The organism is Pigmentiphaga litoralis (genome assembly GCF_013408655.1).
Classification (GTDB): domain Bacteria; phylum Pseudomonadota; class Gammaproteobacteria; order Burkholderiales; family Burkholderiaceae_B; genus Pigmentiphaga; species Pigmentiphaga litoralis_A.
In genome coordinates this window covers 229,924-691,296 of sequence record NZ_JACCBP010000002.1, presented here as the reverse complement: position 1 = coordinate 691,296, position 461,373 = coordinate 229,924, and the positions used below count along the sequence as shown (strand labels likewise).

361 protein-coding genes, 5 tRNA genes, 3 pseudogenes and 2 riboswitches (2 of these 371 cut by a window edge) are annotated in these 461,373 nt (G+C 64.8%); of the genes and pseudogenes, 163 read left to right on the top strand and 206 right to left on the bottom strand.

What is annotated here, in order from left to right:
* Nucleotides 1-502, top strand: partial view of a SulP family inorganic anion transporter gene (locus HD883_RS23190; protein WP_179589320.1) — the 3' end only. It extends 983 nt beyond the left edge of the window; 502 of the gene's 1,485 nt are visible here — the last part of the coding sequence; its start codon lies off the left edge, out of view; its stop codon occupies nt 500-502.
* A gap of 76 nt (nt 503-578) precedes the next feature.
* Here the strand turns inward: HD883_RS23190 and HD883_RS23185 are convergent, their stop codons facing one another.
* From HD883_RS23185 to HD883_RS23165, 5 genes are all read right to left on the bottom strand, one after another.
* Nucleotides 579-2,165 carry a zinc-binding metallopeptidase family protein gene (locus HD883_RS23185; RefSeq protein WP_179589319.1) on the bottom strand — a complete coding sequence of 529 codons (1,587 nt, stop codon included), beginning with the start codon at nt 2,163-2,165 and terminating at the stop codon, nt 579-581.
* A gap of 172 nt (nt 2,166-2,337) precedes the next feature.
* The gene (locus HD883_RS23180; RefSeq protein ID WP_179589318.1) at nt 2,338-3,027 is read right to left on the bottom strand and encodes a nucleotide-binding protein; all 690 of its coding nucleotides are present in this window, start codon (nt 3,025-3,027) and stop codon (nt 2,338-2,340) included.
* Nucleotides 3,024-4,328: a transglutaminase N-terminal domain-containing protein gene (locus HD883_RS23175; protein ID WP_306455939.1), complete on the bottom strand. Its 1,305-nt coding sequence runs from the start codon at nt 4,326-4,328 to the stop codon at nt 3,024-3,026. Before HD883_RS23175 ends, HD883_RS23180 begins: the two co-directional genes overlap by 4 nt.
* A 5-nt stretch (nt 4,329-4,333) precedes the next feature.
* Entirely contained in the window at nt 4,334-6,913 is a 2,580-nt protein-coding gene (locus HD883_RS23170) for a circularly permuted type 2 ATP-grasp protein (RefSeq protein ID WP_179589317.1), read from the bottom strand.
* Between the two features lie 107 nt (nt 6,914-7,020).
* Complete coding sequence (locus HD883_RS23165; protein ID WP_179589316.1) at nt 7,021-10,485, bottom strand: transglutaminase family protein; 3,465 nt, start codon at nt 10,483-10,485, stop codon at nt 7,021-7,023.
* A 294-nt stretch (nt 10,486-10,779) separates the two neighbouring features.
* On the opposite strand from HD883_RS23165, the gene HD883_RS23160 reads away from it, so the two are divergent.
* The 6 genes from HD883_RS23160 to HD883_RS23135 all read left to right on the top strand — a co-directional run bounded on the left by HD883_RS23160 (nt 10,780) and on the right by HD883_RS23135 (nt 15,309).
* Nucleotides 10,780-11,079 (top strand): 4a-hydroxytetrahydrobiopterin dehydratase, encoded by a 300-nt coding sequence (locus tag HD883_RS23160; protein WP_179589315.1) that lies wholly within the window; start codon nt 10,780-10,782, stop codon nt 11,077-11,079.
* An 11-nt stretch (nt 11,080-11,090) separates the two neighbouring features.
* A complete protein-coding gene (gene phhA, locus HD883_RS23155; RefSeq protein ID WP_179589314.1) occupies nt 11,091-11,960 on the top strand; it encodes a phenylalanine 4-monooxygenase in 870 nt (289 codons plus the stop codon).
* A gap of 297 nt (nt 11,961-12,257) precedes the next feature.
* The gene (locus HD883_RS23150; RefSeq protein ID WP_179589313.1) at nt 12,258-13,214 is read left to right on the top strand and encodes a ferritin-like domain-containing protein; all 957 of its coding nucleotides are present in this window, start codon (nt 12,258-12,260) and stop codon (nt 13,212-13,214) included.
* 208 nt (nt 13,215-13,422) lie between these two features.
* Nucleotides 13,423-14,238 carry a ZIP family metal transporter gene (locus HD883_RS23145; protein ID WP_218863641.1) on the top strand — a complete coding sequence of 272 codons (816 nt, stop codon included), beginning with the start codon at nt 13,423-13,425 and terminating at the stop codon, nt 14,236-14,238.
* A gap of 86 nt (nt 14,239-14,324) precedes the next feature.
* Nucleotides 14,325-14,798, top strand: coding sequence for a MarR family winged helix-turn-helix transcriptional regulator (locus tag HD883_RS23140; RefSeq protein ID WP_179589825.1), 474 nt, complete (start codon nt 14,325-14,327; stop codon nt 14,796-14,798).
* A gap of 85 nt (nt 14,799-14,883) precedes the next feature.
* Nucleotides 14,884-15,309, top strand: coding sequence for an organic hydroperoxide resistance protein (locus HD883_RS23135; RefSeq protein ID WP_179589311.1), 426 nt, complete (start codon nt 14,884-14,886; stop codon nt 15,307-15,309).
* A 14-nt stretch (nt 15,310-15,323) separates the two neighbouring features.
* Here the strand turns inward: HD883_RS23135 and HD883_RS23130 are convergent, their stop codons facing one another.
* From HD883_RS23130 to HD883_RS23095, 8 genes are all read right to left on the bottom strand, one after another.
* Nucleotides 15,324-17,126, bottom strand: coding sequence for a putative bifunctional diguanylate cyclase/phosphodiesterase (locus HD883_RS23130; RefSeq protein ID WP_179589310.1), 1,803 nt, complete (start codon nt 17,124-17,126; stop codon nt 15,324-15,326).
* Between the two features lie 130 nt (nt 17,127-17,256).
* On the bottom strand, nt 17,257-18,714 hold the full coding sequence (locus HD883_RS23125) for an MmgE/PrpD family protein (protein ID WP_179589309.1): 1,458 nt from the start codon (nt 18,712-18,714) through the stop codon (nt 17,257-17,259).
* Nucleotides 18,715-18,724: 10 nt separating this feature from the next.
* Nucleotides 18,725-19,474, bottom strand: coding sequence for an ABC transporter ATP-binding protein (locus HD883_RS23120; protein ID WP_179589308.1), 750 nt, complete (start codon nt 19,472-19,474; stop codon nt 18,725-18,727).
* A gap of 7 nt (nt 19,475-19,481) precedes the next feature.
* Complete coding sequence (locus tag HD883_RS23115) at nt 19,482-20,330, bottom strand: ABC transporter permease (RefSeq protein ID WP_179589307.1); 849 nt, start codon at nt 20,328-20,330, stop codon at nt 19,482-19,484.
* A 92-nt stretch (nt 20,331-20,422) separates the two neighbouring features.
* Nucleotides 20,423-21,406: an ABC transporter substrate-binding protein gene (locus HD883_RS23110; RefSeq protein WP_179589306.1), complete on the bottom strand. Its 984-nt coding sequence runs from the start codon at nt 21,404-21,406 to the stop codon at nt 20,423-20,425.
* Between the two features lie 93 nt (nt 21,407-21,499).
* Nucleotides 21,500-22,261, bottom strand: coding sequence for a maleate cis-trans isomerase family protein (locus tag HD883_RS23105; protein ID WP_179589305.1), 762 nt, complete (start codon nt 22,259-22,261; stop codon nt 21,500-21,502).
* Nucleotides 22,262-22,264: 3 nt separating this feature from the next.
* Nucleotides 22,265-23,233 carry a Bug family tripartite tricarboxylate transporter substrate binding protein gene (locus tag HD883_RS23100; RefSeq protein ID WP_179589304.1) on the bottom strand — a complete coding sequence of 323 codons (969 nt, stop codon included), beginning with the start codon at nt 23,231-23,233 and terminating at the stop codon, nt 22,265-22,267.
* Nucleotides 23,234-23,354: 121 nt separating this feature from the next.
* Nucleotides 23,355-24,575, bottom strand: coding sequence for an FAD-dependent oxidoreductase (locus HD883_RS23095; RefSeq protein ID WP_179589303.1), 1,221 nt, complete (start codon nt 24,573-24,575; stop codon nt 23,355-23,357).
* Nucleotides 24,576-24,747: 172 nt separating this feature from the next.
* On the opposite strand from HD883_RS23095, the gene HD883_RS23090 reads away from it, so the two are divergent.
* From HD883_RS23090 to ggt, 9 genes are all read left to right on the top strand, one after another.
* Nucleotides 24,748-25,020, top strand: a complete 273-nt coding sequence (locus HD883_RS23090; RefSeq protein WP_179589302.1) for a hypothetical protein — start codon at nt 24,748-24,750, stop codon at nt 25,018-25,020.
* A gap of 74 nt (nt 25,021-25,094) precedes the next feature.
* On the top strand, nt 25,095-26,477 hold the full coding sequence (locus tag HD883_RS23085; RefSeq protein ID WP_179589301.1) for an amidase: 1,383 nt from the start codon (nt 25,095-25,097) through the stop codon (nt 26,475-26,477).
* Nucleotides 26,478-26,483: 6 nt separating this feature from the next.
* Entirely contained in the window at nt 26,484-27,680 is a 1,197-nt protein-coding gene (locus HD883_RS23080; RefSeq protein ID WP_179589300.1) for a CaiB/BaiF CoA transferase family protein, read from the top strand.
* Between the two features lie 16 nt (nt 27,681-27,696).
* On the top strand, nt 27,697-28,479 hold the full coding sequence (locus HD883_RS23075; RefSeq protein WP_179589299.1) for an enoyl-CoA hydratase: 783 nt from the start codon (nt 27,697-27,699) through the stop codon (nt 28,477-28,479).
* 54 nt (nt 28,480-28,533) lie between these two features.
* Nucleotides 28,534-29,412: a polysaccharide deacetylase family protein gene (locus HD883_RS23070; protein ID WP_179589298.1), complete on the top strand. Its 879-nt coding sequence runs from the start codon at nt 28,534-28,536 to the stop codon at nt 29,410-29,412.
* A 1-nt stretch (nt 29,413) separates the two neighbouring features.
* The gene (locus HD883_RS23065) at nt 29,414-30,193 is read left to right on the top strand and encodes a short-chain dehydrogenase/reductase (RefSeq protein WP_179589297.1); all 780 of its coding nucleotides are present in this window, start codon (nt 29,414-29,416) and stop codon (nt 30,191-30,193) included.
* 86 nt (nt 30,194-30,279) lie between these two features.
* Nucleotides 30,280-30,369: riboswitch (glycine riboswitch) on the top strand.
* A gap of 3 nt (nt 30,370-30,372) precedes the next feature.
* Nucleotides 30,373-30,460: riboswitch (glycine riboswitch) on the top strand.
* 53 nt (nt 30,461-30,513) lie between these two features.
* The gene (locus HD883_RS23060) at nt 30,514-31,887 is read left to right on the top strand and encodes a D-amino acid dehydrogenase (protein WP_179589296.1); all 1,374 of its coding nucleotides are present in this window, start codon (nt 30,514-30,516) and stop codon (nt 31,885-31,887) included.
* 175 nt (nt 31,888-32,062) lie between these two features.
* Nucleotides 32,063-33,073, top strand: a complete 1,011-nt coding sequence (locus HD883_RS23055) for a Bug family tripartite tricarboxylate transporter substrate binding protein (RefSeq protein ID WP_179589295.1) — start codon at nt 32,063-32,065, stop codon at nt 33,071-33,073.
* Between the two features lie 94 nt (nt 33,074-33,167).
* Entirely contained in the window at nt 33,168-34,772 is a 1,605-nt protein-coding gene (gene ggt, locus HD883_RS23050; protein ID WP_218863579.1) for a gamma-glutamyltransferase, read from the top strand.
* A gap of 4 nt (nt 34,773-34,776) precedes the next feature.
* On the opposite strand, the gene HD883_RS23045 is transcribed toward ggt, so the two are convergent.
* Nucleotides 34,777-35,241 carry an Lrp/AsnC family transcriptional regulator gene (locus HD883_RS23045; RefSeq protein WP_179589294.1) on the bottom strand — a complete coding sequence of 155 codons (465 nt, stop codon included), beginning with the start codon at nt 35,239-35,241 and terminating at the stop codon, nt 34,777-34,779.
* 132 nt (nt 35,242-35,373) lie between these two features.
* Here HD883_RS23045 and mdeB point away from each other — a divergent pair, with 132 nt between their 5' ends.
* Nucleotides 35,374-38,094 (top strand): alpha-ketoglutarate dehydrogenase, encoded by a 2,721-nt coding sequence (mdeB, locus tag HD883_RS23040; RefSeq protein WP_373563456.1) that lies wholly within the window; start codon nt 35,374-35,376, stop codon nt 38,092-38,094.
* Nucleotides 38,095-38,118: 24 nt separating this feature from the next.
* On the opposite strand, the gene HD883_RS23035 is transcribed toward mdeB, so the two are convergent.
* On the bottom strand, nt 38,119-40,836 hold the full coding sequence (locus HD883_RS23035; protein ID WP_179589293.1) for an excinuclease ABC subunit UvrA: 2,718 nt from the start codon (nt 40,834-40,836) through the stop codon (nt 38,119-38,121).
* Between the two features lie 86 nt (nt 40,837-40,922).
* Entirely contained in the window at nt 40,923-41,840 is a 918-nt protein-coding gene (locus HD883_RS23030; RefSeq protein WP_179589292.1) for a LysR family transcriptional regulator, read from the bottom strand.
* 123 nt (nt 41,841-41,963) lie between these two features.
* On the opposite strand from HD883_RS23030, the gene HD883_RS23025 reads away from it, so the two are divergent.
* The 3 genes from HD883_RS23025 to HD883_RS23015 all read left to right on the top strand — a co-directional run bounded on the left by HD883_RS23025 (nt 41,964) and on the right by HD883_RS23015 (nt 45,120).
* Nucleotides 41,964-43,223 (top strand): flavin-dependent oxidoreductase, encoded by a 1,260-nt coding sequence (locus tag HD883_RS23025; protein ID WP_179589291.1) that lies wholly within the window; start codon nt 41,964-41,966, stop codon nt 43,221-43,223.
* Nucleotides 43,224-43,249: 26 nt separating this feature from the next.
* Nucleotides 43,250-43,993, top strand: coding sequence for an SDR family NAD(P)-dependent oxidoreductase (locus HD883_RS23020; RefSeq protein WP_179589290.1), 744 nt, complete (start codon nt 43,250-43,252; stop codon nt 43,991-43,993).
* Between the two features lie 110 nt (nt 43,994-44,103).
* Nucleotides 44,104-45,120 (top strand): Bug family tripartite tricarboxylate transporter substrate binding protein, encoded by a 1,017-nt coding sequence (locus HD883_RS23015; protein ID WP_179589289.1) that lies wholly within the window; start codon nt 44,104-44,106, stop codon nt 45,118-45,120.
* Nucleotides 45,121-45,182: 62 nt separating this feature from the next.
* Here the strand turns inward: HD883_RS23015 and HD883_RS23010 are convergent, their stop codons facing one another.
* The 6 genes from HD883_RS23010 to HD883_RS22985 all read right to left on the bottom strand — a co-directional run bounded on the left by HD883_RS23010 (nt 45,183) and on the right by HD883_RS22985 (nt 50,470).
* Nucleotides 45,183-45,695 carry a carboxymuconolactone decarboxylase family protein gene (locus HD883_RS23010; protein ID WP_257022606.1) on the bottom strand — a complete coding sequence of 171 codons (513 nt, stop codon included), beginning with the start codon at nt 45,693-45,695 and terminating at the stop codon, nt 45,183-45,185.
* 129 nt (nt 45,696-45,824) lie between these two features.
* Nucleotides 45,825-46,688 (bottom strand): amidohydrolase family protein, encoded by an 864-nt coding sequence (locus tag HD883_RS23005; RefSeq protein ID WP_179589287.1) that lies wholly within the window; start codon nt 46,686-46,688, stop codon nt 45,825-45,827.
* 2 nt (nt 46,689-46,690) lie between these two features.
* Nucleotides 46,691-47,752, bottom strand: a complete 1,062-nt coding sequence (locus HD883_RS23000) for an isocitrate/isopropylmalate dehydrogenase family protein (protein ID WP_179589286.1) — start codon at nt 47,750-47,752, stop codon at nt 46,691-46,693.
* Nucleotides 47,753-47,782: 30 nt separating this feature from the next.
* Nucleotides 47,783-48,778 carry a Bug family tripartite tricarboxylate transporter substrate binding protein gene (locus tag HD883_RS22995; protein WP_179589285.1) on the bottom strand — a complete coding sequence of 332 codons (996 nt, stop codon included), beginning with the start codon at nt 48,776-48,778 and terminating at the stop codon, nt 47,783-47,785.
* A gap of 25 nt (nt 48,779-48,803) precedes the next feature.
* A complete protein-coding gene (locus tag HD883_RS22990) occupies nt 48,804-49,775 on the bottom strand; it encodes a tripartite tricarboxylate transporter substrate binding protein (protein WP_179589284.1) in 972 nt (323 codons plus the stop codon).
* Between the two features lie 59 nt (nt 49,776-49,834).
* The gene (locus tag HD883_RS22985) at nt 49,835-50,470 is read right to left on the bottom strand and encodes a GntR family transcriptional regulator (protein WP_179589283.1); all 636 of its coding nucleotides are present in this window, start codon (nt 50,468-50,470) and stop codon (nt 49,835-49,837) included.
* Nucleotides 50,471-50,583: 113 nt separating this feature from the next.
* Here HD883_RS22985 and HD883_RS22980 point away from each other — a divergent pair, with 113 nt between their 5' ends.
* Entirely contained in the window at nt 50,584-51,294 is a 711-nt protein-coding gene (locus HD883_RS22980) for a TetR/AcrR family transcriptional regulator (protein ID WP_179589282.1), read from the top strand.
* Nucleotides 51,295-51,465: 171 nt separating this feature from the next.
* Here the strand turns inward: HD883_RS22980 and HD883_RS22975 are convergent, their stop codons facing one another.
* Together HD883_RS22975 and HD883_RS22970 are read right to left on the bottom strand one after the other, a co-directional pair.
* The gene (locus tag HD883_RS22975; RefSeq protein WP_218863577.1) at nt 51,466-52,494 is read right to left on the bottom strand and encodes an amidohydrolase family protein; all 1,029 of its coding nucleotides are present in this window, start codon (nt 52,492-52,494) and stop codon (nt 51,466-51,468) included.
* Nucleotides 52,495-52,496: 2 nt separating this feature from the next.
* Nucleotides 52,497-53,435, bottom strand: coding sequence for a tripartite tricarboxylate transporter substrate binding protein (locus HD883_RS22970; RefSeq protein ID WP_373563455.1), 939 nt, complete (start codon nt 53,433-53,435; stop codon nt 52,497-52,499).
* 327 nt (nt 53,436-53,762) lie between these two features.
* Here HD883_RS22970 and HD883_RS22965 point away from each other — a divergent pair, with 327 nt between their 5' ends.
* The 3 genes from HD883_RS22965 (at nt 53,763) to HD883_RS22955 (ending at nt 56,692) form a co-directional block, all read left to right on the top strand.
* Nucleotides 53,763-54,674 carry a LysR family transcriptional regulator gene (locus HD883_RS22965; protein WP_179589280.1) on the top strand — a complete coding sequence of 304 codons (912 nt, stop codon included), beginning with the start codon at nt 53,763-53,765 and terminating at the stop codon, nt 54,672-54,674.
* A gap of 126 nt (nt 54,675-54,800) precedes the next feature.
* Nucleotides 54,801-55,847 (top strand): Bug family tripartite tricarboxylate transporter substrate binding protein, encoded by a 1,047-nt coding sequence (locus HD883_RS22960; protein WP_179589279.1) that lies wholly within the window; start codon nt 54,801-54,803, stop codon nt 55,845-55,847.
* Between the two features lie 38 nt (nt 55,848-55,885).
* Entirely contained in the window at nt 55,886-56,692 is an 807-nt protein-coding gene (locus HD883_RS22955; RefSeq protein ID WP_179589278.1) for an amidohydrolase family protein, read from the top strand.
* A gap of 76 nt (nt 56,693-56,768) precedes the next feature.
* Here HD883_RS22955 and HD883_RS22950 read toward each other — a convergent pair whose 3' ends face one another.
* Genes HD883_RS22950 through HD883_RS22920 form a run of 7 tightly spaced genes read right to left on the bottom strand, consistent with a single transcriptional unit; the run spans nt 56,769 to nt 63,757 of the window.
* Nucleotides 56,769-57,824, bottom strand: a complete 1,056-nt coding sequence (locus tag HD883_RS22950; RefSeq protein WP_179589277.1) for a 2,5-dihydroxypyridine 5,6-dioxygenase — start codon at nt 57,822-57,824, stop codon at nt 56,769-56,771.
* A gap of 37 nt (nt 57,825-57,861) precedes the next feature.
* On the bottom strand, nt 57,862-59,112 hold the full coding sequence (locus HD883_RS22945) for an FAD-dependent monooxygenase (RefSeq protein ID WP_218863575.1): 1,251 nt from the start codon (nt 59,110-59,112) through the stop codon (nt 57,862-57,864).
* A 12-nt stretch (nt 59,113-59,124) separates the two neighbouring features.
* Entirely contained in the window at nt 59,125-59,898 is a 774-nt protein-coding gene (locus HD883_RS22940; RefSeq protein ID WP_179589276.1) for an ABC transporter ATP-binding protein, read from the bottom strand.
* Complete coding sequence (locus HD883_RS22935) at nt 59,895-60,686, bottom strand: ABC transporter ATP-binding protein (RefSeq protein ID WP_257022605.1); 792 nt, start codon at nt 60,684-60,686, stop codon at nt 59,895-59,897. Before HD883_RS22935 ends, HD883_RS22940 begins: the two co-directional genes overlap by 4 nt.
* Nucleotide 60,687: 1 nt before the next feature.
* On the bottom strand, nt 60,688-61,707 hold the full coding sequence (locus HD883_RS22930; RefSeq protein WP_179589275.1) for a branched-chain amino acid ABC transporter permease: 1,020 nt from the start codon (nt 61,705-61,707) through the stop codon (nt 60,688-60,690).
* Between the two features lies 1 nt (nt 61,708).
* The gene (locus HD883_RS22925; RefSeq protein WP_179589274.1) at nt 61,709-62,581 is read right to left on the bottom strand and encodes a branched-chain amino acid ABC transporter permease; all 873 of its coding nucleotides are present in this window, start codon (nt 62,579-62,581) and stop codon (nt 61,709-61,711) included.
* A 39-nt stretch (nt 62,582-62,620) separates the two neighbouring features.
* Nucleotides 62,621-63,757 (bottom strand): ABC transporter substrate-binding protein, encoded by a 1,137-nt coding sequence (locus HD883_RS22920; RefSeq protein ID WP_179589273.1) that lies wholly within the window; start codon nt 63,755-63,757, stop codon nt 62,621-62,623.
* Nucleotides 63,758-64,141: 384 nt separating this feature from the next.
* Here HD883_RS22920 and HD883_RS22915 point away from each other — a divergent pair, with 384 nt between their 5' ends.
* A complete protein-coding gene (locus HD883_RS22915) occupies nt 64,142-65,038 on the top strand; it encodes a TetR family transcriptional regulator (protein ID WP_179589272.1) in 897 nt (298 codons plus the stop codon).
* On the opposite strand, the gene HD883_RS22910 is transcribed toward HD883_RS22915, so the two are convergent.
* The 13 genes from HD883_RS22910 to HD883_RS22850 all read right to left on the bottom strand — a co-directional run bounded on the left by HD883_RS22910 (nt 65,004) and on the right by HD883_RS22850 (nt 81,205).
* Nucleotides 65,004-66,146 carry a xylose isomerase gene (locus HD883_RS22910; RefSeq protein WP_257022604.1) on the bottom strand — a complete coding sequence of 381 codons (1,143 nt, stop codon included), beginning with the start codon at nt 66,144-66,146 and terminating at the stop codon, nt 65,004-65,006. The two genes, HD883_RS22915 and HD883_RS22910, sit on opposite strands and share 35 nt — an antisense overlap.
* Before the next feature lie 50 nt (nt 66,147-66,196).
* Nucleotides 66,197-67,402: an ABC transporter substrate-binding protein gene (locus HD883_RS22905; protein ID WP_179589271.1), complete on the bottom strand. Its 1,206-nt coding sequence runs from the start codon at nt 67,400-67,402 to the stop codon at nt 66,197-66,199.
* 135 nt (nt 67,403-67,537) lie between these two features.
* Nucleotides 67,538-68,578 (bottom strand): aromatic ring-hydroxylating dioxygenase subunit alpha, encoded by a 1,041-nt coding sequence (locus HD883_RS22900; RefSeq protein WP_179589270.1) that lies wholly within the window; start codon nt 68,576-68,578, stop codon nt 67,538-67,540.
* 455 nt (nt 68,579-69,033) lie between these two features.
* On the bottom strand, nt 69,034-69,909 hold the full coding sequence (locus HD883_RS22895) for an ABC transporter permease (RefSeq protein ID WP_179589269.1): 876 nt from the start codon (nt 69,907-69,909) through the stop codon (nt 69,034-69,036).
* 107 nt (nt 69,910-70,016) lie between these two features.
* A complete protein-coding gene (locus tag HD883_RS22890) occupies nt 70,017-70,916 on the bottom strand; it encodes an ABC transporter ATP-binding protein (RefSeq protein ID WP_179589268.1) in 900 nt (299 codons plus the stop codon).
* 1 nt (nt 70,917) lies between these two features.
* Entirely contained in the window at nt 70,918-71,958 is a 1,041-nt protein-coding gene (locus tag HD883_RS22885; RefSeq protein WP_218863573.1) for an ABC transporter substrate-binding protein, read from the bottom strand.
* Between the two features lie 184 nt (nt 71,959-72,142).
* Complete coding sequence (locus HD883_RS22880; protein ID WP_179589267.1) at nt 72,143-73,042, bottom strand: TauD/TfdA dioxygenase family protein; 900 nt, start codon at nt 73,040-73,042, stop codon at nt 72,143-72,145.
* A gap of 144 nt (nt 73,043-73,186) precedes the next feature.
* Nucleotides 73,187-74,398, bottom strand: a complete 1,212-nt coding sequence (locus tag HD883_RS22875) for an MFS transporter (RefSeq protein ID WP_179589266.1) — start codon at nt 74,396-74,398, stop codon at nt 73,187-73,189.
* A gap of 81 nt (nt 74,399-74,479) precedes the next feature.
* Nucleotides 74,480-75,796 (bottom strand): TRAP transporter large permease, encoded by a 1,317-nt coding sequence (locus HD883_RS22870; protein ID WP_179589265.1) that lies wholly within the window; start codon nt 75,794-75,796, stop codon nt 74,480-74,482.
* Nucleotides 75,793-76,338 (bottom strand): TRAP transporter small permease, encoded by a 546-nt coding sequence (locus HD883_RS22865; protein ID WP_218863571.1) that lies wholly within the window; start codon nt 76,336-76,338, stop codon nt 75,793-75,795. Before HD883_RS22865 ends, HD883_RS22870 begins: the two co-directional genes overlap by 4 nt.
* The gene (gene dctP / locus HD883_RS22860) at nt 76,335-77,345 is read right to left on the bottom strand and encodes a TRAP transporter substrate-binding protein DctP (protein WP_179589264.1); all 1,011 of its coding nucleotides are present in this window, start codon (nt 77,343-77,345) and stop codon (nt 76,335-76,337) included. Before dctP ends, HD883_RS22865 begins: the two co-directional genes overlap by 4 nt.
* Nucleotides 77,346-77,474: 129 nt before the next feature.
* The gene (locus HD883_RS22855; RefSeq protein ID WP_179589263.1) at nt 77,475-79,025 is read right to left on the bottom strand and encodes an indolepyruvate oxidoreductase subunit beta family protein; all 1,551 of its coding nucleotides are present in this window, start codon (nt 79,023-79,025) and stop codon (nt 77,475-77,477) included.
* The gene (locus HD883_RS22850) at nt 79,022-81,205 is read right to left on the bottom strand and encodes a thiamine pyrophosphate-dependent enzyme (protein WP_179589262.1); all 2,184 of its coding nucleotides are present in this window, start codon (nt 81,203-81,205) and stop codon (nt 79,022-79,024) included. The genes HD883_RS22855 and HD883_RS22850 overlap by 4 nt, the downstream gene beginning before the upstream one ends.
* Before the next feature lie 161 nt (nt 81,206-81,366).
* Here HD883_RS22850 and HD883_RS22845 point away from each other — a divergent pair, with 161 nt between their 5' ends.
* The 13 genes from HD883_RS22845 to sodC all read left to right on the top strand — a co-directional run bounded on the left by HD883_RS22845 (nt 81,367) and on the right by sodC (nt 95,413).
* Nucleotides 81,367-82,302, top strand: coding sequence for a LysR family transcriptional regulator (locus tag HD883_RS22845; RefSeq protein ID WP_179589261.1), 936 nt, complete (start codon nt 81,367-81,369; stop codon nt 82,300-82,302).
* A 135-nt stretch (nt 82,303-82,437) separates the two neighbouring features.
* Nucleotides 82,438-83,367, top strand: a complete 930-nt coding sequence (locus tag HD883_RS22840) for an IclR family transcriptional regulator (RefSeq protein WP_179589260.1) — start codon at nt 82,438-82,440, stop codon at nt 83,365-83,367.
* On the top strand, nt 83,345-84,436 hold the full coding sequence (locus tag HD883_RS22835) for a tripartite tricarboxylate transporter substrate binding protein (protein WP_257022603.1): 1,092 nt from the start codon (nt 83,345-83,347) through the stop codon (nt 84,434-84,436). Before HD883_RS22840 ends, HD883_RS22835 begins: the two co-directional genes overlap by 23 nt.
* A gap of 67 nt (nt 84,437-84,503) precedes the next feature.
* The gene (locus tag HD883_RS22830) at nt 84,504-85,385 is read left to right on the top strand and encodes a TauD/TfdA dioxygenase family protein (RefSeq protein ID WP_179589259.1); all 882 of its coding nucleotides are present in this window, start codon (nt 84,504-84,506) and stop codon (nt 85,383-85,385) included.
* A 133-nt stretch (nt 85,386-85,518) separates the two neighbouring features.
* Nucleotides 85,519-86,925: an amino acid permease gene (locus HD883_RS22825; protein ID WP_179589258.1), complete on the top strand. Its 1,407-nt coding sequence runs from the start codon at nt 85,519-85,521 to the stop codon at nt 86,923-86,925.
* Nucleotides 86,926-87,158: 233 nt separating this feature from the next.
* Nucleotides 87,159-88,583 (top strand): APC family permease, encoded by a 1,425-nt coding sequence (locus tag HD883_RS22820; RefSeq protein ID WP_179589257.1) that lies wholly within the window; start codon nt 87,159-87,161, stop codon nt 88,581-88,583.
* 57 nt (nt 88,584-88,640) lie between these two features.
* A complete protein-coding gene (locus tag HD883_RS22815; RefSeq protein ID WP_179589256.1) occupies nt 88,641-89,207 on the top strand; it encodes an SAM-dependent methyltransferase in 567 nt (188 codons plus the stop codon).
* A gap of 180 nt (nt 89,208-89,387) precedes the next feature.
* Nucleotides 89,388-90,302 (top strand): phytanoyl-CoA dioxygenase family protein, encoded by a 915-nt coding sequence (locus tag HD883_RS22810; protein WP_179589255.1) that lies wholly within the window; start codon nt 89,388-89,390, stop codon nt 90,300-90,302.
* 139 nt (nt 90,303-90,441) lie between these two features.
* Complete coding sequence (locus tag HD883_RS22805) at nt 90,442-91,005, top strand: (2Fe-2S)-binding protein (protein ID WP_179589254.1); 564 nt, start codon at nt 90,442-90,444, stop codon at nt 91,003-91,005.
* Complete coding sequence (locus HD883_RS22800) at nt 91,002-92,057, top strand: FAD binding domain-containing protein (RefSeq protein ID WP_179589253.1); 1,056 nt, start codon at nt 91,002-91,004, stop codon at nt 92,055-92,057. Before HD883_RS22805 ends, HD883_RS22800 begins: the two co-directional genes overlap by 4 nt.
* A complete protein-coding gene (locus HD883_RS22795) occupies nt 92,054-94,348 on the top strand; it encodes a xanthine dehydrogenase family protein molybdopterin-binding subunit (protein ID WP_179589252.1) in 2,295 nt (764 codons plus the stop codon). Before HD883_RS22800 ends, HD883_RS22795 begins: the two co-directional genes overlap by 4 nt.
* Nucleotides 94,349-94,500: 152 nt before the next feature.
* The gene (locus tag HD883_RS22790; RefSeq protein ID WP_179589251.1) at nt 94,501-94,770 is read left to right on the top strand and encodes a hypothetical protein; all 270 of its coding nucleotides are present in this window, start codon (nt 94,501-94,503) and stop codon (nt 94,768-94,770) included.
* A 121-nt stretch (nt 94,771-94,891) separates the two neighbouring features.
* Complete coding sequence (sodC, locus tag HD883_RS22785) at nt 94,892-95,413, top strand: superoxide dismutase family protein (protein WP_179589250.1); 522 nt, start codon at nt 94,892-94,894, stop codon at nt 95,411-95,413.
* On the opposite strand, the gene HD883_RS22780 is transcribed toward sodC, so the two are convergent.
* Nucleotides 95,406-96,647 carry a pyridoxal-phosphate-dependent aminotransferase family protein gene (locus tag HD883_RS22780; RefSeq protein WP_218863569.1) on the bottom strand — a complete coding sequence of 414 codons (1,242 nt, stop codon included), beginning with the start codon at nt 96,645-96,647 and terminating at the stop codon, nt 95,406-95,408. The two genes, sodC and HD883_RS22780, sit on opposite strands and share 8 nt — an antisense overlap.
* A 134-nt stretch (nt 96,648-96,781) precedes the next feature.
* Between HD883_RS22780 and HD883_RS22775 the strand changes: the two genes are divergently transcribed.
* Nucleotides 96,782-96,982, top strand: a complete 201-nt coding sequence (locus tag HD883_RS22775; RefSeq protein WP_179589248.1) for a hypothetical protein — start codon at nt 96,782-96,784, stop codon at nt 96,980-96,982.
* Here the strand turns inward: HD883_RS22775 and HD883_RS22770 are convergent, their stop codons facing one another.
* On the bottom strand, nt 96,983-98,584 hold the full coding sequence (locus tag HD883_RS22770) for a histidine kinase famiy protein (protein ID WP_179589247.1): 1,602 nt from the start codon (nt 98,582-98,584) through the stop codon (nt 96,983-96,985).
* Between the two features lie 217 nt (nt 98,585-98,801).
* Between HD883_RS22770 and tcuA the strand changes: the two genes are divergently transcribed.
* From tcuA to HD883_RS22755, 3 genes are all read left to right on the top strand, one after another.
* A complete protein-coding gene (tcuA, locus tag HD883_RS22765) occupies nt 98,802-100,214 on the top strand; it encodes an FAD-dependent tricarballylate dehydrogenase TcuA (protein WP_179589246.1) in 1,413 nt (470 codons plus the stop codon).
* A gap of 46 nt (nt 100,215-100,260) precedes the next feature.
* Complete coding sequence (gene tcuB / locus HD883_RS22760) at nt 100,261-101,406, top strand: tricarballylate utilization 4Fe-4S protein TcuB (RefSeq protein ID WP_179589805.1); 1,146 nt, start codon at nt 100,261-100,263, stop codon at nt 101,404-101,406.
* 76 nt (nt 101,407-101,482) lie between these two features.
* Nucleotides 101,483-102,913, top strand: coding sequence for an MFS transporter (locus HD883_RS22755; RefSeq protein ID WP_179589245.1), 1,431 nt, complete (start codon nt 101,483-101,485; stop codon nt 102,911-102,913).
* A 27-nt stretch (nt 102,914-102,940) separates the two neighbouring features.
* On the opposite strand, the gene HD883_RS22750 is transcribed toward HD883_RS22755, so the two are convergent.
* Complete coding sequence (locus HD883_RS22750; RefSeq protein ID WP_179589244.1) at nt 102,941-103,669, bottom strand: TetR family transcriptional regulator; 729 nt, start codon at nt 103,667-103,669, stop codon at nt 102,941-102,943.
* A 236-nt stretch (nt 103,670-103,905) separates the two neighbouring features.
* Here HD883_RS22750 and HD883_RS22745 point away from each other — a divergent pair, with 236 nt between their 5' ends.
* Genes HD883_RS22745 through HD883_RS22720 form a run of 6 tightly spaced genes read left to right on the top strand, consistent with a single transcriptional unit; the run spans nt 103,906 to nt 110,716 of the window.
* Entirely contained in the window at nt 103,906-105,066 is a 1,161-nt protein-coding gene (locus tag HD883_RS22745; protein WP_179589243.1) for an ABC transporter substrate-binding protein, read from the top strand.
* A gap of 25 nt (nt 105,067-105,091) precedes the next feature.
* Complete coding sequence (locus tag HD883_RS22740) at nt 105,092-106,975, top strand: ABC transporter permease (protein ID WP_179589242.1); 1,884 nt, start codon at nt 105,092-105,094, stop codon at nt 106,973-106,975.
* The gene (locus HD883_RS22735; protein WP_179589241.1) at nt 106,972-107,742 is read left to right on the top strand and encodes an ABC transporter ATP-binding protein; all 771 of its coding nucleotides are present in this window, start codon (nt 106,972-106,974) and stop codon (nt 107,740-107,742) included. Before HD883_RS22740 ends, HD883_RS22735 begins: the two co-directional genes overlap by 4 nt.
* Entirely contained in the window at nt 107,739-108,455 is a 717-nt protein-coding gene (locus HD883_RS22730) for an ABC transporter ATP-binding protein (RefSeq protein WP_179589240.1), read from the top strand. The genes HD883_RS22735 and HD883_RS22730 overlap by 4 nt, the downstream gene beginning before the upstream one ends.
* Nucleotides 108,456-108,495: 40 nt before the next feature.
* Nucleotides 108,496-109,254 (top strand): SDR family NAD(P)-dependent oxidoreductase, encoded by a 759-nt coding sequence (locus HD883_RS22725; RefSeq protein ID WP_179589239.1) that lies wholly within the window; start codon nt 108,496-108,498, stop codon nt 109,252-109,254.
* 28 nt (nt 109,255-109,282) lie between these two features.
* Nucleotides 109,283-110,716 carry an NAD-dependent succinate-semialdehyde dehydrogenase gene (locus HD883_RS22720; RefSeq protein ID WP_179589238.1) on the top strand — a complete coding sequence of 478 codons (1,434 nt, stop codon included), beginning with the start codon at nt 109,283-109,285 and terminating at the stop codon, nt 110,714-110,716.
* Between the two features lie 18 nt (nt 110,717-110,734).
* On the opposite strand, the gene HD883_RS22715 is transcribed toward HD883_RS22720, so the two are convergent.
* Together HD883_RS22715 and HD883_RS22710 are read right to left on the bottom strand one after the other, a co-directional pair.
* Nucleotides 110,735-111,604 carry a YihY/virulence factor BrkB family protein gene (locus HD883_RS22715; protein ID WP_179589237.1) on the bottom strand — a complete coding sequence of 290 codons (870 nt, stop codon included), beginning with the start codon at nt 111,602-111,604 and terminating at the stop codon, nt 110,735-110,737.
* A gap of 21 nt (nt 111,605-111,625) precedes the next feature.
* A complete protein-coding gene (locus HD883_RS22710) occupies nt 111,626-112,747 on the bottom strand; it encodes an FAD-dependent oxidoreductase (protein WP_179589236.1) in 1,122 nt (373 codons plus the stop codon).
* A gap of 214 nt (nt 112,748-112,961) precedes the next feature.
* Here HD883_RS22710 and HD883_RS22705 point away from each other — a divergent pair, with 214 nt between their 5' ends.
* From HD883_RS22705 to HD883_RS22690, 4 genes are read left to right on the top strand one after another with little or no spacing between them, the layout of a single operon-like run.
* Nucleotides 112,962-114,122 (top strand): alpha/beta hydrolase family protein, encoded by a 1,161-nt coding sequence (locus HD883_RS22705; protein ID WP_218863567.1) that lies wholly within the window; start codon nt 112,962-112,964, stop codon nt 114,120-114,122.
* Complete coding sequence (locus HD883_RS22700) at nt 114,119-114,424, top strand: subunit of meta cleavage enzyme (RefSeq protein ID WP_179589235.1); 306 nt, start codon at nt 114,119-114,121, stop codon at nt 114,422-114,424. Before HD883_RS22705 ends, HD883_RS22700 begins: the two co-directional genes overlap by 4 nt.
* Nucleotides 114,417-115,244: a 2,3-dihydroxyphenylpropionate 1,2-dioxygenase gene (locus HD883_RS22695; protein ID WP_179589234.1), complete on the top strand. Its 828-nt coding sequence runs from the start codon at nt 114,417-114,419 to the stop codon at nt 115,242-115,244. Before HD883_RS22700 ends, HD883_RS22695 begins: the two co-directional genes overlap by 8 nt.
* Nucleotides 115,241-116,062 (top strand): alpha/beta fold hydrolase, encoded by an 822-nt coding sequence (locus HD883_RS22690; protein ID WP_179589233.1) that lies wholly within the window; start codon nt 115,241-115,243, stop codon nt 116,060-116,062. Before HD883_RS22695 ends, HD883_RS22690 begins: the two co-directional genes overlap by 4 nt.
* Here the strand turns inward: HD883_RS22690 and HD883_RS22685 are convergent.
* On the bottom strand, nt 115,980-116,954 hold the full coding sequence (locus HD883_RS22685) for a helix-turn-helix domain-containing protein (RefSeq protein WP_179589232.1): 975 nt from the start codon (nt 116,952-116,954) through the stop codon (nt 115,980-115,982). The two genes, HD883_RS22690 and HD883_RS22685, sit on opposite strands and share 83 nt — an antisense overlap.
* 311 nt (nt 116,955-117,265) lie before the next feature.
* Here HD883_RS22685 and HD883_RS22680 point away from each other — a divergent pair, with 311 nt between their 5' ends.
* Together HD883_RS22680 and HD883_RS22675 are read left to right on the top strand one after the other, a co-directional pair.
* Complete coding sequence (locus HD883_RS22680) at nt 117,266-118,258, top strand: Bug family tripartite tricarboxylate transporter substrate binding protein (protein ID WP_179589231.1); 993 nt, start codon at nt 117,266-117,268, stop codon at nt 118,256-118,258.
* Nucleotides 118,259-118,396: 138 nt separating this feature from the next.
* The gene (locus HD883_RS22675; protein ID WP_179589230.1) at nt 118,397-119,104 is read left to right on the top strand and encodes a glutathione S-transferase family protein; all 708 of its coding nucleotides are present in this window, start codon (nt 118,397-118,399) and stop codon (nt 119,102-119,104) included.
* 192 nt (nt 119,105-119,296) lie between these two features.
* Here the strand turns inward: HD883_RS22675 and HD883_RS22670 are convergent, their stop codons facing one another.
* Nucleotides 119,297-120,178 carry a hypothetical protein gene (locus HD883_RS22670; RefSeq protein ID WP_179589229.1) on the bottom strand — a complete coding sequence of 294 codons (882 nt, stop codon included), beginning with the start codon at nt 120,176-120,178 and terminating at the stop codon, nt 119,297-119,299.
* A 592-nt stretch (nt 120,179-120,770) separates the two neighbouring features.
* On the opposite strand from HD883_RS22670, the gene HD883_RS22665 reads away from it, so the two are divergent.
* On the top strand, nt 120,771-122,918 hold the full coding sequence (locus HD883_RS22665; RefSeq protein ID WP_179589228.1) for a sensor domain-containing protein: 2,148 nt from the start codon (nt 120,771-120,773) through the stop codon (nt 122,916-122,918).
* 234 nt (nt 122,919-123,152) lie between these two features.
* Here HD883_RS22665 and HD883_RS22660 read toward each other — a convergent pair whose 3' ends face one another.
* The 6 genes from HD883_RS22660 to HD883_RS22635 form a co-directional block, all read right to left on the bottom strand.
* Nucleotides 123,153-124,637, bottom strand: a complete 1,485-nt coding sequence (locus HD883_RS22660; RefSeq protein WP_179589796.1) for a PQQ-dependent sugar dehydrogenase — start codon at nt 124,635-124,637, stop codon at nt 123,153-123,155.
* A gap of 2 nt (nt 124,638-124,639) precedes the next feature.
* On the bottom strand, nt 124,640-125,068 hold the full coding sequence (locus tag HD883_RS22655; RefSeq protein WP_179589227.1) for a DUF2231 domain-containing protein: 429 nt from the start codon (nt 125,066-125,068) through the stop codon (nt 124,640-124,642).
* Nucleotides 125,069-125,246: 178 nt separating this feature from the next.
* Entirely contained in the window at nt 125,247-126,206 is a 960-nt protein-coding gene (locus HD883_RS22650; protein WP_179589226.1) for a D-2-hydroxyacid dehydrogenase family protein, read from the bottom strand.
* 21 nt (nt 126,207-126,227) lie between these two features.
* The gene (locus HD883_RS22645) at nt 126,228-127,196 is read right to left on the bottom strand and encodes a Bug family tripartite tricarboxylate transporter substrate binding protein (protein ID WP_179589225.1); all 969 of its coding nucleotides are present in this window, start codon (nt 127,194-127,196) and stop codon (nt 126,228-126,230) included.
* A 65-nt stretch (nt 127,197-127,261) separates the two neighbouring features.
* Nucleotides 127,262-128,263: a TRAP transporter substrate-binding protein gene (locus tag HD883_RS22640; RefSeq protein ID WP_179589224.1), complete on the bottom strand. Its 1,002-nt coding sequence runs from the start codon at nt 128,261-128,263 to the stop codon at nt 127,262-127,264.
* A 257-nt stretch (nt 128,264-128,520) separates the two neighbouring features.
* On the bottom strand, nt 128,521-129,249 hold the full coding sequence (locus HD883_RS22635) for an RraA family protein (RefSeq protein WP_179589223.1): 729 nt from the start codon (nt 129,247-129,249) through the stop codon (nt 128,521-128,523).
* A gap of 115 nt (nt 129,250-129,364) precedes the next feature.
* Here HD883_RS22635 and gcvA point away from each other — a divergent pair, with 115 nt between their 5' ends.
* Entirely contained in the window at nt 129,365-130,264 is a 900-nt protein-coding gene (gcvA, locus tag HD883_RS22630; RefSeq protein WP_179589222.1) for a transcriptional regulator GcvA, read from the top strand.
* Between the two features lie 462 nt (nt 130,265-130,726).
* Here gcvA and drt5 read toward each other — a convergent pair whose 3' ends face one another.
* The 7 genes and pseudogenes from drt5 to HD883_RS27840 form a co-directional block, all read right to left on the bottom strand.
* Nucleotides 130,727-132,211 carry an antiviral reverse transcriptase Drt5 gene (gene drt5 / locus HD883_RS22625; RefSeq protein WP_179589221.1) on the bottom strand — a complete coding sequence of 495 codons (1,485 nt, stop codon included), beginning with the start codon at nt 132,209-132,211 and terminating at the stop codon, nt 130,727-130,729.
* Between the two features lie 100 nt (nt 132,212-132,311).
* Nucleotides 132,312-132,818, bottom strand: a complete 507-nt coding sequence (locus HD883_RS22620; protein WP_179589220.1) for a hypothetical protein — start codon at nt 132,816-132,818, stop codon at nt 132,312-132,314.
* A 963-nt stretch (nt 132,819-133,781) separates the two neighbouring features.
* The gene (locus HD883_RS22615; RefSeq protein ID WP_179589219.1) at nt 133,782-134,441 is read right to left on the bottom strand and encodes a hypothetical protein; all 660 of its coding nucleotides are present in this window, start codon (nt 134,439-134,441) and stop codon (nt 133,782-133,784) included.
* Between the two features lie 58 nt (nt 134,442-134,499).
* The gene (locus HD883_RS22610; protein ID WP_179589218.1) at nt 134,500-135,231 is read right to left on the bottom strand and encodes a restriction endonuclease; all 732 of its coding nucleotides are present in this window, start codon (nt 135,229-135,231) and stop codon (nt 134,500-134,502) included.
* Nucleotides 135,232-135,920: 689 nt separating this feature from the next.
* Nucleotides 135,921-136,493, bottom strand: a pseudogene (locus tag HD883_RS27850) (site-specific integrase).
* Nucleotides 136,494-136,584: 91 nt separating this feature from the next.
* Nucleotides 136,585-136,710, bottom strand: coding sequence for a hypothetical protein (locus HD883_RS27845; RefSeq protein WP_257022602.1), 126 nt, complete (start codon nt 136,708-136,710; stop codon nt 136,585-136,587).
* A gap of 109 nt (nt 136,711-136,819) precedes the next feature.
* Complete coding sequence (locus tag HD883_RS27840; RefSeq protein ID WP_257022601.1) at nt 136,820-136,963, bottom strand: hypothetical protein; 144 nt, start codon at nt 136,961-136,963, stop codon at nt 136,820-136,822.
* A gap of 428 nt (nt 136,964-137,391) precedes the next feature.
* Between HD883_RS27840 and HD883_RS22600 the strand changes: the two genes are divergently transcribed.
* From HD883_RS22600 to HD883_RS22590, 3 genes are all read left to right on the top strand, one after another.
* Complete coding sequence (locus tag HD883_RS22600; RefSeq protein WP_179589217.1) at nt 137,392-137,712, top strand: hypothetical protein; 321 nt, start codon at nt 137,392-137,394, stop codon at nt 137,710-137,712.
* Nucleotides 137,713-137,966: 254 nt separating this feature from the next.
* Nucleotides 137,967-138,434 (top strand): SOS response-associated peptidase, encoded by a 468-nt coding sequence (locus HD883_RS22595; RefSeq protein WP_373563454.1) that lies wholly within the window; start codon nt 137,967-137,969, stop codon nt 138,432-138,434.
* 590 nt (nt 138,435-139,024) lie between these two features.
* Nucleotides 139,025-139,624: an ImmA/IrrE family metallo-endopeptidase gene (locus HD883_RS22590; protein ID WP_179589216.1), complete on the top strand. Its 600-nt coding sequence runs from the start codon at nt 139,025-139,027 to the stop codon at nt 139,622-139,624.
* 134 nt (nt 139,625-139,758) lie between these two features.
* On the opposite strand, the gene HD883_RS22585 is transcribed toward HD883_RS22590, so the two are convergent.
* The 5 genes from HD883_RS22585 to HD883_RS22565 all read right to left on the bottom strand — a co-directional run bounded on the left by HD883_RS22585 (nt 139,759) and on the right by HD883_RS22565 (nt 142,875).
* Nucleotides 139,759-140,223, bottom strand: coding sequence for a hypothetical protein (locus HD883_RS22585; protein WP_179589215.1), 465 nt, complete (start codon nt 140,221-140,223; stop codon nt 139,759-139,761).
* On the bottom strand, nt 140,220-140,792 hold the full coding sequence (locus HD883_RS22580; RefSeq protein WP_179589214.1) for a glycoside hydrolase family 19 protein: 573 nt from the start codon (nt 140,790-140,792) through the stop codon (nt 140,220-140,222). The genes HD883_RS22585 and HD883_RS22580 overlap by 4 nt, the downstream gene beginning before the upstream one ends.
* Entirely contained in the window at nt 140,789-141,007 is a 219-nt protein-coding gene (locus HD883_RS22575; protein WP_257022600.1) for a hypothetical protein, read from the bottom strand. Before HD883_RS22575 ends, HD883_RS22580 begins: the two co-directional genes overlap by 4 nt.
* Nucleotides 141,008-141,068: 61 nt before the next feature.
* Nucleotides 141,069-141,215, bottom strand: a complete 147-nt coding sequence (locus HD883_RS27835; RefSeq protein ID WP_257022599.1) for a hypothetical protein — start codon at nt 141,213-141,215, stop codon at nt 141,069-141,071.
* 1,575 nt (nt 141,216-142,790) lie between these two features.
* Nucleotides 142,791-142,875, bottom strand: a tRNA-Leu gene (locus HD883_RS22565).
* 140 nt (nt 142,876-143,015) lie between these two features.
* Here HD883_RS22565 and queA point away from each other — a divergent pair.
* From queA to secF, 5 genes are all read left to right on the top strand, one after another.
* Nucleotides 143,016-144,044: a tRNA preQ1(34) S-adenosylmethionine ribosyltransferase-isomerase QueA gene (queA, locus tag HD883_RS22560; protein WP_179589794.1), complete on the top strand. Its 1,029-nt coding sequence runs from the start codon at nt 143,016-143,018 to the stop codon at nt 144,042-144,044.
* A complete protein-coding gene (gene tgt, locus HD883_RS22555) occupies nt 144,041-145,174 on the top strand; it encodes a tRNA guanosine(34) transglycosylase Tgt (protein ID WP_179589213.1) in 1,134 nt (377 codons plus the stop codon). The genes queA and tgt overlap by 4 nt, the downstream gene beginning before the upstream one ends.
* A 171-nt stretch (nt 145,175-145,345) precedes the next feature.
* Nucleotides 145,346-145,624, top strand: coding sequence for a preprotein translocase subunit YajC (gene yajC, locus HD883_RS22550; RefSeq protein ID WP_229828809.1), 279 nt, complete (start codon nt 145,346-145,348; stop codon nt 145,622-145,624).
* Between the two features lie 178 nt (nt 145,625-145,802).
* Entirely contained in the window at nt 145,803-147,674 is a 1,872-nt protein-coding gene (gene secD, locus HD883_RS22545; RefSeq protein WP_179589211.1) for a protein translocase subunit SecD, read from the top strand.
* A gap of 3 nt (nt 147,675-147,677) precedes the next feature.
* Nucleotides 147,678-148,610 carry a protein translocase subunit SecF gene (gene secF / locus HD883_RS22540; protein WP_179589210.1) on the top strand — a complete coding sequence of 311 codons (933 nt, stop codon included), beginning with the start codon at nt 147,678-147,680 and terminating at the stop codon, nt 148,608-148,610.
* A gap of 102 nt (nt 148,611-148,712) precedes the next feature.
* Here the strand turns inward: secF and HD883_RS22535 are convergent, their stop codons facing one another.
* From HD883_RS22535 to argH, 3 genes are all read right to left on the bottom strand, one after another.
* Nucleotides 148,713-149,855, bottom strand: coding sequence for an aspartate/glutamate racemase family protein (locus tag HD883_RS22535; RefSeq protein ID WP_179589209.1), 1,143 nt, complete (start codon nt 149,853-149,855; stop codon nt 148,713-148,715).
* Between the two features lie 24 nt (nt 149,856-149,879).
* Entirely contained in the window at nt 149,880-150,848 is a 969-nt protein-coding gene (locus HD883_RS22530) for a Bug family tripartite tricarboxylate transporter substrate binding protein (RefSeq protein WP_179589208.1), read from the bottom strand.
* A 62-nt stretch (nt 150,849-150,910) separates the two neighbouring features.
* Nucleotides 150,911-152,419, bottom strand: coding sequence for an argininosuccinate lyase (argH, locus tag HD883_RS22525; protein ID WP_179589207.1), 1,509 nt, complete (start codon nt 152,417-152,419; stop codon nt 150,911-150,913).
* Between the two features lie 125 nt (nt 152,420-152,544).
* On the opposite strand from argH, the gene HD883_RS22520 reads away from it, so the two are divergent.
* Entirely contained in the window at nt 152,545-153,426 is an 882-nt protein-coding gene (locus tag HD883_RS22520) for a LysR family transcriptional regulator (RefSeq protein WP_179589206.1), read from the top strand.
* A gap of 62 nt (nt 153,427-153,488) precedes the next feature.
* Nucleotides 153,489-154,205 (top strand): cytochrome b/b6 domain-containing protein, encoded by a 717-nt coding sequence (locus tag HD883_RS22515; RefSeq protein WP_257022598.1) that lies wholly within the window; start codon nt 153,489-153,491, stop codon nt 154,203-154,205.
* 347 nt (nt 154,206-154,552) lie between these two features.
* Here HD883_RS22515 and HD883_RS27965 read toward each other — a convergent pair whose 3' ends face one another.
* The 3 genes from HD883_RS27965 to purB form a co-directional block, all read right to left on the bottom strand.
* The gene (locus tag HD883_RS27965; RefSeq protein WP_179589205.1) at nt 154,553-156,718 is read right to left on the bottom strand and encodes a DUF3300 domain-containing protein; all 2,166 of its coding nucleotides are present in this window, start codon (nt 156,716-156,718) and stop codon (nt 154,553-154,555) included.
* A gap of 211 nt (nt 156,719-156,929) precedes the next feature.
* Complete coding sequence (locus HD883_RS22505; protein ID WP_179589204.1) at nt 156,930-157,388, bottom strand: c-type cytochrome; 459 nt, start codon at nt 157,386-157,388, stop codon at nt 156,930-156,932.
* A 158-nt stretch (nt 157,389-157,546) separates the two neighbouring features.
* Nucleotides 157,547-158,923, bottom strand: a complete 1,377-nt coding sequence (purB, locus tag HD883_RS22500; protein WP_179589203.1) for an adenylosuccinate lyase — start codon at nt 158,921-158,923, stop codon at nt 157,547-157,549.
* Nucleotides 158,924-159,088: 165 nt separating this feature from the next.
* Between purB and HD883_RS22495 the strand changes: the two genes are divergently transcribed.
* Nucleotides 159,089-159,703, top strand: coding sequence for a glutathione S-transferase N-terminal domain-containing protein (locus tag HD883_RS22495; RefSeq protein ID WP_179589202.1), 615 nt, complete (start codon nt 159,089-159,091; stop codon nt 159,701-159,703).
* 187 nt (nt 159,704-159,890) lie between these two features.
* The gene (locus tag HD883_RS22490) at nt 159,891-161,573 is read left to right on the top strand and encodes an FMN-binding glutamate synthase family protein (protein ID WP_179589201.1); all 1,683 of its coding nucleotides are present in this window, start codon (nt 159,891-159,893) and stop codon (nt 161,571-161,573) included.
* A gap of 4 nt (nt 161,574-161,577) precedes the next feature.
* Here HD883_RS22490 and mnmA read toward each other — a convergent pair whose 3' ends face one another.
* The 4 genes from mnmA to HD883_RS22470 form a co-directional block, all read right to left on the bottom strand.
* Complete coding sequence (mnmA, locus tag HD883_RS22485) at nt 161,578-162,690, bottom strand: tRNA 2-thiouridine(34) synthase MnmA (protein ID WP_179589200.1); 1,113 nt, start codon at nt 162,688-162,690, stop codon at nt 161,578-161,580.
* A 28-nt stretch (nt 162,691-162,718) separates the two neighbouring features.
* Complete coding sequence (locus tag HD883_RS22480; protein WP_179589199.1) at nt 162,719-163,240, bottom strand: NUDIX hydrolase; 522 nt, start codon at nt 163,238-163,240, stop codon at nt 162,719-162,721.
* A gap of 129 nt (nt 163,241-163,369) precedes the next feature.
* On the bottom strand, nt 163,370-164,296 hold the full coding sequence (locus tag HD883_RS22475; RefSeq protein WP_179589198.1) for a dihydrodipicolinate synthase family protein: 927 nt from the start codon (nt 164,294-164,296) through the stop codon (nt 163,370-163,372).
* Nucleotides 164,297-164,369: 73 nt separating this feature from the next.
* Complete coding sequence (locus tag HD883_RS22470; protein WP_179589197.1) at nt 164,370-165,074, bottom strand: FadR/GntR family transcriptional regulator; 705 nt, start codon at nt 165,072-165,074, stop codon at nt 164,370-164,372.
* 281 nt (nt 165,075-165,355) lie between these two features.
* Here HD883_RS22470 and HD883_RS22465 point away from each other — a divergent pair, with 281 nt between their 5' ends.
* The 3 genes from HD883_RS22465 to HD883_RS22455 are packed head-to-tail and all read left to right on the top strand — an operon-like array spanning nt 165,356 to nt 168,281.
* Nucleotides 165,356-166,480, top strand: a complete 1,125-nt coding sequence (locus HD883_RS22465) for a Re/Si-specific NAD(P)(+) transhydrogenase subunit alpha (RefSeq protein WP_179589196.1) — start codon at nt 165,356-165,358, stop codon at nt 166,478-166,480.
* The gene (locus tag HD883_RS22460) at nt 166,480-166,848 is read left to right on the top strand and encodes an NAD(P) transhydrogenase subunit alpha (protein WP_179589195.1); all 369 of its coding nucleotides are present in this window, start codon (nt 166,480-166,482) and stop codon (nt 166,846-166,848) included. Before HD883_RS22465 ends, HD883_RS22460 begins: the two co-directional genes overlap by 1 nt.
* On the top strand, nt 166,848-168,281 hold the full coding sequence (locus tag HD883_RS22455) for an NAD(P)(+) transhydrogenase (Re/Si-specific) subunit beta (protein WP_179589194.1): 1,434 nt from the start codon (nt 166,848-166,850) through the stop codon (nt 168,279-168,281). The genes HD883_RS22460 and HD883_RS22455 overlap by 1 nt, the downstream gene beginning before the upstream one ends.
* Before the next feature lie 85 nt (nt 168,282-168,366).
* On the opposite strand, the gene pdeM is transcribed toward HD883_RS22455, so the two are convergent.
* The 7 genes and pseudogenes from pdeM to HD883_RS22420 all read right to left on the bottom strand — a co-directional run bounded on the left by pdeM (nt 168,367) and on the right by HD883_RS22420 (nt 180,702).
* Entirely contained in the window at nt 168,367-169,050 is a 684-nt protein-coding gene (gene pdeM / locus HD883_RS22450; protein WP_179589193.1) for a ligase-associated DNA damage response endonuclease PdeM, read from the bottom strand.
* A 17-nt stretch (nt 169,051-169,067) separates the two neighbouring features.
* Nucleotides 169,068-172,763 (bottom strand): ligase-associated DNA damage response DEXH box helicase, encoded by a 3,696-nt coding sequence (locus HD883_RS22445; RefSeq protein WP_179589790.1) that lies wholly within the window; start codon nt 172,761-172,763, stop codon nt 169,068-169,070.
* A 380-nt stretch (nt 172,764-173,143) separates the two neighbouring features.
* Nucleotides 173,144-174,790: an ATP-dependent DNA ligase gene (locus HD883_RS22440; protein ID WP_179589192.1), complete on the bottom strand. Its 1,647-nt coding sequence runs from the start codon at nt 174,788-174,790 to the stop codon at nt 173,144-173,146.
* Between the two features lie 548 nt (nt 174,791-175,338).
* Nucleotides 175,339-176,364, bottom strand: a pseudogene (locus HD883_RS27820) (ligase-associated DNA damage response exonuclease); the annotation flags it as partial.
* 429 nt (nt 176,365-176,793) lie between these two features.
* Nucleotides 176,794-178,035: a glycolate oxidase subunit GlcF gene (glcF, locus tag HD883_RS22430; RefSeq protein ID WP_179589190.1), complete on the bottom strand. Its 1,242-nt coding sequence runs from the start codon at nt 178,033-178,035 to the stop codon at nt 176,794-176,796.
* Nucleotides 178,036-178,056: 21 nt separating this feature from the next.
* Nucleotides 178,057-179,142 (bottom strand): glycolate oxidase subunit GlcE, encoded by a 1,086-nt coding sequence (glcE, locus tag HD883_RS22425; RefSeq protein ID WP_179589189.1) that lies wholly within the window; start codon nt 179,140-179,142, stop codon nt 178,057-178,059.
* A 63-nt stretch (nt 179,143-179,205) separates the two neighbouring features.
* Complete coding sequence (locus HD883_RS22420; RefSeq protein ID WP_179589188.1) at nt 179,206-180,702, bottom strand: FAD-linked oxidase C-terminal domain-containing protein; 1,497 nt, start codon at nt 180,700-180,702, stop codon at nt 179,206-179,208.
* A 254-nt stretch (nt 180,703-180,956) separates the two neighbouring features.
* Here HD883_RS22420 and HD883_RS22415 point away from each other — a divergent pair, with 254 nt between their 5' ends.
* A complete protein-coding gene (locus HD883_RS22415; protein ID WP_179589187.1) occupies nt 180,957-181,529 on the top strand; it encodes a cob(I)yrinic acid a,c-diamide adenosyltransferase in 573 nt (190 codons plus the stop codon).
* 155 nt (nt 181,530-181,684) lie between these two features.
* On the opposite strand, the gene aroG is transcribed toward HD883_RS22415, so the two are convergent.
* Nucleotides 181,685-182,758, bottom strand: a complete 1,074-nt coding sequence (gene aroG, locus HD883_RS22410) for a 3-deoxy-7-phosphoheptulonate synthase AroG (RefSeq protein WP_179589186.1) — start codon at nt 182,756-182,758, stop codon at nt 181,685-181,687.
* A gap of 304 nt (nt 182,759-183,062) precedes the next feature.
* Nucleotides 183,063-183,938, bottom strand: coding sequence for an alpha/beta fold hydrolase (locus HD883_RS22405; RefSeq protein WP_373563453.1), 876 nt, complete (start codon nt 183,936-183,938; stop codon nt 183,063-183,065).
* 192 nt (nt 183,939-184,130) lie between these two features.
* On the opposite strand from HD883_RS22405, the gene HD883_RS22400 reads away from it, so the two are divergent.
* From HD883_RS22400 to HD883_RS22390, 3 genes are all read left to right on the top strand, one after another.
* Nucleotides 184,131-185,222, top strand: coding sequence for a hypothetical protein (locus HD883_RS22400; protein ID WP_179589185.1), 1,092 nt, complete (start codon nt 184,131-184,133; stop codon nt 185,220-185,222).
* Nucleotides 185,223-185,299: 77 nt separating this feature from the next.
* Nucleotides 185,300-186,046 (top strand): pseudouridine synthase, encoded by a 747-nt coding sequence (locus tag HD883_RS22395; protein WP_179589184.1) that lies wholly within the window; start codon nt 185,300-185,302, stop codon nt 186,044-186,046.
* Nucleotides 186,047-186,218: 172 nt separating this feature from the next.
* Nucleotides 186,219-187,034 (top strand): DUF3800 domain-containing protein, encoded by an 816-nt coding sequence (locus tag HD883_RS22390; RefSeq protein ID WP_373563468.1) that lies wholly within the window; start codon nt 186,219-186,221, stop codon nt 187,032-187,034.
* Between the two features lie 54 nt (nt 187,035-187,088).
* Here the strand turns inward: HD883_RS22390 and HD883_RS22385 are convergent, their stop codons facing one another.
* From HD883_RS22385 to HD883_RS22355, 7 genes are all read right to left on the bottom strand, one after another.
* On the bottom strand, nt 187,089-187,970 hold the full coding sequence (locus HD883_RS22385; protein ID WP_179589183.1) for a PqiC family protein: 882 nt from the start codon (nt 187,968-187,970) through the stop codon (nt 187,089-187,091).
* Complete coding sequence (locus tag HD883_RS22380) at nt 187,967-189,613, bottom strand: PqiB family protein (protein WP_179589182.1); 1,647 nt, start codon at nt 189,611-189,613, stop codon at nt 187,967-187,969. Before HD883_RS22380 ends, HD883_RS22385 begins: the two co-directional genes overlap by 4 nt.
* The gene (locus tag HD883_RS22375) at nt 189,597-190,277 is read right to left on the bottom strand and encodes a paraquat-inducible protein A (RefSeq protein ID WP_179589181.1); all 681 of its coding nucleotides are present in this window, start codon (nt 190,275-190,277) and stop codon (nt 189,597-189,599) included. The genes HD883_RS22380 and HD883_RS22375 overlap by 17 nt, the downstream gene beginning before the upstream one ends.
* Before the next feature lie 56 nt (nt 190,278-190,333).
* On the bottom strand, nt 190,334-190,969 hold the full coding sequence (locus HD883_RS22370) for a paraquat-inducible protein A (protein ID WP_179589180.1): 636 nt from the start codon (nt 190,967-190,969) through the stop codon (nt 190,334-190,336).
* A gap of 255 nt (nt 190,970-191,224) precedes the next feature.
* On the bottom strand, nt 191,225-192,685 hold the full coding sequence (gene tldD / locus HD883_RS22365; protein WP_179589179.1) for a metalloprotease TldD: 1,461 nt from the start codon (nt 192,683-192,685) through the stop codon (nt 191,225-191,227).
* A gap of 28 nt (nt 192,686-192,713) precedes the next feature.
* Nucleotides 192,714-193,538, bottom strand: a complete 825-nt coding sequence (locus tag HD883_RS22360) for a carbon-nitrogen hydrolase family protein (protein WP_179589178.1) — start codon at nt 193,536-193,538, stop codon at nt 192,714-192,716.
* A 102-nt stretch (nt 193,539-193,640) separates the two neighbouring features.
* Entirely contained in the window at nt 193,641-197,867 is a 4,227-nt protein-coding gene (locus tag HD883_RS22355) for a YhdP family protein (protein ID WP_179589177.1), read from the bottom strand.
* A gap of 212 nt (nt 197,868-198,079) precedes the next feature.
* Here HD883_RS22355 and glnE point away from each other — a divergent pair, with 212 nt between their 5' ends.
* Complete coding sequence (gene glnE / locus HD883_RS22350) at nt 198,080-200,929, top strand: bifunctional [glutamate--ammonia ligase]-adenylyl-L-tyrosine phosphorylase/[glutamate--ammonia-ligase] adenylyltransferase (RefSeq protein ID WP_179589176.1); 2,850 nt, start codon at nt 198,080-198,082, stop codon at nt 200,927-200,929.
* An 18-nt stretch (nt 200,930-200,947) separates the two neighbouring features.
* Here the strand turns inward: glnE and HD883_RS22345 are convergent, their stop codons facing one another.
* Together HD883_RS22345 and HD883_RS22340 are read right to left on the bottom strand one after the other, a co-directional pair.
* Nucleotides 200,948-201,298 (bottom strand): AzlD domain-containing protein, encoded by a 351-nt coding sequence (locus HD883_RS22345; protein ID WP_218863559.1) that lies wholly within the window; start codon nt 201,296-201,298, stop codon nt 200,948-200,950.
* Entirely contained in the window at nt 201,295-201,993 is a 699-nt protein-coding gene (locus HD883_RS22340; protein ID WP_179589784.1) for an AzlC family ABC transporter permease, read from the bottom strand. The genes HD883_RS22345 and HD883_RS22340 overlap by 4 nt, the downstream gene beginning before the upstream one ends.
* Nucleotides 201,994-202,360: 367 nt before the next feature.
* Here HD883_RS22340 and HD883_RS22335 point away from each other — a divergent pair, with 367 nt between their 5' ends.
* The 7 genes from HD883_RS22335 to HD883_RS27815 all read left to right on the top strand — a co-directional run bounded on the left by HD883_RS22335 (nt 202,361) and on the right by HD883_RS27815 (nt 209,193).
* Nucleotides 202,361-203,281: a branched-chain amino acid transaminase gene (locus HD883_RS22335; RefSeq protein WP_179589175.1), complete on the top strand. Its 921-nt coding sequence runs from the start codon at nt 202,361-202,363 to the stop codon at nt 203,279-203,281.
* A gap of 13 nt (nt 203,282-203,294) precedes the next feature.
* Complete coding sequence (locus HD883_RS22330) at nt 203,295-203,495, top strand: zinc-finger domain-containing protein (RefSeq protein ID WP_179589174.1); 201 nt, start codon at nt 203,295-203,297, stop codon at nt 203,493-203,495.
* Nucleotides 203,496-203,618: 123 nt separating this feature from the next.
* A complete protein-coding gene (gene purU / locus HD883_RS22325) occupies nt 203,619-204,473 on the top strand; it encodes a formyltetrahydrofolate deformylase (RefSeq protein WP_179589173.1) in 855 nt (284 codons plus the stop codon).
* Between the two features lie 23 nt (nt 204,474-204,496).
* Nucleotides 204,497-204,919, top strand: a complete 423-nt coding sequence (locus HD883_RS22320; RefSeq protein WP_179589782.1) for a YybH family protein — start codon at nt 204,497-204,499, stop codon at nt 204,917-204,919.
* 17 nt (nt 204,920-204,936) lie between these two features.
* On the top strand, nt 204,937-205,971 hold the full coding sequence (locus HD883_RS22315) for a YheT family hydrolase (RefSeq protein WP_179589172.1): 1,035 nt from the start codon (nt 204,937-204,939) through the stop codon (nt 205,969-205,971).
* A gap of 152 nt (nt 205,972-206,123) precedes the next feature.
* The gene (locus HD883_RS22310) at nt 206,124-207,056 is read left to right on the top strand and encodes a LysR family transcriptional regulator (protein WP_179589171.1); all 933 of its coding nucleotides are present in this window, start codon (nt 206,124-206,126) and stop codon (nt 207,054-207,056) included.
* A gap of 286 nt (nt 207,057-207,342) precedes the next feature.
* Nucleotides 207,343-209,193 (top strand): thiamine pyrophosphate-binding protein, encoded by a 1,851-nt coding sequence (locus HD883_RS27815; RefSeq protein WP_257022597.1) that lies wholly within the window; start codon nt 207,343-207,345, stop codon nt 209,191-209,193.
* Nucleotides 209,194-209,203: 10 nt separating this feature from the next.
* Here the strand turns inward: HD883_RS27815 and HD883_RS22295 are convergent, their stop codons facing one another.
* Nucleotides 209,204-209,932: a hypothetical protein gene (locus HD883_RS22295; RefSeq protein WP_179589170.1), complete on the bottom strand. Its 729-nt coding sequence runs from the start codon at nt 209,930-209,932 to the stop codon at nt 209,204-209,206.
* Nucleotides 209,933-210,260: 328 nt separating this feature from the next.
* Between HD883_RS22295 and HD883_RS22290 the strand changes: the two genes are divergently transcribed.
* Nucleotides 210,261-210,944 carry a DUF2946 family protein gene (locus HD883_RS22290; protein ID WP_179589169.1) on the top strand — a complete coding sequence of 228 codons (684 nt, stop codon included), beginning with the start codon at nt 210,261-210,263 and terminating at the stop codon, nt 210,942-210,944.
* Nucleotides 210,945-211,039: 95 nt separating this feature from the next.
* On the opposite strand, the gene HD883_RS22285 is transcribed toward HD883_RS22290, so the two are convergent.
* A complete protein-coding gene (locus HD883_RS22285; protein WP_179589168.1) occupies nt 211,040-212,053 on the bottom strand; it encodes a Bug family tripartite tricarboxylate transporter substrate binding protein in 1,014 nt (337 codons plus the stop codon).
* A gap of 266 nt (nt 212,054-212,319) precedes the next feature.
* Between HD883_RS22285 and HD883_RS22280 the strand changes: the two genes are divergently transcribed.
* A complete protein-coding gene (locus tag HD883_RS22280) occupies nt 212,320-212,874 on the top strand; it encodes a sugar O-acetyltransferase (protein WP_179589167.1) in 555 nt (184 codons plus the stop codon).
* A gap of 163 nt (nt 212,875-213,037) precedes the next feature.
* Here HD883_RS22280 and HD883_RS22275 read toward each other — a convergent pair whose 3' ends face one another.
* Nucleotides 213,038-214,567: a M48 family metalloprotease gene (locus HD883_RS22275; protein ID WP_179589166.1), complete on the bottom strand. Its 1,530-nt coding sequence runs from the start codon at nt 214,565-214,567 to the stop codon at nt 213,038-213,040.
* 110 nt (nt 214,568-214,677) lie between these two features.
* Here HD883_RS22275 and moaC point away from each other — a divergent pair, with 110 nt between their 5' ends.
* Nucleotides 214,678-215,157, top strand: a complete 480-nt coding sequence (moaC, locus tag HD883_RS22270) for a cyclic pyranopterin monophosphate synthase MoaC (RefSeq protein WP_179589165.1) — start codon at nt 214,678-214,680, stop codon at nt 215,155-215,157.
* Here moaC and HD883_RS22265 read toward each other — a convergent pair.
* Nucleotides 215,131-216,057 carry a LysR substrate-binding domain-containing protein gene (locus HD883_RS22265; protein WP_179589164.1) on the bottom strand — a complete coding sequence of 309 codons (927 nt, stop codon included), beginning with the start codon at nt 216,055-216,057 and terminating at the stop codon, nt 215,131-215,133. The two genes, moaC and HD883_RS22265, sit on opposite strands and share 27 nt — an antisense overlap.
* Before the next feature lie 164 nt (nt 216,058-216,221).
* Between HD883_RS22265 and HD883_RS22260 the strand changes: the two genes are divergently transcribed.
* The 3 genes from HD883_RS22260 to HD883_RS22245 are packed head-to-tail and all read left to right on the top strand — an operon-like array spanning nt 216,222 to nt 220,868.
* Nucleotides 216,222-217,196 carry a Bug family tripartite tricarboxylate transporter substrate binding protein gene (locus HD883_RS22260; RefSeq protein WP_179589163.1) on the top strand — a complete coding sequence of 325 codons (975 nt, stop codon included), beginning with the start codon at nt 216,222-216,224 and terminating at the stop codon, nt 217,194-217,196.
* Between the two features lie 10 nt (nt 217,197-217,206).
* Nucleotides 217,207-219,987: an FAD-dependent monooxygenase gene (locus HD883_RS27810; RefSeq protein ID WP_257022596.1), complete on the top strand. Its 2,781-nt coding sequence runs from the start codon at nt 217,207-217,209 to the stop codon at nt 219,985-219,987.
* Nucleotides 219,984-220,868 (top strand): fumarylacetoacetate hydrolase family protein, encoded by an 885-nt coding sequence (locus HD883_RS22245; RefSeq protein ID WP_179589162.1) that lies wholly within the window; start codon nt 219,984-219,986, stop codon nt 220,866-220,868. Before HD883_RS27810 ends, HD883_RS22245 begins: the two co-directional genes overlap by 4 nt.
* A 16-nt stretch (nt 220,869-220,884) precedes the next feature.
* Here the strand turns inward: HD883_RS22245 and HD883_RS22240 are convergent, their stop codons facing one another.
* Both HD883_RS22240 and pmbA read right to left on the bottom strand, forming a co-directional pair.
* Nucleotides 220,885-222,189, bottom strand: coding sequence for an NAD(P)/FAD-dependent oxidoreductase (locus tag HD883_RS22240; RefSeq protein ID WP_179589161.1), 1,305 nt, complete (start codon nt 222,187-222,189; stop codon nt 220,885-220,887).
* Nucleotides 222,190-222,322: 133 nt separating this feature from the next.
* The gene (pmbA, locus tag HD883_RS22235) at nt 222,323-223,771 is read right to left on the bottom strand and encodes a metalloprotease PmbA (RefSeq protein ID WP_179589160.1); all 1,449 of its coding nucleotides are present in this window, start codon (nt 223,769-223,771) and stop codon (nt 222,323-222,325) included.
* Nucleotides 223,772-223,863: 92 nt separating this feature from the next.
* On the opposite strand from pmbA, the gene yjgA reads away from it, so the two are divergent.
* The 6 genes from yjgA (at nt 223,864) to HD883_RS22205 (ending at nt 228,975) form a co-directional block, all read left to right on the top strand.
* Complete coding sequence (gene yjgA, locus HD883_RS22230; protein WP_179589159.1) at nt 223,864-224,493, top strand: ribosome biogenesis factor YjgA; 630 nt, start codon at nt 223,864-223,866, stop codon at nt 224,491-224,493.
* Between the two features lie 4 nt (nt 224,494-224,497).
* Entirely contained in the window at nt 224,498-225,160 is a 663-nt protein-coding gene (gene mog / locus HD883_RS22225; RefSeq protein WP_179589158.1) for a molybdopterin adenylyltransferase, read from the top strand.
* Nucleotides 225,161-225,201: 41 nt separating this feature from the next.
* Nucleotides 225,202-225,876, top strand: coding sequence for an alpha/beta hydrolase (locus HD883_RS22220; protein ID WP_179589157.1), 675 nt, complete (start codon nt 225,202-225,204; stop codon nt 225,874-225,876).
* Nucleotides 225,877-225,974: 98 nt separating this feature from the next.
* The gene (locus HD883_RS22215; protein ID WP_179589156.1) at nt 225,975-226,445 is read left to right on the top strand and encodes a universal stress protein; all 471 of its coding nucleotides are present in this window, start codon (nt 225,975-225,977) and stop codon (nt 226,443-226,445) included.
* Nucleotides 226,446-226,946: 501 nt separating this feature from the next.
* A complete protein-coding gene (locus HD883_RS22210) occupies nt 226,947-227,972 on the top strand; it encodes a serine hydrolase (protein ID WP_373563452.1) in 1,026 nt (341 codons plus the stop codon).
* Nucleotides 227,911-228,975: a serine hydrolase gene (locus HD883_RS22205; RefSeq protein ID WP_179589155.1), complete on the top strand. Its 1,065-nt coding sequence runs from the start codon at nt 227,911-227,913 to the stop codon at nt 228,973-228,975. Before HD883_RS22210 ends, HD883_RS22205 begins: the two co-directional genes overlap by 62 nt.
* A gap of 11 nt (nt 228,976-228,986) precedes the next feature.
* On the opposite strand, the gene HD883_RS22200 is transcribed toward HD883_RS22205, so the two are convergent.
* Nucleotides 228,987-229,928, bottom strand: a complete 942-nt coding sequence (locus HD883_RS22200; protein WP_179589154.1) for a LysR family transcriptional regulator — start codon at nt 229,926-229,928, stop codon at nt 228,987-228,989.
* A gap of 282 nt (nt 229,929-230,210) precedes the next feature.
* Here HD883_RS22200 and HD883_RS22195 point away from each other — a divergent pair, with 282 nt between their 5' ends.
* From HD883_RS22195 to HD883_RS22170, 6 genes are all read left to right on the top strand, one after another.
* Entirely contained in the window at nt 230,211-230,909 is a 699-nt protein-coding gene (locus HD883_RS22195; protein ID WP_179589153.1) for a fumarylacetoacetate hydrolase family protein, read from the top strand.
* Nucleotides 230,910-231,099: 190 nt separating this feature from the next.
* Nucleotides 231,100-232,110, top strand: coding sequence for a tripartite tricarboxylate transporter substrate binding protein (locus tag HD883_RS22190; RefSeq protein WP_257022595.1), 1,011 nt, complete (start codon nt 231,100-231,102; stop codon nt 232,108-232,110).
* Nucleotides 232,111-232,344: 234 nt separating this feature from the next.
* The gene (gene maiA / locus HD883_RS22185; RefSeq protein ID WP_179589152.1) at nt 232,345-232,983 is read left to right on the top strand and encodes a maleylacetoacetate isomerase; all 639 of its coding nucleotides are present in this window, start codon (nt 232,345-232,347) and stop codon (nt 232,981-232,983) included.
* Nucleotides 232,984-232,996: 13 nt separating this feature from the next.
* Entirely contained in the window at nt 232,997-234,445 is a 1,449-nt protein-coding gene (locus HD883_RS22180) for an aldehyde dehydrogenase family protein (RefSeq protein ID WP_179589151.1), read from the top strand.
* Nucleotides 234,446-234,505: 60 nt separating this feature from the next.
* A complete protein-coding gene (locus HD883_RS22175; RefSeq protein ID WP_179589150.1) occupies nt 234,506-236,227 on the top strand; it encodes a thiamine pyrophosphate-requiring protein in 1,722 nt (573 codons plus the stop codon).
* Nucleotides 236,228-236,320: 93 nt separating this feature from the next.
* A complete protein-coding gene (locus tag HD883_RS22170) occupies nt 236,321-237,298 on the top strand; it encodes a Bug family tripartite tricarboxylate transporter substrate binding protein (protein WP_179589149.1) in 978 nt (325 codons plus the stop codon).
* A 94-nt stretch (nt 237,299-237,392) separates the two neighbouring features.
* Here the strand turns inward: HD883_RS22170 and HD883_RS22165 are convergent, their stop codons facing one another.
* Nucleotides 237,393-238,595, bottom strand: coding sequence for an ABC transporter substrate-binding protein (locus HD883_RS22165; RefSeq protein ID WP_179589148.1), 1,203 nt, complete (start codon nt 238,593-238,595; stop codon nt 237,393-237,395).
* A gap of 664 nt (nt 238,596-239,259) precedes the next feature.
* Between HD883_RS22165 and HD883_RS22160 the strand changes: the two genes are divergently transcribed.
* Nucleotides 239,260-240,270 (top strand): ABC transporter permease, encoded by a 1,011-nt coding sequence (locus tag HD883_RS22160; protein WP_257022594.1) that lies wholly within the window; start codon nt 239,260-239,262, stop codon nt 240,268-240,270.
* A 105-nt stretch (nt 240,271-240,375) separates the two neighbouring features.
* Nucleotides 240,376-241,170: an ABC transporter ATP-binding protein gene (locus HD883_RS22155; RefSeq protein WP_179589147.1), complete on the top strand. Its 795-nt coding sequence runs from the start codon at nt 240,376-240,378 to the stop codon at nt 241,168-241,170.
* A 336-nt stretch (nt 241,171-241,506) separates the two neighbouring features.
* Here HD883_RS22155 and HD883_RS22150 read toward each other — a convergent pair whose 3' ends face one another.
* Together HD883_RS22150 and HD883_RS22145 are read right to left on the bottom strand one after the other, a co-directional pair.
* On the bottom strand, nt 241,507-243,789 hold the full coding sequence (locus HD883_RS22150; RefSeq protein ID WP_179589146.1) for an FUSC family protein: 2,283 nt from the start codon (nt 243,787-243,789) through the stop codon (nt 241,507-241,509).
* Nucleotides 243,789-244,205 (bottom strand): MarR family winged helix-turn-helix transcriptional regulator, encoded by a 417-nt coding sequence (locus HD883_RS22145; protein ID WP_179589145.1) that lies wholly within the window; start codon nt 244,203-244,205, stop codon nt 243,789-243,791. Before HD883_RS22145 ends, HD883_RS22150 begins: the two co-directional genes overlap by 1 nt.
* Nucleotides 244,206-244,813: 608 nt before the next feature.
* Between HD883_RS22145 and nirB the strand changes: the two genes are divergently transcribed.
* From nirB to HD883_RS22120, 5 genes are all read left to right on the top strand, one after another.
* Nucleotides 244,814-247,369 carry a nitrite reductase large subunit NirB gene (gene nirB, locus HD883_RS22140; RefSeq protein ID WP_179589769.1) on the top strand — a complete coding sequence of 852 codons (2,556 nt, stop codon included), beginning with the start codon at nt 244,814-244,816 and terminating at the stop codon, nt 247,367-247,369.
* Complete coding sequence (gene nirD, locus HD883_RS22135; RefSeq protein ID WP_179589144.1) at nt 247,369-247,722, top strand: nitrite reductase small subunit NirD; 354 nt, start codon at nt 247,369-247,371, stop codon at nt 247,720-247,722. Before nirB ends, nirD begins: the two co-directional genes overlap by 1 nt.
* Complete coding sequence (locus HD883_RS22130; RefSeq protein WP_179589143.1) at nt 247,719-248,957, top strand: NAD(P)/FAD-dependent oxidoreductase; 1,239 nt, start codon at nt 247,719-247,721, stop codon at nt 248,955-248,957. The genes nirD and HD883_RS22130 overlap by 4 nt, the downstream gene beginning before the upstream one ends.
* A 49-nt stretch (nt 248,958-249,006) precedes the next feature.
* Nucleotides 249,007-251,898, top strand: a complete 2,892-nt coding sequence (locus HD883_RS22125) for a molybdopterin-dependent oxidoreductase (RefSeq protein ID WP_179589767.1) — start codon at nt 249,007-249,009, stop codon at nt 251,896-251,898.
* A gap of 101 nt (nt 251,899-251,999) precedes the next feature.
* Nucleotides 252,000-253,130, top strand: a complete 1,131-nt coding sequence (locus tag HD883_RS22120; RefSeq protein WP_179589142.1) for a hypothetical protein — start codon at nt 252,000-252,002, stop codon at nt 253,128-253,130.
* On the opposite strand, the gene HD883_RS22115 is transcribed toward HD883_RS22120, so the two are convergent.
* The 8 genes from HD883_RS22115 to HD883_RS22080 all read right to left on the bottom strand — a co-directional run bounded on the left by HD883_RS22115 (nt 253,112) and on the right by HD883_RS22080 (nt 263,707).
* The gene (locus HD883_RS22115) at nt 253,112-254,326 is read right to left on the bottom strand and encodes a serine hydrolase domain-containing protein (protein ID WP_179589141.1); all 1,215 of its coding nucleotides are present in this window, start codon (nt 254,324-254,326) and stop codon (nt 253,112-253,114) included. The genes HD883_RS22120 and HD883_RS22115 overlap by 19 nt on opposite strands.
* Nucleotides 254,327-254,595: 269 nt before the next feature.
* Nucleotides 254,596-255,720, bottom strand: a complete 1,125-nt coding sequence (locus HD883_RS22110; protein WP_179589140.1) for a Bug family tripartite tricarboxylate transporter substrate binding protein — start codon at nt 255,718-255,720, stop codon at nt 254,596-254,598.
* 158 nt (nt 255,721-255,878) lie between these two features.
* On the bottom strand, nt 255,879-256,877 hold the full coding sequence (locus HD883_RS22105; RefSeq protein WP_179589139.1) for a porin: 999 nt from the start codon (nt 256,875-256,877) through the stop codon (nt 255,879-255,881).
* A gap of 170 nt (nt 256,878-257,047) precedes the next feature.
* Nucleotides 257,048-258,967 (bottom strand): hydantoinase B/oxoprolinase family protein, encoded by a 1,920-nt coding sequence (locus tag HD883_RS22100; RefSeq protein ID WP_179589138.1) that lies wholly within the window; start codon nt 258,965-258,967, stop codon nt 257,048-257,050.
* A gap of 24 nt (nt 258,968-258,991) precedes the next feature.
* Entirely contained in the window at nt 258,992-261,196 is a 2,205-nt protein-coding gene (locus HD883_RS22095) for a hydantoinase/oxoprolinase family protein (protein WP_257022593.1), read from the bottom strand.
* Nucleotides 261,197-261,267: 71 nt separating this feature from the next.
* Entirely contained in the window at nt 261,268-262,161 is an 894-nt protein-coding gene (locus HD883_RS22090) for a 3-keto-5-aminohexanoate cleavage protein (RefSeq protein WP_179589137.1), read from the bottom strand.
* A 2-nt stretch (nt 262,162-262,163) separates the two neighbouring features.
* Nucleotides 262,164-262,925 carry an SDR family oxidoreductase gene (locus HD883_RS22085; protein WP_179589136.1) on the bottom strand — a complete coding sequence of 254 codons (762 nt, stop codon included), beginning with the start codon at nt 262,923-262,925 and terminating at the stop codon, nt 262,164-262,166.
* The gene (locus HD883_RS22080) at nt 262,922-263,707 is read right to left on the bottom strand and encodes an SDR family NAD(P)-dependent oxidoreductase (RefSeq protein WP_179589135.1); all 786 of its coding nucleotides are present in this window, start codon (nt 263,705-263,707) and stop codon (nt 262,922-262,924) included. The genes HD883_RS22085 and HD883_RS22080 overlap by 4 nt, the downstream gene beginning before the upstream one ends.
* Before the next feature lie 259 nt (nt 263,708-263,966).
* Here HD883_RS22080 and HD883_RS22075 point away from each other — a divergent pair, with 259 nt between their 5' ends.
* From HD883_RS22075 to HD883_RS22060, 4 genes are all read left to right on the top strand, one after another.
* On the top strand, nt 263,967-264,782 hold the full coding sequence (locus HD883_RS22075) for a GntR family transcriptional regulator (RefSeq protein WP_179589134.1): 816 nt from the start codon (nt 263,967-263,969) through the stop codon (nt 264,780-264,782).
* A gap of 115 nt (nt 264,783-264,897) precedes the next feature.
* Nucleotides 264,898-265,833, top strand: coding sequence for a DUF808 domain-containing protein (locus HD883_RS22070; RefSeq protein ID WP_179589133.1), 936 nt, complete (start codon nt 264,898-264,900; stop codon nt 265,831-265,833).
* Between the two features lie 143 nt (nt 265,834-265,976).
* Complete coding sequence (locus tag HD883_RS22065; RefSeq protein WP_179589132.1) at nt 265,977-266,402, top strand: hypothetical protein; 426 nt, start codon at nt 265,977-265,979, stop codon at nt 266,400-266,402.
* Nucleotides 266,402-267,340: a dihydrodipicolinate synthase family protein gene (locus HD883_RS22060; protein ID WP_179589131.1), complete on the top strand. Its 939-nt coding sequence runs from the start codon at nt 266,402-266,404 to the stop codon at nt 267,338-267,340. Before HD883_RS22065 ends, HD883_RS22060 begins: the two co-directional genes overlap by 1 nt.
* Here HD883_RS22060 and HD883_RS22055 read toward each other — a convergent pair.
* A complete protein-coding gene (locus HD883_RS22055; RefSeq protein ID WP_373563451.1) occupies nt 267,337-268,101 on the bottom strand; it encodes an IclR family transcriptional regulator in 765 nt (254 codons plus the stop codon). The two genes, HD883_RS22060 and HD883_RS22055, sit on opposite strands and share 4 nt — an antisense overlap.
* Before the next feature lie 143 nt (nt 268,102-268,244).
* Between HD883_RS22055 and HD883_RS22050 the strand changes: the two genes are divergently transcribed.
* The 3 genes from HD883_RS22050 to HD883_RS22040 all read left to right on the top strand — a co-directional run bounded on the left by HD883_RS22050 (nt 268,245) and on the right by HD883_RS22040 (nt 271,566).
* Nucleotides 268,245-269,537, top strand: a complete 1,293-nt coding sequence (locus HD883_RS22050) for a Rieske 2Fe-2S domain-containing protein (protein ID WP_179589129.1) — start codon at nt 268,245-268,247, stop codon at nt 269,535-269,537.
* A gap of 178 nt (nt 269,538-269,715) precedes the next feature.
* Nucleotides 269,716-270,738, top strand: a complete 1,023-nt coding sequence (locus tag HD883_RS22045) for a Bug family tripartite tricarboxylate transporter substrate binding protein (RefSeq protein WP_179589128.1) — start codon at nt 269,716-269,718, stop codon at nt 270,736-270,738.
* Between the two features lie 9 nt (nt 270,739-270,747).
* Nucleotides 270,748-271,566: an SDR family NAD(P)-dependent oxidoreductase gene (locus tag HD883_RS22040; protein ID WP_179589127.1), complete on the top strand. Its 819-nt coding sequence runs from the start codon at nt 270,748-270,750 to the stop codon at nt 271,564-271,566.
* A gap of 167 nt (nt 271,567-271,733) precedes the next feature.
* Here the strand turns inward: HD883_RS22040 and HD883_RS22035 are convergent, their stop codons facing one another.
* The 5 genes from HD883_RS22035 to HD883_RS22015 form a co-directional block, all read right to left on the bottom strand.
* Nucleotides 271,734-273,176: a DUF1501 domain-containing protein gene (locus HD883_RS22035; protein WP_257022592.1), complete on the bottom strand. Its 1,443-nt coding sequence runs from the start codon at nt 273,174-273,176 to the stop codon at nt 271,734-271,736.
* Nucleotides 273,177-273,509: 333 nt separating this feature from the next.
* Nucleotides 273,510-275,054: a DUF1800 domain-containing protein gene (locus HD883_RS22030; RefSeq protein ID WP_179589126.1), complete on the bottom strand. Its 1,545-nt coding sequence runs from the start codon at nt 275,052-275,054 to the stop codon at nt 273,510-273,512.
* Between the two features lie 221 nt (nt 275,055-275,275).
* Complete coding sequence (locus tag HD883_RS22025; RefSeq protein ID WP_179589125.1) at nt 275,276-275,617, bottom strand: addiction module antidote protein; 342 nt, start codon at nt 275,615-275,617, stop codon at nt 275,276-275,278.
* Complete coding sequence (locus HD883_RS22020; protein ID WP_373563467.1) at nt 275,614-275,946, bottom strand: type II toxin-antitoxin system RelE/ParE family toxin; 333 nt, start codon at nt 275,944-275,946, stop codon at nt 275,614-275,616. Before HD883_RS22020 ends, HD883_RS22025 begins: the two co-directional genes overlap by 4 nt.
* A 237-nt stretch (nt 275,947-276,183) precedes the next feature.
* A complete protein-coding gene (locus HD883_RS22015) occupies nt 276,184-278,685 on the bottom strand; it encodes a membrane-bound PQQ-dependent dehydrogenase, glucose/quinate/shikimate family (protein WP_257022591.1) in 2,502 nt (833 codons plus the stop codon).
* A 322-nt stretch (nt 278,686-279,007) separates the two neighbouring features.
* Between HD883_RS22015 and HD883_RS27805 the strand changes: the two are divergent.
* Nucleotides 279,008-279,403 (top strand): annotated as a pseudogene (locus HD883_RS27805) (sterol desaturase family protein); the annotation flags it as partial.
* 40 nt (nt 279,404-279,443) lie between these two features.
* On the opposite strand, the gene crtB reads toward HD883_RS27805, so the two are convergent.
* From crtB to HD883_RS21990, 4 genes are read right to left on the bottom strand one after another with little or no spacing between them, the layout of a single operon-like run.
* Nucleotides 279,444-280,481, bottom strand: coding sequence for a 15-cis-phytoene synthase CrtB (crtB, locus tag HD883_RS22005; RefSeq protein WP_218863557.1), 1,038 nt, complete (start codon nt 280,479-280,481; stop codon nt 279,444-279,446).
* Nucleotides 280,478-281,968, bottom strand: a complete 1,491-nt coding sequence (locus tag HD883_RS22000) for a phytoene desaturase (protein ID WP_179589122.1) — start codon at nt 281,966-281,968, stop codon at nt 280,478-280,480. Before HD883_RS22000 ends, crtB begins: the two co-directional genes overlap by 4 nt.
* The gene (gene crtY / locus HD883_RS21995; protein WP_373563450.1) at nt 281,965-283,263 is read right to left on the bottom strand and encodes a lycopene beta-cyclase CrtY; all 1,299 of its coding nucleotides are present in this window, start codon (nt 283,261-283,263) and stop codon (nt 281,965-281,967) included. Before crtY ends, HD883_RS22000 begins: the two co-directional genes overlap by 4 nt.
* Nucleotides 283,260-284,675, bottom strand: coding sequence for a glycosyltransferase (locus HD883_RS21990; protein WP_179589121.1), 1,416 nt, complete (start codon nt 284,673-284,675; stop codon nt 283,260-283,262). Before HD883_RS21990 ends, crtY begins: the two co-directional genes overlap by 4 nt.
* 251 nt (nt 284,676-284,926) lie before the next feature.
* Between HD883_RS21990 and HD883_RS21985 the strand changes: the two genes are divergently transcribed.
* Nucleotides 284,927-285,880 (top strand): polyprenyl synthetase family protein, encoded by a 954-nt coding sequence (locus HD883_RS21985; RefSeq protein WP_179589120.1) that lies wholly within the window; start codon nt 284,927-284,929, stop codon nt 285,878-285,880.
* 19 nt (nt 285,881-285,899) lie between these two features.
* On the opposite strand, the gene HD883_RS21980 is transcribed toward HD883_RS21985, so the two are convergent.
* Both HD883_RS21980 and HD883_RS21975 read right to left on the bottom strand, forming a co-directional pair.
* Nucleotides 285,900-286,367 (bottom strand): FAD/FMN-containing dehydrogenase, encoded by a 468-nt coding sequence (locus HD883_RS21980; RefSeq protein WP_218863555.1) that lies wholly within the window; start codon nt 286,365-286,367, stop codon nt 285,900-285,902.
* A 156-nt stretch (nt 286,368-286,523) separates the two neighbouring features.
* Complete coding sequence (locus HD883_RS21975; protein ID WP_218863553.1) at nt 286,524-288,764, bottom strand: carbohydrate binding family 9 domain-containing protein; 2,241 nt, start codon at nt 288,762-288,764, stop codon at nt 286,524-286,526.
* A 10-nt stretch (nt 288,765-288,774) separates the two neighbouring features.
* Here HD883_RS21975 and HD883_RS21970 point away from each other — a divergent pair, with 10 nt between their 5' ends.
* Nucleotides 288,775-288,915 carry a hypothetical protein gene (locus HD883_RS21970; RefSeq protein ID WP_179589119.1) on the top strand — a complete coding sequence of 47 codons (141 nt, stop codon included), beginning with the start codon at nt 288,775-288,777 and terminating at the stop codon, nt 288,913-288,915.
* Here HD883_RS21970 and HD883_RS21965 read toward each other — a convergent pair.
* Both HD883_RS21965 and HD883_RS21960 read right to left on the bottom strand, forming a co-directional pair.
* Nucleotides 288,903-290,225: a PepSY-associated TM helix domain-containing protein gene (locus HD883_RS21965; RefSeq protein WP_179589118.1), complete on the bottom strand. Its 1,323-nt coding sequence runs from the start codon at nt 290,223-290,225 to the stop codon at nt 288,903-288,905. The two genes, HD883_RS21970 and HD883_RS21965, sit on opposite strands and share 13 nt — an antisense overlap.
* Nucleotides 290,225-291,943 carry an ATP-binding cassette domain-containing protein gene (locus HD883_RS21960; protein ID WP_179589117.1) on the bottom strand — a complete coding sequence of 573 codons (1,719 nt, stop codon included), beginning with the start codon at nt 291,941-291,943 and terminating at the stop codon, nt 290,225-290,227. Before HD883_RS21960 ends, HD883_RS21965 begins: the two co-directional genes overlap by 1 nt.
* A 350-nt stretch (nt 291,944-292,293) precedes the next feature.
* On the opposite strand from HD883_RS21960, the gene fhuF reads away from it, so the two are divergent.
* On the top strand, nt 292,294-293,058 hold the full coding sequence (gene fhuF / locus HD883_RS21955; RefSeq protein WP_179589116.1) for a siderophore-iron reductase FhuF: 765 nt from the start codon (nt 292,294-292,296) through the stop codon (nt 293,056-293,058).
* 31 nt (nt 293,059-293,089) lie between these two features.
* Here fhuF and HD883_RS21950 read toward each other — a convergent pair whose 3' ends face one another.
* From HD883_RS21950 to HD883_RS21940, 3 genes are read right to left on the bottom strand one after another with little or no spacing between them, the layout of a single operon-like run.
* Complete coding sequence (locus HD883_RS21950; protein WP_179589115.1) at nt 293,090-295,840, bottom strand: penicillin acylase family protein; 2,751 nt, start codon at nt 295,838-295,840, stop codon at nt 293,090-293,092.
* The gene (locus HD883_RS21945) at nt 295,837-296,883 is read right to left on the bottom strand and encodes a histone deacetylase family protein (protein WP_179589114.1); all 1,047 of its coding nucleotides are present in this window, start codon (nt 296,881-296,883) and stop codon (nt 295,837-295,839) included. Before HD883_RS21945 ends, HD883_RS21950 begins: the two co-directional genes overlap by 4 nt.
* Nucleotides 296,880-297,722 carry a formyltransferase family protein gene (locus tag HD883_RS21940; RefSeq protein WP_179589113.1) on the bottom strand — a complete coding sequence of 281 codons (843 nt, stop codon included), beginning with the start codon at nt 297,720-297,722 and terminating at the stop codon, nt 296,880-296,882. Before HD883_RS21940 ends, HD883_RS21945 begins: the two co-directional genes overlap by 4 nt.
* Nucleotides 297,723-297,979: 257 nt before the next feature.
* Here HD883_RS21940 and HD883_RS21935 point away from each other — a divergent pair, with 257 nt between their 5' ends.
* A complete protein-coding gene (locus HD883_RS21935) occupies nt 297,980-299,248 on the top strand; it encodes a lysine N(6)-hydroxylase/L-ornithine N(5)-oxygenase family protein (protein ID WP_179589112.1) in 1,269 nt (422 codons plus the stop codon).
* Nucleotides 299,249-299,350: 102 nt separating this feature from the next.
* On the opposite strand, the gene HD883_RS21930 is transcribed toward HD883_RS21935, so the two are convergent.
* A complete protein-coding gene (locus HD883_RS21930) occupies nt 299,351-299,713 on the bottom strand; it encodes a helix-turn-helix domain-containing protein (RefSeq protein WP_179589111.1) in 363 nt (120 codons plus the stop codon).
* A 497-nt stretch (nt 299,714-300,210) separates the two neighbouring features.
* Between HD883_RS21930 and HD883_RS21925 the strand changes: the two genes are divergently transcribed.
* Nucleotides 300,211-302,391 (top strand): TonB-dependent siderophore receptor, encoded by a 2,181-nt coding sequence (locus HD883_RS21925; protein ID WP_179589110.1) that lies wholly within the window; start codon nt 300,211-300,213, stop codon nt 302,389-302,391.
* Nucleotides 302,392-302,521: 130 nt separating this feature from the next.
* On the opposite strand, the gene HD883_RS21920 is transcribed toward HD883_RS21925, so the two are convergent.
* The 16 genes from HD883_RS21920 to gltX all read right to left on the bottom strand — a co-directional run bounded on the left by HD883_RS21920 (nt 302,522) and on the right by gltX (nt 337,578).
* Entirely contained in the window at nt 302,522-313,027 is a 10,506-nt protein-coding gene (locus HD883_RS21920; RefSeq protein ID WP_179589109.1) for a non-ribosomal peptide synthetase, read from the bottom strand.
* Nucleotides 313,014-314,867, bottom strand: coding sequence for a non-ribosomal peptide synthetase (locus HD883_RS21915; protein WP_373563466.1), 1,854 nt, complete (start codon nt 314,865-314,867; stop codon nt 313,014-313,016). The genes HD883_RS21920 and HD883_RS21915 overlap by 14 nt, the downstream gene beginning before the upstream one ends.
* Nucleotides 314,761-316,110, bottom strand: a complete 1,350-nt coding sequence (locus HD883_RS27800; RefSeq protein ID WP_257022590.1) for a condensation domain-containing protein — start codon at nt 316,108-316,110, stop codon at nt 314,761-314,763. The genes HD883_RS21915 and HD883_RS27800 overlap by 107 nt, the downstream gene beginning before the upstream one ends.
* Before the next feature lie 3 nt (nt 316,111-316,113).
* Complete coding sequence (locus HD883_RS21910) at nt 316,114-321,699, bottom strand: non-ribosomal peptide synthetase (RefSeq protein ID WP_257022650.1); 5,586 nt, start codon at nt 321,697-321,699, stop codon at nt 316,114-316,116.
* Nucleotides 321,657-321,878: a hypothetical protein gene (locus HD883_RS27795; protein WP_257022678.1), complete on the bottom strand. Its 222-nt coding sequence runs from the start codon at nt 321,876-321,878 to the stop codon at nt 321,657-321,659. Before HD883_RS27795 ends, HD883_RS21910 begins: the two co-directional genes overlap by 43 nt.
* Before the next feature lie 2 nt (nt 321,879-321,880).
* On the bottom strand, nt 321,881-326,413 hold the full coding sequence (locus tag HD883_RS21905; protein ID WP_179589106.1) for a type I polyketide synthase: 4,533 nt from the start codon (nt 326,411-326,413) through the stop codon (nt 321,881-321,883).
* Complete coding sequence (locus tag HD883_RS21900) at nt 326,410-331,758, bottom strand: non-ribosomal peptide synthetase (protein ID WP_179589105.1); 5,349 nt, start codon at nt 331,756-331,758, stop codon at nt 326,410-326,412. Before HD883_RS21900 ends, HD883_RS21905 begins: the two co-directional genes overlap by 4 nt.
* A 55-nt stretch (nt 331,759-331,813) precedes the next feature.
* The gene (locus HD883_RS21895; RefSeq protein ID WP_179589104.1) at nt 331,814-332,791 is read right to left on the bottom strand and encodes a TauD/TfdA family dioxygenase; all 978 of its coding nucleotides are present in this window, start codon (nt 332,789-332,791) and stop codon (nt 331,814-331,816) included.
* 10 nt (nt 332,792-332,801) lie between these two features.
* Nucleotides 332,802-333,485 (bottom strand): 4'-phosphopantetheinyl transferase family protein, encoded by a 684-nt coding sequence (locus HD883_RS21890; RefSeq protein ID WP_179589103.1) that lies wholly within the window; start codon nt 333,483-333,485, stop codon nt 332,802-332,804.
* Nucleotides 333,463-334,245, bottom strand: coding sequence for a thioesterase II family protein (locus HD883_RS21885; protein WP_179589102.1), 783 nt, complete (start codon nt 334,243-334,245; stop codon nt 333,463-333,465). Before HD883_RS21885 ends, HD883_RS21890 begins: the two co-directional genes overlap by 23 nt.
* Nucleotides 334,246-334,306: 61 nt before the next feature.
* Nucleotides 334,307-334,555 carry an MbtH family protein gene (locus HD883_RS21880; protein ID WP_179589101.1) on the bottom strand — a complete coding sequence of 83 codons (249 nt, stop codon included), beginning with the start codon at nt 334,553-334,555 and terminating at the stop codon, nt 334,307-334,309.
* A 360-nt stretch (nt 334,556-334,915) separates the two neighbouring features.
* Nucleotides 334,916-335,437 (bottom strand): sigma-70 family RNA polymerase sigma factor, encoded by a 522-nt coding sequence (locus HD883_RS21875; RefSeq protein ID WP_179589100.1) that lies wholly within the window; start codon nt 335,435-335,437, stop codon nt 334,916-334,918.
* Nucleotides 335,438-335,702: 265 nt separating this feature from the next.
* A tRNA-Asp gene (locus HD883_RS21870) sits at nt 335,703-335,779 on the bottom strand.
* Nucleotides 335,780-335,850: 71 nt separating this feature from the next.
* A tRNA-Glu gene (locus HD883_RS21865) sits at nt 335,851-335,926 on the bottom strand.
* 114 nt (nt 335,927-336,040) lie between these two features.
* Nucleotides 336,041-336,116: transfer RNA gene (locus tag HD883_RS21860), tRNA-Ala, on the bottom strand.
* A gap of 31 nt (nt 336,117-336,147) precedes the next feature.
* On the bottom strand, nt 336,148-337,578 hold the full coding sequence (gene gltX, locus HD883_RS21855) for a glutamate--tRNA ligase (RefSeq protein ID WP_179589099.1): 1,431 nt from the start codon (nt 337,576-337,578) through the stop codon (nt 336,148-336,150).
* A gap of 129 nt (nt 337,579-337,707) precedes the next feature.
* On the opposite strand from gltX, the gene HD883_RS21850 reads away from it, so the two are divergent.
* Nucleotides 337,708-340,491, top strand: coding sequence for a bifunctional acetate--CoA ligase family protein/GNAT family N-acetyltransferase (locus HD883_RS21850; protein WP_179589098.1), 2,784 nt, complete (start codon nt 337,708-337,710; stop codon nt 340,489-340,491).
* A gap of 83 nt (nt 340,492-340,574) precedes the next feature.
* Here the strand turns inward: HD883_RS21850 and HD883_RS21845 are convergent, their stop codons facing one another.
* The 4 genes from HD883_RS21845 to HD883_RS27485 all read right to left on the bottom strand — a co-directional run bounded on the left by HD883_RS21845 (nt 340,575) and on the right by HD883_RS27485 (nt 351,655).
* Complete coding sequence (locus tag HD883_RS21845; RefSeq protein WP_179589097.1) at nt 340,575-344,516, bottom strand: DUF748 domain-containing protein; 3,942 nt, start codon at nt 344,514-344,516, stop codon at nt 340,575-340,577.
* 11 nt (nt 344,517-344,527) lie between these two features.
* Nucleotides 344,528-344,875 carry a TIGR01244 family sulfur transferase gene (locus HD883_RS21840; protein ID WP_179589096.1) on the bottom strand — a complete coding sequence of 116 codons (348 nt, stop codon included), beginning with the start codon at nt 344,873-344,875 and terminating at the stop codon, nt 344,528-344,530.
* 514 nt (nt 344,876-345,389) lie between these two features.
* Nucleotides 345,390-346,280: an OmpA family protein gene (locus HD883_RS21835; RefSeq protein ID WP_179589095.1), complete on the bottom strand. Its 891-nt coding sequence runs from the start codon at nt 346,278-346,280 to the stop codon at nt 345,390-345,392.
* Nucleotides 346,281-346,327: 47 nt separating this feature from the next.
* A complete protein-coding gene (locus HD883_RS27485; protein WP_373563449.1) occupies nt 346,328-351,655 on the bottom strand; it encodes an ESPR-type extended signal peptide-containing protein in 5,328 nt (1,775 codons plus the stop codon).
* 543 nt (nt 351,656-352,198) lie between these two features.
* Here HD883_RS27485 and HD883_RS21825 point away from each other — a divergent pair.
* From HD883_RS21825 to HD883_RS21815, 3 genes are all read left to right on the top strand, one after another.
* Nucleotides 352,199-353,206 carry a Bug family tripartite tricarboxylate transporter substrate binding protein gene (locus HD883_RS21825; protein ID WP_179589094.1) on the top strand — a complete coding sequence of 336 codons (1,008 nt, stop codon included), beginning with the start codon at nt 352,199-352,201 and terminating at the stop codon, nt 353,204-353,206.
* 90 nt (nt 353,207-353,296) lie between these two features.
* Nucleotides 353,297-353,944, top strand: coding sequence for an HAD hydrolase-like protein (locus HD883_RS21820; protein WP_179589093.1), 648 nt, complete (start codon nt 353,297-353,299; stop codon nt 353,942-353,944).
* Nucleotides 353,945-354,092: 148 nt separating this feature from the next.
* Nucleotides 354,093-355,544 carry a sensor domain-containing diguanylate cyclase gene (locus HD883_RS21815; RefSeq protein WP_179589092.1) on the top strand — a complete coding sequence of 484 codons (1,452 nt, stop codon included), beginning with the start codon at nt 354,093-354,095 and terminating at the stop codon, nt 355,542-355,544.
* A gap of 28 nt (nt 355,545-355,572) precedes the next feature.
* Here the strand turns inward: HD883_RS21815 and HD883_RS21810 are convergent, their stop codons facing one another.
* Nucleotides 355,573-356,478 (bottom strand): LysR family transcriptional regulator, encoded by a 906-nt coding sequence (locus HD883_RS21810; protein WP_179589091.1) that lies wholly within the window; start codon nt 356,476-356,478, stop codon nt 355,573-355,575.
* Between the two features lie 105 nt (nt 356,479-356,583).
* On the opposite strand from HD883_RS21810, the gene HD883_RS21805 reads away from it, so the two are divergent.
* Genes HD883_RS21805 through HD883_RS21795 form a run of 3 tightly spaced genes read left to right on the top strand, consistent with a single transcriptional unit; the run spans nt 356,584 to nt 360,564 of the window.
* Nucleotides 356,584-357,615: an alpha/beta hydrolase gene (locus HD883_RS21805; protein WP_179589090.1), complete on the top strand. Its 1,032-nt coding sequence runs from the start codon at nt 356,584-356,586 to the stop codon at nt 357,613-357,615.
* Nucleotides 357,612-359,567: an amidohydrolase gene (locus HD883_RS21800; protein WP_179589089.1), complete on the top strand. Its 1,956-nt coding sequence runs from the start codon at nt 357,612-357,614 to the stop codon at nt 359,565-359,567. The genes HD883_RS21805 and HD883_RS21800 overlap by 4 nt, the downstream gene beginning before the upstream one ends.
* Entirely contained in the window at nt 359,560-360,564 is a 1,005-nt protein-coding gene (locus HD883_RS21795) for a Bug family tripartite tricarboxylate transporter substrate binding protein (protein ID WP_179589088.1), read from the top strand. Before HD883_RS21800 ends, HD883_RS21795 begins: the two co-directional genes overlap by 8 nt.
* A gap of 84 nt (nt 360,565-360,648) precedes the next feature.
* On the opposite strand, the gene HD883_RS21790 is transcribed toward HD883_RS21795, so the two are convergent.
* Entirely contained in the window at nt 360,649-362,076 is a 1,428-nt protein-coding gene (locus HD883_RS21790) for a carbohydrate porin (RefSeq protein ID WP_179589087.1), read from the bottom strand.
* A gap of 140 nt (nt 362,077-362,216) precedes the next feature.
* The gene (gene pobA / locus HD883_RS21785) at nt 362,217-363,392 is read right to left on the bottom strand and encodes a 4-hydroxybenzoate 3-monooxygenase (RefSeq protein ID WP_179589086.1); all 1,176 of its coding nucleotides are present in this window, start codon (nt 363,390-363,392) and stop codon (nt 362,217-362,219) included.
* Nucleotides 363,393-363,509: 117 nt separating this feature from the next.
* On the opposite strand from pobA, the gene HD883_RS21780 reads away from it, so the two are divergent.
* Together HD883_RS21780 and HD883_RS21775 are read left to right on the top strand one after the other, a co-directional pair.
* Nucleotides 363,510-364,436, top strand: a complete 927-nt coding sequence (locus HD883_RS21780; protein WP_179589085.1) for a helix-turn-helix domain-containing protein — start codon at nt 363,510-363,512, stop codon at nt 364,434-364,436.
* A 156-nt stretch (nt 364,437-364,592) separates the two neighbouring features.
* Nucleotides 364,593-365,435 (top strand): rhomboid family intramembrane serine protease, encoded by an 843-nt coding sequence (locus HD883_RS21775; protein WP_179589084.1) that lies wholly within the window; start codon nt 364,593-364,595, stop codon nt 365,433-365,435.
* A gap of 176 nt (nt 365,436-365,611) precedes the next feature.
* On the opposite strand, the gene HD883_RS21770 is transcribed toward HD883_RS21775, so the two are convergent.
* From HD883_RS21770 to HD883_RS21730, 9 genes are all read right to left on the bottom strand, one after another.
* The gene (locus HD883_RS21770) at nt 365,612-366,277 is read right to left on the bottom strand and encodes a hypothetical protein (protein WP_179589083.1); all 666 of its coding nucleotides are present in this window, start codon (nt 366,275-366,277) and stop codon (nt 365,612-365,614) included.
* Nucleotides 366,278-366,336: 59 nt separating this feature from the next.
* The gene (locus tag HD883_RS21765; RefSeq protein ID WP_257022588.1) at nt 366,337-367,656 is read right to left on the bottom strand and encodes a type II toxin-antitoxin system HipA family toxin; all 1,320 of its coding nucleotides are present in this window, start codon (nt 367,654-367,656) and stop codon (nt 366,337-366,339) included.
* A 26-nt stretch (nt 367,657-367,682) separates the two neighbouring features.
* Nucleotides 367,683-368,072: a helix-turn-helix domain-containing protein gene (locus tag HD883_RS21760; RefSeq protein WP_257022587.1), complete on the bottom strand. Its 390-nt coding sequence runs from the start codon at nt 368,070-368,072 to the stop codon at nt 367,683-367,685.
* An 81-nt stretch (nt 368,073-368,153) separates the two neighbouring features.
* Nucleotides 368,154-368,228: transfer RNA gene (locus HD883_RS21755), tRNA-Val, on the bottom strand.
* An 89-nt stretch (nt 368,229-368,317) separates the two neighbouring features.
* Nucleotides 368,318-369,034, bottom strand: coding sequence for a DNA polymerase III subunit epsilon (dnaQ, locus tag HD883_RS21750; RefSeq protein WP_179589081.1), 717 nt, complete (start codon nt 369,032-369,034; stop codon nt 368,318-368,320).
* A 47-nt stretch (nt 369,035-369,081) separates the two neighbouring features.
* Nucleotides 369,082-372,192 carry an efflux RND transporter permease subunit gene (locus HD883_RS21745; protein WP_179589080.1) on the bottom strand — a complete coding sequence of 1,037 codons (3,111 nt, stop codon included), beginning with the start codon at nt 372,190-372,192 and terminating at the stop codon, nt 369,082-369,084.
* On the bottom strand, nt 372,189-373,301 hold the full coding sequence (locus tag HD883_RS21740) for an efflux RND transporter periplasmic adaptor subunit (protein ID WP_179589079.1): 1,113 nt from the start codon (nt 373,299-373,301) through the stop codon (nt 372,189-372,191). Before HD883_RS21740 ends, HD883_RS21745 begins: the two co-directional genes overlap by 4 nt.
* A gap of 144 nt (nt 373,302-373,445) precedes the next feature.
* A complete protein-coding gene (locus HD883_RS21735; protein WP_257022586.1) occupies nt 373,446-374,477 on the bottom strand; it encodes a tripartite tricarboxylate transporter substrate binding protein in 1,032 nt (343 codons plus the stop codon).
* Nucleotides 374,478-374,596: 119 nt separating this feature from the next.
* The gene (locus HD883_RS21730) at nt 374,597-375,475 is read right to left on the bottom strand and encodes a fumarylacetoacetate hydrolase family protein (RefSeq protein ID WP_179589078.1); all 879 of its coding nucleotides are present in this window, start codon (nt 375,473-375,475) and stop codon (nt 374,597-374,599) included.
* 143 nt (nt 375,476-375,618) lie between these two features.
* On the opposite strand from HD883_RS21730, the gene HD883_RS21725 reads away from it, so the two are divergent.
* Nucleotides 375,619-376,323, top strand: coding sequence for a FadR/GntR family transcriptional regulator (locus tag HD883_RS21725; protein WP_373563448.1), 705 nt, complete (start codon nt 375,619-375,621; stop codon nt 376,321-376,323).
* Nucleotides 376,324-376,440: 117 nt separating this feature from the next.
* On the opposite strand, the gene HD883_RS21720 is transcribed toward HD883_RS21725, so the two are convergent.
* The gene (locus tag HD883_RS21720) at nt 376,441-377,238 is read right to left on the bottom strand and encodes a class I SAM-dependent methyltransferase (protein ID WP_179589077.1); all 798 of its coding nucleotides are present in this window, start codon (nt 377,236-377,238) and stop codon (nt 376,441-376,443) included.
* 4 nt (nt 377,239-377,242) lie between these two features.
* On the opposite strand from HD883_RS21720, the gene gloB reads away from it, so the two are divergent.
* A complete protein-coding gene (gloB, locus tag HD883_RS21715; protein ID WP_179589076.1) occupies nt 377,243-378,088 on the top strand; it encodes a hydroxyacylglutathione hydrolase in 846 nt (281 codons plus the stop codon).
* A gap of 148 nt (nt 378,089-378,236) precedes the next feature.
* Complete coding sequence (locus HD883_RS21710; RefSeq protein WP_257022585.1) at nt 378,237-379,769, top strand: LysM peptidoglycan-binding domain-containing protein; 1,533 nt, start codon at nt 378,237-378,239, stop codon at nt 379,767-379,769.
* A 90-nt stretch (nt 379,770-379,859) separates the two neighbouring features.
* Here the strand turns inward: HD883_RS21710 and HD883_RS21705 are convergent, their stop codons facing one another.
* A complete protein-coding gene (locus HD883_RS21705) occupies nt 379,860-381,257 on the bottom strand; it encodes a sigma-54-dependent transcriptional regulator (protein ID WP_373563465.1) in 1,398 nt (465 codons plus the stop codon).
* The gene (locus HD883_RS21700; RefSeq protein WP_373563447.1) at nt 381,257-383,158 is read right to left on the bottom strand and encodes a sensor histidine kinase; all 1,902 of its coding nucleotides are present in this window, start codon (nt 383,156-383,158) and stop codon (nt 381,257-381,259) included. Before HD883_RS21700 ends, HD883_RS21705 begins: the two co-directional genes overlap by 1 nt.
* A 291-nt stretch (nt 383,159-383,449) precedes the next feature.
* Here HD883_RS21700 and HD883_RS21695 point away from each other — a divergent pair, with 291 nt between their 5' ends.
* The gene (locus tag HD883_RS21695; protein ID WP_179589075.1) at nt 383,450-384,802 is read left to right on the top strand and encodes a dicarboxylate/amino acid:cation symporter; all 1,353 of its coding nucleotides are present in this window, start codon (nt 383,450-383,452) and stop codon (nt 384,800-384,802) included.
* A 79-nt stretch (nt 384,803-384,881) separates the two neighbouring features.
* Here the strand turns inward: HD883_RS21695 and HD883_RS21690 are convergent, their stop codons facing one another.
* Nucleotides 384,882-385,817 (bottom strand): Bug family tripartite tricarboxylate transporter substrate binding protein, encoded by a 936-nt coding sequence (locus HD883_RS21690; RefSeq protein WP_179589074.1) that lies wholly within the window; start codon nt 385,815-385,817, stop codon nt 384,882-384,884.
* Between the two features lie 189 nt (nt 385,818-386,006).
* Between HD883_RS21690 and HD883_RS21685 the strand changes: the two genes are divergently transcribed.
* Together HD883_RS21685 and HD883_RS21680 are read left to right on the top strand one after the other, a co-directional pair.
* Nucleotides 386,007-387,596, top strand: a complete 1,590-nt coding sequence (locus HD883_RS21685; RefSeq protein WP_179589073.1) for a class I adenylate-forming enzyme family protein — start codon at nt 386,007-386,009, stop codon at nt 387,594-387,596.
* 38 nt (nt 387,597-387,634) lie between these two features.
* Nucleotides 387,635-388,408 carry a citryl-CoA lyase gene (locus HD883_RS21680; protein WP_179589072.1) on the top strand — a complete coding sequence of 258 codons (774 nt, stop codon included), beginning with the start codon at nt 387,635-387,637 and terminating at the stop codon, nt 388,406-388,408.
* A 234-nt stretch (nt 388,409-388,642) separates the two neighbouring features.
* Here the strand turns inward: HD883_RS21680 and HD883_RS27790 are convergent, their stop codons facing one another.
* Together HD883_RS27790 and HD883_RS21675 are read right to left on the bottom strand one after the other, a co-directional pair.
* Nucleotides 388,643-388,771, bottom strand: coding sequence for a hypothetical protein (locus HD883_RS27790; RefSeq protein WP_257022584.1), 129 nt, complete (start codon nt 388,769-388,771; stop codon nt 388,643-388,645).
* A gap of 123 nt (nt 388,772-388,894) precedes the next feature.
* Nucleotides 388,895-389,227: a hypothetical protein gene (locus tag HD883_RS21675; protein WP_179589071.1), complete on the bottom strand. Its 333-nt coding sequence runs from the start codon at nt 389,225-389,227 to the stop codon at nt 388,895-388,897.
* A 164-nt stretch (nt 389,228-389,391) separates the two neighbouring features.
* Between HD883_RS21675 and uvrA the strand changes: the two genes are divergently transcribed.
* A complete protein-coding gene (gene uvrA, locus HD883_RS21670; RefSeq protein WP_179589070.1) occupies nt 389,392-395,229 on the top strand; it encodes an excinuclease ABC subunit UvrA in 5,838 nt (1,945 codons plus the stop codon).
* Nucleotide 395,230: 1 nt separating this feature from the next.
* The gene (locus HD883_RS21665; RefSeq protein WP_179589069.1) at nt 395,231-395,872 is read left to right on the top strand and encodes an aminotransferase class IV; all 642 of its coding nucleotides are present in this window, start codon (nt 395,231-395,233) and stop codon (nt 395,870-395,872) included.
* Nucleotides 395,873-395,893: 21 nt separating this feature from the next.
* Here the strand turns inward: HD883_RS21665 and HD883_RS21660 are convergent, their stop codons facing one another.
* Nucleotides 395,894-396,796, bottom strand: coding sequence for a JmjC domain-containing protein (locus tag HD883_RS21660; RefSeq protein ID WP_179589068.1), 903 nt, complete (start codon nt 396,794-396,796; stop codon nt 395,894-395,896).
* Nucleotides 396,797-397,138, bottom strand: coding sequence for an STAS domain-containing protein (locus HD883_RS21655; RefSeq protein WP_179589067.1), 342 nt, complete (start codon nt 397,136-397,138; stop codon nt 396,797-396,799). It abuts the gene before it with no gap.
* A gap of 87 nt (nt 397,139-397,225) precedes the next feature.
* Here HD883_RS21655 and HD883_RS21650 point away from each other — a divergent pair, with 87 nt between their 5' ends.
* The gene (locus tag HD883_RS21650) at nt 397,226-397,666 is read left to right on the top strand and encodes an ATP-binding protein (RefSeq protein ID WP_179589066.1); all 441 of its coding nucleotides are present in this window, start codon (nt 397,226-397,228) and stop codon (nt 397,664-397,666) included.
* Here the strand turns inward: HD883_RS21650 and HD883_RS21645 are convergent.
* The 3 genes from HD883_RS21645 to HD883_RS21635 form a co-directional block, all read right to left on the bottom strand.
* A complete protein-coding gene (locus HD883_RS21645; RefSeq protein WP_179617615.1) occupies nt 397,621-398,661 on the bottom strand; it encodes an AraC-like ligand-binding domain-containing protein in 1,041 nt (346 codons plus the stop codon). The genes HD883_RS21650 and HD883_RS21645 overlap by 46 nt on opposite strands.
* A gap of 11 nt (nt 398,662-398,672) precedes the next feature.
* Entirely contained in the window at nt 398,673-399,755 is a 1,083-nt protein-coding gene (locus HD883_RS21640) for a helix-turn-helix domain-containing protein (RefSeq protein WP_179589064.1), read from the bottom strand.
* A 116-nt stretch (nt 399,756-399,871) separates the two neighbouring features.
* Entirely contained in the window at nt 399,872-400,732 is an 861-nt protein-coding gene (locus HD883_RS21635; protein WP_179589063.1) for a tRNA threonylcarbamoyladenosine dehydratase, read from the bottom strand.
* A 241-nt stretch (nt 400,733-400,973) separates the two neighbouring features.
* On the opposite strand from HD883_RS21635, the gene HD883_RS21630 reads away from it, so the two are divergent.
* The 14 genes from HD883_RS21630 (at nt 400,974) to HD883_RS21565 (ending at nt 416,255) form a co-directional block, all read left to right on the top strand.
* The gene (locus HD883_RS21630) at nt 400,974-401,672 is read left to right on the top strand and encodes a hypothetical protein (protein ID WP_179589062.1); all 699 of its coding nucleotides are present in this window, start codon (nt 400,974-400,976) and stop codon (nt 401,670-401,672) included.
* Nucleotides 401,669-403,654, top strand: coding sequence for an MFS transporter (locus HD883_RS21625; protein WP_179589061.1), 1,986 nt, complete (start codon nt 401,669-401,671; stop codon nt 403,652-403,654). The genes HD883_RS21630 and HD883_RS21625 overlap by 4 nt, the downstream gene beginning before the upstream one ends.
* Nucleotides 403,651-404,718: an ABC transporter substrate-binding protein gene (locus HD883_RS21620; RefSeq protein ID WP_179589060.1), complete on the top strand. Its 1,068-nt coding sequence runs from the start codon at nt 403,651-403,653 to the stop codon at nt 404,716-404,718. Before HD883_RS21625 ends, HD883_RS21620 begins: the two co-directional genes overlap by 4 nt.
* A 188-nt stretch (nt 404,719-404,906) precedes the next feature.
* Nucleotides 404,907-405,422 carry a hypothetical protein gene (locus HD883_RS21615; protein WP_179589059.1) on the top strand — a complete coding sequence of 172 codons (516 nt, stop codon included), beginning with the start codon at nt 404,907-404,909 and terminating at the stop codon, nt 405,420-405,422.
* A complete protein-coding gene (alr, locus tag HD883_RS21610) occupies nt 405,419-406,771 on the top strand; it encodes an alanine racemase (protein WP_179589058.1) in 1,353 nt (450 codons plus the stop codon). Before HD883_RS21615 ends, alr begins: the two co-directional genes overlap by 4 nt.
* Nucleotides 406,768-407,799, top strand: a complete 1,032-nt coding sequence (locus HD883_RS21605; RefSeq protein ID WP_179589057.1) for a hypothetical protein — start codon at nt 406,768-406,770, stop codon at nt 407,797-407,799. The genes alr and HD883_RS21605 overlap by 4 nt, the downstream gene beginning before the upstream one ends.
* Entirely contained in the window at nt 407,789-408,871 is a 1,083-nt protein-coding gene (locus HD883_RS21600) for a hypothetical protein (protein ID WP_179589056.1), read from the top strand. Before HD883_RS21605 ends, HD883_RS21600 begins: the two co-directional genes overlap by 11 nt.
* Nucleotides 408,871-410,952, top strand: a complete 2,082-nt coding sequence (locus tag HD883_RS21595) for a PP2C family protein-serine/threonine phosphatase (protein WP_179589055.1) — start codon at nt 408,871-408,873, stop codon at nt 410,950-410,952. The genes HD883_RS21600 and HD883_RS21595 overlap by 1 nt, the downstream gene beginning before the upstream one ends.
* Nucleotides 410,953-411,068: 116 nt before the next feature.
* Nucleotides 411,069-412,286, top strand: coding sequence for an MFS transporter (locus tag HD883_RS21590; protein ID WP_179589054.1), 1,218 nt, complete (start codon nt 411,069-411,071; stop codon nt 412,284-412,286).
* Complete coding sequence (locus HD883_RS21585; protein ID WP_257022583.1) at nt 412,256-412,870, top strand: gamma-glutamylcyclotransferase; 615 nt, start codon at nt 412,256-412,258, stop codon at nt 412,868-412,870. Before HD883_RS21590 ends, HD883_RS21585 begins: the two co-directional genes overlap by 31 nt.
* Nucleotides 412,871-412,921: 51 nt before the next feature.
* Complete coding sequence (pdxH, locus tag HD883_RS21580; RefSeq protein ID WP_179589053.1) at nt 412,922-413,566, top strand: pyridoxamine 5'-phosphate oxidase; 645 nt, start codon at nt 412,922-412,924, stop codon at nt 413,564-413,566.
* Nucleotides 413,567-413,669: 103 nt separating this feature from the next.
* Entirely contained in the window at nt 413,670-414,773 is a 1,104-nt protein-coding gene (locus HD883_RS21575) for a DUF72 domain-containing protein (RefSeq protein WP_257022582.1), read from the top strand.
* A gap of 36 nt (nt 414,774-414,809) precedes the next feature.
* A complete protein-coding gene (locus HD883_RS21570; RefSeq protein ID WP_179589051.1) occupies nt 414,810-415,328 on the top strand; it encodes a flavin reductase family protein in 519 nt (172 codons plus the stop codon).
* A 117-nt stretch (nt 415,329-415,445) separates the two neighbouring features.
* Nucleotides 415,446-416,255 carry a hypothetical protein gene (locus HD883_RS21565; protein WP_179589050.1) on the top strand — a complete coding sequence of 270 codons (810 nt, stop codon included), beginning with the start codon at nt 415,446-415,448 and terminating at the stop codon, nt 416,253-416,255.
* A 140-nt stretch (nt 416,256-416,395) separates the two neighbouring features.
* On the opposite strand, the gene kdgD is transcribed toward HD883_RS21565, so the two are convergent.
* Entirely contained in the window at nt 416,396-417,313 is a 918-nt protein-coding gene (gene kdgD, locus HD883_RS21560) for a 5-dehydro-4-deoxyglucarate dehydratase (RefSeq protein WP_179589049.1), read from the bottom strand.
* Between the two features lie 282 nt (nt 417,314-417,595).
* On the opposite strand from kdgD, the gene HD883_RS21555 reads away from it, so the two are divergent.
* Complete coding sequence (locus HD883_RS21555) at nt 417,596-418,567, top strand: Bug family tripartite tricarboxylate transporter substrate binding protein (RefSeq protein WP_179589048.1); 972 nt, start codon at nt 417,596-417,598, stop codon at nt 418,565-418,567.
* 131 nt (nt 418,568-418,698) lie between these two features.
* Here the strand turns inward: HD883_RS21555 and HD883_RS21550 are convergent, their stop codons facing one another.
* From HD883_RS21550 to purE, 3 genes are read right to left on the bottom strand one after another with little or no spacing between them, the layout of a single operon-like run.
* Nucleotides 418,699-419,811, bottom strand: a complete 1,113-nt coding sequence (locus tag HD883_RS21550) for an L-threonylcarbamoyladenylate synthase (RefSeq protein WP_179589047.1) — start codon at nt 419,809-419,811, stop codon at nt 418,699-418,701.
* Nucleotides 419,812-419,857: 46 nt separating this feature from the next.
* A complete protein-coding gene (locus HD883_RS21545) occupies nt 419,858-421,054 on the bottom strand; it encodes a 5-(carboxyamino)imidazole ribonucleotide synthase (protein WP_179589046.1) in 1,197 nt (398 codons plus the stop codon).
* A complete protein-coding gene (gene purE / locus HD883_RS21540) occupies nt 421,051-421,647 on the bottom strand; it encodes a 5-(carboxyamino)imidazole ribonucleotide mutase (RefSeq protein WP_179589045.1) in 597 nt (198 codons plus the stop codon). The genes HD883_RS21545 and purE overlap by 4 nt, the downstream gene beginning before the upstream one ends.
* A 221-nt stretch (nt 421,648-421,868) precedes the next feature.
* Between purE and trxA the strand changes: the two genes are divergently transcribed.
* Both trxA and HD883_RS21530 read left to right on the top strand, forming a co-directional pair.
* Nucleotides 421,869-422,711, top strand: a complete 843-nt coding sequence (gene trxA / locus HD883_RS21535) for a thioredoxin (RefSeq protein WP_179589044.1) — start codon at nt 421,869-421,871, stop codon at nt 422,709-422,711.
* A gap of 123 nt (nt 422,712-422,834) precedes the next feature.
* On the top strand, nt 422,835-423,896 hold the full coding sequence (locus HD883_RS21530; RefSeq protein WP_179589043.1) for an NAD(P)H-dependent flavin oxidoreductase: 1,062 nt from the start codon (nt 422,835-422,837) through the stop codon (nt 423,894-423,896).
* Nucleotides 423,897-424,064: 168 nt separating this feature from the next.
* Here the strand turns inward: HD883_RS21530 and HD883_RS21525 are convergent, their stop codons facing one another.
* The 5 genes from HD883_RS21525 to tkt all read right to left on the bottom strand — a co-directional run bounded on the left by HD883_RS21525 (nt 424,065) and on the right by tkt (nt 430,663).
* Nucleotides 424,065-424,946 carry a phosphoribosylaminoimidazolesuccinocarboxamide synthase gene (locus tag HD883_RS21525; RefSeq protein WP_179589042.1) on the bottom strand — a complete coding sequence of 294 codons (882 nt, stop codon included), beginning with the start codon at nt 424,944-424,946 and terminating at the stop codon, nt 424,065-424,067.
* A 31-nt stretch (nt 424,947-424,977) separates the two neighbouring features.
* Complete coding sequence (gene fba, locus HD883_RS21520) at nt 424,978-426,042, bottom strand: class II fructose-bisphosphate aldolase (protein WP_179589041.1); 1,065 nt, start codon at nt 426,040-426,042, stop codon at nt 424,978-424,980.
* A 309-nt stretch (nt 426,043-426,351) separates the two neighbouring features.
* The gene (locus HD883_RS21515; RefSeq protein WP_179589040.1) at nt 426,352-427,545 is read right to left on the bottom strand and encodes a phosphoglycerate kinase; all 1,194 of its coding nucleotides are present in this window, start codon (nt 427,543-427,545) and stop codon (nt 426,352-426,354) included.
* Nucleotides 427,546-427,547: 2 nt separating this feature from the next.
* Nucleotides 427,548-428,558 carry a type I glyceraldehyde-3-phosphate dehydrogenase gene (gap, locus tag HD883_RS21510; RefSeq protein WP_179589039.1) on the bottom strand — a complete coding sequence of 337 codons (1,011 nt, stop codon included), beginning with the start codon at nt 428,556-428,558 and terminating at the stop codon, nt 427,548-427,550.
* A gap of 53 nt (nt 428,559-428,611) precedes the next feature.
* Nucleotides 428,612-430,663 (bottom strand): transketolase, encoded by a 2,052-nt coding sequence (tkt, locus tag HD883_RS21505; protein WP_257022581.1) that lies wholly within the window; start codon nt 430,661-430,663, stop codon nt 428,612-428,614.
* 125 nt (nt 430,664-430,788) lie between these two features.
* On the opposite strand from tkt, the gene HD883_RS21500 reads away from it, so the two are divergent.
* On the top strand, nt 430,789-431,544 hold the full coding sequence (locus HD883_RS21500; protein ID WP_179589038.1) for a 16S rRNA (uracil(1498)-N(3))-methyltransferase: 756 nt from the start codon (nt 430,789-430,791) through the stop codon (nt 431,542-431,544).
* 108 nt (nt 431,545-431,652) lie between these two features.
* Complete coding sequence (locus HD883_RS21495) at nt 431,653-433,455, top strand: EAL domain-containing protein (RefSeq protein ID WP_179589037.1); 1,803 nt, start codon at nt 431,653-431,655, stop codon at nt 433,453-433,455.
* On the opposite strand, the gene hutG is transcribed toward HD883_RS21495, so the two are convergent.
* From hutG to HD883_RS21445, 10 genes are all read right to left on the bottom strand, one after another.
* Nucleotides 433,452-434,267 (bottom strand): N-formylglutamate deformylase, encoded by an 816-nt coding sequence (hutG, locus tag HD883_RS21490; RefSeq protein WP_179589036.1) that lies wholly within the window; start codon nt 434,265-434,267, stop codon nt 433,452-433,454. The two genes, HD883_RS21495 and hutG, sit on opposite strands and share 4 nt — an antisense overlap.
* A gap of 2 nt (nt 434,268-434,269) precedes the next feature.
* Nucleotides 434,270-435,670, bottom strand: coding sequence for a formimidoylglutamate deiminase (locus tag HD883_RS21485; RefSeq protein WP_179589035.1), 1,401 nt, complete (start codon nt 435,668-435,670; stop codon nt 434,270-434,272).
* On the bottom strand, nt 435,667-436,935 hold the full coding sequence (gene hutI, locus HD883_RS21480) for an imidazolonepropionase (RefSeq protein WP_179589034.1): 1,269 nt from the start codon (nt 436,933-436,935) through the stop codon (nt 435,667-435,669). Before hutI ends, HD883_RS21485 begins: the two co-directional genes overlap by 4 nt.
* A 20-nt stretch (nt 436,936-436,955) precedes the next feature.
* Entirely contained in the window at nt 436,956-437,552 is a 597-nt protein-coding gene (locus HD883_RS21475) for a HutD/Ves family protein (protein WP_179589033.1), read from the bottom strand.
* Nucleotides 437,553-437,638: 86 nt separating this feature from the next.
* Nucleotides 437,639-439,360, bottom strand: coding sequence for a urocanate hydratase (gene hutU, locus HD883_RS21470; protein ID WP_179589032.1), 1,722 nt, complete (start codon nt 439,358-439,360; stop codon nt 437,639-437,641).
* 190 nt (nt 439,361-439,550) lie between these two features.
* Nucleotides 439,551-440,255, bottom strand: coding sequence for an ABC transporter ATP-binding protein (locus HD883_RS21465; RefSeq protein ID WP_179589031.1), 705 nt, complete (start codon nt 440,253-440,255; stop codon nt 439,551-439,553).
* Nucleotides 440,248-441,222 (bottom strand): ABC transporter ATP-binding protein, encoded by a 975-nt coding sequence (locus tag HD883_RS21460; RefSeq protein ID WP_257022580.1) that lies wholly within the window; start codon nt 441,220-441,222, stop codon nt 440,248-440,250. The genes HD883_RS21465 and HD883_RS21460 overlap by 8 nt, the downstream gene beginning before the upstream one ends.
* A complete protein-coding gene (locus tag HD883_RS21455) occupies nt 441,219-442,070 on the bottom strand; it encodes a branched-chain amino acid ABC transporter permease (RefSeq protein ID WP_257022579.1) in 852 nt (283 codons plus the stop codon). The genes HD883_RS21460 and HD883_RS21455 overlap by 4 nt, the downstream gene beginning before the upstream one ends.
* 11 nt (nt 442,071-442,081) lie before the next feature.
* Nucleotides 442,082-442,945, bottom strand: a complete 864-nt coding sequence (locus tag HD883_RS21450; RefSeq protein WP_179589030.1) for a branched-chain amino acid ABC transporter permease — start codon at nt 442,943-442,945, stop codon at nt 442,082-442,084.
* A gap of 51 nt (nt 442,946-442,996) precedes the next feature.
* Nucleotides 442,997-444,154, bottom strand: coding sequence for an ABC transporter substrate-binding protein (locus tag HD883_RS21445; RefSeq protein WP_179589029.1), 1,158 nt, complete (start codon nt 444,152-444,154; stop codon nt 442,997-442,999).
* A gap of 195 nt (nt 444,155-444,349) precedes the next feature.
* On the opposite strand from HD883_RS21445, the gene HD883_RS21440 reads away from it, so the two are divergent.
* Nucleotides 444,350-445,066 carry a UTRA domain-containing protein gene (locus HD883_RS21440; protein ID WP_179589028.1) on the top strand — a complete coding sequence of 239 codons (717 nt, stop codon included), beginning with the start codon at nt 444,350-444,352 and terminating at the stop codon, nt 445,064-445,066.
* 3 nt (nt 445,067-445,069) lie between these two features.
* Here HD883_RS21440 and HD883_RS21435 read toward each other — a convergent pair whose 3' ends face one another.
* From HD883_RS21435 to HD883_RS21415, 5 genes are all read right to left on the bottom strand, one after another.
* On the bottom strand, nt 445,070-445,528 hold the full coding sequence (locus tag HD883_RS21435; RefSeq protein ID WP_179589027.1) for a barstar family protein: 459 nt from the start codon (nt 445,526-445,528) through the stop codon (nt 445,070-445,072).
* Between the two features lie 2 nt (nt 445,529-445,530).
* Nucleotides 445,531-445,977, bottom strand: coding sequence for a ribonuclease domain-containing protein (locus HD883_RS21430; protein WP_257022578.1), 447 nt, complete (start codon nt 445,975-445,977; stop codon nt 445,531-445,533).
* A 71-nt stretch (nt 445,978-446,048) separates the two neighbouring features.
* Nucleotides 446,049-447,239, bottom strand: coding sequence for a patatin-like phospholipase family protein (locus HD883_RS21425; protein ID WP_373563464.1), 1,191 nt, complete (start codon nt 447,237-447,239; stop codon nt 446,049-446,051).
* A 100-nt stretch (nt 447,240-447,339) separates the two neighbouring features.
* A complete protein-coding gene (locus tag HD883_RS21420) occupies nt 447,340-449,646 on the bottom strand; it encodes an NADP-dependent malic enzyme (RefSeq protein WP_179589025.1) in 2,307 nt (768 codons plus the stop codon).
* A 65-nt stretch (nt 449,647-449,711) separates the two neighbouring features.
* Nucleotides 449,712-450,785 (bottom strand): hypothetical protein, encoded by a 1,074-nt coding sequence (locus tag HD883_RS21415; RefSeq protein WP_179589024.1) that lies wholly within the window; start codon nt 450,783-450,785, stop codon nt 449,712-449,714.
* A gap of 71 nt (nt 450,786-450,856) precedes the next feature.
* Between HD883_RS21415 and HD883_RS21410 the strand changes: the two genes are divergently transcribed.
* Nucleotides 450,857-452,020 (top strand): pyridoxal phosphate-dependent aminotransferase, encoded by a 1,164-nt coding sequence (locus HD883_RS21410; protein ID WP_179589023.1) that lies wholly within the window; start codon nt 450,857-450,859, stop codon nt 452,018-452,020.
* Between the two features lie 165 nt (nt 452,021-452,185).
* On the opposite strand, the gene HD883_RS21405 is transcribed toward HD883_RS21410, so the two are convergent.
* Nucleotides 452,186-453,043: a transglycosylase SLT domain-containing protein gene (locus HD883_RS21405; RefSeq protein ID WP_179589022.1), complete on the bottom strand. Its 858-nt coding sequence runs from the start codon at nt 453,041-453,043 to the stop codon at nt 452,186-452,188.
* 688 nt (nt 453,044-453,731) lie between these two features.
* On the opposite strand from HD883_RS21405, the gene ubiD reads away from it, so the two are divergent.
* Nucleotides 453,732-455,279: a 4-hydroxy-3-polyprenylbenzoate decarboxylase gene (gene ubiD / locus HD883_RS21400; RefSeq protein WP_179589021.1), complete on the top strand. Its 1,548-nt coding sequence runs from the start codon at nt 453,732-453,734 to the stop codon at nt 455,277-455,279.
* A gap of 82 nt (nt 455,280-455,361) precedes the next feature.
* A complete protein-coding gene (locus HD883_RS21395) occupies nt 455,362-455,640 on the top strand; it encodes a peptidylprolyl isomerase (RefSeq protein WP_179589020.1) in 279 nt (92 codons plus the stop codon).
* 64 nt (nt 455,641-455,704) lie between these two features.
* On the opposite strand, the gene HD883_RS21390 is transcribed toward HD883_RS21395, so the two are convergent.
* The 5 genes from HD883_RS21390 to HD883_RS21370 form a co-directional block, all read right to left on the bottom strand.
* Nucleotides 455,705-456,070: a DUF3318 domain-containing protein gene (locus HD883_RS21390; protein WP_179589019.1), complete on the bottom strand. Its 366-nt coding sequence runs from the start codon at nt 456,068-456,070 to the stop codon at nt 455,705-455,707.
* Entirely contained in the window at nt 456,067-456,474 is a 408-nt protein-coding gene (locus HD883_RS21385; protein ID WP_179589018.1) for a phage holin family protein, read from the bottom strand. The genes HD883_RS21390 and HD883_RS21385 overlap by 4 nt, the downstream gene beginning before the upstream one ends.
* A gap of 14 nt (nt 456,475-456,488) precedes the next feature.
* Nucleotides 456,489-456,797 (bottom strand): DUF883 family protein, encoded by a 309-nt coding sequence (locus HD883_RS21380; protein WP_179589017.1) that lies wholly within the window; start codon nt 456,795-456,797, stop codon nt 456,489-456,491.
* A gap of 138 nt (nt 456,798-456,935) precedes the next feature.
* Nucleotides 456,936-458,357: a D-alanyl-D-alanine carboxypeptidase/D-alanyl-D-alanine endopeptidase gene (gene dacB, locus HD883_RS21375; protein ID WP_179589016.1), complete on the bottom strand. Its 1,422-nt coding sequence runs from the start codon at nt 458,355-458,357 to the stop codon at nt 456,936-456,938.
* Nucleotides 458,358-458,624: 267 nt separating this feature from the next.
* The gene (locus HD883_RS21370) at nt 458,625-460,211 is read right to left on the bottom strand and encodes a methyl-accepting chemotaxis protein (RefSeq protein WP_179589015.1); all 1,587 of its coding nucleotides are present in this window, start codon (nt 460,209-460,211) and stop codon (nt 458,625-458,627) included.
* Between the two features lie 161 nt (nt 460,212-460,372).
* Here HD883_RS21370 and HD883_RS21365 point away from each other — a divergent pair, with 161 nt between their 5' ends.
* Nucleotides 460,373-461,373: the 5' portion of an S-(hydroxymethyl)glutathione dehydrogenase/class III alcohol dehydrogenase gene (locus HD883_RS21365; RefSeq protein WP_179589014.1), read on the top strand. The gene runs 106 nt beyond the window's last position; the window shows 1,001 of its 1,107 coding nt (coding positions 1-1,001); its start codon is at nt 460,373-460,375; its stop codon lies beyond the right edge, outside the window.

Here is a 461,373-nt window from a genome sequence, read left to right as displayed (position 1 = left end):
GGTGTCGATCGGCACCTTCAGTTGGGCGTCCATCCGTAACCTGCGCACGCATCCGGCCAGTTCCAGCATCGTCATGATCGCCACCGTGATCGTCACGATCGCAACCAATGACTTGGCCAAGGGCGTGGGCACGGGCGTGGTGCTGAGCGCGCTGTTCTTTGCCAGGAAGGTCAGCCGTCTGTTCCGGGTGGAAAGCCAGCTGTCGAACGACGCAAGCCAACGCGATTACCGCGTGCGCGGCCAGGTGTTCTTTGCGTCGGCCGACGCGTTTGCCGATGCCTTCGACGTAAAGGAAGCGCTGTCGCGGGTGACGATCGATGTGAGCCAGGCCCACTTCTGGGACATTACGTCGGTGGGCGCGCTGGACAAGGTCGTCATGAAGTTCCGCCAGGCCGGCACACAGGTGGACGTGACGGGGCTGAATGAAGCGAGCAGCACGCTGGTGGACAAGTTTGGCGTGCATGACAAGCCGGACGCCGGCGAACGCGTGATCGGGCACTGAGCTTTTTCAGCGACCATAAAAAAACCCCGGCGACGACACAAGGTCGAAGCCGGGGCGGGTCCACGCTGAACGCGATTTACAGCGGTGCGGGCACCGGCTGCTGAGCCGCTTGCGGCGGCGTCGTCGGGTTAGCCGGCGTGCCGTCGGCATTGACGCCGTTCACGACGGGCGCCGGATTGTTGACGGGTGCAACGGTATTGTCGAGCGGCGCAACGGGATTGTTGACGAGAGCAACGTTGTTGTTGACCGGAGCAACGGGATTGTTGACCGGAGCAACGTTGTTGTTGACCGGTGCAACCGCATTGTCCAGCGGCGCAGCGGCAGGCGCCGCCCCCACCGCGGGCGCACCCTCAGGCGTCGACGACGGGCCCAGGTTCTGACCCTGGTTGTTGCCCATGCCGTCGCCTTGCGACTGGCCCGCATCGCCCTGCTCTTGCGTCTGCATGTTCTGCGCAGCAGCGGCGCCCGCCATCAGCATCGGTTCGTCGATCGTCACGGCCACGGTCTCGTCGCGGCTGACCTGCTCGCTGCCAGCCTTGACCACGCGGTGAATGAACTGGAGCTTGCCCACCACGGGTGCCGGCAGCGCAAACGGATAGAAATCCCGCTGGCCCATGGCGCGCGACAGTTCGTTCAGCACGCCGGTCAGGGCGACCCACGCGTTCACGATCCGCAGAAAGTCCTGCGCCGACGGATCATCGGGGTCGGTCAGCACGGCTTCGGTGAACGGCTCGTAGTCGCGCTGCACTGCCTTGGGCGAGATGCCGTAGCTCAGCGCCGTGTCCACCGTGTCCATCATGTGCAGGTAATGGGCCCAGGTTTCGGCCCAGTCTTCCCACGGATGCGACGACGCGTAGGTGCTGATGAAGTGGTTGGCCCAATCCGGCGGCGCGCCATTTTCGTAATGCACCTTCAGGGCTTCGCCGTAATCGATGCGCTCGTCGCCAAAGGCCTTCCGGTAGTGTTCCAGGAAGGGGCCGTCGGCGATCAGCACGTCCCAGTAGTAATGGCCGATTTCATGGCGGAAGTGGCCCAACAGGGTGCGGTAGGGCTCGTGCATCTGCTCGCGCATCTTGGCGCGTTCGGCGTCGTCCGCTTCCTTGATGTTGAGCGTGACGAGGCCGCTGGCATGGCCCGTCAGGGGCGCCACGCCGTCAACCGACGTACCCACGAAGTCGAATGCCAGCCCGCCGTCGCCTTCTTCGACCATGGGCTTGACCGGCAAGCCCAGCGTCAACAGTTGCGCGATCAGCAGGCGCTTGGCCGCTTCGATCTTGCGCCAGAGTTCACCGTTTTCCGGGACCGACAGGTCGGGAATCGTACGGTTGAGCTGGCAGGCGAGACACAAGGTCTCGGCCGAATCCGCGGGCAGCAGCCAATTGCATGCAGCCGGGGTGTTCAGGTTGCCGCAGCGTTTGAAGATCCGGCCCTTGGGCTCGGATGCCAGCACCCAGGTGTCGGGTTCCGTGCCTTCGGCCAGCGAACGCACTTCTCCCAGGTCGGGCTCGTAACCCAGCTGCGCCTGGCAGGCAAGGCAGGCCGTGTTGTGGAAGAACACGGGCTGGCCGCAGTCGCAATGGAAGATCTTGCCACGGGAATTGTCGCGTTTCCTCTTGCCGGAGTCGGCCACGCGGGCGCTGATGGAATCGAAGAAACTGCTCATGATGGTGCCTTGCGCGATGGTGTATCAGGGGTCGCGCCTGCCGGTCGGCAAGCGCGTGATGTCGAGAATGCACTGTAAAGACCCGCTTGCCGTCAGGGTGTAAGCAAGCATGTGCAACTGTCAGTAGATCACCACGCGAAAAGCCCGATGCATCGGGCTTTTCGGCTCATCGTCACACGCCGATACGTTCGAATTCAGCGTACGTCTTGTTGAGCCAGCTCTTGATCCGCTGACGCTCGAGCAAGCCGACCTGGCTGGGCGATGACGGATGGGTGACTGCCCAGAAGCTGCTGCTGTGCGCGTCGATCTTCTGCATGGTGCTGTCCTGCAGGCGGCGCAGGGTGACCACCTTGGCGCCCATCGTCGTGGCGCGCTTCAGTTCGGCCGACGCGTCCAGCACATGGAAGTCGCCTCCCCGCACTTCATTCTTGACCAGCACCAGGTCCAGCCGGCCGCCGACCGTATCAAGCAGCTTGCGCAGCAGGTCGACCGAGTCGCGTCCCGTGTCCATGACGTGCCAGTACGTGAGCGGCAGATCCATTTCCGACGACAGTTCCAGCAGGCTGGACTCTTCGATCCAGTGCAGCAACGCGTCTTGCGTCTGCGCGGCCAGGTCCACCAGCACTTCGGATTCGGGCTGGGCCACGGCCGTTTCAACGATCCGGTCCAGGCTGTCGTACTGGTCGATCCGCACCGGCGACGTGTAGTCGGCGTAGAAGCGCATCAGCGCGCCGTGCGACGGATCCGCATCGAAGCCGACGAACGGGCGTTCGCGATCGATGAAGTATTGCGCCAGAACGCGTGCGACCAGCGACTTGCCTACCCCGCCTTTTTCGCCGCCGATGAAATGCAGATGACTCATGGTGTGTCCTGTTGATGTTGCGTCTGTAGAGCTTGCGATGATTGATCTGGTGTCGGTTCGATGCGCTCGTGATCGGGCGCGACCGTGACGCGCACCGTCAGGTCGTGGCCGCCCCCGCCGCGGATCACGCCGCGCAGGGGCGTCACGTCGCCATAGTCACGGCCCCAGGCGAGCATGGCGTGACTGGCTGCCGGCACCATGCCGTTGGTGGGGTCCAGGTCCAGCCAGTCGTCCTGCCGGCCCAGCCCGGGACAATGGACCGCGACCCAGGCATGCGACGCATCGGCGCCGATCAGCCGCGCCTGCCCCGGGGGCGGCTGCGACATGAGGTAGCCGCTGACATATCTGGCGGCCTGGCCCACGGCGCGCAGGCAGCCCAGCATGACGTGCGCGAAATCCTGGCACACGCCGCGCCGCTGGGTGAACGCATCGATCATGGGCGTCGAGACGTCGGTACTGCACGACGCATAGGTGAAGTCGCCATGAACCCGCTGCATGAGATCGATGGCCGCCTCAGCCACCGGCCGGCCCGCGGTGAAGGACGCGCGCGCGTAATCGCGCAAGGGCGCCAGTATGGCGACGTACGGTGACGCAAACGTGAATTCCACTTCGGGGCGGAAGCTGCCGCCCGCCACGTAGCGCAGCGCGTGGGCAACCTCTTCCCAGGGCTGCGTGGCCTCGGGCGTGATGCCTTCGAATCGCGGACGCACGATGACCCGGCTGGTGGCGCTGACGCGCAACGCGTCGTGCGGGGCGTACATCTCGAAAATGCTGCGGGCGTTGCCGTAGACGTCGGTCTCGGTCGTGCAGTGCGACGGTTCCGGTTCGATGTCGAGCGCGAACGATTCCAGCCGCTGGCAGGGCTGATCCAGCGGCTTGAGGTAGGCCAGGTGATGCGCCTGTTCGACCCGCGCGGCGTAGTGATACAGCGTTTCGTGGATGATGGTGAGCGCGACGCTGCCATCGTCGGGGGACGACGGGGCATCGGACGACACCAGGGCGCCGCAGGGCGATGTCGGGAACGACTGCGACTGCCCATCTGGGCCCTGGCTTTGCCGCATGTTGCCCAGCACCTGTTCCTGCGATGGCAATTGACCCTGCATCTGGGTCTGCATCGGCATCTGCAGCTGTTCGGGCATGTCGGGCTGAAACGGCGTCGGCATCTGCCCGCCCGGCGACGGGTAGGCGTAGAAGGGGCCGTTGGGATCGAACTGCGGGTTCAAGGCGAACTGCGGGTTCTGCTCGAACTGAGGCTGCGGATCGAACGGCAGGTTCTGATCGGGCGGCGCGTTGGGATCCATGATTGTCATGCCCGGACCGCCCGCGGAAAGTCGATGGCGTGGCTGAAATACCGCCGGCCGATCTCGTCAGAAATGGCGCTGGCTGCGCGTGTCAATTGCGCGGCCAGGGCCAGCACGGCGCCATAGCGGCCATCGGCATCGCGCTCGCACAGGCTGGACAAGGTTACGCCCAGCCCTTCCGGCGGCAGCAAAGCCAGCATGGGATCGGGCCGCGACGGATCGCTTTTGGTGAAGCGCGCCAGTTCGCTGCGCAGTTCGGCGGCGATGCAGGCGAGCGACCGGGGATTGTCTTCGTCCAGCACCAGCAGATTGAGCAGCACCGGAATTTCGTGCCGGCTCTGGTAATAGGCCCGATAGGTGATCGTGCTGTCGAACACGTCGAGCAGCAAGGCAAAGCCCGATTCGAGCAGCACGGCGTTATCGGTGAACAGGCAGTCGAGCGACCGCGACATGACGGACAGGCGTTCGGTCTGCCGGCCAATGGTCAGCAGGCGCCAGCCGTCGTCACGCGTCATGCGGTCGGCCTGCGCTCCGGTAATGGCGGACAGGCGGGTGGCCAGGCGTTGCAGGGCTTCCTGCGCCCGCAGGGCCGAGTAGTCGGCACGGTCGTCGTCATCGGGGCCGTCGGCCAGGTCAGCCGTAAAGTCGTCGCCGGCGGCCAGGATCAGGCGCCAGTGGTCGGGCGACAAACGGTCGCGGATCTGCCCGGCCGAACTGGCCAGGGCGCGCAGGTTGTAGCGCACGCCCATGGTGGCGGTTTCGTCCGCCAGATATTTGAGCAAGCCCTGTTCGAAGGCGCGCGGCGATTCCATGGGCGCGGGGGACGGAATGAGGCCATTGCGTTCGCATAGCCGGGCTACCGCCACGAACATCTCACCGGAATCGACGGCGCCGCTGCCGAAGCGCTCCAGCGTCAGCCGGCCCAGCCGCACGCCCGTGTCGGCGCGTTCGGTATAGCGGCCCAGCCAGAACATGTTTTCGGCCGACCGGCTGGACACCGGGCGGCGCTTTTGCGACAGGTCTTCGGGGCTGAGCTGTTCGGGCAGCATCGAGAACATGTCGACCACGCCCGAGGTCATGACCCAGGTATCGACACTGCTGCCGCCGCTTTGCATGGACACGACGCGCTGGTCGCGCCCGCCGACCCGGGTCAGGCCGCCCGGCACGATGCTCCAGCTGCCCCGGCCGTCGGCCACGGCAAACATGCGCACCATGGCCGCGCGCGGCAGCAGATGCCCGCCGCTCCAGACCGGCGCCTGCGACAGCGGCAGATAGGCCTGCAGCGTGAAGGCGTCGGGGTCCGCGGCGATGCGCTCGCGCAATTCTTCGAGCTCTTCGGGCGACGCGTAGGCGCCGATGATGGGCTCGAACGCGGCATTGGCCTTGCGTTCGGGATAGGTCGGCTTGATCACCAGGGTCGACAGATACGGCAGCACCTGTTTGAGGGCGGCTTCTTCGCCGCACCACCACGACGCCAGCGACGGCAAGGTCAGGTCCTCGCCCATCAGCCGCTGCGCGATGGCCGGCAGGAAGCCGTTGAAGGCAGGCGATTCCAGGAAACTGGTGCCGAGCGAATTGGCGACCAGCACATTGCCCGCGCGCATCGCCTGCAGCAGGCCCGGAATGCCCAGCGTGGAATCCGACCGCAATTCCAGGGGGTCGCAAAAGTCGTCGTCCAGACGCCGCAACACGGCGTGCACGCGTTCCAGTCCATGCAGCGACTTCAGGAACAGCTGGTTGTCGCGCACCGTCAGGTCGCCCCCTTCAACCAGCGTCAGGCCCAGATAGCGTGCCAGGAAGGTCTGCTCGAAGTAGGTTTCGTTGTACGGCCCCGGGGTCAGCAGCACGATGCGCGGCGGGGTGCCGGGCGCCAGGTTCAATGGGCTGAGCCGGTACAGCATGTCGACCATGGTGCGGTAGCTGGCCGCCAGGTGCTGCACCCGCAGTTCGTGGAACGCCTCGTTGAACAGGTTGGAAATGGCCAGCCGATTTTCCAGCGCGTAGCCCATGCCGGACGGCGCCTGCGTACGTTGCGAGACGACCCACCACTTGCCATCGGGCGCGCGCGCCAGGTCGAACGCCACGATGTGCAGATAGGTGTCGCCCGGCGGTGTGAAGCCGCACAACGGGCGCAGATATCCCGGGTGGCCGTAGACCAGCGCCGACGGCACCAGGCCCTCGGTCAGCAGATGCTGTGGCCCGTAGATATCGGCCACGATGCGGTTGAGCAGCGTGGCGCGCTGGGTCAGGCCGGCTTCGAGGCCCTGCCATTCGTGGTCGGGAATGAGGAAAGGCAGCAGGTCGAGCGACCATAGCCGGGTGGGACCATCGGCATCGGCATAGATGTTGTAGGTGATGCCGTTTTCGCGGATCTGACGCGCGACCGCATCGGCACGTTCATCGAGATCGGAAAAGCCGGCGGGCCCCAGATGCTCGAAGAAGCTTTGCCAATGCTGACGCAGCGCCTTGCCGCGCGCCGCGTCGCGAAGTTCGTCGTAATGGCCGGTGCGTGCCGCCAGCGCCAGATGCAGCGCAGTCGCCACGGCGTCCTGGGACGCCTCGGTCGGAAAAAGCATAGAAGCCATCGGTCTACTCGGTGTGCTTGGGCCCCAGGGAGCGAGCCCTGGCGTTGCCCTCGGAACGGATCCGGACGGCGGCGGCGCGGCGGCAATGCCGCCGGCCTGCCATCAGGTCAATCGTGCCGCAGATCGAGTGAATACGGGAATTCACGTCCGGGGATGGCCGGTTCGACCACCATGCGCCCGGCCGTGTGGCCCATTCTAAGGAAGCGCGACAAACGCCGGCTTTCGGCTTCGTACGAATTGACGGGGAAGGTTTCAGGGTTGCGCCCGCCCGGATGAGCGACATGATACTGGCAGCCGCCCAGCGACCGCTGCGTCCAGGTATCGACGATATCGAACGTGAGCGGGGTGTGGATCGGGATGGTCGGGTGCAGCGCGGTCGGCGGCGCCCAGGCCTTGTAGCGCACGCCTGCCACGAATTCACCCACGCGGCCCGTGGGCTGCAAAGGCAAGGCGCGGCCGTTGACCGTGACCACGTAGCGGTTGTCGTTCAGGCCGGTGACCTTGACCTCGACCCGTTCCAGCGACGAATCCACATACCGCGCCGTGCCGGTGGACGAGCTTTCTTCGCCCATGACATGCCACGGTTCCAGGGCCGACCGGATCTGCAGCTGCACGCTGCGCGCCGCCACTTCCCCGAACAGCGGGAAGCGGAATTCGAAGTGCGGCGCGAACCAGGCGCGGTCGAACGCGTAGCCGGCCTCGTTCAGTTCGTCCAGCACGTCGTCGAAGTCCATGGCCACGTAGGTGGGCAGCAGGAAACGGTCGTGCAGTTCGGTGCCCCAGCGCGTGATCCGCGCCTTGTACGGCCGCTTCCAGAAGTAGGCGACCAGGGCCCGCAGCAGCAACTGCTGCGACAGGCTCATGCGGGCATGCGGCGGCATTTCGAACGCGCGCAGTTCCAGCAGGCCCAGGCGGCCGGTGGAACTGTCGGGCGAATAGAGCTTGTCGATGCAGAATTCCGACCGGTGGGTGTTGCCGGTGACGTCGATCAGGATGTTGCGCAAGGCGCGGTCGACCATCCACGGCGGGCAGTTGCCGCCATTGGCGGCCATCTGCTTGTCGATCTCTTGAATGGCGAGTTCGAGTTCGTAGATCTGGTCGTTGCGCGCTTCGTCCACCCGCGGCGCCTGGCTGGTCGGCCCGATGAACATGCCCGAGAACAGATAGGACAAGGACGGGTGGTTGATCCAGTACGCGATCAGGCTGGTCAGGACGTCGGGGCGGCGCAGGAACGGGCTGTCGGCCGGCGTGGCGCCGCCCAGCACGAAGTGGTTGCCGCCGCCGGTGCCGGTATGGCGGCCGTCGAGCATGAATTTTTCGGTCGACAGCCGCGTCTCGAACGCCGCCTGGTACAGGAATTCGGTGTGATCAACCAGATCAGCCCAATTGCTGGACGGATGGATGTTGACCTCGATCACGCCCGGATCCGGTGTGACGGCCAGCAGCTTCAGGCGCGGATCGCGTGGGGGCGGATAGCCCTCGATCACGATACGCATGGCCAGCTTGCGTGCCGTGGCTTCCACGGCGGCGACCAGTTCCAGATAGTGTTCGACGTCGGCCAGCGGCGGCATGAAGATATAGACGATGCCCTGGCGCGCTTCGACGCACAGCGCCGTACGGTTGATCCACGAGGCGGACTCGAACGGCGCCGGCACGCGGTCGGACTCGGACGGGGCGGCGCCGGCACCAGCACCAGCACCCGCACCCGCACCAGCACCTGTCGCTCCATCACGTCCGGCAATACCCGTTCCGGCATTGCGGCCGGCATCGGGCGCACGCCCCGGCGCAGCGGGCGCGGCGGCACTGGCACGCGACGGATCGCCCGCCGCATTGCGTTCCGCGGCCATGCCCGGCAGCTGCGCCCGGATCTGCACCGGGTCGGCCAGGCCGCCACGGGGTGCGAAAGGATCACGGTCGAACTGCTGCACGGCGTCGGCTTCGGACACCCACGGCAGCGAATCGAGCGGCAGGCGATAGCCCATGGGCGAATCACCCGGGAACAGGTACATCCGTTCGTCGCGGAAGAACCACGGTCCGGTCAGCCACGCCGGGCCGGTGTTGGCGTCGTTGCGGCGAATGGGCAGCGTGTAGCCGACCACCTTGTCCAGCTTCTGCTCGAACACCTTGCGCAGACGCGCACGTTCCATTTCATCGTCCAGCCGCGCGTCGAACGGGTCGACGTTGACCGGCAGGCGGCGTTCGCGCCACAGGTAATAGAAGACGTCTTCATAGCCGGGCGCGATCGTGCTGGTGCCCAGGCCCAGCAAGGTGGTCAGGCTTTCGATGAAGCGCTTGGCGTCGGCTTCGGTGTAATTGCCCGGTTCGCGTTCGTCGGCAAACAGGGAAGGATCTTCCCAGCACGGCTTGCCGTCGGCACGCCAGTAGATGGACAGCGCCCAGCGGGGCAGCTGTTCGCCGGGATACCACTTGCCCTGGCCAAAGTGCAGAAAGCCGCCGGCGCCGTACTTGGCGCGCAGCTTGTGCACGAGTTCGGTGGCAAAGCCCCGTTTGGTCGGGCCCAGCGCGGCAATATTCCATTCGGCGCCGTCGCGGTCGTCCACCGACACGAAGGTGGGCTCGCCGCCCATCGTCAGGCGCACGTCCATGGCCTTCAGGTCGGCATCGACCTGTTCGCCCAGCTTCAGCACCGATTGCCACTGGTCTTCGGTATACGGCTTGGTCACCCGGGGCGTTTCGAACACCCGCGTGACTTCCATGGTGTGTTCGAACTCGACCTCGGCCTTGTCGACCGCGCCGGTCACGGGGGCCGCGCTGCTCGGTTCCGGCGTCGCGGCCAGGGGGATGTGCCCTTCGCCCGCGAAGAGGCCCGACGTGGGATCCAGGCCGACCCAGCCTGCGCCCGGCAGATAGACCTCGCACCAGGCGTGCAGGTCGGTAAAGTCCGCCTCGGCGCCCGACGGGCCGTCCAGCGACTTGACGTCGGGCTTGAGCTGGATCAGGTAGCCGGACACGAACCGCGCGGCCAGGCCCAGCTGGCGCAGGGCTTCAACCAGCAGCCAGCCCGAATCGCGGCACGAACCCGCCGCCAGTTCCAGGGTTTCTTCAGGCGTCTGCACGCCCGGTTCCATGCGAATCAGGTAGCTGATGTCGTCATGCACCAGCTGGTTCAGGGCAACCAGGAAATCGATCGTGCGGCGCGGGCTGACGTCGATCCGGTCGACAAACTTCTTGAACAGCGGCGTCAGTTCGCCTTTGACGAGGTAAGGCGCGAGTTCGCGCGCCAAGGCGTCGTCGTACTTGAACGGGAAGTGCTCGCCTTCGGGTTCAAGAAAGAAGTCGAACGGATTGAGCACCGACATTTCGGCGACCAGATCGACGGTGATCTTGAATTCGGTGGTCTTGCTGGGGAAGGTCAGCCGCGCCAGGTAGTTGGCGAACGGGTCCTGCTGCCAGTTCACAAAGTGTTCGGCCGGTTCGATCGTGAGCGAATACGACAGGATGGGCGTGCGCGAATGCGGCGCGGGACGCAGCCGCACGACTTGCGGCGAGAGGGTAACGGGACGGTCGTAGCGGTAATGCGTGACGTGTTTTAAGGCAACTTGAATGGCCACGAGCGGCTCCGAGGGTGACGATACCGTTAAGACAAGAGCGTGGATTCAAGCAGAAAGCATGCCAATCCAGACCACACACGCGGACCTTCCGCGCGCACTTGGGCATAGTACGGTGACCCGGGGCGTTAGTGGCGGTGCAGCATGGGCAAATCTGTCCTGGGGCCGGTTTTTTGAATCAAATGCCACGATGTCTGGCCTTGACGGCCGAGCCTGGAGGAAACTGGCAGGGTCGAGGCCGGCAATGCGCACCGCCTTAGTGCGACCGCCGGCTGCCCCACCAGTCAGGAGAGAATCATGGAAAAGATGACGGCACATACCGCACACGTTCAGCTGGCCAGCCTGCCCCAATGGCATTTCGACGAAGCCCGGGGCGCCATCACCCGCGACTTCAAGTTCAAGGATTTTGCGCAGGCGTTCGCGTTCATGACCCAGATCGCCATCACCGCCGAAAAGCGCGACCATCATCCCGAGTGGTCCAACGTCTACAACAAGGTCCACATCCTGTTGACGACCCACGAAGCCAACGGCCTGACCCATCGGGACATCGACCTCGCCAAGTTTGCCGACGAAGCCTACGCCCGTTTTGCGCGCTAGCCATCATGCGGATGCCGACATCCCCCGCGGCCAAGCACGGCCTGGCTGCCGCCGACGCCCCGCCGCCCGAGCGGCCTGACTGGACCATTCCGCAAGACTGGTCCCGCTATGGCCCGGAAGACCATGCCACCTGGAAGACGCTGTTCGAGCGGCAATCCCGGCTGCTGCCGGGGCGGGCTTGCGACGCATTCGTGCAGGGCATGCGCGATCTGCCGATCGCGGCCGACCAGATTCCCGAATTCGATGCGCTGAGCGAGGTGCTGATGGCGCGCACCGGCTGGCAGGTGGTGGCGGTGCCGGGCCTGGTGCCCGACGAAGTGTTTTTCGATCATTTGGCCAACCGCCGCTTTCCGGCGGGCCAGTTCATCCGGCGGCCCGACCAGCTCGACTATCTGGAAGAACCCGATATCTTCCACGACGTGTTCGGCCATGTGCCGATGCTGATGAATCCGGCCATTGCCGATTACATCCAGGCCTACGGCAAGGGCGGACTGCGCGCGCAGCAGCTTGGCACCCTGGCGCAACTGGCGCGCGTCTATTGGTACACGGTGGAATTCGGCCTGATGCGCGAGGCGGGCGGGCTGCGCATCTATGGCGCCGGGATTGCGTCGTCGTTGACGGAAACCCGGTTCGCGCTGGACGATCCGTCGCCCAACCGCGTGGCGTTCGATCTGGAACGGGTGATGGCGACCCGGTACCGCATCGATGACTTCCAGGAGACCTATTTTGTGGTCGACAGCCTGGAAGCGGTCCTGGACCTGGCCAGCATCGACTTTGCGCCGGTATACGAACGGGTGTGGCAGCGCGAAGAACTGGCCCCGGGGCAGGTGCTGCCAACGGACACCGTGATTTCACGCGGCACGGGTGCCTACCACGGCTGAACCGCTGGAGCGCACTTTTATGCATGACGGCGCATCCCCCGTCATCCCGGTTGCCCTTTGCGTGACCTCCAGGTGAGAAGTCGTAGCATTTCGATCCATCTCATGGTGTTTACCCCTGCATCTGCGCCGTTTCCTGGCGGTTAGCACTCATACCGACACCGGCCCGCCCGAGCGGCTGCCTCGCACACGCGCGATGCGCCCCCGGACCCGTCTGCGCCTGGCCCGCCATCCGGCGAAAGAGACCTTCCGCGCCCTTGCGCACCGTGTCTCTCAGTGAGTTCTCCAGGAGTATCCACGATGTTCCAGAACGACAACGACAATGCCATCATCGACCTGCTCGACAAGCGGGTACGCAAACAAGAGCAACGCCGGCACTTCTTCCGGAAGTCCGCCGGCCTGACCGCCGGGCTGGCAACGGGTGTCATCCTTGGCGCCTGCGGCAGTTCAGGCGACGACGCTGTCGCGCAGACCGGCCCAACCGATCCCGAAATCCTGAACTTCGCACTGAACCTGGAATACCTGGAAGCCCAGTTCTATCAGATGGCCGCCTACGGCCGGACCCTGCCGGCCAACCTGCTGACGGGTGCCGGACGCCAAGGCGCGGTCAGCGGCGGGCACATCGTCCCGTTCAAGGATCCGCTGGTGGCTGCATACGCCAAGGAAATCGCGGACGACGAAGTCGCTCACGTCGCTTTCCTGCGTGCCGCCCTGGGCTCGGCTGCCGTGGCGCAACCTGCCATCAACATTGACGGCGCCAGTGCAACCGGTGCGTTCTCGGTCGCGGCGCGTGCCGCCGGCCTGATCACCGCCGGCCAGACCTTCGATCCGTACGCCGACGACAACAGCTTCCTGCTGGGCGCCTACATTTTCGAAGACGTGGGTGTGACGGCGTACAAGGGCGCATCGCCGCTGATCCAGAACAAGACCTTCCTGGAAGCCGCGGCCGGCATCCTGGCGGCCGAGGCCTATCACGCCGGCCTGGTCCGCGCGGTGCTGTACTCGAAGGGCCTGACATCTCAAGCGCAAGCCATTTCGGATGCCCGCGATTCGCTGGATGGTGCCACCGATCTGGACCAGGGCATCGGGACCGCTACCGTGTCCAACATCGTGCCGCTGGATGCCAATGGCATCGCCTACAGCCGCACGCCGGGCCAGGTGCTGAACATCGTGTTCCTGAACAAGGCCGCCGTGACGCAGGGTGGGTTTTTCCCTGCAGGGGTCAACGGAACGCTTGCGATGAGCGCGCCTAACTGATGTCATGAAGGATGGCGCGCGGCAAGTGCTTGCACCGCCGCGCGCCCTGCCCTTTTTTCCGCACGTTCCCCGCACACCCTGACCACCCGTCAGCGAGGAGTCCGACATGGACAGCTCTGCCCTGGAGTCTTCCGGTAAACGCCCGGATCATCCTTCCGCCTGGACGTGGCGGCGGCTGCTCGGCTTCGGCATTGTCGCGACCGGTGTCATGGTGCTGCTGGGCGACCTCTATTTTTGGCTCGCGGCGCAAAACCCGCGGGTGCAGGACGCGTTGCTGGCGGGTTCGCTTGCCGCCTTCGCGACGGCCCTGGGCACCGTGCCCGTGGCGCTGTCCCAGACTTTTTCCCAACGCGTGTCCGACTCCGTGATGGGCTTTGGCGCGGGCGTGATGCTTGCCGCCAGCGCGTTTTCATTGGTGATCCCGGGCATTGCCGCGGCCAAGGCGCAAGGCGCCGGGGCGTGGGGTGCGGGCGGGATCGTGGGCGGCGGCATCCTGGTGGGCGCCCTGCTGCTGTTGCTGCTGGACCGGCTGGTGCCGCACGAACACTTCGTGAAGGGTCTGGAAGGTCCGAGCGCCCGCGCCATGAAACGCGTGTGGCTGTTCGTGCTGGCCATCACCTTGCACAACCTGCCTGAAGGCATGGCGATCGGCGTGGCCTTTGGCGGCACCGACACGCTGGGCGCGCAGGCGCTGGCCACCGGCATTTCGATTCAGGACATGCCGGAAGGCCTGGTCGTGGCCATGGCCCTGCGCGGCGTGGGCTACCGCAAGCTGACCGCCGTGGGGCTGGGGATTCTGTCGGGGCTGATCGAACCAATCGCGGCTGTGTTCGGCGCCGCGGCGATCGGCCTGTCGGCAGGCCTGCTGCCCTGGGGCCTGGCCATGGCCGCAGGCGCCATGCTGTTCGTGATAAGCCACGAAATCATTCCCGAATCGCATCGCCAGGGGCACGAGACCTGCGCCACGGTGGGCCTGATGCTGGGCTTTGTGGTGATGATGCTGCTGGATACGGCCCTGTCATGAACGACGACCGCAACGACCACCGTGCCGACGACCTTTCCGACTCTGCACAATCAAATCGTTTGACATTCAATCGCACGCTATCTAATATGCAAGCCATGGACACGAAGACATTGCCCGATCCGGCAACCCGCAATCTTCTGGCGCTCGACGGCCAGCTGTGTTTTGCCCTGTATTCCACCTCGCTGGCCATGAGCAAGGTGTATCGCAAGCTGCTCAAGGACCTGAACCTGACCTACCCGCAATACCTGGTCATGCTGGTGCTGTGGGAAAAAGACGCTGTGACGGTGTCCGAGATTGGCGAGCATCTGTTCCTGGACTCGGCCACGCTCACCCCGCTGCTGAAGCGGCTTGAGGCGGCGGGTCTGGTGAGCCGGGTGCGGGCTGCGCACGATGAACGTCAAGTCATCGTGTCATTGACCGACACCGGGCGAGACCTGCGCGAGCAGGCCATCGGGGTCCCGACGGGTGTGTTTTGCGCAACCGAATGCAGTATCGATGAACTGGACACCATGACTCGCCAACTGGCGGGCCTGCGTGCCCGACTGATCCAGAACGGCTGACCGGGCCGACCCACCCGGTTTTTTATTGGCTTATTTAAATAGCACGCGATTTATTCACCAACAATATAATCTTCAAGGAATCACCATGTCGCTCGATAAAGTCCTGTATACCGCCAACGCTACCGCTACCGGAGGCCGTGAAGGCCGTGCCGTGTCTTCCGACAACGTGCTCGACGTCAAGCTGACCACCCCGCGCGAACTGGGCGGCAACGGCGCCGAAGGCACCAACCCGGAGCAGCTGTTCGCGGCGGGCTACTCGGCATGCTTCCTGGGCGCCATGAAATTTGTTGGCGGCCGCGACAAGATCGCCGTTCCGGCTGCGACTACCGTCCATGGTGCAGTCAGCATCGGCCCGATCCCGACCGGCTTCGGCATCCAGGTGGAACTGCAGATCGCCCTGCCAGGCCTCGCCCGTGACGAAGCCGAACGCCTGGTGAACGCCGCCCACATCGTGTGCCCGTATTCGAACGCAACGCGCGGCAACATCGACGTCACCCTGACGATCCTGTAAACGCGGGCAGATTGCTATCCGCCGCGATACTCGCGAACGAAGGCGTCGATGTCTGACGCCGGGATCGGCCGCGACAGGTAATAGCCCTGCGCCTCGTCACACTGCCAGTCCTGCAGCAGGCGCAGGGTGCGCGCATCTTCCACGCCTTCGGCCACGGTGCGATAGCCCAGGTCGCGGGCCAGGTCCAGGATCGCGCGCGTGATGTGCTGGTCGCGTGGGATGTCGGGCAGGTGCCGCACCAGGCTCTGGTCGAGCTTGACGATGCTGGCCGGGATGTCGCTCAGGTAGCCGAAGTTGCTGTAGCCCGTGCCAAAGTCATCGATCGCCAGGTTCACGCCATCGGCCACCATGTCGGCCAGTTGCCGCGCGACGGATGCATTGCGGTACAGCCACTCCCCTTCCGTCACTTCGACTTCCAGCCGATCGGGGGCAATGCCGTGCCGTGCGCAGGCGTCGCGCAAGGCATCCGGCAAGGCGTCCCCGTCGAAATCCCGCGCCGACAGATTGACCGACACACGCAGGTCCGGGCAGGTGGAAGACCACCGCGCCAGTTGCGCCAGGGCCGCGTCCACGACCCACAAGGTCAGCGGCTGCATCAGGGCCGTGCGCTCGACCACCGGAATGAATTCGGCCGGGCCGACTTCCCCTAGCCTGGGATGCGCCCACCTCAGCAAGGCTTCGACTGCCGTGACCCGGCCCGAGGTCAGGTCCACCCGCGGCTGGTAGACCAGATACAGCTGATGCTCGGCCAACGCCCGGGGCATGTCGACGGCCAGCCGGAAGTTGCGGCGAAAGCGCGCGTCGCGATCGGCGTCGTACCAGGTCCACGGACGGTGTTCCTTCAACGACGCGGTGACCGCGCTCATGGCCTGCCGCAGCGCATCCCCCAGGCCGCCGTCTTCCAGCCGCAGTTCGACCAGGCCCAGGTGCACATCGGGCTGCAGCGGCACCGATTCGATCACCAGCGTGCGGCTGGCCACGGCAATCAGTTCGGTCAGGAAGGCGTGATGATCCGTCGTGCGATCGTTCGCCATCACGAAGGCATAGCGGCTGGTGCCCACGTGATACAGCGTGGCGACGCCCGCCAGATGCTTGCTGACATTGACGCCCACTTCGTAGATCAGGGTTTCGACCGCCTTGATGCTGAGCGCCTGCCCCATGTCGATGGCGCGGGCCAGATCCATGACTTCGATCAGCACCAGCAACCGGTCTTCGCCGCGGTACAGGGTGGGAAGCGCCTGCAGGTGGCGCACGAACTGCTGGCGGTTGGGCAGGCCGCTGACCGCGTCGCGATGGCCCACCACCTGGCGCAGCGCCACCTGCGTCATGACCATCTGGGCCAGGGACAACAAGTGTGTACGCTCGATATCCGTCAGGCTGCGAGGGCGGAAATCGATCAGGCAGAGGGTGCCGATGGCATGCCCCGAGTCGGTCACCAGCGGGGCGCCGGCATAGAACTGGATACCGGGGCTGTCAATGACGAGCGGGTTGCTGGAAAAGCGGGTGTCGGTGGTCAGGTCGGCGACCTCGAACAGGCCGCGTTGCTGGATGGCGTGGGCGCAGATGGAGACTTCGCGCGCCGTGCCGGTCAAGTCGGTCCCGACCCGCGACATGAACTTCTGCCGATCGCGATCCACCAGGGAAATGAGCACTACCGGCATGTCGAAACAGAAGGCCGCCAGCCGCGTGATCTGATCGAAATTCTCGTCATGCACGATGTCCAGCAGATCGAGCGCGTGCAACACATCCAGGCGCGCCTGTTCCCTTTCTGCGTCGTCGCGCATGATGTCCCGGTGGTATCCGATGATGGTAGCCACAAGGATAATCCATGGGTTGAAGCGGGATGAAGCCCCAGTACGTTACGGCGAGGCGACCGGATCAACGGGTGCCAAGGCGTGCCCTGACGCAGTCCGCGCCAGCACTGCATTTCCCACGGATCAGCAGGGGTCAGGCGTGGCTGCGCAGCGGCATGGCAAGTGTTGCGCCATCGCCTAATCCGTCTACTACGCCTGATGCGCCGGCTGGCGTCCACAGGTCGGCGTAACGATCCTGGTGCAGGCGCACGGCGTCGTCCGACCAGGCGCCGGCGCGCAGCAGGCGCTCGATCAGTGCATCCAGTTCGCCATCGGAGAGCGGGCATTCCGGATCGCCTGGGGCGTCGGGGGCGTCGAAGGAACGGGTCGTCCCGTCTGCCATCGTGAACGCCAGGCTTGCCCCGAAGTGGGCGGGGTAGGCCTGCGTCATGGCTGGGGAGACAGCCAGGGTGACCTTGGCGCGCAGCCGGGCGACGTCGGGATCCTGGCGCGCCCCGGCTTCAAAGGCGTCGAAGCCCGGGGACCCGCGCAGCAAGGTGATCGCCACGGCGTGCTGCAGGCTGAAGCGCGCCTGCTGCAGGTCGGTCGGCGACGGCGCATCACAGAAAGCAATGGCGTCGGGGTAGGTCTGGACGATGATCGAGGTGATGGCGGGCGGGGTGGCGGGCGGAGTGGCTTCTGGCGTCGCGGCACGGCCGGAGTCCAGGCTGACGCCGCGGCTTGCCGGCGACGCCGCGCCGGTGGCACCGAACGCGGCGCGTGCCGCCAGCGCCGCCGCCATCGCCGGATGCGCGTGGCGGCAGGCCGGCCAGGGCTTGAAGCTGGTCTCGTGCAGTCGCCATGCGCCCTGCGGATCGGACACCAGCCGGTCGGGCTGCGCGTCGGGACACATGACCTTGAAGAAGCCCTTGTCACCCTCGAACGCGTGCGCCGGGCCGCGCAGGCCGGCGCGCGCCATTGCCGCGGCAGCCAGGCCAAGCTGGCTGGCCTGCGAGGTATGCCACGGCTTGCCGTCGCTCGGTTCCAGGCGAATCTGCCATAGCCCGGACGCCCGCGTCGCGGCCAGCGACAACGCGTGCGCGGTGGCGGCCGCATCCAGGCCGAACATCGACGCCGCGGCGGCGGCCGCGCCAAATCCGCCGCACGTGGCGGTCGTGTGCCACTGGACATAATGCGCCGGGCCGACCGACAGCCCCGCCCGAATGGCGGCGTCGTAGCCCCGCACGATGGCATCGGCCATGTCCGCGGCCGAACTGCCGAGCACACGGGCCAGATGCCGCACGACCGGAATCACGACCGGGCCGGGATGGACCAGGGCCGCGCGATGGGTGTCGTCGAGTTCATCGAGGCTGCCCAGGGAAGCCTCGAACAGAAAGTGGGCCATGTCGGTGGACGACATGACCGGCAGGCCCAGGCTCGCGGCCTGCCACAGCGGCTCGCCCAGTTCCGCGGCGGCGACGCGGGCCGCCGCGCCGGTCCAGTACGACAGGTGCCGGAAGGCGCGGCGCCGATCGGCGTCGGCCACGGGCCGGGCCAGGATGTCGGCCAGTTGGCGGGCCATGGGCAAGGTCCCGGCGGTCAGGGCAGCCATGGCCACGTCCTCAGTGCCGCATCTTTTGCAGGATGTCCCGCTTCAGCTCGTTGAACACGTCACCCGTGATCAGGTCGAGCGTGCGCGGCCGTTCGATCGGCACGGGAATCCGCGTGGCGATCCGCCCCGGCCGGGCCGACATCACGTAGATGGTGTCCGCCAGCAGAATGGCTTCATCGATATCGTGCGTGACGAACACCACCGTGGTCCGCAGGTTCTGCCAGACCGACAGCAGCAATTCCTGCATGGTCAGGCGGGTCTGGGCATCCAGCGCGCCAAACGGCTCGTCCATCAACAGCACTTGCGAGCCCAGCGTCAGCACCCGGGCGATGCCCACGCGCTGGCGCATGCCGCCCGACAACTGCACGGGCAAGGCTTTGGTGAAGGCCGACAGGCCGGTGATCTCGAGCATGTCCTTGGCGCGCTGTTCGTACTGCGCCTTGGGCAGACCCGCCGTCTTGGGGCCGAAGATCACGTTTTCCCATACGTTCAGCCAGGGAAACAGCGCGGCTTCCTGGAACACCACGCCCCGTTCCGGCCCTGGCCGGGTGACCGGCTTGCCGCCGACCAGCAGGCTGCCGCCCGACGCCGACTCGAAGCCCGCGATCATGTTCAGCAGCGTGGACTTGCCGCAGCCCGACGGGCCCAGCAGGGCCACGAATTCGCCGGCCTGGACGTGCAGGTCGATGTTGTCGAGGGCGTGGACCGGCGTGGCGCCGGGATAGGTCTTGCTCAGTTGCGAAATGGAAATGTCTGACATCTGGGGCTCAATGATTTTGCAGAATGCGCCAGACCAGCACGCGACGTTCGATGAGCACGATCAGGCGATCGCTGATGAAACCCATCAGGCCGATCGACACCATGTCGGCCAGCACGATGTCCATGCGGCCCACGTAATACGCGTCCCACAGCACATAGCCCAGGCCCGACTTGACCGCGACCATTTCGGACACGATCACGGCCGTCCACGAAATGCCCAGGCCGATGCGCAGCCCGGTAAAGATCGAAGGCATGGCAGCCGGCAACACCACGCGGCGCAGCACCTGGCCCGACGACGCGCCCATCATGCGGGCGGCACGGACCAGATTGCGGTCGACGTCGCGCGCGCCCTGGGTGGTGTTGACGATGATGGCGTAGAAGCCGCCCAGGAAGATCAGGAAGATCGAGCCCATGTCGCGGATGCCGAACACGGCGATCGAAAACGGCAGCCAGGCAGTGATAGGAATCGGGCGCATGCCCTGCACCAGCGGGTCCAGCATCAATGACGTGACGCGGCTCCAGCCGATGGCCAGCCCGATCGGAATGCCCAGCGCCATGGCCAGGATGAATCCTTGCGCGACGCGCATCGTGCTGTATTGCACGTTACCGAACCAGGTGCCCAGGTAGGGGTTCAAGCCCATGCCCGGATTCCCGAACATCCAGTCATACCAGGCGCGGCCGACCTGCATCGGCACGGGCACGACGCCCGACATGGCGCTCGATTGGCCCACCAGTTGCCACAGCACCAGGATCAGCACCGGCACGCAGGCACCCAGTGCGAAGCGGCCCAGTGCGCGGCTCGACCCGGCCCAGGCGCCGGACGGCACAGTTGCCGGCTTCAATACGGAAGTGGTCATTCAGCTTCTCCAGAAACGCGGCCGGAAATCGGCCGCGCAATAGCCACCGGGCCAACGCGTGTTCCACGCCGCCCGGTTGCCGTACGACGTGCTTAGCGCTTCATGACCGCTTCGGCCAGCGACGGATCCCACACCGTGTTGACGGTGCCGCTCACGTCCTTGGGAATGATGCCCAGCGTGTTGAAGGTCTTGGCCTGGCGCTGCAACTGCGGCAGGTCCAGCACGCCGCCCAGCTTGATCAGCTTGACCGATTCGCGCGTGACTTCGATCGGCAGGCCAGTGTATTTGGCATAGGCCTGCGCGAACCCTTCGGGGTCTTTCGCCATCTTTTCTTCGGCGCTTTTATAGGCCCACATGAAGCACTTCAAGGCCTCGGGCTTGTTCTTGAGCGCTTCCCGCGTGGCGGCGAGCAGGCCCAGTTCGGCGCCCACGGCCTTGGACTGGCTGTACTCGATCTTGCGTGCAAAGAAGGCGGTGTTCTTGGCCACCAGTTGCGATTCGAACGGTTCCCACACGGCCACCGCATCGACGTCGCCGCGTTCCAGCGCCTGCACGAAGGCCGTGCCGCCGCCCTGGATGTTGACGGCCGTGAACGAGGTGTACGGAATGTTCTTTTCGGTCAGCGTGGCCGCCCACTGGAACCACACGGCGGACCCTGGCGCGATACCGATGCGCTTGCCTTTCAGGTCGGCCCAGTCTTCCAGCTTCACGCCTTTCTTGACCACCAGGTACTTAGGCGACGACGCCACGCCTGACAGGCCGACGATGCGGTCGCTGCCTTGCGACAAGGCGATCGCCAGGTCGGCCGGGCCAATGCCCGACACGTCCACCGACCCCGACAGCAAGGCCGTGCGCGCATCGGCATACCGGACGAATTCGACCGGCTTGACCTCGACGTTGCAGGCCTTGAGCGGCTCGGCCACGTCCATCATGGGCGACAGGTGACCGACCTTCACGTACCCGATCGTCAGGGTTTCCTTGCGCGGCGATGGGGCCGGCTGCGGGCCGACCGCAAAGGCGCCACCGGCGTAGGCGGCGAGGAGTGCAATGCTCAGTACACGGTGCTGGATCTTCATGCCTTACCCCTGGTTCTTATTGGAGGAATGGAAACGCCGGCGCGCCATGGTGGCGGGCCGGCGGTACAGCAGATGGTGCGGTTGCGGCAGCGATCAGAATTCGGCAAACAGACGGCCGTAGCCTTCCTTGCGATCCTGGATGCCGATGCTGCGCAGAGCGTTCCAGTAGGTCGCGACGTTCACGCCGATCAGCGGCTTGCCACTGGCCTTCTCGATATCTTCGGTAATGGCGCTCACGGGCAGGTTGGTGCCCACGTGCACGAAGGCTTCGGCATCGGGGTGGTCCAGTTCCAGGAAGGCCTTGCGGATGGTGTCGAGCGACGTGCGCGCCACATTGGTCGGACCCTGGCACTTCAGGCCCACCTGCGACACGACGTCAAAGCCGCTATCCACGAAAAACGAGCGGATCAATTCGTCGGCCGGCGGCCAGTAGGGCGTCAGCACCGCGATACGCTTGAAGCCCATGGCTTCCAGGCCGCGGACCACCGACACCGACGGCGTCATGAACGGCACGCCGGCCAGCTGCGCCAGGCGGTCCTGGTCGGCCTGCGCGCGGTCGATGTTGCCGCGGAAGGAATGGATCGAATGCCCGTGCGCGATGACGTCCGGCTCGCAATTGACGAGCAGGCGGACGGCTTCGGCCAGATTGCCCTCTTCCGTGTCGAGCGCCTCGCGATACTTCTTCATATCGTCGTAAGGGCGGGTCGGCAACTCCATGCGCATCACGTGGTTGGTCACGCCCGGAACACGCATGCCTTCGTATTCAGGCTGCACCACTGTGTTGGTGGAGGGGACGATCGCGCCAAGAATGGCGCGGTAGCCGAGGGTATCGGGAATCGGAGAAGACTTAGCCATGGTTTATTCCACTTTCAGGTTGGCCGCCTTGACTGCATCCGACCAGACATCGATGTCGGTCTTGATGGTCTGGGCAAAATGTTCCGGCGTGTCGGCAACGATCTCGACGCCGAAATTGGTCATGCGTTCGATATAGACAGGATCCTTGGCGATCTTTTGCACTTCACGGGCGATGCGTTCAACAATCGCACGTGGGGTGCCGGCCGGCGCCATCAGGCCGTTCCACGTTTCGGTACGAAAGCCCGGATAGGACTCGGCAATGGTGGGCACGTCCGGGAATTGCGGCGAGCGCTTTTCGCTCGACACGCCGATCAGGTGGATCGCACCCGACTTGGCCTGCGGCGCCAGTGCCGAAAAATTGCCGAAGTACATGGTGACTTCGCCGCCGATCAGGCCCGCCATGGCAGGCGCATCACCCTTGTAATTGATGTGCATCATGTCCAGGCCGGCCCGCTTCTGGAACAGCGCGCCCGACAGATGCGACACGCTGCCCGATCCGCCCGACGCAAAGTTGTACTTGCCCGGCGCCGCCTTGACCATCTCGACGAATTCCTTGACGTTCTTGGCGGGCACGTTCTTGTTCACGCCCAGCACGAAAGGATTGCTGCCCAGGTTGGTCACAGGCACGAAGTCCTTGATCGGGTCATAGGGCACCGACGCAATCTTGGGCAGGATGGCAATGACCGGCATGGCCGCCACCAGCAGCGTGTAGCCGTCCGACGGCGCGCGCTGCACCTGCTGCGCGGCGATCATGCCATTGGCGCCCGGCTTGTTTTCGACCACGACAGTCTGGCCCAGCGCATTGGTCAGGCGTTCGGCGGTGACCCGCGCAATGCCATCGGTATTGCCGCCGACCGCGAACGGAACGATGAGGCGGATCGGACGCTGCGGCCATTCCTGCGCGTGGCTGGCCGACGCCGCCCCCAGCAGACAGAGCGTTGCGGACAGAGTGAAGAAATGCCTGAATGTCATGCTGCTTCCCAGTTGATTGAACCCACGTGTTTCGTCAACGCCTCCAGCCCTCGAACTGCTTCTTCTTATGGGGTCGTGCAGCACCGCGGCATCATTCGCCGCGGCGTCATTCGCTGCGGCATCATTCGATCTCGGCGGCGCGGCGCAGGCTCATGATCATCGAGCTTTGCATCAGGAATGGCAGCGCCGACTTGGGGTCGGACGCCTGGGCGCGCAGTTCGTCAAAACGCTGCGCACGCACGGCCGGATCGGTCTCTTCCAACATGCGTTTGTTGCGGATCGAGTTCGCCTGGACGAACTCGATATTGGTAGTGCGGCGCTGGCGCACATAGCGGTCCAGCAGCGACACGTCGGCTTCCTTGCGCCACACCTGGCCCAGCTTCTCGGCCAGGTTCATCGCGTCATGCAACCCGCCGTTCAGGCCGAACGCGCCCAGCGGATTGTTGACGTGCGCCGCATCGCCCGCCAGCAGCACGCGGTTCACGCGCCAGTCCTTGGCCACGCGCTGATGCACGCGGTAGATGCTGGAATACGGCACGTGATAGCGGTCCTGCCAGGGCATGAAGCCGCGCAGGCGGGCCTGCGTTTCCTTGTCCGACAGCACTTCTTCGTCCGGCTGATCGGCATTGGCGATCGGGAACACGGCGCGCCACAGACCCGGGGGGCCGTTGTGCGGCACGCAGAACACGGCCACCCATTCGGTAGGGTCGGCAATGTAGGCATTCATCGCGTAGCCGTGCTGCGCAAGATCGTAATCGGTGCTGATGACGGCGAAGCGTTCCGGCCAGGTAAAGCCTTCGAATTCGGTGCCGATGGCCTTGCGCGTAAAGCTGCGGCCGCCATCCGCCCCGATCAGCCAGTCGGCCGTCAGCACGATCTCTTCGCCGTTTTGCGTGATGGTGGCGCGCACGCCGGTGTCGTCCTGCTCGATGCCGCTCAATGCCGCGCCGAACATCACCTTGGCATGCGGATAGGTCGCCAGCTTGTCCACGATGATGCGGGCCAGCTTGTGCTGTTCCAGATGCAGGCGGAACGGATAGGGCGTGATGTCGGACATGACACTCATGTCCCATTCGGCAATCACGCCTTCCTTGCGATCCCGCACCTGCCACAGGGGCACCTTGATGCCCTGCTCCAGCATGGTCGCCGTCACGCCGTACGGCGCCAGCATTTCCATGGTGGGCGGATGAAAGGTGCCAGCGCGCAGGTCATGCTGCAGCTGGGGTTCGGACTCGAGCACCGTGACCGGGATGCCCTGATCCGCCAGGGCCACCGCGGCAGCCAGTCCGACCGGACCTGCACCCGCCACGATGACGCCTGGGTTGTGTTGATGCGCTGCCATGCAAACTCCAGAGTGAAGGGCCTGGACGCGCACGGAGCGCACCCTGAATCAGGCGGTCACGACCCGTCGCGGTGCGAGAGTCCTGATGAATTGTGTTGATAAAAATATTTGAATTAACTATAAATATACGGACGATGCAGTGTCAATATTTTTATAGCCGGGGGAAATAACGATGGTGGATGCTCATCCCGAGCTGGATGCCAGGCCGGATGCGGCGGCATGCATGGCGATGGCGGCGCGCGCCGGCGTCGTATTGACGCTGCCGGAAGCCACGGGCGTGGCCAAGGCGCTGGGTCGGCTGCAACCGGTATTAACGGATGCCGCCTATAGGGATACCGCGTACGCCCCTCGCTTGGCTATCCAGACAAACTCGGTTGACGGGTCGATGGATCCGGCGTCGGACCGGCTGGCGGCGTATGCCGCGCTGCTGAGGAAGCTGGCGTGACGCACGCGTCGCCCCCCTTCCGCCCGGACCATCGTGGTGCACAGGCACCCCTGCACCCGGATGATGCAAGGACCTTGCCAGCGGATATGGCCGGCCTGCGCGACCAACTGCGCACCGGCCGCCTGTCGAGCGCCGACGCGCTTGCCGCGCAGTGGGCGCAGGCCCGCGTGGCCGACGCCGCCTGCCAGTCGGTGGTGCGGTGGCACGAAAGCGGTGCACCGGCGGACCGCGCCACCGCCGGTCCGCTGTCCGGTATCGCCCTGGCCCATAAAGACATCTTTGCGATCGCCGGCCAGCAGGCCGGATGCGGACGCGGGCAGCCGCCCGATCCCGTGGCCGAACGCGATGCCGACGTGCTGACCCGCCTGGCGCAGGCCGGCGCCACCAATCTGGCGGCCCTGTCCATGGCCGAGCTGGCCTGCGGGTCCACCGGCGAGTCGCCCTGGTCGCCTCGCCCCATCAACGCCGTATCGATCGACGCCGTGGTGGGGGGATCGTCAGGCGGATCGGCCGCCGCGGTGGCGGCCGGCCTCTGTTATGCCTCGCTGGGCACCGACACCGCCGGCTCCGTCCGCATCCCCGCCGCCACCTGCGGACTGATCGGCTTCAAGCCGACCTGGGACGCCCTCTCGCGCCAGGGCGTGCATCCGCTGGCGCCGTCACTCGATACGGTCGGCGTCATTGCCCGGACCGTGGCCGACGCCGCGCTGGTCTATGCATGCGCCGCGCAGGCCGTGGCGCCTGAACTGACCGACGCGGCGGCGACGCCCCACGGCATCGCCGAGTGGCTGTCGGCGGCCAGGCCCTTGCGCGTCGCCACCCACCTTCCACCCGCTGCGCCCGATGACGATGTCATCAGTGCACTGCAGGCTTTCATTGCCCGCGTCAGCGACGACCATGACGTGCACGCGGTCGACCTGCCGCAACTCGACGCGCTGTCGCGGCTCGCCCATGTCGTGCTGCATGTCGAAGCCGCCGCCGCGCATCGCGCCTTGTTGCAGGACCCTGACGCGCAATTGGGTGCGTCAGCCCGCGCCGTGCTGATCCCTGGCGCCGCGATGCCCGAAGCCTGGTATCACGACGCCCTCGCGCAGCGTGGCGCCCGCCTGCACGCCTTTGTGGACACGGTGTTTGGCGATGCCGACGTGCTGCTGGTGCCCGCCCTGCCCCGCCCCGTGCCCGATTGGGACACCGTCACCCCCGGCGCCCCCGGTTTCGATGTGCACCAGTTGCTGGCGCTGCACCGCTGGATGCCCTTCGTCAATTACCTGGGGCTGCCCGCAATTGTTTTCCCGATAGGCCACGATCGCCGCGGCCGTCCCGTCACCGCGCAAGCCGTCGCGCGCCCCCACGCCGAAGCCGTGCTCCTCGCCTTCGCCCATCGGTATGACCGCGGCCTTGCCAGCCTGTCCATACCGTCCCCCTCCGCCCGCACCTCGTCGGCGACTCTTCGATAGATCACCATGCCCAAGATTTCCGCCTCCAAAGCCTTGTCCCGATTTCGCGTGCTCGACCTGTCGCGCGTGCGTGCGGGCCCGACCTGCGTCCGCATGCTTGCCGACTTCGGCGCCGATGTGATCCGTGTCGAACCGCCGCCGGGTGTGGACCCGAACGAAGCCATGTTCGCGGCCGACCGGCTGGGCGGCGACTTCCAGAACCTGAACCGGAACAAGCGGTCCCTGACGCTGAACCTGAAAAAGCCCGAAGCGCTCGAGATCATCAAGCGCCTGGTCAAGGATGCCGACGTGCTGGTCGAAAACTGGCGTCCGGACGTCAAGGCGCGGCTGGGCCTGGACTATGAATCGCTCAAGAAAATCAACCCGCGCATCATCCTGGCCAGCATTTCTGGCTTCGGCCAGGACGGCCCCTACGCCGGCCGGCCGGGGTTCGATCAGATCGTCCAGGGCATGGGCGGCCTGATGTCGGTCACGGGGCATCCGGACCAGGGCCCGGTGCGTGCGGGCCTGGCCGTGGCGGATTCCAGTTCGGGCCTGTATGCCGCGCTCGGCATCATGACGGCGCTGCTGGAACGCGAGCAGTCGGGCGTGGGCCAGTGGGTGCACGTATCGCTGCTGCACGCGCAGATCGCCATGATGGACTTCCAGGTCGCGCGGTATCTGAACGATGGCGACATTCCGGTCCAGGTCGGCAACGACCATCCGACCAGCAGCCCCATGGGCCTGTTCAGCGCGTCCGACGGCTACTTCAACCTAGGCGCGTCGGGGGAAGGCAGCTGGGTCCGTTTCGCCAAGGCCGTCGGCAGGGAAGACTGGCTCAGCGACCCGGAATTCAAGACCGAAAAGCTGCGCGTCAAACATCGCGAACGCCTGAATCGCGAAATCCAGGAAATCTTTGCGCCCAAGACGGTGGCGCATTGGGTGGACCTGCTCAACGAGGCCAGCGTGCCGGCCGGCCCGGTATATTCGGTGCCGCAACTGTTCGACGATCCCCAGGTGCAGCACCTGCAGGTCGTTGCCGAATCCACCACGCCGCAAGGCCCGACCAAGCAATACATCACGCAGCCCGTGCACCTGGAACGCACGCCGTCGGCCATTGCCCGATCAGCGCCGGACTGGGGCGAGCACACCGACGAGATCCTGAAAGAAATCGGGTTCGACGACGACGCGATCCGTTCCATGCGTGCCAGCGGCGCGGTCTGATCCCAAAGGAATCCTTATGAGCCAGGTCGACCTGACCCTGACCGACGGCATTGCCCACATCACGCTGTCGAACCCTGCCCGCTACAACGCCATGAGCTTCGGCATGTGGACGAGCCTGGGCGACATTGTCGAATCCCTGGTGGGCCGCGACGACGTGCGGGTGCTGGTGCTGCGCGGCGCGGGTGAAAAAGCCTTCGTGTCGGGCGCCGACATTTCCGAATTCGAAACCCAGCGCGGCAGCGCCGATGCGGTCGAGGCGTACAACGCCGCGGTGGCACGCGCGCAGAATGCGTTGACCGATTTCCCGCTGCCCGTCATCGCCAATATCCATGGCGTGTGCATGGGCGGCGGCATCGGGCTGGCGTTGGCGTGCGACCTGCGTTATTGCGCGCGCACCTCGCGCTTCCGGATGCCGGCTGCGCGGCTGGGTCTGGGTTATGGCTTCGATGGCATCCGTCACACCGTGGATGCCATTGGCGCTGCACGCACCGCCGAACTGTTCTATACCGCGTCCACGTTCGACGGCACGGAAGCCGAGCGGATCGGCCTGGTGCATCGCGCGCACGACGCCGACGCGCTGGACGCCGAAGTGCATGCGGTCGCGACGGCGATTGCCGGCAACGCGCCCCTGACACTGCGTGCCGCCAAGCTCGCGATCGCGCATGCCCTGCGCGATCCGGCCGACCGTGACGCCGCCGCGGTCGACGCCGCGGTCGATGCGTGTTTTGCCAGCGCCGACTATATCGAAGGCCGCCGCGCCTTCATGGAAAAACGCCCGCCGGCATTTACCGGCAAGTAAGCGACTCCCTCTCGGGGCACCCGAACTTCACCCTTCCTGACAAGGCAGCATTCGATGGCCAATCCCCGCGTCCCCTACCGTTTCTCTGACGACCGCCCCCCGCTGACCGCCCATCCCAAGGGCCGGATCATGGTGCACCTGGTCGTCAATGTGGAGCACTGGCAGTTCGAGAACGCCATGCCCCGCACCATCATCACGCCGCCGCACGGCAAGGAAACCGTGCCCGACGTCCCCAACTTCAGCTGGGTCGACTACGGCATGCGCGCCGGCCTGCCGCGCATCATTCGCGCGATCGCCGACCGCGGCCTGCCGGCATCGACCAGCTTCAACGCCAGCGTGATCGACGCCTACCCGCGCGCCGCGGCCGCCATGCACGAAGCCGGCTGGGAATTCATCGGCCATGGCCTGCATCAGAAATCGATCAACCATGCCGGATCCGAAGCCGAGCTGATCGATGCGACCCTGAGCAAGATCGAAGGCTTTACCGGCACGCGGCCGCGCGGCTGGCTCAGCCCGGGCCTGCGCGAAACCGTCGACACCCCCGAGCTGCTCAAGGCTGCCGGCGTCGACTACGTGTGCGACTGGGTCATCGATGACCTGCCCGACTGGTTGACGACGACCAAGGGTCCCTTGCTGGGCCTGCCCTACAACCTGGAAGTCAACGACTCGATCATCTACGCGATCGAAAAGCATTCGTCACCCGAAATGCTGCTGCGCCTGCAGAACACGCTGGCGCTGTTCGAACGCGAATCGACCCATCGCCCGCGCGTGCTGGCCCTGGGCCTGCACCCCCACCTGATCGGCGTGCCGCATCGTTTCGGCTACCTGGAACAGATGCTGGACCTGCTGCAACGGACTCCGGGCGTGGGCTTCTTTACCGGCAGTGAAATCGCCGACTGGTATGCCGAGCAATCGCCGGCCGACAAGGACTGACATGGATCTGCAACTGAACGGCAAACGCGTGCTGGTGACCGGCGCATCGCAGGGCATCGGCTACGCGTGCGCGCTGGCTTTCGCACAGGAAGGCGCCACGCCCATCATGGCCGCGCGCGATCCGGCCAAGCTGGAACTGGCCGCGGCAGCGATCGCCGCCGCCACCGGCATCACCCCGGTATGCATTCCGGCCGACCTGGGCGAAGACGGTGCGGCGCAGCGCCTGGCCGATGCGGCGGGCGAAGTCGACATCCTCGTCAACAATGCCGGCGCCATTCCCGGCGGGTCGCTCGACAAGGTCGACGATGCCCGCTGGCGCGCCGCCTGGGAACTCAAGCTGTACGGCTACATCAACCTGGTGCGTGCCTGCCTGCCCGCCATGCAGGCGCGGCGCAGCGGCGTGATTGCCAACATCATCGGCATGGCCGGCGCCGAACCGCGTAACGAATACGTGGCCGGCAGCACCGCCAATGCGGCGTTGATGGCGTTTACCAAAGCCGTCGGCGGCGCGTCCCCGCGCGACAACGTGCGCGTGTTTGGCGTCAACCCGAGCCAGACCCGCACGCAGCGCATCGTGTCGGTCAGCAAGGACCTGGCCGCCACCCGCCTGGGCGACAGCGACCGCTGGGAAGAGCTGACCAAGGGCCTGCCCTTTGGCCGCCTGATGGAGCCGGAAGAAGTCGCGAGCATGGTCGTCTTTTGCTGCTCGCCGCGCGCCGCGTACCTGAGCGGATCGGTCATCGACCTGGACGGCGGACAGGCGAACGCCACGCCGGGATGAGCGCAGCGCGTCGACCAAATCCGCTCCTCAACCATCGAAGGGGTTGCGCCGCCCCCGCTGCATCGACTATCTTGAATCGTCGACTCAACGACCGCGTAGAAGAGTCCGGCCACGTGCCGGCGCCGAAGGAGCAACCACCCCGGAATCTCTCAGGCAACCAGGACTGCGCGGGACAGACGATCTGGAGAGAGATGCCTTCGGGGCATCCACCGAAGGGGAACCGGTCTGAACATCAGGCCGGTGAAGCTCTCAGGTAACAGGACAGATGGGGTGATCCGTGGCAACACGGCCATCCACCCCTACGTCCTGCGAGTGCCCTCATGTCCCGTATCGCCATCATCGGCGCCGGCATTACCGGCGTCACTTCCGCCTACGCGCTCAGCAAACTCGGCCACGATGTGACCGTCATCGACCGGCACCGTTATGCCGCGATGGAAACGTCATTCGCCAACGGCGGCCAGCTGTCCGCCAGCAACGCCGAAGTCTGGAACCACCGCAGCACCCTCGTCAAAGGGCTGAAGTGGATGACCCAGCGCAACGCTCCCCTGCTCTTCAATCCGCTGCCCAGCTGGCACAAGTACACGTGGGTGGCGCAGTTCCTGAGCCACATCCGCGACTACCGCAGCAACACCATCGCCACCACCCGGCTGGCCATCGAATCGCGCAAGCATCTGTACCAGATGGCCGCCGATGAAGGCATCGAATTCGACTTGGAACAGCGCGGCATTCTGCACATCTACCATGACAAGGCCAGCTTCGACGCGGCCGGCCTGGTCAACCAGCTGCTGGTCGAAGGCGGCCTGGAACGCTACGCCGTGACGTCGGCCGAAGCCCGCGCCATCGAGCCGTCCCTGGGCCGCGATTGCTACGGCGGCTACTTCACGCCGTCGGATGCGACCGGCGACATCCACCGCTTCACGCGCGGCCTGGCCGATGCCTGCGCGCGCCGCGGCGTGCGTTTTGTCATGGATGCCGACGTGCAGGCCATCGACCGGCCCGGCGACGGCGGCTACCGCCTGCGTGTTGCGCGCGGCGCCACGCAAGACGGCATGACCCAGGACGCCGCGGCGGTGCAGCGGGCCGATACCCTTAGCGCGGATACGTCCACCCCCGCCGCCGCGCGGGGCGATGCCGGCCACGACGACGTGATCCAGGCCGATGCCGTCGTGATCTGCGCCGGCGTGGCCAGCCGGCGTTTTGCGGCCATGCTGGGCGACACCGTCAACATCTACCCGGTCAAGGGATACTCGATCACGCTGGACCTGGACACCGACGAGGGCCGCGCCGCCGCCCCGTGGGTCAGCCTGCTCGACGAGTCCGCCAAGATCGTGACCAGCCGCCTGGGCGCCAACCGCCTGCGCGTCGCAGGCACCGCCGAATTCAATGGCGAAAACCGCGACATCCGCGCGGACCGGATCGCGCCGCTGGTGGCCTGGACCCGCCGCGAATTCCCGGGCGTGCCGACCCACCATGTATCGCCCTGGGCCGGCCTGCGCCCGATGATGCCGGACATGATGCCGCGCGTGAGCCCGGGCCGCCTGCCCGGCGTGTTCTACAACACCGGGCACGGCCATCTTGGCTGGACCCTGTCCGCCGCCACCGCGCAGATACTGGCCGCGCAAGTCGAAGCGGCCGTGCGCGCACCCAGGGGGACGGGCGCGATGGGCCTGCCGGGACATCCCGTCAAGGCGTGACGCTGCACCGTTGAGGCGCAGGCACGCACCATGGCGTGCACGGACGATGGCGCGCCGCCGCGGCCATCGTCCGCCTGGAGTCATGGCCGCCAACTAGCACGGATATTGCTTCGCTATCGATCTACGCCTGGCAGCTGCAAGCGCTGTTGCCGCCGGCTCCCGATCAAGGAATGCAATGACCTACGCCGTACCCGCTGTCTCGACGCGCCACCGCACTCACCGCCTGCGCTTCGCCACCCTGGCCGGCGCGCTGCTCGCCGCAGCCGCCAGCAGCTTTGCCGTCGCGGCCTACCCCGACCGCCCCATCACCGTCATCATTTCCTTCCCGCCCGCTGGCGCAACGGACGTGCTGGCGCGCGCCATCGGCCAGCAACTGGGCGTTGAACTGAAGCAGACCGTGGTCATCGAAAACCGTCCTGGCGCCGGTGGCGCCATCGGCCTGGGCGCCGCGGCGCGTGCCGCGCGCGATGGCTACACCCTGCACCTGGCCGCCGTCACCAACCAGGCGATCGCCGCCAGCATCTACAAGAACCAGCCCGTCAGCCTGGTGGAAGACTTTGTGCCGATCGCAGGCGTGGGCAACGTGCCGCATGCCGTGGTGGTGCCAACGTCCTTGCCAGTCAAGGATGTGGCCGGACTGATCGCACTGCTCAAGGCCGCGCCGGGCAAATACAACTTTGCGTCGCAGGGCACGGGCACGCTGTCGCATCTGGAATCCGAACTCTTCGCGCTCAAGACGGGCGTGTCGATGACGCACATTCCGTACAAGGGCAGCGTGCAGGCCCTGCCCGAACTGGCCAACGGATCGTCGTCGATGATGTTCGACAGCATTCCGGGTTCAATGGCGCTGGTGCAGGCCGGCAAGCTCAAGTTCCTGGCGGTGGCGTCGACCACGCGCGTCACGCTGCTGCCCGATGTGCCGACCATGGCCGAGGCAGGCGTCAAGGGCGTCGAAGCCAACAACCTGTTCGGCTTTACCGCGCCCAAGGGCACCCCCAAGGAAGCACTCGACACCATCGAAGCCGCGCTGAAAAAAGTGCTGGCGTCCCCCGATTTGAAGAAGTCCCTGGCCGCCCAGGGCGCCGAGCTGATCTACACCCCGGCCGAGCCCTTTGGCCAGATGATCCGCCAGGAACACAAGACGTGGGCCGACGTGGTGTCCGCCGCGAAGGTAACCGTGGAGTAAGACGGGTCGATTTCCCCGGGGGAGTTGACCTATCATGACGCGTTGCGCCGGCCTTGCCAGGCCTGTTGGCGCGTTTTCTCGATGGCCCGACACCATGTCTTCTTCCCCCGATCTGCTGTCCTATCCCTACACCTCGCAACGCATGCCCGTGCTGGCCGACAACGTCGTCAGCACGTCGCAGCCGCTCGCTTCCGCCGCCGGCTTGCAGATGTTCCATCGCGGTGGCAATGCCGTTGATGCCGCACTGGCCACCGCCATTGCGCTGACCGTGGTCGAGCCCTGCATGAACGGCATTGGCGGCGACGCCTTCGCCATCATCTGGGACGGCAAGGAACTGCACGGCCTGAACGCCAGCGGCCGCGCCTCGCGCCACTGGACCAGCGAACGTTTTGCAGGCCTGGACAGCATGGCCCCGCGCGGTTGGGGCAGCGTGACCGTCCCGGGCACGGTCTCGGCGTGGAAAGCGGTGTCCGACAAGTTCGGCACGATGCCGTTCGAAACCTTGTTTGAACCCGCGCTGCGGTACGCCCGCGATGGCTTCATCGTGTCGCCCACCGTGCATCGCCAATGGCAGGCCCAGGTGGCCGACATGTCGGCGCAGCCCGGCTACAAGGAAGCCTTCGCGCCGCAGGGCCGCGCGCCCTTGCCGGGTGAACGCTTCGTCTGTCCGGGCCAGGCCGATACCCTGGAAACGATTGCCCGAACCGGCGGCGAAGCCTTCTACCGCGGCGACCTGGCCAAGGCGATTGCCGACCATGCCCGCAACACGGGCGGCCTGATTGACGAGCAGGACCTGGCTGCGCACAAGCTGGACTGGGTCACGCCGGTGCGCATGGCCTACCGCGACATCGAACTGGTCGAGATCGGGCCCAGCGGGCAAGGCATTGGCGCGCTGATGGCGCTGGGCATGCTCGACAGCCTGGACCTGTCGCGCGTTCCGGTCGATTCGGCGCAGATGCTGCACCTGCAGATCGAAGCCATGAAGCTGGCGTTTGCCGACATGTACGCCTACGTGGCCGATCCCGATCACATGCTGACCGTGACCAAGGAACACCTGCTGGACCGCGGCTACCTGGCGCGCCGCGCGCAGGCCATCGACTGGAACGAGGCGCGCTATCCGGGCCCCGGCACGCCGCATCAGGGCGGCACGGTCTACATGACCGCGGCCGACAGCAAGGGCATGATGGTCTCGTTCATCCAGTCCAACTTCAAGGGCTTCGGGTCGGGCGTGGTGGTGCCGAACACCGGCATCGCGCTGCATAACCGCGGCTGGGGGTTCAGCACGCAGGCCGGTCACCCCAACCAGGTCGCACCCAACAAGCGCCCGTTCCACACCATCATCCCGGGCTTCCTGATGCGCGACGGCAAGCCCTTGATGAGCTTCGGCCTGATGGGCGGATCCATGCAGGCGCAGGGCCACGTGCAAGTGGCCTGCCGCATTGCCGACTTCGGCCAGAACCCGCAAGCCGCAAGCGATGCGCCGCGCTGGCGCGTCAAGGACGACAACCGCGGCGTGGCGGTCGAATGGAACATGCCCGAGGCGACCGTGGCCGGGCTGCGCGAGCGCGGTCACGACATTACCGTGGCCCCGCGCTTCGACACCGAATTCGGTTGCGCGCAGATGGCCATGCGGCTGGATGGCGGCGGCTATGTGGCCGCGTCGGATCACCGCAAGGACGGCATCGCGCTGGGGTATTGAACCCCTAGCCGTGCAGCGGCAGCGCGGTCTTGTAGCGCACCTGCTTCAGTGCAAAGCTGGACCGGATCTTTTCGATCTCGGCAATTGGCGACAGGTGCTCAAGAATGAAGCTTTCCAGCGCCGGCATGTCGGGCACGGCGACGCGGATCAGGTAGTCCGCGTCGCCGGTCATCAGATAGCACTCCATCACTTCTTCGCGGGCGCACACGGCATCTTCAAAGGCCTGCAGCGCCTGCCGGCTCTGCTGCTTCAGGCTGATCGAAATGAACACGTTCAAATGCAGACCCAGCTGCTTGGGGTCGAGCAGCGCGACGTATTGACGGATCAGCCCTGCGGCTTCCAGCGCACGCACGCGTGCCAGACAGGGCGACGGCGACAGATGCACGCGCCGCGCCAGTTCCACGTTCGACAGGCTGGCGTCGGCCTGCAAGGCAGCCAGAATGCGGCGATCGGTGTCATCCAGCGTCATTGTGCTGCTCCAGGGTCAGGTCACGGCACATTGTGCTGACGATTGCGCCTGCACGCTACCTATTCAGCGCCCTATGCGGGCCACGCAGGCATAAACTTTTCCGTTGGATCGACGCATCCCACGGAGACTGCAGTGAAAGACGACGCGCGCCAACATGCCTTGCTTGCCAATCTGACCCTGGGCGGCGCTGACGACCCGGACCCCCAGGAAACCGCCGAATGGCGCGACGCGCTGGCATCCTTGCTGCGAGAAGCGGGTCCCGAGCGCGCCCGGCAGATCCTGGATCGGCTGGCGGCGGACTGCCGGGCAGCGGGTGCGCCCTGGACCGGTCCGCGCGGCACGCCCTACGTCAACACCATTGCGCCTGATCACGAGCCCGCCTTTCCGGGCGACCTGGCGATCGAAGAAAAGCTGGCGTCGACCATGCGCTGGAACGCGCTGGCCATGGTGGTGCGCGCCAACCAGGCCTATGGCGATCTGGGCGGACACATCGCCAGCTATGCCAGCGCGGCCGACCTGTTCGAAGTCGGCTTCAACCACTTCTTCAAAGCGGGTGCGGCGGCCCAGGCGGACCTGGTGTTCTTCCAGCCGCACTCGGCCCCCGGGGTCTATGCGCGCGCCTTTCTGGAAGGCCGGCTGGAAGAACGCGACCTGGCCATGTACCGGCAGGAAATCACCGCACGCAAGCAAGGTACGCGCGGACTGTCCAGCTATCCGCATCCGTGGTTGATGCCGGACTTCTGGCAGTTCCCGACCGGGTCGATGGGCATCGGGCCGATCAGCTCGATCTACCATGCGCGCTTCATGCGTTACCTGGACCATCGCGGCCTGCTCGACACGGCAGACCGCACGGTGTGGGGCGTGTTTGGCGACGGCGAAATGGACGAACCCGAAAGCATGTCGGCCCTGACGCTGGCCGCGCGCGAAGGGCTCGACAACCTGACCTGGGTCGTCAATTGCAATCTGCAACGACTGGACGGACCGGTGCGTGGCAACGGCCGCATCATCGACGAACTGGAAACCCTGTTCGGCGGCGCGGGCTGGAACGTCATCAAGCTGGTGTGGGGCGCCGACTGGGATCCGCTGTTTGCGCAGGACGTGACCGGGGCGCTGGCCCAGGCTTTTTCAACGACCGTGGACGGGCAGTTGCAGACCTTCGCGGCCAAGGACGGCGCCTTCAACCGTGAACACTTCTTTGGCCAGTCGCCCGCCTTGCAGGCCCTGGCGGCGGGCCTGACCGACGCGCAGATCGACCGTCTGAAGCGGGGCGGCCACGACCTCGTCAAGATCCACGCGGCCTACGATGCCGCGCGCCGCCATCGGGGCGCACCCACCGTGATCCTTGCCCAGACCAAGAAGGGCTACGGCATGGGCGATGCGGGTCAGGGCCGCATGACCACCCACCAGCAGAAAAAGCTGGACCGCGACGCCCTGCTCGCCTTTCGGGACCGCTTCGACCTGCCCCTGTCGGACGAGGCGACCGAGTCGCTGGCCTTCTACAAGCCGGCGGCCGACAGCCCCGAAATGCAGTACCTGCACGCGCGCCGCGCGGCGCTGGGCGGCAGCCTGCCTTCGCGTGCCGTGGGCGCTCCGGCCGTGCCGGTGCCCGCGATCGGCAGCTTCGCCACCTTTGCGCTGCAGGCTGATGGCAAGGAGATGTCGACCACCATGGCCTTTGTGCGCATGCTGACGCAGCTGTTGAAGGACACGCAGCTTGGCCCGCGCATCGTTCCCATCGTGGCCGACGAAGCGCGCACCTTTGGCATGGCCAACCTGTTCAAGCAGATCGGCATCTACTCGCGGTCGGGGCAGCAATACGAACCCGAAGACATCGGGTCGGTGCTCAGTTACCGCGAGGCACGCGATGGCCAGATCCTGGAAGAAGGCATCAGCGAAGCCGGCGCCATCAGTTCCTGGGTCGCGGCCGCCACCAGCTACAGCGTGCACGGCCTGGCCATGCTGCCCTTCTACATCTACTACTCCATGTTCGGCTTCCAGCGCATCGGCGACCTGATCTGGGCCGCGGCCGATCAACGTGCGCGGGGCTTTTTGCTCGGCGCAACCGCAGGCCGCACCACCCTGGGCGGCGAAGGGCTGCAGCATCAGGATGGCAGCAGCCACCTGGTCGCGGCCACGGTGCCGAACTGCCGGGCCTACGATCCGGCCACTGCGGGCGAACTGGCCGTGATCCTGGATTACGGCATGCGGCAGATGCTGGTAGAACAGGTTGATGTCTTCTACTACCTGACCTTGATGAACGAGAACCTGCCGCAGCCGTCGTTGCCGGACGGGGTTGAGGTGGGCGTGATCAAGGGGATGTATCGGGTGCGCGCCGGCGGTGACGGCCACGGCAACGGCAGCGCAGCGGTGCGGCTGCTCGGTTCCGGTGCGATCCTGGCCGAGGTGCTTGCCGCCGCCGACCTGCTTGCGCAGGATTGGGGCATCGATAGCGAAGTGTGGAGCGTGACGAGCTACAGCGAACTGTCGCGTGATGCGGCAGACGTCGCGCGCCATGCCCGCCTGCATCCACGGCAGCCGGCCGGCCGCAGCCATGTCGCGGCCTGCCTGGAAGGGGATGCGCCGGTCATCGCCGCGACCGACTACGTGCGCGCCGTGCCGCAGATGGTTGCGAATGACATCGATGCGCCCATGACGATCCTTGGCACCGATGGCTTCGGCCGCAGCGACAGCCGCGCGGCCCTGCGCCGGTTCTTTGAAGTGGACCGGCACCATGTGGTGCTGGCCGCGCTGCAAGCGTTGCGGCTCAGGGGGACCGTGTCGGCGGACGTGTGCGCGCAGGCGATCGTTGCGTATGGCATCGATACCGACGCGCCGTCACCCTGGACGTGTTGAACAAGGCCCAGGGGCTGACTGTCATCAGGCCTCGAACTGCCGCCGCAGATACGGCGCCGTCTTGCTGTCCTTCGCCTGACACACTTCCTGCGGCGTGCCGGCCGCGACGATGCGCCCGCCGCCTTCGCCTGCGGCCGGGCCCACGTCGATCACCCAGTCGGCATCGGCCACCACGCGCATTTCATGTTCGACCACGATCACGGTATTGCCCGCGTCAACGAGCCCATTCAACTGCGCCATCAGCTTGTCCACATCGGATGGATGCAGGCCCGTGGTCGGCTCATCCAGCACATACAAGGCATCGCCCCGCTGCGCGCGCTGCAGTTCGGTCGCCAGCTTGATGCGCTGCGCCTCGCCGCCTGACAGCTCGGTTGCGGGCTGGCCCAGCCGCAGGTAGCCCAGGCCGATAGCACGCAGCAGCGTCAACGGACGAGCCACGGCGGACTCGTCCGCAAAAAAGTCCACGGCCTCTTCCACCGTCATGCCCAGCACGTCGGCAATCGTCTTGTCATGCCAGGTAATGGCAAGTGTGTCGGCGTTGTAGCGCGCGCCATGGCAGGTCGGGCATGGCGCATACACGCTAGGCATGAACAGCAGTTCGACGCTGACAAACCCTTCGCCTTCGCACGTTTCGCAGCGGCCCTTGGCCACGTTGAACGAGAACCGGCCGGCATCGAATTTTTTCTTGCGCGCTTGCGGCGTGGCGGCGAACAGCTTGCGCACGTGGTCGAACAGGCCCGTGTAGGTGGCCAGGTTGGACCGCGGCGTGCGGCCGATCGGCTTCTGGTCCACGCGCACCAACCGTTTGATGTGTTCGATGCCCGCATGAATGTGGCCACCGCTGCGCGCAATTACCTGCGGCTCGCCATCGTCGGACTCGTCTTCCGGCGCGGGGGCGTCTTCGCCAAAGTGGTCCTGCACCAGGTCGACCAGGGCCTGGCTGACCAGGCTGGACTTGCCCGATCCCGACACGCCAGTCACGGCGGTCAACACGCCCAGCGGAAACTTGGCATCCAGCCCGTCCAGGTTGTTGCGCGTCACGCCACGCAGTTCCAGCCAGGCCGTTGGCGTGCGCGGGGTGCGCCGCACGGGTGCCGCCTCGGCAAACAGGTACTTGGCCGTGGTGGACTCCGCGACCTTGCGCAAGCCTTCGGGCGGACCGCTGTACAGCACGTGCCCGCCGCGTTCACCCGCTTCCGGCCCGACATCCACCAGCCAATCCGCACGGCGCATCATGTCCAGGTCATGCTCGACCACGAACAAAGAATTACCCGCGGCCTTCAGTTGCGCCAGCGACTGGATCAGGGCTTCGCCATCCGCCGGATGCAGGCCGGCCGACGGCTCATCCAGCACATACACCACGCCAAACAGATTGGACCGGATCTGCGTGGCCAACCGCAGCCGCTGCAATTCGCCCGGCGACAAGGTTGGCGTACTGCGCTCCAAGGACAGATACCCCAGGCCCAATGCCTGCAAGGTCGCCACCCGCGACACCAGATCTTGCGTGATGCGCTGCGCGGCCAGGCGCTTTTCTTCGGACAGGTTGGGCGTGCGCCGCACGTCGGGTGCCGCCTGGTGCGCCGATCCGCCGGCAGCCACACGGCGCGCGGTGTCGGCCTTGGCCGTGGCGCGGTCCAGCACGGCCGCCTCCGCGCCATCTTCAAATCGACCCTGCGCAAACGGCGCCAGCACGTCGGCCAACCGGTCCATCGACAGCGCCGACAAATCCCCGATATCCAGGCCCGCGAACGTGACCGACAAGGCCTCGCGCTTCAGGCGCTTGCCGTCGCACACCGGGCACAGGCTGCCCACCATATAGCGAGACACCCGCTTCTTCATCAATGCGCTTTGCGTCGTCGCAAAGGTCTGCAGCACGTACTTGCGCACGCCGGTGAACGTGCCCTGATAGCTCGGCTCCATCTTGCGGCGCAGTGCGGCCTTGGTCTCGGCCGGGCTGAAGCCGGCATACACCGGCACCGTCGGCTGCTCATCCGTGAACAGGATCCAGTCGCGGTCCTTGCGCGGCAGGTCGCGCCACGGCGTGTCCACGTCATAGCCCAGCGTCACCAGAATATCGCGCAGGTTCTGGCCATGCCACGCCGGCGGCCACGCGGCGATCGCCCGTTCGCGGATCGTCAGGCTGTCGTCGGGCACCATCGATGCCTCGGTCACCTCATACACCCGCCCCAGGCCGTGGCAGTTGGGGCATGCGCCCTGCGCTGTGTTGGGGGAAAAGTCTTCGGCGTACAGCATCGGCTGCTTCGCGGGATAGGTGCCGGCACGCGAGTACAGCATGCGCACCAGGCTCGACAGCGTCGTCACACTGCCCACGGACGATCGCACGCTGGGGGTGCCGCGTTGCTGCTGCAGCGCGACCGCGGGCGGCAAACCATCGATGGTGTCGACATCGGGCACGCCTACCTGATCGATCAATCGACGCGCATAGGGAGCGACCGATTCGAAGTAGCGGCGCTGCGCTTCGGCATACAGGGTGCCAAAGGCCAGCGACGATTTGCCGGACCCGGATACGCCCGAGAACACGACCAGCGCGTCACGGGGGATATCCACGTCGACGTCGCGCAGATTGTGTTCACGCGCGCCGCGCACACGCACGAAACGATGCGTGTCAGCGGGGTCGATGTCGGTGCGTCCAGGGTGTGGCGTGTCAGCAGGGTCGATGTCTGGCGACGTCTTGGACTGGGTCTTGGACTTGGTCTGGGTTCGGGTATGGGATTCGGGCATACGTCAGTGAATCAGTTGCCGCGCCCTGGCACAACGGCGCTTTGCAACAGATGATGAGCCGCAGCCCATGGCATTACACCCTGTGACTACCCGGGCGACGCAGGCGATGCGGCCGACGGCAGCGCCGCCGCCAGCGCCTCCCGAAAGTCCGATGCGGTCTCGGTTTCCTTGATGCCGCGACGGCTCACCAGATACAGGCTCAACTCGACCGCCGGGTCCACCAGCAGGTCGGTCGTGACCCGATGCCGATGGCAGGCCGCCAGCGCGAAGGACGGGATCACCGCCGTGCCCATGCCCGCTTCCACCATCGCGATCAGGGTGTTGAAGAAGTTGAAGGCCGGACGTTCTTCATCGCCCCGGCCGATCGCCCCCAGATGCGTTTCCACCAGCTTCTGAATCGGATTGCTCGCAGGCAGGCTGATCAGCGGTTCGGCCTGCAGGCTGGCCCACGGCGCCGATCCGGTCGAAAAGTCCTGCGGCCCGTTGGCCGCCGCGACCCGCATCAGCCGGAACGTCCCGACCGGCGTGCGCACGATGCCCGGCATCTGCTTGAAGAAAAAGCCCAGCCCCAGATCCACATCGCCTGCGCTGACCATCGCCTGGATCTGGTTCAGGTCGGCATCGGTCAGCCGCAGTTCCACATGCGGGTGGCTGCGCCGAAACTGCGCGAACAGGCCCGGCAGGATGTTGGACGACACCAGCGGCGTGGCCGCGATGCGTAAGGTCTGGCGCGCCTTGCGGCCGCTTTCGCCAAGGTGGGCCACCACGCCATCGATATCCGCGATCACGCGCTGCGCGACCGGCAGCAGGTCCCGCCCCGCATCGGTCAGCACCACCATCCGCGTCGTGCGGTCGAACAGCCGGCAATCCAGCTGCTTTTCCATCTCGCGCATCATGATGCTCAGGCCCGCCTGGGTCATGTGGGCTTGCTCGGCCGCGCGCGTGAAGTTGCCGATGCGGGCAACGTGCACGAACACACGCAATTGGCGAAGCGACAGGTTCATGAGGTGCCCAATCTCCGACGATCATAAGGAATTCATATTTATCCATATGATATCTAAATTTCCCAAATGCCCGGATCCGGTTCCTAATAGCGCCATCGTTCAATTTCCTTGCGAGTCCTTTCCATGTCCCAAGACGTCGACGTCCTCATCATCGGTTCCGGCATCGGTGGCCTGACCCTGGCGCTCAGCCTGCATCAGGCCGGCATTTCCTGCCGCATCTACGAGGCCGTGCCCGAACTCAAGCCGCTGGGTGTCGGCATCAACGTGCTGCCCCACGCCGCGCGCGAACTGGCGGAACTGGGCCTGTTGCCCGAACTCGACAAGGTCGGCGTCCGCACTGCGGAATCCGCTTTCTTTACCGAACACGGCCAATTCGTGTACAGCGAACCGTCGGGCACGGCAGCCGGCTACGACTGGCCCCAATACTCGATCCACCGCGGCGACCTGCAAACCGTGCTGCTCAACGCCGTGCTGGAACGCCTCGGCGCTGACAGCGTGGTCTGTGGCTACAAGTGCACCGGCGTGACGCAGGATGGCGAACGCGCCACGGCACATTTCGTGTCGCCTGAAGGCACTGCCCTGCCCTCCGTCAGCGCCAAGGTCGTGGTCGGCAGCGACGGCATCCACTCGGCCCTGCGCAAGCAGCTCTACCCGAACGAAGGGGCGCCGCGCTATTCCGGCGTCAACATGTGGCGCGGCACCGCCAAGCTCAAGCCCTTCCTGAGCGGCGCCAGCATGACCCGCGTCGGCTGGCTCGAAATCGGCAAGATGGTGATCTATCCCATCCGCAACAATATCGATGAGGAAGGCAACCAGTTGATCAACTGGGTCGCCGAGATCAATGACGAAACGCCGGCCATCCGCGACTGGAGCCGTCCGGGCCGCCTCGAAGACTTCCTGCCTGCCTTCGAAAACTGGAAGTTTGACTGGCTGGACGTGCCGGCCATGGTCAGGGCGTCGGACTCGATCCTGGAATATCCGATGGTCGACCAGGACCCGCTGCCCACCTGGACCGACGGCCGCATGACGCTCCTTGGTGACGCCGCTCACCCCATGGTGCCGCGCGGTTCGAACGGCGCGGGTCAGTCCATCATCGACGCCCGTTACCTGGCGGGCCGCCTGAAGGAAATGGGCGTGGGTCCGGAGGCCTTGAAGGCCTATGACGAAGTACGCGTGAAGCAGACCACCCAGGTGGTGCTGACCAACCGCGTCAATCCGCCCGATACCGTGCTGCGTGTCGTGTTCGATCGCACCGGCGGCAAGCGGGTCGACAACCTTGACGACGTCGTCACGCAAGAAGAACTGCAAGAGATCACCAGCAACTACAAGAAGATCGCCGGCTACGCACCCGAAGAACTGCGTGCCCGTCCGTCCTTCCTGTAATGGCTGACGGTGGAGGAGACAACAGCATGAAAAAAGCCATCGTCATCACAGGCGCGGCGCGCGGCATCGGCTTTGCGTTCGCGCAGCGGCTGGCCGCGCAGGACTACCACCTGGCCCTGGTCGACGTGGGTGATATCGACGCCGCGGCCAGCCGCCTGGCGGCCGGCGGCGCCAGCGTCTCGGCCTATCGCGGCGACGTCACGAAAGCCGATGACTGGAAAACCATCATCGATGACGTGGCCGCGCAGCACGCGGTGTACGGCCTCGTGAACAACGCCGCGCTGTTCGCCAGCCTGCAGGTGCAGGCCTTCGACACGGTCGACCCGACCGAGTGGATGAAGGTCATGGAAGTGAACACGCTGGGCCCCTATCTGGGCGTGCGCGAAGTCGTACCGCACATGCGCCAGCATGGCCAGGGCCGCATCGTGAACGTGGCGTCGACCTCGCCCCTGAAGGGCGTGACGGGCATGCTGCATTACGTGGCGAGCAAGGGCGCAGTGATTGCCATGACACGCTCATTAGCCCGCGAACTGGGCGCCCACGGTATCACCGTGAATGCGCTGGCGCCGGGCTTTACGCTTAGCGACGGCATCATGACCAATACCGAACACGTCGAGCTGTTCCGCGACATCGGCAAAGCCGGCCGCGCCCTCAAGCGAGATCAGCAGCCTGACGATCTGGTGGGCACGGTCGCGTTCTTGTTGGGCAAGGACGCTGCGTTCATGACCGGCCAGACGCTGGTCGTGGATGGCGGGTCGACCTTCGTGTGACGAGCGGAACAGGCAACGCAGATCCAACGCCTTAAACCTGCCGTGATCCCAGATCCGCCCGACGCGGACGCAGTGATCACGCATCCAACCGTATTCGTGGGGGAGACACCATGACTTTGAACCGACCTACCGGTGCGCCTGGCGTGACCCGCCTTGCCGCGTCCTTTGCCCTGTCCCTGGCCGCAATGGCCAGCCTGCCGTCGCTGGCCACCGCCGCCGACGCGAACTGGCCTACACGGCCGGTGCGCGTCGTGTCGGCGTTTTCGACCGGGTCCGGCCCCGACGCCATGTTGCGGCTGGTGGCGGACCGCCTGTCGCGCACGTGGGGCCAGCAGGTCGTGGTCGAGAACAAACCTGGCGGCAGCGGCTTCATCGCGGCCAATGACGCTAAACGGGCCACGCCCGATGGCAACACCTTGTTCCATGCGGACGGCCTGAACTTCACGGCCATCCCGCACATGTACAAGAAGCTGCCGTATGACCCGGTCAAGGATTTCATGCCGGTGATTCCGCTGCATCACAGCTACTTCTTTGTGGCCGTGGCAGCAAATTCGCCATGGAAGACGGCCGGCGACATGCTGGCCGCCGCCAAGGCCAAACCCGGCACGGTCACCTACGGTTCATGGCAGATCGGCAGCGTGGCCCACCTGGGCGGCGCGCAGCTTGAAGCCGCGTCGGGCACACGCATGACGCACGTGCCCTTCAAGGACAACAGCCAGCTCTACACGTCGGTGGCGAACGGCGAAGTGGACTGGGCCTTCGGCACCGCAGGCAGCGCCGGCCCGCTGCAGAAGGCCGGCAAGCTGCGTTTCCTGGCGCTGGCGGGTCCGGAACGCCTGTCCACGCATCCCGACGTGCCGACCATCGGCGACGCCGGCGGACCCAAAGGCTTTGAAGCCTCCGGCTGGGTCGGCCTGTTCGCACCGGCCGGCACACCGCCCGACATCGTTGACAAGATCAACCGGGACATCGCCGCCATCGTCGCGACACCCGACATGCAGCCGCGCATGATGGACTTCGGCTACATGCCGCTGGCCATCAAACCGGCCGACGTGCGGGCGCTGATCGACAAGGAATCGGCGCAGTACGCCAAGGTCGTCAAGACGATCAATCTGTCGCTGGATTGAGCGCGGTCGATATTCAGCACGTGTTGTCATGCGGTGTCATGCGGCCCGGCGGCAAGGATCCTCTACTTCGCCGCCGCGCGCCGTTCGGCAAACAGCTGCGACAGCACCTGCGAAGCGGCAATCGCCTTGGGAAATCCCGCGGGCACGGTGATCAGGTAGACGATCTCTTTCAACTCGTCTTCGGTCGCGCCCACGTTCAGGGCGTAGCCGGCGTGGATCTTCATCGTGGCCGTCTCGCCCATCGCGGCCATGGCGGCCACGGTCGCCAGTTGGCGCGTGCGATGATCCAGGCCCGGCCGGCTCCACACATCCCCCAAGGCATAGGCTTCGGTGGCTTCGGCCAGAAAGGGAAATTCGCGACGCATGGCCTCCAGCGCAGGTTGCGGCTGGCCGCGATTCAGCTCCGTGATGACGGCTGCGCCGCGCTGGCTGCGTTCTTCTGTCGTTGAGGCGTGCGCCGATGGCGGCACTGCCATGAAAATCGTGACGGCGATGGCAGCAACCGCTGGGAGCGCGGCGAACCGGGTGGCCAGGTTGTCGGCATGCTTGATGTTCAAACGATGCGGCGGCTTCATGACTTTCCTTGATTGAGGGAACGTCATGCCATGCTAGGCAAGCCGCCCCCGCATGAAAAGCCGCATTCGTCTGCCATCCTTGCCTGAAGCTATTGCAAGCGCATCGTCAGCGCACAGGGCGCCGCCAAATCAGAACCCGTACAACCGCGCCGGGTTATCCACCAGCACCTGCTGCCGCACGGCGGCGTCGGGCATCCACGCCATCGCGCTATCGACCAGCCCGCTTATCTTCCGATACGCGCTCACTTCCAGCGGACCCTTCCCCGCCTCGCGATTGGTATGCGGCCAGTCGCTGCCCCACAGTACCCGTTCGGCATTGGCCTCGATGAACGCCGCAGCCAGTCGCGCCACGGCGGTGGCGTCGCCTTCCGACGGGTCCACCGGCATGATCCGGTAGGCCGCCGACAGCTTGATGTAGGCCCGCCCGTCCCGCACCAGGCCGAGCACGGTCGTCACGTCCAGCGCACTAAGCGGCGTGCCGGCGGGCACCATCGCAAAGTGGTCCAGCACGATGGGCGCCGGCAATGAAGGCAACAACGGAATCGCGGCGGCCAGTGCCGTCAACGACGCATACACCTGCACATGCCAACCCAAGGGCGCCACTTTCCCGGTCCAATAGACCAGGGCGTCGACGATGCGTTGCGGGTCTTGTGCCCCCGCACTTTCGACATTGACCCGCAAGCCGCGCACACCGGCCGCATGCAGTTCCTTCAGTCCGGCCAGATCGATGTGATCGTCAACGACCGCCACAGCACGGCCCGCATCGCCCAGCCGCCGCACGCTGTCCAGGGTGCAGCGATTGTCGGTGCCATACACGCTGGGCTGGATGATCACCGCCCGCGACAGGCCGTTGCGGGCCAGGTGCGCCAGCAGGTCGTCATGCGACGCCAGTCCCGGCGTGTAATGCCGGTCGGCCACCATCGGATAGGCATCGGCGGGGCCGATGACATGCACGTGGCAGTCGCAGCTTCCGGCGGGGAAAACGCCCGTCATGCTTAGCCCGCAGCCAGGCGGCGCACGACCGCTTCGCCCGTTTCCTTGGTGCCCAGCTTGCCGCCCACGTCGCGCGTTGCTTCACCTGCTGCAATCGCATCGGCCACCACATCAAAGATCGCCGCCGCCGCGTCGTTGAACGCCTGCTGGCCCTTGCGCTGGCCATACCAGCCCAGCAGCATGGCCGCCGACAGGATCAGCGAGAAGGGATTGGCAATGTTCTGACCGGCAATATCCGGCGCCGAGCCGTGCGCGGCCTGGCCCATGGCATGGTCGGTGCCGGCGTTCAGCGAGCCGCCCAGGCCCAGGCTGCCCGACAGTTCGGCCGTCAGGTCCGACAAAATGTCACCGAACATATTGGTCGTGACGATCACGTCGAAGCGCTGCGGTGCACGCACCACGTGGGCCATCATCGCGTCGACGATGAAGTCATCGATCGTGACTTCCGGGAACTCCTTGCCGACCTGATGGCAGATGTCGATGAACATGCCATCGGCAATCTTGAGCACGTTCGCCTTGTGGACGATCGTCACATGCTTCTTGCGGGTCATGGCCAGCTCGAAGGCCGAGCGCGCGATACGTTCGCAGCACAGGCGCGTGATCCGGCGCAGCGAAATCACCACGTCCGGCGTGATCAGCATTTCGCTGCCGCCCGACTCGACGTTGCGGTCTGCGTAGAAGCCTTCGGTGTTCTCGCGCACCACCACCAGATCGAACTCGCCCAGGCGCGCGGGCATGCCGGGATAGGTCCGCGCCGGGCGGATGTTGGCGTACAGATCGAGGCTCTTGCGGAAGAACTTCGACGGGTTCACTTCGCCCTTGGCTTCGTCCTTGAAGTCGTAGGTGGCCATGGGGCCGAGCATCAGGCCGTCGGCCGCGCGCACTTTTTCCAGCAGTTCCGGGGTGACCGTGGCGCCGTTGCGCTTCAGGCTTTCGTGGCCCGCAATGTCATGCTGCAAGTCGAGGTTCAGGTTGAAGCGCTTGGACGCGGCTTCCAGAACGTCGACCGTCGTGGCCATGGTTTCAGGACCGATGCCGTCGCCGGGGATCACTACGATTTTCATGGTCTAGCCTTTAAGGAAATGAGGGGAAGTTCAATCAGCCTGGATGCCGGTAGCCTTGACGAGGCCTTGGTACTTGGCTGCGTCACGCTTCACGAAGTCGGCAAATTCGGCGGGGGTGTTCTGGCGGACCGCGCTGCCATCGGATTCAAGGCGGCCGCGGATCGCCGGTTCGGCCAGGATCTTGTTGATCTCGGCATTCAGGCGGGTGACGATCGCGTCGGGCGTTTCAGCGGGCGCGAACACACCGCCCCACAAGCTGAAGCTGAAGTCCGGCACACCGCTTTCCGCCACGGTCGGCACGTTAGGTAGAGTCGGCATGCGTTTGGGCGTCGACACCGCCAAGGCGCGCAGGCGGTTGCTGGTCACGTAGCCCATGACAGCCGATGCACTGGAAAAGAAGAAGTCGACCTGGCCGCCCAGCAGGTCCGTCATGGCCTGGCCGGCGCCCTTGTAGGGAACGTGGACCATGCTGGACTTGACGCCCAGCGCCAGCGCGGCGGCAGCGAGATGCCCCGGCGTGGCCGTGCCCGACGACGCATACGCAACCGCCTCGGGCTTGACCTGCGCGGCCTTTACCAGGTCCTGCAGGGTCTTGTATTTCGAGTTCGCAGGCACCGCCATGACCAGCGGCGCGTCGCCCACCAGCACCACCGGCTTGAAGTCCTTGAGCGGGTCGTAGCCCAGCTCCTTGACCACGAACTGGTTCACGGCCATTTCGCCGGTCTGGCCGAGCAACAGCGTGTAGCCGTCACCCTTGGCCCGTGCCGCGATACGGGTACCCAGCGCGCCGGATGCGCCCGGGCGGTTGTCCACGATTACCGGCTGCTTGAGCGCCGTGCCCAGCCGTTCGCCGATCAGGCGCGCGAACACATCGCCCTGCCCGCCGGGGGCGTAGGGAACGATGATGGTGATGGGCTTGGACGGATAGCTGTCCTGGGCCAGCGCCGCGCCACTGAACGTGCTCAACATGAGCGCGCCGGCGGCGGCCAGCACATGGCGGCGGGCAGGTTGGAAGGAATGGTTCATGGATGTCTCCTATGTTGTTCTGGTCTTATTGCAGCTTCATGCCCGACGTCTTGACGACGCCCTTCCACAGCGCAAGTTCGCTGGACAGCGCGCGCTTGAAGTCGGCGGGCGAGCCGCTGATCGGATCGGCGCCTTCATGGACCAGGCGATTGCGCACCAGGTCGGCGGCGGCCACGTCGTTGATGGCCTGATTCAATTGGTTGACGAGTGCAACCGGTGTCTTGGCCGGGGCCAGCACGCCCCACCACGTCGTGATGTTGAAGTTCGGCACGCCCGCTTCCGCCATGGTCGGCACGTCAGGGAACAGGGGCGACCGCTTGGCGCCGGTCACGGCCAGCAGGTCGACGCGGTTGGACTGCACGTGCGTCAGGATGGTTGGCACGGTGGCAAAGAACAGCTGCACACGGCCTGCCAGCAGGTCCACCGTCGCGGGGCCACTGCCCTTGTAGGGCACGTGCGTCATGTTCAGGCCGCTGCGCTGATGGAACAGCTCGCCCGCCAGATGGTTGATGCTGCCATTACCAGCCGAGCAGAAGTTGATGCCGTCGGCACGCGCCTGGCCCAGCGCACGCAACTGCGTGATGTTCTTGACGCCCAGCTCCTTGCTGGTCACCACAAACAGCGGGCCGCGGCCGATCATCGCAACCGGCGCATACGACTTCTCCACGTCATAGGTCGCGTTGATTTCCGACGCCGCGTTCGTCACGAAGGTCGACGTGGCAAACAGCAGGGTATAGCCATCGGGCTTGGCGTTGGCCACCATCGTCGCGCCAATCGATCCGCCGCCACCGCCCCGGTTGTCCACCACCACCGTCTGCCCCAGCTTGTCGCCCAGCGTCTTGGCCACGTCGCGCGCAATGCTGTCCGTGCCGCCGCCAGCCGCGAAGGGCACGACCAGCGTGATGGGGCGGGTGGGATAGGTCTGGGCGGATGCCAGCGCGGGAAGGACGCCCAGCGCCGCGGCGGCGGTCCAGTGCAACAAGGGGGTGCGGTTCATATCGTGTCTCCAGAGGGATGTGGGTGTTCTTGATTTTTTGGATGACTCGGGATGCGCGGTCAGCGCTGCCTGAGCATCTTCAGGCGTTCGAGCAAGGCCTGATGAATATGGGCGCGGGCCACGGCGTCGGCCCGCTGCGGATCGCGCGTCCGGATCGCATCGACGATCGCGCGATGTTCGATCAGCGCCTTGTCGGCACGGGCGGGCGTCATCAACGTGCTGCGCCCGAGCAGATAGGTGGTGTCCGTCAGCGACTGCAGCGAACGGATCAGATGGCGGTTGTGCGCCGCGCTGTAGATGGCCTGATGGAACTGCAGGTTCAGTGCGACCGGATCGGCGTCGTGATCGGCTTCATCCAGGATCGCTTCCATGTTGGCGATCTCGGCATCGGTCGCGTGCCGCGCCGCGAAGCCGGCGGCCGCGCCTTCCAGCACTTCGCGCATGGCGTACAGCTCGGACACGCCCTGCTGGTCCATCTGCGTGACGACCAGGCCGCGGCGCGGTTCATGGGTCAGCAGCCCTTCGTCCTGAATGCGCTTGAGTGCTTCACGAACCGGGGTACGCCCCATGTCGAGCTGATTGGCGACGTCGATCTCGCGCAGCCTGTCATTGGCCGTGAACAGCCCGGTCAGGATGCGCTGCTTGATCTCGTTATAGGCGGCCAGCGCCTGCGTGTTGGTCTTGGCTGTAGGCATATTCGTCTCTGGGTATATTTTTGCATACAAAAATATATGCTGCAAACAACTGACGGATTTCCCCGGGAAACCCCGTAGCATGGAGGCTTGCGAAATTAATTAAGCGACCGATTATGAATGCAGTGACCGGCCGCCGCGGCGATGTGGCCGCGCCGCCCTCGCGCAAACCCAAGCGCGGCACCCAGAAAGGCCCCGGCCGTCCGGAAGGCACCAGCGTCGTCCGCGAAACGATCCTGAACGCCGCTGAAGGCATCTTTGCGAACCTGGGCTATGCCGGCACCACGCTGCGCGAAGTGGCCAACGAAGCCAACGTGACGCAGGCGCTGATCAACTACTACTTCGGGTCCAAGTATGGCCTGTTTGAAGAAGTCTTTCTGCGCCGCAGCCAGATCATTGCCGACGCCCGCACCGAAAACCTGGCCGCGCTGCAGGCAAGTTCGGACAAGCCGTCGGTGCGCGACATCGTCCAGGCCTTCCTGATGCCGACGCTGGCGTTTCGCGATACCGCCGAAGGACGTTCGTTCCTGCGCCTGCAGGCCCGCCTGCATACCGAGCCGCCGCAGATCTCGTATCAGCTTCGCACCAACGCCTACGGCACGTCCACGCGCGACTATGTGAACGCCTTGCGCGCGGCATTGCCGCACCTGTCGGAGCTGGATGCGACCTGGCGCGTGACCTTCATGGTGGGCACGTATCTGTATGCGTTTTCGGACACGCACCGGATGGAAGAGATGATGCCGCCGGGGGTCTATGACCCCGAAGATACGAATGACCTGATCGAACAGGTCACGCGATTTGTGACAGCGGGGCTGCTGGCGCCCTAGGGGCCGAGGCAACCTGCCTGGCGGGCGCGAGGACGGCAGGTGTCCGGGCGTGCAGGTGTTCGGGCGTGCAGGTGTCCGGGTGTGCAGGCGTTCGGGTGTGCAGGCGTTCGGGCGGTGGGGTGCGCAAACGGTACGGCCCGCAGGCCCCGCAGGCCATGCAGGCTCGGCCGTTCAGGCCGGCGTCACGCCCTTTCCGAATGCGCCATACAAGGCCCGGGGGTTGTCCACCAGAATGCGCTGCCGAACGGCCGCATCGGGCGCCCAGGTCGCCAGCAAGTCGAACAGGTCTCCGTCATTGGGCATGCCACGCCCGTTCATGTTGACGTGCGGCCAGTCGGTGCCCCACACCAGCCGTTCCGGCGCGGCGGCGATCAATGCCTGCGCAATCGGGGTAACGGCATCGTAGGGGTAATCGCCGTCGGTACACCGCATCGGGCCCGACAGCTTGACCCAGAACCTTCCCGTATCCAGCAGCTGCAGCAGCCGATGCATGGCCGGCTGGTCCACCCCGCCGCGCGCGGGCACCGCCGCAAAGTGGTCCAGCACGACCACCATGTTCAGGGCTTCCAGCGCATCGGCATGCGCAAGCAGGTCCGTTCCCGACGGATAGTATTGGATGTGCCACCCCAGGTCCCGCACGCGGCCAACCATGGACGACGGCAGCCGCGGCAAGTCGCCCCGGTGCCCCGGGCTCACGAACCGCGCACCCACAACGCCCAGTGCATCCAGCCGTTCCAATGCCGGATCGGTGATGTCGTCGGGCAGCAAGGCCACGCCCCTGAATCGGTCCGGATGCGCTTCCAGCACCTGCGCCAGATGCGTGGTGCTGCGCCCATATCCGCCGCCACTCACTACGACCGCGCCAGCCAGGCCCAGCGTGTCCTGCAGCGCGATATTCGTTTCGGGCAAAGCGTCGTCCGACACGTACTTGCTGTCCGGATGGAAGGGGTGTTGCGCTGCCGGGCCGAACAGATGCACATGGCAATCGATCGCGCCGGGTGGACACGCGGTGCGCGGACGATAGGGGTGGGGATCCGGCGGTTGCGTGCGCGGCGGGGTGGGGCGTGGGGATGATGCGGCCGAGGACGCAGGCGATGCGGCCGAGGACCCAGGCGATGAGGCGGATGCAGGCGATGCGGCGGATGCAAGCGATGCTGCGGATGCTGCAGGCGATGCGTGGGCCTGCGATGTCGACGTCATGGTCATTGCGCCTTGATATTCGATTTACGGACCACGTCGGCCCACTGCCCGATTTCTTGATGGATCAGCGAGCGAAACGCGTCGGGGCCGGTCGCAACCGATTCCACCCCGGCCGCATCCAGCTGCTTCCGATACGCCGGCTGTTTCGCCACCGCCGCAATCGCAGTGTTCAGCGTACTGACAATCGCGGGCGACGTCCCCTTGGGCACCAGCATCCCCATCCACAAGGTGGCCTGATAGCCGGGCACGCCCGACTCCGCCACGGTCGGTACGTCGGGCATCAAGGGCGAACGCTTCAGGCTGGCGATCGCCAGGGGTCGCAGCTTGCCCGTGCCGATCTGCGGGGCCGAGGTGGCAATGGTGTCCATCTTCAACGCCACCTGCCCGCCCAGCAGATCGTTCATGGCCGGGGCCGCGCCCTTGTAGGGAATGTGCGTGACCTTGATGTCGAGTTTCTGCAGCAGCAGTTCCATCGTCACGTGCGGCAAGGTGCCCGCGCCGGCCGACGCGTAATCCAGCTTGCCCGGGTTCGCTCGCGCATACGCCACAAAGCCCTTGAAGTCGGTGAACGGTTGGTTGCCATTCGCAACGACCAGTTCGGGGATCTGGGCGACCAGCGACACCGGCACCAGGTCCTTCTCGGTATCGAAGGGCAGCTTCGCGATGATCGACGGGTTGATGGTGTGATTGGGCGTCGTGAACAGCACGGTGTAGCCGTCGGGCTCGGCCCGTGCCACGCGTGCGGTGGCGATGGTGCCGCCCGCGCCGGGAACGTTCTCGACCACGAACTGGGTGTGCAGTTGCTGGCCCAGATTGGCCGCGACCAGGCGCGCCACGACATCCACCGTGCCGCCGGCCGGAAACGGTAAGATCAGCCGCACCGGCCGATCGGGCCAGGCGGCCTGGGCCGTGGCAGGAACCGCCGCGGCAAGGGCCGACACCACTGCTGCCGCGCATGCCACGGCGAAAGGCGCCCTGATTGCCGCAGCGAGTGACGCCGTGAATGAAGCAACGGATGAAGCAGTGGATGAAGCAGTGGATGAAGCAAGCAATGGCGCACTCAATGGCGTACCGGAAGCCGCATTCATTGCCTCAGCCTGGCCCCCGGACACCTGTCGTCTGCCGGCTAAAAGCGCGGGTCCCGTTTGCTGGTGCATGTCCTGTCTCCTGCGACTATGACGTCTTGTCCCGGCAGTACAGCATCGGCATGCACCCCCGACAAATGATTTGTATGCAGCTATCGATGAACCTTTTTCACCTCGGACGCCATGTCGTCGCAGATTGATTTCCTGGGCATCCAGGCCTTCCTGGCCATTGTCGAAACGGGCAGTTTCCAGCTTGCCGCGTCGCAGCTGAACCTGTCGCAGACCGCCATCAGCCACCGCATGCGCAAGCTGGAAGACAGCCTGGGCGTGCGCCTGGTCGTCCGCACCACGCGCGAAGTCACCCTGACCGAGGCCGGCCGCGCACTGCTGCCCCGCGCCCGAAGCGCGGTCAAGGAACTGGCCAGTTCGTGCGACACGGTGCGCAAGCACGGACAGCATGCCAACGACTGGCTCACCATCGCCTGCCTGCCCACGGTCGCCATCGGCATCCTGACGCCGCTGCTGCTGGCCTGCCGCGAACGCTGGCCCGACGTGCCCGTGCGGGTGTTCGACAACTCCGTGATCGAGATTGCCGAACTGGTGGCCTCGCGCACCGCAGCCTTCGGCATCACCGTACTGCAGAGCGCGCGGCCCGAACTGGCGGTGGAACGTGTGATCGACGAACCCTTCGTATTGGTCTGCCCGGAAGGCCATGACCTGGCCTTGCGCGATCATGTCCGCTGGCATGACCTGCAGCACGAATCCTTGATCCGCATCAGCCTGCCGTCGGGCAACAGCATGACGATCGATGACACCCTGGGTGCACAACGCGACACGCTGCGGTGGCGGTACGAAGCGCAGCACAACGGCATGGCGCTGGAAATGGTGCGCGGCGGGCTGGGGCTGACGATCGTGCCCAAACTGTCGGTGGTGGGTGGCCAGGGACTGCGCACACTGACGATCGCGGACCCGCCGGTCGTCCGCGCGCTGTGCGTCGTCACGCGACGCGATACGGTGCTGAGCGCCGAAGACACCTGGGTCAAGGACCGCGCCGTGGCGCTGATCAAGGCACACGTGAAAGGTGATGTGCCCTGACATGAATCTGGCGCATGGGTCGGCACGAAACATTCATTTGTTCCCGTCCCCTGCCCTCCCTACACTTTCTCCGAGGCCCGACAGGCCCCCTGGCATCCCTGCCAGGCACATCAACGGAGACCGTGCATGCCCACCTCATTCCCTGCGCCGCCGAATCGTGGGCGGCGCACCCTGCTCAAAGGCGTTGCCACGGGCGTTGCCACAAGCGTTGCAACCCGGGTTGCGACCGGCGCCGCCATCACCGCCGCCTTGACCACCCCGTTCCGCGCCGCCGTGGCGCAAGGCACCTATCCCTCGCAGCCGATCCGCGTGATCGTGCCCTTCGGCCCCGGGGGGCTGGCCGACATTTCCATGCGCCTGATCGGCCAGAAACTGGGCGAGCGGCTGGGCCACCCCATCATCGTGGACAACCGCCCCGGTGCGGGCGGCGTGGTGGCGGCCACGTCCACCCTGGGTGCGCCCAAGGACGGGCACACGCTGATCCTGTTCACCAATGGCACCGCGATCGGCAAGTCTTTGTTCAACCTGAAGTACGACCCCGAAAAAGACTTCACGCCGATATCCACACTGGCCTACTTCGACCTGATCCTGCTGACCAAAAAGGACGGCCCGATCACTGACCTGCAGGCCTTGCTGGCCGCGGGCAAGACACGCCGGCTGACCCTTGGCACCATCAATCCGGGCAGCACGCAAAACCTGTCGGGTGAACTGTTCAAGTCGGTCGCCAAACTGAATGCCGACCTCGTGCCGTACAAAAGCACGTCCGAAGTCCTGGCCGCATTGATGCGCGGCGATGTGGACGTCGCGTTCGAATCCTATGCCGCGCTGAAGGGCGCGGTCGATGCGGGTCAGGTATCGGTGATCGCGGCCACGGGCCCGACACGATCCTCGTGGCTGCCCAAGGTGCCCACCGTGCGCGAAGCCGGTTTGCCCGGCTATGAAGTGACCGGTTGGAACGCGTTGTACGCCCCCGCAGGCGTACCCGCTGCGGTTGTCGAGACCCTGAACCGCCACATGCGCGAGGTGCTGGCCCTGCCCGACGTGCGCCAGCGCCTGCTGGACCTGGGCACCGACCCGAAGCCGAGCAGCCCCGCGGAACTGGCCGAGGTGTTCTGCCGCGACACCCAGAAATGGGCCGCCGTGATTCGGCAGGCCGGCATCAAGCCGCAATGAATGAATGAATGAATGAATGAACTGACAAGGACCCGAACATGACCGACACTCCAGCCGGCGATCGCCCCCTGGTCGATACGCACGTCCACATCTTCCGCAAGACCATGCCGCTGGTGCCCGATCCCCGGCATGCCCCCACCTACGAGTTCACCGCCGAGCAACTGCAAGGCGTGCTTGATGCACATGGCGTGCAGTTCTGCGTCATTGCCGCGGCCAGCCCCTGGGGCGACTGCAACGACTACGTGATCCGGTCGTTGCGGACCCGGCCGCGGTGGCGCGGCACCGTCATCCTGGACCCGTCGACCGACCTGTACACGATGGAACAGATGACGCGCGACGGCATCGTCGGCGTACGCCTGCCCTTCATCAGCATGAAGACACTGCCCGACCTGGACAGCTGGGACTATCGCAAATTCCTGTATCGCATTGCCGAGCTGGACTGGCACGTCCACCTGCATCTGGACGGTCCGCGCATTCCGCAGGTGCTGCCGCAACTGGAACGGTCCGGCGTCAAGCTGGTGCTCGACCACATCGGCCGGCCCGACCCGGTGCAAGGCATTCATAGCGAAGGCTTCAAGGCCATGGCGCGTGCAATGGAAAACGGGCGCACCTGGGTGAAGCTGTCCGGCGCCTACCGGCTGGGCCCGCAAGCCGCCGAGCAGGCCCGCGAGCTCTGCCGCCAGGTTGGCACCGATCACATGGTCTGGGCCAGCGACTGCCCGTTCGTGGGCGACGAAGCCACCAAGTATCAAAGCACCATCGACTGGCTGGCCAACGTCGTGCCGGACGCCGCGGAGCGCCGCAAGATCATGGGCGAAAACGCGTTGCGGCTGTATTTCTCGTAAGTCGGGGGGAGTGCACTGCCTTGGTAGCCTGCCTCGGTGCAGGCAGGCGGTTCGATGTCCTCCCCTGCCTCAAGGGTCAAGCCAGGACGGCCATCGCCTCTTCCACCACCTTGCCCGCCACCACCACCTCCTTGCCATCCACCGTGACCGTGCAGCGGCGCAGCGGAATGTCCATGTGGCAGGCGGTCGTGCGCGAGCCGCCCACTTCGTTGTTCGGGCCGAGCGAGAACAGGAAATTGCCGGCAAAGGCGCGGGCGTCCATGCCGATGGTGGCTTCGCGGTCGTACAGGCCCAGCGTCGACCAGCGGGCGCGGTCCTGCATGCCCCAGCCGATGTGCGACATGGCGTAGGCTTCGGGATCGTTGAACGATTCCATGTAGTCGTTCAACAGGTCGGCGTCCATGCCGCCCGTGATCGACCGCACGTAGCCGCCGCGCACTTCCATCACGATGCGTCCGTTCACATAGGACTTCATGGGCAGCAGGATGTCGCCCTTGTCGACCACGATGCGGCCTTCGGTGCCGCCTTCGTTGGGCCAGGTCAGCGCAAAGCCGCTGGGCCAGTGGTCCCACCGGCCAGGCTCATCGACAAAGCCATATTCCTTCACCACCGGAAATTCCCCCAGCGGGCAGGTCAGGTCGGTGCCGGCTTCGGACGTGATGCGCATCGACTTCGCGCCTTCGAGCAGCGCGGCGGATGCCTTGACGCGTTGCCGATCGGCCTCGGTAGGCACCATGCGCAGCAGGATTTCGGGCGGCTCGACGGCCAGCAGGATCTTGCCGCCGCCTTGCAGGATGTCGTGCTGTTCGGGCGAGAACAGCAGCGTCATCAGGTCCAGCACCAGGTCGCTGGCCTTGAGCGCCGCAATCGCCGCGCGGTTGCCGGTCAGCGGCGTGGTGCCCAGGTAGGCCAGCGTGTCGCGGCTCAGGGACTTCTCGCCATTGACGGGCGACAGGTCCAGCCGGTTCACGGTAGCCCCAAGCAACCCTGCCGCCGTCATGGCGGTGCGCAGGGTCTGCGGGTGGGTCACGCCTTCGGTCGTCAGTACAGTGACGATGTCGCCGGGCTTTAGGTTCGACAGGGTCAGGACCTGGGTCCAGGCCTTGACCATGTCGGCATCGCTGACAGGCATATCGGGCTCCTAACTCAACAAGGATTCAGGCTTGCATTCAGGCCGTCACGGCCTTTTGCACCGGCGCGGTCTTGCCGAAACGTTCGGCGCAGGTGGTGGCGTCGTAGGCGTACACCCAGTTGGCCTGGATGCCGACGGCGTTGGGGTTCATCCATTCGCGCCAGCGGTAGGCCAGGTCGCGCTTGAACTGCGCCCACGGCGACGGCAGGTGATAGGTGCGACCACGTTCGCGGGCTTCGAGCTGCACGCGGCTGGTGCGCGGCAGGCGTTCGATCTCGTAGGCCTTGAGGGCAGCCGGAATGTCGCGGCCGTACTTGGCCAGGGCTTCGGCCAGCACATAGCCGTCTTCGATCGCCATGGCGGCGCCTTGCGACAGGAAGGGCAGCATCGGGTGGGCGGCGTCGCCCAGCAGGGTGATGCGGCCCTTGGACCAAGCCGTCATCGGGTCGCGGTCGAACAGGCCCCACTTGTAGACGTTCTCGGTGCGGCTGAAGAGCTCGATGATGTTGGGATGCCAGCCTTCATAGGCGGCCATCAGTTCTTCCCGGCTGCTCGGCTTGTTCCAGGATTCTTCAACCCAGTCCTTGCTCTCGTTCACGGCGACGATGTTGACCGACTTGCCCCCGTTCACGTAGTAGGTCACCAGGTGACCGTGCGGCCCCATCCAGAAGGACGAATCGGGGCTGACATACGGCAGCGGGAATTTATCGACCGGCACCAGCGCGCGCCAGCACATGTGGCCGGTGAACTTGGCTGTCTCGGCGCCCCACAGCGCATCGCGCACGACCGAGCGCAGGCCATCCGCGCCCACGATCAGGTCGGCTTCGTATTCGGTGCCGTCATCGAACACGGCGACCGATTTGTCGCCTTCATCGCGCACCGACACGCAGCGCACGCCCAGCGTCGCGCCGCCCTTCTCAAGATGCGACGACAGGATGGCGTGCAGGTCCGCGCGGTGCACGTGATAGAAGTCCGCGCCATACAGCTCGGGGCAGTGGCCCTTGAGCGGCGTGCGGAACAGTTCGCGCGCCGATCGCCAGTTGCGGCCCACCATCGCCTGCGGCAGGAAGCCGACCTTGGCCAGCGGATCGGCCAGGCCCAGGGCGCGCAAGACCTTGACGCCGTTCGGCGTCATCTGGACGCCGGCGCCGACTTCGCCAAAGGCCGCGGCACGTTCGAACACATGGCATTCAATGCCGCGCAGCATCAGCGCGCGCGACAGCGCCACGCCGCCAATGCCGCCGCCGATGATGCCCACACGAAGAGGTCTATCCACAGGTTTATTCATGTCTTGTTCTCCTTAACCGCCCAGATAGGCGCTCAACAATTCCGGATCCTGGAGCAGGCCGGCGGCATCGCGATCGGCGACGACACGGCCCGTCTCGAACACATACGCACGCGACGCGGCCGACAAGGCGTTGTGCACGTTCTGCTCCACCAGCAGCACGGTCACGCCATGGGCATTGATCTCGCGCACCACGTCAAAGACTTCATCGGCCATCTTGGGACTCAGGCCCAGGCTGGGCTCGTCCAGCAACAGCAGTTCGGGCTCGGACATCAGCGCGCGGCCAATGGCCAGCATCTGCTGCTCGCCGCCGCTCAGGGTGCCGGCCAGTTGCTGATGCCGCTCCTTCAGCCGCGGAAAGCGGTGATACACCATGCCCACGCGCTGCTGCACCACTTCGCGCGACTTGCACAGGTAGGCGCCCAGGGTCAGGTTCTCGTACACCGTCATGGCCGACCACACGTGCCGTTCTTCGGGGCTTTGCGCAATGCCCAGCCCCACGACACGATCCGCCGGCATGCCGCCGATATCCTTGCCCTTGAAGCGGATGCTGCCGCGGGTCGGCTTGAGCAGACCCGAGATGGCGCGCAGCGTCGTGCTTTTTCCCGCGCCGTTCGCACCGATCAGGGCAACCACCTCGCCCGGCTGCACCGACAGCGTCACGCCATGCAGCGCGGCGGTCTTGCCATAGCTCACGTGCAGGTTGTCGATCTCGAGCAAGGGCGTGCCGGTCGCCACGGCGGGCCGCGTTCCCGACACGGCGCCGGGCGCATTCAGAACGGCGCTCATGCCTGCGCTCCCCGGCCCAGGTAGGCCTCGATCACTTGCGGATGACGCTGCACTTCCAGCGGCGTGCCTTCCGCCAACTTCGCGCCGAAGTGCATCACCACCACGCGGTCCGACACCGCCATCACCAGACCCATGTTGTGCTCCACGATCAGAATCGACTGGACCATCGTGCCGCGCAGCCGCTTTAGGATGTGGCCGAGTTCGGCCGCCTCCTGGCTGTTCAGGCCGGCCGCCGGCTCGTCCAGCATCAGAATGTCCGGTTTGGCCGACAATGCCAGCGCCACCTCCAGCAGCCGCAATTCGCCGCACGACAGCAGGTAGGCCGGCGCATTCATGCGCGCGCCCAGGCCCATGACGTTGACGATGCGTTCGGCGCTGTCACGCGCGGCCTGCTCGGCCTCGTGCACGGCCTTGCCCGGAAAGAAGGTGCGCAGCAGGCTCTGGTGCGCGTTCAGGTAGTGCCCGGTCAGCACGTTTTCGAACACCGTCAGCGACTTCAGGATGTTGGTCTTCTGAAAGCTGCGGACGATGCCCCGGCGCGCCATGCGATAGGGCTTTTCGCCGGTCACGTCCTCGCCCTTGAAATGCACCTTGCCCGACGTGGGCGTGTAGAAACCGGTGATCAGGTTGAAGCAGGTTGTCTTGCCCGCGCCGTTCGGCCCGATCAGGCCGACGATCTCGCCGGCGCCCACATCGAAACTGATGTCCTGCACGGCCTTGAGGCCACCAAAGGTTTTCGACAGGCCGCGCACGGCCAGCATCGGCGACGTCGATGAAGACAGCGTCATGTCAGGCTCCCTGGCGGCGCGCGACGGCCGCCGGTGTGGGGGTGGATGGCGTGGGGGACGATGGCGCATCCGCGGCCGGCGTATGGCTGCGGCTTTCACGGCGATGGGTCAGGAAGCCCATCAGCCCGCGCGGCAGGAACAGCACGATCGCCATCACGGCCAGGCCGAACAGCGACAGGCGCAGTTCCTTGGCTTCGCGCAGGTATTCCTCAAGAAAGGTGACCAGCAGCGCGCCGATCAGCGGCCCCACCAGCGTGCCCTTGCCGCCGATCAGCACCATGATGATCATGCTGGCCATGAAGGCGAAGCGGAACACTTCCGGACCCACGAACGAGATGTAGTGCGCATAAAAGCCACCCGCCATGCCGGTCAGGAACGCGCCCAGCACCAGGGCCAGCATGGCGTAGGTGAACGGGCGGATGCCGACCGACTGTGCCACATAGCGGTTCTCGCGCACCGCCACGGCGGCCCGGCCCGCATTCGAATACACGAAGCGGTACGACAGGTACATGGCCACGGCCAGCACCACCCAGCCGATATAGAAATAGAACTGCTTGGCGCCCACATTGCTGACACCTGCCAGCACCGACGGCTGCGGCACGCCCGCGATGCCCATCGGGCCGTTGGTCAGGCCGATCCAGTTGTCCGCCACCAGGCGCAGCACCTCGGCAAACGACAAGGTCACGATCACAAAGAACGGCCCCTGCAGCCGGAGCGTGATCGCGCCAATGACCAGCCCGGTCATCGCCGCGACAATGCCCGCGACCGGGATGGTGGCCCACATCGGCCAGCCATATTGGGTCGACAGGATGGCCGCGGTGTATGCGCCCATGCCCAGGAAGGCCGTGTGGCCCAGCGAGAACTCGCCCACGTACCCGACGACCAGATTCAGGCTGGTCGCCAGCACCGCAAAGAACAGCACCATGATGGCGATGTGCAGCACGTATTGGTCTTGCACCACCACGGGCAGCAAGGCTGCGATCAGCATGAAGCCGAGGATCGCATTTCGTTCGAAGGTCATGTCAGGCCCGCTCCGCACGTTTCGAAAACAGCCCGTAGGGCCGGAACACCAGCGTCAGGATCACGATGGCAAAGCCGATGATGTCGACCCAGCCCGTCGCGATATAGCCGCCCCAGATCGCCTCGGCCAGGCCCAGCACCAGGCCGCCCAGGATGGCGCCGGCAAAGCTGCCCATGCCCCCCAGGATCACGACCACGAAGGCCTTCATGCTGACCACGCCGCCGATCGCCACCTGCGCCGAATAGATCGACCCCAGCAGCATCCCGGCCATGGCCGCGATCGCGCTGCCCAGGGCAAAGGTGCAGGCGTAGATATTGGCCGTCTTGATGCCTGCCAGCTGCGCCGCCATCGGATCCTGGAAGGTCGCGCGCATGGCGCGGCCCAGCCGGGTCTTCTGGATCAACAGATAGGCGCCCAGGATTAGCACCGCGCAGACCGCCACCGCGAACAGGCGCAGCTTGGTCACGACCACCGGGCCGAAGAACAGCGGACCGCTGGCGACCGGGCTGTCGATCTTGAGCGGAGCCGTGCCCACCACCAGCAACGCGGTGTTGGCCAGGAAGATCGACAGGCCGATGGTCAGCAGGATGCCCGCCTCTTCACCCTGCCCGCGGATGCGCTCGATCAGGAACCGATCGATCAGCCACCCGAAGGCGGCCATGGTGATCGCGACGAGCGCCAGGCCGGAAAAGAAATCCAGGCCCAGGTAGGTGGTGGCCCACCAGCCCATCACGCCGCCCAGCATGTACAACTCGCCGTGCGCGAAATTGACGACGCGCATCAAGCCCAGGATCAGGGTCAGTCCCAGCGCCGAGAGCGCATAGAACGACCCCGTCACCAGCCCGTTGGCAAGCAACTGCGGCAAAAAATCCATCGTGCCTCCGTACCTTTCAATGCAGGAATCGCGCTGCCCTTACGGCTTCTCGGTCGGGGCTTCGGCCACGACTTTCGGTTCCTTGTTCTGGATCTGCACCAGCACGACGTCAAAGCCGTAGCCTTCGCCCTTGTCGGTGAAACGGTAGGTGCCGTTCGGCGCCTGGTACTCGGTCTTGCGCAGCGCATCGCGGATGGCATCGGACTGCGTGTTGCCCGCGCGGGCCACGCCTTCCATCAGGATGTTCATGGCGTTGAAGCCAGCCGCGCCGTACTTGCCGGGCTTTTCCTTGTAGGCCTTCTGGTATTGCTCGACGAAGGCCTTGTTGCGATCGCCTGGCATGCTCGACGCATACGGCACGGCCGCGTAGATACCTTCGGATGCGTCACCGGTCAGGCCGATGAAGTCCGCCGTGGCCCACGAGCCCACGCCGAACACCTTGGTCTTCAGGCCGAATTCCTTGAACTGCTTGACCAGGATCGAACCGTCTTGCGTTTCAGCCGCGACGAACACGCCGTCCACATTGGCAGAACGCAGCTTGGTCAGCAGGGTGTAGAAGTCGGTGGCGCCATGATCGAAGTACTCTTTCATGACGGTGGTCACGCCCAGCGCAGCCATGTCTTTCGAAAAGTCCTCGACCCCGCCGCGGCCCCAGTCATCGTTCACACCGATATAGGCCACGCGCTTCAGTTGAAGCTTGTCGACCAGGATCTTGCTGAAGGTCTTGGACATCAGGCGATCGGTCTCGGCCGACCGGAAGAAGTACTGCATGCCCTTCTCGGTCAGGTCCGCCTTGGACGACACCCCGGTCAGGAAGGGCATCTTGTATTTCTCGGCCACGGGCATGACGGCGGCGGTCGCCGAGCTGCAGAAGGCGCCGCTGAGCGCCACGACCTTGTCCCGCGCGATCAGCTTTTCGGCCGCGTTGACGGACTTGGCCGGCTGGCACTGGCCGTCTTCAATGACCAGTTCGATTTTCTTGCCCAGCACGCCGCCGGCGGCGTTGCGGCGTTCCACCGCGAGCTTGGCGCCATTGACATAGGTCAGCCCGTTGTAGGCGACGGAACCGGTCACTGGCTGGATCACGCCGATCTTGATGGTTTCCTGCGCGGACGCAGCGGACATCGTTCCACCGGCAATACCCGCCAGCACCAAGGCTATGGACAACTTACGCATGACAACCTCTCGAGGATGAATGTTCAGGGGAAACGCCATACCGCCCAGACCATGGTCACCGACCCGGCCGCAAGATTAATTAAACATATAATTAATTAAGCGGCAGGGCTGTGTCCAGCGGTTTTTGCGGCTGAATCGCAAATTAATTAATCAGGTCAATAATTCTGATGGATGCGGTTTTCTTAAGCAGAAAGCGTGCCAATGGAGTGAGAGTTGGGGATTGCTGGGAGGTGCAGCGCTAGGTGTTGGGACGACGCACCAGTATCGATCGCGCCCGCACCATCAACGCGACTGTTCACGATCCGTTGTGGGGAGGGCAGCCTGTTCCATCCGGTGTGCCGTTGGCAACGCACATACAATCGCCTATCGAGTCGAGAGCCTGCCATGAGCCCTACCCAATTGACGACCTCTCCACCTAAGGTTCGCATGCCCGCAAAGACGCAAGCAGAAGACGCGGCCACTCCAAAGGCCCGCGCCAAGCCTGCTACCAAGAGCGCCGCCAAACACGCCGCCAAGAACGCCACCAACGCTCCCGCCAAGACCGCCACGCGCGCGCGCAAGCCTGCCGCCACCGGCGCCCCTACCCGCCCTGCCAAGAGCCGGCGCAGTCCCGAAGAACTGAACGCGCGCATCCTGGATGCGGCGATCGTGGAATTTTCAGAGCATGGGTTTTCGGGCGGCCGCATCGACCGTATCAGCAAGCGGGCCAAGACCGTGGACCGGATGCTGTACTACTACTTCGGCAACAAGGAACGGCTGTACCAGGCCGTGCTGGAACATGTGTACGCGGCAATGATCGGCGCGCAACGCACGTTCGTCACACCGCCCGATGATCCAGTGGCCGGCATGCGCCAATTGATCGCCCATTCCTGGGAACACTATTCATCGCATCCGGAACTGGTCCGCCTGCTGATGACCGAGAACCTGATGCGCGGCAAGCACATCCGGAAGTCGCCGACCATCAAGGACGTGTCCTTTCCGTTGGTTGAGACCGTCAACGGCATTCTGACGGCCGGTCAGGCCCGCAAGCTGTTCCGCACCGACGTCGAGCCCGAGTTCGTCTTGATGAGCATCATGTCGCTGGCGTTCTTCTACGTGTCGAACCACTACACGTGTTCGCAGTGGCTGGGCGTGGACCTGGCCGATGACGCGCGGCGGGCGGCTTGGCTGGAGCACATTACGGATGTGGTGCTGACGCATCTGCAGCCGACCGGAAAAGCTGCGCCACTCACGACGGGGAAAGTTGCTACCCCGGCAACGCGTCCCACGTCTCGCGAATGAATCGGGCGATTGCGGCGTTCTGCCCGATCAACGAAAACTTCGCGTTCAGCGCGTAATCCGGCAGCGTGATCATCTCGGTGGTGATGAACCGCAACTGCGATGACGGTGTGCGGTGGTGGTGCGCCAGCACCTTGCGCACCACTTCCTTGGTCGGCTCCAGCAGGTAGGCGTTCCAGGGCGCATGCCACTCCCCAGGCGCGGGCTTCAAGAAGGGATACAGGATGCCCCGCCCCGGATCGCCGCGCTTGACCGGCAAGCTGGGATACCGCGGCAAGGCCGCCACCTGCGCATCGGGATCATGGCGCGCCCACACGTTGCGCGGCCCGTTCGGCACGGCCGCGCGCACCTGCATCCAGCGCACGATGCCCAGGGCCAGCCACTCGTCCACCAGGTTGCCGGGCTCGAAGGGGTCGAGCACCACGCGGCCCGCGTGAACGTCCTCGCGCATCCCGGCCACGTCCAACTCTTCATCGTTGCCGATCTTGTAGAGCACGTGGCTGTAGTCCAGCGTGAAGTTGAAGGGCACGCCCCGCCGCATGACGGCTTCGGCCACGGGCGTCACGCGTCGCGGGTCTTCACTCCACATATTGGTGTGCAGCTCGAAGCTGGGTTCGACGCCCTGCTTCGTGCCTTCGTCATACACCCGCAGATAGCAGTCGACGATCTCGTCATTGGTGACCACCCGCCCGTCGGCGTGGCGCGCGTACACCATCACGTTGTGCGTGCTGGCGCCCACGCGTGCGCTCAGCCGCAGATTGTCAGCGTACTTATGATCGTCGGTACCCATTTCATAGAACCAGCTGGTGGTGTGCACCGGCAGGCCGTAGGTGTCCATGCAGGCCAGGAAGGTATCGACCTGATCGGGCAAGGGCAGCCGGTCGAAGCAGTCAAATACCCCCGCGCGTTTGACGAGCCGGAACTGTTCTTCAATCGACGGTTCGGCCATCGACACCGGCGATGCGATCGACGAGTCCTGCACGCCGCGGCCGTTGCAGCCGATGGGGCACAACGGGCGCAGGGCGTCGACGCTTGCGTAGGCTCGGTCGCCGGGCTGGGCTTCCGCTTGATGCCCGGCTCGGGCGCCGGCCTGGTGACTGGCTTCCCTCATGGCGGCATCACCCCTCATGGCGGCATCACCCCTCATGGCGGCATCACCCCTCATGGCGCCGTCCGCCACGCACGCACCTGATCGTCGGTCGGCTGCAGCGTCGCGCCATCGATATACGCGGCGGTCTTCATGTAGCCCTTGCCCTCCTTGACACCCAGGCGGCCCACGTAGATGCCGAAGGTGGACTGGTTGTCGATGGCCCGAAACATGGACGGGCCGAACGGCGTGTCGAACGACAGGCCACTGAACGCCGTCGCCAGCTTCTCGCTGTCCGTCGACCCCGCCTTCTTGATGCCCGCCGCAATCGCCTTCACGGTGGCATAGCCGACCACCGAATTCAGGCGCGGATAGTCGTTGTACTTCTTCTGATAGGCCGCCACGAAAGCCTTGTGTTCCGGCGTGTCGATGCTGTAATAGGGGTAGCCGGTGGTGATCCAGTTGTCCGGCGCATCGTCTTTCAACGGGTCCAGATACTCGGGCTCACCCGTCAGCAAGCTGACCACTTCCCTGCCCTCGAACAGGCCGCGTGTCTTGCCTTCGCGCGCGAACTTGGTCAGGTCGACGCCAAACAACACATTGAAGATGGCATCGGGCTTGGCGTCCGCCAGGGCTTGCGCCACCGCGCCCGCATCGATCTTGCCGTAGGGCGGCGCCTGCTCGGCCACGAACTCGACGTCGGGCTGCGCCTTCTTCAGCGCTTCCTTGAAGGTCTTGACCGCCGCCTGCCCGTACTCGTAGTTGGGGTAGACGATGGCCCAGCGCTTTTTCTTCAGCTTGGCCGCCTCGGCCACGACCGAAGCCGCCAGCACATGCGTGCCGGACCGCAGCCGGTAGGTGTAGCGATTGCCGTTTTCCCAGACCATGCGGTCGCTCAGCGGCCCTGAAGCCAGGAAGAAACGTTTGCGCTGCTTCGCAAAGTCCGCCACGGCCAGTCCCACGTTGGACAGCGTCACGCCCGACAGCACGTCGACGTTTTCGCGCACCAGCAGTTCGTCGGCCACCCGCACGGCATCGCCGGGGTTGGCGTTGTCGTCGCGAAAGACGGTCTCGAGCTTCTTGCCGAGCAGGCCGCCGCTGGTATTGATTTCGTCCTGCGCCAGCTCCCACCCTTTCTTGTAGGGCACCATCAGCGCCGGCAGCGCCTTGTAGCTGTTGATCTCGCCAATCATGATGACGCCCTGGGCGTGCGCCGACGGGCTCACGCTACAGACCGCGGCGGCCAGGCACACCGCGAACACCGCATGGAAACGAGGCATGGAACTCTCCGGAAGAAGACGTCAGGTTGCGGCCGGAAGGCCGGAAAGGGAAATGCAAGTAAGGTCAGGCAGGGACGACGCCTGCACGGCGAGCAAGGCTCAGGCAGTCACCGCCCTTCAGGCAGTCAGCATTCTTCAGGCGGTCGCCACCGATGATTCCGCCGACTGTTCGGCAGCGATCATCTCGTCCACCATGCGCCGCATGCGCACCGACGACACATCGATCGCCAGCTTGACCGGGCGGGTGGATCGCGGCTTGACCTCGTTGCGCTGGATCGCTTCGAGCAAGGTCTTGTCTTCATCAAAGGCAAGACGCAGGCCGGCGGCCAGGCGGCGGTCCGTGGCAGGGTCGGCCGGCAGGTTCTTGATGCAGAGCCAGTGCTGCACGCAGGTCGTCGCATCCACCGGCGTAATGAAGTGGCACGCGAACATCTGGATCGCGTCCTGCCGGTTGCCCTCGGGCGCACCGGTGCCCGTGGGCGCGGACCCGAAGTCGATGACCGCGATGCACGGCGCGTAGTAGTGGTAGTAATGCCAGCGATCGACATTGCCTTCGAACGGCTTGAGGCCCTGGAAGATCGGAATCAGGGGCGAGTCGATGATCCAGCGCCAGGTCACGACCTTGCCGTCCTGCCGTTCGTACATGACCGGCACGTCGCCATGTTCCGGATTGGACAGGGTGGACTTGTGCACGAAGGCCACATGCGACGGATCGCACAGGTTGTCCGCCAGGTTCAGGTAGCTGGCCGCGACCGGCAAGGCGTCGCCTTCGACGACGCTATAGGCGGGGTCGTGGTATTCGGGCAGGTCGAACACGGCGGACGGATCGGCCAGCGCCGGGTCGCCCATCCAGACCCACACCATGCCCATGTTTTCCACCGTGGGATAGGCGCGCACCTTGAGGCTGGCCGGCACGTTCGCCTGGCCCGGCACGCGGGTACATGACCCGCTGCAGTCGAAGGTCAGCCCGTGGTAGCCGCATTCGACCGTGTCGCCCTTGAGCGTGCCGATCGACAGCGGCGCCAGCTTGTGCGGACACGCGTCTTCCAGCGCGACAGTCTTGCCGGCCTCGGTCCGGTAGACGACCAGATCTTCTTCGATCACCACGTGGCGAGCCAGGGTGCGGCCGACGTTGCGGGACCACGTCAGCGGATACCAGGTGTTCTTGATGTACATAGATCCCCCCCAGGCGCTTCGCGCCTCCCCCAGGGGCGGCACTGGTCGACTGGCGGAGCCAGATCGACTGTGCCCTGGAGAAATGCGGCGTCCTTGAGATTGGTAAGTGGAAACTTAACTAATGGAGTGTCTACTCCATTTTTTTGCAGCGTATTCCCGTTTGGTTTGCTTTGGCAAGCGAAACCAGCGAGCGTTTACAAGGTGCTGGCGTATGGTGCGGCGGTGCACCAGGATGGCCGGGGATGCACGGTGGTGGACGTAATCTCAGTGCGTGTTGACGTCGCAGCGGACGTGAAAAAGGCCCGGACTGGGCCGGGCCTTGAGGGGTGCGAGTCGCGGTAGGCGCCTGCTACGCGGCGACTGCAGCGTTCCCCGCGTGTATTAGCTAGCAGTGCCTAAGCTCGGAATGCTTGAGCTCAAATGCCTGAGCGCAGGACGCCTCGCCGCAAACCGCCTTACCGCTGCATGCCCCACTTTCTGACCGTGGCGCGCTCCAGCAGGTTGAACACCAGGTTCTCCACCACCAGGCCGATTACGATCACCATCGCCAGGCCGGCAAAGACCTTGTCGGTGTAGAGCTCGTTGCGGTTCTGGAAGATGTACCAGCCCAGGCCGCCCTTACCTGACGAGGCGCCAAAAACCAGTTCGGCGGCGATCAGGGTGCGCCACGCAAAGGCCCAGCCGATCTTCAGGCCGGACAGGATGGCGGGCAAGGCGGCCGGCACCAGGATGGCCAGCACGTAGCGCAGGCCGCGCAGGCCGTAGTTGCGGCCGCCCATGCGCAGCGTGTCGGACACGCCCTGGAAGCCTGCGTAGGTGTTGAGCGCCAGCGGCCACAGCACCGAATGGATCAGCACGAAGATCAGGCTTCCATTGCCCAGACCAAACCACAGCAGCGCGAGTGGCAGCAGCGCGATGGCGGGCAGCGGGTTGAACATGGACGTGAGCGTGCTCAACAGATCGCGGCCGAACTGCGTGGACACCGCCAGCGTGGTCAGCACGAAGGCGAGCACGATGCCGGCCACATAGCCTTGCAGCAGCACCCACAAGGACGCCTGCACCCGCGTCAGCAATTCGCCGGTCGCCACGCCGTCGATAAAGGCGGCCGCGGTCTGCAGAAAGCCAGGCAGCAGCAGGTCATTGTCCTGCCAGCGAGCCACGCCTTCCCACAACACGGCCAGCAGCACCAGGATGACGGTCTTGCGCAGCCACGCCTGGCGCCACAGGCGCTGGGCCAGCGGCAGGTCCCGCTTCAGCGGCAGATCGCCGACCGGTGCGAGCGGCAGCTCGTATTCCGGGCGGATGGGGGGAAACACGGTTTGGGTGGTCATTACTGCTCGATCAAAAATGTTCAGACGTCATGGCAAGGCAGGCTGCGGGTTCGCCGGCGCGCAGCAGGCGCATGGCAGGCGCAGCAGGCGCATGGCGAACATCGCCATCACACCGCCGCCAGGCGCACGCGCCCTGGCACATCAACAGCGGGCGCCGCATCTGCCGCGCCCTGCGCGTCCGGCGCCGGCGTATCGAACAGCAGGCGGTGAATCCGCTGCGCCGTCGACTGGAATTCCGCGCCGCCCTGGCTATGCAGCCCGAACTGATGCGCGTTGATCTCGGCACGCACGCGCCCCGGGTGCGGCGACAGCAGCAGGATCCGGTTGCCCACCACCAGCGCTTCTTCGATCGAATGCGTCACGAATAGCAGCGTGAAATGGATGTCGTCCCACAGCGCCAGCAACTCTTCCTGCATCTTGCGGCGCGTCAGTGCGTCCAATGCGGCGAACGGCTCGTCCATCAACAGCACCTTGGGCTGCATGGCCAGCGCGCGGGCGATCGCCACGCGCTGCTTCATGCCGCCCGACAGCGTGTGCGGATAGGCGTCGGCAAACGCCGACAGGCCGACCTTGGCCAGGTAATGCCGTGCGCGTTCCTCGGCTTCCTTGCGGCCCAGCGTGCGCGACGCGCGCAGCGGGAACATCACGTTCTGCAGCACCGTCTTCCACGGGGGCAGCTGGTCGAATTCCTGGAAGACGACGATACGGTCGGGACCGGGTTCGGCCACACGTTCCCCGGCCAGGGCGATCTCGCCTTGCGACGTCGGATGAAAGCCGGCGATGGCCTTGAGCAGGGTCGACTTGCCACAGCCCGACGGGCCGAGCAGCACGAAGCGGTCGGCCTGGAACACGTTGAAGTCGACCTGATGCGTTGCGCGCACCACGGTGTTGCCCGTGGTGTAGTCCAGGCTCACGCCGCGCACTTGCAGCAAGGGCGAGTCGGCGGGCGCCGAGGCACCGGCCGGGCCGTGACTGGCCGAAGCCAGGCTCAATGCGGGGGGTGTCATCTCAACTGCCTCCAGCGGTCTGCGCATCGTCAAAGAAATAGTCTTTCCACGACGCGGGCTTGTTCTTGATGGCGCCGACACGATGCAGGAACTCGGCCATCGGGAAGGTGTTCTTCGGCACGGTCGTGAACTGCACTTGCGGGTCGGCCAGAATGCGGATCAGCTCGGCACGATCGGCCTTGCCCCCGGTCACGCGCAGATAGGTGTCGGCGGCGCCTTCATGGTTCTTCTGGATGTATTGCGCCGCTTCCTGCAGTGCCTGCTGGAAAGCCTTGTAGGTCTTGGGATTCTGTTCGCGGAATTTTTCGGTCGCGAACAGCACGGTCGGCGAATTGGGGCCGACCACGTCATACGAATTCAAGACCACATGCACCGCCTTGTTGGCCTGCGCCTGGTACTGGAACGGCGGGTTGGAAAAGTGCGCGTTGATTTCAGTGCCGCCTGCCAGCAGCGCATTGGTGGCATCCGGATGCGGGATCGCCACCGAATTCTTGTCGAGGCGGTTGAAGTCCTTGTCGCCCCACAGCTTGGCCGACGCCATCTGCAGGTAACGCGATTGCACCGACACGCCCACGGCGGGCACGGCAATGCGGTCCTTGTCGGTGAAGTCGGCAATGGTCTTGACCGCCGGGTTGCTGCTCAACAGCAGATACGGAAAGTTGCCCAGCGACGCCACGCCCTTCACGTTCTGCTTGCCCTTGGTGCGGTCCCAGACCGTCAGCAGCGGACCCACGCCCGCGCCGGCCACGTCGATCGCACCGGTCAGCAGCGCATCGTTCACCGACGATCCGCCCGACAGCTGCGTCCATTCAACCTTGACGTCCACCCCGGCCTGCTTGCCATACTTTTCGACCAGCTTCTGGTCGCGCACGACATTCAGCAGCAGATAGACGATGCCGAACTGCTCGGCCACGCGCAGCTTGCCTTCCGCGTGCGCCGCGGTCGGCATGGCGACGCCGGCCGACATCAGGCCCAGGCTGACACCAAAAACGCCAGCCACACGCCGCCAGTTGGCGCGGTCAGGGAAAGTCGAGAAAGTCATTGCAGCGGTGCTCCGTAGGGGTGGCCGGGGTGGCATCGTCACGCGCGGGGTACCGGCGTGACTGCCCGCACGCCGGTGTCGGGCGTGGCGGGAAAACAAAGGGAATGGGGCGCAAAGGAAGCCGGTCAGGCGCGGCGACGGTTGCGTGCATCAACGATCGGCGCGGACGCCGATCAACCGGTTCCTAGAACGGGCGATCGCCTTCGATCGTCGTGCGGAACAGCTTGCGGCGCAGGTGGTCCGGACAGCCCGCGGCCAGGTGGGTGACCGACCGGTTGTCCCAGAACACCAGATCGTGATCCGCCCACTGATGCCGGTAGACCAGTTCGTCGCGCGAGCTGAGTGCGAACAGTTCATCCAGCAGCGCCTGGCTTTCGTCTTCGGGCAGGCCGACGACACGCGTCGTGAAATGCTCGCTGACGAACAGCGCCTTCTTGCCCGTTTCCGGATGCGTGCGCACGATGGGGTGCACGACGGCCTGCACCTCGGCAATCTGCGCCTCGGTCAGCTTCGGGCGCCACGGGGCGTTCTTTTGCAGCTCGGCGTACTTGGCCAGATAGGAGTGTTCGGCGCTGCGGCCTTCGATCGCACTGCGCAGGTGGGCAGGCAGTTCGTCGTAAGCCAGGTGCTGGTTGGCGAACAGGGTGTCGCCGCCTTCGGACGGCAGTTCCTGCGCGTGCAGCAGGGAACCCAGGCTGGGCAGTTCCTTGTACGACAGGTCCGAATGCCAGTATTTGCCGGCATCGCCCAGGCCGATCGGCTTGCCGTCTTCGACCACGTTGGACACGATCAGGATTTCGGGATGGCCGGCCAACGCGAACTGTTTGAGCACGTGGCGCTGCAGCGGACCGAAGCGCGCGCTGAATTCCACATGCTGCTGCGGGGTGATGCGCTGATCGCGGAACACCACCACATGGTAGTCAAGGTGGGCGCGGTGCACCCGGGCAAAGTCGCTGTCCGACAGCGGGACGGACAAGTCCAGGCCGACGATTTCCGCGCCAAGCGGCGCATCGAACGCGCGAACCTCGAACTCCTGGTTGCGCGTGATGGGGTGCGTGGCTTGCTGCTGAAGAACCGCCGACATGAGTGCTCCTGAGTTGCGTTGGTGCAGATCAGGGCAGCAGCGTCATGGATGGATGCTGCCCCAGGTCACCAATATAGGCAGTCAGGCTAACAACTCAAACAACGCATTCTTTCTATGGTTAGATCAAAAAACGAATAAGCAGATTCATCCCACCAGCCGCTTGCGCCGCCGCATCGCGGTCGCAAGCGCGATCGTCACCATCGGCATCATGACCATGGCAAGCGCAAACGCCCACGACACGCCCACATGCGCATCGATCTGCGACACGGCCCACACACCCAGCGACTGGCCAGTGAACAGGAAGGACGCGAACATCGCCACCGCCGTGCCGCGGATCTGCGGCGCCATCTGCGTGGCCTGCGTCTGCAGGGTGCTGTGCACCAGGTAGTAGCCAAAGCCGCACAGCAGTCCGGCCGGCAATGCAAAGGTCCACGACCATCCGATCAGCAGGGTCAGGAAGGCCAGCGCGAGCACGAAGCCGCCGGTCAGCACCATCTTGCGTTCGCCCAGCCAGGGTACGAACCAGTTGGCGACCGCCACATACAGATAGCCGCCCACCGCGAACACGGCGCCCGTGGCGCCTGCGACGGTGGCCGACACACCAAAGCGCGTCTGCAGATAACTGGGCACGAAGGCCAGGATGCCGAAGACGATGGCGCCTTCCAGGAAGCCGGCCAGGATGATGACCCGCGCCCACTTGACCGAAAAAAGATGGGCCACGGTCGAAAACAGATGGCCTGGACGACGTGGCGGGACCACCTGCCCGGCCGGCCGGAACACATGCAGCGCGACGCCTGCACACAGATACATGGTGGCCAGGAACACGAAGCCGGATCGCCATCCCAAGGTGTCGGCGAACAGCCCGCCAATCACCTGCCCGCCCGCAATGCCGGTGATCGAACCGACCAGGAAGCGCGCCATGGTCGCCTGCCGCCGTTCATAGGGCACGCTGTCGCCCAGCCAGGCCAGCGCCAGCGGCATCACCCCCGCGCCACCAATGCCCGACAGCACCCGGCAGAACACCAGCACATCCAGAGAAGGAGCCAGCGCGGCGCCGATGCTGCCGACCGAACAGAAGAGCGTGGCCAGCGTGATCGTGCGGTACTTGCCGATACGGTCGCCCAGCGGTCCATAGAAGAACTGCGCAATGCCATAGGCGATCGCGAACACAGTGACGACGTGGGCGGCAATGCTGGGAGTGGTGCCGAATTCGACGGACAGCTGCGGCAGCAGCGGGTCACCGATCCGGAAGGCGCATGCGCTGGCAAACGATGCCATGGCCAGCAGAAAGACGGAAAGACGGGTCGGTACCGGCGGGACCGACTGAGCCACAGGCTCGGCTAGCGGAGTTGTCATTATGAGAGTGCGGGAGCGGGGCCGAAAACCATCAGTACCCTGAAGGTTCAAGAGCATACACCGCCCACCGCCCTCCCTGCCCTAGCCTATCCTGCCTGGCAACCAGGTGGCGATCCCCGGAATGAAGAACACCGCCGCGAGCAGCAACAGGCTCATCGCCACATAGGGCACCACGGCCACGAAGATGTGCGCCATGGTGACCTGGGGCGGCGCCACGCCCCGCATGGTCATCAGCAGCAACCCGTGCGGGGGCAACAGCAGACCCAGTTGCATGCAGATCAGGAACAGCACCCCGAACCACACCGGGTCGATCCCCAAGGCCTGCACCACCGGCATGAAGATCGGCAGCGTGATCATCATCATGCTGACTTGGTCGACGAAAATGCCCAGAAAGATAAGCATCAGCATCATGCCCGCCACGATCATGCCGGTAGACAGGCCCCGCCCGGTGATCATCTCGACCAGGCCATTGCTGGCGCCCGAGAACGACAGGATCTGCGCAAAGGTCGTTGCGCCCAGGATGATGAACAGGATCATTCCCGAGATGCCCGCCGTGCCCCGCAGCGACTTCAACACCGCGTCCCACGTCAGCACCCGGTAGGCCATCGCCAGGACCATGGTGGCGAACGCACCCAGCGCGGCGCACTCGGTCGGCGTGGCCCAGCCCGCAGCCAACGCGCCCACCACCACGCCGAAGATCGACAGGGTTGGCAGCACGTATGCAAAGAACAGGCGCCAGCGATCCCACCCCCTGTGACGGGAGCCTTCGCCGTCGTCGGGCGCCAGGTGCGGGCTGATCTTGACGCGGATCACGATCCACATCACGAACGAGATCGACAGGATCACGCCCGGCATCACGCCGCCAATCAGCAGCTTGGAGATCGAGATGCCCGACAGCGACCCCAGCAACACGGTCAGCGCGGACGGCGGGATCAGCATGTCCACCGCGCCGATGGCCATGATCGGGCCGGTGGCGATCTTGGGGTGATAGCCACGTGCCAGCATGACCGGCAGCATCAGCGACCCCAACATGGCCGTGGTGGCGATGGTCGACCCCGAAATCGCCGAGAACACCGTGCCGGCCACGACGGCCACGACCGCCAGCCGGCCCGGCAGGCGCGTGATCAGACGCTCGACCCCTTCGATCACCTTCATGGCCAGACCGGTGTGGAACAGGATCTCGCCCATCAGCACGAAAAGAGGAATCGGGGTGAGCGAGAACGCCGCGACCGAACTGACGCTGCTGCGCGCCAGTTGCGTCAGGCCGACTTCGCCGCCCATGTAGAGCCAGGCCCCTACGATGTTGATGGTGATGAAGGTCAGGGCCACCGGCATGCCGATAAACAGCAGCACCGTCGAGCCGCCCAGCAGCAGCCACGCCGCAAATTCCCAGCTCATGCTGCGCTCACTGCATCGCTGCGCGGCGCGCGTTCACCCTGCCACAGCCGATGCATGCGAAACAGCATCTCGATGGCCAGCAGCACGAAGGCGATCGGCAGGGGCGCCAGCGACCACCACTCGGGTGTCACCAGCGTCTTGATGTTGACCGAGCCGGCCAGGTAGCTGGACCAGGCTGATCCCGCACCGACCCAGGCAATCACCAGGCAACAGGCCAGGCCGATCGTGTCGCCTATCCATTCCAGGGTCCACGCCAGCCGCTTGGGCAGCGCCTGCAACAGGATGTCGACGCGAATGTGCTGCCCCTGGCGCAGCAGCCAGGGCGCGACGCACATCGTCATCAGATAGAGCATGAGTTCGGACACCTCGTTGCTCCAGGCCAGGCCTTGCGGCAGGCCGGGAATGGCCAGGTTGCGCAGCGCCACGTCGACCACGATGATCAGCATCATGGCGAGCAGCAGCGCGAAACCCACCATGGCCAGCGCCTCCAGCGCGCGCCCATAGCGGACCGACGCCCGCGCGATCGCACCCGGCTGCGTCATTTCGCGGCAGGCGACGAGAACAGGGGCTTGAAGCGCGCCGCAATGTCGGGGCTCTGCTTGGCCGCGCCCGCCCAGCCGATGTCATAGGCCTTGTCGCGGAAGCTCTTGGCCGTGGCCTCGTCAAAGCGGATGGTCTGGATGCCAGCCTTTTCCTGGCGCGCGGCCTCGTCCTTGCCGTACTGGGTCCAGAAGGCATTGCCGGCTTCGTACGCCGCCAGCTGCTTGTCGAGGAAAGCGCGCTGTGCGTCCGTCAGTTTCTTGAACGAGGGCAGGTTCATGATCAACGAGACTTCAGCATCGTAGAAGCCGGGGTCGACACGGAACTTGGTTTTTTCATGCCAATTCAGATCGAAGATGCCGCCAATCGGCCAGCCGTAGCCATCGACCACGCCGCGTTCCAGCGCCGTATAGACCTCGCCCGGCGCAGTCGTCACCACGTTGGCATTGAGCGCCTGGAAGAAGTCGCGATACACCGGCGAGATGCGGATCTTCTGGCCCGTCAGGTCGGGCTTGTCGATCTTCTTGTTCGTGTAGATATGGAAGGGCTGGTTTTCGACCACGCGGGCCAGGTACTGCATGTTGCCCTTCTCGTTCCAGACCTTGTTGATGGCGTCGAACGCCCCGTTCTTGCGCTGCTCGACCACCGACACCTGCGTCAGTTTCAGAAAGTCCGCTTCGGGCATGACGTTGGTGTAGAACGCCCCGGTCGTCAGCGCCATGTCCACCACGCCCGTCTTGACCGCGTTGCCGACTTCAAATGCCGGAATGGCCTTGGGGCCGCCCAGGAAGTTGATCTGCAGCACCCCCTTGCCTTCGGTATTGAACTGCTTGATCCACGGCAACAGGCGCTGCACGTAGATGCCGTTTTCCGGAAAGCCACTGACCAGGCGCAGCGTGCGTTCCTGGGCGATGGCGCCCGTGGACACCGCGGCGGCGGCAAGCAGGACGGCAAGGCGGGTCAGCAGGCCGGAGGGCAAGACGCGAGAAGTCGGAACGCGGGATGTCATGGGGGTGTCTCCATCATTGTCAGGTGCAACGATCATCGGGAACTGCGGCAAGGCGGTCAATCGGCACTTACGTGCGGGGTCGGGGATGCGGAAAGGGGTGGGAAGTCATGCCGCGTCGGCGTCGTGGCGTCAGTGCGCGAAGGCTTGCGTGGGCCGCTGGACGGGCGCGTTGGCCAGTGCGTCGATGGCCGAAGCCAGTGCGCGGCCGCTGTCGTCGGCCAGTGCCGCGGCGATCAGCGCCTGCATCTGCGCCGCGCCATCGGGCAAGGTCCGAAGCGCCGGCAGCATCGCGGTCACGCGCTGATAGCTGTTCCAGCCGCGATGATGCGTGTCGCCATAGCCTTTGACGAGGCGCTGCGCGCGCACCACCTGTTCGGCCAGATCGGGGTGATCGGGCAGCAGGCTTGTCACGGTCGCCAGCCAATCGTCGATACGTTGATGTTCGACCTGGAAGCGCAGGGACTTGGGCCGCATGCCCCGCATGGACGCGATCGTGTACAGCAGCAGAAAGCCGCGGATCGACGTGGTCTGCACCACCCTGCCCTGCTTCAGGAAGGGTTCGACACAGACACGCGCCGCGCGCGATTTCAGCAGCCAGCGGCCCAGTCCGGCGGGCAAGGTGTCCGCGATTTCTTCCAGGCGGGGGTGCAGGAATTCGTTGATGTCCAGTTGCTGTTTGGGGGTCAGGCGCACTTCGCCGCTGACCCGGGCGAAGCGCGACCTCCGCGTCTTGAGGTCGGCCACGCGCACGGTGTCTTCGTACGTCATCCACAGGGCAAGGTGGCGGGCAGCTTCGTTCAGCAGGGTGTGGGGTGCGCCGTCGGCTGGGTTATGCGGGATCGCCGACTGCAAGGCCGCCAGCCGGTCCAGGTAGGCGGCCGCGTAGGGCACGTCCTGGTAGTCGGCGCAGCGCACGATGCCGGCATGCAGGGTCTTGTGCACAGCTGCCGGAAAATCGCGGCGGATGCGGTCGGACAGGGTCGTGAGGCGTGCGCCCACCTGGGGGGTGTTCAGAGGGATGGCCGCCGCCATGTCCGCCGAGGGGGCGGCATCGATTACCGCGGCATCGAACCCCGCGCCAAACGCCATCAGGCTGGGCTTGACCCCGACCCCGCCGCGGCGAATGGTGTCTTCGAACTGTTCCCGCGTGAAGGGCAATGCGCCGGTCGCGGCCAGCGCGCCATACAGCGCCGGGCTGATCGGGCTGCCGGTGCGCTCGGCCAGCGTCGCAAAGTCCGCGGTCACGAAACGGCGCGCCGCGGCGCGGCCACCCGCAATCAGCTTGTTGGCGTCGACGCGGTCATCCCCCATCGCGGTGCGTTCCGTCATCGAATACACCCGATGGCTCGACGCGATGAAGGTGGTGCGGTCGGCGGTCACCAGCCCCCGCTGCACGGCGCGGCCGGCTTCCATCAGTTCCGATGCAATGACGATATCGACTTCGCCAGGCACCGGGCTCAGGCCCAGCACGGGCGCTTCGCCCGCGGGCACGGCCGCCTCGGGGAACATCTCCAGGTAATAGATGGTGGCGCCCGTGCGCTGGGCGACGCCCGGCACGGACGTGGTCTGGGCCAGATAGCCATTGGCTTCGGCCAGGTCCACCAGCCAGTCGGCAAGCACGCCGCCGCCCTCGCCCCCCATGGCCAGGATCGCAATCGTGATGGCGCGGGGTGAACTCATGCTGCGATTCCTTCCAGACGGCGGGCGATACGGTCCTGCAGGGCGCCGATCACGGCGGTGCGCAGGCGCAGCTTGAAGCGGTCCCAGCGGGTGGGGTTGTTGATGATGCCGGCGCGGTAGAACGACGGGCACAGCACGGCGGCATGCGCCACTTCGCCGCACAGGCCGCAGCCCACACAACTGTCGATCACCGTAGCGATCGGGTCGGTACGCAGCGGATCAGGGTTGGGCTTGATCGTCAACGACGGGCAGCCCGACAGCCGGATACAGGAATGGTCGCCAGTACAGGTGTCGGGGTCGATGCCGAAACGCTCGCGTACCACGCGGCCGCCATCGGCGATCTGCTTGCGCACCAGCGGCTTTTCGCGGCGCTGGCGATTCAGCATGCATTCGCTCTGCGCCACGATCACCTTCGGGCCTTTGGCCGGGGTGGTCAGCGCTTCGCGCAAGGCATCGCGCATGCGGGTCAGACTGTAGGTGTCGTCCACCGTCCGCACCCATTTCACACCCACGCCGCGCACGGCCTTTTCGATCGGGTTGTTGGTGCTGCGGATCGCGTTGGCGGCCTTGGACGACAGCACGTCCTGCCCGCCGGTGGCCGCGGAATATCCGTTGTCGATCACAACCAACACGTTGTCGGTCTCATTGAACACGGCATTGCCGACGCCGCTGGTCAGGCCGTTGTGCCAGAAGCCGCCGTCGCCCATGATCGCGATCGTGCGTTTGGCGGTATCGCCGCTGTTGAACGCCGACGCGCCTGCCCAGCCCAGGCCGTAGCCCATGGTGGTCGCGCCGATGTTGAACGGCGGCAGCACCGAGAACAGATGGCAGCCAATGTCGCAGCTGACGTGATGGGTGCCCAGTTCGCGTTCGATCAGCTTCATGGCCGTAAAGATCGGCCGTTCCGGACAGCCCGTACAGAACGACGGCGGCCGGCCCTGCACCTGGCTGGCCGCGGCCTGGATCGCAAAGGCCTTGGGGTTGCCTTCCAGCCGCGCCGGGGCAGGCGCGGGCCTTGCGGCGACGGGCAGCGGGCGGTCAACCAAGCGGTCGGGCAGATGCCGGGTCAGGAACGCTGCCAGTCCCTTCACCACCACGCCGCCGGTGTATTCGCCCGCCAGGGTCAGCATGTCCTTGCCGTGCACCTTGGTCTGCACGTCGGCGCGGCGCAGGATGGCATGCACCGCCTGCTCGATAAAGTCCGGCTGCCCTTCTTCGACGATCAGGATCGCGCGCTTGCCGGCGCAAAACGACGTGAATTCGGCATCGACCAGCGGATAGGTCACGTTCAGCACATACAGCGGAATGCGCGAATTGCCGAAGGCATCGGCCAGGCCCAGCAGTTCCAGCCCGCGCAGCACCGCGTTGTACAGGCCGCCCTGCATGACGATGCCGACGTCTGCCGCGCCTTCGCCAAAGAATTCATTCAGGTGATGGTCCTGGATGTACTGGATCGCGGCCGGCCAGCGGCGGCTGATCTTTTCCTGTTCGTGCAGATAGCTGGCAGGCGGCAGCACGATGCGGTTCACGTCACGCACCGGGGCTTCGATCGCGTCCTTCAAAGTGAATGAGGGCCGCACGTTGTCGCGCGTCGGAAAGCGCCCGTGGACATGACAGGCGCGGATGCGCAGTTCCAGCATCACCGGCGTATTGCTGGCCTCGGACAGTTCAAAGCCCTGCTGCACCGCATTGACCATGCTGACCAGATTGGGCCGCGGATCCAGCAGCCAGACCTGCGACTTCATCGCGAAGGCATGCGAGCGTTCCTGCATGATGCTGGACCCTTCGCCATAGTCTTCGCCCACGATCAGCAGGGCGCCGCCCGTGACCCCGCCCGACGCCAGGTTGGCCAGCGCGTCGGACGCGACGTTGGTGCCGACCGTGGACTTGAAGGTGACCGCGCCGCGCAGCGGGTAATTGACCGAGGCCGCCAACGTGGCCGTGGCAGTGGCTTCAGACGCGCTGTGCTCGAAGTGCACCCCCAGTTCGTTGAGGATGTCATTCGCATCGGTCAGCACATCCATCAGGTGCGAGATCGGCGCGCCCTGGTAACCGGCCACGTACGACACGCCCGACTGCAGCAGCGCCTTGGTCACGGCCAGGATGCCTTCGCCGCGGAATTCTTCGCCGTCCCCCAGGCGCAGTTTTTCCACTTCCTTGGCGAATGAACGTTCTGCCATGACGGCCTCCTGAGAATGCGAATGGTGGATCGCGCTCTGCGGCGCCAGTGAAATTTACGGAGGCCGCCGTCATCTGACTAATGGTTTTTTCACATGCGCTACATTGATGCGATGAATAATCCGGACCAACCCTGAGACGCGTCCGGCGGCCTGGAGACGCCATGAATTTCCGTCAGCTGGACCTGAATCTGCTTCGTGTGCTGGCGACCATCCATCGCACCCGGTCGGTCACGGCCGCGAGCAAGGCGCTGTCCTTGTCGCAGCCCGCGACCAGCAACGCGCTGGCGCGCCTGCGGCATTTCTTTGATGACGAACTGTTCGTGCGGTCCCCCACAGGACTGAAGGCGACACGCCTGTGCGAGCGCGTGGCTCCGGCCGTGCTGGCGCAGTTGCAGGCGCTGGAGATCGCGGTGGCCGGGCATGACGCGTTCGATCCGGCCACCAGCCCGATGCGCTGGCAGATGTCGATGTCGGACCTGGGCGAGATGATGTTCCTGCCCCCGCTGGCCGCCGCATTGCGCAGGCAGGCGCCGCACGCGCATCTGTCCAATATTTCAGTGGGGGCGGCCGACGTGGCGGCGGCGCTCGACAACCGCGAGATTGACTGCGCGATCGGCATCCTGCAGCCGCGCCATCGCGGCATCCGCACCGACCTGCTGTTCCGCGAACGGTATGTGGCGATCGCGTCGCCGTCGTGGCGGCCGGCGGGGGTGAAGCTGGCGGCGGCGCGGCGCCGCAGCCGCGTGCTGACGCGCGGGGACCTGGCGCAGGCGGCGCTGGTGGTGTCGTCCCCGACCGCGACCTTCCATAGCGGCGTCGAAGAAATGCTGGCGCGCATGAAGATGTCGGACCGGATCGTGATGCGCGTGCGGCACTTTGGCGCGTTGCCCGAGATCGCACTGACGACCGACATGCTGGCGATCGTGCCCGACATGTACGCGCGCAGCCTGCAACAGCGGCACGACCTTTCGACCTGGGAACTGGCCGATGCCCCGGCGTATGAAGTCCGGCTGGTGTGGCATGCCAGCACTGAGAAAGATCCAGCGCACCGGTGGATGCGGGAGTTGGTCCACGCGCTGTTCGCGCGCGCGGATTGACGCGGGGGGCCATTGGGCCGGCGGCGACGGATGACGCGAACGCGCTTAAACCGCAAAAATGAAAACGGTTTTTGAATTTACTTGTGGCAGTGCATGGCGTCTTTTATGGTCGGAGCTCTTCGCCCCGAGTCCGCCATGCGCCGCCATACCGTCCCGCCCATCCCTGTCAACGCCCTTGAACGCGGCTTTGCCGTGCTCGAATGTTTCGCCGCGGCGGGCCGGCCCCTGGGCAACGGCGACGTGGCGCAGGCCACGGGCATTCCGCGGCCCACGGCCTATCGGCTGATCTCGACCCTGGTCGCACTGGGCCAGTTGCGGCCCTGTCCGGATTCCGACAAGTACGAACTGGCCGCCGGGGTGGTGCGCCTGGCGCAATCTTTTTTGGGCAAGATCGACGCGCGGCGCTGGGTGCGGCCGCACCTGGTGGCGCTGGCCGAAGCGTGCAGCGCATCCGCCTTCCTGGCCTTGCGCGATGGCAAGGACGTGCTCGTGGTCGAAGCGGCGCGCGCCCGGTCGGCCGTCGCCTATCTGGGCGCCGATGTCGGCACGCGCATGTCACTGGCCACGTCCGCCCTGGGCCGCGCGTGGCTGGCCGGCGTCGACGCAACCACGCGCGACGCCGTGCTGGCCGAGTTGCAGGCCGGCGGCCACCTTGCCGGCCACCCCGACCTGGCGCCCCGGCTGGAGGCCGCGCTGCGCAAGGCGCGCCGCGTCGGCTACGCGGTGTCGCTGGGCGAATGGCAGGCCGACACCAACGCTGCCGCGGTGCCGATCCGTGTGCCGAGCGGCGAGGTCTTCAGCCTGAATTGCGGCAGCCCTTCCTTCCTGACCAACCCTGACAAGTTGCGCGATGTCGTCATCCCCCGGCTGATCGCGGCAGCCGCTGCATTCGCTGCCGATGTCGGCGGCCTGTCGGGCAGCGAACTGATGGCCTGGCAGGACGCGCAGGCGGCGCCCTCCGCACTTCCCCCCGCATCCCCCGCACTTCCCCCCGCCTCCTCAAAGCAAGGACGGCGGCGTTCCACCCCACGAGGAGACACCCATGGAGACCCCCTTTCGCACTGAAGGGCCACGCGCCGGCAAGCACGGCATTGCCTTGAATGAAGCCATGCAGGGCGAGGACCTGCAGGCCGGCGACATGCATCGCGTCCAACGGCGACGCGTCCTGAGCCTGCTGGGCGCCGGCCTGGCCCTGCCTGCCGCCAGCCTGCCCGGTTTTGCCCATGCCCAGCCCGACGCCGCCTGGCCCACCCGGCCCGTCAAGCTGATCGTGCCCTTCGCGCCCGGTGGCCCGACCGACATCATTGCGCGGTTGATGGCCGAAAAGATGCAGGCCGCGTGGCAGCAACCCGTCGTTGTCGAATACAAGCCGGGCGGCGGCACGATCACGGGCATCAACATCGTGGCCAAGTCGCCGCCCGATGGCTACACGCTCGGCATGGCGGTCAGTGCACTGATGATCAACCCCAGCCTGCAGCCGGCGATCCCGTACGACACCAAGAAGGACATCGATGCGGTGTCGCAGGTGGCCCTGACCCACTTTGGCCTGTTCGCGCATCCGTCGCTGGAAATCAATTCGATTCCGGAGCTGATCGCCTATGCCAAAAAGCATCCCGGCAAGCTGAGCTACGCGACCGCGGGCGTCGGCACCGGCCCCCACCTGGCAGGCGAAATGCTCAATGACATGGCGGGCATCGACCTGGTCCACGTGCCCTACAAAGGCAGCAGTCCGGCGCAGCAGGATGTGGTGGGGGGACGCGTGCAACTGTTGTTCGACGTCATGTTTTCGGCGCTGCCCTTCGTGGACGAACGCAAGCTCAAGCTGATTGCGCTGGCCAGTCCGACCCGCGCCGCCATCCGGCCCGACGTGCCGCTGATCGGCGAGACGGTCAAGGGCTTTTCAGCCATGAGCACCATCGGCATCGTGGAACCCGCCGGCGTGCCGGCCGCGCTACGCCAGCGCATCAGCGCCGACATCGCCGCCCTGGTGAAGGCGCCGGAACTGAGCGCCCGCATGATGCAGCTGGGCATGGAGCCCGTGGGCTCGACCGCCGAGCAATACACGACGCTCATCCATAGCGAGATCGAAAAGTGGCGCAAGGTCGTTGCCAATGCGCACATCAAGCCGGAATGACGCGATCCGGCCCCTCTTCCCCTCCCCACCTGTTTATCTGACCTGATTCCTTTTTCTGGAGCCTGACATGAGCCTGCAACTCACTCCCCTGACCCAAGGCTTTGCCGCCGAAGCCACCGGCATCGACATTACCCAGCCGCTGGACGACGCGCAGGTGCGCGCGATCGAAGCCGCGATGGACCAATACGGCGTGCTGGTGTTCCGTGGCCAGCCGGTCACCCAGGCGCAGCAGATGACTTTTGCGACGTCCTTTGGTCCGCTGGATCTGGGCCTGCGCAAGGTCAAGGGCGGCGCCCATCGTTTCGACTATGCGGAGCTGGCCGACATTTCCAACGTGACGCCCGACGGCGCGCTGGCGGATCGCAATCACGCCAAGATCGTCAGCAATATCGCCAACCAGCTGTGGCACAGCGACAGTTCCTTCCAGCGGCCACGCGCCAAGTATTCGATGCTGTCGGCCGTCTCGCTGCCCGGGTCCGGCGGCAACACGGAATTCGCGGACCTGCGCGCCGCCCATGACGCCCTGCCCGCTGCGCAACAAACGGCGCTGCAGGATCTGAAGGCCATCCACTACGCGCTGCACTCGCGTTTTTTGCTCGGCGATACGCAGTACACGGAAGAACAGCGCAATGCGATCCCGCCGGTGGCGTGGCCACTGGTACAGACCGATCCGCGCTCGGGCCGCAAGATCCTGTTCGTCGGCATCCATGCGTGCGAGATCGAAGGCATGACCGTGGCCGAAGGCCGCATGCTGCTGCTGGACCTGCTCGAACACGCCACCCAGCGGCAGTTCGTGTACGCCCATGAATGGCAGGTGGGCGACCTGGTGATGTGGGACAACACCGCCACCCTGCACCGCGGCCGTGCCTTCGACATGGCGACCCGCCGCGAGCTGCGCCGCGCCACGACCGAAGAAACGGTCACGTCGCCGGAAGCGGCGATGGCCTGATAGGCAACACCGGCGGGCGTCTCTGCAGCACATTGCCGTACCGCCAGTGTTCCGCCGTTTTTGTTGCAAGCCCGGCGTAGCCTTCCCGCAAACCCGCGACATATCATGGACTTTCCTTGTCGCGGAGTCGTCCATGAGCCTGTTCCGAACCAAGAGCATCGACCTCATGCTGGCGCAGCGCGCCGACGCAGGGCTCGTCAAGTCCCTGACCACGCTGGATCTGATCCTGCTCGGCGTCGGGGCCGTGGTGGGTTCGGGCATCTTCGTGTTGACCGGAACAGGCGCCCTGACTGCAGGGCCGGCCCTCTCGTTGTCCTTCGTGCTGGCGGCCGTCGCCTGCTTTTTCTGCGCGTTGGCCTACGCCGAATTCGCATCCACCGTTCCTGTCGCCGGCTCGGTCTACACCTATACCTACGCCACCTTGGGCGAGCTGGTCGCCTGGATGGTGGGCTGGGTGCTGATCCTGGAATTCGGCCTGGCCACCGCGGCCGTGTCGGCGGGATGGTCGGGCTACTTCCAGTCCCTGATCGCCGGATTTGGCTGGCACCTGCCGTCGACGCTGACGGCAGCGCCCAATGCGATTCCGGGGCGGGACACGGTGTTCAACCTGCCCGCGTTCCTGGTCATGACTGCGATCACGGGTCTGCTGTCGCTTGGCATCAAGGCGTCCAAGCGCGTCAACAACATCATGGTGGCGATCAAGCTGGCCGTGGTGCTGCTGTTCATCGGCGTGGGCGTCTTTCACGTCAAGCCCGAGAACTGGCAGCCCTACATGCCCTTCGGCATGCAGGGCGTCTACACCGGGGCGGCGCTGATGTTCTATGCCTTCGTGGGCTTCGATGCGGTGGCGTCGTCCGCCGAAGAAGTCCGCAATCCGCAGCGCGCCTTGCCGCGCGGCATCCTGGGTTCGTTGTTCGTCTGCACCGTGCTGTATGTGTCGGTGGCCGCGATCATGACGGGCATCGTGCCCTACACCGAGTTCGCGCAGAACCTGGACCATCCGGTGTCCCTTGCGCTGCAGGTGGCGGGCCAGGGGTGGCTCGCGGGCTTCATCGACCTGGGCGCCATCATCGGGATGACCACCGTCATTCTGGTGATGGGCTACGGCCTGACCCGCATCCTGTACGCCATGGCGCGCGACGGGCTCTTGCCGGCGTCACTGGCCACGCTGCACCCGCGCTACGCCACGCCCACGCGGCTGACGTGGACCGTCGGCATGGCGTCTGCACTGATCGCCGGCTGGGTGCCGTTGGGTGTCCTGGCCGAGCTGATCAACATCGGCACGCTGGCGGCGTTCTCGCTCATTTCGATTGCCGTGGTGGTGCTGCGCCGGACCCGGCCGGATCTGCCGCGCGGCTTTCGCTGCCCCTGGGTCCCGGTGATTCCGGCGCTGGGCGTCGCCAGTTGCGTCTTCCTAATGGCGCACCTGGGGCGGGTCACCTGGATCGCGTTCGGCATCTGGGTGGTGGTCGGACTCGTGGTTTACGCGATGTATTCGCGGCGGCACTCCGTGCTGCACAATCCGGGGCAGCCGGATTGAACGTTGCCGCATCAACAGCAGCACACTGACCATCAGCACAGTGAAGATCAGCCTACGGAAGATCAGCCGGCTGACCATCCGCGTACTGACGATCACGTTCAGTCTTTTGTAAGCTTTCATGTACGGGCATGACGGGGCCGCGCGTCCAAAGGCATAGTCGCGGGTGGATCACGGCGGCTTGTCCGTCCTGTCCTCTCCTCTGGCCCTTCTACCCACTGCGAGCGTCCTGCCCCATGCGTCCTGCGACTTCCGAGACCTCCGGGTCGGTTCTGCCTGCTTCGGGCGCCCTGCCTCCCGGCACGGGTTCAGCCACCGCCGCCAATCAGCCTCGCCCCCAACTCTCCACGCTGGACACGATCGCACTGGTTGTCGGACTGGTGATTGGCGCGGGCATCTTCAGCGCGCCGGCCCTGGTTGCGGGCAATGCCGCCACCCCGGGCCACATGCTGATGGCATGGGTCTTTGGCGGGCTGCTGTCGCTGGTCGGCGCCATGTGTTACGCCGAGCTGGCCACCGCGCATCCCCACGCGGGCGGCGACTACCACTACCTGCGGCTGGCGTTTGGCGACAAGGTGTCCTTCCTGTTTGCGTGGGCGCGCCTGACCATCATCCCGACCGGATCGATCGCGCTGCTGGGATATGTGTTCGGCGATTACGCATCGCAAGTGGTCAGCATCGGGCCCTATTCATCGGCGGTGTATGCCGCGGTCATGGTGGTGGTGCTGACCGCCATCAACATCGTCGGGCTGAAGTCGGGCAAGTGGACTCAGAACCTGCTGACGCTGCTCGAAGTGGGCGGGGTGGTGCTGATCATCGTCGCCGGCCTGCTGCTGTCGCCGGCCGAAGCGCCCGCCGCGCCGGCCACGACGTCCACCGCCCCCGCTGTCACGCAATGGGGCCTGGTGCTGATCTTCGTGATGCTGACCTATGGCGGCTGGAATGAAGCCGCCTATGTATCGGCCGAAGTCATCGGACCGCGCCGCACCTTGCCGCTCGCCCTGTTCTGGAGCCTCTGCATCGTCACCGCGCTGTACCTGCTGGTCAACCTGGCTTACCTGAACGGCCTGGGCATGAGCGGCATGGCCGGATCGTCCGCCGTGGCCGCCGACACCATGCGCGCGCTGGTCGGCCCGCAAGGCGCCGGGTGGATCAGCACCCTGATCGCCATTTCGGCCCTGACGTCGGCCAACGCCACGATCCTGACCGGCGCCCGCACCAATTACGCCTTTGGCCGTGACACGCCCATGTTCCGGGCGCTGGGGGTCTGGAATACCGGCAAGGGCGCACCCGTGAATGCGCTGCTGGCCCAGGGCGCGATCGCGCTGGGCCTGGTGTTGCTGGGCGCCGTCACGCGCAGCGGTTTTGCCACCATGGTCGAGTACACGGCGCCGGTCTTCTGGCTGTTCTTTGTGCTGACCGGCATTGCCCTGTTCGTGCTGCGCCGTCGCATGCCCGACCTGCCCCGCCGCTTCAAGGTGCCGCTCTACCCGCTGACGCCCCTGGTGTTCTGCGCCAGCAGCGGCTACCTGCTGTACGCGAGCCTGGTCCATACCGGCATCGGCGCCTTGGTCGGCCTGGGGGTGCTGGCATCGGGCGCGGTGCTGCTGCTGTTCCGCGGCCCGTCATCCACCACCGCCGACGCCGACCACGGAGCCTGAACCGGATCGCTTCGAACCCGCCGTATCCGGCACTGACCTAACGCCATGGAGATCGCCATGTTGACTGCCCGCCTGGGTTGGCCCGCCGCCCTCGTTGCCCTTGCCCTGCTGGCCACCACACCCCCTGCCGCCGTGCATGCCGCCAGCCCGCCCCAGGCGGCTCGCAAGCCGGATGTCATCTACGTGCCCACGCCGCCGGAAGTGGTCGATGCCATGCTCAAGGTGGCCAATGTGGGCCCGGACGACGTGCTCTATGATCTCGGGTCCGGCGACGGGCGCATCCCGGTCACGGCCGCCAAACGGTTCGGCACGCGCGGCGTGGGTTTCGACATCGACCCGCAACGCATCGCCGAAGCCAATGCGAATGCCAAGGCGGCCGAGGTGACCGACAAGGTGCGCTTCGTGCAGGGCGACCTGTTTCAACAGGACCTGCGGCCTGCCACGGTGATCAGCCTGTACCTGCTGCCGGGCCTGAACGCCAGGCTCAAGCCCACCCTGCTCAAGCTCAAGCCCGGCACCCGCATCGTGTCGCACGCCTTCCAGATGCCCGATTGGGAGCCCGAACAAACGGTGGACGTCAACGGACGCAAGGTCTACTTCTGGACGGTGCCCAAGCCGAAATAAGGACGATCCCAGTCTTTCGATTGGGCCGCAGGGGGAGTAGTCCATGACACTAGGGCGCGTGTTCTACACCGCGTCAGTAGGACGTTCTCTCGATGCACCAATGGTTACAGAGCGTTTACGGTAGAGCCCATGTCAATTGCGATGAGGGGCGCGCTTCCCCTCCAATCTGGGGAGACCAACGTGGGCACTGCGGCCTTGCTTTCCGAACAAGAACTCAACGATTATCGAACCAAAGGCTATATGCGCCGCGAGGGCATCTGCCCGCCCTCCGAAGTCCAGCAAATTCGCGACACCCTGCTTGGTCTGTTTGCCCGCAAGGCGGGTTACGAAGAGGGTGCGCAATACGATTTCTCGGGGCGCGACGAGCCGGGCAAGATGCAGAGCTTTCCAAGCATGCATGACCCGAGCCACTATGTTCCCGAACTGCGCAAGACCACCTTCCATCGCCGCGCCCTGGCGCTGGCGAAGGAACTGCTCGGCGAAGACGCCGCACTGTACGGCGAGCATGCCCTGCTCAAGCCCGCGCTGTACGGTCCGGAAACGCCCTGGCACCAGGACGAGGCCTTCCGCTCGCCAGACTTCGAATACAAGGAACTGAGCATCTGGATGGCCCTGCAACCGGTCACCGAGGCCAATGGCTGCATGCAATTCCTTGAAGGCTCGCACCTGGGTGACGTGCTCGAACACCAATCGCCGGGCGGCGACCGTTCGCTGCACCCGCTCGAATGCTGCGGCGACTTCCCCAAGGCCGAAGCCGTGCCGGTGCCCCTGGAAGCCGGTGACTGCACGATCCACGACGTTCGCACGCTGCACTACACGGCGCCGAACACGTCGACCGCGCCGCGCCTGGCCTACATCCTGATCTTCAACGTACCGCCGGTCTACAAGCCGGGTCTGCGCAAGGCGGAATGGCTGGTGGGCCGCCGCACTGACAGCCAGGAGCGCAAGCGCCTGTGGTACCGCAAGGGTGGCATCGCCGTCGAAGTCCTGCGCCGCCTGCCCCAGGTGCGCGTGACCAACGGCCGCTGGCTCGCCTGGGCGGCCATCCGCCTGTCGAGCAAGATGCGTCAGCGCGCTAGCCGTCCCCGCCCATAAGGACGCGCCGGCTTCGGGCCGGCATGGTTGACCCCGATGAACAGCCGGCCTTTGCCGGCTGTTCGTTTTTCCGTGTCGCATGGGCACGCGCCTTGCTGCCTCGTGGGCAATGCCTCAGGCTCGCTCACCAAGGATTCCCATGGACGCACAAGTCACCCCCCGGCCCGGCGCGGCGCCGGCTGCCGCGCCGCGCTACCCCATCACCCTGCGCATCAACGGCCAGGAAACACGATTAGAGATCGAAGCATGGGTCAGCCTGCTGGACCTGCTTCGCGAACACCTGCACCTGACCGGCAGCAAGAAAGGCTGTGACCAGGGCCAGTGCGGCGCCTGTACGGTGCTGGTGGATGGCAAGCGCATCAATTCCTGCCTGACGCTGGCCGTGATGCAGAACGGACGCGACATCACGACGATTGAAGGGCTGGCCGAGGGCGACACGCTGCATCCGCTGCAGCAGGCCTTCATTGACCATGACGCGTTCCAGTGCGGCTACTGCACTCCCGGCCAGATCTGTTCAGCTGTGGGCCTCATGAATGAGGGCGAAGCCAGGAACGCCGACCAGGTCCGCGAACTGATGAGCGGCAACGTGTGCCGCTGCGGCGCCTACCCGCAGATCGTCGGCGCCGTGACCCAGGTCATGAACATTCCGGCAGTGGTCGAAACCACGGATCGCAGCGTCGTCGTCGGGACGGTGCCAGTATGAATCCGATCACCTATGTGGCACCTGCCGATGCGTCCGAGGCGCTCGACGCGCTGGGCGGTCATGAAGGCAACAGCATGGCGGTGGGCTTAGCCAAGTTCATCGCCGGCGGCACCAACCTGATCGACCTGATGAAAGAAAACGTGATGCGGCCGGTGCGCCTGGTCGACATCAATGGCCTGCCGTACAACCAGATCGAAGAGACGGAAACCGGCGGGCTGATGCTGGGCGCGCTCGCCCGCAATGCCGACACCGCCTATCACCCGCTGGTGCGTTCGCGTTACCCGCTGCTGACCGCGGCCATCCTGGCCGGCGCGTCTCCGCAGTTGCGCAATATGGCGACCAACGGCGGCAACCTGCTGCAACGCACGCGCTGCTATTACTTTTATGACTCGCAGGTACCCTGCAACAAGCGGGATCCGGGCACCGGCTGTTCGGCCATCGGCGGCCTGAGCCGCCAGCATGCCATTCTGGGCGCCAGCGAACATTGCATTGCCACCCACCCGTCGGACATGTGCGTGGCGTTGGCCGCCCTGGGCGCGATCGTGCATGTGCAGTCGCCGTCCGGCAAACGCCAGATCCCGTTTGGCGATTTCCATCGCCTGCCGGGCGATCGCCCGGACAAGGACACCAACCTTGCCTACGATGAGCTGATCACCCACCTGGAACTGCCCGAAGCGCAAGCCTTTGCCGGCCATTCGGTCTACCTGAAGCTGCGCGAGCGCGCATCGTATGCATTCGCCCTGGTATCGGTCGCGGCGGCGCTGGACCTGGCCGAAGACGGCACGATTCGCGAAGCGCGGCTGGCCTTGGGCAGCGTCGCGCACAAGCCCTGGCGCGATCTGCAGATCGAAGCCGGCCTGGTCGGCGTCCGTCCGGATGCCGCGGTATTCACGCAGGCGGCCGAAGCCCTGTTGAGCAACGCCAAGGGCCAGGGCGCCAATGACTACAAGATTCCGATGGCCCATCGCGCCATCGTCCGCGCGCTGACGATGGCCGCCGAAGGCACCGTGACCAACACCGGTGAACCGTACATTTCCGAGGTGACCGTATGACCGACCTGATCGAATCGCTGAAAGCGCCTGTTGCCCCGGAAGGCACGGGCTACGTGACCAAGGGCATGTCGGTGTCGCGGGTGGATGGCCGGGCCAAGGTCACCGGCACCGCGCAATATGCCGCCGAACATTTTGCCGCCGACCTGGCGCATGGTGTCGTGGTCAACAGCAGCATCCCGAAAGGCCGCGTGACCGTGTTCCATCTGGAAGCGGCGCTGGCCGTTCCCGGGGTGATTGACATCATCACCTATCAGAACCGGCCCAAGATGCGGTCGTTCGACCTGTCGTACAAGGACATGACCGCGCCGGGGGGCTCGCCCTTCCGACCGCTGTATGACGAGAAGGTGCTGTACAGCGGCCAGCCGATTGCCCTGGTCGTGGCCGAGACCTTCGAAGCCGCGCGCCACGCTGCATCGCTCGTGAATGTGGAGTACGCGATCGAACCGCACGAAACCAATCTGATGGACAACCTGCATCGGGGGCACAAGCCGAGCCGCCTGAAGGCCGGGTATTCGCCACCGCCCGATGAACGCGGCGATGCGCAGGCTGCGTTCGATGCGGCCCCGGTCAAGATCGCGGCCACCTATTACAACGGCGTGGAGCACCACAACCCGCTGGAATTGTTTGCTTCAACGGTGATTCGCGATGCCGATGGGCATCTGACCATCTACGACAAGACGCAAAGCTCGCAGAACAGCCGCTGGTACGTGTCGCATGTATTCGGCCTGTCCAAAGACAAGGTCACCGTGCGCAATCCGTATGTGGGTGGCGCGTTCGGGTCGGGCCTGCGCCCGCAGTACCAGCTGACCCTGGCCGTAATGGCGTCGCTCAAGCTGGAACGGTCGGTGCGCGTCGTGCTGACCCGCCAGCAGATGTTCACGTTCGGCCATCGGCCCGAAACGCTGCAGCATGTGAAGCTCGCCGCCGAACGCGACGGCACCCTGCGCTCGATCATGCACGAAGCGATCGCCGAAACGTCGCGCATCGAAGACTACGTGGAAGTGGTGGTGAACTGGTCGGGCCAGCTCTACGCGTGCGACAACGTGCGCCTGGGGTATCAGCTGGTCGACCTGGACCAATACACGCCGATCGACATGCGCGCGCCGGGCGCGGCTCACGGCGTGCATGCGCTTGAAGTCGCCATGGATGAGCTGGCCTATGAACTGCACATGGACCCGCTGGCCTTGCGCCTGAAGAACTACACCGAGCGCGACCAGATGAACGACCTGCCCTTTTCGACCAAGGAATTGCGGGCCTGCTATGAACAGGCGGCCGAGCGCTTTGGCTGGTCGAGCCGGCCGCTGGCGCCGCGGTCCATGCGTGACGGCACCGAGCTGGTGGGTTGGGGCATGGCCACCGGGCAATGGGATGCGATGCAGATGTTTGCGCGCGCCAGCGCCGTGCTGCATGCCGATGGCCGCCTGGTCGTCAGCAGCGCCGCGACCGACATCGGCACGGGCACCTACACCGTCATGGCGATGATCGCGGCGGCATCGATGGGCCTGCCGCTGGAAAAGGTCACCTTCCAGCTGGGCGATTCGACCCTGCCCGTGGCGCCGATCGAAGGCGGATCGTCGCACGTGGCTACGGTCGGGTCCGCGGTCGAAGGCGCCTGCGAAAAGCTGCAGAAGCGCCTCTACAAGTTGGCCCGGTCGCTGGAAGGCCAGCCCTTCGAGCACTCCAACTTCAACGACGTCGAATTCGTCGAAGGCCACATGCGGCTGAAGCTGGACCCGACCGTCTCGGTCACGCTGCCCGAGCTGCTGGCCGCTGGCAAAGAGACACGTGTCGAAGAAAAGTACCTGCTGCTGCCCAATGTCCTGAAGCAAAAGAAGTACACCCGGTCGACCCATTCCGCGGTGTTCGCGGAGGTCAAGGTGGACGAGGAGTTTGGCACGGTCCGCGTGACTCGGGTGGTTAGCGCGATTGCCGCCGGCCGCATCATGAGCCTGAAGACCGCGCACAGCCAGATCACCGGCGGCGTGGTGTGGGGCATCAGCGAAGCCCTGCATGAAGAGACGCATGCGGATCACCGCCTGGGCCGCTTCATGAACCACAACCTGTCCGAATACCATGTGCCGGTGAATGCCGACATCCATGACATCGAGGTGATCTTCGTGGATGAAGACGACCGCATCGTGAGCCGGCTGGGTGCGAAGGGCGTTGGCGAAATCGGCCTGGTGGGCGTGTCGGCGGCCATCTGCAACGCGATCTTCCATGCGACTGGCAAGCGGGTGCGCAGCACGCCCATGACGCCGGACAAGGTGATGACGGACCGCCCGGGCTACTGACGAGCACGTGTTCGGATCAGGCGGGTGAAGCCATCATCGAATCACCCGCCTGCAAAGAAACCTCGTTTCGACGTGCTCAGCAGGAAGCTATTTCAAAAAGGGTGTCCTAGAATCCTAAGCTCGATGACAGCTCTGCACAGAGAGACGCCACGATGCAACACAGGGAACTCCTTATCGAAATGGCCGAGGCTATGCGGGATCTCGAAGCGCGCCAGATTGTGATGGCCGAAGCGCTCGAGACGTTGCTGGGCACCTTGTCACAGCGCGCGCAACGCGAATCCGCCGAGTTGTTTCGGTTGCGGATGGAGCGTGTGCTGAGCGCGCAGGACGACCAACCCGCGATGATCGCCATGAGACAACCCATGGCGGAACAGGCCGCCGCGTTTCTTGCGGCCCTGGGCGAGCGGCTTCCACGTCCTTGATACGGTTGACCGCGACATCGGGCGCCATATCGCCCCGTCACATCGCGTGACAACCGCAGTGGCGCGATCGCCCGCCAGCGGCTAGATTGTCTGCTCTTCGATCACGTCCTGGAGCACCACCATGCGCATTCTCATTCCCGCCCTGCTTGCCGGCCTGCTCGGCGCCACCGCCGTCCACGCCGACACGACCGTCCCGATGTACATGGCGACGGAAAAGGGTCAGGGTCAGGCCATTGGCGAAGTGACCCTGTCGGACAGCAAATACGGTCTGGTCTTTACCCCCAAGCTGACGAGTCTGCCGGCCGGCGTCCACGGTTTCCACGTGCACGCGATGGGCAGCTGCGATGCCAAGGAAGATGGCGGCAAGATGGTGCCGGCAGGCGCTGCCGGCGGCCATCTGGATCCGCAGAACACCAAGAAGCACGGCATGCCCTGGGATGACGGCGCCCACCTGGGCGACCTGCCCCCCCTGATCGTGGACGCGCAGGGCAACGCCATGCAGCCGGTGCTGGCCCCGCGCCTGAAGCTGGCCGCTGTCAGCGGCAAGGCCCTGATGGTGCACGCCGGTGGCGACAACCACAGCGATCACCCCGCGCCGCTGGGCGGCGGGGGCGCGCGTCAGGCGTGCGGCGTCATCAAGTAATCGACGCCTTGTTCCAGGCCGCCAGCGCCGCATCGACCGCGGCGCCCGGCGGGCAGGCATACCCTTCGGCGCGCAGCACCGATTCCAGCGCGCCAAGGGTGATCAGGATCTTGTGCTTCATGGCGTTGTAGCCCATGGCGCCGATCCGCCAGATCTTGCCCTGCAGCGGGCCGAAGGCCGACCCGATCTCGATCTCGAAATCTTCGCGCATGCGGCGGCGCACCGCTTCGCCATCCACGCCGTCGGGAATGTAGATGCCCGTCACGTTGGTCATCTTGTAGCGTTCATCGCCAAACACCGTCAGCCCCATTGCCCGGATGCCCGCCATCATGGCCTGGCTTGCGGCGCCATGCCGTGCGTAACGCGGTGCCAGCCCTTCTCCCAATGCGACCCGGGCGCATTCCCGCGCGCCGTACAGCATGGTGGTGGCTTCGGTGTGGTGGTTCAGGCGCTTTTCCGACCAGTAGTCCATGATCATGGCCAGGTCGAAATAATTGGAGCCGATGCGGATGCCGGTGCCGTCGGTGATGTCGTCGCGGCGAATGCCTTCTTCGACATGGCGGCGCGCAAAGATGGCGTCGGCCGCGCGGTCCGAAATGGTGATCGGCGACGAGCCCGAGGGCCCGCCCAGGCATTTTTGCAGGCCACCGGTCACCACGTCCACGCCCCAGCGGTCCGCGGCGATTTCCATCCCGCCAATGGTGGCGGTGGCATCGACGTACGACAGCGCGCCCGCCGCGCGGCACAGGTCGCCCAGGCCGTCGAGCGGCTGCGCCATCGTGGTGGACGTATCGCCGTGCACCGTGGCCACGACTTTGGGCTGGAAGCGTTCGATCGCCGCCGCCACCGCGTCCATGGGGACGACTTCGCCCCAGGGGGCGTCAACCGTCTCGACCACCGCGCCGATACGCGCCAGGATCTCGGTCAGCAACAGGCCGAAGCGGCCGAAGTTCAGCACCAGGACACGGTCGCCCGGCGCCACCATCGACACTAGCGACGCTTCGATGCCCGCGCGCGCGGTGCCGTCGACCAGGAAGGTCCACCGGTTGCCGGTGCCGAACACGGGGCGATACAGCGCCATGACCTCGTTCATGTACGACGTCATTTCCGGATCGAATTGCCCCAGCAGGTCCGCCGCCATGGCGCGCAGCACGCGCGGATGGGCATTGACCGGGCCAGGTCCCATCAGCAGACGTTGAGGGGGATCGATTTCGCCGATTGTGTGAGGCAACAAGGGAGTTCTCCGGTTGGGTTGCGTTGCAACATGCATTATCGCCTCATCCCGTCCGGCCGGTGTAGTCCGTGTCACCTATGTTCAGCCCTTGGGCCACGGCGATAGCATGTGCCATCGATACCGAGGGCTCGCCCATGAAACAGTCAGAACTGGATGCATTGACCGATTTTGCGCACGCTTCGCGCGACATGGTCGATGCCTATATCAAGGCCAGCAAGGCGGGCGCCGACCCCGCGCTGTGGGACACCTTCCTGGAAGCGCGCGAACGCACGGGCATGTCCGGCCACCGGCTGTATCGGTTTGGGGTCAAGCTGCGCGTGGGCGAAGCCATCTGATCAGCCGACCCCGGTCGGTCCTTTCATGACGATCTTCACTTTCTTGGACAGATCGCCGCGGCTGTAGGGCTTGTACAGGATGTCGAATTCGGACGCCCGTTCGCCCTTGCGATTGAGTTCCGTATCGGCATAGCCCGTCGTCAGCAGGATCCGGATCTTGGGACGCAGCAGGCGGGCTTCCCGCGCCAGCATCACCCCATTCATCTTGCCGGGCATGATCACGTCGGTCAGCAGCATGTCGACGGCCGTGTCACCGGCCAGCACGGCCAGCGCGTCGTCGGGCGTGTACGCCACGATCGCGTCGTAGCCCAGCTGATCGAGCAGCGCCTTGCTCACATCGGCCACTTCCGGCCGGTCGTCCACCACCAGAATGCGTTCCTTGCCGATGGGCTCGATGATCTTGACCGGCGTCGGCAAGGGATTTTCTTCGGCGTCCAGCGCAGGGAAATACAGCGTCACCGTCGTACCGACGCCTTCTTCAGATTCGATGTTCATGGCGCCGCCCGATTGCTTGACGAAGCCATACACCATGGACAGGCCCAGGCCGGTGCCCTTGCCCAATTCCTTGGTCGTGAAGAACGGGTCCACCACCCGGTCGACCACGCCGGGCGGAATGCCGCTGCCGTTGTCGGCCACCTTGACGGTCACGTATTGGCCTTCGTTCAGCTCCGCAAAACCGACCAGCTGGTGATGTTCGATCGTGACGAGTTCGGTTCGCACCGTGATCGTGGCGTCTTGCGTGTCGGCCAGCGCATCACGCGAATTGACCAACAGGTTGAGCATCGCAACTTCCATCTGAGTCGAATCCACCCGCACGTTCGGCAGGTTCGGCGCGTACTCATTGCGGATGCGCACATGCTCGCCCAGGGTCCGATCGCTCAGGCTCACAATGTCTTCGACCAGGCCGTTCAGGCTCAGCACCCGGCCGCTCAGGCTCTGTTTGCGGGCAAAGGCCAGCAATTGCTGCGTCAGCCGCGACGCCTTGTCGATCGCATCCTTGACCTTGTCAAGGTTCGCGCCAACGCGCGCCACGCCGGCGCCGACTTCCAGGCCAACACGTGACAACTCGACGTAGCCAGACATGACCTGCAACAAATTATTGAAGTCGTGTGCGATGCCGCCAGTGAGTTGTCCAAGAGATTCCATCTTCTGGGCCTGGCGCAAGGCATCTTCCGCATCACGGCGGCGGCTGACGTCCAGCTGGGATGCAAAGAAGTAGATGACTTCTCCATCCTCGTTAACGATGGGCGAGATGAACAGCGCGTTCCAGAAGGTCGATCCATCCTTGCGGTAATTCAGGATCTCGGTCGCGATTTCCTGATTGGCCAGCACGGCGTTACGCACTTCATCCACCGTGGATTCATCGGTATCCGGCCCTTGCAGGAAGCGGCAGTTGGTGCCCAGGATCTCGTCTTCGGTATAGCCCGTCATCGTCAGGAAGGCATTGTTCGCGAACACGATCGGATTGTCGTGCTGCCTGGGATCCGTGACGATCATGGGCATGCGCGTCGTCGACACCGCCGCCGCAAAGATCTCGTGCGAACGGCGGTCGATGGTCTGCGTCGCGTTCGGCAGACGGAAGGGCTTGGGGGTATCGCTCATGCTGTTCCCGGTGGATGAGGCAAAAATTTAGCACGCGGGTTTTGGGCGATTTGTAAGCGTCCGGTGCAGTCATGGACCGTTCTTTTGCTGCAACATATGGCCTGATCGGCGGGCGGCGGCTCTTCACGATTCGTGAAGAGGGCTTGTGCGCCCGGGGATGGCGGCTTGCGGGGGCTCGCCCTACAGTAGCGGCCTGACAATCCCCCCGGATATTCCGATGATCGACGTACTGGTAATTGGCGGCGGCAATGCCGCGCTGTGCGCCGCGCTGATGGCGCGCGAGGCCGGCGCGAGCGTGATGGTGCTGGAGTCCGCGCCGCGTGAATGGCGGGGCGGCAACTCGCAGCACACCCGCAACCTGCGCTGCATGCATGATGCGCCGCAAGACGTGCTGCTCGAGGCCTACCCCGAAGAAGAATTCTGGCAAGACCTGCTGAAGGTGACCGGCGGCATCACCAATGAACACCTGGCGCGCGTGGCGATCCGCCATTCGGCCACCTGCCGCGACTGGATGCGCAAGCATGGCGTCAACTTCCAGCCGCCGCTGTCGGGCACCCTGCACCTGGCGCGCACCAACGCGTTTTTCATGGGGGGCGGCAAGGCTCTGATCAACGCGTACTACCGCAGCGCCGAAGCCCTGGGCGTAGACATCCGCTACGACTGCACGGTCGATGCGCTGGAACTGGATGGCGGCCGCTTTGTTGCGGCTCGCATCGGCGACACCCGCATCGAAGCGCGCACCTGTGTGCTGGCATCGGGCGGCTTCGAATCCAACCTGGCGTGGCTGCGCGAGGCCTGGGGCCAGAATGAACGCGGCGAATGGCCCGCCGACAACTTCCTGATCCGCGGCACCCGCTACAACATGGGCGTGCTGCTGCGCTACATGATCGATGCCGGCGCCGACATTATCGGTGACCCCTCGCAATCGCATTGCGTGGCCATCGATGCCCGCGCGCCGCTGTACGACGGCGGCATCTGCACCCGCATCGACTGTGTGTCGCTGGGCGTGGTGGTGAATCGCGACGCGCAACGCTTCTATGACGAAGGCGAAGACTTCTGGCCCAAGCGCTACGCGATCTGGGGCCGCCTGACCGCCATGCAGCCCGGGCAGATCGCCTACTCGATCATCGACGCCAAGGCCGTGGGCCGTTTCATGCCGCCCGTGTTCCCTGGCACCAAGGCCAACACGCTGGAAGAACTGGCGCGCGCGGTCGGACTGGACGAGGCCGCATTCGTTGACACCATCAAGCAATACAACGCCGCCTGCCGCATCGGCACCTTCGACCATACGGTGCTGGACGACTGCCATACCGAAGGCGTGACGCCCGCCAAGACCCATTGGGCGCGGCCCATCGACACTGCGCCGTTCTACGCCTACCCGGTCCGCCCCGGCATCACATTCACCTACCTGGGCCTGAAAGTGGACGAGGACGCCACGGTGCACTTTGGCGGCCAGCCCAGTCCCAACCTGTTCGCGGCCGGCGAAATGATGGCCGGCAACGTGTTGGGCAAGGGCTATACCGCCGGCGTCGGCATGACCATCGGCACGGCCTTTGGCCGCATTGCCGGCACCAGCGCGGCCGCTGCCGCCCTGAACAAGAATGAAGGAGCACGCCGTGAAGCAGCTTGAAATCCTGACGCGCGAAGCCGTTGCACTTGGCACGCCGGGCGTGACCATGAAGGAACATCCGGTCCGTTGGGCGGGCAAGGACAGCAAGGCGCTGAGCCACAACGAAAACGAAGTCGGCCGCATGATGGAAATCTGCAATGCCTGCCGGTATTGCGAAGGCTTCTGTGCGGTGTTCCCGGCCATGAGCCGGCGGCTGGAGTTCGGCAAGGCCGACATCCATTACCTGGCCAACCTGTGCCACAACTGCGGCGCCTGCCTGCACGCCTGTCAATACGCGCCACCCCACGAATTTGGCGTGAACGTGCCGCAGGCCATGGCCAAGGTGCGTGTGCAGACCTATTCGGACTTTGCGTGGCCCGCCCCGCTCGGCAAGCTGTACGAGCGCAACGGCCTGACCGTCGCAATGGCTGCCGCCGCATGCCTGGCGCTGTTCCTGGTGCTGGCCGCCGGGATCAACGGCGGGCTGTTCCACGAACCGCTGCAGGGCAACTTCTACGCGATCTTTCCGCACAACACCCTGGCCCTGATGTTCGGCAGCGTGTTCATACTGGCCATCCTTGCGCTGGGGATAGGCGTGACGCGCTTCTGGCGCAACGTCAGCCCGGGCGAGGCCAGCGGTGAAGCCATTGCCGAAGCCGCCGGCAACGCGCTCAAGCTCAAGTACCTGGACGGCGGCCACGGCAAGGGCTGCAACGACGAAAGCGACAAGTTCACGCTGCGCCGCCGACGCTTCCATCACTTCACGTTCTACGGCTTCATGCTGTGCTTTGCCGCCACGTCGGTCGCGACGCTGTACCACTACTTCCTGGACCTGCACGCGCCCTACCCGTTCTTCAGCCTTCCGGTGTTGCTCGGAACGGCAGGCGGCATCGGACTGATCATCGGCCCGGTCGGCCTGCTGTGGCTGAACCTGAGGCGTGACCCTGCGCAAGGCGACGTGGCGCAGCGGCCCATGGACCGCGGCTTTATCGTGCTGCTGCTGCTCATCAGTGTGACGGGCCTGCTGTTGCTCGGACTGCGCGACACCAGCTGGATGGGCCTGCTGCTGGCCGTGCACCTGGGCGTGGTGATGGCGCTGTTCCTGACCCTGCCCTACGGCAAGTTCGCGCACGGCATCTACCGCAGCGCCGCGCTGCTCAAGTGGTCGATCGAAAAACGCCAGCCCAGCAAGCTGCAGTTGGGCGCGGACTGACCATGGGGGACGCCGCCTTACAAAGTTGAGCATGCTCAAGTAAGATCGGTGGCTGTCCCCCACTAAGACATTTCCGATGTCCAACACAACACAGGTGCCGGCCTACGACAGCCGGGCCAGCACCTGGATCGCATTACTGGTCGCGGCCTCCTTCTTCATGGAGAACCTCGACGCCACCATCATCGTGACCGCCGTTCCGCAGATGGCCGAGTCCTTCGGCGTGCAGGCGGTCGACCTCAGCATCGGCGTCAGCGCCTACATGCTGGCGCTCGGCGTCTTTATTCCGGCCAGCGGTTGGGTCGCCGAACGCTACGGCGCCCGCACCGTATTCGCATCCGCCGTCGCCCTCTTTACCGTGTCCTCCTTGCTGTGCGGCTTCGCCACCGGCCTCTGGGAATTCGTCTTCCTGCGCGTGCTGCAAGGCATGGGCGGCGCCATGATGGTGCCCGTCGGCCGGCTCGCCGTGCTCAAGACCACCCCCAAGGAAAAGCTGGTCAGCGCCATCGCGACCCTGACCTGGCCAGCGCTCGTCGCGCCCATCCTGGGCCCGCCCATCGGCGGCTTCATCACCACCTATGCATCGTGGCGCTGGATCTTCTACCTGAACCTGCCGCTCGGCATCATCGCCTTCTTTTTTGCACTGAAGCTGATCCCCAACGACAAGAACCCGACACCGCAGCCCTTCGACACCAAAGGCTTTTTGCTGGGCGGCGGCGGCCTGTTCTGCACCCTCTGGGCCGTTGAACTGGTCAGCGGCGACCACACCCCCTGGGCCCAGGCCGTCGGCTTTCTGATCGCCGGCGTTCTGCTGCTGGCCGGATGCGTGCGGCACATGCACCGCGCCAGCCACCCCATGATTGACCTCAGTGTGCTGAAGATCCAGACCTTTGCCGCCACCGTCAGCGGCGGATCGCTGTTCCGCATGGCCACCGGCGCCACCGCCCTGCTGCTGCCGCTGATGTTCCAGGTCGGCTTCGGCTTGAACCCCTTCCACGCCGGCTTGCTGATGGTCGCCATCTTTACTGGCAACCTGGCCATGAAGCCCGCCACCACCGGCATCATCCGCCGTCACGGCTTCAAACGCGTGCTCGGCTGGAACGGCCTGGCCAATGTCGTCTTCCTGCTCTGCTACGCCATGCTCTCGCCCAACACGCCGCTGGGCTGGATCCTCGGCGTGCTGTTCGTCGGCGGCCTGGCGCGGTCCCTGCACTTCACGGGCTTGAACACCCTGGCCTTTGCCGACGTGCCCCCCGCCAAGCTGCGCGCCGCCAACACCCTGTTCAGCACGGCGTTCCAGCTGTCGCTGGGCGTCGGCGTGGCCGTGGGCGCCCTGGCGCTGCGTGTCGGCACGTGGGCCAAGGATGGCCTGGGCGTGGCCGACGTCCCCGCCGTGGACTTCCGGCTCGCCTTCGTGCTGATCGCCCTGCTGTCGCTGGTGGCGCTGTACGACGTGCGCCCGCTGCCGGCGGATGCGGGGGATGAAATTGCGCGGAAGGCGAAGAAGTGACGGGCGGCTCTGTCGAACCGGTGTCCGCTACGCGGCCGTTTGCTGCGACCGCGGCACGGCGCGAAAACCCGCAGCCGCATAACTGATCAACTCGCGCATCATCTCTTCGGTGTCTTCCCCGGCGCAGTCGCCGTGCGAGAACCGGCGCATGCCCTCCGCATGCGGCCGGGTGATCGTGACGACGGCGCCGATCAGGAAATACAGGCGCCACGCCAATGATCGCCGGGATGCGCCGGGCAAGCGCGACTCCAGCAGAACCAGCAAGCGCTCGTTCACCTCGCTGTAAATCTCGGTATTCATCTGGTCCGACAGCTCGGCATGGTCTGCGGTCAGGCTCAAGGACATTTCCGAAATCGGTGATCCGTTGGCCAGCGACTTCATGTGGAACATGGGCGTGAGCCAAGCCGCGATGACCGCTTCGATCGTGGGCCGCTTCGAGGCGCGTTCCAGCGCGTCGAACAACACGATGCGCTCTTCATTGATGGGACGTGCCGCCTCGAAGTACACGTGCCGGAACAGAGTTTCCTTGTTGCCGAAGTAGTAGGCGATCAATGCCGAGTTCACGCCCGCGCGCGTTGCAATATCCCGAATCGATACATGGTTATAGCCCCGGCGGGCGAACAGCTCCATGGCCGCTGCAACCAGCCGGTCGCGCGCGCTTTCGTCATGCGCCGGCGTGTCGTCGGCGAGGGCAAGCGACGGCTTGCGCACCGCGCGTGCCGGTCGTGTCAGGGTGGGCTTCGAGATAGCGGGCATGGGGATCCTGGTGTCGGCCGTGCCACGGCGCATCGCGCAGTGTACCCACAGCGCACCCCCGCGCACTCATCACTTTTTGTTTTCAAGCCATCGAAAAAATCAGTTCGCGAGAGCGCACATCGTCATGCTGTAATCGGCGCAGTTAATCACATGATTAACACACCGTTTGCAGAGACGCTGCACGTCTTTCCACTGAAGCGGAAAGCGATGACGCGCATGCCAGGACAGGAGACTCCATGAAACGACCAGCTTGGTTGGTGGCGGCGGCAAGCGCTGCCTTACTGTTTTCCAGCGCCGCTCCGGCAGCCGAGACCGTCAAGGTCGGCGTGATCGGCCCGTTTTCGGGCCAGTTGTCAGGGTCATGGGGAACGCCGTTCCGTCAGGGGATGGAGACCTACACGGCCCAGAAAGGCCCGCTGTCCGGCGACATCAAGATCGAATACATCTATCGCGACCTGCCCACCGTCGATCCGCAACGTGCCCGGGCACTGGCCCAGGAACTGATCGTCCGCGACAAGGTGCAGTACCTTGCCGGCTTCGTGTCCACCCCGGACGCGCTGGCCGTGGCAAGCGTGATCCAGTCGGCCAAGATTCCATCGGTCATTTTCAATGCGGCGGGCCCGACCATCGTCGGCAAGTCAGACTACTTTCTTCGTACGTCGAACACGCTGCCCGAGATTACCGTACCGGTCGCCCGGTACATGGCCGAGAACGGGCTTAAACGCGTCGTGACTGCGGTGGCCGATTACAGTCCCGGCGCTGATGCCGAGGCAGCGTTCAAGGACGCCTACGGCAACAGCGGCCAGGTCATCGAATCCATCCGCATGCCGCTGTCGACCACCGATTTCGGCCCGTTCCTGCAGAAGATCCGCCTGCTGAAACCTGACGCGCTGTTCGTCTTCCTGCCAGCCGGTCCGGCCACCTTCGGCTTCGTCAAGGCTTATCAGGAAAACGGCATGAAGGCCGAAGGCATCCGCTTTTTCGGCTTGTCGGAAACCCAGGAGTCCGACCTGCAGCAACTGGGCGACGCCGCGATCGGTCTCGAAACCAGCTACATCTATTCGGCGGCGCACGAGTCGAAAGTAAACGCCGATTTCCAGGCGGCCTACCGCAAGCTGTATCCCAACGGCACGGTCAATCCGGCCACCGTCATGGCGTATGACGGCACGCACGTCTTGCGGACCATGATCGAAGCCACGAAAGGCAAGAAGGATGCGGACGGCGCCATGAAAGCGGCAAAAGGGCTGGCCTGGGAAAGCCCGCGTGGTCCGGTCAAGATCGACGCGGCAAGCCGGGAACTTGTGCAGAACGTCTATATCCGCTCGGTACAGAAAGGCACTGATGGCCGTCTGTACAACAAGGAAATCAAGGTATTTCCACCCACTGCCAAACCTTGATCTGCCGCGGTAAGGAGACGCTCGAATGGCGACACTCGTCAGTATCCTGATCGATACGCTGGCCTATGGCATGGTGCTGTTCACCATCTCGATCGGCCTGTCGATCACGCTTGGATTGATGAAGGTCGTGAACCTGGCCCACGGCGGGTTTGCGATGCTTGGCGGCTACTTCGCATCGCATGCGATGCTGGCGCTTGGCCTGCCTTATCTGGCAGCCCTGCCCCTGGCCATGGCCTGCGTCGTCATCCTTGCCGTGCCGCTTGAAGTCGCGCTGTTCCGGCCGTTGTACGGAAAGAATGACTACCTGGTCCAGGTGCTCATCACGATTGGGATTGCCTTCTGCATGATCGGGCTGACCAACTATTTTTTCGGTCCCGCGATGCGTACGATCCCGTTACCCGGCTTCCTGACGGGCCCCGTTGACCTGGGATTCCGCTTCATCCCGGCCCACCGCCTGTTCGTAATCGCGGTAGGACTTGCCGTGGCGCTGGGCTTGTGGCTGCTGATCGAAAAGACGTCTTTTGGAACCAAGCTGCGGGCTGCGGTCGACAACGCAGGCATGGCCGCATCGCTCGGCATTCGCACACAACGCATCTATTCGCTGACCTTTGCGCTGTCCGTCGCCCTGGGTGCCATGGGAGGCGTGATCGGCGCCGAACTGCTGCCCATCGATCCCTACTACGCGCTGCGCTATATGGTCACCATCCTGGTGGTCGTATCGATCGGTGGGGCGGGGTCCATTGGCGGCGCGCTGACGGCGGCCCTGTTGCTGGGGCTGATCGATACAGTCGGCAAGTACCTTGCGCCCGGCTATGGCGACGCCCTGTTCTACGTTGCCGTGATCGGGGTCGTTTTGGCGTTTCCTGACGGGCTGCTTGGCCGCCGGGCTGCGGCGCATGCGTCCGCGGCAACGCCTACCCCGGTTGACGGGCCGGATCGTCGCGTCGCTCTGGTCTGCATCGCCGGCATCGCGGTGGCAGGGATGGCGGCCTACCTGATCTTCCCCGACTACGCGGGCTATCTGTCCCGCATGGTGTCGATGGCGTTGCTGGTCCTGTCGCTCGACCTGATCGTTGGTTACTGCGGTGTGGCGACGCTCGGGCAGGCTGCGCTGTATGGCATTGGCGCCTATGCCGCCGGCATCGCTGCATTGCGAGCCGGCATTACCGATCCGGTGGCGATGCTGGGCGTCGGCATGGTCGCGGGCGGTCTTGCAGGCCTGGTGTCAGGCGCCTTGATCGTGCGGGCCAAAGGTCTTGCGCAGCTGGTGCTGACCGTGGCGATCCTGCAACTGACGCTGGCGCTGGGCAACAAGCTGTCGTGGCTGACCGGTGGCAGTGACGGGCTGTCCGATATCGCGCCGTCCCCGCTGTTCGGCATCTTTGCGTTCGACTTCGAAGGCGTAACCGGTTATCTGCTTGGCCTTGGCGTACTTGTCTGCGTGCTGAGCACGCTCACACTGATCGTGCATTCACCGTTCGGCCTGCTGTGCCGCGGGATCAAGGGCGATCCGGTGCGTGTCGAAGCCATGGGGGCGAAGGTAAACAGCACCCTGGTGCGCATGTTCGGCGTCTCGGGCATGGTGGCCGGTCTCGGCGGCGCCCTGGCTGCCATCACGACAGGGGTAGTCGGTCTCGACAGCCTGACGTTCGAGCGGTCCGCCGAAGCTTTCGTGATGCTGATCCTGGGGGGTGCGGGAACCCTGTTCGGCGCCCTTGGCGGCGTGGTCGTCTACCTGACAACCGAACACGCGATCGCCGCTGCGGATCCATCGCACTGGCTGATCGCCATCGGATTGATCCTGATCGTTGTCATGTTCTTCCTGCCCTCTGGTCTGCAAGGCTTGCTGACGCTGCGTGCGCGTCGCCGGCCCCGCGCAACGCCCCGCGCCATCGAGGTGAATCCATGACGCCGTTGCTGCAAGTGCAGGGACTGAACAAGTCCTTTGGCGGCATCCAGGTCAGCCGCAATATCTCGATGACCCTCCCACGCGGTGGGCGGGTTGCGCTGATTGGTCCGAACGGCGCGGGCAAGACCACCTTCGTGAACCTGCTTGCCGGACGTTTGCGGCCGGATGCCGGACACATCCTTCTGGATGGCGAAGACGTGTCGCGCCTGGAACCGATTGCCCGCACGTGCCTTGGCCTGGTGCGCTCGTTCCAGATCAGCCGGCTGTTTCTCGACCTGTCGTTTGCGGATCATGTCCGGCTGGCACTGCTCCAGCGCGACGGACAGTCACAACGCATGTTCTGCAGTACACGGCGTGATCCGGCGCGCGAAGATGAAGTGCGCGCCGTACTGGCCCGGCTGGCGCTGTCCGAACTGGCCGACCTGAAGGTCCGCAACGCGGCGTATGGCCAGCACCGGTTGCTGGAAATTGCGCTGGCGCTCGCCATGAAAGCAAAGGTGCTGCTGCTGGACGAACCCGCAGCCGGCGTGTCGCGCGCCGACGTGCCACGCATGCTGCAGGCGATCCAGAGCTTGCCTGCCGACATGGCCGTGCTGATGATCGAACACGACCTGGATTTTGCGTTCCGCTTTGCCTCGCACGTGGTCGTGCTGGCCGAAGGTGCGGTGATCTTCGAAGGCACGCCGCGTGAGGTGATGGCCGATGCGCAGGTCCGATCCGCCTACCTGGGACGCTATGCCGACCGCGTCGGCAAGGGAGCCGCATGACGTCACCCCCAACCCTGTCCATCCGCCATCTGGCGGCCGGCTATGGCGCGATCCGTGTCATCGACGACCTGACGCTGGACGTTCCGGCGGGAAGCCGGGTGGCGCTGCTGGGACGCAATGGCATGGGCAAGACCACCCTGCTGGCCAGCCTCATGGGATTGACGCGCCGGTTTCATGGCGAAGTGCTGCTGGACGCGCGCGATATCAGCGGCCTGTCGACCACGGCCCGCGCCGCAGCGGGGCTGGGATACGTTCCACAGACGCGCGACATCTTTGCATCCCTGACGGTGGAAGAGAACCTGGTGGCGGGCCTGAAGGGCCGGCCGCGGTCTGCCGTCGGCGAGGCCTACGCCATGTTTCCGAGGCTGGCCGATCGCAAGAAGAATCTCGGTACCCAGCTGTCGGGGGGAGAGCAGCAGATGCTGTCGACCGCGCGCACTCTGCTGGGCCAGCCATCAATCCTTCTGCTCGACGAGCCGCTGGAAGGGTTGGCACCCGTCATCTGTGACGAACTGATGGCGTCGCTAATCGCGCTGACCCAGGACCGGTCCATGACGACGATCCTGGTCGAACAGCAGATCGATCGCGCCCTGGACTATGCAGACGTGGTGCTCATTATTGAACATGGTCATATCGCCTGGAGCGGTCAGGCCAGCGCGATGCGCGAGGATCCGTCACTCGTGGATCGCTACCTTGGCGTCGGCGTGCACTAAACGCGCCGCGCCCCTACATTCAAAACGCAGAGAGGCACGCATGGGCAGGTTGAACGGTAAGGTCGCGGTGGTCACGGGCGCCGCGGTGGGCATCGGCGCGTACTACGCACGCGCCTTGGCAGCAGAAGGGGCAAGCGTCGTGGTGTCCGACATTGCCGATCCGGGTACCGTCGTGGCGCAGATCCGCGCAGCCGGTGGCCAGGCGTCGGGTATCCGCAGCGACGTATCCAGTTGGGAGGCGTGCCAGGCCATGGTGCAACAGGCCATTGGCGACTTCGGCCGGATCGACATCATGGTGGCCAACGCCGGCATCTACAGCCAGCTCAAGCGCGCCCGCATCCTTGACCTGGAACAGGAAGACTGGGACCGGGTCATGACCGTGAACGCACGCGGCGTGTTTTTCTGCGCCAAGGCCGCCGTCAAGGAAATGATGGCCGCCGGCAGCGGCAAGATCATCACGATCTCATCGACCACCGTGGCCACCGGGGTGCCCGACCTGACCCACTATGTGGCCTCCAAGGGCGCCGTCGAAGCCTTTACGCGATGCCTTGCCCGCGAACTTGCCGGCACCGGCATCAACGTCAATGCCATCGCCCCCGGGCTGACGATGAGCGAAAACGTCGAGGCGAACCGCGCCGTCCTGTCGGCAACGATCGCCGCGCAGCACCGGGCGCGCTGTGTGCAACGCGACCAGACCCCCGAAGACCTGGTCGGCGCGCTGCTCTTCCTGGCGTCGTCCGACAGCGATTTCATCAGCGGCCAGACCTTGACGGTCGATGGCGGCATCGTCCTGCATTGACCGCGCTTGCCTGACCAAGGATTCCGATATGACGCATTCCTATCCTGACCTGGCGCTGCATATTGGCGGCGAGTGGCTGACGGGCGATAACCGCCAGGTGTTCCAGGTGATCGATCCGGCCACCGAAGCACCGCTGGCTGCCCTTCCCCTCGCCAGCCCCGCCGATCTGGACGGCGCGCTCGACGCCGCCCGCGACGCCTTCCACATCTGGAGCCGGACCCCGGCGCCGGATCGCGCCGCCATCCTTCACAAGGCCGCCGCGCTGATGCGCGAACGCGCAGACTTCATGGCTTACGTCATGACGCGCGAGGAAGGCAAGCCGCTCATGGAATCCAGACGCGAGGTGCTGTTTTCCGCGGATACCCTGGACTGGTATGCAGAAGAAGGCCGTCGCGCCTACGGCCGGGTCATTCCGTCGCGGATGGCCGGTCACCGCCAGATCGTGGTTCGCGAGCCCGTGGGCCCCGTGGCCGCCTTTACGCCTTGGAATTTTCCGGTGCTGACGCCGGTTCGCAAGATCGGGGGTGCGCTAGCGGCCGGGTGTTCGTGCGTACTGAAACCGGCAGAAGAAACGCCGGGAAGCGCGCTTGAAATCCTGCGGTGTCTGGTCGACGCGGGCCTTCCACCGGGAGTCCTGAACATCGTCTTTGGCGTGCCGGCCGAGGTGTCCGAGCAGTTGATCCGATCCCCCATAATTCGAAAAGTGTCCTTTACCGGATCAACGGCGGTGGGCCGGCAGATCGCGGCATTGGCCGCTATGGGGCCCAAGCCGACGTCCATGGAACTGGGCGGACATGCTCCCGTGCTGGTCTTTGAAGATGCCGATATCAAGTCGGTGGCCGCCCAGTCCATGCGCAAGTTCGGCAACAGCGGACAGTCGTGCATTTCACCCACGCGCTTCCATATTCATCGATCGTTGCATTCCGCATTCATCTCCACCCTGGCGGCATCGGTGGAACGGCTGAAGCTGGGCAACGGTCTGGATGCGGACACGGGCATGGGGCCGATGGCCAACCCGCGCAGAGTGGCCACCATGGAAGCGCTGATCAATGATGCCGTCGCACAGGGCGCCCGGCTCGTGACCGGAGGGCGCCGCGGCCCGTCGCCCGGCTTCTATTGGCAGCCCACGATCCTGGCCGACGTGCCGCTATCAGCGCGCATCATGAACGAAGAGCCCTTTGGTCCGGTCATCATTGCCAATGCGTTCGACGATCAGGCCGACGCGATTGCCGAAGCCAACCGCCTGCCGGTGGGCCTGGCCGCCTATGCCTTCACAGCAGACAACGGCCGCGCGATCGCACTGGGCGAGCAACTGGAATCGGGTATGGTGGGCATCAACACCTACAACATCTCGGTGGAAGAAACCCCGTTTGGCGGCGTCAAGGACTCGGGCTACGGATCGGAAGGCGGCAGTGAGTCCCTGGAAAGCTACCTGACCACCAAGTTCGTCAGCCAGATGTAATGGAGGGCGCCGGGACGGTCAGGCCGACGTCCCCGCGTGCCGCCACGCATTCAGTTCCGCCCCGATCAGCATCGAAAACCCCGCCATGTACAACCACAGCATCAGCACAATCACCGCGCCGATGCTGCCGTACGTGGCGCTGTAGTCCCAGAAGGTCTGCACATAGCGGGCGAACAGCAGCGACGAGACCACCAGCAGGCCGGCGGCGGCCAGATTGCCGGACGTGATCAGCACGAATTGCTGCTTGCGGTTGGGGGCCAGGTAGTAGATCAGCGCAAAGCCTAGGATCAGGCCCGACAGGATGATGACCCAGCGCAACGTCCCGAAGATCACCATCCACAGGCCCGACATGCCGAGCTGGTCACCCAGCCATTCCTGCAGCAGCCCGCCCAGCACCACCAGCGAAAACGCCAGGATCACCAGCACGACGAACAGCAGGCTCAGGCAGATCGCGACCCACCGGCCGCGGAACACGCCCCGCCCTTCAGGCACGCCGTAGATGGTGTTGAGCTGCTGCATGATGGCGTACATGCCGGTGGACGTGGCCCACAGGCTGGCGCCGATCCCGAACGACAGCAGGCCGCCCCGGGGCTGCTCGGTCACGTCCTTGACCACGTCCTGGAACATGGTGGCGGATTCAGGCGGCAGGGCCTGGCCCAGCAGGTCCATGATGGCCCGGTCCACGTTGTGCACGGGCAGGTAGGGCAGCAAGGCCATGATCAGGATGATGGCCGGGAAGATCGCCAGGGTCAGGTAGAACCCAAGCACGGCGGCGCCGTTGAACAAGTCGTGCTGATTGATCTTCCGGCAGAAGCCGAGGACAGAGGCAAGGTGTTTCACGATGGCGTGCGGGGCGATGTGGGGTGGGCCGGGGCTCCACCGTAGCATGCGCCGATCACCTCGCCCTCGTCAGATCGCCTCAGCCAACGTTTCCAGCGACTCTTCCAGCAGGCCGCGCTGCGCATCGACACTGGCGCCTTCGACTTCCAGCGCGCCCAGCCGCAAGGAATTTTCGACCACCATGCGGCAGCGTTCATATCGCCGGTGCATGAAACGTTCAAACGCTGCCTGCACCGTCGGGCCGCGTCCCAGTTCTTCGGCGATGACCAGGCCGTCTTCGACCGCCAGGCCCGCGCCCGACGCCAGCTGCGGCGTGGTGGCGTGCGCGGCGTCGCCGATCAGCAGGGTGCGTCCGCGATACCAGGGGTCTTTCAGCAACACGGCTTCGAGCGGCCGGTAGACGATGCGCGAGTCGGGCGACAGCTGGTCGCGAACGTCGGCCAGGATGCCGCCGTAACCGGCCATGAGGCGCGCCAGCTCGACGTGCAGCATGTCGTCCGGGAAGCGCTGGCGCTCGGTCATGCCTTGCAGCAGGAACATGTACATCTCGGTCGGCGACACCGGATTCAGGCCGATCTTGACCGAGCCGCCCAGAAAGAAATGGCGTTTGTCGACCGAGGGCAGGCGCGGCATCATCAGCCGCCAGCAGGCCTGGCCCGTGAAGGCGGGCTTGGGTGCGTCGGGAAAGACCTGCGCGCGCACCGTGGAAAAGACGCCGTCGGCGCCGATCACGGCATCGTAGCGATCGGAACTGCCGTCGGTGAATCGCACGGCAATATCGTTGACACCGTCAAGCAGATGGTTGACGGACACACCCAATCGGACGGACACGCCACTGTCCTGTGTGCGCGATGACAGGATGCGGTGCAAGGCCGGGCGAAGGATGCCGCCTGCGCCGGGGATGCCGGGCCCCAGGCGGGGCGTGACGATCTCGGACAGCATCTGGCCGCTGACCGAACACACCTTCAATCCATCGGCTGTCGCGCCGACGTCGAGCACGTCGTCGAGCACCCCCAGGTGCTGGAAGGCGCGCAAGGTGGGGCCGGTGATGGTGATGCCCGCGCCGTAGACCCGCCACTGCGGATCGGCGTCGATCAGGTCCACCTCGACCCCGACCTTGCGCAGCGAGATTGCCGCCGACATGCCTGCGATTCCGCCCCCCACCACCAATACCTTGTTCACGCCTGCCATGCCTGTCTCCGTATGCAGCACTGTCGGCGACGAGCTTAGGGCAGATGCCCTGCGCGCACTTGACCCAGCCCGCACCGCGCGTTGACTGCGGCGGCCGGCATGGCGTGGCGCTCCCAGTCAAGAGACCGTGCACGCGCAGCCAAGGCCGCGGGGCTGCGCCGCGGTCAAATTCGCTGGACGCGGCGACGATCGTACGCACCTTGAGGAGACCCCTTTGACTTCTGCATCCAGCCTGCCCACCGGCCGCCCCCGCACCCTGGCCGAAGCCAAGGTGTGGCTCAACGACAAGCTGGCCGCGCGCCAGCATCCGATGAATCTGATCGACCCCGTGGAAGGCCAGGCGCTGATCGCATCCCTGGATGGCCTGGATGGCGCATCGTGGGCGCGGGTATGGGGCGGGGCCGGCGACGAGGTCCGCGCGCAGGCCGACGCCGCCGCAGCACAAGATGCCGCGGATGCCGAATCGCTGTACATGAAAGCCCATGGCCTGTATTTCCTGGGCCGCTTCCCCTGCCCCAACCACCCCGACAAGCTGCGCAATGCCGAACGCGAACGCGATGCCTATGTGGCGGCGGGCGCCTTCTGGGATGCCCCGGTGCAACGCGTGTCGGTGCCGTTTGCGGGCCGCGCCGGTGAAGGGTCCGAGGTGGTGTTTCTGTACCGTCGCCCGCCCGGCATCAAGCGCCCGCCCGTCGTTGTGATGTGGGGCGGCGTCGACGCCTGGAAGGAACAGATGACGGAAGCCTGCGATGCGTTCCTGGCCGCTGGCGTGGCAACCATTGCCATGGACAACGCCGGCACCGGGGAATCGCCGGTAAAGGGCGTGGTTGATGCCGAACGGCAGTTCCTGCCGGTGCTGGACTGGGCCGCGGCGCAAGACGATCTGGACGGCGCGCATCCGGCCTGCCTGGGGCGCTCGTTTGGCGGCTACTGGGCGACCAAGCTGGCGCACCTGTACCCGGCCCGCCTGGCCGGCGCGGTGAACTGGGGCGGCGGCGCGCACTTCATGTTCCAGGCGGACTGGATCGAGGCATCCCGCTACCCCGACAGCTACCTGATGGAATTGGTTGAGACCCGCAAACGTATGCTCGGCGCCGACACCGATGCGGATTACCTGGCTTTTTTTGAACGGCTGTCCTTGCTGGATCAGGGCCTGCTCGACCAACCGTGCGCGCCGCTGCTGCTGGTCAACGGCAAGTTCGACAAGCAGTGTCCGATTGCCGACGTGCATCTGCTGACCGAGCACGGCAGCCCGAAAAGCGTGCGCCTGTTTCCCGGCGGGCACATGGGCCACACGCCGCGCACGCTGCCCACCATCGTCGAATGGATCGTTGCGCGTCTCAACGACCGCGCATCCGGGCAGGAGGCAGCATGAGCGGCAATTGGCAACATGGCATGCCCACCCCCGATGCCTACTGGATCGACCGCGTGCTGTACGACGTGCACCATCAGCCCGACGATCTGGCGCGCTATCTGAAGAGCGCGGACGCGTACCTGAAAGACATTCCGCTGCCCGACACGCTCAAGGCCGCGATCCGCGACAACGAGATCGGCGACCTGTATCTGGCCGGCGCCAACCCCTATCTGCTGCGCGCCCATTGCCTGGGCCTGCGCATGCCCGAAGCCGATTTCCTGCGCTCGTTGCGCGCCGTTGCCAAGGAGCCCGATCATGGCTGAGCTGGTCGGGGTTTTTGCGGCGAGCCACACGCCCGTCATGCTGAATTTTCCGGACGCCATTCCCGACCAGGAACGCGCAGCCGTGTTCGATGCCTTCCAGTCGCTGGGCGCCGCGCTGCGCGGCTGCCGTCCGGATGTGGTCGTGGTGATCTCGGACGACCATCTGCACAACTTCTTTCTGGATAACTTTCCGGCCTTCTGCATCGGCGCCGCCCCGCAGTATGCAACGCCGATCGAACACTGGCTGAAGGCGCCGAAAAGCGTGCTGCCTGGCGACACTGCGCTGGGCGCCTACCTGTTGCAGGAAGCCCTGGCCGCCGATTTCGACCCGGCATTTTCCATGGACCTGACGCTGGACCACGGCGTGCTGACGCCGCTGGAACTGGCCGGCATCACGTCTGAAGTTCACGTGGTGCCGATCATGATCAACTGCGTGCAACCGCCCTTCCCGTCGATGCGGCGCTGCCTGCAGTGGGGCCGGTTTCTGGGTGAGGCGATCGCCAGGTATCCGGGCAACGCACGTATTGCGGTGCTTGCCACCGGGGGTCTCAGCCATGACATCGCCACGCCGCGCATGGGCCTCGTCAACGAAGATTTCGACCGCCGCTTTCTTGACCTGCTGGCCTCGGGCGATGACGATGCCCTGGTCCGCTACGCGACCGATCACGTGCACGAAGCCGGCAATGGCGCCGAAGAAATCCGGACCTGGCTGCTCGCGCATGGCGCGGCGCGCGGTGCGCAGTTCGCCACGCAGTACTACAAGGCAGTCGGCAACTGGTACACGGGCATCGGCATTGGTGCATGGGATATCGGCCAATGACGCAGCGGCTTGCGGTTCACAGCACGGGGCCTGTCGGCGCACCCGACGTGGTGCTGCTCCATGCCATCGCCACATCGTCCGCCATGTGGGCCATGCAGGTGCCGATACTGAGCCGGCGCTTTCGTGTGCACGCGATCGACCTGCCGGGGTATGGCGCGTCGGCCGGCCTGGACGGTCGGACAGACGGCCTGGCCGGGTATGCCGATACCGTGGTGGCTACGCTCGATGCGCTCGATATCCGGAGCGCGATGATTGTCGGCGTGTCCTTCGGCGGCATGATTGCGCAGCGCATGGCCATCGATCATTCGCCGCGTGTCCGGGCGCTGGTCCTTGCGCACTGCGGAGCGCGCACGACCCCGATCGTCAGCACACTGTGGGATGAACGTTGGGCAGCGGCCGAGGTCACGGGCATGCCGGGCCAGGTCGATGCCACGCTGGCGCGATGGTTCACACCCGCGTTCCAGGAAGCGTCACCGCAGGTGATGGCGTGGGTGTCGGACATGATCACGCAGACGCCGCCTGACGCCTATCGCGCGTCGATCCGCGCGATCCAGCAGCTGGATCATGTCGAGGCGCTGTCGCAGGTTCGTGTGCCCACGCTGTGCATTGCAGGATCGGCGGACGCCGCCACGCCGGTTGACGCCGCCAAGGCACTTGCTGCGTGCGTGCCCGGCAGCGCCCTGCACGTGCTCGACGGCGCGCCACACCTGGCCGCCATCGAAACGCCGCACGCCTTTACCGAAGCCGTGCTGGCTTTTCTGTGTGATCGAGCGCCTGCTTGCGAAAGTCGCGGGGCGAACAGCCGTACCGTTCCTTGAACGACCGGCTGAAGTGCGCCAGGTCGTTGAAGCCCCAGCCATAGGCGATTTCGCCGATGCGGCGGTCCTGCCGTCCGGCATCGGCCAGTTCGCTGCGGCACCGTTCCAGTCGCTCGCGCCAGATCCATTTCATCAGCGCCAGGTCGCCGTCCGCAAAAAGCTTGTACACGTAGCGTTCCGACACGCCCACGGCTTCAGCCACCCGGCTGGCGGACAGGTCCGAATCGCTCAGGTTTTCCAGCACGAAGCGGCGGATGCGGTCGCAGTGCAATTGCTTGATGTGCGCTGGCGCCACGTCGTGATCGGCCCGCAACGACGACAGCGCGGCGGTCAGCAGATGCGGGACGGCGTCAGCGAATTGGTCGGCCTCGCTTTCTTTCAGGTGCGGCGCAAGCTGGAAGATCTCGTCCAGCGCCGCGCGAAAGACCGCACCGATTCCCGTATCGCCCGACACCGCCAGCGCCGTCACGTCTTCCACATTCGGCATCAGCGTGCGCATGCGATCCATCGGGATGTAGATCGAATGCGCGCGCATCGTGCCGGTGGTGATCTGGAAGCGGCGTCCGGGCGCCAGTACAAAGAATTCCCCCGGCTGCACCACGCTGCGACGCCCGTCCTGCGTGACTTCCACCTCGCCTTCCTTCTGCAGGCTGAGCAGCAGGCGGTCCGTGCGTTTGCCGCCGGCGGACGTTGTCGTATGCGGTGAAAAGACCAGTTGCGCGAAGTGCAGCGACCGCCCGCGATACGCCGTCATTTCAGTGCGCAGCGGCTGCGTTCCCGACGGCCGCAAGGCCAGCGCGACCGAGAACAGCGAATCGAGTTGCGACGAAAAATCGGGCCGCTGCGGGGCCGACGCAGCGTCTTCGCGCGTGAACGATCGATAGGAAAACATGGTGTCTCCGCACTTCTTTTGGCGTGATGGCTGGGCGGGCAGCAACGGCTATCCGATGCATAGTGATCGCTGACCTGTCGAGAATCTACGGGAAAAAGCGCGTGCGGGCGCAGCCTGGGCGGCTAGGACAAACCCTTGATGGGGCACGGTGCGGGGCGCCGACGCCACCCGGTGCGCGGGCAGACAATACCGGTGGCATGGGCAGGCAAGTCCCCCGATGCACCGATCTCTATGATTCGTTCAGACCAACAACCATCGACACGCCACGGCGTGCATGCCCCGCCTTATCGAACGGGCAAGGAGACCGCCCCATGTTGAACACTTTCCGGCTTGCCGCCCACACCGTTGTCGTCAAAGCCCTTGTCGCGACGACGATCGCAGCGCCCGTGTCGATGGCCCTGGCCGACACGCACGCGTGGCCTGCCAAACCCGTCAAGTTCGTGACCGCCTCGGTCGGCAGCCCGCAAGATGTGATGGGCCGCATCATTGGCCAGAAGCTGAGCGAAAAATGGGGCCAGCCGGTCATCGTCGAAAACCGCCCTGGCGCCGGCAGCCTGCTGTCGATCGCTACCGTGGCCAAGGCCGCGCCCGATGGCTATACCGTGCTGCTCAGTTCCAGCGCGTTTGCGTTGACGCCCGCCGTGATGACCAAGCCCGGCTATGACGCCGAACGTGACTTCATCCCGGTCGTCATGGTCGCGACCGCCCCCAACGTCATCATCGCCAGTTCCGCTTTCCCGGCGACCACGCTCAAAGAAGCCGTCGAGCAGGCCCGTACCGGCCGCGTGAATTATGGGTCCCCCGGCCTGGGCACCACCCCGCAATTGACAGCCGAATACCTGTTCAAACACATTGCGCGCGTGCCGGTCACGCACGTGCCCTTCAGCGGCGCGCCCCCGGCCGCGTCCGCCGTGGCCGGCAACCAGGTGGAAATGGCCAGCCTGGCCATGCCCGCCACCCTGCAGCTGATCAAGACCGGCAAGGTTAAGGCCCTGGCCGTGACCAGCGCTGCCCGGTCGGCCATGCTGCCCGACGTGCCGACCCTGGCCGAGGCCGGCTACCCCGGCTTTCAGGATTCGACCTGGGTCGCGCTGTGGGTGCCGGCATCGACTCCCGCCGACGTCGTCAAGAAGATTTCGGCGGACGTGATTGCCGCGTCGGCCCTGCCCGACATCAAGGAAAAGATGGCCGCGATGGGCTTCGAGACGTCCCGCGCCGACACGGCGGAGTTCGCCGCGTTCCAGAAGGTGGAACTGGCGAAGTGGAGCCGGGTGGTGAAGGAGACGGGGATCCGGCTGGATTGAGGGGGGGCGGCACTGGCGTAGTGTCGAGATCTGCCAGGGTACCTCGCGTAAACCCTGTAGTGCTCCCACCCCTTAGTCGCCTACGTTAGCGGTCTGACTGTCTTCCCCCCGCTACCGCCCAGCCACCAAGGACGCCCCGTGATCCGTTTCTACTTCCACCCTACGCCCAATCCCGCCAAAGTCGCCCTCTTTCTGGAAGAAGCCGGCCTGCCGTACGAGGTTGTTCCGGTCGACACCAGCAAGGGCCAGCAGCACGCGCCTGAATTCCGCGCCATCAACCCGAACGGCAAGGTGCCAGCGATTGTGGACACGGAAGGCCCGGCCGGTTCGGACACGCGGGTGTTCGATTCCAGCGCCATCCTGTTGTACCTGGCGGAAAAGACGGGCCGCTTCCTGGGTTCGCCGGCCGACAAGCCGGAACTGCTGTCGTGGCTGTTTTTCATCTCGTCGGGATTGGGCCCGTTTTCCGGCCAGGCCGTGCACTTCCAGTACGCCGCCGAAAACGAAAGCCCGTACGCCACCAATCGCTATCGCCGCGAGACCGAGCGCCACTACCAGGTCCTGAACGACCACCTGGAAGGCCGTGAGTACATCGTCGGCAATGAATACACCATTGCCGACATGTCGGCCTGGGGCTGGGTGGACCGTGCGCCGCGCGTGTTCAAGGGCGTCGACGATCCTCTGTCGGCCTACCCGAACATCAAGCGCCTGTTCGACACCGTCAACGCCCGCGAAGCCGCGACACGCGCGCGTGCGGTCGGCAAGGACATCGAGTTCAAGAAGGTGAATGACGAAGAAACGCGCCGGTCGCTGTTCCCGTCAAACTTTCCGCCGGCGGCGGGCTGACGCAAGCCTGGCCACCGTGGCCGCCGTGGTCGGTGTCGGGCCCCCCTGAGGCCGACCACATAGCGGACGGCCTGTGGACAGGCCGCAAATCCCGGGAACACGTCGACTAACGGTTCCGAGACAAGCACTGCCTTTGCACGCGGTGTAAGCGGAAGAGGCTTACGCAAACTCACGTAGCAACAGATCACCCGTTCATGGCGCATGCCACCAGCCGCTCAGCAGGCGCGCGGGCCTGCTCCGAGCCGTGACGCGGGCGCTGTCTTCCCAGGTTTCCATGCAGACATCCACGCCCGCAAACACGCCGTAGCCTTCGCCCGCCTCGATCACGCCTGTGGCCAGCAGGCTTTCCCCCGCGCGGATCGCGCCGCCAGACAGAATGTCGCCGCCGGCGCGGATGCCCCAGCCGACACGCACGTGCCGCGTTGCGCTGACCGACCCACCGGCGTGAATGCCCCGGCTGACGTGGACCTGCCCTTGCGCGAGCAGGTCGCCCCCCACCTTGACCCCTTGCCCGCAGACAAGATCACCAGCCACCTGCATGTCCTGGCCGATCAGCGCTTCGCCGCCGACCCGGGCCTCGGCGCCGGACGTGAATCCCCACCCGGCCCGCACATTGCCTTCGCAGACAACGGCGCCCGCCGCGTCCAGGCCCCATTCGACGCGTACGTCCGCGCCTGCCTGGATCGCGCCGCCGCACTGGACGGCGCCATCGACCAGCAGGCTGTCCCCCACCTGCAGGCGGTCACCGACAAAGACACCGCCGCGTGCCGTCAGGCCGCGCCCGGTCCGCAGCACGGAACCGACGTCGACGCTGCCGGTGCACTCCACCTGGCCCGCAAACACCAGGGCCTCGGCATCCATTCCGGCCAGCTGCAGCACATCGCTGGTCGGACCGAGCTGATCCAGCAGCCAGCACGCGTCGTCCACCCGGCCGTCCCGGACTAGGTCATCCAGCAAGGCCTGGTAGCTGCTGCCGAATTCCTGCCGCCGAAGGAACCACCGGTAGCCGGCAGCGCACGGTGCCTTGGTCTTGATGAAGTTGCGTGTGATGTCCGCAAGCGCAAGGTCGGTCATGACGCGTCCTTCTGCAACGGCGCAGGACGCATCAGGAAGACGGGTAAGACTGGGCTGGCGAACGCAGCCTGCGGACGTGGCGCAGGCCCGTACGAAAAAGGTGACGACATCGGTGTTTCCATGAACAACGCGCTCGAACGAAACGAGCGGCGTCAGTCGCGCTGAGCGTTTGGCCCGGCGATGAAAACAATGCGCAAATCAGAAAAGGGGGGGAGGTATCGCCGGGCTCAGGAAACTGCGCCCGCGTAACGGACCCGGATGCGTGCAGAATAGACGGGGATATCGGCGCGCACCGCCATCCGCAGCAGACTCGATGACGAGGCAGCGCGGGCAATGCAGGCGTGTCTGGGAAGGCCGATCATGGCGAGAGTGTAAGTGCGCGTCACTGACAAGGTCAAACCGGCGGCGCGCCGCGAGGCCCATTTCACTGGCCTGTCGGGGGCATTCGCGCTTTCGGCCCCCAGGACGCCAGAAAGGCCGTCGTGCCCTGTCCACATCGCAAAACGCCGGCAACACCTAAACTCCTGCCTGTACCAATGCAACGCGTTTGGCGGTTGCAACCACTATTCGCTGCCAGACAGGAGGGGACACATTGCTTACGGCGATCACTCAGGAAGGTTTCAAGATTGCGTTCGAGGAGGCGCCCTGCCCGGCGCTGCTGCTCGATTGCAACCTGACGGTGCTGGCCTGCAACAGTGCGTATGAAAACGCCGTGCAAAAGGATCGCGCCGTCATGCTTGGCCGGCCGATCTTCGACATTTTTCCGGGATCGGACGATCAGCAGTCCGAGATCATGCGCGATTCGTACCAGCGGGTCATGGACAGCCGCAGGCCGCATCACATCTCGCAGATCCAGTATTCCGTCGCCGCGCAGGGCACGCACGAAGACCGCTACTGGACGGTGTCGAACACGCCTTTGTTCGACAGCGACGACGTGCTGCGCGGGATTCTGCATTGCGCCGCGGACGTGACCGAACTGGTCCAGCAGGATCATCAGGATCCGGGCTCGCTGGATGTTGCCCTGATGGCCGGCCAGCAGGCGACCACACAGCGCTGGACCCGGAATATCCAGAACATTCTTCAAAGCGAAATCCAGCGCCTGCAGCAATTGTTCAAGCAGGCGCCCGGCTTCATCTGCGTGCTGCAAGGCCCGAACCATGTCTTCGAGCTGGCCAACGACGCCTACTATCAGCTGGCCGGTCACCGGACCATCATCGGGCACCCGTTTTCCAAGGTCATGCCGGAAGTCATCGAACAGGGCTTCCTGGCCAAGCTGGACAGCGTATACGCCACGGGCACGCCCTTTGTGGGCCGCGCCATGCCGATCAAACTGCAGCGCGAAGCGGGCAGCGAGCTTGAACAGCGTTTCATCGACCTGATCTACCAGCCCATCTTTGACGCCAACCGTGCTGTCAGCGGCATCTTCCTGCAGGGCAATGACGTGACCGAAGCCTATGAGCTGGGCCAGGAAATCGCCTATCAGGCCGCCCACGACGCGCTGACCGGTCTGATCAACCGGCGTGAGTTCACGGCGCGGACCGAGCACATTGCCGGCCCCGGCCCCCATGCGCTGCTGTACATGGACATCGACCACTTCAAGATCATCAATGACCGCCGGGGGCATGCGGCCGGGAACGGTCTGTTGATCCAGGTGGCCAATCTGCTGACGTCAACCTGCGCGAGCGACGATCTGCTTGCCCGATTCGGCGGCGATGAATTCGTGCTGGTCCGGCCCGATTGTGGACCTGACGATGCGCTGGAATGGGCGAACCGCCTGTGCGCCGCGATCGAGAACATCGACTTCATGTGGCAGGACCGGCGCTACGGCGTCACGGTCAGCGTCGGCGTGGCCTTTGCGGGCGACCCCGAGGGTCTGTCGTTCGAGTCCGCCCTGGCGCAAGCCGACGCCGCCTGCTTCCTGGCCAAGGAAAAGGGCCGGAACCGGGTGCAGGTCAGCCTGCCCAGCGATGAAGAGATCCGGCAGCAACAGCAGGACATGGACAGCGTGACGCGCCTGAAAGACGCGATGCGGGAAGACCGCGTGCTGCTGTATGCGCAGCGGATCGTGCCCTTCCACGCGGGTGCGGATCACCAGGAGGTGTTCTGCGAAGTGCTGGCCCGTATCCAGGATCTGGACGGGACGGTGGTGTTGCCAGGCGCATTCATTCCTGCCGCGGAACGGTTCGGCCTGATCGAGGAACTGGATCGCCACATTGTCCGCAAGACCTTCGCGCACATCCAGGCGCAGTCCACGCAGCCTGGCGAGACACCCTGCTACTTCATCAACCTGTCGGGCATCACGCTGAGCGCGCCGGGCTTTCTGGCGTTTGTCGAAGCGTCGTTGGAAGCGTATCCGCTGGTCCGATCCAGCCGCATCTGTTTTGAAGTGACGGAGACCGCGGCGCTATCGAACGTGAAGCGCACGGCCGACGCCATGCGCCGGCTGATCGCGATGGGCTTCCAGTTTGCACTGGACGACTTCGGGAGTGGCATGGCGTCGTTCACGTATTTGCGGCACTTGCCTGTGCATTATGTGAAGATCGACGGCGAATTCGTGAAGGCGATACTGGATCAACCCGCCAGCGCGATCATCGTCGAAGCGGTGATCAAGGTGGCGCAAACGATGAATATGCGGACGATTGCGGAATCGGTGGAGTCGGAAGCGTTGATTCCGCTGCTGAAGTCTTTGAATATTGATTACGCACAGGGCTTCGCGTTGCACAAACCCGCGCCGATATAGGACCCCCCTCGGCGCTTTGCGCCTCCCCCAGGGGCGGCACTGGCGGACTGGCAAAGCCAGATCCGCTGTGCCCTGGGGATGTGGCCCCCCCTCGGCGCTTCGCGCCTCCCCCAGGGGCGGCGCTGGTGGACTGGCGGAGCCAGATCCACGGCGCCCTGGTTCGCGGCGTCTCTGGCGTCAAAAAAGCCGCTGGCTCTTGGAGGGCAGCGGCTTTTTTGCGCTTGCTGTCGGCTATCAGGTTGAGGACGGCGCGGGCGTTGGCGTTGCCGGGGCGGGGTCGGTGGGTGCCGGTGACGCAGGCGGGGCCATCGGTGCGGGGTCGGCGGGCGGGGTTTGTGCGCCGGTGGCGGGATCCGCCGGGGTGACCGGTGGCGTCATCGGCGGGGTAGCCGGGGGCGTGACCGGCGCTGCGGCTGGCGGCGCGGACACGGCCTGCGTTGGCGCCACGCGCCAGATCGTATTGGCCAGGTCATCGGCCACGATCAGCGCACCGCGCGGATCCACGGTCACGCCCACCGGGCGGCCCCGCGTCGTGCCGTCGTCGTCCCGGAAACCGGTCACAAAGTCCACGGGCTGACCCGACGGCCGGCCTTGGCTGAAGGGCACGAACACCACCTTGTAGCCCACCGGATCCTTGCGGTTCCAGCTGCCGTGCTGGCCAACAAATGCGCCGTTGGCAAACTGCGTTCCCATGGTTCCGGTCGAAAAGTGCACCCCCAGGGCAGCCACGTGCGAGCCCAACGCGTAGTCGGGTTTGACAGCTGCCGCGACCTTATCGGGATTCTGCGGCCGGACGCGGTCATCCGCGTTCTGGCCCCAGTAGCTGTACGGCCAGCCGTAGAAAGCGCCTTCACGCACGGACGTCAGGTAATCCGGCACCAGGTCGGGGCCCAACTCATCGCGCTCATTCACGACGGCCCACAACTGCCCGGTTTCGGGCTGGATGGTCAACGCAGTTGGATTGCGTATGCCGGTGGCATAAGGCTTGTGTTCACCCGTGCGCGCATTGATCTGCCACACCATGGCGCGATCGACTTCCGCCGTCATTCCTCGCTCGGTAATGTTGCTGTTGGACCCGATACCGACATACAGGTACTGCCCGTCGGCACTTGCTGCGAGCGACTTCGTCCAGTGGTGATTGATCTCGGACGGCAACAAGGTGACCACCTCCGGCGCGCCGCTGGCCTGAGTCTGGCCATCCTTGTAGGCAAACTTCACCAGGGCGTCCTGGTTGGCGACATAGAGCGTGCCGTTTACCAAGGCCAGGCCATACGGCGCGTTCAGGTTCTCGGCAAACACGGTCGCCGTTTCATACTTGCCGTCTCCGTCCGCATCCCGCAACAGAGTCAGCCGGTTGCCGCCCTTGACGGAACTGGTGCCCTTGGCCTTGATAATGGAAGCAATCAAGTCCTTGGGCTTCAGGTTGGGCGCGTTGCCGCCCTTTCCTTCCGCCACCAGGATGTCGCCATTCGGCAAGACCAATGTCTGGCGCGGGATTTTCAAATCCGTGGCGATCGCCGTCACGGTATACCCCGTCGGCACCACGGGCACCTTGTCCCCCCACGGTGCGGGCTTGGCAATGACCATGTTGGGCAGAAGCCCTCGCTGCGGCTCCGGCAACTGGGGATCGGCACCCACCTGCACAGGCGCGGGTTTATCTCCGCAAGCGCCCAGCAGGGCGGACAGGGTAACGATGGCAAGCGAGCTGGCGTATTTCATGGTCATAGTGGCCCCAGGACGCGTGGAGTACGGAAACCCAGCCAGGTGGCCAGGCAGGCGAGCAGGAAGACGACGACCGACAGGACCAGTCCCATCGGCATGACCGCCCACGCATCACGAGCGTGCCAAAGCGCATTGATGAACCCGAGGATCCACGTCGCCAGCAGCACGATGAAGTACAGGACACTGCCCCGCGCGCGCTGGTACGGCCGGAACAGATCCACCAGCGCAAACACAAGCGCGATGCCCGCAAGCACCAGTGCGCCTGCAATCAGCCAGGATGCGAAGTTGCTCCACTGGATGTGGAAGGTCTTGGCGTAAGCCATGTCGCTGAGCATGGCGCCCAGGAACAGGGGAACGGTGCCTGCCAGAAATACGGCGTGCAACGGGTACAACGTGACGCTGTAGCGATGGTCGATGACGTGGGCCACTGACTGCCTCCTTGGTAGCGATGTCTAGCTGGGATGCTATCTGTCGCAGCCGTATCAGCAAGTTACGTACCGGTCCGCCGCCAAGGGCCACGGTGCATGCCGCAAACGCCGTCGGGGCATGCGTTTGAAGGTGCCGGAGCGTGCGTCAGGCAGGCTCGCGGCGTGGCATGGCTTCCGCTTATTTACTCAACACATTGATCGGCTTACCTGCTTTCCAGGCCTGCACGGCAGCCAGTGCGTTGGTATAGAACGCGCGGAAATTGTCTTCGCTGACGTAACCCAGGTGCGGGGTCAGCACGACGTTGTCGAGCGTGCGGATGGGGTCATCCGCAGGCAGGGGTTCCAGATCGAACACGTCGAGCCCGGCTCCGCCGATCCTGCGGGCTTTCAATGCGCGCATCAATGCGTCGTTGTCGACCAGTCCCGCGCGGGACGTGTTGACCAGGAAGGCACCCGGCTTCATGGCGTCGATCGCCGCCGCATCCACCACGTGACGAGACCGTGCGCTCAAGACCACATGCAGACTGATCGCGTCGGACGTGGCGAACAGTTCGTGCTTGTCGACCCGTTTGACACCCACTTCAGCCGCCTTGTCGTCAGTCAGGTTGGGGCTCCACGCCACCACGTCCATGCCGAATGCCAGGCCCACTTTTGCCATGGCGGCGCCGAGCCTGCCCAGGCCCACCACGCCAAGCCGCTTCCCAGCGATGGGCAAGGGCATGCGCGTCTGCCATTGCCCCTGCCGCATGGATGCATTTTCATGCGGCAGGTTCTTGAACAATGCCAGCAGCAGGGTCCACGCCAGTTCCGACGTGGCAAAGTTGGCGTCGGCGCTGCCAGGCGCGCCGCACACCACAACGCCTTGCGCCACGCATGCCGGCACGTCGATGGAATTGTTTTTCATCCCCGTCGTCACCAGCAGCTTCAGGTTGGGAAGCGCGGCGAGCTGGGATGCCGGAAACGGCGTGCGCTCACGCATGGCAATGATGACGTCGAAAGGCTTCAAGGCCGCGTCGCGTTCCGGGCCTTCCGGCAGATAGTCCGGGAAGGTCGTTACCTGTGCGTCGTCGCCCAGCGTTTTCCAGTCGGCATAGGTGCCGGCGACACCATGGTAGTCATCCAGAACGGCAATCTTCACGCGTGTCTCCCGACAGTTAGGTCATTTCAAATCGAACTTGCCGGCCGCGACCAGCTTTTCCCAACGCTGCGTTTGCGTATCCAGGTAGGTCCCATAGGCCTGCGCATTCAGGGTACCAGGCTCGGCGCCGATCTGATTGAGCCGGTTGCGGATGGCAGGCGTGGCCATGCCCTCCAGCAATGCGGACGCGATGCGGTCGACTGCCGCCTTGGGCGTACCCAAGGGAGCAACCAGTCCGAACACCGATACCAGGTCAGTATCAGGCAGACCGACTTCTGCCAGCGTGGGCAACTCGGGCGCGCCGGGCCAGCGTTTTGTCGAGGTGACAGCCAGCGCCCTGACGCTACCCGCCTTGGCATTCGCAAGCCCGTTGATCAGGTTGTCGAACATGAGCGGAATGCGGCCGGCAAGCAGGTCCACCTGCGCGGGGCCCGTCCCCTTGTACGGAACATGCAGCATGGGTATACCGGTGGCATCGGCGAACAGCACACCCGACAGGTGACTGACGGTGCCCAGACCCGCCGACCCATAGCTGAACGTGTCCTTGCCGCTGGTCCGTCCGATGTCGATGAATTCCTTCGCGGTATTGCCCTTGACCGAAGGATGCACGACCAGCACGTTGGGGGACTCGGCCAGCAGCACCACGGGCATGAATCGTTTGGTGATGACGTTGTCTTTTTCCCGCGCGATCACCGGGTTGACGATGTCCGCCACGACGTTGACCAGCAGCGTGTTGCCATCGGGCTTGGCGTTGGCCACGGCAGTCGCCGCGATGGCGCCACTGGCGCCGGGCCGGTTTTCCACCAATACCGACGCGCCCAGCCTGGCGGTCAGGACTTCCGCCGCGATGCGAGCCACCGCATCCGTCGGGCCGCCCGGCGCAAACCCCACAACCAGCCGTATCGGTTCCGAGCGCGCCTGCGCGCTGACCATGCCGGGGCTCAAGACAGTAACGGCAACCAGATTCAACAGCAGTGTCCTCAACAACATATTCGTCTCCTAGTTTTTTCTTTTTGAAATTTCAGGACCGCAAAGGACTATCCAGGCTGGGGGTCTTATGAAGGGTTGAAGAAGTCGAAGGCACGCTCGCGCGGCGCGTCCCACACCAGATCGAACCCCACCACCGTTTTTGTCCAGGCACGTTGGCTGTCGATGACTTTCTTGAAGAAAGGGTCGGCAGACAGGTCTTCGATGACGGTGGCCCACGCCGACAATTGCGCATCCAGAATGCTTTCCGGCGCTTGAACGACGGTGATGTTGTCGACCACCTTCAGCTGTTCCAGATCGCGTGGGTAATAGACCATTTGTTTGTATGCCATCGACGATGACGCAGCGTCCCCGGCGATCTCCAGAATGCGCTTCACTTCATCGCCAAGCGCATCCAGTCTTGATTTGTTGAAGATGATCTCAAAGCACTCACACACCTGGTGGTAGCCCTGAACGATGTACAGGGGCGCAGCCTTGGCCAGGCCGACCTGACGGTCAATGGTCGGATTCAGATATTCCGCGGCATCGACACGACCGCTCGCCAAGGCTTCTGCCGTTTCGTTTCCGGGAATCAGCACGGGCTCCATGCCCATCACGCGGCATACGTCTGCCGACAGTCCACCGGTCCGGAACCTGAGGCCTTTCAGGTCCTCCGGAGAATGAATGGGTTTCTTGAACCAGCCCAACGGCTGCGTCGGCATTGGCCCCACCAGATACCCGGAAATATTGTGGCCGTGGATTTTCTGAACCAGTTCGTCATACAGCGCCTGGCCGCCGCCGTGACGCATCCAGCCCAGCATTTGCGTGGAATTCCAGCCGAATGAGGGCGGCGTGGTGAACAGGGCATACGCCTTGTCCTTGCCATACTGGTTCGACGCCACGCCATGGGCCGCATCCAGCGCGCCCGACGCCACCGCGCCATACAGATCGCCACCGCGACTCACCACCGCCCCGCGCGGCAGCATCTCCAGGCGCACCCGCCCTGCTCCGATCGTATTGACGATATCGACGTAGTCCATGGCGAACTCGTGCAGCACCGAGTCCTCGCTCCAGACGGCCTGGATTTTCAACGTAACGTCGTGTGCCTTCGTTGAAGACGACTGACGGTTGCTTGTTTGGTCTGACATTGACTCGCGATCCTGCTAAGAAGGGGGTGAAAGCGCAACCTGCGCGGCGACAGCACCATGACGAGCACACGCACACGGGTACGCAGGCAGCACCCTCACGCAGCGACTGATGACCGTCGCGCGTGATCGTGGCCGGCCCCTACCCGCGCGCACGTACACAGCGGCGCAGACACAAGACTGTCCATACCGCGGGGTTCAACTCAATCGCTTTTTGGCAGATCGGCGATGTGCGTGCCCGCATCGATCGCAGCGCACTTGATTTCCTCGTCCTTGACGGTCTTTTGCGCCATGACCAGGACTTCTTGCGCGCGCGCGATCGGGATGAAGCACACCCCCGTATCGTCCGCGAACACGATGTCTCCGCAACACACCCGCACGCCGTCGATCTCGACGTCGCCATTGATCTCCACCGTCTCGACCCGCCACTTGCCCGTGCGCGGCGTGATCTCCGATGCCCACACCGGGAACCCGACCGAGCGCGAATGCGCCACATCCCGCACGCCGCCCATCACGATCGCGCCCACCTCCCCGTGCCGCTTGCCCAACTGCGCCGAAATGCCGCCCATATTGGAAATCCCTGGCACGCCCTGGATCACCAGCACGTCGTCAGGCTGAGCAAGGTTATGCGCCTCGAACTCCGCCATCTTGTTCACCACCGCCCGCGCCGCCTCGTACTCATGACCCCGCTGCATGACATTACGAACCGTCAGCGCCGTGCCGACCATCACCTTGCCGGGCAGCGTCGGCGCCAGCGTGGACGCTCCCACCACGCCCGGAATCCCCAACCGGTCCATCACATCAGACAGCACACCGCTTGCGTCGCCCAGCGCGCGGTAGGCAGCCAGCAAGGCCGGATCGGCACGAGGCACGGCCATCTGGCGAATGCGGTCGGCAGCTATCTTTCCGGTCAGTCGCTTTTCCTGTTGCATGGAATGTCTCCCCTTATTGATTGCGTTGGATGGACCGAATTCTTGTGCATGGGCAAGGCCCGCTCAAGCGATTTAAACTGCGGTTCAGTTGAGTTTTTCAGAATCGAGATGCGTCATGAGCCTCCCCCCGCTGAATGCTGTTCGCGCTTTCGAAGCCGTGGGGCGCCGTGGCAGCGTCAAACACGCTGCCGAAGAACTGTCGGTGACGCCCGGCGCCATCAGCCGCCAGATAGGTCTGCTGGAAGAACACCTGGGCATTAGCCTGTTCAAACGGTCCCACCGGCAGGTCACCCTCACCCACAGCGGCACGCTCTATCTGCAAAGCGTGAGCGACGCCTTGCAGCGCCTGAGCGATGCCACCGATGAAATTAAATCAACCAAAGGCCGCGACCCCCTGCACATCTGGTGCCCCATGACGTTCGGCCTGCGCTGGCTCGTGCCCCGCCTGCCGGCCTTCCGCGCCGCCCAGCCCGACCGCGACGTCGTGTTCACCACGTCACTCGGCCCGATCGACTTCAGCGCGCGCACCACCGACGTCGCAATCCGCATCGGCCAAGGCACCTGGCCCGGATGCGCCAGCCACCGGCTCGTGGATATCGAACTCACGCCGGTCTGCAGTCCGGCGCTGTTGGAACGTCTGGGGCCGATGACCCGGCCCGGCGACCTTACCCGCGCGACGCTGCTGCAGTCCGCCGCCCGGCCCGGTTATTGGCGGCAGTGGCTGGAGGCTGCTGGTGCGTCTGACATCGATCCTGATCGAGGTATTACTTTTGAAAGCGTCAGCCTGGCGTATCAGATGGCGATGAATGGGGCGGGGGTGGCTTTAGGGCAGTTGGCGCTGGTTGAAGAGGATTTGCGGACGGGGCGGCTGGTCGCGCCGTTTAGGCAGCGGACGGATTCGGGGGATGCGTTTTATTTGATCTATCCGAATCGGTTGATTGGGGATCCGTTTGTGATGTTGTTTCGGGATTGGCTGCTGGGGGAGGCTGGGGGTGGGGGTGTGCGGACCGCTTGATCGCAACCGGCTCCCTGATGGACTAAACAGCAGGGCCAAACAAAAGGACGAAAAAAAGCCGCTGACTGATCGCAGTCAACGGCTTTTCATGTCTGGTGCCCGGGGCCGGAATCGAACCGGCACGCCTCGCGGCGGGGGATTTTGAATTGGTGATTCGCAGCGTTTCTGCAGGGACGGGTCAAATTCGTGCGCAGGTTGAAACAAGTAAAGGTTTCTTTAGATCAGTAGATTGCCGAATTTTAGGTGAAGTGATAAGAAATGCTCGCTATGCCTCGACGGTACCGAAATTTTGGTGCAGTGGTATGAGAAGACATTTGCCATCTGCTAATTGCTGCTTGCGTCGCAGAAAATAGGACACGCAGTGTCTGCCACAAACGTTTCTGTTGTCGGCTATCGTTCACAGGGACGCTTTGAAAGTGCGTAGGCAATCCGTGGTTATGAGGAAAATGAAGCGTTACTCGGTCACACCCTTTTTATGCTTTCAGAAATGACGAAGTTGAGCGGCGAACACTTCGAGAAATAGTCGAGCGTGTAGTTACGTTCGGCCTTTTTTAGTGTACGGGTTCCTGACGCCGAAGCCCACGATAGCCAGTCAGATTGACCAGTCTTTAGGATTTCGCTTCGAAGTTCCTTCATGCCATAGCCTTGTTCCGGTATTTCAAGCACCTTAGCTTGTGCAATGCGGAAATCTCGAGACAACTCGTACAGCCTCACTAGAACTTCACCATAGCAGCCTGCGCCCATCAAGTGGTCCTCTACCAGACAAGCAATCCAGAACAATTGGTACTCAACGAAATATGACTCGCTTTTAAGATAGTCCAGCAGAATAGAAGAAAGTGCTGGCTTATCCGTGATCGTTGCGCAGAGCGAATATAGATGCTTAATCAGATTAGGGAATCGTCTAAGCAGAGTGGGAAGGTGTTCGAGGATGTCGTCGCTATGTGATCGCAAGAAGCCAAGAATGAGATCAGCGTCTGCCTCTTCAAGTGATTCGTCTCGGAGTAGCGTAAGTAGTGACGTGACCTGCTCATTCGAGAGGCCTAGCACAACTTCTTCTTCTACCTCCACAAAATCAACCCCGGATGCTCCTTCAAGTTGCGCAATACCCTGAACTATATGACTCAGCGAGTCATGAAGTGCGGAAAGGGTATCTTCAACTCGTCCAGAATTGTTGTCAAAATGCGTCTTGCTGGGGTTTACATTTAAGCCAAACTGTCCTAGCAGTTGCTGTATGCGATAGAAATCTTGGCGAAGGACAGCCTCGTCGTTGTCGAAGAGATTAAAGTCATCCATAAACCTCGAGATTACTGTTGATTTCAGCATGCCCGAAAGATCGACAAATTTTAAGAATTCATTGCCAACCATCTTTGCTGGATAGATACCGTGAGGTAAGAAGTCGACGCTTCTGCCTGCGTTAATTTCTCGAAAAAACTTGCCAACGGCATCAGCGTCGGCTTCAGATACACCATCATTGCCCGCAAACCAGTGGGCAATGTCATGGTGATATAGGGAATTGAAGTAACAGGCAATATCGAACTGCAGGCGATGGCTGAAGGAGGTTGCGAGCTCTTCAATGCTGGCCTTGTAGTCAAGGTAGGCTGTATGGACTGAGATAGGTTCTCCGTCCTTGAACCGATAACCAAAACTCCGTCGCTCGTTACTGACTTGTCGTCGAAATAGGGCTTTGTTTCGGTACACAACGTCATAGAGGAAGTATTCCGCTACAGGGTCCAATTTGACAGTGCGGCGGAGGTGCCCGCGAGGCTTTGTGGCGTGAACTGTCTGCTGTGGCAGAAAACTATCAGCGGGGTGATCCTCTGAAAGGACCCGGCTAGATATGTACGCTGCCAACTCTTTCTCATAATGCTCTAGAACAATCAGATTGGTCTTCATGGGAAAAAGTGTTCCTGAAAAGTCTGCTCTTATAAAATCTGCTGTTCCTGCCATTTTGGCCGCCTCAGTGAATTGGTTAACGTGAATACTTTGCGGCAACGGTTAACAAACGATTCCGTTGACGTCTTGCAAGGACCTTAGACCCGGCGCTCTCTTATGCATAGTCTCCATAGGGAAGATCGGCGGCAACTGCTTGCCCTGGAGTGACGAGCCAACGGTATAGCTGTTCTCCAGAGAGAGTGCCTTCGCAGTATCGCAGAAGCGCTTCTCCTAGATCGACCGCTTCGATCACGGCTAAACGGCTACATGACGCTATTACGCTGGGAACGCTAGGGTCGACACTCGTTTGGCATAGAGTCACACCAAAAGCGTCCTTGTACCCATGAACCTCTGAGGCGGCTAACACTTCAACGGCTCGGTTAGGATCAACTAACTTACCTGTTTCGCGTGACTTAAGTTCCAGGATCAGGGGCGGAAAACTGGGCAGTTGGACGAAATAGTCGAGCGCTCCCTTCTTACTGTTGTCATCCAGCCGTTTGTTTTCTATTTTCAAGAAACCTAACACTTCCTCGAACGCTCGCTCGAAGTCATTTCCAGTAGCTAGATAAAAGAAATCTATCAGGTGCTCTTTTAGACATTTTTTTGGCACGTTTTTTTGCATTTGGGCTGCTCTGGTTCGCCTTCCAAATTCGGCATGCGTCGCGAAGCCAGTTTGCCTTGGCCTGGAGGCCGGCTTTCACCCCAATAAGCGCTGTTGTCCTAGCAGCATCAGCATCGGCCGACCCCTGCATTAACGCTTCCGGTGACGTAAGTCCTGCTGCATTAAGGGCTAATATCTCTTCCCTTCTAAGCAAATACGGAGAACCAGGCGTACATAGGCCTACCATCCATAGGACATTGTCAGGAAGGCCCTCGGTCAAGCGATAGAAAAGGCGTTTTATCGCACGCGGCAATCGAGCTGAAAGCTTGAGTGTGCTGTCCTCCAGGCGAAGCGCGGCTGGGCGATTCGATTTTGGGATGCGTGCGTCACAAGCGGCTGAACCTATTTCGGCCATCCCTTGCAACACCATCCGAGATCGCGAAATAGCTCTCGCAACATGCCGGCTCTTAAGTTCTCGAGTGTTCCCTCCAACTTCCAAAGGGCAGCACCATCTATCCATTCGCATGAAAACCACGTGGCGTTGACCGGTGCGATGTCCGCGTGCCACACCAGCAGATAGGGCTTCATACTGAACATCGTTTAACGCAAGTTGTCCATCACTGTCACTGAACAGCCAATTCTGTGCAAGAAGGACGGACATGCCGTGATCAACCGGAAGTGCATACTTCATGAGTGTCCGCTTAATTACTGGTGCTACTTAACGGCACGACTAGCAATGAAAGGCTGAAAAAACTTCCTAGAAAACAATTTCTGTTTTTCTCGGAATGCAAGTTTTGTTTTCAGGACGAACTATCTTTATTGTTCGATCCTCAAGGGGAGAGTCGGTCATACCCCACCCGGCAACAGCCGAGTTCGGCCCGGGGAACCCAGTGGCTGAGATCACCAGCGGCCGCCTAAATTATAAAGAGAGGGCCCAATTAAGCAATGGCAGTGCTGCTCGAAGATCTATGTAATCGTTGAACTTCAGGTTGACGGCGGAGCCTCCTTTGTCGTTTCAGCAGAGGCAAGCAACTTTTCGATGGCAGCCATATCCTCTAACTTTAGGTTAGGATTTTTGGCTGACATGGCGAGAAACAGAGCGCTGTTCTGTATAAACATTCGGGCAAACAAGCCTCGTCGAATCCCCTTGTTTGTGTGTCGAAGGTCCTTTCGGACTGCGAGTAGAAAGTCTTCTGTGAGGAAGATTGATTTTGCGTCGGGAAGACCTTTTGCGAGGTGATCTTTCCACGCAACAAATGCCTCAATGACGTCCGGACCGCCCCAAAGCACGAGCTTGCGAGAAAAGTCTTGGAAAAACAAGATCAGATCGTGCTCGCCGACATTCTCGCCACTCGAAAAGTAGACCTCAAAAAACTTTTTCAAGAACTCATCGTAAACCTCCGTTTTTTTGTCTCTGTATAACGCGTCGAGCTCTTTCTTCCGCTCAAAGTACTTCCCAAGAACAACCGTCAGCGTTGCCACAAACACAGTTGCGGCGGCTGCAATGATAGGAGCACCAAGTTCTTTGGGAATCGTGCTTATATAGCCCGTGAAGCCCCTGACTCCTATAAGGGCGAGCCACCCCACGCTTACCACAAGGATAAGTAGAATGAGAAAACCTATGGCGAGGCGGAATCGTTGCATTTGCATTGCCTAATGTCGACATGAGAGGCCGCCAGGCCCCGCCCGTTGGACGTCCTTGTTAACCGTCGGTTGGTACCAAGAGAATATCTAGAACAATTGACTTCAAGACTTTGTTGACGGGCAAGTAATCAAACTTATCTCGGGAAAAATAGATACCATTCCGCTCAGTGTCTGACAGAGCGCACGACTGCTTATAAAGCATCGATTGATGAAGCTCCCACGGGCGTAGCTCCAATGTCACTCCGTCATGCTGAACAATGACATGCTTAAAATTTCTGTCAGTAGTGATTCGCTTCGCGTGTCCGGACTTTATGGTTTGATAGTTCTTCTCAAGGTCGTCCAGTTGCTCAAGCGCGCGTTCTCTTTCGCTCGTTTGGCTGAGCGAATAAAGAACCGACAGTTTCTTAGTTGCATGGACAACCAGAAGCGCGATTCGATTTGCGCGAGCAAACTCAATTGCTCCACTTTGATAGCCCGAAGAGGTGACAAAGACGCCCTTATGTGCGCGAAGGTCGTCAAGCCTGGACTTGAATTCGAGTAAATCATCGATCCCAACGCGCTTTTTATACTGCTTGCATTCCACTAGAACTAGAATCTCAGTGAGCCAGATTTTCATCCTGTACACGACGTCGATCTGGTGTGTATAGCCAGAAAGTCCTGTAATGCTGACGTCGCGGTTCATTTCGACTATGTTTATTCCGGAGATTCCACCGATCTCTTGATTCAGGAGGGCGACAACCAGCATTTCATAGTTAGAGCTTGTCGAATGATTGTTGGAGGGTGCGGCCACATTTGCCCCAATGAATAACTTACAAGGTATGCTGCTGGCTCTAAGGAGCCACTCTGATCTTGCTGAATCAGTCTATGAGTGAATTAGTTACAAACACAATATCCTACGCCCGGAACAGGCATACGTGCAATGGGCGCACCTATTTGCGAGACGGCACGGTTTGCGGCGCCCCGCGAAATATAAGCAAGCAGGAATCGGGAGCTTTCTGGCTACGGCGACCAATTAGCGGCGGGTTGCAGCTGCGACGCAACCAAGCATCAAGGACGGTGTTCTTCAACACCCGCGGGTTGGAGGTCACTACCGGAGAATCCTGTGCCTATTGAGGTCCTTTGCGTTGAAGTTGCGGCCATTGCTGAACGTTAGGTTTGGCCCTTTTGTCCGATGGGGGCTCGGGGTAGTTCTGCGACTCTCGCCAACCCACAGATCGGCGTAGAACCAAAGAAAAGGCTCTTAACTCATCGGTGAAAGGCCTTTCATTTTAGAAGTGGCTCAGGGTTATTATCTGCGCTTGAACAAGCGCTCGGGCATCCATCAATCGTTGGTCAGGATGACAGCCGCCTTACCCTGCATATCTCCATGAGCCTGATCCGGAATTTTTTTGTAACTAGCACGCATGCTGTCCGATTTTGCCCAGCCATCGGCACCACATATGTGGTTACGGTAATTCAGCTGGGACTGCTTTACGCCCATCACGTCACTGAGTTCAGTGAGCTGCCCCCTTCCACGAAGGTGTAGTTGCTGGTGCACAAGGCTTCTTGTCTAGCTAACGTACCGGAACCGTTTTTCGACATGGGCTTTCTTGCCGGTGTCAGTAGCTTGGTATCCGGTAGCTGGCTTTCCAGCTTCTGCATAAAGTCTTCCGCTTGAAGACGCTTGTAACGCTTGAGCATCTGCATCGACTTATGGCCGCTGATGGCCGGCACCTCTTGATAGCTCAGGCCGGCTTCCACAGACCGGCTGACAGCCTCGTGCCGCAGGTCATGAAAGCGGAAGTCTTAAGGCCTGCTGCTCGTTTGGCGTCGGCTCATGTTTCATCAAATAGGTAGGGCGGGCGGATGCCATCCCTGCCCCTCGCCGAAGAACCAAAATTCGGACTCAGCAGGACGCACTGGGTTGGCAAGTGCCTCGCTGAAGACGCACCTTGCCTCAGCAGTCAGCGGGACGGTACGAGCCGAAAAGTTCTTGGTCCACTCCAGCCGAACGACGCGCCGCTCGATGTCCACTTGCCGGATACGTAGCGTCGCAACCTCAGACAGCCGCATGCCGTTAAACACGGCAATGCGGCCGATCCACACGTACATCGGGTCGAGTGCTTATGTACGGCCTGTAGCAGGCGGTACTGTTCTGCAGGCGTCAATCGCCGGTTGCGGCCCCAGCCGAGGTCGGGCGGCGGACGTTGGATGCTGGATTGAAGGGCAGGCCAATGCCTCGTTCCTTGATCGCGAAGGTGAACAGGTGGTCCAGCAGCGCCAGTTCCAAGTGCACTGCCTTGGTACTGGGAGGCTGTAGCTCGCGATGCTTGTCCGGGTCGCCGGCCATTTTTAGGTGAGGAAACGGCTTGGGTCGAGGCCCGCTCCGTGGGCGTGCCCTACTTGAGGTAGCGGGTCAGCGCCGCTTCGACGGTCATGCGCTCGGCCGGCCCCCGCTGGATGTATACGTTGCGTACCCTTTCGTCTTCGGTACGGCGCGCCCAGGCTTCGGCGTCTCGCTTGGTGTGGAATGGCTTAACCATGGCCGGCCAGCCGGTCTTGCGAATGAGGGCTGTCCAAGTGCTCGAGGAAGTCCTAACGATCGTAGCCATCAGTACTCCGTGTGGGGCTAGCGCCGCATCACTGTACCGAAACCGAACAACTTTAGGAAATCCCCGGTGCGGGGCTTGTGCTGTGAAATCTTCTAATAGCTTGGATTAGCCGAAGATTTGATGGTGGTTCCCGGGGCCGGAATCGAACCAGCACGCCTCGCGGCGGGGGATTTTGAGTCCACTACACAAGCGAGCGTTGGTGCGGGTCTCCGGCCGATCTGTCCAGCAAATTGCGTGCTTTCGATGGCAGGGAGCGTTCCGAAGTGCTGGACACGTTTCAAGGTGGCCAATACTGTATATATATACAGTTAATGTCGACAATGAAACGCCCGCGCCTCACCACGCCCATGGAACCAATGATGCTTGCGAAGCTGCGAGCCATTTGGGTCGACCACACTGACGAAATGCCTCGCATGCTGCTGAACGAGATTGCGCGTCTGCATGGGGTACTGCGACAGGTGGACCAGCTGAGCGCCACTGTCGCCTCTGTATGGCTACAAGAGCGTGGCGGCACTTTGTCCGCATTGCACCAACCAAACCTCTTGCTTGAGCAGGAACCAGCCGTTATGGAACAAAAGGCACGGCGAAGCGGCCGTGGCGTTGCACCCCGCCCCTCCAAGCTTGACATCGACGACGATGACGACGGCTATCTGCCCATCGAATTGGACGAGCCCTCATAGGGTTTGGCCAACTTGGTCAGTTACGATTGCGCAGCAGTCAATCGAGAGGAAAATTTGTGCAGCCACTATCAAGCGGCCGAGGCGGTCGCGTTGCTCGAAAAGAGGTTCCCCGGGGTCTCATGGCCGACCGGAGACCTCGGCAAGACTGACATGTGGCCGAAGTACGCCGGGCTGTTATTCGCCGCCCGCTAGAGCACGACGCTGGCGACGAGGCGGTCCCAGACCGTGAAGGCCTTAGGGGCCGGTGGGGATTGGTGTCCGCGCTGACCAAGGCAGAGGGCGCTGACAAGGCACTGAAGCTGTCGACCTTCAATGCCCGGTCCGAGACTGCGGCGAAGGCGTTCACGTTTGGCAATGCCTGGCGCAAGGCCCAGCACTTCGTCATCCCCGCCGAGGCGTTTTTCGAGCCTGACTGGCGATCCGACAAGGCAGTGCCGACCCGCTTCACGGCGGCAGACGGCGAGCCCTTGAGCATCGCCGGGCTATGGGATCGGTGGCGGTCGCCATCTGGCGAGCTCATTGAGAGCTTTACCATGCTGACGATCAACGCAGACCGGCACGAGTTGTTGCGGGATTACCACCGCCCAACAGACGAAAAACGGATGGTCGTGGTTCTGCCTGCTGGCGCTCATGGGCCTTGGCTTACCTCGTCGGCTAGCGAATCGATGGATTTCATGCAGACCTACCCAGCCGATCGCCTAATTGCTCAGCCAATGGGTTGAGATTTATGATGAATCTACTCAAGCTGCACACCACGCCGATCCGGGCTTGCATGCTTCGATTCGTCGATTGATGGGTACGCAATTTGCTGTTCTAAGCTTGAGTTTTGTGACTTCGTGCCGATATCAAACTTATATTCCTATGCGAATTAAAGTCTGATATGTTGGCTACACCGATGCGCTGTTGCATGAATTGACTAGATGGGTTGACTGACTTCGTCAACTCTGGTGTACTAGTTGACTTCACAAAATTTTATCGCTTGCTCGACATCGAGTGGGCGCTATGTGTCCCCAGGACACCTAATCGAACCGGAGAGAGCTATGTCCAACGCAACCGACAGCTTGAACGCCGTACAGGGTACGCTCGTCCAACGGGGCGTTCTTGACGTAAAGTTTTTTTTCAAGCTTGAAGCAGACGCTCATGCCTTAAGTCACGTGGAACAGAGCATGGCTGATGTCCTCCAAGCTTATTGCAACGGGTCAGTGTCGCCACGTGCTCGATGCAACGATAAGCATCTCGCCCACGCTTAAATTTTCGCTGTTTGTATTGTGGGGCTCCAATTGGGGGCCCCAATTTTTTTTGTCGCACCAGAATGGCAATTAATCTCAAAGACGACCATATTGCGCACTGTCTATCGCTGGCTAGCCACGTTTCGGAACTATACGGCCAGCGGGTGCCCGACCGTACGTCGACAGTGAAGTCGATCGGCTATCTGCAGGACCTCGCCGAAGATCTCACCAAGAAGCCGATCCAATACACAACGGTGCACGTGAGTGAAAAAACCCAGATTATCAAGGGTTTTTACTTAGCGCGAGAAGACTACCTTGAGATTGTCATCCTGGAGGATCTCAACGACTGCTGGGAGCGATTTGTACTATGCAAAGAGCTTTTTCACGCCTTCATTGACTGCGATGAATACAGGAACATGGATTTGAAGGTGCAGGCCGCAGGTATTTACCCGGTGTTTGCAGCAGACCCAGCGGCAGTGGATGCGATTTTGTCTGTTGACGCTGAGTACTTGGCGGAGATTGCAGCTATTGAGTTCCTTCTTCCTTTTTCTGAGAGGAAGGCGTGCCTTGCAGCAGGACGGAGTACCGACTCAATTGCTGAGCAGTACAAGATTCCGGCCGTGATGGTTGATCGGTACTGTTTGCCAAACAACATGGCAGCAATGGCTGCACATTTCGACTAGAGAGCTCGTCGCTTGCAAGGAGCGAGTGGTGCTGCTTCTGGTTCGTCGGCCGACACGTGGTGGACCGGTAAAGGCCGGCTTCTGAGGCGACTTTGCACGAGTGCCGAGTGCTAAAAAATATTCCTGAAGCCCAGTCAGGGTAATGCCGGCGCCGACAGCAGCGTCTGCCATCTTTCCGTATTCTGCCGTGCACTCTCCCGCCACGATTCGTAGGGTACGGGGGTCATCAGCGCCGGTGCGGGTTCCGGGATCGCCGCCGGCCTGACCACTGGCGGCGCGGACTTCGGCGGCGGTAAGGGCGTTCCGCAGGCCGACAAGAGCAGCGGCATTATGCGAGAAGCCTGCGCATTCTCATCGCGGCGTGACTTGTCGTTGTAGGTGACTTGCGCATTGGCTTCCATCCTGTTGAATTCGATCAGGCGCTGATCCGGCTCGGCGTTGCGGGCGGCCGTCGCTGCGTCTTTGCGCGCGGTGGCCACCACGGCGACTTGCGTCTGTGTTTGGGCGGTGCCGCGCCAGCCCTGCGCCGTCCAGCCAGCCCCGGCGCCCACCAGCAGGCCGATCACGGCACCGATGCCCAGGGCGCCGAGCGGGCTCATGCCGGCACCTGCAGCGCAGCCTTCGCGCCCTTCCATAGGTTCTGACGGTCGGACAGGCCATTGATGCCGCCGTTGATCCGGCGCGTGATGGTCACGAAGTCGGCCATCGTGCCGGTGTCCGCCAGCGGGTTGAGTCGCTTGTAATCGGTCCAGAACCATGCCGCTGACAGCGCAGCCCACTCGCGTTCTTCAAGGCGCGCCGGCTCGGCAACGAAGTCGGGCGTGGCGGGGCCGGCCTTCCGCAAACCGTCGCGGGTGGCCGCGTAGTTGGCCCGGCCGGTCGTCTGGATCAGGGCACGGCCACGGTACCGGCTGCCGTCACCTGGTTGAGTGTTGCCCAGGTCTGCACGGCCCTCGTAGCGGCTCTGTGCCACCGTCGGCCCCCACAACTCACGTACATACACCAGCCGCCCGGACTCGTGCGTCAGCTGGGCCAGGAAGGCGGCACCACGGCGCGGCGTGTTGATCTGGAACGCCTGCATCGCCGCCTTCAATGGCGACAGCCAGGGCGCAGCGCGGCCGATCGGAGAATCGGTGGCGCGCGCCAGCTGCTGTACGGTCAAGATCATGATTCGTACCTCCGCGTGTGTTTGAGCACGACCACGACCACGTACATCGCAAGGGACACGGCCAACGCTGTGCCGCCGTTGGTCACCCAGCCGGATGCAAGGATGCGCACAGCGGCGCCCACTGCAGTAATGGCGATCGCGCTCAGGGCAACGCGCTCGAGCAACGTGTCGTTGATCGTCGGGGCGAAGACGGCCAGCGTTGCGCCGGCAGCCACAGTGAGCCAGCAAAGGAAGGCGATTACCGCCTTGCCGGTGATTTAAAACGTCGCGTCCATGTCAGGCACCTCCCTTGCGGCCGCTGATGCGGTCAATCACGGCCTGCCAGATGGCCGCCACGGGCACCGTCTGAAGGGCTTCCCAGCCACGGCTGACGATGGCCATGCCGAAGACGCCAAGCAGGAACCCGGTCAGGCCCTCGGGCATGCTGTGAGGTGCGCCACGTGAGGTGCGGCGTAATAGCTCACCAGCGAGCCGCTGGCCGCCTTGCTGATGCGGGCCATTGGCGAACCCTGGAGATAGCGCATGTTGACCAAAGCACCAGCCACGCCCGCTAGCTTGACTGCCAAGTCGTCAATGTTGAATTCCGTCATTGATCCCTGCCGACAAGAAAAAGCCCGCGCGCGGTGGGCTTGGGTGCTGCTGTTGGTCAATCGCCACCGCCGGTATCTGGCGGTGGCTCGTGCTGCACCGTGTTCGTTGGCGACGAGTTGCCCCAAAGGTCTACGCAGCGCAGCGAAAAGACGACGTCGCCATTCGTACCCAGTAGCAACGAAACGTCTACATATGGTTCGCGATTGGGCAGACCGCTCCAGCTGAAGCCTGGGTAGTCGCCCACGGATGGCGCGGTGATATAGTGCCGCGCCGCGGCGCCGGCCGTGGACCAGACCAGGCGCAGTGCCAGACAGGACTGCGTCTGGCCGACCGTGCCGCCTGGTGCCGCCGGCGCGCTGCTGGCGACGGTGATTGATGCCTCGGCAGACGGCCGGCTACGGTCACCTTTAGTACGGTGAACGTCACCGCGGGGCTGACTGCACTGCTTGCACCGCATCGTCACACGTCCACTCGATCAAGAAGTTGGTCGTGATGAACTCGCGCCGCATGACACCACCAGTTCACACGCGGATCGTCCGGGAGTCGCCGCGTGGGTTGATTATGTTGACCAGCACCGCCTTGCCTGCCCATAGCTCCTACAAGGTGAGCGTTAGCGACGGCGGCGGTATCCGACGTACTCCGACCTCAGCAGCCACGTTTCCCAATCGGAAGCCGCTGGCGTGCAATGACTCGTCTTAGGGCGGGTTCTGGAGGAACCGGGTACACCGGTGTCATGCTAGGCAATGGGCCAGCTCCACCTCGAACCATGCTGCGGCGTCCTCGACGTCGTGATCCACCAACGCCTCGAACAGATCGAACTGCCTTTGTGTGAAAACTCAAGTCAACTTTACGTTGGTTGGCGCCGTTCTAGAGCGGCGCCGGTGCCGGACACTGGCGTCGCCCAAGTCCGCGCGCATGAACGACAACATCGGCTGATAGCCATTGCCCCTTGCAATCGCCCGAGGCAGCAGCGCCGGCCACCTTGGGATATCAGCCACAGGGATCCAAATGAAAGACCGCCGAAGGGAACAGCTGGTGAGAGTCCGCCAGTAAGGCGCTGCGCCAGACTGCGTGGTGAAGTAGTGCCACCCCATCGTTTCGATAAATCATCGTCCGACAGTCCGGTAATCGCCGAAACGCATCCGGATCAGTGGCTTTATGTCATGCCTACAAACAAAACCCCAGCGTAGGGCTGGGGTCGACGTGAACTCCGCCGCAGTCGCAGATGACCTCAAAAATCCAATTCTGATACCTTGCGGCCTCTGACCCTGAACGGCTTTCCCGGAACCGGACCGGGTCCGGAGAGCTCGAAACCGTTGGCGTCTGCCGGCCTGAAAGTTGCTGGACGGATGCTGGACACTTCGGAATTTGTTAGTGGGCACTTCTGCTGAAGGCCACTGTTAGCGGTGGTGCCCGGGGCCGGAATCGAACCGGCACGCCTCGCGGCGGGGGATTTTGAGTCCCCTGCGTCTACCAATTTCACCACCCGGGCGTCTCGTGACGCGAGCGCGGCAACTGCATGCGCTCGGAGAGAAGTCGTGCATTATAAGCATAACTTTTGCAAAAAGCGCAGCCCACCTGCCCAACCGGTTATCATCGCTGGTTTTCCGCAAGCATTACGCCTCATCCCCCGTGTCTGACCTGACCCTGGACGACTTCGATTACGTCCTTCCTCCCGAGCTGATCGCCCAGTCCCCGGCCGCCGATCGCACTGCCAGCCGTCTGCTGCATCTTGATGCGCAGGGCGGGCTGCATGATCGTCAGTTCACTGACTTGATCGGCCTGCTCCGCCCCAACGATCTCTTGGTGTTCAACGACACGCGCGTGATCAAGGCGCGGCTGTTTGGCGAGAAGTCGAGCGGCGGCAAGGTCGAGGTGCTGGTCGAACGGATCACGGCGCCGGATCGCGCGCTGGTGCACATGCGGGCCAGCAAGTCGCCCAAGGCAGGCGCCGTTATCCGGCTGGAAGACGCGTTTGACGTGACGATGCTGGGGCGGGAAGACGATCTGTTCGACTTGCAGTTCCCGGGGCCGGTGCTGGACCTGCTGGAAGCGCACGGCGCGACGCCTTTGCCGCCGTACATTACGCACACGCCCGACGCGGGTGACGATGCGCGCTACCAGACGGTGTACGCACGGGAGCCGGGCGCGGTAGCAGCGCCGACGGCGGGGCTGCATTTCGATGAGCCGACGCTCTCACAACTGAAAGCCAAGGGTGTGAACACGGCGTTCGTGACGCTGCACGTGGGCGCGGGCACCTTCCTGCCGGTGCGCACCGAAAAGCTATCCGAGCACGTGATGCATAGCGAGTGGTACACGCTTCCGGAAGCCACAATAAAGGCGATCGAAGCAACCAGAGCCCAAGGTGGCCGGGTCATCGCAGTCGGCACGACCAGTGTTCGCGCGCTGGAGTCCGCCGCGAAAGCCCACTGGCCCCTGCAGGCGACTGAGGGCGATACCAAGCTCTTCATTACGCCGGGCTACGAGTACAAGGTGATCGACGCGATGGTCACCAATTTTCATTTACCCAAGTCCACGTTGATGATGCTGATCTCTGCCCTGGCGGGGATGGCCCCGATCAAGGCGGCCTATGCGCATGCCGTGGCGCAGCGCTATCGCTTTTTCAGCTATGGCGATGCGATGTTTATCGAGAAACCATGAACGGACTCAATTTTGAGCTGCTGGCAACGGATGGCCAGGCCCGACGCGGCCGGGTGACGTTGAACCACGGCGTGGTGGAAACGCCGATCTTCATGCCGGTGGGCACCTACGGCACGGTCAAGGCGATGGCGCCGTACGAGCTGAAGGAAATCGGCGCGCAGATCGTGCTGGGCAATACCTTCCACCTGTGGCTGCGCCCGGGCACCGAGATCATGGAGGCCCACGGCGGCCTGCATGGCTTCATGCAGTGGGACAAGCCACTCCTGACGGATTCGGGTGGCTTTCAGGTGTTCAGCCTGGAAGGCTTGCGCAAGATCACCGAAGAAGGCGTGCGGTTCGCGTCCCCCATCGATGGCGCGCGGCTGATGCTGACGCCGGAAGAGTCGATGCGGATCCAGCGTTCGCTCAATTCCGATATCGCGATGGTGTTCGACGAGTGCACGCCGTACATGATGGGCGATCGTCCGGCCACGGCCGAAGAAGCGGCCACGTCGATGCGGATGTCGCTGCGCTGGGCCAAGCGGTCGCTGGATGCGTTCAACGGGCTGGAAAATCCGAATGCGCTGTTCGGCATCGTGCAAGGCGGGATGTACGAGCACCTGCGCGACGAGTCGCTGGCGGGGCTGACGGATATCGGCTTTCACGGGTACGCCATTGGCGGGCTGTCGGTGGGCGAGCCCAAAGAAGACATGCTGCGGATCCTGAACCACGTGGGTCCGCGCCTGCCGCAGAATGCGCCACGCTACCTGATGGGCGTGGGCACGCCGGAAGACCTGGTGGATGGCGTGGCGCACGGGATCGACATGTTCGATTGCGTGATGCCGACCCGCAATGCGCGCAACGGCTGGCTGTTCACGCGATTTGGCGACATCAAGATCCGCAACGCACGCTATCGCGCCGATACGACGCCGCTGGATGAAACCTGTGGCTGCTACACGTGTCAGAACTTTTCGCGGTCGTATCTGCACCATCTTTTCCGCTCGAACGAGATCCTGGGCGCGCGGCTGAATACGATCCACAACCTGCATTACTACCTGAACCTGATGCAGGAAATGCGTGACGCCATTGCGTCCGGCACGTTCTCGGCTTGGCGTGTGAAGTTCCACGCCGACCGGGCGCGCGGCGTCTGACCAAGGTTATCCCTAGTCCTGCCGTGGCCTGCGGGGGCAGCGGTGGGCTACAATTTCGCGTTAATTTCGACGCAAGTCATTGATTTTGGAGAAGAAATGCTGACACTCAACGAGTTGGTCACACCGCTGGCCCAGTTCAATCTCGGCGGCGGCGCTGGCGAAAGCCCCCTGATGGGCATGCTGCCGATCGCCTTGATGTTCGTGATCCTGTATTTCCTGATGATCCGTCCGCAGATGCGGCGCCAGAAAGAACACAAGAACATGGTTGCCGCGCTGGCCAAGGGTGACGAAGTCGTGACATCGGGCGGCTTGCTGGGCCGTGTCGTCAAGGTCAACGAAACGTACGTCACGCTGGAACTGAACCGCGAAGGCGAAAAGTCGGTGGAAGTGCTGGCGCAGAAGGCTGCCGTCGCAACCGTCCTGCCCAAGGGCACGATCAAGGCCCTGTAACAAGGGCACAGGCCGCGCCCCCATATCGGGCGGCGGGTGCGGCCTGGCAAGACGACTTTCCGGGGCTGGCGCATGGCGCCCGCCCCTTTTCGTGTCTTGCCGGCTTCAGGCCGCCCTGCAGTAGCAACACTGGCCGCCGCCACCTTTCGTGGCACGGCCTTCCGAGGTCAGATTACTCATGAATCGTTATCCTCTCTGGAAGTACATCATGGTCGTTGTCGCGATCGTGATCGGCTTCGTCTATACCCTGCCGAACTTTTTCGGCGAATCCCCGGCGGTGCAGGTGTCCAGCGCCAAGGCGACCGTGAAGGTCGACGCGTCGATGATGGGCAGGGTCGAACAGTCGCTGCAAGCGGCCAATATTCCCAATACCGGGCTGTACTTCGACCAGAACGGCCCGGTCGGCACGGTGCGAGCTCGCCTCACGTCGACCGACCAGCAGCTGCGTGCACGGGACCTGCTCGAAAAGGAACTGAATCCGGATTCGACCGACCCGAGCTACACGGTCGCGCTGAACCTGCTGTCGGCCTCGCCGGCCTGGCTGACGTCGCTGCATGCCCTGCCCATGTACCTGGGCCTGGACCTGCGCGGCGGCGTGCACTTCCTGCTCCAGGTGGACATGCGCGCGGCCCTGACCAAGCGGTATGACTCGCTGACCGGTGACGTCCGCAGCCTGCTGCGCGACAAGAACGTGCGCCACAACGGCATCGACCGCGTGGGCGACACGATCGAAGTGAAGTTCCGCGACGAAGCCTCGCGCGAAGCCGCCCGTGGCGCGCTGACCGATGGCATGCCTGATCTTCAGTTCACTGAACAAGTGGCGGGCAGCGACTTCAAGCTGATCGGCGCGCTCAAGCCGGCCGCGATCAAGACGGCGCAGGACAATGCGCTGGGCCAGAACATCAGCACGCTGCACAACCGGATCAACGAACTGGGCGTGGCCGAACCGATCATCCAGCAGCAAGGCGCCGACCGCATCGTGGTGCAGTTGCCGGGCGTGCAGGATGTGGCCAAGGCCAAGGACATTCTGGGCCGCACCGCGACCCTGGAAGTGCGCCTGGTCGATGACTCCCCCGAAGCGCAGGCGTCGTTCGCCAGCGGCACGGTGCCGTTCGGCCTGGAACGCTTCAACGATCGTGACGGCCGCCCCGTGCTGGTCCGCCGCCAGGTCGTGCTGACGGGTGAAAACCTGACGGATGCGCAGGCAGGCTTTGATGGCCAGAGCCAGCAGCCGGCCGTGCACCTGACGCTGGATGCCAAAGGTTCGCGCATTTTCCGCGACGTGACCCGCGACAACCTGAAGAAGCGCATGGCCATCCTGCTGTTCGAGAAGGGCAAGGGCGAGGTCGTGACCGCGCCGGTGATCCAGTCCGAAATCAGCGGTGGACGCGTGCAGATCTCGGGCAGCATGACGTCGGCCGAAGCGGCTGACACCGCCCTGCTGCTGCGCGCCGGTTCGCTGGCCGCCCCGATGGAAATCATTGAGGAACGTACGATCGGCCCGAGCCTGGGCGCGGACAACATCGAGAAGGGCTTCAAGTCGGTGGCCTATGGTTTTGCTGCCATTGCCGTCTTCATGATCCTGTACTACGGCCTGTTCGGCGTGTTCTCGGCGATCGCGCTGTCGGTCAACCTGTTGCTGCTGATCGCCTTGCTGTCCATGCTGCAAGCCACGCTGACCCTGCCCGGTATCGCTGCCATCGCGCTGGCGCTGGGCATGGCCATCGATTCGAACGTGCTCATCAATGAGCGCATTCGGGAAGAACTGCGTGCCGGTGCGTCGCCCCAACAGGCGATCAACCTGGGCTTTGAACGGGCGTGGGGCACGATTCTGGACTCCAACGCCACCACCCTGATCGCCGCGGTCGCCCTTCTGGCCTTTGGCTCGGGTCCGGTCCGTGCGTTCGCCATCGTCCATGGTCTGGGCATTCTGACCTCGATGTTCTCCGCCGTTGTCGGCGCGCGTGCCCTTGCCAATCTTTGGTACGGCCGCCGCAAGAAGCTGCAGAAGATATCCATCGGTCAGGTCTGGAAACCCAAAGAGGTCTAAGAGATGGAATTTTTCCGCATCCACAAAACTATCCCGTTCATGCGTCACGCCGTGATCCTGAACGTGATCAGCCTGGTGACCTTCCTGCTCGCGGTGTTCTTCATCGCGCACAAGGGCTTTCACCTGTCGATCGAGTTCACGGGCGGCACGGTCATGGAAGTGGCCTACCCCCAGGCAGTCGAACTGGAAAAGGTCCGGGAAACCGTGGCCGCCAAGGGCTACACCGACTTCCAGGTGCAGAACTTCGGCACCTCGCGCGACGTGATGATTCGCCTGCCTGTCATTGAAGGCAAGACGTCGACGGTGCAAAGCGCTGAAGTCATGCAGGCGCTGAAGACGGCAGACTCCGCCGTCGAATTGCGCCGCGTGGAATACGTCGGTCCGCAGGTCGGCGAAGAACTGGCGCACGATGGCCTGCTTGCCATGCTGTTCGTGGTGATCGGCATCATGATCTACCTGGCCTTCCGCTTCGAATGGAAGTTTGCCGTGGCCGGCGTGATCGCCAACCTGCACGACGTGGTGATCATCCTGGGCTTCTTCGCCTTCTTTGGCTGGGAGTTCTCGCTGCCCGTGCTGGCGGCGGTGCTGGCCGTGCTGGGCTACTCGGTCAACGAGTCGGTCGTGATCATGGACCGGATCCGCGAAAACTTCCGCAAGCAGCGCAAGGCCACGGTCCGCGAAGTGATCGACAGCGCCATTACGGCGACGATGTCCCGCACGATCATCACGCACGCATCAACGCAGATGATGGTGCTGGCCATGCTGTTCTTCGGCGGCCCCAGCCTCCATTATTTTGCGCTGGCGCTGACGATCGGCATCTGGTTCGGTATCTATTCGTCGGTGTTCGTTGCCGCCGCCCTGGCGATGTGGCTGGGCGTGAAACGCGAAGACATGGTCAAGCCGATCAAGAAGGACACCGAGGTGGTGGGCGGCTGATCCGCTGACTTCCTGGTGATGCAGTCGAAGAGCCCGGCCATGTGCCGGGCTTTTTGTTTTGTATCCGGACGCCCGAAGCAACGAGCCGACTTGATCAACCGGCTACGGTGTGCCGAGAGACAACGCAATGCACCTTCGGGCAAGGACCTCGGTAGGATCGACGAGGGCCATGCGAATGCCTTGTGCATCTCGCGTGTGTCCTTGCACGACCATCGGCAACTCGGTGCAGCCCAGTATGAGCGCACGCGCGCCTATTCTTGCCAGTTCATTGATGGCCGACTGCAGATCGGTTTCACACCCGCCTTGTGTGTACCCTGCCTTAATTCCAAGCGGGCCATAGATGGCGTTCATGACCTTCAATTGGGCAGCGTTGGAGGGCACGAGCAGTGTCAGGCCGCGTTGCTTCGCTGCAGCAGCGTAGACGCCACTGTTCACCGTGCCACTGGTTGCAAGGAGGCCGATGTGCACGTCGCTACCATGCTGTCTGACTATGCAGTCGAGGGTTTCGGCAATCATGTCGACGATGGGCACATGCAGCCGATGCGCAATGCGCGGAAGGAAGACATGTGCGGTATTGCAGGGGATTGCAATGGCACTTGCGCCCTGCCGCTCGAGCCGTTTACAGGTGGCATACAGCGCCACCGCGGGGTCTGCACCGCGATCCAGCAGAAACGCGGTGCGATCCGGTATCTGCGGGTTTTGTTCCAGCAGGATCTTGAGATGGTCCTGATCGCGAGCGGCGTCTGTGCCGCGGACGACCTTGTTCAGAAAATCCACCGTTGCGGCGGGGCCTACTCCGCCTACGACACCCAGCCGGAAGACTTTACGAGGACCACGGCGCGCCAGGCTCGCTGCGCGGTCGGCCAGAAGACGGTCAATGTGGTCATCCTGAAAGCCGTCGTCGCCAGCGACACGTGGCGTGCCGGTCGATGCGTCGGGCAAGGGTGGTGGCAGTCCGATAACGGGCACACCAACCTCATCGACCAGCAACGGAAGTAGGTGCTGATGACCCGGAGCTGGGAGCAGGACGACTTGGGCCCCCTGTTCGACCAGACGGCGGCAGGCGTCGAAGACGTCGAGCGGCTCGACGCTGCCCTGCGCGGTCGTGCCATCAGGCACAACGGCATCCGGGTTCTCATGCCTGGCCCCAAGCCAGGCGGCCCTCGCGTCGCGCAGCCCCGCCACAAGCTCCGAATACGGCAACACGTGGTTTCGTCCAACGATGCCGAACCTGTCACCCTGCATGGTTGACCCCTGTCTCGCCGCCGTCTATTCCAGGGTGACCTTGCCCTTCTTCACAACATCATCCCAACGCTCGGCTTCATTTCGGATCAACGTGGCAAACTGGGATGGCGTTGCAGGCATCGGCTGCGCGCCCTGCTCTGCCAGAAGCTGCACCGTTGAGGGGTCTTTCGCCAAAGCGATGACCGCCTCCGCCAGTTTGTTCACAACGTCCGCCGGAAGCCCTTTGGGCCCCATCAGGCCAAACCAGGAATCGACCGCCGCGTCGGCGATGCCGGCTTCTTGCATGGTAGGAACATCGGGCAACGCAGGCGAACGTGAGGCGCTGGCCAGCACCAGGGCGCGCAGTTTTCCGGCCCGCACATGTGCCAACACGTTCGGCAAGTTGACGAAGGTCAGCTGCACGCGATTGCCGAGCAGATCAACCATGGCTGGCCCCGCGCCTTTGTACGGTACGTGCGTGAACTCAGCACCCGTCCTGAGCATGAACAATTCGCCAACCAGATGATTCGCCGAGCCGGCCCCTGCGGAACCCATATTCAGCTGGTTGGGATAACGCTTTGCATAGCTGACCAACTCCGCCGCCGTGGTGGCTGGCGTCTGTGGCGAAACGACCAATACATTCGGTACGCTGGCGAACAAGGCGATGGGCGAGAAGTCGCTCCTGGGATCAAACGGCAGACTCTTCGACACCGCCGGCTGAATGGATTGCGCACCCATCGTGGCAAGCAGGAGCGTGTATCCGTCAGGCGCAGCCTTCGCGACGACGTCCGCTCCCATGGTGCCTGCTGCACCCGCGCGGTTTTCCACGACGACCTGCTGTCCCAGGCTGCTCGAAAGCCGATCGGCCAGGATGCGTCCCATCAGATTGACACTGCCGCCTGGCGGGAAAGGCACGATGAGCCGTATCGGCTTCTCGGGAAAGGGTGCCGCATGCGCGGCCTGCAGGAACACTGCGCATAACGCGGAAGCAATGAGAAGTGCAAACGGTTTCATGGGCGGCTCTTCAAAGAAACGGGTGGGAACTTCGGCAGGCAGTGGCGAGGTCGCCGGGCAGCTCAGGCTTGCTTGGCAGCCAGTGCGCGGATGTCGCGCTTGAGGGTGTCTCGTGCAGCAGTGAGTCGATGGCGGCGCGATTCTCCGTCAGACAGCAAGGTCTGAAGGCTCTGTCGCTGAACCTCGATACGTCCACGGACCACCGACGGCGCGGGTCCGCCCGTAGCCATTCGGGCTGCGACGTTGCGTACCGGATCGAGGCAATTTCGGACCGTTGCTTCGCTGAGGTGCATCGCCCGGCCAAGCTGATCCAATGAGGCGTGGTCGATCATGGCGCTGGTGATCTCATCCGCAGGAACGTGGTGATCCAGCGCATCCCTGACCACCGCGCCGACGACGTGGTGCGCATCGCGGAAGGACAGATCGGCTTCTCGCACCAGCGCATCGGCCAAATCCGTCGCGGTTGAAAAGTTGCGTCTTGCGTGACGGGCCATCGCGTCAGGCTTGGGCTCGACACTTTCCAGTACGAGGCGGAACAGTGCGAGGCATCGCCGGCTCTCTTCCGCGGCTTCGTAGAAACTGCGCATGCTTTCGCGGCTGCCATCGCCGGTGTGGGTGAAGTTGCAGCCTTTCACTGTAGCCAGCGATGCCGTCAACAGGCCGATCAAATGGCTGGCTTTCCCTTTGAGATGCTCCAGGACTGCAGGGTTCTTCTTTTGCGGCATGATGCTCGACGTACTTGCGACGCGGTCAGGAAATTCAAGCAGACCGAACTCGGGTGTTGACCAGATATAGAAGTCTTGCGCCACCCGGCTCCACGTAACGGCATTGATCGTGAGTGCCGACATGAGCTCCCACGCGAAATCGCGCGACGCCACGGCGTCCAACGCATTCTGGACAACACCCGAAAAGCCCAGCCAGTTCGCAACCGCTTCCCGACGGATAGGAAATGCCGTGCCGGCCAACGCTCCGGCGCCCAAGGGGCAGGCGTCCAAGCCAGCAAGTCCTTGCTGCAGGCGAGCCATGTCACGGCCAAGCGCGTCGGCCACGGCGGACAGATAGAAGCCATAGGTAATGGGCTGTGCGGCTTGCATGTGCGTGTAGCCAGGCATGACCACATCCGCAAACAGCTCTGCTCGATCAAGCGCGGCTTTCGCTGCTGCTCCCATGGCGTCCAGTACGTCCAGCGCCAGCGCACGTGAGCGCATACGGTCGACCGTCGCACCGATGTCATTCCGGCTGCGGGCCATGTGCAACCGACCGCCAGCGTCGCGTCCAGCGATGTCCATCAGACGAGCTTCATAGTTGAAGTAGGCCTCTTCACGCCGAGCGTCAAGCGGCACCGCCCCCATGCCTTCCTCTTCCATCTGGACCAGCGCGGAAGCAAGCGCCGCAGAGGTGTTCGTCGGCATCAGGCCGACGGAGTGCAGCATCAACAAATGCGCTTGGTTGATGTCCGTCAGGTGGCCGAAGTTATTCGTGAACTCCCGGTTCAACCTCGGAAGAAACATGTACTCCAGGACTTCTGGCGCGATGGCCTCTTTAAGGCGACGACTGACTTTCGATTCCAAGATGTTCTCCGCTTCAGGTGTGAAAACAGTATGAAAATCGGAGCACGTAACGTCAAATACGAAGATTGGCCAAGTCCATGCAGATTTGATATACGCTTCAATCTCGTTTTGGCGCTTTGTTGACGATGAACTTCAAACAGATCGAGACCTTCCGGTCGGTCATGCTTACCCGTTCCATGACGGTAGCCGCGACGCAATTGCATACCTCACAACCGAACGTCAGTCGGGTGATTGCCCAACTTGAAAAGGAGGTTGGCTTTCCGTTGTTTGAACGTGTCGCGGGTCGCCTGGCGCCCACCGAAGAAGCCGAAGCACTGTTCAGGGATGTCGAACGCGCCTTTATCGGGCTGGACAATCTGCGGGACTCTGCACGTTCGATTCGCCGGTTGGGGACCGGAACGTTGCGCATTGGCGCGGCGGGTTCCATAGCAATGAGCGTCGTTCCATTGGCAATTCGCGCTTTCGGCGCTGTGTACCCCGACGTCCCGATCGTCGTACACACCGGATCGTCCGCCACAGTAGCGAAATGGACTGCGACCCATTTTTGCGATATCGGGCTGGTGTCGTACACATCGGATATTCCTGGCGTCGACATCACCTTGTTGCGGCAGGAAAACGGTGTCTGCGTGGTGCCAGGGACGCACCGTCTGGCCCGGCGGCGACGCATTCGCGCCAGCGATCTGGACGGCGAACGGTTTATCTCGCTGCCCTACGGCAGCGCCACCCGACTTGCGACCGACGCGGCCTTCGACCCAGACCGTCGCTTGCTGACTGTCGAGACGCCTTTCGCCGCAACGATCTGCACGATGGTCAACATGGACTTGGGCGTCGGCATCGTCAACCCGATCGTGACGCGTAGTTTGAAGCTGCCGGGCATACGCGCCATTCCCTTTGATCCCGCGGTTGAATTCCGCAGCTATGTGGTGCGTGCGCCCCAGTTTCCCGCAACGCGGCTTGCCAACTTCTTTCTGGAGTGTCTGGATGAGGCCTGGACGCTGTCTACCTAGGGGTACCGGGAATCAGACGGTTCTCACAGAACACTGGGGGCTGCGACCCATGCAGTGGCAAAATGACGGCGTCATCCCTCCTCAGCTACCCCACCATGGCCAGCCCTAAAAAAATCCGCGTCTGGGATCTTCCTACACGACTGTTCCACTGGCTGCTCGTGGCCTGTATTGTCGGCAGCTACGTGACCATCAAGGTGGGCGGGCTCTGGCTGGATTACCACTTGCTGTTTGGGTATACGACGCTCGGGTTGATCCTGTTCCGCATCGTGTGGGGATTCGTGGGACCGGAGCCCGTGCGTTTCCGGCACTTTGTGCGCGGCCCTGCAGCGGTCATGGCGTACCTGAAGGGCACGCGGGTGCGGGATACGGGGCATAACCCGCTGGGCGCGGTGTCGGTGGTGGCCATGCTGGCGCTGCTGGGCTATCAGGCGGTGACGGGGCTGTTTGCGACGGATGACATCTTGAGTTCGGGTCCGTTGTCGGCCCGGGTGGACAGTGATCTGGCGAGCACGCTGACCGGTCTGCACAAGCTGGATGAGTGGCCGATCCTGATCCTGGTGGCGCTGCATGTGCTGGCGATCATCTACTACCGCATTGCCAAGAAGCAGAAGCTGGCGGCCGCGATGATCACGGGGGATGCACCGGCCGATGAGTTCCATTCGGCGGCGGAGCCGACGCGGGATACGTGGAAGGTGCGCGGGACGGCGCTGGTGATCGCGGTGGTTGCGGCGGGCGTGGTGTACTGGATTACGACGTTGAGGGTGTCGTCGGGGTATTGAGCCAGGTTTGAGGGCGGCCGGACGGTTGAAGCGTTCCGGACGACAACGGGGGCAAGCCGGGGGACATCGTCCCTGGTTGGTCCCCGTTGTTGTTTCGGGTGGTGCGGTTGCTTTGGGTGGTGCGGTTGCTTTGGGTGGTGCGGTTGCTTTGGGTGATGCGGTTGCTTCCGGTGGTGCGGTTGCCTTGGGTGGTGCGGTTGCCTTGGGCGGTGCCGTTGCTTCGGGTGGTGCGGTTGCTTCGGGTGGTGATGTAGCTGTAACTGTAGCCATGGCTACGGCCAGCCACCTCGCTCAAGGCAGACGTTGCGGTTGCCTGCGACGGTTAGCGACTGCCGCCGTCAATGTGCTCAGGAACGGCCACCGCCATGACCACCGCCGCCGCCGTGGCCGCCTCCCCCTCCGCCATGGCCACCGCCGCCGCCAAAGCCGCCTCCCCCACCGCCACGTCCTCCGCCACCACCGCCGCCCATGCCGGGCGCGCCGCCACCGCCACCGCGCTGAAAGCCGCCGCCGTTCATGGACGGGCCGCCTGCGCCGCCGCTACGTTGAAAGCCGCCGCTCATTTGGGGCGCGCCACCGCCGCCCACTTGCGGCGCGGGGCCGCGCGAGTAGCCGCCGCCTGCGCTGATGCTGCGTTCCGACGCGCCGCCGTTGAAGCGCTGGCCGCCGTTAATCTGGGGCGCGGCGCCATCACCGTAGCGTGAACCGCCGCTGATCTGGGGTGCGGCACCACCGCCGCTGAAACGCGGTCCGCCGCTGATTTGCGGGGCGCTGCCGTCGTTGCGGCCGGAGCCCCCGATGAATTGGGGAGACCCGGCGCGCAGGGACCGGCCGTCGTCGCCCTGCCCGGACCGCGGAAAGCCGCCGTCAGGACGGCTGGCGGCCTCGCCGAACGACGACATGCGCGAGCCGCCGGTGGTCTGCGGGTTGCCTGGACCCGTGCGTGGGTTGCCGGGCGCGGTCTGGAAACCGCCAGGTGCCGTTTGCGGGTTGCCCGGCGCGGTCTGCGTGTTGAGCGGCCCGGTTTGCGGGTTCAGGGACCCGGTCTGCGGGAAGCCACCGCGGCTGCCGCCAAAGTCGGACCGCGGAAAGCCCCCGCCATTGCCGCCCTGCATGCCGTTGGGGTTGCCTCGGCCACCAAAGCCATCGTTACCCCGCCCGCCAAAACTGCCGTTGCCGCGGTCGCCGAAGCCCCCGGGCTGGCCGCCCGGGCCTGCTGTGTTCACGATACCTGGAGCGGGCGCTTCGCCAGACATGTGGCGTCCGCCGCCTTGACCCCCGCCGCCGTGACCGCCTGCCCCCTGACCACCGCCAGGAGCTCCGCCTGCCGACCCACCGGGCGCCCCGCCTTGCCCGCCCGGGCCGCGGCCGCCTCCACCGCCGTAGAAGCCCTGCGCGCCACCCGGCACGCCGCCGCCACTGAATTGCTGGCCGCCGCCAGGGCCACCGGGCCCGCGACCGCCGCCGTTGCCACGATCACCGCCACGGTCCCCGAAGCGATCCCCGCCGCGGTCACCGCCATACGCCCCGCGATCCACGCGTCCCAGGTCACCCCGCCCGGCATCCGCACGGGGCCGGAACTGTTCGCGCGATCCGAAACGGTTGCCCGGCCCGCCGTCGCGATACCCGCCATCCCGATACCCGCCGCCCGGGCCATACCCCACCGGCCCGCGATGCCCCGGATCATGGCGCCAGGGCCCGCCGCCCCACGATGTGCGGCTGAAGCGGTTGTAGTTGGTCACGTTGACCACGTTCACGCTGTGCCGGCGCCAGTCATATCCGCCCCACAGCGCGTGGCCGACAAAAATGCCCGACGCAAAACCAAAGATCGCCCCGGCAGCGACATATCCCGGCGGCGACCAGTAGAACGGCGTGTACGCCGGGTACGCCCAGGCGCCGTACACCACCTGCGGGTTGTAGGTCGGCACGTAGATCACGTCGGGCTGGGCCGGTTCGATACGGATGATGGTGCGTGGCGCGGTCTCGGCCACGATCACGTTCTGCTGGGGCGTCGACTGCAGATTGCCGGCCGTCTGCGCCCGATAGCGCATCTCTTGCACCTTGTCCATGACGGCGGTCTGCTGCGACAGGAACGCGTCGCCCAGGTCGGACGTCCAGCGCAGGTGGTCGTTCATCATGTCCAGCACGGTCGGAAAGGCGACCAGCGACTTGACGCTGGGATCCCAGTCTTCCTGCTGCACGGCGTCTTCCAGCGCCGCACCCGTCAGGCCAGGATGCGCCTGGCGCCAGCGCGCCGCTTCCACCACTTCCAGCGGATAGGTGGACGCCATCAGCACCTGCGACAGCAGCGAATCGGGATACAGCGCGATCGGCGCGACCAACTGTTCGAGTTGGCCGGGCTCCGCGTAGCTGGAATTGGATGTGGATGTGGAACGGATATTGGAATCGGGCAACGTCGGGAAGACGGTTTCCTGCGCGATGCCTTGCAGGGGCACGGCAAGCGTCGACAACGCGGCGGCGACGCAGACGGCGATTCGGGAGACGGAGACCATGATGGCTCCTCCTTGAACAGATACCCCATTCGACCGCCGGGACGCAAAAAAAGCCAGAAATCATCCGGCTTTTTTTGCAACAGGCGCCGAAAAGCGCCTCAAAGATATTGCGATCGATTACAGGCGATCAAACTACCCGCAAACCTGCGATTAACCCAGCAACCACGCGGGTTTTGCCGCATCGCAGCACCCGCCGTCCGGCCGCCCGGAATCAGCGTGCGCGGAAGCTGTCGTGGCAGTTCTTGCAGCTGGCGCCCACTGCGCCAAAGGCCGTGCGAATCTGGGCGATGTCGCCCGATTGCGCGGCGGTCTGCAGCTTGGCGACGTCGCCTTCCAGACGCTGCGATGCTTGCACGAACTTGGCGTTGTCGCTCCAGACTTCAGGGCGCGCCTTGCCGCCTTGCGTGCCCGGACCAAAGGCTGCCCAAGGCAGCTTGGACATGGACGCGACCAGGGCAGCATCCGCCTGGACGGTGGCAGCGTCGAAAGGACGTTCGCCCTTAACGATGGCGCCGATACGGCCAAAGTGCGTGGCCATGACGGTCAACGCCGATTGGCGATAGTGAATGGCATCTTCGGGCTTGGCGAATTGGGCGGCAGCCGTTGCGGAATAGAGCATCGGCGCGGCGACCGTACAGGCCACCAGCAGCACACGAGACAGTTTCTTCATGCGGGAAACTCCAGAGAAAGCTTGCGGGAATGCGAAAGAGATGGCGTGAACGGGTCGCAGCAGCTGAACAAAGCCTGCGACAGGCTGCGGAGTGATTGCCCACAGCCTGGCTCAAGCCTACCGTGAAAGGAGGCCGTGAGCTACCTGCCGAAAGCCCGTTACAGCTTGCGCGCCAGCTCAGCCGCAAGGCCAATGTAGCTGCGAGGCGTCATGGCCATCAAGCGTGCCTTGGGTTCTTCCGGCAATTCCAATCCACTGACGAATTCGCGCAACGCTTCTTCGGTGATGCCCTTGCCGCGCGTGAGCGCCTTGAGTTGTTCATACGGCTGTGGCAGGCCATAGCGGCGCATGACCGTCTGGACGGGTTCGGCCAGCACTTCCCAGCAGGCGTCGATATCGGCGTCGATGGCGGCGCTGTTGATTTCGAGCTTGTTCAGACCGCGCAGGCAGGCGTCGTACGCCACCAGCGCGTAGCCGAAGCCCACGCCCAGGTTGCGCAGCACCGTGGAGTCGGTCAGATCACGCTGCCAGCGCGACACGGGCAGCTTGTCGGCCATGTGACGCAGAGTGGCGTTGGCCAGGCCCAGATTGCCTTCGGAATTTTCGAAGTCGATCGGGTTGACCTTGTGCGGCATGGTCGACGAACCGATCTCGCCTTCTTTCAGGCGCTGCTTGAAGTAGCCCAGCGAGATGTAGCCCCAGATGTCGCGGTTCACATCCAGCAGGATCACGTTGGCGCGCGACACGGCGTCGAACAGCTGCGACATCCAGTCGTGCGGTTCGATCTGGATGGTGTGACGGTTTTGCGTCAGGCCCATCGAGGTCAGCACCTTGGCGCTGAAGCCTTCCCAATCGATTTCCGGATAGGCCGACAGGTGGGCGTTGTAGTTGCCGACGGCGCCGTTCATTTTGGCCAGCGGTTCGACGCGGGCGATTTCGGCAATCGCGCGGCTCAGTCGGGCGGCCATGTTTGCGAATTCCTTGCCCATGGTGGTCGGGCTGGCCGGCTGGCCGTGGGTGCGCGACAGCAGCGGCTGGTCGGCATGGTCGTTGGCCAGCGCCACCAGCTTGTCGTGCAGGCCCTGCAATGCGGGCAGCAGGCCTTCCTTGCGCGCCGCGTTCAGCATCAGCGCGTGCGACGTGTTGTTGATGTCTTCGGACGTGCAGGCAAAGTGGATGAATTCGGCCGCGCCCGACAATTCGGCGTGATCGGCGACCTTTTCCTTCAGCCAGTATTCGACTGCTTTCACGTCGTGGTTGGTGACGCGTTCGATGTCCTTGATGCGCTGCGCGTCGGCTTCGGTAAAGTCAGCGACCAGCGCCTTCAGGCGCGCGCGGGCGTCGGCCGAGAACGCGGGCAGTTCGGGCAGGCCTGCGTCGGACAGTGCTTCAAGCCAGGTGACTTCGACCTGGACCCGATGCAGCATGAAGCCGGCTTCGGAAAGGAGCGGGCGCAAAACGGCGCCCCGGCTGGCATAGCGACCGTCCAGCGGCGACAATGCATTGAGTGGGCTGAGCTGGTCGGAAGTTTTCATAAGCGCTTGATAGTAAAAAGAAATTGTAGCACCGGCGCATCAGGGGATACATCCCGGGTGGTATACTCGGCGCCCGTTCGGGCTGCGTTCAAGGTTCGTGCGAATACGCGTACAGACACGTCATCAGTCGTCCCTTTTATCATCTTTTTTCTGATCCGCTGCACTATGAAACTGATCGGTTCCCTGGCCAGCCCCTTCGTTCGCAAAGTGCGGATCGTGATGGCCGAGAAAAAACTCGACTACCAGTTCGAGCTGGAAGATGTGTGGGCCCCCGATACGCGTATCCAGGATTCCAACCCGCTCGGCAAGGTGCCCTGCCTGGTGATGGAAGACGCCGGCGCCGTGTTCGACTCGCGCGTGATCGCCGAGTACCTGGACACCATGAGCCCGGTCTGCCGCCTGCTGCCGCAATCGGGCCGCGAGCGCGCCGAAGTCAAATGCTGGGAAGCGCTGGCCGACGGCCTGCTGGACGCCGCCATCCTGATCCGCGCCGAACATACGCAGCGCGATCCGTCCTTGCGCAGCGACGCCTGGATTGCCCGCCAGCACGGCAAGATCCGCGCATCGCTGGACGCAATGGCCAATGGCTTGGCCGAAAAGCCGTTCTGTGTCGGCAACAGCTACACGCTGGCCGACGTGGCGACCGGGTGCGCATTGGGATACCTGGACTTCCGCTTTCCCGACCTGGACTGGCGCAGCCGCCATCTGAACCTGGCGCGTCTGCTGGACAAGCTCAGCCAGCGTCCGTCGTTCATGGATACGCGACCGCCTGCGGCGTAATGGTTGCTGCTGGCCCGCCTGCGGCGTAATGGTTGCTGCTTGCCCGCCTGCTGCGTGACGGCCGGCGGCACATGCCGTCGCCTTCCTACGTAATTCCCCACCTGGCCCGATTCGTCCGGGCATTCATCTTCCCGTGACCCTGCGCTGCTATCCTAGTCGGCTATCTGGCTGACCCAAGGAAGTGCGCATGGCCTGGTTTGCTCCCCGTTACGCCACACTCTGGCTGTCCGTTCTCGGCACGATCGTTTTCGGCGCCGTCGCATTTGAACGGCCGGGCTGGGCGATTGCCGCGCTGATCTGCGCCCTGCTCGTTGCCGTCGGCATCTACGACCTGCGGCAGACGCAGCACGCGATCCTGCGCAACTACCCCATCATTGGCAACCTGCGTTTCCTGTTCGAACTGGTGCGCCCCGAAGTGCGTCAGTACTTCCTGGAAGACGACACCAACGCGCAGCCGTTCTCGCGCAACCAGCGGTCGATCGTGTATCAGCGCGCCAAGCAGGAACTGGACAAGCGCCCGTTCGGCACACAAGAAGACGTCTACAACACGCGTTATGAATGGATCAACCATTCCATGGCGCCGATCCACATCGACAACTACGACTTTCGCGTCACCGTGGGCGGGCCGGACTGTACGCAGCCCTATAACGCGTCGATCTTCAATATTTCGGCCATGAGTTTCGGGTCGCTGTCGGCCAACGCCGTGCTGGCGCTGAACACCGGCGCCAAGAAAGGCAATTTTGCGCACGACACCGGTGAAGGCGGCATCAGCAGCTACCACCGCAAGCCGGGCGGCGACCTGATCTGGAATATCGGATCGGGTTACTTCGGCTGCCGCGATGCCGAGGGCCGCTTCAACGAAGAAGCCTTTGTGCGCAACGCCACGCAGCCCAATGTGCGCATGATCGAGATCAAGCTGTCGCAGGGCGCCAAGCCCGGCCACGGTGGCATTCTGCCGGGCAGCAAGGTCACGGCCGAAATTGCCGAGGCGCGCGGCGTGCTGGTTGGCGTCGATTGCAATTCACCGTCGGCGCATGGGGAATTCAGCACACCGATCGGGCTGATGCAGTTCGTCAAACGCCTGCGCACCCTGTCGGGCGGCAAGCCGGTCGGCTTCAAGCTGTGCCTGGGGCACCCGTGGGAATGGTTTGCCATCGTCAAGGCCATGCTGGAAACCGGCATCACGCCGGACTTTATCGTGGTGGACGGAGCCGAAGGCGGCACGGGCGCGGCGCCCGTGGAATTTACCGACCACGTGGGGGTGCCGCTGCAGGACGCCCTGCTGCTGGTGCACAACACCCTGGTCGGGACCCGGCTGCGCGATCGCATCAAGCTGGGGGCCTCGGGCAAGATCATCACGGCGTTCGACATTGCGCGGACCATGGCGATGGGCGCCGACTGGTGCAACAGCGCGCGCGGCTTCATGTTCGCGGTGGGCTGCATCCAGGCGCAGACCTGCCACACGGGCACCTGCCCCACCGGCGTCACCACGCAAGACCCGGTGCGCCAGCGCGCCATCGTCGTTCCCGACAAGGGGGAACGGGTCTACAACTTCCACCGCAACACGCTGCGGGCGCTGTCGGAATTGGTCTCAGCCGCCGGACTGCCGCACCCGAACAAGCTGGGGCCGGAGCACATCGTTCGGCGGTTGTCGGGCAATGAGGTGAAGCTGCTGGCCGGACTTTTCCCGTTCCTGAAGCCCGGTGAATTGCTGGACGGCGAGGTCGAGTACGCGGTCTACCGGACGTTCTGGCCGATGGCGCAGGCGAATTCGTTCGAGCCGGTCAAGCCGGAGACGGCCACCGGGACGAACCCCGGTGCGCCGAAGCAGACGGTGAGCGAAGCCGTAGTCGAGAAGATGAGCGCTTGAGGGCTCAGGACGCGATGATGCCGCCGCCCAGGCAGATGTCGCCGTCATACAGCACCGCCGACTGACCGGGCGTGACGGCCCATTGCGCGGCGGAGAAATCCAGCGCGAATTCGGCGCCGCTGGCGGCATTCAGCACGGCCGGTGAATCGCTCTGGCGGTAGCGGGTCTTGGACCCGTATTCGCTGGCCAGCACCGGCGCGTCGCCCGCCACCCACGACGCGTTCTGCGCCTGCAAGGACCGGCTCAACAACCACGGATGGTCATGCCCCTGCACCACGTACAGCGTGTTGCTCGGGATGTCCTTGCGCGCCACGTACCAGGCGTCGCTGGTGCCATCGTCGTGCTGCTTGCCTTTCACGCCACCAATGCCCAGCCCCTTGCGCTGGCCCAGCGTGTAGAACGACAGGCCGACGTGTTCCCCGATCAGATCGCCTTCGGGCGTCTTGATCGGGCCCGGCTTGGTGGGCAGGTAACGATTCAGGAAATCGCGGAAGGGCCGTTCGCCAATAAAGCAGATGCCGGTCGAATCCTTCTTGGCGGCGTTCGACAGGCCCAGTTCATGGGCAATGCGCCGCACTTCGGTCTTCGGGATCTCGCCTAGCGGAAACACGGTGCGCGATAGCTGCTGCTGGTTCAGACGGTGCAGGAAATAGCTCTGGTCCTTGCTGGCATCCAGCGCCTTCAGCAACTGGAAGCGGCCGGCATCAGGACCGTCCGTCGCCTGCCGTACCCGGGCATAGTGACCCGTGGCAATCTGTTCGGCGCCCAGCGCCATGGCGTGATCCAGGAAGGCCTTGAACTTGATTTCGGCATTGCACAGCACGTCGGGATTGGGCGTGCGTCCGGCGGAATATTCCGTCAGGAATTCGGCGAACACGCGATCCTTGTATTCCGCCGCAAAATTCACGGCTTCGATGTCGACACCGATCATGTCGGCCACGCTGACCGCATCCAGCCAATCCTGGCGGGTCGAGCAGTATTCGGAATCGTCGTCATCTTCCCAATTCTTCATGAACAGGCCGACCACCTCGTAGCCCTGCTGCTTGAGCAGCCACGCGCTGACCGAGGAGTCGACTCCCCCGGACATGCCTACGACGATACGACCCTTGTTTGCCATGATGAATTGCCAATGCTGCGAGTGAAAATCAGTTGTCTGAAAGGGGGGAATCTGAAACCGACGAATCCGTATGAAGCGCGGTCAGCGGGATCCAGCCCCGGCCACTGGCGCGACCGGCCAGGTAGTGGTCCACGCATTGCATGACCAGGGGACTGCGGTGTCTGGCCGGACAGGCCCGCAATGCGTCGGCGGTCATCCAGAGGGCGCGGCGGATGCCGACGTCCAGCTCGCGGGTACGATCGGGCTCGCCGACCGTGCCAACGAAAGCGAACCTGAGATAGGTGGTGCCGGTTCGTGCATTGTCACCCCCCGTGCGCCATAAATAAGTGCCGAGCAGGCCGACCGGCTGCAGCACGTGGGCAGTTTCTTCGAGGGTTTCGCGGATGGCTGCCGCGGCCAGGGACTCGCCGGGTTCGAGATGGCCGGCGGGCTGGTTCAGCCGGACACCGTCCGCGGTGTCTTCTTCGACCATCAGGAATTTGCCGTCACGCTCGATCACGGCAGCAACGGTGGCGCGGGGCGTCCAGACGTGGGTGTCGTTCAAGTTCATCTGGCGATTTTACTTCAGCCCAAGCGCAGACGGCGTACCGCGGCAGCAGAAGCCGGGTACGCCGTCGATGGGCGACAGCCGCGCAACCCCTGTGGACCGTAGCCCCGGGGGCGCGCAGGGGCAGCGCCCTTAGCCGCGCAGGCCAGGCATCGTAAAGCCGGTAGCCTTGAGCTTGGCCAGCATGTCGGCTTCCTGGTCACCAGGCAGTTCGACCAGCGGCGGACGCACGGTGCGCCATGCCGAGTCGCCCGAAAAGTCGGCGATGATGGCCTTGAGCGCCGGGATCATCGAGTACTTCTGGACCAGTTCGCGGGTAGACGTAATGCCTTGCTGAAGCGCGTCGGCTTCGGCCGTCTGCCAGTTGCGATACACGTTGGCGATCGCACCCGGGTTGACGTTGCCGGTGGCGGTGATGCAACCCTTGCCGCCATGACGCATGTTTTCGAGCAGGAACACTTCGCTGCCGGCAAACACGTCAAAGCCCGACTTGGAAAATTCGTCCAGCAGCGCCTTGGTGTTGCTCCAGTCGCCCGACGAGTCCTTCAGGCCGGCGATATTCTTCGGGTACGCCTTCAGCAGACGCTCCACCAGCTTGAGCGAAATGCCGACCTGCGAGACCGGGGGGATGTGATACAGGTAGACCTGCAGCGCATCGCTCGCCACCGTCTCGATCACGGTGCTGTAGTAGCGGAACAGACCTTCGTCGGACACGCCTTTGTAGAAGAACGGCGGCAGCATCAGCACGCCACCGCAACCCAGCTTGGCGGCGTGGGCGGTCATGGTGATGGCGTCCGTCAGGCTGGACGCGCCGGTACCAGGCATCAGCGTCTGCGCGGGCACGCCCGAGCCGACCAAGGCGTCCAGCAGCGCCGTCTTTTCGTTGACCGACAACGAGTTGGCTTCACTGTTCGTGCCAAACACCGCCAACCCCGCGCAACCGCTGTCCAGCAGCCACTGGCAGTGCTTCACGAACCGCGAGGCATCCGGCGCGTAATCAGGTTTGAAGGGCGTGACAACCGGTGCGAGAACACCTTCCAGGCGGGTAGACGTCGACATGATTCATCCGAAAAAAGCGATCACGCAAAGCGGATCAGAGTTGACTGGGTTCGATACAAAAGAACGAAAAAAATCAGTGGGTCTCAATGCGGCGCAGGCGGGTCATGCCGTTGCGTAGGTGGGCATGGGCCGCGATACGCGCCGCTGCCGGGTCATGCGCGGCGATCGCATCAAAGATCGCCTGGTGTTCCAGCTGGATGTCGCGCAGCCAGCCGGCGATCTCACAGTTCACGCGGCTGATCGACAGCTGCTCGCGCGTGTGGCGCTCCAGGAATTCGACAAACCCGTCGTACAGCGCGTTGTTCGCCGCGCGAGCAATCGCGCGATGGAAACGCAAGTCTTCCTCGACGCCGTTCGACCCGATCTCGCTGGCGCGGTTAAGCGTGTTCAACGCGGTGCGGATCGCCTTGATCTGCGGCGCCGTCCCGCGCTCCGCAGCCAAGGCCGCCGCTTCGGTTTCGACGCCAATGCGCAGCTCGAACACTTCCTGCACCAGCTTGTGGCTGTCCTTGCGGTCGCCGTCGATCCGGAACGGCGTGTTCCGCAAGGAGCTGGCCACGAAAGCGCCCAGTCCCTGTTTCGTGATGACCAGGCCGTCCGACTTCAGGCGCGAAATGGCTTCGCGCACCACGGTGCGGCTGACACCGTAATCGGTGGCCAGCTTTTCTTCCGTCGGCAACCGGCTGCCTGCCACGCGTTCGCCCGACACGATTTGGGCGGTAAGCGCCTGGCTCAATTGTTCGACAAGGTTGTTGCTGCGAAGCGCGGAAATGGTCATGTACGGGTGATGCAGGGGTCAGGTGCGGGCGCCGGACGGGGCGCCGGGCGGGACACGTCAGGTAGGCGGTACCTTACCCGGTCATCATACAACCAGTCAACTGCAGGGGTGACGGGACACCTGGATGTTCCTGTCCTGCCGCGGGAAAGAACGCATGTAAGCAAACGTGTTCTGCATGCTAGGATGCCCTGGCACAACAAGAAGAATCAGCGTTAGGAACGATCGACAAGCATGACCGGCGTGTCATCCGCGATGCGTCGTCCACTCGAGGAGTCCGCACCATGAAGATCGGTATCCCGACCGAAACCCGGTCAGGAGAGACGCGCGTCGCCGCCACCCCCGAAACGGTCAAGAAGCTGTGTGCCTCGGGCGCGCAGGTCCTGATTCAGGCCGGCGCCGGGCAGGCCTCGCAATATCTTGACGACGCGTACGTGGCGGCCGGCGCGCAGGTTGTTCCCAACGCGGCAGACCTGTACGCCCAGGCCGATGTGATGCTGAAAGTGCAGGCGCCCGCTTCCGATGAACGCGCGCATCTGCGCCCGGGCCAGGTACTGGTCGGCATGCTGAACCCGTTCGACGCCGAGGGCCTGTCTGCCCTGGCCGCCACGGGCGTCACGGCGTTTGCGCTGGAAGCCGCGCCACGGATCACCCGGGCGCAAAGCCTGGACGTGCTCTCGTCACAGGCCAATATTGCCGGCTACAAGGCGGTGCTGCTGGCGGCCAATGCCTATGGCCGTTTCATGCCCATGCTGATGACGGCGGCGGGCACGGTCAAGGCTGCGCGCGTGGTGGTGCTGGGCGCGGGCGTGGCGGGCCTGCAGGCAATCGCCACGGCCAAACGGCTGGGCGCGGTGGTCGAAGCGTCCGACGTGCGGCCGGCCGCCAAGGAACAGATCGAATCGCTGGGCGCCAAGTTCATCGACGTGCCCTTCGAGACCGACGAAGAACGGGAGATCGCCCAAGGCACCGGCGGCTACGCGCGGCCGATGCCCGCGGCGTGGATGGCGCGCCAGGCGGGCCTGGTGGCCGAACGATGCAAGCAGGCGGACATCGTCATCACCACCGCCTTGATCCCGGGCCGCCCTGCCCCCGTACTGGTGTCCGAAGACACGGTCAAGGCCATGAAGCCGGGGTCGGTCATTGTCGACCTGGCGGTGGAACGTGGCGGCAACTGCCCCTTGTCGCGGCCCGACGAGGTCGTGGTCGCGCACGGCGTCACCCTGATCGGCTACACGAACCTGCCGGCCATGGTGGGCACGGATGCGTCCGCGCTGTATGCCCGCAACGTGCTGGATTTCCTGAAGCTGATCCTGGACAAGGAAGGCGCGCTGGCCATCCAGCGCGAAGACGAGATCGTGGCGGCCTGCATGGTGGCCGACGCCAACCGCGTGACAAGGAGCGCCTGATGGACCTGATCGATCACACCGTCATCAACCTGATCATTTTCGTGCTGGCGATCTACGTCGGGTATCACGTGGTCTGGAACGTCACGCCTGCCTTGCATACGCCACTGATGGCGGTGACCAATGCCATCTCGGCCATCATCATCGTGGGCGCGATGCTGGCGGCGGCGCTGACCGACACCACGCTGGGCAAGACCATGGGCGTGCTGGCCGTGGCGCTGGCGGCGGTCAATGTGTTTGGCGGCTTTCTGGTCACGCGCCGCATGCTGGAAATGTTCCGCAAGAAGGACAAGGCGCCGCGCGCCGCGGGCGGTGACGCCGGCAAGGCCGATGCCAAGGCCACTCCTTCCGCAGCGAAGGAGACACACTGATGCTCTCGCTCAATGTGGTCACCCTGCTCTATCTGGTTGCGTCGGTGTGCTTCATCCAGGCGCTGAAGGGGCTGTCGCATCCGACAACGTCGCGGCGCGGCAATGCCTTTGGCATGATCGGCATGACCATCGCGGTGTTGACGACTGGCGCACTGATCGCGCGGCTCAGCCAGGCGCCTGCGATCGGGCTGGCATGGGTACTGGTGGGTCTGCTGATCGGCGGCACGGCCGGCACGATCATGGCCAAGCGCGTCGAGATGACCAAGATGCCCGAACTGGTCGCCTTCATGCACAGCATGATCGGCTTGGCGGCGGTCTTCATCGCGATTGCCGCGGTGGCCGAACCGCATGCCTTCGGCATTGCCGCGGTCGGCACGCCCATCCCGTTCGGCAACCGGATTGAACTGTTCATCGGCAGCTTCGTGGGCGCCATCACGTTTTCGGGATCCGTCATTGCGTTTGGCAAGCTGTCCGGCAAGTACAAGCTGCGGGTGTTCCGCGGTGCGCCGGTGCAGTTTCCCGGGCAGCACCTGCTCAACCTGGCGCTGGGCATCGCGATGCTGGGCTGCGGCGCCTGGTTCGTGCTCACGCAAAGCTGGACGCCGTTCGTGCTGATGCTGGCGATCGCCTTCGTGCTGGGCGTGCTGATCATCATCCCGATCGGCGGGGCCGACATGCCGGTGGTGGTGTCGATGCTGAACAGCTACTCGGGCTGGGCGGCGGCTGGCATCGGGTTCTCGCTCAACAACCCCATGCTGATCATTGCGGGATCGCTGGTGGGATCGTCAGGGGCCATCCTGTCGTACATCATGTGCAAGGCCATGAACCGGTCGTTCTTCAACGTGATCCTGGGCGGCTTTGGTGGCGAAGCCGGCGGTGGCGCGGCGGCGGGCGAGCAGGTGCAGCGGCCGGTCAAGTCGGGCAGCCCCGACGATGCGGCCTTCATGCTGACCAATGCCGAAACGGTGGTGATCGTGCCGGGGTATGGGTTGGCCGTGGCCCGCGCGCAGCATGCGCTGAAAGAGCTGACCAGCAAGCTGGTGGCGCGCGGCGTGGACGTGAAGTATGCGATCCACCCCGTAGCGGGCCGCATGCCGGGGCACATGAACGTGCTGCTGGCCGAGGCCGAAGTGCCCTACGAACAGGTGTTCGAGATGGACGACATCAACAGCGAGTTCGGGCAGGTTGACGTGGTGCTGGTGCTGGGCGCGAACGACGTGGTCAACCCGGCGGCCAAGACGGATCCCAAATCGGCCATTGCCGGCATGCCGATCCTGGAGGCCTACAAGGCGCGGACCGTGATCGTGAACAAGCGGTCGATGGCTGCCGGATATGCGGGGCTGGACAACGAGCTCTTCTATCTCGACAAGACCATGATGGTGTTTGGCGATGCAAAGAAGGTCGTTGAAGACATGGTGAAGGCGGTGGAGTGACGGCCAGGGATGCTGCGTCCGTCACCCCCGGGCACCGGGGTGGCAGACAGCATGCCGGCCGCGGCGCGTTGCCGCGTATCACCCATCACACCTGCACATGTCCTTGCACTTGCCACACGCCACCGCCACCCGCTACATAGATCCGCCGGCCAGGGGCGTGCTGCACGGCGTAGCCCCCCGTAAAGTCGCCAAACGCCGGCAGCACCGCGGCGCCGTCATCGAACACGAAACCGGGCAGCCGCAGGCTGTCCCGCCCGCGCCCGCGCAGCACGAACACGGGGTGCTCGTGCCCGGCCAGCACGTAGTGCGTCGGGTGGCGCTGGGGATGGTGACACAGCGCCAGCGATCCCATCAGGAACGGCTCGTTCACGACCTCGAACTGCAGCGCCTTGGGCGGGTCGCCGGCACGGGCATCGTGATTGCCGCGCACCAGCGTGCACAGCAGGTCCGGATGGCGGGCGCGCCATGCCAGCAGCGTGTCGAAGGTCGGGCCGGTGGAACGGTGCACCTGGGGACCATGCAGAAAGTCGCCCAGGAAAACGATGTGCCTGGCCGGGTAAAGGTCCAGCAAGGCATCGATGCGTTCGACGTTATGTTGGGTCGTGCCGTGCGGCACGGGCTGGCCCAGCACGCGGTACGTGGCGGCCTTGCCGAAGTGGGCATCGGCAATCAGCAAGGTGCGCTGCGCGGGCCACCAGATGGCGTGATCGGCCAGCAGCCACAGGCGTTCGCCGTGGCAGTCGATCTCGACATGAACAGGAAGATTCAAAGCGGGCAATTCCAATACTAGGAGGCCGCGCGGCGCGTCTTGATGGGCGCGTCGGCGACCTGTTCGAGATTCTGGACCATGCGGGCTACGCGATCGGCCAGTGATTCGTTCGACAACTTCTCGCGGAAACGTTCCACCAGCAGCGGAAAGCCGAAGGGCGTCGGCCGTTCCAGCACGCGCAGGTCCAGTTCGCGTTCCCGCAGCCGCGCCAGCGTGTGCTGGAGGCGGGCAATGTCGAGTTCCTGGCTGAGCACCTCGCGTTCGGCCTGGGTCAACAGCAGGTTGCCCGGGTCATATTTGCGGAACACGTCGTAGAACAGTCCGGACGATGCCTGCACCTGCCGCATGCTTTTGGCCGCGCCCGGAAAGCCCTGGAAGATCAGCCCCGACACACGCGCGATCTCCCGAAAGCGGCGCTGCGCCAGTTCGCCGGCATTCATGCTGTCCAGGATCTCCTTGAGCAGGTCGTCGGGCAGGTCGGGCGGCGCCACACCGGCCGGCAAGCGCGTTTCCAGAATGCGCGGCAGGGCATTGACCCAGTCGACTGGCGTCGACGACAGCAGCTCCAGGCCGTAGTCGTTGACCGCCATCGAAAACGTGGCGGGCTGGATTTGCGCCGCGCGCCAGGCGAGCAGGCTGGCGATGCCCAGGTGCACATGCCGGCCCGCGAACGGATACAGGAACAGGTGCCAGCCTTCGCGCGACTTGAGCGTTTCGGCCAGCAGGCTGTGCGCTGTCGGCAGCGCCGACCACCGCTGCTGAATGTCGAGCAGCGGCTTGGCCAGGCGCAATTCCGGGCTGTCGTAATGGCCCTTGGACGCGGCTTCCAGCTGATCCACGACCGCGTCCGCCAGGGTGGACGACATGGGCATCTTGCCGCCATTCCAGCGCGGCACCGCAGGCTTGCGGGCCGACGCGCGCTTCACGAACGCGGTCATTTCGTGCACGCGCACCAGTTCCAGCACCTTGCCCGCGAACAGGAATCCTTCACCGGGCTTGAGCCGGGCAATGAAGCTTTCTTCGATGGTGCCCAGACGTCCGCCGCCCCCCTTGCCGGTCCAGTACCGCACCTGCATGCTCGCGTCGCTGACGATGGTGCCGACGCTCATGCGGTGCCGGCGCGCCAGGCGTGCATCGGGCACGCGCCACACGCCCGCATCGTCGGGCACCACGCGGCGGTAGTCGGGATAGGCGGCCAGGGACTCGCCACCCTGTCGGACGAAATCCAGGCACCACTGCCAGGATTCGCGCGACAAGGACCGGTAGGACCAGGCGCTACGCACTTCGTCGTACAGGTTGTCGGGCGTGAACCCGCCGCCCAGCGCGACCGTGACCAGATGCTGAACCAGCACATCCAGCGGCTGATCCGGCGCCGTGCGGGCTTCGACATGCCCTTCGCGCACGGCCTCGCGCGCCGCGGCGCCTTCGATCACTTCGATGCTGTGCGTCGGCACCAGGGTGACGCGCGAGGGCCGGCCCGGCGCGTGGCCGGATCGGCCGGCACGTTGCAGCAGGCGCGCGACGCCCTTGGCGGACCCGATCTGCAGGACCCGGTCCACCGGCAGAAAGTCGACGCCCAGGTCGAGGCTGGACGTGCACACCACCGCACGCAGACTGCCGGTCTTGAGGCCATCTTCGACCCAGTCGCGCACGGCTTTATCGAGCGAGCCGTGATGCAAGGCGATTTCGCCCGCCCATTCGGGTTTGGCGTCGAGCAGGGCCTGATACCAGAGTTCGGCTTGCGAGCGCGTGTTGGTGAAGACGAGGGTATTGGACGACGAGGCGATTTCGTTGATGACCTTGGGCAGCATGCGCAGGCCCAAGTGGCCGGCCCAGGCGAAACGTTCGACGGCGTCGGGGAGCAGCGTGTCGATGGTCAGGGTCTTGGGTTCCTGGCCGCGGACCAGCACCCCGCGATGATCGGGTTCAATGATGGCGGCATGTGTGCTGAGGGGGGCCGCCGGTGCGGGTGCGGCGTTTGCGCCCAGCAGCGTCTGCATCGCCTCATCAAGATTGCCCAGCGTCGCGGACAGACCCCAGACCTGCAATTGCGGGTTCCAGCGTCGCAGGCGCGCCAAGGCCAGTTGCACCTGCACGCCGCGTTTGTTGCCAAGCAGTTCATGCCACTCGTCGACGACGACCATGCGCACCGTGGATAAGGTGGCTTCCGCGTCATTGCGGGCGAGCATGAGCGACAGACTCTCCGGCGTGGTGATCAGCGCGGTGGGCAGGCGGCGGGCTTGGGCGGCGCGGTCGCTGCTGCCGGTGTCGCCGGTGCGCTGGCCGACGGTCCAGTCGAGGCCGAGCGCATCGACGGGCGTGTTGAGGGCCTTGTAGGTGTCGGCCGCAAGCGCGCGCATGGGTGTCAGCCAGATCACCGTGAGCGGCGGCGGGGGGAAGGCGCGGCTGCGGATGCGTGCGGGGGGTGGCGGTACGGCGACCGAGGTCGATGGCGCCGAGGCGGCGGCGTGCGCGGCGCGGCTGGCCGCGATGGCGCGCCGCATGGCCGACGACGCCGCGCGCATGATGGCGCCAGGATTCAGCGCGGCCTGGGTTTCCTGGTCGTCGATGGAGCGCGGTTCGCGGGTCTGCGCGAACACACGCGTATCGGAATCGGAAAGGGTGCCTGCGGAGAGGCTTTCGGCGTTGCGGGCGCTGACTTCTGCATTGCCGCCTTCGGCATTGCCACCTTCGGCATTGCCACCTTCGGCGTGGCCCGCGCTGCTGTCCGCAGTACTGCTTGCCTCGCTGCTCGCCTCGCTCCCTGCGCTGCTGTTTCTTTTACCGCCCTCCCTGCCTGCCGATGCTTTGTGCCCTGTCTTGCCGGGCGCCTTGCCAGCAGCCTCGGCGGCGGCGCGCGCGGCGGCTTCGGCGGCGGCCTTCTCCGCTCTTGCCTGAGTCCAGGCGGCATAGCTGCCCGGCCCAGGCGCGGCGGTGGATGCGGGTGCAGTGCTGCCAGCGACGGAGCCTGCACTGGCACTGGCACTGGCACTGGCACTGGCACTGGCACTGGCACTGGCACTGGCACCGACACCGGCACCGCCACCGGTACCGGCACCGGCAAGCGTGCCAGGCGCATCCGATGCAGCAGCTGCATTGCTGCCAGCGGCCGTGCCGGCGTTGCCTTGCGACTCCAGCGTCCCGCTTTCAAAAGCCGGGTTGGGCGCGCTCAGCCCAAGCGCGGCATCCAGGGCGCGGCGACGCGTGGCTTGCGAGCCGCGTCGGCGTTCGCGGGGCACGCGACGTGGCTCGGGCAAGGCACCGGACAACGACGATGACGCGCCGCCACGCTGGCCAGCATGTCCATCGTCCCCGCCGTCATCCGCGGGGTCGAGATTGACGCGCAGGCGCGCGGCGGCGCTACCCGCACTGCTGCCCGCATCGTCGGCGTCTTCCTCCCCATCCTCATCCTCGTCCAGCCCGGCTACCGCATCGAAATGCGTGGCTCGGGGCCGCTTGCGGGGCGCGGCCCCGTCTCCCGCCGGCAAGTCATCGTCCGACGCGACGTTATCCGCGTCCGGGGCCACATCTTGCGTCGCATCCAGCATGGGCGGATGCACCGCTCTCGCGCCAAATGCCAGCAGCGCCCCGAGCCAGATCGCGTAGGTTTTGCCGGCGCCCGTCGTGGCGTGCAACAGGCCGGACTTGCCATGGATGATCGCGTCCCACGCGTCCTGCTGGAAACGGAATGGCGACCAGCCGCGGGCCGCCATCCAGGGCGCAAGCAGCTTGGGCACGACACGGCGGCGCGCGCGCGGACGGGCAGCAGCCGACGGCGCGGCGCCCCCTTCCACGTGGACGGACGAGGCCTCGGAGGCAGCCGCAACCGCAGTCGATGACGGATTCAAAAATTTTTGAATCGCAGGCGCCTTGCCAGCAGTGACATCAGCGCCGCTTTCAACGACCTTTGCATCCGCTTCGTCAGCAACGCTCGATGTCCGTGCAGCCTTCCGGGTCCTGGACTTGGCGCCGTCTTGAACACGCCCCGCATCCGCATCATCAGAGACCCGTGCAGCCTTACGGACAGACGGCCGCCGCTTCGCCGCTGCCGCGCCATCCTCAGCCGCCCCGCTCGCGATGCCCGCCTTCTTTGTCATGACGGCAGCAGCGCGGACAGCGTCGTCAGCGTGTCCGCCTCTTCAACCGGCTTGTCGGTGCGCCAGCGCAGCATGCGGGGGAAGCGCACGGCGATGCCGCTTTTGTGGCGGGTGCTGCGGGCGATGCCTTCGAAGCCGAGTTCGAACACCATGGTCGGCTTGACGCTGCGCACGGGGCCAAAGCTTTCCAGGGTTGTCTTGCGGATGATGTTGTCGACCTTGCCGATCTCTTCGTCGGTCAGGCCGGAATATGCCTTGGCAAAGGGCACGAGCTTGCGGTCGGGGTCGCCGGGTTCGCCGTCCCACACGGCAAAGGTGTAGTCGGAATACAGGCTGGCGCGGCGGCCATGGCCGCGCTGGCCGTAGATCAGCACGGCATCAATCGTGAAGGGATCTATCTTCCACTTCCACCACACGCCCACGTCCTTGGTGCGGCCGACGCCGTAGTGGGCGTCGCGGGCCTTGAGCATCATGCCTTCGACGCCCAGGTCGCGCGATTGCTCGCGCAGGGTGGCCAGGTCGGACCATTCGGCGCCACTGAGCAGCGGGCTGGCGTGCAGGGCCGGATGCGGATGCGATTCGATGATGCGATCGAGCTGGGCGCGCCGCGCGTGCTGCGGCTGGGTGCGCCAGTCGACGCCGTTCCATTCCAGCACGTCGTACGCGAGCATGCCCACGGGGGCGTCGCGCAGGATCTTGGGGCCAAGCGTCTTGCGGCCGATGCGCTGCTGCAGGATCGCGAAGGGCTGCACCTTGCCGTCTTGCCAGACGACGATTTCGCCGTCGATCACGGTGCCGTCAGGCAGAGATTCGCCAATCGCCACCAGCTCCGGAAAGCGGTCGGTGACAAGGTCTTCGCCACGCGACCAGATCCAGGTCTGGCCGGCGCGCTTTACCAACTGGCCGCGAATGCCGTCCCACTTCCATTCGATCTGCCAGTTGGCGGGCGGGCCGAGCACGGTGGGAAAGGTCGCCACGTCGGCCTGCAATGGGTGGGCCAGAAAGAAGGGATAGGGATGGCCGCTGTGCTGGCGCAGGGATTCGTCGCCGCTTTCTTCGGCAATCAGTGCACGGAACATGTCGGCATCGGGGCGTGCCGACAGATCGGTGTAGCCGACCAGCCGCTGTGCAATGCGTTTGGCATCCACCCCGCTGACTTCGGCCAGCGCACGGGTCACCAGCAGCTTTGACACACCCACCCGGAAGCTGCCGGTGATGAGCTTGGTGCCGACCAGGCGGCCGCGCGCATCCAGCCGCGACCACATGTCGAGCAGCAAAGGGCGGGCCATGTCGGGCGCCATGCCGCGCAGGGGCAGCAGCGCTTCGGACATCCATTGGGCAAGGCCACGGTCTTCGCCATGGACGGACTCGGGCAGCAGCAGCGCGATGGTTTCTGCCAGGTCACCGACGGCGTGGTAGCTCTCGTCGAACAGCCATTCCGGAATGCCAGCGGCTTCGCGCGCGAATTCCCGCAGGAACTTGACGGGGATGATCTGCCGCGGCTTGCCGCCTGCCAGGAAGTACACGGCCCACGCGCCGTCTTCGGGCGGCACGGCGCTGAAGTAATCGGTCAATGCCTTCAGTTTGTTCTTGCTGGACGTGGTGCTATCGAGCGCGGTGTAGAGGTCGACAAAAGCTTTCATGACGAGGTGCCCGGGCCTTGCGCGGCGGCGTCATGCTCGGACGCAGGCTTGCCGACTTCAGTGGAATCGGAAGATGCGACGGCGTCTGGATCGGACGCAGGCTTGCCGTTTTCATTGGCATCGGAAGATGCGGCGGCGTGATGATGGGGCGCAGGCTTGCCGTCTTCCGTGGCGTCGGAAGGCGTGGTGCCGCCGGAAGGCGCGGCGGCCTCACCCAAGTCGATCGCCTCATTGGCGTCAGCCGATCGGTCCGGCGTGCCTTTGGCCACTGGCGCCTTCAATTCCGTCACCGCTTCCAGCACGTCGGACGGCGCGTTCAGGGCGAGCTCAGGCTGCGTGCCGGCTTGCACGCCGGCGGCTGCCTTGGCGCTTACGGCGTCGGCGGCTGTAGCGCCGGCAGCCCCAACACCAGCACGCCCATCACCAGCAGCCCGATCCCCGGCCGCACCAGCACCAGCAGCCCATTCCCCTGCCCCACCAGCACCAGCCGCATCCACGTCCGCCGCGGTATCCGACGCCGCACCGCCTGCCGGCTCGGTAGACCCCGCAGCCGGTTCGGCCGCCCCCGGTTCGCCGCCCGCCTGCGAGTCGTCTTCCTCGTCGCCATATTCCGTGGTGAACGACAGCGCTTCATACCCTTGCTCGGTCAGCCACCGCACCATCGGGCCCACGCTGCCGTGGGTGACATACACCGTCTCGGCGCCGCTTTCCTTGATCGCATACTGCAAGCCGGGCCAGTCCGCGTGGTCCGACATGACAAAGCCGCGATCCACGCCGCGCCGGCGTTGCGCGCCGCGCACCTGCATCCAGCCACTGGCAAAGCCATCCGAATATTCGCCGAAGCGGCGCAGCCACGGTGTGCCTTGCGCCGACGGCGGCGCCACAACCAGGCAACGCCGCAACAAGGCCTTATCTTCGATGTCCGTGACCTTGAACGCGGGCGGCAGGGGCACGCCGGCGGCGCGATAGGCGGTGTTGAGCGGATCGACGGCGCCGTGAATGACGATGGTGCCGATCGACGGATCCACGCCCGCGATCACGCGCTGCGCCTTGCCGAAGGCATAGGCGTAGACGACCGACGCGCGGCCGGCATCGGCGTTTTCACGCCACCAGGCGTTGATCTCGGCGAAGAGGTCTTCGTCGGTTTGCCAACGGTAGATAGGCAGACCGAAGGTGGATTCGGTGATGAAGGTGTGGCAACGCACCGGCTCGAACGGCAGGCAGGTGGGGTCGGTGCCGATCTTGTAGTCGCCCGACGCGACCCAGACCTCGCCGCGATATTCGATGCGAACCTGCGACGATCCCAGCACGTGACCGGCCGGGTGCAAGGAGATGGTGACGCCGTTGTGGACGACCTTCTGGCCATAGGGCAAGGCATCCAATGAGATCTCGCCCATGCGTGATCGCAGCACGCCTTCCCCTGGCGCGGCGGCCAGATAGTGGCGATGCCCGCGCCGCGCGTGGTCGGCGTGGGCATGGGTGATGACGGCACGGTCGACCGAACGCCACGGATCGATATAGAAATCGCCGGGCGGGCAATACAAGCCTTGCGGGGTCGCGATGACGAGATTCATAGGGTAGTCTCCCCCCCGGGGCGCTTCGCGCCTCCCCCAGAGGCAGCACTGGCGGACTGGCGAAGCCAGATCCGCTGTGCTCTTGTTGAAAACATGGGCTGTGGCATCGCCTGAGCACTTGATCTACGTGGGTGCGACTGGCGTCAAAACAAGCTGCTACGCCAATGTCTGCCCACGTACCAGGTTGGCTCAGCAGGAAATGCGCCCGGGGGGCGCATCAAGGAGTGAAAGCGGGAATGGCGCCGCTGAATTGCGCCCGGACCTGGCCCGTGGTGTGGGCCGGGACTTAGCCCGGAATTGGCCCGGAATTGGCCCGGAATTGGCTCGGAATTGGCCCGGAGTTAGCCCGGAGTTAGCCCGGAGTGGGCCCGGAATTGGCTCGAAACTAGCCTGCTGTCAGCCCGAAATCCGCCCAGCTTCAGCCCGGCTTTAGCCCGCGGCCAGCGCCGTATCCACCAGTTCGACCCAGTGCCGCACAGGAATTTTCGTTCCGCCCTGCAGGTGGGTCAGGCAGCCGATGTTGGACGACAGGATCATTTCCGGATCGCCGGCCTCGATGGCGTCGAGCTTCCGGCGCCGCAGTTCGCCCGCCATGGCTGGCTGCAGCACCGAGTAGGTGCCCGCCGACCCGCAGCATAGGTGGCTGTCGGTAAAGGGCTGCAGGGTCAGGCCCAGGTCGACCAGCAGCTTTTCGGTCACGGGCCGCAGGCGCTGCCAGTGCTGCAAGGTGCAGGGGGGATGGAAGGCCACGCGCCCGGTCGACCCGGCCGGCAGGCCCGCTGTGACGCGGGGTCGCAAGGCATCGGCGTGGGGCGCAATGATTTCGGCAATGTCGCGGACCATGTCGGACACGCGAACGGCCTTGCCGGAATAGACCGGATCGTGGCGCAGGTGGTGGGCATATTCGCGCACCATGGCGCCGCAGCCCGATGCGTTCATGACGATGGCGTCAATGGTGCCGGCTTCGATATCGGGCCACCAGGCGTCGATGTTGGCACGCATCTGGGTTTTGGCGCCGTCCTGGTCATCCAGGTGGAAGCGCACGGCGCCACAACAGCCCGATCCTGCCGCCACGCGCACGCCCACGCCGATGGCATCGAGCACCCGGATCGTTGCGGCATCAATGGCCGGGATCATCGCCGGTTGCACGCACCCGGCAAGGATGAGCACGTTGCGGGCATGTCTGGCCGCGCGAACGTTGCCCGCCGGCCGCCGCGTAGGCACCTTGGCGGCCAGCACGCCGGGCAACATGGGGCGCAGCGCCTGCCCGGCCTGCATGGCCAGGTTGAAGGCGGGCGACCCGATCATTTCCTTGAGCACCGCGCGCTTGAAACGGTCGGTGCGGGACCGGGGCACCCGTTCATTGACGATCTTGCGGCCAATGTCCACCAGATGGCCGTACTGCACGCCTGACGGGCAGGTCGATTCGCAATTGCGGCAGGTCAGGCAGCTGTCGAGATGGCCTTGCGTTTCGGCCGTGACAGGCTCGCCTTCCAGCATCTGCTTGATCAGGTAGATGCGACCGCGCGGGCTGTCCAGTTCATTGCCCGTGACCTGATAAGTGGGGCACGTGGCGGTGCAGAAACCGCAATGGACGCACTTGCGCAGGATCGCGTCGGCTTCCTGGCCGTCGGCGGTGTCTTTCAGGGATTCGGCAAGCTGGGTCTGCATGACAGTCGGTACGCCTTCGGCTCACAGGCCGGGATACATCCGCCCGGGGTTGAACACGCCCGAGGGATCGAATTCGTTTTTCAGGCGATGATGGATCGCCGCCAGGCCTGCCGTCAGCGGCTGGAATACCCCCACTTCATGCGCTTGCGCTTCGGAAGCCGCGCGAAACAGCGTCACATGTCCGCCCAGGTCGCGTACCTGCGCACGCATCGGCCGGGCCAGGTGCGGGCCGGTCAGCCATCGCTGCGCGCCGCCCCACTCGATCAAGGTCGGCCCGAGGTTCAGTGCGGGCGTGGTCGACGGCACCGACACGCGCCACAACGGACAGGCCGTCAGGAACGGATGGCGATGGTCCCGCAAGGCGCGCCAGAAGACGTCGCCATCGTCCATCACATCGCCGCCGATCCGGGCACGCGCCGCCGAGACCGCCGCCGTCGAACCCGACAGCCGCACGCTGAGCAAGCCGCCTTCGGTGCCCTCGCCAACCCACGCCGTGCCGCTGATGGGCAAGGGCTGCCCGGCCCATTGATTCATCGCGTGCAGCGCCTGCGACTCGGTCATCGGCAAACACAAGGTGGTCTCGACGGCAGGCCGCGGCAGCACCTTCAGGGACACGTCGAGCAAGATCCCCAAGGTACCCAGCGACCCGGTCAGCAAACGCGACACGTCGTAGCCCGCCACGTTCTTGATGACCTCGCCGCCAAAACGCAGCACCCTGCCCTGTGCATCCATCATTCTTACGCCCAGCACGTAGTCCCGCACGCCGCCCGATGTGGCCCGCCGCGGACCGGCCAGGGCCGCCGCGACACATCCACCAATGGTGGCGCCCACGGCAAAGTGCGGCGGTTCAAACGCCAGCATCTGGTGACGGCTGGCCAGTTCGGCTTCCAGGTCGGCAAGCCGCGTTCCCGCACGCGCCGTAATGACCAGTTCAGTGGGCTCATAGCTGATGATCCCGGCATAGCTGGACATGTCCAGCACGCTGGCCCCCTTGGGCGGCGGATTGCCGTAGAAGGTCTTCGTGCCGCCCCCGCGGATCGTCAGCGGCTTGCTTGCCGCATTCGCAAGGATCACCCTTGCACGCACATCGGATAACAGGACATCCATAGCAACGCGTGGCCAAAAAGAAAGCAGCGCGCCCCACCGGCACGCTGCAGAAGACGAAAGATGTCAGAAACGCGGGATCTCGGGGAACCGGACGTTTGCCGAATGGGTGTGACTGCGGCCGTACTCGTTGCAACGCGCCAGGGTCGGAATGGCCTTGCCCGGATTGAGCAGCCCGCTGGCGTCAAAGGCATGCTTTACCGAAAAGAAGACATCGAGTTCTTCACGCGCGAACTGGACGCACATCTGATTGATCTTTTCCATGCCCACGCCGTGTTCGCCGGTGACCGTGCCGCCCACTTCCACGCACAGCTCCAGGATCTCGGCGCCGAACTGCTCGGCGCGCTGGACCTCTTCCGGATCGTTGGCATCGAACAGGATCAGCGGATGCAGATTGCCATCGCCCGCATGGAACACGTTGGCGCAGCGCAGCGCATACTTTTCTTCCATCGCTTCGATCGCCGACAGCACGCGGCTCAGGTGGCGGCGCGGAATGGTGCCGTCCATGCAGTAGTAGTCGGGCGAGATACGGCCCGCCGCCGGAAAGGCATTCTTGCGGCCAGCCCAGAACAGCAGCCGCTCGGTCTCGTTGCGCGACACCTGGATCCGGGTTGCGCCACTGCCTTCGAATACCGAAATCATGTGAGCAATTTCGTGGGCGACTTCTTCGGGTGTGCCGTCGGATTCGCACAGCAAGATACTGGCGGCGTCCAGGTCGTACCCGGCCTGCACGAAGGGTTCCACCATGCCGGTCGCGCGCTTGTCCATCATCTCGAGGCCGGCCGGAATGATGCCGGCCCCGATGATGTTGGCGACCGCATCACCGGCGGCTTCGACCGTGGGAAAGCTGGCCATGATCACTTGCGCCAGAGCAGGTTTCGGGACGAGTTTGACGGTGACTTCAGTCACGACGCCGAGCATGCCTTCGGACCCGATAAAAACCGACAGCAAGTCCAGGCCGGGCGCATCGAGCGCTTCGGATCCGAACTCGACCACATCGCCGTCCACCGTCACGACACGAACCGCCATCACGTTATGGACGGTCAGGCCGTACTTGAGGCAGTGCACGCCGCCCGAATTTTCGGCCACGTTCCCGCCGATGGTGCAGGCGATCTGGCTTGACGGATCGGGCGCGTAATACAGCTTATGGGGCGCGGCCGCTTCCGAAATTGCAATGTTGCGTACGCCAGGTTCGACCACCGCCAGCCGCGCCGTGGGGTCGATCCGTTTAATGCGGTTGAACTTGGCCAGGCCCAGCAGCACGCCTTCGGCATGCGGCATGGACCCGCCCGACAGGCCCGTGCCCGCACCGCGCGCCACGACCGGCACGGCCAGCCGTTTGCACAGACGCAGGACGTCCTGCACTTGCGCTTCGGTTTCGGGCAGCACGACCACCATTGGCAACTGACGGAACAGCGCAAGACCATCACATTCGTAGGGGCGTGTCTGCTCTTCGCGGTAGAGCACGCAATGCGGGGGAACGACCCGGCGCAATGCTTCCACGACTTCAGCCTGACGGGCAGCAATGCCCAGGTTATGCCCAACGTCCAAAGGGGCGTTCATCCGCAATCTCCATGACCCCTTGAAGATAGCTTGCGCGCCCTGGAACGCACAGCGGATAAACCCGCAGGATTCAGGGCTTGCGCGCCACAAAACGTGACAGGACGCGGGTCTTGGGGCGATGGCCCTGGGTTAACGATGAGCCACATTCCCTGTCGTCATGTCCCGGCCAACAACCGGTAACCGTGAGTCTGGCAAAGAGTGCCAAAATCGCTGCTTGCGCGTTCGACGCGCCATTTGAATGATTGGAGTACTTCATGGGTAACCGACTCTCCGCCATTGCCACGCGCACGGGTGATGACGGCACGACCGGGCTTGGCGACGGGACGCGTACCGCCAAGGACGCCCTGCGCGTTCAAGCCATGGGGGATGTGGACGAGCTCAACAGCACCATCGGCCTGCTGTTGACGGAAGACCTGCCCGACGACGTGGCGCGGGACCTGTTCGACATTCAACACGACCTGTTCGACCTGGGTGGCGAACTGAGCATTCCGGGCTTCACGCTGCTCAAGCCTGAACAGGTGTTGCGGCTGGATGAATGGCTGGCGCGCTACAACACGCCCTTGCCTCCCCTGCGCGAGTTCATTCTGCCGGGCGGGTCACGCGCCGCGGCGCTGGCCCATGTGGCCCGCACGGTGTGCCGGCGCGCCGAACGCAGCGTGGTGTCGCTGGAGGCCAATGAGCCGATCAACGATACGCTGCGGCACTATCTAAACCGCCTGTCGGACCTGATGTTCGTGCTGGCCCGCACCCTGAACCGGGTCAACGGGGGCAACGATGTGCTGTGGCGGTCGGAACGGAACGCGCGCGCCGCCGCTGAGCAGGACTGAAGCGCGGGACTGACGCGCGGGACTGAAGCGCGGGGTTGACGCGCAGGACTGACGCCCAGGGCAGACGGCGCAGGGTAGACGGCGCAGGGTAGACGGCGTAGAGCTGGCAGCGCCGGACCCACAGCGCTCGACCGACAGGCGTCGGCCCGGCTCGCTTACTTGCCTGACTGACCCACGGCGAGGCGGCGCGCCTTGACCGCCTGCGCCAGGCGCTGCAGCACCTGGACCGAACTGTCCCAGTCGATGCAGCCATCGGTAATGCTCTGGCCATAGACCAGCGGCTGGCCCGGGATCAGATCCTGACGGCCCGCCACCAGGTGGCTTTCCACCATCACCCCGACAATACGCGTGTCGCCCGCTTCCATCTGGCGCGCGACGTCGTCGATCACCTGGGGCTGGTTTTCCGGTTTCTTGCTGCTGTTGGCGTGGCTTGCATCGATCATGATGCGCGGCGCCAGACCGGCCTTGGCCATGTCCAGCGACGCGGCTTCGACACTGGCCGCGTCGAAGTTCGGCGCCTTGCCGCCGCGCAGGATCAGATGGCAGTCTTCATTGCCATTGGTCGACACGATGGCCGACACGCCGCCCTTGGTGACCGACAGGAAGTGATGCGGTTGCGATGCAGCCTTGATCGCGTCGACGGCGATCTTGACGTTGCCATCGGTACCGTTCTTGAAGCCCACCGGACACGACAGGCCCGACGCCAGTTCGCGATGCACCTGGCTTTCGGTGGTGCGGGCACCGATGGCGCCCCATGCCACCAGGTCGGCAATGTATTGCGGCGTGATCATGTCCAGGTATTCGCACCCGGCCGACAGCCCCAGTTCGTTGATTTCCAGCAGCACCTGGCGCGCCGTGCGCAGGCCGCGGTTGATCGCGAAGCTGCCATCCAGATCCGGATCGTTGATCAGCCCTTTCCAGCCCACCGTGGTGCGCGGCTTTTCGAAGTACACCCTCATGATGATTTCAAGCTCGCCTTCGTACAGGTCGCGCTGGACCTTCAGACGCCTGGCGTAATCGAGCGCGGCCTGCGTGTCGTGAATCGAGCAGGGGCCGATCACGACGATAAGGCGGTCGTCCATGCCATGCAGGATGCGGTGCGAGGCCTGACGGGCGTTGTACACCGTGGTGGCGACGTCGGTGCTGCACGGCAACTCGCGCATCAGGTGCGAGGGGGGAGCGAGTTCCTTGACTTCACGAATGCGCAAGTCATCGGTATTGTGCGACACGGGTGTTCTCCTGAAGGGGCTGCGGATCTTGTTATGAGGGTAGTCAGTGGGTCGCCCGATTCGGACGCCAGTCCCCGGATGTCTTGGGGTCACCCCGCGGCGCATAAAAAAAGCCGCCAGGGTAGCTGGCGGCTTTTTTGGGGCAGGAATTCGTTACGTACGACGCTTCCTTTCCTCCGCCAGCGGCATTGGAAATCCAAAAAAGTAAAAATAAAAATGGCGGGAAGCGGCGTTCATGGGATTCATACTAGCAGGCCCTTTGCGGCCGAGCAACCAACAATCCTGTGGTTTTTTCGCGCAGGGGTCAATCCGTAAACCACGCAAGCATCAGGGAATTGACCGCGTCGGGCCGCTCGAACATCAGCCAATGACCCGCGCCGGGCATCGCGTCCCACCGCCGTTCCGGGTGCCCATCCTGCAGCACCGGCCCCGCCAGCTCCGCTTGCGCGGTCGCGTCGAACTCTCCCCATACGAAGCGCATCGGCACCGTCAGCGGCGCCAGAACGGCGGCGACCGACCCCGACTGCGACAGATTCTTGGACCGGAAATGCGTGTTCACACAGGCATCGCGATGGACGGTCAGCGCCAGCGCATCGATCTGCGCCGGGTCGTGAAGCATCAGCGCCTGCAGGTTGTGGCGCAGGTCGTCCAGCATCGCGGCGTCGTCGGTCGACCGGCGCCAGTTGACCATCGCCAGCGTCTGCCGCCGCGGCGTGCCGTGGCCTGCCGAACCCAGCAAGGCCAGCTTGCGCACGTGGCCGCGTGTCGCCGCGATGTGCGAGGCCACCAGGCCGCCGAACGAAAAGCCGGCAAGGTGGATAGGTGTGGTGTCGCCGATCAGTTGGTCCAGGCTGGCGACGGTGACACGCACCAGGTGGTCCAGGTCGTCGGGTGACGTGGTCATCGGGCCCGACGCGCCATAGCCGGGCAGGTCCGGAATGTAGACGGTGTGTTGCTGTGCCAGCGCTTCGATGTTGCGCACCCAATGCAGCCAGCTGCCATGCCCCCCGTGGATCAGGACCAGCGGTGTGCCCGCGCCCAGGCTGCGCCAGGTGACGTGTTCGCCCAGGGCTTGCACGTCGTGGCGGGTGATGAGGGATTCCAGGCGCGCGATGATCGCGGCGGCCTGGGCAAAGTCCTGGATGGGATGCGGCGCGATGGAGTCAGCAGTCAGGGACACGGGCAAAGCGGGCGGCGAAACACCCGCGCGGGGGGTGGGGGACGCGGGAATCGTACCATCGGGGGTTGCCTGGGCTCCGGGAACACAGCGACCTGCTGAGCCAAGCCGGTGGCCAGGCCGATGCCGTCGCCGGTTTCAAAGGCGTGGCGGCTTAGCGTATAAGGAAACCCTGTTTCCACTACGACCCTTGCCATGAGCCATCCCGTCTTCCTCAACGCCACGTCCAACCCCCGCATGCCTGATGGCAGCAGCCGTGAATGGGAGGCATTTTTTCTTGAAGGCGGCCCCGAGCTGGAAGCCAATGCGTTCATTCCACTCCTGTGGCTGGCACTGTACACGCCCATGGATCTGCATTGGGCGCGTCTGATCGACGACGAGGACCTGGACAGCGACGCGCGTGAAGACATGATGGAGTATGGCGACACGCAGTATCCGTATCTGGTGACGTCACTGGAACGGGCGCTGGCCACGCTGGCGCAGCGCGCGCCGCTGCTGGTGGAGCGGTTGAGGTTGGGGACGGATGTGGGGGTCGGGACGGGGGTCGGGACGGGGGTTGGCGCTGAGGCTGGGGCGGACGGGGCAACCGGCGCGCCAACTGACGTGGCGCGCATCATCGACAACTTTGCGCGGCACCTGCGATTGCACTACGGGCCGTATGTGCTCTGCCGCACGAGCGGGCTGCCGGATGTGGAAGAGTTTGGTCCCGAACTGCAAAAGGCGCTTGAAGACTTCGATGCCCTGACGCTCGCGGGGGATGCTGCATCCGACAATGTGATCGTTGCGGATATCAACCGAACGCGCGCCATGCTGCGGCCGGACCGGATGCATCTGTTGACCGGCCATGGCCACGACTTTACGCAGGCGGAACCGGAACCCGAGGTGGTGGACGTGGAGTTGCCGGTGGATGCCGAGGTGGCCGAGCCGGCCAGGGTGACGCAGTCGGCGGGCGGAGCGGGGACCGCTGCGCAGGCAGGTGCGCTGGATGGGGGTGCCGGCTTGGGGGCGGGTCGGGCTGCGGGTCCGGCTGCGGGTCGGGCTGCGGATCGGGCGGCTGGGGCGTCTGCCACGGATCGCGCCTCTGCCACCGCCGGCGCGCCCGCTGCGACCATTCGGCCGGAGCGACCTGTCAGGCGCGAAAATAAATTGCTCGGATGGCTGGTGGCCGTGGCCGTGGGCGTACCGACAGTGGTGGCGTATCAGACGACGGGATCGATATGGATCGCCGGCATCCTGTTCCTGCTGCTGTGCGCGGCCGCGGGATGGTTCATGAAGGGCAAGGCGTAAGCGTTGGTGGATGCCACGCAAGACGCCACAGTGATTGCGACTAAAATGCCCCGTTCCCCTTCTTTGATCTGTTGAGCATGTCCGAACCTTTACGCCTGTCCAAACGCATGTCCGAACTCGGCCTGTGCTCCCGCCGCGAAGCCGATGAATGGATCGAACGCGGCTGGGTGCGCGTGGATGGCGTCGTCGTCTCGACCTTGGGCAGCAAGGTGCTGCCCGAACAGAAGATCACCGTGGAACGCCAGGCCAGCAATGAGCAGGCGCGCCGCGTCACCATCCTGATCAACAAGCCCGTCGGTTTTGTGAGCGGTCAGGCCGAAGACGGATATCGCCCCGCCGTGTCCTTGATCAGTTCGCGCACGCGCTGGAAACTGGATCGGTCACCGACCCAGTTCCAGCCCAATCAGCTGCGCAATCTGGTGCCTGCCGGCCGGTTGGACATCGACTCGGTCGGCCTGCTGGTGCTGACGCAAGACGGCCGCATCGCCAAGCATCTGATCGGCGAAACGTCGGACGTGGACAAGGAATACCTGGTGCGCGTGCAGTACCACAAGCCCGGCCGCCTGCCAGAGTCGGACCTGCAATTGCTGAATCACGGCCTGACGATGGACGGCAAGCCGCTGAAAGAAGCCAAGGTGTATTGGCAGAACGAGGATCAGCTGAGCTTTACCTTGCGCGAAGGCAAGAAGCGCCAGATCCGCCGCATGTGCGAAGCCGTAGGCCTGCGAGTGGTCGGGCTGAAACGCGTGCGGATCGGCAAGGTGACGCTGGGGGATTTGCCGACCGGAGAGTGGCGATATCTGGCGGCGGACGAAAGCTTCTAGGCCCGGCAAAATGATCGACATCGCCGTCCAAGCCGGTGAGTGTGGCGGCCCCTAACGCTTGCCGTTGCTGAAAAGGCATCCTTGTGATCTCTCCTGGCACCCAGTACGGACTGTTCGAGACGTTCGAGGCGATTCCAACAGAAAGGGATCGAGCGGAAGTTACCGACCGGCGATTCAGCGACTTTGTGGTGTAGTCGACGAAAGCGGCGATCACTCCCTGGCGAAGATAGATCAGGAGTACCCGGTCTTCGTGCTCGCACTGTGCATTTTTCACGAGCGGCACTACGCAGAGAAGATCATTCCTGCAATCGAGAAGTTGAAGTTCAACTATTTCGGCCACGACAGTGTGGTGCTGCACGAGAACGAAATACGCAAGCAGAAAGGCGACTTTGGATTTCTTGCTCACCTCCCGACGCGCCGGGCGTTCATGGAACAGTTATCTTCAATTGTTGAAGCAAGCAACTTTGTTTTGATTGCATGCGTCGTCGACAAGACGCGGCTTATCAAAACGCCAGATGCTGCGACGAATCCCTACCACCTTGCGTTGGGCCTATGTCTGGAAGCACTGCGCTGCTTTCTCGCGGAGAAAAACCAAGACCACTTGAAGACCCACGTCGTCGTCGAGTGCCGCGGAAAGAAGGAGGATTCCGAATTGGAACTTGAGTTTCGTCGGATCTGCGATGGCGACAATCCAACCAATCGCATCTTGCCGTTCGACGTTGTTTTCGCGAACAAACAAACAAATCTTGCCGGCTTGCAGCTTGCGGACTTGGTTGCCAGGCCAGTCGGCCTGAGCTACGTCAGGCCTCACCAACCGAATCAAGCATTCGATCTGCTGAAGAGGAAATTCTTCCGTGACGGCGGCCGTGCGCAGCTGGGCGTGCGATATGAAGAAGTGGGGCTGAAGATTTTCCCGCCCAGAAAAGCCAAAGGCCCCGATGAACCCACCGAGGCCAAGACGCCGACCGGGAACCCCCAATCCACTTAGGCCTGTAGTCTAGCCCAAAGCAGATCTAAAGTAACGCGCTGAGCAGCTTTCAGGTCACCCCACCGACGCCGAACAATACGGCGCTGTCCCGCCGCTTTCCAACGCGCGCTGGCTGGCGGCGACGGCGTCGACTACCTGCCCGACGATGCGTTGATGCGCCACGATCACGTCGGCCACTTGCGCGCCGGCGGGGGCGTCGAAGCGGGCCTGGCAGACACGGCCGTTCGGTCCGGAAACCTGCTTGACCAGCCACGACACGTTGGCCCGTACTGCCCCACCCTGCTGGGCGTCGAGCTGGTTGAACTCGATCGAGATGCGGTAGGACGGCGCCTTGCCGGCCAGGCCGGTCTGCGAGACGTCGGCGGCGTTCAGCTGCGACTGCAGTCCGAAGGAAATCGCATCGTGCAGTTCGTCGGCCAGGGATGCGGACCAGCGGTCTTCTTCCAGCACCCGCAGCTGGGTAGCGTCGGTGCGCAGCACAAGTTGACGGCGGCGCAGGCGTTCGGGAATGATGACGGGGGCGACGTCGATGAAGCGGGTCGGACCGGAGGCCGAAGCATTACCTGCACCAGCAGACGTATTGCCGGCCGCGGCGGAAACGCCGCCGGCCGCGGCAGGCGATGCCATCCGATCGGAACCCGGCGCCATCTGCGCGCCCCCAACGATCGCGGACGGATCCTGCAGCGTGTAGATGCGGGGCGCCGAGGGACCGGCGCATGCTGCCAGTCCCAGGGCGGCCAAGCCGAGCGCCCAGGAGGTCAGGCCCGACGGCAGGCGGCCAGGTGCGGACCGCAGTGTCGCGTCAGACAGCGCGACCGTCGCGTCCGCCGCGCCAGCACGCGACGCCCCGCCTCCCGAAGCGCCCCGACGAAACGCCTTCCAGCTTGTGGACGCCAGTCCCGTCTTCGTCCGGCGCGGTGCAGCGATTGGTGTCATCGTTCGTCCTTCGGTTTGCCCCGGATCAGCGACTGGGGATTCTGTTCAAGATAATCGGTCAGCTGACGCAGCGAGTTCGAGGTGCGCATCAGTTCCTGCATGGCGCGGCGCACGTCCTGCTGCAGCGGCGCGTCGGACGAGAAGGTCTGTTCGGCGGCGCGCAGGGTGGCACGGGCGTCCTGCATGGTGGCCGTGATTTCGGGGGCGACCTTGCCGTTCAGGGTGCTGACCAGTTGTTCCGTCGTGGCCATGGTGGTGCGCAGGCTGGCCAAAGTCGCGGCAATGTCCTGGCCCATGGTGTCGAACGGGAACTTGCCGATCTTGTCGACGATTTCGGCAATACGCGTCTGCAGTTCGTTGAACGTGCCCGGCACGGTCGGGAATTCGGGCAGAGTCGACTTGCCGTTCGGGTTCAGCGTAGGCGCCTTGGTGCCCGGGAAGAAGTCGATCGCCACGTACATCTGGCCGGTCAGCAGGTTGCCGTTGCGCAATTGCGCGCGCATGCCGTTCCGGACCAGCCCTTCATAGATCTGTTTCTGATCCATGTCGTTGGCAGTGGTGCCGCTGGCGGTCCGGCTGCCCAGACCCAGGCGTTGCGGGTACAGGTCGACCACCACCGGGAGCACAAAGGCGCGTTTGTCGCGGCGGAATTCGATGCCGATGGATCGCACCTGGCCGATCACGACACCGCGGAAGTCCACCGGGGCGCCAGGCGACAGGCCGCGCACGGACTGTTCGAAGTACATGACGACACTGGTGGGTGCGCCATCTTCGGGCTTGAGCGCCATGTCCTGGTCGCCGAAAAGGGCAAAGGTGGCGTCGTTGGCGGCGGGGTCGGACGCAGGCAGATACGGCGAAGCCTGGAAGGACACGCCGCCCAGCACCACGGTCGCAAGCGACTGCGTCTGCAGTTTCAGGCCATCGGCATTGAGTTGGACGTTGACGCCGCTGGCGTGCCAGAAGCGGGTGTTGGCAGTGACGAATTTGTCATAGGGCGCATTGACGAACACACGCAGCGTGATGCCGGTGCCGTCCGGATCCAGGTCATACGCCACGACCTGGCCTACGTTGATGCGGCGGTAGTAAACCGGCGATCCCAGGTCCAGCGAGCCCAGGTCGGTCGCGCGCAGCACGAACTGCTTGCCGGGGGTGTCGGTGGTGACAATGGGCGGCACTTCCAGCCCGGTAAAGTCGGTGACGCGTTCTTCGGATTTGCCGGGATCCACGCCAATGTAGGCGCCCGACAGCAGTGTGTTCAGCCCGGTCACGCCGCTGGCCGCCACGCGTGGCTTGACGACCCAGAAGCGGGACCCCTCAACGGCAAAGGTGTCCGCGTCCTTGGTCAGTTCGACATTCACGATGACGTGGGTGCGGTCGCGCACCAGGCGGATCGATTGCACCTGGCCGATGTCGACGTCCTTGTAGCGAACCTTGGTCTTGCCGGCTTCCAGGCCTTCGGCCGTGCGGAAGGTGATGTCCACCGACGGACCGTGCTTGGAAAGGATGTTGAACATGAACGACAGGCCCGCCACGGCGGCGACGATCGGGATCAGCCACACCAGGGAGGGCAGCCAGCCCTTGCGATGTCGGCGTGCCGGTTCGGGCACGGGCCGGGTCGTTTGCGGTTCAGTCTGTTGTGTCATGCGTATCCACCGGGTCCCAAATAAGGCGTGGGTCGAAGCTGAGCGAAGCGAACATGGTGAGGACGACGACCGCGCCAAAGGCCAGGGCGCCGGGTTCCGGCGTCACCATGGCGAGCGCATCGAGCCGCACCAGCGACGCCAGCAGCGCCACCACGAAAATATCGACCATCGACCAGCGGCCGACGGCTTCGACCATGCGGTAGAGCCGCGTGCGTTCATACGGACGCCAGGTCGAACGACGCTGCGTGGTGATGACCAGCATGGTCAGCACCGCGAGCTTGAAGACAGGGACCACGATGCTGGCGATGAACACTACCGCCGCCACGAAATAGGAGCCGTCCAGCCACAGGTACACCACGCCGCTCATGATCGTGTTGGTCTGGGAACTGAGCAGCGTCCCGGTCGTCATGATCGGCAGCAGGTTGGCCGGGATGTAGAGGATCAGCGCCGCGATCAGGAAGGCCCAGGTGCGCTCGATGCTGGCCACCTTGCGCGCGTGGACCTGCGCGCCGCAGCGGCCGCAGGCCGTCTCCGCCACGGCGGCCGGATGCACGGCGCCGCAGTGCATGCATTCGACCACGCCCGCTTCGGCCGCCGTGCGCACCGGCGCGTGGTCGTCCACGGCGGTGCCGTGGGGCGTCACGGCGGGAACAACCGGGGGCATCCCGGACGGCGCGGGGCCCGAAGCGTCCGGACGCATGGGCGGCGGATGGGGAACGGTCAGTTCTGGCATTGATCCGCCCGGTCCCAGAGTTCGGCCGGGTCGTAGCTCAATACCGACGTGAGCAGCAGCGTCAGGATCGCAAACGACCAGAGAGAGATGCCCGGCACGATGGTCGCCATGGTCGACAGTTTGACCAACGCGGCGACGATGCCCAGCATGAATACTTCGATCATGCCCCAGGGGCGGCCCATGCGGATGGTGCGGATAACCAGCCCGAAGCCGGGCGGCACGTGGCCGGCGGCCAGGGGCGCCAGCACATACAGCAGCAAGGCCAGTTCCACGAACGGGAAGAAGATGGTGGTGGCGAACACCAGCAGGGCCACCAGGAACATGTCTTCGTCCAGCAGGACCAGCACGGATTCCCACGCGGTGGTCTGCGTCCGGATGCCCTGGATTTCCATCGCGACGATGGGGAAGGCGTTACAAATGCAGAAGACGATCAGGCAGGTGATGACAATCGGCAGCAGCCGTCGATACTGGCGTTCCGTGTCGTGATACAGCTCGGTGCCGCAGCGCTCGCAATAGGCGACTTCCTTGCGCGCGAGGGGAACCCTGCGATAGACCGCATCGCAGTGTTCACATACCTTCAACGCAGCGCCATCGGACGCATCGGGCAAGCCAGTATCGGTCATCGCGCAGGCCCGGGTGCCGCAAGGACGGACCCGGAGGAATCGGAGGAGAAGGAGCCAGTGTCAGGACGTCCAAAAGACGTTCCTGGCCGGCCACCATTTACAAACACCAGTGTATGTAAAGCCGTCCAATCATATCCCAAGGCGTGCGGGAAGCTGTGGCGCCAAGGGGCGCCACACCAGCGAAATGGCAACAGGGCGCGACATTTTCCTCATCCGGCGGTGGTATCCGGACGGACGAGGAGATTTAGAAGAGATTCAGGCGGTGCCGCCCACCGTCAGCCCGTCCATCCGCAGCGTCGGCTGGCCCACGCCGACCGGCACGCTCTGGCCGTCCTTGCCGCAGGTGCCGACACCCGAGTCCAGGCGCATGTCGTTGCCGATCATGCTGACCTGGGTCATGGCTTCCGGGCCGCTGCCGATCAGGGTGGCGCCCTTGACCGGGTACGAGATCTTGCCGTCTTCGATCATGTAGGCCTCGGACGTCGAGAACACGAACTTGCCGTTCGTGATGTCGACCTGGCCGCCGCCGAAGTTGACGGCGTACAGGCCACGCTTGACCGACTTGATGATCTCTTCCGGGTCTTTGTCGCCGTTCATCATGTAGGTGTTGGTCATGCGGGGCATGGGCAGATGCGCGAAGGATTCGCGGCGGCCGTTGCCGGTCACCGGGGTCTTCATCAGCCGCGCATTCAGCGAGTCCTGCATGTAGCCCTTCAGGATGCCGTCTTCGATCAGGACATTGCGCTGCGACACGTTGCCTTCGTCGTCGACATTGAGCGAGCCGCGGCGATCGGGCAAGGTGCCGTCATCGACCACCGTCACGCCCTTGGACGCCACGCGTTCGCCAATGCGGCCCGAAAACACGCTGGACCCCTTGCGGTTGAAGTCGCCTTCCAGGCCATGGCCGACCGCTTCGTGCAGCAGGATGCCGGGCCAGCCCGAGCCCAGCACCACGGTCATTTCGCCGGCCGGGGCGGGACGCGCGTCGAGGTTGACCAGGGCTTCGTGCACGGCACGTTCCACATAGCCTTCCAGGACGTCGTCCGTGAAGTATTCGAAGCCGGTACGGCCACCGCCGCCGCCATGGCCCATTTCGCGGCGGCCATTCTGCTCGGCGATCACGGTCAAGGACAGGCGCACCAGGGGGCGCACGTCGGCGGCCAGGCGGCCATCGCTGCCCGCCACCAGCACCACGTCGTATTCGGCGCCCAGGCTGGCCATGACCTGCACGATGCGGGGGTCCTTGGCGCGCGCCATCTTTTCAAAGCGTTCAAGCAGCGCGACCTTGTCGGCGGCTTCCAGCGAACCGATGGGGTCCAGCGCCGAATACAGCGAGCGCGAGTCGCCCTGCGCATAACGATTCGGCACCTTGATCTTGCCGGCGCCCTGGCGTGCGATGGTGCGCACCGCGCGGGACGACGACATGAGGGCTTCCGGCGACAGCGTGTCGGAATAGGCAAAGGCGGTTTTTTCGCCGCTCAGTGCGCGAACGCCCACGCCCTGCCCGATCGAAAAGCTGCCGGTCTTGACGATGCCTTCTTCCAGGCTCCAGCCTTCGCTGCGCGTGTACTGGAAGTACAGGTCGGCATAGTCCACCTTGTGCGTGAAGATCTCGCCGATTGCGCGCGACAGGTCGGCCTCGGTCAGGCCCCAGGGGTCGAGCAGCAAGGACTTGGCGGTCGCAAAGGCCTGGATATTGGGTTCTACGATATGCATGGAGGAAGCTCTGATGAATGCGTGACAGTCACATCACACGGTGACGCAAGGCGGGCAGGGAACTGCGGACGTCGGCAATGCGGGCAGGATCGATGTTGCCACAGACCACGCCAGGCCCTTCGGGCAGGACGTCGATCACGGTGCCCCAGGGGTCGACCAGCATGGCATGGCCCCAGGTGCTGCGGCCATTGGGATGCCGGCCGCCCTGCGCCGGCGCCAGCACATAACACTGGTTTTCGACCGCGCGAGCCCGCAGCAGCAGTTCCCAATGGGCTTTGCCTGTGGTGTAGGTGAAGGCGGCCGGCACCAAAATCAAGGCCGTGTCGCCCAACGCCCGGTACAGCTCGGGAAAGCGCAGGTCGTAGCAGGTGGACAGGCCGACGCGCCCGAACGGCGCTTCGAACGCCACTGGCTGGCCGCCCGGGCGGATGCTGATGGACTCGTCGTAGGACTCGGCATCCCGCTTGAAGCTGAACAGGTGGATCTTGTCGTACCGCGCCAGCACGGCGCCATCGGGCCCGTACACGAACGCGGTGTTGAAGACCCGGTCGGGATCGGGACAGGCCAGTGGCAAGGTGCCGCCGGCCAGAATGATGCCGTGCTGTTTGGCCTGACCCGCCAGGAAGTCCTGGATCGGCCCGTGGCCTTCGGGTTCGCGGAGGGCGACCTTTTCGCGGTCGGCCCGGCCCATGAAGCAGAAGTATTCGGGCAGCGCCACCAGCCTGGCGCCCCGCCCCACCGCCTGGGCGATGAGTTCGGCCGCCATGTCCAGGTTTTCCTGGACGTCGGGCGTGGACACCATTTGCAGCGCGGCGACGCGCGTGAGCGAGGAAACGTCAGCGGAATCAGGCATGGCAGGCGGCTATCCGGCGGTCGAAAACGGTATTGTGACGCAGAACGGCAGGGGCCACGCGGGGCGCCCTGGACAACCATGTCCTGCTTGCGGGGGCTCGCCTCAAGGCGCCGCCACCGGCTCGTTGGCCACCGGCCCGGGCCGCGGCACGACGTTCGGGATCCGTGCAATGACCGGATCGGCCCAGCTGCCCGAGATCCCGTACTGATACGTGAACGCCGCGCCCAATGGCTCGCGCAGCAGCAGTTGCGCAACGAACATGCTCAGCCCGACCACCGGGTTCACCAGTCCATACAGCAGGGTCGCGCCGCCCGCATCCAGCTTGGGCACCACCACGACCCGCAGCTTTTGCGTTTCCTGCACAAGGTCGGTGTCGCCGGCCATCATGACGGTGGCCGAAATGCCGTTCATGCGGAAGTCTTCGGTATGCGCCACCCCGCTGCGGATGGCCGCGTTGCCGCGCAGGCTGTCGAACGCGAAGCCTTCACTGAACACATCGCGGAAGTCCAGGCTGACGCGGCGCGGCAGCGACTGCAAGGACAACACGCCCAGCAGCTTGGCAATGCCCGGATCGGCTTTCAGGAACTGGCCCTTGCCGATATCGAGTTCCACCGTGCCGCTCAGGGTGGGCATGTCGATGGAATACGGCATGCCCAGCCACGACACCTTGGAGTTGACCTTGCCCGCGCCGCCCGCAATGGTCGCGGGCAGGCCCATGCGGTCCAGGAATTTGCCGGTGTCGACAAGATCCAGCGACGCGTCCAGGGTCATGCGGCGGCGCGTGGTGCGGTTGTCGCCCGGCTCCACGCGCCAGACGCCCGACCCTTCCAGGGTGGCATCGGGATTCTTGACCGTCAGGTGACGCAGCTGCCATTCCAGGCCGCGGTCGACCGTCTGGGCCTGCACTTCGAGCCGGCCCAGCGACTTGCCGTACAGGTCGAAGCGGTCGGCGATCAGGTCCACTTCCGGCACGTCGACCGGTTTGGGATCGGCGACGATCTCGTTGCCGTCCGTGGCCCCGGGTTCGTCCTGCACCACCAGGCGGCGCAGGCGCGCGGTCAGCTTGCCGGCCGTGCCATCCGGGCCTTCATTCCACGACAGCCGCCCCGCGACCTGGTCCGAGTCGATATCGACACGCCAGTCGCCGGTTTCCACCGTGGCGGGCTGGGCGGCGGGCAAGGCCGTGGGCGGCAGACGAGGCGGCGTGGCGCCCTGGCGCGCGGCGTACAGGGTGACGTTGTCCAGATGCCGGCCGTGCAGTTGCAGGGACCCGGTCTTGAGGTTGACGCGGTTCAGGCTGAAGAGGCGCGCGGTGGCGGGCGCCATCGACGAAGGCGGGGCCACCACCGCGACCGGTGCCGCCAGGGTCGATGCGGTGTCCGTGCCTGGCGTGTCGGCGGGGGCCATCGCGGTCGACGGCGAAGCGCCTGGCGCTGGCGCCGGCGACACGAATTCCGCCATCACGGTGCGCCAGCGATCCACGTCCAGCACGGGCAAATCGATCGACAGCCCGAACCCGGGTCCCGACAGACTGGCCGCGCGGTTCACGCCCAGCGCACCGCGCAGGCCGCGCAACTGGCCGCTGCCTGCCGCCAGATCCCGTTCGATATGCAGGTTCACCAGGCTGCCCCCCACGCTCGCGGCCAGCCAGTCGCCGTTCGCGCCGGCCTGTTCCTGCGGGCCCCATTCGGCGCGCAGGGGCAGCGTGTCGGCGGCCGCCTTGCGCAGGGGTACGGGCAGGTCCAGCCCCAGGCCTTGCAAGGTGGACTCGATCACGGCGCGCGGCGGCTGGCCGGTCGCCACCCGCAAGGTTGCGCGATAGGCGGTCTGCCCGCTCAGGCGCGTCATGCCCGGCGCGGGCCACAAGGACTGCAGGGCGCGTGCCGGCACCGTGCCATTCGCAACCAGTTCGTTCACGCCGTTGGCGAGCGGCCCGCCCGATAGCGTGACCGGCCCTTCCAGCAGTGTGCCCGTCACGTCCTTGGGCGAAATGCCGTCGTTCGCGAAGTGCAGCGTGCCGGCCAGGCGGCTCAGGGGCGGGCTGTCGGCGTTGAAGCGGAAGGCGTTGCCGGCCAGCTGGATGTCGCCTTCGACGCGCGTGAAGTCCACGTGCTTGAGCGGCACCCGCAGGCTGAGCGGCACCACCAGATTGCCGGTCGCCGTGGCGTCGCTGAGCACCTTGCCGCCCATGCGGGCCAAAGGCGTTTCGCGCACGAAGCGCAGAAAGTCGGTGGCCGTGCCGCGCGCGTCGGTATCGATCTCGAGCAACGGGTCTTTTTCGAGGTGGGCGATGTGGACGTCGGACTGGCCCAGCATCAGCGCCGAATCCGGCGCGGTCCTTACCCGGCCGCCCCGCGTGCGCAAGGTCATGGACACACGGTCGAATACAAAGTCGCCGGCCACGTCGTCAATGCGCGGCCAGATGTCCGGCTTGCCCATCACCGCGCCTGCTGCTTCCAGCGACACGCCCTGGAATTTGCCGGCCACGTGAAATTCGCCGACCTTGCCTTCGCCGTACGGGAAGTCGGCCAGGTCGCCCTTGACGCGAAAGTCGACGTCGGACGCGGTACCGGCCAGCAAGGCGTTCCGGAGCCAGAAACGCACGTCTTCGGGCACCACCGTCGGAATGAACCGGTGCACGTCGCGCGGATCGGCCCGGGTCAGTTGCCCGGACAGGTCCAGCGAGCCCGCCGGGGTGCGGCCGCGCGCGGTCCAGGTGGCCTGGACGTGGCCACGATTGCGGGCCTGTTCGAATTCGACCTTGGACATCGTGACCGTGAGCGGCCCCTGTTCCGGACGGTCCACGCGAATGTCACCGGTCAGGCGCTGCACGGGCACGACGGGCGCGGCGAACACGCCAGGCAGGGTCAGGGTCAGGTCGGACGCGTTGAGGGCGATGGTGGCGGCGCGCGGGCCGGCATCCAGCGTGCCGCTCAGGTTGGTGACACCCGGCCGCTGGGGATGGTGGACATCCTTGCCGGTCGGCACCGGGGCGGCCGTCAGTGACAGGCCGGAAAAGCGGGTTTGCAGATGGAAGGAATGCAGCAGCGGCTGGTTGACCGGGGAGCTGGCGGGTGCGGCCGCCGCAGACGCCTGCGTGGTCGCACCGGCGGCCGTGCCCGACAGCCCCTTCAACGGGTCTCCCTGCCACGTCAGCACCACATCATCCAGCCGCCCGGCCGGTTCCGCCTGCGCAATCCGCGTACGCGTCGCCTCGGGCAGGGGCAGGCCGGGCGCCATGTCGCGCAGCACCCCCAGCGACAGCATGGGCACGCGCAATTCGCCCGCATTGGTGTCGGCCGTGTACGACGCCGCGACCGTGCCGGGCGTCATGGCTTCGCCCGCGCCGATCTGCACGCGCGGGTCGGTCAGGGTCACGCGGTGGCCCGACGCATCCTTGCCCGCGTCCACCCGGGTGACGAGGTCCCGCAGCGCCAGGGCCGGCTGGCCGGCCACCCATTGCAGGTCCAGATCATGCAGGGCTACATCGGCCAGGACATGGTGCACCCGTCCATCGCGGAAGTCGGCCCAGCCGCGCACCGCCCCATAGCCATTCAGCACGGTCTGCGGCAGCGGCAGCCACGCGCGCCATTCCAGCAGGTCGATGAAATCGGTATTGCCGTAGATCGTGCCGCGCCAGCGCGTCATATCCGTGGGCTGGGTCTCGAACAGGCGATGCGAAAACTCGGCCCGCAGGTCGATGGTCGAGGCCAGCGCCGGGGGCGGCGTGGCGAGCAGCGCGGCGCGGTGGCGGCGCCCGTTGTTGCGCAGCCGGAAGGCCACATCGTGAAAGTCCAGCGCGGGCGCCTGGGTCATGTCGTCCAGCCACCGCACCGTGCCGCCGCGCATCGACACGTCACCTTGCGCCATCAGCCAGCGGCTGGCCGCGTGCGATCCGGATTCGCGCGGATCGAACGACACCCCGGCCACCCAGATGCGTCCGGCGGCGTCGCGGCGAATGTCGATGTGCGGGGATTCGATCTGCAACTGGAGCAGGCGCGGCTCGAACACCAGCAGGCTGCGCCACGAAAACAGGGTGGCGATGCGTGGCAAGGCCAGGGCGACCCGGCCTTCGGCATCCAGCACGTCCACATCGCGCAGCACCAGGCGGGGATGCAGTCCCATCCAGTTGGCGTCGATGGCGCCGATGCGTATCGGCACGCCCGCCTGCTTGCTGACCATGCGCTCGAGCGCCGGCCGGTAGTCGTCGATCGCGGGCAACACGGCATACCGGAGCGCGATCACCGCGAACGCGAACAGGAAGTAGCCGGCCAGCAGCAACAACAGGGCGGGTCGAACAACGAGACGGTACAGAGGAGACAGACGCACGTAGGAAGGACAGGGGGAGGATGCGGCGGTCCGGGCAGGCCGGATCGGAGGCTGAGGCGAAGCTTACCGCGTAGAACCTGGCTTATGCTGCTACAGATCAAAAACAGCGTAACGAGAGACAATCGTGTCAGCGGATAGGCCACACCAAAGCGGCCACTTCCGCCCTGACCGTCAGTTCACGCCAGACTATCGACGCTTATCACGAGACCCCCATGTCAGATTCCCCCCTTCTTGCTCCTGCCCTGGCCTGGTCCGGCCACTTGCGGCGGCGCCTGAGCGCGCAGCCCGCCTGGGTCGACGGGCTGGCCGATGGCGCGCAGCACCCCCTCACCAGCGAGACACTGACCACCTGGTTCAACGAACTGTGCGCGCGCCGCAACGTGGCGCCGGCCGGCCCGCTGCCCGTGGCCGATTGCCGGGCGGTGCTGCGGCAACTGCGCGAACGCGTGTTCTGCACCATCATGGTCCGCGACCTGGGGGGCCTGGCGCCGCTGGAAGAAGTGGTGACGGCAATGACGCGGCTGGCGGACCTGGCCATTACGCAGGCCTACCGCAGCGTGGCCGCCGAACTGGCCGAGGTGCACGGCATTCCGCGCGAGGCGGCCAGCGGCCTGCCGCAGGAAATGCTGATCGTCGGCATGGGCAAGCTGGGCGGCGAAGAATTGAATGTGTCGTCCGACATCGACCTGGTCATGCTGTATGGCGACGAAGGCGATACCGACGGCCGCCGGCCCATTTCGCACCATGAGTTCTATGGCCGGCTGACACGGCGGATGATGCCGGTGATTTCCGAAATCGACGCCGACGGCCACGTGTTCCGGACCGATCTGCGCTTGCGGCCCGATGGCGATTCGGGCCCGCTGGCCTGGAGCCTGGACGCCTTTGAAAACTACCTGGTGTCGCAGGGCCGCGAGTGGGAACGGTATGCCTGGCTCAAGGCGCGGCGGATCGAGGTGTCGGCGTTCGAAGGCAGCGATGTGTCGTCGCAGGCGGCGCAACTGGAAGCCCTGCGCCGGCCGTTCGTGTACCGCAAGTATTTCGACTTTGACGCGCTGGCGGCCCTGCGCGGCCTGCGCGAACGGATCCGCGAAGACTGGAACCGGCGCGCGTTCAAGGGATCGGGGGCGGACACCACGCAGGCCGACAACATCAAGCTGGGGGAAGGCGGCATCCGCGAAATCGAATTCGTGGTGCAGCTGTCGCAGCTGGTGCGCGGCGGGCGACAGCCGTCCTTGCAGACACGCGGACTGCTCGCCGCCCTGAAGGTGGAAACCGACACGGGCCTGGTGTCGGCCAGCGATTCCGAACGCCTGGAAGCCGCTTACCGCTTCTTGCGGCGGACCGAACACGCCCTGCAGTACCGCGAAGACCAGCAGACGCATCTGCTGCCGCACGAGTCCGAACGCCGCGCCGACCTGGCGCGGGCGCTGGGCTTCGACAAGCTGGACGCCTTCGAGACGGAACTGGCCGGCCACCGGCAGTTCGTGGAACAGACCTTCCGGGACGTGTTCGGGCGGCAGGGGGTGGGCGCATGCGCCGACGCCAACGGCAATTTCCCGCCCGACAACGACGGCGTGCCGCTGCTGGCGTGCGATCCCACTGCCGCCGATTCCGATCCCGAAACCGTGCTGGCCATGCATCTGCACCAGCACCTGCCCGCGCTGGAAGCGGAACTGCTGCCGCGCGGATTGGCCATGCTCAATGGCAGCCGGATCCGCACCTTGTCGGACGCCAGCCGCCGCCGGCTGTCCGCCCTGCTTCCGGCCGTGATCCAGGCCGCGGCGCTGACCAAGGCGCCGGGCCCGGCCTTGCTGCGCATGTTCGACCTGATCGAAAACATCGCGCAGCGCAGCGCCTATATGGCCTTGCTGACGGAGTTTCCGGACACCTTGGCCCGCGTCGCACGGATCATGGCGGCCAGCGAATGGGCGGCGCAGTATCTGATCCGCCACCCCATCCTGCTGGACGAACTGCTGGATTGGCGCACCCTGCTGGCCCCGCCGAACTTCGACCAGATCGCCCAGACCCTGAGCGACGACCTGGACCGCTGCGTGATCGAAGGCACGCCGCCCATGCCGGACATCGAACGGCAGATGAACATCATGCGCGACGTGCAGCGACAGTGGGGCTTTCACCTGCTGGCGCAGGATCTGGAAGGCAAGTTGACGGTGGAACGCCTGGGCGACTTCCTGTCGCTGCTGGCCGATCTGCTGCTGCGCGAAACCCTGAAGCGCGTCTGGCCGCAGGTGTCGCGTGACGGCGGCGCGTCCCCTGCCCGCTTTGCCGTGATCGCCTACGGCAAGCATGGCGGCAAGGAATTGGGCTATGCGTCGGACCTGGATCTGGTCTTCCTGTTCGAAGACAGCCGCGAGGATGCCGGCGAGGTCTATGCCCGCTTCGGTCAGCGCATTCTGTCGTGGCTGGGGTCGCTGACCGCGTCGGGCCGCCTGTATGAAATCGACCTGCGGCTGCGCCCCGATGGCCAGGCCGGACTGATGGTGATTTCCACCGAGGCCTTCGAGCGCTACCAGAAGGAGCACGCATGGCCATGGGAACACCAGGCCATCACACGGGCCCGCTTTGCGGTAGGCGACCCGCATGTGGGCGCTCGCTTCGAGGAGATCCGCCGGCAGGTCATGCTGATGCCGCGCGATCCCGACAAGCTGGCGCACGACGTGATCGACATGCGCAAGAAGATGAACGAAGGTCACGTGAACCGCACACCCCTGTTCGACCTGAAGCACGATCCGGGCGGCATGGTCGACGTCGAATTCGTGACGCAGTACCTGGTGCTGCGGTATTCGATCGACCACCCGCGCCTGCTCGAAAACCTGGGCAACATCACCTTGCTGCGGCTGGCGGCCGAGGCGGGCCTGCTGCCGCAACCCCTGGCCATGCGGGCGGGCGACGCCTACCGCACGTTGCGGAGCGAACAGCACGCGCTGCGGCTGCAGGGCATGGACAAGGCGCGCGTGCCGCAGGACACGCTGACGGCGGAACGCGCGGCGGTGATCGAGTTGTGGGAGACGGTAATGGGGCCGCGGCAGGCAGCGACGCCGTGACGAGTTGACGCGGCCAGGCTAGCCCAGCATCGCCCGCAGCGCCCATAACGCCAGCATGCCGGCCACGATCATGGCGACCGTGCTGCGCGTCATCACCATGGCGACCACGCCGACCGCGGCCGCGATCACCTTGATGTCGAACATGGGCCCCGTCACGGGCGACCACGGCAGAAGCTCCGGCACGATGATGGCGACCAGGGCGGCGGCGGGCGCATACCGCAAGGCGCGGCGCACCGCGTCGGGCAGTGGCAGCCGGTCGCCCAGCAGCATGAAGCTGGCGCGGGTCGCGGCCGTGCACAGGCCCAGCGCGATGATCGCCAGCCATACATACAAGGTGTCGTTGATCGGCGGGAAGATCGACGGGGTCATGATGCCGCCCCGGTGTGGGCGGCGCCGCGCGCTTCGGCCCGCTCCACCAGCATGCCGGCCGTAACGCCCGCGATCACCGCGGCGACCAGCCCCAGGCGCAGCGGCAACGGCTGACCCGCCCACCCCACTACCGCAGCCGCCACGATGGCCGCGAGCACCGGCCGGCCCTTGGCCATGGGGACCACGATCGACATCAACGCCAGCACGGCCGCGAATTCCAGCGACCAGGCCGCCGGAATCAAGGCCCCCACCACCACGCCCACGATCGACGATACCTGCCAGACCAGCCAGTTGCCGGCCGCCACGCCCCAGAAGAACCCGGTCTGCTCCGCCGTTCCCTTGACGGGCGCGTCGCTGTAGCGGGGCATGAACAGGACAAAGCCGATGTCGCTGGAAAAATAGCCCATGACCAGCCGCTTCCATGCGCCGTAACGGCGAAAGAAGGGGTGGAAGGCCGCCGAAAAGATCACGAAGCGCAGGTTGACCACAAACGAGGCCAGGAAGATCAGCCAGATCGGCGCGCCGGCCAGGATCAGCGGCAGCGACGTCAGCTGCGCCGATCCGGCATACACCACCAGCGTCATGCCCAGCGCCAGCGACTGCGTCAGCCCGACCTTGACCATGGCCACCCCGGTCACCAGGCCCCACACGCCGATCGCCAGCGACGCCGGCGCCAGCGCGCGCACGCCGTCCATGAACGCGGCACGCTGTACCTGGCGGATCTCGTCGGGTGTGCGCGCGGCGTCGGGATGCGGGGACGCCGCGGCGTGCTGGTGCAGGGAATCGTTCGAAGTGTCTCTGCCGGCAGCGGGCGATGCGCTGCCGTTCTTGTGCAAATCTGGGGAAGGCATGATGGGTGCAGCGGGGATGGGCGCAGACAATTGTACTAGGCGCGGTATTGGGCGCTGCACCGGGCGCCGGACCGGCCGCTGCCCCTGGCGCTGCACCGGCAATCCCCGGCCGACCTGTCGGCAAAACCACGGTCGCCCTAGCGTCTGTGCCATGAAAAAGCAAATCGCGGCCCAGGTTGCTACAATACTCGGCTAATTTCGGAGATCCAACATGTCGATGGCAGACCGCGACGGCTTCATCTGGTACGACGGCAAGCTCGTACCCTGGCGTGAAGCCAATACCCACGTGCTCACACACTCCCTGCACTATGGGTTGGCGGTATTCGAGGGTGTACGTGCGTACAAGACGGAATCGGGCACCTCGATTTTCCGTGTCAAGGAACATACCGACCGCCTGGTCAACTCTGGCCGCATCTATCAGATGGCCTTGCCTTACAGCAAGGAACAGCTGATCGAAGCCCAGAAGGAAGTGATCCGCGCGAACAAGCTCGAGTCCTGCTATCTGCGTCCGATTGCCTTCTACGGCTCCGAAAAGATGGGTGTCTCGCCCAAGGGCGCGAAGGTCCACGTCGCGATCGCCGCCTGGGAATGGGGCGCCTACCTGGGCGCTGAAGGCCTGGAAAAGGGCATTCGCGTCAAGACGTCGTCGTTCGCCCGTCACCACGTGAACGTGACGATGCCGCGCGCCAAGCTGGCCTCCACGTACGCGAACTCGATCCTGGCCAACATGGAAGCGACCGAAAACGGCTACGACGAAGCCCTGCTGCTGGACACCGACGGCTTCGTGGCCGAAGGCGCTGGCGAAAACGTCTTCATCGTGCGTGACGGCGTGATCTACGAACCGGAAATCGCGTCGGCGCTGTCGGGCATCACCCGCGCGACCGTGTACACGCTGGCCGAAGACCTGGGCCTGAAGATTGTCAGCAAGCGCCTGACGCGCGACGACATCTATATCGCCGACGAAGCGTTCTTCAGCGGTACCGCCGCCGAAATCACACCGATCCGCGAACTGGATAACCGCGTGATCGGCGAAGGCCGCCGCGGTCCTGTCACCGAACGCCTGCAAAGCGCCTTCTTCGAACTGGTCGCGGGCCGCAATCCCAAGTACCAACACTGGCTCACGCAGGTCTGACCAGGAGTCAACCATGTCTGATGTGAATGCGCCCACCGGCGTCATCGAAGTCGATGCCGAGGATCTGCCCATTTCCTGCCCCGGCCCGCATACGCCGCTCTGGAACATGCACCCCAAGGTGTTCCTTGACGTTGCGACCACCGGTGCGGCCATGTGCTCGTACTGTGGCCAGGAATACCGGCTCAAGCCGGGGGCCAAGGTCCACGGCCACTAAGGCGTCACGCCCGGCCTACCGCCCTAGCCCGAACGCAACGGCCAGCCCCGGACTTCCGGGGCTTGTCGTTTCATCGGCGCCCTCCGGCTTGCCGGACGCGCTTCATCTCTACAGGAATCTTTCGTGCAGCAAAACGACCATATCCTGACGCTCGCCTGCCCGGACTCGATCGGGATCGTCTTTCACGTTTCGGAATTCCTGTTCGAACGTGGCTGCAACATCCTGGATTCGCAGCAGTTCGGCGACAAGGATACGGGGCTGTTCTTCCTGCGCGTGCACTTTGAAATGCCCGCCGCGATGACGGCCGCCGATGTCCAGGCGCAGTTCGTCACTGTCGCGACGCGCTTCAGCATGCAGTGGCAGATTCGCGATGCGCAGCGCAAGTCGCGCGTCATGCTGATGGTCAGCAAGCACGGCCACTGCCTGAACGACCTGCTGTTCCGGGTCAAGAGCGGCCAGCTGCCGATCGAAATCCCGGCCATCGTGTCGAACCATCCGGACTTTGCGCTGCTGTCGGCGTCGTACGGCATTCCGTTCTATCACCTGCCCGTCGTCAATGGCGAAAAGGCGCAGCAGGAACGGCAGGTTTTGCAGATCGCCGAACGGGAAAAGGTCGACCTGGTCGTGCTGGCCCGCTACATGCAGATCCTGTCGAGCGAGATGTGCGAGGCGCTGTCGGGCCGCGCGATCAACATCCACCACAGCTTCCTGCCCAGCTTCAAGGGCGCCCGTCCGTACTACCAGGCGCATGAACGCGGCGTGAAGCTGATCGGCGCCACGGCGCACTACGTGACCGCCGACCTGGACGAAGGCCCGATCATCGAGCAGGACATTGCCCGGGTCGATCACAGCATGTCGCCCGAAACGTTGACGGCCGTGGGCCGCGACGTCGAGTGCCTGGTGCTGTCTCGCGCGGTTCGCTGGCATGTCGAGCACCGCATCCTGTTGAACGGTCACAAGACCATCGTGTTCCGCTGATCATGACGCCACGCAAAACCAATCTGTTCGCCACGCCCGACGAAGCCGAGCACGCTTTTTACGAAGCGCTGGAAACGGGCGACCTGGCCCAGCTGATGGAAGTCTGGTCGGATGACGACGAAATCGTCTGCATCCACCCGGGCGGCCAGCGCCTGATCGGCCACGATGCCGTGCAAAGCTCGTGGCAGGAAATCCTGAGCAACGCGCCGGTGCCGATCCGGCCGACGCGCCAGCACGCCATGCAAAGCATGATGAATGCGGTCCATACCGTGGTCGAACAGTTGACCGTTGACACGGAACAGGGCCAGCAGATCGTCAACTGCTATGCAACCAATGTGTTCCACAAGGGCACGTCGGGCTGGCGCCTGGTGCTGCATCATTCGTCGCAGGCCCCGGACGATCTCGGTCCCACCGATCGTCAGGACATGCCCGACCTGCTGCACTGAGCAGCCGATCGCGACGCATGCCCGCGCTCCTGGACACCACACCCTGCCCTAGCCCCCGCTGGTTGCCCGAAGGTCACAGTCAGACGATCTTCGCGGCCCTGTTTGCGCGTCACCATCACGCGTCCTTCGTGCGCGAGCGCGTCGACACGCCCGATGGCGACTTCATCGACCTGGACTGGACCGCGCCGGGCCTGGTCCCGGCCGCCGCCGCCGCGTCGGGCGCCCGCCTGCCCGACCCTTTGCCGCAGCCGACAGACAACGCCCTGGTCCTGTTCCACGGGCTGGAAGGCAGCAGCCAGAGTCCCTACGCACAAGCCATTACGCAGTATTTCCGATCGCGCGGCTGGAGTGTCGTGATCCCGCATTTTCGCGGATGTTCAGGCGAGCCCAACCGCCTGCCCCGCGCCTATCATTCCGGCGATTCGAAAGAGATCGGCTTCATGCTGGACACCGTGCGCAGCCGGCTGCCCGACGCTCGCTGGCATGCCGTCGGGGTGTCGCTAGGGGGCAATGCGCTGCTCAAGCACCTGGGTGAAGTTGGCACCGCGGCCAGCTGGCTGACGGCGGCGGCCGGCATTTCCGCGCCCGTGGACCTGATGGCCGGTGGCAGCACGCTGGGTACCGGTTTCGTGAACCGGCAGGTGTACACGCAGATGTTCCTGCGCACGCTCAAGACCAAGACGCTGCAGAAGTCGCAGATGTTTCCCGGCACGATCGATATCCTGCGGGTCGCCAATGCGCGCGATCTGTACGAGTTCGACGATGCCTATACCGCCCCCGTACATGGCTTTACCGGAGTCACGGATTACTGGACGCGAGCGTCGAGCAAGCCGGTGCTGGGCGGCATTGCCGTGCCGACCCTGGTGCTGAATGCCCGCAACGATCCTTTCCTGCCCGGCCGCTATCTGCCCGGCACGCACGAAGCGTCCAGCCAGGTGCTGTTGCACCAGCCGGCCCAGGGTGGGCATGTCGGCTTTTCCAGCGGCCGCTTTCCTGGCAACCTGAGCTGGTTGCCGCAGCGGATTGCTACGTACTTCCGTACTGGCGCGTAGGTGCGCAGGCGTCGTTTCCGCGCTTTCTTTAGACTGACTTTCGCCGTGCCGGTAATGTGTGCCGACCTTGCTTGCCTGTTGCCGATATCGGCCACACGCGCCGATAACGCGCACCGACTTGTCCCGCCGCCTGCCCTTTTGCGGAGCCCCGCATGAACTCCGATGACCTTGCCTGCTTTGCGCGCGTCGTGGCCTGCGGCAGTTTTTCGCGCGCGGCGGTGGAGCTGGGCAGCGACCAGTCCACGATCAGCCGGCAGATGGCGCGGCTGGAAACCGAAGCGCGCACCCGCCTGTTCCATCGCAGCGGCCGCGGCGTGGAACTGACGGAACCCGGCCGCCTGCTGCTGGCCCACGCGCAGCGCGTGGCCGCCGCGCTGGACGACGCGCAGCGCACCCTGCAAGCCTGCGCCGACGACGGCCCCGCACAGATCGTGATCGCGGCCCAACCCACCATCGCCAACACCACCTTTGCCGCCGTCGGCAAGGCGTTGCTGCGCCAGTTTCCGCGCACGCGCCTGCGTTTTGTTGAAGGCCTGGGCACGCACATGGTGGGCTGGCTGGCGTCGGGCGAAATCGACATCGCGATCCTGTATCTGCCCGCGCATGCCGGCGGGCTGGAAGTGGACCTGTTGCTGCGCGAACAGTTATGTCTGGTCGGGCCGCCCGGTGACCCGGCCATGACGGGCGAATGGCCGCTGCGTGCCCTGGCTGACGTGCCACTGATCCTCCCCGGCACGCCGCATGGCCTGCGTTTGCTGGCTGAATCGCTGGCGAGCCGGCTTGGCATCACGCTGAACGTGGCGCTGGAGTGCGATGCGTCCACCAGCGTGACCAAACGCCTGGTGCAGGAAGGCTGCGGCTACACACTGCTGCCACTGGCGGCGGTGAGCGATGAACTGGCTGCGGGTCGGCTTACGGCGGTGCCGCTGGCGGATCCGGCCCCGCAGCGGGATGTCGCCTTGGCCACGTCCCGCAACCGGCCCCCCGTGGCGGAGCAGTGGGACATCACCCGGATCATTCGGCGCGAAGTGCAGACTATCGTGGCGAATGGCGGCTGGCCTGGGGCGACGTTGATCGCGAACTAGCCGGCGCGTGGCGGTCGGGCGAAACCGCACCTTGCACAAATAGCGCGGCAATCTGGCATCGATATCGGTCAACGGGGCGGTCTGCCCCGAGTCCAGGGGGGGGCGTAACGCCGGTGCCCTGTAGCGCCCTCGACCGACGACTGCGCGATCGCCCACACCTCCGTCAACGCCATGCATCCAGCGCATACCTGATCTGCGTCTGGATCATGGCGGCTGACGCGAACCCTGTCCACAATGGCGGCTGTCGGCGCACTGCGCCTCTACCCTGCTTTGCTGGACGCCCCCTATGACCGCCCCTTCCGCCGAATCCCGTTCCGCCGCTTCCAACGCCACCACCGCCCGTTCCGGCGGCCAACTGCTGGTCGATGCGCTTGCCGTGCAGGGCGTCGACCGCGTGTTCTGCGTGCCTGGGGAAAGCTACCTGGACGTGCTGGACGCGCTGTACGCCCATCCGGACATCGAAACCATCGTCACCAAACACGAAGGCGCGGCCGCCAACATGGCCGAGGCAGACGGCAAGCTGATGGGCCGTCCGGGCATCTGCTTCGTGACCCGCGGTCCCGGCGCCACGCACGCCGCTATCGGCGTCCACATCGCGCAGCAGGACTCCACCCCCATGATCCTGTTCGTGGGTCAGGCACCGCGCGAACACCTGGGCCGCGAAGCCTTCCAGGAAGTCGACTACGCCGCCACCTTCGGGTCGATGGCCAAGTGGGCCGGCCAGATCGAAGACACCGCCCGCATCCCGGAAATGGTGGCCCGCGCCTTCCAGGTCGCCACGTCCGGCCGCCCCGGCCCGGTCGTACTGGCGCTGCCCGAAGACGTGCTGGGCAACAGCGCCACGGTTCCCGACACCCTGCCCTACCAGGTGCTGTCGCCCGCGCCCACCGCCGACCAGGCCGCCGACATTGCCAAGCTGCTGGCCTCCGCCAAGCAACCCCTGGTGATCGTGGGCGGCGCCAACTGGCCCGCGCAGGCCACCGCCGACTTCAAGGCCTTCGTGCAGGCGTGGAACCTGCCGGTGGCCGCATCCTTCCGCCGCCAGGACCTGTTCGACAATCGCGACCCGCACTACGTCGGCCACCTGAGCCTGGGCATGAACCCTGCCCTGGCCGAACGCGTGCAAACCGCCGACGTGATCCTGGCCGTCGGCACGCGCCTGGGTGAGATCAACACCGCCGCGTACACCCTGCTGGAAGTGCCCACACCGAAGCAGCAACTGATCCACATTCATGTCGATGCGGCCGAACTGGGCCGCGTCTACCGTCCGACCCTTGCCGTGCAGGCCGCCCCGGCACCCGCCGCCGCCATGTTGAAGCGTCTGGAAGCGCCTGCAGCGGGGGGCAACGCTGCGGCTCGCTCTGCCGGCAACGCAACGACCAACGCCGCTGCGGATGCTGCTGGCACCGCTGCTGCTGGTGCTGCGAGCACCGACGCTGCGAATGCTGCCAGCGCCGCCACCAACGCTGCTGCCACCTCATCGGCTACGCCAGCATGGGCCGGCTGGACCGAAGCCGCCCGCGCCGCCCACGTCGCCTTCAGCGCAGCCCCTAAACCCGCAGCCGACTACCAGGGCGTGGTCATGGCCGACGTCATGGCCCACCTGAACGCCACCCTGCCCGACGACGCCATCCTGGCCAACGGCGCCGGTAACTACACTGTGTGGGTCCACCGTTTCTTCCAATTCCGCCAGTCCCGCACCAGCCTGGCCCCCGTCTGCGGCGCGATGGGCTACGGCTTTCCCGCCGCCATCGCCGCCAAGCTGCGCTATCCGGAACGCGAAGTAATCGCCTTTGCCGGCGACGGCTGCTTCCTGATGTACCCCCAGGAACTCGCCACCGCGCTGCAATTCGGCGCGAACGTGGTGACGATCGTGGTCAACAACGGCATGTACGGCACGATCCGCATGCACCAGGAAAAACGCTTCCCCGGCCGCATCAGCGCCACCAAGCTGCAGAACCCGGATTTCGTGGCGATGGCAGCCGCGTTCGGCGCCCATGCGGAGTTGGTGGAGAAGACCGAGGACTTTCCGGCGGCATTCGAGCGGGCACGCAAAGCCGGCCGTCCCGCGCTGTTGGAACTGCGGGTGGACCCGAAGCAGATCACGCCAGCGGTTCGGTTGGGGTCGGTGGACTGACGCCGCCTGTTCACGGGTAGGCAGGCTCGGCCTGCATCCTTAGGGACTCGACGGCGAGTGGATCGAGGCTTACGGAGTCCAGGTAACGCCGGAACGACGCCCGGCCTGCCGGACTCAGGGATGCCATGCCCGCCTGATCCGGGCCGAAAAACGCCATCATGACAGTCTGCAGTGATGGGTCGCCGGTGCGTTCCGGATCGGCGCGCTCAGCGCTGATCACCTCATCGATCAGCGCTTCCTGGTCTGCCGTATCCAGATTCGGAAGGAGGGCAAACGCGTGTCGAATGAATGTTCCGGTTGACAGTCCGCCACGGTAAAACGCACGGCGAGCCAGCCGCAGCGCATCGCGGGCCTCCGCAAACTCTGAATACGACCACACGGCGGCCGTTGCGATGAGATCGTCCGGGTCCTCGGCAGCAGACATCAATAGGGCCACGATCCTTGCATTGCGCCGCGTCACGTGGGCGTTGGGCACTTCCATCGACACCCGACCGTCGGGCAGGCCGAATTCCGCGCTGACACTTCTTTCCGCCGCACTCTGCACCGGCGCCGGTGGCACCAGCGCGTAGTCGGGTCGATGAGCATTGCCGATTGCCCTTGCGATGACGGCCTGATTTGCCGGGCTTAGCCACCGCGTCTTGAACACCGCGATCAGCAAGTCGACGCTCAACTGCCCCGGCAAAACGAAGACCGCCAGCGTCATCGCCTCGGATAGCTCATCCCAGATGATCGTGGCCAAGGAGTCCCTTTCCGGCGGTCCGACCATCACGGGCGCGGCGGGTAGGGCTGAGCTGGCTGACAGGCTCAGCGCCATGATGCATGCGACCCAACGTGCTTTGGCAGACCCCACGGATTTTCCCAGATCGGTGTTCCTCAGGCAGGCGCCAGACCGTCATCCGACGCGCAACATTCACTGTATCCAGCGGGCGTCCGCGTTGCACGCTGTCAGATTCATCAGGCAACGCAACATCCCGCAACGTCTGCTACCTGCGCGCCGCCCGCCCGACGTCAGCCGCCTGTAAGCCTTGCGGTAAGCTTGAACGGTTCCCACTCGACGGATTTTTATCATGGATGACGACGTCATCGCCGCGATGGCTCGCTGGCCGAATGTGCCGGCCGTGTGCGGCTGGTTGTCGCTGGACCGGCGGGGCCGGTGGCGGCTGCATCCGCTGGGGGATGCGGACCAGGGCGGGCCGGGGGAGCCGATTTCGAATCCGCAGATCCTGGCGTTCATGGACCGCAATTACGTGCGGGACGTGACGGGGCGCTGGTACTTCCAGAACGGGCCGCAGCGCGTGTTCGTGCGGATCGATGTGGCGCCGCTGGCATTGCGGGCGACGGGCAAGGATGCGCACTTGACGACGCATACCGGGCTGGACGTGACGCAGGTGGCGCAGTGGTACGCCGACGAAGCGGGCCGGCTGTATGCGGCGACGGAGCATGGCCCCGGCGTGGTGGATGACCGGGACATGGCGGCGCTGCTGGCGGCATTTGAACTGGCCGATGGCCGGAGTGTGCTGGATGCGCCGCCGGACTGGCTGGACGCAGCAGACGCGGCCGCGATGCGCAGCGGTGCCCCGCTGGCGATTCACACCGAACCGTATGGCGCAGCGTTTTTGCAGCCGCTGGCCGAGGCGGATCGGGAACAGGTGCTCGGGTTTGTGGCGGTGCCCGCGCTGGACAGCAAGGATGCGGAGCCCAGCATGCTGACCGAGGGGATTAGTGGCCAACCGTCAGGACACGCCGACTGAGCCAAGCGCTGGTCTGGCGCGCACTCGCCGAACATATCCGGCACCCATAAAAAACGCGGCCAAGGCCGCGTTTTTCACATCAGACATCCAGGCGATCAGTCCGCTTCGATGTTGAACTCTTTGACGATCTTGGCGTAGTACGCATGGTCGTCGGCGGTCAGCTTGCCCAGGGCGTCTGGCGAGCTGCTCTTGGCGAAGGCGCCGAACACGCGCATCTTCGACACCACGTCCGGCATCTTCAGGATGTCGGCCATGGCGGCGTTCAGCTGCTGCACGATCGCGTCGGGCGTGCCCTTCGGCGCGTACAGGCCTTGCCATGCGGCCACGTCCACGTCCTTGTAGCCCAGCTCGCGCATGGACGGTGCGTCGGGGGCCAGCGGCGTACGCTCGGCGGCGCCGTTGGCCAGGATGCGGATCTTGCCGGATTGCAGGTGCGGTTCGACCGGACCGTAGGTCATCCAGCTCAGGGCCACGTGTCCACCCAGCAGGTCGTTCACGGCAGGCGCGACGCCCTTGTACGGGATGTGCGCGAGCTTGATGCCGGCGGCGCGGTTGAACACTTCACCCAGGATGTGCATGGGCGAGCCCGAACCGGGCGTGGCGTAGGTGATCGACTTGCCGGCCTGCGCGTCTTTCACGACTTGCGGCACCGACGTGTAGCCGGAACCCTGGCTGGCCACCAGCAGCAGCGGCTGCGTGGCGGTCTGGGTGATCGGCGTGAAGTCGCGGGTCGGGTTGTACGTGGTGGCGGCGTTGCTCTTCACGACCAGGGTCGCCAGCGCGAACGTGTTGGGGGCCAGCAGCAGCGTGTAGCCGTCCGGTTTGGCGCGCGACACGTAGTTGCTGCCGATGATGCCGCTGGCACCACCGCGGTTTTCGATGATGACCGGCTGTCCCAGTTTCTGCGCCAGCTTTTCGCCGAACAGACGGGCCATGGCGTCGGTGTCACCGCCCACGGCATAGGCCACCACGATGGTGACGGGCTGCGTCGGATAGGCTGCGGCGGCAACCGCCGGCAAGGCACTGGTCAGACCCACAGCGCCCAGCACGGCGACGGCACCCAATTTCAGGAAATGGCGTTTGTTCGACACTGCTTTACAGAAGGACATGACGGCTACTGGTAAGTGTTTGTACGTGCGCAGCATAGCAGCAGTTCGCCGCCAAACGCGCCGATCCGGCGCCGGATTGACCGTGAAAACCCGCACACTTGGCAGGATAACGACAGGTGCCGCCGATCCGTTTCATCAAGGGAACAAAATGGCCGCCGAGCGTGCTCAAACTTGAGCAACGGGGTCTCGTAAAACCTGTGACAAGCGCCCGAAACGGTGATTTTTCGGGGAGACAATGCGGCATGCATTCACGAACAGGAGACCCCATGTCCCACCGCACCGAAAAACAGAAAATGCTGGCCGGCGAGCTGTACATCGCGGACTGCCCGGAGCTGGCGGCCGACAATCGCCGCGTGTCGGAATGGATGGCGCGGTACAACGCGTCGATCGCCGTGCCGCCTGCACAGCGGCTGGCGCTGTTGAAGGAAATGTTGGGCGCCGTCGGCAACCACGTGAACATCCGCCCGCCCTTCCACTGCGACTACGGCTACAACATTCGTGTCGGCGACGGCGTGTTCATGAACTTCAATTGCATCATTCTGGATGTGGTCCAGGTGACGATCGGGGACAACACGCAGATCGGACCAGGGGTCCAGATCCTCACCGCCGACCATCCGCGCGATCCGGCGCTGCGTGCGCAGATGCTGGAGTTCGGACGGCCCATCGTGATCGGCAAGAATGTGTGGATCGGCGGCGGCGCGCTCATCATGCCGGGCGTGACGATCGGGGATGACGCGCTGATCGGCGCCGGCAGTGTGGTCACGAAAGACGTGCCTGCAGGCGCGACGGCGATGGGCAATCCGGCACGGATTCGCGGCTGAGGCGTCGAGATGACGCATCGGGACGACTCGCCGGTTGTCGTGGCCTTCCTTCTCTTCGGCAATCCGTCCAGCGACGTGTCCAGCTGACGCGTCCAGCGACCTGTCCAGCGACGCGTCAGGCTTTAGGCCAGCAGGGCGATAACCCCGCAACCATCGCCGCCGCTCAACTCTTGAACCGCTTCAACATATCGTTCTCCTCTTTCACGCGCCGCTGCAGCTCGCGCAATTGCGCGTCGATCTGCGACTGTTCATAGAAGTCCTTGGACATTCCCCGCGCCTGGGTCAGCAGTTCGACCGCGGCGGACATCGCCCCCGTACGGGAATAGAACTCGGCCATGGCGCGGCGTTCCGCCACGGGCTGCTGCAGGCCGCCGTAGCTGGTCGCCAGCATCTGGCGGAAGCGGGGCTGATCGGGGTAGCGGGAAATCTGCTCGTTCAAAAACACCACCGCGTCGCTATGGCGGCCGGTGCGCTGCAGGGCATCGGCATAGTCAAATGCCAGGCTGATCTGCTGGGGCCAGCGCTCGCGCGCGGCTCGGCTCAAGGTCAGCGCCTTGTCGGCATTGCCTTGCGCCGTCGCAATATCGATCGCCAGGCCCGCCAGCATCACGTGATCGCGTGCGCCCGACGTGGCCTTGTCATAGGCTTCTTGCGCCTTGGCATAATCGCGCCGGCGCAGGTAGCCGACGCCCACGCCGTAGTAGGCGGCCGCCTTTTCGATACCGGTCGTGGCTTCCATCGCGCGGCTTTCCAGGAAGCGGATCGCGTCGATCGTGTCCTGCCCGCTGGCCGCCTGCAGCACGCGCAGCTTGGCGCGCACAAAGTAAAAGTCCGGCGGACTGGGCGGCGGCGCCGCGCCGGTGCTGAGGGAACGCGCGCGGTTCTGCATGTCCGACATCCGTTCGATCGACAGCGGGTGGGTCCGCGTGAATGACGTGCTGGTGCGTTCATTCACGGACGACAGCGCCATCAGCCGGCCAAAGAACGTGGCCATGCCGTTCACGTCATAGCCCGACGCGCTCAGCATCTGGAAGCCGGTGCGGTCGGCCTCGCGCTCGGCCTCGCGGGAAAAACCCAGTTGCGCGTCGATCGCCGCAGCCTGCCCGAAGGCCATGGCGGCTTCGGGCGCCTGCGAATTGCCGCGCGCTGCAACCAGGGCCGCCAGCAAGGCGGCCACCATGATGATGCTGGTCTGCTTTTGCTGTACCAGGCCGCGCGCCACGTGCCGCTGCACGACGTGGCCGATTTCGTGGGCCATGACGCCGGCCAGTTCCGATTCGGACTGCGCGGCCACCACCAGGCCCGCATTGATCCCGATAAAGCCGCCCGGCATGGCAAACGCGTTGACGCTTGCGTCGCGCACGGGAAACACGTGGATCTGCTGGGTATCCGACGGGGCATGCGCCGACAGGTTCGACGCCATGGTGTTCAGGTATTGCGAGATGTCCGGGTCGTCGATGTAGTCCGGGTCGGTCAGCGACTGCGCCATGATGGCTTCGCCCAGGCGGCGTTCGAGCCGTGGCGACAGTTCGTCGGCCGACGACTCGCCCAGGTCGGGCAAGCCCGCCGGCTGCGCATGCGCGACGCTGGCGCCGGGCAGCCAGACAGGCGCGGGCAGGGCCAGCAGCACGGGCAACAGCGCGCAAGCCAGGGCATTGCGCGCAAGGAGAGGGAAGCGGGTCGGTGTCACCATGCAAGTATGATAGCCAGCTTCGCCGACGGGTTCCCCGTCCGGCAGTTATCAAGTGGTAAGCCGGCCCCCGGCAAGCGGGATAAAGGCCGACTCACATTCTGGACCCCCTTATGTCAGGACTGACCCATTTCGACGCCGCCGGACAGGCCCACATGGTGGACGTTGGCGCCAAACCCGCCACCGCCCGCGTGGCGCGCGCCGGCGGCAGCATCCGCATGGAAGCGGCCACGCTGGAACGCATTCGTGATGGCAATGCCAAGAAAGGCGACGTGCTGGGCATTGCCCGCATCGCCGCCATCATGGCCGCCAAACGCACGTCGGACCTGATTCCGCTCTGCCACCCGATTCCGCTGACCCATGTGTCCTGCGATTTCGACATCGACGAAGCCGCATCGGCCGTGCACTGCACGGTGCAGGCCGAAACCGTGGGCGGCACGGGCGTCGAGATGGAAGCGCTGACTGCCGTGAACGTGGCGCTGCTGACCATTTACGACATGTGCAAGGCGGTGGACCGCGGCATGGTCATCGACAACGTACGGCTGCTGGAAAAGCGCGGCGGCAAGTCAGGGGTCTGGCTGCGGCAAGAGTAATCGCCCCGCACTGGCCACCGCTTCACGTTCCATCAGCGTGGACAGCGCTTCCGCAGCCGGGGTCAACGGCAAGTTGGCCCGCGTGATCCGCACGATGTCCGGCCCCGGAAACCGTTCCTGAATCGGGATCGTCTCGATCACATGCCGCAGCACGGGCGAATCCACCCACTGGCGCGGCAGCACGGCCAGCATGTCGGTGGTGGACAGCAATGACGCGACGCCGATCATCGAATCCGATTGCGTCAGCGCGACAGGCGGCGTCAGGCCGTTATCGGTAAACACTTCTTCAAACTCGTTGCCCACCTGGTCACGCACGCCCGTCAGCAGCCATTCCGCGCCGACCAGGTCGGCCAGGCGCCGCGCCGCGTTCAGGGGATGCCCGTGCCGCCCGACCACAAAGCGTTCGTTTTCGAATAGCAATTCGATATGGAAAGGCTTGCCGGCGGGCCGGTCCGGACGCGGGCCGACCAGGAAGTCGAGCGACCCGTCTTCCAGGCGCTGCCCCAGCGTCCTGAAAAAACCTTCCACGATCTGCAGCCGCACGCCAGGAAAGCGCTTGCGAAACGCGTTGTAGACCTGCGGCATCAGCGCCATGCAGGCGGCCGAGGACACCCCCAGCGCCACGGTGCCCGTCAGTTCGCCCTGGCGCTGCGCGACTTCGTCCCGGCCGCGCCGCAGTTCGGCCATGGCGGCTTGCGCGCGCACCAGATACAGCTCGCCCAGTTCGGTCAGGTGCACGCCCCGCGCGTGCCGTTCGACCAGCGCGGCGCCCAGTTCCGCTTCCAGTTCCCGCAGGCTGCGGGTCAATGCCGGCTGCGCCAGGCCCAGGCTGCGGGCGGCCGCGCGCAGGCTGCGCGTCTGGGCAATCGCCACGAAATCCCGCAAGTGATGCAGTTTCATTGCTGATACCTGACAGTTATCGGTAGGGTCATTTTGCCATCTCACCGCAGGCAGTCGCGCTACCTACACTCCGGCTATCCGAATCAGGATGCCCAGGATCCCGCCAGTGCACGCCAGTGCGCCCGACAGAAGGATCCGCGGCCAGCCAACCAAAAGGTGGAGACATGAAACGACGATTCCTTGCAGCCGGGCTGCTCGGCCTGGTGGCGGTCAGTGCCCCGCTGCACGCGCAGCAACCCTTCCCTTCCCGGCCGATCCGCGTGATCAGCCCCTTCCCGACCGGCAGCGGGCCGGATGTGGTGGTGCGGGTCGCGGCCGAAAAGATGACGCGGTCGCTGGGCCAGCCCGTAATCATCGAAGCCCGCCCGGGCGGCAATGGCTTCATTGCGCTGGACGCCGTCAAACGCGCCGCGCCAACCGGCTATGAGCTGGGCCTGGCCGATGTGGGCCACCTGGCGATCAACCCGTCGCTATTCAAGAAACTGCCCTATGACGCCGTGGCCGACTTCACGCAGATCAGCGGCGTCTATCGCACCGCCTTCTTCGTTTTTGTCGGACAGAACAGTCCGATCAAGGACATTCGCGGCCTGGTGGCCGAAGCGCGCCAGCAGCCGGGCAAGGTCACCTACGGATCCAATTCGGTAGGTGGGCCCTTGCATCTGGGCGCGGTCCAGCTCGAAACCGCGGCGGGCGTGCAGATGCTGCATGTGCCCTTCAAGGAAACCGCCGCCGTCTACAACGCCGTGGCGACCGGCGACGTGACCTGGGCCATGGGCAGCCTGGCCACGGCCGGCCCCCTGCTGCAGGCGGGCAAGCTGCGGCTGCTGGCCGTGGCCGACAAGGAACGATCGGCCGCGATGCCGGACGTGCCGACCGTGGAACAGAGCGGCGGCCCGGCGGGGGTGGAAGCCACGACCTGGGTGACCTTCCTGGGCCCGCGCGACCTGCCACCCGCAATTGCCGAGACACTGAGCACCCACTTTCGCGCCGCCTTGGATTCGGCCGACGTGCGCGACCGGATGACCACGTTCGGTTTTGCGCCGGCCGGCAGCACGGGGGCGCAGGTCATGTCCTGGATGCGCACCGATACGCCGCGTTATGCCGACATGATCAAGCGCACCGGCGCGCAGGCCGACTGAAGGAGCCGTCATGGACACCGTAATGACCGATGTCGCCATCGTGGGCGGCGGACCGGCCGGGCTGATGCTGGCCATCGAACTGGGCTGCCGCGGCGTGCGCTGCGTGCTGCTGGAAGAAGATGTGGACGGGCCCGATTTCCCGAAAGCCAACGCCACGTCGTCGCGCACCATGGAGCACTATCGGCGCCGCGGCTTTTCCGCCGAGATCCGTGCCTTGGGCCTGCCCCCGGACTATCCGCAGGACGTGGTCTATTGCACCCGCCTGGCCGGACATGAACTGGCGCGCTTCCGGATTCCGTCACGTGCCGACGCGGCGGCCGGCGTGTCGTTTGGCGACTATGGCGAGCAGGCCTGGCCCACGCCGGAACTGCCGCACCGGGTGCAGCAAATGGTGATCGAACCCATTTTGCGCAAGCAGGCGGCGCGGTATGCCAGTGTCGATGCCCGGTACGGGGAACGGGCCTCGGCGGTAGAAGACCGCGGCAACCATGTGCGGGTTACCGTCACGCCTGCCAATGGCGGGCCGGCCTGGCAGGTGCACGCACGGTACGCAGTGGGCTGCGATGGCCCCCGCAGCCTGGTGCGCAAGTCCATGGGCATTGCGTACAGCGGCCAGAGCCAGGAAGCGCGCGATTTCTTTGGCGGGCAGATGTTGTCCTTCTACTTCCGGTCCAGCGATCTGGCGCAGGTGATGGGCAAGCGCCCCGCGTGGCAATACTGGGCCGTCAACCCGGAACAGCGCGGCCTGCTGGTGTCCATCGATGGCGCCGATACCTGGCTGCTGCTGGTCCAGGTGCCGCCGGGCAAGACGGCGGCCGACATGGACGGCGCGGCGTTGTCTCGCGCGGTGGTGGGCGCGCCGCATGATTTCCGGCCCATCGCCACCATGCCCTGGAGCGCCGGTTATGCCTTGGTGGCCGACACGCTGGCCAAGGGCCGCCTGTTCCTGGCGGGGGATGCCGCCCACCTGTTCACCCCCACCGGGGGCATGGGCTACAACACCAGCATCGACGACGTGGTGAACCTGGGATGGAAACTGGCCGGTGCGGTCCAGGGCTGGGGCGGTCCTGGCTTGCTGGCGAGTTATGACCTGGAGCGGCGGCCGATCGCCCTGCGCAACACGGCGTTTGCCCGGCGGATGGCGGACAGCATTGGCCGCGTCCCGGTGGACGCGCAGGTGGAAGCCGATGGGGCCGAGGCTGAGGCGGCGCGGGCCAGGCTTGGCCAGGCGCTGGCCTTGCACGTGGCGTCGGAATTCAACATACCCGGCTTGCAGCTGGGCGTGCGGTATGACGGAAGTCCGTTGGTGGCTGCTGAAGATGCCGCGCCGCCGCCCGATGAACCCAACCGTTATGTTCAGTCCGCCTACCCGGGCGCGAGGGCGCCGCATGTGGCGTTGCCGGGGGGACCGCTGTTTGACCGGTTCGGACCGGACTTTACGTTGATGGTGATGGGGGATGGCGAGGTGGCCGGATGGCAGGCCGCGGCCGATGCGCTGGGCGTGCCGCTGCGGGTGCTGCGGGTTGCCGATGCTGCCGATGCGGATGCTGCAGTTCGGCAGGTGTATGACGCCGACGCGGTGCTGATCCGCCCGGATCATCATGTGGCGTGGCGGGGGGCGGTCGATGCGGACCCTGCGCAGATTCTGCGGCGCGCCGTGGGGAGCGGATCGGCGGGTGCCGGTACTGACGCAATGGGTACGCGGGCGGATGTTGCGGATCCGGCCATTGCCAACACCACGCGCCATCGCACGGCTTTGGCCGTGCACTCCGTGCACCGCGTCGTCTACACCGTGCCCGACCTGGACGAAGCCGAACGGTTTTATGTCGCTTTCGGACTTGACGTCAGGCGGCGCGACGACCGACTCGACCTGTACACCGATGGCCACCCGCAGTGCTGGGCGACGATCCACGCCAACGGGCAGCCGAAGCGTTTGCAGACGGTCGTCTACGGGATCTTTGAAGACGATGTGGACGCCTTCGCGCGCCGCATCCATGATCGCGGGCTTGCCTGCCCGCCGCACCCGCTGGGCGACCCGGGCGGCCTGTGGCTGCGGGACCCGGACGGCTTGCCGGTGCAACTGGTCGTCGCGCGCAAGAGTTCGCCCGGCAGCAAATCCGTCCCCACCCCCCAGGTGCTGGACGCCGACGGCCGCGGCGCCCACAACCGCAGCGGCGGCCCCGTCGTGCGCCCTCGCCGCCTGTCGCATGTACTGCGCTTTTCGCCCGATGTTCCCCGCATGACCCGCTTCAGCGAAGACGTGCTGGGCCTGCGGTTGTCGGACAGCGCCGCCGACGTCATTGCCTTCATCCACACGCCGCACGGCAGCGACCACCATCTGGTGGCCTTCGCCAAGGCATCGCACCCGGGCCTGCACCATATGAGTTGGGACGTGGGCAGTGTGAACGACGTCGGCTGGGGCGCCGAACGCATGAAGGCCCAGGGCTATGACCGCGGCTGGGGCGTGGGGCGGCATTTCCTGGGCTCCAACTTTTTCTACTACGTGCGCGACCCGTGGGGCAGCTACGCCGAATATTCCTTCGACATCGACTATGTGTCGGCCGACACGGGCTGGCCGACGGGCGACCACGCCTTGGCCGACTCGCTGCACGTGTGGGGGCCCGACGTGCCGCACGACTTCATCACCAATTTCGAGGTGAACGAGGCCGCGCAGGAACCGCACACGACGGCACCTGACACCGGCACCCTTGCCGACACCATCGCCGATGCCGCCGAAAAGGCGGCTGCGCCCGCCACCGACCACTTCCATCCGACCAAGGACCTTGCATGAAACTCGTGACCTTCACCTACCGCGGTGCCCAGACCATCGGCCTGGTGGCCGGCGACCGCGTCGTCGACCTGGCGGCCGCGGATCCCTCCTTGCCGACGGACATGATCGCGCTGATCCGCGCGGGCACTCAGGCCCTGGACCGCATCCGTGCCATCGACACGGCCACCGCGCCCGCTTACGCCCTGGCAGACGTGCACCTGGACGCCCCCGTGCTGACGCCGTCCAAATACCTGGCGATCGGCATGAACTACCGCGCCCACGTCAAGGAAGCCCTGAGCAAGGGCGTGCAGGTGCCCGACACGCAGGTGTGGTTCAACAAGCAGGTGTCGTGCATCAACGGCCCGTTCGACGACGTGCACAAACCGCGCGCGTCGGACCATCTGGATTACGAAGCGGAACTGGCCGTTGTGATCGGCCGCCGCTGCCGCCACGTGCCGGTGGAACATGCGAAAGACGTGGTCTTTGGCTACACCATCGCCAACGACGTGTCGGTGCGCGACTGGCAGTTGCGGTCCAGCACCTTCACCCTGGGCAAGTCGTGGGACACGCATGGCCCGATCGGCCCGTGGATCGTCACGGCCGACGAACTGCCCGACCCGCATGGCCTGCGCCTGCGCATGGTGGTCAATGGCGAGGTCCGCCAGGACATCACCACCGACCAGATGCTGGCCAATGTGTGGCAACAGATCGCGCACCTGTCGACCGTGATGACGCTGGAGCCCGGCGACATCATCGCGACCGGCACACCGTCAGGCGTGGGCCTGGCGATGCAGCCGCCGTCGTGGCTCAAGGTGGGGGACGTGATGCGCGTGGAACTGGAAGGCATCGGCCACATCGAAAATCGGGTGGTGGCCGAGCCGGAATCCACGGTGATGCGTTGACCGGCTGGGCCGCCTGTCAGTGCAGCTTGACGCGCGGCCGCGACCGGCGCGTCAACACCCGCGCCAGCGATCGCATGGTGGCGCCCCAGATGCCCAGCACGGCGGCATAGTGGGTCCAGTGCGAACTGGCGTACATCACGCGCGCCACCCACCCTTCCACCTGCAGATTCGGGCCCGACAATCCGCCCATCAGGCTGCCCACGCCTTCGGAATGGCCCAGCGACACCAGGGACCCGAAGTCGCGAAACCGGAAGCCTTCTGCCACGGGGGTTGACTGGTCCATGCGCGCCGACAGCACCTTGAACAGATACGAGGCCTGCTGGTGCGCCGCCTGGGCGCGGGCCGGCACGGTCTTGTCGGTGCCCGCCCAGGGTGCCGCGGCGCAGTCGCCCAGTGCATACACATTCGGGTCCGACGTGACCAGATGATCGTCGACCTGGATCATGTGCTGCGGCGTCAAGGGCAAGCCCAGCGTTTCGAGCAATCCAGGCGCCTTGATGCCGGCGGCCCACACGCGCAGGTCGGACGGGAATTCGCGATCCGCGGTGCGCACGGCATGCTGCGTGACTTCCAGCACCCGGCAACTGGTTTCGACCTGGATGCCGCGCTGGACCAGCAGCGTGCGCGCCGCGTCCGACACCCGTTCGGGCAGTGGCCCCAGAATGCGCGGGCCGCCTTCGATCAGGGTGATCTTGAGCGCATCGGCCGCGCGGTCACGCGACAGGCCGTAATCCGAAATCCGGCGCCCGGCTTCGTGCAGTTCGGCAGCCAGTTCCACACCGGTCGCCCCGCCGCCGACGATCACCACATTGACCTGCCGCGGTGCGCCCGCCTGCGCGTCGGCATCCGCGCGCGCCATGGCCTTGAGCAATTCGATCCGGAAGAATTCGGCCGAATCGGTGGAATCGAGCGAGATCGCGTGCAGCTCGGCGCCCGGTGTGTTGAAGAAGTTGCCGTAGCTGCCCAGGGCCAGCACCAGCGTGTCGTACGGCACGGTGCGAGCGGGCAGGATGGGATCGCCCTGCGCGTCGGCAAAGGCGTCGATGGCCACGGTGCGTGACGTGCGGTCCACGCCGGTCACGCGGCCGATCAGGAACTGGAAGCCCGAGTCGTGCGCGAGCATGGCGTACGACAGGCCTTCACGGTGGATATCCAGGGTGCCGGCGGCGACTTCGTGCAGAGACGGCTTCCAGATGTGGAAAGGATTGGCATCGATCAGGACAACATTGTCCCGGCCATACCGACGCCCCAGACGGACCGCCAGTTCCAGGCCCCCGGCGCCTCCGCCCACGATAACCACACGGTGCGACGTGCTGCGCATACCTGTTTCCTTCTTTTCTAGATGAATACCGGGCGGGACATCCCGCCCGCAAAACGTGTCTCCTGCCTCCGAGTTCGGTGAAAGGGACGGCCCCGCCGCGTGCGATGCGCAGGCGGGCCGCTATGCCGCCGGATCAGTTTCCGGCGATGGACATGCTGGCAATCAGAATCGACCCGGTCCGCTTGGTGCCGCGCACCAGCGTGTCGGCGCCAATGGCCACCATGTCGCGATACATCTCGGTCAGGTTGCCCGCAATCGTGATTTCCTGCACGGCATATTGGATCTCGCCGTTTTCGACCCAGTAGCCAAACGCGCCGCGCGAATAGTCGCCGCTGACGTAATTGACGCCCTGCCCGATCAGCTCGGTCACCAGCAGGCCGGTGCCCATTTTCTTGAGCATGGCGCGGAAATCGTCTTCGGGGCGCGTCAGCCGCGACGACAAGGTCAGGTTGTGCGAGCCGCCCGCGTTGCCGGTGGTCTTCATGCCCAGCTTGCGCGCGGTGTAGGTCGACAGGAAGTAGCCTTCGACCACGCCGCCGCTGATCACCTTGCGGGCCGAGGTGCGCACGCCTTCGTCGTCGAAGGGCGAACTGCCCTGCGCGCCGGGCACGTGCGGATCTTCATTCACGTCGATGTGATCGGGCAGGATCTGCCGGCCCATGCTGTCGACCAGGAAGGTGGACTTGCGATACAGCGCGCCGCCGCTCAGGGCCTGCGTCAGCGAGCCCAGCAGCCCGGCCGCCAGCGGCGCTTCAAACAGCACCGGGAACTTGCCGGTCTTGATGCGCCGGGCGCCCAGTCGGGACAAGGCGCGTTCGGCGGCGTAGCGGCCCACGGCTTCGGGATTGGCCAGGCGTTCGGCGCGGCGGTCGCTGGTGTACCAGTCGTCGCGCTGCATGTTGTTGCCCCGGCCCGCAATCGGCGCGACCGACAGGCTGTGGCGCGAATACGGGTACCCGTGCAGAAAGCCACGCGTGTTGCCCAGCACGAAGTGCCCTTCATACGTCGAGACCGACGCGCCATCGGAATTGGTCACGCGCTTGTCGGTGGACAGCGCGGCGCGTTCGGCGCGGATCGCGATCTCGGTGGCTTCTTCGGCCGTGATGTCCCACGGGTGATGCAGGTCCAGGTCGCGAATGTCGGCATCGGTGGCCATCACGTCAGCGTCGGGCAAGCCGGCCATCGGATCTTCGGCGGTGTGGCGGGCAATGTGGAAGGCAGCTTCCACCGTGTCGCGCACGGCCTTGTCGGAAAAGTCCGAGGTCGACGCCGATCCACGCCGTTGGCCCACGTACACCGTGACGTCCAGCGAGCGGTCACGCGTCTGTTCGACGGTTTCCAGGTCGCCCTGGCGCACGTTCACGGCCAGGCCCTGGCTTTCCGAGACTTCGGCCGCGGCGTCGGTGGCGCCCACGCGCTTCGACTCGTCCAGCACGCGGGCGACCAGGTCGCGAAACTGCGCGTGGTTGGCGATCAGGGGCTCGCGGACCGGTTCCCCGCGGGATTCGGTGCGGGACCCACTGCGGGATGCATTTCGGGCCGGACGGGACGAGGCGTCGGTGCGGGAGGAGGTTTTGACCATCGGTGTCTTTGCAAAGGAGGCGGCCCCGGCATCGGAGCGAGACAGTTATCATAGCCAACAAGTGACACCCTCTCTTTGTCCATTGGCTTTCCATGTCCCGCAAAAGTTTCGTTCCGATCGATACCAACCCGCCCGTCCGCATCGACGAGGACGGCAATCCTGACCTTCGCCCGCCCAGCAAGTCGCAGCTCAAGCGCGACTCGACGCGGCTGCAGGAACTCGGGGTCAGACTGACGAAACTGTCGCCCGCGCGGCTCAAGCAGCTGCCGCTGGCCGAATTGCTCTACCAGGCGATCCGCGAAGCGCAAAAGATCACGTCGCACGAAGCCAAGCGCCGGCAGATGCAGCTGGTCGGCAAGCTGATGCGCGACGCGCAGATCGACCCGATCCAGGCCCAGCTGGCCAAGTGGGAAGGCGACTCGCAAGACGAAATCGCCGCCTTCCATCAACTGGAACTGTGGCGTGACAAGCTGCTGGCCGACGACGAACACTTCACCAAATTCATGAACCTGTACCCGGCCGCCGACGCGCAGCAGATGCGCGCGCTGATCCGCGCCGCCCGCAAGGAACAGGCTGCGAACAAGGCGCTGCTGCAGGGCCACGAACCGCAGCGCAAGCACTTCCGGGTGCTGTTCCAGGAAATCAAGCGGCTGCAGGCCGACGCGCAAGGCGACACGGATCGCGATACCGAATCCGACATCGACGATGACGAGGACGATTGATCCCATGTCCTTTCCCCAGCACGAACCTTCCGCTTCGACCGCCCGCATCGAACGTTCGCACCCCGACGAACTGATCTGCGGCCTTGTGTCGATCAGCGATCGCGCCTCGGGGGGCGTGTACGAAGACCAGGGCATCCCGGCGCTGAAAACCTGGTTGCAAGGCGCGCTGACGACGCCGGTGCGATTTGTCGAACGCCTGATCCCCGACGAAGCCCCCGGCATTTCGGCCACGCTGACCGAACTGGCCGACACGGTGGGCTGCGATCTGATCCTGACCACGGGCGGCACCGGGCCGTCGCGCCGCGATGTCACGCCTGAAGCCACCCTGGCGGTGGGCACCAAGGAAATGCCCGGATTCGGCGAACAGATGCGCCAGATTTCGCTGCGCTTCGTGCCAACGGCGATCCTGTCGCGCCAGGTGGCCGTGATTCGCGAACGCGGCACGACCGACGCCGACGGCGCCACGCTGATCATCAACCTGCCGGGCCAGCCCAAAGCCATCCGCGAAACGCTGGAAGGCCTGCGTGACGCCGACCAGGCGCTGGTGGCCGCCGGCATCTTTGCCGCCGTGCCCTACTGCATCCAGCTGACAGGCGGCCCGTACATCGAGACCGATCCTGCGGTGTGCAAAGCATTCCGCCCCAAGACGGCCGTGCGCCCGGCCTGACGGGCCCCTGTCTTTCACGACCCTTTTCTGCAGCACTTGCCATGACCGACACCCCGCTTCTCGACTCCATCGAAACCACCACCGGCCCGGAACTGACCCGCGCAGTGATCTTCCTGCATGGCCTGGGCGCCGATGGCAATGACTTCTTCCCGGTCGTGCCGGAACTGAACCTGCAAGGCATTCCCGCCGTGCGGTTCGTATTCCCGCATGCCACGATCCAGCCGGTCACCATCAACGGTGGCATGTCGATGCGGTCCTGGTACGACATCAAGCTGGCCGACCTGACGCGCCGCGAAGACGAAGCCGGCATCCGGGTATCGCAGCAGCACGTGGAACGCCTGATCGCGCGCGAAAACGCCCGCGGCATCGCGACCGAACACATCGTGCTGGCCGGCTTTTCGCAGGGCTGCGCCATGACCTTGCATACCGGCCTGCGCCATCCGCAGAAACTGGCTGGCCTGGTCGCCTTGTCGGGCTACCTGCCGATTGCCGACCTGCTGGACGCCGAACGCAGCCCGGCCAATGCGGCCACGCCGGTGTTCATGGGCCATGGCACGAGTGATCCGGTCGTGCCGCTGGCGCGGGCCGAAGCGTCGCGCGATCGCCTGACCGCGCTGGGTTATCCAGTGGAATGGCATACCTATCCCATGCCGCATTCGGTGTGCGTGCCGGAACTGGCGGATATCTCGGCCTTCCTTCGCAAGGTACTGGCCTGAGGTTGCTACAGGGTTGCGGCGGGACCCTTCCAGGGGGTTCGCCCCTGGCGCAAACGGGGTATCCTGCGGTTGATGAGTCACTGTGAGGAGTAGCCACCATGTTCAAGAAGATCCTGATTCCCACCGACGGCTCGCCGCTGTCCTCGCAAGCCGCCAATGCTGGCGTCATGTTCGCCCGCTCGGTCAATGCCGAAGTCGTGGCGCTGCACGTCACGCAACCGTTTGCCGCGACCATCGGTTTCGACGGCATGGCTGCGGCCTATGCGATCACCGATGACGCGTATGAAAAGGCCTCGTCCGAGCAGGCCGCCAAATACATCGACGCCGTCATGAGCCGCGCCGACACGGCCGACGTCAAGGCCACGTCCTTGTCGGTGTCGAATTTCAATGTGGCCGATGGCATTGTCCAGGCGGCTGCGGAATCCGGCGCGGACCTGATCTTCATTGGCAGCCACGGCCGCAGCGGCCTGTCCCGCCTGCTGCTGGGCAGCGTGACCGCCAAGGTGTTGTCGCTGGCCGGTACGGCAGTGCTGGTGTATCGCGTGAAAGACGAAAAGGACAAGAAGTAGGCTGCACGCAGACGTGGCCGGCCGAAGGCCCGAGGCAAGCGCGGGGCTGACGGGTGATTCGTCGGCCCCGTCGTCATTCAGGCGCAGTTGGGCGTTAGTCACAACTTCTTACGCGCACGCCTGCACGCCTGAGCAGCATTCAGGTCATATACAGCTTCTTTCACCTAGCCGACAGGAGCTGCACTGAAACGCCATTCCTCGCCCCCTCGTACCCGTCCTCCCCATCACGCGCGACCCTTGCAGCGCGCCCTTGCTGCGTCCGGCGCCGGCCTGGCCCTGACGCTGACGCTGAACGCTGCACATGCGGCGGCAGGGGCCGCGGCGACCACGGCTTCGCCCGTGGCGGCTGCCACCGCATTGCCGGTAGCGCCCCCACCTGCACCCTCCGTGCCTCAGGCATTGCCCAAGTCCCCGAATGCTCCTGCCGGATCTGCAGCGCCTGCTTCATCGACCGCACCCGCCGCTTCCACCGCAGCCGCCGCCGACTGGCCGGCGCGCCTGGTGACCGAACTCGCGCGGGTCGATGCACGCTTTCCCGGTGCGATCGGCGTCTATGTACGGGATCTGGACACGGGGGTTGAAGCGTCCTATCACGCCGAGGAAACCTGGTATCTGGCGTCGACGGTAAAGATTCCCATCGCGTTGACGGTATTGCGCACGATCGAGCGCGGCGAACACACGCTGGACAGCACGCTCACCCTGCGCGCAACGGATTATGTCGACGGCACCGGCGAGACCAACAGCCATCCGCCTGGCACCAAACTGACCCTGCGGTATCTGATAGAACAGATGATCGTGCACAGTGACAACACGGCCAGCGACATGCTGATCGACATGGTTGGCATCAACGAGGTGAACGCGCTGGTGCGCAGCATCATCCCCAAAGGCTTCCAGCGCATCACTTCGCTGGCCGACGTGCGGCGGCATGCGTACAGCCAGATCGTGCCCGCCGCGATGCAGCTGTCAGGATCGGATTTCCTCTTGCTTAAAAAGCAGCGGACCGACTCCGCCCGGCTTGAGATCCTGGCCGATCTGTATCAGACGCCCCCCAAACAGTTCCAGGTCAAGACCGTGGGCGCGGCATTCGAAGCGTATTACGCGACGCATCTGAACTCGGCGCGGCTCGATGCCTATGGTGAATTGCTGGCCAAGCTGATGGCGGGAAAGATTCTTGCTCCGACATCGACTGCCTACCTGCTTGACGTCATGCGGCGGGTGCAGACCGGCCAGCAACGGATCAAGGCCGGCCTTGCGCCCCCCGCCGTATTTGCGCACAAGACCGGCACGCAGCGCGCGCGCACCTGTGACTCGGGGATCATTACCGAACCCACGGCCTACCCGGGCAAGCGGATCGTGATCGCCGCCTGCACACGGGGCGACCTGTCGGTGGCGCGCTCGGACCGGGCCTTGAAACAAGTGGGTGAGGCATTACGGACATCCGGCCTACTCACCATCGAAGGGTTTCATGATCCCACCGCAGACCTTATTCCGGTCGCTGTCCCTCGCACTGGGGCTGCTCGCCCTTGAGCCCGCGTATGCGGACTGGACCGACGCCCTCGAATCGCGCATCGAACGCATTGACCAGGACACGCCCGGCAAGATTGGCGTCTATGTGAAACGCCTGGATGACGGCAAGTCTCTGAACTACGAAGCGGACCGCCTTTGGTATCTGGGATCCGCCGTCAAGCTGCCGATCGCTCTGGCGGTGCTGCAGGAAGTCGAAGCGGGATCCCACCGGCTCAATGAATCCCTGACCTTGCAGGACACCGACAAGATCGACGGGTCCGGCAATGTGGTCTGGCAAAAGACCGGCACACGCTACACGCTGGATCAGCTGCTGAAAAAGATGCTGATGGAAAGCGACAACACCGCGGCCAACATGCTGGTGCGCGCCATTGGCGAAGACACCGTCAACCGCCGGGCGCGCGACTACCTGGGGTCCCGCGGCTTCAAGCAGATCACGAACTTCACGCAGGTCAGGTACGAGGTCTATCGCGAGCTGCACCCCGATGCAAGCAAGCTGACCAACATACAGATGGTCGAAGTGGCGGGCGCCCCCATGGGCGCGGAGCGGGTCACGGCCTTCCGGCGCGCGCTGTCGCTGGAGCCGGGCGAGCTGAAGGCCACGAGCATGGACGACGCCTACAACCGCTACTACGCCAAAGAGATGAACGCCGTGACGCTGACCGCGTATGGCGACATGCTGGAAAAGCTGGTGACCGGCAAGGTGCTCAAGCAGCCGCAACACCTGACCGCGCTTTACAAAAACATGAAGTACGACAGCTATGACGCGTACCGCCTTGAAGCAGGCCTGCCGCGCACGGTGCGCTTCATTCACAAGACCGGCACGCAGCATGAACGGGCGTGCCATGCCGGCGTGATCAATCCGCAAGACAACGGCCGCAACGCGATCGTGGTCGTGGCCTGTGCGGAAGAGATGGACGAATCGAAGGTCGCCGCCAAGGCGTTCGAGCAGGTCGGCCGGGCGATCACGCAGACCATGCTGGCGGAGCAGACCAGCCGGAAGTGAGGGACGGGAAGTCAAGCGGGGCCCGTTCCGACCGGGTGTTCGCCATGCTCCTTCGCGGCCTTGCGCACGCAATCGACCAATTCGTCCACCGCCGCCGACCGGTACGGATCGTTCCGCCAATACATCGACACCGACCCATAGCCTTCCAGTGGAATGGGCAGGATGCGCAGCGCCTTCAGCATCATGTGCCGGATCGCCGCGCCGTGTGATGCGACCCCGATCATGTCGCTGTGCGACAGCAGCGTGACGTTCAGCGTGGCCGACGCCGATTCCAGGTCGTTGCGCGGCGCGCGGCCCGCAGCCGCCAGCGCGGCGTCCAGGGCATTGCGGATCGGCGTGCCACGCGGCCACATGATCCAGCGGTAGGCCAACACATCGTCCCAATCCATCGAGTCCTGCTCGAACAGCGGGTGATCGGGCCGGGCAATGAAGTGGATGGATTCCCGATACAGCCGTTCGGTCAAAATGGCCGGGTCCAGGTGTTCGGTCGCGCTGCGGCCGACCACCACGTCCAGATCGCCGCGCACCAGTTGCTCGAGCAGCGTGTCCAGCGTGCCTTCGACCAGCTTCACATGCACCTGCGGCATCCGCTCCAGCAGCATCAGCACGGCATGGGGCACGGTACCCGGCGCCGACGCGCCCGATGTCCCGATCATTACCTGCCCGCTCCCGCCTTCGCGCAGCGCATCCATTTCGGCGCGCGCCCGATCCAGCTGCACGTCCAGCCGCTTGGCATGGGCGATCAGCGCTTCGCCATGTGGGGTGGGCCGCAGACCGCGCGCATGCCGCTCGAACAGCGGCAGGCCGATATCGTCTTCGAGGTCCTTGAGCCACTTCGACAACCCGGGCTGCGTGGTATTGAGCGCCGCCGCCGAATGGCTGATGTTTCGGGTGTGGGCCAGGCTGATCAACATCTGCAGATTGCGCAGACGCAGGCGGTGAGTCCAATCCATGGGGCGGCCTTTCAGGCATAGGTATACGCTCCACAGTATAGATAATCATAAACAATCATTGTTTTTGGCATATCTGTTTGGCCATACTGCTGAAAAAATGCGCCCGCCGATGCACGGTGGCCAGACGGAGACCGCGTGGAGCGCCAGACAGCGCCCACGCAGCATGCAGGCCCGGGTCGATCACGGACGGGCCCGTCACGACCTTGCCTGCGCCAGGGTTGCCTTCCGTCTGTCCCGACGCTGCTGGCGGCGCATTCGCCGACCACCTTCAAGGACACCCGCATGGCTTTCGTTGTCACTCCTTCGCCTACCGTCGCCATCCCCGTGGTGGGGTCGCAAGATCTGTTTCCTGTCCGCCGCGTGTACTGCGTGGGCCGCAACTACGGCGCCCATGCACGCGAGATGGGCTTCGACCCCGATCGCGAGCCGCCCTTCTTTTTCTGCAAGCCAGCCGACGCCGTCATTCCGGTGGCCGAGGGCGACACCCTGTCGGTTCCCTACCCCACCCTGACCGGCAACTACCACTACGAAGTCGAACTGGTCGCGGCCATCGGCAAGGGCGGCGAGAACATTCCAGTGGAATCGGCACTGGACCACGTGTGGGGCTACGGCGTGGGTCTGGACATGACCCGGCGCGACCTGCAGATGAAGATGCGTGAGATGGGCCGCCCCTGGGAAATCGGCAAGGCCTTCGATGCGTCCGCACCCGTTGGCCCGCTGCGCCCGGTCGCTGCTGCCGGCAACCCGCACGACGCCGCACTGTCGTTGCATGTCGACGGCGCGCAGCGCCAGCACAGCCGCACGTCGATGCTGATCTGGTCGGTGGCCGAAACCGTGGCGGACCTGTCGCGGTATTTCCGGCTGGAACCGGGCGACATCATTTTTACCGGCACGCCCGAGGGCGTGGGCGCGGTCAAGCCGGGCGAGACGATGACGGCCACGGTCGAAGGCCTGGGCAGCCTGTCGGTCAAGATCGTTTGAGACGGCGCGGCGGCGGCCGACCAAGGCACGCCGCCCGGCTGGCATGAGCGGCCGGACCTGCACGATCTGCACGACCTGCCTCATCTGCACGACCTGCCTCATCTGCACGATCTGCCTGACGTGCTTGACCTGCCCGATCTGCCTGACCTGTCTGATCTGCTCGACCCCATAACAATTATCCGGAGACATCATGATCCTTCACCGCATGTTCGGTTCGCTCGCACCGGCCCGCCTTTCCTTCGCATCGCTCGCCCGTCCGCTGGCCGGCGCCGCGCTGGCGCTTGCCAGCCTGAGCGCATCGGCCGCGTGGCCCGAGCGCCCCATTACCTTCATCGTGCCGTACACGCCCGCCACGGGCATTGACCTGGTGGCGCGTCAGTTGGCCGCGCACTTGCCCAAGAGCCTGGGCCAGACCGTGGTGGTCGAGAACGTCGCGGGCGCCAGCGGCAACATCGGCAGCGAGCGCGCCGCGCGCGCGCAGCCCGATGGCTACACCTTCATGGTCCAGGTCAACACCCTGGTCATGAACCGGAGCCTGTACAAGTCCCTGCCCTACGACCCCGTCAATGACTTCGACGCGGTCGGTCTGACGTCCTGGGGCACGCTGCTCCTGGTGGCCAATCCGTCCCAAGCGCCCAACACTGTTGCCGAAGTCGTGGCCGCGGCCAAAGCTGCGCCCGGCAAGCTCAACTACGGCACGCCGGGCGTGGGTACGCCCCACCATCTGTCGATGGCGCTGTTCCTGCAGCAGACCGGCACCGACATGATGCAAGTGCCCTACAAGGGCACCGCAGGCGCCGTGACCGACATTCTTGGCGGCCGCATCAACTACATGTTCCTTCCCGTGCATGTCGCCCTCCCGCAGATCAAAGCCGGCAAGCTCAAAGTGATTGCCACCGGCAGCGCCAAACGCCTGCCCCAACTGCCCGACGTCCCCACCCTGGCCGAGGCTGGCCTGAAGGGCGGTGACGTGGACATGTGGTACGGCGTGCTGGCCCCCAAAGGCACGCCGCCCGCCATCATCGAACGCATGAATCGCGAAATCGCCGCCGTGTTGAAGGCGCCGGATCTGGCCACGGCATTCGAAGCGCAAGGCATGGTTCCCGCGACGTCCACCCCGGCGCAGTTTCGCGACCTGATCGGCAAGGACGCTCAGCGTTGGGCGGACGTCGTCAAGAAATCCAACATTACTGCGGAGTAAGGACGGCAGGGCGGCACCCGCCTGGACAGCTCCAATGGGAGTTCGACCGATGGATGCTTTCGTCCGATGGATGCTTTCGTCCATAGGACAAAATCGTCATCTGGACGGATGTCCAGCAAGGGTTGATACTCGCTCAAGTCTGAACCTGCTCATTTTTCCGGCCGTGTCGCAATGTGCTTGCGGCACGGCTCGCGCCTTGTGTTTCACGGCCCGTATTTCACGGAGTGTCCTTTCATGCAGCTCTACAGTTTTTTCAACAGTTCCACGTCCTACCGCGTGCGCATCGCCCTCGCCCTCAAGGGCCAGGCCTATGACACACACGGCGTGAACCTGCGCAGTGGCCAGCAGCGCGACGCCGCGTACCTGGAAGTCAATCCATCGGGCGTCGTGCCGTCGCTAGTGGACGAAGACGTGACCCTGTCCCAATCCCTGGCGATCATCGATTACCTTGACGCGCGCTTTCCCGAACCTCGACTGATTCCCGCCGATCCGGTGGAACGCGCCCGGGTGCTCGAAGTGTCCAACGCCATTGCCTGCGACATCCATCCGGTCAACAACCTGCGCATCCTGCGTTACCTGAAAGACCAGTTCAACGTTGACGAAGAAGGCCGCAATGCCTGGTACCGGCATTGGGTGGCCGAAGGCCTGTCCGGCGTCGATGCCCTGTTGCAACGGCATGGCGACGGCGCCTACTGCTTCGGTGATGCGCCAACGCTGGCCGATTGCTGCCTCGTGCCGCAAGTGGCCAATGCCCTGCGCATGAAGTGCGACCTTTCCGCCTATCCCCGCGTGATGGCCATCTATGCCCATGCCTCGGCGCAGCCTGCGTTCGTGGCCGCCGAGCCGGCACGCCAACCCGATTACATCGCCTGATCCAGGAGTCACCATGCAGATCGCCCGACATTACATCGACGGAGAGTGGCTGGGCTCCGTCAGCGGCAACGAAACCCTCGCGCCAAGCTACAACCCCGCCACCACCGAAGTCGCCGCCCAATTCGCGGACGGCAGCAAGGCCGAAGCCGAAGCGGCCATTGCGGCTGCGGTCCGCGCCTTCAAAGGCACGGCGTGGAAAAATTCCGCCAAGCTGCGCGCCGAGGTGCTGCTGGCCTTTGCCGACCGGCTCGAGGCACAGAAAGAAACCATTGCCGACTGGCTTGTCACGTTGAACGGCAAACTGCGCCGCGAAGCGTTGGGGGAAATCGGTGCGGGGGTGTCCGAGCTGCGGTATTACGCCGGCCTTGCGCGCAATCTGTTCGGACGCATCCTGGAAATCGAACCGGGCTGCTTCTCGTCGCTCGATCGCGAGCCGTCGGGCGTCGCCGCCATCATCCTGCCCTGGAATGCACCGGTCACCCTGCTGGTCCGGTCGCTTGCTCCTGCGTTGGCAGCGGGCTGCACGGTGGTCATCAAGCCTGCCCACCAGACGTCGCTGGTGAACAACCTGGTGCTGGAATGCCTGGTCAGCGATAGCCGCGTCCCCAAGGGGGTGATCAATTCGGTCATCGAGTCGGGCACCGAAGTGTCGCGGTGGCTGTGCGAGTCGCCGGATGTGGACGTCATCAGCTTTACCGGTTCGTCGGGCGTGGGCAAAAAGATTGCCAGTGCGACGGCCGACACGCTCAAGCGGCTGTCGCTTGAACTGGGCGGCAAGGCACCTGCCGTCGTGTTCAAGGATTGCGACCTCGACAAGACCGTGGCGGGAATCGTGGCCGGGGGACTGGTCATGGCCGGCCAGCAATGCACGGCAGTGGCTCGCGTGCTGGTCGAAGATAGTGTGTACACCGATTTCTCCGCCAAGCTCGCGCAGGCATTGAAGGCGGTAAAAGTCGGACCCGGCAACGACCCGTCATCCCAGATGGCTTGCCTGATCGACAACGCCAACCGCGACCGGATCGCGGGTCTGGTCGAAACAGCCGAACGCACGCAGAAGGTCCTGCTGCGCGGCGCCATCCCCGAAGGGGCACTGGGCCGCGGCGCGTTCATCACCCCCAGCCTGGTCGAAGTCGAAGACCTGGCCAGCAACTTCGTGCAGAACGAACTGTTCGGCCCGCTGCTGGTGATCGAGCGCTTTACGACCGAAGACGAAGCGGTGCACCGCGCAAACGCCACACGCTTCAGCCTGGCCGCCAGCGTCTGGACCACTGACATGCGCAAGGCGCGCCGCGTGGCGACACGTATCCGGTCGGGCACCGTCTGGTCCAACACGCATAACCGGCTGTTTGCCGAAATCGAAACAGGCGGCTATCGCGACAGTGGCTACGGCAAGCTGCACGGCGTGGAAGGTCTGAACGACTTCATGCAGACCAAACACTTCTACTTCGAGACCGGCGTCTGATACCACTGCCTTCGCCCCCGTCCTATTGACCGACCCTCATCCTTACCGCGGAGCGTGCCCATGCGCAGCAGCGCCCATTACTTTGTCGAAGGCCTGACCGGCCTCGGCATCGATTACATCTTCTCCAACTTCGGCACCGACCATGTGTCTCTGATCGAAGCCTTTGCGCAGTGGAAGAAAGAAGGCCGCGCGCATCCGACCGTCATGCTCGTTCCGCATGAAAACGTCGCGATGCATATGGCCATGGGTTACGCCGCGGTGACCGGCAAGGGACAGGCGGTCATGGTGCACGTGGACGCCGGCACGGCCAATGCGGCCATGGGCATGCACAACATGTTCCGCACCCGCATTCCGGTCATGCTGATGGCAGGCCGCTCGCCCTACACCCTGCGCGGCGAGCTGCCCGGGTCACGTGACAATTATGTCCACTTTGTTCAGGACCCGTTCGACATCGCCAGCCTGGTGCGCCCTTATGTGAAATGGGACTATTCGCTGCCGACGGGCGTGGTCGCCAAGGAAGTGCTGCGCCGCGCCCATTCGGTCATGCAGAGCGATCCTCCGGGGCCGGTCTATCTGACCTTGCCGCGCGAAGTGCTGGCCGAAGAGTGGGAAGCGGACCGCATCCGGGACTTCAACGGCGAACACTATGGCGCGGTGCAGGCCGGCGGCGTTGCGCCCACCGTGGCCGAGGCCATCGCGTCGCGGCTGATGGCGGCGCGCGAGCCCATCGTCATCACGTCGTATGTCGGTCGCAAGGCCGACGCCGTGCACGCGCTGGAAAAGCTGGCCATGCTGTGCGGCCTCAAGGTATACGAATTCAGCCCCACCACGATCAGCGTGTCGCGCGAGTCGCCCTGCTTTGGCGGCTTCGATCCGGGCAAGGCGCTGGCGGGCGCCGACCTGGGTCTGCTGCTGGATGTCGACGTGCCGTGGCTGCCCAAGTACGCGCAGGAAGATCCGTCGACCGAATGGATCCACATCGACGTCGACACGATCAAGAAAGATTTTCCGATGTGGGGCTTTCGCACCGACATGCGGATCCAGGCCGACTGCGCCACCGTCCTGCAGCAGGTGATCGAGATCGTCGAACAGCGTGCCGACGACGCGTTTCGCAAGGCGGTTGCAGCCCGTATTGAAGGCTGGGAAAGCGCCAATACGCAGCGGCGGCAAGCCATTGCGAAGGTGGCGCAAGACATCGGCAAGAAGGGCGCGATCTCGCCTGCGCATGTATGCGCCACCCTGGGCAAGCTGATTGCGCCGACCGACATCGTCGTCAACGAGGCCGTCCGCAATACCTTTGCCGTGCTCAACCAGATTCCGCGCACCGAACCCCTGTCCCTGATCGGCTGCGCCGGCGGGGGCCTGGGCTACAGCGCCGGCATCGCACTGGGTGCAAAGCTGGCCAAGCCGGACGTGCGTGTGGTGCAGGTCGTGGGGGATGGAGGCTTCCATTTTTCGACGCCCACTTCGGTCTACGCGACCGCACAGCGCTATGGCATTCCGATATTCACCATCGTGCTCGACAACAGTGGCTGGCAGGCCGTGAAGGAAGCCGTGCTGCGCGTCTACCCCGACGGCGCGGCGGCCGACAGCAACGACTTCCAGGCCAAGCTGGGCGTAGGCGACAACGTGCGCGCTTTCGAACAGGTAGGCGCCGCGTTTGGTGCGTACGGCGAATGCATCGACGATCCGGCCGAGGTCGAAGCCGCGATTGCCCGCTGCCTGAAGGCCGTGGATGCCGGGCAGGCCGCCGTGCTCAATGTGCGTATTGGATCCATCTGATTCGAACGCGCCAGGACTCTTTACCCGCTTTGCAGCAGTTCTCACAACGACATGGAAAGACAACGATCTTTCCAGTACCGGAGGAAGACAGAGATGTATACGAAGCATGCCTGGCACGTTGCCACCGCCGCCCTGATCTGTGCGGCGCCTTTCGGCCTGGCGCACTCGGCAAGCGCGCCGGCCGCGTTCCCGACCAAACCCATCACCATCATCGTCGGCTATGCGGCAGGCGGCGGCAACGACGTGCTGGCGCGCGTCGTGGGTGAACGGATGGCCGCCAACATGGGCCAACCCGTGATCATTGAAAACCGGCCCGGCGTCGCGTCCATCATCGGCGCGAACGTGGTGGCCAAGGCCAAGCCGGATGGCTACACCCTGCTGTGGGGCGCCAGCGGTCCGATCTCGTTTAACCCTGCGCTGTATTCCAAGCTCAGCTACAAACCGGAAGATTTCACCCCGGTGTCGCTGGCGGCCACCTTCCCGCTGGTGCTGCTGACGCAGGCCAACAACCCGGCCAAGACGGTCAAGGAACTGGTCGACTTTTCGATCAAGTCGCCGGAAAAAGCCAACTACGGTGCAAGCGCCGCGTCATTCCAGCTGGTCTCCGAATTGTTCAACAGCAAGACGGGCGGCAAGTTCACCCGCATTCCTTACAAGGGCAGCAACGAATCGGTCTCGGCGGTCATGGCCGGCGATGTGACGATGACGCTGGTCGATCCGGGTCCGGCCTCCACCGCGCTGCAGGGCAATCGCGCCAAGGCATTGGCCGTGACATCGGCAGAACGTATGGCCGACTACCCGAATGTCCCGACGCTGACCGAACTGGGCATCGACCTGAAGGTGGAACTATGGAGCGGCGTCCTGGCGCCGGCCGGCACGCCCGAGCCCATCATCCGCAAACTGGAACAGGAGATCGCACGCGCCGTGGGCGACCCCGAGGTGAAGAAACGCATCCAGGCGCTGGGCATGATCCCGACCAGCAACACGTCGGCCGAGTTCACGAAGATCATCCAGGAAGAAGTGCCGCTCTGGAAGAAAGTCGCGAAAGAGAACAACATCAGCGCCGATTGAGGGCTGGGAATAGGGCTAAGGCCGGTGGTCGGACCTGGGTTCAGGGCTTGGCTGAGCCTGAGGCCGTGGCTGGGCCGGGCCTCGGGCCGGTTCGTCACACACGTGTGTAGACGGGGCGGTCCGGCTTCTTTGCGAGCAGGCCGAGCTTGACCGCTTCGGCCAGCTGGCGGTCGATGTTGGCGAACTCGGCGTCGCCCCAGGTGGGGACGAAGATGCGCGCCAGGCGGTCGGGCAGCAGCTTGATGGCGGCGGTCTCGGTGTCGGGAATGCCGATGGCCTTGTGATATCTAGCCGCCAGTTCCGGATCCTTGCGGATCAGCCCGTTCACGGCCAGGAAGGCGTCGGCCACCCTTTTTGCGGTGGGCTTGTTGCCTTCCACCCAGTCGCGCCGTCCGCCGTTGCCGACCAGGAACAACGGCGCGCTATCGCCGGTGGCTTCTTTCCACTGCGCAGCCACGTTGGCGATTTCGCGCGCGCCGTTCCCGATGATGCGCGACGCGGTCGGTTCGATGGCAATGATCGCATCGACGTCGCCCCGATTGAACAAGGCCAGATTGGCGATGGGTGCGCCGTGGATGACTTCGAAGTCCTTGCGCAGATCGAGCCCGTGCAACGCCGCCGCCATGCGTGCCTGACGATAGGTGTCGCTGGTCTGCGGCAAGGTGGCGATACGTTTGCCCTTCAGGTCGCGTGGGTGCTGGAAGGGGCTGTCCCCTCGCACCAGCCAGGCGCCGTGATTGGAAATCTTGGGCCCGAAGATGACGATGTCGTTGCCCTTCAATTGCGCTTCGGCCGCACCCAGCGCGCCGTAGGCGCTGCTCTGCACGGCGCCCGACAGCAGCAGGGTCTGCACCTGTCCCGGATCGCCGCCGACCCAGTCGATATCCAAGCCCTGGGTCAGATCAGGCAAGGCCTTGAACAGCGCCGACGCCAAGGTTTCAGCCGACCCCGGCCCTCCACTCGTCAACTTGACCGGCAAGCCGCCTGCGGCGAACGCATCGCGTTGCGACACGCCCAGACCGGCCAGCGCCATGCCGATCAACGCGAACGCCACGCGGCGGCGGCTGACCGATTCTGGCGCATCGTCACGCGGGTCGATGCGCAGGGTCGGGTTCAAACCGGGCATCGGGCTTCCGGCGGCCGTGGCATCCAGACTGTCGGCGGCGAGCATGTCAGCAGACGAGATGCCAGCGGCGCCCAATCCGCCAGTCGCGATGCGGGCAGCCGGGTTCTTGCCAAAGAAGTTTCCAGCGGTTGATGAGTTGTCGTGAAGAGAAGGTGTGCGTGCGTCGTACATAAGACCTTTGCGGGGCGCGTCGACAGGACGGGTTCCTGGACAGTGTGGCGTCTGCGTCCCTACGGTCCAACGAAGGAATGGGTCGATGCATATGCGCATTTCGAGGAAGGCCACGCATCATGGTCACAGCCGAGGTCACGGCCACGTGTCACAGTCACGGCCACGGTCACAGTTATGGCCACGGTCACAGTTACGGCCAGGCGTCACGGTCGCGCGTCATGGCCACGCCTCACAGTTACGGCCACGTGTCGCGGGCGCGGTAGAGGGCACGGCCACGCGTCGAGGCCTGGGTCACCGTTACGGTCACGGCAGCATGCGAATCCAAGCCGCCTGGCTTGCGTTCGAGCCAACGCCACGTTGGCCGCTTTCAGGTCAATGCCCTGCCAGGCAGCCTGTCGATTCGGTACTGCTTACGCGGTTTTCGTATATGCATGCGCCGAATCGTGCGTTATCGCGCAGGGACGCGACGCCTATCATGGGTCGTCCCGTGATTGACCCGGAGTCCCTGTCGTGCCTTCTTTGTTTTCTCCGATCTCCGCCGCTTTCCGTGCACCCGACCGTGCACCAGACCGCGCATCCCAGCGTGCACCCGATCGCGCACCCCATCGTGCAGCCGATCGCTCATCCCACAGCGCACCCATCACTTTGCGCGGACAGTTCTGACATGAGCGCCAACGCCGCACTCATAGGCCGGCCGACCCACGCGCCTGCGCACCCGCAGGGTGTGCTCGCCCACCCGCCAGTCAATGTGCAGACCAGCCTGCAGGCGACCTCGTCATCCGGTCTGCTGGCGCAGGGATCCCCGGCTGCCGCACTGGCCCCCGCCGCACTGGTCCCCGTGGCCCCAGCGCTGTCACCTACGGCAACGGCATCCCACGCATCGTCGGCGCCCGAACGATCACCCTCCCGCTCTGCACCTACCCTGTGGGCGATCGCCATGCCGGCCGCCTTTCTTGTGCTTCTGGCCATCGGCTGGGAAGGCATGGCGCGCGCGTTGCACAACCCGCTGATCCCGGGCGTCGAAGAAGTCGGGCAAGCCCTGGGCGTGATACTGAGCGACGGCAGTTTCGTGTCGCAGATGGTGGTCACCCTGCAACGGGTGGCGCTGGGCTTTGTGCTGGCGTTTGCGGTGGCCTTGATCGCCGGCATCGGCATGGGGCGCAGCCGCAAGCTGCAGCAGTTCCTGGAGCCGGCCATTCTGATCGGCCTGACCGTGCCCGGTCTGGTGTGGGCGCTGTTGTGCATCATCTGGTTCGGCATGTCGCTGATCAGTTCGACGCTGGCCGTTGCATTGGGCATTGCCCCCGCGCTGACGTTGAGCGTGGCCCAGGGCATCCGGTCGGTCAATGCGGATCTGGTCGAGATGGCCAGTGTGTTTCAGCTGTCGCGGCTGGCGCGCTTGCGATTGCTATGGTTTCCGACCCTGGTGCCCTTTCTGCTGAGTGGCACACGGCTGGGGCTGTCGCTGGCGTGGAAGGTGATCGTGCTGGTCGAAGTGTTCGGGCTGTCGAGCGGCGTGGGCTACCAGTTGAATAGCGAGTTCAGTTCGCAAAACGTGGCGGCCGTGCTGGCCTGGACACTGGCGTTCGCCGCGGTGATGGCGGTGCTGGAGTACGGCGTGATCGGATCCCTGGAACGCCGCGCCAGCCGCTGGAAGCGCGTCGCCACGGTGTGAGCGTCGTGTCGCCATGGCATGACGCGCGCTCCTGGCACGATGCGCGCCCGTGCCACCAACAGCACGATCGCGTACCACCCGCATTTTTTCATTCACGAGAGCTTGATGACCGCAACCCAATCCCCTGACGCCCTGGTCTTGCGTGACGTCAGCAAGACCTACCCCTCTGCGCACGGAAGCACGCTGGCGCTTGACCGGGTGTCCTTGTCCGTCGCGCCTGGCGAATTCGTCAGCATCATCGGCCATAGCGGCTGCGGCAAGTCGACGCTGCTGCGGCTGGTGGCCGGGCTCGACAAGGCGTTCACGGGCGCCATTACATTCGACGGGCAGGCCATCATCGGCCCGAGCCTGGAACGCGGCATCGTGTTCCAGGAACACCGCTTGTTCCCGTGGCTGTCGGTCCGGCAGAACGTCGGGCTGGCAATTCAGGAAGCGCCTCTCAGCAAGGTCGAGAAGGCCGAGCGTATCCAGTCGCGGATCGACCTGGTGGGTCTGCAAGGCTTTGAAGACGCGTTCCCGTTCCAGCTGTCGGGCGGCATGGCGCAGCGGGTGGCAATCGCGCGCGCCCTGACCGCACGCCCCAAGCTGCTGTTGCTGGACGAACCGTTTGGGGCGCTGGATGCCTTCAATCGGCTGAACATGCAGACCGAGTTGCGGCGGGTCTGGCAAGAGCAGCAAGTGCCGATGGTGCTGGTGACGCACGATGTGGAAGAGGCGATCTTTCTGTCGGACCGGGTGGTGGTGATGTCGCCGCGCCCCGGGCGCATTCAGCGCATCGTGCCTGTGCCGCGCGGATTGTCGCGGGATCGGACCATCCCGGAATTCGTCGCGATCAAACGGCTGCTGCTGGACGAGCTGGGCGAATCGCTGGCCGGGGCCGGGCACTCGCAGGCGGCGTAGGCTGCGTCGGCAGGTCTTCAGGTCTTCAGGTCTTCAGGTCGTCGAGTCGTGAGGTCGTCAAGTGGGTGGCGACCGATTTCAGGCTGACCAAGCGTGACGGAACCCGGGCCATTTGGAAGCACCTGCGTCCGATGCGCCAAGCGACATACCTGCGGACATCTCTCAACGACTGGGCACTCCACACAGTGCGCTTGTGACGGAACCCGGGCCATTTGGAAGCCCGTGCGCCCGATGCGCCAAGCGACACACCTGCGGACATCTCTCAACGACTGGGCACTCCACACAGTGCGCTTCGATTCGATGTCTGATGTCCGGCTAAGCCGCCGCAGGCACGGCCTACGCGCTGACCCGATCACCCAGTCCAGCTTCATCCCGCGTCGCCTGCGCGGCCAGCGCAAAGAAGGTGCGATGCGCCATCAGGCTGCTGGCTGCATCGCGACATAGTTCCGCGTCGTGTATCCAGTCCGCGTCACGCCGCACTTTGCCGTCGCGCAGCACGTCGGCGCCAGGCACGCACGGCATACCGCGCCGCGCGCCCGCATCAGGCACGCCGGCAACATTGCGCACCGACGCACCGCTAGCTAACGTCGCTGCCGCCAGGATCTGACGCGCGGCCTCCTGCAAGGCCGCTGCAGCGTTGTTCGGGTGATGGGACACGCGGGCCAGGGCGTGGATGGCGCCTCGCACCGACGTACGCACATCAAAAGGCGTGTCGTCGGCCCGCAACAGGGACTGCAGGCGCAGCACGGCATGGCCGACCTGCAGGGCCGCCATGCCGTCGCCGACCACCTGGCTCGATTGCGCATCGTTGGTGCGTGCAACCAGCCGCAGGATGCGATGGTGCATGCGCGCGCGCCATTTCCATTCGGGCAGACGGGTGCGCGATCGGGCCATGCCTTCGATGTCACCAACGATGTGGCGCACCAGCACGCGCAGGCGCTGCGCCGGATCCACTGGCACGATGTAGCGGAAGGCGAGCCACGCCGCGGTCAGGCCGAGTGTCATGGCCTGCGCGCCGCCGACGGTGTCGTCCAGCGTAGTGTGCATAGGCCACGACGGATGCAGGACCAGCAAGAAGCCCATGCAGTAGTCGAGCGCGTACGGCACGGTGGTGCGATGCGCCAGCGCGAGCGCGCCGATGGCCAGCACCGCGCCCACGGCCGCGAGCAGGGCAACCTCGCTATGGACATAAGGCAGCACAAGCCAGGTAAACAGCACCGCCATGCTGACCCCCGCAATCGATCCCAGGGCCACGTTGCGCATCAGCGCGCTGGGCGTTTCCATGGTCGAGAACAGTGGCAGAAATACGGCGGTGCCGAGCACCATGTAGGGGCCGTAGTGCCAGCCCGTGGCGACCCACGCACCGCCGACAAGCAGGATGGCCAGCACGGTCCGGAACGCCGCCTGGCGTGCGCCGACCCAATCGCGATGGGGGTGCAACGTAAAACTGTCGTCGTTGCGCGGCGCAAGCCGCGAAGCCTCCGGCTGCGGTGCGTTCTGCGCTCGGGCGTCCTGCGGTACAGCGTTCTTCAGTGACGCCGTTTGCAGTGACGCACTGTGCAGTGATCCGTCCGGCACCGACACGTATTGCCCTGCCCCGTCTCGCAACGCTACCTCCCGCCAAGCCACATCCTGCAGCATCGCATCCAGCGCCGTCACCAGGTCCGCCAATGCCACGGCCAGCCGACTATTGGCCGGCGCGGTCGCCACCAGGCGGCGCAGCGGGGCGATGGCATCCGCAGCCGGTTGCCCGGCGTCCAACGCCGCCTGCACGGCACGCAGTCCGCGATCCAGATCGTCGCGCCAGGTGCGCAGCGCGGCGTCGCCTTCCAGGCGTTCCAGGTGGCCGACCACGGCCCGGGTCGCGGTAGCCAATGCCAACAGCGCCGAGAAGACACGGCGCACCTGCACCATGCGGCGGCGCTTGCGCAGCGAACCGAAAGCAGCTTCGTCCAGGCCGAATTCCATGTCGGCCATCTGGCGCACGCGCGCCTGTTCTTCGGCAATCAGTGCAGGCGTAGGGCCGTCGGCAATGATGCGTGCCGCCCAGCCTAGGGTCGCGCTGACCATGGCCGGCACGCTGTCGAGGCGGGCCAGCGTGCCCGACTTCGGCGTCAACAGGCCATTGGCAAGCACGGCCACCAGCGCGCCCAGCAGCACGCCTTCGACCCGGTCGAACGCCAGATGCGCGACGCTGCCGTGGTGGCTGAGCGAGAGCAAGGCGACGATGCCTGCGGTGTAGCCGGACAGCATGAAACCATAGGCCTGCAGGGGCCGCGCCAGATTGCCGACCCAGCAGCACAGGCCCAGCCACGCCGCCAGCGACAGCACCAGCAACAGCGGCGACCCGCCGGTCACCACGATCATCCCTGCCCCCACGAATGCGCCAACGACCGTGCCGGCCACGCGGTAGAAGCTGCGGGCCTTGAGCAGGCCGCGCGTGGGCTGGCTGACCAGGAACACGGTCATGGCGGCCCAGCCGGGGCTGTCGATGCCAAGCGCGTTGGCCAGCACCAGCGCCACCAGCGCGGCCAAGGCCGTACGCAAGGTGGCGCGGACGCGCTGGCGGTCGAAGCCGTCGATCAGCGCCTTCCTGGCACTTTCAAACACTGGCGTCATCAAGCCGCTCCCTTGTTGCGCTCGGGTTCCAGGTCCATCTCGAGCCGATCGAAGACCGCGCTGAATCGCGCGATGTCGCTGTCGTCGATATCGCGCAGCAGGTCCTGTTCGAATTCCTGGATGCGCACGTGGACGCGCCGGGCCAGCGCATGGCCGGCGTCGGTCAGGTGCAGCAGTTTGGCGCGGCGGTCGGCGGGGTCATCGGTGCGTTCGGCCAGGCCGTCGGCACACAGGATATCCAGCAGGCGCACCACGCTCGACCCGTCCAGGCCCAGGCGGGCCGCCAGGTCTTTCTGCCGGATCGGGTGATCGACCAGATGCAGATGGATCAGCGGGCGCCACGTGGCGTCGGTCAGGTTGAGCGACGCCAGTTCATGGTCGATCGCCCGCCGCCAGTGGCGCGCAAGCGCCGACATGCGCCGGCCGAACTGTTCGCGCTGGGAACCGACGTCGGGTATGGCGGCAGATGTGGGGGCGCCAGATGCGGGGGCAGCAGATGCGTTGGCAGCGGTTGCCGCGACAACGGTTGCCGCGTCAACGGATGCGGCCTTAACAGAGGCCGCGTCGGCAGAAGCAGCATCCGCCGTGACCGCACCACGCGACGCCATCGGGCTTTTCGAAGCTTTGGAAAGTGCAGAGTTCATGATTTAGATGATATACCATCTATTTGTATATCACCAATATTCTGCCGCACCAGCGTTGTGCCCACGCACCGCCCCGGCCGCGTCCGCCGAATCATCATGGTGCGATCCGCCGCCGTCGAATCACCCAAGCCATTGATTCAAAAGGACTTCCCTCATTGGCACAGTCTTTGCATCGATGACTTCGCGAGTCAACGAAGATTCGTCCCAATTTATCGAGCGCCCGGCCAACGGGTGCTGCGGACAACGGCGTCCCCTGAAGTGGTCTATGACCTCCTCACGGGACGCCGTTTGTTTTTCACGGATCCGATATGACACGTTCGACACCGCTTGCCCAATCCACGCCGGACCATCCGGCAGCACTGCCCCAGGAGCGCGACACCATGAAACTGATCGTCATCGGCCACGGCATGGTGGGCCACAAGCTGCTCGAGTCGCTGGCCGACGCAGGCGACGATCGCCTTGACGTCACCGTGCTGTGCGAAGAGCCCCGGGCCGCCTACGACCGCGTGCATCTGTCCGAATTCTTTTCCGGGCGCACCGCGGAGGACCTGTCCCTGGTCAAGGCCGGCTTCTTTGATCGCGGCAACATGCTGCTGCGCCTGAACGCGCGCGCCACCGCCATCGACGCCGCGCACAAGACCGTGACGGTGTCGACCGGCGAGACGCTGCATTACGACAAGCTGGTGATGGCGACCGGGTCGGTGCCTTTCGTGCCGCCGGTGCCGGGCCATGACCGCAAGGACTGTTTTGTCTACCGCACGATCGAGGACCTGGAAGCGATGCAGGAATGCGGCGCGCGGTCGCGTACGGGCGTGGTGATCGGCGGCGGGCTGCTGGGACTGGAGTGCGCGAAGGCCTTGTGCGACCTGGGCTTGCAGACGCATGTGGTCGAATTCGCGCCACGCCTGATGGCCGTGCAGATCGATGAAGCCGGCGGCCGCGTGCTGCGCAGCAAGATCGAAGCATTGGGCGTGACCGTGCACACACAAAAGAACACGTTGCGGATCGTGGATGGCGAAAGCGGCACGCATCGTCTGGAGTTTGCGGACGGCACGCATCTGGACACCGACATGATCGTGTTCTCGGCCGGCATCCGCCCGCGGGATGACCTGGCGCGCCACAGTGGCCTGACGGTCGGTGCGCGCGGCGGCATCGTGATCGACAACGCCTGCGTCACGTCGGATCCCGACATCTTTGCGATTGGCGAATGCGCCTTGTGGGAAGGCAAGATCTTTGGCCTGGTGGCGCCAGGCTACGACATGGCCCGCACCGTGGCCGCGCAACTGCGAGGCCAGACGGCCGCCTTTACCGGCGCCGACATGAGCACCAAATTGAAGCTGATGGGCGTGGATGTCGCCAGCCTGGGCGACCCGCACGCCACGTCACCGGGCTGCCGTTCCTATCAGTACACGGACGAACGCAAGCAGGTCTACAAGAAGCTGGTGGTGTCGGACTGTGGCAAGTATCTGCTGGGCGGCGTGATGATCGGCGACGCAACCGAGTACGGCACGCTGCTGCAGATGATGTTGAACCGCATCGAACTGCCGGCGTCCCCGGAATTTCTGATCCTGCCGCAAAGCGATGGCGCGGCGCGTCCGGGCCTGGGGGTCGACGCCCTGCCCGATACCGCGCAGATCTGTTCCTGCAATGACGTCTCCAAAGGCCAGCTGTGCCAGGCCGTGGCCGACGGCGCGGTGACCATCGGCGCGCTCAAGTCCTGCACGCAGGCGGGCACGACCTGCGGCGGTTGCGTGCCGCTCGTCACCCAGGTGATGAAGGCGGAAATGAAAAAGCAGGGCATGGCCGTCAACAACCATCTCTGCGAACACTTTCCGTATTCGCGCCAGGAACTGTTCCACCTGGTGCGCGTGGGCGAGATCCACACCTTTGCCGACCTGCTCGACAAGCACGGCAAGGGCCTGGGCTGCGACATCTGCAAACCTACCGCCAGCAGCATCCTGGCCTCGTGCTGGAACGACTTCGTGCTGAAGAAGGAACACGCATCGCTGCAGGACAGCAACGACTACTTCCTGGGGAACATCCAGAAAGACGGCACGTATTCCGTCGTGCCCCGCATGACGGGTGGCGAGGTCACGCCCGATGGCCTGATCGCCGTGGGCCAGGTCGCCAAGAAATACGGCCTGTACACCAAGATCACCGGCGGTCAGCGCGTGGACCTGTTTGGCGCGCGCGTCGAACAGCTGCCGCTGATCTGGGAAGAGCTGATCGCTGCCGGCTTCGAAACCGGTCACGCGTACGGCAAGTCGCTGCGCACCGTGAAGTCGTGCGTGGGATCGACGTGGTGCCGGTATGGCGTGGACGACAGCGTCGGCATGGCGATCCAGCTCGAAAATCGCTACAAGGGCCTGCGGTCACCCCACAAGATCAAGTTTGGCGTGTCGGGCTGCACCCGCGAATGCGCCGAAGCGCAGAGCAAGGACGTGGGCATCATCGCGACCGAAAAGGGCTGGAACCTGTACGTGTGCGGCAACGGCGGCATGAAGCCGCGCCACGCCGAATTGCTGGCCATTGACCTGGACCGCGACACCCTGATCCGCATGATCGACCGCTTCCTGATGTTCTACGTGCGCACGGCCGACCGGCTGCAACGCACCAGCACCTGGCGCGACAACCTGGAAGGCGGCCTGGACTACCTGAAACGGGTCGTGCTGGACGATTCGCTGGGCATTGCCAACGAACTGGAAGCCGACATGCAGCGCGTGGTCGACGCCTACGAATGCGAATGGAAGCGTGCCGTGACCGACCCGGAAACCCGCCGCCGCTTCCGCCATTTCGTGAACAGCGACCAGGCCGATTCGACCGTCATGTTCGTGGAAGAGCGCGGCCAGATCCGCCCTGCCACGCCGTCTGAACGGCCCCCTGTCCGCCTGATCGATATCCCCGTGGTGACCGAAGCCGTCAAGGAGCTTGTCTGATGTCCGCCCAACTCGACACCCTGCCCCTGCACTGGACGCCTGTCTGCGCCCTGACCGACATCGTGCCCGACACGGGCGTATGCGCCCTGGTCGCGGGCCGGCAAGTCGCCATCTTCCGGGTGGCCAGGCTAAACGACAAAGTCTTTGCAATCGACAACTATGATCCGAATTCGAAGGCCGCCGTGCTGTCGCGCGGGCTGGTCGGCAACCTGGGCGACCGCATCGTCGTGGCGTCGCCGATCTACAAGCAGCACTTCGACCTGAACACGGGCGAATGCCTGGAAGCGCCGGAGCATTCGGTGTCGGCCTGGCCGGTCGACGTGCGCGACGGACAGGTCTGGATCGGCGCATGATTGCGGCCGCCCCGACGCGTCGTCCGTCGCTGGTCGTGATCGGCAACGGCATGGCCGGCATCCGCACGATCGAAGAGCTGTTCAAGCTCGCGCCCGACCGCTACGACATCACGGTGTTCGGCGCGGAACCGCACGGCAATTACAACCGCATCCTGCTGTCACCGCTGCTGTCGGGCGAAAAGCAGCTGGATGACATCATGCTCAATCCGCGCGAATGGTATGCGCGGCATCACATCACGCTGCATGCAGGCGATCCGGTCGTGTCGATCGATCGCGCGCGGCGGCAGGTGCGGTCGGCGGCGGGCGTTGACGTGCATTACGACCGGTTGTTGATCGCAACCGGTTCCAAGCCGGTGATCCTGCCGGTGCCCGGTCACAACCTGGAAGGCGTGATTGCGTTTCGCGACATCCAGGATGTGGACACGATGCTGGCCGCGGCGCGCGATCACCGCCATGCGGTCGTAATTGGCGGCGGCCTGCTCGGCCTGGAAGCCGCCAATGGCCTGATGCGCCAGGGCATGTCGGTCACGGTGGTGCATGTGGCCGATGCCTTGATGAACCGGCAACTGGATGCGCCCGCGGCCGCGTTGCTGAAGGGCGCGCTGGAGCGCCGCGGGCTGCGTTTTCTGCTGGCCGCCCATACCGAAGCCATCCTTGGCACCACGCGCGTGGAAGGCGTGCGCTTCAAGGATGGCAGCACGGTGCCGGCCGACCTGGTGGTGATGACTGCCGGCGTGCGCCCGAATATGGAACTGGCTGCGAACGCCGGCCTCTTCTGCGAACGCGCCATCGTGGTCGACGACACGCTGCAGACCTTCGATCCGCGTGTGTATGCCGTGGGCGAATGCGTGCAGCATCGTTCGGCCACCTTTGGCCTGGTTGCGCCGATCTGGGAACAGGCGCGTGTGTGCGCGGCCCACCTGGCGGGCGCCGGACACCGGCGCTATGTGCAGCAGGCAACGGCCACGAAGCTGAAGGTGACCGGGGTCGATCTGTATTCGGCCGGCGACATTATCGGCGCGGCGGGCACCACGGATCTGGTGCTGCGCGATGCGCGGCGCGGCGTCTACAAACGGCTGGTCCTGGACGGCAACGTGCTGGTCGGAGCTGTGCTGTATGGCGACGTGGCCGATGGCCCGTGGTACTTCGACCTCATCCAGCAGCGCACCGACGTGGCGTCCCTGCGCGACCGTCTGCTGTTCGGCAAGGCCTTTTGCGAGGCGCTTGCCGCCTGATCGACTGGAATCCATCGTGAACGTCGTTCCCATCTTTCCCGTGTCTGCCATGTCTGCAACCGGTCGTTCTGCGTCCGCGCCTTCTGCAACCGCGGCGTCTGCCTCCTCGCTGGCACCATCGTTGTTGTCTTCCGATCCGGCGCGTGCGTCGTCGTCCACCCCCCCCGCCGTCACGTCCACCACCTGCCCCTACTGCGGCGTGGGCTGCGGCGTGCAGGCCAGCGTGGCATCGGATGGCAAGGTGACCGTGGCGGGCGACCCGGCGCACCCGTCCAACTTCGGCCGCCTGTGCGTGAAGGGTTCCGCATTGGGGGAAACGGTGGGCCTGGAAGGCAGGCTGCTGCATCCGCTGCAGCGGACCGAAGATGGCCTGCAACGCGTGTCGTGGGACACCGCGCTGGATACGGCGGCCAGCGGCCTGCGCCGCATCATCGACACGCATGGGCCCGATGCCGTGGCCCTGTACGTCTCGGGCCAGTTGCTGACCGAAGACTATTACGTCGCCAACAAATTGATGAAGGGCTATGTCGGGTCGGCCAATATCGATACCAACTCGCGCCTGTGCATGTCGTCGGCGGTGGCGGGGCACAAACGTGCGTTTGGCGAAGACCTGGTGCCGGTGTCCTATGCCGATCTGGAACGGGCCGACCTGATCGTGCTGGTTGGCTCGAACACGGCGTGGTGCCATCCCATCCTGTTCCAGCGGATCGCCAGGATGCGGGAGGCACGGCCATCCGCACGGCTGGTCGTGATCGACCCGCGCCGCACGGCCACGTGCGAGCTGGCCGACCTGCATCTGCCGATCAAGGCCGGCACCGACGTCTGGCTGTTCAACGGCCTGCTCAGTTACCTGACGCGATCCGATGCGGTCGATGCGGCGTTTGTCGGCGCGCACACCTCGGGCTGGGACGCGACCGTCGCCGCCGCCGACGTGGACTGTGCGGACCCGGCCGAGGTTGCCCGCGTGTGCGAGATCGATCTGGATGTGCTGCTGCAGTTCTACCGGATGTTTGCCGACACCGACCGGACGATCACCGCGTTTTCGCAAGGCGTGAACCAATCGTCCGCCGGGACCGACAAGGTCAATGCCATCATCAACTGCCACCTGGCGACGGGCCGCATCGGCCGGCCGGGCGCGGGACCGTTTTCCATTACCGGCCAGCCCAACGCCATGGGCGGGCGCGAAGTCGGCGGCCTGGCCAACATGCTGGCGGCCCACCTGGACCTGGACAAGGCCGACCACCGCGACCTGGTGCAGACCTTCTGGTCGTCGCCCGCCATCGCCAGCCGGCCGGGACTGAAGGCCGTCGATCTGTTCCATGCGATCGAAGCAGGCACGGTCAAGGCCGTGTGGATCATCGCGACCAATCCGGTGGTCAGCCTGCCCGATGCCGATCAGGTCAAGCGTGCGCTGGCCGCATGCGAACTGGTGATCGTGTCGGACATCATGGCCCAGACCGATACCAGCGCCTTCGCCGACGTGTTGCTGCCCGCGCTGGGCTGGGGTGAAAAGGACGGCACCGTCACCAGTTCCGAACGCCGCATCTCGCGCCAGCGGGCGTTCCTGCCCGCCCCCGGCGAAGCCCGTGCCGACTGGCAGGTGCTGTGCGACGTGGCCACGCGGATGGGCTACGACGGTTTCGACTTTGCCGGACCGCATGCCATCTTTGATGAGCACGTCCGGCTGACGGGTTACCGGAATGAAGGCGACGATCCGCAGCGCGTGCGGCGCGTGCTGGATGTGAGCGGCCTGAGGGGCATGGATGCCGCGCAGTTTGACGGGCTGGCGCCGGTGCAATGGCCGGTGACCGCGGCATGGGTGGCAGCGTCGAGCCGGAAGCCAGAAGGCGTGTCAGATGCGGTGTCGGGTGCGGTGTTGGATGCGGCGGTGGCTGCGGCTTCGGCCGACGCGCCGCGCATCTTGGCTGACCACGTCTTCTCCTTTCCCGATGGCCGAGCGCGCTTCGTGCCCACGCCGCCGCGCGCGCCGCGGCACGCCGTCGACGACGACTTCCCGCTGAGCTTGAACACCGGCCGCGTACGCGACCAGTGGCACACCATGACACGCACCGGCAAGTCGGCCACCCTGGCCAGCCACATTGCCGAAGCCTTCATCGACATCCATCCGCAAGACGCCTTGCGCTACGGCGTGCGCGAAGGCGGCCTGGCGCGCATCGAAAGCCGTTGGGGCGCCATGGTGGCGCGCGTACAGCATGGCGGCGGCATGACGCGCGGCAGCGTCTTCGTGCCCATCCACTGGAACGACCAGTTCGCGTCCGACGCGCGCGTCGGCGCCGTCGTCAATCCCGTGGTCGACCCCGTGTCGGGCGAGCCGGAATTCAAGCACACGCCCGTCCGCATCGAAGATTTTCCGGTGGCCTGGTACGGCTTCGTGCTGAGCCGCCAGGCCGTCGCCCCCGACAGCGCCGCGCACTGGACGCGCATCCAGGGCAAGCAATTCACCCGGCTGGAACTGGCCGGCCGCACGGCGCTGGACGACCCCCGCGCCTGGGCGCGCGCCCTGTTTGGCGCGACCGATCCCGACGCGGACTGGCTGGACTATCGGGACCAGGCAGGCGGCGTCTACCGCGCGGCCTATGTGGTCGACGACAGAATCGAAGCCTGCGTGTTCCTGTCGCCTCGCCCGTCGCTGCCGTCGCGCGCATGGCTCGCCACCTTGTTCGACCAGGACGTGCTGGCCGACATCGACCGCATCGGTCTGCTCGCAGGCCAGCCCATGATCGCCGGCGCGGATGTCGGGCCCATCGTCTGCTCGTGTTTTGGCGTGGGACGCACCACGCTGCGCAACGCAATCGTGGAAGGCGGGCTCACCACTCCCGCGCAAGTCACGGCGTGCGTGAAGGCCGGCGGCAACTGCGGGTCGTGCGTGCCGGAGATCAAGAAGCTGATCCACGAAACGCGGATCGACGCGGCGGCTTGAAGGGGGGGTGGCTGCCGATATCCTAGGACATCGGCCCACCTGCGCCTGCCCATTCCGGCGGCTGGCCACGTAGGCTTTGGGTTTGCCCCCCGGAGCCCCCGATGCCGCCCGCCACCGACTACGACAGCCCTTGGAAAGACGCGCTGGCGGCCTACTTCCGCGACTTCATGACGCTGTTGTGGCCGTCGATCGCCACGCTGATCGACTGGAGCAAGCCGCACGTCTTTCTCGACAAGGAACTGCAGCGGCGCGTCCGCGATGGCGACGCCGGCCGCAGCTATGTCGACAAGCTGGTCGAGGTCACCACGTACCGCTACGGCATGCGCCGCGTCCTGATCCACATAGAAATCCAGGGCCGCGCCGACGCCCGCTTCCCGGCGCGCATGTATCGCTACAACGCGCTGCTGAAAGACACCCGCGGCGGCCCGGTCGTTGACAGCCTGGCAGTTCTGACAGGTCATGACGCCGGCCCGGAATGGATGCGCTACCGTGACGAAGGCCTCGCCTGCATCACCGAATTCACGTTCCCGGTGGTTGCGCTGGGCCACTGGCGTACGCGCCTGCCCGACCTTGTCGCCCTGGCCGCCACCAATCCCTTCGCGGTCATCGTGATGGCGCAATTGCAGGCGCTGCACGATCACGACGCGGAACATCGCCTTGACGGCAAGATCCGGCTGCTGCGCCTGCTGTACCGCAGCGGTTACGCGCGCGACGATATTCGCGCGCTGATCCGTTTGATCGACTGGATGATCACTTTGCCACCGGTTCTCGAGGATCGCTTCCAGCAGGCCGGGCTGGCCATCGAAGAGGAAATGAAAATGCCATTCGTCACGACGTTTGAACGGCTGGGCGAAGCCCGTGGCCTGGCCAAGGGCTTGGAGCAAGGCCGCGAACTCGGGCTCGAACTTGGCCGCGAGCTGGAGCGCGACGCCATCCGCCGCAATCAGGCGGCCATTCTGCATCGCCTGCTCACCCGCCGCTTTGGCGCTCTTCCGCCGGGGTTCAACGCCCGCCTGTCCACCGCGCCGCTCGACACCCTGAACCGGTGGTTGGACAACGCCATCGACGCACCGGCGCTGGACGCGGTGTTCACCGTAGCCTCTGCCGACGCCCTGCTCACCGTCGCGTCAGCTGACGCCGAGTTTACCGTCGCGCCTGCGGATGGGGTGCTCACCGTCCTTGCCGACACCCTATCCACCCCCCCTGCCGCGCCTCAATCCACGCAGGCGTAAACCGCCTCGATCAGCGCCGTGGCCCAGGGCCCGATATCCGACACCGGCGACATGCGGTTGGGCGAATAGGCAAAGCTCATGCGGCGGTCGGGGTCGGCGAACGCAATGGCGCCGCCCATGCCCGGGTGCCCGAAATTGCGCGCGCCCTGGCCGATCGCGAACGACGGTCCCGGCAACATGAAGCCCAGGCCCATGCTGAACGGGCGCTTGGTCATGAAGTCCTGGCCTTGCCAGGTGGCGGCGGTGGCTTCCCGCAGCACATCGGCGGACAGGACTTCATAACCGTCGATCGTGCCGCCCATCGCCAGCGCCGCGTAGATGCGCGCCATGCCCCGGGCGTTGCCATGGCCGGCATACCGCCGCCAGGCCACCGAGTTGTAGTCTTCGTCGCGCGGCAACGGACGCCATGCGCGATACAGCGGCGACGTCGTCACGCGTTTCATGCCTTCCAGGCTGGGGGTGCCGGGCGTTTCGATGTAGTGGGCGCACAGTGGCTGTTGGGCATCGTCCAGGCCCAGCCAGTATTCGGCGCCAAGCGGGGTCGCGATCTCATCCAGGTGGTAGTCGTGCGCGCTGCGGCCGCTGGCGTGCCGCACCAGTTCCGCGCACAGCGGCGGAAAGGTGAAGGAGTGATAACAGTGCTGCGTGCCGGGCGGCCATTCCGGCGTCTGCGCGGCCAGCGCGGCGGACAGCACGCCGGGGGTGTAGAGCGACCCCACCGGCGCCGCGTCGGCATACGGCAGGCCCGCCAGGTGACCGAGCAACAGCCGCACCGGCAATTCCGCTTTTCCGCCTTGCGCAAAGTCAGGCCAGTAGCGGGCCACCGGGGCATCCAGGTCGATGACGCCCTGGCCGACCAGCCGCAACACACTCAGCGCAAAAATGGATTTGCCGACCGACTTCATGTCGGTGATGGTGTGCGCTTCCCACGGCACGGTGCGCGCGGCGTCTTGATAGCCCGCCCACAGGTCGACGACCGGGTGTCCGTCCACGGTGACCGCCACCGCGCAGCCGACTTCGTCCCCGGCGGCCATGTTGCGGGCCAGGACGTCGCGGACCTTGCCGAAGCGCGCATCGCACTCGCCGGACAGCGGAATGGACGAAGGCGTTGCGGCAGGTCTGCCACCCGCGACTGGCGAGGTCACGGGTGCGGATCCCGCAGGCAATGGCTCGGACGATGAAGCGGGAACCGACATGACTCTTCCTTGAACAACGTTGGAACTGCATTCTTGCACCGTGTGCAGACGGCGACGCGGCGTCTCTACGGGTCGACGTTGCGGTGCCGTGCCGGCCACTCGCGACTTCGCCACCGACCTGCGGCATCAACCTGTGGCACCGACCTGCGGCATCAACATGCGGCATCAACCAGCGGCATCAACCTGCCGCACCGCCTTGCTACGACAACCTGCTACGACGACCAGGCGCCCGTTGCCCACGCGAGGCGCAGGCTCGACGCGCGGACCCCTCATTCCATCTTGATCTGCGCCGTGTCGATCACCGACGTCCACTTCGCGATTTCCGCATTCAGCAGCTTGCCGTAATCGGCAGGCGACATGACCAGCGGGTCGCCGTCGGTCTTGGTGAACGTTTCGCGCACTTCAGGCAGGGCCACCATTGCCGCCATTTCGCGATTTACCCGGTCGATGATGGCAGGTGGCGTGCCAGTGGGCGCCATGATGCCGATCACCACTTGCACGTCGTACCCAGGCACGCCTGCGTCGGCAATCGGGGGCACATCCGGCAGCGCGGGCGACCGGTGCGAGCCGGTCACGCCCAGCGCGCGCAACTTGCCGCTGCGCACAAAGGGAGCCGCCCCGCCGATGGTGTCGAACATGGCCTGGACACGGCCTTCCAGCAAGTCCACTCGCGCCGTGCTGCCCACTTTGTACGGCACGTGGACCATACGCGTCTTTGTCATGGATTTGAACAGCTCGCCCGCGACATGCAGCATGCCGCCGGTGCCGGTGGACGCGTAGCTGAGCTGATCGGGCTTGGCGCGCAGCAAGGTCACGAACTCTCCAAGCGTCTGGGCCGGAACCGAAGGATGCACGACCAGCACGCTTTGCGCGGAGGTCAGGGTGCCGACCGGGACCAGGTCGCGCATCAGCTGGTATTTCTGGCGGTTCGCGCCAAAGGCTTCGATCAGCGAATGGGAGCTGGTGATCATGACGAAGGTGTAGCCATCGGGCGCGGACCGGGCGGCCGCTTCCGTGCCGATACCGAAGTTGCCGCCCGGGCGGTTGTCGACGACAACCGGTTGCGCCAGCGCCGTCTGCAGGTGCATCGCCAGCAGGCGGGCGTAGACGTCGGCCGTGCCGCCTGCGGCGAATGGCGCAATGATGCGCACGTGGCGCGTCGGCCAGGACCCGGTTGAAGATCCGGCAGGACCTGCCCCGACCGCAGCCGAGCCCGCACCCGCCGAGCCCGCCCCGGCCGAGCCCGCAGCCGTCGCGCCCGCGGCCGTCCCTGCCGAACTACCTGCCGACCCCGACGCCGCCGGGGACTGCGCCTGCACGCCCCATGGGCTGAAGGCTACGGCGGCCAGCCAGACACAGGCGGTACGGATCAGGGCACGTCGATTCGAAATCATGAGGCGGACTCGCTAGGCTGGGAACAGCACAAAAAAACGGACACCCGTCAACGGGCGACAACACAAACACAAACACAAACCCAAAAACAGACACGGCATCGTGCCGCCACCCCGGCGGCAACCCTGCAATCGCCGCAGGACCGCAACGCACGATCCCCTTAGAACGTATGCCGCATGCCGACCATATACCCCGAGGTGTTTTCACCAGGTCGCGGCACGATACCCCGGTAGACGCCCTGCTGCGCCGCGCCCCCGTTGTTGATCAGATTGATTTCCGAATACAGGGTGGTGCGTTTGGACAGCGAATAGAACGCCGCCAGACCCACATAATTTGCCTGGTTCGCCGAATTCTTGAAGTCCTTGTGACCGTATTCGGCGGTCACCCGCAGCGCGCCTGTGACCACCTTGCTCACGCCCAGGATCGACAGGTTGAACTCCAACGGCGCGCCAAAGCCGCCATGGTTTTCGTTGAAGAACCCGGCATGGGCTTTCATGAAGCCGAAGTCATACACCCCCATGACGGTGCTGCGTTTGGCGCGGTAGTTGACGGCCGGCAAGGCCACGGTCGATACCGTTTCGTAGATGCCCGACAGCGACAGGTTGCCCAGGTCGTAGTTGATGGCGTACGCGGTGCCGGCCGCATTGTTGTTGCCCGAGACACCTGTGTCGCCAAAGCTGTGCTGCACGGCAAAGGTCGCGCCATACAGGTTTGGCGTGGTGTAGCGCACCGAGTCGTTCCAGTAGGGCTGGTAGCCGCCGATCGCCATGTTGAACGCGCCGGCAAAGTTGGACTGCGACGGCGATTTGAAGACGAGCGCCTGGTGGGTCGGGTTGAACAGGCGGCCGGCTTCGATGCGGCCTTGCGGGCCCGACAGGCCGACCTTGGATTCCGACCCGTACAGGCGGTTCGCGCTGACTTCGCCCGTGTCGGTAAAGAACAGGGTGCGCAGCAGGAAGAAGGCGTTGTAGCCCCGGCCCAGGTTTTCGGTGCCCTGGAACACCAGGCTGCTGGCCGCGATGCTGCCGGTGGCCAATTGCATTTGCGAGGTGCTGTCGGTCTTGACGTAGGCGATGCCGGCGTCAACCGCGCCGGATACCGACACGGCGGACTGCGCACCGGCGCTGCCGCAGGCAGAGGCAACCGCTGCGGTCAACATGACTTGCCGGACGCGCCGGTGACGACGTAAGAGCTTGCGACACGATAGGTTCACGATATTTCCTGTGGGTGGAAAAACGGGGGAACATGCCCCGGCAACCTCGGGCGCCGGACCGGACTGCGGGTCGTGACAGAGCGCCGCGGATCGCAACGCTGCCGGCCACGCCCCGTTCAGATATCGTTGTCGCGCAACCGCTCAGGGCCGCGTACGTCATCCGGCTCACGCACGCCGCGCACGTCATGCACCGCCTGGGGATCGCGCGCATCCCGCAGCGCGCGCGTCTCGCCCTCATCCACACGGCCATCTGCCAGCAAGGCCACGCGGTACACCGCCCTCGCCCGGGCCACGCTGATGCGCCGTTCGGCCACATCGCGCGCCACCGTCTGCGGATCGCGCTCACCAGGCCCGCCGTACCCGCCACCGCCGCACGACGCCACCAGCACGCGGTCACCCGGCGCCAGCGCCACCTGTCCCCAGGCTTCCAGCGCAAGCACCTGACCATCCGCGCGCCGCACGGCATGCTGCGCCGTCGCACCTGCATGGCCGCCGCGCACGCCCTTGGGCCCATGCACGACGCCATCGCAGCCGTAGGCCACATCCATGGACGCTTCGCCCACCGGTCCGAATTCCACGTAGATGCTGGACGCGCCCACCTGCCGGCCCGCGCCTTCGCTGTCGGGCACATAGCGGCGCTGATGCACCAGCAGCGGCTGCCGCAACTCGTCCAGTTCGATACTGTCGATGAACATCTTGCCGGCGTTGCCGACATGGCCGATCAGTTGCCAGGCGTCGGCCGAGGGGGCACCCGCGCCGCCCGACACGCCCAGGATCACCTGGTTGACGAACGGCCGGCCCGTGACCGGATGCACGCCCGACACCACCCCGCCCGATGCCGGGATCACGCCGCCGCATTCGGCCAGGCCAATGCCATCGGCCAGCCCGGCCATGGCGCTTTGCACGGCGTTGGCCACCCGGTCGGCAATGTTGGTGGTCGCGGCCGAGCACGACGTGGGATGCAGCGGACGCCCCGCAATGCAGTTGTCGCGCAGCACCACGTCCAGCCGCCGGAAGCTGCCCGCGTTCTTGGGCACACTGTGGTCGATGCTGTTGAACACACCCAGCATGGCCGCCGTGCGTGCGCAGGCTTCGGACAGGTTCAGTCCGTTGGGCATGCAATCAGGGTTGTGGCGCAGATCGATTTCGACCCGGCCGGCTGCGGCATCCACATGGATATCGACGCGGATTGGAATGCCGTCACCCGACATCCCCGGCAACGCATCGTGCACGCTCGTTTCCGACATGCGCCCCGACGGGATCGCGGCCAGCGCGGCCGCCATGCGGGCTTCGCTGTAGTCGAAATATTCGTCGGCATACGCCGCCAGAAAATCCCATCCCAACTCGCGGCCCAGCGCCTGCAATTCGCGTTCGCCAATCCGTGCCGCGCCGACCATGGCCAGGTAATCTCCCTGCCACTGATCGGGTACGCGGATCCGCATCCGGCACATGCGCAGCACGTCGTCGATGTCGCGATAGTCCTGCTGCACCTTGACCGCCGGAAAGATCAGCGCGCCCTCTTCATACACATCCCTGGCCATGCCCATATAGGTGGTGGGCTGCGAATTGCCGCAGTCGGCCTGGTGCGCCTTGGCGACCACCGTGTAGCGATGCCGACCGTCGTCATCGATCACCGGGACCAGGATGGTGTGGTCCGCGGCGTGCGAGCACCCGTGGTAGGGCGAGTTGTGCAGGAAGGCATCGCCCCGCTTCAAGTCCGGATGAAAGGTGCGCATGGCCTGGGCCATCAGGTCGGGACCCGACAGCACGTGGATGGGCAGGCTTTCGGCGGCGGCCAGCAGGTGGTCGTCGGCCGTCACGATGCAGCACGAAAAGTCGCGCGCGATGTTGATGACGCCGGACCGCGATGAACGCATCAGCGTGTTCGACATCTTGCGGGCGATGCCTTCGAAGCGGTTCGACAACAGCGCCAGCCGCAAGCCGTCCGCGGCCGGCGCGGGGCTGGCGGCGGAGTCAGCGGGGTTCACAACCAAGGTCGCGGCGGTCGTGGACCGGGCAGGAACAACAGACGTCATGATCATCTTCCTATGCGGTGCGGATCACGCCGACCCGGGCGTGATGGCAAGACTGCCCGACGGCCGCCGCTGGGCGCTGGCGCCCGGATGCAGTACCACGGTCGTGAATGACGATTCGATCAACGCGGGCCCGTGCACGATGTGCGACGGCGACAGGGTCTCGAACCGGTGGACCTCGGCATCGACATGGCCCAGTGCATCGAACCAGGCCTTGCGGGTGCGGCCAGCGCCGACCGGCCGGGCACCCCCACCCTCCCCGCCACCCTCGGCACCCGAAGCACCCGAAGCACCCGAAGCACCCGACGCACCCAAAGCACCCGAAGCAACCGAACCCACCGCATCACGGGCATCCGACCGCCCCTCCGAAGCCGGCGCCCCACTCGGCAACACCTGCCGGCTGGCCCCCGTGACCGGGCAGGCCACCGTCGCCCCCCATCCGACGATCTCGACCTCGGACCCTTCATCCCGCACGGCAAACAGCGTCTCGTGCGCGGCATGGAAGGCCTCCAACACGGCGGCCAGGGCCTCGGGCCCGTCGATGCGCGGCGAGGGCAGCACCACCTGCACTTCCCACGCCTGCTCGACATACCGCGCTTCGGCCCAGAAGGTCAGGGTCGGCGCCGACACGGCGTCGCCCTGCCGCGCAATGAACGCACGGCAGCGCGCTTCCAGGTCCGCCAACGCCGCATTGACCTTGTCATAGGCAAAGTCGCCACTGCGCGCGTAGACCATGCTCTGGAAGCGCGCCGACAGGTCCGACAGCAAGGCGCCCGCCGCCGACAGCGCCGCGCCCACCTGCGGAATCAGCAGGCGGCGCGATCCCAGCCGCCGGGCGATCAGGACCGAATTCAAGCCCGCCGCGCCACCCCCGCCAATCAGCACGGCGCCGGCCGGGTCCACTCCCTGGGCCACCGACGTGTCCAGGATGGCCTGCACCATGGCTTCGGTCGCCAATTGCAGAATGGCCGATGCCGCCTGCTCCACCCCCAGCGACAAGGGGTCGGCCACGTGGTCCTGGATCGCGCGCCGGGCGGCCTCGCGGTCCAGCTGCATGGTGCCGCCCAGGAAAAAGTCGGGATCAAGATGACCGAGCACCACCGACGCATCGGTCACCGTCGGCAAGGTGCCGCCTCGGCCATAGCAGGCCGGACCGGGCTGTGACCCGGCGCTTTGCGGGCCGACATGCAGCATCCCGCCATGGTCGACCCACGCAATCGATCCGCCGCCGGCACCCACGCTCACCACATCCACCGAGGCAAAACCGCTCAGGTGGCCGCGGAACGGCAGGCCGATCCACGAATCGCGCGTCCACGGGATTTCGCCTTTGCGCACCAGGCTCACGTCGTAGGTGGTGCCGCCGGTATCCGCCACGATGACGGTATCGGTGCCTTCGTCAGCCAGCGCAAAGTGCCGGCCCGACACCGGCGCCATCGATGGACCGGAATTGATCAGATAGATCGGTGCGCGCGCGACATCCGCGCTGTCCATCACGCTGCCCTGCGACGTGACGACCAGCGTGCGGCCGGTAAAGCCGTTGTCGGTCAGGCGCCGCGACAGGGTCTCCAGATACGCCGTCATCATCGGCTTGAGCGACGCATCGATACACGTCGACGAGGCCCGCCGATATTCCCGCAGCGCCGGATTCAGTTCATGCGACAAGGTGAAGGGCACGCCGGGCAGATGGTGGGCCAGCAAGGCCCCAAGCCGGCGTTCATGGGCCGGATTGACGATGGACCACAGCAGGCAGACCGCCACCGCTTCAACCTGGCGGTCACGCATCTGGTCAACGATCCGCAGCACGACCGCATCATCAAACGGCGCGTGTTCCTGCCCGTCGGCCAACATGCGGCCAGGGATCTCCCAGGTGAGCGCGCGCGGCACATACGGGGCGGGCGACGCCACCGTGAAATCGAAGGCATCGGCGCGGCCGCCCTCGCGCAGCGTCAGCACGTCCGGATGGCCGGCCGAGGTCAGGAACGCCGTGCGCGCCGTGTTGCCCGTCACCACGGCATTGAGCGCATGCGTGGTGCCATAGATGAACATGCTGCACCGCGCGAGCAGCCCCCGCAGGCTCATGCCGAAATGCGTGCTGGCCAGCGCCAGGGCATCCATCACGCCGCACATGGGATCGGCAGGCGTGGTGGACGCCTTGAACATGTGCAGCACCTGCGCGTCGTCTTCGACGAGCAGGTCGGTGAAGGTACCGCCGGTATCTACGGCCAGGCGCATGGCGACTTCCTGAAGGGACTACACGAGACTGCAAGAATCAAACGACAAGCCAGGTCTGCACACGGCAGTCCTCAGCGGCGCGGCGGCAGGCCCAGCTGGATGCGGGCTTCAGCGGGCGTCGCCACCTGCCTGCCAATCATCTCGATGATGGTCACCGCACGTTCCACCAGTTGCCCGTTGGACGCGAACACGCCGCGCGACAGGTACAGGTTGTCTTCCAGACCCACGCGCACATTGCCGCCCAGCAGCGCGGCCTGAGCGACCATGGGCATCTGCTGGCGGCCGATGCCGAAGGCGGCCCAGTGCGCGTTCGCGGGCAGCAGGCTCTTCTGGTACAGGATGGTTTCGACCGTGCTTGGCGCGGCCCATTTCACGCCCAGCACCATCTGGTACAGCGGCGCATTGTCGATCAGGCCTTCGGCCACCATCTGGTTGCCAAACAGAATGTCGCCGGCGCTGAAGACTTCCAGCTCGGGCTTGACGCCATGCTGTTGAAACAGCCTGGCCATCTGCCGCAAGGTGCGCGTGGTATTCAGGTACACGAACTGCGTATCGCCTTCCTCCTGGTTGCCCGTGGTGATGTCCATGGACGCAATGTCCGGCAGGCAATCGGCCAGGTGACGCACGCGTTCCTGGGCAGTCAGCATGTCGCTGCCCGGCAGCCCGCGCGCTTCGTTTTCAGGATCGGGCAAAAAGAACGCGCCCAGCCCGCAGGTCAGGTTGATCAGGATGTCGACGCCGCTGTCGCGGATACGGTCGACCACTTCGCGGAACAGGGCCGGGTCCCGCGATCCTTCACCGGTTTCCGGATCCCGCACATGGATGTGCACGACCGATGCGCCCGCCGCGGCCGCTTCCAGGCAGCTGGCCGCAATCTGCGCCGGCGTGACGGGAAAGTTCGGGTGCTTGCGATTGAACGGCGCATTGCCGCTGACCGCGCAGGTCAGGATTGTCTTGGTGTCCATGCTCAGTCTTCCCACTCCACATTGCCGCTGACGGAGATCAGTTCCCCGGTAACTTTGTTGGCGCCATCGGACGCCAGGAACAGCACCATGTCGGCAATCTCTTGCGGCTCCACGGTGGTCCGCATCGAAATGAAGCGCAGCATGTCGCGGGTGACGGCCTCGATCGGCTCGCCCACCTCTTCGGCGCGGTCTCCAATGATCTTGCGCATGCGGGCGTTGTTGATGGCGCCCGGCAGGATCGCGTTGCACCGCACGTTGAACGGGCCCAGTTCGCGCGCGGCGTTCAGGGTCAGCCCTTCCACCGCGAATTTGGACGCGACGTAGGCGGTGCGCCGCGGCAGGCGGGTGCGGGTGGATCCGGTCGAAAAGTTGATGATCGCGCCATGTCGGCGGGCCTTCATGGACGGGATCGCCTGCTGCATGCAATACAGCATGCCGCCCACGTTCACGTTCATGGACTGCTGCCAGTCGGCTACCGAAATATCTTCGATCAACGCGCGCGGACCGCCAATGCCCACGTTGTTGACCAGCACGGTGATGTCGCCCATCCAGGCGCGAGCGTCGGTGAACACGCGCGCCACGTCATCGGGCGAGCCCACGTCGCAGACGGTGCCGTGCAGTTCAGGGTGGTCGGCCAGGGTGGCGGCCAATGCGTCGGCATTGGCGTCGCAGATGTGGACACGGTCGCCGCGCGCCGCAAACGCCAGGGCCATCACCTTGCCGACACTGTCGGCGCCACCGGTCACAAGAACGTTCGCGCTCATGCCTCGTCCTGGCTCAGCGAACTGGCCAGGCCGGCCGACACGCCTTCATCCGCCAGCAGACAGCTGCCATGCATGGCGCGGCTGTCGTCACTGGCCAGGAACAGCGCAATCGCGGCGATGTCTTCCACGGCGGAAAACGGCCGGCCGCTGGGGGTCGATGCCGAGATGGCTGCCATGGCGCGCGGGTCGGCACGCAGGCCGGCATTCATGGGCGTGGCGGTATTGCCTGGGGCAATCGCATTGATCTGGATGCCCACCGGCGCCAGTTCCAGCGCCAGCGCGCGCACCATCTGCACAATGGCGGCCTTGGTCGCGCAGTACACCGAAAACGGCGCAACGCCATACACGGCCGCGACCGACGCGATGCAGATGATCTTGCCGGCGCCGCGTGCCTTCATGCCCGGCACCACACCGCCAATCAGATTCCACGTGCCCTTCAGGTTCACGCCTATCATGCGGTCGAAGTCGTCGTCGGGCGTCGCGCCGGCCGGGGTCGGGTAGAACATGCCGGCGGCACTCAGCGCGATCGTGACGGGTCCCAGGTCGCGTTCGACATCGGCCACCAGCGCCGTCATCGATGCGGAACGGCGCACGTCGCATACGTAAGGCCGGGCGGTGCCGCCGGATTCCGTGATCCGGTCGCACACGCCCTGCGCCTTGCCGAGGTCCGACGAGGCCACGACGGCCACCGCGGCGCCTTCCTGGGCGAATCGCAGGGCAATGGCTTCGCCGATACCTTGGGAGCCTCCGGTGACGATGACAACGTGCTTGAGCAGCTTCATGAATGATCCGACCCGGAAGAATTCGACGGCGGGGTCAGTAAGCGCATACGCTGCAGCGTGACCCAGCCCTAGGGAAAACGCGCATGATATGATCAGATAACAAATCTTTGATCAAATATTGCGCGTTGAAGAATTGAATCACAGATACATTTTTGTATCAATGGTATTTTCGAGGTCGCGCCCACCTGGCCGCGCCCGCACCGCGTCTGCCCAGCGATCGCCCCCGGGTCCGCGCGCTTGTCACCCCATTTTCCACACGATGAAGCAAGTCCCTACCCCGCGCGCCGACGCGCTCCCCGGCCCCTCAGGCGCCGCGACCGATCCGGCCGCGGCGCCTGCGGCCGCCCCCGCGCCCCCGCTGCGCCGACGCAAGCGCCCGACGCCAGCGGCGTACACGCTTGCGCCACTGACCAGCGATTCGCCCGACACCACCCAGAACCTGGCCTACCTGGCGTTGAAGAAAGCCATTCTGGGCGGCAAGTTCTATCCGGGCACGCCCGTCACCCTGGCCAAGCTGTCGGAAATGCTGGGCACCAGCGACATGCCCATCCGCGAGGCGCTCAAGCGCCTGACTGCCGAAGGCGCGTTCGAAGCGCTGCCGAATCGGTCCCCTCGCATCCCCGTGCTATCCAAGGCGGTCGTGCGCCAGATCCTGGAACTGCGGGTCGAACTGGAAAGCATGGCCGCGGCCCAGGCCGCCGAAAACATGACCAAGCGGCACATCGACCAGCTGCAGTCGCTCGACACGGCCATGCAGCAGGCGCTGCGCACGGGGGACCTGTCGGCGTATGTCACGCTGAACATGGAATTCCATTTCCTGATTTACCGCGTGGCCGACAACGAACCCCTGCTGGCCCTGATCGAGGCCCTGTGGCTGCGCATGGCGCCGGTCGTTGCCGTCAACCTGGCCGCCATGGCCGGCAATCACGAATTGACCTCGGCCGGCAGCGGGGACCATCACGGACGGATCATCAAGGCCTTCCAGCAGCACGACGCCGCCGCGGCACGCGCCGAAATACGCGCCGACCTGACGCACCCCGGCGCCCTGTCGCGCTATGGCGATGCCGGGCCCTGAATCGTTGCATGCGCGTCTCTTCCGTAAGCAAGCCGTAACGCATCCACCCCCGGCCCACCCGCCGTCATCGCACACGGGTAGACTCCTGACGATCACCTGAACAGGAAGTGTTTCCATGGCCGGCAGCAGTTTTTTCGCTTTGCTCGATGACATCGCCACGATGCTCGATGACGTCTCCATCATGACCAAGGTGGCGTTGAAAAAAACCGCCGGGGTGCTGGGCGACGACCTGGCCCTGAACGCGCAGCAGGTCACCGGCGTGCCGGTCAACCGCGAACTGCCCGTAGTGTGGGCCGTGGCCAAAGGGTCCTTGATCAACAAGCTGATCCTGGTCCCGTCGGCCCTGGCGATCAGCGCGTTTGCGCCCTGGCTCGTCACCCCGCTGCTGATGGTGGGCGGCGCCTACCTGTGCTTTGAAGGCGCCGAAAAACTGGCGCACCGTTTCCTGCCCGACAGCAACGGTCACCACGCGCACGCTGAACGGGCGGAAGCGCTGAAGGACCCGAAGGTCGACATGGTCGCGTTCGAAAAGGACAAGATCAAAGGCGCCGTGCGCACCGACTTCATCCTGTCCGCCGAAATCATCGCGATCACGCTTGGCGCGGTGGCGACCGGCACCTTCACCGAACAGGTGGTCGTGCTGTCCGGGATCGCCCTGTTGATGACCGTGGGCGTGTATGGCCTGGTCGCCGGCATCGTCAAGCTCGACGACCTGGGCCTGTACCTGACGCAAAAAACCTCGGCCGCCGCCAAGGCGATCGGTGCAGGCATCGTGCGCGCCGCCCCGGTACTGATGAAGACCCTGTCGATCGTCGGCACCGCCGCCATGTTCATGGTGGGCGGCTCGATCCTGACCCACGGCATTCCGGTGGTTGCGCACACCATCGAAGGCTGGGCAGCCGCGGCCGGCACGATCGGTGGCGTGGGCGGCATTCTGCAAGCGATCCTGCCGACGGTGTGCAACGCCTTGTTCGGGATCGTGGCCGGCGGCCTGGTGATGGTCGTGGTGGAAGGCGTCAAGAAGCTGTTCAAGAAGAACAAGGCGGCGTGAACCCGCCGGCGACGGCCCCTCGCTCGCATTGACACTTTCTTGATGCGTTCGCGCTGAATCTGCACGCCGTTTTTGCAACACGCTTCCTACACTGGATTCGTGTTCAACAACGCGGCGGTGTCTTACGCGACCCCGCCATCATCATGCCCCCCAGATCGCCGTTCGCCGTCGTGCCGCTCGCCGCGGTCCCCTCCCTCGTCGTCAGGCCCGGGGTCGTACCGCGCGCCGCCGTACCGCGCGCCGCCGTCGCGGCCAGTGCCCTGCCTTGCAGCCTGACCCTGCGTATCGACACCCCGCGCGCCGAGGACACCCACCGTTGCCTGCAGGACTCCCTGGGCGACGCCCTCCAGATCGACGACATCGCCACCGATTGCCGCGGTGGCCGCAGCACCTTGCTGCTGCATACGGATCCGGATCACCTCGACGCCTTGATGCACACGATCATGACGTCGCTGCCCGAAGCCGAGTTCGGTCCGATCGGAATGCTGGGACGGACGGAGCGCACCGAGCGGTCCGCAGGGCTTCAGCAGCTCGACCGGTTCCAGCTGGCCGGCGAGCAGGTGCATTGATGACCGCCCTGCCGCGTCACATGCGACCCAGCGGCGTCCAGCCAGGTTTGTGGATCCCGCTGGTCACCCCGTTTCACCGTGACCGGGTGGACCTGGACGCCTTGCAGGCACTGGCCCGTGGCTTGGTCAAGGAAGGCATCACGGGGGGCGCCGTCCTCTTCGGCTCCACCGGCGAAGGGCACCTGCTCTCGATCGCCGAGCGCCGCGATGCGGCCGACGCCGTGCGCGAGGCCGCGCCGTCCCTGCCGCTGATGTTTGGCGCGGGCGGCATCGACACGCGCGACGTGGCCCGCGATCTGCGCGCGCTCGACAGCCTGCAACCCGACGCCTGGCTGATCCCGCCCCCCTGCTATCTGCAGCCTTCAGAAGCCGGCATCCACTGGCACTACGCGACGCTGGGCGACGCGTCGGACCGCCCCATCGTGATCTACGACGTACCCGGCCGCACGGGTGTCCGCCTGTCCGCCAGCGCCGTGGAATCCTTGTGCGAGACCACGTCGTGCGCGGCCATCAAGGCCTGCGACGCCACGCTGCGCAGCGACCTGGTCGCACGCGGGCGGGTCCCGGTGTTCTGTGGGGATGACACCGCGTTTCTGGCCCATGCCATCGCGGGGGGACAGGGCGCGATCAGCGCATCCGCCCATGTCCGGCCGGATCTGTTCGCGGCGATCCTGCGGCTGGTTGAAACGGATGCGGTGCCGCTTGCGCAAGAATGGTTCGATGCCGTGCTGCCGCTCATCCACGCACTGTTCCGGGAACCCAACCCGGCGCCGCTCAAAGCGCTGCTCGCCCGGCAAGGGCGGATCCACGATGAACTGCGCCGGCCCCTGACGCCCGCCTCCCGGACCCTGGGCCGGCAGGTGCACGCACTGGCAGCGGCCCTGCCGTCGCGCGACCTGGTGCAGCGTCTGCGGGATGACGTGCTGGCGACGTCCTAACGCCCGGTCGGCCGCTGCCCCAGCTCCCGCGACAGCACGGCCGCCTCGGCAACCAGCAGGGCCCCGAAACGCGCCACGTCATCCGCATCCAGCCGCACGCCAGGGCCAAAGATGCAGATGGATCCGGCCACGCGATCCGACCCGTCAAAGAACGGCGCCGCCACCGCCACGGCGCCGGTGATCAACTCATCGCGGCTCATGGCGTAGCCGCGCTCGCGCACCTCGTCCAGGGCGGCTGGATACGTGGCCAGATCCATGTCTATCCCCGCGGCATAGGTCGCCAGCGCATCCGCCGACAAAGGCATGTTGGCCAGGATGCAACGGCCGCTGGCGCCCAGCACCAGCCGCTCGCGATAGCCCACGCCGCGCTTGAAGCTCAAAGGCTGCACGCTGGGCAACTCTTCCACGCACAGCCGGTACACGCCTTCGGGTACGAACAGCGCGACCGTCTCGCCCGTGGCTTCCCACAGGCGCGTCAGCATCGGTTCGGCGATCGTATGGATGCTCAGGCTGGCCCGCCACACATGCGCGAGCCGCGCAACCGAACTGCCCAGACGAAAACGCTGCGGATCGCCCGACGACACCAGAAAGTGATTCTGCTCCAGCGTCGCCAAAAGCCGGTACAGCGTCGGCCGGCTCAGGTTCACCCGCTTGAGCAGTTCGGCCACCGTCAGCCCTTCGTCTCCCGGCCGCCAGGCCGAAAGAATTTCCAGGGCCCGATCCACTGCCCGGACGCTGTCCTGCCCCTTGTCGTTTTCCACGCCGCCCCGCCATCCGCAAAACCTGCATGTTACTGAACCCGTGCCCACCCGCCGCACGCATGTTGACACGCCGAAATCCATGTCCGTAGAATGGACACCATTATCACTAAGCGGACAACCTGATTCAAGGTTGAGGAGACACGATGGACAAAACGATGGCAGACACCTTGGTTCGTACCGGCCCGGGCACCCTGATGGGCAACGTCATGCGGCGCTATTGGGTGCCGGTGCTGCAAGCCAATGAGATTGCCGAACCCGACTGTCCGCCGGTCAAGGTGCAGATCCTGGGCGAAAAGCTGCTGGCCTTTCGCGACACCGAAGGCAAGGCCGCGCTGATCAGCGAGTTCTGCTCGCACCGCGGCGTCTCGCTCTACTTTGGCCGCAATGAAGAAAACGGCATCCGCTGCGCCTACCACGGGCTCAAGTTCGACCGCGACGGCAACTGTGTGGACGTGCCGTCCGCCCCGCAGGCCTGCAAGGCGATGGGCATCACTGCCTACCCCTGTATGGAAATGGCCGGTCTGGTGTGGGCCTATATGGGTCCGAAAGACAAGATGCCCGCGCCGCCCGATGTGGAGTGGTGCACCCTGCCGCCCAGCCATGTGTTCGTGTCCAAACGCCTGCAGGAATGCAACTACCTGCAGGCCATGGAAGGCGGCATCGACACCAGCCACGTGTCCTACGTGCATCGCTACGAGGTCGACACCGATCCCATGCACCAGGGCACCAAGGCGCTCGACTACATCAAGGCCGACGGCAACGTCATTTTCGACATCGAAAAGACGCCGTTCGGGCTGACCCTGTTCGGCCGCCGCAATGGCGACGCCGACACCTACTACTGGCGCGTCACGCAGTACCTCTTCCCCTGGTACACCCTGATCCCCCCGTTTGGCGACCACTCGCTGGCAGGCCATGTCTGGGTGCCGATCGATGACCATTCCTGCTGGGCCTGGAGCATCAACTTCCGGCCGGACCGTCCGCTCAGCGACGAAGAAATGGCCGACCTGGAAGCCGGCAAGGGCATCCACTGCGAGTACGAAGCAGGCAGCAACCAGCCGGGTGGCACCTTCCGGCCCAAGGCCAACAAAGACAACGACTACCTGATGGACCGCCAGGCGCAGAAAGACAAACGGGCCTATAGCGGCGTGTTCGGCTTTGCGGTGCAGGACTCGTCCCTGCAGGAAAGCATGGGACTGATCCAGAACCTCAGCGACGAAAAACTGCTGCCCACGGATCGCGCGATCGTCATGGCGCGCCGCATGTTGCTTGAGGCGGCCAACGCGCTGGAACAGGAACAGGCCGATCCGCCCGCGCTGGCCGCCGACAAGCAGCGGGTGCGCGCGGCCGGTGTACTGCTGCCGCGCGACCAGGACCCGCAAGACTGGGCCGCCGTCCACCTGGCGGACGGCAAGGACCAGCCCGTCTACACGATCTGACCCGCGCCGCGTGCCAGCCCCGCGCACCGGTAGCCCACCGGGCAAGGGTGCCGGGCGCGGCGGCCTGGTTCCCGTCCTCAGTTCCGCCTTGAGTTTCCGCCACGACGCACCCGCGCCGTGGCACGACGTCCGGACCCGGCGCGCAGACGCCTGGCCTTCCCCCAACGGAGACACCTTCATGCCCCTCTTCCCGTTCCGCCGCGCGCTGCTGGCCGCCGCCCTGCTGTCCTGTACGCTGCCGACCGCTACGCTGGCCGCTGCACCGGCCACCCCGCAGGCCACCCCGCAGGCCACCCCGCAGGCCGCCGACTGGGCGCCCACCAAACTTGTCCGCATCGTGGTGCCTATCGTCGGCAGCACCAACGACGTCCTGGCCCGCCTGGTCGCGCCCGAACTGCAGCGCGTGCTGGGCCAGACGGTCATCGTCGAAAACAAGGGGGGCGCCGGCGGCAACATCGGCACGGCGGAAGTCGCGCGGTCCGCGCCCGATGGCCACACCTTGCTGGTCGGCTTCAACGGGCCGATCGCCATCAACCCGACCCTGTACAGCAAGCTGCCCTACGACCCGATCAAAGACCTGTCGCCCATCACGCTGGCCGTCACGTCGCCCCAGTTCCTGGCGGTAAATGCCAACGTGCCGGTCAAGACCGTGGCCGACCTGGTCGCGCTGAGCAAGACCAAGAACATGGCCTACGCGTCGGTATCAACCGGCAGCGCGTCGCACCTGACCATGGAAATGCTCAAGTCGGCCGCCAAGATAGACATTGCCCACGTGCCCTACAAAGGCGCGGGCCCGGCCGTCGTGGACCTGGTCGGCGGACAGGTCGATGCCGCCTTCATGGTGCCCGGCAACGTCCAGCAATTCGCGAAAGAAGGCCGCGTGCATCTGATCGCATCCACCGGCGAAAAGCGGTTCGCGTCGACCCCGAATGTGCCGACCATGATCGAGTCGGGCTACCCCGGTTTCGTTGCGCTGTCGTGGATCGGCTTCTTTGCCCCGGGCGGCACGCCGCAGCCGATCATCGATCGCTACAACCGCGAACTGGTGGCGATCCTCAAGCAACCGGAAATCCGGGCCAAGCTGGAACAGATGGAATTTGACGTGGTGGCCAGTTCGCCCCGCCAATTCGCCGACTGGATACAGACCGAAATCCCGCGCTGGGGCAAGGTCATCAAAGACACCGGCGCCAAGGCCGACTAAGGAGCCCGTATGTCACAGCACGACACCGCTACCTCTGCCGATGCCACCCGCCGCGGCGGACGGCTGCACGGAAAATGCGCGCTTATTACCGGTGGTGGCGGCGGGATCGGCGCGGCCACGGCAGACGTGTTCTGCGCCGAAGGCGCATCCGTGATGCTGGTCGACGCCAGCGAAGACGGCCTGGCCCGGACCGCCGCGGCCCTGCGCGCGGCGCACCCGAGGGCCCACGTCCTGACCTGCGTCGCCGATGTTTCCGATGCCGATCGCGCACGCCAGGCCGTGGCCCAGGCGGTCAAGGGGTTGGGCGGCCTGGACATCCTGGTCAACAACGCGGCCATGCGCAATTACGACGCGCTGGCCGACGTCACCCCCGCCGCGTGGCAGGCCATGGTCGCCGTCAACCTGGTCGGCCCGTCCAACTACATTACGGCGGCGTTGCCCGCCCTGCGGGCGTCGGGCAAAGGCAGTGTGGTGACGGTGTCCTCGTGTTACGCCGTGACCGGGCGCAAGGGCATGGGCCTGTACGACACGACCAAAGCCGGCCTGCTCGCCATGACCCGCACCCTGGCGTGCGAAGAAGCCGCCCATGGCGTGCGCGCCAATGCGTTGTGCCCGGGGTCCACGTTGACCGGCTTCCACCTTGGCCGCGCGCAGGCCAGCGGCAAGTCGGTGGAGCTGCTCAAGACCCAGCGGCAGGACACGTCCATGCTGGGGCGCTGGGCCAGTCCGGAAGAAATCGCCTGGCCTATCCTGTGGCTGGCGTCGGACGAAGCGTCCTTCATTACCGGCGCGACACTGATGGTCGACGGCGGCTTGTCGGCGATGTGAATCGCGGATGGCCAGACCGGCCAAGTCGACCAGCGGTCAGGGTAGCCCGCACAAGGTCACGGCCGCGTCGACGACGACGGGCTCAGCGGTGAGAGTTTGTGCTGCGGTGCAGGGACGGCGGCCCAGGCTTTGAATCGATACCGCGACTCGTGCCCCGGCCGGCTCGATCACACGAAGCCGGCCTTGCGCGCGCCGAACTCTCGCAATGCCGGAAAGATGTCATCCAGATCCCCGGCACTTGCGCCGAACCACCCGCCCAGGGTGGCGGCAAAGGTCTCGACGGATGTCGACGGCAACATGCGCCCGTGGTCGACAAAGCCTGGCCCGGCCACATCGATATCCGGGTGCGATCCATACAACCGGCCCCCGCGCACCGCGCCGCCCATCACCAGGTGATGGCCGCCCCAGCCGTGGTCCGACCCGTTGCCATTCGACGTCAAGGTGCGGCCAAACTCCGACGCCGTAAACGTCGTCACCTGCTTGCCCATCCCCATCGCATCGATCGCCTGCTGGAACGCCGCCATGGCCGACCCCAACTGCGTCAGCAAATCCTTGTGCGCACCCATCAGGCCATCGTGATTGTCAAAGCCATTCAGCGTCACCACGAACACCTGACGGTTCACCTCCAGGCTGCGCCGCGCCGCGATCATGCGCGCCACCACCTTCAGTTGCTTGGCAAACGGCGTCGCAAAATCCCCTTGCACCGTGATCGGCTCCAACGCCGCGCGCAACGTGGCATCGGCCTCGATCGACCGCGCCACCGTTTGCGCATGCAGATCGCCCAGCACATGCTGTTGCGACTGCGTAATCAACTCGCGCAGCAAGGCAGTGCACGTGCTCGATCCGTAGGTGTCCCGGCGCAGCAATTCGATCGGCGTCGATCCATCGATGCCCACGCGATAGCCTGCCACATGCCGGCCCGACAGCAACACCGCGCCCTCGCCCGCCGTCACGTTTGCAAACGTGCTCTTGCCCTTGCCCGATGCAAACAGATCCGCCAGCCGTCCACCCCAGCCCGTCGACGCGCCTTCCGGCGCCAACGCCTGCCAGTAGGCCTGCTGGTCATTGTGCGAAAAGAGCTTGGGCGGCAAGGGCACACTGCCCGAGATGTACTGCGCCTTGGTCGTCGGCACCATCAGCGGCCCGACATTCAACTGCACCGCCAGCTGGCCCTTGTCGAACAGAGGCTTGAGCGGCGCCAGACCAGGCGCCAGCGCAAACTGCGCATCGCCGTCCGCCCCGCCCTGCACGCGCAACGCCGTGGCCTCCAGACTGTTGCGCGGCAAGGCGATATCCGTGCGCGCCGCCGCGTACTTGCGATAACCCGCCGCATCGTACGGAACGATCGTGTTGTACGGATCGTTGCCGCCGTACAGGAAGATGCAGACCAGCGCCTTGTAATCCGTCGCCGACTGCGCCGCCGCCTCGCTCATGGCCCCCAGCCCCAGCGCCAGCGGACTCGCCGCGCCCAGGCCGGAAATGAGAGGACCCGCGACACCGCCCGCCCCCAGTGCCGACATCTGCTTCAGGAACGTACGACGCGCCTCTCCCGCCAGACTGGCCGGGCGAAAGGGCTGCGAACGACGCGATGGCTTGGATGAATCGGACATGACGCTCCAGATGAGTGCTACGACAGGTTGTTCTACGACAGGTGGTTCTTACGACAGGTGGTTCTACGACAGGTGGTTCTACGACAGGTGGTTCTACGACAGGCAGTTCTTACGACGGGGAGTTCTTACGGCAGGTTGTTCTATGACAGCTTGTTCTTACGGCAGGTTGCTCTTACGGCAGGTTGTTCGCCCACAAGGGGTTCTACGACAGGCGTCTCTACGACAGCGGGTTCTGCGACTTGGCTCCATGCGACCGAGGGCTCCACGAAAGACCGGCGCTGCTCACTTCTGCGCATTGCTCATTCTTGAACGCCGCGAAAAATTGCCCTGCGCTCATTTCTGAACCAGGTATTCCGGGCTCGCCACCACCAGCATCACCGCGGCCCGCACGCGGTCCTTCGCGCGATCCGCCGGGATCTCGGCCACCGCCTTCGCAATGCGGCCCGCCGTCTTGTCGCTGTAGGCATCCCCGGCCAGCAGGGTCACGATGTGATCCACCAATGCCGGCGTATCGCCCGCCAGCTTCACCTCGTCCGCATACGCGGTCTGCAGGTCTTCCCAACCCCGGTCCACGTAAATGGCCACGAAATTCAGATACCCGGCCACACTGGTCTCATCGGTAATCTGCAGCTCCGGCGCGACCAGCCCCTTGCGTTCCAGCTTGTCCCCCGGCGGCGAATAGCCGGGCCGGAAAAAGTTGAACACCGACGGCGAACGCATCGGACTCTGCGCCAGCCGGATCGTGTTGTCCGACGTATCCGGCATCGACCATTTGCCATTGGTCGACGTCGCCTTGAAGGCCCGCGCCCATGCCGCAAACCGCACGATAGGCTCACGCACCTTGCCCCAGGTCGGCGACGACAGGTCCGGCGACCGCGCTTCCGCGTCCAGCAAAATCGCACGGAACACCGCGCGCAGGTTCCCGCGCACGCCCTTGCCATCGTCATCGAACACGGCCGACACCCGCCGCACGTACGCCGGCGACGGATTGCTTGTCACCAGCCGCTGAATCATCTGCCGCCCGATAAACGGCCCCACATTCGGATGCGCGGCCAGCGTATCCATCGCCATCTTCAACGCCGTATTGCCGTCCGTGCCCGCCTTGATCGTCGTACCCAAAAAGCGCTTTTCACCCGGCGAATGCTGCGCGGCATCCAGCGCCATCGGCCGGCGATGAAACTCCACATCGCCTTCCCCGCCACTCAGATCCCAGCCCGTAAACACCTTGGCCAGCCCCTGCACATCCGCATTGGTATAGGTGTCCACCGGCTTGCCCTTCACCAGCTTGGGCGTGCCATCCGGATTGAGCTGATACAGGCCGATCGTGAACAGCTGCATCACCTCGCGCGCGTAGTTTTCGTCCGGCTGCCGGCCCGTCTTCGCGTCTTCCTTGCGGTTGCCGCGAAACGTCAGCATCGACGCCATCGACAGGCTGCGCGACACCGCTTCGATCAGCTCGCGGAACGTGCCGAACGCATGTCGGGTCAGCAGGTCCATGAACGACGCCGCGCCAAACAGCGGCCACGACGCCGTCACCGCCGCGACGTTCACGACAAAGATTTCCGACAACGCAAACGCCGCGCGCACGCGCACCGCGTCGGGCGCGCTGATGAACGCGCGCCACATCGTGGCATCCAGCGGTGCATTGATCCCGTTGCCCTTGAAGGCCTCGGTATTCACTTTCTGCGATAGCAGCCAGTCGAAATGCGTGATCGACGGCGGCATGGCCAACTGCGTATCCAGCCAGCGCGCATAGCCCTGCTTGACGACCGCATCGATCGCCTCGGGCGTGGGGCCAAACGTGGCTTGGGCAAGAAAACGCGAGGCCGCGCCGCGCGTGGGCGTGTGCGCCGAATCGGCGCGTACGTCGGGTGGCATGGTGAGCGGTCCTGATGCCCGCGCAAAACCGGCGCGAGCGAGGCGGCAGCAGGCAGGCATACTGTCCGGAAGTGGCCAGCGGCGGACCACACGTCGGACGCCCACCTGCATCGGTTAGAGGAGTCAATTCCAGTGTAGGCCACCCCCGCCACGATCGCGTCCTGCTTCCGGCTTCATCCTTGGTACTAGTTCTTCATGTCAGGACTGGGGATGGCGGCGGTCTACCCCCGCACCGCAGCCGCCTCTGCCGGAGCCACGGACAACCGCAACCCCACCGCATGCAGCACGGCCAGCAAGGTCTTTAGCGTTGGGTTGCCGGTGGGCGACAAGGCGCGATACAAAGCTTCGCGGCTGATACCCGCCTCGCGCGCCACCATCCCCAGGCCCCCATAAGCTTCAGCAACGTCACGTAATGCCAGCAGGCCGACCGCGCGAAAGTTCGGATCGTCGAGCTCTTCAAGCGCGGACTTCAAATACTCGATCGCGAATTCGCGATCAGCGCGCAACTCCGCGATAGTGGCTTCCGAATGGGACACTGAGGCAGTGTGCTTCCGAAGCGTCATGATTCTCTCCGTTTCCAATCAAGCCAATAGGACTTGGCGATAGCGATGTCTGCCTGTTGAGATCCTTTGTCACCGCCAGCCAAAAGGATCACCAGCTGTGAGCCATGGCGACCCAGATAGACTCGATATCCCGCACCGACGTCTTCGCGCAGTTCAAGCACACCATCACCCACGGTCCTGATGTCACCAAGCAGGCCTAGCGATACACGACGAATCCGGATTTCCAGCTTCGATCGCGCTCGCGCATCGCGAAGACTCGTCAGCCAATCAGTCAGCGGTACTGAACCATCACTGCGCTGATAGCGCCGCACCTCGACCATATCCAACACCCATTGTAATTTAAAAGCTACACGCTTTCGCAACGACTCATGGCGCAGCGGCGACCCCAGTGCAATCAACAAGCCACTGCTTGTATGCGTTGCCCTTGTTATCGGCCGCCGCCAACCCAAGTCCGATCCGCGCTTGTACGCTACGCGCAAACTGTCATACCGGCCCTCCAAAAGAAAAAGGCCCGTGCACACTGGCACGGGCCTTCTCCCTCGCAGCACCTTCGCTGTGTCGTCTGCTTACTCTTCCAAGGTGTACGCCAGCACCGAATCGCCCGGCGTGGTGCCGATCGAGCCGTGGCCGCCCGCTGCCAGGACAACGTACTGCTTGCCGTCCGCGCCGCGGTAGGTCATGGGCGTGGCCTGGCCGCCGGCGGGCAGGCGGGCCTTCCACAGTTCTTCGCCCGTGCTCACGTTATAGGCGCGCAAGTAGTTGTCCAGCGTGGCCGCGGTGAAGGACACGCCGCCGCCGGTCATCAGCGTGCCGCCGTGGCTGATGATGCCCATGGGCAGCGGAATCGGGAACGGGAACGGCAGGAAGCTCGTCTTCTGGTCCTTGACGGTACCGTTGCGGCGCATCCAGGCGGTCTCGCCGCTTTTCAGGTCCACACCAGCCATGGTGCCCCAGGGGGGTGCCTGGCACGGCAGGCCCAGGCCCGACCGGAAGTGCTGGATGCTGACGGCGAAACGGGCGCCGAAGTTCTCGTTGAACACCGGCTTGCCATCTTTCGTGACCATGCGCTGGTCAGGCTTCTGCTGGTACTCGGGCCGTTCCACGAAGTGGTACAGGTAGGCCAGGCGCACCGGCGTGCCGATCAGGACTTGGCGCACCGGGTCCACGGCGACGCTGCCCCAGTTGAACACCCCGATATTGCCGGGGTAGACCAGCGAACCGGCAATCGTTGGCGGCGTCCACGGGTTGCCGTCGTAACGATGCTTGTTGAACGTGATGCGGCACATCAGCTGGTCGATCGGCGTCGTGCCCCACATGTCGCGCTCTTTCAGTGCGGGCGGAATGAAGTTCAGAGACGACACCGGCTGCGTGGGCGATGGTTTTTCGCCGGGCACGTCGGTCTCGGTCGAAACCTTCACTTCTTCAACTGGCAGCACGGGCTTGCCGTTGCGGCGGTCCAGCACGAACAGGTTGCCGCCCTTGGTCGGCAGCACCAAGGAAGGCACCTGGGCGCCCTGCACGGTCAGGTCGAGCAGCGACGGCTGCGAGGGATTGTCGCGGTCCCACAGATCGTGATGCGAGGTCTGGAAGCGCCAGATGGGCGATCCGGTCTTCAGGTCCAGTGCCACCACCGTGTCGGTATAGGCTTCGTCGTCGATCGACCGGTCGATACCCAACTGGTCAGGCGACTTGTTGCCAAGCGGCACGTAGACCAGCCCAAGCGCCTCGTCGGCCGCAAAGATGGTCCAGCTGGTGGCCGAGTTCGGCGTGTAGGTCCGGCCTTCCGGCAGCGGACGCGTGTCCGACGGATTGCCTGCATCGAAATTCCAGACCAGCTTGCCGGTCCGCACGTCAAACGCGCGCGTCACGCCCGACGGGTTGTTCACGTATGCATTGTCGATAATGGAGCCGCCCACGATCGCCAGGTCGCGCGTCACGGTCGGCGGCGAGGTCTGCATGTACGTGGACTTGCGGATATTGGTCAGGCCCTTGAGCAGGTTGACGTAACCGCCTTCGCCAAAGCCCTGGCACAACTTGCCGGTGTTGGCATCGACCGCGAACAGGCGGCCGTCGGTCGTGGTGGCGACCACACGGCGGCGGCAATCCGCCGTCGCGCCAGCCGCAGGCGTGGACACCGCAGCACCGGCCGCAGCCCCCCCGGCACCCGCAGCGCCAGCACGGCCCGCAGCTGCCGCATCCTCATCGTGATACGACACGCCGCGGCAGGTCTGGTGCTGCAGCATGGCGTCCGGCTCGACCACCGGGTCGAACTTCCAGCGTTCCTTGCCGGTCGCCGGGTCCAGCGCCACGATACGGTTGTGCGGCGTGCACAGGTACAGCATGCCGTTGACCTTCAGCGGGGTGGCCTCGAACGTGTATTCGGACGCGTCCCGCGCCGGATCGCGCAAGTCCCCGGTGTGGTATTCCCACGCCAGCTTGAGCTTGCCGACGTTATCCAGGTTGATGTCCTTGAGCGACGAGTACCGCTGGCCCAGGTTGTTGCCCCCATAGGCCACCCAGTCATCGGCCGGGAACGGCGCCGTCCCGGGAATGGCAGGCGGCGGCACCGCGTCGGCTTGCGTGGTCGGCAGGCTGCCTTCGGTCGGGAAAGGATCGTAGAAGCACATGCCGATCGTCAGCACGATCAGCAGCCCCATGACGCCGGCCAGCAGGCCATGCGCGCCCTTCCACAAAGGCGCGATGCCGCGGCGGCCGTCTTGGGCCTTCAGGCGCTTCGAAATCGGATCGACATTGTTCTGCCGAGCGACCTGCCCGTTGTTCAGGCGGCGCGCCACGAACGGCAGCGCCAGCCACAGCCCCAGCACGGCCAGCAAGGCGCCGCGCGGAATCAGCTGCCATTTGTCGAATCCCACTTCCCACAGGGACCAGACCAGCGTCAGCAGCAGCACCACCGCATACACGCCGAATGCGGCGCGGCGGCGGCGCATGATCAGCACGCCAGACAGAATGAGGCCCAGCCCCATCACGATATAAAACGGACTTCCTCCGACCGTGACGAGGGATATACCCAAGCCCCCGATGACGAGACCAAGCAGACTGAAAAGCATGCCGGTGATTAGTACTAACATCTATTGACCCCCAGTTAAGTGCGAATAGTCCCACATCCGTGGCGCGCAGCAGGGCATAACCCTTGGGCAATCCTTGGATAGATTGGTCATGATCGGACCGATTCCGCGGCAGGGGCGGCTGGCAATGCACCGTTACGCGACGCTCGGACGCGTTGGGCATGCAGCAGGGAAAATGCCCGCCAGGCGGGCGCAAGACGCGCCGCTGTGCTCATCGTGCGGACACGCAGGAGACACGCCCTGCGACAGGTCCCGCGCACGAATGGGGATATCATCAAACCATGCATCACCTTAAAGTGACCTGATGAACGTACTGATCAACAGCCTCGTTTTTGTCTCGACTGTAGTCGGGATGGAGCTTTTCGCCATCGTCGCGCACAAGTACATCATGCACGGCTGGGGATGGGGCTGGCATGCGTCGCACCACGCGCCGCGCACCGGCTGGTTCGAAAAGAACGACCTGTACGCCGTGGTGTTCGCGGGGGTGTCGATCGTGCTGATCGCGCTGGGGTCAGCCGGCTATCACCCGCTGGAATGGATAGGCGCGGGCATGACGGGCTACGGCCTGTTGTATTTCCTGGCGCATGACGGGCTGGTGCACCGCCGACTGCCCTGGCGCTACACGCCGCGGCAGGGGTACCTGAAGCGGCTGTACCAGGCGCACCGCATCCACCATGCCGTCCACGGCAAGGAAGGCTGCGTCTCGTTCGGTTTTCTGTACGCGCCGTCGGTGGCTGCGCTCAAGCAGCAGTTGCAGCAGATCCATGGCGAGGCCGGTCTGCGTCAGGCCGCGACGTTTCCGGCAGATGCGCCGTTGACGGATTCAGGTCCGGCCGGGGCCGCGACCACAGATGCGCGGGCCGTGCGGCAGGCGTCTGCCCCCGCAGGCGAAGCGCGGTAACGGCCGCGCCGCCCAGCAGTCGCAGCTTGTCGGCCTTGGACGTCGACACCCGCTTGTCCCAGGCACGCGGGCCCAGCGTCTTTACCTTGACACCGATATCGCGATACACGCCGCGCGCCGTCGCGATCGACCACGCCGACCGCCCGGGCAACACCTTCACGCCTTCCAGCGCCGACGCGTAATACGGCTCGGCCTCGTCCACCAGCCGTGCGCCCAGGGGCGCCAGCCGGGCGCGATACGCCGGGTCGCCCACCCGATCCAGCGGAATGCCCGCGTCGCGCAGCCAGTCCGACGGGACATAACACCTGCCTACGGCCGCGTCGTCCACGATGTCCCGGGCGATATTGGTCAACTGGAACGCCAGCCCCAGGTCGCACGCGCGGTCCAGGGTCGCCTCGTCTTTCACGCCCATGATCACCGCCATCATCAGCCCCACGACACCGGCCACGTGATAGCAATAGCTCAGTGTGTCTTCCAGCGTGTCGTACTTGCGTTCATGCACGTCCATCGCAAAGCCGTCCAGGTGCTCGAACGCGTACTGCTCGGGAATACGATGCTTCAACGCCACTTCCTGGAACGCGGCAAACGCCGGGTCCGTCATGGTCTCGCCGGCGTAGGCGCGGCGGGTTTCGGCATATAGCGTGGCCAGGCGTGCTTCGCCTTCGGCCCGGTCCTGGGCAGCGTCTTCGGGCTTGCCCGCCACCGCGCCGAACCCCAATTCCTGGCCGTCGACCACGTCGTCGCAATGCCGGCACCACGCATACAACATCAAGGCGCTGCGGCGGGTGTCGGGCGCAAACAGCTTGGCAGCAGCCGCAAAGCTCTTCGATCCGACCGCGATGGTCTGCGTCGCGTGGGCCAGCAGCGCCTCGCTCATCGTCCGGCCTCGGCCAGCATCAACGTCGCCGTCGCCTTGGCGGATCCGATCACGCCCGGCACGCCGGCGCCCGGATGCGTGCCCGCGCCCACCAGATACAGATTGGGCAGATCGGCATCCCGGTTATGCGGACGGAACCAGGCGCTCTGCGTCAGGATGGGCTCCAGCGAAAACGCCGACCCCACATGCGCATTCAGCTCGTCACGGAAATCCAGCGGCGTAAAGAAGCGCGTCGTGACCAGCTGGCTGCGCAGGCCGGGCATGTAGCGCTCTTCCAGATACGCCAGGATCTTGTCGCGATACTTCGGGCCTTCCACTTCCCAGTCGATGGGCGCGTTGCCCAGATGCGGCACCGGCGCCAGCACATAGTGGCTGCCGCAACCCGGCGGTGCGAGCGACGGGTCGGTAATGCACGGCGCGTGCAGGTACAAGGAAAAGTCGTCCGCCAGCGTATCCAGGTGGAAGATGTCGTGGATCAGTTGCTGGTAGCGCGGACCAAAACAGACGGTGTGATGCTGCAGCTGCGTATGGTGATGATTGACGCCGAAATACAGCACGAACAGTGAATTGCTGAACCGCTTCTTGCGCAGCGAATTGGCCCGCGACACGCCGCGCGGGTGGTGCCCGAGCAGCTTCTCGTACGTGAACATGACGTCGGCATTTGACGCCACGGAGTCGGCCGGGAACAGTTCGCCGCTTTCCAGCCGCACGCCCTTCACCCGATTGTTCTCGACATCGATCTTGGCCACGGCGGCATTGACTTCAATACGCCCGCCCAAGTCTTCGAACAGCCGCACCAGGCCCCGCACCAGCGCCCCCGTGCCACCCTTCGGAAACCACACGCCCCACTTGCGCTCCAGCGCGTGGATCAGCGTGTAGATCGACGACGTCGCGAACGGATTGCCGCCCACCAGCAAGGAATGGAAGGAAAACGCCTGGCGCAGGTGTTCATCCTGGATGAATTTCGACACCATGCTGTACACGGTGCGCCAGGCCTGCAGCTTGGCCAGTTGCGGCCCCACCGCCACCATGTCGCGGAACGACAGGAAAGGCACGGCCCCCAGCTTCAGATAGCCTTCATCGAACACCGCCTTCGAATACGCCAGGAAGCGCTGATAGCCGGCAACGTCAGCCGGATTGCGCGCGTGGATCTGGCGGTCCAGCGACTCCTGGTCATTGACGTAATCGAAGCTCGAGCCGTCTTCCCAGCACAGGCGATAGAACGGCGAGACGGGCAGCATCTCGACATAATCCGACATCTTCTTGCCGGCCAGGGTGAACAGTTCTTCGATCGCCGACGGATCGGTGATCACGGTCGGCCCGGCATCGAACACGAACCCCTGATCCTCGTACACATAGGCCCGGCCGCCCGGCTTGTCCCGCTTTTCCAGCAGCGTGGTCTGCACGCCGCTGGCCTGCAGGCGGATGGCCAGGGCCAGTCCGCCAAAGCCGGCGCCAATCACCACGGCACGTTGCGCGTCGCTCATTCGTAATTCCTGATTCGATGGGGATGGACCGCCAGCGCGGCCTTCATGGCCTGTGCTACCGGAACCGGTGGCTTGCCGACCAGAATGCGCAGCTTGTCGTGCGGGGCAAGGCGCCCGGCATAGAAGCGGCGGATCAGGCCTTCGGACAAGCCATAGAAACGTTGCATGACGCGCCACCGGTCGTCCGATCGGCCCGCGAGGAACAGCATGCGGTTCAGAAGACGGAAGTAGCCCTGCGCGCGCCATTCCTGGCGAGCCTCGTCGCGGATCGCCGCAAACAGGGCCGGGGCGCGCAAGTCGGGCAAGGCCGCCAGACGCCATGCCAATCGCAACGCATGAGGTAGAGAATAGCCGGTCGTCGGGTGGAAAAGGGCCGCGCGCAGACCTGTCGTCGGCTGCTGGCCGATATCGGCCCAGAAAGCGTCCGTATCGCCCGCGAGAATGATGGGCAAAGACCCTCGTTCCTCACGAATTACCTCGGCGATCGTCCATCCCTTGGACCGTGCGTACTCGGTGACATTTGCGCGCAAGATATCGTCGGTCAGCCGGTGGTGGTCGACATAATGCGTGTCTTCGATCAACAGCCGATCCGGCCCGAACGGCAGCACGTACACAAATCGATAACCGCCGCCCTGTGGGACGCTGGCATCCATGATGATCGGCGCGGTCATGCCGTGGGGCTGCGCCAGCCGCACTTCCTGGCCCAGAAAGGTCTGGTAGCCCAGCGCCAGATGTTCGCTGGCCCGCGGGCCCCGGCCATCGACGACGGCGGCGGCCGTCAGCGTCTGCCCGGTCGCCAATCGGACCGAGGTCGGGGTGACGTCAGTCACGGCCACGCCCAAACGCAGTCGTTCGCCAAGGATCGGGCCCACCACCCGTGCAAAGTCGTCGGAAGCAATGCTGGCATAGCCGCTGTGAAGAGTGCGTTGGCGTTCCGGAAAGACCACCTGATAACTCTGCCAGCTGCAGGAAATGACAGGCGCCAGCCACGCGCGCTGCGCCGGGTCGATGTCGCTGTCGTGGAACGACCAGGTGTGGTTGCCGCCCAGGTGCTCGCTGCCTTCCAGGACCAGGAAGTTGACGTCCGGCCGTTCGGTCGCCAGACGCCACGCCAGCAGACCGTTGGCCAGGCCCCCGCCGACCAGGATCAGGTCCAGGGGGGCGCCTTCCGGTAGGTAGACGGCATTGGAGTCGGCACGGGCATCGGCGTGGACGCGGGCATTGGCGTGGACTCGGGCATCGTCGTGGACGCCGGTCGCCTGCCCTGCTGCGCCTGGCAGCTCGCCCGCGCTCACGCTTGCTGCGCGGCAGGCGCGCGCGCCTTGGCCGATCCGTCGTCGCCGTACGCCGTCCGGTGGGCAGATGCGCTTCCGCCCTCTGCGACCGCGGCGGGCATCCGCAACGCGCCGGGCAGTTGCCCCTCGCCGCCCGTCTGGCGGTCCGCCGTCACCCGCCCTTCCACCGCATCCAGAATGATCTCCACCGCGCGCCGCGTCCCGCCCGCGCGCAGCACCGCCGCCGACAGGCCCTCCAGCCGACCCGCCATCTCTGTGTCGTCCAGCAATTCGCGCAGCAAGGTCGTCAGCCGGCCCACGGTCGCAAAGCGGGGCGACGCGCGCCGCCCGGCCCCGATCCGCACCATCCGCGCCGCGGCGCCTGGCTGGTCGAACGCAATCGGCATCGCCAGCATTGGCGTGCGGGTCGCCATCGCATCCAGCACCGTATTCAGTCCACCATGCGACACCACCGCATCGGCCCGCATCAAGGCCGCGCCCTGGGGTGCGTAGTCCGTCACCCACGTGGCACCCGCCGCTTCCAGTTCCCGGGACTGCTGCGCGTTCAGCCCGCCGCAATGCCCCACCAGCAGCTGCGCATCCACCCGCCGGCACGCCTGCGCGATCCGTTTGAACAGGTCCAGCCGGTAGCCCTGCACGGTGCCCAGCGACGCAAACACAAAGGGCCGGTCATTCTCGATCGGCCATGGCAGCGGCGGCCCGGACGTATCCACCGGACGCAGCGGCCCCACGTAATGGAACTGCGCGGGCAAGGACCGCCGGGGGAAATCAAATTCAGGAATGATCTGGCTCACCTGGGCCAAGGGCGACAGGCACTCGTGCAAGGCGCCCCGCCGGGACAGGCCAAAGCCGGCCGCCCGCGATTCGATCACCCGGCGATGCGGCGTCATCATCCAGTCGTAGATCCGCTCGCTTTGCGCGGCCATCTGCGCCGATTTCTCGGTGTCATCCCACACAAAAGGCATGACCGGCAAGGGCACGCCCGGCTCCCGATTGACAGGCAAGGCGCAGGCGATCGACACATAAGGCAGCCCGACGCCGTCCCCGATCAACCCGCCTGCGGCTTCCATCTGGTCGCACAGCAAGGCATCGATACCCAGGCGCGACAGCGCCGCGGGCACCTCGCGGCACAGCATGTCGGTGCAGCGGGCCAGATCGACGATTACGCGGCGCAGGCCCCACGGACTGCCCGGATTGGCCGCGGCGCGGATGGTATGCGCCAGGGATCCCAGCGGATGCGTGTCGGCGCCCACGGCCTCGAACCCGATGCGCGGATCGGTCACGAATGGCCGGGTATCTGCCTGGTGGATGAAGGTGACGCGATGCCCCTTGTCCACCAGGGCCGAGGCCAATGCCTGCAGCACTTGAAAATGGCTTGAAAACGCCGGCGCGATGACGCCAAAATGAATCATGCCCAACGTTCCAATCTGAAAGAAGAAAGTACTGACCCGCGCAGCTTATGACGTTGTACAACATCCGTCAGGGCGCCTGCCGGGCAGGCGCAACCCGCCGCGGCTGGCTGCGTTCCATCGTTTACAAGACTTAGCCCGAAAAGCAGGTACCCTGACGGGCTGAATCGCTCGAAAGCATGCAGCATCGGTCCCGCACTGGGGCGAATTGTCGCAGTTCGAAGTGTCACAAGGCTTTTCAAAGGACCTGGCCTATGGTTTTACCCGTTACCGCCACGCAAGACGCACCGCCGTCCTGCGACGTGCGCGCGCTTCGCCAGGAAGTGGAGCAGCGGCTGGCCGAACTGCTGCCCGAAGCCGGTGGCGAACGAGACCTGATTGCGCTGGCCATGCGCGAAAGCACCCTGGCGCCCGGCAAACGGGTTCGCCCGCTGCTGCTGGTGCTGACCGCGCGCGACCTCGGGTACGACGACCCTTCCCTGCTGGACCTGGCCTGCGCCGTGGAAATGGTGCATGCCGCGTCGCTGGTGCTGGATGACATGCCTTGCATGGACAATGCCCGCCTGCGCCGTGGCCGTCCCACCATTCACCTGCATTTTGGTGAGGATGTCGCCATCCTCACCGCGGTGGCTTTGCTGACACGTGCCTTCCATCTGGTTTCGAGCCTGTCGTCCGTGCCGCCCCTGCTGCGCACGCAACTGGTCGGCGGGCTGGCCAACGCGGTCGGCACCCAGGGACTCGTCAAGGGTCAGTATCAGGATCTGCGGGAAGGCACCCGAGCGCGGTCGGCGGACGAAATCGCGTCAACCAATGATCTGAAAACCAGTGTGCTGTTCAGCGCCACCATCGACATGGCCGCCATCATTGCGCAGGCCGATGAATCGGTGCGCGTCACGCTGGGCAGTTTTGCATCGGAACTGGGCCAGGCCTTCCAGTTGCTGGACGACCTGCGCGACACGCGCGACAACGACACCGCCACCACGGGCAAAGACATCTGCAAGGACGAAGGCAAGTCGACATTGATCGCCCTGCTGGGCGTCGAAGCGGCCCACCGCCGGCTTGGCATGCACTTGCATCATGCCGACGCGCACCTGAGCCGCGCGCTGGGCGACCGGCAAGACACCCGCGCCTTTGTGCGCGCGCTGTTCGATGCCGCCATGATTCCAGCCGTCCAACGCACTACGGTGCTGACGGGCGCGGCGGGCTAAGGCCGCCGCCGCACCATCCTCAGTCGGCGGCGCGTTCCAGCGCCGCCCGCAGCGCACCCGGGTCGGTATACGTCTTCTGGTTCACCAGCACGCCATCGCGCAGCTGCAACCATGTCACCGAGTCATTCTGTTCCACATACTTCTGCGCAACCGTGCCTTCCCGATCCAGCACGATCCGGTAGCTCGCCTTTTTCATGGCAGGCACCATGAACATCCGGCCTACCGACGGCACCCGCGCGATATCCGCCACGTACACCACCTTGCGCGCTTCCAGATAGCCCGCTGGCTGGTCTTCCATCGCCGCGTTCACCACCTTGGCGGCATCCATGCTGCGCGCCACCAGCAGCACCTTCACGTCGTTGCTGAATGCGTACGGTTTGTCGAACTGATCGTCCAGGGTCCACGGCTCGACACGCGCGCCGGGCTCCATGGCGTGCGCGCCCAGCGAAGCAAGCGTCAGAACCACGGCAGCAAAGGTTTTGATCATGGCGTTTCCGGTAAAGAGAAGTGCGGGCAATGTAGCCGATCGCGTGGCCTCCAAGACCGGTGCAATTGCAGCGGGATGCAACGGTGGAAAAGCGGTAAGCAGGTCTGGCAAGCAGCGGCGGGCCTGGCCACGGGCTGCCGGGGTGGATGGCGTTGATTACTCCAGATACCAAACGAGCTTCACCATCGCTCGCGTTTCATTCGCCCGCATCTGCCGACCCAGCGCCTGGTCCGCCGACGCATGCCCATCCGCTCCGACATACCCCAGCCTATCCACCGACACGATCACCTCCCGCTGCGCCGTCCACAGCCACCGCGCCCGGGCGCTGATCCCCAGCCGGTTCGACACGTTGTCCCACTGCAGCAGCACGCTTTCCGACCGGCGGGTCGACGGCGTGTGATCCATCCGGAAGGTCGCCATCCGCACCGTAAAGGCCCCGGACGGCAAGCGGATCGCGTTGCGCGCCATGCCGATGCGCGCCCCCCACGTCGGCGACGGCTGCCATGCCAGGGTGACCGATTGATCATCCCGCCGGCCGTCGTAATACCCGCCACCGCGCCACTGCGCCTCCGCTGACAGGGGCCGCGACGGCGCTGTCTCCAGATAGGCATACAGATAACGCCAGGCATAGCGACCCCTGTCCACCGTCACCCCTGGGACGGGCGCAAATGGCGCAGCCACGGTATCGGTCTCCATGAACACCTCGGCCATCGCCGTATCCCCTGCCGGCGTCGTATAGGCCATCTCGGGATTGATCACGACGGAGCTCTCCACACCCCCCGGCTTGCGACGGAAACTCCAGTCGACCCCCGGGATCATGTCGGCGCCTTTCCGGGTCCGGTGCCACCAGCCGATCTCGCCCTTCCCGCGCGTCACGCCCGCCTCGGCCAGATAGCCCAGTGCAGGCAGAAACCCGGCATCAATCCGCTGCACCTCGGCATTGCCGGTCGGTCCCACGTTGGGATACTGCACGCTGGCGCCCCACGCCTGTCCGGCGCCGACCACCGGATTCTCGGACCGCTGCGTCCACGCATGCGTTTCCAGCGTCTTGCCGCTCGAACTTGCGGCACGACCCAAGGGTGAGAAATCCGTGTCGCGAAACTGGTAATCCACCCCCCACAGCCGGCTTCCGGACGTGCCATCCGGATTGCCGCGCGTGCCCAGCACCCCGACCCGATGCCGCGCATCCAGCGCCCGGGCGACTCGCACCACGGCCACATCGGCAGACCGTTGCCCCGGCTCGCCAGGCGCCACCGGCCCGCCCGCCACCCGCGTCCCGAACACCCCCAGGTCAAAGCCCGCCACCGCGCCCGACAGCTTCACCCCCGCGTCCAGGCTCCGCGGCCGTCCCGACGCATCCAGCCCGATACGGCGCGAGTAGTACGGAATCACCGCCGTCTCGACCAGCCCCCCGAAACTGAACCGGCCCGCATCCTGCAGAAAGAAGGCGCGCTTTTCCGGCCGGAACAGTTCAAAGCGGGTCAGGTTGACCTTGCGCTCGTCCGCCTCGGCATCCCCAAAATCCACGTTCAACGCCAGCGTCGAACGCAACCCCGCCGCGCTTTCATGGAACGCCTCCAGCCCCGGCGCCACCGCCCGCTGAGCGCGACCCGTGCCCGATGCGCCCGACGATTCCGCCGTCCCTCGCACCGACGCCTTCACCCGCACGCCCAGGCCGTCCTGCTCGGCCACGATCGCCGGCATCGGTAACGCGTCACCCAGCGAATACACAAACTTGTCGGGCTGGATGCCGGCGAGCCGCACGCGCTCGCTGCCATTGGGCATCCAGCGTTCGGCGTTCAGGCGCCAGGTGGGGGGCAGGCCAGGGGTCACTGTCGCGGAAGCGCTGGACACCGGCTCGTCAACGGCATGGGGATAGCCAAAGCCTTCGTCCGCACCTTGCCCACCCGAACGCCGTCGGCCAAATACCGATAGCGGAATCGCCAGGTCTGCATGCCATCCCTCCGGCCCGACGCGTGCCCGGCTCACCCACCGTGCGTCCCAATCGAAACGCATCTGCCCGCCATCGAACACCAACGCGTCAAACTGCGCGCCGTTGGCATTCACCACGAACAGGAACCCGTTGCGCCCGTCGCCATCGGGGTCGATCACCACCGTGACCTGATCCTCTTTCAGCATGCCCTCCACATCCCGCCGCATCTGCTGCGCGACAACAGTCGACGGCGCAGGATCCCACGCGTCGATCCGCAGATACAGCGTGCGGCCGTCGTGCGCCACACGCAGTTCGGTGCGGCGAGTCGGCGCCACGCCCGCGCGCGGCGCAACCTGGATGAATTGGTCGATGACCGGGGCGTTGACCAGCGACGGGAACGCGATGGCGTCGGTGGGCGAGAAAGGATCAAGCCGATGCGCGGCCGGCAGCAGGACAGAAGGCACAGGAATCGAATTGAACGCAGACGTAGCGGTGGAAGTGGATGCGACTGTGGCTGTGGCGGCGAGTAAGGGCACCGCCACGCAAATCACGACGCAGAACAGCCGAATCCCATGCGTGATCGCCGCGCTGAAGTTCGCCATTCAGGCCACCTGACCGCGGGTGGCCGCACGGGTCGCCTTGGCAGCCGCCAACGGCGCCACACCAACCAGCCGCGCTGCCTGCGCTCGCCGCCCCCGCCACTTCTTCCACCAGATCACGACACCCGTCACGCTCAGCATCGCCACCAACAGGCCCATCACTGTCACGAACACATCGAACGGCAATCCCCAGACCGCCGCCATGTGCAGGCTGGTCAGCCAGGTGCGCACCGTATCGCCCGCCGCCGCGCCGGTGGGTAGCCACAGATGTGCAAGCCCGCCAGCATCGAACGTCAGGCTGGTGGCGCCCCGGTGATCCCGGATATCCCGATCGCTGCGCACCACATACCGGTACGTCCTCGCAGACGCGTCGTAACCCAGGGCTTCTTCATTGATCACGACCACCGGCGGCACCTGCAATGACGCCTGCTCGGCCATCAAGCGACGCCCCATTTCGTGCGCGTGCCGCCAGTTCATTAACGGCGCGGCCTGAGCTGCCGAAGCGCCCTGCGGCGTGACACCCTCCGGCTGATGCGCCAGCACGGTCTTCATGACCGGGTCATACACCTCCGACAGATCGAACGCGACGCTGCTCCACGCCAGCACGAACAGCATGGCCCACACCCACAAGCCGCCCGCGCGATGCAGATCGAAAGTCACCTTGTAGGCGCCGCCATCCCACCGCACCTTCCACGACGGCCACCACCGCCGCCGCCACGGCTTGCTGTCCGCCCGTTTTTTCTTCAGCGCCGCGGGAAACGTCAGGTACGCGCCCACAAAACAGTCCAACGTCCACAGCAAGGCAATCACGCCAAAGACATAGCTGCCGATCGTGTCCAGCGCCAATGAAAAATGCAGCCGGTAAATGAAGGGCATCAGATTCTTCCACCCTTGCCCGATGTCTCCCCACTTGCGTTCCCCGACCACGACACCGCGATAGGGATCGACAAAGATCTGGTCGTTCGGCAAGTCCACAGCGTTCTGCTGGGCGGCCTCGGTGTTCGCCGCCAGATACACCACCAGCGTCCGCCCCGCTTCCACCCGCAACGGCGCGTAGCGAACCTGCGCCTGCGGATAACGCGCCTGCACCCGTTCGACCAGATCAACGGGATCCATTGGCACCGCTTCAGCGGAAGGCGGCGTGACGCGGAACAAGGCCGGCGATATCGCCTCGTCCAACGCGTCGTTCCACACCAGCAGCGCCCCCGTCACCCCCGCCAGCAACAAAAAGCCAGCCAGCACCAGGCCAACCCAACGATGCGCCACGACAAACATCTGACGGTCGACCGGCCATCGCCTGCCGACCGGAATCGGCCGGACGGGCATCAAGATCCGCTCGGGCTCTCGACGGCGATCACCTGCCCGTTCTCCATCCGGACCAGCCGGTCGGCCAGATGGAAATACCGGTCATCGTGCGAGATCACCAGCACTGCCTTGCCCCGCGCACGCAACTCGGGCAGCAACTCGCGATAGAACACGTCCTTGAACACCGGATCCTGGTCGGCCGCCCATTCGTCGAACACCAGGAAAGGTCGGTCTTCCAGGTAGGCCACCACCAGCGCCAGGCGCTTGCGCTGCCCCTGCGACAAGGCGCGCGTCGTGAATGCGCCATTGATCACCTGCACCTTGTGATGCAGATTGAGCTTGGTCAGCAAGGCATTGCCCTGCGCATCCCTATCGGCCGACGCTCCTTCGAGCAATTGATCGAACAGATGGAAGTCGGAAAAGATCGCTGAAAAATTCTGCCGATACCGGTCCCGATTGGCGTCCGTCACCAAGTCCCCGTTGCACAGGATCTCGCCGCTTTCCGGCTGATACAGCCCCACCAGCAACTTGGCCAGGGAGGTCTTTCCGCTCCCGTTGCCGCCAACCAGGTATGTGATTTCGCCGGGCGCGAATGTCAACGCGATCGGGCCCAGCTTGAACAGGTCATCCAGACCTTCGTGGTAGTAGGTATGGCAGACGTCCCGCAGCGCCAGGCCCGCAAACGGCAACTCTGTCGATGCTGGGTGCGGCAAATCTGCCGGGGCTGGGTACGGCAGCCCCGTCGATGCCAAGGACGGCGTGCCGCGGCGGGGTCCGGTTGATGACGCCAGATCCCGCGACGCATCATCCAGCGTCGTCCGATCCAGCTGCTGCGTGATCTCATCAATACGCGCGCCCGACACCCGCGCCATGTTCGCGCGCGGCAGCGCCATCAGCAGGTTCTCCAGCGGCGCCACCATGTACACGAACACCAGCGCAAAGCCGGTCATGACCCGCCCGCGCTCAGGCACGTCCCCCACCAACACGAACAGCACCAACCCGATAAACGCGTAGATCAGGAAATTGCCCCAGGCCGTCGACACCAGGAACACCGACATGCCGAATGCACGTTCACGACGCACCGTCTCGATCGACCCGCCCAGCACCGTGTCCGCAAAGCGCCGCCGCTTGCCGGCATGCAGCCGCAATTCCTTTGCGCCGTCCATCAAGGACCGGAAGTGATCGAACAGCTTGTCCTGCTCTTTCGACGCCACGTCCAGATGCCGGATCGCGCGCAGGTGGGCCAGGTGATAGCCGACCGAGCCCAGCCCGATCACCACCACCGCCGCCAAAAACACGTACCACGACAGCAGCGCCATGTAGACGAGGCAGCCCGTCACGATGATGGCGTTGACCAGGATCGTCGGAAAGCTCACAAAAAATTCGGCCACTTGCGTGCTGTGCTCGGACAGCGCCGACTGCACACGCGGCCCGCCAATCTCTTCCAGGCGGCGATACTCCGCATCGATCACGCGGCCGGAAATGAAGCGCCGCATGTCCGCATGCGCCCGCTGATTCAAGCGCTCGAACAGCACGGACGCGACCATCTGGCTGACCATCGCCACCACCGCGAATCCCGCGAACCGCCAAGCCAGCACGGCGCGCTCGGCCGGTGATGCCGCCGTCAACGCCGCGGTGATCTGCGTCAGCAGCAAGACGCTGCAGATGCCACTGAGCACACTTGCCACTGCCGCGCCGATCATCAGGTTGCGCGACTGTTGAATGAGATAGGTAAGCAAGCGACGCCCTCGGAAGATGGACACGTGCAAGCCGGCACCACCGGCCGCCCCCTGCACGTCAACTTCCTGTGGAACGCGGATATATCGAATTTGTTTAGTGGAGAATTTCGGGATAACGGTTGCTGGGGGCGGCGGGTCGCGGACCTTTTTTAGCGGCTAAAAAGTTGGGGCGATCGAAGGTTCGGGAAGTACGAGCGACCTTGGTTCGCAGAAGCACCTGTCTGCACCTGACCGCCGAGGCGTTAAACATCCACTGCCCCTCCGCGTCCCACGCCCATGACACCTGCGCCACCCTGCACGCCGGGGCCACTGGCCCCCGCCAATGGCCGCCCTCTTCACCAGGCGGGCCAATGATCCCGATGCTCGCCCCCCTGTTTACCGGGGACTGGGCAGAAGAAGGCGAAGCGCTGGCCTGTGCGGACGCCTGGCCCGCCGATGCGATACCCGTATCCCGGCTGATCGACGATGCTGCGCTGCTACAGGACGTGCTTGCGCAGCACGCACGCTATCGCCGGGTCACGGGCACCGACCTGCGCGCCGCGGCGTCGGCATGGAGCCTCAGCTATCTGTGGACGCTGCTTCCGGCCGTTGTCGCCGCAGCCAGCATCCTGCAGCACCGATTCCCCTTGCACGCCGACGACATGGCGGTCAGCTTCGATAAGGACGGCGCCGCCACACGCTTCCATATCCGGCACCTGGGCGATGCGCTTCCGGGAACGTCGACACAGGAACGGTACGAACCCCTGCTTGCCGACCACCTGGACCCGCTGTTCGCGGCACTGCGCGCACAGACACGGGTGGCCCGCAAGATTCTGTGGGGCAACGCCGCAAGATATCTGGAAAGCGTGCTCGAGCACGGCCTGCAACGGACGGGCGGCGCGGCGCACATTGCAGCGGATCATCACGCACTGCTGCAATGTGCGGTCAACGAAGATGGATCGACGAATCCCCTGCATGGCGTCCGGCGCCGGTCGTCAGCCGTGCAAGGCGGCGTGGTGACGCCTGTGCGGCTGCACCGCCAATGCTGCCTGTACTACCTGCTGCCGGGTGAAGGCTACTGCGGCCTGTGCCCACTCGCGCCTGAACATCGGCGCGGTGCGGCTCCGGGTAGCTGAAAAAGTTTTTTGAACTGGTTGACGGACCGCCTCAAGGCGGCAACACCACCCTGCGCAGTCCGGGATCCCTTGCAATGTCCGCCTCACGGAAAGGAAAGCGCAACCACGCCTTGCGCGAATACCGCGCGACCGGGTCCACACCGCGGCCACCCGTCAGCGCCGCTTCGTCCTGCCCGTGGGCAAGCAAGGTCTGTGCGTCCACCCCATTCGTGCCAAAGCGCACCACCTGCAGGTAGCTGTTGCCCATGGCGTCCGGTCCCCACTTGCTCTGGCCATCCTCGTTGCACGCCATGGTGAAATACCCGGTTGAAGCGCACCCGCCATAAACAGGCCACCGGCGGCCGCCGCTTTCGACATAACGTCGCGCCTGCAACGGCTCATCCAGCGCACGCGCCTGCGCATCGAATGCGGCTACCGTCAGCGCCAAGGCCTGCGCGGCACGGCCGCCCTCGGCGTTCAGCACACGCGGCGCATCCAGCGGCGTCGCGCTTGAAAACACATCGGCATACAACCCTGCGCGCGGGGCAGCTGTCAGGCGCGCCCAGAAAGCTTCCCACAACAGCGCGCCGCGTTCCGTCGCGTCCGCAAGGTTCGACCATTGGCGCAAGACATTGCACGCCTTGCCCACGTCAACGGACCGCGGCGTAGCGCTATCGGTCCCCTTGCCCAAGCCAGCGGCCACCAGCGCCTGTGCATCCACCTGCACGATCGGGGCCGCGCATGCCTGCGTCAGTACCTGCGTCTTGAACACGTCAGCCGAGTAGGCCCGGGGCGTCAGCACGTCCGCCATCACCCGCCGGGCGGTTGCGTCAGAAGAACCTGGCGACCCTGCCAGGATATCGAGCGCGATCCGGTGCCCCAACCGCCCGCGCAACGTCAACGGTTCACGCTCGCCCCCCATCACGGCAGGAAAGCCTTCCAGTGGCTGGCGGGCGTTGCTCAGCCAATGGCTGTCGTTCATGTTGGCGACGTAGTCCATGCGCATCAACGAGGGCAGGCCATCGACCGGCATGGCGCCCGCCTGCGCAGCATCCGCCGATACCTGCCAGCCGCACGCCGACCGGCTGCCATCCAGCACCGGCGTAGCCGCATCCAGCTGCGCAAAGCCTTGCGCACGCGCGGTGCTGCAAGCCTTGCGCAAGGCGTCGGGCACGTTGGGCACCGCACCGATATCGGCATACCAGACACGACCGTCGGGCACGGACGCTGTCCCATCCTGCTGTCGCTTCCTTCCGATCGCCACCGTATTCACCCACGGCACCGCCGCTTCCCGCCGCTGGATGGCAACAAAGTCATCCAGCGACGTCGCCTGATTCCAGAAAAAGAAATTGCGGAAGATACGGAAGTTATCGGCGTTTACATCGCGGATCGCCATGACATGCCCGCCGCCCCAGCCCAGCGACGGGTGATGCCCGTCCAGGTTCACCACCGGCCCGAACCGGGTACCGTAGAACGTGCGCGTTACCCGCCCGATCTTGCCGTCCGCCTCACGGACATACACGCTGACCTCCCGCGCCGTCATGGGCTCGCTCTGGCCATCCACCTGGTAGCGCTGCGGATCGGCGGGATCCAGCGTCAGGTCGAACAGGCCGAACCGGCGCGCGGTCGATACCGTATGGGTCCACGCCACGTCGTCGTTGAAGCCGATCATCACCAGGGGCACGCCCAGGAACCCGACACCAGCCACGTCAACGCGGCCCGGGATCGTCAGATGCATCTGATAGAAGCGGTCGGGCCCGCCCCAGAACCAGTGCGGATTCCCGAACAGCACGGCGCCGTCTCCCCCCGTCGCCTCGCTGCCCAGAGCCAATGCATTGCTGCCAATGCCCGCCTGGGTACCGATGCCATGGGCCAGGATACGGCGCAGCGTGTTGCCGCGATCCATGCCGCCCAGCGCAGGCAGCGTCGCGGCCGACGCTGACGCTTGATGCACTGGCGCAATGGCAGCAGGCATTGACGTCGCACCGCCAGGCAATGACGACACCGGCGCACCCACCTTTGCCGGCGTCACGTTGGTCATTTCGGTAATGAACTTGGCATACCCGCCCGCGATCTGCGCCGCATACAGCCGGCGATGCACATCGTCAGCCGAAATCTCTCGCACCCACGAGGCGTCCGCGCATGCTCTGCCCGGTGCGTTGGACGATGCCTTGGACGCCACGCCGCCCCGCCGCGCTCGCATATTGGCTACATAGCGGTTGTAGCCTTCGGCAAACCCATCAACCAGTTCCGCCAGGCCCGGTGGGTGCTGCGCCCGATACCGCGCGAGCACCCCACCATCCACAAACGCCCGAAAGAAGAAATCCAGGTCCACATTCCTGGGGCGGCCAAACGTCGAATCGCGCGCCGGACGGGCATCGGGACCAAAGAACAGCGATCGCCGCCCCTGGTAGGTCACGAACGCCTCGGCAAGCGTGCACAGCGCATCTTCCGCCTGGACATAGCCGACCCCTACCCCCAGCGCGCGCCACGTCGTGCCACGGATATGGGGAATGCCGTCTGTCGTTCGCCGGATCTCAACACCCGCCGCGCCGCCACGCAGCACCGACAGGTTGGGTACCTCCAGAGATTCCTGCACATCCGGAGCACGCGTCGTGACATCCACAAACGCTACGTCGCGCTCGGGCGCTTGGACGACAGGCGTATCGACATTGGCCTGTACTTCCCGTGCGGACACGATCACGGCCACCACCAACGCAAAGCCCACGACGACGCGCGCCGGCGTCCACGTGGCGGCGCGCCCCGTCAAAGCCGTTCGGCGCCGCGATTTCCAGGATCTCATGACTGACACGCTACATATCCTTCCAGAACGTTCGCTACATTCACACCAATCGCGTCCACCGCATAGCCCCCTTCCAGCACAAAGACCGGCGGCAAATGTGCGTAGGCAATTTCCTCGCCAACCTGCAGGTAATCATCACTACAGAGCAGGAAGCCCGAAATCGGATCCCCTTCGAAGGTATCGACGCCCAGCGACACGACCAACGCGTCCACCCTGGCTTCGGCAATCACATGCAGGGCCTGGGCAAGCGCCGCCCGCCACACGCCAAACGGCGTGCCACGCGGCAATGGCAGATTGACATTACTCCCCTCCCCCGGCCCGCAGCCCCGTTCATCCGCATGGCCAAGATAGAACGGATAGTCCGTACGGGGATCCGCGTGGATGCTGACATAGACCACATCGGCACGTTCATAGAACAACGACTGGGTGCCGTTGCCATGGTGGTAGTCAATGTCCAGCACCGCCACCCGTTCCGCGCCCCCATCCCGCAGGGTCTGCGCCGCCAACGCTGCATTGTTCAGAAAACAATAGCCGCCAAAAAAGTCGTAGCCCGCGTGATGACCCGGCGGACGCGTAAGTGCAAACGCGCCCTTGGCGCCCGTCTGCACATGCCGGGCGGCAGCAATGGCACATGCCGCCCCACCCCGTGCGGCCCGCCATGCGCCCTGCGTGAGCGGTGTGCCTGCGTCGAACGAAAACAAACCCAACCGTGCGGCAAAATTGTCTGGCACCACGTCAGTTCGATGCTGACGCACCGGCCATACCGACGGCAACGCGTCACGATAGGCATTGGCCGGATCCAGCGCCACCCACGACGACCAGGCATCCCGCAAGAAGTCCACATAACGCGGCGCGTGCACTCGCAACAACGCTTCATCCTTGATCGGCGCCGGATTCGCCATCGTTCCCAGGCCGCGCCGCCGCATCTCGACCAACACGCGTTCAGCACGCGCAGGCACATCGAAACACGGCACGAACTCGCCGCGAAACATCTCCACCATCCCCTCGTGGTGTGCGTGCTCGGCATTGAAGAATGTCTTCATGGCGTCGAGTCATCCGGCAGTCCCGCCATCACCGCCAACCCTTCACACAAGGCGGGAAAAAGACTGTCATGGAAATTGTTCCAGCGCAGCTCCAGAATCGTGTCTTCCGGATGGATCCGGGTGTTCAACACGTCCACGATCACCTCGCCCGAATCGATGCCCGTGTCGACATAATGGAACGACGCACCCGTCATATCGACGACAGGCACCGGTTCAGTCGCCAGGGTGGTCCAATCGGTGACTCGTAGACCCCGCGCGCCGTACAGCGCGTCCAGCGTCGCATGCGCGCCCCGGCGCTGGTAAGGCGAATGACTACGTGTAATGCCAGGATGGATGTTGACGATCCTCCGGCAGTACGGTGCCCCAGGGCGGACCAGGGCGTCCAGAATCACCAGCAATCCGTCGATCACCACCACGTCGGCGTCCAATTGCTGCAGCACGGCCAGCAGCCGTGCTTCGAAGACACGCTTGGCGCCCGGACGCTCGGGCGACGCCAGCGGCAACCGCCGGTAGGTGGACGGTAGCGCCTGCAGCAGGCTGTTCAGGCGCACGCGCTGCACGTCAAGGTAGGGGGGATAAAACCAGCTCGCGCCCGGCCGATAGGAAAAGCCGTAGCCCTTCAACGCCAGTTGATCGCGCTCGGATTCCTCATCGTCATCGAACAGCACGCCCCGCAACACGTACGCATCGCCCAAGTCCGTATCGTTCAAGGCCTCCACCAGGCATTGCAGCGGCGACTTCATGTAGCGCTGATCGCCTTTGTACGGAATGTATTGCCCCGCCCTGTCAGCTGCGGCATTACGCATCGACCACAGGTACACCAGGTTCTTTTTTGTCATGCGTCGCCGTCTCCAGTCGGATCGCGCGGCAACAGCGCACGCAGACGCCAGCCATCGCAACGGCAAGCCCGTCACGCGCGATCACACCAGAGACGCACGCGCCCGTGGTCCGTTTACCCCGCCCAGTGCACCACACCAACAGCGCCCACTGACGCGTAAACAAACGCGCGGCCACCTCGTCAGGCGCCCATACACACCGATCAACGACCCCCGTCGAACGGCATCTGCTGTCGATCGAGACCCATCAGGAGTGCGGCATGCTCGTTCACGACCTCATCGGCATAGGCTTCGGACCGTCCAACATTGCGCTTGCCATCGCCCTCGAAGAAGCCCGGCCCGCCGCCCCCGCAACCAAGTCGCTGTTCATCGAGCAACAACCCGGCTTTGCGTGGCACCCCGACATGATGCTGGGCGACGCCCACATGCAGATCGCCTTCCTGAAAGACCTGGCCACCCTGCGCAACCCCACCAGCCGCTACACCTTCGTCAACTACCTGCACGAAAAGCAGCGGCTGCAGGACTTCATCAACCTCAAAACCTTCTACCCGAGCCGTCACGAATTCAGCGACTACTTTGCCTGGGCCGCCAGCCGGTTCGCAGAACAGGTGGCCTATGGCGAAAGCGTCGTCGACGTCCGCCCCGAAGTCCGTGGCGACAACGTCGAATTGCTACGTATCAGGTCCCGTGACCAGGCAGGCCGATTTTCCGAGCGGCTGACGCGCAACCTCGTCCTCAGCATCGGCGGCACTCCGCGCATTCCTCCCGTGTTCCAACACTGCGCCAGCGACGACCGTGTCTTCCACACCCACCACTACCTTCGCAGCATCCAGGCCAACGCTCACGCCACCCGCATCGCCCTGATCGGCGGCGGCCAGAGCGCCGCCGAAATCTTCCTGGACCTGCACGGCCGCGCCAACGCGCCCCAGGTCGACCTCATCATGCGCGCCCGCGCCCTCAAGCCCGCCGACAGCAGCCCCTATGTGAACGAAGTCTTCAACAGCGAATTTGTCGACCACGTCTTCAGCCAGCCCGCCGAAGCCCGCGACGCCATGCTCGCCGAATTCCGCCACACCAACTACGCCTGCCCCGACCCCGCCCTGATCGACCAGATCTTCAAGATCTTCTACGAGCAGCGCGTGCGCGGCGACGCCCGCCACCAGTTCCTGCGCCGGCACGACGTCATCCGCGCACGGGCCGCGGAAGACGGCGTGCACCTGACGCTGTTCGACCAGAACACGTCACGTGAGGTCACGCAAAGGTACGACGCGGTGGTGCTGGCGACCGGCTACGAGCGCGTGTCGCACCGGACGATGCTCGCGGGGCTGGCGCCGTATTCGGAAGGGTTTGAAGTCGATCGGGGGTATCGGCTGAAGACAGTGAACGGCTTCAAGCCCGCGGTCTATCTGCAGGGATCCAACGAGCCGACGCATGGGTTGAGCGACACGTTGTTGTCGGTCACGTCGGTCAGGGGTGGGGAGATTGCCGAGGGGGTGTTGGCCGCGGTGCGGGCGGGGCGAACTTTCTAAGCGCCCAGCCGGGCGAATGCGTGCTCATGTGGCAGAAGCTTGCTCTATCGCAACTTCGACGCCGCTCGGCACGTGTTCATGCAACAGCCATACATTCCGCCACTATTTGGCTGTGCGCTGAGCTTTCGCCAGATCCCGGATCATCATCAGCCCAATCATGCGGTAATGGGCGTCCAGGCTGCCGTACGCCCGACACAAGGCCTGAATGTCGTCGGCATAGGCAATTTCTTCTTCCTGCAGCTGTACTCCACCAATTGCGGCTGGCCCTTCGATCATCTTGACGAGATCGGACGCCCTCACTTTCAAAGAGGCAGCCAAGGCCATCAGGCGGTCCAGCGTGACACCTTGGCCACCACATTCCAATCGCGACAGATTGGCCGAATTGAAGCCCACGTCAAGCGCAACGGACTCCTGAGTCCTGCCTTGGCGCACGCGAATTGTGCGAAGGGCTTCTCCGATATGCATGTTTCCATTGTCAGATTGGCTTGCTTCGCACGCAAAGCTTCTCACGCAAAGTAGGCTATTTGAATATGCGTTTCACGCATTTCATTGACTTCTCTGCCTCGTAAATCACCGTTGGGGCGCCTCCCGAAGCGTTTGCTTACTACGCAATTTTTCTGGATAACACGCCTCTCTCCGCAGATGACGTCTTGAACCAAGCGGTGTCGGTCACGAGTGCTATACAGCAGGTGCGATGAACTTGCCAAAACAGAAGTAGTTTCGTGAAGTCACGCTACTTCCACGCCGGTTTCCGAGGCCGTCTAACAACACGTCGCATCATGCCTTGGCTTGTAGACGACAACCGGGTCCAAATCAGAGATCAAAAAGTCACTATGACAAATTGCGCGTGACGCAACCTAAACGCGTCTAGCTTCGACACGTCTCGCAGGTGCCCGGTCATCCGACCTGGTTGGTTCGCCATTTTCTTTGCCGAGCCATAATATCTTGCGGAGTGTCCATCTATGGTCCCAGACCCAACTTCTATTCGACGGGAAGTCCAACAGTGGCAGTTAGCGGCTTTAAGTACAGCAGTTCGAGCATTGTTGGTAAGTCTGGTCGCGACAAATACGGCGGTCGCGGCATCGAACTCGGAAAACTCAGCGAGATCGTCTGCCACTTTGCCGGAAATCGCTGTTGAAGGCGCAGTTGAAAAGGAGACCGCTTCATCGCCTGTTGTCGGATACGCAGCGATGCGCAGTGCAACGGGCGTCAAGGCTGACACGCCGATCACCGAAGTCCCGCAATCGGTGTCTGTTATCGGAGCTGAAGAGATTGACGCCAAGGGCATGCGTGACATTGAAGACGCGCTGAATTACACCCCCGGCGTTTCGACCAGAACGTACGGCCATGACGAACGAGGCTACAACTTCAGTTCGATACGCGGCTTCCAAAACGGTACGTTCAGTAGGTATCTGGACGGGATACCTCAACTGGATTTCATTGATATCGCACCGGTAACCGAGGTATTCGGCTTAGAACGCATCGAGGTGCTTCGTGGCCCGGCTTCGGCTACCTATGGACAAGGCGATGTCGGGGGCATCATCAATGGCGTCAGCAAACGCCCATCGCTCGCGAATCCGATCCGAGAACTGCGCGCGCAGTTCGGAAGCTTCCGACACAAGCAAGCTGCCTTTGACTACGGCGATCGCATCAACGACACGATGTCCTTTCGCTTCGTAGGGGTGAAGCGTGCAGGTGACGATCAGGCAAGATACCCCACTGGCGAGTCGGTCAAAACGTATCGTGACTATTTCGCTCCGTCCTTTCGGTGGCAGCCTAGCGCTGCGACATCGGTGACGGTCTTGGCATCGACGACCAGGCATTCTGCAGGCGACGATTACGGCTTCGAGCTAGATGCAAGCGGCAATCCTACCAACGTGCGTCAGGGGGACCCCAGGTTCAGCCGTATCGTGCAAAAGGGCTGGAGCGTAGGTTACGAAATCCGCCATGACGTCAACGAGACATGGGGCTTGAGGCAGAACTATCGATATTCGGACCGCAGTGTCAACAAGCGTCATATACGTCCCGCTAACCTGCAAGATGACGGCAGGACCATCACCCGTGGGGCGATCCATACGACCGGGGATATCGAACAAAACACGTTGGACAGCTTTATCGAAGCAAATCTGCGCACCGGCGTATTGGCTCATCGCGTGATCGCTGGCGTGGATTGGACGACCTTCAAAGGCGGTCAACAGGAGTTGGAAGGCCTCGCGCCAAACCTGGATTTGTACAACCCCATCTACCTTCCGATTCCATCACCGAGCACTCTAGGGGAAGTGCTTGGCCCTTATAGGCTCAACAGCGTCGGAACGTACATTCAGGACCAGATGAAATTCGGCGAACGATGGCTTGTTACTCTCTCTGGACGCCATGACGACGTGAGCGGCAGGGTAGCGCCTATGGGCGGTGCTACGGATAAAAACCGCGACCGTGCTCTGACAGGCCGTTCCGGAATTACCTATCTTGCTCCGAACGGCTGGGCACCCTACGTCAGCTATGGCACCTCATTTCAACCAGCCATTGGTGTTTACGATGACTTTGAAGCGAAGGCCACAAAGGGCAATCAGTGGGAAGCGGGCGTCAAGTTTCAACCAGCAAACCGCAGGCTTCTGGTCACAGCCGCGGTCTACGATCTCAACAAGACCAATATGATCGTGACCGATCCAACTACCAATACTCGCGCTCAGGTCGGAAAAATGCGGTCGAGAGGCGTTGAGTTGGAAATCAAGGGCGACATCACCAAGAGACTTTCGCTGACGACGGCGTTTAGTTACACCGATGCAGAGGGGGTAAAGGGCAATACCTGGTATGTGAGGGAAGGTCTCGCACCGGTAAGAATTCCCAAGCAGCTTGCCTCTCTGTGGCTCAATTACAAGATGACGAGTCCACTTGTAAACGACATGAATGTCGGCGTTGGAGCGCGTTACGTTGGTAAGCGGTGGAACGACTCTTCGAACACCTCGCGACAAGGCGGACACACATTGGTCGACGCCAGCGTGAGGTACCACGTCAACTCACATTGGCGCTTGGCGGTGAACGCGACAAATCTCTTCGACCGACGCTATTTTTCGACGGGGCTCGGGAGCTGGGACTTTGGCGAGCGTCGAACACTCACTGCCACTGCTACGTACACGTGGTGACTGCAAGATCTGCGCAGTTCTTCATCCACGAGCGCTTGAATTCCATGCCATGAGCAACCGGAAATAGGCGTGCAGGACGTGAGGATGATTGACGTCGAGCTGTTACAGCCGGCCCGACGTCAATTCCGCGTCAGTCCAGGCGACGAATCAACGCGCCTATCTCGTCAAACAACGTAGCCGCCCGAATGATCCCCAGATGGCTCTCTGGCAGGCGCCGGTGCTGCACTGCTCCCCTTGCAGCCCAATCAGAAAAACGCCGAATCTCCAACTGCGAACGATTGCTTGACCACCAAACAGTCATCGGCTCACTGATGAGAGGAGACGCGCAAACGGTTGCGGAAGCGACGTCCAAAAATTGAGCAGTGAGGAACATGTCGCAGAGCTCAGGCGGCGTTAGGCTGCCGTATTCATGCAGATCCGATTGACTCAGCTTGCTAAGCACGGTCTCGATAACTCGTTCGACATCGCTTGAATCATGCGCTCCCTTGACCATCGTCTCAAAGTCGAACTGCCTAAGCATGGCCTTGTGTGTTTGTACAGGGACCAAGATCGCCAAGAAATCAAGAAGCTGCGTTTGAAAGTCTGCGCCTGAAAGTGGAGCTAGTTGCGGTACAAATGGATCGATCGCAAGGACAAGGTCAACTTTCTTCCCACGATTGACCAGCTCCTTCGCTACCAAGGGTGCGAGTGCTCCGCCCAGGCACCAGCCGGCGAGCCGATAGCTGGAGTAATCAAGAGAGAGGAGATGTTCGCAATGCCTAAGCGCAAGGCCGGCCATGCCCTCGGGTAGCACTTCCGTCGAGCAAGCTGCCAGCGAGTAAGGCAGGCCAAGGACGCTGCAGGTCCCCCCCAGGGACTGTGCCAAGGAAGCGGAGTCCAGCACGCTGCCCCATCCATCATGCAAAATGATCAGCGGTGGTCGGCCCGCCATGCATCGGTTCAATTTAAGAATCGACGGCTTTCTTTCCTTAGCTGCCACGAACGTCGCAACGGTAGGATTGCCGTAAAGACTGGCGAGCTCGAATCCTTGTTCAGGAAGAATTTCTCTGATCTTTTGAAATGCCCTCAGAGCCAGGAGCGAATGCCCACCCAACTCGAAGAAGTTGTCATGGCGCCCTAGGCGCGCCAGGCCAAGGACGTCGGCCCATACTGCAGCCACTGCTGTCTCCTCGTTGCCCAACGGTGCCTCATATGTCGACCGAATCTCCAGCACCGGTTCAGGCAGCGCCTTCTTGTTGATTTTTCCGTTCGGACTCATAGGGAGTTCATCGACGATGACGAATTGACTCGGAACCATGTAGTCGGGAAGCTGCAAGACAATCCGCCTGCGCAGCTCGTCGATATCTATTGCTTCTCCACGCTCCAACGCAACATAAGCGATCAGACGCGATCCGCTGGCTTGCGACTTGTGCACAACGACAGTCTGCCTGACGTTGCGCTCCTGCTGCACTACCGCCTCTATCTCTCCCGGCTCGACCCGGAAACCGCGGATCTTCACTTGGTCGTCGATCCTACCCAGGTAATCCAATTCGCTTTCAGCATTCCAGCAAACAAGGTCACCGGTCCGGTATCGCCTCGTCCCGGGCTCGCCAAACTCGTCCGCAATAAAGCGTTCTGCGGTCAAGCCGGGGCGATTGACGTAGCCCCGCGCTAACAGATCTCCTCCAATGAGTAATTCGCCTGGGATCCCTACAGGGCTTAGCGAAAGCGCTGGATCGACGACTTGCAGCGATCGACCTTCTAGCGCTCGGCCAATGGACATCCGTGACGGCAGTGGCTTGATTTGGGTTGCATAAGGACTGCAATCAAGAACCGACGCTGTGACCGTCGCTTCTGTCGGCCCATAAGTATTGAGTAATTTTACGTGGGAAAGATTAGCTAACCGCCACGCGTTAAGCCCATCAGGTGGCAGCGCCTCGCCTCCAACGTGAAGCTGCCGCAGCCTTCCGTAATCAGTCAGGCCACGACGCGCGAAGTCCTGAACCAGAAGCATCCAATAGGCAGTGGTCAGATCCACGACTGAAATTTGCTGACGAATCAACTCTTTGTAGAAAGTCTCGCTGTCCCAGACTGCTGCACCGCGAATTACCACGCTCGCACCAATAATCAATGGTGCAAAGAGTTGCTCGATACAACCGTCAAAATTCAAGGTGGCGAACTGCAGCACCCTGTCTGCAGGTGTCAGCGCAAAGAATCCCACCGAGACGCGAGCATGCTCGGCCAAGCTCCCGTGCGATATACCTACTCCTTTAGGCTTTCCAGTAGATCCTGACGTGTAAATTAAATAAGCCAGATTGCGCAGGTCTACCTGGACATCCAGGTTCTGGATGCTGTCAGATTCCCACGCTACGTCATCGAGTTCCACGAGGCCTACATAGGGCAGACGCGGTAGCTGACTTGCTAGCGATCGTTGAGTCAGCAGTAAGTCTGCCCTACTGTCGGCGAGCATGTGCACTAGACGATCTAGCGGGTAGTTGGGATCCAGGGGAACGTAGGCGCCTCCCGCCTTGAGCACCGCCAACACGCCCACGACCATGTCTGCAGACCGTTCCAAAGCAAGGCCTACCCGCGACTCCAAAGTGACGCCGCGTGCGACAAGATGCCGTGCAAGAATGTTGGCCCTCCGATTGATGGCATCGTAAGAGAGGCTCTCATTTCCGCAAAGGACAGCAAGCGTCGCGGGTTGCTCCATCGCGACTTTTTCAAACAGTCGATGGACAGGCAAATGGTTCTGAGCAGGCTTGCGCTTGTCGCCGCGTCGTAGAAGGTGCTTAGCCTCTCCATCCGAAAGTATCGACAGAGCGGCGATTGCACGCTGCGGTTGGACCGACAGGGCGTCAACAACGTCGGCCACCGCCGTAGCAAGATAGCGGCATAGTCTGGCTGCACCGATCGACTCGGGAACCTGGGCTACTAGTCGGAATCCTTCTCCTAGGTCATCGACGGACATGTCGACCGGGTAGTTAGACCGTTCTGTCCCACCGAGCGACTGAATGCCTTGCAGACCTGGCGGCGGGACATCTGACTTGCCTTCAACGCTGTAGCGATAATTAAAAAGCGCGGTGAAAAGGGGTGCATCCGCAGGTACTTGGCTGCATCGCTGCGCCAATGACAAACTAGCGTGTTCGTGATTGAGCAGTTGCGCCAGCGCAGCCTGCGTTTCCTTCAAGCTTTGCAGCACGTTCCGGTGAAGAAAGCGGATGCGAATAGGCAAGGTATTGATGAACAATCCGACAGCCCGCTGCGCTCCAGCGCCGCTCGCCATTCGGCCAAACAGCACCGTTCCGAAAACGACGTCGTCGCCTTTGGCAGAAGTTTTGGCTAGCACTAGCCCCCACGCCAAATGGAACAAGGCTGCCGCGCTTACCCCGTATTGCTGCGAGCGTTGACGGACTTGCTTGGACAGGCCGGAGTCCAACCGCAGTTCTGCCTCGTCCGAATCCAGTCCACCACTGTAAACATTCGTCAATCCAAACGGCGCAGTGGGCTCGTCGACGTCGGCTAAAATCTCCGTAAAGTATTTTCGATGCTCTGCTTCGCTGACGCCTAAGCGCGCGTGCGCAACGACTTGGCGGTACGGGATTGGATCTGTCAACTCAGCGATGCGGCCCTCTTGGATCAATGCCACCTCCGAGATGATCTGATCGAGTGTGGTGTGATCGAGTATCAGATGGTGACTGGGCAGTTGAAGAAGCCAGCGGTCGTTGTTCGGATCTTGAGCAGCTACCGCGCGCACGAGCGGTGCACGTTGAACGTCCATACGGTAGAAGGATGGGTCAACTCGGGCACTGAGCGCTGACGCGATGTCGCCACGAAGATCATCGAGCCATTCAATGCCCAGATCAGCCTGCCTGTAAACCACCTGTGCAGGCTCGATCAAGCCCTCCCACACAATTGCAGACCGCAAGATGTCGTGTCGCTGGATCACCATGTTGAATGCCGTGATGAACTTTTCGATGCGTTGTCTGGTATCGAAACTAAGCAGCCTTGGCGTGACATACGCATCGCCTTGGCGCTGGAGCATATGATGAAAAAAGATTCCTTCCTGTAGCGGGGCCAATGGATAGATGTCTTGGATGTTGGCTGCGCCGCCAGGGACGGCTGCCTCGATGCATGCAATCTGCGAGTCCTCTAGCTCAATAAGCGTCAGCATGTCTTTGGTTATCGCGGTGCATCCCGCCGGTATTAGGTTCCGCGGTACCTTCACCTTCTCTTCCAAGGAAGATCTGGATGCTGCACTTGCAAAATCAGCGAGGATTGGATGTTCGAATAAGGTACGAACTTCGACCTGCAGACCAGTAGCCCGTATACGATCCAGCAAATTCAACGCCAATAATGAATGCCCGCCTAACTCAAAGAAATTGTCGAATCGCCCGACACGAGTGACGCCAAGCACGGCAGCCCAGATATCCGCAAGTTGGCGTTCAAGGCCGGAATGTGGAACGTCACGAATCAGGCCAGTTTCGAACGACGGCAATGGCAAAGCTTTCCTGTCAACCTTCCCATTGATATTCAGCGGTAGGGCATCCAGTACCGTTATCGAGCTTGGCACCATGTAATCCGGCAAGCCATGACGCAATTGGGCGGTAATGCTGGATACTTCGAGATGGTGACCCGCCATCGCCGTAACGTAGCCAAGAAGTTGGGCATCTGTGGCGACCACTACTGCAGCTTTCACCCCTTGCACTGCGTTCAACCTTGCCTCGACCTCACCGAGTTCGATCCTGAGTCCTCTGATCTTGACCTGGTGGTCCAGCCGCCCCAGGTATTGCAGTTCGCCATCCTCGCGCCACCGGACCAGATCGCCTGTGCGATAAAGCCTGTCGCCCAGTTCGCCGTGCGGATTCGCCACGAACCTTTCGGCACTCAGCGCCTGGCGGTTCAAGTAGCCACGAGCGAGCAAGGCGCCGCCGATGAAAAGCTCACCCTCTACGCCCCTGGGTACGAGCTCCATATTTGCGTCAAGTACATAGACCTGCGTTCCGGAAACGGGCCGACCGATCGGCACAAGCGATTCACCGTCGTCACGGCACGAATACTGGGTGACGTGGATCGTTGTCTCTGTCGGACCATAGAGGTTTTGCAGGCTCACGCCTCGCAGCCTGCGGATGGCATCAGATCGGGTAGCCGCCGGCATCGCTTCGCCGCCGCAGATGATGTAACGCAGTCGCGTTGCCATCTCGATGGACTCATTAGCCAGAAACGCCTGCAACATCGATGGCACGAAGTTCAGCACCGACACGTCATGGTCGACGATGAGCTTCGTGATTCGAACGGGATCCCGTTGGTCGCCAGGCGCTGCAATGACCAAGCGAGCGCCGACACTCAAGGGCCAGAAGATTTCCCACACGGATACGTCAAAACTGAATGGCGCCTTATGCAAAACCGTATCCGACTGCGTCAAGACGTAGGTTTCCTGCATCCACTCCATGCAGATAGCCAGGCCTAGATGCCGCACGGCGACACCCTTAGGCTGACCCGTGGAGCCAGACGTGTAGATCAGGTACGCCAGATGCTCGCCATGGGTGGCTATCGAAGGGTCGTCCTCGTGCATCCGTGCAAGCTCCTGCAGGTCAACATCATGCACTGGGATAGTGGCAACTGCCGGCAAGCGGCCGCGCAGATGGGCCTGCGACAGCAGCAGGACGGTACCGCTATCTTCGACCATGTAAGAAAGCCGATCAGTCGGGTAATCGGGATCCAAAGGTACGTAGGTTCCCCCTGCTTTCAGGATGGCCAGCAAGGCGACGATCATTTCAATGGACCGGTCCATGAAAACGCCGACTCGTACTTCATGCCGGACCCCCCATTTGATCAGGCGGTGGGCCAACACATTGGCAGTGCCGTTCAACGCTCCATAGCTGACGCTACGTGAGTTGAAAATCAAAGCAGTTGCCGCTGGACGCGCACGTGCCTGACGCTGGAATGCCAGATGGACCGGCATTGCAGACTCATCATTTGCTGGGTTCGACATCCAACCCCGGAGTTGATGCCTTTCTTGCTCATTCAGTATCGACAGGTGACGCATTGGGTGGCTTTGGCCGTCGCTCAGCGCCTCGGCCAGGCCCTCCAGCGCAGTTTGAAGAAATCCGCACAGACGGCTCGCCCCTACCGAAACATCAGCATGGGCGACCAGATCGAAGCCTAGGCCCGAATCGTCAATCGACATGCTGATCGGATAGTTGCTGCGTTCATGACTCGCGAGCAGTTCAATGCCCTCCCACCTAACAGCGTGCCCATCACGCTCGGAGGATCGGATATGTCGATAATTGAGCAAGCTGCTGAACAGCGGTACGGCGCCAGAAACCCCACTGCATCGCTGAGCCAGTGCAAGGCTGGCATGTTCATGCCGCATAAGGCCGTTAAGACATCCTTGCGTGTTCAGCAGACTCTGCACGACGTCTTGGGCGTGAGCCTGTATCCGGATGGGCAGCGTATTGATGAACAGGCCCAGTGCCTGGCTGGCTCCAGAACTTTCTTGCATGCGGCCGAAAAGAACAGTTCCAAATACGGGGTCGTCAGTGCCTGCCGTCCGTGACAGCACGATGCCCCATGCAAGGTGGAAGACTGCAGCCGCAGTCACCCCGTGCCTTTTGGCCTGTTGTCTTAGGGTTTCGCATAAAGCAACATCTAGCGAAAGCCGCGCAACTTCGGTTCTTGCACCGGTTCCATGTACATCGTTGCAGCCGAACGGCATCGTCGGTTCGGTAACGTCGCCCAGCATTTCCGCGAAAAACGCGATGTCACCTGCCTTGTCGGCGTTACTCCGGATGTCAGCAACAAACTGACGGAATCCTACGGGATCACTCAATTCGCATTCGCGACCTTCTTCGATCACTCGGATTTCGTCGACGATGTGTTCAAGCGTCGTGTGGTCCATTACCAGATGGTGGCTAGGAAGCTGCAACAACCAGCGATTCGCCACTTCATCACGAGCGGCAATCGCTCGGATCATCGGCGCGTGCCTGACGTCCAGGCGATGACATTGCGGGTCCACCATGGCATTGAGACGCGCAGAGACATCTCCTTCGGCTTGCAGCCATTCCATCTGCAGTTCGGCTTTCCGATAAACGACCTGAACGGGTTCAGGCAAGCCTTCCCATCGCACGGCCGTTCGAAGGATGTCATGGCGCTGGATCACTTTATTGAAGCTGGCGATAAACCGCTCCAGCCGATCCTTGCTGTCGAACGCCAGCAGCCGAGGGGTCACATACGCATCGCCCTGCAACTGCAAGCGGTGGTGGAATAGGATCCCCTCTTGCAACGGCACTAACGGGTAGATGTCCTGGATGTTCGCTGCACCCCCCGGCACGTTCGCTTCGATGTCCCGAATCTGGTGCGCCTCTAGATCCACCAGCGTCAACATTTCCGGAGTGATCGCCGAGCAATTCATGGGAATCGGGTTTGGGGAAACAGACGGCGGCTTAGCCGGATCGCTTCGGATCGACGTTGCAAAATTGCTCAGCACCGGGTTCGCGAACAAGTCACGAACGTTCGCGTGATAGCCGTTTGACTGCATCTGCCCAAGCAGGCGCAGCGCCAGCAACGAATGCCCGCCCAGGCGGAAGAAGTTGTCTTTGCGACCGACGCGCGCCACGCCGAGCATATCTGCCCACATTCTTGCCAACGCCTGCTCGGTTTCGCCATTTGGCGCCTCGTAAGCATCTTCGGACGCATACTCAGGCTCGGGCAAAGCGTTACGGTCGACCTTGCCATTGCTGTTCAAAGGCAGCTTGTCGAGGAGAACAATGGCACTTGGCACCATATGGTCCGGCAGGGACGCCACCAATCGCTGCTTCAGTGCGATTGCGTCAACACTATGGTCGGGTGCCAACGAAACGTACCCCACAAGTCGCCGCTCCTCCTGATCGCGTCTTGCAACCACCACCGCCTCGCGCACTTCCGGCTGCGCCAGAAGTATGGCTTCGAGCTCCCCAAGCTCGATACGAAAACCCCGGATCTTCACTTGATGATCGAGCCGCCCGAGGTATTCAAGGTGCCCCTCGGCGTTCCAACGCGCCAGGTCGCCCGTGCGGTACAACCGCCCGCCTTCGTTTGCGGTCGGGTCCGCAACAAACCGTTCAGCGGTGAGACCCTGCCTGCCTTCGTAGCCGCGGGCCAGGCCGACACCGCCCAGATAGAGTTCGCCAGCGACGCCGCAAGGGACACGGCGCATCGTGTTGTCCAGCACGTGCGTCGTAACGTTGCCGATCGGGCTGCCAATCGGTACGTGATTGCGTTGCTCATTGACGCAGGTCCAGTGCGTGACATCAATGGCCGCCTCGGTCGGTCCGTAGAGGTTGTACAGGGTCGCGCGGGGCAACAGCTTCCAGACCTTGAGCTGTGACTCCGCGGGGAGCGCCTCGCCGCTGCAGACGATACGTCGGATACTTGTGCACGTCTGCGCGCCCGGAAATTCAAGGAAAGCCTGGAGCATCGAGGGCACGAAATGTATTGTCGTTACCTGCTCCCGAATTATGAGATCGACCAGCCGAGCAGGATCGCGATGATCGCCGGGTCCGGCAACCAGCAATCTTGCCCCTATCATCAACGGCCAGAAGAACTCCCACACTGACACATCAAAACTGTAGGGCGTCTTCTGGATGATCGTGTCCGACTCATCGAGTCGGTACGCCTGCTGCATCCATGCGAGCCGGTTGAACAACGCCCCATGGCTATTACCAACGCCCTTGGGCCTGCCGGTGGACCCAGACGTATAGATCACGTAAGCAAGGCTCTTCGAGTGAACGTCCACTGTGGGGTTGGAATCCGACACGTCGTCCAGAGACACGAGATCCACATCGACGACGTGCACCCCATCGCCCATCCAGGTTCGATCGCGGATGACGCTTTGAGTCAGCAGCAGCTTGACTCCGCTATCCGCCACCATGAACGCGAGCCGATCGCGCGGGTAGTCCGGATCGAGCGGCACATAGGCGGCACCCGCTTTGAGTATGGCCAACAGCGCTGCAACCATGTCCACCGAGCGATTCATAACCACACCAATCTTGGCGTCCGCCCCTACCCCCATGCAGAGCAAGCGGTTCGCCAAACGATTGCTGCGAGCATCGAGTTCCCGGTAGGTCAATGCCTCCCTTTCGAAGACAACTGCGATGGAATGCGGCCTACGTTTCGCGCATGACTCAAAGAGGCGATGCACGGCTACCATCTCGCCATAGTCTTGCGGGTTCTCACTCCACGCACGCAACTCCGCTGTATCGGTGTCGTCCAGCATGTCGATAGCCGCAAGCAGGCAGTCGCCGCCTGCGGTCATGCCCTTGAGGACGCTGAGGTAGTACCCGGAAAGCCGCCGCGCCGTTGCCTCGGTGAACAAATCCGTATTGAACTCCAGTCGTCCTCGCACGGTCGTGTCGACGACGGTCATTTCCAGCGCCAGTTCATACTTGGCGCCGTCTTGCTTGAATCTGATGGGTTCGACCTGCAATCCGTCCAGGGAAAGACGCTGCGACGAATTCGCCACCTGAAGACCGAACAAAACCTGAAAAATCGGACTGCGATTCAGCTCGCGGCGTTCTGGCCGGGCGGCCATGATGAGATCAATTGGCGCATCGGCATGGCGGAGTGCTGCAATGGCATCCGAGCGGACAGCTCGGCACAGGTCCCGCACTGTCGAACTCGAAGCTGCCCGGCTCATGAACGCCTGAGTGGTGACAAAAAACCCGATCAGGTCCTGAACCTCAGGATGCGTGCGACCTGACGTAGGCACGCCCACGGCAAAATCCGGCTGTCCGCTGACACGCGACAGGACCAACTGCCATGCGGCAAACAGCGCGACGAATGGCGTGCACTTCTCTTGCCGGCACAGTAAGTTCAGTTGCTCCGCGACGACAGGCCCCAAGTCGAACTCGACAGCACTCCCTGAAAATGTCTGTGCGTCAGGTCTCTTGAAATCCAGCGGCAGCTCCAAAGGAGGGACGTCTTTTCCAAGATAGTTGTTCCAATAATCGATGTCCTTCGCGAACGCACCACTGTCGATCTGATTCCTTTGCCATACAGCAAAGTCCGTGAACTGCAGCGGCAATGGATCGAGCTGCACTTCTTCCTGGTGCGGGCACGCTAACTGGTACGCGCGAGCGAGATCCCGAATCAATATCTGATTCGACCAACCGTCCGAGACGATGTGGTGCATGCACACGGCAAGTATGTGAACTTCGGCATCCATGCGAACCAATCGCGCCACCAGCGGCACACCGGAAGTCAGGTCGAATTGATGATCAGTAATGCCTGCGACATTCGTTTCCAGAAGCGACTGCCGGGCAGATGGGTGATGCAACGAAAGATCGACGAATTCCAGCACAGGCGCCGACGTTGGCAAGGTGCATTGCATGGGCACGCCATCGCTTTCGTAGAAGCGGGTCCGCAGTATTCCGTGTTTCTCGACGACCGCCTGGAGCGCTCGCGACAGGGCCGTCACGCTCAGCGCACCGGCCAACCTGAAGGCGCTCGGCAGATTGTAGGCAGTGAGTGCCGGATCGAGTCGCTGCAGAAACCATAGTTGCTGTTGCGAGCCAGACTGCGTAACTGGCACATTACCTTGGACCGAACCCGTCGGAGTGCGCTGAGTGAGCAGGGAAATGCCAAAGCCGGGCTCGTTGTTGTGGTTACTGGGATTCATTCCGGACCTCCGTGGATTCGAATGGGTTGGGCTGAGCATGACCAGGCAAAACCGCTGCCAGTGCCCGCGCACTGGCATGATCGAAGACAAGACCTGGGTCGACTTCTGCCTGTAGATGCTTCCGGATGCGCGCGACCAATCGAATGACGAGAAGCGAATGTCCGCCCAGCTCAAAGAAATCCTGATCGGGTCCGACGCGCTCCCGTCCCAGCAAGTCTGCCATCGCCATGGCGATGAACTTTTCGAGCGGCGACTGGTAGTCAGCATCGCCTGGGCACCCATCGGTCGATGCCGCCATGTCGGCGAGACCCACCCGGTCGATCTTTCCATTGGGCAAGCGAGGGAGTTCGGTCAGTAACATGACCCTGGATGGCAGCATGTGCTGCGGCAGGGCGGCCGACAATGCCTGGCGCAGGGCTTTCTCAGCGTCCAGCCCTTTCTGACCATTGACGACATATGCGATCAGTTCGACGTCCGACCCGCTTCGGAGGGGAACGACTGCACCTTGCCTGACGCCGTTGATGGTCAACAGGGTGGACTCGACCTCGCCAAGCTCGACGCGGAAACCTCGGATCTTGACTTGTTGATCGGCACGGCCAACAAGCTCCAGGCCTCCCCACGGCAGCACCGCAGCTACGTCACCCGTGCGATAGAGCCTTGTTTCGGCGTCCCATGGATCGGTGACAAAAGCATCGCCTGCACGTGTGTTCAGGTAGCCATCGCAGAGTTGCGCGCCAGAGACATAGAGGTGGCCCCGTTCCCCTGGTGCGACAGGCCGCATTTTTTCGTCCAGGACATAGACGCTGACGTTAGCCAGAACTGTCGACAACGGTAGGGTGTCGCCGAGCCGGTCCGTCGGGTCAACCTCATGGATCATTACGCCAATCGTCGTTTCTGTCGGGCCGTAGTGATTGAAGATCGAGGTTGCAGGTGCTAGCTGCAGAATGCGTTCGATCAGCGAGCGCGGGGCAAACTCACCACCCAGGATCAGCGTGCGTGGAAGTCTTGGCGCATCGTGCTCGAGCAACGCGCTGAGATGAGACGGTGCGATTTTGAGCCCGTCGATGTCGTGCTGACCCATGAATCGTGCGAATGCAGCCGCGTTTTTGGCCTCTCCCTGGTCGGCAATGTGTAAGGACGCTCCATTGAACAGGGCACCGAACAAGGCCGTGTTTCCCAGGTCGGCAACGACGGAACTGCATAGTCCCCAACGACGGACTTCACCGAGCCGCATCGCCGCCGAGGCTGCCGCAACATAATTCAACAACTGTCCATGACCGATCAATACCCCCTTGGGCTGCCCTGTCGAGCCCGACGTGTACAAGACATAGGCAGGATCGCTAAGGCGGGGCGTGTAGCCGATTGGACTTACCGGAAAGTCATTAAGGGGGGTCGTCAGAATGTTGATGCCGGCCCGCACGCTTTCTGAGACCGTTTGGTCAGCATGCAATATCAGGGCCGGTTGGGCGTCAGCCAGCAGCGCGTTCTTTCTCTTTTCGGGCCAGTCTGGCTCCAAAGGCAAATAGGCTGCGCCGACCTTCCAGGCGGCAAGGATCGCTACTATCAGATCTGTACTTCGGGGGAGTTCTACTGCGACCAACGCGCCCGCAGTGACACCTTTTGATTGCAACCAGTGCGCCAGCCGGTTTGCTTGCCTATCCAGCTCCAGGTAACTCACTCGGCGCAGTCCGGTCACCAGTGCGACCGCATCGGGGCTACGTCGGCTCCAGGCCTCAATGTGCTGACCGACCGTCTCGTTTCCAAAGTCGACAGTGGGCGCGTTCCAACCTGAAAGCTGATCCAGCGCACGTCCGGTGCCGGTGAGCGACAACTCGGACACCGCGCTGTCCGGATGCTGAAGGACCTCTTTCAGCAGCGATTCGTACTGCGCAAGCAACACTTCCAGTGACTGGCGCGAATAGAGCAAGGGACTCGCATGAAGCGCCATAGTCAACTTGCCTGGTTCGGACCCAATGCACAGCGCTAGCTCGAAAAGGCATCGGGCCCGAAAGCTGTTCGACTTTCCATCCCGGCACATTCGCTGACCGAGGAAGATCGCAGGCAAATCCCACGGCAAGATGATGACCTTCGCTCAGCGACTCAATGGGGCATTGCTCTTGCGCGTCGATGTGCGCGTGCGCCCGACTCGCCATACGACTCAGCCACAACGAGAACGGCTCATCGCCACGTCCGTTCACCACTACCGGCAGCACCTTGTCGAAAACGCCGACAGCGCCGCGCATGATCTCGTAGTCTGCCCTGCAATCGTGCTGCCACCCGCCTGCGAAGGCTTGGAAACCGCAAAGTCTTGCCAACAGCAACCACCATACGGTCTGGAGATGGATTTCAGCGGACAGTGCCCCTGACGCTGCAGCTTTGGCCAGCGGTAGCACTATCGCCCGATCGACATTACGGCTGACGCGGATGCGCCTGAGAGACGGGACGTGGTCGCCGGCGGCGCGATATACAAGCTTGGGTCGAGCCCATGACTGCTTGTCCTGCAGATACCCAGTCCAATAAGCAGGTGCCACAGACCCCGATGCGTCGGCGTCCAACTCCTGCCGCCATTCCATGTACTGCTGGTATTGAAAGGTGTCTTCGGTGGGGCTGTCATTTTTCAAAGCAGCAGCCACGCTGTCAACGAAAGTGGTAAGACTTCCGCGATCCGCCGCGATAGCGCTCATTGCGACCACCAGCTTTTTCGAGTGGTCCGAGTCATCAACCACCGCCACGCGCAGCAATTCTCCCCTTTGCAGCTCGAGGGGGGCACGCAAGAAATCAGCGACGTCGGCCTCGCCTTCAAGCCGCAGTATCTTCACCTGCCGCTCCTGATCCGCTTCCACCAGCCGCAAACTGCGAAACCCGGGAATATGCCGAATGCAGAAGCGCAAGATGGTGTGCTCGCGCAGCGCGATGCGGAGAGCCACTTCAAGCTGCGCCAGCGTGACTTCATCGCCGATCACCACGCTGATTGCGTGGACGGCATGGTGTGCGGACGCACTGCCGCCCCACGCCGCCATCGCAGCGCGCTGTTCCGGACTCAACCCGCACGAACGGCTGGCCTCGTTCATCTCAATCGACATGTCTTATTCTCCAGAAGACGTTGACGGGTAAAAATCGGCCAGCATCGTCTTGTCAAACATGTCACCCATGGCGACCACGATCTTCCGCGGTTCCTCATAGGGATCGCGAGCGTGTGCGGCAAGCATGTTGTCCAGCATCACGACGTCGCCAGGCAGCCACTCGAAGCGGACGGCGCACGCTTCGTAGGTGCGGCCTACGATGTGCATCGTCGCGTCGCTGATTGGCGAACCGTCCCCATAAAAGGCCTGTCGGGTCATGCGCTCAGCGCCGACCAGTGCCAGCAGGTCATCACGGACGTCGGCTTCGAGGCAACTGACGTGGTGCAGTTGGACTTGGTTGAAGAACACACGCTCGCCAGTCAGCGGGTGCGAAATCACCGCGGGGCAGCGCGTGCGGGTCTGCAAGGTGTTTTCATCAAGCCATCGCCACTCGATGCCTGCACCTGCCAATCGGGCTTCCACCTCGTCCCGGCTCTCTGTCTTGAAGAAATCCTGCCAGCTGACATCCAGACGCGGTACGAAGGTGCGCACGTAAAGAATGCCCTTCTGCTCAAAGTCCGCGACGATCCCGGCCGGCAGCCGGCGAAGCATCTCGCGGCAATCGACGATGGGCGTTGCACCTCCGACCTTGGACGGCAGCTCGCAAAAGAACCACTGCTTCCTGGGCCAACGATCCAGATGCGCGCTTTCGTTGTGATACAGGATCATTTGCCGTTCTGGGTAAGGAGTCGAGCGATAGGTGTTGCGCCCGCCCTGCTTCTTCGGCAGGTCTCCGTATCCGCCGTAAAGGCCCGGTTGCATCGCCTCGGCAAACGCCTCGAAATCCTGTGGCGTGTCCAGGCCAAATCCGCGGAACAAGAGGCATGCGTGCTTTCGAAGAGACGTTTCGATGAACTCCCTGTTACCTTCTGCCCACGCGACGGCATCCAGATCCATGCTGGCTGGCTGAATGACCAACGGAAACTCCTTTCCGGATGACAGGAACGAGGTTCGGACCGAAGCCAAAACCTTCGATGGGGCGGCTACATCCTTGCGCACAAGATTCTTGAGCTTGTCGAGCTTTGCAGAATGAGATAGCGGTGGGACCGTCATCAAGGACTCCTTAAGGGGGGAAGGAAACAGACTGTCCATCGAGCCATTCGGGACAGCCACCGCACGGTGCAAAGCTTCGCACCAGGCGGCCGATAAGCTTTCGATCGTTTCACGGCGGTACAGCGCGCTTGAATAGACCCACTCTGCTTGCAGGCCCTTCGGATCATCACTAACGAACACCGCAAGGTCGAACTTTGATGTTCGTGTGACAGCCGGAACGACTTCGACTTCCAAGCCAGTCATCGTGATGTTGCTTCGCGGAACGTTTTGCATGACAAACAGAAGCTGGACCAGGGGACTGTGCCCGCGACCACGTGGCGCTTTGACATGTCCAATAATCTGGTCGAACGGAACGTAGGCATGCTCAAGGGCTTGCAGAAACATCGCCTGTGTTTGTTCGAGCCATTGGCAGAAGTTCGCCCCGTTCATCCAGCGCGACCGGATCGGAACAACGTTCACGAAGAAGCCAATCAGATCCTCGAGATCGGGCTGATCGCGTCCTGCAACATCAGTGCCAACTACCAAGTCGTCCTTTTCGCTGAGCCGGTGCATTTGGGCAAGGAAGACTGCAAGCAGAATGAGGAAGACTGATGTTCGATTCGTGCGAGCGACTTTGCGGACTGCGTCGCTGGTGCTGCCAGGTATGACAACGGTGACGGCATCGCCCTGAGTGGTTACGCCTGGACGCCGCGGGAAATCCAGCTTGAGTGTGGACACCGCAGGGGCGTCTGACAGATATTTTTGCCAGAACGCCGCGGCTTCGAGCAAAGTGGCGTGAAGATGTTTCCTGTGCCAGACCGCATAGTCAGCATATTGGACGTTCAGCGCTGGAAGATCCACGCTACGGTCCAAGCACAGCGCTTCGTAATACTCGGCAAGGTCACGAAAGAAGACGGACTCGGACCACCCATCGAAAGCGATGTGATGTACCGCAAGCACGAGCAGGTGGCTCTTGCTGCTTAACCTTATCAACCGAGCGCGCAGCAGCGGACCGTTCTCAAGATCGAAAGGCAGGTCCGCTGTTTGTTTTATCAACTGTGCGACCTTTGCCGTTGCTTCCATAGCGTCATTCGGAATGACGTCTATCGGCACCTCCAGTGGCTGTGCCGCCTGAATAACAACGACCGGATTCCCGCTGTCGTCCTCCGGATATACCGTCCGAAGTACCTCATGCCGCAATACGACGGCTTCGATTGCCATCTTGAGTGCGTCTGAGTTCAAAGCGCCGTTCAGCCTTAAAGCCAATGCCATGTTGTACGCTGCGGGCCCCTGCGACGCCGAGCCTCTTCCAATACGCTCAGTCAGCCAAAGCCGATGCTGCATTGGAGAGACGGGTTGCGAAGACTGGCGTCCGATGCGCGTGGTCGGCCCGGTCAACATCTCGGCGGGTTGGCTATGCAACTTGGCGACGTGTAACGCAAGCGATCGCAAAGACGAGTTCTGAAATACATCACGCAGCGGCAGTTCCACATGCATGTCTGCCTTGATACGGGCTGTCAATCTCAACGCAGCTATCGAGTTTCCTCCCATGGCGAAGAAGTTATCGTTTCGACTTACGCTTGCAACCCGCAGTATTTCGCCCCACAAATCAGCCAACGCCGTTTCCATGTCGCCGAGAGGCATCTCGTATTCTTCTGATTGCTCTGGGACAACCTCCGGCAGTGCGTGGCGGTCCACTTTGCCATTGGCATTTAAGGGCAAAGCTCGCAGTACCAGGATTGCACTTGGCACCATGTAGTCGGGCAACCTGGACTCCAACCAACGACGCAAGTCGTCGCCGACGACTGCTGCGTCGGCTTGGGTAGAAACGTAGCCGATCAGACGTGCACCAGCCGGCTCGCGTTTCACCACCACGATCGCTTCCCTGACACCTGAGAAGGCCAGCAACTGAGCTTCAATCTCTCCAAGCTCAACCCGAAATCCACGGATCTTTACCTGGTGATCTACACGGCCGAGATACTCCAAACGGAGATTTGCATCCCAGCGAACCAGATCGCCGGATCGGTAGAGCCGGCTGCCCGGGGTGCCGTACGGATCGGCGACAAACCTTTCTGCGGTAAGTGCCCGGCGTCCAAGGTATCCACGCGCCAGAAGCTCTCCGCCGATGAAGAGTTCCCCAGGAACCCCGACAGGCGTTTGAACCAGATTCTGATCAAGCACAAGTAGCTGCCGACCTGCCAGAGGGCGCCCGATCGGCATATTGAGCGGCAGGTCGATATGCCCGTCCACGTACGGTTTGCAATCAAGGACTGATGCGGTTACGGTCGCCTCAGTCGGACCATACGTATTTAGCAATCTGACGTGGCCAAGACCAGCCTTCAGCCACGCCTTGAGTCCTTCTGGGGGCATTGCTTCGCCTCCGATATGAAGTTGCCTCAAAGCGCCATGGCAACTCACACGGAAACGAACGAAGTCCTGAACCAGGACCATCCAATAAGCCGTAGTGATGTCGACGACCGTGATTTGATCGCGCAGCAGGCAACGATGAAAGGTAAGGCTGTCCCAAAGGTCATTACCACGTAGTACCAAAGCAGCACCGCTGATCAACGTCGGAAATATTTGCTCGATGCACCCATCGAAGTTAAGCGTCGAAAACTGAAGAACGCGATCGCACGCAGAAAGTCCGAATACATCAGACATCGTTTTTGCATGTCGAATCAGGCAACCGTGGGATACCCCAACGCCCTTCGGACGTCCGGTCGACCCCGAGGTATAGATGACATAAGCCAGTTGTTCGAGATGTCCTTCGACGACGGGGTCACTATCTTTGCAACCGGACAACTGAATATCGTCGATAGCTATGCATTGCGGCTTCGCCTGGGTATCAGGCAGAAAAGAACAATTCACCCGAGAGATCAGTACATTGAGGCCACTGTCCTGGATCATGTGCGCCAAGCGTTCTTTCGGGTACTTGGGATCAAGTGGGACATAGGCGCCCCCAGCTTTCAGAACGGCAAGCAAGCTTACGACCATATCGAAAGATCGGTCGAGCGCGATGCCGACCAGAGTGTCCGGCCCCACCCCTCTTTGGATCAACAAGTGCGCCAGGCGATTGGCCCTTGCGTTCAGAGCGTCGTAAGTCATCGACTCGCCGTTGAGCAGCAGGGCAACGCTGTGGGGTTGCTTAAGCGTTATCGCTTCGAACACTTTGTGCACAGCTGAAGGCGCAGCGCTGGTAGTTTCCCCTTGACCGCAAGAATTGAGGTGCAGAATCTCTGAGTGATCGAGCATCTCGACATCTGCGATTGCTTGGTCAGGGTCTTCAGACAGCGCTCGCAGCATGGTCAGATAGTGGCTGGCCAAACGAGCAATGGTGCTTGGCTCGAATAGCTCTTTCGCAAATGTGATGCACGCTTCAACCTTGCCGTCGTGCGACTCGATTGTTTGAAGGCCCAGTTCGATCTGCGCGTCAGGCTCGTCTATGAGTAATCGTTCAACCGTAACGCCTCGCCAAGATTGCTTGGCTGGCTGTTTTCGTTTTAGATGGTTGAACATCACTTGAAACAGTGGCTGTCTGTCTAAACGACGAACCGAATCTGTAAGCTCGACGAGTTTTTCGAAAGGTACTTCCTGACGCGCTTGAATATCGAATAGTGAATCGCGAGTGCACGTCCACAGTTCATTTAGGGACATGCGGTTGCAAAGCCGAGAGCGCAGTACCACCGTATTCACGAAAAGCCCAACCACTCGGCTCAATTCATCCCGCGTGCGATTGCTCACCGGGATGCCGATGTTGAACCTTTCTTGACCGGTGTACCGAAACAGGACCGCTTGAAGAGCCGTAGCCAGGGCGACGAACAACGTGCCACCGCGTCTTCGCGTCATGTCGGAAAGAGCAATGATCAGATCAGCGGCGATATCAAAGCGATAAGTGCTGGCTTGGTACTTGCCGTCGGCGTTGCGGGGATGGTCTGGTACGAGCTCCAACACGGACTGTTCATCGCGAAGATAGTCGCGCCACCATGAAACCTGCTTATCGCAATCTGCACTTTGCACCCAGCGCCGCTGCCAGGCTGCGTAATCCGCATATCGGATCTCGGGGTCCTCTAACTGAGGAATCGCGCCGGTGACTCTCGCATCGTAGAAAGCGCGCAATTCATCCAAGATGATTTGTATAGACCATTCATCTGAGGTGATATGGTGCATGACCACCACGAACTGGTGCTGATCCTCGCGGGTCCGGATCAGAACTGTTCGTAGCAGCGGTCCGGTTCGCAGATCGAAAGGTTTTCTTGTCGCGCGATCAACTATCGCTTGAAGACGCATGAGCTGCTCATCATCACTGTATTCACGAAGGTCAGTGCATTCAAAGAGGAACGCAGCTGACTCGCTTACGGTTTGTCCGATCTCGCCACCCGATATTTCTTCAAATGTTGCGCGCAGGGAATCGTGACGACTCACGACGGCGCCAACGCAGGTCTGAAGCGCTGGCACATTGAGCTCGCCGGTAAAAGTCAGTGCACCGCATAGGTGGTACGCAGTGCTTGCAGGGTCCATTTGCCAAAGTACCCACTGACGTTGCTGCGCGTGCGAAAGCGGCGGTCGCCCAGCGGCAGTGTTGCGCTCGATTGACTCGGTTCGGGTGGATCTGTGAGCGTCGCCGCGGCCGAGTCGAGCTTGCAGTCGAGAGCGCGCTTCAGTTGAAAGCGAGGAACGACGGGCTTGGAGGGCGTCACGATTATTCATTAGCCGATCCCTCAGCCGACGATGCATCACACTCCAGCTCGATCTCATCGATCAAGCGGCTTTCCACGACCGCCGCCAGTTCCGAAATTGTGGGGTCTTTAAAGAATTCAGTAGGATCGATCGCGATCCCGTATTCAGCCCGGACTTTTGCTAACACCCTGATAGCGAGCAAAGAGTCACCTCCCAGGTCGAATAAGCTGTCGTGTACACCGACAGGCGAAACGCCTGTCAGGTCCGTCCATATGCTCGCTAGACCGGTCTCCAACTCACCACATGGTTCAACAAATACAACGTCAAGCTCAGGACGCGATCGGCTAGAAAGCGCCCTGGATGCGGGCACTGAGGACTGCGCAAATTCGAGCATGGCGGTTACGTCCATGTTCAAGCGTGCGTTCAAGTCGTCGGGACACACGACAATCTGCGGAGCACCCATTCCGTTGACGATGTGCGTGAAGGCAAGGACACCCGAGGATGGATCAATCCCTGCCCCCTCGGGCATGTCGGTTCTCGCCGCCATGCCCACGCCACGCCAACCATCCCAGGCGATCGAGATGACGCGCCGATCATCACGCTGAGCGCGCATTGCAGCTGCATCCATGTAGGCATTGGCAGCGGCGTAGTCGACCTTGCCTATTCCCCCTGCCACGCCCGCAAGCGATGAGCACAGGACGATGAAGTCGACGGGCTTGTCCGCAAGAAGCGACAGAAGCTTTTTGGTTCCGCGGACTTTTGCGGCGAATACCTTGTCTGCCTGCGCAGGCGTGCTGCTGGCAATCAGTCCACCGCCTGCGATGCCAGCGGCGTGGACGACGCCGTTCAGCGGACCAACGTCGCGTTCGATGGATTTCAGGGCATCGCGCAGTTGGGCTTCGTCTGCGACGTCTGCCTGAATCACGAGCACCTTCGCCCCCAAGCGTTCAAGATCTGCGACCGCCGTGCTTGGGGCCCGCAGTGAACTGCGTGCCAGCAACACGAGTCGTGCTTGCCAGTGCTGCGCCAAGTACGTTGCGAACGCCAGGCCCATGCCGCCCAGCCCCCCCGTAATGAGGTACACACCGTGCTTGCGGAAACGTTGAACGACCGCTGTCTTGCCAGCTACGCGGTCATAGGTCTTCACCCACCGGTGCGCACCGCGGTACGCCACGACGCGGGTCCTGTCGCCGTCCTCCATCTCTTTGACGATCTGCTGTGCGACACGCGACGCGGACTCACGTGTAGTGGGAGGCACCACGTCGACAAGACGGCACGCGATGTGCGGGTACTCTTGAGGGATCACCTTGAGCGGTCCGTAAAGCATGGCGCGTTCTTCGAATAGGAGTTCCGTGCCGATGACGTCTTCCAGTCCCGTCGACACCAGGGTCAGCACAACAGGGCGATGCGCGCCCTTGCCCAAGGCACGCGTGATCGCCAGCACACTGAAGAATCCCTTCGTTATCGAGGCATGGGGATCGGGAATAACTGTCGCTGGATCCGTACTCCACATATGGCAGACCTCGGACACCGGCCCCAGACGGCTTTCAACACTGGCAAGCAAGGCTTCGATATCCGCGCTTTCTTCCATACGAACGGTGTACGAGCTGTCTGCCATCACCGCGAATTGACGTCCGGCGCACACCCGGACCACCGAGCGCCCGCTCGCCCTTAAGGCTTTGCCGACCGCGTCCACCAAGTCTTGCGCGTCACCCACGACCAAGACGCAGGCTGTCTCCGTGACGGGTGCATCGACCTGACGCGGGTCGAGCCGTTCGCGCTTCCATACTGGCGCGTACATCCACCGTTGAACGTCATCCGTCGGCGTGACGTCGCGGTGTCTATCCGCCCCGTGCGCATTGGCAGCGCGCTCCACCCAATACCGCTCCCGCTCGAACGGATACCCCGGCAAAGGCACTCTTCGCCCCGCCCCCTTGCCGCGCAACGCCTGCACATCGACCCCGGCCACCCACAACTGCGCCAGGCATCGCGCGGGCTGCTCGCCGTTGCTGGCCGCGCGTTGGGGATGGCATTGCGATGCGGTCGCCGGGCGGCCGGCAACCCCGGCATGGCGCCGGGCAAGTCCGGTCAACGTATCCCCTGGCCCGACTTCGAGCACCGCGCGATCCGACTTTTCCAGCAGCACGCCAAGGCCATCGGCAAAGCGCACGGTGCTGCGCACGTGATTTGCCCAGTAGGCGGGGCTGGTGGCTTGATCGTCGGTGATCCAGCAGCCGGTAACGTTGGACAAAAATGGGATCGCCGGGGCGCGCAGCGGCACGGTGGCCAGCAGCGCTTCGAAGCGGGCGAGCATGGGTTCGACCATGGCGGAATGGAAGGCATGAGAGACGTGCAGGCGCCGCGCACCGATGCCGCGGGACAGGAGGTCCTGCTCGGCGCGTTCGATGGCGTCAGCGGGGCCTGACAGCACGCACAGGTCGTCTGCATTTACTGCCGCCAGGTCGCAGCCGGCGTAGCGATGCGCGCGCAGCTCCTTTTCGGGCAGGCTGATGGCGAGCATGGCGCCGGGCGGCATGGATTGGAGGAGTCGCCCCCGTGCCGCGACGATGCTCAGTCCGTCTTCAAGCGTGAAGACGCCTGCGACGCATGCGGCGGTGTATTCGCCAATGCTGTGGCCGAGCATGGCGTCGGGCTGGATGCCCTGATGTTGCCACCACTGCGCCATGGCGTACTCGACCACGAATAGCGCGGGCTGGGTCATTGCCGTTTGTGCGAGCCTTTCGGCGGCAGCGACGGCCTGGTCGGCGGTGGGAAACAGCAGGTCGCGCAGATCCAGGGCGAGATGGGGTCGCAAGAGCGCGCTGCACCGGTCGATGCAGTCCCGGAATACGGGTTCGCTGTCGTACAGCGCCTTGCCCATGCCGACGTGTTGAGCGCCCTGGCCGGGGAACAGGAAGGCGACCGACGGCCGTTCGGACAGGATCTGGCCTTCAACGATTGTTGCGGCATCGCGATACAGCAAGGCGTCTGCTGCGGCAGCGGTGCTGCGAGCCAGGACAGCGGCGCGGTGAGGCATGTGCCGCCGTCCGGCTCGTAGCGTGTGGGCGACGTCATGCAGCGTCACGTCGTGCGCACGCTCAAGCGCGTCGCCCAGGTTCTGCATGACAGCCTTCAATGCACTTCCGGTTCGTGCGCTGACCGGCAGCAGGTGCAGCGCGGTGGCGGGGGGCTGCGCTGCAGCGATATCGGCAGCCATGTGCGGCGGCGCTTCTTCGAGAATCACATGCACATTGGTTCCGCCAATGCCGAATGAACTGACCCCTGCACGTCGCACAGCGCCGTCCGTCTCCCACGGCTTGCATACGGTGTTGACGTAGAACGGGCTGTTTGCAAAGTCGATCTGCGGATTCGGCGTCTCGTAGTTCAGGCTGGGCGGCAGGGTGCGACGCTTGAGCGCCAGCGTGGCTTTGATCAGGCCGGTCACGCCGGCGGCCGCGTCCAGATGACCGATGTTGGTCTTGACCGAACCGATGGCGCAATACTGCGTGCGCGCCGTGCTGGCGCGGAACGCTTGCGTCAGGGCAGCAACCTCGATGGGATCGCCCAACGTCGTCCCGGTGCCGTGTGCTTCGACATAGCCGATCGAGTCGGCTGAAACATCAGCCACCTCTTGGGCCGCGCGGATGACGGCCGCCTGGCCGTTGACGCTGGGGGCCGTGAAGCCGACCTTCTCGGACCCGTCGTTGTTGGCAGCGCTGCCCTTGATGACGGCATGAATGATGTCGCCATCGCGCACGGCATCAGCCAACCGTTTGAGCACGACCAGCGCGGCGCCGCTGCCCTGCAACGTGCCGGCGGCTTTGGCATCGAAGGCGCGGCAATGGCCGTCGGGCGAAAAGATCGCGCCGGCCTGGTATCGGTAACCACCGTTCTGCAGCAGGTTGAGCGACACGCCGCCGGCCAGGGCCATGTCGCATTCGTGGCCCAGCAGTGCCTGGCATGCGGTGTGGACCGCCATCAATGACGTGGAGCATGCGGTCTGCACCGTGACGGCAGGGCCACGCAGGTTCAGCTTGTAGGCCACCCGGGTGGCCAGGGCATCGGGCATGTTGCCGCTCATCAGTCCTAGCAGCTCGGCAACGCCCGTGCCCTGTTCAAGGTCGCCGCCTCGCAACAGATTGCGCATCAGATAGACATTGGCGCCTGAGCCCGCATAGACACCGACCAATCCGTTGTAGCGGTAAGGGTCGTAACCGGCATGTTCCAACGCGTGCCATGCGCATTCAAGAAAGATGCGGTGCTGGGGGTCGATGCGTTCCGCGTCGCGGGGGGTGTAGCCGAAGAACGCGGCATCGAAACGGTCCACGCCGTCCAAGCGCACGCCTGCCTTGACGTAGTCCGGATCGGCAATCAGTTCGTGGGGCACGTGCAAAGCGGCCAGTGCGTCGTCGTCATAGCGCGTGACGGCTTCGACCCCGTTGCAGAGGTTTTCCCAGAGTGCATCAACGTTGTCGGCAGACGGGAATCGTCCGGCCATGCCGATGATTGCCACGTCCAGGCCGGAAACCCCGTGGTGTTGCGTCGGATCTGTCATGACCGGCTCCTTGCATGTGATCGGTTACGGCTGAGCAGCGCGGCGCGGCGGCCAGCATGGGGCGCGCTTCGGTGGTCCATGCCCCGACGGGCCTCGGCGTCGCTGTGGCCGTGGTCGATGCGGCGGGCCAGTGCCCGAATCGTCGGATACTTGAACAAGTCGATGACTGACAGACCCGGATGCAGCGCGTCTTCCAACGCGGCATGGACGCGGACCAGCAAGAGGGAATGGCCACCGAGTTCAAAGAAGTTGTCCTCGGCACCGACGCGGGCGAGCCCTAACGCGGAGGCCCAGATGTCGGTGATGATCTCTTCGGTGCGACCTTGCGGCGCGGTGTAGGCGTGGGCGCTGATATAGACGGGAGCAGGCAATGCGTTGCGATCAAGTTTTCCGTTCGCACTGACAGGCAGCTCGGTCAGCACGACCAGCGCAGCAGGCACCATGTAGTCAGGCAAGGACCTGCTGAGTCGATCCCGCATGTCGAACACATCGATGATCTTGCCGGGCCGGGCTGACAGGTACGCGACGAGTTGCTGGCCGCCAGGCGTCTCCTTGACGACCACCGCCGCATCACGGACTTCGGGTTGCGCCAGCAGTTGCGCTTCGATCTCGGTCAGTTCCACACGGAAGCCCCGGATCTTGACCTGGTGATCGAGGCGACCCAGGTATTCGAGATGACCGGCCGCATTCCATCGCACCCGATCGCCAGTCCGGTAGAGCCGGGCGCCGCCAACCGCGGCCACGTCGGCGACGAATCGTTCGGCGCTCAGCCCGGGCCGGCCTGCATACCCGCGTGCCAACGCCACGCCGCCCAGATACAACTCGCCTGCGACCCCTGCGGGAACCTGGTTGAGCCGCTCATCCAGCACCCGCACGACCACATTGCCGATGGGATAGCCGATAGGCACCAGATGCGCATCGTCGTCGTGGCAAGTCCAGTGCGTCACATCGATGGCCGCTTCGGTCGGGCCATACAGGTTGACCAGTTCGACGTGCGGCAGCTTCTGGAACACGTCGTTCTGCAACTCGGCGGACAGTGCCTCGCCGCTGCACACGATACGTTTCACCTTGTCGCACGCCTGCGCGTTGTCGTGCGACAGGAAGGCGGCAAGCATGGAAGGCACGAAGTGCAGCGTGGTGATTCCATGCGTACGGATCAACTGCCGCACGCGCTCCGGATCCCGATGCTCCCCAGGTTCGGCAAGCACGAGTCGCGCACCTGTCATCAGCGGCCAGAAAAATTCCCACACCGACACGTCGAAACTGAACGGCGTTTTTTGCAGGACCGCATCAGACGGGTCCAGCGCGTAGGCATCCTGCATCCACGCAAGTCGGTTCAGTAACGCGCCGTGCCGATTGGCCGCGCCCTTCGGCCGCCCTGTTGAACCAGAGGTGTAGATCACATACGCCAGGTTCTCGCCGTGAACCTCGACGCCGGTATTGGCGGTTGAAAAGCCCGCCAGATCGAGCGCGTCCACGTTGATGAACGGCAGCGTGTCATGGCGCGCGACGGTGGCATGGGTGGGTGTATGGGTGAGCGACAGGATGACGCCGCTTTCGTGCAGCATGTCCGCGATGCGTTTGGCCGGATAGGCAGGCTCCAACGGCACGTACGCCGCGCCGGCCTTCAGCACGGCAAGCATCGCAACCACGAGTTCCGGCGAGCGTTCCATGCAGACACCGATCAGCCCGTCGTTCGCTGCGCCCAGGCCCATCAGATAGTGCGCCAGCCGATTGGCGCGGCGGTTCAGTTCGGCATAGGTCATGGATTGCCCGGCGAACAGTACTGCGATCCGGTCCGGGTGCTGACCTGCCTGTCGTTCAATCAGGCGGTGGACCGGCTCGTCTTCCTGGTACGGGGTTGGGTCTTCGCTCCACACGCACAAGTCCTGCTGCTCGCTGGGCTCGAGAAGGTTGACGTCGCCAACACAACCCAGCGGGTCATCGGCAAACGCGGTCAGCACCCTGAGGAAATGGCGGGACATCCGGTCGATCGTTGCCGACTCGAAAAGGTTGGCCGCATAGACGAATGTGGCCGTCACCGCACCCTGGACGCGTTCGTGGACATCCAGCGCAAGATCGAATTGCGCATCGCTTGGCGTCAACTCGCAGCGTTCGACTTCGACGTGTCGCCATTGCTCAAGTGCGTTGCGGTCATCCTGCAAGTAATTGAAGAGCACCTGGAAGAGTGGACTGTGGCTGGCGCTGCGTTCCGGATTCAGCACTTCGACCAACGCCTCGAGCGGCAGGGACGGGTGGCGTTGCGCGCCGATCATTGCGTGTCGGGTATTCGTGAGCACCTGGTCCAGTGGCTCACCACCCTCAAAAAGCTGCCGGACGACCAGCGTGTTGACGAAGAGTCCCACCACGTTCGCCAATTGCGGTTGCGTGCGGTTCGCGACGGGTACGCCGACACGGATGTCGCGCTGCCCCGTATATCGATACAGCAGCGCCTGAAAGGCCGACAGCAAAAGCATGGGAAGCGTTGCGTCGTGGCGAGCGGCCAATGCCCTTAGCCTGGACAACAAGGCTTCTTGAAGCGGAAGACTGCATCGGCCGCCAACATATTGCGTGGTCGACGTGCGAGGGTGATCCGTTGCCAGGGTCAGGACGGGATGCGCATCGCCGGGTTCGACGGCAAGCGTTTCACGCCAGTAGGTCAGCTGCTGCGCAGTGTCGCGGTCGTTTCCTCCGGCCTGTTCCCACACGGCATAGTCGCCATGCTGCAGTGGCGCGGCCGGCAGTACCGTGTCTGCGTCGACGGCGGTGCCCGCCGAGTACATTGCGCCGAGTTCGCTCATCAGTATCCGCATCGATGCGCCATCGGACACGATGTGATGCATGGCCAGGGCAAGGATGCAGACCTGTTCGTCCAGCCAGACAAGCGCGACACGCGCCACAGGGCCATCAATCAGGTCGAACGGGTCGCCCAGCAATGCGTGCAGACTCGCTGTCGAACGCACGTCGCGTTCGGCAGACGCCACATGGCGCAGGTCGACCAGCTGAACATCGATCGTCCGGTCGGCATGGACGACCTGGCTGATAGCGCCGTCCGATTCGACAATGAAGGTCGTGCGCAGCGATTCGTGCCGCTTGGCCATGACGCTGACGGCATGGCGTAGCGCGTCAATGTCGATCTGACCTTTGAGCCGCAGCGCTCCCAACACGTGATACGCCGTGCTGAGCGGATCCATCCGCCACAGGAACCACTGCCGCTGCTGCGCCGACGACAGCGGAAGGGGCTGGGCGCGCCGGTCGGCCGACAGCACCGGGATTACGTCTGCCGGCACCGGTGCGCCGGATTGCTTCTGCGCGCGGATCGCCGCGGCCTGCGCCGCAAGGCGCGGGTGGTCGAAGATGTGGCTGATCGTGAAGGGGACGCACCAGTGCTGCGATATGCGCGCAGCCAGTTGCACGGCGGCCAGTGAATTTCCGCCCAGGGCAAGAAAATGGGCATCGCTTGCGTAGCGAAAGGAGGGGTCGTGGCCGAGCAGGTCGCGCCAGATGTCGGCCAGGTCGCGCGTGACGTCGTCGGATGCGGTGGCGTCGGCGGCAGCGGTCGCGTGGGGGGTACCGCTGGCTCCTGCCGTGCCCTCCCCCACCACGCATTGCCCATTCTGGAATGCGGCATAGGCATCCAGTGACCGTTTCTCCCATCCCTTCCTGCATGCCGACCGCTGCAGCTTGCCGCTCGACGTCTTGGGCATGGCGCCTGGGTTGAGCAGCACGATGGTGGCGGGCGCCTGGCCGCATTGTTCGCTGACGGCCACGCCAATGGCGTCAGCCAGGATCTGGGGCGCAACCAGTTTCTGCAGGCCACGCGACACTTCCGCGGCGACGCCGATGCCTTCGATGCCATCGATCAACACCGCGAACGCTGCGACGCGGCCTTTCCGCACGGCTTCGATCTGGCTTTCGACGACGCGTTCGATGTCGTGGGGATACAGGTTGTGCCCGCGAACGATGATCATGTCTTTGAGCCGGCCGGCCACGAACAGGTGGCCGTCGTGCAGGAAGCCAAGGTCGCCGGTGCGCAACCACCGTGTGCCGTCGCGCTCGACAAAGGCTGCTGCCGTCTCTGCCGGCTTGTTCCAGTAGCCCGACGCGATGCTGGCGCCGGCTGCCCAGATTTCGCCAATGACGCCATCGGCCGCAGGCCTGCCGGTGTCGGGGTCGGCGATGCGGACGTGGTGTCCATGCGGCACGCTGCCGCAACCGACCAGGGCGGCGCCTTCCAGGTCAGGCTGCACGCGGCGATCGCCCAGGGCGCTGTCATCGAAGCGGCTGACGACCATGCCGTTCCCGCGCCGCCCGCCGGTCACGAACAAGGTGGCTTCAGCCAAGCCATAGCACGGGTAGACGGCGCCCGCATCGAAACCCGCCGATGCAAAACGTTGGCTGAAGGCGTCCATAGTGTCGTGGCGGACGGGCTCGGCCCCGGTGTAAGCGATGCGCCAGCTGGACAAGTCCAGATCGTCGATCTGCGCATCGTTGATGCGGTCCAGGCACAGGCGATACGCAAAGTCGGGGCCACCGCTGATGGTGACGCGGTGGCGGGCGATCATCTGCAGCCAGCGCACGGGGCGTTCGAGAAAGAAGCGGGGCGACGACAGCACGCACGGTATGCCGCTATAGAAGGGCTGCAGCAGGCCGCCGATCAGGCCCATGTCGTGGAACAGGGGGGACCAGACGCCGAAGATGTCGCTGGCGCCGATGGACAGTCCTTCGCGGATGGCGCGTTCATTGGCCATCAGGTTCGCGTGCGTCACCATGACGCCTTTGGGTGCGGACGTGGAACCGGACGTGTACTGAAGGAATGCGACGTCGTCCGCCGCCGGGCGGTGGGGGTGCCAGGTGTCGGCGACGGTGCGGTCGATGTCATCCACCGCAATGACCGTGGACACGCCCAGCTGGCTGGCAGCCGTGCCGACCATGTCCTTGAGCGTGCTCAAGGTCAGGATGCCCGACGCCTGCGCATCGACGGCGATGCCAGCCAGCCTCGCCATGTGCTGCGGGCGTGCCGACTCCGGAGGGAACACCGGCACGGCAATCACGCCGGCGTGGAAGCACGCAAACATGCTGACGGCGTAGTGCTCGTCGTTGTCGAGCAGGATCAAGACCCGTTCGTCTCTGGTGAACAGCCGTTGCAACGTGGCGGCCAGTGCCAGGACGCGTTGCGTGAAGACGCGGTAGGTCAGGACAGTTTCGATCCAGTGATCGTTGCGTTCGGCAACGACCGTCAGGGCCGTGTCGTCGGGTCGGGCCGCGGCCAGCTCTTGCAGGCATTCGACAAAGTCGGTCGGCGGGATGAAGGTGTCGTTCATGGACGCGGAATCGGTCGTCATGGGTACCTCGTTGCGCGGTGGGCGCGGGATGCGGGATGGCTCAGTGCGGGATGGTTCAGTGCGCTTGCAGATTGCTGTGTGACTCGGCCATGGCCACGACGACTTTTCGGGGGCCTTTGAAAGGGGATCGCGCGTGGGCGACCAGCATGTTGTCGAGCATCAGCACATCGCCCTTTTCCCAGAGGAAGGACACGGCTTCGGCGTCGAGCACGCCGCGCACCTCATCGAGCATGGCGTCGGGAATGCGGGACCCGTCGGCGAACGTGGTGTCGCGTGGCATGTTGTCGATGCCCAGCACGTCTTCCAGCGTTTCGCGGACTTCAGGCTGCAGGTTCGACACATGGAACAGGTGCGCCTGGTTGAACCAGACCTGCTCTTGCGTAACAGGGTGGGCTTCAATCGCCTGGCAACGTTGCGTGGTGCGCAGGTCGCCATCGGGTTTCCACTCAAAGGCAATGCCAGCCTGGCGGCAGAAAGCCTCGACTTCGTGGCGGTGTTCGGTGTTGAAGACCTTTTGCCACGGCACATCGAAGTCGCCATAGTTGCGGATGTAAACCAGTCCGGGCGCGAACCGTTCACGGATGGCGGCAGGCATGCGCTTCAGGACGGCGCGGCTGTCAGCGATGGGCGTTTCGCCCTGTTCAAGCGCGGGCGTCACGCAGTGGAACCAGATCTTCATGGGCCACACGCGGGTGTAGGCCTGTTCGTTGTGCAAAGGGATGGCTTGGTGGGACGGGTATTCGGTGGCGGTATAGACGCCACCGCCCAGGCCCGAGCGCGGCGTCGATCCGAACTCGTAGCTCAGCAACGGGTGCCCGAAGCCGGCTGCGAATTCGCGGAAGCGGTCAACGGAAGGAACGTCGAAGCCGCGCAACAACACGCCGCCCACCGTCGCCAGGTGCGCCTCGATGTCGGACTGCAGCCGGGGCAGCGCGTCCAGCAACGACTCGCCTTGAACCGCCGGCACCATCAGCACGGGCAGGTCGGATCCGGGTGGCGCCTTGCGTTCGAATCGCTGGATCGATGCATTCATCACAACTCCTTCAGTCAGTTCCTATCCACGCGAGTGCAGCCGCGTAGCCCTTGGGCGCCCACAGGCGACAGGCGCTGACGCCGGGCGAGTCCATGCCTTCGATGACGAGGCGATAGTGGTCACCGCCCGCTTCGTCGGGCAGCAGCACCGACAGGTCGCGCAGGTGCGCGGCGACGCCGATGCCGATGGCCTTGAGCACGGCTTCCTTGGCAGTCCAGCAGTCGAAGAAGCGCGGGCGCTGGGTCACATCGGCCCGCCATTCGCGGTCGGAAAGGATGTGCGGTTCGAGTTCCGGAATGTCGAGCGTGGGGTCACGCCGTTCGATGTCGACGCCGACATCGCGGTCGGTGGACAGCGCGATCAGCACGTACTCGCCGGCATGAGAGACGTTGAAATGCAGCGAGTCGTCCATGGCGCAGGCGACTTGCAGCTGTGGCTTGCCATGCCGGCTGGTCTCGAACACGACATGCCCAGGCCGAAGGCCCATCACATCCCCAAGCACCTGCCGCAAGCCGGCGCGGGCGCAGACGAAGCGCATGCGGTCCGCGTGCTGCCCATAGCGCAGGGCGCGATCACGCTCTTCCTGATTGAGCAGGGCCCAATCGGCGTCCGGCACCGTCGTGCGCAGATCGACCTTGCGCTGGAACACGTGAATGCTGGAGGGAACGCCGTCAGGCAAACGCAATGGCCGCATCGCCGACTCCTTTGGCGAGAGGTGACAGCACCTGCAAGAGGGCGGCCAGCACCTCGGCTTCCCTTTCGCGGATGAAGAAGTGGCCCCCGTCGAACCAGTCGACCGAAAAGCGACCCCGCGTCTCGTGGTACCACTGCTCGATATCGTGCAGGGCGATGCTGTCGTGCCGGCCGCCGAACGCGTGAATGGGCAAGGCAAGCGCCTGGGTCTCGCGCGGCGGGAAGCTGGCGCAGACGTCGTAATCCGCCGCCAGCGTGTCGAGGGTCATGCGCAACATGTCGCTGTGCGCAAAGACCTCGTCTGGCGTGCCGCCCTGCTTGCGCAGATCGGCGATCAACGTGGCGTCGTCATGCCTGCTTGCGTACCGCTCCGGGCTGCGGCATGTGGGCGCCGCGCTTGCCGAGACGACCAGCAGTTGCGGCATCGGCCTGGACAGCGCGCGTTGCCGCAACGCCATCCCATAGGCCAGCAAGGCGCCCATGCTGTGCCCCAGCAGGACGAAATTGCCCCGCAGACTGGCCGCGTTTTCGTCGCACAGGCGGGTGACCAACGCGTCGAAATGCCTGACGCAGGGTTCGTTGCACCGCGCGCCCCTTCCCGGCAGTTCGATCGGCACGACCCGCACCCACGGGGGCAACATCCGACGCCAGCGCAGGTACATGGTGGCGCTGGCGCCCGCGCATGGCAGGACCAGCAGGTCCAGCGTGGCGCCATAAGGCGCGCTGGGCGCAATGGGTGCGGTGAGGGGAATGATGGTCATGGGGCGGACGGCTGGCGGTGGTGCTTTGGGGGGCGGGCTTGCGGCGGCTGGCGCGGCGGGATCAGGATTGGGGTTCGGACGCCTTCTTGGCCGCCTGTTCGTCCATCCATTTGCGCAGCGACAGCGGACGCATGTCGGTCCATGCCTGCTCCACGTACGCGAGCACCGTTTTCTTGTCGCCCTTGACGCCGTCGATGGCGGTCCAGCCGCCGGGCACGGCCTTCCAGTGGGGCCAGATGGAATACTGTTCTTCGTGGTTGATCAGGACGATGAAGGTTTCGTCTTCGCGGTCGAAGCAGCTGGTGGACATGGGCATCCTCGTACAGGGTGGAAAGGTCTTCAGCAGGCGCCGGTAGGACATCGCGCACCTGCTGAACTTCCCTAATAGACGAAAGGGTCCCAGCACTGTTTAGATTTTTGCAGCTGGCGCAAATCGGTTTCCGCGTTTGAGCGGATCCTGGAAAGTCGTTTTATCTGGCAATCAGGGGGCGGTCATACGGGATACGGCGACTGTCAGCTTTACCAGGGTCAGGCCCGGCGTAACGACGTAGTGCTTAGCGCCACACGCAAATTCCTGCCGACGCTGGACGCAAAAAAACCTGACGGCGCTTGGCGGTCAGGTTTTGGTGGTTGATGCGGAGTCAGGTCACCGCGGACTGTGCGGGTCGGTTCAGTCGTCCAGCATGTCGCGGCATCCGGCGATCGCCAGCGTGGCGTCGCGGATCATGAAGTTGATGAGCGTGGCCGAGCATCCCATCTCGGCCGCCAGTTCGCGTTGCGTGAAGCCCCCCAGGCGGTATTGTTCGAACGCATGCCGTGTTTTTGCGGGAAGCGTGTCCAGCACCCGGCCCAATGCGTCGATGACCTGGCGTTCCCGCAGCCGCTGTTCGGGTCGGCATCCCCCCGACACCTGCGGCAGTTCGCCGTCGCTGGTGTGGATGCGGTAGATGGATTCGGCCGATTGCCGCCGGCAGTAGTCGCGTGCGACGTTGCGGACGACCTGGCAGCAGTAGCAGTACGGCTTTTCAATAGCGCGGTCGAAGCCGCCGGTGACCAGTTTGACGTAGGCGTCCTGCGTGACCTCGTCAGCAATTTCGGGGCTTCCCACAATGCGCTGCGCGATGCGCCGCAGCGGTGCCCGGTTCGCGATAAACACTTCTTCGAGTGTTCCACCTTCCACTTCAATCGCCATTCCCACTCCCCTGACCGCGCCGTAGGTGGCGTGATCGAGGGACGATTGTTGCGAACTATTATCATCTGCGCAGCTTTGTAGTTCTACGACTTGCCGCGGTGGATTTGGGGATGACGGTGGCGGTGGCGGTGGCGGTGGCGCTGCTGACAGTGACGGCGGTCGCGGCCAGCAAGACCGTCGACCCACCGAGCACAAACCGCCAGCCGAAAAGTCCAACCCCAACGAAAAAAGGCCACGTCGCGATGACGTGGCCTTTCGAATCTTTTGGCGGAGCGGACGGGACTCGAACCCGCGACCCCCGGCGTGACAGGCCGGTATTCTAACCAACTGAACTACCGCTCCGCAGCGGCACTACTAACTGCTTAACTCAACTACCAGCACTACAAACTGTCCTACCCAACCAACAGGTTTGGTGGCGTCCCCAGGGGGATTCGAACCCCCGTACTCACCGTGAAAGGGTGATGTCCTAGGCCTCTAGACGATGGGGACAGCTTGTACTGCTTTTCATTCACTGCTTGCTAACGTACTGCTTAGTGCAGCCCGCTATCTTACTACATACTGCTTTCTTCGCACAACCTGCCGACTTGTTTGATCGAAGGTTGGTGGTGGAGGTAAGCGGGATCGAACCGCTGACCTCTTGCATGCCATGCAAGCGCTCTCCCAGCTGAGCTATACCCCCGTGCAGCGAAGAACGACATTATGCACACTTTTTAAATCCTGTGCAAGCGTTCCAGCACAACTTCTTTGCCAAGCAATTCCAGAACCGCGTCGATGGCTGGGGTTTGGGCCCGGCCGGTCACTGCTACGCGCAAAGGAATGCCTAACAGGGGCATTTTAACCCCATGTTTGGCCAGAAGTGGCTTCATGAGGCCCTGAATGTTCTCGCGCGTCCATTCGATCTGGGCGGCCTGGGCGGCGAAGTCCTGCAATATCGGGCGTGTGGCGTCGGTCAGGTGCTGCGAAATTAATTCTGGCGGTGTCGCGGATGCGTCGAATTCGCCGCAGAAGAGCATGGCGTCGTCGGCCAGCTGTTCGAGCGTTTCGGCGCGTTCCTTGAGCAGGCCCATGATGGCTGCCAGGTTGACCCCGTCGGTCTTGCCGCCGCGCTTGGCGATGCGGGGCGTGACGCGGGCAGCCAGGTCGTCGTTGCTGCTGGCCTTGATGTAGTGGGCGTTGACCCAGTTCAGCTTTTTCGGGTCCCACTGGGCTGCCGATTTTGACAGGCTGCGGGTGTCGAACCAGTCCACCAGTTGGTCACGCGAGAAGATTTCGTCGTCACCGTGGCTCCAGCCCAGGCGAGCCAGGTAGTTGACCATGGCTTCGGGCAGGTAGCCTTGGTCGTCGTATTGCATGACGCTGACGGCACCGTGGCGCTTGGACAGTTTTTCGCCGTCGGGGCCGAGGATCATGGGGACGTGGCCGTATTCGGGCAGCGCGGCGCCCAGCGCGGTCAGGATGTTGATCTGGCGGGGCGTGTTGTTGACGTGGTCGTCGCCGCGGATGACGTGGCTGATCTTCATGTCCCAGTCGTCGACCACCACGCAGAAGTTGTAGGTGGGGGTGCCGTCGGGGCGGGCGATGATCAGGTCATCCAGCTCGCCGTTGGAAAAGCTGATCGGGCCTTTGACCATGTCGTTCCAGGTGACGTCGCCGTCGACCGGATTCTTGAAGCGCACCACGGGTTTGCGGTCGGCAGGCACCTCGGGCAGGGTCTTGCCGGGTTCGGGGCGCCAGGTGCCGTCGTAGCGCGGCTTGCGGCCTTCGGCGCGGGCCAGTTCGCGCATGGCTTCGATTTCCTGCGGCGAGCTGTAGCAGTAGTAGGCGGTGCCGGCAGCCAGCATCTGCGCCACGACTTCGCGGTAGCGATCCATGCGCTGCATTTGATAGAACGGGCCTTCGTCGTGCGACAGTTCCAGCCACTGCATGCCGTCGATGATGGCCTGGACGGCTTCGGGCGTGGAACGTTCGACGTCGGTGTCTTCGACGCGCAGGATGAAGGTGCCGCCGTGGTGGCGCGCGAATGCCCACGAGAACAGGGCCGTGCGGGCGCCGCCCAGGTGCAGGAAGCCGGTCGGCGACGGGGCAAACCGGGTGCGCACGTTAGCCAGGCGGGCGGGCGATGTCGGGGTGTCGGTGCTCATGGGCAATCTCGAAAAAGGGGGGACTGCGGCACAGTCCAATCCCCGATTGTACGAAAAGCCTCTTGCAGTGAGACGGCATATCCCTTGAAATGGCCGCATGCCGGCCCCTGCCGGACTTGAGAAAGGGCTATGTCACGCCACAGCTTATCCCCCCTGTTCGACCCGCGTTCGCTGTTGGCGATCAGCGATCGCCCCCAGCCGTTGATGATCACGTTGCCGCCCGCCTTGCGCGCGACGACGACCGAGATTCGGCTCGATGCCAATCAGCGGATCACCCTGCCCTCGCCGTTGTGCGGCAGTGCGGACCCCAAGGCGCGGCCGGATCTGGCCGTGATCAAGGTGCCGCGCGCAGCATTGCGGGGCGTGCTCGAAACGCTGTCTGCCCTGCCCCCGCGTGCCGCCATCGTGATCACGCACGAACCGTCGGATGACGACACGGCATTTTGCCGCCGGTGGGCGCAGACGCACGATTGCATGTTGCTGGGACCGCACAGTTTCGGCTTGCAGCGGCCGCATGCGGGCTTGAATGCCAGCGTGCATCCGCGGCTGGCGCGATTGGGGCGTGTGGCGCTGGTGACGCAGTCCCGGTCGATCATGGCCGTGGTGATGGATTGGGCGGACGACAATCGCACGGGATTTTCGACCGTGGTGTCCTTGGGCGCCGAGGCCATGCTGGACGTGCCGACGGTGCTGGATTTTCTGGTGGCCGATCCGCGGACCGACAGCATTGCGCTGTACCTGGAAGATGTGCAGAACGCTCGCGAGTTCATGAGCGCGGTGCGGGCGGCGTCCAGTGTGAAGCCGGTGGTGGTGCTGAAGGCGGGTCGTGCGGGTCAGGCGCGCACCAGCGTGCGGCCGGGTGCGCCTGCCGAGACCGGCGCGCAAGATGGCGCGGTGTCGACGATTCCGTCCGACGTGGTGTTCGATGCCGCGCTGCGCCGCGCGGGTGCGGTGCGGGTGCGTTACTTCGTGCAGCTGTTTTCGGCGGTGAAGGCTTTGGGTTTTGCCAAGCGCCCGAGTGGCCGGCGTATTGCCTTGTTCGCAAACGGTAGCGGGCCGGCGCAGCTGGCGCTGGATCTGATGGGGCCGGGTGGCGCGGCAGTGTCGCCGGCGGAATTGAACGAGATCACCCGGGTGGAGTTGGCAGGCGCGTTGACCGCGACGTCGTGGGTCGATAACCCGGTCGTGGAGTTCTCGGCCTTGACGCCGGACGCATGTACCAAGGCCATCCGCAGCCTGGTCGCGGACCCGGGGGTGGATGGTGTGCTGGTGGTGCTGTCGCCGGATCCGGACGCCAGTATGGAAGCGGTCGCGCAGGCCTTGACCGAGGTGGCGCCCAAGGCGGCCAAGCCCGTGATTACCTGTTTCATGGGCGACGCGGCCATGCGGCCGCTGCGGCGTGTGCTGGACGATGCCGGGTCGCCGGCCTTCCGCACACCCGAGTCCGCCGTGGATGCATTCGGCAATCTGGCGACCTATCACTACAACCAGCAATTGCTGCTGCAGACGCCGCCGCCCGAGCCGCCGGGCCAGTCCCCGGACCTGACGGGTGCGCGCATCATGATCGAGACGGCGCGGGCCGATGGACGGCTGACGTTGACTACGCCCGAAGCCAAGGCCTTGTTGGCCGCCTTCCATATCCCGGTCGTGTCGGTGGTGCTGGCGCGTTCCGCGGCCGAGGCCGTCATTGCCGCGCAGCAGATCGGCTTTCCGGTGGCGATCAAGATCGATTCGCCCGATGTGGAACGCAAGTCCGCGGTGCGCGGGGTGCATCTGGACATCCGGAACACGACCGAGCTCGTGACCGCGTATCACCGCATGCTGGCCAACGCGCATGAAGCGGCGCCCAACGCGCGGGTGGCGGGCATTACGGTCGAAGCCATGTCGAGCCCGCCGGGGGCTGCCAAGGTGGCGATCGGCGTGGCCCGGGACCCGCTGTTCGGGCCGGTGATCCGGTTCGGCACTGGCGGGACACGCACCGAAGCCGTCAACGGGCGCGGCGTGGAACTGCCGCCGCTGAACGGCTTTCTGGCGCAGCGGCTGATGGAGCGCACGGCCGTGTGGCGGCATACCCTGGCCGGTCACGCATCCCCGGAAGCGCTGGATACGCTGGAAGACACGCTGGTGCGGGTGTCGGAGATCGTGTGTGCCTTGCCGGACATTGCCACGATTGATATCAATCCGATCATCGTGGACGGGGCGCGTGTGCTGGCGGCCGACACGCGCATCACCCTGATGCCGGGCATGGCGTTGCCGGAGGGCGCGACGGCATCAGGCGCCTCGGAACTGGGCACCATCGATGCGGGCGCCACGGCCTATGCGCACATGGCCATCCACCCCTATCCCACGCGGCTGGTGCGGCATGCGCAGTTTGCGAACGGGGCGCCCTATACGATCCGGCCGATCCGTCCGGAAGATGCCGTGCCGCTGCAGACCTTTACGCGCGGGCTGTCGGAGCACACGCGCTACATGCGCTTCATTTCGACGATGCGGGAGCTGTCACCGCGGATGCTGGCGCGTTATACGCAGGTCGATTACCACCGCGAACTGGCCGTGGTCGCCACGGTGTGGGAACCGGATCCCGAGCGCCCTGCCCTGCTGCACGAAGTGGTGATCGGGGTCGCCCGCTATCTGCTGAACCCGGATGGCGAAAGCGCCGAATATGCGCTGGTGATCGGTGATGACTGGCAGCGCAAGGGGCTGGGCATCCAGCTGATGACGACGCTGATCGAAGCGGCGCGCAACCAGGGGCTGTCGCGCATTGAAGGCTTCGTGCTGGGCAATAACGGGCCGATGCTGACCCTGATGCGCCGCCTGGGCTTCCAGGTGGATGTGGACAAGAACGATCCGTCGATGCGGCAGGTCTGGCTGGCGCTGCAGACGGATCGTGGCGATCAGCAACCAAGTCGTTGATGGCTGCAACACGTTGTTTGTCGCCATCAACAAGGTGATGGATCACGCCAGCAACGTGGTGGCGCCTTCGATCTGATCGTTGATTACTTCAACGAAAAGTCCACACGCGTCGTCTTGCCGTCCTTGATACCTTCGGCGTCGGTGTGCGGCGTGATGATGAAGGCGCGTTCGCTCAGCCCGGCGTCGCGCAATACCGCCATGACCGCCTGGGCGCGGCGCACGGCCAGCTCTCGCAGCTGCGGTGCGCCGACTTCCACCTGCGCTTCAAGCAGGGACCGCATCTCGTCATCGGGCAGGGACTTGGTCAGGCCGATTGCGTTGCGCGGTTTGTCGAAGCTTGCCGCTTTGTAGGCGGCTTCCAGATAGGTTGACTCGTCACCTGGTTGCAGCGTGATCGTGGTGGGGTCGACGTCGTTGCGACGGGTCACGACGCGCCGTTTCTGTTCCAGCATCATCTGCTCGACACCCACCTTGCGCAGCGCGTCGGTATCGACCGCGGGGTCGGCACGGCCGCTGATATCCAGCTTGAGCGCCGGGCGATCTTTCAGCGCCTTGATCAGCGTGTCGATCTTGGCGCGTGCGGTGCTGCCGAGCGCCGTGCGGCCCGGGTCAAATTCCACATACGACAGTTCCTGTCCTCCACTGCCGCCGAACGCCGAGGCGATCAATGAAAACGGCGACGTCACCGCGCGCACGATCAGGTTGCCCAGCGCGCGGAAGACGACGGCGCCAATGGAAAACTGCGGGTCGTCCAGCGAGCCCGCCACCGGCAGGTCCAGGTTGATTTCGCCCTTGCTGTTCTTGAGCAGCGACACGGCCAGGCGCACCGGAAGATTGAGCACGCTCGGACCGTCCACCCGGTCGCCGAAGGTCAGTTGATCCAGCAGCAGCTTGTTGCTGGCGGTCAGCTTGCCGTTCTCGATCAGGTAGTGCACGTCCATCGACAGCTTGCCGCGTTCGATGGGGTAGCCCGCGTATTTGGCGGCGTACGGGGTCAGGCCGGGCAGATCGACCCCCTTGGCGCTGGCGGTGATGTCGGTATAGAGCTGCTCGCCAAAGGGTTGCACCTTGCCGCTGATGTCGACGGGCGCGTTGCCATCGACACGGCCCTTGAGGGTCACGTTGGCGGGTTCCGGACGGTCGGTGGACAGCGCGGTGATGCCGCCTTCAATGTCCGTCAGGTTGGCGGTGTAGTTGGGCTTGACGAAGTTGTCGGTGAAGTTGATGTTGCCACGGCTCAGTTGCAGGCCGCCGATGCGGATGGTGCGTTTGCCGGTGTCGGGGGCGGTGGCCACCGTCGCCTGGGCCTTGCCGCTGCCGCCGCGTTCGCCTGCGGCCTGGGTGATCGACGCATTGCCTTCTTCGCCCGGCGTGACCAGCAGTTCGCGCAGGTTCAGGCGGCCGCTTTCGCGCAGGATGACGCGGGCAAAGAAGTCTTGCAGGGCGATGTCACCCAGGTCGGCGGTCAGCACGTCGCCTTGCTGTTTGACGTCGAGTTGCTTGAAGCCCAGGCGGCGCCAGCGCAGGAAGTCGGCGCGGTTGGCTTTGTCGAGCAGGGTCAGGTCGTTGACGTCGGCCGACCCTTTCCAGGCCACGGACTGCGGGGTGCGTCCGGCGGCGGCGGTAAAGTCCAGCCGGCCCTTGGCGCCGACGACCAGGCTGGCGACAGTGGCGTTGATGCGTTCGGCAATGTAGGGCGCAAAGGCCGTCAGGTTCAGGCGGGTGGCGGTCAGGTCGGCGTTGACGGCCAGCGGCGATGGCGTGACCTTGCCGGATGCATCGAGCTTGCCGCCGCGTTGCAGGCCGCTGGACAGCGTGAAGTCGATGGGGGCGGTGGCGGGCCAGGCGAGCTTGCCGGTGGTCAGCCGCAGGTCGTCCAGGCGGGCGTTGACGCGGGGCGTGACGGATTCGTCGGTGAAGCGGACAGCGGAGTCGGTAATGGCGACGCTGGTGGCGGAGACGGTCCAGGGGGCGGCGGGCGTGGCTGGTGTCGCAGCGGGTGTCGCAGCGGGTGTGGCGGCGGCAGCGGTTGCTGGAGAAGCGGCGGACGTGGCTGGCGTAGCGCCGGGCGTGGCTGCGGTGGGCGTGGCTGGCGTAGCCGCGCGCGTGGCTGCGGCACGCGTTGCCGGTGCAGCTGCGTTCGTTTTCGACGCGCGGCCCTTCGGTGGCTTCGGATCCGCTGCGGCTGCCGGCTGACGGGTGGATGCCCCCGTTGCCGCGGAACCCGTTGTGTCCGTCAACGAGGCCCAGGATATCGCGCCACTGCGATCGCGCTGCGCGGCAAGATTGAGCGCGCTCAGGGTAATGGCGCCCAGGTGGGCACGGCGCGCTTGCAGGTCGCCTTCCAGGCCTTGCAGGGCCAACTGGTCGAACTGCAGTTGGGATTCAGGATTGGCCAGCGGTGCCGCGCGTAGTTGTTTGATGCTGACGGCGCCGTCGTTCCAGGCCACCTGCATGCCGCTTGCGCCTTGCGATGCACGAACCTTGGCCTTGACGTCCAGCGTGCCGCGATCGATGGCGAGCGCGACGTAGGGTTTCCAGAGCGGCGTGAGGGCCGGCAAGGCCAAGCCGGTCAAGGAGGCGTCCAGGTCCGCGCCAAACGGCTGGAGGCGGACCGGGCCGGTTACCTTCACTGCACCCGCATCGGCGACTTTGGCGTCCAGGGACAACGTTGCGGGCGCGTTTGACGGGTCAGGAAAATTGAGCGCGCTTACCTTCAGGGCAATGCCGGACAGCGACGTGCCGAAGTTGTCCTTGGCGTCCTGCCAACGGACGTTGCCGCCGGTCAGGTCGACTTCCTTGACGGCAATTTGCCAGGCGGCGGGCGCAGCCGTTGGCGCGCGAGAGGCGGTCGGTGGAACAGCGGTTGCTGCCGGCGGATTCGCTGCAACAGGCGCGGGCGTCGCCGTCGCGGTAGGACCAGCTGAAGCAGCAGCAGGCGCCGAAGATGTTGCCGTCGTCGCCGCAGGCATCTTCGCCCCCGGCTGCGGCGTCGCCACGCGCACCACGTTCACTTCCCCCGCCGCGCTCCGCGTCACATTGACCTGCGGGTCCACGACTTCCACGCGCCCTATCGTCACGCGCCTGGCCAGGGGCTCGACCGCCATCTCTTTCACGGCCAGCGTCTTCACCTGCAGCAACGCCGCGTCGTCCGGCGTGCTGCGTACGTCGACGTCGTTCAACGCCACGTCCCCACTGATGCGGAACGTGGGGGCAACGTCGGGCGGGGCGTCGAACACCATCTGCAGCTGCGCGTCCAGCGTGCCCTTGCGCAAGGCCACCGGATACGGCAAGGGCCAGGCATCGGCAAAGGCATCGAGCGCCAGGCCATCCAGATGGAAGTCGAGCGAGGACGTACGCGACGCGTCGAACGGCCGTGCGCGGCCGCCCAGGTCCAGCGGACTGCCGTTGATGACGGCGGTCAGGCGGGGCAGGACGTCGATCTCGACGGCATACGGCAGCGTCGACAGGAAAGGCAAGCCGATGTCGAGCGACTGCACGGTGTGCGTGCGGCCGGTGACCTTGTCCTGCAGGGTGATATCACCGCCCTGCAAGGACACATTGTTCAAGGAAAATCGGGGCGTGCCGCCATCGCCGGCGGGCCGCGCAGCAAGGCGTTCAAGGATGTCGCTGATGTTGAAGCGCCGGGTGTCTTCGCGCACCAGGGCCAGCCGCGGTTCGGTCGCGGTAATGCGGTCGAGCACGGGCGCCAGCCGGAACAGGGACGTGATGGACGCATCCACGTCCAGGCCTGCCACGGTCAGCAGCGGGGTGGTCCCGTCGGGCTCGAACACATGCACGCCGCGCGCGCGGAGCACCAGCGTGAAGGGATTGAAGGTGACCGTGTCGATGCGCGCCGGTCGGCCCAGGATCTCGGCCGATTGCGATGCGGCCAGGTCCTGCACAAGGATCGGCACGCGCCACGCGGCCAGGCCCGACAGCAGTAGCCAGCCGGCCACCACGCCGCCGCCGATCTTGAGCGACCGTCTTGCCCAGACGGGCAGCCTGCCGAACCGCGCGCGCACGACCACGCCGCTTAACGCTGCGCGATGGCGAGTTGATACAGGCGGGTGCTGCGCGCGCCGCTACGGCAGAAGGCCAGGACGGGGCCCGGCAGCGTGTCGAGCTGCTGCGCAAAGGTGGCGACGTCGCCTGCCTGGATGTTGGCGCCGTTGACGGGCTGGTGCACGTAGTTCAGGCCGGCGGCACGGGCGGCTTCGCCAATGGTGTCGGCGGCGGGCTGGTCGGCGCCGCCTTCAAAGTCGGGACGGTTGTTAATCACGCTTTTGAAGCCGGCGGCGGCCAGGGCGGCCATGTCTTCGGGGGCCAGTTGCGGCGCTACGGCAAAGTTGTCGGAAAGCGGGGTGAACGAAGGTGCGGACATGACGGATTCCTGAACTGGGAAGAGTGAGTCAACCATGCTACCCCGGCGACGCGCCGTCGCCAAACCGCCAAAAAAAGAGGGGAGCCTGAGCTCCCCTTCACCCTCCGGCGGATGACTCCGGCCGGCGGTCCTTTCTCGTTACCTGCTTGACTGCTACCGGATCAGCGCCTTTGCCGCCGATGCGTTGCCTGACTGCGTTGCCCGATGGCGTTGCCTGACTGCGTTGCCGGATGACGCTGCCCGGCGGCGTTGCAGCGAATGCGTTGCGCCTGTGCCTTGCCTCGATGGCGTTGCGCCGGAGCGTTGCGGTCGATGTCCCGATCGATGCGTTGCCTGCCGTGCGTTGCCATGATGCGTTGCGCCAGTGCGTTGCCTTCGTGTCCTGCCGTCCTGCGTTGTCTGCCTGCCTTGCCGTCCTGCGCTGCCGTGTTCGTTGCCGTCCTGCGTTGCCCGCCTGCGATGTGCTGCGGCGTTGCGCCGATCCGGGCCACCCTTTCTAAACTTGTTGAAGCTGCTAGCGGCGTGCCTCGGCCTTGCCCGTGATTTCGAGTTCGACCCGCCGGTTGGGCGCCAGGCACGCGATCAATGCCGTCCGGTTGCTTTGTGTGCACTGGACCACCGGTTCGCGCGATCCGCGGCCATCCGACGTCACCACATTGCCCGGCACGCCGGCGCGGACGAGGTAGCTCGTGACCGTGGCGGCCCGTTCGCGAGACAGCGTGTCGTTGGTCGCGGCATTGCCGATGCGGTCGGCGTGTCCGACCACATGGACCCGTTCGACATCGACGGCGCGGATCTCGCGGCTCAGCTCATCCAGCCGGCGACGGCCTGCCGTCGAAATGCTGTTGATGTCGGACTTGCCGAAATCGAACAAGGCATCGGCGGCCAGCGTCACGCGGCGCGGCGCCGGAGGGGGCGGTGGGGCGACGGGCGCGACCACGGGTGCGGGCGGCGGCGGGGGTGGCGGCGCGGCCACCGGACGCGGGAACACCATGTCGGCGCACTCGCGTTTGTCCCACGCACCGGTCTGCGTGCGCATGGCGTCGTCGTACTTGATCTGGTATTGGCAGACCAGGTACTCGTTCCCCTTGCCCGTGCGGAAGTTGAAGATGTAGTCCCACTGCCGCACGTTGAAGACGCCCTCGCTGAAGTGCGGCGGACCGACCAGGTCGTACACCTGCGGCTTGGTCAGGCCAGGAATCATCTTGCGCAGGTTTTCGATGTTGGCGAAGGTGCCTTCCTTCAGGGTCGCGCTGGCCTTGTCCGGGAACTGCGGAGCGCCGGCATCGGCGTTGGCGACGACCGGGCGGCTGGTGGCGCCGCCCTTGAACATCGAGCAGCCGCTCAGCACCAGCAGCGTCAGCAGGGATGCCGCGACGAGTGCGCCCTTGCGTGGGTGGGACATGGAATTCTCCGTGGGTGGGTGGTGCCGGATCATGGTGGGGTTGCGCATCAGAATTGGTAACCGGCGCCGACCACCGCACCGAGCTTGCCCTGCGAGTTCACGTTGCCCGCGAACTTGTAGACCCAGCGGCCGTTGTCGGTAATCGTCGACACGCCGATCGCCACCGCGGACTGGCCGAGGTAGTTGCTGACCGCGGCCGACGCCATGCTCTTGCCAGGCTGGTAGGCCGACGGCAAGCCTGCCACGGCCATCGCCGACGCCGCACCCGCATACGAATTGCGTTCGTATTTGCGCAGGTCGCCACGCAGGTTGTTCAGGTCGTCGCCAAAGCTCGACGTCGCATCACGCAGTTGCTGCACGTTGACGGCATCGGTGCCTTGGGTGCCGGCCCGCACGTTGGTGATCTGACGATCCCCCGTCGCGCCGCCGCCCACCGAGACCGAGTTGTCGCGGGTGGCCACCGATGACGTACCGATCGCCACGCTGTTGGTCGCGGCGGAAGCCACCTGCGTGCCGTTGCCCAGCGCCATGCTGCCCGAGGCCTGTGCCTGCGCATTGTTGCCAATCGCAACCGCATTGGCGCCCGAGGCCACGGCAGCCTGACCGAACGACGACGCATTGGCGCCCGATGCCACGGCGCCTTGTCCCAGCGCGGCCGTGTTGGTGCCCGAGGCGACCGCGCCGTTGCCGGCGGCCGTGGCATTGCTGCCCGATGCATTGGCCGCGTTGCCCAGTGCCGTGGCTTGCGCACCGGCCGACAGCGCGCCCGCGCCGCCCGCCACCGAGTCCACGCCCGTGGCGGCCGGCTTGGCCCGTGCCAGCGAGTTTTCAACCTGGAACATGCCGTCCTTGCCGGCGATCACGTTGGTGACGTCGCCCGAGATCGCCTTGACCTGGCGGACGTTGGCCGCATCGGTGTCGGCCACGCCGTCTGCCACGTTGGTGATCTGGCGTTCGGCGCCCACGGCGCCGACCGACACGCTGTTGGACCGGTCTGCCACCGACCCGCTGCCCAGCGCCACGCTGTTGCTGGCCGTGGCCTTGGCGTCAGCGCCCACTGCAGTCGATTGCGCGCCGCTGGCGGTGGAGTTCGAGCCCACCGCGACGGCCGCCGTGCCCGTGGCGGCCGCGGCATTGCCGGTGGCTACCGAGTTGTCGGCCGCAGCGTTGGCGGACTTGCCCGTGGCCACGCTGTTTGCGCCCGCCGCAATCGCTTGCGGACCCGCTGCCGTGCTGTCGATGCCGGTGGCCTGTGCGCCGGGGAGTGTCGAATTGGCGCGGAAGTAGGGCGAACCGCCGCTGGTGTTGATGGTCTGGATGCTGTTGTAGAGGCTGGTATTGCTCAGGACATTGGTGGTGTCCTGCGTCCATCCCCACAGCTGCGAGCCGTTCACGGCGTCGGTGCTGGCAGCCGTTTCCGCGCCGCGAGACAGGTTGGTGATGCGGGTCGAGCCGCCGCCGGCATTGAGCGTCAGCACGGTCTTGGTCGCGTCGTCGTACTTGACGGCCAGCTGATCGAGCTGCGTCACCTGCGAGCCCACGGCCCGCAATTGCGCAATGTTGGCGGCATCCGTATCGATGCTGCCGGCCGCGACGTTGGTCAGCTTGCGTTCGGCGCCTGCCGAACCAATCGAGACTTCACCGGCCGAGTTCTGTGGCGCGGCCAGGGCCACCGCCGTATAGCCAGTCTGCGCGCCCACCGACGTCGTGGACCCTGCGCCCAACGCCACGCTGTTGGCCTGCGTGGCCGCGGCGTTTGTGCCCAGCGCAACCGAGTTGGCTGCCGATGCTGTCGACGCACCCCCTGCCGCCACGCTGTCGGCGCCGGTCGCGGCCGCACCGGCCAGGGCCGTGTTGGCGCGGAAGTAACGGGTGCCTTGCAGGTCGATCGTGTTGATCGTGTCGCCCAGCGTGGTGACAGTATTGGTGACCGTCGTGACGTTCTGGTTGGTGGCGTTCAATTGCGCGCCGTTGACCGCGTCGGTGCTGGTGGCGGTCAATGCGCCTGCCGTCACGTTGCTGATGCGGGTGGACGCGCCGCCTGCGTTCAGCGTCAGCTGGCTCTTGCTGGCATCGTCATACTTGACGGCCAGGGCGTCCAGGTCGCCAAGTTGCGAGCTGACGGCGCGCAGTTGGGCAACGTTGGTGCCATCGGTGTCGGCACTGCCGGCGGCTACATTGGTCAGCTTGCGTTCGGCGCCTGCCGAACCAATCGACACTTCGCCCGCGGAACTTTGCGGCGCGGCCAGGGCGAACGCCGCGTAGTTGGTCTGTGCGCCAACCGTGGTGCCCGCTCCGGCGCCCAGCGCGACGCTGTTGGCCTGCGTGGCGTTGGCGCCGGTGCCGAGGGCGACCGAGTTGGTGGCCGAGGCCGCCGCTGCGCCACCCGCCGCCACGCTGTCGATGCCCGTTGCCGACGCACCGGCCAGGGTCGAATTGGCGCGGAAGAAGCGTGTGCCTTGCAGGTCGATCGTGTTGACGGTGTCGCCCAGGGTGGTGACCGTGTTGGTGACCGTGGTGACGTTCTGGTTGGTGGTGTTCAGCTGTGCGCCGTTGACCGCGTCGGTGCTGGTCGGCGTCAATGCGCCGGCCGCGACGTTGGTCACGCGGGTGGACGTGCCGCCCGGGTTCAGCGTCAACGACCCCTTGGTGGCGTCGTCATACTTCACGGCCAGGCCGTCCAGGTCGCCAATCTGCGAACGCACCGCGCGCAATTGCGCCACGTTCGTGGCATCGGTGTCCAGGCTGCCAGCGGCCACGTTGGTCAGCTTGCGTTCGGCGCCTGCCGAACCCACCGACACTTCACCGGCCGACGTTTGCGGAGCGGTCAGGGCAAAGCCCGTGTAGCCCGCTTGCGCGCCCGTCGTGGTGGTCGCACCCGCGCCCAGCGCCACGCTGTTGGCGAGCGACGCGTTGGCGCCCGTGCCCAATGCCAGGCCATTCGCAGCCGACGCCACGGCATTGCCGCCCGCGGCCACCGCGTCGATGCCGGTCGCATCCGATGCGGCCAGCGTCGAGTTGGCGCGGAAGTACTTGGTGCCGGCGTTGTTGATCGTGTTGACCGAGTTGTTGAGGGTATTGACCGAGTTGTCGATCGTGGTCACGGCCGTGTTGGTTGCGTTCAGCTGCGAGCCATTCACGGCATCGGTGCTGGTGGCCGAGACCGCGCCGGCTTTCAGATTCGTGATCGTGGTGCCGCCCACGCCGGCCAGGGTCGCGGTGCCTTTGCTGACGTCGTCGTACTGGATCGCGTTGGCATCGCCCACGGTGATCTGCGTTTCCAGTGCGCGCAACTGGCGCAGGTTGACGGCGTCGGTATCGACCGTGCCGCCCGCCACATTGGTGATCTGGCGTTCGGCGCCAGCGCTGCCGACAGACACCACGCCTTGCACGGGCACGGCCAGGCCGCTGTAGGCCTCGACGCCGGTACCCACGCGATTGGCCACGGACTGGAAGCCGATGGCGACGCCGCCAGCGACGTTGGACGTGGCTTCGGCGCCGATGATGGTCTGGCCGTTCGCGGTACCCAGCGTGTTGTCGCCGATCACCACCGAGTGGCCCTTGCGTACCGCGTAGTTGGTGTTGGGCACACCGATCATGTTGGGGTCGGTAAAGATGTCGTTCGCGTTTTCGTTTGGCAGCAGGTGGCGCGCGTTGGTACCGATCACCACTTCCTGCGACCCGTTGGCCGACGCGCCGTCACCGATCAGGACCTGGTTGTTCTGCGCGGCAGGCACGTCCCAGCAGGTTGCGCCGGCCAGGCCGAGCACGTTCAGGCAGTTGTTGCCTTGCACGTACGACGGCGGCGTGGTGCCGGGCAGCAGCAGGCCGTTGTTGTAGGTCAGGCCGGAATTGATGTTGGTGATGTAGTTGCCCGACGTGACACCGCCCAGCAGGGTCAGGTTCTGCTGGGGGAGCGTACCGCCCGTGGTGCCTGTCAGCGTGCCCGTGACAGGTGCCAGGTCCAGGACCGGCAGGCCGAGCACGTTGACGACGCTGAAGCGCGCGTTGATGTTTTCGCGGTTGACGGCCAGGGCGCCCGAACGCAGATACGATTCCTGCTGGCCAAACGCGGCCAGCGTCAGCGGCGCCAGGCCTTGCCCGACACCGCCGGTCACGCCCGCCGTCCCGATGACCAGCCCATTCGGGGGTGCGGGGTTCAGCGGCGGCGCGATCGAGCCCGACACGACCGGCGTGGGCGCGATGGTGGGCGACACGATGTTGCCGATCACCGGCAGACCCGCCAGCGGCGTGGTGATGCCACCCAGCACGTTGGTGACCGGCGCGGCGATCACGCCCACGCCGTTGGTGATCGGGGTGAGCGGTGTGGTGACGGGCGCAAGCGCCGTCGTGACGGGTTCCAGCGCGCCGGTCACGGCGTTCAGGACAGGCGTGGTGGCGGTGGCGACCGGGGTCGTGACCGTTGTCAGGGCCGCGGTGACAGGCGCCACGGCGTCGGTGACGGGGGTCAGCGGAGAGCTGGGCGTTCCTGCCAGCGGGGGCACCAGGGCCGCGACCGGCGCCACCACGGTATCCAGCGTATCGGTGACGAGGCTGATGGACGGCGTGCCGTTGCCGCTCGGGGTGGCCACACGCGACACCGGTGCAATCACAGCGTTGACCAGGGTCGGCAGGCCTGAGGCGGGATCGGAACCGCCGCTTTGCGTGACAACGGTGGACAGCAGTTTGGGCACGGCGGTGCTGAGGGTGGCCAGGGGTTCGGACACGACCGGTGCGGCGGCGCCACCCACGATCGGGCCCGTGACTGCGGCCACCGTGGTCTGGGTGGCTTGCGCGATGGGGGCGGTGCGTGCGGCGGTCGTCGTGATTGCGGTGCGCACCGGCTGCGTGGTCGTGGCGGCGACCGTCCGCACGGTGGTTGGCGTGGGGCCTGCCAGGGGCGCGGTGACGGCCGCGACCGGAGCCTTGAGCGTCTGCGCGACATTCTGCAGCGACGGCACGGCCGTGATGACCGCCGGAACCTGCGACATCGATGGCGAGGCCATCGGCGTGTCCATCAGCGGGGCGTTCAGCATCGGCACCACGCCATTCATGGCGGACACCGTGGCCGACTGCAGCACCGCGGGCGCCGTGCTTGCGACCTGCACGGTTTGAGGCGTCTGGCTGACCTGACTCAGGGCGGCGGTCATGCTGCCCACCAGGGGGGCGGTCGTCAGCCGGCCATTCAACAAGTCCGGGGTGTCGTGCATGCCTGCCGCCAACGACGGCGCAGCGACCAGCGAGGCGCCCAGCAGCACGGCGGCGCTTGCGCCCACCCGCGCACCGCCGCTCTTGCCCTTGGCCCGGGCGTTCTCGGCCACGGCAACCCACGTACGCAAGGTGTCACTCCAAACGGTGCGATAGATCTTGTTCACTTTCAATCCCCCGAGAATTCCGATCCTGTGAATCCATCCCCCGAATGCCGTCACGCAGGGCGCGGGTCACAGGGCGAATGGCTAGTCCGATTTACTTTTGCAAAAGGTGTGCCATCGGGTGACACATCGCCACAAGGCATCGACTACCGGCCGGCTGAGGTCTTGCCACCACTACGCAAGCCATTGAATTCATTGGAGTTATTGTTGAGCTGGCGGCTGTTTTCGGGTGCATTTGCATGGACTCACCAGGGGTGAAACGGACTGCGGGTTAACCCCGAATTTGTGGGGGACGTTACGTCACAGGCGATACGACGTTACGTAACGTCATCGCAACTTTGCGAGTATTTCGGCCAACGTCGACCTATCGACTTTTCATATGGATCCATATGAATTTTTCGATAACGCATATGGGTCGGCCCCTGATAGATTGAAGCCGGCTACCTGTTGTCGGGGTGCCTTGCAGTGCATCGAGCCGGTTGTGCGCAGTGGTGAACCGGCCATTCACGAGACATTCCAGATTCCTTCCGCCTCTTGAGAACTGTCATGCACCTTTTCCCTTCACCCGCGCGCCGCGCCCTCCTCACCCTGGTCTGTGGCGCTGCGCTGCTCGCCGGGTACGCTACCCAGGCTGTCCGGGCCGCCGACGCGTGGCCCAGCCGGAACATTCGCCTTGTCATTCCGTACGCGCCCGGCAATGCCGGCGACGTCACGTTCCGCCTCATCCAGGCCGATCTGGAAAAGCGGCTGGGGGCGCGCTTCTACATCGACAACAAAAGCGGAGCATCCGGCAACATCGGTGCCGAAGACGTGGTGCGCGCGGCGCCCGATGGCTACACGCTGCTGCTGGGCGCCACCAACAACTTCGTCATGAACCAGTACCTGACCAAGGGCCTGCGCTACGACCCGCTGAAAGATCTGGTGCCCATCACCAAGGTCAACCTGGCCCCGTCGGTCGTGGTGGTGAACACGTCGCTGCCGGTCAATTCGCTCAGTGAACTGACGGCTTATGCCAAGGCAAATCCCGGCAAGCTCAACTTCGGCACGCCCGGCAATGGCACGCCCCCGCACCTGACCGGCGTGCTGTATGCGCAAATGACGCAGACGGAAATGGTTCACGTGCCCTTCCGCGGCGCGCCCCCGGCGGTTCAGGCGCTGCTGGCCAACGACGTCCAGATCTTTTTTGCCAGCGCCGGCATCAGCACGGTTGCCGGGCACCTGGCCGCGGGCAAGCTGAAGGCCTTGGCGGTGGCGGATAGCCAGCGGCTGGCCGCATTGCCCTCGGTGCCGACCACGGCGGAACAGGGCCTGCCCGACCTGCGCACCGGCAACTGGTGGGGCCTGGCCGCGCCGGTCGGCACGGACCCGGCGATCCTGGAAAAGATTGCGGCCGCCGTCAAGGCATCGGTGTCGTCGCCCGAGATCGTTGCCAGATTCAACGAGTTGGGCCTGAGCGGGGTGGGCAATACGCCCGCCGAATTTGCTGCCCAGAACGCGCGGGAAGCGGCCGTATGGCAGGCCACGATCAGCAAGGCGAACATCCAGGTGGACTGACGCCAGCTGGCCTGTCATCTGCGGTCACGCAGAGTCGGGGATAATGGAAATGTTGCAGCGCAGCGCTGCCCAAGCCAGGATGCCCCGCCGATGAAGTATTCCCTTGCGATCTTCGACTTCGACGGCACGCTTGCCGACTCCTTCGGCTTCTTTGTCAGCGTGGTGAACCGCCTGGCGGCCCACCACGGCTTTCGCCCCATCGACACCGCGCACCTGGACAAGGTGCGCGGCTACGACATCAAGACCTTGCTGCGGCAGGTGGACCTGCCGCTGTGGAAACTGCCGCAGGTCGGCAACCACTACAAGCGGCTGATGACCGAGAGCATCCATACGATCCGCCTGTTCGAGGGCATCGGCCCGTTGCTGCGGCAACTGGCGGATCACGGCGTGGTGCTGGCGGTGGTGAGTTCCAATTCACAGGAAAACGTGCGGCAGGTGCTGGGGCCGGACCTGTCCGCCCTGGTCCGCCACTATGAATGCGGCGCGGCATTGCTTGGCAAGCGCACCCATTTGCGGCGGGTGCTGTTGCACAGTGGCATCCCGGCCCACCGCGCCATCTACATTGGCGACGAGACCCGCGACCGCGAGGCGGCGCGCGCCGAATTGATCGACTTTGGCGCGGTCACGTGGGGCTATGCCACGCCCGCGGCGCTGGAAGCGTCGGGCCCTACCTGCATGTTCGAGTCACCTGCTACGATCGCGGCGGCGCTGCTGCCGGACAACCAATCGGCGGCATAGCTATCCGACTCATGGCGGCCGGGTCGGCCCCTTTGGCGTGCAGCGGCATCCAGGCCTTGCTCGTGACTTCGGGTTGCCGACCGCCCTTCGCTGCTACCGCCCTTCTTATCGAATCCTTGTATTGATGCTGTTTTTCGGACCCGACGCCATGTCTGCCATGCCCACCGATATTTCGACCCTGCCTGCGCGCGAGCTGGCCGCCCTGTTCGACGCCGCGCCCGTGTCGCTCTGGCTGGAAGACTTCAGCGGCATCCATAGCCTGCTGGACGGCCTGCGCGCCGGCGGCATCCGCGATCTGGCCGCGCACATTGCCGCGCATCCGGCGTTTGTCGAAACCTGTCTGTCACGCATTCGGGTGCTGGCGGTCAATGCGTGCACGCTCAAGCTGTTTGGCGCGACGTCGCAGGCTGAACTGCTGGACAACCTGCATCGCGTGTTTCGCGACGACATGGCGCAGCACTTTACGGCGGACCTGCTGGGCATGTGGGAAGGCCGCTTCGAGATCGAAACCGAAGGCATCAACTACGCGCTGGACGGCCGCCCGGTCGACATCCTGATTCGCCGGTCGGTGCTGCCCGGCCATGAGCACGACTGGTCGCGCGCGCTGATTTCCCTGCATGACATTGGCGCGCGCAAGGAAGCCGAACGCCAGCGCGAGTCGATGCGCGACTATTCCCAAGGCCTGTTCGAACATTCGCCAGTGTCATTGTGGGTCGAGGATTTTTCAGGCATCCGCGCGCTGCTCGATGGCCTGACCGCACAGGGTGTCACGAACCCCGCCGCCTACCTCCGCACCCATCCTGACTTCGTGCAGCAGTGCCTGCGCGCGATCAAGGTGCTGGACGTGAACGAGCGCACCTTGCAGATGTTCCGCGCGTCGTCGAAGGCGGAACTGCTGGCCAACCTGGGCACCGTCTTCGGTGGCGACATGAGCGTGCATTTCACCGACGAGCTGGTCGAGATGGCGCAGGGCCGCGTGGCGTACGAATGCGAGGGCATCAACACCACGCTGACCGGCGAGCCGGTCGACGTGCACTTGCAGCGGTCCGTGATGCCGGGATCCGAAGCGACATGGGATCGGGTGCTGATCTCGTTGACCGATATCACGGCGCGCAAGCGGGCCGAAGCTTATATGCGCTATCTGGGCACGCATGACGCGATGACGGGTCTGCTCAATCGCGCATCGTATGAAGAAGCGCGGGTGCGGCTGGAGAAAGATCCGTCGGTCACGATCGCGGTGGCGATGATCGACGTGAACGGCCTGAAGCCGGTCAACGATGATCTGGGTCACGCGGCCGGCGACACGCTGATTCGGCGCGCGGCCGAGGTGCTGAAGGAAGTGTCCCAACCCGGCGACATTGTGGCGCGGGTGGGCGGCGATGAATTCGCGGTGCTGATGCCGGGGCAGGACCTGGACTATGCGGCGCGCCTGGCCGACCGCCTGCAGCGATTGATTGAGGTCAACAACCAGTTCTACCAGGGGCCGGAACTGAGCGTGGCGATCGGCTATGCGCAGACCGGACCGGACCTGCCGTTCGCCGCGGCCGAACGCGCCGCGGATATGGCGATGTACGCGAACAAGGGCGCGCGCCGGCGGTAAGGGACGCGCGTCTGCCAGGGCGCCACTGCTACACCCGCGCCTGCCAGCGCGTCACCGCGCGCCGTGTGACTTCCATGAAGGCCAGCGACGCGGCCGACGGTGAACGGAAGCGGTCGTGCGCCAGCACGATCTGCGACGGGATGACCGGCGCGCTGACCGGGCGCACGACCGTCTTGCGCCCGGCCGGAAACAGCGCCGTGTAGGGCGGCAACAGCGCAATGCCAAAGTCCGCTTCGACCAGACTGATGACGGTCGCCAGTTGCGCGACTTCGATCGCGATCCTGGGCGTTAGGCCCAGCTGCATGAAGGTGCGATCCAGGAAGGCACGGAATTTGTTCTCGGGCGTCTGCGTCACTAGCGGGTAGGTGGCCAGCTCTTCCCACTTGATCGTGCGTTTGTGCGCGCAGGGGTGATCGCGCGGCATCAGCACCACCAGCGGCCCTTCCAGCAGCGGTTCGATCACACAATCGTGGTCGTCGTCGCTGAAGGCGCCTACGCCGATGTCGACTTCCGCACTTGCGATGCGCGGCAGGATGGCTTCCGACGGGATATCCAGCAGCGTGACGGAGATGTCGGGGTACTGCCGCCGGAAGTCGGCCGCGACCGGGATCAGCAGGCGCGCGAGCAGCAGCGGCGGCGCGGCGACCGTGACGTGCCCATGCTGGCGCGTGGCCAGGCCGCGCACATTGCCGACCGCGCTGGACAGGTCGGCCAGCAGCCGCGCGGCCGGCGCCCGGAACTCGCGGCCCGCATCGGTCAACGTGACCTGACGGGTGCTGCGGTCAAACAGGCGGCTGTCCAGGTTCTGCTCCAGGTCACGCACCAGAATGCTCAGCCCGGATTGCGAGATGTGGATACGCTGCGCGGCCTTGCTGAAGCTGCCTTCATTGCAGACGGCCACAAAGGCTTCGAGCTGACGCAGCGTGATCGACATGGCGGCCTGCAGTATTGAAGAATCGAATGAATCTATATGAACATTTCAATTTTTTCAATCTGCGTGCGCTGGTAGATTGGGGGTCTGCCTCAGGAGCCGCCCGCTGTGTCCGCCTACGTTTTCGACCGTTATACCCAGGAAGCCCTGGACGCCCAGTACAACAACCAGCTGGCCTGTCCGGGCTTTCGCGAGACGCTGGCGCAGGGCACGGCGCTGTCGGCGGCCGCGGCGGCGTTGCCCGGCGCGCGTGACGTGGCGTGGGGGACGCATCCGCTGGAGCGCCTGGATATCTACGGGCCGCGGCGCCTGGGGGCATCGGGGGGTGCGGGTGCATTGGGGGGTGTCGGGGCTTCGGGGGATGTCGGAACGTTGCGGGGTGAGGGAGCCCAGGGCCATGCCGCGCTGTCGCCGGGGTTGCCGGCTTTGCTGCCCGTGCTGCTGTTCGTGCACGGCGGCGCGTGGCTGACACAGGAAAAGGAAGACAGCGCCTTTGGTGCGCAGGCCTTTGCCGATCAGGGGTGCCTGTGGGTCGCGCTGGGATTTCCGGATGCGTCGGACGTTCCGTTTGCCGACATGGTGGCCAGCGTGCGGCGCGGCATTGCCTGGGTCCACACGCACATTGCCGCGCATGGCGGCGACCCGCAACGTATCGTGCTGGCCGGGCATTCGTCGGGCACGCACCTGGTGAGCCAGGCGCTGACGCATGACTGGTCGGCGGAAGGTCTGGGGACTCAACCGTTCCACGGCGCGGTCATGGTCAGTGGACTGACCGATCTGGAGCCGGTGCGCCTGTCGTATCGCAATACCCGGCTGAACCTGGATGCGGCGCATGTCCGCCGCTATTCGCTGGCCCACAACACCCCTGCGGTACGCGTGCCGGTGGTGGTGGCCGTGGCCGAACGCGATACCGACGAATTCCGCCGACAAGCCCGCGCCATGGCCGACCGGTTGCGGGAGTTCAACATGCTGGCGGACTTCGACGTGGTGCCCGGGCGGCATCACTTCGATGTGATCCTGGATCTGGCGGACCCGGGCAGCAAGCTGTTCCGCGACACGTTGGCGTTGCTGATGCGGAACGGTGCGGGTGGGACCGGTGGCGACGGCGGTGGCAGCGATGCCACGAACCGCCAGCCATGACGACCCCGCAGGCGCCGCGGCCTGACCAAGCCACCCTGCTGCTGTACGGCGGCACCGTCATCCGGTGTGAAGGCGGCGGCGGTAACGGTATCGCTGGCACCGGCTTCGGCACTGGCACTGGCACTGGCACTGGCACCGGCACTGGCCCCTCCCGTGCCAGCAGCAGCACCGGCACCATCGCCCAATCCGTCGCGATCCACGGCAATCGCATCCTGGCCATCGGCAGCGACGACGACATGGCCGCGCTGGCCACACCGTCCACGCAGCGCGTGAACCTGGCCGGCCGCACCGTCATCCCGGGCATGACCGACGGCCATGCCCACCTGGACCGCGAAGGCTTGCGCAAGCATCTGCCCTCCCTGCAGGGCGCACGGTCCATCGACGATATCCTGGACCGCATCGCCCATGAAGTGCGCCGCACCCCGCCGGGCACGTGGATCGTCACCCAACCCATCGGCGAGCCACCCGAATATCCCGACCCGGCGGCGGGCCTGCGCGAAGGCCGCTACCCCACGCGTCATGACCTGGACCGCGTCAGCCCCGATCATCCGGTTTATATCCGGCCCATCTGGGGCTACTGGCGCAACCGGGCGCCGCTGGTGTCGATCGCCAACACGCTGGCGCTGCGCCTGGCGGGCATCGACCGGCACACCGTGCCGCCGAGCCCGGACATCACCCTGGGCCGCGACGCAAATGGCGACCCCGATGGCACGTTCAGCGAGGCGACCCTGGTGCCCATCGTCGAACACAGCCTGATGCGGGTCGCGCCCGGCTTTAGCGCCGCCCAGCGCGCCAGTGGCCTGCGCAGCGCCATGCGCGCCTACAACGCGGTGGGCACGACGGCGGTGTTTGAAGGCCACGGCGTGGCGGGCGAGGTGATCGCGGCGTATCGAGACGTGGCGAATCAGGGCGCCGCGACCGTGCGCGCGACGCTGACCTTCAGCCCGCGGTGGCAAATCGAAGCCAGCGGATCCAACCCGGCCTCCAACCCGGCCAGTCAGGCACGCCATACCAATCACGCAGGCCACGCAGATCAGCCCACCCCGCGCCACAAGCATGCCCGCAGTGCCGACACTGCCATCGAACTGCTGCGCGACTGGCGCACCTGGCTGCAACGCCGCCACGCCGATCACCCGTGGGTGCGGCTGCAGGGCTTCTATGCCGAGATCGATGCGGACCCGCTGAACAACCAGCTGCGTGCAAGCAATCATCCGTGCACCGGCTGGGCAGGCTTCCAGGCGGGCGCGGCCCTGCCGGCAGAGGTGCTGGAACCTTTGCTGATCGAAGCGGCGCGTGAAGGCATTCGTGTGTGCGGCATCTGGCCCACCCTGTTGCCCCTGTTCCAGGCTGCGCATCGCGCGCACCCGATCGATGACCTGCGATGGGTGCTGGGCCATCAGCCGGTGCTGACACAGGAAATGATTGCAACCATCCACGATCTGGGCCTGGTCATCACTACGCATACCAATCGGCACATCTACAAGGATGGCGATGTGTGGGTAGAGAAGCGCGCCGCCAGCAAGTCAGCGCACGGCGGCACGCAAGGCCACATCCCGCCGGGCGACGCCGTCAACGACATCGTCCCGCTGCGCCGCCTGCTCGACGCCGGTGTTCCGGTCGCCTTCGGCAGCGACAACCTGCCGGTGTCCCTGTTCGGTCCGATCAGCCATGCGGTGCTGCGCCAATCCCGAACTGGCAACCCCGTCGCGCCCGACCAGGCCATCAGCCGTGCCGAAGCGTTGACGATCGCAACGATGGGCGGCGCGTGGCTGACGCATGACGAGTCGACACGCGGCAGCATCACGCCCGGCAAGCTGGCCGACCTGGCCATCCTGAACGACAACCCGCTTACCTGCGCACCCGAGGCCCTTGCCGGCCTGCGGGCAGATCACCTCATCATCGACGGCCGCCTGCATGCGGCCGACCCACCCCAGGAGTTCTCGCATGACTGACTCATCTGCCCCACTGGCCACACTGGCCGCAGCCGGCTTCACTGCAGCCCTGTTGGCCACGGCCACCACATTCACGGCCCCCGCGCACGCAGCCGAACCCTGGCCGTCGCGCCCAATCCGTATCGTCGTCCCCTATGCGCCGGGCAACACCGGCGACATCACCTTCCGCTTCATCCAGCCGCAACTGGAAAAGCAGTTTGGCGTTCGTTTTTTGATCGACAACAAGAGCGGCGCGTCGGGCAATATTGGCGCCGATGAAGTCGTGCGCGCGCAGCCCGATGGCTACACCTTCCTGCTTGGCGCGACCAACAACTTCGTCACCAATCAGTTCCTGTTCCGGAACATGCGCTTCGACCCGCTCAAGGACCTGATGCCGGTCGCGCTGCTGAGCAATGCGCCGTCGGTCATGATCGTGAACAGCACGCTGCCGGTGAGCACGCTCAAGGATTTCACCGAGATGGCGCGGCAAAGTCCGTCCAAGCTCAACTACGGATCACCCGGCAATGGCACGCCGCCGCACTTGGCGGGCGAGCTCTACAGCCAGCTGGCCAAGGTGCAATTGACGCATGTGCCCTATCGCGGCTCGCCCCCTGCGGTCGCGGGATTGCTGGGCAGCGAGATCCAGCTCTACATCACCGCGTTCAGTTCGGTGGCGGGCAATGTGGCGGGCGGGAAGCTGAAGGCACTGGCGGTGGCGAGCGATCAGCGGCTGGCAATTTTGCCCGACGTGCCGACGACGCGCGAACAGGGACTGCCTGACTTGTTGACCGGCAACTGGTGGGGCATGGCGGCGCCGGTGGGCACGGACCCGGCCATCATTGAAAAGATGTCGGCGGCGATCAAAGCGGCCTTGTCGGACCCGGCCGTGCGCAAGCAGTACGCCGACATTGGCGTGACGGCGGTGGGCAGCTCGCCGCCGGAGTTCGGTGCGCAGATCGCGAAGGAAGCGGTGGCGTGGAAGCAGGTGATCGACCGCGCGCAGATCCAGCCGGAATAAGGGCTGCCGGCGCGCCGGCCAGGAACCGATGATCGCCGTTCGGCCGCCCGGCTGCCCGGCGAGTCAGGCCCGCCCGACCGGCCCTCAGAACTGCGTATGCAGCCGCACCGAAAATACCTTGGCCGGACCGCGGTCGCGGTTGTAGCCGGGGTTGCGGATGTACTGCGCATCGCCCGTCAGCCAGAAGTACTTGAAGGGCCGCCAGCTGTAGTAGGTCTCGGCAATCTGTTCGACGCCATAGTTCAGCGCGCCGTCACCCAGGAAAGGACCGATGCCGCCCGCCGCCAGATAGCCGCGATGCGTGCGGCTCAGCGCATTGACCGCCACGGCCGCGCCCACGGTGTCGTAGGGCCGTGACCACTGGGTGCCCTTCACGACTACGCCGGCGGAGACGGCGCGGTCGATCTCGGTGAATGCATAGGTCTCTGTCTTTCCGTCGGACCAGCTGGCCCGCATGAAGGCGTTGACGTCGTCCGTGACCGACTGATCGAAGCCGATGCCGACGCCGACCTTGGCGTGTTCGCGGCGCACGTTGTCCAGCTCGGGGGCGGTCCCTGCCGCGCGGCCGGCGGCAATGGCTTCACCAAAATCGGCCATGCGCGTCTTGTTGCGAAAGCCGATGATGCGTGCCGTGCCGGGCCGGTTTCCCGCCTGGTACTGCTTTTCAAATTCGATCTGGTCGCCGTAGTGCTTGCCCAACCGGGTATCCAGCGGCAGGCCGTTCGATTCCTTCGGCATCATGAAGCGGCCGGCGCGCACGGCCCAGCCGTCATCGATGTATTCCAGCGCCGCGCCACTGGTGTAGCCGCGCGAGTCAGCGGCATAGTCGAAGCTGCCATGCGTCAGGAAGGACCAGTTCAGGAACTGCGTGCGCGGGTCGTGCGCCGATTCCAGCGAATCGAAAATGTCGAGCATGGACACGGTGCCCACGGTCAGCACCACGCGGCGTTTGTCCTGTCCGCCGGTCAGCTGGTTCATGTCGCCTTCGACCGCTTCGCGCCCGCCGCCCAGGCCCCAGGTCTGCCGCAGGAACGTGCGCGCGCGGTAATAGACCATGTCGGCGCCGGCCGTCTTGGCCAGCTCGCCATTGGTCAGGCCGCCCAGGCCATGCAAGCCCGAGAACGCCTGGCCGCGCGCACCTTCACCATTCACATGGAATTCCGCGCCTTCCCACAGGCGCAGGCCCAGGTCGACGGTGGCCGTGAAGGAATAGCTTTTGGCCTTCTTGCCTTGCAGACTGTTTTCGCCTTCGTACGGCGAGGCGAACGAGGGCTTGCGCTGCCACACATAGGTGGACTGCCCATGCAGGGCGTAGCGTTCGTCTTCGGGGATCAGGCCCGAGTCGGCCGGGGCAGCGTCGCTGAACGCGGACCCGTCAACGGCTGGCGCCAAGGCATCGGACGCGACCTGGGTCGACCCCGTGGGCGCACTGCCCTCTTGCGCCCAGACCGGCGCGGCGCAGCAGCATGCAAGGACGGCCGCGACGGCACGGCGTTCGAATGTTTTTTTCATGGTGGTTCCGCCAGTGCCGGCAAAGCGACAGGGTGCGTTCAAGCAGTGACAAGGGCATGACCGCGCACACCCGCATGTGGCGATCGGCCAACGGTGTCGATTGTCCCTGTTTTATGCCGGCCCGGCGTTGCACAAAGGCATCACGCCTCGAACGGCAGCCCCACATAGTTTTCCGCCAGCGAGGTCGATGCCGCTTCCGACCCGATCAGATAGGCCAGTTCGGCCTGCTGGATCTTGTGGCCGAAGGCGCCGTTTTCGGGAAACTTGTGCATCAACGACGTCATCCACCACGAAAAGCGCTCGGCTTTCCATACGCGCTGCAGGCACTTCTGCGAATAGGTGTCGATGCCATGCGCATCGCCATCAAAGAACTGCAGCAGGGCCTGCGACAGGTAGCGCACGTCGGCCACGGCCAGGTTCAGGCCCTTGGCGCCCGTCGGCGGCACGATGTGCGCGGCGTCACCCGCCAGGAACAGCCGGCCGAACCGCATCGGTTCAGCCACGAAGCTGCGCAGCGGGGCAATGCTTTTTTCGATCGACGGCCCCGTCACCAGGCGTTCGGCCGCCTCGTCATCCAGCCGCAACCGCAGTTCGTTCCAGAAGGCCTCGTCGGACCACTGCTCGACCTTGTCGTCCAGCGAACACTGCACGTAGTACCGGCTGCGCGTGGCCGACCGCATGCTGCACAGGGCAAAGCCGCGTTCGTGGTTGGAGTAGATCAGCTCGTCCGATACGGGGGGCGTGTCCGACAGGATGCCCAGCCAGCCAAAGGGGTACACCCGTTCATAGGTCTGCACCGCGTCTTGCGGCACGCTGGCCCGGCAGACGCCGTGAAAGCCATCGCAGCCGGCGATCACGTCGCACTCGACTTCGTGCGCCACGCCGTCTTTCATGTAGCGGACCTTGGGATGATCGGTATCGAAGTCATGCACGCTGACGTTCTGCGCCTCGTACACTGTCTCGTAGCCGGCGGCTTCGCGTGCGTCCATCAGATCGTGGGTGACTTCGGTCTGGCCGTACACCATCACCCGCTTGCCGCCGCTCAGCGCCTTCAGGTCGATGCGGTGGCGCGCGCCGTTAAAGCAGAGTTCGATGCCGTCGTGATACATGCCCTCGGCATTCATGCGCTGGTTGACGCCGATCTCGTTCAGCAGGTCGACCGTGCCCTGTTCCAGCACGCCGGCGCGGATACGGCCCAGGACGTAGTCCTTGCTGCGCTGTTCGATGATCACCGTGTGGATGCCCGCCCTCGACAGGATCTGGCCGAGGAACAATCCGGCGGGGCCGGATCCGATAATGGCTACTTGGACGCGCATGGCCTGTCTCCTGGATTCGTTATTTCGGCGATCTTAATAGCCGAGCATCACCGCGAGAATAGATTTTGCCGACATTCGGATGGATAATCCGAACATCGTCCGCAACCGGCCGCCGCCATGACCAGCACTGTGCCCACCTATGCGCTGTACGGCGAACACACGCAGTCGCTGGTCCCCGACAGCCTTCACTGCGAGTCGATACCGATGCGCAGCCGCCATTACGACTGGGAGATCAAGCCGCACCGGCATGAACTCTTCATGCAAATTCTGTACATCCGCAGCGGGTCGGCCGACATCCATTTCGATGCGCGCGAATTTCATGTCAACGGGCCCTGCATGCTGGTGGTGCCCGCGTTCTTTGCGCATGGCTTCCGTTTTTCCAGCAATGTCGACGGGTCAGTGGTGACAGTGGTGACGCAGCACATGGAACACCTGCTGGCGCCCACCCCCGAACTGGTGGGCTGCTTCGGCAGCGCGCAGGTGCTGCATTGGCCCGCCGGCCAGCCTTCGCCCGCCGCGCGGTCGCTGGAACACCTGCTGGAAGAGTTCGACACACCCGGGCCCTGGCGGCTGGTGGCGCTGGAAACCCTGCTGCGCCTGGTGCTGGTCATGCTGGCCCGCGAAGTCGGCGTGCGCGCCGCGCAGGAACTGGGCGTCCGGCCGTCCCGCGCCGTGCAGCACGTGCAAAGTTTCAAGGCCATGCTGAACCAATGTTTCCGCGAGCAGCGCGATATTGGCTATTACGCGGAACATCTCGGCATCACGCCCACCCAGCTGAACCGGGTATGCCGCGACGCGCTGGGGCAATCCGCGCTTGAAGTCGTCCATAACCGCCTGGTCATGGAGGCCAAACGGGACCTGGCGTATTCGTCGCTCAGCATCAAGGAGATCGCGATCGCACTGGGCTTTTCCGATCCCGGCTATTTCTCGCGTTTCTTCACGCGCCAGACGCAGTATTCCCCTACCGACTTCCGTGTGCTGGCGCGCGAGCGCCTGGCCCAGGACCGGGGCGTCCCGGCCCGCGTGGCGGCCGATCCGGCGTGATCGGCGCCTGCACGATGACTCCCCCATCCGGCCGACCCGACCGGGCCGCGCAGGCAAGTCATGGCATCATGGCCCGCCTGTCGCGCCCGGGTTACGCTCGACCGGGCGACAATAGGGCCCCTTAGACTGCCGGACCCGCTCCACACACCCATCGACATGCCGACCTTCCTGCGCCGCATTGCCCCGATCACCGGGGTGCTCATCCTGGTCAACCTGGGCCTCTTCCTGTATCAGGTCGCCACGGGCATCAGCCCCACCAACCCGGAACTCGACGACCTCGGCCGCTGGGGCGCCAACATTGCCGCCCTGACCCTGACCGGCGAAAGCTGGCGCCTGCTGGCCAGCATGTTCCTGCACATCGGCGTGCTGCACCTGGCCCTGAACATGATCAGCCTGCTGTTCCTGGGGTCGATCGCCGAGCGCAACTTCGGCAAGCTCAATTACCTGCTCGTGTACTTCCTGTCGGGCCTGGGCGGCAGCCTGGTCAGCGCCCTGTGGAACGCCCGCCCCCAGGCCGCCGCCGACCTGAGCAACGCCACGCCCACCATCTACCTGGTGGTCAGCGCGGGAGCGTCAGGCGCCGTCATGGGCCTGGCCGCCGCGGCCATCATGCTCAAGCTGTTGAAAAACGCCAGCCGCGAACCCCTCGCCCTGCCCTTCAGCGCCGTGGAACTGGCCGTGCTGGTCGGCATCAACGTGGTGTATGGCTGGCAGACCAACGGCACCGACAACGCCTGCCACATCGGCGGCCTGCTGGCGGGCGCCGTGGTCGGCCTGGTGCTCGGCGCCGTGCGCAACACCCCCCGCCCCGTGCGCATCGCGGCGTGGCTGCTGGTGCTGGTCGCCGCGGCATGGGGCACGCAACGGATCCTGGACGTGAACGAAGCGCGCGCCGACCTGATGGAGATTCGCGAAGAACTGGATCAGGAAAGCATGGACAACGCGAAGGTGAACCCGGGGCGGGATAACGACGCCGCGCCGGCGAGCGGGCGGCGGTAGGCGGTAGGCGGTAGGCGGCGATGCTATCCATTCACGCAGATACGTCGCATGTGATCCCGCTGGCGCAGCAGCGCATCGATCCGACGTAGTCGGCCCGTTCATTGCCGGCTGCCGTTGTTCCATGCGGGTTGACGGCTTGTTTTTTCAGGCAGCGCCGCGCGGGCCGGCCTTGACGTTCAGGGCGCCTTGCCCACCACCGCCCGCATCTGCGTCGCCAGATCCGTCTGCAACCGCGTCACGGCAGCGTTCCAATCGCTGGCCGTCGGGAACTGCATGGTCGCCCGCGTGTTGCCCACAAAACGCGGCCCCTGCTGCAAGCCCGGCAGTGCCGCCGACACGGTCACGTCATAGCTCGCCTGCAGCTCCACCTGCCAGAACCCCGATTCCGTCCACGCCCACAGCCGGTCTATCCGCGCCGTGACCGGAACCGCGCGCGCATAGTCCGCGTCTCCCGCCTTGACGACCCGGTAGCCGGCGTCCTGCAGCACCTTCAGGATCGTTGCTTCCGTCAACTTTGCCACCGACTGCCCGGCCGGCAGCAACACGCTGCCCAGCGGCCGGCCATTGCTGTCGCGCTTCTGCGCAAAGGCCCGCGCGCGAACAGCCGGATTGGCGGCCTCGTCATCAGTCAGCGAAGGCGTGGTGGCCAGTTTGGTGCGCGGCTCGAAGCGCCGCGCGTCGTCGACCCGGTCGATACGAACCGCGGGCGGCAGCGCGGGCGTGGCGACGTCAGGCAATGGCGTCGCGCCGCTGTCGGGTGGCATGGCGTTGCGGCTGAGGGTGCAGCCGGCCAGCAGCGTGACGGCGATAACAAGCGAGAAGATGGATCGAATACGTGGCATGGGGTGAGTCTGGAAAAAAGGACGTTGCGTAAAGCGGCGTGGATCACATTCCATTCTTGTCATTCCAAGATCAGGCGGGTCGCTCGCGTGGTGACATCGTCTATATGCCGGAAGGCGGGACTGATGCGTTCGATATCCTGGGGTGATACGCCGAAGCGTTCGAAATGCACCTTCCACTCCCGGACCTCGCTCCAGACTTTCGCCACAAGCTCGCCAGCGCGTCTTGCGCCAAGGGTAAAGACGCCGCAGCCTGCGATCGCATTGTCAATGGAGGCATGCCGTCCTTGTGGCCCGACACCCAGATGGAGCTGCCGCTCGTGCGCGTGGGTCGGCCTGGGCAGCACGTCATACAGCGGGCTCAGTCGCCAACCCTTGATGCGCGGGTCCCACAAAAAGCCATGATTGCGCAGATGATCGTCGTCGTTGGTGACGAAGATATTGAACACCATGCGCATGTAGAGTTCTTCGTTATTTGCGCGAATGACGGAAGGATGGCAATGCCGCCGGATAGCTTGCGCAAGATCCGAGTAGTTCTTTTGCCGGGATTCCGTTTCGTCGCATCCGACCATCGTCAGTCCACTGACGAACGCCCTGCGCCGTTCTGTCCTGCCAGGCCCGGGGTCAAGTGACAGGGACGTCGCAGGTTCTGGCACCTGGCCTTGTTCCAGCCAATATCGATCAAAGCGCCGGATCATCATCACGCGACGATTACCCACGAGGCTTGTGCCGACATCGGGCACGACGAGACCCACCTGCCGTGCAAGGAGCAACGATGCCGACTCGATCGCCGGGATATCGAATGGATCACCGGCGCTGGGGAATTTGGCCAGCGCCAGATGGCCGGCCGCATCCCTCACCGTCGCTTTCGGGCGCGCGCCACCCAGACCGCTACCGTGGTCAAAGATCATTTCCAGCGCGCTCGGGACAGGCAGACCTTGTTCGATTCGCTCGGCGGCTTCCAACAGATAGGCTAGCTGGTGGGTGTTGCTGACAGCCGGTGACGGTTGGGATGCGATCGACTCGCGAACATCGAGCGCGCCAACACGCTCCGAGCCTGCCTCCAGCAGATAGGTCGATTCGGGCAGGCTATTGGCAGGCTGGCGATGCTTCGCTTCGATAACGCGCCTTCCCCAGGCGTCGGGGGCTGCGTCACGAATCCCGCCGAATGCGACGAGCGCGTTGGCCGGAAACAGCAGCGTGCCTTGCGGCGACTCTCTATGACGAAGGGGAAGGCTGACGGGATCGACCTCGATCGCATTGCTGCGAGCGACATAGCGCGTCCCATACGCAAAGCTTGACGCCAACAGGTCCGAGCCTTCTTCGGTCATCGAAAGTTGGCCGCAAGGCGCCCAGGCTTCATCAAGATGCGCAAAGACCATCAGTTTGCGGTTCCTGGCCATCGACGTCAGAAATCCAGTTCGTCGAGTTCAGCAGCGGTCAACCCACGCACCCTTTGGGTCGCCTCGCGGGACACCAATGTCTTGAGCGCAGGGTCCGTCTCCAGCAGCAGGCTTTCAAGGCGGGCCCCGGGCGAAATGGCGTCCAGATAACGAAGTATCTGGCCCATGGCCAAGCCTGGATCGCCTTTTTCAATGCGATACGCGGTATTGCGGGACAACCCCGCGCGCAGCGCCGCATCCGCCTGCTTGACCTGGCGGGCGCGACGCAGCCGGGCAAATTTCTGGCCGATTTCTTCTGCCTGGGCCGCCAAGTCCGAGGATAGCAATGCCGCTTGCGCCACTTTCATGATCGTTAAATCGAGTTTTATCCACTTAAAGATCGATAATACGCGCATGAAGAGCTAGCAGGCGCAATTTCTGTCGGCCAATAAACAAAAAACCCGCAACGCCATGCAGCGTTGCGGGTTCCTGGAATCTGGTGGGTGGTACAGGGATTGAACCTGTGACCCCTGCCGTGTGAAGGCAGTGCTCTACCGCTGAGCTAACCACCCAAGTGGTCGGTACTTCCTGGTGCCGGACACAAAGACGTCCTGGCAGCCCAAGAATATAGCACAGTTTTTGAATCGTGCAGCAAGCGCGATCAAGCGGCTTCGGCGACGCTATCCCATTTGCGCCACACGGCCTGGCCCTTGGACTCTTTGTCCAGGCTGGCCAGGTAGGCGGCGTGGGCGGCGAGTTCGTCGGCGGGCACCGCGGGAATCGGCAGCACCGACGGATCGAAGGCGCCCAGGTCCAGGGTGCCCACGCCACCGGTGTCGCCCAGGTCGATGACCAGGCTGTCCTGGCCGCGCGTCATGGCCAGCCAGACTTCGGCCAGCAATTCCGAGTCGAGCAATGCGCCGTGCAGCACGCGGTGGGCGTTGGAAATGCCGTAGCGGTCGCACAGCGAGTCCAGCGAGTTGCGTTTGCCGGGGTGCAGTTCGCGGGCGTGCATCAGGGAGTCGATGACGTCGACGCAGTGCGTGCGAAAGCCCGGGCGGTCCGTGCGTGCCAGTTCGGCATTCAGGAAGCGGATGTCGAATTCGGCGTTGTGGATGATGACGGTGGATCCCTGGATAAAGTCCAGGAATTCGTCGACCTTGTCATGGAAGCGCGGCTTGTCGGCCAGGAATTCGGTGGTCAGGCCGTGCACTTCCAATGCACCCGGCTCGCTGTCGCGCTCGGGGTTCAGGTAGGTGTGGAAGTTGCGCTGGGTGACACGCCGATTGAAGATTTCGACGCAACCGATTTCGATGACGCGATTGCCCGACTGGGGGTCGAGGCCGGTGGTTTCCGTATCGAGGACGACGTAACGCATAGGGATCCGGGTATTCGTAAAAAACAGCAAGGGTGCAGTGTAGCGGATCACCCCACCGACTCCGGCGTCGCCACCTGCCCCGGCGTGCGGCCATGCTCGGGCGCGTGGCTATCCACCCCCAGCGGCACGGGCTTGTTCCGGGCGCCGGCGATCAAGGTGTACACGCAGGGCACGACGAACAGGGTCAGCAGCGTGCCCAGGCTCATTCCGCCCACGATCACCCAGCCGATCTGCACGCGCGATTCGGCGCCGGCGCCGGTGGCGAGGGCCAGGGGTACGGCGCCGAGCACCATGGCGCCGGTCGTCATCAGGATGGGGCGCAGGCGCATCACGCTGGCGTCGACAACGGCGTCGACCAGGGCATGGCCTTCGTCGCGCAACTGGTTGGCGAATTCAACGATCAGGATGCCGTGTTTGGTGATCAGGCCGACCAGGGTGATCAGCCCGATCTGGCTGTAGATCGATAAGGTTCCCCCGGTCAGCCACAGCGCGAGCAAGGCGCCGGTCAATGAGAGCGGCACGGACAGCATGATGATGAGGGGGTTGCGCCAGCTTTCGAATTGCGCGGCCAGCACCAGGTAGATGAAGGCAATGGCCATGCCGAAGACCAGGTAGATGCTGCCGGCCGAATCGCGAAATTCGCGCGACTGGCCGTCCAGATCGGTCTGGGCCTGCAGGGGCAGCACGCGGGCCGCGATGGTGTTCATTTCCTTGAGCGCTTCGCCCAGCGAGTACCCGGGTGCGGGCGCGGCCGAGATGGTGACGGAGCGCAGGCGGTTGAAGTGGTTCAGCGTTTGGGGCGAGACGCCTTCTCGCACGTTCAGCACATTGGCCAGCTGGACCATTTCGCCGCTGCGGGCGCGCACGTAGATGTCCGAAATATCATTGGGACGTGAGCGGTCGCGCGGCACGACCTGCACCAGCACGTCGTACTGTTCGCCGCTTTCCTTGTAGCGGGTGACCTGCCGGCCGCCCAGCATCGATTCCAGCGTGCGGCCAACGCGCGACACATCCACGCCCACGTCGGCCAGCTTGGCGCGGTCAACCTGCACACGCAATTCCGGGGTGTTCAGGCGCAGGTCGGTCTGCACGTTCTGCACGCCGGGATACTTGGCGAGTTCGGCCAGGAAGACGTCGACGATGCCGGACAGTTCGGAGTACGACACCTGGCTCATGATCACGAATTCGATCGGTGACGACCGCTGCGATTGACCCAGCGACGGCGGGTTGAGCGGGAAGGCCTGCACGCCCGGCAGCGCGGCGAACTTGGGTTGCAGCTCGCGGGCGATCTGCTGCTGCGACTTGGTCCGTTCGTCCCAAGGCTTGAGCCGCAGGATGGCGTTGCCGTCGGTCACGACCGGAAAGCCGGCCACGGCCTGGTGCGCCGCGGCTTCGGGTATGTCGGCGTAGATCTGTTCGATGCGTTCCAGGTAGTTGGTGGTGTAGCCCACCGTCGCCCCTTGGGGGGACGTGATGCGGCCAAAGATCATGCCGCGATCTTCGACCGGCGCGAGTTCGCTCTTGATAACCGAGAACAGCGGCACCATGGCGCCGCCCACCACCAGGCCCAGCACGACCACCCACAGCCGGTGCCGCAACGAGAACCCGAGCAGCCGGCGATAGCCGCGGTTCAGGGCTTCGAGCCAACCTTCGACCAGGTTGTACAGGCGGCCATGTTTGGTCTCGTGCCGCAGCAGCAGCGAGCACATCATGGGGGTCAGCGTCAGGGCAATGAAGCCCGAGAACAGCACGGCGCCCGCCAGCGCCAGCGCGAATTCGATGAAGAGGCGACCGGTGCGGCCCGTGGCAAAGGCCAGCGGGGCGTACACGGTGACCAGCGTCAGCGTCATGGCGACGACTGCAAAGCCGATTTCCTTGGCGCCGAGCAGCGCCGCCTGGATGCGGGTCTTGCCTTCTTCGATGTGCCGGAAGATGTTTTCGAGCACCACGATGGCATCGTCCACCACCAGCCCGATGGCCAGCACCATGGCCAGCAGCGTCAGGGTGTTAATGGAAAAACCGAAGGCGAACATGAGCGTGCACGCGCCGATCAGCGACACCGGAATGGTGACGATGGGGATCAGGCTGGCGCGCCAGTTGCGCAGGAAAAAGAAGATGACGAGCACCACCAGGATCACGGCTTCGACAATGGTGTGGAAGACGGATTCGATCGACTTTTCAATGAACACCGACGTGTCGTACGCCAGGTTCAGCTTCATGCCGCTGGGCAGCGATTCGTTGATTCGTTCAATCTCTTGGCGCACCGCTTTCGACAGGTCGAGCGGGTTGGCGGTCGACTGTTTGACGACACCGATGTTCAGCGCCGGCTGCCCGTTGAAGCGCGACGTGACGCGTTCGTCCACCGGGCCTAGCCGCACATCGGCCACATCGCCAATCGTGACGCTGTAGCCGCTGACGTTGGCAATCACGACGCGGCGGAATTCTTCGGGCGTGCGCAAATTGGTCGCGGCCACGACCGAGAATTCGCGGGCCTGCGATTCGATGCGGCCCGACGGGATCTCGACGTTCTGCGCGCGCAGGGCGTCTTCGACTTCCTGCACGGTCAGCCGGAACGCGGCCAGCTTGCTGCGATCCACATTGACGCGCATGGCCGGCAGGCGCTCGCCATACACGCGCACTTCGGCCGCGCCGGGCAGCACCGACAGCCGCGGCTTGATGAAGCGGTTGATGTAGTCCGACGCTTCCATGCTCGACAGGCTGCCGGCTTCTACCGCCAGCTGAATGACGGGCTGCGAGTCGGCTTCGACCTTGGCGATGATGGGCTCGTCCACTTCGTCGGGCAGGCGGCCACGGACCCGGGCCACCTTGTCGCGCACGTCGGCCGCGGCCGCATCGGGCGAAATGTTCAGGCGAAACTTGACGTTGATGTTGCTGCGTTCGGCCCGGCTGGCCGAGCTCATGATCTGCACGCCTTCGATGCCCGACAGCGAATCTTCCAGCGGCTTGGTGACCTGGGATTCGATCACCTCAGCCGACGCGCCTTTGTAGACGGTGGTGACCGAGACGACCGGTTCATCAATCTGCGGATACTCGCGCACGGTCAGCCGCGAATAGGAAATCGCGCCGATCAGCACGATCAGCAGCGACAGCACCGTCGCAAAAACAGGGCGCTTGATGCAGACTTCAGAGAGCTTCATGACCGCGTTCCTGCAGGACGGGGGCCGGGCCTGGCAACGGTGACCGCACCGCCGTCACGGATCTTTTGCGTGCCGGCAACGACCACGACGTCCTGGTCTTCAATGCCGCGGATCACCTCAACGAGACCATCACGGCGCTCGCCCACTTCGATCTGCACACGCACCGCGCGGCCTTCTTCCACCCGGAAGACAAACTGGTTGTCGCCTGTCGGCACCAGCGCCGCTTCGGGCACCAGCAGCGCTTCGGACTGGCCGCCCATCTGGAGTTCGACCCGCGCAAACATGCCGGGGCGCAATTGCGCCGCGGTGTTGCGGACCTGCGCGCGCATCACGACGGAGCGCCCGCCAGCGTCAATCAGGGGACTAATGGCATAGACGGAACCGGTAAAGATCTTGTCGGGGACGGCGTCGACCATGATGCGCAGCGCCTGGCCATTGCGGATCTGCGGCAGGTAACGTTCGGGCATCCGGAAGTCCACCTTGAGCGCGTCGATGGCTTCGATCGGCACCATGTCCTGCCCCACCCCCACGTAGTCCCCCACCGACACGCTGCGCAAACCGATCACGCCGTTGAACGGTGCGCGGATTTCGCTTTTGTCGAGCTTGACCTGGGCCAGCACCATGGCCGCCTGCTGCACCTTCATGGCGTTGTCGGCTTCGTCGCGCGCCTGCTTGCTGATGAAACCCTTTTGCTGCAGTTCCATCGACCGGTCGAAATTGCTTTTGGCCAGCGAAAAGTTGGCGCGTGCCTGTTCAAATTCGGCACGTGGCACCGAATCGTCCAGCTTGACCAGCACCTGGCCGCGTTGCACGCGCTGGCCTTCGGTAAAGCGGATTTCGCTGATGCGGCCGGCGACTTCGGGCCGCAATGTGACCGATTCGTCAGACCGCAGGCTGCCGACCGCGCTGACCCCGCGCACGAAGGGCTGGCGGCGGACCGTCGCGACTTCCACTGCGGTGGGACGCGCCACGGGCGGCTTGGGCGCGTCGGCCGCAGCCTGCGTGGCCGTACCGGCTGACGAGCCCAGATAACGGGGCGCGACGAAACCGATCGCGCCGCCGGCGACCAGTGCGATAACGACAAACAGGACGACGGAGCTTTTTTGCATGCTGAACGTAGGTTGAATGCCCAGGAGGTGTAGCCAAATGTAGCATCGCGGCAGAGGGCGAAGCACATCCGCAACAACTTAACTTCTGGCTTAGGCAAACGCCCCACACGACCGTTACATGCGGGTCAGCGCCGCAGTGCCGACTTACTCGACCTTGCCGATCTTGCGCACCACCTGCACCAGGGTTTTGGCGTCGCCATCCCAGTAGGTCTTGAAGGCCGGCGCGTCCAGATACTGGATCGGACTGCCGGCGCCCTGTACCGCCGCCAGCACCCGGCTGTCGGTGGATGCCGTACGGGCAGCGTTGCGCAGCGCCTCGACCACGGCAGGCGGCGTGTTGGCGGGCGCAAAGAGCCCCGACCACTGCGCGAATTGCACCGGATAGCCCAGTTCGGTCAGGCTGGGTACGTCGGGCATCGAGGCCAGGCGGCCTTCGCCCCAGTGGGCCAGCGCGCGCAACTTGCCGGCGCTGATGTACTGCAGCACCGACGCCGGGCCGGTCGACACCGCATCCACCTGGCCGCCCAGCAGCGCGACGACGGCTGGGCCCGCGCCGGTGTAGGGCACGTGCAGCAGGCGGATGTCGGCCTGGCTGCGCAGCATTTCCATCGGCACATGCATGCTGCCGTAGTTGCCGGACGATCCGTAGGTCACTTCGCGGTCGCCCTTTTTCTGGGCGGCGATGAATTCCTTGGCATCTTTCCAGGGCGCATCGGCCCGGACCACCAGCACCGTGGGGTCGGCGGTGAACCGCGCGATGGGCGTGAACTGGTTGAGCTGATACATGGGCGCGCGGCCCAGGATCACGTCGGCTTCGGGAATGATGGAGATGGACGACAGGGTCATCATGACCGTGTAGCCGTCGGGCGCGGCCTTGGCGACCTGCGCCATGCCCAGCCCGCCGCCGGCCCCAGCCCGGTTTTCCACCACCACGGTCTGGCCCAGACTGCGGCTCATGGCCTCGGCCACGGGGCGGGCCACGGTATCGGCCACGCCGCCCGGCGGGAACGGCACGATCATTGTGATGGGTTTGGTGGGCCACGCGGCCGGGGCCTGCGCGTGGGCGGCGGGGATGGCGCAAAGCGCGGCCACCGTGGCGACGGTGGCGGTCGCGGTGGCGGTCGCGGCCGAGGTAACGACAGGCGCAACAACGCGCCAGAGCATCTGGTAGGTCATGGGTGTCTCCTCCCCCTTTCCGGGGTGATGGGGTCGGGACGCCGTCCTGCCCTGGCGCAAAGGCTTCGGGCGGCGGCGTCCTCTATCTATGAATGGGGCGTCGAAAAGCGCCGGCCAGGTCAGCCGACCGCGTTTTCCAGCACGCCCAGGCCTTGGACTTCGATCTTGATGGTGTCGCCGGTCTTGAGCCACTTGGGCGGGTTGAAGCCGATGCCCACGCCCGCCGGGGTGCCGGTCGCAATCACGTCGCCGGGCTGCAGCGTCATGCCGGCCGACAGCGTTTCAATAATGGTTGGGATGTCGAAAATCAGCAGACTGGTGTTCGAGTTCTGGCGCAGTTCGCCATTCACCCAGCACTTGATGTCCAGGTTCTGGGCATCGACTTCGTCATTGGTGACCAGGTACGGACCCATCGGGCAGAAGCCGTCCAGCGACTTGCCGATGAACCACTGCCGATGCTTTTTCTGCAGATCGCGCGCCGTGAAGTCGTTGACGATGGTGTAGCCAAAGATGTGGTCGAAGGCGTCAGCTTTCTTGATGCCGCGTCCGGCCTTGCCGATCACCACCGCAAATTCCGCTTCGTAGTCCAGCTGGCTGGTGACCTCGGGGTGCGACGGGATGGCGTCTCCGGGTCCGATCACGGTCGACGCCGGCTTGGTAAAGACCACCGGGAAATCGGGCGCCAGTTCGCCTTCCTTGGCGCTGCTGTCAAAGCCCGACTTGCTGAATTCCGCGGCGTGCTCGTGATAGTTCTTGCCGACGCAAAAGATGTTGCGGCGGGGCTGCGTGATCGGTGCCAGGACGGTCGCGCCGTTCAACGGCTTGCCTTCGCCCTTGGCCGCCAGCTTGGACTTGAGATTCGGGTATTCCTGAACCAATTGGACCATGTCGCCACTGAAGCCGGGGACCAGGTCGGTGACCGGCCAATAGGTGCCGGCATCGGTATCAACGAGGCAAACAACGGCAGTGGAGTCGATCTTCAGATTTGCAAATTTCATGAGGGCGCCTTGCGAAAGTCCAATTGGTAGAAAGTCGAGAAAATATAGAACCAAATTGGATCTTCTACAACCCTGCGCCTAGCAAATATTTGACCAATTGGTCCGATTCACTTACTGTGCGGGGGCATTCTGGAGACAGGCACGTGGATGATTATTCGGACACCGGTGGGGTGCGGGCGCAAGGCGCGCGCGCGCTTGCCCGGCATTTGCTGGCGGAGATGGCCAGTGGAAAACTGCGGGAGGGCGTGAAGCTTCCGCCCGAGCGGCAATTGAGCCTGCAATTCGGTACGTCGCGCGGGTCGGTGCGGCGCGTGCTGTCGGAATTGCGCGTACGCGGCCTGATCACGCAAGTCGTGGGCAGCGGCACCTTCGTGGCGCCGGGCGCGAGCGAGCTGGCCCCGGCCCCGCTGCCGGTGCGCGAGGCCCGGCACACCAGCCCCGCCGAATTGATGGAAGCGCGGTTGTTGATCGAGCCGCTGATGCCGGGGTTGATCGTGCGCAACGCCACGTCGGCCGACTTTGCCCGCATGACGCAATGCGTTGTGGCGTCGGAAGCGGCCACCTCGATCGAAGAGTTTGAGCACTGGGACGGCGAGCTGCACAAGTCGTTTGCCGAGGCCACGCACAACTCCTTCTTCATGCAGATCCTGGAACTGACGAACGACGTGCGCGAGCAAGGGGAGTGGGGGCGGCTGAAGCGCCGGTCCCTGACGCCGGCCCGCCGCACCGCCTATGAACAGCAGCACCGGGCGATGGTGGATGCGCTCAAGGACCGGGACGCGCAGCAGGCGCGGGAACTGTTGACGGCGCATCTGGAACAGATCCAGAAGAACCTGTTCGAGGCCTGAACCGGCGAAACCAGGAAGGTGGGAACAGGCGGCAATCAGGAACCTGGAACAAGGCGGACCGGGCGGCCCTGGGGAGCCGGGCAGCTGGATGCCCCAGGTCCAGACCCGGCAACGCCTTTACTGCGGCGGCGATTCGCTGTCCGGCCCCGCGGCGTTCATGCGGGGGGCGACGGCCACGGCGGCGTGGCGACGCAGCCGCTGCGTTTTCCACGGCGGCCCCAGCAGCCGCATGCCGGCCTGCCGCTTGACGGCCGACACGATATACAGCGACCCGCAGAACGGCCACCACTTGGCGCCGGCGTTTTCCATGAAGGCAAAACGCTGCAGCCAGACGTCGCTGCTGCACGGCGGCACGTACCCGCCAAAGTGGGCGCGATCGACTTCGAACGACAACAGCTTGAGCCAGTCCTTCAGGCGGGGCACCGGCAAGGGTCCCAGGCTGGTCGGCAGGAAGGCGGCTCGTTGGCCCAGCAGGCGCCCTGCCCCCCACAGGCTCCAGGGATTGAAGCCCGTCACGATCAGACGGCCTTCGGGCATAAGCACCCGTTCGGCTTCGCGCAGCACCTGGTGCGGGTCGGCGGACACTTCCAGCGTGTGCGGCAGAACGAGCAGGTCGATGCTCTGGGAGTCGAAGGGCAGTTCTTCAAATTCGGCTACGACAAAGGCATTGCAGCGCGGCGCGACCATGGGCACGCCGGGCGCCTGATCGCCCACGCAACCCTTGAAGGGCATGCGGTTGGCGCGCAAGCCGTCGATCTGGTGCAGGCCGACCTGCACGGCAAAAAAGCCAAATACATCGGATACCGCTTCGTCAAGCCGGGCTTGTTCCCAGGCCAACAGGTAGCGTCCGGGAGGCGATTCCAGCCAACGGCCGAGCTCGGAAATCGGGTAACCTTGGGCGGCAGATAGGGGCATCGGAATGAAAGGTTCGGATAAACGACAGAAGCAAACCGCCAGCACCACCCCCGGCGTGCCGCCGGGCAATTCAGGCATTACCGGGTTGGCGGCGTTCAGTGACAACTATATCTGGTTGATCCGCAATGGCAGTCTTGCCGCCGTGGTCGACCCCGGCCAGGCCGCTCCCGTCTTGCAGGCCCTGCAGCAGCAACGCCTGCAACTGCGGGCCATTCTACTGACTCATCATCACAACGACCATGTCGGCGGCGTGACCGAACTGGTCGAACGCACCGGCGCCACCGTGTTCGGCCCCGCGGGGGAAACCCTGCCCCACTGCGACCGCAAGCTGGTCGAAGGCGACCAGGTCGCCCTGCCCGAACTGGACCTGAGCCTGGAAGTGATCGACGTGCCGGGCCATACGGCCGGGCACATTGCCTACGCCGGCCGTGCGGGCGGCGTCGAGCCCCTGGTGTTCTGCGGCGATACCTTGTTCGCCACCGGCTGTGGCCGGCTGTTCGAAGGCACGCCCGACCAGATGACCGACTCGCTCGGCAAGCTGGCCGCCCTGCCTGACGACACCCGGGTGTACTGCGCCCATGAATACACGCTGTCGAACATCCGCTGGGCCCAGGTTGTCGAACCCGACAACGGCGCCCTGGCGCAATGGCATGACCAGGCCCAGGCGCTGCGCGACAGTGGCACGCCCACCGTGCCGACGACCCTGGCGCTGGAACGTGAAGTGAATCCCTTCTTGCGAACCGACGAACCCGCGGTGGCCGCGGCCGCCGTCACCCATGCCGGGCGCGCGCTGGCTACCCGCACCGAAGTATTCGCCGCGCTGCGCGAGTGGAAAAATAGCTTCAAGTAATCGGCAAATATGCCGTTTGTATTGAACATGCTCGGATCGTCGGTCAACCCCTGACATCAGCCGCTGATATGTAAGGCAGCTTGACGTGAACCCCGTCACGCTCCTACTATGCGCAGCGCCTTTAACCCAGTCAAACTGAAGAAACCCTATGGAAATACGCCTTGGCGGCGCGTGGATCTCGCGGACGACCCTCCGCGATTGCATCCCCCGCGGCGCGCTCCTGAAAGTGATTACGGCAGGTGCCCTGTTGGCCCTGGCAGCTTGCGCTCCCCTCCCCCCAGCCAATCCCGGTGACACGTCGGCCAATGCCGAGACGATGTCCACCGTGGCCGATTTGCCCAACGTGCCGGCCAACCCGCGCGTTGCCGCCGCGACCCAGGGCCGCCGGCTCGACTCGCCGCTGATCAAGCAGGTGGCCCCGACCGGCCTGTCGCCGCTGGTGGTCGACCTGACCGTGGCCCCGGCCGACGTGTGGACCCGCATCCGCCGCAGCTTTGCCGTGCCGAACATCGACACGCCGCTGGTGCGCGAATGGGAAAACTTCTACGCCAGCAAGCCGGAATATCTGCAGCGCACCGCGCAGCGCGCCGGCAAGTATCTGTACTACATCATTGAAGAGATCGATCAGCGCGGCATGCCCAGCGAACTGGCCTTGCTGCCGTTCGTGGAAAGCTCGTTCGATCCGTGGGCGCTGTCGCGCTCGCAGGCTTCGGGCCTGTGGCAGTTCGTGCCGGCCACCGGCCGCGGCTACAACCTGAAGCAGGACTGGTGGCGTGACGAGCGCCGCGATCCGATCGCGTCGACCAACGCTGCGCTGGACTACCTGCAATACCTGTTCGAATTCCATGGCGACTGGCACCTGGCGCTGGCGTCCTACAACTGGGGCGAAGGCTCGGTCAAACGCGCGATCGAAAAGAAGGCCGGGCAAGGCATGCCGACCGACTACCTGTCGCTGGACATGCCCGACGAAACGCGCAACTACGTGCCCAAGCTGCAGGCGATCAAGAACATCATCGCCAACCCGGCCAAGTTCAGCATCGTGTTGCCGACCATCGACAACCAGCCCTACTTCGTCACGGTCACCAAGAGCCGCAACATCGACGTGAAGCTGGCGGCGCAACTGGCCGAAATGCCGCTGGAAGAATTCAAGGCGCTGAACCCGTCGTTCAATCGCGGCGTGATCCTGGGCCGGCATGAACCGACCCTGATCCTGCCGGCCGACCGGATCGGCGTGTTCGAAGCCAACCTGCTGGCGCACAACGGCGAACTGTCGTCGTGGCACACCCACCAGATGGCGCGTGGCGACACGCTGGCCAGCGTGGCCAAGCAATACCGCACGTCGGTGGCCACCCTGCGCAGCGCCAACGGCCTGGGGCCGAAGTCGTCGGTATCGGCAGGCGACAGCCTGATCGTGCCAGTGGGCGCTGCTGCTGGCGAACCCGCCATCATCGCGACGGCCGTGCCGGCCGCGGTGCGCCCCGTGGCCGCGCGCGGTGCGGCGGCGGTGGGCAAGAAGGTGCACGTGCGGACGCATCGCGTGACGAAGGGCGACAGTCTGTCGTCGATCGCCAAGCGTTATGACACCACGGTTGACCAGCTGCGCGCGCTGAACCGCATCAAGGGCAGCGCCGTGCAGATGGGCAAGACGCTGCAGATTCCGGGAACGGATTCGCGCAGCTGATCCTGCTTGGTGGTTGTGAACAAAAAGGGGCGATATCGCCCCTTTTTGTCGTCTGGACGCCAGGACGCCAGGACGTTGCCGACAGGGGGTTCAGTCCCCCGGCAGTTCGAACGCGGCGCGGTCGATGCCGTGCCGCTGCAGCTTGTCGTAGAAGGTCTTGCGCGGAATGCCCAGCGCCTGCAGGGTGGCGCGGACGTCGCCGCGATAGGTGGCCAGGGCGTCACGGATCAAGGTCGCTTCGTAGCGTTCCATCCGCTGTGGCAGCGTCGCGCCGGCGTCACCGGTGTGATCGGGGCGGGTCCGTGAGCCCTCCATCCCCTCTTCGGCCAGACCGAGCGCCACGCGTTCGGCAAAGTGCGCCAGTTCGCGCACGTTGCCGGGCCAGCGGTGCGCGCGCAGGTAGGCGCGGACCCCGTCGGACACGTCGGGCACCGGCATCTTGAAGCGGGCCGCCGCACGCGACAGGAAGTAGGAAAACAGCAGGCCGACGTCGTCGCGCCGCTCGCGCAGCGGGGGCAGCCGCAGCGTGACCACATTGAGCCGGTGGAACAGATCTTCGCGGAAGTCCCCCCGTTGCGCGGGGTCGCTCAGGTCGACCTTGGTGGCGGCCACGACGCGCAGGTCCACGGGGCGCACGTCGTTGGTGCCCAGGGGTGACACTTCGCGCGCTTCCAGCACCCGGAGCAGCTTGACCTGCAACATGACCGGCATGCTTTCGATCTCATCCAGGAACAGCGTGCCCTTGTTGGCGTGTTCGATGCGCCCCACCCGCTTGCGCTGCGCGCCGGTAAAGGCGCCGGGTTCGTGACCGAACAGTTCGCTTTCGATCACGGCTTCGGGCAGCGCGCCGCAGTTCACGGCGACGAAGGCGTGTTCCCGCCGGCGGCTGCTCCATTGGTGGAGCGCCGTGGCCACCACTTCCTTGCCCGTGCCGGTTTCACCTTCGATCAGCACGTCCACATCGGCATCCGCCAAGTGCCGCACGGTGCGCCGCAGCCGCTGCATGACGGCCGTGTCGCCGATCAGCGGCAGGCTGGCGCCGGCATCGTTTGCAAGCTGTTTGAGCTGGCGGTTTTCCAGCACCAGGCGGCGTTTGTCCAGGGCGTTGCGGACCGTGGCCAGCAGGCGGTCGGCCGGATAGGGCTTGGGAATGAAATCGTAGGCGCCCTGCCGCATGGCTTCGACCGCCATGCCGATATCGCCGTGGCCGGTCACCAGGATCACGGGCAGGTCGGGGTCCCGTTCATGCAGCGCGCGGAAGAGTTGCAGGCCGTCAATGCCGGGCATGCGCACGTCAGTGACGACGACGCCGGAAAAGTCGGCGGTCAGCAGGTCGAGCGCGGCGCGGGCATTGGGCAGCGCCGTGACATCCATGCCGGCCAGTTCCAGGGTCTGGCTATTGGCTTCGCGCAGGGCGGGGTCGTCGTCGACGAACACCACCCGTTGGGGGGCAGGACTGTCAGGCATGAGGGACGTGGCGGGTGACATCATGATGGCCTTGCTTGCTGCAGCAGCAGGGTGAAACGGGTGCCGGCGCCGGGCTCGCTGTGCGCCTGCAGTTCGCCGCCGAAGTCGGCCGCGATGTCCCGCGAAATGACCAGACCCAGGCCCAGGCCGTGGGGTTTGGTGGTGGTGAAGGGGGTGAACAAGGCGGCCATGACCTCGGGGGCGATGCCAGGGCCGTTGTCGGTCACGTCGATGCGGACGCGGCTGGCACCCTTGACGACGGCGTCTGCATCGACGCTCACACTCAGCACGATCCGTGCGTCAGGCGTGCCTTCCAGCGCATCCACCGCGTTCTGCAGCAGATTGACCAGCACCTGTTCCAGCCGCATGCGTTCGCCCATGACCCACACCTCTTCGGTCGTGGCCGGCCGGATCAGCGTGACGCCCTGACGATGCAGCGCATTGCCCACCAGCAGCAAGGCGCCGTCGATGGCCGCCGCCACGCGTGTCGGCGCGATGCCCGACCGCCCCTTGCGCGAAAAGGCACGCAATTCGTCGGTGATGGCGCCGATACGCTGCGTCAGGCCGGCGATCGACGCCAGATTGCGCCGCACCGGTTCGGTCTGCGCGCGGTCCAGGAAGGTGGCGGCGTTGTCGGCAAAGCTGCGGATGGCGGCCACGGGCTGGTTGATTTCATGCGCAACCCCGGCCGTGATCTGCCCCAGGAAGGCAAGCTTGTTGGCCTGTTCCAACTCTTCCTGCAACTGCTGCAGGCCCGCTTCGGCGCGGCGGCGGTCGTCCATCTCGCTGACCAGGTGTTTATTGGCGTCACGCAGTTCCGCCGTGCGGGCCGCCACCCGGCGCTCAAGCTCTTCCCTTACCGCCGTCTGCGCCGCGATGGCATTGCGGGCAAGGTGCCGCCGGTGCAGGACTAGCCCCGCGGCAAAGACGGACAGCAGCACGACGAGCACGCCCACGGCCTGCGCCAGGGTGGCGGCCCGCGCAACCGGTTCGCGGGTCGGTCCCAGGAAATGAAAGGTCCACTGTGTGCTGGGAACAGGCACGCTGACTTGCAGATAGCGATCCTCGCGGCCGGTGCCGGGCACCGTGGCCAGCACGTGTTCGGCGCCGCGGCGTTCGGGGTCCGTACGGATCGGCAAGGGCTGCAGCGGCGCATCCCCGAATTGCAGGCTGTCGCGCAGGCGGGCGCGGTCGGCTTCGGGCAAGGTGCCCAGGGTCATGAACTGCCAGTCCGGTACGGCCGACAGCAGCACCACACCGTTTTCATCGGTGACAAACGTCGGTTCGGGAAAGCGGCGCCAGTTGTCTTCCACGCCATTGAACTCGACCTTGACGACCACGACACCCAGCAGCAGCCCATCTTTGTCCACCCGGCGCGTCAGGTACAGGCCGGGCCGCTGGCTGACATTGCCGAGCGCAAAATGCTCGGCCGAGCCGTTGGCGACACCTTCCTGGAAGTACGGGCGAAAGCCATAATCGCTGCCCACGAAGGACGTCGGCTCGCGCCAGTTGCTGGCCGCCAGCGTGATGCCGGCCGGGTCGATCAGGTAGATGACGGCGGCGCCGGTGCCCGACTTGAGCGCGAACAGTTTGGCGTCCAGCGCCTCGAGCCGTGCCGGATCGCGCGATCGCAGGGCATCCTGGACTTCCACATCTTGCGCCAGCACGAAAGGCAGCGACCGCTGCTTTTCCAGTTCACTCATCAGCACCGCGACCTTGAGCGCCGCCGAGTTCCCGGCCCGGCTGCGTACGTCATTGACGGCCTGGTCCTCGCCCACATGCGATGCCAGGAACAGCACGGCCGCCAGGGCCGCCACCGCCGCGGCCGCGAAATAGCGCCACGCGCGCCGCTGCCGGGCCAGCAGTGCAGGCGCGGGGGTGGCAAGTGATGGCTCGGTCACGTCAGGCAGGGAAGAGGTCACGCGATGGGGATCACAGGAAGGCGTGTGCGGATTATCACACACGACGGTTCTTGCGCGAGCGAAAGTCCGCACAACCGTTGCAGGATCGGCCGCAGGGTATGTCAGGAATTCCTTTACATATCAACGATCTAGCGTCGACACCCGCACCTGGCACAGGCATTGCTAAATCAATCCACCGAATGCCGCTGGCCACCGCCGGAAGGCACAGGACAGTGAAAACAATGTGCTTGCAGAGCCGCCCGGCCCGGGATGGTTCGCCAAGCTCCAACACCTGGCAGGGGACATCCCAACATGATCGCACCACAACCCGTGGTGAGCGGCGCGCCCGCTCGCAAGAAAAAACTCTATCAGCACCTGTATTTCCAGGTCATCTTCGCCATCACCCTGGGCATTCTGCTCGGCCATTTCTATCCGCAGCTCGGCGAACAGATGAAGCCGCTGGGCGACGCGTTCATCAAGCTGGTCAAGATGATCATCGCCCCGGTCATTTTCCTGACCGTGTCGACCGGCATCGCGGGCATGCAGGACTTGAAGAAAGTCGGACGCGTGGTTGGCAAGGCCATGATCTATTTCCTGACCTTCTCGACCCTGGCGCTGATCATCGGCATGGTGGTGGCCAACGTGATCCAGCCCGGCCATGGCCTGCACATCAATCCGGCGTCGCTCGACGCGGCCAGCGTGGCCAGCTACTCGGCCAAGGCGCATGAGCAGACCCTGACCGGCTTCCTGATGAACATCATCCCGAACACGGTGGTGGGCGCGTTTGCCGGCGGCGACATCCTGCAGGTGCTGTTCTTCTCGGTGCTGTTCGGTATTTCGCTGGGCGCCATCGGCGAACGCGGCGCGCCGGTCATGAACTTCCTGACGGCTATTTCGGGCGCGTTCTTCAAGCTGGTCTCGATCCTGATGAAGGCGGCCCCGATCGGCGCATTCGGCGCCATGGCCTTCACCATCGGCAAGTACGGCATCGGCTCGATCGCCAACCTGGCGGCCCTGGTCGCGACCTTCTACCTGACCTCCCTGCTGTTCGTGCTGGTGGTGCTGGGTGCAGTGGCCCGCTACAACGGCTTTTCGATTCTGAAGCTGATCAAGTACATCCGCGAAGAACTGCTGCTGGTGCTGGGCACGAGCTCGTCCGAAGCCGCCTTGCCGACGCTGATGGAAAAGATGGAACACGCCGGCTGCTCCAAGCCGGTGGTGGGCCTGGTCGTGCCGACCGGGTATTCGTTCAACCTGGACGGCACCAACATCTACATGACGATGGCCGCGCTGTTCATTGCGCAGGCCATGGACATCCAGCTGCCGATCGCCGACCAGATCCTGCTGCTGGCCGTCGCCATGCTCAGTTCGAAGGGTGCTGCCGGTATCACCGGTGCGGGCTTCATCACGCTGGCCGCCACGCTGTCGGTGGTCCCGTCGGTGCCGGTGGCCGGCATGGCGCTGATCCTGGGCGTGGACCGTTTCATGTCCGAGTGCCGCGCGCTGACCAACCTGGTCGGCAACGCGGTGGCGGCGGTTGTCGTGGCGCGCTGGGAAGGCGAGCTGGACAAGGAACAGCTGGCGCTGACCTTGAGTGGCGAAAGCGTGTTCGTGCCCGACCATGCCACGGCAGGACGCGACCCGGTGCCGGTGGGCAGCCACTGATCGAATGGAGATGCCGCGCAGCCTGCGCTGCGCGCAAACCCACAAAAAAGGCATGCTTTACGGCATGCCTTTTTTACGTTCAAGGCGCCGCTGTTTTGGCGGCGGGGTCAGGTTTCAGCAGCTTGCCCCACCGCACCATCTCTTCGCGGATGAAGCCGTCGAACTCTTGCGGCGACGATACCCGCACTTCGCCATCGATGACTTCCAGCCGCCTGGCCACTTCCGGATCGGCAAGGCTGACCTTCAACGCTTGATTGACTTTCGCAACTATTTCTTTCGGTGTGCCGGCGGGCGCCAAAATTCCCCACCAGACGATGGCTTCGAAATCTTTGACGCCTTGCTCTGCAATCGTCTTGATATCGGGCGCGGATTGCAGCCGCTTCAAGCCGGAGGTGGCCAACAGTTTGACTCGTTTGCCATCCAGTTGCGGCTTGATCTGGGACAGCCCGGTGAACGAAAGATCGACATTGCCCGAGGCCACATCGAGCAGGGCCGGACCGGCGCCGCGGTAGGCCACACTGAGCAGGTCCGCGCCCGTGGCGGACTTGAAGAGCTCGGCTGCCATCGACGACGCGGATCCTTCGCCCGAGGTTGCGATGCTCAGTTTTCCCGGGTTGTTCTTTGCATAGGCGAGCAATTGCGGGATGTCGTTGGCGTCGAGATTGGCGCGCGCGGCCAGCCCCATGGCGTAGGTGATGACCAGTCCGACTGGCGCAAAATCGTCAGGCGTTCGGTAGGGCAACTTGCTCATCAAGGTGGGGTTGGTCGCGAAGCTCGGACTGACGATGAGGAGCGTGTAGCCGTCCGGCGCCGCCTTGGCCACGACATCCGTGCCGGTGACGGTGTTGCCGCCGCCGCGGTTGTCGACGATGACCGGTTGCTTGAGGGTCTCGGACAGTTTGTCTGCCCAGGCGCGGACGATGAAGTCGCCACCGCCGCCGGCAGCGAATGGCACCACGATGCGAATCGGCCGTTCAGGATAGGTGTCGGCAGGGGCGGCCCAAGTCGTTGACATTGTCAACATACCTAGATAGAAAGCGAGACGGCTCGGCGTTTTCATGGGTCTCCTTGGTGTGCTTGATTTGCACTTCTGCCAGCGTCCACGAGATTCGGCGGCCGGCTATTCTCTCATTGCGTGAATGCGATTGTGCGCGCTAGTATTTGACAAACACAACTACTTCTTGCGGCCTCTGAAAAGACAACAATGAAGAATCCGCTCGACGTCTTGAACAGCTACACCGTGCACGATGGCACGTTGCACGGTGCGTTCCAGAGCCGGCTGGCATTCAAGCAAGACGATGCGTTTGTGCGTCAGGACGATCGCACGTTTACGTGGACCGAGTTTGGGGTGCGCTACGAACACTGTGCCGCGGCCCTTGCGGCCCGGGGCGTGACAGCCGGCTCGCGCGTGGCGATTGTGGGTCGCAACGACATTGCCCATATCGTTACCCTGTTCGCCTTGGCACGACTCGGCGCGATCATGGTGCCGCTCAATCCGGAATTCGGTCTGCGCGAAATGCGGTATGTGCTGCAGCATGCCGATGTGGAAGGCATACTCGCCGACACCGCAACGCTCGACCGTGTGGAAGCGGTTCGCGCCGAACTTTCGACCCCTCCGTGGTTATTGACACTGGATGGCCCGCCGGGTCCGAACCACTACGACTCCGTCATCGATGCCGCCGCGCCGATGACACTGCCTGCCAACGCGCCCGCGTCCAGCACCTGCGTCATCATCTATACGTCGGGCACGACCGGGTTCCCAAAAGGCGTCATGCATAGCCAGCAGAACCTCGTGCTGGCGGGCGAGGCCAATGTGGCGCGGGTCCACCTGCAACCCGATGACCGCGTCATGATCATCTTGCCGTTTTTCCACATGAATGCGCTGTTCTATTCGATAGGCGGCGTGCTGGCGGCAGGCGCGAGCATGCTAGTCGTGCCAAAGTTTTCAGCCTCCACCTTCTGGCGCACTGCTGCGGACAACGGCATCACGGTGGTCAACATCATCGAGGCGATCGGCACCATCCTGTGCGCGCGCGATCGCACCGAGTATCGACCTGATCACAGGCTGCGGGTCGTCTATGGCGTGCGCAAAAAATCCGCGCGGATCTTTCGCAATGAATTCGGCGTGCACCATCTTTTTTCCGGCTTCGGCATGACCGAAATCCCGGGCGTGACCTGCAATCCGTACCACGGCCCCGACAAAGAAGGCAGCATGGGGGTAGTAGGTATCCATCCGGATCCGAACCGCCCCTGGGCCCGATGCCGTGTCGTCGACGACGAAGGACATGAAGTCGGCCCCGATGTCGTCGGCGAGCTGCTGGTGCAGACGCCCATCATGATGCAGGGCTACTTTCGCGATCCGGAGCAGACCGCAGCCACGATGCGCGATGGCTGGCTTGCCACCGGCGATCTGGTCAGGCGCGATGCCGACGGCTTCTTCTTCCACATCTCCCGCAAGAAAGACATCATCCGCCGCCGCGGCGAGAACATTGCCGCGGCTGAACTCGAGATGGTGATCGGCGAACATCCCGCCGTCTTTGAAAGCGCCGCCCTTGCCGTGCCTTCCGACCTTGGTGAAGACGACATCCTGGTGGCAGTCGTGGCAAGGCCGGCGACGCCGCTGCGGGCGCAAGACATCGTGGACTGGTGCCGGGAACGGCTGGCGGCAATCAAGGTGCCGCGATATGTGGTCCTGCTGGATGAACTCCCCCACACCCCCACCCACAAGATCGCCAAGGCCGTGCTGCGCGCCGACCCGGCGGTCCTGGCTCGTGCGACCGACTTCCAGCGCTGAAGCGCCGACCCAAAGCCCTTTTACGAAGCAGATCTCTCATGGCAAAACGCAAGGCAATCAGAACCGACATCAGCTGGAGCACCGAAGACACGATCACGGTCAAGGGACTCAATCTGTGCACAGACATCATGGGCAAGGTCTCCCTTGGTGACATGGCCTTTCTGGAAATGACGGACCGGCTGCCGAACGAGCGCGAGTCGCGCCTGTTCAATGCCCTCGCCGTGATCCTGGTCGAACATGGCCTGACCCCGAGCGCGCTGGTCACACGGCTCACACTCGCCGGTGCGCCCGAAGCCATGCAGGCGGCGGTGGGCGCGGGCTTGGCGGGTCTGGGCAGTGTCTTCGTGGGCAGCATGGAAGACGCGGCGCACATGTTGCAAGCCAAGTTGCCCGATCCGGCAGCGCCGCACGACACCGCGGCGCTGGCCCGCCAGATCGTCGACGAACACCGCGCTGCCGGCAAGTCGGTACCGGGCATCGGCCATCACATCCACAAGCCGGTGGATCCACGGGCCCCTCGCCTGTTCGAGATCGCCCAGGAAGAGGGGTTCTCCGGACCCTATGTTGCGCTGATGATCGCCGTCGCCGACGAAGCGTCGCGGCGCCTGGGCAAGAGCCTGCCGGTCAACGCGACCGGCGCCATCGGTGCGGTGGCGAGCGAACTCGCCATACCCTGGAACATTGTTCGCGGCATCGGCGTGATGGCGCGTGCTATCGGCCTGGTCGCGCATGTGCTCGAAGAAATACGCGATCCGATGGCACGCGAGATCAAGGCCATGGTCGAGGAACAGGCCACTGCCCACTTTCGTTGAGCATGCTCAACCGCGATGTGACCGCGTTGACAGGGTGGGTGCGGGCAGGACGGCGTTGACGGTGACGCCCGTGTCGGCCGAAGAAGAATTAGCTCAGCAGCAGCCGCAAGGCGTCGATCCTGTCCACGTTGTGCCCCGTTCGGTGTCTTTGTCAGGCATTTCCGGACGAAAAAAAACCGTGGTGCGAACACCACGGTTTTCCTTCTGTCGCGACAGGGTCAGGCCGTCGGGCAGTTACGCCTTCTTGACCTTCTCGAGCATCTTGAAGATGCCCTTGGGCGAACCGACAAACAGACGCTTGAAGGTTTTGCCGAGGCAACGGCGCTCGAGGGTGTTGCGACGTGTGCGCTTCTTTTCCGCCATGTCGTTCTCCAGAAAATAGATCGTTAAAACAGGCTGCCAGATAACAGACTGCCAAAAAGCAGGCCGCTAATCGATAGAACCGCAGGCTGCTGAATCAGACTAACCCGCGATTCTAACGGTTTTTTAGTGCAGCGGGGGAATGAAGGTGGGTTCGGCGACCGGCGCGAAGTCGGCAGTGAGGTCCGACAACAACTCGGCGGTCTGCACTTCGGCCTTGCCCAGGACGCGCGCCAGGGCGCGGTCGGTCTGGTGGCTGACGACGTGCCAGGTGTGGGCCGCGGCGGGCACCACGTTGACGGCCACGACGGTGGCGCCGATGCTGCCCGCAATGACCACGACCGCGGCCAGGCGCAGGCTGCGCAGCGGCGGCGGAGCGTCACCCAGCACGCGAGGCGGCACGTAGATGCCGGCTTCAACGCCGAGTGTTTCCGAGGGGGTCAGGGGACGGGCTTTCATGAGTTCATCTTACGCCTCGCTCGACCAAAAGACTGAGTCCACAGGTGTTACCAAAGCTTGTCAGGCGTTGCCGAATGCTCTGTGGTGTTGCATTTTTCGCGCGGCCTTGTAACGGGCTACGATGGAAGGATTGCCGACGAGCCAACCGGCCCCATCTTGCATCCATGACGTCCGCCTCTACTCCCCCAGCAGTTACCGATACCGCCCTCGACACCGACACCGGCACATCCGATATCCAGGTCGTTGGCGCCCGCCAGAACAACCTCAAGAACCTGACCCTGACCATTCCCACCAACGAACTCGTGGTGGTGACCGGCGTTTCCGGGTCAGGGAAAAGTTCACTCGTGTTCGACACGCTGTATGCCGAAGGGCAGCGGCGGTATGTCGAGACGTTTTCGCCCTACGCGCGCCAGTTCCTGGACCGCATGGACAAGCCGCAGGTGGACCGCATCGACGGGATTCCCCCGGCGATCGCCATCGACCAGACCAATCCGGTGCGCAGTTCGCGCAGCACGGTCGGCACCATGACCGAGTTGAACGATCACCTGAAGCTGCTGTTCGCGCGCGCGGCCACGCTGTACGACCGGCAGACCGCGCAGCCGGTGCGCAAGGACACGCCCGATTCGATCTACGACATGCTGGTGGACCGGGCCGCCCAGGCCGGGGATCCGCGCCTGGCCATTACCTTTCCGGTGCAGGTGCCGGCCAACTATGGCGAGGACCAGATCCGCGCCTTCCTGGAACGCCAGGGCTACACGCGAGTGCATGCCCGCCGCGCGGTGGGCAGCGGCAAGGACGCCGCGCAGATACTGGACGTGGTGCAGGACCGCCTGCGTATGGGCAGCGCCGAACGCGCGCGGGTGATGGAGGCACTGGATGCCGCCTTGCGCCTGGGCGCGGGCCGCGTGGACGTGCGCGTGCTGGGCGATGACGGCACCGATACGGCCGTGTGGAAGTTCAGCGACGAACTGCACTGCGCCGACAGCGACATTTCGTATTCGGCGCCGACGCCCAGCGCGTTTTCGTTCAATTCGCCGCTGGGCGCCTGCGAGGCGTGCCGGGGCTTTGGCCGGGTGATCGGGGTCGATTACGGCCTGGTCGTGCCCGACGGCAACAAGACCTTGCGCGGTCGCGCGGTCAAGCCGTGGCAGACCGCCAGCAACAAGGAATGCCAGGACGACCTGGTCAAGTACGCGGGCCGCGCGGGCATCCCCCTGGACGTGCCGTGGGCGCGCCTGACGGATGCGCAGCGCGAATGGGTGCTGAACGGCACGCCGGACTGGAAGGGCGCGAGCAACGCGTGGAAGAACCAGTGGTACGGGGTGAAGCGCTTCTTTGACTGGCTCGAGACCAAAGCCTACAAGATGCACATCCGGGTGCTGCTGTCGAAGTACCGCGCCTACACGCCCTGCGACGTGTGCCGCGGGTCGCGCCTGAAGCCTGATGCGCTGCTGTGGCGCGTGGGCAGCAAGGCCGACGCCGATGCCGTGCTGCCGCAGACCGATGACAAGTACACGCGCTTTCGCCCGGTGCATGCGGCATGGAGCGCAGCGACACTGGCGTCCCTGCCCGGCCTGAGCATCCATGACCTGATGATGTTGCCGATCGACCGTGTGCGCCGCTTTTGTGACGGCCTGCAGTTCGACGGCGTACTGGATGCCGCAACCGACCTGCTGCTGGAAGAAGTCCGCGCCCGCCTGAAGTTCCTGTGCGACGTGGGCCTGGGTTACCTGACGCTGGACCGCCAGAGCCGCACCTTGTCGGGTGGCGAAGTGCAGCGGATCAACCTGACGACGGCGCTGGGCACGTCGCTGGTGAACACGCTGTTCGTTCTGGATGAGCCGTCCATCGGCCTGCATCCGCGCGACATGAACCGCATCGTCGAAGTCATGCATCGCCTGCGCGACGCGGGCAATTCGCTGGTGGTGGTCGAACACGATCCGCAGGTCATGCTGGCCGCCGATCGGGTGATCGATATCGGACCGGGTCCGGGTGAACGCGGCGGCAATATCGTGTTCAACGGATCGCCGTCGCAATTGCGCACGGCCAAGACCCTGACGGGCGACTATCTGTCGGGCCGCCGGCATGTGGCGGCGCCGCGGCCGATGCCGGTCACGGCCAGCACGCCGCGCCTGATCGTTGAAGGCGCGCGCGAGCACAACCTGAAGAACGTGACGGTCGAATTCCCGCTGGGCCGTCTGGTGACGGTGACCGGCGTGTCCGGATCGGGCAAGTCGACATTGGTGCAGGACGTGCTGTACCCGGGCCTGCTCAAGCTGAAGGGCAAGCCGACCGAAACGCCGGGCGCGCACGATCGCATCCTGGGCGATGACTGGCTGGTGGACGTGGTCATGGTGGACCAGTCGCAGATCGGCAAGACGGCGCGGTCCAACCCGGCCAGCTACGTGGGCGCCTTCGATGGCATCCGCAAGATCTTTGCGCAGGCGCGGCTGTCGAAGGAACGCAATTACACGGCGGGCATGTTCAGCTTCAACGCGGGCGACGGGCGCTGCCCGACCTGCGGCGGAACGGGCTTTGAACACGTGGAAATGCAGTTCCTGTCGGACGTGTACATTCGCTGCCCGGATTGTGACGGCACCCGTTTCCGCGCCGAAGTGCGCGAAGTGACGGTGGAACGCCATGGCCGCGCCGCGTCGATTTCCGACGTGCTGGACATGACCGTGACCGAAGCCCTGCAGTTCTTTGCAGGCGAAAAGGATGTGCAGTATGGCCTTGCGCCCCTGGCCGACGTGGGCCTGGAATATTTGCGCCTGGGGCAACCCGTGCCGACCCTGTCGGGCGGTGAAGCGCAGCGGCTGAAGCTGGCCGGCCACCTGGCCGAAGCGGCCCGGTCGGGCATTTCGACCATGGGCGCCAAGCTGTCGAAAAAGGGCAGCCTGTTCCTGTTCGACGAGCCGACCACCGGTCTGCACTTTGACGACATCGCGCGGCTGATGGGCGCGTTCCGCAAGCTGCTGGCCGCGGGCCACACGCTGATCGTGATCGAGCACAACCTGGACGTGATCCGCGCATCGGACTGGCTGATCGACCTGGGTCCGGAAGGCGGCGATGCCGGCGGCGAGATCGTGGCCGTGGGCACGCCCGAGCAGCTCATGAACACCCCCGCGTCGCACACGGGGCTGGCGCTGCGCGAGTACGAACACGAGATCGGCGCGCTGGACGCCAACCGGCCCGAAATGTCGCCCGACCTGACGCTGGCCGAGCGCATGGCGCCGTACGCCACCAACCGCACCGAGATCGAGGCTGCCAACGAATTGGCGGAAGACATTGCCGACGACCTGGGCGTGCCGTTGCAGAATGTGCTGGCCAAGCGCCGGTCCACGTCGATCGAAATCAAGAATGCGCGCGAGCACAACTTGAAAGGCATCGACGTCGACATCCCGCACAACGTGTTCACGGTGATCACGGGGGTGTCGGGTTCGGGCAAGTCGACCCTGGCCTTCGACATTCTGTTCAACGAAGGGCAGCGCCGCTATCTGGAGTCCTTGAACGCCTATGCCCGGTCGATCGTGCAGCCGGCGGGCAAGCCGGATGTGGACGCCATTTTCGGCATTCCGCCCACGGTGGCGATCGAGCAGCGCACCAGCCGCGGCGGCCGCAAGTCGACCGTCGCGACCATGACCGAGACGCATCACTTCATGCGGCTGCTCTACATGAAGCTGGGCACGCAGTACTGCCCGAATTGCGACGTGCCGGTCGAACCGCAGACCTTCGATCTGATCGTGGATCGCATCATGCGCGAGCTGAAAGGCCAGCACATTGGCGTGATGGCGCCGCTGGTGACGGCGCGCAAGGGCTTCTATACCGACATGGCGAAGTGGGCGGCCAACAAGGGCCACTCGCACCTGCGGGTCGATGGCGCTTTCCTGCCGACCGCGCGCTGGCCGCGCCTGGACCGCTTCAAGGAACACAACATTGAACTGCCGGTGGCGGACTTCCTGGTCGATCCGGCCAACGAAGCGCAACTGCGCAAGGCCATCGACATTGCGCTGGAACATGGCAATGGCGTGATGAGCGTGGTGTGGCCGCTGGAACGGCTGCGCGAAGCCATGGCGGCCGATAGCACCGCAGCGGCGCCGTCGCTGGAACAACGCGTGTTCTCGGTCAAGCGGGCATGCCCATGTTGCGGCCTGAGCTTTCCCGAGCCCGATCCGCGCATGTTCTCGTACAACTCCAAGCATGGCTGGTGCCCGTCGTGCTTCGGCACGGGGGTGAAGCTGGAAGGCTTCGACCAGGAACAGACAGGCGAAGAAGCCGCCTGGAACGCCGCATTCGAAGGCGAGGCGGTGGCCTGCCCGACGTGCGAAGGCCAGCGCCTGAATCGCAATGCGCTGGCCGTGCGCTGGCGCGACAAGTCGATCGCGCAGATGGCGTCGCTGGCGGTGCGGGACGCGGGCAGCTTCTTCCAGAAACTGGAAACGCATGGCCGCGAAGCCGAGATTGCCCGCGACATTCTGACCGAACTGCGCAGCCGGCTCGACTTCCTGGAGGAAGTCGGGCTGGGCTACCTGGCGCTGGATCGGGCTGCCCCGACGCTATCGGGAGGTGAAGCGCAGCGCATCCGGCTGGCCGCGCAACTGGGGTCCAACCTGCAGGGCGTCTGCTACGTGCTGGACGAGCCGACCATCGGCCTGCACCCGCGCGACAACCGCATTCTGCTGAATGCGCTGTCGCGCCTGGAAGGCAAGGGCAACACGCTGGTGGTGGTGGAGCACGACGAAGACACCATCCGCCGCGCCGCGCACGTGATCGATATCGGTCCGGGCGCGGGCGTGCGAGGCGGCCGCGTGGTGGCGCAGGGCACGGTCCAGGACATCATGGACAATCCCGATTCGCTGACCGGCAAGTACCTGCGGCATCCCTTGAAGCACCCGCTGCAGCCCCGGCGGCCGGTGGAAGCCGATACGCCATCGATCCAGGTCAAGGGTGCGCGCCTGCACAACTTGGCCAATGTCGATGCCCGCTTCCCGATCGGCCGGCTGACGGTAGTGACGGGGGTGTCGGGGTCGGGCAAGTCGACCCTGGCGCGCGAAGTGCTGCTCGACAACCTGCATCGTGAAGTCGCCAACGCGGCCTTGCGCGAAGAAAAGCGGACGCGGATGGCGTGGAAGGGCTGCGCCGGCATGACCGGCTGGGAAACCATTGACCGGGTGCTGGAAGTGGACCAGACGCCGATCGGCAAGACGCCGCGGTCCTGCCCCGCCACGTACGTGGGCTTCTGGGACACGGTGCGCAAGCAGTTTGCCGACACGCTGGAATCCCGCATGCGCGGGTGGACGGCGGGCCGCTTCAGCTTCAATACGGCCGGTGGCCGTTGCGAGGTGTGCGAAGGCCAGGGCATGCGCACGATCGAGATGAACTTCCTGCCTGACGTGAAGGTGCCGTGCGATGCCTGCAACGGCGGGCGCTTCAACCGCGAGACCCTGGCCGTGCACATGCGTGGCAAGAGCGTGGGCGAAGTGCTGGGCATGGAAGTGGATGACGCGGTGGAATACTTCGGCGCGCATCCGTCCATTCTGAATCCGTTGCTGCTGTTGCAGAGCGTGGGCCTGGGCTACCTGACACTGGGCCAGCCTTCTCCGACCCTGTCGGGCGGCGAAGCGCAGCGGATCAAGCTGGTGACCGAGCTGGCCAAGGCGCGCCTGGAAGACGGCACGATGCGCACCGGCCGCGGCTATCGCCAGCCACATACGCTGTATGTGTTGGATGAGCCGACGGTGGGCCTGTCGATGGCCGACGTGGAGAAACTGATCCGCGTGCTGCATCGCCTGGTCGAAGCCGGCAACACGGTGGTGGTGATCGAGCACAACCTGGACGTGATTGCCGAAGCCGACTGGCTGCTGGACATGGGCCCGGAAGGGGGCAACGAAGGCGGGCAACTGGTGATCGAAGGCACGCCGGAAGCGGTGATGGACTATCGCGACAAGTCGCATACCGGGCGCGTGCTGCATGAATTCATGCAGCAACAACAGGAGTCGTGACATGCGGCCGCACCTGATCGAAACGTTACGGGTCGAGGCCGACGGCCGCATGCCCTTGCTGCCCTGGCACATTGAACGGCTGGGCGCGTCGTCGACCGCATTGGGCTACCGGTGGTCGATCGATGCGCCGCAACGGGCGATTGCCCGGGCGGCCGCGCCGCTGGCCGAAGGCGTGTCGCACCGCCTGCGCCTGCGGGTGAGCGATGACGGTGTCATCGACATCGAAACGCAGGTGCTGCCCGCCCTGCCCGCCACCCCGCGCGTGATGGTGGCGCGGCAGCGGCTGGCGTCCGACGAACCGCTGCTGCGGCACAAGACGACGCATCGGCCGTGGTACGCCGGGGCGGCGGCATGGATCGCGACGCATCCGGATCATTTCGACCTGTTGTATTTCAATGAACGGGACGAGCTGTGCGAAGGCAGCCGTTGCAATGTCTATCTGCGGATCGACGGCCAGTGGGTCACGCCGCCGATCGACTCAGGCGTGCTGCCCGGCGCGCAACGAGCAGCCCTGCTGGATGACGAAGCCGCGGTGGAAGGCGTGCTGACGCGCGACGACCTGATGCGTGCCGAGGGCATACGGCTGTCGAATGCGTTGCGGGGATGGTTCGATGTGACGCTGCTGCCGGGCGAGATGGCCTGACGGCGGAGACGCCGTGGCCGGTCAGTTCGCGGCCGGGCGCAACGATTCGTCCAGCAAGGCTTGCCAGGTGGCGTTCACGTCGGCCGCCGACCACCCGCCCGCCACCGTGCGCTGGGCGCTGGCCGCCATGTCGGCTGGCGACACAGGCTGCGGCGCTGGACGCACGCTGGCCGGGTCGGCATGGGCGCGCGCCATCAGGCCACGCAGGATATCAAGCGGCGCGCGCCGTTTGACGGTCACCGCCAGCACGATCGATTCGCCAACCGAAAACCCTTCGTGCCAGCACCCTGCGGGCAGGTAGAAGGTGTCGCCCGGATTCAGTATCTGTTCGACAAACGCGTCGTCGGGCGGGCGCACCAGATCGCCCCACGGCAAGGGCAGGCTGTCGACGTCGACCGGCATGGTCACGTCGAGCGGCGCGCCGCCCGGGATCGGATCAGGCACATACCGCCACTTGTAGTGGCCGGCCAACTGGAAGATACAGAGCGGGGTGCTGTGGATGCCCAAGGGATGCAAGGACCCGTTCGGGCACATGGCGCCATCAAGCTGCAGCGGCTGCACCGACGGCTGCACGCTGCGATAGGCATCCAGAAAGGACTTGAGCCGCCCTTCTTCCGGCAGCTTTTCGGCCAGCACCGTCATGCCGGCGCCCAGCATGCGCTGGATCTGCCCCGGTGAGATCGCCACATTCACCATCCACCCATCGACGTCGACAAACGACGCATGCAGCCGGCCCGCGTCGGCCGCCAGCGCACCGAAGGTGTCGCCATCGAACAGACCATCGAAACGTGCCGGTTCGCCCGTCAGGATCACCGCGCGGCGATCCAGGTACTGGTCAAGGAAATGCGGCGCCTTCACGTCGTGCAGCAACGTGGCAAGAAGGGCGTCGGATGACCAGTCGAGGGTCGACACGGGAATCGGCATTCAGGTGCCAGCGAATTGGCCAAGGGCCGATGGGCGGTCCGGCACGACATTCAGGATCGCCAGGAAACCACTGACGTCGAACACTTCGCGCACATGCGGCTGCATGCCGGCCAGCACGAGTTTGCCGCCCGCCTGTTTCAGCCGTTTGGCAGCCACCAGCACCACCCGCAATCCGGCGCTCGAGATGTAATCGAGCGCGGTCAGATCGAGCACGACCTTGCGTGCGCCGCCAGTGACCTGGGCAAGAATGTCGCTTTCCGCCGCGGCGGCATTGCCGCTGTTCAACTGTCCCTGGAGATCGAAGACGTGGACGTCGTCGACGCGCTGATGTGCGATCGTCATGGCTGCCTTAAAGGTGGGATCTTCATAAGTATTCGTACTTGTTGATCATACAATGCGCCTAGTCTGGACTCATCAATGATTGACGACATGCGCGACTCTTTGGAAGTACCCGCCGACCTCGCGCAGATCGCTCACGCGCTGGCCTGGCTCGAACAGATTGGCGAACGGGATGCATGGCCGGCGCGCCTGCGCTTCGGCATGGAATTGAGTCTGGATGAAGCGCTGACCAACATCGTGTCGTATGCCTATCCCGAGGCGCTGCAGGCGGGGCCCTCCATTGGCCACATCACGCTGCATCTGGCGCGCGTCGATGACCAGGTGGCCTTGACGATTGAAGACGACGGCGTGGCCTACGATCCCACGCAGCTGCCGCCGCCCGCAGCCGTCGATTCGATTGACGATGCCGAGATTGGCGGACACGGCATGCAGCTCATGCGGCACTACATGGATGCGATCCGGTACGCCCGGGTCGACGGGCGCAATCAACTGACGCTTGTCGCGGACTGCGGGGCGGCGCGCGGCGCATAGTGTTCGGGCAGGGTCGCCCACGCCTGCGCAGCTTGCCGCACGTCGCGCGGTGACGCATCGAACAGGCGCCGGAACGCACGGCTGAAGACGGCCTCGTTGTTGAAGCACCAGTGTTCGGCAATGTCCGAAATGCGCCGATGCGCATGCGCGGGCGACACGATGTCGCGAAAGCAGGCGCGCAGCCGCTGGTCGCGCAGGTAATGCGCAAAGCCGCCAAACGGCGCGAACAAGCGGAACAGCGTGGACCGCGACAGGCCGAACCGGTCGCACACCTGTTCGGCGCACAGATCGGCGCGGGTCAGATTGGCATCGACATACCGGCGGATGCGGGTGAACGACGCGGCACGGACCGGCGATTCATGCGCGCTCTGCGTCTGCCCCAGACACCCCGCGATCAACGACGCCGATCCGGGCAGCACGCGCTGGGCATCTTCCTGCGTCATGCGCGGCACATTGCGCCACAAGGACTGCAGGTGCTCGCACAGCAGGCGGCCGGCGGTCGTGCTGCCGCTCAATACCGTGCCATGGGCGCGGTCGGGCTGGCTCAGCAGCGGTTCCAGCATTGCACGCGGCAGCATCAGCGACAGATGGCGGAAGGGTTTGCACGTGGCGTTCCACGTGCGCGACAGATCGAAGATGCCCACGTCACCCGGCGACACCTGAAAGCGGCGGCCTTCGGTCACGCCGTGATAGCCGCCTTCCAGACAGGTGTGCGCCATGATGTGATCGACCTGGCTGCGCGCGATCGTGGTGCTGGTGCGCTGGCAGTGCTGCGCGGCGGCGACGGCATAGGTGATCATGGCCGGGCCCAGATGCACGGCCGTCAGTTGCGCATGGAAGCGGATCAGTTCGGCCGCCGACGGACGGGACACGTCATAAACCGGCGCCAGCATGTCCCGCCACCGGTCGAAGGTTTCGGCCGGCGAATCGAAATTGGCGCTGTCGAAGCGCAGCGTCGGGGTGCACAGGGCACCCGCGGCCGGCAGGTCCTGCATGGCGCCCATCGTCAGCTGTCCCCCAGGCTCATGAGCCAGCTTTCGATCAGGCTGTCGGTGTTCCATCGCGACGCGCCGCCCAGGTGGCTGGGCGCATGCCCCGGGCGCCCACCCGATCGGGCCGCGGCATGCCGCAATTCGCGCGGCGACACATCGAACTGCCGGCGGAACGCCCGGCTGAAGGTCGCCTCGTTGCCAAAGCCCCAGCGCTGCGCGATGTCGGCAATCCGCTGGCCGCTTGCATGCGGCGAGGTCAGTTCGGTAAAGCAGCGCCGAAGGCGACGTTCCTGGATATACCGCATGAAACCGCCATAGGGTTCGAACAGGCGATACAGCGTGGGGCGGGACACGCCAAAGCGGCCGCACACCCGTTCGGCATTCAGGCTGGGCGCGCCCAGGTTGCCTTCAATGAAGCCTTTGATGCCGACCAGCGTGGCGGCGCGAATGTCGTCGGCCGCCATTTCCCGCGCGTCGGCCGTCGGCCCGATACAGGCGCCCATCAAGGCCACCGTTCCCTGCATCAGGGCGTCGGCTTCATCGGCCCGCAGGTCAGGGGCCTGGGTGTACAGCGTCGTCAGATGGTCGCGCAGCAAGGCGCCCGCGCCGCTGTTGGCCCGCAGGACGGTGCCGTGCACCGCGTCGGGGGACGCCAGCAGCGGCGCCAGCATCCGGCGCGGGATGACCAGACTGATGTTTTCAAAGGTTTGCGCGCGTGTCTGCAACGGCAAGGCCATGTCCAGCACGCTGACATCGCCCGGGCCGACTGCAACGCTGCGGCCGTTGGCATCGCCGTGGAAGCCGCCCTGCCGGTACAGCTGCACCAGGTAGTGGTTGATGCCGTTGCGGGCGATGGTGCCGGGCGAACGGCGAAAGTGCTGCGCCGACGCCGCCACCGACGCGAACAGGATCGGACCCGGATGATACGAACGCACTTCGGCCGCAAACGTGTCGACGGCGTCGGGCGACGGCAAGGCCACGTCGAACAAGGGCGACACCGCATCCCGCCATGCCCAGAAGGCGTCGTCACCCGACCCCACGGCGGCCGTGTGGAAATGGTTGCTGGGTATCGTGTCGGGAGGGCGCAGCTCTGCCACGGGGTGCTTGCTCAGGCTTATTGTCACCAAATGTGAGCATAGCGCAAACATACGGTAATCAAGCGTGGGCAATCACTTCCATGGTGCGCCTTGGCACAAGACGTTGCGCGGATGCCTTATCCGGCGGGCGGCGGGCTCTCGAACAGCAGCTGCAGCACTTCATGCGCGGCGGCCAGTCCCATGGCCGCCGTCACGGTCACGATGGACCCGTAGCCCGCGCAAGACAGGCCCTGCAAGGCCTCGGCGCCTTCGGAACCCGGTTCGGCGGTAACCGCTGCGTCGACCCAGGCGGCGGGCAGGCGCACGGGTTCGTTCACCCACAGGGCGCGGATGTGCATCTTGGGAATGCGCTTGAGCGGCTTGCCCCCGGGCGTGGCCGCGCGCGCAAAACCGTGCTGCCGCCGCAATTGGTTGCGCACCTTGGCCAGCAGGGCGTCGTTCAGGGTTTCGGTGATGTCGGTCGCCCGGAGCGCCAGCGGATTGGTCTTGCCACCCGCGCCGCCACAGACGACCACTGGCACGTTGTTGGCCTTGGCGAACAGGATCATGGCGACCTTGGCGGCCGCCTGGTCGGTGCAATCCAGGATGGCCGTCAAGGGGCCTGCCTGCGGATCGCCCAGCAGGTCGGCGGCATTGTCGGGCGTCAGGAAGTCGTCAACCTTGGTCAGCCGGCAATCCGGGTTGATGGCCAGGATCCGGTCCGCCATGGCGTCGATCTTGGCCATGCCCAGCGTGCTTTCCAGCGCGTGGGCCTGCCGATTGATGTTGGACTCGGCCACATGATCGAGGTCGATCAGCGTCAACCCGCCAATGCCGCACCGTGCCAGCGCTTCGGCGGCCCAGGACCCGACGCCGCCCAGGCCGACGACGGCCACGCGTGCACGGGCCATGGTGTCCAGGGCGCGGTCGCCGTGCAGGCGCGCGACGCCGCCAAAACGGCGGTCGCGGTCCAGCGCCGGAGTGTCTTCAGGGGTCATGCGAGTCGTCCATGTCTGCCATCGAAAGCGGGATCGCGCAATGTTAGCAGCGGGATGACAGACGAACGGTGCAGCCCGGCGTCGCGCTAGGGAGACAGCAGGACATTGTCCTGCAGCGGATACATTTTCCCTATGGCCCGACAGATACAATTTGTGCCGATTGCCCCGCCCGGCCGGGTGGAAGCGACTGCACCGGCCGACCCCCTCCCATCCGCGCTGTGTCCTTATAAGGATCACGTTCATGACCCGCACCGTGAGTGGCTTGCTCGCGCTGTTCGCGTTGGTGGCCGGCGCCTGCATTGCGCTGGGGGCCTATTTCACCTACGGCGCGCTGGTCGCGGCCCACCGCGACGCGCTGGAATCCCGCTATGTGCTGGCCGCGCAACGGGTCGCGGGCACGGCGGAACTGGCGGCCTCGTTCGGTATCACGCTGCCGGCGCAAACCACGTTGACGCCCCTGATCGAACGCGAAGCGCACCTGGACGCCAGCATCGTCACGCTGGACGTGCTCGATGCCTCACGCACGGTGTTGTTCAGCACGCGGGCCGACCGCGTGGGGCAGGCGGCCACCCCGGTGGGCGAAGACGTTGTCCGCCCCATCCGTAATGACCTGGGCCGCGAGATCGGCCGTGCGGTGGTTCAGTACGACGATGCCGCGGCCTTGCAGGCCCGGGCGTCGCTGGCTCGCCAGATCCGCACAGTCGCGATCCCGGCGGCCCTGGCGGCCAGCATCGGCACGTTGCTGATGGGCTGGGTGCTGGCGCGGCGGCTGCAAAACCGCGCTGTGCGCGCCGCCAACCCGGCATCCTGGCCGGTGCAGGCGCATGACGCGCTGGATGACATTGCCGCGACGCATGCCCGGCTGGCCGCGCGGCTGGGGGTGGGCGATGCGGCGCCGGCCGCATCAGGCGGCGCGGCAATACACGGGACGCATTCATGATCGGCTTGCGCGCCGCCTTGTCGATCTCGATCGCGCTGATCCTGTGCGCGGCGCTGGCCGTGGTCGGATGGAGCGCGCAACGCGCCGTGTCGGACACCATTGCCCCGGCCATTGCGGCCAAGGGCGACGCGGTGGCGCGCGGGTCGGCCTCATTGATCCAGCGTGCCTTGCAGGCGGGCATTCCGTTTGGCGAATTGAAGGGAGTGGACGCATCGTTCGCCGCACTGCGCAGCGCCAATCCCGAAGTGTCCGCCATCGAACTGGTTGATGCGGCCGGCGTGTCACGGGTCCGCGTGGGCGAGGCCGCCAGCGAGGGCGCCCCGACGCGCGAGGCCCTGCGTGAACCGGTCCGTGCGCCTATCCTGCTCGATGGCGCCGCGGTCGGCGCCGTGCTGCTGTGGGTCGATCCGGGCGTGGTGTCGCAACGGGTGCGCAGCATGCTGCTGGACATGGCCTTCCTGGGTGTCGTGGCGCTGCTGATCGCGCTGGAACTGCTGGCGCTGGCCGTGGGGTCGCGTAGCGCCCTGTCGCTTGGCGCGCTGGAAGACCGGCTCAAACGCCTGGCGCACGGCAAGCTCGCCCCCGCCAACAGCACACCGCAAGATTCGGCCGTACGCGCGCTGACCGCGCCGATCGATGCGCACCTGCAGGCGATGTGGGCACGGCATCATCAGCTGATCGACGCGGCGCAGGCAAAGGGCGACACGGCCGCCCTGGCGGAACTGCGCACGCTGGGCGACCGCCATGGCATCGATGCGCCTGTGACCAACGAAAGCCGCGCGGCGGCCGTGGTACGCCCTGCCCTGTTCCTGTTCATGCTGTCCGACGAACTGACGCGGCCCTTTCTGCCGGGCTTTGTGCGCAGCATTGCGCCCGACGGCTGGGGCATCGGGCTGGATGTGCTGGTCAGCCTGCCGATGGCCGCCTTCATGCTGACCATGGCGCTATGCCAGCTGCCGTTCGCGTCACTATCGGAACGCATCGGCCGGCGCGAAGGCTTCCTGGCAGGCGCCGTACTGGCCGCGCTGGGCTATGCCGTCGCCGCCCTGACCACGCACTACGGCGTGTTTGCCGCCGCCCGCATCGTCACGGCCATCGGCTACACCCTGGTGTTCGTATCGGCGCAGGGGCACATCATCGACGGGTCGACCGCCGCGGACCGCAGCCGCAGCCTGGCCGTGTTCGTGGGCGCCATTCTGGTGGCGGCCCTGTGCGGACCGCCGATCGGCGGGGTCATCGCCGACCGCCTGGGGGCTTCCGCCGCCTTCGTTGCGTCGGCCGTGCTGGCGCTGCTGGCCTGCGCCGCCGCCTGGCGCATGCTGCCGAAACGCACGCCGCACACCGGCGCGGTGGCGGCCGGCTTCGCTTTGCAGGACGTGTCAGTGGCGGTGCGCACGCCGCGGCTGCTGGGCCTGCTGTTCGGCTGCGCCTTTCCGGCCAAATTCATCCTGGCGGCGATCTGCTTCTATCTGGTGCCGGTCGAACTCGACAAGCAAGGGTATGGCAGCGCCGAAATCGGCCGTCTGCAAATGATCTATCCGCTGATCATGGTGGTGTGCGTGCCCCTGTTCGCGGCGCTGGCCGACCGCCTGCGGCAACGCACCGCCTTCGTGGTGATGGGCGGCGTGCTGGCCGGCGCGGGCGCCCTGCTCGCCGGCATCGGCGCCAGCCCGGCCGTGATCGCATCGATTCTTTTGCTGCTCGGCCTGGGTCAGGCCATGTCGATCACGTCGCAGTCGGCGCTGGTCGCCGACAGCGCCCGCCAGGCGCCTGGCGCGTCGGGCGCGGTGCTGGGCGTGTTCCGCCTGGTCGAGCGCGGCGGCAACGCTGCCGGCCAGGCCGCCGCCGGCATCCTGCTCGGCGCCATCGGATTTTCGGCCGCCACCCTGTCGATCGGCGCACTGGTCGTGGCGGGCGCACTGGGCTTTGCCTGGTCCGTCCGCCCGGGCAGCCGTCCCACTGAGACTTCTTCCCGCCCATGACTTCCCGCCGCGACCTTCTTTCCCTGGGCCTGGCCAGCGCCGCGCTGCTTGCAGGCATGCCCGGGGCCGTGCGTGCTGCGGCTGCCGCCGCCACGGCATCCACCCAGGCATCTTCAGGCCCCTTCCGGATCCTGATGATCACGTTCCGCGGCGAGACCGATGCCGAACGGGGCTTTCGCGACTACTTTGCCAGCGCGGGCATCCCGGTCGAATTCATTGCCCGCGACGTGAAGCAGAACATTGCGAACCTGGCCGCGATCCTTGAAGAAATCCCGTCGCTCAAGCCCGACCTGATCTACACCTGGGGCACCCCGGTCACCCTGGGCGTCGTCGGCCCCTTCGATGCGCCCGCCAGCACGCCCTTCGTGCGCGACATTCCCGTGGTCTTTTCGCTGGTGGCGGCGCCCGTGCAGTCGCGGATCGCGCGCAGCCTGGCGTCGTCCGGCCACAACGTGACGGGCGCCGTCCACGTGGTGCCGACCGACGTGCAGTTGCGGGCCATGCAGTCCTACCTGCCGTTCAAGAAAATCGGCGTGCTGTATTCGCCGGCCGAACAGAATTCGATCGCCATCGTGGACCAGGTCAAGGACTTCTGCGCCCGCCAGAACAGCACGCTGGTCGCGCGCACCTTCAACCTGAACGCGCAGGGCCGGCCCACGGCAGATGGCGTCGAAGCCATCATTGCCGACATCAAGTCACAAGGCGCCGACTGGCTCTACCTGCTGCCCGACACCTTCCTGGGCACCGTGTACGACCGTGTGACGCCCGCCGCGCTGGCGCAACAACTGCCGACCTTTGGCGCTGCCGAACTGGCCGTGCGCCAGGGCGGCGCGCTGGTCGGCCTGATCAGCCGCTATCACTCGGTGGGGCAGCTGGCAGCGGCCAAGGCCGTGGATATCCTGGTGCACCGCAAGGCCCCCGCCGACATCCCGATCGAAACGCTCAAGCGCTTTTCGCTGTTGATCAATATGCGCACGGCCAAGCAGCTGGGCGGTGTCTACCCGCCGATCGACATGCTTAATTACGCCGAGGTGATCAGCCTGGGCAAGGACGGCGCGTCATGATCGGAGGCGGAGCGGGCGGGGTGGAAGAGGCTCGGGGGGAGAAGGCTGGTCGGGACGAGGCTGGTGGGGATGGTGCTGGTCGGGATAAGGCTGGTCGGAATGAGGCTGGGCGGGATGGGGCTTGGCGGGATGGGGCTGGTGGGGACCGTGCTGGTCAGGGCGCTGCTGGGCAGGACGACGCCTGGCAGGTGCTGGGCGCCGGCCATCTGGATGCCATCGAACACTTGCACCGGCTATCCATCGGGTCGGCCGGGCCGGACGTGGTCAAGCCCGAGACGCGTGATTTCTTTGCGGGACTGCTGGCCGGACGAGGACGCATCCTGGGATGCTTCGACCACGGCGCGTTGATCGCGTACGGCGTGCTGCAGACCGAGATCCTTGCCTACGACGACCCCCGTGCGGAACTGGGCTACGCCGCGGACCGCGGCATTGCCAAGCTGGCGGGCGCCGCCGTCGCGCCGTCGCATCGTGGCGCGGGCCTGCAGCGCGCATCGATCCGGCAACGTGTGGCCTTGGCGGGCGATACACCCCTGCTGTTTTCGACGGCGGCGCCGGGCAACACCGCAAGCTTGCAGAACCTGCAGGCCGAAGGCTTCGAGATCCGCGCGACCGTGACGCGGTATGGCGGACTGCAGCGGTATCTGCTGTTGCGGGAATGTCGGGCGGGTGATGCGGCGGCAGGCGCTTCCGGAGCAGCGCGATGACTGCTGGCTTATCTCTGGACCGCCCCACCATCACGATCGACCTGGCCGCCATCCGCCACAACTGGCGCGCGGTGGCCAGCCGCTACCAGGGCCGTCATATCGGCGCCGTCGTCAAGAACGACGCGTACGGACTGGGGGCCGCGCACGTCGTGCCACTGCTGTCTTCGCTGGGCTGCAGCGACTTCTGGGTCGATCACTTTCAGGCCGCCCTGGACGTCCGGCGCATCGTGCCCACCGGGCGCGTGTTCGTGCTCAATGGCCTGGCCGGTGCCGACGCCGCCCGTTGCCGCACCCACGACATCGTGCCGGTGCTGGTCGATGAACGCGAACTGCAACTGGCCAGTGCCGACGCACGCCAGCACGGCCCGCTCAAGGTCGCCGTCCATCTCGACAGCGGCCTGACCCGGGTCGGCCTGGATGCCGCGGCCGTCTCGCGGCTGATCGCGCGCCCTGACCTGCTGCACGGCCTGGACGTGATGGCCTGGGTGACTCACCTGGGCCGCTTCGCCGATCCGGACGCCACCGAAAACGTCGAACAGCGCGCGCGCTTCGTCACGTGGACCGACCGCCTGCCGCGCGCCGCGCGCAGCATCGCCACCTCTTCGTGCGTCTTTGCCGACCGCGGCTGGCACATGGACATGGCGCGCGTCGGCAGCGCGCTGTACGGCGTCGACACCACGCCATCCACCCCGCAAGGCCTGATGCCCGCGGCCACGCTGAGCGCGCCTGTGCTGCGGGTCGCGACCGTGCCCGCCGGCACGGAAATCGGCTACGCCGGCAGCTTCCGGACGCCCCGTGCCTGCACCGTGGCCACGCTGGCGATCGGCTACGGCGACGGCCTGCCCTTCGCGCTCGCCAACTGCGGACAAGTGGCGCTGGCCGGTGGACTGGCGCCGGTCGTTGGCGGCGTCAGCATGGGGTTGATCACCGTGGACGTGACGGCGCTGGGCGAAGGCCGGGTGCAACCCGGCATGCACGCCGTGCTGTTTGGCGCCGACCTGCGGCTGGAGCAGGTCGCGGCTACCGCGGGCATGGCGCCCAATGCGCTGCTGGTGGCATGCGCGTCGCAGGCGCATCGGCGATATGTGGGGCGAGATGCAAGTGACGCGGCGGGTGCGGTTACGGGTGCAGGGGCAGTTGCAGTGGCAATGATCGGCACTGATGCAGTCCAGCGTCCCATTGCACGCGCAGACGAGGTCACGGTCGCAGATACAACTGCAGATGACGATTCGGACGTCGACGCGGGCGTTATTGCCGATGCGGATGCGAATGCACATCCAGATGCCGATCCTCGCGTGCGCTCGGCCGCCGGGCGCCACGCGCAGGCGATGTCGAAGGAGGCGTCATGAGCTACCGCAGCCGTCTTTCCTGGATCCTGGTGGTGGCTGTGCTTGCGGTGCTTGCCGCCACCGCGCTGACCGCGGGCCGGGCCAGCCAGCGCATCCGCGATGACATCGAACGTGCCCGTGGCGCGTATCTGTTGAACACGCTCAAGAATACGGTCGACAGCAACCTTGCCATCGGGCTGACCCTGGAGCAGATGGGCATGCTGCAGACATTGATCGAACGCGAAAAAGGCGGGGCGAACGACGTGCTGGCAATTGATGTCTTCCTGCCCGACGCCACCCTGCTGTACAGCACCGACCGCGGCGTGATCGGCGCACCGGTGGGCGAAGATTGGGTCGCGCGGCTGGCCACGGACGAGACCTGGCAGATCGCCACGCGCGGCGAAACCGTGCTGGGCGCGCGGGTCGACACCGACCTGGGCACACCCGCGGGCGGCATTGCCGTCACGCTGGCCGACGACGACGGCAGCGGCAACGGCGACCTGGCCCTGTGGACGAAAGCATGGCCAATCCTGCAGCCGCTGCTGCCCGTCGCCGCCGTGGCCGTGTTGCTGGCGATCGCCGCCGCCATGATAGTGACCACGCGGATGATGCGGCCCTTCCACGAGGTGGCCCTAATTCTGTCCGGGGCATCGCCCGATGACAGCACGACGCCGGCGGGCTCGACGGAACATGCCGCAACGGGACACGCTGTGACAGGACACGCCGTGACAGGACATGCCACGACAGGACATGCCACGACGGGCCACGCCGTGACGGGACATGCCACGACGGGCCACGCCGTGACGGGATATGCCGTGACGGGATATGCCGTGACGGGATATGCCGTGACGGGATATGCCGTGACGGGAAACGCTGCGACGGGACACGCTGCGACAGCAGACGCGAATGCAACCGCAACATCACGCGTCATGGCGCCGCCTTCCTCGCTTTTCGGCGCAGCGCATGACACGCGCCGGGCCTGGGCGGCGGCGGAGCGCCACGTCGCCATCGCCACCGCTGGCCTGCGGGAGATCGACGATGTCCAATAACCGCCGCGCCATGCTGCGCACCGGTCTGGTCACCGCGCTGCTGGTGCTTGCCATCGGCGGGCTGGGGAGCCTGCTCGTTCTGGCGCACGTTCAGCGCACGGTGGAAAACGATGCCCGCCAGGATGCCAGCCTGCTGGCCGAATCGGTTGCGCGCACCCTGGTGCAGCAGTTCGAAAAAGCCGGACGCTACGGCATTCCGTTCGACCGATTGCCCGGCGTGCAGGCCGCATTGCAACGCACGCTGGACGACGTGCCCGGCCTGGCCAACATCACGCTGACGAATGCCGCCGGGGCCACGCTGAACCGCGTGGACCGCGCGGGTGCGGTGGCGCGCGACACGGTGCGTGTCCCGATTGCGGTGGCGGGCGAAGCGCTGGGCGCCATTGCCATCAGCACGGCGCCGGCCGAACTTGCGGCCGCGTTCGACCGGGTGCGCCAGGTGTGCGCCATCACGACGGTGTTGTTTGCGCTGCTGGCCGGCATCGTGGCGGCCCTGGCGGCGGGCGCCTTGCTGGACAGGCGGCGCGCGCAATTGCGCGACGCCCTTGCCGCCAATGCCGCCGGACGTTTCGATAACGATCTGTCCGCTGCCGCACAGGGCCGCGACGCGGTCGCGCAGGCATTCCGCGCCGTGGCCGACGGCCAGGTCGCGCAACGCGAACGGCGCGAGGCCTTCGATGCCTACGCGCAGGAATTGCTGGCGGTGGATTTCGACGGCAGCCAGCGCGAACCCGTGGCCGCCTGGACCCGCGTGGCGCGGGGCATGGCGCCGGTGACTACGCAGGACCGCACGCAACACGCCGGAGGTCCGGCAGCAGCTGTTGCGGATGCCGATGCCGTTGCCGGGGCTGATGCCGATGCCGATGCCGATGCCGATGCGGTTGCTGTTGCTGATGCTGATGCTGATGCTGATGCTGATGCGAATGCGGATGCCGTTGCTGACGCTGATGCTGTTGCTGACGCCGATGCTGTTGCGAATGCCGATCCCCTGCCAGCCAGTCTTGATCGTGACGACGCTGCCGCCTCGACGCCTGCCTCCACCTCCTCCCCGCCTCGTTCCGGAGCCCGCTGATGCTGCTCCGTTCCCGCATTACCTTGATCGTCGCGCTGGGCTTCGGCGCATTGACCGTTGGCCTGGGCAGCGCCAGCCTGGTCCGTGACCGGCTGCTCGAACAGCGCCTGGCGCAAACGTCGATCGCCGCCCAGTCCGCCTTGTGGGGCGAGATCGTCGCCGTGGAAACCGGGGCGCTCGGCGCTCGTGCAGGCGCCATCGCCATGAACCTGGCCTTTGGCGCGGCGCTTGCCCGGGGCGACCGGGACGATGCCGCGCGCGCGCTGGCGTCGCTGGGCATCGATGTGGGGTCGGCCGACAGCATCGACTTCATTGCCGTCATCGGCGCCGATCGCGAACCGCTGTACACGGCCGGCAAGAACGCCGGCCTGGCCGTGCTCGACGCCAGCACGCTGGACCGGGTGCTGACCGGGCAGGCCGCAGCGGGCCTGCGCCAGGCCTCGGCCACGCAATTGCCGGTGATCGCGGCCAGCCCGCTGAAGATCGGCGACAGCCCGGCAGCCCTCGTCGTCGGCCGCGACGTACAGCACGCGCTGCGCCGCTACGCATCCCGCGCGGGCGCCAGCGTGACCTTGCTGACCTTGCGCGGCCGGCTCGCGGCATCGACCGATCCGGGTTTGTGGCAGCGCGCCGCGCTGTCTGTCAGCCCGCGCGCCGCTCTGGCCGAACAAGTTGATTTCGACAACCGTATCTACAGCCTGATCAGTGTGCCGGTGCGCGACATTGCCGACGGCGCGGTGGGCGCGATCGTCACGCTCAGCGACGCGACCGACAGTCTGGCCGCCAGCCGCTGGGTGGGCCGGCTCGCCATCGCCGGCGCCTTGTTGCTGGCGCTGGTCGGCCTGGCCCTCGTCAACTTCTATCTGTGGCGCAGCTTCCGTCCCTTGCAGGCTGCCATTGCCGCGCTGCAGGCCCTGTCCCGCGGCGACGCCACCGTGCGGCTCGACGCGGGCGGATCCGACGAAATCGGCCGTATCGCGCAGGCCGTGGCCGCGTTCCGGATGAACGCGCAGGAACTGGCCGCCAGCCGCGCGCTGCGCGAACGCGTGCGGCGCCGCCAGGAAAGCGTGATCCGCCGCGAACTGCACGCGCTGGCCGACGCCACCGATATGACCCGGCGCGATGAAGTGCTGGCGCTGCTGGACGGCCCGGCGTCCGACTCCGTCGCCGCGGCGCCCGTCACCCAGGACCGCGACGACGATCAACTACGCCGCCTGGCCCGCATCATGGGCGACCTGACCCGCCGGATCGTGGATCAACACAACAGTCTGTCGACCATGGTGATCGAACTGCGCGACGCCCTGGTCAGCAAGACCAGGCTGGCCGGCCTGCAGCAGGAATTGCAGATCGCAAGCCAGGTGCAGTTGAGCATCCTGCCGCGCGACATGCCGGTCGACCCCCGCGTCAATGTGTTCTGCCACATCACCCCCGCGCGCGAAGTCGGCGGCGACTTCTACGATTACTTCCCGATCGACGCCAACCGCTTCGGCTTCGTGATTGCCGACGTGTCCGGCAAGGGCGTGCCCGCCGCGCTGTTCATGGCGATCTCGCGCACGCTGCTCAAGTCCACCGCGCTGTTTGTCGATTCACCGTCCGCCTGCCTGCAACGCCTGAACGACCTGCTGGCCGCCGAAAACGAACAGATGCTGTTCGTGACCGTGTTCTACGCCGTGATCGATCTGTCGACCGGCCAGGTCGATTACGTCAACGCGGGCCACAACCCGCCGTGGCTGATCCGGCGGGATGGCGATCTGTCACCCCTGCCCCGCACGCGCGGCATTGCCGTCGCCGTGCATGAAGGCTTTGCCTACCAGCAGGGCAAGGTGCAGCTTGCCCCCGGCGACACGCTATACCTGTACACCGACGGCATTACCGAAGCCTTTGATGTCGACGGCCAGGAATATGGCGACGCGCGCCTGCAGGCATCGCTGGCGCGCATCGCGCCCGACACGCCGATCGACATGCTGTCGCAGCGCGTGATCGACGATGTGCGGACGTTCGAACGGGGCGCGGCGCAGGCCGACGACATGACCAGCCTGTCACTTCGTTACCTTGGCGGCCAGGCGCCGGGAGTAGAATGAACATGCTCAATCGCGGCGCTCGCACCCGGCATTGACCGGGCCGGGCCGGCCGCGACCTTCCGGCAAACTTCAGGATCGGTTCCCACGCTTTGGCCGAAGACGGTTCACAACGACAGGTGCCCGAAGGCACCGCGCACGAGACTGCGCCCAACTCCACACTCTCCAACCGCGGCGTGTACGTCTTTTGCGGCCTGGCGATTCTCAATCACTTTGCATTGACCGGCGGCCGGGTCACCGTCGCACTGGGCTCGCTCAGCCAGGGCGCGTCCAGCTTTACCGTCGGCGTGCTGATGGCGCTGTTCGCGCTGTTGCCCATGCTGCTGTCGGTGCACACCGGGCGCTGGGTGGACCGCATCGGCGTGCGCCGGCCCATGCGCGTCGGCACGCTGCTGCTGATCTTCGGCAGCGTGCTTCCCTTTGTGATCACCCGCACCGAAGTGCTGTTCCTGTCGAGCTGTACGGTGGGCATCGGCTGCATGCTCTACATCATTGCCGCGCAGAACCTGATGGGCGCCAACATGCCGCCCGAACGGCGCATCGTGAACTTCGCGCGGCTGTCGATCTCGATGTCGATATCCGGCTTCAGCGGGCCGCTGGTCGCGGGCCTGGCGATTGACCACCTGGGCTACCGGTGGTCATTCGGCATCCTGACCCTCGCGCCGCTGGGCGCACTGGTTGCATTGATCCACTATCGGCGCCTGCTGCCTCGCACGCTCAACCTGGTCGCCCGGCAGGACAATGCCCAGCTCAGCGACCTGCTGGCCATGCCGGTCATGCGCAAGATCCTGGTCGCCACGCTGCTGCTGTCCGGCGCGTGGGACGTCAACGCTTTCATGATGCCAATCTTTGGCAACAGCATCGGCCTGTCGGCCACCACCATCGGCGTGATACTGGCGACCTTTGCCGCCGCCACGTTCGTGGTGCGCATGCTGCTGCCGTGGATCCAGCGCGCGCTCACGCCCTGGCAGCTGCTGCGCACGGCCATGTTCTCGGCCGGCACGGTGTATCTGCTGTTTCCCATGTTTACCCAGGTGCCCGTGCTGATCGGCCTGGCCTTCCTGCTGGGACTGGCCCTGGGCAGTTGCCAGCCCAGTCTGCTCAGCCTGCTGCATACCTATGCGCCGCTGGGCCGCGCGGCCGAAGCGCTGGGCCTGCGCATGGCCTTGATCAACGGGGGACAGTTCACGCTGCCCCTGACCTGTGGCGCGCTGGGCGCCGTGGCCGGCGTCGGCCTGCCCTTCTGGACGATGGCGACCGGCCTGCTGCTGGGTGGCATCTTCAATGGACCGCCAAGGACTCCGCCTTGCCCGATCAAAGTTCCGCCGCACGACTAGACCCCGATCAGTTGCTTGCCTCGATGGACCGCGCCCTGGCGCAGCGGCCGCCGGGCGATGTGTGGGTGTTCGGTTATGGGTCGCTGATCTGGCGGCCCGGCTTCGACCCGGCTGGCCGGCAGATGGCGCGGGTGCGGGGCTACCACCGGTCCTTATGCCTGTGGTCGCGCATCAACAGGGGATCCCCCGACGACCCGGGCCTGGTGTTCGGCCTGGACCGCGGCGGCAACTGCCGCGGCGTCGTCCTGCAGGTGCCCGAAGACCAGTTGCGCCCGGTATTCCATGACCTGTGGCAACGCGAAATGCTGATGGACTCCTACCTGCCGAAGTGGCTGACCTGCGCAACGCCCGATGGCGACGTCAAGGCGCTGGCCTTCGTCATCAACCGGCAAGCCAGCGGCTACACCGGCGAATTGCAGGAACAGCATTTGCTCGACATTGTCCGGCGCGCACGCGGCCGTTACGGCCCGTGCATGGATTACGTCATGGACACCGCGCAGGCCCTGCGTGACTGCGGCATTCGCGACCGGCGGCTCGAACACATCGTCCGGCAGCTGCAGCAGGATCCGCACGCAGCGCTATAGTTGCCGCTGGAGCGCCGATCCGCATTCATCTTATCTACCGGGATTCCCAGCATGTCGCTAGCCGACCTTCGCAAGACCTATCAACAAGGCGCGCTGCATGAGGCGGACGCGCTGCCTTCACCGGTCGACCAGTTCACCGCCTGGTTCGAACAGGCGCTGCAGGACAACCTGCTTGATCCCAACGCCATGACGCTGGCTACCGTCAAAGATGACGGCCGGCCCGCCGCGCGGATCGTGCTGTTGAAGGACTACGACGAACGCGGTTTTGTCTTCTACACCAACTATCACTCCAGCAAGGGACACCAGCTGGACGGCCACCCGTGGGCCAGCCTGCTGTTCTTCTGGGCGCCGCACGAACGGCAGATCCGGATCGAAGGGCGGGTCGAAAAGGTGTCGGAAGAACAGTCCGATGCCTACTTCAAGAGCCGTCCGCTGGCGTCGCGTATCGGCGCCTGGGCATCCGACCAGAGCACCGAGATCCCGCGCCGCGAATGGCTGCGGGAGCGCGAAGCCGAATTCCGCGCACGCCTGGGCGACGATCCGCCCCGGCCCGCCCATTGGGGCGGCTACCGCGTCGTGCCCGACCGCTTTGAATTCTGGCAGGGCCGCCCGTCGCGGTTGCACGACCGACTGGCGTACGTGCGCGAAGGCGAAGGCGAAGGCGATGCCTGGCGCATTGCGCGGCTGTCGCCCTGATGGGGCGGGGCGCGGCGGTCGCCTTGACGGCCGGGGCGCGCCCCATTTTTTTGGGCCCGAATACATAAGGTCCAGGTTATGTGTCATACATAAGCCCGAAGTGATGAATCAGTCCTCTTTCTTTGAACTGGATGCGCCCGGCGGACCGGCGGCGGGTACGGATGCCGCCGCCGATGCCGCCGCGGATGCCGCCACGACGCCCGCAGCCGGAACCCCCAAAAAACGCCGGTCGCGCGCCGCCGCGACTGAAGTGCCCCCCGCCGATCACTCCGACGACCTTCGCGCGCTGGGCGCCGACCTGCCTGCCAACATTCACCTGGGCACGTCGTCGTGGGCGTTTCCGGGGTGGCGCGGCCTGGTGTACGGCGACGACGCCAGCGAAACCCTGCTATCGCGGGAAGGCCTGCGCGCCTATGGCCAACACCCGTTGCTGCGCAGCGTGAGCCTGGACCGCACCTTCTATGCACCCATTTCCGAAGCGCAGTACGCCACCTATGCCGGTCAGGTGCCCGACGGATTCCGCTTCGTCGTGAAGGCGCCGAACCTGGTGACCGATGCCGTGTTGCGCCAGGACAAGGGCACGCCCACCGGTCCCAACCCCAGTTTTCTGGATGCGGCCATCGCCACCGAGCACTTCGTGACGCCCTGCCTGGCCGGCCTGGGCGCCAAGGCCGGCCCCCTGGTGTTCCAGTTTTCGCCGCTGCCCAGGGACCTGCTGGCCGACCCGGCCGGCTGGGTCGATCGGCTGGAAGCCTTCCTGGCCGCCCTGCCGCCGCTGCCCGCATCCGACGCAGCGCAGCAGGCCTTCTATGCCGTGGAATTTCGCGATGCCGAGGTCGTCACGCCGCGCATGATGAAGATGCTGGCGCGGCGCGACGCCCGCTACTGCGTGGCCGTCCACAGCCGGATGCCACCGGCCGCGCGCCAGTTGCAGGCCGAGGCCGCGACCGGACCGGGGCCGCTGGTGGTGCGGTGGAATCTGCTGGCCGGGCAGCGGTACGAAGCCGCCAAGTCCCGCTTCAAACCCTTCGACAGAATGGTCGTGCCGGACCCCGAGACCCGCGGTGCCCTGGCCGACGCGGCCGCCATCGCCCACCAATCGGGCAAGCCTGTCTGGATCGTCGCCAACAACAAAGCCGAAGGCAGCGCGCCGCTCACGATCGAAGGCCTGGCCAGGGAAATCACGGCCCGCCGGCGCACGCGCTAAAATCGAAGTCTCTCAGCCAACCTGACGTCGCCCTGGATGCCCGCTGCCCCACCGGATTTCGACTCCACCGACTTTCGCGCCGCCCTTGGACGCTTTGCCACCGGCGTGACGCTGGTCACCGCCGTGGGCGCCGATGGCCAGCCTGTCGGACTGACCGTCAGTTCGTTCAACTCCGTTTCGCTGACCCCGCCCCTGGTGTTGTGGAGCCTGACGCTCACCTCCAGCTCCTTCCGCACCCTTGAAACGTGCCAGCACTATGCGATCAACGTGCTGGCCGCTGATCAGCTCGAGCTGGCCAAACGCTTCGCGACCCGTAAGGGCCCGGACCGGTTCACCGACGTGCCGTGGCGCCCCGGTGCCAACGGCGCCCCGCTGATCGACGGTTGCACTGCCTGGTTCGAATGCTTCAACCGCAGCCAGTATCGTGAGGGTGACCACTGCATTTTTGTGGGCGAAGTCGAACATTGCGGGCACACGCCGGCCATGCCGCTGGTGTTCCACGCAGGGGATTTCGACCTGACGCCGCAACCCGTGCGGGTTGACGACACGGCCTGACGATCGAAGTTACGACAGCCCCCCAAATCCCCAGCCGCAGGTCCCTTCGCTGCACGATCCCCTGAACGCCTTTCCCGGCTTTACGTTTACCGGCATCACGTCCACCTGGAGTCCACCATGCGCCGTTCCGCTCTCTTCATCGCCCTGCTCAGCGCTGCGGTGCTTGCCGCCTGCAACGGCGGCTACTTCGGTGTCGACTCCGACGACAACGGCAATGGGGGCGGCAGCGGTGCGACCAGTGACGCCCAGGGTCTGTGGACCGGCACGACCAGCGACCGCTACACCTTCGCGCTGCTGGTGACGCCGACCAATGACGTCTGGGGCCTGTCTTATGACGAAAGCGCCAACACCGCCTTTCGCCTGTTCCGTGGCACCGGCGCGTTGACCGGCAAGAACTTCACGGGCACCGGCAAGACCTATGCAAGCGGCGCCAGCGGCACCGTCACGACCGGCACCGTCACCGGGTCGGTCACCACGGCATCCGCCTTCGACGGCAACCTGCCGAACAACCTGACCTTCACCACCAACTTCAACAGCCAGTACAACACCGCCGCCCCGCTGTCCGACTACGCCGGCACGTGGGAAGGCCGCGACAGCAGCGGCGCTCGCCTGGTGGTCACCCTGGACGGCGGCGGCCGCATCACGGCCACGTCCACCGTACCCGGCAAGACCGATCCGTGCGCCATCAACGGCGCGCTGTCCGCCGGCGCAAGCAGCAAGAACTACACGATCCTGAACCTGAGTTTCGGTGGCGAGTCGGGCTGTGCCGCCAATGTGGCCAGCCAGTCGATGCAAGGCGTGGGCGTACGGGTGGCCGACGCCGCCGCCACCGCCCAGCCGCTGTTGCTGCTGGAAGCGACCAACAACGGCCAGACCGCCGGCTGGTTCGCCTATGCGCGGCGCCGCGCGGTCGCGACGGGGTCGTGATCCCGGGAAGGCGACGCCTTATGGGTCCGATCGTCCCGGGCCAGGCCGGCCACGGCATGTGACATTGCCGACGGTTCGTTCCTGCAAACCAAACACAAACGGCGTCCCGAAGGACGCCGTTTTTCATGCCGCCCAGCGGATTACTGGGGGCCGAGCTTCTTGATCAGGCTGTCCAGATCGGCCAATTCGCTGTCGTTCAGGTCGGTCAGCGGGGCGCGGACCGGGCCGGCGTCATGGCCGACCAGGCGGGCGCCTGCCTTGACGATGCTGACGGCATAACCGGCGCGGCGGTTGCGGATTTCCAGGTAAGGCAGGAAGAAGTCGTCGATCAGCTTGCCGACGGTGGCGTGGTCTTCGGCGGCGATTGCGCGGTAGAAGTCCATGGCCGTCTTCGGGATGAAGTTGAACACGGCCGACGAGTACACCGGCACGCCCAGCGCCTTGTAGGCCGCGGCGTAGACTTCGGCGGTCGGCAGGCCACCCAGGTACGAAAAGCGGTCGCCCATGCGGCGGCGCACTTTGACCATGTGTTCGATGTCACCCACGCCGTCCTTGAAGCCGATCAGGTTCGGGCAACGGTCGGCCAGGCGTTCCAGCGAGTCGGGGCCCAGGCGCGAATTGGCGCGGTTGTAGAAGATCACACCGACGTCGAGCGCCTTGCAGACCTGTTCGACGTGGTCGGCAATGCCTTCTTCACTGGCTTCGGTCAGGTAATGCGGCATCAACAGCACGCCGTGGGCGCCCAGGCGCTGGGCTTCCTTGGCGTACGCAATCGCCGTGCGGGTCGGGCCGCCGGCGCCAGCCAGGATCGGCACCTTGCCGGCGCAGGTCTTGACGGCGGCGTTGATCACCTTCGAGTACTCGTCGGCTGCCAGCGAGAAGAACTCACCCGTGCCGCCGGCGGCGAACAGCGCCGTGGCGCCGTAGGGCGCAAGCCATTCCAGACGTTCGATATAGGTCGACTCGCGGAAGTCGCCATTCTTGTCGAAGTCCGTGATCGGGAAGGACAACAGGCCTTCGGACACGATGGACTTGAGTTCTTGGGGAGACGTTTGCATGGCACCGCACCTTCGTGAAATTGGACGCCGCTACAACAGCACCGCCCCGTGTTGAGATAAGTCATCGTACAACTTAAACCTGCAATTGCAAATGCGGGTTGTTGCTAATGCGCTCAAGGAAGGTGCACCGCATTTACGGTACTGCTGCTTACGAATGGCTTAAGGGAAACTCCCTAATGGCTGCCCGCTGGCTCCACATTTTCCATGTTGTATGATGACTTATCACAAATCGGATGCTGCGTTTTCCGCCACGCATCTGCACATCACGGAGATACCCCGGTCATGTTCTTCAAACGCGTGCTTACGTCTGCTCTCGCCACACTTGCCGTCCTGGGTGGCGCAGCCACCGCCAACGCGGCAGACGACTGGCCCAGCCGCCCCATCCGTATCGTGGTCCCCTACCCTGCAGGCGGATCGTCCGACATCATCGCGCGCCTGATCAGCCAGCAGCTTGGCGCCGCGCTCAAACAAACCGTCATCGTCGACAACCGTCCGGGCGCCAACGGCAACCTGGGCGCGTCGCAAGTCGCCCAAGCTACCGACCAGCATACCTTCCTGCTGTGCGACGTGGGTGCGCTGGCCATCAGCCCGTCGGTCTATAAAACGCTGACCTTCGATCCGTCGAAAGACCTGCGCGGCGTGTCGATGCTGGCCTACTCGCCACACATCCTGGCCGTGAACCCGTCGGTGCCCGCCAACACGCTATCGGAACTGGTCGCCCTGGCCGGCAAGCAGCCGATCAGCTTTGCCGTGACCGCCATCGGCAGCGCGCCGCACCTGGCTGGCGTCGCCGTGGAACAGGCCACCAAGGCCAAGTGGCTGTACGTGCCCTACAAGGGCGGTTCGCAAGCCGTGACCGACACCATGGGCGGCCAGACGCAGGTCATCATGAACGGCATGCTCGCGACCCTGCCTTATGTTAAGTCGGGCAAGCTGAAGGCGATCGCCATTTCCAAGCGCGAACGCATGGCAGCCGTGCCAGACATTCCAACCCTGGCCGAACAAGGCATGACCGGCTTCGAGTCGGGCACCTGGCAAGGCGTGATGGCTCCTGTCGGCACGCCCGACGCCGCCGTCACCCGCCTGTCGGCCGAACTGGCCCGCGTGATCGCGTCGCCGGAAATCAAGGCCAAGCTGCTGGAACAAGGTGCCGAAGTGGTCGTGCAGAACCCGAAGGAGCTGGACACCTTCTTCAACGGCGAACGCAAGCGCTGGGCGACCGTGGTCGAAAAGGGCAACATCAAGCTGGATTGATGACCTGCTGGATTGATCACTTGCTGGATTGATGTCCTGCTCATGTCATTGGCCTGCACGGCCGATGGCAGGAACGACAAAGCCGCCGAAAGGCGGCTTTTTTCATTGGGACCCGGAAGTGGGATGTGGATTCAACCTTCGCCTGACCCCACCACGGCCCGGCCGAGACGGTCATTCACCGCCGCCCAGGCATCCGTATCGGGCAGCGCGTCCACCAGCAGAATGTCGCAGCCCTGCGTGTCCAGGAAACGCAGCATGGCGTACAGGTCTTGCGCGTAAGCCACCGGGTCCAGCGGCGCGCCGACCCACATGACATCCGCCGCAGGCTTGACGGTGGACCACACCCCGACGCGACGTCCCGACGCCACCAGCATGCGGGTCCGCAGGTCCAGCGCGCCGGCCGGCACCCGTTCCAGCGGCGTGCGCGGCGCGTAGTGGGCGGCCAGCGCGCCCGAGACGCGGGGTATCTCACGCGCGGTTTGCAGGTCGGTTTGCGTGCCGGCTTGCGTGCCGACTTGGGTGTCGGCGTGGGCTTGAGCGTCGACTTGAGCGTGGCCTTGTGCTTGTAAACGGGCTTCCAGCTCGGCGCGCGTCAGCACCGGCTTGCCCAGCGCGTCGGCCAGCGTGGCGATCGAGATGTGCCCGGGGCGCAGCAGCACCGGCGTGTCGCCCGTGACGTCAACAATGGTCGATTCAATGCCGACTTCGCACGGTCCGCCGTCCAGCACCAGGCTCAGTTCCGGGCCGAACTCGTCGGCCACGTGCTGGGCGGTGGTGGGGCTGACCCGGCCAAAGCGGTTGGCTGACGGCGCCGCCACGCCGCCGCCGAATGCCGACAGCAGTGCCTGCGCAACGGGGTGGGACGGGCAGCGCACGCCCACCGTGTCTTGGCCGCCCGTCACCGCGTCGGGCACGCCGGCCGCACGCGGCAGGATCAGCGTCAGCGGGCCGGGCCAGAAGGCGTCGATCAGGGTGCGGGCGTCGGGGCCGATCGAGGCCGCCCAGGCGGACAAGTCGTTTCCCGGCGCCACGTGCACGATGACCGGATGATCATTCGGCCGGCCTTTGGCGGCAAAAATGCGCGCAACCGCCTCGGGATCGGTTGCATCAGCGCCAAGCCCATAGACCGTTTCCGTCGGAAAGGCCACGAGCTGGCCCGCACGCAGCAGTGCCACGGCGCGGTCCAGGACTTCGGGCGACGCGGGCGCAATACGCGGCAGGGGCGGCGTCGAAGAAGATGTCATGACCCTAAGTCCAACACGCGGATCGGCGCGCGCAGCATGACCAGTTTCACGGAAAGGCAATGCCCAATACGCCAGCCACCCGCGCGGCCGCGGCTGCGGCTTCGTCGGTGCTGCTGCCCAGGCAAGTGATGTGGCCCATCTTGCGGGCACGGCGGGCGTCGGCCTTGCCGTACAGGTGCAGTTTTGCAGTCGGCACGGCCAGGACCTTGGCCCAGGCGGGTTCGGTGGCCACATCGGCCGTAGCGTCCGGTGCCGCCTCATCGGCACCCTTGAACCACACATCCCCCAGCACATTCAACATCACCGACGGCGCCAACACGTCGGTCGACCCCAGCGGCAATCCCGCCATGGCGCGCACTTGCTGCTCGAACTGGCTCGCCACGCACGCGTCGATCGAGAAATGCCCGCTGTTATGCGGCCGGGGCGCCATTTCGTTCACGACCAGGCGGTCGCCTTCCAGCACGAAAAATTCTACGCACAGCACGCCGTGGTAATCCAGACCGGCTGCGATCGTGCGGGCAGCTTCGGTCGCGCGCGCCACCAGAGCGGGTGACACATTGGGCGACGGCACGGTCGACACGGCCAGGATGCCGTCGCGATGTTCATTCTCGGACGCCGGGTAGCTGACAGACTGGCCGTCGAACCCGCGCGCCACCACGATGGAGATTTCGTACTTCAACGCCAGCATGGCTTCGAGCACGCAGGGGACGTTGCCGAAGGATGCGAATGCTGCCTTGGCTTCGTCCGCCGTCTTGACCCGCGCCTGGCCCTTGCCGTCATAGCCCAGCCGGGCGCTTTTGAGGATGGCGGGGTACAGCGACGCCGACGCGGTGTCCAGGTCGGCAGCAGTCTGGATCTCGGCATAGGGCGCGACCGGCACGCCCTGCGACGAAATGAAGGCCTTTTCGGCCATGCGGTCCTGCGCAATGCCAACGGCCTTGGCATCGGGGGCCACCGGGCGCGTCGCGGCCAGGAATTCCAGGCTGGCGGCCGGCACGTTTTCGAATTCGGTGGTTACGGCGGCGCACAGGTCGGCCAGTTCGGCCAAGGCGTCGCGGTCGTCATAATCCGCCACGATGTGCAGGTCAGCCACCGATCCGGCCGGGCTTTCCGTTGCCGGATCAAGCACGGCGACGCGGTAGCCCATGGCCTGCGCGGCATGACAGAACATGCGGCCCAGCTGGCCACCGCCCAGCATGCCCAGCCACTGGCCCGGCAGAATCGCGCTACGCGGCGGGTTCATGGCTGCGTTCCTTTTGCGGCGCCGGCGTCGGTGCCAGTGCCAGTGCCCGTGCCAGTACCACTCACCAGCCCGGTGATCGGCAGCGCCATGGCGCGGGCGGCTTCGGTCTGGCGGGCGCGGAAGGCATCCAGGCGGGCGCGCAAATCGCTGTCGGTCGTGGCCAGGTTGGCGATCACATGCAGCGCCGCGTTGGCGGCGCCGGCTTCACCAATGGCAAACGTGGCCACCGGCACGCCCTTGGGCATCTGCACGATCGACAGCAAGGAGTCTTCACCCCGCAGGTAGCGCGACGGCACCGGCACGCCGAACACGGGTACCGATGTCAGTGCCGCCACCATGCCCGGCAGGTGGGCCGCGCCCCCCGCACCGGCAATGATCGCGCGCATGCCGCGCCGGGGCGCCTGGGCGCCATACTCGACCATGTCGAGCGGCATGCGGTGGGCGGACACGACGCGCGCCTCGAACGGGATCCCGAATTCCGTCAGGATGGTCACGGCATGCTGCATCACCTCCCAATCGCTGGACGAACCCATCACGATACCGACGGTGACAGGCGCAAGGGATGAAGGAGAAGTGGGAGCGTGACTGGACATAAGCTGGGAATCCTGGGGACGGACCCCGAGGGTGAACGGAAGCGGCCTGGGCATTGGCCCAAACACCGCACCGGTTTTTCAGCCGCCAAAAGCTGCCGCGAAAACCGGTATATCGAACCGACGATTTTACCGCGCTCTATCGCTTTCCCCGTTGCCTCTGCCACAACACGCCCCACATAGAGGAAAATTCGCCTAAACGAACGCTTCATAGGATGCTTGCCATGGATGTCACACTCGCCAATTTCGAACGTGAAGTCATACACGCGTCGCGGGAGGTCCTTGTCCTGGTGGACTTCTGGGCGCCGTGGTGTGGGCCCTGCCGCACATTGACCCCCACGCTGGAAAAGCTCGAGCGCGACTACGCCGGCCGCTTCAAGCTGGTCAAGGTCAACGTGGACGAAAACCCCGAGCTGGCCGCCCATTTCCAGGCCCGCAGCATTCCGCTGGTCGTCGCCATCGTCAACGAACGCCCGGTCGACAAGTTCACCGGCGCGCAGCCCGAAGGCCAGATCCGCGCCTTCATCGACCGCTTCCTGCCGCTGCCGCATGAAGAAGAACACCAGCAGGCGCTGGCCGCCGCCCAGGCCGGCGACATGGAAACGGCGGAAAAGCACCTGCGCGCGGCGCTGGTGCTGGACGCCACCTACGACGAAGCCCGCTTCGATTATGTCGAGGTGCTGATCGCCACCGGCCGCCCGGAAGACGCCAAGGCGCAATTCGCGCTGCTGACGCCCAAGGCCAAGGCCGATCCGCGCTACGAGCCGATGGAAACCGCGCTGAACGCCGTCGATCAGGCGCAGGACCTGCCGGACGAAGATGAGATCATCAAGCGGATCGAGGCCAATCCCAATGATCTGCAGGCCCGCCTGGAACTGGCCAACAAGCGCATTGCCCGCCGCGCCTGGGGCCCGGCCATGGATGAACTGCTGGAAATCGTGGCCCGCGACCGGACCTTCCAGGAAGAAATCGGCCGCAAGACGTTGATCGCGGTCTTCGGCATGGCATCGGCCCAGCCAGAACTGGTTTCACAATACCGCCGCAAGCTGTCCACCTTGCTGTTCTAGACTGCGTGCCTCTGGCGTAAAAAGGCGGCCAGTCGCGGCTCTTGCTGAGGCCGCCCTAGCCGCCGCCTGACCCGCCGCCCTCGCCCCACGTCCCGCCTTCCCCGCCGCTGCAAGGAGCTTTCCGTGTCCGCTTCCCGTCCTTTCCTGGCCCGCCTGGGCCTGTCCCTTCCCATCATCCAGGCGCCCATGGCCGGGGTGTCGACACCGCAGCTTGCCGCCGCCGTGTCCAATGCGGGCGGGCTGGGCTCGCTGGGCATCGGCGCCAGCACGGTAGACCAGGCCCGCGAGGCCATCCAGGCCACCCGCGCGCTGACCAAACGCCCGTTCAACGTCAACGTGTTCTGCCACGCGCCCGCGCAGCGCGACACCGAACGCGAAGCGGCCTGGCTGTCGCACCTGGCCCCGCTGTTCGCCGAGGCCGGCATTCCAGCGCCCGCTCAGCTGAACGAAATCTACCCAAGCTTTCTGGGCGACGACGCCGCGTTCGACATGCTGGTGTCCACCCGCCCGGCCGTGGTCAGCTTCCACTTCGGCCTGCCATCGGCTGACCAGATCCAGGCGCTGCGCAAGGCCGGCATCGTGACCATGGCCACCGCCACCAACCTGGATGAGGCCTGGCAGGTCGAACAGGCCGGCATCGACGCCATCGTGGCGCAGGGCATCGAAGCGGGCGGCCATCGCGGCATGTTTGATCCGTCGGCGGTGGACGAAGCCTTGCCCACCTGGGTGCTAGTGCGCCTGATCTTGCGCGAAACGCGTCTGCCCGTGGTTGCCGCTGGCGGCATCATGGATGGCCGAGGCATCAAGGCCGCGCTGGACCTGGGCGCGGCGGCAGCGCAACTGGGTACCGCCTTCGTGCTGTGCCCGGAATCGGCAGCCAATGCCGCCTACCGCGCCAACCTGAGCGGCGACCGCGCCTATTCCACGCGCCTGACTTCGGTGCTGTCGGGCCGTCCGGCGCGGGGCATGGTCAACCGCTACATCGAATTCGGTGAAGCCGCCGGCAGCCCGCCCCCGGCCGACTACCCGCTGGCCTACGACGCGGCCAAGCAGATCAACGGCGCCGCCGGCAAGCAGGACAACCACGAATTTGCAGCGCAGTGGGCCGGCCAAGGCGCCCCGCTGGCCCGCGAGATGACCGCCACGGACCTGATGAAGACGCTGGCGGATGAAATGAAGGGCTGACCACGCACTTCAGCCTCGCCCACCCCAAAAAAAAACGCCGGTTCCCATTCGAACCGGCGTTTTTACATCCTGCGGACTTACTGTTTGCTGACCGTCGCAGGCGGGTCCTTGCAGACCCGAGCCTTCACAGGCTCACTACCCACGCGATCAGCCGTTTTATTCGTCGTTTCAAGCTACCAACCTCGCACGGGCTTCCTTGTACTTGTCCGATGTCTTTTGCAGCACATCGGCCGGCAGGCGCGGGGCCGGGGCGGTCTTGCCCCAGTCCTGCGTCTCGAGCCAGTCACGCACGAACTGCTTGTCGAACGACGGCGGGCTCATGCCCGGCGCGTACGAATCGGCAGGCCAGAAACGCGACGAGTCCGGGGTCAGCACTTCGTCCATCAGGTGCAGCTGGTTGTTTTCGTCCAGGCCGAATTCGAACTTGGTGTCGGCGATGATGATGCCGCGCTGGGCGGCGTAGTCGGCCGCGACCTGGTAGATCCGCAAGGACACTTCACGGATCTGCTCGGCCAGTTGCGGGCCCACTTCGCGCACCACGTGCTCGAAATCTACGTTTTCATCGTGCGCACCCAGTTCGGCCTTGGCCGCCGGCGTAAAGATCGGCGACGGCAGCTTGTCGGCTTGCTGCAGGCCAGCCGGCAGCGTGATGCCGCAGACCGAACCCGTTGCCTGGTAATCATTCCATCCCGAACCGATCAGGTAGCCCCGCACCACGGCTTCCACCAGCACCGGCTTGAGCCGCTTCACCACCACGGCGCGGCCCGTGACCTGTTCGCGTTCCAGTTCCGTCACCACCGTTTCGGGCGCAATGCCGGTCAGGTGGTTGGGGATGATGGTCCCGAGGCGATCGAACCAGAAGTCCGTGAGCGAATTGAGCACTTCGCCCTTGCCCGGGATCGGGTCATCCAGGATCACATCGAACGCGGACAGGCGGTCGGTCGTCACGATCAGCAACTTGTCGTCGCCGACCGCGTACATGTCGCGCACTTTGCCGCGCGCGAGCAACGGCAGGGATTGAATGGTGGACTGATAAAGCGGTGCGGACATGGATCTGCCTGAAGTTCGGAATGGATGCCGCTTACGCGACGACTTGCTGGAGTTTACCCGTTGCGTACATGGTTGCGATTTCCGACAGCGGCACGGCCTTGATCTTGCTGGCGTTGCCGGCGGTGCCGAATTCCTGGTAGCGCTGCAGGCAGATCTTTTTCGCGGCTTCGCGGGCAGGCTTCAGGTATTCGCGCGGGTCGAACTTTTCGGGGTTCTCGGCAAAGAACTTCCGGATCGCGGCGGTCATGGCCAGACGGATGTCGGTGTCGATGTTGATCTTGCGCACGCCGTGCTTGATGGCTTCCTGGATCTCTTCGACCGGCACGCCATACGTTTCCTTCATGTTGCCGCCGAATTCGCGAATGATCGCGAGCTGGTCCTGCGGAACACTGGAGCTGCCGTGCATGACCAGGTGGGTGCTGGGCAGGCGGCGATGGATTTCCTTGATGCGGTCGATCGCCAGGATGTCGCCCGTGGGCTTGCGCGAGAACTTGTACGCGCCGTGGCTGGTGCCGATGGCGATGGCCAGCGCGTCGATCTGGGTGCGCTTGGCAAAGTCGGCGGCTTGTTCCGGGTCGGTCAGCAGCTGTTCGCGGGTCAGGGTGCCTTCGAAGCCGTGGCCGTCTTCCTTGTCGCCCATCATGGTTTCGAGCGAACCCAGCGAACCCAGTTCGCCTTCGACGGTAATGCCGCGGGCGTGCGCCATTTCCACGACGCGACGGGTCACGTCGAGGTTGTATTCGTAGTCGGCAATGGTCTTGCCGTCTTCTTGCAGCGAGCCGTCCATCATCACGCTGGAAAAGCCCATGTTGATGGCGCCTTCACACACCTTCGGCGACTGGCCGTGGTCCTGGTGCATCACCACCGGAATGTGCGGGTAGGTGTCGACTGCCGCGGCGATCAGGGCCTTCAGGAAGCCTTCGCCAGCGTACTTGCGGGCGCCTGCCGAGGCTTGCATGATGACCGGGCTGTCGGTCTCGTTTGCCGCTTCCATGATGGCCTGGACCTGTTCCAGGTTGTTCACGTTGAAGGCGGGGATGCCGTAACCGTTTTCTGCTGCGTGATCGAGCAGTTGACGCATGGAAACTAGGGCCATTTTTGAAACTCCTGGAGATTGATGCCTGAGCAAATCGGAAACACGAAATCGGTGATCCGGCCAGGCGCTTGGGCCTGACCGCAAAGCATTCTGTCAGCGGTATTCGACCGGCGGGTGAACCACTCGCCCGAACTAAATACGCGACAACCCGCGCCGGAGCCAGGGTTTTTGCGTTCGGTAGCGATTTACAAAAGAAGGGCTCCGAGGCGGCCTACCACTTTACGCCGCCTCGAAGCCCCGGGTACTACGTCAAACGCCGCAGTCCAGACGATGTCTGGCGCATACGGATCATCGGTCGGAAGCCACCGCTCAGGCGGCGCGTTCCTGCAGGATCGCCACGGCCGGGAGCGTCTTGCCTTCCAGGAATTCCAGGAAAGCGCCACCCCCGGTCGAGATATATCCCACCTGGTCCGCAATGCCGTACTTGGCAATCGCGGCCAGCGTGTCGCCGCCACCGGCGATCGAAAATGCCGGCGACGCGGCGATGGCCTGGGCCAGCGTTTTGGTGCCGTTTTCGAACGCGTCGAACTCGAACACGCCCACCGGGCCGTTCCAGACGATGGTCCCGGCGGCCTTGAGCGAATCCGCCAGGAAGGCGGCCGTTTGCGGGCCGATGTCCAGGATCATGTCGTCGTCGGCCACGTCGGCCGCCGCCTTGGTCTCGGCAGGCGCGTCGGCGGCAAACTTCTTGGCGCAGACGACGTCGGTCGGGATCGGCACGGCAGCGCCACGCGATTGCATCAGATCGATGATCGCGCGGGCTTCTTCCACCAGGTCCGGCTCGGCCAGCGACTTGCCGATCGGCAGGCCCTTGGCCAGCATGAACGTGTTGGCGATGCCGCCGCCCACGATCAGCGCGTCGACCTTGTCGGCCAGCGCGCGCAGGATCGTCAGCTTGGACGAGACCTTGGAACCGGCCACGATGGCGACCAGCGGACGCTTGGGCGCCAGCAGGGCGCGGCCCAGCGCGTCCAGTTCGGCTTCGAGCAGCGGACCGGCGCACGCTACGGCCGCGTACTTTGCGATGCCGTGGGTGGTGGCTTCGGCACGGTGCGCGGTGCCGAAGGCATCGTTCACGTACACGTCGCACAGCGCAGCCAGCTTTTTGGACAGCGCTTCGTCGTTCTTCTTTTCACCCTTGTTGACGCGGCAGTTCTCGAGCAGAACCACTTCGCCCGGGGCCACGTCCACGCCGTCGACCCAGTCGGTCGCCAGGCGGACCGGCTTGCCCAGCAGTTCGGACAGGCGCTGGCCCACGACACCCAGCGAATCGGCCGGGGTCAGCGTGCCTTCGGTCGGACGACCGAGGTGGGACGTCACCATGACGGCGGCGCCCGCGTCCAGCGCCAGGCGGATGCCGGGCACCGACGCGCGGATGCGCGTGTCTTCCGTGATCTGGCCCTGGTCGCCAAGAGGCACGTTCAGGTCGGCGCGGATGAATACGCGCTTGCCCTTCAGCTTGCCTTCCGACGCCAGACCCGACAGCGTGAGGACCTTGCTCATGATTACTTCGCCGACGTCAGGGCGATGGTGGTGTCCAGCATGCGGTTGCTGAAGCCCCACTCGTTGTCGTACCACGACGACACCTTGACCAGATTGCCGATGACCTTGGTCAGCGTCGCATCAAAGCTGCTCGAGGCCGGGTTGTGGTTGAAGTCGACCGACACCAGGGGTGCGGTGTTGTAGTCCAGGATGCCCTTCAGTTCGCCTTCGGCGGCTTCCTTCATGATGGCGTTGACTTCTTCAACGGTCGTGTCGCGCGAGGCAACGAACGACAGGTCGACCAGCGACACGTTGATGGTCGGGACGCGGATCGCAAAGCCATCCAGCTTGCCATTCAGTTCCGGCATCACCAGGCCCACGGCGGCAGCGGCGCCGGTCTTGGTCGGGATCATGCTGTGCGTGGCCGAACGGGCGCGGCGCAGGTCTTCGTGATAGACGTCGGTCAGGACCTGGTCGTTGGTGTACGAGTGGATCGTGGTCATCAGGCCCGACACGAGGCCCAGCTTGGCGTGCAGCGGCTGCACCAGCGGAGCCAGGCAGTTGGTCGTGCACGATGCGTTCGAGATGACGGTGTCGGTCGACTTCAGGACGTTGTGGTTCACGCCGTAGACGATCGTTGCGTCCACATCCTTGCCGCCCGGGGCCGAGATGATGACCTTCTTGGCGCCGCCCTTGATGTGCGCGCTGGCCTTTTCCTTCGTGGTGAAGAAGCCCGTGCACTCCATGACGACGTCGACGTTCAGCTCGCCCCACGGCAGTTCGGCCGGGTTGCGGTTGGCCAGAACGCGGATCTTGTCGCCGTTCACGACCATGTAGTCGCCGTCGACGGTGACCGTACCCGGGAACTTGCCATGGGCCGTGTCGTACTGCGTCAGGTGGGCGTTGGTCTTGGGATCGCCCAGGTCGTTGATCGCAACGATTTCGATGTCATGCTTCTTGCCGCCTTCGTAATGGGCACGAAGGACGTTGCGGCCGATGCGGCCGTAGCCATTGATCGCGACACGGATGGTCATGGTGTGTTTCCTCGAGGTGGTGATATGAATATTCGGGTACTAGTCGTCAACTCTCAACCAATCACTTTCTTGACCGCAGCCGCGACATGTTCCGCGGTGAAGCCGAAATGCTTGAACAGGACACCTGCCGGGGCGGACTCGCCAAAGGTGTCGATGCCGACCACGTCGCCTTCCAGGCCCACGTACTTGCGCCAGAAATCGGTCACGCCGGCTTCGACTGCAACGCGCGGCAGACCCTTGGGCAAGACCTTCTCGCGCCAGTCGGCGTCCTGCCGGTCGAACACATCGGTGCTCGGCATCGACACGACGCGCACCAGCACGCCTTCGGCCGCCAGCGCTTCTTGCGCGGCGAGCGCCAGGCCCACTTCGGAACCCGTGGCAATGATCACCGCGGCCGCGCCCAGCGCGTCACGCAGCACATAGCCGCCGCGCGCCACGGCCGCGATGGTGTCCTGGTCACGTTCAACGAAAGGCAGGTTCTGGCGCGACAGCAGCAGCGCCGTCGGGCCGCCGGCACGCACCTGCATGCCGATGCTGGAGGGACGTTCGACCGCCGCGCCCCAGGCCACCGCCGTTTCGGTCGTGTCGCACGGACGCCATACCGACAGGTTCGGGATCAGGCGCAGGCTGGCGGCGTGTTCCACGGATTGATGGGTCGGGCCGTCTTCGCCCAGGCCGATCGAATCGTGCGTGAACACGAACACCACGCGTTGTTTCATCAACGCCGCCATCCGCAGCGCATTGCGCGAATAGTCGGCAAAGGTCAGGAAGGTGCCGCCGAACGGCAGGTAGCCGCCGTGCAGCGCGATCCCGTTCATGATGGCGCTCATGCCGAATTCGCGCACGCCGTAGTTGATGTGGCGGCCGAACTGGATGCCCTGCTCGCCAGGCCGTACCGCGGCCACGCCCTTCCAGTCCGTGAAGTTCGATCCGGTCAGGTCGGCCGATCCGCCCAGCATTTCAGGCAGCACGTCGACCAGCGCCGCGATCATCTGCTGGGACGCCTTGCGGCTGGCCAGCGTTTCCTGCTTGTCGGCCGTCTGCGCCACGATGCGCGCCAGCGTGTCCGAAAAATCGGCAGGCAGGTCACCCTTCATGCGGCGTTCGAACTCGGCGGCCAGGTCGGGGAACTGCGTGCGGTACTCGGCAAAGCACTTGTTCCAGGTCGACTCGGCGGACTGGCCGGCTTCCTTCGCGTCCCAGGCGGCGTACACGTCGGCCGGGATCTCGAACGGCGCATGCTGCCAGTCGATGGCGGCGCGCGTGGCCGAGATTTCCTTGTCGCCCAGCGGCGCGCCGTGCACGTTGTGCGTGCCGGCCATCGTGGGCGCGCCCTTGCCGATCACCGTCTTGCAGACGATCAGGGTGGGCTTGCCGCCCGCTGCCGTGGCCTGCGCCTTGGCGCTGCCGATAGCGGCGTCGACCGCGTCCACATCGTGGCCGTCGACGTCGCGGATCACGTTCCAGCCATAGGCTTCGAAACGTTTGGCGGTGTCGTCGCCGAACCAGGGTTCGATGTGACCGTCGATCGAAATGCCGTTCGCGTCGTACAGCACGACCAGCTTGGACAGCTTGAGCGTGCCCGCCAGCGAGGCGACTTCGTGCGACACGCCTTCCATCAGGCAGCCGTCACCCACGAATGCATAGGTGAAGTGGTCGACGATGGGCAGGCCCGGGCGGTTGAATTCGGTGGCCAGCAGCGCTTCGGCCAGCGCCATGCCGACGGCGTTCGAGACGCCCTGGCCCAGCGGACCGGTGGTGGTTTCTACCCCGGGGGTAATACCCACTTCGGGATGGCCAGGCGTGCGGGAATGCATTTGCCGGAAGTTGCGCAGCTCGGACATCGGCAGGTCGTAGCCGGTCAGGTGCAGCAAGGCGTAAATGAGCATCGAGCCATGCCCGTTCGACAGCACGAAGCGGTCGCGATCGGCCCACGCCGGATTGGCGGGGTTGTGGCGCAGGTGCCGGTTCCACAGCGCCTGGGCGATCTCGGCCATGCCCATGGGCGCGCCGGGGTGGCCCGAATTGGCCTGTTGAACGGCATCCATCGCCAGCGCGCGAATCGCGTTGGCCATCGATGAATGAGGGGCAGCTTGCTTGCTCATAAAGGCGCTCTATCCGGCGGGAAACCCCGCAGCTACAAAGCTTTAGAGTTTAACATTCGTGTCAGCTTCGCACCGATCGCGCCTTGCGGACCGTTACTGATCTGTTACATCGACCCCCGCCCAGCATGTCTCTCCCACGTTTTTTCGTTGATCTTCCTCTTGCCCCGAACACCCGCGTCCCGCTTCCCGCCGACATCGCGCACCACGCTTTCCGGGTGCTGCGGCTGCGCGACGGCGAAGACGTCATCCTGTTCAATGGACAGGGTGGACAGGTCCCGGCGCGGCTGGAAGCCGAAGGCAAGGGCGGCTGGGCGGCGCTGGGTGACCACGACCCGCGCGAAGCCGAACTGCCCGGCCGCATTACCCTGGTCCAGGGCATCGCTTCCGGCGACAAGATGGACTGGGTGATCGAAAAGGCGGTTGAAGTCGGCGCCCATGCCATCCAGCCCATCGCGGCGACCCGGTCGGTGCTGCGCCTGTCGGGCGACCGGCTCGACAAACGCCTGGTGCACTGGCGCCGCATCACGGTGGCGGCCTGCGAGCAATCCGGCCGCAACCGGGTGCCGCAGGTCTTCGCGCCGCTGACGGCCGAGCAGTACTTTCTGTCGGGTTCCGGCGATCTTTCATCCGCCCCGCTGCGCCTGATCTGCGACCCCGACGCCAAGGACCGCCTCACGATACTCGCGACCCAGCGCCCCGGCGACCTGGCAAATGGCGTAGAACTCCTGATTGGTCCGGAAGGAGGATGGTCACCCGAAGAAATGGCCCTGGCCGCCCGCCACGGCGTGCAGCCCGTGCGTTTCGGCGACCGCGTGCTGCGGACCGAAACCGCCGGGATCGCCCTGGTGTCGGCGTTGAGCGCCACGCTGGGCTGGATCTGACGCGCTGACTGTGCCGCGGGCGCCACACCGCCCGCCCGTCACGCGCCGTTCACATTGCGGGCGGATACTGCCGCACCTTCCACTCCTGCGTCCCGCCGCCGTGCACCCATGACTGCTCTTCGAGCGACCCCTGCCGGGAACTGGCAGTCGGCGGCGGATATTCCCTGGACGCTGGCCCGCGTGCTGGCCGAAGGCGCCCTGCATCCGGTGTTCCAGCCCATCGTGCGGCTGGCCGACGGCGCCGTCACCGCCCATGAATGCCTGATGCGCGGGCCGGCCGGCACGCCGCTGCAGATGCCCGACGCCATGTTCGCGGCGGCGCGCACCGAAGGCCTGCTGATCGAACTGGAAATCGCCTGTGTGCGGGCCGGCATCCTGGCCTGGTCGCGGCAGGCCATGAAGGGCAAGCTGTTCGTGAACATCAGCGGCGCGGCGCTGGTGGAAGCGCTGACCCGCCATGACGTGACCGACCTGCTGCGGGTGCTGCGCGGCATCCGGGTGTCGCCCGAATCGCTGGTGTTCGAGCTGACCGAGCATGATCGGGTGGCCGACATGCCCGCCCTGCTGGCCGCGGTGGCGCGCCTGCGGGCTTGCGGGGTGCAGATCGCGCTGGATGATTTTGGCGATGGCTGTTCCAGCCTGCGGCTGTGGACCGAGGTCAAACCCAATATCGTCAAGATCGACAAGTTCTTTGCGCGCGACATTGGCGACCATGGCGAAAAGGTGCAGATGCTGGATGCCCTGCTGCGCCTGGCGGCCAGCCTGGGTACTTCGGTGATCGTCGAAGGCATCGAGACCGACGTCGAACTGCGCGTGATCCGCGACCTGGGCGTGGCCTACGGCCAGGGCTATTTCTTTGGACGGCCGGCGCCGCTGGTGGTGCGCGCGATCGACGCCGACGCCCGCCGCGAACTGGACAGCACCGAGATCGCGGTGCTGCCCGAAGTGGGCCGCGCGGTGCATTCGGACTTTCGGGTCGAACGCATGCTGATGCGCGCGCCGGCGGTGTCGCCCGACACGTCGCACCAGACGGTGGCGGTCATGTTCCAGGCGGACGAGTCCCTGCATTCGATCGCGATCGTGGAAGACGGCGCACCGGTCGGCATGCTCAATCGCGAGCGGTTCTTCGATCAGTACGCCAAGCCCTATTTCAAGGAACTGTACGGCCGCAAGCCGTGCACGCTGTTCGCGCACATGTCGCCGCTCACGCTGGACCGATACACGGGCATCGAAACGCTGACGCAGGTGCTGACGTCCGAAGACCAACGCTACCTGACCGAAGGTTTCATCATCACCGAAGGCGGGAAGTACCTGGGCGTGAGCACCGGCGAACAACTGGTGCGCGCCGTGACCGAAATCCGCATTGAAGCGGCGCGCCACGCCAACCCGCTGACCTTCCTGCCCGGGAACATTCCGATCAGCCAGCACATTGCGCGATTGCTTGCGAGTGGCAACGACTTTGTCGCCTGCTATGGCGACCTGAATCACTTCAAGCCCTTCAACGATTACTACGGCTACTGGCAGGGCGATGAAATGATCCGGCTCGTGGCCAGCGTATTCGTGGCGCACTGCGACGCGCGCCGCGACTTTGTCGGCCACGTGGGTGGGGATGACTTCGTGGTGGTGTTCCAGAGCCAGGACTGGGCCACGCGCTGCGCCGACATCATCGACGATTTCAATGCCAAGGCACGTTCGTTATTCGATGCCGAGGCGCTGAAGCGCGGCGGCATCGAAGCCGAAGACCGCGACGGCATGATGCGCTTCTTTGGCTTTACCACGCTGTCGATCGGCGCGGTGCGGGTGCGGGGCGGGCAGTACACGCAGCCCGAACAGGTTGCGTCCGCCGCGGCCTTGGCCAAACACAAGGCCAAGCTGGAAACGCGGGGGCTCTATCTGGAAGAAGCGGCTTAACGCTTTTCGACGTACGCCAGCACTGTTTCCAGCATGCGGCGCAGCGTGGGCTGCACCTTGCTGGCGACGTCCGGCAGGTAGTCAAACGGCAAGGCTTCCTGCATATAGCTCGATTGCGTCATTTCCAGCTGGATGGCCTGCACGCCGTCCGCGGGCTGGCCGTATTGGCGCGTGATGTAGCCGCCGGTAAAGCGGCCATTCAGGATCGCCGTCAGCCCCGGGGCCTGCTGCGCGATGCCATACACCGACTCGGCCAGTTCGGCATCGCAGCTCGATCCCTTGCCAGTGCCCAGGTTCAGGTCGGGCAGCTTGCCTTCAAAAAAGCGCGGCAACACCGACCGGATCGAATGGCAATCCCACAAGGCCACCGTGCCGTGCTCGGCCTTCAGACGGGCCAGTTCGTCGGCCAGCTTGGCGTGATACGGATACCAGATGGCGTCGCGGCGCGCGGCCACTTCGGCATCGTCGGGCGTATCGGTGGGGTCAAGGTAGATGCCGCGATCGTCGAAGTTGTCGACCGGGCACAGGCCCGTCACGCTCTGGCCCGGGTACAGGCTGGCGCCATCGGGCGGACGGTTCAGGTCGATCACATAGCGCGAATGGGTCGCGGCCAGCACCGAGGCGCCAATGGCGTCGGCAAAGTCATACAGCCGTTCCAGATGCCAGTCGGTATCGGGCACCTGACGGGATTCTTCGGTCAGGCGCGCGGCCAGGTCCGGCGGCACAAAGGTGCCGACGTGCGGCATCGACAGCAGGAGCGGGCGGGTGCCCTGGCGGAAACGGAAAGCGGGTTCAGTGGTGGTGAACGTCATGATCATTGGTCCTGAAGAAGCTGGGCGCGCGCGGCAACAAACGCCTGCGCCGCCCTGTCGTGCAAGGCATGCCGGCCGGCGGTCACGCGCGCCTGGCCGGCCCGCCAGACGTCGGCAATGGCCGAGGTGCGATGGCTGGCAAACACATGGGCCGACAGCATATCCTCTGGCGCGAGGCCCTGCAGCGCAAGGTGCGTACTGTCGAGGACGACAAAGTCCGCCTGCTGCCCCATCGCCAGCCCGGCAATGGCGCGGCCCGATGCCTGCGCGCCGCCCTGCACCGCACCCAGGGTCAGGGCAGTGGCGACATGGCGGTGGGCCGCTTCGGCGCCCACATTGCGTTGACGGGTGGACAGCCGCTGGCCGTATTCCAGCAGCATCAATTCTTCGGCAGCGTTGACGCAGGCATGGCTGTCGGACCCCACGCCCCAGATGCCGCCGTGGTCGCGCCACCTTGGGAAATCAAACATGCCATCGCCCAGATTGGCTTCGGTGGTCGGGCACAGGCCAGCCACCGCGCCGCTGCGCGCGCCACGATCGTATTCGTCAGGGTCCATGTGCGTGGCATGCACCAGACACCAGCGGGCATCGACAGGCATGTGGTCCAGCAGCCAGGCCACCGGGCGCTGGCCGCTCCAGGCCACGCAGTCGTCCACTTCCTGCGTCTGTTCGGCAATGTGAATGTGTAGCGGCGACGTCGGGTCGATGCGGTTCAGGCCGGCGACGGCGTCGCGCAGGCTGTCGGGCGGCACGGCGCGCAGCGAATGCGGCGCAAGGCCCAGCTGCGCGCCCTGGTCATCGCAGCGCGGCTTCAGTCCTTCCAGCAGCGCGAGCATGGATTCCGTGGACCGGATGAAGCGGCGCTGGCCTTCGGCCGGCGGCTTGGCCCCAAAGCCGCTGGTCTGGTACAGCACCGGCAGCAACGTCAAACCGATGCCGGTATTTTTTGCGGCACGCAACAGGGCCACGCTCAGTTCGGCATCGTCGGCATAGGGCTTGCCGTCGGCATCGTGGTGCACGTACTGGAATTCGCAGACGGATGTGTAGCCCGCTTCCAGCATCTCGGCATACAGCCAGGTCGCGATGGCTTCCATCTGTTCCGGCCCCAGGCGCGAGGCAAAGCGGTACATCAAGGTGCGCCAGCTCCAGAAACTGTCCTGCGCCTGGCCGCGATGTTCGGTCAGGCCCGCGAACGCGCGCTGGAACGCGTGCGAGTGAAGATTCGGCATGCCGGGGATGACGGGGCCTGCTGCGCGCGCGACATTGGCGGGCGCCAGCGTGTCCGCATCGACATGCGTCAACACGCCCTGTTCGTTCCAGGTCAGCACGACGTTTTTTGCCCAGCCCGAGGGCAACAAGGCATCAGCGGCAAACAGCTGGCGGTGGGGGACGATGACGGTCATAGGGTGCTCGATGAGGAGGTCGCGCCAGGGGTTGACGCCGGGCCGGGCACCGCGATCCGCCCCTGGCGCACCACGGTCCGCACCGGACGTTGCCCGAACCAGTAGGCCAGTTCAGCCGGGTCGCGCAGGTTCCACAGCACGAAGTTGGCGGGGGCGCCGACGCGCAGTTCGCCATGCGTGTCCTGCAGACCCAGCGCTTGCGCGGCGTGGCGGGTCACGCCGGCCAGCGCTTCGGGCACCGTCAGCCGGAACAGCGTGCAGGCCATGTTGACCATCAGCAGCAGGCTCAACGCAGGCGACGTGCCGGGGTTGTGATCGGTCGCCACGGCCATCGGCACACCGGCTTCACGCAAGGCGGCGATGGGCGGCAGATGCGTGTCACGCAAGGTGTAGTAGGCGCCGGGCAGCAAGACGGCAACGGTGCCCGAGGCCTTCATCGCGTCGATGCCGGCCTGCGACAGATGCTCGATGTGGTCACACGACAGCGCGCCATATTTTGCAGCCAGCGCGGTGCCGCCCATGTCCGACAGTTGTTCGGCATGCAGTTTGACCGGCAGGCCCAGGGCCTGCGCGGCCTTGAAGACCTGCTCGGTCTCTTCCAGCGAAAAGGCGATACGTTCGCAGAACACGTCGACCGCATCGACCAGCCCTTCGGCGGCCAGGGCGGGCAGCATGTCGTTGCAGACCGCATCGACATAGTCGCCGCTGCGGCCGGCGTATTCCGGGGGCAAGGCGTGCGCGCCCAGAAAGGTGGTGCGCACCGTCACATGGTGCGCGTCCGCCAGCCGGCGCGCCACGCGCAGTTGCTTGCGTTCGTGTTCCAGCGACAGGCCGTAGCCCGATTTGACTTCGATAGCGCAGACGCCTTCGGCCAGCAGCGATTGCAGGCGCTGCGACGCGCTGGCAAAGAGCTCGTCTTCCGACGCTTCGCGGGTTGCCTTCACCGACGACACGATGCCGCCGCCCGCCTTGGCGATGTCTTCGTAGCTGGCGCCGGCCAGCCGCATCGCAAATTCATTGGCACGCTGGCCGCCGTAGACCAGGTGCGTGTGGCAATCGACCAGGCCCGGCGTGACCAGCGCGCCCTGGCCGTTGTGGCGGGGCAGGTTTGCGTAGTCGCCGGGCAGGTCGGCGTGCGGACCCATCCACGCGATCATGCCGTGCTGGACGACGATGACAGCGTCTGATGTGTCCGTGCCGTCCGCTACGCGCAGATCAGTCCAGACGCCGTCGGCGGACGGGGTGATGGTTGCATCCTTGGTCATGCTCACGTCCTCTTGCTGTTCTACCGCTGCAGTGCCTGTCGCGGTTCAATGCGCACCGCGATCAATGCGGCGTCATCGCCACTCGGCGTCAGGCGCGCGCCAAACGGCGTATCGGCCCACCATACGCCCTCCCCCGCTTTCAGGGGGCGCGACGCGTCGTCGCTGTCTGCCGTCCATTCACCGGCAACCGCCAGCAGCAGGCCATGCGGCGCGGGCGGCATCGCATGCGCCGCACGCAGCACACGGCATTGCGCGGCCAGCCGGTCCGCGCGCACCATCACATTGAAGTCGGTGGACGTACCGCCCAGCAGATCGCAGTCCAGCGCCGTGCTGCCATCGAAATCGAAAGGCGACAACGGCGTGTCCAGCTTGTGGTCGATCCCGGCCTGCGCCGACCGCAGCCGCACGCCGCAGCCTTCCAGCAACATGATGGTGCGGGCAACGCCCGGAAAGGCCGAGAACGGGCCGGGCCGGTCAATGGTCGCGATACTGACGCGCCAGTCGAACGCGTCCATGCCCGCGCCCGGCGGCTGGCATACGATCTCGCGCGTGGCGCCGCCGCCGTTCTTCCACGGCATCGACAGCAGGTGTTCGATGGCAAAACGCTGTACGGTCATGACGCGATCGCCTGTTGCACTGTGTGCATGGTCGCCGCCGCGCAGGTCCAGGCGGTCGCCGCCGCGCAATTCTCCGTCGCCGCCATTCACTTGATCATCGGCAGGTTCAGCTTCTGCTTCTTGGCCGTGTCGATGGCATCCTGGTAGCCGGCATCGGCATGGCGCATCACGCCCGAACCGCTGTCGTTGACCAGCACCCGCGCCAGGCGCTCGGCGGCTTCATCGGACCCGTCGGCCACGATCACCATGCCCGAGTGCTGCGAGTAGCCCATGCCCACGCCGCCGCCATGGTGCAGGCTGACCCACGTTGCGCCGCCCGCGGTGTTGAGCAGGGCGTTGAGCAGCGGCCAGTCCGACACGGCATCGGTGCCGTCCTTCATGGATTCGGTTTCGCGGTTCGGGCTGGCGACTGACCCGGTGTCCAGGTGGTCGCGGCCGATCACGATCGGCGCCTTCAATTCGCCGTTCTTGACCATCTCATTGAAGGCCAGGCCGGCAAGGTGCCGTTCGCCCAGGCCCAGCCAGCAAATGCGCGCGGGCAGGCCCTGGAAGGCAATGCGTTCACGCGCCATGTCCAGCCAGCGATGCGTGTGCTTGTTGTCGGGGAACAGTTCCTTGATCTTGGCATCGGTCTTGTAGATGTCTTCCGGATCGCCCGACAGCGCCACCCAGCGAAACGGGCCCTTGCCTTCGCAGAACATGGGGCGAATGTAGGCCGGCACGAAGCCCGGGAAATCAAAGGCATTGGTCACGCCTTCGTCGAACGCGACCTGGCGGATATTGTTGCCATAGTCAACGGTCGGCACACCCAGCGCCTGGAAGTCCAGCATGGCCTGCACGTGCGCGGCGCACGATTGCGCGGCCGCCTTGGTCAGGCGCAGATGCTGCGACGGGTCTTGCTGCGCGGCCTTCCATTCGGCCACCGACCAGCCTGCCGGCAGATAGCCGTTGATCAGGTCATGGGCAGACGTCTGGTCCGTCACGATGTCGGGCACGATCTGGCCAGCCTTGGCGCGCTTGACCAGTTCGGGCAGCACTTCGGCGGCGTTGCCGAGCAAGGCGATGGACACGGCTTCTTTCGCGGCGGTGTGCTGCTTGATCAAAGCGATCGCATCGTCGATGTCCTTGGCCTGCTTGTCGACATAGCGGGTGCGCAGGCGGAAGTCGATGCTGCTCTGCTGGCATTCGATGTTCAGCGATACCGCGCCGGCCAGCGTGGCGGCCAGTGGCTGCGCACCGCCCATGCCGCCCAGGCCCGCCGTCAGGATCCAGCGGCCGGCCAGGTCGTTGTTGAAGTGCTGGCGGCCCGCTTCCACAAAGGTTTCGAACGTGCCCTGGACGATGCCCTGGCTGCCGATGTAGATCCAGCTGCCGGCCGTCATCTGGCCGTACATGAACAGACCCTTGCGGTCCAGTTCATTGAAGTGTTCCCAGTTCGCCCACTTGGGCACCAGGTTCGAATTGGCGATCAGCACGCGTGGCGCGTTGGGGTGCGTCTTGAACACGCCCACCGGCTTGCCCGACTGGATCAGCAGCGACTCGTCATCTTCCAGGTCGCGCAGCGACGCCAGGATCTGGTCAAAGCATGCCCAGTCGCGCGCCGCGCGGCCAATGCCGCCGTACACCACCAGGCTCTGCGGATTCTCGGCCACTTCGGGGTCGAGGTTGTTCTGGATCATGCGGTAGGCGGCTTCGGTCAGCCAGCTCTTGCACGTCAATTCGGTGCCGCGCGGCGCGCGGATGACTCGCGTCGGGTCCACACGCGGGTTCTGCAGAACGGAAGTTTCGGTCGAAGTCGTGGAGTTCATGAGGTGCTCCTGGAACGGGTACGAATAAGGAAGTGGCCGGGCGCACCATCTGTCGGCGACGGCGCCGCCCGGTGTAAAGCAGTCTTCAAATCAATGGGATCGACGCTGTGCTGTCGATCAATGCAGTCGATGCCCTGCAGTCGATGCCCTGCAGTCGATGCCCTGCAGTGGATGCCATGCAGCCCCGGGGTCAATGCAATCCCAGATACGCAGCCGACAGGCTTTCGTCCTGCCTTGCATCCGCGGCGCTGCCCTGCCACACCGCGCGGCCGGATTCCAGCACACAGACATCGTCCGCCACCGACAGCACACGTTCGGTGTTCTGCTCCACCAGCAGCACGGTCATGCCGTCGCTGCGCAGGTGTTCAAGCGCGCTGTAGCACAGGTCGATCACCTTGGGCATCAGCCCCAGCGACAGTTCGTCAATCATGATCAGGCGCGGACGCGCCATCAACGCGCGGCCAATCGCCAGCATCTGCTGTTCGCCGCCCGACAGATTGCCGGCCAGCGACTTGATGCGTTCACCCAGTCGCGGAAACATCGTCAGTACACGGTCACGATCCTGCGCATAGCCTTTGACCGGATGGATCATGCCACCCACGCGCAGGTTGTCTTCGACCGACAGGTCCTTGAACAGACGGCGGCCTTCAGGCGAGATCGCAATGCCGCGGCGTACGCGTTCAGTCGCAGGCAAGGCGCTCACGTCTTCGCCATCGAACAGGATACTGCCGCCCTGCTGCGTGACATGGCCGGCAATACACATCAGGGTCGACGACTTGCCCGCGCCGTTGGGGCCGATCAGCCCGGTAATGGTGCCGGGCTTGAGTGTCAGGGTCAGGTCGTGCAGCGCGTGAAAGACGCCGTAGCCGCACGACAGGTTGCGAAGTTCAAGCATGAGGGGCTCCTGGCACGGTGGCCGTCGTTGCCGGCGCGGATGGGCCTGGTTGGCCCGGTTGGCTTGGTTGGCTCGGTTGACCCGATGCCGCAGCCTGACCACCCTGCTGCCCGTCGGCCATCGTGTCGCCCCCCAGGTAGGCCGTACGCACCGCCGGATCGTTCATGACGGCGCGCGGATCGCCTTCGGCAATGCGGCGGCCGTTGTCCAGCACCACCAGGCGTTTGCAGATGCGCATGACTTCGCCCAGGTTGTGTTCGATCAGCACGATGGTCACGCCTTGCGCATTGATGTCGGCAATGGTGTCGGCCAGCGAGTGCGCTTCTTTCGTGTTGAGACCGGCCAGCGGTTCGTCCAGCAACAGCAGGCGTGGCGACTGCGCCAATGCGCGCGCCATTTCCAACCGCTTCAACACGCCCAGTGGCTGGATGGCGGGGCTTTCATCCGCATGACGCGCGATGCCCACCCGCTCCAGCATGACCATTGCCTGCTCGCGTTCCATGACGTCCGAGCGGTTCAACAATGCACGCAAGGGCGACACCGTCTTGCCTGCGCCCGCCGCCAGCGCGACGTTATCGATCACGGAAATATTGCGCAGCGGCTTGACCAGTTGCTGCGACAGCGCGAGGCCAAGGCGCACGCGGCGGTCGATGGACAATCCCGACAGGCTGGACCCTTCCAGCGACACGTCGCCTTCGGTCGGCCGCACCACACCCGTAATCGACCGCAGCATGGTCGTCTTGCCCGCGCCGTTCGGACCGATCAGGCCAAGCAGTTCGCCAGCAAATACGTCGAACGACACGCTGTCGATGGCGGTCAGCCCGCCGAAGCGCACCGTGACGTTGGACACACGCAGCAGCGGCTGGCCCGCGCCCGCGGGGCGTGCGGTCCCGGTCGCCATACCGTTCGCCGCCGCGTTGGTCGAAGCCGCGTTCGTTGCCGCCGCGTTGGTTGCAGTCGCGTTCATGACGGCTCCTTCTTCATCGCGTTGCGCATTCTGCGGACCAGCGCCGCCATCCCGCCGGGCGAAAACCGCATCATCAGGAACAGCAGGCCGCCATACACCAGCAGCTTGTAGTCGCCAATGAACTGGAACCACTCCGGCAGGATAGACAGCAGCGCCGCGGCCACGGTCACGCCCGCCACCGACCCGATGCCGCCCACCACCACCATCGACAGCACGGTGATCGACTCCACAAAACCGAAGCTGTCCGGGCCAATGAAATGCAGATGCTGCGAGTACAGCGCGCCTGCCATGCCGGCCAGCGCCGTGCCGATCGCAAACGCGGCCAGCTTGTAGCGCGGCACGTCGATCCCCAGCACCCGCATGGTGTCTTCGTCTTCGGCAATGCCGTTGAAGACCCGGCCCATCCACGACGCCCGCACATACACGCTCAGCGCCGCAACGGCCACGCACAGGCCCAGCACCAGCAGCATGAAACCGGTGCGCGACAGGCCCGATTCCGGAAAGCCCGACAGGCCCATCTCGCCGCCCAGCCAGCCCTGCTTGCGCACGATGCCGACAAACAGAAAGCCGACACCCATGGTGGTGATGGCCAGGAAGTCGGCCCGCACCCGCAGGCTGGCAAAGCCCACGACCACACCCACCAGACCCGCCAGCAGCATGGACGCCGGCAGGGTCACCAGGAACGGGACGCCGGCTTGCGTCAACAGCACCGACACATAGGCGCCCACACCCAGGAAGGCAGCGTGGCCCAGGCTGATCTGGCCGCAAAAGCCGGTGATCATGTTCAAGGACAAGGCAAACAGCACCGCAATGCCCATGCTGGTCAGAAGCGAAATTTCATATTCCATTTCGGCCTCCGTTAGCGTTTCGCGAACAGCCCTTGGGGCCGCAGCATCAGGACAAAAATCAGGAAGGCGAAGGCAATCGCATTGCGATCCAGCACGTTGCCCAGATAGATGGTGCCGTAGGCTTCCACCACGCCCAGCACCAGCGCCGCCAGCAAGGTGCCGCGCACGGAACCCAGCCCGCCCAGCACGATGATGGCCAGCGCCTTGTAAGACGGCACGCTGCCCATGGTCGGCTCGACCAGGTTGTTCAGCAGCGCCACCCACACTCCCGCAAAACCGGCCAGGGCCGATCCCACGAAAAAGTTCAGGTCACGCACGGTCTTGAGGCGGATCCCGAACGACTCGGCCATCTTCGGATCCGACACCGTGGCCTGGCAGGCCACGCCGATACGCGTGCGCATCTGCAGCCAGCCCAGCAGGCCGATGATCAGCGCCGCGCTCACCATGACGGCAAGCTCGGCTTCCTTGAACTGGAGGCCGCCCGGCAAGACCACCTGGCCTTGCAGGAACGGCGTCACGAACGACATGCCCGACGCACCAAAGATCAGGCGGAAGGTTTCTTCAGCCGCCACGAACAGGCCGATCGACGCGATCAACGCGACGAAAGGCGGCTGCGACAACAAGGGCTGATAGGCCAGCCGAAACATGGCGACCCCGGCCACGCCACTGGCCAGCATGGCCGCGGCAAAACCCAGCAGCGGCATGCCGGTGGCGTTGCACACCAGCACGCCCACGTACGCGCCCAGGGTAAAGAGCGCGGCGTGTGCGACGTGCAGGATGCGCAGCAGGCCGTAGACCAGGGTCAGGCCCAGGGCGACCAGGGCATAGATACTGCCCTGCACAAGGCCCTGGGCGGCAAGTTCCAACAGGAGCATGACGAATCCGTTCGTGGATGAAAAAGTAAAGCGGACGGGGAGCCGTCAGACTCAGTTGCCAGCCTTGGTCGGCGGCGCAAGCAGGACCGGATCCGTAATCACCGAATGGCGATGGAAGGTCTTGTCTTTCACGACCTGGACCTGGATGTCCTTCTTGACTTCATGCAGGTCGTTGAACGACAGCTGGCCGATCGGCGTGTCGTACTTGCCCGCGGCAATGGCGTCGCGCAGCGCATCGCCACCCTTGCCACCGGTCTTGGTCAGGCCATCGACCACCACCTGCACCGCGGTGTACGACGAGGCGGCCACCATGTCGGCGCCGAAGTTGGCGGACTTGCGGAATTCGGTCAGGAATGCCTTGGTGGCCGGCGCCGTCGAATCTCGGTCCAGCGACGTGGTGATCAGCGTGCCTTCGGAAGCGGGGCCGGCGATTTCCATGAACTTTTCGGAGTCATAGCCTTCCTGGCCGATGACCGGCGCGGTAATGCCCGCAGCGCGGATCTGGCTGACCAGCGGACCGGCCGTAAAGAAGTAGCCCGAGGCATAGATCACGTCGGGGTTGTCGCTCTTGAGCTTGCTGACCAGCGCGCCGAACTGGCGGTCCTGCATGCCGTAGTCGTATTCGGCAACGATCTTGAAGTCGAACTTGGGCGCCGCTTCCTTGAAGCCGGCCGCCAGGGCCTGGCCGAAATCGTTGTTGATGCTGACCAGCGCAACGCGCTTCTTGCCCAGCTCGCTGACCAGCTTGGCGCCGGCACGGCCCTGCACTTCGCCCATGGCCGACACGCGGAACATGAAGTCGCCGGCGCGCGTGATGTCCGGGTGGATGGCGTAGGCCACCACGTACGGCACCTTGCCGCGCTGGAAGATCGATGCGGCGGCGCGGGTCGAGCCCGAGTACGAACCCGACACGGCGGCGACCACCTTGTCACGCTCGACCAGCTTGGTCGCGGCCGGCACGGCGTCTTTCGCGGCGCCCTGATCGTCATACACCACCAGTTCCAGCTTTTCGCCATTGACGCCGCCCTTGGCGTTGGCTTGGGCGATCGCCAGCTTGGCGCCTTCCAGAGCCGACTTGCCGTCCGCCGCGGCAAAGCCGGTCAGCGGCACGTTGAAGCCGATCTTGATATCGGCGTAGGCCGGCAGCGCGGCGCCGGTGGCCAGTGCTGCCAGAACCAGGGCCAGCGAGGTGTGCTTGAAGTGGGACATGGGCGATCTCCAACGGATAGGGTGGCCGTGGCTGACTCGGCAGCACACGCTGAACATGACTATGCCTGTATATACAAGTCAGCTCAACCCAAATTCGGCGGGGTTTTCCATTAGCCGAGTGGATCCTGGAAAACACACGCGCCGCCCTGAATAGGTATCTTGGCTAGACAGGCATAGTCGAGTATTCTCAAAAGCATGAACTATGCCCGTCCCACTGCCGCCTACGCGCACGTCAAGCTTTTCCTGAAGACCGGTCTGGCGGAAGGCCGCTGGGCGCCTGGCAGCCTGATGCCGTCCGAAGCCGAGCTGGTCGAACAATTCAGCGTCAGCCGCATGACGGTCAGCCGCGCCGTCCGCGAGCTGCAGGCGGAAGGCCTGGTGGAGCGGGTGCAGGGTGTCGGCACCTTTGCCGCGCAGCCCTACCGGGCGTCATCGACGCTGACGATTCGCGACCTGCACACCGAGATCAGCGAGCGGGGCCACCGGCATCGGGCCGACGTGCAGCTGGTTCAGGCGGAAACGGTTGCGGCGGGCGGCCTGGCGCAGCGGCTGGGTTTGCCGGTGGGCAGCGACGTGTTTCATACCCTGATCGTGCATTACGAAGACGACGTCGCGCTGCTCTGTGAAGACCGTTATGTGAACCCGTCGCGTGCCCCGGATTACCTGTCGGTGGACTTCACGAAAACGACCCCGACCAACTATTTGCTGGCCGTGGCTCCGCTGTGGGAAGCGCAGTATTCGATCGAAGCCGGCACCCCGACGGTGCAGGAAGCCCAATTGTTGGGCATCGAACCGGCCGATCCGTGCCTCATTATCGTGCGCCGGACCGAAAGCCAGGGGACCCCGATCACCGTCGCACGGCTGGTCCATCCGGGGTCCCGGTACACGATCGAAGGGTCGTTCAAGCCCTGAGGGTCACCCATCGTAGGACGACGTTGGCGGCAGGGGCGTCGGTTCCAGCACGCCCTCTTCCGTCTCCAGCACGAACGTAAAAACCTTGCCGTTTTCGCGCGCGAAGTCGACCGTGTCTTCACAGACCTGGATGATGCCGGCAACATGCGGGACCAGGCCCGGATCGTTTTCGTGCAGGTGCCGCAGCGCCAGCACCATGCCGCGTTTCTGGTCCAGCAGCGTATCGGTCAGACAGTCGTAAAGCGCATCCAGATTGCCGCCAAAGTGCTCGGGAAAATCGACCGCGTTGGCGATCGCGCGCAAGACCGCCGACTTGGTCCGGGCGCGCGTGCAGTCGATGTCGAACAGGGCCAGCTTGAGGTCATGCGCGGCCCGTTGAAGCGTCACCGGTTCCAGCGCCGTGCGATACAGCGTGCCGCCATCTTTCAGCAGGGCATGCAAGGGCGTCGCGGTGTCGGACATGATCACTCCTGAATACGTTGAAACGATGAATAGTGATCGGACGTGTACCAGTACTCGCCGCTGGTTGCCGGGTTGCCGCTGGCGCCACGTCCGGCCACGATGCGCCGTGCGCCGCGGTTGCGGGCGCCCGGCGTCGGCACCGTGTACTCGGTATAGTATCCGCGCGCTTGTGACGGCAAGAGACGTTCGCGGTTAAAAAACGTCACGCCATCTTTCTTGTGCGGAAATGGCCCGCCTTGCTGTATCAGGACCAGCACGCGCTGCGCTTCGGGCGGCAGCGCACGGATCGAAATGACGTCTTGCGAACCGGCATGTTGCGTCGTGCGCGCCGCCGCCGGCGTGGACAGCGCCACGACTAGCGCCATGCTCATCGACACGCCAAGCAGCAGGCTGGCCAGCCAGCGCTGCCACAACGCACGGCGCAACGCCGCTCCCATCATCTTCCGCATCTGATTCCCCGCAATGCCCAGCATGAGTCCGCCGCGCGCAGCCGTCTGCGCAGGCCGTCGCTAACCGCGGCCTAGTCGAAAAAGTCGATCACATCGGACCGACGACTGAGCGTATCGCCAAACCCCAACGCGATCAACTCACGGGTGTACCCGGGTTCGAACAAGAGATACGACGCCAGCGCGGCGCCGCGCGGATCGCCGGTGCGCGACGACACGCCGATGCCGCCCAGCAGGCCGCGGATCGACGGCGGCAGGCTGGCCGTATGGCGCGACGCGATGTCGTCCAGCCGCTGGCTCGGCGCGATCACCAGCACCTTGACGGGACGCAGGTCCGACCCCGTGCGCCGGTCGGCGGGCAGCAACGCCAGGGTCTGGTTGATGCGTTCAAGCCGTTCCACGTCCACCGCCAGGCTGTCCAGGAAGATGTTGGACAAGGCATGGCCCGCGATCTGCGCCACCGACGGGTAGGCGTTCGGGACCGGTGCGGCTCGGGCGGGTTCATGCATGCGCCCTGCCCCGATCACCAGCACTTTATTGGCGCCCAGATGGATGGCCGGACTGATGGGCGCCAGTTGCCGCATCGACCCATCGCCGCACCATTCGGCCGTGCCGAACACCGGCACGCGGTGCGCCGGAAATACGAAGGGGATGGCGCTGGATGCCAGCAGATGATCGACGGTCAAGGTGGTCCGGCACGCCAGCCGCTGCGTGCGCCGCCAGGGTTCGATCTCGTAGGCCGATTGATAGAAGGTGATGTGTTGGCCGGTCGTGTAGCTGGATGCCGAAATGGCCAGGGCCTGCACTGCGCCGTGCCGCAGGTTGTCGGCCAGCGCCGGGAAGTCCAGCATGCGCGTAAGCAGATCGCCCAGCGGCCGGTTGTCGAGCAGCGACCGCGGCTTGAGCCGCCCCAGCCGCGCCAGCATCCAGCCGAACGACAGCATGGACAGCCACCGCGCGCCGGTGCGCATCACGCCCAGCGCATCGGCGCGGTACACCTGTTCGGCATGGAAGTGTTCCCACACCTGCAGCATGCGGTCCACGGTTGCGGCAATGTCGTCCGCGCCGCAGGCCAGGGCGCTGGCGTTGATGGCGCCCGCCGACGTGCCGCAGATCACGGGGAAAGGATTGTGCGTCAGCCCGCCGGGCCGTTCCTGCAGGATCTGCACGACGGCCTTGAGCACACCGACCTGATAGGCCGCGCGGGCGCCACCCCCAGTCAGGATCAGTCCGACCGTGTCGGGATCCTTGGGCGGCGATGCAATCGAAGTGGGATAGTCGCCTGCGGCAGGCTGGCCGCCTGCAGACCTTGCGTCCACAGGCGATGCCCCCGCCGGCACATCACCGGCGGGAGCATCATGCACATCAGGCCTGGCGTGTGGCGTTGGCATCCATGACCGTCAGGGCAGTCATGTTGATGATGCGGCGGACCGTGGCGCTGGCCGTCAGGATGCTGACCGGCGCCTTGCAACCCAGCAGGATCGGACCGATGGCCACGTTGTTGCCGGCGGTCGTCTTGAGCAGGTTGTACGAGATGTTGGCCGACTCGATCGTCGGGCACACCAGCAGGTTCGCTTCGCCCTTGAGCGTCGTGTTCGGCAGCAGGCGGTTGCGCAGCGTTTCGGACAGAGCGCAGTCGCCGTGCATTTCGCCGTCGATCTCGAGCCAGGGCGCCATGTCGCGCACCAGTTCCAGTGTGCGGCGCATCTTGACCGCGGATGGCGAATTGTTCGACCCGAAGTTCGAGTGCGACAACAACGCGGCCTTGGGTTCGACGCCCAGGCGCTGCATTTCTTCGGCGGCCTGGATGGTGATCTCGGCCAGCTGCTCGGCCGTCGGATTCTCGTTCACGTGCGTGTCGACCAGCACCAGGGTGCGGTTCGGCAACACCAGGAAGTTCATCGCGGCGTAGACCTTGGCGTCGGGGCGGCGGCCAATGACTTCGTCAACGAACTGCAGGTGGTTCGAGTACGGACCCACGGTGCCGCAGATCATGCCGTCGGCGTCGCCGGTGTGCACCATCATGGCGCCGATCAGCGTCAGCCGGCGGCGCATTTCAATCTTCGCGTATTCCTTGGTGACGCCCTTGCGGTTCGTCATTTCCCAGTACAGCTGCGAATATTCGCGATGGCGTTCGTCGAATTCGGTGTTGGTGACTTCGACGTCGACACCCAGGCGCATGCGCAGGCCGAGCTTTTCGATGCGTTTGGCCAGCACGGCAGGACGGCCCACCAGAATCGGCTTGGCCAGACCGTCGTCGATCACGGCCTGCACGGCGCGCAGCACGCGTTCATCTTCGCCTTCGGTGTAGACGATGCGTGCCTTGCCGCCGCTGGCGACCGTGCGGCGCGCGGCGCCGTACAGCGGACGCATGAACGCGCCCGAGTGGTAGACGAATTGCTGCAGCTGTTCGACATAGGCTTCCATGTCGGTGATCGGCCGCGTGGCGACGCCCGAGTCCATGGCCGCGCGGGCCACGGCCGGTGCGATACGCACGATCAGGCGGGGGTCGAACGGCTTGGGAATCAGGTATTCCGGACCGAAAGCCTGGTCGGCCGTGTCGTAGGCCGCCGTGACGATTTCGCTCTGCTCTTCACGCGCCAGTGCGGCAATCGCGTGCACGCACGCAATTTCCATTTCGCGCGTGATCGTGGTGGCGCCCACGTCCAGCGCGCCGCGGAAGATATACGGGAAGCACAGGACGTTGTTGACCTGGTTCGGATAGTCCGAACGGCCGGTCGCCATGACGGCGTCGTCACGCACGCTCTTGACCAGTTCCGGCAGGATTTCCGGGGTCGGGTTGGCCAGCGCCATGATGATCGGGCGCGGCGACATCGTGGCGACCATTTCCGGCTTGAGCACGCCGCCGGCGGACAGGCCCAGGAACACGTCGGCGTCCTTGATGACGTCGGCCAGCTTGCGATGGTCGGTCGGCTGCGCAAAGCGCGCCTTGTCCGGATCCATCAGCGTGGTGCGGCCCTGGTACACGACGCCTTCGATGTCGGTCACCCAGATATTGCTGATCTTGACGCCCATGTCGACCAGCAGGTCGATACATGCCAGCGCGGCTGCGCCGGCGCCCGACGTGACGAGCTTGATTTCGTCGATCTTCTTGCCGACGACTTCCAGGCCGTTGATGATCGCCGCCGCCACCGTGATCGCGGTGCCGTGCTGGTCATCGTGGAACACCGGAATGCTCATGCGTTCGCGCGCCTTGCGCTCGACCACGAAGCACTCGGGTGCCTTGATGTCTTCCAGGTTGATCCCGCCAAAGGTCGGTTCCAGCGCGGCGATGATGTCGACCAGCTTGTCGGGGTCGTTTTCGTTCAGTTCGATGTCGAACACATCGATACCGGCAAACTTCTTGAACAGGACGGCCTTGCCTTCCATGACCGGCTTGGAGGCCAGCGGACCGATGGCGCCCAGGCCCAGCACGGCGGTGCCGTTGGTGATGACCGCGACCAGGTTGCCCCGCGCGGTGTAGCGGAAGGCGTTGGCGGGGTCGTCGACAATGGCCTCACACGCGGCCGCGACGCCGGGCGAATAGGCGAGCGCGAGGTCTCTCTGGTTGGAGAGTTGCTTGGTCGGTGCAATGGAAATTTTGCCCGGACGACCTTGCTCGTGATATTCGAGGGCGGCCTTGCGCAGATTGGGATCGAGGGGTTGAGCCATTGTCGTTGTTGTGCCCTGGGGGGTAGACAGTTTGCGAGCCACGGATTATCCGCTCCAAACCGGGATCAGACAACCTGACTGGGGAATAGGCCCAACGGATCGAAACATCCTTTGACCATATCGTCCATGTCATCGAGCACGTGACGGCGCACCGGCGCAAGCGCTGCGGGCGCCGCGGGCGCCGCGGACGGCGACGCAGACGGCGGCGCGGCAGGCGCGTCCGGCGGTATCGGCGGTATCGGCGACTGCCGCGACATCAATTGCGACTGCTGCGACATCAACTGCGACTGCCGCGACATCAACTGCAGCTGCACCCGGCCGGTCCATGCCAGCGTGCCGGCGCTGCCCAGCAGCAGGTGCGCCGGATTGGGCGCGAGCGCGTCGCTGCCCGGCGTGCCGCCCGCTGCCTCTGCTGCCGCCGCCGCATCTGCCACCGCATCATCCCCGGGTGCTTCCCCCATCGGCGTCAGCGCATCCAGCCGGTACCTGGCCAGCCATCGCGGCTGCGCCAGCAGCGTCTGCATGGACGTCGCCCCGCTCAATTCGAACAAGGACGAAATCAGCCGGCTGCTGGCCGCCGACCGCAGTGGCCGCGTCGCGTCCACGCCGAATGGCCCAAGGCGTTCGAACTCGCCCCCGGCCAGCATCACGTCGGCCCACCGCAGACCGGAATCGCGGCAGTGCCCCGGCCGCCACGGCGCCGGCGCGGCCATCCACGACGCCACCGTGGCCGCATCATCGCCGTGGGGCCAGGTCCAGCCGGTATCGGCCAGGGCCTGGCGCAGCATGCCAAAGGTGCACCCCACATCCACGTCGATGCGGCCCTGCGCCAGGTCCACCGAGCCCAAGGTAGTCAAGTCGTCCACATCCAGGATCAGCCAATGCCGGTCAGCTGGCTGCAGCGCCGGATCCGCACCCGGCAGCACCAGCATGACGCCCAGTTCCGCGCTCAGTGCGCGCGCGTGGAACACGTCTTCATCCCGCGCCACCCGCAAGCGCGCGCGCCCGGGCGCACCCGGCGCCGGGGTCTCGTCGTCCACACGGCCCTGCGCCGCCCGCGCCAGGCGCTGGCAGAAATTGGCCCACGGCGTGGCCGCGGCAAGCCGGGGCAGGAAGAAGGCGCGGCGACCGGGTTTCATGGATGGGTGCGGGGGACTCAGGAAGGGGTGAAAGGGGCAATGCCCCATTGTAGGTCCGGTAAACTTCAGCCATGCCCCGCCTCGCCTCCCGTATCTCCCGCATTTCTCCGTTCTACGCCATGGAAGTCGTCAAGCAGGCCGCGCAGTTGCAGGCGGCCGGGCGCGACATCATCCACATGAGCATTGGCGAACCCGACTTCACCGCCATTCCGGCCGTGGTCGACGCGCTCGATGCGGCTGCCCGCAGCGGGCGCAGCCAGTACACCGAAGCCCTGGGCATTCCGGCGCTGCGCGAAGCGATCGCCGGCTTCTACGCCACCCGCTTCTGCGCGCAGGTTGATCCATCACGCGTGATCGTGACCGCGGGCGCATCGGGCGCGCTGATGCTGGCGTGCGCCGCGCTGATCGAACCAGGACAGGAAGTCCTGATGCCCGATCCGACCTACCCGGCCAACCGGCACATTGTTACCGCCGCGGGGGGCACGCCGCGGCTTATCCCGTCGGGCCCGGCTGACCGCTTCCAACTGTCGGCGGACCATGTCCGGCAGCACTGGACGCCGTCCACCGCCGGCGTCATCGTTGCGTCACCCAGCAACCCGACCGGCACGTCGGTCGCGCCCGATGTGCTGGCCGAGATCGCCGCCGAAGTTCGCGCCCGCGACGGCTTCACGCTGGTCGACGAAATCTACCTGGGTTTGAGCTACGACGGCGACCGGCGATCCGCCGCGGTGCTGGGCGACGACGTGATCCTGGTGAACAGCTTTTCCAAGTACTTTCACATGACGGGCTGGCGCCTGGGCTGGCTGGTCGTCCCGCCCGACCTGGTGCCCGCATTCGAAAAACTGGCGCAGAACGTCGTGATCTGCCCGTCCGCATTGTCGCAGCATGCCGCGCTGGCCTGCTTCACGCCGGAATCGCTCGATATCTTCGAAACCCGGCGTGGCGCCTTCCAGCAGCGGCGTGACTTTTTGCTGCCCGCATTCGAACGTTTGGGCCTGTCCGTACCGGTGCGGCCGGACGGCGCCTTCTATATATATAGTGATGTGAGCGCCCACGCATCCGACAGCTTCGATTTTGCGACCCGCCTGCTCAATGAAGCGGGCGTGTGCGCGGTGCCGGGACTGGACTTTGGCGACGCCGATGCGCACCGCTACCTGCGCTTTTCGTACGCGACCGAACTGAGCCGGCTGGAAGAAGCCATGGCGCGGATCGGCGACTTTCTGGGCAAGGCCTGACCTCACGGCCAGGCATCCGCCTGCGGCGTGCCTATCCGACGGCAACAGGCCTGACCTGTCCGCCCATGAAAAAAGCCCCGATGGCAATCACCGGGGCTTTTTTTCAGACTGCTGCACCACGCAAGGCCAGCGGGCATCACCCCACCCTGCCTGCCAGCGCAAAAATTACATCATGGCCGACGAGGCAACCACTTGCTGACCGGCGGCGGGGCGCGGGGGTTCGTTCGACGCGGACTGCGCAGGCTTGGCCAGCGGCGCGATCTGTTGCATGCCGGCAGCGGATGCCAGGCGGCGGCGTTCGGCCAGGACCTTCTCGCCATACGGGCTCACGCCATCGGCGGTCACGCCCACATACATGCGCAGACCCGTCACCAGCGAACCGCCGCGGGCGATGCAGTCACGCAGGATCATGGCGCCGACGCGGATGTTCGCGACCGGATTGAACGCAGCCTGCTCGCCACCAAAATGCTGGAATTTGTCCTGGTGCACCCGGGTCAGGACCTGCATGAGGCCCTGGGCGCCTACCTGGCTTTCGGCAAACGGATTGAAGCTCGATTCGATGGCGATGATCGCCAGCAGCAGGAGGGGATCCAGACCCATCTCCTGGCCCACGCCATAGGCGGTAGAAATCAGCATGCGGGTCGCTTCGTTCGACACACGGTACTTGCCCGTGATGTAGCGGCGCAGCGATTCGACCTGGGCCGGGGACATCTTCACGGCCGGCAGCTTGTGCACCGATTGGCCGTCGCCCATGGACTCCAGGAAAGCGACCGTGCGGCTGTGCGGCACATCCAGCGGAACGATCACGTCGTCCACGGGGGTAGCGGGCACGCTAGCTGCTACAGCGTCGGTGTGCCATTGAAAAACGTTGTTCCGCAGATCCGGGACGGACCAGACGGCACCCATGACGACCAATAATGCGAGGCCGAGAAAACCGGTGAACGAGCGTGACAGGTCGGCAACGCCTTTGTGGGCGTTGGTTGCCATCAGCTTGAGCGACGTGCGCGGTTGCGCGTCGGGCATGCTTATTACCTCCTTGCTGAGGCCGGCAGACAATGCGCGTCCCTGGAAGAGTGAGCTTCCAGCAATGACATCACACACCTGACAGCCCGCTTGGCTGTACATCGCACCGCTATCAGAACGATAAGGCGGTACACCTGCACGGCGCGGGGTCGCAGAGACTCCCTGATGGCCGTGCCTGTTTCGGGCTAGGACGCGTTCGCGCCGCTAGGAACTCCAGTAGGGTGGGCGCCCGATGGCCCGTTTGACCAGCCTGATCGCTCTGTCGGAACCCGCGCTTGCGGGACATGGTGGAAGGACAGAAATCGTGATCAGGCGTACGCTGAAAGTGGCCCGATTTTAGGAACCGATCTTTGACCGGTCAACCAACCCCCGGACAAAAGCGCCCCGATTCAGCCGTTTTAGCAGCCATCTGAAGATGTAAGCGGATTTGAATCCGCCATATATGGAAAGATCGGGAAAAGTGAGTGGTCACTCTCAAGATTTATGGCGTAGATTTTGAACACACTTTTAAAAGACCCGTAAATTCTGGGCATTTTGGGCCCGGGTTTGCCCTCGATTCGGACCTTCGGCGGCAGGGTGTCGACCCCCGCTCCGGCTCCCTTCTGCGGCCCCTCGGGCGCCTTGCTGAAGCCGCCGGACGCCTCTGGTACCCTGGCAGTACCGCCCTCTTTTCCAAGGCTTTGCACGAGTGAAATACCGCGATCTCAGAGACTTCATCCGCCAGCTCGAATCCATGGGCGAGCTCAAGCGGATCACCACCCCGGTGTCCACTCACCTTGAAATCACCGAAATTTCCGACCGCGTGCTGCGTGCCGGGGGTCCGGCGCTGCTGTTCGAACATGTGACGCAGCCGGGCCGGGGCCGTGCGGCGATGCCCGTGCTGGCCAACCTGTTCGGCACGCCCAAGCGAGTCGCCCTGGGCATGGGCGCCGACGACGTGAGCGCATTGAAGGACGTGGGCGAGCTGCTGGCGTCGCTGCGCGAACCGGAACCCCCACGCGGTTTCAAGGACGCGCTGGCCAAGGTGTCGATGCTCAAGTCGGCCCTGTGGGACATGGCACCGCGCACCGTGCGCAGCGCGCCGTGCCAGGAAGTGGTGATCGAGGGCGCCGACGTGGACCTGGGCGCCCTGCCCATCCAGCATTGCTGGCCCGGCGACGTGGCGCCCTTGCTGGCGTGGGGCCTGGTGGTGACCAAGGGCCCGCAGCGCAAGCGCCAGAACCTGGGTATCTACCGGCAGCAGCCGATTGCCCGCAACAAGCTGATCATGCGCTGGCTGTCGCACCGCGGCGGCGCGCTGGATTTCCGTGACCACATGCTGGCCCACCCCGGCGAACCCTTCCCGGTGTCGGTGGCGCTGGGAGCGGATCCGGCCACGATCCTGGGCGCGGTCACCCCGGTGCCCGACGCGCTGTCCGAATACCAGTTTGCGGGCCTGCTGCGCGGCGGCCGGACCGAAACGGTCAAGTGCATCGGCAACGACCTGACGGTGCCCGCATCGGCCGAAATCGTGCTGGAAGGCTACCTGCTGCCGTCGACCGATCCGCGCGCGGTAGCGCCCGTGGTGCCTGATGGCGTGACCCCGCCCCCCTCCACCGGCTACGAAATGGCGCTGGAAGGCCCGTACGGGGATCACACGGGCTATTACAACGAACAGGACTGGTTCCCGGTGTTCACGGTGGAACGTATCACCATGCGCCGCGACCCCATCTACCATTCCACCTATACCGGCAAGCCGCCCGACGAACCCGCGGTGCTGGGCGTGGCGCTGAACGAGGTGTTCACGCCGCTGCTGCGCCGCCAGCTGCCGGAAATCGTGGACTTCTACCTGCCGCCCGAAGGCTGCAGCTACCGCATGGCCGTGGTGTCGATCCGCAAGCAGTACGCCGGACACGCCAAGCGGGTCATGTTCGGCATCTGGAGCATTCTGCGGCAGTTCATGTACACCAAGTTCATCGTCGTGGTGGACGAGGACATCGACGTGCGCGACTGGGCCGAAGTCATCTGGGCGATCACCACCCGCATGGACCCGGTGCGCGACACGCTGTTGGTCGAGAACACGCCGATCGACTACCTGGACTTTGCGTCACCGGTGTCGGGACTGGGCGGCAAGATGGGGCTGGATGCCACCAACAAGTGGCCGGGCGAGACGACCCGCGAATGGGGCACGCCGATCGTGATGAACGACGAGGTCAAGTCACGCGTCGACGCGATGTGGGGCGAGCTGGGGCTTTGACACATCCCTCAACAACGCGCCTTTGCGGAAAACAGTAAGCTTGCAACGCGAACTTCGCGTTTCCATCAAATAAGGAGTCCTCATGGCCCAAGCCACCGCCCGTCACATCCTGGTTTCGACTGAAGCCAAGGCCGCAGAACTGAAAAGCGCCATTGAAGGCGGCGCCGACTTTGCACAGATCGCAAAAGAAAACTCGAGCTGCCCGTCGGGCCGCAACGGTGGCGAGCTTGGCTCGTTCGGTCCTGGCCAGATGGTCAAGGAATTCGACACCGTCGTGTTCAGCGCCCCGATCAACGTCGTGCAAGGCCCGGTAAAGACCCAGTTCGGCTACCACCTGCTGGAAGTCACCAGCCGCAGCTAAGCCGCGCGTCTGGAATGCAAAAAGGCCCGATGACAATCGGGCCTTTTTGTTTGCATCGGTTCGGTCAGTAGTACCGTCCGCCGCCCGGTCCGTTGACCGCGCGCCAGATCTTGTACGCCTGCATCGCAACGGCCGCGACGCCGCCCAGTTTCGCCAGCTTGAAGACGCCGCCGGACGCCACGCGGGCCAGCAACATCGAAATGGCCGACGACACGATCGGGTAACGCCGCAGGTTCTGGAACACGCTGAGCGCGATCGCAGGACCCTGCTGCCCCAGCACGCGTGCTGGAAGGGCCAGGCGGATCAGAGCCGACGGGGTGGCCGCCGACTTGACCCGGCCCGCATGCGCCGCGAACTCCATCCGTTCGATGGACGCCCGCGCCAGCAGCAGTTCCTTGCGGGTGGCCAGTTGCGAACGCGCGTCGCTCATGGCCGGCTCCGGTAGGCGTCGTCGGGTTCGTCGCCCGCGAGCAGCTCACGATCCCGTTCCAGTTCCGCCAGCGTTTCCTCGAAGGCGATCGGTGCATCGATCGCTTTCTTGCGAACCGCGAGCAGCATGCCGATCCCCAGCACCAGGTAGACGAGGCCTACCAGCAAGATGGAGAGCAGACGATGATCGGTGTCCCAGAAGGCGACGACGACCAGGAACGAGAACATCAGCAGGCCGATCGCCAGACACAGCAGGCCGGCCAGCGCCAGGATCAGCAGGCCCATCAGACGCGTCTTTTCCTCGGCGAGTTCTATCGCAACGAGTTCAAGCCGCGTCTTGAGGATGCCTACCGACGTAGCGGCAAGCGACCTGAGCGATCCGACCAGTGGGAGAGGTCCGGGCACCTTGCGCGGAACGCTTAACGACGACCGCTGTTGACGACCAGGCCAGCCAGGAAGCCGACCGCGGCGGCGATGCCGATGGCGCGCCAGGGGCTTTCATGGACGAAGTCGTCGGTGACGCGGGCAGCCTGCTTGCTGCGTTCCATGACGGAGTCCTGCACGTCGACCAGTTTTTCCTTGGCGCGCTTGAGCGATGCCAGCGCGCTTTCACGCAGTTCAATGGCACGGTCGCCCGTGCTGGCTGCGGCTTGCTTGAGCAGATCTTCTGCGTCAGTCAGCACCACTTTCACATCGGTGATGAGCTTTTCTTTTCCGGCTGTAGACATAGGTTATTGCTCCTGTGCGGTGTGGTTGACGATCGATCATAGCAGCGTCGTTCCGCATCCGGAACCCATACCTGCATGGCGCATCATCGGGTAACACCTGCAACCTAAGCTTGCAGCTTGGCCATGGGACTCGACCGCTTAGCGCGCGGCGATCCAAGCGATGAGCTGGTCATTGAAGGCATTGACCGACTGCGCTTTCTCGTCGTTGACCACGCTCACGACCAGGTACCGCTTGCCGCTGTTGGCGAGCACGTAGCCGGCCATGGCCCGCACGTCGCGCAGCGACCCGGTCTTGAGGTGGGCCATGCCCTGCGCCGACGGATCGCGCAGCCGCCGGCGCACGGTGCCATCGGTCCCGGAGATCGCCAGCGATGACACGAACTCGGGCATGACGGCCGACTTCCACGCCGACCCCAGCAGCCGGCTCAGGCTGTCGGCCGAGATGCGACCATCGCGGGAAAGCCCTGATCCGTTATCGAGCACCAGCTCGGGAAAGTTCAGGCCGCGCGCCGCCAGAATCGCGCTGACGGCCTGCCCGCCGCTGGCCACCGTGGCCGGTCCGCGCTCATGGTTGGCGCCCAGGGTCAGCAGCAGCGACCGCGCCATCACGTTGTTGCTGAGCTTGTTGATGCGCCGCACCACATCGCCCAGGGGCGGCGAATCGTGCGATGCGAACAGCACCGCGTCGGGCGGCACCTGCCCCTGGCGGATGCGGCCGGTCAATGTCCCGCCCTGCTCCTGCCACATCAGCTTGAAGGTCGCTTCGGCATGGGCGGGCTGGGGCAGCGCCAGCCGGTACACGGTGAACTCGCCACACGACCCGGCCGCGGTGCCCGTCACCCGCATCGACACGCCGCCGCTGGGCGTAATGAAAGGCTCGGTCGAGACCACGGGTGATCCGGGGCAGACGGCATCCGACCACTTGGGCACGCCATCGACCCGCACACCGGGCAAGGGCGGATCCATGACCACCCGCCACTGGCGCGCATCGCGGTCAGGCGTGAACAGCAGGCGCACGGCGCCCAGCCCGACCATCCAGGCGTCGGGGCTGGCGTTATACGGACGCGAAGGGTCATTGTCGAACGCGCCCGGATCGATGGCCACCGGACCAAAAATGCTGCGGTCGACGATGAGTTCGGGAATACGGCGGACGCCCCGCACCCGCAGTTCGCGCAGCAGGCTCCACAAGTCTTCCAGCTGGAATTCCGGATCGCCGCTGGCCCGCAGGTACAGCGGGCCCGACAGGCTGCCATCGGGCAGGCGCGTGGTGCCCGGTTCGACCAGCAACTGGGTGCGCCAGACGTAGGCCGGACCCAGGCTGTCGAGCGCGCTGAAGGTGGTGACCAGCTTCATGACCGACGCGGGGTTGCGCGGCTGCTGCGGGTTCACGCCGATCAGGCGCTGGCCGTCCACCTCTTCCACCACGACCGACAGCGCCGATTCGGGCAGGCCGGTGGCGGCCCAGGCGCCGGTCAGTTCCGGCGGAAGGGATTGGGCAGCGGCGGCAAAAGAAAGGGCTGACGACGCGGCAATGGCGATGGCGCCGAGCAGGCGCACCATGACGCGGTGGCCTGGCTGGCCGGCCCGCAACGGGCCGCGGCGGTTGTCCTGCTCACTGCCGTCATGGCCTGATGCCGGGGCCGCACCGCCCCGTGTCCGCAACCGCATGATCCCCCAACCGCCCTTCTTCACAGACCTCTCCCGCTATTGCATCGACATGCCAGCCCAGAGCATACCGGGAGAGGCTGACAGCCCGCTGGGCGCGCGGCGCATGCACGCCGCGGTGTGGCGGCCGGGCGACGGGGTCAGGCATCAGCGCGCCGTCGTTTACGCCGTCAAGGATTCTTCGTATCGGACCAGCAGTTGCCGCATGTCCTGCACGGACCCGCGCAGCGTATCGGTGGCGGTCGACAAGGACGATACCGAGGCGGCCGTGCGTTCGACCTCGCCCGAGATGCCTTCCATGCTGGTGGCGACTTCCTGCGACGCGGCCGACTGCTGCTGCAGCATGTCGGAAATGTCGCGCGACCGTTCCACCACCATCGACGACGACTGGCGCACCCGTTCGAAAAAGCCCGCGCTTTCGCGGATCTGTTCGCCACTGTTCTTGACCGACGCCACGGCCTCTTCCATCGACCGCGACGTTTCCGTGGCAAAGCGCGTGATGGCTTCGAGTGCGTGACCAATGTCGTCCGTGCTGCCTGCCGTGCGGTCCGACAGCGTCCGCACTTCTTCGGCCACCACACCAAAGCCGCGGCCGTTTTCGCCCGCGCGCGCCGCTTCGATGGCGGCGTTCAAGGACAGCAGGCGGGTCTGGCTGGCGATCTCGCTGATCGCCCGGGTCACCCCGGAAATGGTCGACACCAGCGCATGCAGCGACCCGATCTGCTGATTGGTGCGGCCCACGGCATCGGCCACCGAATGCGTGCCGCGCACCGAATCGCCGATCTTGCCTTCGGCCGTGTCGACCTCGCCCAGCGCCGATTCCGACAAGGACAGGGCCGTGGCCGTGTGCTGCGAGGCTTCGGCAATCGCCACGCTCATTTCTTCGACAGCCGCCGCGATGCGGGTGATGCGATCGCGCTGTTCATCGACCACGCTGCTGATCGCCGCGATTTCGCGGCCCACGCGATCCGCGCCGCCTTCCACCGCGCCCGCCACCTGCAGGACGTCGCACAGGGTCGAACGCAAGTGGATGCGCGTGGACTCGATCCGCATGGGCAGGCCCAGCAGGTCGAACTGATGTTTGCCCTGGATGCCAATCGACAGCACGCCCTGGCCTATCGCATCCAGCGCCTGGTCGGCGCGGCGGATCGGGCCGCTGACCCGGCGGCGCCACAGCGCCACGCCCGCCGCCAGCAAGGCGGCTTCCCCCGCCAGCCAGCCCCAGTGCGGCGCCAGGTACATGCCCGCGAACAGGCCGATCGTGGCCGCCGCCACGCCCACGCCCCACGGCGTCGGGTCGTGCCACCAGCGGCGGCGCGGCGTGACCGGAAAACGGGCCGCGCCACGCTTGATCGCCGCATACAGGTCGGCCGCGCGCGCCACCTCGGCACGGTCGGCCGCGTTGCGGACCGACATGTAGCCGACCAGCTTGCCGTTGTCATGCAAGGGCGTTGCGTACGCTTCGACCCAATAGAAGCCGCCATCCTTGCTGCGGTTCTTGACCATGCCGCGCCACGGCTGTCCGCGCTTGAGCGTGTTCCACATGTCGGCAAACGCTTCGGACGGCATGTCGGGGTGGCGGACGATGTTGTGGTGTTCCCCCAGCAGCTCTTCCCGCGTGAACCCGCTGACTTCGATAAAGGCCGGGTTCGCATAGGTGATACGCCCGGTCAGGTCGGTGGTCGTCACCACGGGACGATGGGCGTCGACAAAATGTTCGACCGCGGTAACCGGCTGATTGTTGCGCATAGTGGAAAAGGGTCTACTGGAAGGCGATCCTCACATTGACGGCATAAATCTCACGAAGTTGAGCCCTATTTGTTGACATGCCATTGTGGGCATCGGCGCGCCGGGTGGCATGCTCTAAACTTGCGGATTGACCTTGCGCACCCCAGACCAGGAGCCACAGCATGAAGACCAAAGCCGCCATCGCATGGAAAGCCGGATCCCCCCTGACCATCGAAGAAGTCGACCTTGAAGGGCCGCGTGCCGGCGAAGTCCTGGTCGAGATCAAGGCCACCGGCATCTGCCACACCGATTACTACACGCTGTCGGGCGCCGACCCGGAAGGCATCTTCCCGTCCATCCTGGGTCACGAAGGCGCCGGCATCGTGCTCGAAACCGGCCCGGGCGTCACGTCCGTCAAGAAAGACGATCACGTCATTCCGCTCTACACCCCCGAATGCCGCCAGTGCAAGTTTTGCCTTTCGCGCAAAACCAACCTGTGTCAGGCCATTCGCAGCACGCAGGGCCGCGGCCTGATGCCCGACGCCACCTCGCGCTTTTCGCTGGATGGCAAGCCGATCTTCCATTACATGGGCACGTCGACCTTTTCGAACTACATCGTGGTCCCGGAAATCGCGCTGGCCAAGATTCGTGAAGACGCGCCCTTCGACAAGGCCTGCTACATCGGCTGCGGCGTGACCACCGGCGTGGGCGCCGTGGTGTTCAGCGCCAAGGTCGAAGCCGGCGCCAACGTGGTCGTGTTCGGCCTGGGCGGCATCGGCCTCAACGTGATCCAGGGCGCCAAGATGGTCGGCGCCAACAAGATCATCGGCATCGACCTGAACCCCGAACGCGAAGCCATGGCCCGCAAGTTCGGCATGACCGACTTCATCAACCCGTCCAAGGTCGAGAACGTGGTCGACGCCATCGTGCAACTGACCGACGGCGGCGCCGACTACAGCTTCGAATGCATCGGCAACGTCAAGACGATGCGCCAGGCGCTGGAATGCTGCCACAAGGGTTGGGGCCAGTCCTTCATCATCGGCGTGGCCGCGGCCGGCGAAGAAATCGCCACGCGTCCGTTCCAGCTGGTGACCGGCCGCGAATGGAAAGGCTCGGCCTTCGGCGGCGCACGCGGCCGCACCGACGTGCCCACCATCGTCGACTGGTACATGGACGGCAAGCT

What these genes read in the sequence shown, in the direction of transcription:
- HD883_RS23185 (WP_179589319.1), bottom strand. Translation starts at nt 2,165, where the DNA reads ATGAGCAGTTTCTTCGATTCCATCAGCGCCCGCGTGGCCGACTCCGGC.
- HD883_RS23180 (WP_179589318.1), bottom strand. Translation starts at nt 3,027, where the DNA reads ATGAGTCATCTGCATTTCATCGGCGGCGAAAAAGGCGGGGTAGGCAAG.
- HD883_RS23175 (WP_306455939.1), bottom strand. Translation starts at nt 4,328, where the DNA reads ATGGATCCCAACGCGCCGCCCGATCAGAACCTGCCGTTCGATCCGCAG.
- HD883_RS23170 (WP_179589317.1), bottom strand. Translation starts at nt 6,913, where the DNA reads ATGGCTTCTATGCTTTTTCCGACCGAGGCGTCCCAGGACGCCGTGGCG.
- HD883_RS23160 (WP_179589315.1), top strand. Translation starts at nt 10,780, where the DNA reads ATGGAAAAGATGACGGCACATACCGCACACGTTCAGCTGGCCAGCCTG.
- phhA (WP_179589314.1), top strand. Translation starts at nt 11,091, where the DNA reads ATGCCGACATCCCCCGCGGCCAAGCACGGCCTGGCTGCCGCCGACGCC.
- HD883_RS23150 (WP_179589313.1), top strand. Translation starts at nt 12,258, where the DNA reads ATGTTCCAGAACGACAACGACAATGCCATCATCGACCTGCTCGACAAG.
- HD883_RS23145 (WP_218863641.1), top strand. Translation starts at nt 13,423, where the DNA reads ATGGTGCTGCTGGGCGACCTCTATTTTTGGCTCGCGGCGCAAAACCCG.
- HD883_RS23140 (WP_179589825.1), top strand. Translation starts at nt 14,325, where the DNA reads ATGCAAGCCATGGACACGAAGACATTGCCCGATCCGGCAACCCGCAAT.
- HD883_RS23135 (WP_179589311.1), top strand. Translation starts at nt 14,884, where the DNA reads ATGTCGCTCGATAAAGTCCTGTATACCGCCAACGCTACCGCTACCGGA.
- HD883_RS23125 (WP_179589309.1), bottom strand. Translation starts at nt 18,714, where the DNA reads ATGGCTGCCCTGACCGCCGGGACCTTGCCCATGGCCCGCCAACTGGCC.
- HD883_RS23120 (WP_179589308.1), bottom strand. Translation starts at nt 19,474, where the DNA reads ATGTCAGACATTTCCATTTCGCAACTGAGCAAGACCTATCCCGGCGCC.
- HD883_RS23115 (WP_179589307.1), bottom strand. Translation starts at nt 20,330, where the DNA reads ATGACCACTTCCGTATTGAAGCCGGCAACTGTGCCGTCCGGCGCCTGG.
- HD883_RS23110 (WP_179589306.1), bottom strand. Translation starts at nt 21,406, where the DNA reads ATGAAGATCCAGCACCGTGTACTGAGCATTGCACTCCTCGCCGCCTAC.
- HD883_RS23105 (WP_179589305.1), bottom strand. Translation starts at nt 22,261, where the DNA reads ATGGCTAAGTCTTCTCCGATTCCCGATACCCTCGGCTACCGCGCCATT.
- HD883_RS23100 (WP_179589304.1), bottom strand. Translation starts at nt 23,233, where the DNA reads ATGACATTCAGGCATTTCTTCACTCTGTCCGCAACGCTCTGTCTGCTG.
- HD883_RS23095 (WP_179589303.1), bottom strand. Translation starts at nt 24,575, where the DNA reads ATGGCAGCGCATCAACACAACCCAGGCGTCATCGTGGCGGGTGCAGGT.
- HD883_RS23090 (WP_179589302.1), top strand. Translation starts at nt 24,748, where the DNA reads ATGGTGGATGCTCATCCCGAGCTGGATGCCAGGCCGGATGCGGCGGCA.
- HD883_RS23080 (WP_179589300.1), top strand. Translation starts at nt 26,484, where the DNA reads ATGCCCAAGATTTCCGCCTCCAAAGCCTTGTCCCGATTTCGCGTGCTC.
- HD883_RS23075 (WP_179589299.1), top strand. Translation starts at nt 27,697, where the DNA reads ATGAGCCAGGTCGACCTGACCCTGACCGACGGCATTGCCCACATCACG.
- HD883_RS23070 (WP_179589298.1), top strand. Translation starts at nt 28,534, where the DNA reads ATGGCCAATCCCCGCGTCCCCTACCGTTTCTCTGACGACCGCCCCCCG.
- HD883_RS23065 (WP_179589297.1), top strand. Translation starts at nt 29,414, where the DNA reads ATGGATCTGCAACTGAACGGCAAACGCGTGCTGGTGACCGGCGCATCG.
- HD883_RS23060 (WP_179589296.1), top strand. Translation starts at nt 30,514, where the DNA reads ATGTCCCGTATCGCCATCATCGGCGCCGGCATTACCGGCGTCACTTCC.
- HD883_RS23055 (WP_179589295.1), top strand. Translation starts at nt 32,063, where the DNA reads ATGACCTACGCCGTACCCGCTGTCTCGACGCGCCACCGCACTCACCGC.
- ggt (WP_218863579.1), top strand. Translation starts at nt 33,168, where the DNA reads ATGTCTTCTTCCCCCGATCTGCTGTCCTATCCCTACACCTCGCAACGC.
- HD883_RS23045 (WP_179589294.1), bottom strand. Translation starts at nt 35,241, where the DNA reads ATGACGCTGGATGACACCGATCGCCGCATTCTGGCTGCCTTGCAGGCC.
- HD883_RS23035 (WP_179589293.1), bottom strand. Translation starts at nt 40,836, where the DNA reads ATGCCCGAATCCCATACCCGAACCCAGACCAAGTCCAAGACCCAGTCC.
- HD883_RS23030 (WP_179589292.1), bottom strand. Translation starts at nt 41,840, where the DNA reads ATGAACCTGTCGCTTCGCCAATTGCGTGTGTTCGTGCACGTTGCCCGC.
- HD883_RS23025 (WP_179589291.1), top strand. Translation starts at nt 41,964, where the DNA reads ATGTCCCAAGACGTCGACGTCCTCATCATCGGTTCCGGCATCGGTGGC.
- HD883_RS23020 (WP_179589290.1), top strand. Translation starts at nt 43,250, where the DNA reads ATGAAAAAAGCCATCGTCATCACAGGCGCGGCGCGCGGCATCGGCTTT.
- HD883_RS23015 (WP_179589289.1), top strand. Translation starts at nt 44,104, where the DNA reads ATGACTTTGAACCGACCTACCGGTGCGCCTGGCGTGACCCGCCTTGCC.
- HD883_RS23010 (WP_257022606.1), bottom strand. Translation starts at nt 45,695, where the DNA reads ATGAAGCCGCCGCATCGTTTGAACATCAAGCATGCCGACAACCTGGCC.
- HD883_RS23005 (WP_179589287.1), bottom strand. Translation starts at nt 46,688, where the DNA reads ATGACGGGCGTTTTCCCCGCCGGAAGCTGCGACTGCCACGTGCATGTC.
- HD883_RS23000 (WP_179589286.1), bottom strand. Translation starts at nt 47,752, where the DNA reads ATGAAAATCGTAGTGATCCCCGGCGACGGCATCGGTCCTGAAACCATG.
- HD883_RS22995 (WP_179589285.1), bottom strand. Translation starts at nt 48,778, where the DNA reads ATGAACCATTCCTTCCAACCTGCCCGCCGCCATGTGCTGGCCGCCGCC.
- HD883_RS22990 (WP_179589284.1), bottom strand. Translation starts at nt 49,775, where the DNA reads ATGAACCGCACCCCCTTGTTGCACTGGACCGCCGCCGCGGCGCTGGGC.
- HD883_RS22985 (WP_179589283.1), bottom strand. Translation starts at nt 50,470, where the DNA reads ATGCCTACAGCCAAGACCAACACGCAGGCGCTGGCCGCCTATAACGAG.
- HD883_RS22980 (WP_179589282.1), top strand. Translation starts at nt 50,584, where the DNA reads ATGAATGCAGTGACCGGCCGCCGCGGCGATGTGGCCGCGCCGCCCTCG.
- HD883_RS22975 (WP_218863577.1), bottom strand. Translation starts at nt 52,494, where the DNA reads ATGACGTCGACATCGCAGGCCCACGCATCGCCTGCAGCATCCGCAGCA.
- HD883_RS22965 (WP_179589280.1), top strand. Translation starts at nt 53,763, where the DNA reads ATGTCGTCGCAGATTGATTTCCTGGGCATCCAGGCCTTCCTGGCCATT.
- HD883_RS22960 (WP_179589279.1), top strand. Translation starts at nt 54,801, where the DNA reads ATGCCCACCTCATTCCCTGCGCCGCCGAATCGTGGGCGGCGCACCCTG.
- HD883_RS22955 (WP_179589278.1), top strand. Translation starts at nt 55,886, where the DNA reads ATGACCGACACTCCAGCCGGCGATCGCCCCCTGGTCGATACGCACGTC.
- HD883_RS22950 (WP_179589277.1), bottom strand. Translation starts at nt 57,824, where the DNA reads ATGCCTGTCAGCGATGCCGACATGGTCAAGGCCTGGACCCAGGTCCTG.
- HD883_RS22945 (WP_218863575.1), bottom strand. Translation starts at nt 59,112, where the DNA reads ATGAATAAACCTGTGGATAGACCTCTTCGTGTGGGCATCATCGGCGGC.
- HD883_RS22940 (WP_179589276.1), bottom strand. Translation starts at nt 59,898, where the DNA reads ATGAGCGCCGTTCTGAATGCGCCCGGCGCCGTGTCGGGAACGCGGCCC.
- HD883_RS22935 (WP_257022605.1), bottom strand. Translation starts at nt 60,686, where the DNA reads ATGACGCTGTCTTCATCGACGTCGCCGATGCTGGCCGTGCGCGGCCTG.
- HD883_RS22930 (WP_179589275.1), bottom strand. Translation starts at nt 61,707, where the DNA reads ATGACCTTCGAACGAAATGCGATCCTCGGCTTCATGCTGATCGCAGCC.
- HD883_RS22925 (WP_179589274.1), bottom strand. Translation starts at nt 62,581, where the DNA reads ATGGATTTTTTGCCGCAGTTGCTTGCCAACGGGCTGGTGACGGGGTCG.
- HD883_RS22920 (WP_179589273.1), bottom strand. Translation starts at nt 63,757, where the DNA reads ATGCGTAAGTTGTCCATAGCCTTGGTGCTGGCGGGTATTGCCGGTGGA.
- HD883_RS22915 (WP_179589272.1), top strand. Translation starts at nt 64,142, where the DNA reads ATGAGCCCTACCCAATTGACGACCTCTCCACCTAAGGTTCGCATGCCC.
- HD883_RS22910 (WP_257022604.1), bottom strand. Translation starts at nt 66,146, where the DNA reads ATGAGGGAAGCCAGTCACCAGGCCGGCGCCCGAGCCGGGCATCAAGCG.
- HD883_RS22905 (WP_179589271.1), bottom strand. Translation starts at nt 67,402, where the DNA reads ATGCCTCGTTTCCATGCGGTGTTCGCGGTGTGCCTGGCCGCCGCGGTC.
- HD883_RS22900 (WP_179589270.1), bottom strand. Translation starts at nt 68,578, where the DNA reads ATGTACATCAAGAACACCTGGTATCCGCTGACGTGGTCCCGCAACGTC.
- HD883_RS22895 (WP_179589269.1), bottom strand. Translation starts at nt 69,909, where the DNA reads ATGACCACCCAAACCGTGTTTCCCCCCATCCGCCCGGAATACGAGCTG.
- HD883_RS22890 (WP_179589268.1), bottom strand. Translation starts at nt 70,916, where the DNA reads ATGACACCCCCCGCATTGAGCCTGGCTTCGGCCAGTCACGGCCCGGCC.
- HD883_RS22885 (WP_218863573.1), bottom strand. Translation starts at nt 71,958, where the DNA reads ATGACTTTCTCGACTTTCCCTGACCGCGCCAACTGGCGGCGTGTGGCT.
- HD883_RS22880 (WP_179589267.1), bottom strand. Translation starts at nt 73,042, where the DNA reads ATGTCGGCGGTTCTTCAGCAGCAAGCCACGCACCCCATCACGCGCAAC.
- HD883_RS22875 (WP_179589266.1), bottom strand. Translation starts at nt 74,398, where the DNA reads ATGACAACTCCGCTAGCCGAGCCTGTGGCTCAGTCGGTCCCGCCGGTA.
- HD883_RS22870 (WP_179589265.1), bottom strand. Translation starts at nt 75,796, where the DNA reads ATGAGCTGGGAATTTGCGGCGTGGCTGCTGCTGGGCGGCTCGACGGTG.
- HD883_RS22865 (WP_218863571.1), bottom strand. Translation starts at nt 76,338, where the DNA reads ATGACGCAGCCGGGTGCGATCGCGCGGGCGTCGGTCCGCTATGGGCGC.
- dctP (WP_179589264.1), bottom strand. Translation starts at nt 77,345, where the DNA reads ATGACATCCCGCGTTCCGACTTCTCGCGTCTTGCCCTCCGGCCTGCTG.
- HD883_RS22855 (WP_179589263.1), bottom strand. Translation starts at nt 79,025, where the DNA reads ATGAGTTCACCCCGCGCCATCACGATTGCGATCCTGGCCATGGGGGGC.
- HD883_RS22850 (WP_179589262.1), bottom strand. Translation starts at nt 81,205, where the DNA reads ATGGCAGAACGTTCATTCGCCAAGGAAGTGGAAAAACTGCGCCTGGGG.
- HD883_RS22845 (WP_179589261.1), top strand. Translation starts at nt 81,367, where the DNA reads ATGAATTTCCGTCAGCTGGACCTGAATCTGCTTCGTGTGCTGGCGACC.
- HD883_RS22840 (WP_179589260.1), top strand. Translation starts at nt 82,438, where the DNA reads ATGCGCCGCCATACCGTCCCGCCCATCCCTGTCAACGCCCTTGAACGC.
- HD883_RS22835 (WP_257022603.1), top strand. Translation starts at nt 83,345, where the DNA reads ATGGAGACCCCCTTTCGCACTGAAGGGCCACGCGCCGGCAAGCACGGC.
- HD883_RS22830 (WP_179589259.1), top strand. Translation starts at nt 84,504, where the DNA reads ATGAGCCTGCAACTCACTCCCCTGACCCAAGGCTTTGCCGCCGAAGCC.
- HD883_RS22825 (WP_179589258.1), top strand. Translation starts at nt 85,519, where the DNA reads ATGAGCCTGTTCCGAACCAAGAGCATCGACCTCATGCTGGCGCAGCGC.
- HD883_RS22820 (WP_179589257.1), top strand. Translation starts at nt 87,159, where the DNA reads ATGCGTCCTGCGACTTCCGAGACCTCCGGGTCGGTTCTGCCTGCTTCG.
- HD883_RS22815 (WP_179589256.1), top strand. Translation starts at nt 88,641, where the DNA reads ATGTTGACTGCCCGCCTGGGTTGGCCCGCCGCCCTCGTTGCCCTTGCC.
- HD883_RS22805 (WP_179589254.1), top strand. Translation starts at nt 90,442, where the DNA reads ATGGACGCACAAGTCACCCCCCGGCCCGGCGCGGCGCCGGCTGCCGCG.
- HD883_RS22800 (WP_179589253.1), top strand. Translation starts at nt 91,002, where the DNA reads ATGAATCCGATCACCTATGTGGCACCTGCCGATGCGTCCGAGGCGCTC.
- HD883_RS22795 (WP_179589252.1), top strand. Translation starts at nt 92,054, where the DNA reads ATGACCGACCTGATCGAATCGCTGAAAGCGCCTGTTGCCCCGGAAGGC.
- HD883_RS22790 (WP_179589251.1), top strand. Translation starts at nt 94,501, where the DNA reads ATGCAACACAGGGAACTCCTTATCGAAATGGCCGAGGCTATGCGGGAT.
- sodC (WP_179589250.1), top strand. Translation starts at nt 94,892, where the DNA reads ATGCGCATTCTCATTCCCGCCCTGCTTGCCGGCCTGCTCGGCGCCACC.
- HD883_RS22775 (WP_179589248.1), top strand. Translation starts at nt 96,782, where the DNA reads ATGAAACAGTCAGAACTGGATGCATTGACCGATTTTGCGCACGCTTCG.
- HD883_RS22770 (WP_179589247.1), bottom strand. Translation starts at nt 98,584, where the DNA reads ATGAGCGATACCCCCAAGCCCTTCCGTCTGCCGAACGCGACGCAGACC.
- tcuA (WP_179589246.1), top strand. Translation starts at nt 98,802, where the DNA reads ATGATCGACGTACTGGTAATTGGCGGCGGCAATGCCGCGCTGTGCGCC.
- tcuB (WP_179589805.1), top strand. Translation starts at nt 100,261, where the DNA reads ATGAAGGAACATCCGGTCCGTTGGGCGGGCAAGGACAGCAAGGCGCTG.
- HD883_RS22755 (WP_179589245.1), top strand. Translation starts at nt 101,483, where the DNA reads ATGTCCAACACAACACAGGTGCCGGCCTACGACAGCCGGGCCAGCACC.
- HD883_RS22750 (WP_179589244.1), bottom strand. Translation starts at nt 103,669, where the DNA reads ATGCCCGCTATCTCGAAGCCCACCCTGACACGACCGGCACGCGCGGTG.
- HD883_RS22745 (WP_179589243.1), top strand. Translation starts at nt 103,906, where the DNA reads ATGAAACGACCAGCTTGGTTGGTGGCGGCGGCAAGCGCTGCCTTACTG.
- HD883_RS22740 (WP_179589242.1), top strand. Translation starts at nt 105,092, where the DNA reads ATGGCGACACTCGTCAGTATCCTGATCGATACGCTGGCCTATGGCATG.
- HD883_RS22735 (WP_179589241.1), top strand. Translation starts at nt 106,972, where the DNA reads ATGACGCCGTTGCTGCAAGTGCAGGGACTGAACAAGTCCTTTGGCGGC.
- HD883_RS22730 (WP_179589240.1), top strand. Translation starts at nt 107,739, where the DNA reads ATGACGTCACCCCCAACCCTGTCCATCCGCCATCTGGCGGCCGGCTAT.
- HD883_RS22725 (WP_179589239.1), top strand. Translation starts at nt 108,496, where the DNA reads ATGGGCAGGTTGAACGGTAAGGTCGCGGTGGTCACGGGCGCCGCGGTG.
- HD883_RS22720 (WP_179589238.1), top strand. Translation starts at nt 109,283, where the DNA reads ATGACGCATTCCTATCCTGACCTGGCGCTGCATATTGGCGGCGAGTGG.
- HD883_RS22715 (WP_179589237.1), bottom strand. Translation starts at nt 111,604, where the DNA reads ATGCTACGGTGGAGCCCCGGCCCACCCCACATCGCCCCGCACGCCATC.
- HD883_RS22710 (WP_179589236.1), bottom strand. Translation starts at nt 112,747, where the DNA reads ATGGCAGGCGTGAACAAGGTATTGGTGGTGGGGGGCGGAATCGCAGGC.
- HD883_RS22700 (WP_179589235.1), top strand. Translation starts at nt 114,119, where the DNA reads ATGAGCGGCAATTGGCAACATGGCATGCCCACCCCCGATGCCTACTGG.
- HD883_RS22695 (WP_179589234.1), top strand. Translation starts at nt 114,417, where the DNA reads ATGGCTGAGCTGGTCGGGGTTTTTGCGGCGAGCCACACGCCCGTCATG.
- HD883_RS22690 (WP_179589233.1), top strand. Translation starts at nt 115,241, where the DNA reads ATGACGCAGCGGCTTGCGGTTCACAGCACGGGGCCTGTCGGCGCACCC.
- HD883_RS22685 (WP_179589232.1), bottom strand. Translation starts at nt 116,954, where the DNA reads ATGTTTTCCTATCGATCGTTCACGCGCGAAGACGCTGCGTCGGCCCCG.
- HD883_RS22680 (WP_179589231.1), top strand. Translation starts at nt 117,266, where the DNA reads ATGTTGAACACTTTCCGGCTTGCCGCCCACACCGTTGTCGTCAAAGCC.
- HD883_RS22670 (WP_179589229.1), bottom strand. Translation starts at nt 120,178, where the DNA reads ATGACCGACCTTGCGCTTGCGGACATCACACGCAACTTCATCAAGACC.
- HD883_RS22660 (WP_179589796.1), bottom strand. Translation starts at nt 124,637, where the DNA reads ATGAAATACGCCAGCTCGCTTGCCATCGTTACCCTGTCCGCCCTGCTG.
- HD883_RS22645 (WP_179589225.1), bottom strand. Translation starts at nt 127,196, where the DNA reads ATGTTGTTGAGGACACTGCTGTTGAATCTGGTTGCCGTTACTGTCTTG.
- HD883_RS22635 (WP_179589223.1), bottom strand. Translation starts at nt 129,249, where the DNA reads ATGCAACAGGAAAAGCGACTGACCGGAAAGATAGCTGCCGACCGCATT.
- gcvA (WP_179589222.1), top strand. Translation starts at nt 129,365, where the DNA reads ATGAGCCTCCCCCCGCTGAATGCTGTTCGCGCTTTCGAAGCCGTGGGG.
- drt5 (WP_179589221.1), bottom strand. Translation starts at nt 132,211, where the DNA reads ATGGCAGGAACAGCAGATTTTATAAGAGCAGACTTTTCAGGAACACTT.
- HD883_RS22620 (WP_179589220.1), bottom strand. Translation starts at nt 132,818, where the DNA reads ATGCAAAAAAACGTGCCAAAAAAATGTCTAAAAGAGCACCTGATAGAT.
- HD883_RS22615 (WP_179589219.1), bottom strand. Translation starts at nt 134,441, where the DNA reads ATGCAACGATTCCGCCTCGCCATAGGTTTTCTCATTCTACTTATCCTT.
- HD883_RS27840 (WP_257022601.1), bottom strand. Translation starts at nt 136,963, where the DNA reads ATGGTTAAGCCATTCCACACCAAGCGAGACGCCGAAGCCTGGGCGCGC.
- HD883_RS22600 (WP_179589217.1), top strand. Translation starts at nt 137,392, where the DNA reads ATGCTTGCGAAGCTGCGAGCCATTTGGGTCGACCACACTGACGAAATG.
- HD883_RS22590 (WP_179589216.1), top strand. Translation starts at nt 139,025, where the DNA reads ATGGCAATTAATCTCAAAGACGACCATATTGCGCACTGTCTATCGCTG.
- HD883_RS22585 (WP_179589215.1), bottom strand. Translation starts at nt 140,223, where the DNA reads ATGAGCCCGCTCGGCGCCCTGGGCATCGGTGCCGTGATCGGCCTGCTG.
- HD883_RS22580 (WP_179589214.1), bottom strand. Translation starts at nt 140,792, where the DNA reads ATGATCTTGACCGTACAGCAGCTGGCGCGCGCCACCGATTCTCCGATC.
- HD883_RS27835 (WP_257022599.1), bottom strand. Translation starts at nt 141,215, where the DNA reads ATGCCCGAGGGCCTGACCGGGTTCCTGCTTGGCGTCTTCGGCATGGCC.
- tgt (WP_179589213.1), top strand. Translation starts at nt 144,041, where the DNA reads ATGAACGGACTCAATTTTGAGCTGCTGGCAACGGATGGCCAGGCCCGA.
- yajC (WP_229828809.1), top strand. Translation starts at nt 145,346, where the DNA reads ATGGGCATGCTGCCGATCGCCTTGATGTTCGTGATCCTGTATTTCCTG.
- secD (WP_179589211.1), top strand. Translation starts at nt 145,803, where the DNA reads ATGAATCGTTATCCTCTCTGGAAGTACATCATGGTCGTTGTCGCGATC.
- secF (WP_179589210.1), top strand. Translation starts at nt 147,678, where the DNA reads ATGGAATTTTTCCGCATCCACAAAACTATCCCGTTCATGCGTCACGCC.
- HD883_RS22535 (WP_179589209.1), bottom strand. Translation starts at nt 149,855, where the DNA reads ATGCAGGGTGACAGGTTCGGCATCGTTGGACGAAACCACGTGTTGCCG.
- HD883_RS22530 (WP_179589208.1), bottom strand. Translation starts at nt 150,848, where the DNA reads ATGAAACCGTTTGCACTTCTCATTGCTTCCGCGTTATGCGCAGTGTTC.
- HD883_RS22520 (WP_179589206.1), top strand. Translation starts at nt 152,545, where the DNA reads ATGAACTTCAAACAGATCGAGACCTTCCGGTCGGTCATGCTTACCCGT.
- HD883_RS22515 (WP_257022598.1), top strand. Translation starts at nt 153,489, where the DNA reads ATGACGGCGTCATCCCTCCTCAGCTACCCCACCATGGCCAGCCCTAAA.
- HD883_RS27965 (WP_179589205.1), bottom strand. Translation starts at nt 156,718, where the DNA reads ATGGTCTCCGTCTCCCGAATCGCCGTCTGCGTCGCCGCCGCGTTGTCG.
- HD883_RS22505 (WP_179589204.1), bottom strand. Translation starts at nt 157,388, where the DNA reads ATGAAGAAACTGTCTCGTGTGCTGCTGGTGGCCTGTACGGTCGCCGCG.
- purB (WP_179589203.1), bottom strand. Translation starts at nt 158,923, where the DNA reads ATGAAAACTTCCGACCAGCTCAGCCCACTCAATGCATTGTCGCCGCTG.
- HD883_RS22495 (WP_179589202.1), top strand. Translation starts at nt 159,089, where the DNA reads ATGAAACTGATCGGTTCCCTGGCCAGCCCCTTCGTTCGCAAAGTGCGG.
- HD883_RS22490 (WP_179589201.1), top strand. Translation starts at nt 159,891, where the DNA reads ATGGCCTGGTTTGCTCCCCGTTACGCCACACTCTGGCTGTCCGTTCTC.
- mnmA (WP_179589200.1), bottom strand. Translation starts at nt 162,690, where the DNA reads ATGGCAAACAAGGGTCGTATCGTCGTAGGCATGTCCGGGGGAGTCGAC.
- HD883_RS22480 (WP_179589199.1), bottom strand. Translation starts at nt 163,240, where the DNA reads ATGAACTTGAACGACACCCACGTCTGGACGCCCCGCGCCACCGTTGCT.
- HD883_RS22475 (WP_179589198.1), bottom strand. Translation starts at nt 164,296, where the DNA reads ATGTCGACGTCTACCCGCCTGGAAGGTGTTCTCGCACCGGTTGTCACG.
- HD883_RS22470 (WP_179589197.1), bottom strand. Translation starts at nt 165,074, where the DNA reads ATGACCATTTCCGCGCTTCGCAGCAACAACCTTGTCGAACAATTGAGC.
- HD883_RS22465 (WP_179589196.1), top strand. Translation starts at nt 165,356, where the DNA reads ATGAAGATCGGTATCCCGACCGAAACCCGGTCAGGAGAGACGCGCGTC.
- HD883_RS22460 (WP_179589195.1), top strand. Translation starts at nt 166,480, where the DNA reads ATGGACCTGATCGATCACACCGTCATCAACCTGATCATTTTCGTGCTG.
- HD883_RS22455 (WP_179589194.1), top strand. Translation starts at nt 166,848, where the DNA reads ATGCTCTCGCTCAATGTGGTCACCCTGCTCTATCTGGTTGCGTCGGTG.
- HD883_RS22445 (WP_179589790.1), bottom strand. Translation starts at nt 172,763, where the DNA reads ATGGCGGCCCGCGGCTGGTCGCCATTCCGTTTCCAGCAGGACGCGTGG.
- HD883_RS22440 (WP_179589192.1), bottom strand. Translation starts at nt 174,790, where the DNA reads ATGAAAGCTTTTGTCGACCTCTACACCGCGCTCGATAGCACCACGTCC.
- glcF (WP_179589190.1), bottom strand. Translation starts at nt 178,035, where the DNA reads ATGCAGACCCAGCTTGCCGAATCCCTGAAAGACACCGCCGACGGCCAG.
- glcE (WP_179589189.1), bottom strand. Translation starts at nt 179,142, where the DNA reads ATGGATGTCCTGTTATCCGATGTGCGTGCAAGGGTGATCCTTGCGAAT.
- HD883_RS22420 (WP_179589188.1), bottom strand. Translation starts at nt 180,702, where the DNA reads ATGAACGCCCCTTTGGACGTTGGGCATAACCTGGGCATTGCTGCCCGT.
- HD883_RS22415 (WP_179589187.1), top strand. Translation starts at nt 180,957, where the DNA reads ATGGGTAACCGACTCTCCGCCATTGCCACGCGCACGGGTGATGACGGC.
- HD883_RS22400 (WP_179589185.1), top strand. Translation starts at nt 184,131, where the DNA reads ATGAGCCATCCCGTCTTCCTCAACGCCACGTCCAACCCCCGCATGCCT.
- HD883_RS22395 (WP_179589184.1), top strand. Translation starts at nt 185,300, where the DNA reads ATGTCCGAACCTTTACGCCTGTCCAAACGCATGTCCGAACTCGGCCTG.
- HD883_RS22385 (WP_179589183.1), bottom strand. Translation starts at nt 187,970, where the DNA reads ATGACACCAATCGCTGCACCGCGCCGGACGAAGACGGGACTGGCGTCC.
- HD883_RS22380 (WP_179589182.1), bottom strand. Translation starts at nt 189,613, where the DNA reads ATGACACAACAGACTGAACCGCAAACGACCCGGCCCGTGCCCGAACCG.
- HD883_RS22375 (WP_179589181.1), bottom strand. Translation starts at nt 190,277, where the DNA reads ATGCCCCCGGTTGTTCCCGCCGTGACGCCCCACGGCACCGCCGTGGAC.
- HD883_RS22370 (WP_179589180.1), bottom strand. Translation starts at nt 190,969, where the DNA reads ATGACCGATACTGGCTTGCCCGATGCGTCCGATGGCGCTGCGTTGAAG.
- tldD (WP_179589179.1), bottom strand. Translation starts at nt 192,685, where the DNA reads ATGCATATCGTAGAACCCAATATCCAGGCCTTTGCGACCGCCAAGTCC.
- HD883_RS22360 (WP_179589178.1), bottom strand. Translation starts at nt 193,538, where the DNA reads ATGCCTGATTCCGCTGACGTTTCCTCGCTCACGCGCGTCGCCGCGCTG.
- glnE (WP_179589176.1), top strand. Translation starts at nt 198,080, where the DNA reads ATGTCAGATTCCCCCCTTCTTGCTCCTGCCCTGGCCTGGTCCGGCCAC.
- HD883_RS22345 (WP_218863559.1), bottom strand. Translation starts at nt 201,298, where the DNA reads ATGACCCCGTCGATCTTCCCGCCGATCAACGACACCTTGTATGTATGG.
- HD883_RS22340 (WP_179589784.1), bottom strand. Translation starts at nt 201,993, where the DNA reads ATGGACGGCGTGCGCGCGCTGGCGCCGGCGTCGCTGGCGATCGGCGTG.
- HD883_RS22335 (WP_179589175.1), top strand. Translation starts at nt 202,361, where the DNA reads ATGTCGATGGCAGACCGCGACGGCTTCATCTGGTACGACGGCAAGCTC.
- HD883_RS22330 (WP_179589174.1), top strand. Translation starts at nt 203,295, where the DNA reads ATGTCTGATGTGAATGCGCCCACCGGCGTCATCGAAGTCGATGCCGAG.
- HD883_RS22315 (WP_179589172.1), top strand. Translation starts at nt 204,937, where the DNA reads ATGCCCGCGCTCCTGGACACCACACCCTGCCCTAGCCCCCGCTGGTTG.
- HD883_RS22310 (WP_179589171.1), top strand. Translation starts at nt 206,124, where the DNA reads ATGAACTCCGATGACCTTGCCTGCTTTGCGCGCGTCGTGGCCTGCGGC.
- HD883_RS27815 (WP_257022597.1), top strand. Translation starts at nt 207,343, where the DNA reads ATGACCGCCCCTTCCGCCGAATCCCGTTCCGCCGCTTCCAACGCCACC.
- HD883_RS22290 (WP_179589169.1), top strand. Translation starts at nt 210,261, where the DNA reads ATGGATGACGACGTCATCGCCGCGATGGCTCGCTGGCCGAATGTGCCG.
- HD883_RS22285 (WP_179589168.1), bottom strand. Translation starts at nt 212,053, where the DNA reads ATGTCCTTCTGTAAAGCAGTGTCGAACAAACGCCATTTCCTGAAATTG.
- HD883_RS22280 (WP_179589167.1), top strand. Translation starts at nt 212,320, where the DNA reads ATGTCCCACCGCACCGAAAAACAGAAAATGCTGGCCGGCGAGCTGTAC.
- HD883_RS22275 (WP_179589166.1), bottom strand. Translation starts at nt 214,567, where the DNA reads ATGGTGACACCGACCCGCTTCCCTCTCCTTGCGCGCAATGCCCTGGCT.
- moaC (WP_179589165.1), top strand. Translation starts at nt 214,678, where the DNA reads ATGTCAGGACTGACCCATTTCGACGCCGCCGGACAGGCCCACATGGTG.
- HD883_RS22265 (WP_179589164.1), bottom strand. Translation starts at nt 216,057, where the DNA reads ATGAAACTGCATCACTTGCGGGATTTCGTGGCGATTGCCCAGACGCGC.
- HD883_RS22260 (WP_179589163.1), top strand. Translation starts at nt 216,222, where the DNA reads ATGAAACGACGATTCCTTGCAGCCGGGCTGCTCGGCCTGGTGGCGGTC.
- HD883_RS27810 (WP_257022596.1), top strand. Translation starts at nt 217,207, where the DNA reads ATGGACACCGTAATGACCGATGTCGCCATCGTGGGCGGCGGACCGGCC.
- HD883_RS22245 (WP_179589162.1), top strand. Translation starts at nt 219,984, where the DNA reads ATGAAACTCGTGACCTTCACCTACCGCGGTGCCCAGACCATCGGCCTG.
- HD883_RS22240 (WP_179589161.1), bottom strand. Translation starts at nt 222,189, where the DNA reads ATGCGCAGCACGTCGCACCGTGTGGTTATCGTGGGCGGAGGCGCCGGG.
- pmbA (WP_179589160.1), bottom strand. Translation starts at nt 223,771, where the DNA reads ATGGTCAAAACCTCCTCCCGCACCGACGCCTCGTCCCGTCCGGCCCGA.
- yjgA (WP_179589159.1), top strand. Translation starts at nt 223,864, where the DNA reads ATGTCCCGCAAAAGTTTCGTTCCGATCGATACCAACCCGCCCGTCCGC.
- mog (WP_179589158.1), top strand. Translation starts at nt 224,498, where the DNA reads ATGTCCTTTCCCCAGCACGAACCTTCCGCTTCGACCGCCCGCATCGAA.
- HD883_RS22220 (WP_179589157.1), top strand. Translation starts at nt 225,202, where the DNA reads ATGACCGACACCCCGCTTCTCGACTCCATCGAAACCACCACCGGCCCG.
- HD883_RS22215 (WP_179589156.1), top strand. Translation starts at nt 225,975, where the DNA reads ATGTTCAAGAAGATCCTGATTCCCACCGACGGCTCGCCGCTGTCCTCG.
- HD883_RS22205 (WP_179589155.1), top strand. Translation starts at nt 227,911, where the DNA reads ATGATCCCACCGCAGACCTTATTCCGGTCGCTGTCCCTCGCACTGGGG.
- HD883_RS22200 (WP_179589154.1), bottom strand. Translation starts at nt 229,928, where the DNA reads ATGGATTGGACTCACCGCCTGCGTCTGCGCAATCTGCAGATGTTGATC.
- HD883_RS22195 (WP_179589153.1), top strand. Translation starts at nt 230,211, where the DNA reads ATGGCTTTCGTTGTCACTCCTTCGCCTACCGTCGCCATCCCCGTGGTG.
- HD883_RS22190 (WP_257022595.1), top strand. Translation starts at nt 231,100, where the DNA reads ATGATCCTTCACCGCATGTTCGGTTCGCTCGCACCGGCCCGCCTTTCC.
- maiA (WP_179589152.1), top strand. Translation starts at nt 232,345, where the DNA reads ATGCAGCTCTACAGTTTTTTCAACAGTTCCACGTCCTACCGCGTGCGC.
- HD883_RS22180 (WP_179589151.1), top strand. Translation starts at nt 232,997, where the DNA reads ATGCAGATCGCCCGACATTACATCGACGGAGAGTGGCTGGGCTCCGTC.
- HD883_RS22175 (WP_179589150.1), top strand. Translation starts at nt 234,506, where the DNA reads ATGCGCAGCAGCGCCCATTACTTTGTCGAAGGCCTGACCGGCCTCGGC.
- HD883_RS22170 (WP_179589149.1), top strand. Translation starts at nt 236,321, where the DNA reads ATGTATACGAAGCATGCCTGGCACGTTGCCACCGCCGCCCTGATCTGT.
- HD883_RS22165 (WP_179589148.1), bottom strand. Translation starts at nt 238,595, where the DNA reads ATGTACGACGCACGCACACCTTCTCTTCACGACAACTCATCAACCGCT.
- HD883_RS22160 (WP_257022594.1), top strand. Translation starts at nt 239,260, where the DNA reads ATGAGCGCCAACGCCGCACTCATAGGCCGGCCGACCCACGCGCCTGCG.
- HD883_RS22155 (WP_179589147.1), top strand. Translation starts at nt 240,376, where the DNA reads ATGACCGCAACCCAATCCCCTGACGCCCTGGTCTTGCGTGACGTCAGC.
- HD883_RS22150 (WP_179589146.1), bottom strand. Translation starts at nt 243,789, where the DNA reads ATGACGCCAGTGTTTGAAAGTGCCAGGAAGGCGCTGATCGACGGCTTC.
- HD883_RS22145 (WP_179589145.1), bottom strand. Translation starts at nt 244,205, where the DNA reads ATGTCGGCGCTTGCGCGCCACTGGCGGCGGGCGATCGACCATGAACTG.
- nirB (WP_179589769.1), top strand. Translation starts at nt 244,814, where the DNA reads ATGAAACTGATCGTCATCGGCCACGGCATGGTGGGCCACAAGCTGCTC.
- nirD (WP_179589144.1), top strand. Translation starts at nt 247,369, where the DNA reads ATGTCCGCCCAACTCGACACCCTGCCCCTGCACTGGACGCCTGTCTGC.
- HD883_RS22130 (WP_179589143.1), top strand. Translation starts at nt 247,719, where the DNA reads ATGATTGCGGCCGCCCCGACGCGTCGTCCGTCGCTGGTCGTGATCGGC.
- HD883_RS22125 (WP_179589767.1), top strand. Translation starts at nt 249,007, where the DNA reads ATGTCTGCAACCGGTCGTTCTGCGTCCGCGCCTTCTGCAACCGCGGCG.
- HD883_RS22120 (WP_179589142.1), top strand. Translation starts at nt 252,000, where the DNA reads ATGCCGCCCGCCACCGACTACGACAGCCCTTGGAAAGACGCGCTGGCG.
- HD883_RS22115 (WP_179589141.1), bottom strand. Translation starts at nt 254,326, where the DNA reads ATGTCGGTTCCCGCTTCATCGTCCGAGCCATTGCCTGCGGGATCCGCA.
- HD883_RS22110 (WP_179589140.1), bottom strand. Translation starts at nt 255,720, where the DNA reads ATGATTTCGAATCGACGTGCCCTGATCCGTACCGCCTGTGTCTGGCTG.
- HD883_RS22105 (WP_179589139.1), bottom strand. Translation starts at nt 256,877, where the DNA reads ATGTTGACCGCAGCGGTTGCCTCTGCCTGCGGCAGCGCCGGTGCGCAG.
- HD883_RS22100 (WP_179589138.1), bottom strand. Translation starts at nt 258,967, where the DNA reads ATGACGTCTGTTGTTCCTGCCCGGTCCACGACCGCCGCGACCTTGGTT.
- HD883_RS22095 (WP_257022593.1), bottom strand. Translation starts at nt 261,196, where the DNA reads ATGCGCCTGGCCGTAGATACCGGCGGTACCTTCACCGACCTGCTCGTC.
- HD883_RS22090 (WP_179589137.1), bottom strand. Translation starts at nt 262,161, where the DNA reads ATGGACACCAAGACAATCCTGACCTGCGCGGTCAGCGGCAATGCGCCG.
- HD883_RS22085 (WP_179589136.1), bottom strand. Translation starts at nt 262,925, where the DNA reads ATGAGCGCGAACGTTCTTGTGACCGGTGGCGCCGACAGTGTCGGCAAG.
- HD883_RS22080 (WP_179589135.1), bottom strand. Translation starts at nt 263,707, where the DNA reads ATGAAGCTGCTCAAGCACGTTGTCATCGTCACCGGAGGCTCCCAAGGT.
- HD883_RS22075 (WP_179589134.1), top strand. Translation starts at nt 263,967, where the DNA reads ATGAAGCAAGTCCCTACCCCGCGCGCCGACGCGCTCCCCGGCCCCTCA.
- HD883_RS22070 (WP_179589133.1), top strand. Translation starts at nt 264,898, where the DNA reads ATGGCCGGCAGCAGTTTTTTCGCTTTGCTCGATGACATCGCCACGATG.
- HD883_RS22065 (WP_179589132.1), top strand. Translation starts at nt 265,977, where the DNA reads ATGCCCCCCAGATCGCCGTTCGCCGTCGTGCCGCTCGCCGCGGTCCCC.
- HD883_RS22060 (WP_179589131.1), top strand. Translation starts at nt 266,402, where the DNA reads ATGACCGCCCTGCCGCGTCACATGCGACCCAGCGGCGTCCAGCCAGGT.
- HD883_RS22050 (WP_179589129.1), top strand. Translation starts at nt 268,245, where the DNA reads ATGGACAAAACGATGGCAGACACCTTGGTTCGTACCGGCCCGGGCACC.
- HD883_RS22045 (WP_179589128.1), top strand. Translation starts at nt 269,716, where the DNA reads ATGCCCCTCTTCCCGTTCCGCCGCGCGCTGCTGGCCGCCGCCCTGCTG.
- HD883_RS22040 (WP_179589127.1), top strand. Translation starts at nt 270,748, where the DNA reads ATGTCACAGCACGACACCGCTACCTCTGCCGATGCCACCCGCCGCGGC.
- HD883_RS22035 (WP_257022592.1), bottom strand. Translation starts at nt 273,176, where the DNA reads ATGTCCGATTCATCCAAGCCATCGCGTCGTTCGCAGCCCTTTCGCCCG.
- HD883_RS22030 (WP_179589126.1), bottom strand. Translation starts at nt 275,054, where the DNA reads ATGCCACCCGACGTACGCGCCGATTCGGCGCACACGCCCACGCGCGGC.
- HD883_RS22025 (WP_179589125.1), bottom strand. Translation starts at nt 275,617, where the DNA reads ATGACGCTTCGGAAGCACACTGCCTCAGTGTCCCATTCGGAAGCCACT.
- HD883_RS22015 (WP_257022591.1), bottom strand. Translation starts at nt 278,685, where the DNA reads ATGCTTTTCAGTCTGCTTGGTCTCGTCATCGGGGGCTTGGGTATATCC.
- crtB (WP_218863557.1), bottom strand. Translation starts at nt 280,481, where the DNA reads ATGAGCGAGGCGCTGCTGGCCCACGCGACGCAGACCATCGCGGTCGGA.
- HD883_RS22000 (WP_179589122.1), bottom strand. Translation starts at nt 281,968, where the DNA reads ATGAGCGACGCGCAACGTGCCGTGGTGATTGGCGCCGGCTTTGGCGGA.
- HD883_RS21990 (WP_179589121.1), bottom strand. Translation starts at nt 284,675, where the DNA reads ATGATTCATTTTGGCGTCATCGCGCCGGCGTTTTCAAGCCATTTTCAA.
- HD883_RS21985 (WP_179589120.1), top strand. Translation starts at nt 284,927, where the DNA reads ATGGTTTTACCCGTTACCGCCACGCAAGACGCACCGCCGTCCTGCGAC.
- HD883_RS21980 (WP_218863555.1), bottom strand. Translation starts at nt 286,367, where the DNA reads ATGATCAAAACCTTTGCTGCCGTGGTTCTGACGCTTGCTTCGCTGGGC.
- HD883_RS21965 (WP_179589118.1), bottom strand. Translation starts at nt 290,225, where the DNA reads ATGCCCGTCCGGCCGATTCCGGTCGGCAGGCGATGGCCGGTCGACCGT.
- fhuF (WP_179589116.1), top strand. Translation starts at nt 292,294, where the DNA reads ATGATCCCGATGCTCGCCCCCCTGTTTACCGGGGACTGGGCAGAAGAA.
- HD883_RS21950 (WP_179589115.1), bottom strand. Translation starts at nt 295,840, where the DNA reads ATGAGATCCTGGAAATCGCGGCGCCGAACGGCTTTGACGGGGCGCGCC.
- HD883_RS21945 (WP_179589114.1), bottom strand. Translation starts at nt 296,883, where the DNA reads ATGAAGACATTCTTCAATGCCGAGCACGCACACCACGAGGGGATGGTG.
- HD883_RS21940 (WP_179589113.1), bottom strand. Translation starts at nt 297,722, where the DNA reads ATGACAAAAAAGAACCTGGTGTACCTGTGGTCGATGCGTAATGCCGCA.
- HD883_RS21935 (WP_179589112.1), top strand. Translation starts at nt 297,980, where the DNA reads ATGCTCGTTCACGACCTCATCGGCATAGGCTTCGGACCGTCCAACATT.
- HD883_RS21930 (WP_179589111.1), bottom strand. Translation starts at nt 299,713, where the DNA reads ATGCATATCGGAGAAGCCCTTCGCACAATTCGCGTGCGCCAAGGCAGG.
- HD883_RS21925 (WP_179589110.1), top strand. Translation starts at nt 300,211, where the DNA reads ATGGTCCCAGACCCAACTTCTATTCGACGGGAAGTCCAACAGTGGCAG.
- HD883_RS21920 (WP_179589109.1), bottom strand. Translation starts at nt 313,027, where the DNA reads ATGAATCCCAGTAACCACAACAACGAGCCCGGCTTTGGCATTTCCCTG.
- HD883_RS27800 (WP_257022590.1), bottom strand. Translation starts at nt 316,110, where the DNA reads ATGTCGATTGAGATGAACGAGGCCAGCCGTTCGTGCGGGTTGAGTCCG.
- HD883_RS21910 (WP_257022650.1), bottom strand. Translation starts at nt 321,699, where the DNA reads ATGGACCCTGCAAGCACTGCGTACCACCTATGCGGTGCACTGACTTTT.
- HD883_RS21905 (WP_179589106.1), bottom strand. Translation starts at nt 326,413, where the DNA reads ATGACAGATCCGACGCAACACCACGGGGTTTCCGGCCTGGACGTGGCA.
- HD883_RS21900 (WP_179589105.1), bottom strand. Translation starts at nt 331,758, where the DNA reads ATGACGACCGATTCCGCGTCCATGAACGACACCTTCATCCCGCCGACC.
- HD883_RS21895 (WP_179589104.1), bottom strand. Translation starts at nt 332,791, where the DNA reads ATGAATGCATCGATCCAGCGATTCGAACGCAAGGCGCCACCCGGATCC.
- HD883_RS21890 (WP_179589103.1), bottom strand. Translation starts at nt 333,485, where the DNA reads ATGCGGCCATTGCGTTTGCCTGACGGCGTTCCCTCCAGCATTCACGTG.
- HD883_RS21885 (WP_179589102.1), bottom strand. Translation starts at nt 334,245, where the DNA reads ATGACCATCATTCCCCTCACCGCACCCATTGCGCCCAGCGCGCCTTAT.
- HD883_RS21880 (WP_179589101.1), bottom strand. Translation starts at nt 334,555, where the DNA reads ATGTCCACCAGCTGCTTCGACCGCGAAGACGAAACCTTCATCGTCCTG.
- HD883_RS21875 (WP_179589100.1), bottom strand. Translation starts at nt 335,437, where the DNA reads ATGGCGATTGAAGTGGAAGGTGGAACACTCGAAGAAGTGTTTATCGCG.
- gltX (WP_179589099.1), bottom strand. Translation starts at nt 337,578, where the DNA reads ATGAGCACCGACACCCCGACATCGCCCGCCCGCCTGGCTAACGTGCGC.
- HD883_RS21850 (WP_179589098.1), top strand. Translation starts at nt 337,708, where the DNA reads ATGTCACGCCACAGCTTATCCCCCCTGTTCGACCCGCGTTCGCTGTTG.
- HD883_RS21840 (WP_179589096.1), bottom strand. Translation starts at nt 344,875, where the DNA reads ATGTCCGCACCTTCGTTCACCCCGCTTTCCGACAACTTTGCCGTAGCG.
- HD883_RS21835 (WP_179589095.1), bottom strand. Translation starts at nt 346,280, where the DNA reads ATGTCCCACCCACGCAAGGGCGCACTCGTCGCGGCATCCCTGCTGACG.
- HD883_RS21825 (WP_179589094.1), top strand. Translation starts at nt 352,199, where the DNA reads ATGCACCTTTTCCCTTCACCCGCGCGCCGCGCCCTCCTCACCCTGGTC.
- HD883_RS21820 (WP_179589093.1), top strand. Translation starts at nt 353,297, where the DNA reads ATGAAGTATTCCCTTGCGATCTTCGACTTCGACGGCACGCTTGCCGAC.
- HD883_RS21815 (WP_179589092.1), top strand. Translation starts at nt 354,093, where the DNA reads ATGTCTGCCATGCCCACCGATATTTCGACCCTGCCTGCGCGCGAGCTG.
- HD883_RS21810 (WP_179589091.1), bottom strand. Translation starts at nt 356,478, where the DNA reads ATGTCGATCACGCTGCGTCAGCTCGAAGCCTTTGTGGCCGTCTGCAAT.
- HD883_RS21800 (WP_179589089.1), top strand. Translation starts at nt 357,612, where the DNA reads ATGACGACCCCGCAGGCGCCGCGGCCTGACCAAGCCACCCTGCTGCTG.
- HD883_RS21795 (WP_179589088.1), top strand. Translation starts at nt 359,560, where the DNA reads ATGACTGACTCATCTGCCCCACTGGCCACACTGGCCGCAGCCGGCTTC.
- HD883_RS21790 (WP_179589087.1), bottom strand. Translation starts at nt 362,076, where the DNA reads ATGAAAAAAACATTCGAACGCCGTGCCGTCGCGGCCGTCCTTGCATGC.
- pobA (WP_179589086.1), bottom strand. Translation starts at nt 363,392, where the DNA reads ATGCGCGTCCAAGTAGCCATTATCGGATCCGGCCCCGCCGGATTGTTC.
- HD883_RS21780 (WP_179589085.1), top strand. Translation starts at nt 363,510, where the DNA reads ATGACCAGCACTGTGCCCACCTATGCGCTGTACGGCGAACACACGCAG.
- HD883_RS21775 (WP_179589084.1), top strand. Translation starts at nt 364,593, where the DNA reads ATGCCGACCTTCCTGCGCCGCATTGCCCCGATCACCGGGGTGCTCATC.
- HD883_RS21770 (WP_179589083.1), bottom strand. Translation starts at nt 366,277, where the DNA reads ATGCCACGTATTCGATCCATCTTCTCGCTTGTTATCGCCGTCACGCTG.
- HD883_RS21765 (WP_257022588.1), bottom strand. Translation starts at nt 367,656, where the DNA reads ATGGTCTTTGCGCATCTTGATGAAGCCTGGGCGCCTTGCGGCCAACTT.
- HD883_RS21760 (WP_257022587.1), bottom strand. Translation starts at nt 368,072, where the DNA reads ATGCGCGTATTATCGATCTTTAAGTGGATAAAACTCGATTTAACGATC.
- dnaQ (WP_179589081.1), bottom strand. Translation starts at nt 369,034, where the DNA reads ATGCGTTACGTCGTCCTCGATACGGAAACCACCGGCCTCGACCCCCAG.
- HD883_RS21745 (WP_179589080.1), bottom strand. Translation starts at nt 372,192, where the DNA reads ATGAAGCTCTCTGAAGTCTGCATCAAGCGCCCTGTTTTTGCGACGGTG.
- HD883_RS21740 (WP_179589079.1), bottom strand. Translation starts at nt 373,301, where the DNA reads ATGCAAAAAAGCTCCGTCGTCCTGTTTGTCGTTATCGCACTGGTCGCC.
- HD883_RS21735 (WP_257022586.1), bottom strand. Translation starts at nt 374,477, where the DNA reads ATGACCTACCAGATGCTCTGGCGCGTTGTTGCGCCTGTCGTTACCTCG.
- HD883_RS21730 (WP_179589078.1), bottom strand. Translation starts at nt 375,475, where the DNA reads ATGAAATTTGCAAATCTGAAGATCGACTCCACTGCCGTTGTTTGCCTC.
- HD883_RS21720 (WP_179589077.1), bottom strand. Translation starts at nt 377,238, where the DNA reads ATGCCCCTATCTGCCGCCCAAGGTTACCCGATTTCCGAGCTCGGCCGT.
- gloB (WP_179589076.1), top strand. Translation starts at nt 377,243, where the DNA reads ATGAAAGGTTCGGATAAACGACAGAAGCAAACCGCCAGCACCACCCCC.
- HD883_RS21710 (WP_257022585.1), top strand. Translation starts at nt 378,237, where the DNA reads ATGGAAATACGCCTTGGCGGCGCGTGGATCTCGCGGACGACCCTCCGC.
- HD883_RS21705 (WP_373563465.1), bottom strand. Translation starts at nt 381,257, where the DNA reads ATGTCACCCGCCACGTCCCTCATGCCTGACAGTCCTGCCCCCCAACGG.
- HD883_RS21695 (WP_179589075.1), top strand. Translation starts at nt 383,450, where the DNA reads ATGATCGCACCACAACCCGTGGTGAGCGGCGCGCCCGCTCGCAAGAAA.
- HD883_RS21690 (WP_179589074.1), bottom strand. Translation starts at nt 385,817, where the DNA reads ATGTCAACGACTTGGGCCGCCCCTGCCGACACCTATCCTGAACGGCCG.
- HD883_RS21685 (WP_179589073.1), top strand. Translation starts at nt 386,007, where the DNA reads ATGAAGAATCCGCTCGACGTCTTGAACAGCTACACCGTGCACGATGGC.
- HD883_RS21680 (WP_179589072.1), top strand. Translation starts at nt 387,635, where the DNA reads ATGGCAAAACGCAAGGCAATCAGAACCGACATCAGCTGGAGCACCGAA.
- HD883_RS27790 (WP_257022584.1), bottom strand. Translation starts at nt 388,771, where the DNA reads ATGGCGGAAAAGAAGCGCACACGTCGCAACACCCTCGAGCGCCGTTGC.
- HD883_RS21675 (WP_179589071.1), bottom strand. Translation starts at nt 389,227, where the DNA reads ATGAAAGCCCGTCCCCTGACCCCCTCGGAAACACTCGGCGTTGAAGCC.
- uvrA (WP_179589070.1), top strand. Translation starts at nt 389,392, where the DNA reads ATGACGTCCGCCTCTACTCCCCCAGCAGTTACCGATACCGCCCTCGAC.
- HD883_RS21665 (WP_179589069.1), top strand. Translation starts at nt 395,231, where the DNA reads ATGCGGCCGCACCTGATCGAAACGTTACGGGTCGAGGCCGACGGCCGC.
- HD883_RS21660 (WP_179589068.1), bottom strand. Translation starts at nt 396,796, where the DNA reads ATGCCGATTCCCGTGTCGACCCTCGACTGGTCATCCGACGCCCTTCTT.
- HD883_RS21655 (WP_179589067.1), bottom strand. Translation starts at nt 397,138, where the DNA reads ATGACGATCGCACATCAGCGCGTCGACGACGTCCACGTCTTCGATCTC.
- HD883_RS21650 (WP_179589066.1), top strand. Translation starts at nt 397,226, where the DNA reads ATGCGCGACTCTTTGGAAGTACCCGCCGACCTCGCGCAGATCGCTCAC.
- HD883_RS21645 (WP_179617615.1), bottom strand. Translation starts at nt 398,661, where the DNA reads ATGCAGGACCTGCCGGCCGCGGGTGCCCTGTGCACCCCGACGCTGCGC.
- HD883_RS21635 (WP_179589063.1), bottom strand. Translation starts at nt 400,732, where the DNA reads ATGACCCCTGAAGACACTCCGGCGCTGGACCGCGACCGCCGTTTTGGC.
- HD883_RS21630 (WP_179589062.1), top strand. Translation starts at nt 400,974, where the DNA reads ATGACCCGCACCGTGAGTGGCTTGCTCGCGCTGTTCGCGTTGGTGGCC.
- HD883_RS21625 (WP_179589061.1), top strand. Translation starts at nt 401,669, where the DNA reads ATGATCGGCTTGCGCGCCGCCTTGTCGATCTCGATCGCGCTGATCCTG.
- HD883_RS21620 (WP_179589060.1), top strand. Translation starts at nt 403,651, where the DNA reads ATGACTTCCCGCCGCGACCTTCTTTCCCTGGGCCTGGCCAGCGCCGCG.
- alr (WP_179589058.1), top strand. Translation starts at nt 405,419, where the DNA reads ATGACTGCTGGCTTATCTCTGGACCGCCCCACCATCACGATCGACCTG.
- HD883_RS21605 (WP_179589057.1), top strand. Translation starts at nt 406,768, where the DNA reads ATGAGCTACCGCAGCCGTCTTTCCTGGATCCTGGTGGTGGCTGTGCTT.
- HD883_RS21600 (WP_179589056.1), top strand. Translation starts at nt 407,789, where the DNA reads ATGTCCAATAACCGCCGCGCCATGCTGCGCACCGGTCTGGTCACCGCG.
- HD883_RS21595 (WP_179589055.1), top strand. Translation starts at nt 408,871, where the DNA reads ATGCTGCTCCGTTCCCGCATTACCTTGATCGTCGCGCTGGGCTTCGGC.
- pdxH (WP_179589053.1), top strand. Translation starts at nt 412,922, where the DNA reads ATGTCGCTAGCCGACCTTCGCAAGACCTATCAACAAGGCGCGCTGCAT.
- HD883_RS21575 (WP_257022582.1), top strand. Translation starts at nt 413,670, where the DNA reads ATGAATCAGTCCTCTTTCTTTGAACTGGATGCGCCCGGCGGACCGGCG.
- HD883_RS21570 (WP_179589051.1), top strand. Translation starts at nt 414,810, where the DNA reads ATGCCCGCTGCCCCACCGGATTTCGACTCCACCGACTTTCGCGCCGCC.
- HD883_RS21565 (WP_179589050.1), top strand. Translation starts at nt 415,446, where the DNA reads ATGCGCCGTTCCGCTCTCTTCATCGCCCTGCTCAGCGCTGCGGTGCTT.
- kdgD (WP_179589049.1), bottom strand. Translation starts at nt 417,313, where the DNA reads ATGCAAACGTCTCCCCAAGAACTCAAGTCCATCGTGTCCGAAGGCCTG.
- HD883_RS21555 (WP_179589048.1), top strand. Translation starts at nt 417,596, where the DNA reads ATGTTCTTCAAACGCGTGCTTACGTCTGCTCTCGCCACACTTGCCGTC.
- HD883_RS21550 (WP_179589047.1), bottom strand. Translation starts at nt 419,811, where the DNA reads ATGACATCTTCTTCGACGCCGCCCCTGCCGCGTATTGCGCCCGCGTCG.
- HD883_RS21545 (WP_179589046.1), bottom strand. Translation starts at nt 421,054, where the DNA reads ATGAACCCGCCGCGTAGCGCGATTCTGCCGGGCCAGTGGCTGGGCATG.
- purE (WP_179589045.1), bottom strand. Translation starts at nt 421,647, where the DNA reads ATGTCCAGTCACGCTCCCACTTCTCCTTCATCCCTTGCGCCTGTCACC.
- trxA (WP_179589044.1), top strand. Translation starts at nt 421,869, where the DNA reads ATGGATGTCACACTCGCCAATTTCGAACGTGAAGTCATACACGCGTCG.
- HD883_RS21525 (WP_179589042.1), bottom strand. Translation starts at nt 424,946, where the DNA reads ATGTCCGCACCGCTTTATCAGTCCACCATTCAATCCCTGCCGTTGCTC.
- fba (WP_179589041.1), bottom strand. Translation starts at nt 426,042, where the DNA reads ATGGCCCTAGTTTCCATGCGTCAACTGCTCGATCACGCAGCAGAAAAC.
- HD883_RS21515 (WP_179589040.1), bottom strand. Translation starts at nt 427,545, where the DNA reads ATGAGCAAGGTCCTCACGCTGTCGGGTCTGGCGTCGGAAGGCAAGCTG.
- gap (WP_179589039.1), bottom strand. Translation starts at nt 428,558, where the DNA reads ATGACCATCCGTGTCGCGATCAATGGCTACGGCCGCATCGGCCGCAAC.
- tkt (WP_257022581.1), bottom strand. Translation starts at nt 430,663, where the DNA reads ATGAGCAAGCAAGCTGCCCCTCATTCATCGATGGCCAACGCGATTCGC.
- HD883_RS21500 (WP_179589038.1), top strand. Translation starts at nt 430,789, where the DNA reads ATGTCTCTCCCACGTTTTTTCGTTGATCTTCCTCTTGCCCCGAACACC.
- HD883_RS21495 (WP_179589037.1), top strand. Translation starts at nt 431,653, where the DNA reads ATGACTGCTCTTCGAGCGACCCCTGCCGGGAACTGGCAGTCGGCGGCG.
- hutG (WP_179589036.1), bottom strand. Translation starts at nt 434,267, where the DNA reads ATGACGTTCACCACCACTGAACCCGCTTTCCGTTTCCGCCAGGGCACC.
- HD883_RS21485 (WP_179589035.1), bottom strand. Translation starts at nt 435,670, where the DNA reads ATGACCGTCATCGTCCCCCACCGCCAGCTGTTTGCCGCTGATGCCTTG.
- hutI (WP_179589034.1), bottom strand. Translation starts at nt 436,935, where the DNA reads ATGACCAAGGATGCAACCATCACCCCGTCCGCCGACGGCGTCTGGACT.
- HD883_RS21475 (WP_179589033.1), bottom strand. Translation starts at nt 437,552, where the DNA reads ATGACCGTACAGCGTTTTGCCATCGAACACCTGCTGTCGATGCCGTGG.
- hutU (WP_179589032.1), bottom strand. Translation starts at nt 439,360, where the DNA reads ATGAACTCCACGACTTCGACCGAAACTTCCGTTCTGCAGAACCCGCGT.
- HD883_RS21465 (WP_179589031.1), bottom strand. Translation starts at nt 440,255, where the DNA reads ATGCTTGAACTTCGCAACCTGTCGTGCGGCTACGGCGTCTTTCACGCG.
- HD883_RS21460 (WP_257022580.1), bottom strand. Translation starts at nt 441,222, where the DNA reads ATGAACGCGACTGCAACCAACGCGGCGGCAACGAACGCGGCTTCGACC.
- HD883_RS21455 (WP_257022579.1), bottom strand. Translation starts at nt 442,070, where the DNA reads ATGGAATATGAAATTTCGCTTCTGACCAGCATGGGCATTGCGGTGCTG.
- HD883_RS21450 (WP_179589030.1), bottom strand. Translation starts at nt 442,945, where the DNA reads ATGCTCCTGTTGGAACTTGCCGCCCAGGGCCTTGTGCAGGGCAGTATC.
- HD883_RS21445 (WP_179589029.1), bottom strand. Translation starts at nt 444,154, where the DNA reads ATGTCCCACTTCAAGCACACCTCGCTGGCCCTGGTTCTGGCAGCACTG.
- HD883_RS21440 (WP_179589028.1), top strand. Translation starts at nt 444,350, where the DNA reads ATGAACTATGCCCGTCCCACTGCCGCCTACGCGCACGTCAAGCTTTTC.
- HD883_RS21435 (WP_179589027.1), bottom strand. Translation starts at nt 445,528, where the DNA reads ATGTCCGACACCGCGACGCCCTTGCATGCCCTGCTGAAAGATGGCGGC.
- HD883_RS21430 (WP_257022578.1), bottom strand. Translation starts at nt 445,977, where the DNA reads ATGCGGAAGATGATGGGAGCGGCGTTGCGCCGTGCGTTGTGGCAGCGC.
- HD883_RS21420 (WP_179589025.1), bottom strand. Translation starts at nt 449,646, where the DNA reads ATGGCTCAACCCCTCGATCCCAATCTGCGCAAGGCCGCCCTCGAATAT.
- HD883_RS21415 (WP_179589024.1), bottom strand. Translation starts at nt 450,785, where the DNA reads ATGAAACCCGGTCGCCGCGCCTTCTTCCTGCCCCGGCTTGCCGCGGCC.
- HD883_RS21410 (WP_179589023.1), top strand. Translation starts at nt 450,857, where the DNA reads ATGCCCCGCCTCGCCTCCCGTATCTCCCGCATTTCTCCGTTCTACGCC.
- HD883_RS21405 (WP_179589022.1), bottom strand. Translation starts at nt 453,043, where the DNA reads ATGCCCGACGCGCAACCGCGCACGTCGCTCAAGCTGATGGCAACCAAC.
- HD883_RS21395 (WP_179589020.1), top strand. Translation starts at nt 455,362, where the DNA reads ATGGCCCAAGCCACCGCCCGTCACATCCTGGTTTCGACTGAAGCCAAG.
- HD883_RS21390 (WP_179589019.1), bottom strand. Translation starts at nt 456,070, where the DNA reads ATGAGCGACGCGCGTTCGCAACTGGCCACCCGCAAGGAACTGCTGCTG.
- HD883_RS21380 (WP_179589017.1), bottom strand. Translation starts at nt 456,797, where the DNA reads ATGTCTACAGCCGGAAAAGAAAAGCTCATCACCGATGTGAAAGTGGTG.
- dacB (WP_179589016.1), bottom strand. Translation starts at nt 458,357, where the DNA reads ATGGTGCGCCTGCTCGGCGCCATCGCCATTGCCGCGTCGTCAGCCCTT.
- HD883_RS21370 (WP_179589015.1), bottom strand. Translation starts at nt 460,211, where the DNA reads ATGCGCAACAATCAGCCGGTTACCGCGGTCGAACATTTTGTCGACGCC.